Origin of the sequence: Amycolatopsis mongoliensis (genome assembly GCF_030285665.1) — a bacterium.
In the GTDB taxonomy this organism is placed as follows: domain Bacteria; phylum Actinomycetota; class Actinomycetes; order Mycobacteriales; family Pseudonocardiaceae; genus Amycolatopsis; species Amycolatopsis mongoliensis.
Window position 1 is genome coordinate 1,015,827 of sequence record NZ_CP127295.1, and the last position, 450,768, is coordinate 1,466,594.

At 71.4% G+C, this 450,768-nt stretch carries 419 protein-coding genes, 2 tRNA genes, 3 rRNA genes, 2 other RNA genes and 6 pseudogenes (2 of these 432 running past the window's edge); 185 read left to right on the forward strand and 247 right to left on the reverse strand.

Features of this window, described 5'->3' with window-relative positions; all coding sequences use genetic code 11:
* The 4 genes from QRX60_RS04665 to QRX60_RS04680 all read left to right on the forward strand — a co-directional run.
* A protein-coding gene (locus QRX60_RS04665) for a LamG-like jellyroll fold domain-containing protein (RefSeq protein ID WP_285999566.1) crosses the window boundary here: on the forward strand, nt 1-574 show its 3' end. It extends 1,922 nt beyond the left edge of the window; 574 of the gene's 2,496 nt are visible here — the last part of the coding sequence; its start codon lies off the left edge, out of view; it ends in the stop codon at nt 572-574.
* An 84-nt stretch (nt 575-658) separates the two neighbouring features.
* Nucleotides 659-3,031: a DNRLRE domain-containing protein gene (locus QRX60_RS04670; RefSeq protein WP_285999567.1), complete on the forward strand. Its 2,373-nt coding sequence runs from the start codon at nt 659-661 to the stop codon at nt 3,029-3,031.
* A gap of 80 nt (nt 3,032-3,111) precedes the next feature.
* On the forward strand, nt 3,112-3,516 hold the full coding sequence (locus QRX60_RS04675; protein ID WP_285999568.1) for a carboxymuconolactone decarboxylase family protein: 405 nt from the start codon (nt 3,112-3,114) through the stop codon (nt 3,514-3,516).
* Nucleotides 3,513-4,178: a Rossmann-fold NAD(P)-binding domain-containing protein gene (locus QRX60_RS04680; protein ID WP_285999569.1), complete on the forward strand. Its 666-nt coding sequence runs from the start codon at nt 3,513-3,515 to the stop codon at nt 4,176-4,178. Before QRX60_RS04675 ends, QRX60_RS04680 begins: the two co-directional genes overlap by 4 nt.
* Here the strand turns inward: QRX60_RS04680 and QRX60_RS04685 are convergent.
* The 3 genes from QRX60_RS04685 to QRX60_RS04695 are packed head-to-tail and all read right to left on the reverse strand — an operon-like array spanning nt 4,138 to nt 6,632.
* Nucleotides 4,138-4,800 carry a TetR/AcrR family transcriptional regulator gene (locus tag QRX60_RS04685; RefSeq protein ID WP_285999570.1) on the reverse strand — a complete coding sequence of 221 codons (663 nt, stop codon included), beginning with the start codon at nt 4,798-4,800 and terminating at the stop codon, nt 4,138-4,140. The two genes, QRX60_RS04680 and QRX60_RS04685, sit on opposite strands and share 41 nt — an antisense overlap.
* 18 nt (nt 4,801-4,818) lie before the next feature.
* Nucleotides 4,819-5,235 carry a PGPGW domain-containing protein gene (locus tag QRX60_RS04690; RefSeq protein WP_285999571.1) on the reverse strand — a complete coding sequence of 139 codons (417 nt, stop codon included), beginning with the start codon at nt 5,233-5,235 and terminating at the stop codon, nt 4,819-4,821.
* Nucleotides 5,193-6,632, reverse strand: coding sequence for a serine hydrolase domain-containing protein (locus QRX60_RS04695; RefSeq protein WP_285999572.1), 1,440 nt, complete (start codon nt 6,630-6,632; stop codon nt 5,193-5,195). The genes QRX60_RS04690 and QRX60_RS04695 overlap by 43 nt, the downstream gene beginning before the upstream one ends.
* Before the next feature lie 133 nt (nt 6,633-6,765).
* Between QRX60_RS04695 and QRX60_RS04700 the strand changes: the two genes are divergently transcribed.
* From QRX60_RS04700 to QRX60_RS04720, 5 genes are all read left to right on the forward strand, one after another.
* The gene (locus QRX60_RS04700; RefSeq protein ID WP_285999573.1) at nt 6,766-7,101 is read left to right on the forward strand and encodes an ArsR/SmtB family transcription factor; all 336 of its coding nucleotides are present in this window, start codon (nt 6,766-6,768) and stop codon (nt 7,099-7,101) included.
* Nucleotides 7,098-7,556, forward strand: coding sequence for an SRPBCC family protein (locus tag QRX60_RS04705; protein WP_285999574.1), 459 nt, complete (start codon nt 7,098-7,100; stop codon nt 7,554-7,556). Before QRX60_RS04700 ends, QRX60_RS04705 begins: the two co-directional genes overlap by 4 nt.
* Nucleotide 7,557: 1 nt before the next feature.
* A complete protein-coding gene (locus QRX60_RS04710) occupies nt 7,558-8,163 on the forward strand; it encodes a dihydrofolate reductase family protein (RefSeq protein WP_285999575.1) in 606 nt (201 codons plus the stop codon).
* A gap of 177 nt (nt 8,164-8,340) precedes the next feature.
* Nucleotides 8,341-9,768 (forward strand): IS66 family transposase, encoded by a 1,428-nt coding sequence (tnpC, locus tag QRX60_RS04715; protein WP_285997055.1) that lies wholly within the window; start codon nt 8,341-8,343, stop codon nt 9,766-9,768.
* Nucleotides 9,769-9,823: 55 nt separating this feature from the next.
* A complete protein-coding gene (locus QRX60_RS04720) occupies nt 9,824-11,053 on the forward strand; it encodes an HNH endonuclease signature motif containing protein (RefSeq protein WP_285999576.1) in 1,230 nt (409 codons plus the stop codon).
* Between the two features lie 159 nt (nt 11,054-11,212).
* Here the strand turns inward: QRX60_RS04720 and QRX60_RS04725 are convergent.
* The 4 genes and pseudogenes from QRX60_RS04725 to QRX60_RS04740 all read right to left on the reverse strand — a co-directional run bounded on the left by QRX60_RS04725 (nt 11,213) and on the right by QRX60_RS04740 (nt 14,942).
* Nucleotides 11,213-12,358 (reverse strand): annotated as a pseudogene (locus QRX60_RS04725) (IS3 family transposase).
* 396 nt (nt 12,359-12,754) lie between these two features.
* On the reverse strand, nt 12,755-13,189 hold the full coding sequence (locus QRX60_RS04730; protein WP_285999577.1) for a VOC family protein: 435 nt from the start codon (nt 13,187-13,189) through the stop codon (nt 12,755-12,757).
* Nucleotides 13,190-13,245: 56 nt separating this feature from the next.
* The gene (locus QRX60_RS04735; RefSeq protein ID WP_285999578.1) at nt 13,246-13,845 is read right to left on the reverse strand and encodes an FMN reductase; all 600 of its coding nucleotides are present in this window, start codon (nt 13,843-13,845) and stop codon (nt 13,246-13,248) included.
* The gene (locus QRX60_RS04740) at nt 13,842-14,942 is read right to left on the reverse strand and encodes an LLM class flavin-dependent oxidoreductase (protein ID WP_285999579.1); all 1,101 of its coding nucleotides are present in this window, start codon (nt 14,940-14,942) and stop codon (nt 13,842-13,844) included. Before QRX60_RS04740 ends, QRX60_RS04735 begins: the two co-directional genes overlap by 4 nt.
* A gap of 107 nt (nt 14,943-15,049) precedes the next feature.
* Here QRX60_RS04740 and QRX60_RS04745 point away from each other — a divergent pair, with 107 nt between their 5' ends.
* The 3 genes from QRX60_RS04745 to QRX60_RS04755 all read left to right on the forward strand — a co-directional run bounded on the left by QRX60_RS04745 (nt 15,050) and on the right by QRX60_RS04755 (nt 21,040).
* Entirely contained in the window at nt 15,050-16,339 is a 1,290-nt protein-coding gene (locus QRX60_RS04745; protein ID WP_285999580.1) for a phospholipase D-like domain-containing protein, read from the forward strand.
* A gap of 135 nt (nt 16,340-16,474) precedes the next feature.
* Nucleotides 16,475-18,526, forward strand: a complete 2,052-nt coding sequence (locus QRX60_RS04750; protein WP_285999581.1) for a DNA gyrase/topoisomerase IV subunit B — start codon at nt 16,475-16,477, stop codon at nt 18,524-18,526.
* Nucleotides 18,527-18,553: 27 nt separating this feature from the next.
* Nucleotides 18,554-21,040 (forward strand): DNA gyrase/topoisomerase IV subunit A, encoded by a 2,487-nt coding sequence (locus QRX60_RS04755; protein WP_285999582.1) that lies wholly within the window; start codon nt 18,554-18,556, stop codon nt 21,038-21,040.
* A gap of 115 nt (nt 21,041-21,155) precedes the next feature.
* Here the strand turns inward: QRX60_RS04755 and QRX60_RS04760 are convergent, their stop codons facing one another.
* The 6 genes from QRX60_RS04760 to QRX60_RS04785 all read right to left on the reverse strand — a co-directional run bounded on the left by QRX60_RS04760 (nt 21,156) and on the right by QRX60_RS04785 (nt 27,324).
* Nucleotides 21,156-21,542 (reverse strand): acyl-CoA dehydrogenase family protein, encoded by a 387-nt coding sequence (locus QRX60_RS04760; RefSeq protein ID WP_285999583.1) that lies wholly within the window; start codon nt 21,540-21,542, stop codon nt 21,156-21,158.
* Nucleotides 21,539-21,805 (reverse strand): acyl-CoA dehydrogenase N-terminal domain-containing protein, encoded by a 267-nt coding sequence (locus QRX60_RS04765; RefSeq protein ID WP_285999584.1) that lies wholly within the window; start codon nt 21,803-21,805, stop codon nt 21,539-21,541. Before QRX60_RS04765 ends, QRX60_RS04760 begins: the two co-directional genes overlap by 4 nt.
* Nucleotides 21,802-22,671, reverse strand: a complete 870-nt coding sequence (locus tag QRX60_RS04770; RefSeq protein ID WP_285999585.1) for an SDR family oxidoreductase — start codon at nt 22,669-22,671, stop codon at nt 21,802-21,804. The genes QRX60_RS04765 and QRX60_RS04770 overlap by 4 nt, the downstream gene beginning before the upstream one ends.
* Nucleotides 22,672-22,799: 128 nt before the next feature.
* The gene (locus tag QRX60_RS04775; protein ID WP_285999586.1) at nt 22,800-24,113 is read right to left on the reverse strand and encodes a family 1 glycosylhydrolase; all 1,314 of its coding nucleotides are present in this window, start codon (nt 24,111-24,113) and stop codon (nt 22,800-22,802) included.
* Between the two features lie 71 nt (nt 24,114-24,184).
* Nucleotides 24,185-25,465, reverse strand: coding sequence for an RICIN domain-containing protein (locus QRX60_RS04780; protein ID WP_285999587.1), 1,281 nt, complete (start codon nt 25,463-25,465; stop codon nt 24,185-24,187).
* A 32-nt stretch (nt 25,466-25,497) separates the two neighbouring features.
* Nucleotides 25,498-27,324 carry a glycoside hydrolase family 3 protein gene (locus tag QRX60_RS04785; protein ID WP_285999588.1) on the reverse strand — a complete coding sequence of 609 codons (1,827 nt, stop codon included), beginning with the start codon at nt 27,322-27,324 and terminating at the stop codon, nt 25,498-25,500.
* Nucleotides 27,325-27,477: 153 nt separating this feature from the next.
* Here QRX60_RS04785 and QRX60_RS04790 point away from each other — a divergent pair, with 153 nt between their 5' ends.
* Nucleotides 27,478-27,969, forward strand: a complete 492-nt coding sequence (locus QRX60_RS04790; RefSeq protein ID WP_285999589.1) for a mycothiol transferase — start codon at nt 27,478-27,480, stop codon at nt 27,967-27,969.
* On the opposite strand, the gene QRX60_RS04795 is transcribed toward QRX60_RS04790, so the two are convergent.
* From QRX60_RS04795 to QRX60_RS04820, 6 genes are all read right to left on the reverse strand, one after another.
* On the reverse strand, nt 27,966-28,466 hold the full coding sequence (locus tag QRX60_RS04795; protein ID WP_285999590.1) for a YbaB/EbfC family nucleoid-associated protein: 501 nt from the start codon (nt 28,464-28,466) through the stop codon (nt 27,966-27,968). The two genes, QRX60_RS04790 and QRX60_RS04795, sit on opposite strands and share 4 nt — an antisense overlap.
* A gap of 5 nt (nt 28,467-28,471) precedes the next feature.
* Nucleotides 28,472-28,852: a YbaB/EbfC family nucleoid-associated protein gene (locus QRX60_RS04800; RefSeq protein ID WP_285999591.1), complete on the reverse strand. Its 381-nt coding sequence runs from the start codon at nt 28,850-28,852 to the stop codon at nt 28,472-28,474.
* 10 nt (nt 28,853-28,862) lie between these two features.
* Complete coding sequence (locus tag QRX60_RS04805; protein ID WP_285999592.1) at nt 28,863-29,993, reverse strand: C40 family peptidase; 1,131 nt, start codon at nt 29,991-29,993, stop codon at nt 28,863-28,865.
* Nucleotides 29,990-30,340, reverse strand: a complete 351-nt coding sequence (locus QRX60_RS04810; RefSeq protein ID WP_285999593.1) for a hypothetical protein — start codon at nt 30,338-30,340, stop codon at nt 29,990-29,992. The genes QRX60_RS04805 and QRX60_RS04810 overlap by 4 nt, the downstream gene beginning before the upstream one ends.
* Before the next feature lie 171 nt (nt 30,341-30,511).
* Entirely contained in the window at nt 30,512-31,255 is a 744-nt protein-coding gene (locus tag QRX60_RS04815) for a DsbA family protein (RefSeq protein WP_285999594.1), read from the reverse strand.
* A gap of 72 nt (nt 31,256-31,327) precedes the next feature.
* Nucleotides 31,328-31,855, reverse strand: a complete 528-nt coding sequence (locus QRX60_RS04820; protein WP_285999595.1) for a MauE/DoxX family redox-associated membrane protein — start codon at nt 31,853-31,855, stop codon at nt 31,328-31,330.
* A gap of 67 nt (nt 31,856-31,922) precedes the next feature.
* Here QRX60_RS04820 and QRX60_RS04825 point away from each other — a divergent pair, with 67 nt between their 5' ends.
* From QRX60_RS04825 to QRX60_RS04840, 4 genes are all read left to right on the forward strand, one after another.
* Nucleotides 31,923-32,753 carry a glutamate ABC transporter substrate-binding protein gene (locus QRX60_RS04825; protein ID WP_285999596.1) on the forward strand — a complete coding sequence of 277 codons (831 nt, stop codon included), beginning with the start codon at nt 31,923-31,925 and terminating at the stop codon, nt 32,751-32,753.
* Complete coding sequence (gene hrpB / locus QRX60_RS04830; RefSeq protein ID WP_285999597.1) at nt 32,750-35,233, forward strand: ATP-dependent helicase HrpB; 2,484 nt, start codon at nt 32,750-32,752, stop codon at nt 35,231-35,233. Before QRX60_RS04825 ends, hrpB begins: the two co-directional genes overlap by 4 nt.
* 96 nt (nt 35,234-35,329) lie before the next feature.
* Nucleotides 35,330-36,244 carry an ATP-binding cassette domain-containing protein gene (locus tag QRX60_RS04835; protein ID WP_285999598.1) on the forward strand — a complete coding sequence of 305 codons (915 nt, stop codon included), beginning with the start codon at nt 35,330-35,332 and terminating at the stop codon, nt 36,242-36,244.
* Nucleotides 36,241-37,026: an ABC transporter permease gene (locus QRX60_RS04840; protein ID WP_285999599.1), complete on the forward strand. Its 786-nt coding sequence runs from the start codon at nt 36,241-36,243 to the stop codon at nt 37,024-37,026. The genes QRX60_RS04835 and QRX60_RS04840 overlap by 4 nt, the downstream gene beginning before the upstream one ends.
* Nucleotides 37,027-37,159: 133 nt before the next feature.
* Here QRX60_RS04840 and QRX60_RS04845 read toward each other — a convergent pair whose 3' ends face one another.
* Nucleotides 37,160-37,648 carry a TetR/AcrR family transcriptional regulator gene (locus QRX60_RS04845; RefSeq protein ID WP_332845848.1) on the reverse strand — a complete coding sequence of 163 codons (489 nt, stop codon included), beginning with the start codon at nt 37,646-37,648 and terminating at the stop codon, nt 37,160-37,162.
* Nucleotides 37,649-37,759: 111 nt separating this feature from the next.
* Here QRX60_RS04845 and QRX60_RS04850 point away from each other — a divergent pair, with 111 nt between their 5' ends.
* The gene (locus QRX60_RS04850; RefSeq protein ID WP_285999601.1) at nt 37,760-38,908 is read left to right on the forward strand and encodes an FAD-dependent monooxygenase; all 1,149 of its coding nucleotides are present in this window, start codon (nt 37,760-37,762) and stop codon (nt 38,906-38,908) included.
* Here QRX60_RS04850 and QRX60_RS04855 read toward each other — a convergent pair.
* From QRX60_RS04855 to QRX60_RS04865, 3 genes are read right to left on the reverse strand one after another with little or no spacing between them, the layout of a single operon-like run.
* Complete coding sequence (locus tag QRX60_RS04855; RefSeq protein WP_285999602.1) at nt 38,853-39,527, reverse strand: response regulator; 675 nt, start codon at nt 39,525-39,527, stop codon at nt 38,853-38,855. The two genes, QRX60_RS04850 and QRX60_RS04855, sit on opposite strands and share 56 nt — an antisense overlap.
* Nucleotides 39,524-41,092: a sensor histidine kinase gene (locus QRX60_RS04860; protein WP_285999603.1), complete on the reverse strand. Its 1,569-nt coding sequence runs from the start codon at nt 41,090-41,092 to the stop codon at nt 39,524-39,526. The genes QRX60_RS04855 and QRX60_RS04860 overlap by 4 nt, the downstream gene beginning before the upstream one ends.
* Nucleotides 41,093-41,138: 46 nt before the next feature.
* Nucleotides 41,139-41,861: a dienelactone hydrolase family protein gene (locus QRX60_RS04865; RefSeq protein ID WP_285999604.1), complete on the reverse strand. Its 723-nt coding sequence runs from the start codon at nt 41,859-41,861 to the stop codon at nt 41,139-41,141.
* Nucleotides 41,862-41,902: 41 nt separating this feature from the next.
* Between QRX60_RS04865 and QRX60_RS04870 the strand changes: the two genes are divergently transcribed.
* Complete coding sequence (locus QRX60_RS04870; protein ID WP_086863938.1) at nt 41,903-42,112, forward strand: hypothetical protein; 210 nt, start codon at nt 41,903-41,905, stop codon at nt 42,110-42,112.
* Nucleotides 42,109-42,858 (forward strand): hypothetical protein, encoded by a 750-nt coding sequence (locus QRX60_RS04875; RefSeq protein ID WP_285999605.1) that lies wholly within the window; start codon nt 42,109-42,111, stop codon nt 42,856-42,858. The genes QRX60_RS04870 and QRX60_RS04875 overlap by 4 nt, the downstream gene beginning before the upstream one ends.
* Here QRX60_RS04875 and QRX60_RS04880 read toward each other — a convergent pair.
* Nucleotides 42,840-43,061: a hypothetical protein gene (locus QRX60_RS04880; RefSeq protein ID WP_285999606.1), complete on the reverse strand. Its 222-nt coding sequence runs from the start codon at nt 43,059-43,061 to the stop codon at nt 42,840-42,842. The two genes, QRX60_RS04875 and QRX60_RS04880, sit on opposite strands and share 19 nt — an antisense overlap.
* An 8-nt stretch (nt 43,062-43,069) precedes the next feature.
* Nucleotides 43,070-44,197, reverse strand: coding sequence for an inorganic phosphate transporter (locus QRX60_RS04885; protein WP_285999607.1), 1,128 nt, complete (start codon nt 44,195-44,197; stop codon nt 43,070-43,072).
* A 201-nt stretch (nt 44,198-44,398) separates the two neighbouring features.
* Here QRX60_RS04885 and QRX60_RS04890 point away from each other — a divergent pair, with 201 nt between their 5' ends.
* The 3 genes from QRX60_RS04890 to QRX60_RS04900 all read left to right on the forward strand — a co-directional run bounded on the left by QRX60_RS04890 (nt 44,399) and on the right by QRX60_RS04900 (nt 48,431).
* The gene (locus tag QRX60_RS04890) at nt 44,399-45,829 is read left to right on the forward strand and encodes an acyltransferase (protein WP_285999608.1); all 1,431 of its coding nucleotides are present in this window, start codon (nt 44,399-44,401) and stop codon (nt 45,827-45,829) included.
* Nucleotides 45,826-47,433, forward strand: coding sequence for a sialidase family protein (locus QRX60_RS04895; RefSeq protein ID WP_285999609.1), 1,608 nt, complete (start codon nt 45,826-45,828; stop codon nt 47,431-47,433). Before QRX60_RS04890 ends, QRX60_RS04895 begins: the two co-directional genes overlap by 4 nt.
* 131 nt (nt 47,434-47,564) lie before the next feature.
* Entirely contained in the window at nt 47,565-48,431 is an 867-nt protein-coding gene (locus QRX60_RS04900) for an alpha/beta hydrolase family protein (protein WP_285999610.1), read from the forward strand.
* Between the two features lie 4 nt (nt 48,432-48,435).
* On the opposite strand, the gene hutI is transcribed toward QRX60_RS04900, so the two are convergent.
* From hutI to hutH, 5 genes are read right to left on the reverse strand one after another with little or no spacing between them, the layout of a single operon-like run.
* Nucleotides 48,436-49,581: an imidazolonepropionase gene (gene hutI / locus QRX60_RS04905; RefSeq protein WP_285999611.1), complete on the reverse strand. Its 1,146-nt coding sequence runs from the start codon at nt 49,579-49,581 to the stop codon at nt 48,436-48,438.
* A complete protein-coding gene (locus QRX60_RS04910; RefSeq protein ID WP_285999612.1) occupies nt 49,569-50,870 on the reverse strand; it encodes a formimidoylglutamate deiminase in 1,302 nt (433 codons plus the stop codon). The genes hutI and QRX60_RS04910 overlap by 13 nt, the downstream gene beginning before the upstream one ends.
* Nucleotides 50,867-52,063: an allantoate amidohydrolase gene (locus QRX60_RS04915; RefSeq protein ID WP_285999613.1), complete on the reverse strand. Its 1,197-nt coding sequence runs from the start codon at nt 52,061-52,063 to the stop codon at nt 50,867-50,869. The genes QRX60_RS04910 and QRX60_RS04915 overlap by 4 nt, the downstream gene beginning before the upstream one ends.
* Nucleotides 52,060-53,712 (reverse strand): urocanate hydratase, encoded by a 1,653-nt coding sequence (hutU, locus tag QRX60_RS04920; protein ID WP_285999614.1) that lies wholly within the window; start codon nt 53,710-53,712, stop codon nt 52,060-52,062. Before hutU ends, QRX60_RS04915 begins: the two co-directional genes overlap by 4 nt.
* A 57-nt stretch (nt 53,713-53,769) precedes the next feature.
* Entirely contained in the window at nt 53,770-55,293 is a 1,524-nt protein-coding gene (gene hutH, locus QRX60_RS04925) for a histidine ammonia-lyase (RefSeq protein WP_285999615.1), read from the reverse strand.
* Nucleotides 55,294-55,485: 192 nt separating this feature from the next.
* On the opposite strand from hutH, the gene QRX60_RS04930 reads away from it, so the two are divergent.
* The 3 genes from QRX60_RS04930 to QRX60_RS04940 all read left to right on the forward strand — a co-directional run bounded on the left by QRX60_RS04930 (nt 55,486) and on the right by QRX60_RS04940 (nt 58,991).
* Nucleotides 55,486-56,268: an IclR family transcriptional regulator gene (locus QRX60_RS04930; protein ID WP_285999616.1), complete on the forward strand. Its 783-nt coding sequence runs from the start codon at nt 55,486-55,488 to the stop codon at nt 56,266-56,268.
* A gap of 127 nt (nt 56,269-56,395) precedes the next feature.
* On the forward strand, nt 56,396-57,613 hold the full coding sequence (locus QRX60_RS04935; protein WP_285999617.1) for an MFS transporter: 1,218 nt from the start codon (nt 56,396-56,398) through the stop codon (nt 57,611-57,613).
* Between the two features lie 139 nt (nt 57,614-57,752).
* Nucleotides 57,753-58,991: a GGDEF domain-containing protein gene (locus QRX60_RS04940; protein WP_408630205.1), complete on the forward strand. Its 1,239-nt coding sequence runs from the start codon at nt 57,753-57,755 to the stop codon at nt 58,989-58,991.
* Here the strand turns inward: QRX60_RS04940 and QRX60_RS04945 are convergent, their stop codons facing one another.
* Both QRX60_RS04945 and ssrA read right to left on the reverse strand, forming a co-directional pair.
* Nucleotides 58,992-59,201 (reverse strand): hypothetical protein, encoded by a 210-nt coding sequence (locus QRX60_RS04945; RefSeq protein ID WP_284749433.1) that lies wholly within the window; start codon nt 59,199-59,201, stop codon nt 58,992-58,994.
* A 484-nt stretch (nt 59,202-59,685) separates the two neighbouring features.
* Nucleotides 59,686-60,054: a transfer-messenger RNA gene (gene ssrA, locus QRX60_RS04950) on the reverse strand.
* A 159-nt stretch (nt 60,055-60,213) separates the two neighbouring features.
* Between ssrA and QRX60_RS04955 the strand changes: the two genes are divergently transcribed.
* The 3 genes from QRX60_RS04955 to QRX60_RS04965 are packed head-to-tail and all read left to right on the forward strand — an operon-like array spanning nt 60,214 to nt 62,696.
* A complete protein-coding gene (locus QRX60_RS04955; RefSeq protein ID WP_285999619.1) occupies nt 60,214-60,888 on the forward strand; it encodes a sensor domain-containing protein in 675 nt (224 codons plus the stop codon).
* A complete protein-coding gene (locus QRX60_RS04960; RefSeq protein WP_285999620.1) occupies nt 60,885-62,015 on the forward strand; it encodes a sensor histidine kinase in 1,131 nt (376 codons plus the stop codon). The genes QRX60_RS04955 and QRX60_RS04960 overlap by 4 nt, the downstream gene beginning before the upstream one ends.
* A gap of 39 nt (nt 62,016-62,054) precedes the next feature.
* Nucleotides 62,055-62,696 carry a response regulator transcription factor gene (locus QRX60_RS04965; RefSeq protein WP_086864789.1) on the forward strand — a complete coding sequence of 214 codons (642 nt, stop codon included), beginning with the start codon at nt 62,055-62,057 and terminating at the stop codon, nt 62,694-62,696.
* On the opposite strand, the gene QRX60_RS04970 is transcribed toward QRX60_RS04965, so the two are convergent.
* The gene (locus tag QRX60_RS04970; protein ID WP_285999621.1) at nt 62,681-63,112 is read right to left on the reverse strand and encodes a GlcG/HbpS family heme-binding protein; all 432 of its coding nucleotides are present in this window, start codon (nt 63,110-63,112) and stop codon (nt 62,681-62,683) included. The two genes, QRX60_RS04965 and QRX60_RS04970, sit on opposite strands and share 16 nt — an antisense overlap.
* Nucleotides 63,113-63,252: 140 nt before the next feature.
* On the opposite strand from QRX60_RS04970, the gene QRX60_RS04975 reads away from it, so the two are divergent.
* Nucleotides 63,253-63,477, forward strand: coding sequence for a hypothetical protein (locus QRX60_RS04975; protein ID WP_285999622.1), 225 nt, complete (start codon nt 63,253-63,255; stop codon nt 63,475-63,477).
* Nucleotides 63,478-63,571: 94 nt separating this feature from the next.
* A complete protein-coding gene (locus tag QRX60_RS04980; RefSeq protein ID WP_285999623.1) occupies nt 63,572-64,873 on the forward strand; it encodes an acyltransferase family protein in 1,302 nt (433 codons plus the stop codon).
* Here the strand turns inward: QRX60_RS04980 and QRX60_RS04985 are convergent.
* The 8 genes from QRX60_RS04985 to QRX60_RS05020 form a co-directional block, all read right to left on the reverse strand.
* Nucleotides 64,863-65,759: an amidohydrolase family protein gene (locus QRX60_RS04985; RefSeq protein ID WP_285999624.1), complete on the reverse strand. Its 897-nt coding sequence runs from the start codon at nt 65,757-65,759 to the stop codon at nt 64,863-64,865. The two genes, QRX60_RS04980 and QRX60_RS04985, sit on opposite strands and share 11 nt — an antisense overlap.
* On the reverse strand, nt 65,756-66,238 hold the full coding sequence (gene smpB, locus QRX60_RS04990; protein WP_086849338.1) for an SsrA-binding protein SmpB: 483 nt from the start codon (nt 66,236-66,238) through the stop codon (nt 65,756-65,758). The genes QRX60_RS04985 and smpB overlap by 4 nt, the downstream gene beginning before the upstream one ends.
* Before the next feature lie 46 nt (nt 66,239-66,284).
* Nucleotides 66,285-67,178, reverse strand: a complete 894-nt coding sequence (gene ftsX, locus QRX60_RS04995) for a permease-like cell division protein FtsX (protein WP_285999625.1) — start codon at nt 67,176-67,178, stop codon at nt 66,285-66,287.
* Nucleotides 67,179-67,224: 46 nt separating this feature from the next.
* On the reverse strand, nt 67,225-67,914 hold the full coding sequence (gene ftsE / locus QRX60_RS05000) for a cell division ATP-binding protein FtsE (protein WP_285999626.1): 690 nt from the start codon (nt 67,912-67,914) through the stop codon (nt 67,225-67,227).
* Between the two features lie 112 nt (nt 67,915-68,026).
* Nucleotides 68,027-69,130: a peptide chain release factor 2 gene (gene prfB / locus QRX60_RS05005; protein WP_285999627.1), complete on the reverse strand. Its 1,104-nt coding sequence runs from the start codon at nt 69,128-69,130 to the stop codon at nt 68,027-68,029.
* Between the two features lie 63 nt (nt 69,131-69,193).
* Complete coding sequence (locus QRX60_RS05010; RefSeq protein WP_285999628.1) at nt 69,194-69,694, reverse strand: PadR family transcriptional regulator; 501 nt, start codon at nt 69,692-69,694, stop codon at nt 69,194-69,196.
* A 380-nt stretch (nt 69,695-70,074) separates the two neighbouring features.
* Nucleotides 70,075-70,151, reverse strand: a tRNA-Met gene (locus QRX60_RS05015).
* Between the two features lie 77 nt (nt 70,152-70,228).
* Nucleotides 70,229-70,813 (reverse strand): TetR/AcrR family transcriptional regulator C-terminal domain-containing protein, encoded by a 585-nt coding sequence (locus QRX60_RS05020; protein ID WP_285999629.1) that lies wholly within the window; start codon nt 70,811-70,813, stop codon nt 70,229-70,231.
* 94 nt (nt 70,814-70,907) lie between these two features.
* Here QRX60_RS05020 and QRX60_RS05025 point away from each other — a divergent pair, with 94 nt between their 5' ends.
* Nucleotides 70,908-72,332, forward strand: coding sequence for an FAD-dependent monooxygenase (locus QRX60_RS05025; protein WP_285999630.1), 1,425 nt, complete (start codon nt 70,908-70,910; stop codon nt 72,330-72,332).
* Between the two features lie 129 nt (nt 72,333-72,461).
* Here the strand turns inward: QRX60_RS05025 and QRX60_RS05030 are convergent.
* Together QRX60_RS05030 and QRX60_RS05035 are read right to left on the reverse strand one after the other, a co-directional pair.
* A tRNA-Met gene (locus QRX60_RS05030) sits at nt 72,462-72,535 on the reverse strand.
* Between the two features lie 67 nt (nt 72,536-72,602).
* Nucleotides 72,603-75,611, reverse strand: a complete 3,009-nt coding sequence (locus tag QRX60_RS05035; RefSeq protein ID WP_285999631.1) for a UPF0182 family protein — start codon at nt 75,609-75,611, stop codon at nt 72,603-72,605.
* Between the two features lie 242 nt (nt 75,612-75,853).
* Between QRX60_RS05035 and QRX60_RS05040 the strand changes: the two genes are divergently transcribed.
* A complete protein-coding gene (locus QRX60_RS05040) occupies nt 75,854-76,396 on the forward strand; it encodes a PPA1309 family protein (protein ID WP_285999632.1) in 543 nt (180 codons plus the stop codon).
* On the opposite strand, the gene QRX60_RS05045 is transcribed toward QRX60_RS05040, so the two are convergent.
* Nucleotides 76,393-77,499, reverse strand: coding sequence for a YlbL family protein (locus QRX60_RS05045; protein ID WP_332845824.1), 1,107 nt, complete (start codon nt 77,497-77,499; stop codon nt 76,393-76,395). The two genes, QRX60_RS05040 and QRX60_RS05045, sit on opposite strands and share 4 nt — an antisense overlap.
* 91 nt (nt 77,500-77,590) lie before the next feature.
* On the opposite strand from QRX60_RS05045, the gene QRX60_RS05050 reads away from it, so the two are divergent.
* Nucleotides 77,591-78,973, forward strand: a complete 1,383-nt coding sequence (locus QRX60_RS05050; RefSeq protein WP_285999633.1) for a zinc-dependent metalloprotease — start codon at nt 77,591-77,593, stop codon at nt 78,971-78,973.
* Nucleotides 78,974-79,280: 307 nt separating this feature from the next.
* Here the strand turns inward: QRX60_RS05050 and QRX60_RS05055 are convergent, their stop codons facing one another.
* On the reverse strand, nt 79,281-79,790 hold the full coding sequence (locus tag QRX60_RS05055) for a M48 metallopeptidase family protein (protein ID WP_286003503.1): 510 nt from the start codon (nt 79,788-79,790) through the stop codon (nt 79,281-79,283).
* Nucleotides 79,791-80,020: 230 nt separating this feature from the next.
* Here QRX60_RS05055 and QRX60_RS05060 point away from each other — a divergent pair, with 230 nt between their 5' ends.
* The 3 genes from QRX60_RS05060 to QRX60_RS05070 all read left to right on the forward strand — a co-directional run bounded on the left by QRX60_RS05060 (nt 80,021) and on the right by QRX60_RS05070 (nt 83,515).
* Nucleotides 80,021-81,067, forward strand: a complete 1,047-nt coding sequence (locus QRX60_RS05060) for a ThiF family adenylyltransferase (RefSeq protein WP_285999634.1) — start codon at nt 80,021-80,023, stop codon at nt 81,065-81,067.
* Nucleotides 81,068-81,127: 60 nt separating this feature from the next.
* Nucleotides 81,128-82,468, forward strand: a complete 1,341-nt coding sequence (locus tag QRX60_RS05065) for an ABC1 kinase family protein (RefSeq protein ID WP_285999635.1) — start codon at nt 81,128-81,130, stop codon at nt 82,466-82,468.
* 162 nt (nt 82,469-82,630) lie between these two features.
* The gene (locus tag QRX60_RS05070) at nt 82,631-83,515 is read left to right on the forward strand and encodes a hypothetical protein (RefSeq protein ID WP_285999636.1); all 885 of its coding nucleotides are present in this window, start codon (nt 82,631-82,633) and stop codon (nt 83,513-83,515) included.
* A 446-nt stretch (nt 83,516-83,961) separates the two neighbouring features.
* Here the strand turns inward: QRX60_RS05070 and QRX60_RS05075 are convergent, their stop codons facing one another.
* The 6 genes from QRX60_RS05075 to QRX60_RS05100 all read right to left on the reverse strand — a co-directional run bounded on the left by QRX60_RS05075 (nt 83,962) and on the right by QRX60_RS05100 (nt 89,043).
* Nucleotides 83,962-84,147: a hypothetical protein gene (locus QRX60_RS05075; protein ID WP_285999637.1), complete on the reverse strand. Its 186-nt coding sequence runs from the start codon at nt 84,145-84,147 to the stop codon at nt 83,962-83,964.
* Nucleotides 84,144-85,016, reverse strand: coding sequence for a class I SAM-dependent methyltransferase (locus QRX60_RS05080; RefSeq protein WP_285999638.1), 873 nt, complete (start codon nt 85,014-85,016; stop codon nt 84,144-84,146). The genes QRX60_RS05075 and QRX60_RS05080 overlap by 4 nt, the downstream gene beginning before the upstream one ends.
* A gap of 251 nt (nt 85,017-85,267) precedes the next feature.
* Entirely contained in the window at nt 85,268-85,525 is a 258-nt protein-coding gene (locus tag QRX60_RS05085; RefSeq protein WP_285999639.1) for a hypothetical protein, read from the reverse strand.
* Nucleotides 85,522-85,878: a WhiB family transcriptional regulator gene (locus tag QRX60_RS05090; RefSeq protein ID WP_285999640.1), complete on the reverse strand. Its 357-nt coding sequence runs from the start codon at nt 85,876-85,878 to the stop codon at nt 85,522-85,524. The genes QRX60_RS05085 and QRX60_RS05090 overlap by 4 nt, the downstream gene beginning before the upstream one ends.
* 150 nt (nt 85,879-86,028) lie before the next feature.
* Entirely contained in the window at nt 86,029-86,286 is a 258-nt protein-coding gene (locus QRX60_RS05095; RefSeq protein WP_285999641.1) for a hypothetical protein, read from the reverse strand.
* Nucleotides 86,287-86,952: 666 nt separating this feature from the next.
* The gene (locus QRX60_RS05100; RefSeq protein ID WP_285999642.1) at nt 86,953-89,043 is read right to left on the reverse strand and encodes an ATP-dependent DNA helicase UvrD2; all 2,091 of its coding nucleotides are present in this window, start codon (nt 89,041-89,043) and stop codon (nt 86,953-86,955) included.
* 56 nt (nt 89,044-89,099) lie between these two features.
* Between QRX60_RS05100 and QRX60_RS05105 the strand changes: the two genes are divergently transcribed.
* Nucleotides 89,100-89,828: a DUF4191 domain-containing protein gene (locus QRX60_RS05105; protein WP_285999643.1), complete on the forward strand. Its 729-nt coding sequence runs from the start codon at nt 89,100-89,102 to the stop codon at nt 89,826-89,828.
* 50 nt (nt 89,829-89,878) lie between these two features.
* Here the strand turns inward: QRX60_RS05105 and QRX60_RS05110 are convergent, their stop codons facing one another.
* Nucleotides 89,879-90,268 (reverse strand): RDD family protein, encoded by a 390-nt coding sequence (locus QRX60_RS05110; RefSeq protein WP_332845849.1) that lies wholly within the window; start codon nt 90,266-90,268, stop codon nt 89,879-89,881.
* A 270-nt stretch (nt 90,269-90,538) separates the two neighbouring features.
* Here QRX60_RS05110 and glnA (QRX60_RS05115) point away from each other — a divergent pair, with 270 nt between their 5' ends.
* Nucleotides 90,539-91,963 carry a type I glutamate--ammonia ligase gene (gene glnA / locus QRX60_RS05115; RefSeq protein ID WP_285999645.1) on the forward strand — a complete coding sequence of 475 codons (1,425 nt, stop codon included), beginning with the start codon at nt 90,539-90,541 and terminating at the stop codon, nt 91,961-91,963.
* A gap of 69 nt (nt 91,964-92,032) precedes the next feature.
* Here the strand turns inward: glnA (QRX60_RS05115) and QRX60_RS05120 are convergent, their stop codons facing one another.
* The 6 genes from QRX60_RS05120 to QRX60_RS05145 all read right to left on the reverse strand — a co-directional run bounded on the left by QRX60_RS05120 (nt 92,033) and on the right by QRX60_RS05145 (nt 98,422).
* The gene (locus QRX60_RS05120) at nt 92,033-92,527 is read right to left on the reverse strand and encodes a GNAT family N-acetyltransferase (protein ID WP_285999646.1); all 495 of its coding nucleotides are present in this window, start codon (nt 92,525-92,527) and stop codon (nt 92,033-92,035) included.
* A gap of 2 nt (nt 92,528-92,529) precedes the next feature.
* A complete protein-coding gene (locus QRX60_RS05125; RefSeq protein WP_285999647.1) occupies nt 92,530-92,964 on the reverse strand; it encodes an acyl-CoA thioesterase in 435 nt (144 codons plus the stop codon).
* Between the two features lie 22 nt (nt 92,965-92,986).
* Complete coding sequence (locus QRX60_RS05130) at nt 92,987-95,962, reverse strand: bifunctional [glutamine synthetase] adenylyltransferase/[glutamine synthetase]-adenylyl-L-tyrosine phosphorylase (protein ID WP_285999648.1); 2,976 nt, start codon at nt 95,960-95,962, stop codon at nt 92,987-92,989.
* 30 nt (nt 95,963-95,992) lie between these two features.
* Nucleotides 95,993-97,126, reverse strand: a complete 1,134-nt coding sequence (locus tag QRX60_RS05135) for an inorganic phosphate transporter (protein ID WP_285999649.1) — start codon at nt 97,124-97,126, stop codon at nt 95,993-95,995.
* 95 nt (nt 97,127-97,221) lie between these two features.
* Nucleotides 97,222-97,971, reverse strand: a complete 750-nt coding sequence (locus tag QRX60_RS05140; protein WP_285999650.1) for a type 1 glutamine amidotransferase — start codon at nt 97,969-97,971, stop codon at nt 97,222-97,224.
* A gap of 19 nt (nt 97,972-97,990) precedes the next feature.
* Nucleotides 97,991-98,422: a rhodanese-like domain-containing protein gene (locus tag QRX60_RS05145; protein WP_285999651.1), complete on the reverse strand. Its 432-nt coding sequence runs from the start codon at nt 98,420-98,422 to the stop codon at nt 97,991-97,993.
* 111 nt (nt 98,423-98,533) lie between these two features.
* On the opposite strand from QRX60_RS05145, the gene QRX60_RS05150 reads away from it, so the two are divergent.
* Nucleotides 98,534-98,983, forward strand: a complete 450-nt coding sequence (locus QRX60_RS05150; protein WP_285999652.1) for an Lrp/AsnC family transcriptional regulator — start codon at nt 98,534-98,536, stop codon at nt 98,981-98,983.
* Between the two features lie 379 nt (nt 98,984-99,362).
* On the opposite strand, the gene rrf is transcribed toward QRX60_RS05150, so the two are convergent.
* The 6 genes from rrf to QRX60_RS05180 all read right to left on the reverse strand — a co-directional run bounded on the left by rrf (nt 99,363) and on the right by QRX60_RS05180 (nt 109,210).
* A 5S ribosomal RNA gene (gene rrf, locus QRX60_RS05155) occupies nt 99,363-99,479 on the reverse strand.
* An 82-nt stretch (nt 99,480-99,561) separates the two neighbouring features.
* Nucleotides 99,562-102,679 (reverse strand): 23S ribosomal RNA (locus QRX60_RS05160).
* 329 nt (nt 102,680-103,008) lie between these two features.
* Nucleotides 103,009-104,528: ribosomal RNA gene (locus QRX60_RS05165) — 16S ribosomal RNA — on the reverse strand.
* The 16S, 23S and 5S rRNA genes sit together here, the layout of an rRNA operon.
* Nucleotides 104,529-104,965: 437 nt before the next feature.
* Nucleotides 104,966-106,525 carry an amidase gene (locus QRX60_RS05170; RefSeq protein ID WP_285999653.1) on the reverse strand — a complete coding sequence of 520 codons (1,560 nt, stop codon included), beginning with the start codon at nt 106,523-106,525 and terminating at the stop codon, nt 104,966-104,968.
* Nucleotides 106,525-107,868: a type I glutamate--ammonia ligase gene (glnA, locus tag QRX60_RS05175; protein WP_285999654.1), complete on the reverse strand. Its 1,344-nt coding sequence runs from the start codon at nt 107,866-107,868 to the stop codon at nt 106,525-106,527. The genes QRX60_RS05170 and glnA (QRX60_RS05175) overlap by 1 nt, the downstream gene beginning before the upstream one ends.
* A 61-nt stretch (nt 107,869-107,929) precedes the next feature.
* Nucleotides 107,930-109,210, reverse strand: coding sequence for an MFS transporter (locus tag QRX60_RS05180; protein WP_285999655.1), 1,281 nt, complete (start codon nt 109,208-109,210; stop codon nt 107,930-107,932).
* A gap of 98 nt (nt 109,211-109,308) precedes the next feature.
* Here QRX60_RS05180 and QRX60_RS05185 point away from each other — a divergent pair, with 98 nt between their 5' ends.
* Nucleotides 109,309-109,971, forward strand: coding sequence for an LppX_LprAFG lipoprotein (locus tag QRX60_RS05185; protein ID WP_285999656.1), 663 nt, complete (start codon nt 109,309-109,311; stop codon nt 109,969-109,971).
* Here the strand turns inward: QRX60_RS05185 and QRX60_RS05190 are convergent.
* Entirely contained in the window at nt 109,968-111,452 is a 1,485-nt protein-coding gene (locus tag QRX60_RS05190; RefSeq protein WP_285999657.1) for an alpha/beta hydrolase, read from the reverse strand. The two genes, QRX60_RS05185 and QRX60_RS05190, sit on opposite strands and share 4 nt — an antisense overlap.
* Nucleotides 111,437-112,999: an alpha/beta hydrolase gene (locus tag QRX60_RS05195; protein WP_285999658.1), complete on the reverse strand. Its 1,563-nt coding sequence runs from the start codon at nt 112,997-112,999 to the stop codon at nt 111,437-111,439. Before QRX60_RS05195 ends, QRX60_RS05190 begins: the two co-directional genes overlap by 16 nt.
* 155 nt (nt 113,000-113,154) lie before the next feature.
* On the opposite strand from QRX60_RS05195, the gene secA2 reads away from it, so the two are divergent.
* The 3 genes from secA2 to QRX60_RS05210 all read left to right on the forward strand — a co-directional run bounded on the left by secA2 (nt 113,155) and on the right by QRX60_RS05210 (nt 117,904).
* Nucleotides 113,155-115,494 carry an accessory Sec system translocase SecA2 gene (gene secA2, locus QRX60_RS05200; RefSeq protein WP_285999659.1) on the forward strand — a complete coding sequence of 780 codons (2,340 nt, stop codon included), beginning with the start codon at nt 113,155-113,157 and terminating at the stop codon, nt 115,492-115,494.
* 77 nt (nt 115,495-115,571) lie between these two features.
* Nucleotides 115,572-116,123, forward strand: coding sequence for an RNA ligase 1 family protein (locus QRX60_RS05205; protein ID WP_285999660.1), 552 nt, complete (start codon nt 115,572-115,574; stop codon nt 116,121-116,123).
* A 59-nt stretch (nt 116,124-116,182) separates the two neighbouring features.
* Nucleotides 116,183-117,904, forward strand: a complete 1,722-nt coding sequence (locus QRX60_RS05210) for an NAD+ synthase (protein WP_285999661.1) — start codon at nt 116,183-116,185, stop codon at nt 117,902-117,904.
* A 57-nt stretch (nt 117,905-117,961) separates the two neighbouring features.
* On the opposite strand, the gene QRX60_RS05215 is transcribed toward QRX60_RS05210, so the two are convergent.
* The gene (locus tag QRX60_RS05215) at nt 117,962-118,576 is read right to left on the reverse strand and encodes a VOC family protein (RefSeq protein ID WP_332845825.1); all 615 of its coding nucleotides are present in this window, start codon (nt 118,574-118,576) and stop codon (nt 117,962-117,964) included.
* Nucleotides 118,577-118,584: 8 nt separating this feature from the next.
* Nucleotides 118,585-119,928, reverse strand: coding sequence for a S8 family peptidase (locus tag QRX60_RS05220; RefSeq protein WP_285999662.1), 1,344 nt, complete (start codon nt 119,926-119,928; stop codon nt 118,585-118,587).
* A 91-nt stretch (nt 119,929-120,019) separates the two neighbouring features.
* Here QRX60_RS05220 and QRX60_RS05225 point away from each other — a divergent pair, with 91 nt between their 5' ends.
* A complete protein-coding gene (locus QRX60_RS05225) occupies nt 120,020-120,553 on the forward strand; it encodes a methylated-DNA--[protein]-cysteine S-methyltransferase (protein ID WP_285999663.1) in 534 nt (177 codons plus the stop codon).
* 139 nt (nt 120,554-120,692) lie between these two features.
* On the opposite strand, the gene QRX60_RS05230 is transcribed toward QRX60_RS05225, so the two are convergent.
* Nucleotides 120,693-121,283: a DinB family protein gene (locus QRX60_RS05230; RefSeq protein ID WP_286003505.1), complete on the reverse strand. Its 591-nt coding sequence runs from the start codon at nt 121,281-121,283 to the stop codon at nt 120,693-120,695.
* A gap of 143 nt (nt 121,284-121,426) precedes the next feature.
* Between QRX60_RS05230 and QRX60_RS05235 the strand changes: the two genes are divergently transcribed.
* Nucleotides 121,427-121,873 (forward strand): MarR family winged helix-turn-helix transcriptional regulator, encoded by a 447-nt coding sequence (locus QRX60_RS05235; protein ID WP_285999664.1) that lies wholly within the window; start codon nt 121,427-121,429, stop codon nt 121,871-121,873.
* On the opposite strand, the gene QRX60_RS05240 is transcribed toward QRX60_RS05235, so the two are convergent.
* Nucleotides 121,836-122,375: a hypothetical protein gene (locus QRX60_RS05240; protein ID WP_285999665.1), complete on the reverse strand. Its 540-nt coding sequence runs from the start codon at nt 122,373-122,375 to the stop codon at nt 121,836-121,838. The two genes, QRX60_RS05235 and QRX60_RS05240, sit on opposite strands and share 38 nt — an antisense overlap.
* Nucleotides 122,376-122,471: 96 nt before the next feature.
* On the reverse strand, nt 122,472-125,795 hold the full coding sequence (gene lysX, locus QRX60_RS05245) for a bifunctional lysylphosphatidylglycerol synthetase/lysine--tRNA ligase LysX (RefSeq protein ID WP_285999666.1): 3,324 nt from the start codon (nt 125,793-125,795) through the stop codon (nt 122,472-122,474).
* Nucleotides 125,796-126,033: 238 nt separating this feature from the next.
* Between lysX and panB the strand changes: the two genes are divergently transcribed.
* Nucleotides 126,034-126,897, forward strand: coding sequence for a 3-methyl-2-oxobutanoate hydroxymethyltransferase (gene panB / locus QRX60_RS05250; protein ID WP_285999667.1), 864 nt, complete (start codon nt 126,034-126,036; stop codon nt 126,895-126,897).
* Between the two features lie 104 nt (nt 126,898-127,001).
* Here panB and QRX60_RS05255 read toward each other — a convergent pair whose 3' ends face one another.
* Together QRX60_RS05255 and QRX60_RS05260 are read right to left on the reverse strand one after the other, a co-directional pair.
* Complete coding sequence (locus QRX60_RS05255; protein ID WP_285999668.1) at nt 127,002-127,868, reverse strand: cytochrome c oxidase assembly protein; 867 nt, start codon at nt 127,866-127,868, stop codon at nt 127,002-127,004.
* Nucleotide 127,869: 1 nt separating this feature from the next.
* A complete protein-coding gene (locus tag QRX60_RS05260; RefSeq protein WP_285999669.1) occupies nt 127,870-128,796 on the reverse strand; it encodes an undecaprenyl-diphosphate phosphatase in 927 nt (308 codons plus the stop codon).
* A 435-nt stretch (nt 128,797-129,231) separates the two neighbouring features.
* On the opposite strand from QRX60_RS05260, the gene pip reads away from it, so the two are divergent.
* Complete coding sequence (gene pip, locus QRX60_RS05265) at nt 129,232-130,176, forward strand: prolyl aminopeptidase (protein ID WP_285999670.1); 945 nt, start codon at nt 129,232-129,234, stop codon at nt 130,174-130,176.
* On the opposite strand, the gene QRX60_RS05270 is transcribed toward pip, so the two are convergent.
* Nucleotides 130,162-130,608 carry a TetR/AcrR family transcriptional regulator gene (locus tag QRX60_RS05270; protein WP_285999671.1) on the reverse strand — a complete coding sequence of 149 codons (447 nt, stop codon included), beginning with the start codon at nt 130,606-130,608 and terminating at the stop codon, nt 130,162-130,164. The genes pip and QRX60_RS05270 overlap by 15 nt on opposite strands.
* Here QRX60_RS05270 and QRX60_RS51435 point away from each other — a divergent pair.
* Nucleotides 130,592-131,242 (forward strand): SDR family NAD(P)-dependent oxidoreductase, encoded by a 651-nt coding sequence (locus QRX60_RS51435; protein WP_332845826.1) that lies wholly within the window; start codon nt 130,592-130,594, stop codon nt 131,240-131,242. The genes QRX60_RS05270 and QRX60_RS51435 overlap by 17 nt on opposite strands.
* Here QRX60_RS51435 and QRX60_RS05285 read toward each other — a convergent pair.
* The 5 genes from QRX60_RS05285 to QRX60_RS05305 all read right to left on the reverse strand — a co-directional run bounded on the left by QRX60_RS05285 (nt 131,239) and on the right by QRX60_RS05305 (nt 136,694).
* Nucleotides 131,239-132,036 (reverse strand): ABC transporter permease, encoded by a 798-nt coding sequence (locus QRX60_RS05285; RefSeq protein ID WP_285999672.1) that lies wholly within the window; start codon nt 132,034-132,036, stop codon nt 131,239-131,241. The two genes, QRX60_RS51435 and QRX60_RS05285, sit on opposite strands and share 4 nt — an antisense overlap.
* Nucleotides 132,037-132,046: 10 nt before the next feature.
* Nucleotides 132,047-132,886, reverse strand: coding sequence for an ABC transporter permease (locus tag QRX60_RS05290; protein ID WP_285999673.1), 840 nt, complete (start codon nt 132,884-132,886; stop codon nt 132,047-132,049).
* Nucleotides 132,887-132,965: 79 nt separating this feature from the next.
* Entirely contained in the window at nt 132,966-134,168 is a 1,203-nt protein-coding gene (locus tag QRX60_RS05295; protein WP_285999674.1) for an ABC transporter substrate-binding protein, read from the reverse strand.
* Between the two features lie 19 nt (nt 134,169-134,187).
* Entirely contained in the window at nt 134,188-135,264 is a 1,077-nt protein-coding gene (locus QRX60_RS05300) for an ABC transporter ATP-binding protein (RefSeq protein ID WP_285999675.1), read from the reverse strand.
* Nucleotides 135,265-135,272: 8 nt separating this feature from the next.
* Entirely contained in the window at nt 135,273-136,694 is a 1,422-nt protein-coding gene (locus QRX60_RS05305; RefSeq protein WP_285999676.1) for a gamma-aminobutyraldehyde dehydrogenase, read from the reverse strand.
* 112 nt (nt 136,695-136,806) lie between these two features.
* Here QRX60_RS05305 and QRX60_RS05310 point away from each other — a divergent pair, with 112 nt between their 5' ends.
* On the forward strand, nt 136,807-137,553 hold the full coding sequence (locus QRX60_RS05310) for a FadR/GntR family transcriptional regulator (protein ID WP_285999677.1): 747 nt from the start codon (nt 136,807-136,809) through the stop codon (nt 137,551-137,553).
* A gap of 117 nt (nt 137,554-137,670) precedes the next feature.
* Nucleotides 137,671-138,381 (forward strand): cache domain-containing protein, encoded by a 711-nt coding sequence (locus QRX60_RS05315; protein WP_285999678.1) that lies wholly within the window; start codon nt 137,671-137,673, stop codon nt 138,379-138,381.
* A gap of 89 nt (nt 138,382-138,470) precedes the next feature.
* Here the strand turns inward: QRX60_RS05315 and QRX60_RS05320 are convergent, their stop codons facing one another.
* On the reverse strand, nt 138,471-139,919 hold the full coding sequence (locus QRX60_RS05320) for a PucR family transcriptional regulator (RefSeq protein WP_285999679.1): 1,449 nt from the start codon (nt 139,917-139,919) through the stop codon (nt 138,471-138,473).
* 106 nt (nt 139,920-140,025) lie between these two features.
* On the opposite strand from QRX60_RS05320, the gene gabT reads away from it, so the two are divergent.
* Genes gabT through QRX60_RS05335 form a run of 3 tightly spaced genes read left to right on the forward strand, consistent with a single transcriptional unit; the run spans nt 140,026 to nt 143,196 of the window.
* Complete coding sequence (gabT, locus tag QRX60_RS05325; RefSeq protein ID WP_285999680.1) at nt 140,026-141,381, forward strand: 4-aminobutyrate--2-oxoglutarate transaminase; 1,356 nt, start codon at nt 140,026-140,028, stop codon at nt 141,379-141,381.
* A complete protein-coding gene (locus QRX60_RS05330; protein ID WP_285999681.1) occupies nt 141,378-142,805 on the forward strand; it encodes an aldehyde dehydrogenase family protein in 1,428 nt (475 codons plus the stop codon). The genes gabT and QRX60_RS05330 overlap by 4 nt, the downstream gene beginning before the upstream one ends.
* Before the next feature lie 58 nt (nt 142,806-142,863).
* Entirely contained in the window at nt 142,864-143,196 is a 333-nt protein-coding gene (locus QRX60_RS05335) for a hypothetical protein (RefSeq protein ID WP_285999682.1), read from the forward strand.
* Here QRX60_RS05335 and QRX60_RS05340 read toward each other — a convergent pair.
* Entirely contained in the window at nt 143,129-143,902 is a 774-nt protein-coding gene (locus tag QRX60_RS05340; protein ID WP_285999683.1) for a helical backbone metal receptor, read from the reverse strand. The genes QRX60_RS05335 and QRX60_RS05340 overlap by 68 nt on opposite strands.
* A complete protein-coding gene (locus QRX60_RS05345) occupies nt 143,899-145,305 on the reverse strand; it encodes an RNB domain-containing ribonuclease (protein ID WP_285999684.1) in 1,407 nt (468 codons plus the stop codon). The genes QRX60_RS05340 and QRX60_RS05345 overlap by 4 nt, the downstream gene beginning before the upstream one ends.
* A 127-nt stretch (nt 145,306-145,432) precedes the next feature.
* Here QRX60_RS05345 and QRX60_RS05350 point away from each other — a divergent pair, with 127 nt between their 5' ends.
* A complete protein-coding gene (locus QRX60_RS05350) occupies nt 145,433-146,377 on the forward strand; it encodes an ATP-binding protein (protein ID WP_285999685.1) in 945 nt (314 codons plus the stop codon).
* Here the strand turns inward: QRX60_RS05350 and QRX60_RS05355 are convergent.
* The 13 genes from QRX60_RS05355 to QRX60_RS05415 all read right to left on the reverse strand — a co-directional run bounded on the left by QRX60_RS05355 (nt 146,374) and on the right by QRX60_RS05415 (nt 161,547).
* Nucleotides 146,374-146,571 (reverse strand): hypothetical protein, encoded by a 198-nt coding sequence (locus QRX60_RS05355; protein ID WP_285999686.1) that lies wholly within the window; start codon nt 146,569-146,571, stop codon nt 146,374-146,376. The genes QRX60_RS05350 and QRX60_RS05355 overlap by 4 nt on opposite strands.
* A 31-nt stretch (nt 146,572-146,602) precedes the next feature.
* Nucleotides 146,603-149,245, reverse strand: a complete 2,643-nt coding sequence (locus tag QRX60_RS51440; RefSeq protein ID WP_332845827.1) for a hypothetical protein — start codon at nt 149,243-149,245, stop codon at nt 146,603-146,605.
* A gap of 121 nt (nt 149,246-149,366) precedes the next feature.
* Nucleotides 149,367-150,353: a C40 family peptidase gene (locus tag QRX60_RS05365; protein ID WP_408630257.1), complete on the reverse strand. Its 987-nt coding sequence runs from the start codon at nt 150,351-150,353 to the stop codon at nt 149,367-149,369.
* A gap of 17 nt (nt 150,354-150,370) precedes the next feature.
* Nucleotides 150,371-150,973: a hypothetical protein gene (locus tag QRX60_RS05370; RefSeq protein WP_285999687.1), complete on the reverse strand. Its 603-nt coding sequence runs from the start codon at nt 150,971-150,973 to the stop codon at nt 150,371-150,373.
* A gap of 3 nt (nt 150,974-150,976) precedes the next feature.
* Nucleotides 150,977-153,058 (reverse strand): magnesium transporter, encoded by a 2,082-nt coding sequence (locus tag QRX60_RS05375; protein ID WP_285999688.1) that lies wholly within the window; start codon nt 153,056-153,058, stop codon nt 150,977-150,979.
* Between the two features lie 106 nt (nt 153,059-153,164).
* Complete coding sequence (locus tag QRX60_RS05380) at nt 153,165-156,152, reverse strand: ATP-binding protein (RefSeq protein WP_285999689.1); 2,988 nt, start codon at nt 156,150-156,152, stop codon at nt 153,165-153,167.
* 3 nt (nt 156,153-156,155) lie between these two features.
* Nucleotides 156,156-156,635 (reverse strand): hypothetical protein, encoded by a 480-nt coding sequence (locus QRX60_RS05385; RefSeq protein ID WP_285999690.1) that lies wholly within the window; start codon nt 156,633-156,635, stop codon nt 156,156-156,158.
* A 10-nt stretch (nt 156,636-156,645) separates the two neighbouring features.
* Complete coding sequence (locus tag QRX60_RS05390) at nt 156,646-156,915, reverse strand: hypothetical protein (RefSeq protein WP_285999691.1); 270 nt, start codon at nt 156,913-156,915, stop codon at nt 156,646-156,648.
* Between the two features lie 453 nt (nt 156,916-157,368).
* On the reverse strand, nt 157,369-158,226 hold the full coding sequence (locus tag QRX60_RS05395; protein WP_285999692.1) for an SCO6745 family protein: 858 nt from the start codon (nt 158,224-158,226) through the stop codon (nt 157,369-157,371).
* Between the two features lie 174 nt (nt 158,227-158,400).
* Nucleotides 158,401-158,796: RNase P RNA component class A (gene rnpB, locus QRX60_RS05400), an RNA gene on the reverse strand.
* Between the two features lie 20 nt (nt 158,797-158,816).
* Nucleotides 158,817-160,067: an NAD(P)/FAD-dependent oxidoreductase gene (locus QRX60_RS05405; protein ID WP_285999693.1), complete on the reverse strand. Its 1,251-nt coding sequence runs from the start codon at nt 160,065-160,067 to the stop codon at nt 158,817-158,819.
* The gene (locus QRX60_RS05410) at nt 160,064-160,870 is read right to left on the reverse strand and encodes a ferredoxin (protein WP_285999694.1); all 807 of its coding nucleotides are present in this window, start codon (nt 160,868-160,870) and stop codon (nt 160,064-160,066) included. Before QRX60_RS05410 ends, QRX60_RS05405 begins: the two co-directional genes overlap by 4 nt.
* A gap of 8 nt (nt 160,871-160,878) precedes the next feature.
* Nucleotides 160,879-161,547, reverse strand: coding sequence for a DUF4142 domain-containing protein (locus QRX60_RS05415; RefSeq protein WP_285999695.1), 669 nt, complete (start codon nt 161,545-161,547; stop codon nt 160,879-160,881).
* Nucleotides 161,548-161,784: 237 nt separating this feature from the next.
* On the opposite strand from QRX60_RS05415, the gene QRX60_RS05420 reads away from it, so the two are divergent.
* The 5 genes from QRX60_RS05420 (at nt 161,785) to QRX60_RS05440 (ending at nt 168,239) form a co-directional block, all read left to right on the forward strand.
* The gene (locus tag QRX60_RS05420) at nt 161,785-162,363 is read left to right on the forward strand and encodes a sigma-70 family RNA polymerase sigma factor (protein WP_285999696.1); all 579 of its coding nucleotides are present in this window, start codon (nt 161,785-161,787) and stop codon (nt 162,361-162,363) included.
* Nucleotides 162,360-162,935 carry a hypothetical protein gene (locus QRX60_RS05425; protein WP_285999697.1) on the forward strand — a complete coding sequence of 192 codons (576 nt, stop codon included), beginning with the start codon at nt 162,360-162,362 and terminating at the stop codon, nt 162,933-162,935. Before QRX60_RS05420 ends, QRX60_RS05425 begins: the two co-directional genes overlap by 4 nt.
* Before the next feature lie 31 nt (nt 162,936-162,966).
* Nucleotides 162,967-165,747 (forward strand): LuxR C-terminal-related transcriptional regulator, encoded by a 2,781-nt coding sequence (locus QRX60_RS05430; protein ID WP_285999698.1) that lies wholly within the window; start codon nt 162,967-162,969, stop codon nt 165,745-165,747.
* A gap of 57 nt (nt 165,748-165,804) precedes the next feature.
* On the forward strand, nt 165,805-166,917 hold the full coding sequence (gene sfnG / locus QRX60_RS05435; RefSeq protein WP_285999699.1) for a dimethylsulfone monooxygenase SfnG: 1,113 nt from the start codon (nt 165,805-165,807) through the stop codon (nt 166,915-166,917).
* A gap of 80 nt (nt 166,918-166,997) precedes the next feature.
* Entirely contained in the window at nt 166,998-168,239 is a 1,242-nt protein-coding gene (locus tag QRX60_RS05440; protein WP_285999700.1) for an SLC13 family permease, read from the forward strand.
* A gap of 107 nt (nt 168,240-168,346) precedes the next feature.
* Here the strand turns inward: QRX60_RS05440 and QRX60_RS05445 are convergent, their stop codons facing one another.
* The 4 genes from QRX60_RS05445 to QRX60_RS05460 form a co-directional block, all read right to left on the reverse strand.
* Nucleotides 168,347-170,086 (reverse strand): hypothetical protein, encoded by a 1,740-nt coding sequence (locus QRX60_RS05445; protein WP_285999701.1) that lies wholly within the window; start codon nt 170,084-170,086, stop codon nt 168,347-168,349.
* Nucleotides 170,087-170,269: 183 nt separating this feature from the next.
* Nucleotides 170,270-171,388: a bifunctional RNase H/acid phosphatase gene (locus QRX60_RS05450; protein ID WP_285999702.1), complete on the reverse strand. Its 1,119-nt coding sequence runs from the start codon at nt 171,386-171,388 to the stop codon at nt 170,270-170,272.
* Nucleotides 171,385-172,122 (reverse strand): zinc ribbon domain-containing protein, encoded by a 738-nt coding sequence (locus tag QRX60_RS05455; protein WP_285999703.1) that lies wholly within the window; start codon nt 172,120-172,122, stop codon nt 171,385-171,387. The genes QRX60_RS05450 and QRX60_RS05455 overlap by 4 nt, the downstream gene beginning before the upstream one ends.
* A 9-nt stretch (nt 172,123-172,131) precedes the next feature.
* The gene (locus QRX60_RS05460) at nt 172,132-172,953 is read right to left on the reverse strand and encodes a Nif3-like dinuclear metal center hexameric protein (RefSeq protein WP_285999704.1); all 822 of its coding nucleotides are present in this window, start codon (nt 172,951-172,953) and stop codon (nt 172,132-172,134) included.
* A gap of 31 nt (nt 172,954-172,984) precedes the next feature.
* On the opposite strand from QRX60_RS05460, the gene QRX60_RS05465 reads away from it, so the two are divergent.
* The 4 genes from QRX60_RS05465 (at nt 172,985) to QRX60_RS05480 (ending at nt 175,801) form a co-directional block, all read left to right on the forward strand.
* The gene (locus QRX60_RS05465) at nt 172,985-173,542 is read left to right on the forward strand and encodes a chorismate mutase (RefSeq protein ID WP_285999705.1); all 558 of its coding nucleotides are present in this window, start codon (nt 172,985-172,987) and stop codon (nt 173,540-173,542) included.
* A 229-nt stretch (nt 173,543-173,771) separates the two neighbouring features.
* On the forward strand, nt 173,772-174,233 hold the full coding sequence (locus QRX60_RS05470) for a low molecular weight protein-tyrosine-phosphatase (protein WP_285999706.1): 462 nt from the start codon (nt 173,772-173,774) through the stop codon (nt 174,231-174,233).
* 60 nt (nt 174,234-174,293) lie between these two features.
* Entirely contained in the window at nt 174,294-175,130 is an 837-nt protein-coding gene (locus QRX60_RS05475; protein WP_285999707.1) for an SURF1 family cytochrome oxidase biogenesis protein, read from the forward strand.
* Nucleotides 175,131-175,183: 53 nt separating this feature from the next.
* Nucleotides 175,184-175,801, forward strand: coding sequence for an FMN-binding negative transcriptional regulator (locus QRX60_RS05480; RefSeq protein WP_285999708.1), 618 nt, complete (start codon nt 175,184-175,186; stop codon nt 175,799-175,801).
* Nucleotide 175,802: 1 nt separating this feature from the next.
* Here the strand turns inward: QRX60_RS05480 and QRX60_RS05485 are convergent, their stop codons facing one another.
* Nucleotides 175,803-176,693 (reverse strand): cobalamin biosynthesis protein CobD/CbiB, encoded by an 891-nt coding sequence (locus tag QRX60_RS05485; protein ID WP_285999709.1) that lies wholly within the window; start codon nt 176,691-176,693, stop codon nt 175,803-175,805.
* 98 nt (nt 176,694-176,791) lie between these two features.
* Nucleotides 176,792-177,484, reverse strand: coding sequence for a FadR/GntR family transcriptional regulator (locus QRX60_RS05490; protein WP_285999710.1), 693 nt, complete (start codon nt 177,482-177,484; stop codon nt 176,792-176,794).
* A gap of 102 nt (nt 177,485-177,586) precedes the next feature.
* On the opposite strand from QRX60_RS05490, the gene QRX60_RS05495 reads away from it, so the two are divergent.
* From QRX60_RS05495 to QRX60_RS05510, 4 genes are all read left to right on the forward strand, one after another.
* Nucleotides 177,587-178,081: a gluconokinase gene (locus QRX60_RS05495; protein WP_285999711.1), complete on the forward strand. Its 495-nt coding sequence runs from the start codon at nt 177,587-177,589 to the stop codon at nt 178,079-178,081.
* Nucleotides 178,078-179,445: a GntT/GntP/DsdX family permease gene (locus QRX60_RS05500; RefSeq protein WP_285999712.1), complete on the forward strand. Its 1,368-nt coding sequence runs from the start codon at nt 178,078-178,080 to the stop codon at nt 179,443-179,445. The genes QRX60_RS05495 and QRX60_RS05500 overlap by 4 nt, the downstream gene beginning before the upstream one ends.
* Before the next feature lie 109 nt (nt 179,446-179,554).
* Nucleotides 179,555-179,878: an ArsR/SmtB family transcription factor gene (locus QRX60_RS05505; RefSeq protein WP_285999713.1), complete on the forward strand. Its 324-nt coding sequence runs from the start codon at nt 179,555-179,557 to the stop codon at nt 179,876-179,878.
* Nucleotides 179,875-180,387 carry an SRPBCC domain-containing protein gene (locus tag QRX60_RS05510; RefSeq protein WP_285999714.1) on the forward strand — a complete coding sequence of 171 codons (513 nt, stop codon included), beginning with the start codon at nt 179,875-179,877 and terminating at the stop codon, nt 180,385-180,387. Before QRX60_RS05505 ends, QRX60_RS05510 begins: the two co-directional genes overlap by 4 nt.
* 49 nt (nt 180,388-180,436) lie before the next feature.
* Here QRX60_RS05510 and QRX60_RS05515 read toward each other — a convergent pair whose 3' ends face one another.
* From QRX60_RS05515 to QRX60_RS05540, 6 genes are all read right to left on the reverse strand, one after another.
* Entirely contained in the window at nt 180,437-181,408 is a 972-nt protein-coding gene (locus tag QRX60_RS05515) for an N-acetylglucosamine kinase (protein ID WP_285999715.1), read from the reverse strand.
* The gene (locus tag QRX60_RS05520; RefSeq protein WP_285999716.1) at nt 181,405-182,670 is read right to left on the reverse strand and encodes a 6-phospho-beta-glucosidase; all 1,266 of its coding nucleotides are present in this window, start codon (nt 182,668-182,670) and stop codon (nt 181,405-181,407) included. The genes QRX60_RS05515 and QRX60_RS05520 overlap by 4 nt, the downstream gene beginning before the upstream one ends.
* Nucleotides 182,667-183,557 (reverse strand): carbohydrate ABC transporter permease, encoded by an 891-nt coding sequence (locus tag QRX60_RS05525; protein ID WP_285999717.1) that lies wholly within the window; start codon nt 183,555-183,557, stop codon nt 182,667-182,669. Before QRX60_RS05525 ends, QRX60_RS05520 begins: the two co-directional genes overlap by 4 nt.
* Nucleotides 183,558-183,627: 70 nt before the next feature.
* Entirely contained in the window at nt 183,628-184,623 is a 996-nt protein-coding gene (locus tag QRX60_RS05530; protein WP_285999718.1) for a carbohydrate ABC transporter permease, read from the reverse strand.
* Entirely contained in the window at nt 184,620-185,978 is a 1,359-nt protein-coding gene (locus tag QRX60_RS05535; RefSeq protein ID WP_285999719.1) for an extracellular solute-binding protein, read from the reverse strand. The genes QRX60_RS05530 and QRX60_RS05535 overlap by 4 nt, the downstream gene beginning before the upstream one ends.
* Nucleotides 185,979-186,001: 23 nt before the next feature.
* Nucleotides 186,002-187,210, reverse strand: a complete 1,209-nt coding sequence (locus tag QRX60_RS05540; protein WP_286003508.1) for an ROK family transcriptional regulator — start codon at nt 187,208-187,210, stop codon at nt 186,002-186,004.
* A 221-nt stretch (nt 187,211-187,431) separates the two neighbouring features.
* Between QRX60_RS05540 and QRX60_RS05545 the strand changes: the two genes are divergently transcribed.
* Nucleotides 187,432-187,890, forward strand: a complete 459-nt coding sequence (locus tag QRX60_RS05545; protein WP_285999720.1) for a hypothetical protein — start codon at nt 187,432-187,434, stop codon at nt 187,888-187,890.
* Here QRX60_RS05545 and nudC read toward each other — a convergent pair whose 3' ends face one another.
* Genes nudC through QRX60_RS05570 form a run of 5 tightly spaced genes read right to left on the reverse strand, consistent with a single transcriptional unit; the run spans nt 187,891 to nt 194,916 of the window.
* A complete protein-coding gene (gene nudC / locus QRX60_RS05550) occupies nt 187,891-188,910 on the reverse strand; it encodes an NAD(+) diphosphatase (protein WP_285999721.1) in 1,020 nt (339 codons plus the stop codon).
* Nucleotides 188,910-190,289 (reverse strand): M16 family metallopeptidase, encoded by a 1,380-nt coding sequence (locus QRX60_RS05555; protein WP_285999722.1) that lies wholly within the window; start codon nt 190,287-190,289, stop codon nt 188,910-188,912. The genes nudC and QRX60_RS05555 overlap by 1 nt, the downstream gene beginning before the upstream one ends.
* Entirely contained in the window at nt 190,286-191,578 is a 1,293-nt protein-coding gene (locus tag QRX60_RS05560; protein ID WP_285999723.1) for a M16 family metallopeptidase, read from the reverse strand. The genes QRX60_RS05555 and QRX60_RS05560 overlap by 4 nt, the downstream gene beginning before the upstream one ends.
* Before the next feature lie 9 nt (nt 191,579-191,587).
* Nucleotides 191,588-193,177: a DUF2207 family protein gene (locus tag QRX60_RS05565; RefSeq protein WP_285999724.1), complete on the reverse strand. Its 1,590-nt coding sequence runs from the start codon at nt 193,175-193,177 to the stop codon at nt 191,588-191,590.
* A 17-nt stretch (nt 193,178-193,194) separates the two neighbouring features.
* The gene (locus tag QRX60_RS05570; protein ID WP_285999725.1) at nt 193,195-194,916 is read right to left on the reverse strand and encodes a DUF2207 family protein; all 1,722 of its coding nucleotides are present in this window, start codon (nt 194,914-194,916) and stop codon (nt 193,195-193,197) included.
* A 177-nt stretch (nt 194,917-195,093) separates the two neighbouring features.
* Between QRX60_RS05570 and QRX60_RS05575 the strand changes: the two genes are divergently transcribed.
* A complete protein-coding gene (locus tag QRX60_RS05575; protein WP_285999726.1) occupies nt 195,094-196,506 on the forward strand; it encodes a neutral zinc metallopeptidase in 1,413 nt (470 codons plus the stop codon).
* Nucleotides 196,507-196,603: 97 nt separating this feature from the next.
* On the opposite strand, the gene QRX60_RS05580 is transcribed toward QRX60_RS05575, so the two are convergent.
* Entirely contained in the window at nt 196,604-197,749 is a 1,146-nt protein-coding gene (locus QRX60_RS05580; protein WP_408630207.1) for an RDD family protein, read from the reverse strand.
* Between the two features lie 33 nt (nt 197,750-197,782).
* On the opposite strand from QRX60_RS05580, the gene QRX60_RS05585 reads away from it, so the two are divergent.
* Nucleotides 197,783-198,790: a stage II sporulation protein M gene (locus tag QRX60_RS05585; RefSeq protein ID WP_285999727.1), complete on the forward strand. Its 1,008-nt coding sequence runs from the start codon at nt 197,783-197,785 to the stop codon at nt 198,788-198,790.
* Here QRX60_RS05585 and QRX60_RS05590 read toward each other — a convergent pair.
* The 6 genes from QRX60_RS05590 to QRX60_RS05615 are packed head-to-tail and all read right to left on the reverse strand — an operon-like array spanning nt 198,782 to nt 204,791.
* Complete coding sequence (locus QRX60_RS05590) at nt 198,782-199,537, reverse strand: ricin-type beta-trefoil lectin domain protein (protein ID WP_285999728.1); 756 nt, start codon at nt 199,535-199,537, stop codon at nt 198,782-198,784. The genes QRX60_RS05585 and QRX60_RS05590 overlap by 9 nt on opposite strands.
* A 48-nt stretch (nt 199,538-199,585) precedes the next feature.
* Nucleotides 199,586-200,878: a DUF58 domain-containing protein gene (locus tag QRX60_RS05595; protein WP_285999729.1), complete on the reverse strand. Its 1,293-nt coding sequence runs from the start codon at nt 200,876-200,878 to the stop codon at nt 199,586-199,588.
* A 1-nt stretch (nt 200,879) separates the two neighbouring features.
* Complete coding sequence (locus tag QRX60_RS05600; RefSeq protein WP_285999730.1) at nt 200,880-201,845, reverse strand: AAA family ATPase; 966 nt, start codon at nt 201,843-201,845, stop codon at nt 200,880-200,882.
* Nucleotides 201,842-202,981 carry a DUF4350 domain-containing protein gene (locus QRX60_RS05605; RefSeq protein ID WP_285999731.1) on the reverse strand — a complete coding sequence of 380 codons (1,140 nt, stop codon included), beginning with the start codon at nt 202,979-202,981 and terminating at the stop codon, nt 201,842-201,844. The genes QRX60_RS05600 and QRX60_RS05605 overlap by 4 nt, the downstream gene beginning before the upstream one ends.
* Nucleotides 202,978-203,619, reverse strand: coding sequence for a DUF4129 domain-containing protein (locus QRX60_RS05610; protein WP_285999732.1), 642 nt, complete (start codon nt 203,617-203,619; stop codon nt 202,978-202,980). The genes QRX60_RS05605 and QRX60_RS05610 overlap by 4 nt, the downstream gene beginning before the upstream one ends.
* On the reverse strand, nt 203,613-204,791 hold the full coding sequence (locus QRX60_RS05615) for a hypothetical protein (protein ID WP_285999733.1): 1,179 nt from the start codon (nt 204,789-204,791) through the stop codon (nt 203,613-203,615). Before QRX60_RS05615 ends, QRX60_RS05610 begins: the two co-directional genes overlap by 7 nt.
* A gap of 250 nt (nt 204,792-205,041) precedes the next feature.
* Between QRX60_RS05615 and QRX60_RS05620 the strand changes: the two genes are divergently transcribed.
* Nucleotides 205,042-206,061 carry a neutral zinc metallopeptidase gene (locus QRX60_RS05620; protein WP_285999734.1) on the forward strand — a complete coding sequence of 340 codons (1,020 nt, stop codon included), beginning with the start codon at nt 205,042-205,044 and terminating at the stop codon, nt 206,059-206,061.
* Here the strand turns inward: QRX60_RS05620 and QRX60_RS05625 are convergent.
* Together QRX60_RS05625 and QRX60_RS05630 are read right to left on the reverse strand one after the other, a co-directional pair.
* Complete coding sequence (locus QRX60_RS05625) at nt 206,054-206,482, reverse strand: P-loop NTPase family protein (protein ID WP_286003509.1); 429 nt, start codon at nt 206,480-206,482, stop codon at nt 206,054-206,056. The genes QRX60_RS05620 and QRX60_RS05625 overlap by 8 nt on opposite strands.
* A gap of 104 nt (nt 206,483-206,586) precedes the next feature.
* Nucleotides 206,587-207,666: a potassium channel family protein gene (locus tag QRX60_RS05630; RefSeq protein ID WP_285999735.1), complete on the reverse strand. Its 1,080-nt coding sequence runs from the start codon at nt 207,664-207,666 to the stop codon at nt 206,587-206,589.
* A 91-nt stretch (nt 207,667-207,757) separates the two neighbouring features.
* Between QRX60_RS05630 and QRX60_RS05635 the strand changes: the two are divergent.
* Nucleotides 207,758-208,125: pseudogene (locus QRX60_RS05635) on the forward strand (DoxX family protein).
* Nucleotides 208,126-208,249: 124 nt separating this feature from the next.
* Here QRX60_RS05635 and QRX60_RS05640 read toward each other — a convergent pair.
* Both QRX60_RS05640 and QRX60_RS05645 read right to left on the reverse strand, forming a co-directional pair.
* Entirely contained in the window at nt 208,250-211,486 is a 3,237-nt protein-coding gene (locus QRX60_RS05640) for an ATP-dependent helicase (RefSeq protein ID WP_285999736.1), read from the reverse strand.
* 76 nt (nt 211,487-211,562) lie between these two features.
* The gene (locus QRX60_RS05645; RefSeq protein WP_286003510.1) at nt 211,563-214,736 is read right to left on the reverse strand and encodes an ATP-dependent helicase; all 3,174 of its coding nucleotides are present in this window, start codon (nt 214,734-214,736) and stop codon (nt 211,563-211,565) included.
* A gap of 172 nt (nt 214,737-214,908) precedes the next feature.
* On the opposite strand from QRX60_RS05645, the gene QRX60_RS05650 reads away from it, so the two are divergent.
* A complete protein-coding gene (locus tag QRX60_RS05650; protein WP_257923117.1) occupies nt 214,909-215,232 on the forward strand; it encodes an MGMT family protein in 324 nt (107 codons plus the stop codon).
* Between the two features lie 28 nt (nt 215,233-215,260).
* Nucleotides 215,261-216,118 (forward strand): siderophore-interacting protein, encoded by an 858-nt coding sequence (locus QRX60_RS05655; RefSeq protein WP_285999737.1) that lies wholly within the window; start codon nt 215,261-215,263, stop codon nt 216,116-216,118.
* A gap of 106 nt (nt 216,119-216,224) precedes the next feature.
* Here QRX60_RS05655 and QRX60_RS05660 read toward each other — a convergent pair whose 3' ends face one another.
* On the reverse strand, nt 216,225-217,058 hold the full coding sequence (locus QRX60_RS05660; protein WP_285999738.1) for a uroporphyrinogen-III synthase: 834 nt from the start codon (nt 217,056-217,058) through the stop codon (nt 216,225-216,227).
* Nucleotides 217,051-218,019, reverse strand: coding sequence for a helix-turn-helix transcriptional regulator (locus tag QRX60_RS05665; RefSeq protein WP_285999739.1), 969 nt, complete (start codon nt 218,017-218,019; stop codon nt 217,051-217,053). The genes QRX60_RS05660 and QRX60_RS05665 overlap by 8 nt, the downstream gene beginning before the upstream one ends.
* 63 nt (nt 218,020-218,082) lie before the next feature.
* On the opposite strand from QRX60_RS05665, the gene QRX60_RS05670 reads away from it, so the two are divergent.
* The gene (locus QRX60_RS05670; protein ID WP_285999740.1) at nt 218,083-218,478 is read left to right on the forward strand and encodes a DUF3224 domain-containing protein; all 396 of its coding nucleotides are present in this window, start codon (nt 218,083-218,085) and stop codon (nt 218,476-218,478) included.
* A gap of 9 nt (nt 218,479-218,487) precedes the next feature.
* A complete protein-coding gene (locus tag QRX60_RS05675) occupies nt 218,488-219,588 on the forward strand; it encodes a DNA glycosylase AlkZ-like family protein (protein WP_285999741.1) in 1,101 nt (366 codons plus the stop codon).
* A gap of 19 nt (nt 219,589-219,607) precedes the next feature.
* On the opposite strand, the gene QRX60_RS05680 is transcribed toward QRX60_RS05675, so the two are convergent.
* The 10 genes from QRX60_RS05680 to QRX60_RS05725 form a co-directional block, all read right to left on the reverse strand.
* Nucleotides 219,608-220,705: a uroporphyrinogen-III synthase gene (locus tag QRX60_RS05680; protein WP_285999742.1), complete on the reverse strand. Its 1,098-nt coding sequence runs from the start codon at nt 220,703-220,705 to the stop codon at nt 219,608-219,610.
* Nucleotides 220,702-221,046: a nitrite reductase small subunit NirD gene (nirD, locus tag QRX60_RS05685; protein ID WP_285999743.1), complete on the reverse strand. Its 345-nt coding sequence runs from the start codon at nt 221,044-221,046 to the stop codon at nt 220,702-220,704. The genes QRX60_RS05680 and nirD overlap by 4 nt, the downstream gene beginning before the upstream one ends.
* Nucleotides 221,043-223,550, reverse strand: a complete 2,508-nt coding sequence (gene nirB / locus QRX60_RS05690) for a nitrite reductase large subunit NirB (protein ID WP_285999744.1) — start codon at nt 223,548-223,550, stop codon at nt 221,043-221,045. The genes nirD and nirB overlap by 4 nt, the downstream gene beginning before the upstream one ends.
* 1 nt (nt 223,551) lies before the next feature.
* On the reverse strand, nt 223,552-224,943 hold the full coding sequence (locus QRX60_RS05695) for a nitrate/nitrite transporter (RefSeq protein WP_285999745.1): 1,392 nt from the start codon (nt 224,941-224,943) through the stop codon (nt 223,552-223,554).
* Complete coding sequence (locus QRX60_RS05700; RefSeq protein WP_285999746.1) at nt 224,940-226,367, reverse strand: FAD-dependent oxidoreductase; 1,428 nt, start codon at nt 226,365-226,367, stop codon at nt 224,940-224,942. The genes QRX60_RS05695 and QRX60_RS05700 overlap by 4 nt, the downstream gene beginning before the upstream one ends.
* Nucleotides 226,364-228,412, reverse strand: a complete 2,049-nt coding sequence (locus tag QRX60_RS05705; RefSeq protein ID WP_285999747.1) for a molybdopterin oxidoreductase family protein — start codon at nt 228,410-228,412, stop codon at nt 226,364-226,366. The genes QRX60_RS05700 and QRX60_RS05705 overlap by 4 nt, the downstream gene beginning before the upstream one ends.
* Before the next feature lie 226 nt (nt 228,413-228,638).
* Nucleotides 228,639-229,436, reverse strand: coding sequence for a TIGR02569 family protein (locus tag QRX60_RS05710; protein ID WP_285999748.1), 798 nt, complete (start codon nt 229,434-229,436; stop codon nt 228,639-228,641).
* A 154-nt stretch (nt 229,437-229,590) separates the two neighbouring features.
* A complete protein-coding gene (gene moeZ, locus QRX60_RS05715; protein WP_285999749.1) occupies nt 229,591-230,766 on the reverse strand; it encodes an adenylyltransferase/sulfurtransferase MoeZ in 1,176 nt (391 codons plus the stop codon).
* 130 nt (nt 230,767-230,896) lie between these two features.
* On the reverse strand, nt 230,897-232,063 hold the full coding sequence (locus QRX60_RS05720) for a DUF3152 domain-containing protein (protein ID WP_285999750.1): 1,167 nt from the start codon (nt 232,061-232,063) through the stop codon (nt 230,897-230,899).
* An 80-nt stretch (nt 232,064-232,143) separates the two neighbouring features.
* Entirely contained in the window at nt 232,144-233,157 is a 1,014-nt protein-coding gene (locus QRX60_RS05725; protein WP_408630208.1) for an alpha/beta fold hydrolase, read from the reverse strand.
* Nucleotides 233,158-233,234: 77 nt separating this feature from the next.
* Between QRX60_RS05725 and QRX60_RS05730 the strand changes: the two genes are divergently transcribed.
* Nucleotides 233,235-233,861: a TetR/AcrR family transcriptional regulator gene (locus QRX60_RS05730; RefSeq protein ID WP_285999752.1), complete on the forward strand. Its 627-nt coding sequence runs from the start codon at nt 233,235-233,237 to the stop codon at nt 233,859-233,861.
* An 84-nt stretch (nt 233,862-233,945) separates the two neighbouring features.
* Here QRX60_RS05730 and QRX60_RS05735 read toward each other — a convergent pair whose 3' ends face one another.
* Both QRX60_RS05735 and QRX60_RS05740 read right to left on the reverse strand, forming a co-directional pair.
* A complete protein-coding gene (locus QRX60_RS05735; protein ID WP_285999753.1) occupies nt 233,946-234,857 on the reverse strand; it encodes an alpha/beta fold hydrolase in 912 nt (303 codons plus the stop codon).
* Entirely contained in the window at nt 234,854-235,762 is a 909-nt protein-coding gene (locus tag QRX60_RS05740) for an AurF N-oxygenase family protein (protein ID WP_285999754.1), read from the reverse strand. Before QRX60_RS05740 ends, QRX60_RS05735 begins: the two co-directional genes overlap by 4 nt.
* A gap of 54 nt (nt 235,763-235,816) precedes the next feature.
* Here QRX60_RS05740 and QRX60_RS05745 point away from each other — a divergent pair, with 54 nt between their 5' ends.
* Both QRX60_RS05745 and QRX60_RS05750 read left to right on the forward strand, forming a co-directional pair.
* Nucleotides 235,817-236,593: a TetR/AcrR family transcriptional regulator gene (locus tag QRX60_RS05745; RefSeq protein ID WP_285999755.1), complete on the forward strand. Its 777-nt coding sequence runs from the start codon at nt 235,817-235,819 to the stop codon at nt 236,591-236,593.
* Nucleotides 236,590-236,907 (forward strand): DUF4873 domain-containing protein, encoded by a 318-nt coding sequence (locus QRX60_RS05750; RefSeq protein WP_285999756.1) that lies wholly within the window; start codon nt 236,590-236,592, stop codon nt 236,905-236,907. The genes QRX60_RS05745 and QRX60_RS05750 overlap by 4 nt, the downstream gene beginning before the upstream one ends.
* A 103-nt stretch (nt 236,908-237,010) precedes the next feature.
* Here the strand turns inward: QRX60_RS05750 and QRX60_RS05755 are convergent, their stop codons facing one another.
* From QRX60_RS05755 to QRX60_RS05765, 3 genes are all read right to left on the reverse strand, one after another.
* A complete protein-coding gene (locus QRX60_RS05755) occupies nt 237,011-237,466 on the reverse strand; it encodes a pyridoxamine 5'-phosphate oxidase family protein (protein ID WP_285999757.1) in 456 nt (151 codons plus the stop codon).
* 195 nt (nt 237,467-237,661) lie between these two features.
* Nucleotides 237,662-237,892, reverse strand: coding sequence for a DUF3107 domain-containing protein (locus QRX60_RS05760; RefSeq protein ID WP_125307071.1), 231 nt, complete (start codon nt 237,890-237,892; stop codon nt 237,662-237,664).
* Between the two features lie 119 nt (nt 237,893-238,011).
* Complete coding sequence (locus tag QRX60_RS05765) at nt 238,012-238,665, reverse strand: ferritin-like fold-containing protein (RefSeq protein ID WP_285999758.1); 654 nt, start codon at nt 238,663-238,665, stop codon at nt 238,012-238,014.
* A 416-nt stretch (nt 238,666-239,081) separates the two neighbouring features.
* Between QRX60_RS05765 and QRX60_RS05770 the strand changes: the two genes are divergently transcribed.
* Entirely contained in the window at nt 239,082-240,683 is a 1,602-nt protein-coding gene (locus QRX60_RS05770; protein ID WP_286003511.1) for a DEAD/DEAH box helicase, read from the forward strand.
* Nucleotides 240,684-240,707: 24 nt separating this feature from the next.
* Nucleotides 240,708-242,030: an Rv3212 family protein gene (locus tag QRX60_RS05775; protein ID WP_285999759.1), complete on the forward strand. Its 1,323-nt coding sequence runs from the start codon at nt 240,708-240,710 to the stop codon at nt 242,028-242,030.
* A 71-nt stretch (nt 242,031-242,101) separates the two neighbouring features.
* Here the strand turns inward: QRX60_RS05775 and QRX60_RS05780 are convergent, their stop codons facing one another.
* The 7 genes from QRX60_RS05780 to QRX60_RS05810 all read right to left on the reverse strand — a co-directional run bounded on the left by QRX60_RS05780 (nt 242,102) and on the right by QRX60_RS05810 (nt 248,694).
* Nucleotides 242,102-242,815, reverse strand: coding sequence for a hypothetical protein (locus tag QRX60_RS05780; RefSeq protein ID WP_285999760.1), 714 nt, complete (start codon nt 242,813-242,815; stop codon nt 242,102-242,104).
* Between the two features lie 12 nt (nt 242,816-242,827).
* A complete protein-coding gene (locus QRX60_RS05785; RefSeq protein ID WP_286003512.1) occupies nt 242,828-243,679 on the reverse strand; it encodes a RecB family exonuclease in 852 nt (283 codons plus the stop codon).
* A gap of 122 nt (nt 243,680-243,801) precedes the next feature.
* Nucleotides 243,802-246,279: an alpha-L-rhamnosidase-related protein gene (locus tag QRX60_RS05790; RefSeq protein WP_285999761.1), complete on the reverse strand. Its 2,478-nt coding sequence runs from the start codon at nt 246,277-246,279 to the stop codon at nt 243,802-243,804.
* Between the two features lie 125 nt (nt 246,280-246,404).
* Nucleotides 246,405-247,034, reverse strand: coding sequence for a MarC family protein (locus QRX60_RS05795; RefSeq protein WP_285999762.1), 630 nt, complete (start codon nt 247,032-247,034; stop codon nt 246,405-246,407).
* A 1-nt stretch (nt 247,035) separates the two neighbouring features.
* A complete protein-coding gene (locus tag QRX60_RS05800; protein ID WP_408630209.1) occupies nt 247,036-247,899 on the reverse strand; it encodes a PHP domain-containing protein in 864 nt (287 codons plus the stop codon).
* A gap of 48 nt (nt 247,900-247,947) precedes the next feature.
* A complete protein-coding gene (locus tag QRX60_RS05805; protein ID WP_285999764.1) occupies nt 247,948-248,508 on the reverse strand; it encodes a PH domain-containing protein in 561 nt (186 codons plus the stop codon).
* Between the two features lie 21 nt (nt 248,509-248,529).
* Nucleotides 248,530-248,694: a hypothetical protein gene (locus tag QRX60_RS05810; protein WP_167379843.1), complete on the reverse strand. Its 165-nt coding sequence runs from the start codon at nt 248,692-248,694 to the stop codon at nt 248,530-248,532.
* Between the two features lie 195 nt (nt 248,695-248,889).
* Between QRX60_RS05810 and QRX60_RS05815 the strand changes: the two genes are divergently transcribed.
* Nucleotides 248,890-249,303: an NUDIX hydrolase gene (locus tag QRX60_RS05815; RefSeq protein ID WP_285999765.1), complete on the forward strand. Its 414-nt coding sequence runs from the start codon at nt 248,890-248,892 to the stop codon at nt 249,301-249,303.
* 84 nt (nt 249,304-249,387) lie between these two features.
* On the opposite strand, the gene QRX60_RS05820 is transcribed toward QRX60_RS05815, so the two are convergent.
* Nucleotides 249,388-250,479 carry a DUF2332 domain-containing protein gene (locus tag QRX60_RS05820; protein ID WP_285999766.1) on the reverse strand — a complete coding sequence of 364 codons (1,092 nt, stop codon included), beginning with the start codon at nt 250,477-250,479 and terminating at the stop codon, nt 249,388-249,390.
* 7 nt (nt 250,480-250,486) lie between these two features.
* Nucleotides 250,487-250,990: a MaoC family dehydratase gene (locus QRX60_RS05825; protein WP_285999767.1), complete on the reverse strand. Its 504-nt coding sequence runs from the start codon at nt 250,988-250,990 to the stop codon at nt 250,487-250,489.
* 316 nt (nt 250,991-251,306) lie between these two features.
* On the opposite strand from QRX60_RS05825, the gene corA reads away from it, so the two are divergent.
* The 3 genes from corA to QRX60_RS05840 all read left to right on the forward strand — a co-directional run bounded on the left by corA (nt 251,307) and on the right by QRX60_RS05840 (nt 254,057).
* Entirely contained in the window at nt 251,307-252,389 is a 1,083-nt protein-coding gene (gene corA / locus QRX60_RS05830; protein WP_285999768.1) for a magnesium/cobalt transporter CorA, read from the forward strand.
* Nucleotides 252,390-252,570: 181 nt separating this feature from the next.
* A complete protein-coding gene (locus QRX60_RS05835) occupies nt 252,571-253,221 on the forward strand; it encodes a metallophosphoesterase family protein (protein WP_285999769.1) in 651 nt (216 codons plus the stop codon).
* Entirely contained in the window at nt 253,218-254,057 is an 840-nt protein-coding gene (locus QRX60_RS05840) for a chromosome partitioning protein ParB (protein WP_285999770.1), read from the forward strand. Before QRX60_RS05835 ends, QRX60_RS05840 begins: the two co-directional genes overlap by 4 nt.
* Before the next feature lie 107 nt (nt 254,058-254,164).
* Here the strand turns inward: QRX60_RS05840 and QRX60_RS05845 are convergent, their stop codons facing one another.
* Nucleotides 254,165-255,664 (reverse strand): MFS transporter, encoded by a 1,500-nt coding sequence (locus QRX60_RS05845; RefSeq protein ID WP_285999771.1) that lies wholly within the window; start codon nt 255,662-255,664, stop codon nt 254,165-254,167.
* Between the two features lie 119 nt (nt 255,665-255,783).
* Here QRX60_RS05845 and QRX60_RS05850 point away from each other — a divergent pair, with 119 nt between their 5' ends.
* From QRX60_RS05850 to QRX60_RS05860, 3 genes are all read left to right on the forward strand, one after another.
* A complete protein-coding gene (locus QRX60_RS05850; protein ID WP_285999772.1) occupies nt 255,784-256,449 on the forward strand; it encodes a TetR/AcrR family transcriptional regulator in 666 nt (221 codons plus the stop codon).
* Nucleotides 256,450-256,535: 86 nt separating this feature from the next.
* Entirely contained in the window at nt 256,536-257,372 is an 837-nt protein-coding gene (locus tag QRX60_RS05855) for a helix-turn-helix domain-containing protein (protein ID WP_285999773.1), read from the forward strand.
* Nucleotides 257,373-257,381: 9 nt separating this feature from the next.
* On the forward strand, nt 257,382-257,564 hold the full coding sequence (locus QRX60_RS05860) for a DUF397 domain-containing protein (RefSeq protein ID WP_408630210.1): 183 nt from the start codon (nt 257,382-257,384) through the stop codon (nt 257,562-257,564).
* Here the strand turns inward: QRX60_RS05860 and QRX60_RS05865 are convergent.
* Nucleotides 257,548-257,742: a PspC domain-containing protein gene (locus QRX60_RS05865; protein ID WP_285999774.1), complete on the reverse strand. Its 195-nt coding sequence runs from the start codon at nt 257,740-257,742 to the stop codon at nt 257,548-257,550. The two genes, QRX60_RS05860 and QRX60_RS05865, sit on opposite strands and share 17 nt — an antisense overlap.
* Nucleotides 257,743-258,037: 295 nt before the next feature.
* Here QRX60_RS05865 and QRX60_RS05870 point away from each other — a divergent pair, with 295 nt between their 5' ends.
* Together QRX60_RS05870 and QRX60_RS05875 are read left to right on the forward strand one after the other, a co-directional pair.
* Nucleotides 258,038-258,910 (forward strand): hypothetical protein, encoded by an 873-nt coding sequence (locus QRX60_RS05870; protein WP_408630258.1) that lies wholly within the window; start codon nt 258,038-258,040, stop codon nt 258,908-258,910.
* A gap of 38 nt (nt 258,911-258,948) precedes the next feature.
* Nucleotides 258,949-259,360, forward strand: a pseudogene (locus QRX60_RS05875) (dihydrofolate reductase family protein).
* Between the two features lie 62 nt (nt 259,361-259,422).
* Here QRX60_RS05875 and QRX60_RS05880 read toward each other — a convergent pair.
* The 6 genes from QRX60_RS05880 to QRX60_RS05905 form a co-directional block, all read right to left on the reverse strand.
* Complete coding sequence (locus tag QRX60_RS05880; RefSeq protein WP_285999776.1) at nt 259,423-260,604, reverse strand: ABC transporter ATP-binding protein; 1,182 nt, start codon at nt 260,602-260,604, stop codon at nt 259,423-259,425.
* Nucleotides 260,605-260,608: 4 nt separating this feature from the next.
* On the reverse strand, nt 260,609-261,448 hold the full coding sequence (locus tag QRX60_RS05885) for a carbohydrate ABC transporter permease (protein WP_285999777.1): 840 nt from the start codon (nt 261,446-261,448) through the stop codon (nt 260,609-260,611).
* Nucleotides 261,448-262,419, reverse strand: coding sequence for a carbohydrate ABC transporter permease (locus QRX60_RS05890; RefSeq protein WP_285999778.1), 972 nt, complete (start codon nt 262,417-262,419; stop codon nt 261,448-261,450). The genes QRX60_RS05885 and QRX60_RS05890 overlap by 1 nt, the downstream gene beginning before the upstream one ends.
* On the reverse strand, nt 262,416-263,738 hold the full coding sequence (locus QRX60_RS05895) for an ABC transporter substrate-binding protein (protein ID WP_285999779.1): 1,323 nt from the start codon (nt 263,736-263,738) through the stop codon (nt 262,416-262,418). The genes QRX60_RS05890 and QRX60_RS05895 overlap by 4 nt, the downstream gene beginning before the upstream one ends.
* Nucleotides 263,739-263,994: 256 nt before the next feature.
* Nucleotides 263,995-264,519 carry a general stress protein gene (locus QRX60_RS05900; RefSeq protein WP_285999780.1) on the reverse strand — a complete coding sequence of 175 codons (525 nt, stop codon included), beginning with the start codon at nt 264,517-264,519 and terminating at the stop codon, nt 263,995-263,997.
* 176 nt (nt 264,520-264,695) lie between these two features.
* Nucleotides 264,696-265,892 carry an acyl-CoA dehydrogenase family protein gene (locus QRX60_RS05905; protein WP_285999781.1) on the reverse strand — a complete coding sequence of 399 codons (1,197 nt, stop codon included), beginning with the start codon at nt 265,890-265,892 and terminating at the stop codon, nt 264,696-264,698.
* Nucleotides 265,893-266,024: 132 nt separating this feature from the next.
* Here QRX60_RS05905 and QRX60_RS05910 point away from each other — a divergent pair, with 132 nt between their 5' ends.
* A complete protein-coding gene (locus QRX60_RS05910; protein ID WP_285999782.1) occupies nt 266,025-266,351 on the forward strand; it encodes a DUF4190 domain-containing protein in 327 nt (108 codons plus the stop codon).
* A gap of 41 nt (nt 266,352-266,392) precedes the next feature.
* Complete coding sequence (locus QRX60_RS05915; protein ID WP_285999783.1) at nt 266,393-267,025, forward strand: DUF4190 domain-containing protein; 633 nt, start codon at nt 266,393-266,395, stop codon at nt 267,023-267,025.
* On the opposite strand, the gene QRX60_RS05920 is transcribed toward QRX60_RS05915, so the two are convergent.
* A complete protein-coding gene (locus tag QRX60_RS05920; RefSeq protein WP_285999784.1) occupies nt 267,022-267,900 on the reverse strand; it encodes a slipin family protein in 879 nt (292 codons plus the stop codon). The genes QRX60_RS05915 and QRX60_RS05920 overlap by 4 nt on opposite strands.
* Nucleotides 267,901-267,994: 94 nt before the next feature.
* On the opposite strand from QRX60_RS05920, the gene QRX60_RS05925 reads away from it, so the two are divergent.
* From QRX60_RS05925 to QRX60_RS05940, 4 genes are read left to right on the forward strand one after another with little or no spacing between them, the layout of a single operon-like run.
* Nucleotides 267,995-268,903 carry an aminoglycoside phosphotransferase family protein gene (locus QRX60_RS05925; protein WP_285999785.1) on the forward strand — a complete coding sequence of 303 codons (909 nt, stop codon included), beginning with the start codon at nt 267,995-267,997 and terminating at the stop codon, nt 268,901-268,903.
* Between the two features lie 10 nt (nt 268,904-268,913).
* Nucleotides 268,914-270,212, forward strand: a complete 1,299-nt coding sequence (locus QRX60_RS05930; RefSeq protein ID WP_285999786.1) for a magnesium transporter MgtE N-terminal domain-containing protein — start codon at nt 268,914-268,916, stop codon at nt 270,210-270,212.
* Nucleotides 270,205-270,714 (forward strand): DUF1003 domain-containing protein, encoded by a 510-nt coding sequence (locus QRX60_RS05935; protein WP_285999787.1) that lies wholly within the window; start codon nt 270,205-270,207, stop codon nt 270,712-270,714. Before QRX60_RS05930 ends, QRX60_RS05935 begins: the two co-directional genes overlap by 8 nt.
* A 10-nt stretch (nt 270,715-270,724) precedes the next feature.
* Nucleotides 270,725-271,870 (forward strand): Mrp/NBP35 family ATP-binding protein, encoded by a 1,146-nt coding sequence (locus tag QRX60_RS05940; protein WP_285999788.1) that lies wholly within the window; start codon nt 270,725-270,727, stop codon nt 271,868-271,870.
* 6 nt (nt 271,871-271,876) lie between these two features.
* Here the strand turns inward: QRX60_RS05940 and QRX60_RS05945 are convergent, their stop codons facing one another.
* From QRX60_RS05945 to sigE, 5 genes are all read right to left on the reverse strand, one after another.
* Nucleotides 271,877-272,935: a hypothetical protein gene (locus tag QRX60_RS05945; protein WP_285999789.1), complete on the reverse strand. Its 1,059-nt coding sequence runs from the start codon at nt 272,933-272,935 to the stop codon at nt 271,877-271,879.
* A 513-nt stretch (nt 272,936-273,448) separates the two neighbouring features.
* Nucleotides 273,449-273,892 (reverse strand): Sec-independent protein translocase protein TatB, encoded by a 444-nt coding sequence (tatB, locus tag QRX60_RS05950; protein ID WP_285999790.1) that lies wholly within the window; start codon nt 273,890-273,892, stop codon nt 273,449-273,451.
* Between the two features lie 76 nt (nt 273,893-273,968).
* On the reverse strand, nt 273,969-275,486 hold the full coding sequence (locus QRX60_RS05955; protein WP_285999791.1) for a trypsin-like peptidase domain-containing protein: 1,518 nt from the start codon (nt 275,484-275,486) through the stop codon (nt 273,969-273,971).
* A gap of 760 nt (nt 275,487-276,246) precedes the next feature.
* Nucleotides 276,247-276,900, reverse strand: a complete 654-nt coding sequence (locus QRX60_RS05960) for an anti-sigma factor family protein (RefSeq protein WP_285999792.1) — start codon at nt 276,898-276,900, stop codon at nt 276,247-276,249.
* Nucleotides 276,897-277,511: an RNA polymerase sigma factor SigE gene (gene sigE, locus QRX60_RS05965; protein ID WP_408630211.1), complete on the reverse strand. Its 615-nt coding sequence runs from the start codon at nt 277,509-277,511 to the stop codon at nt 276,897-276,899. Before sigE ends, QRX60_RS05960 begins: the two co-directional genes overlap by 4 nt.
* Nucleotides 277,512-277,702: 191 nt before the next feature.
* Here sigE and QRX60_RS05970 point away from each other — a divergent pair, with 191 nt between their 5' ends.
* Nucleotides 277,703-278,347, forward strand: a complete 645-nt coding sequence (locus QRX60_RS05970) for an O-methyltransferase (protein ID WP_285999793.1) — start codon at nt 277,703-277,705, stop codon at nt 278,345-278,347.
* 1 nt (nt 278,348) lies between these two features.
* Here the strand turns inward: QRX60_RS05970 and QRX60_RS05975 are convergent, their stop codons facing one another.
* Nucleotides 278,349-279,533 carry an MFS transporter gene (locus tag QRX60_RS05975; RefSeq protein WP_285999794.1) on the reverse strand — a complete coding sequence of 395 codons (1,185 nt, stop codon included), beginning with the start codon at nt 279,531-279,533 and terminating at the stop codon, nt 278,349-278,351.
* 62 nt (nt 279,534-279,595) lie between these two features.
* On the opposite strand from QRX60_RS05975, the gene QRX60_RS05980 reads away from it, so the two are divergent.
* Nucleotides 279,596-280,498 carry a LysR family transcriptional regulator gene (locus QRX60_RS05980; RefSeq protein WP_285999795.1) on the forward strand — a complete coding sequence of 301 codons (903 nt, stop codon included), beginning with the start codon at nt 279,596-279,598 and terminating at the stop codon, nt 280,496-280,498.
* A 570-nt stretch (nt 280,499-281,068) separates the two neighbouring features.
* Here the strand turns inward: QRX60_RS05980 and QRX60_RS05985 are convergent.
* On the reverse strand, nt 281,069-282,529 hold the full coding sequence (locus tag QRX60_RS05985; RefSeq protein ID WP_285999796.1) for a leucyl aminopeptidase family protein: 1,461 nt from the start codon (nt 282,527-282,529) through the stop codon (nt 281,069-281,071).
* Between the two features lie 90 nt (nt 282,530-282,619).
* The gene (locus tag QRX60_RS05990; RefSeq protein WP_013222969.1) at nt 282,620-282,787 is read right to left on the reverse strand and encodes a DUF3117 domain-containing protein; all 168 of its coding nucleotides are present in this window, start codon (nt 282,785-282,787) and stop codon (nt 282,620-282,622) included.
* Between the two features lie 197 nt (nt 282,788-282,984).
* Here QRX60_RS05990 and QRX60_RS05995 point away from each other — a divergent pair, with 197 nt between their 5' ends.
* Nucleotides 282,985-283,779: an enoyl-CoA hydratase-related protein gene (locus QRX60_RS05995; RefSeq protein WP_285999797.1), complete on the forward strand. Its 795-nt coding sequence runs from the start codon at nt 282,985-282,987 to the stop codon at nt 283,777-283,779.
* Between the two features lie 86 nt (nt 283,780-283,865).
* Here QRX60_RS05995 and QRX60_RS06000 read toward each other — a convergent pair whose 3' ends face one another.
* The 5 genes from QRX60_RS06000 to QRX60_RS06020 are packed head-to-tail and all read right to left on the reverse strand — an operon-like array spanning nt 283,866 to nt 286,179.
* Nucleotides 283,866-284,429, reverse strand: a complete 564-nt coding sequence (locus tag QRX60_RS06000) for a DNA-3-methyladenine glycosylase I (protein WP_285999798.1) — start codon at nt 284,427-284,429, stop codon at nt 283,866-283,868.
* Nucleotides 284,422-284,880, reverse strand: a complete 459-nt coding sequence (locus QRX60_RS06005) for an SRPBCC family protein (protein WP_285999799.1) — start codon at nt 284,878-284,880, stop codon at nt 284,422-284,424. The genes QRX60_RS06000 and QRX60_RS06005 overlap by 8 nt, the downstream gene beginning before the upstream one ends.
* Nucleotides 284,877-285,200, reverse strand: coding sequence for a DivIVA domain-containing protein (locus QRX60_RS06010; protein WP_285999800.1), 324 nt, complete (start codon nt 285,198-285,200; stop codon nt 284,877-284,879). Before QRX60_RS06010 ends, QRX60_RS06005 begins: the two co-directional genes overlap by 4 nt.
* The gene (locus QRX60_RS06015; RefSeq protein ID WP_285999801.1) at nt 285,197-285,865 is read right to left on the reverse strand and encodes a permease prefix domain 1-containing protein; all 669 of its coding nucleotides are present in this window, start codon (nt 285,863-285,865) and stop codon (nt 285,197-285,199) included. The genes QRX60_RS06010 and QRX60_RS06015 overlap by 4 nt, the downstream gene beginning before the upstream one ends.
* Nucleotides 285,862-286,179 carry a helix-turn-helix transcriptional regulator gene (locus QRX60_RS06020; RefSeq protein ID WP_285999802.1) on the reverse strand — a complete coding sequence of 106 codons (318 nt, stop codon included), beginning with the start codon at nt 286,177-286,179 and terminating at the stop codon, nt 285,862-285,864. The genes QRX60_RS06015 and QRX60_RS06020 overlap by 4 nt, the downstream gene beginning before the upstream one ends.
* Nucleotides 286,180-286,319: 140 nt before the next feature.
* On the opposite strand from QRX60_RS06020, the gene QRX60_RS06025 reads away from it, so the two are divergent.
* Genes QRX60_RS06025 through cydC form a run of 4 tightly spaced genes read left to right on the forward strand, consistent with a single transcriptional unit; the run spans nt 286,320 to nt 291,630 of the window.
* Nucleotides 286,320-287,480 carry a cytochrome ubiquinol oxidase subunit I gene (locus tag QRX60_RS06025; protein ID WP_285999803.1) on the forward strand — a complete coding sequence of 387 codons (1,161 nt, stop codon included), beginning with the start codon at nt 286,320-286,322 and terminating at the stop codon, nt 287,478-287,480.
* Nucleotides 287,481-287,483: 3 nt separating this feature from the next.
* Nucleotides 287,484-288,470: a cytochrome d ubiquinol oxidase subunit II gene (gene cydB, locus QRX60_RS06030; RefSeq protein ID WP_285999804.1), complete on the forward strand. Its 987-nt coding sequence runs from the start codon at nt 287,484-287,486 to the stop codon at nt 288,468-288,470.
* 8 nt (nt 288,471-288,478) lie between these two features.
* Entirely contained in the window at nt 288,479-290,041 is a 1,563-nt protein-coding gene (cydD, locus tag QRX60_RS06035) for a thiol reductant ABC exporter subunit CydD (RefSeq protein ID WP_285999805.1), read from the forward strand.
* Nucleotides 290,038-291,630, forward strand: a complete 1,593-nt coding sequence (gene cydC / locus QRX60_RS06040) for a thiol reductant ABC exporter subunit CydC (protein WP_285999806.1) — start codon at nt 290,038-290,040, stop codon at nt 291,628-291,630. Before cydD ends, cydC begins: the two co-directional genes overlap by 4 nt.
* On the opposite strand, the gene QRX60_RS06045 is transcribed toward cydC, so the two are convergent.
* Nucleotides 291,566-292,468 (reverse strand): glucosyl-3-phosphoglycerate synthase, encoded by a 903-nt coding sequence (locus QRX60_RS06045; protein WP_285999807.1) that lies wholly within the window; start codon nt 292,466-292,468, stop codon nt 291,566-291,568. The genes cydC and QRX60_RS06045 overlap by 65 nt on opposite strands.
* Nucleotides 292,469-292,519: 51 nt before the next feature.
* On the opposite strand from QRX60_RS06045, the gene QRX60_RS06050 reads away from it, so the two are divergent.
* Nucleotides 292,520-293,194: a lysophospholipid acyltransferase family protein gene (locus QRX60_RS06050; RefSeq protein WP_285999808.1), complete on the forward strand. Its 675-nt coding sequence runs from the start codon at nt 292,520-292,522 to the stop codon at nt 293,192-293,194.
* Nucleotide 293,195: 1 nt separating this feature from the next.
* On the opposite strand, the gene QRX60_RS06055 is transcribed toward QRX60_RS06050, so the two are convergent.
* Entirely contained in the window at nt 293,196-293,912 is a 717-nt protein-coding gene (locus tag QRX60_RS06055) for an SDR family oxidoreductase (protein ID WP_285999809.1), read from the reverse strand.
* 70 nt (nt 293,913-293,982) lie between these two features.
* Between QRX60_RS06055 and QRX60_RS06060 the strand changes: the two genes are divergently transcribed.
* Nucleotides 293,983-294,828 (forward strand): LysR family transcriptional regulator, encoded by an 846-nt coding sequence (locus tag QRX60_RS06060; RefSeq protein ID WP_285999810.1) that lies wholly within the window; start codon nt 293,983-293,985, stop codon nt 294,826-294,828.
* A gap of 196 nt (nt 294,829-295,024) precedes the next feature.
* On the opposite strand, the gene QRX60_RS06065 is transcribed toward QRX60_RS06060, so the two are convergent.
* Genes QRX60_RS06065 through QRX60_RS06075 form a run of 3 tightly spaced genes read right to left on the reverse strand, consistent with a single transcriptional unit; the run spans nt 295,025 to nt 298,239 of the window.
* Nucleotides 295,025-295,609, reverse strand: a complete 585-nt coding sequence (locus QRX60_RS06065) for an LOG family protein (RefSeq protein ID WP_285999811.1) — start codon at nt 295,607-295,609, stop codon at nt 295,025-295,027.
* Nucleotides 295,609-296,394, reverse strand: coding sequence for an LOG family protein (locus QRX60_RS06070; protein ID WP_285999812.1), 786 nt, complete (start codon nt 296,392-296,394; stop codon nt 295,609-295,611). Before QRX60_RS06070 ends, QRX60_RS06065 begins: the two co-directional genes overlap by 1 nt.
* A gap of 9 nt (nt 296,395-296,403) precedes the next feature.
* Nucleotides 296,404-298,239: a glycoside hydrolase family 9 protein gene (locus QRX60_RS06075; protein ID WP_285999813.1), complete on the reverse strand. Its 1,836-nt coding sequence runs from the start codon at nt 298,237-298,239 to the stop codon at nt 296,404-296,406.
* Nucleotides 298,240-298,341: 102 nt separating this feature from the next.
* Between QRX60_RS06075 and QRX60_RS06080 the strand changes: the two genes are divergently transcribed.
* From QRX60_RS06080 to QRX60_RS06105, 6 genes are all read left to right on the forward strand, one after another.
* Nucleotides 298,342-299,628, forward strand: coding sequence for a helix-turn-helix domain-containing protein (locus QRX60_RS06080; protein ID WP_408630259.1), 1,287 nt, complete (start codon nt 298,342-298,344; stop codon nt 299,626-299,628).
* 427 nt (nt 299,629-300,055) lie between these two features.
* The gene (locus tag QRX60_RS06085) at nt 300,056-302,083 is read left to right on the forward strand and encodes a M4 family metallopeptidase (protein WP_285999815.1); all 2,028 of its coding nucleotides are present in this window, start codon (nt 300,056-300,058) and stop codon (nt 302,081-302,083) included.
* A gap of 74 nt (nt 302,084-302,157) precedes the next feature.
* Nucleotides 302,158-303,423 carry a helix-turn-helix domain-containing protein gene (locus tag QRX60_RS06090; protein ID WP_285999816.1) on the forward strand — a complete coding sequence of 422 codons (1,266 nt, stop codon included), beginning with the start codon at nt 302,158-302,160 and terminating at the stop codon, nt 303,421-303,423.
* Nucleotides 303,424-303,737: 314 nt separating this feature from the next.
* Nucleotides 303,738-306,002 (forward strand): M4 family metallopeptidase, encoded by a 2,265-nt coding sequence (locus tag QRX60_RS06095; RefSeq protein WP_285999817.1) that lies wholly within the window; start codon nt 303,738-303,740, stop codon nt 306,000-306,002.
* Between the two features lie 98 nt (nt 306,003-306,100).
* On the forward strand, nt 306,101-307,708 hold the full coding sequence (locus tag QRX60_RS06100) for a M28 family peptidase (RefSeq protein ID WP_285999818.1): 1,608 nt from the start codon (nt 306,101-306,103) through the stop codon (nt 307,706-307,708).
* 136 nt (nt 307,709-307,844) lie between these two features.
* Nucleotides 307,845-308,897, forward strand: a complete 1,053-nt coding sequence (locus QRX60_RS06105) for a chitinase (RefSeq protein ID WP_285999819.1) — start codon at nt 307,845-307,847, stop codon at nt 308,895-308,897.
* Nucleotides 308,898-308,940: 43 nt separating this feature from the next.
* On the opposite strand, the gene QRX60_RS06110 is transcribed toward QRX60_RS06105, so the two are convergent.
* A complete protein-coding gene (locus QRX60_RS06110; RefSeq protein ID WP_285999820.1) occupies nt 308,941-309,747 on the reverse strand; it encodes a DUF3152 domain-containing protein in 807 nt (268 codons plus the stop codon).
* Nucleotides 309,748-309,959: 212 nt separating this feature from the next.
* On the reverse strand, nt 309,960-311,030 hold the full coding sequence (gene dapE / locus QRX60_RS06115) for a succinyl-diaminopimelate desuccinylase (protein ID WP_285999821.1): 1,071 nt from the start codon (nt 311,028-311,030) through the stop codon (nt 309,960-309,962).
* 44 nt (nt 311,031-311,074) lie between these two features.
* Between dapE and QRX60_RS06120 the strand changes: the two genes are divergently transcribed.
* Genes QRX60_RS06120 through QRX60_RS06130 form a run of 3 tightly spaced genes read left to right on the forward strand, consistent with a single transcriptional unit; the run spans nt 311,075 to nt 313,461 of the window.
* Nucleotides 311,075-311,482, forward strand: a complete 408-nt coding sequence (locus tag QRX60_RS06120) for a hypothetical protein (RefSeq protein WP_286003515.1) — start codon at nt 311,075-311,077, stop codon at nt 311,480-311,482.
* A 28-nt stretch (nt 311,483-311,510) separates the two neighbouring features.
* Nucleotides 311,511-312,494 carry a 2,3,4,5-tetrahydropyridine-2,6-dicarboxylate N-succinyltransferase gene (gene dapD / locus QRX60_RS06125; protein WP_285999822.1) on the forward strand — a complete coding sequence of 328 codons (984 nt, stop codon included), beginning with the start codon at nt 311,511-311,513 and terminating at the stop codon, nt 312,492-312,494.
* 28 nt (nt 312,495-312,522) lie between these two features.
* Nucleotides 312,523-313,461 carry a CHAD domain-containing protein gene (locus QRX60_RS06130; RefSeq protein WP_285999823.1) on the forward strand — a complete coding sequence of 313 codons (939 nt, stop codon included), beginning with the start codon at nt 312,523-312,525 and terminating at the stop codon, nt 313,459-313,461.
* A 46-nt stretch (nt 313,462-313,507) separates the two neighbouring features.
* Here the strand turns inward: QRX60_RS06130 and QRX60_RS06135 are convergent, their stop codons facing one another.
* Entirely contained in the window at nt 313,508-314,932 is a 1,425-nt protein-coding gene (locus QRX60_RS06135; protein ID WP_285999824.1) for an FAD-dependent monooxygenase, read from the reverse strand.
* Between the two features lie 44 nt (nt 314,933-314,976).
* Here QRX60_RS06135 and QRX60_RS06140 point away from each other — a divergent pair, with 44 nt between their 5' ends.
* Nucleotides 314,977-315,624, forward strand: coding sequence for a TetR/AcrR family transcriptional regulator (locus tag QRX60_RS06140; protein WP_285999825.1), 648 nt, complete (start codon nt 314,977-314,979; stop codon nt 315,622-315,624).
* Here the strand turns inward: QRX60_RS06140 and QRX60_RS06145 are convergent.
* Complete coding sequence (locus QRX60_RS06145; protein WP_285999826.1) at nt 315,605-316,237, reverse strand: TetR/AcrR family transcriptional regulator; 633 nt, start codon at nt 316,235-316,237, stop codon at nt 315,605-315,607. The two genes, QRX60_RS06140 and QRX60_RS06145, sit on opposite strands and share 20 nt — an antisense overlap.
* Nucleotides 316,238-316,294: 57 nt before the next feature.
* On the opposite strand from QRX60_RS06145, the gene QRX60_RS06150 reads away from it, so the two are divergent.
* Entirely contained in the window at nt 316,295-317,209 is a 915-nt protein-coding gene (locus tag QRX60_RS06150; protein WP_285999827.1) for a ketopantoate reductase family protein, read from the forward strand.
* Here the strand turns inward: QRX60_RS06150 and QRX60_RS06155 are convergent.
* From QRX60_RS06155 to QRX60_RS06170, 4 genes are all read right to left on the reverse strand, one after another.
* Nucleotides 317,170-317,475: an antibiotic biosynthesis monooxygenase gene (locus QRX60_RS06155; RefSeq protein ID WP_285999828.1), complete on the reverse strand. Its 306-nt coding sequence runs from the start codon at nt 317,473-317,475 to the stop codon at nt 317,170-317,172. The two genes, QRX60_RS06150 and QRX60_RS06155, sit on opposite strands and share 40 nt — an antisense overlap.
* A 33-nt stretch (nt 317,476-317,508) precedes the next feature.
* Entirely contained in the window at nt 317,509-318,600 is a 1,092-nt protein-coding gene (gene dapC, locus QRX60_RS06160) for a succinyldiaminopimelate transaminase (RefSeq protein ID WP_285999829.1), read from the reverse strand.
* On the reverse strand, nt 318,597-318,917 hold the full coding sequence (fdxA, locus tag QRX60_RS06165; RefSeq protein WP_003083029.1) for a ferredoxin: 321 nt from the start codon (nt 318,915-318,917) through the stop codon (nt 318,597-318,599). Before fdxA ends, dapC begins: the two co-directional genes overlap by 4 nt.
* Nucleotides 318,918-319,026: 109 nt before the next feature.
* Nucleotides 319,027-319,200 carry a hypothetical protein gene (locus QRX60_RS06170; protein ID WP_285999830.1) on the reverse strand — a complete coding sequence of 58 codons (174 nt, stop codon included), beginning with the start codon at nt 319,198-319,200 and terminating at the stop codon, nt 319,027-319,029.
* 59 nt (nt 319,201-319,259) lie between these two features.
* Between QRX60_RS06170 and QRX60_RS06175 the strand changes: the two genes are divergently transcribed.
* From QRX60_RS06175 to QRX60_RS06205, 7 genes are read left to right on the forward strand one after another with little or no spacing between them, the layout of a single operon-like run.
* On the forward strand, nt 319,260-320,051 hold the full coding sequence (locus QRX60_RS06175; RefSeq protein WP_285999831.1) for a GNAT family N-acetyltransferase: 792 nt from the start codon (nt 319,260-319,262) through the stop codon (nt 320,049-320,051).
* Entirely contained in the window at nt 320,048-321,037 is a 990-nt protein-coding gene (gene cofD / locus QRX60_RS06180) for a 2-phospho-L-lactate transferase (protein WP_285999832.1), read from the forward strand. The genes QRX60_RS06175 and cofD overlap by 4 nt, the downstream gene beginning before the upstream one ends.
* A complete protein-coding gene (locus QRX60_RS06185) occupies nt 320,973-322,367 on the forward strand; it encodes a coenzyme F420-0:L-glutamate ligase (protein WP_285999833.1) in 1,395 nt (464 codons plus the stop codon). The genes cofD and QRX60_RS06185 overlap by 65 nt, the downstream gene beginning before the upstream one ends.
* Nucleotides 322,364-322,909: an NUDIX hydrolase gene (locus QRX60_RS06190; protein ID WP_285999834.1), complete on the forward strand. Its 546-nt coding sequence runs from the start codon at nt 322,364-322,366 to the stop codon at nt 322,907-322,909. Before QRX60_RS06185 ends, QRX60_RS06190 begins: the two co-directional genes overlap by 4 nt.
* A gap of 26 nt (nt 322,910-322,935) precedes the next feature.
* Complete coding sequence (locus QRX60_RS06195; protein ID WP_285999835.1) at nt 322,936-323,340, forward strand: hypothetical protein; 405 nt, start codon at nt 322,936-322,938, stop codon at nt 323,338-323,340.
* The gene (locus tag QRX60_RS06200; protein ID WP_285999836.1) at nt 323,337-323,702 is read left to right on the forward strand and encodes a GntR family transcriptional regulator; all 366 of its coding nucleotides are present in this window, start codon (nt 323,337-323,339) and stop codon (nt 323,700-323,702) included. The genes QRX60_RS06195 and QRX60_RS06200 overlap by 4 nt, the downstream gene beginning before the upstream one ends.
* Nucleotides 323,703-323,704: 2 nt before the next feature.
* Complete coding sequence (locus tag QRX60_RS06205) at nt 323,705-324,007, forward strand: hypothetical protein (protein ID WP_285999837.1); 303 nt, start codon at nt 323,705-323,707, stop codon at nt 324,005-324,007.
* Nucleotides 324,008-324,068: 61 nt separating this feature from the next.
* Here QRX60_RS06205 and QRX60_RS06210 read toward each other — a convergent pair whose 3' ends face one another.
* Entirely contained in the window at nt 324,069-324,965 is an 897-nt protein-coding gene (locus QRX60_RS06210; protein ID WP_285999838.1) for a DNA-3-methyladenine glycosylase family protein, read from the reverse strand.
* Between the two features lie 2 nt (nt 324,966-324,967).
* On the reverse strand, nt 324,968-326,047 hold the full coding sequence (gene manB, locus QRX60_RS06215; protein ID WP_285999839.1) for a mannose-1-phosphate guanylyltransferase: 1,080 nt from the start codon (nt 326,045-326,047) through the stop codon (nt 324,968-324,970).
* Nucleotides 326,048-326,188: 141 nt separating this feature from the next.
* Here manB and QRX60_RS06220 point away from each other — a divergent pair, with 141 nt between their 5' ends.
* On the forward strand, nt 326,189-326,656 hold the full coding sequence (locus QRX60_RS06220; protein WP_285999840.1) for a hypothetical protein: 468 nt from the start codon (nt 326,189-326,191) through the stop codon (nt 326,654-326,656).
* On the opposite strand, the gene QRX60_RS06225 is transcribed toward QRX60_RS06220, so the two are convergent.
* The 3 genes from QRX60_RS06225 to QRX60_RS06235 form a co-directional block, all read right to left on the reverse strand.
* Nucleotides 326,653-327,513 (reverse strand): glycosyltransferase family 2 protein, encoded by an 861-nt coding sequence (locus QRX60_RS06225; RefSeq protein ID WP_285999841.1) that lies wholly within the window; start codon nt 327,511-327,513, stop codon nt 326,653-326,655. The two genes, QRX60_RS06220 and QRX60_RS06225, sit on opposite strands and share 4 nt — an antisense overlap.
* Nucleotides 327,514-327,711: 198 nt before the next feature.
* Nucleotides 327,712-328,860, reverse strand: a complete 1,149-nt coding sequence (locus QRX60_RS06230; protein ID WP_285999842.1) for a glycosyltransferase family 4 protein — start codon at nt 328,858-328,860, stop codon at nt 327,712-327,714.
* A gap of 53 nt (nt 328,861-328,913) precedes the next feature.
* Nucleotides 328,914-329,990, reverse strand: coding sequence for a glycosyltransferase family 4 protein (locus QRX60_RS06235; RefSeq protein WP_285999843.1), 1,077 nt, complete (start codon nt 329,988-329,990; stop codon nt 328,914-328,916).
* Nucleotides 329,991-329,999: 9 nt separating this feature from the next.
* On the opposite strand from QRX60_RS06235, the gene QRX60_RS06240 reads away from it, so the two are divergent.
* Genes QRX60_RS06240 through QRX60_RS06250 form a run of 3 tightly spaced genes read left to right on the forward strand, consistent with a single transcriptional unit; the run spans nt 330,000 to nt 334,545 of the window.
* Nucleotides 330,000-330,935 carry a glycosyltransferase family 2 protein gene (locus QRX60_RS06240; RefSeq protein WP_285999844.1) on the forward strand — a complete coding sequence of 312 codons (936 nt, stop codon included), beginning with the start codon at nt 330,000-330,002 and terminating at the stop codon, nt 330,933-330,935.
* Nucleotides 330,936-330,965: 30 nt separating this feature from the next.
* On the forward strand, nt 330,966-333,467 hold the full coding sequence (locus QRX60_RS06245) for a glycosyltransferase (RefSeq protein WP_285999845.1): 2,502 nt from the start codon (nt 330,966-330,968) through the stop codon (nt 333,465-333,467).
* Complete coding sequence (locus QRX60_RS06250) at nt 333,460-334,545, forward strand: glycosyltransferase family 4 protein (protein WP_285999846.1); 1,086 nt, start codon at nt 333,460-333,462, stop codon at nt 334,543-334,545. Before QRX60_RS06245 ends, QRX60_RS06250 begins: the two co-directional genes overlap by 8 nt.
* 131 nt (nt 334,546-334,676) lie before the next feature.
* Here the strand turns inward: QRX60_RS06250 and rfbD are convergent, their stop codons facing one another.
* Nucleotides 334,677-335,570 (reverse strand): dTDP-4-dehydrorhamnose reductase, encoded by an 894-nt coding sequence (gene rfbD, locus QRX60_RS06255; protein ID WP_285999847.1) that lies wholly within the window; start codon nt 335,568-335,570, stop codon nt 334,677-334,679.
* A 5-nt stretch (nt 335,571-335,575) separates the two neighbouring features.
* Nucleotides 335,576-336,565, reverse strand: coding sequence for a dTDP-glucose 4,6-dehydratase (rfbB, locus tag QRX60_RS06260; protein ID WP_285999848.1), 990 nt, complete (start codon nt 336,563-336,565; stop codon nt 335,576-335,578).
* A gap of 139 nt (nt 336,566-336,704) precedes the next feature.
* Between rfbB and QRX60_RS06265 the strand changes: the two genes are divergently transcribed.
* Both QRX60_RS06265 and QRX60_RS06270 read left to right on the forward strand, forming a co-directional pair.
* Complete coding sequence (locus QRX60_RS06265; RefSeq protein WP_285999849.1) at nt 336,705-338,240, forward strand: LCP family protein; 1,536 nt, start codon at nt 336,705-336,707, stop codon at nt 338,238-338,240.
* A 38-nt stretch (nt 338,241-338,278) separates the two neighbouring features.
* Nucleotides 338,279-339,580 (forward strand): LCP family protein, encoded by a 1,302-nt coding sequence (locus QRX60_RS06270; protein WP_285999850.1) that lies wholly within the window; start codon nt 338,279-338,281, stop codon nt 339,578-339,580.
* Here QRX60_RS06270 and QRX60_RS06275 read toward each other — a convergent pair.
* Nucleotides 339,573-340,403: an NAD(P)H-binding protein gene (locus QRX60_RS06275; RefSeq protein WP_285999851.1), complete on the reverse strand. Its 831-nt coding sequence runs from the start codon at nt 340,401-340,403 to the stop codon at nt 339,573-339,575. The two genes, QRX60_RS06270 and QRX60_RS06275, sit on opposite strands and share 8 nt — an antisense overlap.
* A 109-nt stretch (nt 340,404-340,512) precedes the next feature.
* Between QRX60_RS06275 and QRX60_RS06280 the strand changes: the two genes are divergently transcribed.
* Nucleotides 340,513-341,223: a TIGR03089 family protein gene (locus QRX60_RS06280; RefSeq protein ID WP_285999852.1), complete on the forward strand. Its 711-nt coding sequence runs from the start codon at nt 340,513-340,515 to the stop codon at nt 341,221-341,223.
* Nucleotides 341,224-341,286: 63 nt separating this feature from the next.
* Here the strand turns inward: QRX60_RS06280 and QRX60_RS06285 are convergent, their stop codons facing one another.
* Entirely contained in the window at nt 341,287-341,727 is a 441-nt protein-coding gene (locus QRX60_RS06285) for a DoxX family protein (RefSeq protein WP_285999853.1), read from the reverse strand.
* Between the two features lie 247 nt (nt 341,728-341,974).
* Between QRX60_RS06285 and QRX60_RS06290 the strand changes: the two genes are divergently transcribed.
* Nucleotides 341,975-343,831, forward strand: coding sequence for an elongation factor G (locus QRX60_RS06290; RefSeq protein ID WP_285999854.1), 1,857 nt, complete (start codon nt 341,975-341,977; stop codon nt 343,829-343,831).
* On the opposite strand, the gene QRX60_RS06295 is transcribed toward QRX60_RS06290, so the two are convergent.
* The 4 genes from QRX60_RS06295 to QRX60_RS06310 form a co-directional block, all read right to left on the reverse strand.
* Nucleotides 343,828-344,643, reverse strand: a complete 816-nt coding sequence (locus QRX60_RS06295) for a DUF1206 domain-containing protein (RefSeq protein ID WP_286003516.1) — start codon at nt 344,641-344,643, stop codon at nt 343,828-343,830. The genes QRX60_RS06290 and QRX60_RS06295 overlap by 4 nt on opposite strands.
* Before the next feature lie 153 nt (nt 344,644-344,796).
* Nucleotides 344,797-345,222: a hypothetical protein gene (locus QRX60_RS06300; protein WP_285999855.1), complete on the reverse strand. Its 426-nt coding sequence runs from the start codon at nt 345,220-345,222 to the stop codon at nt 344,797-344,799.
* A gap of 68 nt (nt 345,223-345,290) precedes the next feature.
* Complete coding sequence (locus QRX60_RS06305; protein ID WP_285999856.1) at nt 345,291-346,232, reverse strand: esterase/lipase family protein; 942 nt, start codon at nt 346,230-346,232, stop codon at nt 345,291-345,293.
* Nucleotides 346,233-346,554: 322 nt separating this feature from the next.
* The gene (locus QRX60_RS06310) at nt 346,555-347,712 is read right to left on the reverse strand and encodes an acyl-CoA dehydrogenase family protein (protein WP_285999857.1); all 1,158 of its coding nucleotides are present in this window, start codon (nt 347,710-347,712) and stop codon (nt 346,555-346,557) included.
* 115 nt (nt 347,713-347,827) lie between these two features.
* Between QRX60_RS06310 and QRX60_RS06315 the strand changes: the two genes are divergently transcribed.
* Nucleotides 347,828-349,504: a class I adenylate-forming enzyme family protein gene (locus tag QRX60_RS06315; protein ID WP_285999858.1), complete on the forward strand. Its 1,677-nt coding sequence runs from the start codon at nt 347,828-347,830 to the stop codon at nt 349,502-349,504.
* Here QRX60_RS06315 and QRX60_RS06320 read toward each other — a convergent pair.
* A complete protein-coding gene (locus QRX60_RS06320; protein WP_285999859.1) occupies nt 349,469-350,506 on the reverse strand; it encodes an Lrp/AsnC family transcriptional regulator in 1,038 nt (345 codons plus the stop codon). The two genes, QRX60_RS06315 and QRX60_RS06320, sit on opposite strands and share 36 nt — an antisense overlap.
* Nucleotides 350,507-350,610: 104 nt before the next feature.
* Between QRX60_RS06320 and QRX60_RS06325 the strand changes: the two genes are divergently transcribed.
* On the forward strand, nt 350,611-351,300 hold the full coding sequence (locus QRX60_RS06325; protein ID WP_285999860.1) for an SDR family NAD(P)-dependent oxidoreductase: 690 nt from the start codon (nt 350,611-350,613) through the stop codon (nt 351,298-351,300).
* A 3-nt stretch (nt 351,301-351,303) separates the two neighbouring features.
* Here the strand turns inward: QRX60_RS06325 and purE are convergent, their stop codons facing one another.
* The 5 genes from purE to QRX60_RS06350 form a co-directional block, all read right to left on the reverse strand.
* The gene (gene purE, locus QRX60_RS06330) at nt 351,304-351,801 is read right to left on the reverse strand and encodes a 5-(carboxyamino)imidazole ribonucleotide mutase (protein ID WP_285999861.1); all 498 of its coding nucleotides are present in this window, start codon (nt 351,799-351,801) and stop codon (nt 351,304-351,306) included.
* 10 nt (nt 351,802-351,811) lie between these two features.
* Nucleotides 351,812-352,996 (reverse strand): 5-(carboxyamino)imidazole ribonucleotide synthase, encoded by a 1,185-nt coding sequence (locus QRX60_RS06335; protein ID WP_285999862.1) that lies wholly within the window; start codon nt 352,994-352,996, stop codon nt 351,812-351,814.
* A gap of 12 nt (nt 352,997-353,008) precedes the next feature.
* Complete coding sequence (locus QRX60_RS06340; RefSeq protein WP_285999863.1) at nt 353,009-354,256, reverse strand: glycosyltransferase 87 family protein; 1,248 nt, start codon at nt 354,254-354,256, stop codon at nt 353,009-353,011.
* The gene (locus QRX60_RS06345) at nt 354,231-355,580 is read right to left on the reverse strand and encodes a glycosyltransferase 87 family protein (RefSeq protein WP_285999864.1); all 1,350 of its coding nucleotides are present in this window, start codon (nt 355,578-355,580) and stop codon (nt 354,231-354,233) included. Before QRX60_RS06345 ends, QRX60_RS06340 begins: the two co-directional genes overlap by 26 nt.
* A 71-nt stretch (nt 355,581-355,651) precedes the next feature.
* A complete protein-coding gene (locus QRX60_RS06350; protein ID WP_285999865.1) occupies nt 355,652-356,485 on the reverse strand; it encodes a GGDEF domain-containing protein in 834 nt (277 codons plus the stop codon).
* Nucleotides 356,486-356,754: 269 nt separating this feature from the next.
* Here QRX60_RS06350 and QRX60_RS06355 point away from each other — a divergent pair, with 269 nt between their 5' ends.
* The 8 genes from QRX60_RS06355 to QRX60_RS06390 all read left to right on the forward strand — a co-directional run bounded on the left by QRX60_RS06355 (nt 356,755) and on the right by QRX60_RS06390 (nt 364,255).
* Nucleotides 356,755-358,932, forward strand: a complete 2,178-nt coding sequence (locus QRX60_RS06355; RefSeq protein WP_285999866.1) for a sigma-70 family RNA polymerase sigma factor — start codon at nt 356,755-356,757, stop codon at nt 358,930-358,932.
* Nucleotides 358,933-358,942: 10 nt separating this feature from the next.
* Nucleotides 358,943-359,440, forward strand: coding sequence for a GtrA family protein (locus QRX60_RS06360; RefSeq protein ID WP_285999867.1), 498 nt, complete (start codon nt 358,943-358,945; stop codon nt 359,438-359,440).
* Between the two features lie 38 nt (nt 359,441-359,478).
* Nucleotides 359,479-360,006: a GtrA family protein gene (locus QRX60_RS06365; RefSeq protein ID WP_285999868.1), complete on the forward strand. Its 528-nt coding sequence runs from the start codon at nt 359,479-359,481 to the stop codon at nt 360,004-360,006.
* A 270-nt stretch (nt 360,007-360,276) separates the two neighbouring features.
* Complete coding sequence (locus QRX60_RS06370; RefSeq protein ID WP_285999869.1) at nt 360,277-361,575, forward strand: MFS transporter; 1,299 nt, start codon at nt 360,277-360,279, stop codon at nt 361,573-361,575.
* Nucleotides 361,576-361,585: 10 nt separating this feature from the next.
* On the forward strand, nt 361,586-362,440 hold the full coding sequence (locus QRX60_RS06375; protein ID WP_285999870.1) for an NAD(P)H-binding protein: 855 nt from the start codon (nt 361,586-361,588) through the stop codon (nt 362,438-362,440).
* Nucleotides 362,441-362,456: 16 nt separating this feature from the next.
* Nucleotides 362,457-363,107, forward strand: a complete 651-nt coding sequence (locus QRX60_RS06380; RefSeq protein WP_285999871.1) for a response regulator — start codon at nt 362,457-362,459, stop codon at nt 363,105-363,107.
* A 119-nt stretch (nt 363,108-363,226) separates the two neighbouring features.
* Nucleotides 363,227-363,859, forward strand: coding sequence for a response regulator transcription factor (locus tag QRX60_RS06385; protein ID WP_286003517.1), 633 nt, complete (start codon nt 363,227-363,229; stop codon nt 363,857-363,859).
* A gap of 3 nt (nt 363,860-363,862) precedes the next feature.
* Complete coding sequence (locus QRX60_RS06390; protein WP_285999872.1) at nt 363,863-364,255, forward strand: hypothetical protein; 393 nt, start codon at nt 363,863-363,865, stop codon at nt 364,253-364,255.
* Here QRX60_RS06390 and QRX60_RS06395 read toward each other — a convergent pair.
* On the reverse strand, nt 364,252-365,535 hold the full coding sequence (locus QRX60_RS06395; RefSeq protein WP_285999873.1) for an ATP-binding protein: 1,284 nt from the start codon (nt 365,533-365,535) through the stop codon (nt 364,252-364,254). The two genes, QRX60_RS06390 and QRX60_RS06395, sit on opposite strands and share 4 nt — an antisense overlap.
* A gap of 3 nt (nt 365,536-365,538) precedes the next feature.
* The gene (locus QRX60_RS06400) at nt 365,539-366,234 is read right to left on the reverse strand and encodes a response regulator transcription factor (protein WP_284748517.1); all 696 of its coding nucleotides are present in this window, start codon (nt 366,232-366,234) and stop codon (nt 365,539-365,541) included.
* A gap of 42 nt (nt 366,235-366,276) precedes the next feature.
* On the opposite strand from QRX60_RS06400, the gene hisN reads away from it, so the two are divergent.
* Together hisN and QRX60_RS06410 are read left to right on the forward strand one after the other, a co-directional pair.
* Nucleotides 366,277-367,062: a histidinol-phosphatase gene (gene hisN, locus QRX60_RS06405; RefSeq protein WP_285999874.1), complete on the forward strand. Its 786-nt coding sequence runs from the start codon at nt 366,277-366,279 to the stop codon at nt 367,060-367,062.
* Between the two features lie 137 nt (nt 367,063-367,199).
* Complete coding sequence (locus QRX60_RS06410; protein ID WP_285999875.1) at nt 367,200-370,466, forward strand: GH92 family glycosyl hydrolase; 3,267 nt, start codon at nt 367,200-367,202, stop codon at nt 370,464-370,466.
* A gap of 62 nt (nt 370,467-370,528) precedes the next feature.
* Here QRX60_RS06410 and QRX60_RS06415 read toward each other — a convergent pair whose 3' ends face one another.
* The 5 genes from QRX60_RS06415 to QRX60_RS06435 form a co-directional block, all read right to left on the reverse strand.
* Nucleotides 370,529-370,789, reverse strand: a complete 261-nt coding sequence (locus QRX60_RS06415; RefSeq protein ID WP_003105220.1) for a hypothetical protein — start codon at nt 370,787-370,789, stop codon at nt 370,529-370,531.
* Nucleotides 370,789-371,754 (reverse strand): TNT domain-containing protein, encoded by a 966-nt coding sequence (locus QRX60_RS06420; RefSeq protein WP_285999876.1) that lies wholly within the window; start codon nt 371,752-371,754, stop codon nt 370,789-370,791. The genes QRX60_RS06415 and QRX60_RS06420 overlap by 1 nt, the downstream gene beginning before the upstream one ends.
* 107 nt (nt 371,755-371,861) lie before the next feature.
* The gene (locus tag QRX60_RS06425; RefSeq protein ID WP_285999877.1) at nt 371,862-372,791 is read right to left on the reverse strand and encodes a hydroxymethylglutaryl-CoA lyase; all 930 of its coding nucleotides are present in this window, start codon (nt 372,789-372,791) and stop codon (nt 371,862-371,864) included.
* The gene (locus QRX60_RS06430) at nt 372,791-373,375 is read right to left on the reverse strand and encodes a PH domain-containing protein (RefSeq protein WP_285999878.1); all 585 of its coding nucleotides are present in this window, start codon (nt 373,373-373,375) and stop codon (nt 372,791-372,793) included. The genes QRX60_RS06425 and QRX60_RS06430 overlap by 1 nt, the downstream gene beginning before the upstream one ends.
* An 85-nt stretch (nt 373,376-373,460) precedes the next feature.
* Nucleotides 373,461-374,258: a biotin--[acetyl-CoA-carboxylase] ligase gene (locus tag QRX60_RS06435; protein ID WP_285999879.1), complete on the reverse strand. Its 798-nt coding sequence runs from the start codon at nt 374,256-374,258 to the stop codon at nt 373,461-373,463.
* Between the two features lie 81 nt (nt 374,259-374,339).
* On the opposite strand from QRX60_RS06435, the gene QRX60_RS06440 reads away from it, so the two are divergent.
* Nucleotides 374,340-375,368 carry a C40 family peptidase gene (locus QRX60_RS06440; protein ID WP_285999880.1) on the forward strand — a complete coding sequence of 343 codons (1,029 nt, stop codon included), beginning with the start codon at nt 374,340-374,342 and terminating at the stop codon, nt 375,366-375,368.
* On the opposite strand, the gene QRX60_RS06445 is transcribed toward QRX60_RS06440, so the two are convergent.
* Nucleotides 375,341-375,994 (reverse strand): hypothetical protein, encoded by a 654-nt coding sequence (locus QRX60_RS06445; protein ID WP_285999881.1) that lies wholly within the window; start codon nt 375,992-375,994, stop codon nt 375,341-375,343. The genes QRX60_RS06440 and QRX60_RS06445 overlap by 28 nt on opposite strands.
* A gap of 49 nt (nt 375,995-376,043) precedes the next feature.
* Between QRX60_RS06445 and QRX60_RS06450 the strand changes: the two genes are divergently transcribed.
* Complete coding sequence (locus QRX60_RS06450) at nt 376,044-376,379, forward strand: VOC family protein (protein WP_285999882.1); 336 nt, start codon at nt 376,044-376,046, stop codon at nt 376,377-376,379.
* Nucleotides 376,380-376,382: 3 nt separating this feature from the next.
* Here QRX60_RS06450 and QRX60_RS06455 read toward each other — a convergent pair whose 3' ends face one another.
* Nucleotides 376,383-377,384, reverse strand: coding sequence for an alkene reductase (locus QRX60_RS06455; RefSeq protein ID WP_285999883.1), 1,002 nt, complete (start codon nt 377,382-377,384; stop codon nt 376,383-376,385).
* Nucleotides 377,385-377,448: 64 nt separating this feature from the next.
* Between QRX60_RS06455 and QRX60_RS06460 the strand changes: the two genes are divergently transcribed.
* Nucleotides 377,449-378,303, forward strand: a complete 855-nt coding sequence (locus QRX60_RS06460) for a sigma-70 family RNA polymerase sigma factor (RefSeq protein WP_285999884.1) — start codon at nt 377,449-377,451, stop codon at nt 378,301-378,303.
* On the opposite strand, the gene QRX60_RS06465 is transcribed toward QRX60_RS06460, so the two are convergent.
* Nucleotides 378,293-378,880 (reverse strand): dihydrofolate reductase family protein, encoded by a 588-nt coding sequence (locus tag QRX60_RS06465; protein WP_285999885.1) that lies wholly within the window; start codon nt 378,878-378,880, stop codon nt 378,293-378,295. The two genes, QRX60_RS06460 and QRX60_RS06465, sit on opposite strands and share 11 nt — an antisense overlap.
* A 191-nt stretch (nt 378,881-379,071) precedes the next feature.
* Between QRX60_RS06465 and QRX60_RS06470 the strand changes: the two genes are divergently transcribed.
* Both QRX60_RS06470 and QRX60_RS06475 read left to right on the forward strand, forming a co-directional pair.
* Nucleotides 379,072-379,890, forward strand: coding sequence for a class I SAM-dependent methyltransferase (locus tag QRX60_RS06470; protein WP_285999886.1), 819 nt, complete (start codon nt 379,072-379,074; stop codon nt 379,888-379,890).
* Nucleotides 379,891-379,904: 14 nt separating this feature from the next.
* Nucleotides 379,905-380,516, forward strand: coding sequence for a TetR/AcrR family transcriptional regulator (locus QRX60_RS06475; protein ID WP_332845828.1), 612 nt, complete (start codon nt 379,905-379,907; stop codon nt 380,514-380,516).
* Between the two features lie 57 nt (nt 380,517-380,573).
* Here QRX60_RS06475 and QRX60_RS06480 read toward each other — a convergent pair whose 3' ends face one another.
* Entirely contained in the window at nt 380,574-380,957 is a 384-nt protein-coding gene (locus QRX60_RS06480) for a nuclear transport factor 2 family protein (protein WP_285999888.1), read from the reverse strand.
* 96 nt (nt 380,958-381,053) lie between these two features.
* On the opposite strand from QRX60_RS06480, the gene QRX60_RS06485 reads away from it, so the two are divergent.
* The gene (locus QRX60_RS06485) at nt 381,054-381,953 is read left to right on the forward strand and encodes a LysR family transcriptional regulator (RefSeq protein WP_285999889.1); all 900 of its coding nucleotides are present in this window, start codon (nt 381,054-381,056) and stop codon (nt 381,951-381,953) included.
* Here QRX60_RS06485 and QRX60_RS06490 read toward each other — a convergent pair.
* Both QRX60_RS06490 and QRX60_RS06495 read right to left on the reverse strand, forming a co-directional pair.
* A complete protein-coding gene (locus QRX60_RS06490) occupies nt 381,910-382,773 on the reverse strand; it encodes a transglutaminase-like domain-containing protein (protein WP_285999890.1) in 864 nt (287 codons plus the stop codon). The two genes, QRX60_RS06485 and QRX60_RS06490, sit on opposite strands and share 44 nt — an antisense overlap.
* Nucleotides 382,774-382,792: 19 nt before the next feature.
* Nucleotides 382,793-383,791, reverse strand: coding sequence for a GlxA family transcriptional regulator (locus QRX60_RS06495; RefSeq protein WP_285999891.1), 999 nt, complete (start codon nt 383,789-383,791; stop codon nt 382,793-382,795).
* Between the two features lie 71 nt (nt 383,792-383,862).
* Here QRX60_RS06495 and QRX60_RS06500 point away from each other — a divergent pair, with 71 nt between their 5' ends.
* The gene (locus QRX60_RS06500; protein WP_285999892.1) at nt 383,863-384,639 is read left to right on the forward strand and encodes an NAD(P)H-dependent oxidoreductase; all 777 of its coding nucleotides are present in this window, start codon (nt 383,863-383,865) and stop codon (nt 384,637-384,639) included.
* A gap of 47 nt (nt 384,640-384,686) precedes the next feature.
* Here QRX60_RS06500 and QRX60_RS06505 read toward each other — a convergent pair whose 3' ends face one another.
* Nucleotides 384,687-385,424: an SDR family oxidoreductase gene (locus tag QRX60_RS06505; RefSeq protein ID WP_285999893.1), complete on the reverse strand. Its 738-nt coding sequence runs from the start codon at nt 385,422-385,424 to the stop codon at nt 384,687-384,689.
* Complete coding sequence (locus QRX60_RS06510) at nt 385,421-386,272, reverse strand: NAD(P)-dependent oxidoreductase (RefSeq protein ID WP_285999894.1); 852 nt, start codon at nt 386,270-386,272, stop codon at nt 385,421-385,423. The genes QRX60_RS06505 and QRX60_RS06510 overlap by 4 nt, the downstream gene beginning before the upstream one ends.
* Nucleotides 386,273-386,354: 82 nt before the next feature.
* On the opposite strand from QRX60_RS06510, the gene QRX60_RS06515 reads away from it, so the two are divergent.
* Nucleotides 386,355-386,714, forward strand: coding sequence for a winged helix-turn-helix transcriptional regulator (locus tag QRX60_RS06515; protein ID WP_285999895.1), 360 nt, complete (start codon nt 386,355-386,357; stop codon nt 386,712-386,714).
* Here QRX60_RS06515 and QRX60_RS06520 read toward each other — a convergent pair.
* Complete coding sequence (locus QRX60_RS06520) at nt 386,686-387,876, reverse strand: FAD-dependent monooxygenase (RefSeq protein ID WP_285999896.1); 1,191 nt, start codon at nt 387,874-387,876, stop codon at nt 386,686-386,688. The two genes, QRX60_RS06515 and QRX60_RS06520, sit on opposite strands and share 29 nt — an antisense overlap.
* Before the next feature lie 73 nt (nt 387,877-387,949).
* Between QRX60_RS06520 and QRX60_RS06525 the strand changes: the two genes are divergently transcribed.
* Nucleotides 387,950-388,522 (forward strand): TetR/AcrR family transcriptional regulator, encoded by a 573-nt coding sequence (locus tag QRX60_RS06525; protein WP_285999897.1) that lies wholly within the window; start codon nt 387,950-387,952, stop codon nt 388,520-388,522.
* On the opposite strand, the gene QRX60_RS06530 is transcribed toward QRX60_RS06525, so the two are convergent.
* Complete coding sequence (locus QRX60_RS06530) at nt 388,519-389,079, reverse strand: flavodoxin family protein (RefSeq protein WP_285999898.1); 561 nt, start codon at nt 389,077-389,079, stop codon at nt 388,519-388,521. The two genes, QRX60_RS06525 and QRX60_RS06530, sit on opposite strands and share 4 nt — an antisense overlap.
* 80 nt (nt 389,080-389,159) lie before the next feature.
* On the opposite strand from QRX60_RS06530, the gene QRX60_RS06535 reads away from it, so the two are divergent.
* The 4 genes from QRX60_RS06535 to QRX60_RS06550 are packed head-to-tail and all read left to right on the forward strand — an operon-like array spanning nt 389,160 to nt 392,181.
* The gene (locus tag QRX60_RS06535) at nt 389,160-389,576 is read left to right on the forward strand and encodes a MarR family winged helix-turn-helix transcriptional regulator (RefSeq protein WP_285999899.1); all 417 of its coding nucleotides are present in this window, start codon (nt 389,160-389,162) and stop codon (nt 389,574-389,576) included.
* A gap of 31 nt (nt 389,577-389,607) precedes the next feature.
* The gene (locus tag QRX60_RS06540) at nt 389,608-390,399 is read left to right on the forward strand and encodes an SRPBCC family protein (protein ID WP_285999900.1); all 792 of its coding nucleotides are present in this window, start codon (nt 389,608-389,610) and stop codon (nt 390,397-390,399) included.
* 34 nt (nt 390,400-390,433) lie between these two features.
* The gene (locus tag QRX60_RS06545) at nt 390,434-391,537 is read left to right on the forward strand and encodes a sensor histidine kinase (RefSeq protein WP_285999901.1); all 1,104 of its coding nucleotides are present in this window, start codon (nt 390,434-390,436) and stop codon (nt 391,535-391,537) included.
* Nucleotides 391,534-392,181: a response regulator gene (locus QRX60_RS06550; protein WP_285999902.1), complete on the forward strand. Its 648-nt coding sequence runs from the start codon at nt 391,534-391,536 to the stop codon at nt 392,179-392,181. The genes QRX60_RS06545 and QRX60_RS06550 overlap by 4 nt, the downstream gene beginning before the upstream one ends.
* A 43-nt stretch (nt 392,182-392,224) precedes the next feature.
* On the opposite strand, the gene QRX60_RS06555 is transcribed toward QRX60_RS06550, so the two are convergent.
* Nucleotides 392,225-393,007 (reverse strand): GNAT family N-acetyltransferase, encoded by a 783-nt coding sequence (locus tag QRX60_RS06555; RefSeq protein ID WP_285999903.1) that lies wholly within the window; start codon nt 393,005-393,007, stop codon nt 392,225-392,227.
* A gap of 54 nt (nt 393,008-393,061) precedes the next feature.
* Between QRX60_RS06555 and QRX60_RS06560 the strand changes: the two genes are divergently transcribed.
* Nucleotides 393,062-394,699, forward strand: a complete 1,638-nt coding sequence (locus QRX60_RS06560; RefSeq protein WP_285999904.1) for an acyl-CoA carboxylase subunit beta — start codon at nt 393,062-393,064, stop codon at nt 394,697-394,699.
* On the forward strand, nt 394,696-394,911 hold the full coding sequence (locus QRX60_RS06565) for an acyl-CoA carboxylase subunit epsilon (RefSeq protein ID WP_285999905.1): 216 nt from the start codon (nt 394,696-394,698) through the stop codon (nt 394,909-394,911). The genes QRX60_RS06560 and QRX60_RS06565 overlap by 4 nt, the downstream gene beginning before the upstream one ends.
* Here the strand turns inward: QRX60_RS06565 and QRX60_RS06570 are convergent.
* The 3 genes from QRX60_RS06570 to QRX60_RS06580 all read right to left on the reverse strand — a co-directional run bounded on the left by QRX60_RS06570 (nt 394,908) and on the right by QRX60_RS06580 (nt 397,770).
* Nucleotides 394,908-396,293: a hypothetical protein gene (locus tag QRX60_RS06570; protein ID WP_285999906.1), complete on the reverse strand. Its 1,386-nt coding sequence runs from the start codon at nt 396,291-396,293 to the stop codon at nt 394,908-394,910. The genes QRX60_RS06565 and QRX60_RS06570 overlap by 4 nt on opposite strands.
* Nucleotides 396,294-396,414: 121 nt before the next feature.
* Nucleotides 396,415-396,867, reverse strand: a complete 453-nt coding sequence (locus QRX60_RS06575; RefSeq protein ID WP_285999907.1) for a MarR family winged helix-turn-helix transcriptional regulator — start codon at nt 396,865-396,867, stop codon at nt 396,415-396,417.
* Nucleotides 396,868-396,876: 9 nt separating this feature from the next.
* Nucleotides 396,877-397,770 carry an LLM class flavin-dependent oxidoreductase gene (locus QRX60_RS06580; RefSeq protein ID WP_285999908.1) on the reverse strand — a complete coding sequence of 298 codons (894 nt, stop codon included), beginning with the start codon at nt 397,768-397,770 and terminating at the stop codon, nt 396,877-396,879.
* A 448-nt stretch (nt 397,771-398,218) separates the two neighbouring features.
* Between QRX60_RS06580 and QRX60_RS06585 the strand changes: the two are divergent.
* From QRX60_RS06585 to QRX60_RS06595, 3 genes and pseudogenes are all read left to right on the forward strand, one after another.
* Nucleotides 398,219-399,801: pseudogene (locus QRX60_RS06585) on the forward strand (TROVE domain-containing protein).
* A gap of 151 nt (nt 399,802-399,952) precedes the next feature.
* The gene (locus QRX60_RS06590; protein ID WP_285999909.1) at nt 399,953-400,579 is read left to right on the forward strand and encodes a PadR family transcriptional regulator; all 627 of its coding nucleotides are present in this window, start codon (nt 399,953-399,955) and stop codon (nt 400,577-400,579) included.
* Nucleotides 400,560-402,173 (forward strand): DHA2 family efflux MFS transporter permease subunit, encoded by a 1,614-nt coding sequence (locus QRX60_RS06595; protein ID WP_285999910.1) that lies wholly within the window; start codon nt 400,560-400,562, stop codon nt 402,171-402,173. The genes QRX60_RS06590 and QRX60_RS06595 overlap by 20 nt, the downstream gene beginning before the upstream one ends.
* Before the next feature lie 84 nt (nt 402,174-402,257).
* Here QRX60_RS06595 and QRX60_RS06600 read toward each other — a convergent pair.
* A pseudogene (locus QRX60_RS06600) lies at nt 402,258-403,616 on the reverse strand (glycoside hydrolase family 3 C-terminal domain-containing protein).
* Between the two features lie 118 nt (nt 403,617-403,734).
* On the opposite strand from QRX60_RS06600, the gene QRX60_RS06605 reads away from it, so the two are divergent.
* Together QRX60_RS06605 and QRX60_RS06610 are read left to right on the forward strand one after the other, a co-directional pair.
* Nucleotides 403,735-404,364, forward strand: a complete 630-nt coding sequence (locus QRX60_RS06605; RefSeq protein ID WP_285999911.1) for a Maf family protein — start codon at nt 403,735-403,737, stop codon at nt 404,362-404,364.
* A gap of 100 nt (nt 404,365-404,464) precedes the next feature.
* Nucleotides 404,465-405,817 carry a dicarboxylate/amino acid:cation symporter gene (locus QRX60_RS06610; RefSeq protein ID WP_285999912.1) on the forward strand — a complete coding sequence of 451 codons (1,353 nt, stop codon included), beginning with the start codon at nt 404,465-404,467 and terminating at the stop codon, nt 405,815-405,817.
* Nucleotides 405,818-405,880: 63 nt separating this feature from the next.
* Here QRX60_RS06610 and QRX60_RS06615 read toward each other — a convergent pair whose 3' ends face one another.
* Nucleotides 405,881-406,606, reverse strand: a complete 726-nt coding sequence (locus tag QRX60_RS06615; RefSeq protein WP_285999913.1) for a hypothetical protein — start codon at nt 406,604-406,606, stop codon at nt 405,881-405,883.
* A gap of 130 nt (nt 406,607-406,736) precedes the next feature.
* Here QRX60_RS06615 and QRX60_RS06620 point away from each other — a divergent pair.
* The 6 genes and pseudogenes from QRX60_RS06620 to QRX60_RS06645 all read left to right on the forward strand — a co-directional run bounded on the left by QRX60_RS06620 (nt 406,737) and on the right by QRX60_RS06645 (nt 411,764).
* Nucleotides 406,737-407,011 (forward strand): annotated as a pseudogene (locus QRX60_RS06620) (SAV_915 family protein).
* Nucleotides 407,012-407,117: 106 nt separating this feature from the next.
* On the forward strand, nt 407,118-408,911 hold the full coding sequence (locus QRX60_RS06625) for an acetyl/propionyl/methylcrotonyl-CoA carboxylase subunit alpha (protein WP_285999914.1): 1,794 nt from the start codon (nt 407,118-407,120) through the stop codon (nt 408,909-408,911).
* Between the two features lie 58 nt (nt 408,912-408,969).
* Nucleotides 408,970-409,515 carry a DUF1707 SHOCT-like domain-containing protein gene (locus tag QRX60_RS06630; RefSeq protein WP_285999915.1) on the forward strand — a complete coding sequence of 182 codons (546 nt, stop codon included), beginning with the start codon at nt 408,970-408,972 and terminating at the stop codon, nt 409,513-409,515.
* A gap of 6 nt (nt 409,516-409,521) precedes the next feature.
* The gene (locus QRX60_RS06635; protein ID WP_285999916.1) at nt 409,522-409,911 is read left to right on the forward strand and encodes a DUF1707 SHOCT-like domain-containing protein; all 390 of its coding nucleotides are present in this window, start codon (nt 409,522-409,524) and stop codon (nt 409,909-409,911) included.
* A 21-nt stretch (nt 409,912-409,932) separates the two neighbouring features.
* Nucleotides 409,933-411,087, forward strand: coding sequence for a sensor histidine kinase (locus QRX60_RS06640; RefSeq protein WP_332845850.1), 1,155 nt, complete (start codon nt 409,933-409,935; stop codon nt 411,085-411,087).
* Nucleotides 411,088-411,233: 146 nt separating this feature from the next.
* Nucleotides 411,234-411,764 (forward strand): GNAT family N-acetyltransferase, encoded by a 531-nt coding sequence (locus QRX60_RS06645; protein ID WP_285999918.1) that lies wholly within the window; start codon nt 411,234-411,236, stop codon nt 411,762-411,764.
* 277 nt (nt 411,765-412,041) lie between these two features.
* On the opposite strand, the gene QRX60_RS06650 is transcribed toward QRX60_RS06645, so the two are convergent.
* Complete coding sequence (locus QRX60_RS06650; protein WP_285999919.1) at nt 412,042-413,781, reverse strand: glycerol-3-phosphate dehydrogenase/oxidase; 1,740 nt, start codon at nt 413,779-413,781, stop codon at nt 412,042-412,044.
* 235 nt (nt 413,782-414,016) lie between these two features.
* Here QRX60_RS06650 and QRX60_RS06655 point away from each other — a divergent pair, with 235 nt between their 5' ends.
* Together QRX60_RS06655 and glpK are read left to right on the forward strand one after the other, a co-directional pair.
* Complete coding sequence (locus QRX60_RS06655) at nt 414,017-414,769, forward strand: MIP/aquaporin family protein (protein ID WP_285999920.1); 753 nt, start codon at nt 414,017-414,019, stop codon at nt 414,767-414,769.
* 30 nt (nt 414,770-414,799) lie between these two features.
* Nucleotides 414,800-416,314 (forward strand): glycerol kinase GlpK, encoded by a 1,515-nt coding sequence (gene glpK / locus QRX60_RS06660; protein WP_285999921.1) that lies wholly within the window; start codon nt 414,800-414,802, stop codon nt 416,312-416,314.
* An 81-nt stretch (nt 416,315-416,395) separates the two neighbouring features.
* Here glpK and QRX60_RS06665 read toward each other — a convergent pair whose 3' ends face one another.
* The 5 genes from QRX60_RS06665 to QRX60_RS06685 all read right to left on the reverse strand — a co-directional run bounded on the left by QRX60_RS06665 (nt 416,396) and on the right by QRX60_RS06685 (nt 420,717).
* Nucleotides 416,396-417,199 (reverse strand): VOC family protein, encoded by an 804-nt coding sequence (locus tag QRX60_RS06665; RefSeq protein WP_285999922.1) that lies wholly within the window; start codon nt 417,197-417,199, stop codon nt 416,396-416,398.
* Between the two features lie 89 nt (nt 417,200-417,288).
* Entirely contained in the window at nt 417,289-417,942 is a 654-nt protein-coding gene (locus QRX60_RS06670) for a class F sortase (RefSeq protein ID WP_285999923.1), read from the reverse strand.
* 82 nt (nt 417,943-418,024) lie between these two features.
* Nucleotides 418,025-418,564, reverse strand: coding sequence for a hypothetical protein (locus tag QRX60_RS06675; RefSeq protein WP_285999924.1), 540 nt, complete (start codon nt 418,562-418,564; stop codon nt 418,025-418,027).
* 220 nt (nt 418,565-418,784) lie between these two features.
* Nucleotides 418,785-419,243, reverse strand: coding sequence for a hypothetical protein (locus tag QRX60_RS06680; RefSeq protein WP_285999925.1), 459 nt, complete (start codon nt 419,241-419,243; stop codon nt 418,785-418,787).
* A 73-nt stretch (nt 419,244-419,316) separates the two neighbouring features.
* Nucleotides 419,317-420,717 (reverse strand): NAD(P)H-quinone dehydrogenase, encoded by a 1,401-nt coding sequence (locus tag QRX60_RS06685; RefSeq protein WP_285999926.1) that lies wholly within the window; start codon nt 420,715-420,717, stop codon nt 419,317-419,319.
* A 128-nt stretch (nt 420,718-420,845) separates the two neighbouring features.
* On the opposite strand from QRX60_RS06685, the gene QRX60_RS06690 reads away from it, so the two are divergent.
* Complete coding sequence (locus QRX60_RS06690) at nt 420,846-421,298, forward strand: gamma-glutamylcyclotransferase (protein WP_285999927.1); 453 nt, start codon at nt 420,846-420,848, stop codon at nt 421,296-421,298.
* A 60-nt stretch (nt 421,299-421,358) separates the two neighbouring features.
* Here the strand turns inward: QRX60_RS06690 and QRX60_RS06695 are convergent, their stop codons facing one another.
* From QRX60_RS06695 to QRX60_RS06720, 6 genes are all read right to left on the reverse strand, one after another.
* Nucleotides 421,359-422,258 (reverse strand): DUF559 domain-containing protein, encoded by a 900-nt coding sequence (locus tag QRX60_RS06695; RefSeq protein ID WP_285999928.1) that lies wholly within the window; start codon nt 422,256-422,258, stop codon nt 421,359-421,361.
* Nucleotides 422,259-422,424: 166 nt separating this feature from the next.
* Nucleotides 422,425-423,726, reverse strand: a complete 1,302-nt coding sequence (locus QRX60_RS06700; protein WP_285999929.1) for an amidohydrolase — start codon at nt 423,724-423,726, stop codon at nt 422,425-422,427.
* Nucleotides 423,727-423,923: 197 nt separating this feature from the next.
* On the reverse strand, nt 423,924-424,226 hold the full coding sequence (locus QRX60_RS06705) for a hypothetical protein (RefSeq protein ID WP_285999930.1): 303 nt from the start codon (nt 424,224-424,226) through the stop codon (nt 423,924-423,926).
* Between the two features lie 49 nt (nt 424,227-424,275).
* Complete coding sequence (gene meaB, locus QRX60_RS06710) at nt 424,276-425,271, reverse strand: methylmalonyl Co-A mutase-associated GTPase MeaB (RefSeq protein ID WP_285999931.1); 996 nt, start codon at nt 425,269-425,271, stop codon at nt 424,276-424,278.
* A 3-nt stretch (nt 425,272-425,274) separates the two neighbouring features.
* A complete protein-coding gene (gene scpA / locus QRX60_RS06715) occupies nt 425,275-427,443 on the reverse strand; it encodes a methylmalonyl-CoA mutase (RefSeq protein WP_285999932.1) in 2,169 nt (722 codons plus the stop codon).
* Nucleotides 427,440-429,275: a methylmalonyl-CoA mutase family protein gene (locus QRX60_RS06720; RefSeq protein ID WP_285999933.1), complete on the reverse strand. Its 1,836-nt coding sequence runs from the start codon at nt 429,273-429,275 to the stop codon at nt 427,440-427,442. Before QRX60_RS06720 ends, scpA begins: the two co-directional genes overlap by 4 nt.
* A gap of 123 nt (nt 429,276-429,398) precedes the next feature.
* On the opposite strand from QRX60_RS06720, the gene QRX60_RS06725 reads away from it, so the two are divergent.
* Nucleotides 429,399-431,132 (forward strand): serine/threonine-protein kinase, encoded by a 1,734-nt coding sequence (locus QRX60_RS06725; RefSeq protein WP_408630260.1) that lies wholly within the window; start codon nt 429,399-429,401, stop codon nt 431,130-431,132.
* On the opposite strand, the gene QRX60_RS06730 is transcribed toward QRX60_RS06725, so the two are convergent.
* Nucleotides 431,129-431,767, reverse strand: coding sequence for a MerR family transcriptional regulator (locus QRX60_RS06730; protein WP_285999935.1), 639 nt, complete (start codon nt 431,765-431,767; stop codon nt 431,129-431,131). The two genes, QRX60_RS06725 and QRX60_RS06730, sit on opposite strands and share 4 nt — an antisense overlap.
* Nucleotides 431,768-431,881: 114 nt before the next feature.
* Between QRX60_RS06730 and QRX60_RS06735 the strand changes: the two genes are divergently transcribed.
* From QRX60_RS06735 to QRX60_RS06745, 3 genes are read left to right on the forward strand one after another with little or no spacing between them, the layout of a single operon-like run.
* Nucleotides 431,882-432,829 (forward strand): hypothetical protein, encoded by a 948-nt coding sequence (locus tag QRX60_RS06735; protein WP_285999936.1) that lies wholly within the window; start codon nt 431,882-431,884, stop codon nt 432,827-432,829.
* Nucleotides 432,826-433,251 carry an ABA4-like family protein gene (locus QRX60_RS06740; RefSeq protein WP_285999937.1) on the forward strand — a complete coding sequence of 142 codons (426 nt, stop codon included), beginning with the start codon at nt 432,826-432,828 and terminating at the stop codon, nt 433,249-433,251. The genes QRX60_RS06735 and QRX60_RS06740 overlap by 4 nt, the downstream gene beginning before the upstream one ends.
* Nucleotides 433,248-434,027 carry a purine-nucleoside phosphorylase gene (locus tag QRX60_RS06745; RefSeq protein WP_285999938.1) on the forward strand — a complete coding sequence of 260 codons (780 nt, stop codon included), beginning with the start codon at nt 433,248-433,250 and terminating at the stop codon, nt 434,025-434,027. The genes QRX60_RS06740 and QRX60_RS06745 overlap by 4 nt, the downstream gene beginning before the upstream one ends.
* Nucleotides 434,028-434,108: 81 nt before the next feature.
* On the opposite strand, the gene QRX60_RS06750 is transcribed toward QRX60_RS06745, so the two are convergent.
* Nucleotides 434,109-435,269, reverse strand: a complete 1,161-nt coding sequence (locus tag QRX60_RS06750; protein WP_285999939.1) for a glycosyltransferase — start codon at nt 435,267-435,269, stop codon at nt 434,109-434,111.
* Nucleotides 435,270-435,299: 30 nt separating this feature from the next.
* On the opposite strand from QRX60_RS06750, the gene QRX60_RS06755 reads away from it, so the two are divergent.
* The 8 genes from QRX60_RS06755 to hisS all read left to right on the forward strand — a co-directional run bounded on the left by QRX60_RS06755 (nt 435,300) and on the right by hisS (nt 442,716).
* On the forward strand, nt 435,300-436,934 hold the full coding sequence (locus QRX60_RS06755) for a phospho-sugar mutase (RefSeq protein ID WP_285999940.1): 1,635 nt from the start codon (nt 435,300-435,302) through the stop codon (nt 436,932-436,934).
* Complete coding sequence (locus QRX60_RS06760; RefSeq protein WP_285999941.1) at nt 436,934-437,386, forward strand: flavodoxin family protein; 453 nt, start codon at nt 436,934-436,936, stop codon at nt 437,384-437,386. Before QRX60_RS06755 ends, QRX60_RS06760 begins: the two co-directional genes overlap by 1 nt.
* Nucleotides 437,387-437,712: 326 nt before the next feature.
* Nucleotides 437,713-438,117 (forward strand): XRE family transcriptional regulator, encoded by a 405-nt coding sequence (locus QRX60_RS06765; protein WP_285999942.1) that lies wholly within the window; start codon nt 437,713-437,715, stop codon nt 438,115-438,117.
* The gene (locus tag QRX60_RS06770) at nt 438,114-438,635 is read left to right on the forward strand and encodes a hypothetical protein (protein ID WP_155549054.1); all 522 of its coding nucleotides are present in this window, start codon (nt 438,114-438,116) and stop codon (nt 438,633-438,635) included. The genes QRX60_RS06765 and QRX60_RS06770 overlap by 4 nt, the downstream gene beginning before the upstream one ends.
* Nucleotides 438,632-439,759, forward strand: a complete 1,128-nt coding sequence (locus tag QRX60_RS06775) for an MAB_1171c family putative transporter (RefSeq protein ID WP_285999943.1) — start codon at nt 438,632-438,634, stop codon at nt 439,757-439,759. Before QRX60_RS06770 ends, QRX60_RS06775 begins: the two co-directional genes overlap by 4 nt.
* Before the next feature lies 1 nt (nt 439,760).
* Nucleotides 439,761-440,924, forward strand: coding sequence for an amidohydrolase family protein (locus QRX60_RS06780; RefSeq protein WP_285999944.1), 1,164 nt, complete (start codon nt 439,761-439,763; stop codon nt 440,922-440,924).
* Between the two features lie 86 nt (nt 440,925-441,010).
* Entirely contained in the window at nt 441,011-441,403 is a 393-nt protein-coding gene (locus QRX60_RS06785; RefSeq protein WP_285999945.1) for a hypothetical protein, read from the forward strand.
* A gap of 23 nt (nt 441,404-441,426) precedes the next feature.
* Nucleotides 441,427-442,716 (forward strand): histidine--tRNA ligase, encoded by a 1,290-nt coding sequence (gene hisS, locus QRX60_RS06790; protein ID WP_285999946.1) that lies wholly within the window; start codon nt 441,427-441,429, stop codon nt 442,714-442,716.
* A gap of 115 nt (nt 442,717-442,831) precedes the next feature.
* Here the strand turns inward: hisS and QRX60_RS06795 are convergent, their stop codons facing one another.
* The 7 genes from QRX60_RS06795 to QRX60_RS06825 form a co-directional block, all read right to left on the reverse strand.
* The gene (locus QRX60_RS06795) at nt 442,832-444,022 is read right to left on the reverse strand and encodes a sensor histidine kinase (protein WP_285999947.1); all 1,191 of its coding nucleotides are present in this window, start codon (nt 444,020-444,022) and stop codon (nt 442,832-442,834) included.
* On the reverse strand, nt 444,019-444,666 hold the full coding sequence (locus tag QRX60_RS06800; RefSeq protein WP_286003518.1) for a response regulator transcription factor: 648 nt from the start codon (nt 444,664-444,666) through the stop codon (nt 444,019-444,021). Before QRX60_RS06800 ends, QRX60_RS06795 begins: the two co-directional genes overlap by 4 nt.
* A 64-nt stretch (nt 444,667-444,730) precedes the next feature.
* On the reverse strand, nt 444,731-446,011 hold the full coding sequence (locus tag QRX60_RS06805; RefSeq protein WP_285999948.1) for a cation:proton antiporter: 1,281 nt from the start codon (nt 446,009-446,011) through the stop codon (nt 444,731-444,733).
* Nucleotides 446,008-447,273, reverse strand: a complete 1,266-nt coding sequence (locus tag QRX60_RS06810; RefSeq protein ID WP_285999949.1) for a cytochrome P450 family protein — start codon at nt 447,271-447,273, stop codon at nt 446,008-446,010. Before QRX60_RS06810 ends, QRX60_RS06805 begins: the two co-directional genes overlap by 4 nt.
* Nucleotides 447,270-448,340: an alpha-hydroxy acid oxidase gene (locus tag QRX60_RS06815; RefSeq protein ID WP_285999950.1), complete on the reverse strand. Its 1,071-nt coding sequence runs from the start codon at nt 448,338-448,340 to the stop codon at nt 447,270-447,272. Before QRX60_RS06815 ends, QRX60_RS06810 begins: the two co-directional genes overlap by 4 nt.
* Nucleotides 448,340-449,878: an NAD(P)-binding domain-containing protein gene (locus QRX60_RS06820; RefSeq protein ID WP_285999951.1), complete on the reverse strand. Its 1,539-nt coding sequence runs from the start codon at nt 449,876-449,878 to the stop codon at nt 448,340-448,342. Before QRX60_RS06820 ends, QRX60_RS06815 begins: the two co-directional genes overlap by 1 nt.
* A 147-nt stretch (nt 449,879-450,025) precedes the next feature.
* Nucleotides 450,026-450,768, reverse strand: the 3' portion of a protein-coding gene (locus tag QRX60_RS06825; protein WP_286003519.1) for an aldo/keto reductase. Its footprint extends 181 nt past the window's final position; 743 of the gene's 924 nt are visible here — the last part of the coding sequence; its start codon lies beyond the right edge, outside the window — the gene reads right to left on this strand; it ends in the stop codon at nt 450,026-450,028.

Below are 450,768 nucleotides of genomic sequence, written 5' to 3' on the forward strand. Positions count from 1 at the left end.
GGTGGCCGCGGACGCGGTCGGCGACCACGACGCGACGCTCGTCGGCGGCGCCTCCTGGACCGAGGGCAAGAGCGGTTCGGCGCTCGCGGTGAACGGGTCAGGCCAGTACGCCGACACGGGTGCCGCGCTGGTGAACACCGAAGGCAGCTACAGCGCGGCGGCATGGGTGAAGTTCACCGCCGTGGGTGACGGCTTCCAGACGATCGTGAGCCAGGACGGCCCGAGCAACAGCGCGTTCTTCCTGCAGTACTCGGGCCAGGACCACCGGCTCGCGATGAGCTTCGTCGGCACGCGGGCCCTGGCGCCCACGGCCCCGGAAGCGAACCGCTGGTACCACGTGGTCGGCGTCCGCGACGCGGCTTCGGGCACGCTGAAGCTGTACGTCGACGGTCAGCTGGCGGCCACGAAGAGCGTCTGCCTCGGCGACGCGTCGACGGGCCACACGGTGATCGGCCGCGGCAAGTACGGCGGCGGCCCGGTCGACTACCTCAACGGCGCGGTCGACCAGGTCCACGTCTACGACCGGGCCCTGTCCGACGCGGACGTCAGCGCGTTGTACAGCAGCGGCAAGTAGGCAACCGGAAGCACTCCTGAAGCGTGTGAGGCCCGGGGACCGCGATCGCGGTCCCCGGGTTTCGCATTTCAGGGGGTGAGCCTTTTGGGCTCTCGAAGATCGTCCCTGCCCGCCAGAACGGGCGTCCTCGCCGTCACCGCGGCGCTGCTGCTCGCCGGGACGGCGCTGCCGGCTTCGGCCACGGAGTACACGTCGATCCAGTCGACGTCGTGGTCGTTCATCGACTCGGCCCAGCCGGAGAAGAGCTTCGTCGACCCGGCCGGCGACGCGCCGATCGGCGCGAAGGTCGACCACGGCAAGAAGCACGTTTCGAAGTCCTACTTCACTTTCGACCTCTCCGGGCTGCGCGGCGCCAAGGTGCTTTCCGCGGAGCTGTCCGGCAAGGAGACGGCGGTCGCCGACTGCTCGGCGCCCCGGGGCACCGAGCTGTGGGTCACGGCACCGGCGAAGAAGGCACCGACCTGGAACGACCAGCCTCGCGAGCTGACCAAGCTGGCCGGCCCGGGCAGTCTCGACGTCTGCCCGTCGGACTACCTGGACTGGGACGCCGGACCGGTGCTGCAGCAGGCGATCGACGCCGGCCGGCCGTCGCTGACGCTGGTGCTGCGCCTGCCGGACAGCCAGCAGTACAACCCGCGGTTCGGCCGCACGTACCGGCCGCTGCTCTACGTGAGCCTGGAGAAGAACCAGCCGCCGACGACGCCGACCGCGCTGAAGACCGGCACGCACGCCTGCGCGGAGACACCGCTCGTCCGCCACGGCGGCGCCGCGATGTCGGCCACCGTCAGCGATCCGGACGACAACAGCTTCACGGCCGAGTTCGCCTGGTGGCCGGTGGACCACCCCGACCAGCGCGCGACCGGCATCGACTACGTCTACGGCTCCGGCGCGTACTTCGACCCCGACGCACAGCTCGCCGACGGCGTCACCTACGCGTGGCAGGTCCGTGCGAAGGACTCGCTGGCCACGAGCGCGTGGAGCGAGACCTGCCGGTTCACCACGGACTTCACCCCGCCGGCCACGGCACCGGTGATCACCTCGACCGACTACGTCTACGAGGTGCCCGGCAAGGGCGGCGTCGGCATCCCCGGCGACTTCACCCTCGACGCGGGCGGTGACACCGCGATCGTCGGCTTCCAGTGGCAGGCCGGCTACACCGACAGCGGCTACGTCGCGGCCGACCGGCCCGGCGGCAAGGCCACCGTCCGGTACACCCCGCGCGACGACGGCCCGATGAGCATGTCCGCGTACGGCCTCGACGCCGCCGGGAACCACGGGCCGTCGGGCGACTACCGGTTCTTCGTGGCCCGCAACGGTCCCTCGATGACGTGTACCCCGGCCCGGGCCTTCCTGGGCGAGACCCGGCAGTGCACGTTCGCCCCGCACGGCACCGACGGCGCGACCGCCTACGTCTACCAGATCGACGGCGGGCCGGAGGTCACCCTGCCCGCGGGCCCGGACGGCACGGCCACGATCACCGTCACGCCGACCGACGCCACGAAGTCCTACCGCGTCAGCGTGCGGGCCCGGATGACCAACGGGAACCTGTCCGGCCCGGGTGGCGGGCAGCTCGACATCGACCGGGGCGCGCCCACGGTCGACGTGCCGGCCGACGCCATGGTCGGCAAGCCGGTCGTCCTGACGCTGCACGCCGTCCTGCCGGGGTCGGCGTCGTTCACCTACGACTGGGACTACGGCGAGCCGGCGACCGTCCCGGTGGGACCGGACGGCACGGCACAGGTCACCGTGGTGCCGGACCGGCCGTACTACCACACGGTCCAGGTGTACACGACGACCGCGGCCGGGCTCGTGTCGGCGACGAACGAGGAGAGCGTCATGGTCGGCTCGGACGCGCCCTCCATCACGAGCACCGACTTCCCCGAGTGCTGCGAAGGCGGCTACGTCACCACGCCGGGCACGTTCACGTTCTCGTCGGCGCTTCCCGGCGTCGTGAGCTACACGTACTCGTACCTCGGGGCGGCGCCGGTCACGGTGCCCGCGGGGCCGGACGGCACGGCGAGCGTCACCCTGACGCCGCTCAGCACCGACACGCAGTACCTCGACGTGACGAGCAAGTCCGCCGACGGATGGGTGTCACAGCCGGGCTACTACCGCTTCTACCCGAAGTCGGCCGCCCCGCCGCTCGTCTGTGACGCGACGGGCAACCTGCGGCCCGGCCAGCTGGTCCACTGCACGCTGACGCCGGTCCAGCCGGGGTTGGCCTCGTACGGCTACGACATCACGGCCGACGGCGAGACGGGGCCGGACGTGGAGGTCCGGCCGGGCGCGGACGGCACGGGGGCGTTCGAGTTCACCGCACCGGCGACCGACACGAAGATCTGGCTGTACGTGGACGCGTGGAGCGTCAACGCGGCCGGTCAGCGCACGGACACGTCGTACACGAGCTACTACGTCGATCCGAACGCGGCGGCGAGCCGGAAGACGAACGCCGTCTGACGTGGGGCCGCACCGGGGAGGCTCCCCGGTGCGGCCCTTCCGTTGACCTGGAGCGTGCTCCAGCCGCTACCGTCGCCGACATGACCGAAGATCGCTTCGAACGCGGCCACCAGGCACTGATCGACCTCAACGGCGAGGAGACCGCGCAGCGTGTGCTCGACGGCCTCGCCGACATCTCCCCGAAGCTGGCCGACAGCCTCGTCGCCTGGGGGTTCGGCGAGATCTACACGCGGCCGCAGCTCGTGCCGCGGGACCGGCAGCTCGTCACGCTCGGCATGCTGACCGCGCTCGGCGGGTGCGAGCCGCAGCTGGAGGTGCACGTCAACGCGTCGCTCAACGCCGGGCTCACCCCCGAGGAGATCGTGGAGGCGCTGTTGCAGTCGGCCGCCTACTGCGGGTTCCCGCGGGCGTTGAACGCGACCGCCGTGGCGAAGAAGGTCTTCGGCGAGCGCGGGCTGCTGCCGGTGGCCGAGGCCCGCTCGTGAGGGTCGTCCTCTTCGGTGCGACCGGCATGGTCGGGCAGGGCGTGCTGCGCGAGTGCCTGCTCGACGAGCGCGTCGAGGCGGTGCTGGCGGTCGGCCGCTCCCCCGTCGGCACCGAGCACCCGAAGCTCACCGAGCTGCTGTGCGAAGACCTCTTCACCCTCGAGCCGATCACCGGCTACGACACGTGCTTCTACTGCCTCGGCGTGTCGTCGGTGGGCGTGGCACCGGAGGAGTACGAGCGGATCACCTACCAGCTGACCCTTTCGGTGGCCGGGAAGCTGCCCGAGGGCAGCACGTTCGTCTACGTCTCGGGCGCGGGCACCGACAGCACCGAACGCGGCCGGGTGCGCTGGGCGCGCGTCAAGGGCGCCACGGAGAACGCACTGGCGAAGCTGCCGCTGCGGACGTTCTCCTTCCGCCCCGGCTACATCCAGCCCCTGCACGGGATCACGTCGAAGACCCGGCTGTACCGGACGCTCTACCGCGTCGCGACGCCGCTGTACCCGGTGCTGCGGCGGCTGTTCCCCGGCTTCGTCACGACCAACCAGGAGCTGGGTCTGGCGATGCTGGAAGTCGCCGGGAACGGTTACGAGAAGCCGGTGCTCGAGAACTCCGACATCGTCACCGCCGCCGCGCGACGAGCCCGGCCAGCAGGTTCGTGAGCCCTTCGGCCAGCCCGTCCGCGAACTCCGGAGTCGCGCCCACCTCGGCCGCCGCCTTCGCCACGACGTCGGTCGGGTTCGCGAGCGGCCACGCGCCCGACACCAGGACCACGACCCCGAGGGCGAACTGACGGGCGCCGTCGGCCGACAGCTCCGGCACCCGCGTCCGGACCAGCACGCCGAGCCGCTCGGTGCTGGCCGCCGCGCGCCCCTTGAAGCTGCGGGCGAACTCCAGCGAGATGTTGCGCTCCAGCACCGGCGCCATCGAGCTGATCAGCTCGCACAGCAATCGCCGCTCGCCGAGCGTCACGGCGATCTTCCCCGCGACACGCTCTTCGCGCGCGAAGCCGGGATCCGCCGGCGCCGGGTCGCCGAGCAATCCTTCGAGGTCGTCGAGCCACGCCGTCCAGGCGGCGTCGAGGACCTCGAGGAAGATCGCCTCACGGCTGTCGAAGTAGCGGAGCACATTGGACTTCGCGAGCCCGACGCGGCAGGCGAGCTCCCGCAAGCTGATGTCGGCGACCGGGCGCTCGGCCAGCAGCTCCCGCGCGGCGGCGAGGATCGCGGTGCGGCGCGCCTCGATCTGCTCGGGCCGCCGGGCTCGCTGGAATCCGGCGCTCATGGCGCCGACAGTATCCGGTCAGCCGGTGGGCGCGGTCTCCCGGCGCGTCTTGACCCGCCGGTAGCTCCAGATCAGCAGCGCGAACAGGATCACCGACGACAGGATCAGGCTCGACCCGGTGCTCCAGCCGCCGAACGGCAGGGATTTCACCAGGCCCCAGACGATGCCCGCCGCCAGCAGCGCGAGCCCGGCCAGCACCGAGCCGGCGATCCGCAGCGGCGACGACACGCTGTCCTCGGCCGCCTTCATCGCCCGGTCGCGCACCGGGTCGACGTACCGCTCGAGCGCCGGGAACTCCGACGCCAGGAGCAGCAGCCCCGCGAGCACGAGCAGCAGTCCGGGGCCGGGCAGGACGAGCAGCAGCACCCCGACCACCAGCAGGACGGCCCCCGCTACCGTGATCGAGATCCGCTTCGCCTGTTTGCCGATGCCCACTGGGCGTCTCCCCTCGTTGTGCCCGATTGTTCCTGGTCGTGGCTCCGCGTGCCACCCACGAGTGCCCGGACCCTGGCCGCGGCCACGATCAGGCCGGCCGGCGCGACCACGCCGAGCACGACCACGAGCGCCGGCCAGACGTAGAGCACCTGGCTGTAGGTACCCCGTCTTCCGGCGAATACCACCCCGAGCAACTGCGGCAGGAACGCGAGCGGGACGAGCGGCAGCAACGGCGGCACGACCCGCCACCGCCGGGGCTTCCGCCCGGCCCGCCGGACGCCCACCACGGCGAGTCCCACCGCGAGCAACGCGAGCGCGGCGAGGATCCGGTCCGCGACCACCCCGGCCGGCAGCGCGGGCTCCGGCGAACCGCCCTGGAGGAGCGTGACCAGGCCCTGGGCGAGCGACTCGGCGTCGTTGTCCAGCGCGAGGCCGGTGTCGGCCACGACCGCGACGGCGTAACCGTCCGGCAGCAGGATCTGCGCGGCGGTGTGGGTGAACCACTCGCCGTTGTGGGAGAGCTGCCCCGGCCGGTAGGCGCCCCAGCCCAGTGCGTAGTCGCGGCCGGGCGCCGGGGTGTGCGCCAGCGCGACCGAGGCCGGCGACAGCACACCGCCGCCGTCCCGCTGCGCTGCCAGCCACTTCGCCAGGTCCTCGGCGGTGGTGACGACGCCGTGGCTGCCACCGGTGAACCAGTCCGGTTCGGCCGCCGGGACCTCGAACCCGAAGGCCCGGACGTACCCGGTGGTCCCGGCCGGCGGCTCGTCCACGGTGGAGCTCGACGCCATCCCGAGCGGCGCGAACAACCGCGTCCGCAGGTACTCCGCGAACGGCTGCCCGGCCACGACTTCGACGATCCGGGCGGCCACTTCGTAGTTCGGGTTGTGGTAGTGGAACTCCGTGCCGGGCTCGCTCGCCAGCCCGGCGTCCCGCAGCCGCTCGACGGCCTCGGCGAGCGTGTGCGGCTGCGGCAGCCTGAGGTCGGGGAACGCGGAGTCGGCCATCCCGGACGTCTGGTCCAGCAGCATCCGGACGGTGATCCGCGCGCACCGGGGGTCGGCGAGCCGGAACCCGGGCAGAGAGCGCGTCACGGGCTCGTCGAGGGTGATCCGGCCCGCTTCCACGAGCTGCAGCACCGCGAAGGCCGTCATGGACTTGCTCAGCGACGCGATCGGCAGCCGGGTCGACGCGGTGATCGGCGCGCCCGAGGCGTCGTGGCCGTAGCCGGCGACGCGGACGACGTCGCCGCCGTGCGTCACGGCGACCGCGGCGCCCGGCAGGCCCGTGTGGTCGAGGTAGCTGCGGACGTACCCGTCGACGTCGGGCGTCCCGGCGGCGGCCGCCGGGGTCGCGGTGCCGAGCAGGAGTACGGCGAGCACGAGGAAAAGCCTGGTCATGCGGGTCAAGGTAGGTTCTCGTCCCGGCCGCCGGCCGCTGCCGGACGACGTCGATCACCCCCTACTTTCGGCAGGGTATTGACAGCGCACCTATAGTCAACACATCGGTTGATAAACAGATTGGTTGATAAAGATGCCGGTTGACGAGGAGGCGCTGGACCGGGCGTTCACCGCCCTCGGCGACCCGGTCCGCCGAGCACTGGTCGCGCGGCTGTCACGCGGCGAAGCGACGGTCAACGAGCTGGCCGAGCCCTTCGCGATCACGAAGCAGGCCGTCTCCCGGCACATCCAGGTGCTGGAGCAGGCCGGGCTGATCACGCGCAGCCGTGACGGGCAGCGCCGGCCGTGCCACCTCGTGCCGTCCGCCCTCGAAGCCCTCACCGGCTGGATCGACACCTACCGGCTGGCCACCGAACGCAGCTACCGGCGGCTCGACGCCGTCCTGGACACCCTGGAGGAAACGCCGTGAGCACCACGATCACCGCCCAGCCGGGAACGCCGTTCATCGAGACCACCCGCGAGTTCGCGGCCCCGCCGTCGGCCGTTCTCCGCGCACACACCGACCCGGAGCTGATCGTGCAGTGGCTGGGCCCGCACGGCATGGAGATGGAGATCGTCGAGTTCGACGCCCGCTCCGGCGGCGGCTACGCCTACATCCACCGCGACGAGCGCGGCGAATACCGCTTCCGCGGCGTCTACCACACAGTGGACGAGGACCGGATCATCCAGACGTTCGAGTTCCTCGGCGCACCAGGCGAAGTCACCCTCGACTCGCTGACGCTGACCGACCTCGGCGGCCGCACGCGCATGGTGACCCACTCGGTGTTCCCGTCGGTCGAGGCGCGCGACGCGGCGCTGGAGAGCGGGATGAGCCGCGGGATCACGGAGTCGTTCGAGCGGCTCGACAAGGTGCTGGCAGACTGAGATGACCGGGGTCGTCGCGAGCTTCTGCATGTCACTGGACGGGTTCGTCGCGCGGCCCGACGATTCGGTGGGACCACTGTTCGACTGGTACACCGCGGGCGACGTCGAGGTGCCGATGGTCGGCTACCCGATCACCTTTCGCGTGGACGCCTCGAGCGCGGACTACTTGCGTTCGTTCTTGGACACGGTCCGCGGCGGCGCGTTCGTCTGCGGGCGGCGGGTGTTCGACCACACCCACGGCTGGGGCGGCAACCCACCGGGCGGCGGCGCGGCTTTCGTCGTCACGCACCGGCCTCCGCCTTCGGACTGGCCCGATTCCCGGTTGGCGCCGTTCACTTTCGTCTCTTCCGTCTCCCGCGCGATCGAGCTGGCCAAGGCGGCTGGGGATGGGACCGTGGGTGTCTCCGGGCCGAGTATTGCCCAGCAGTGCTTGAACCTTGGGCTTCTCGATGAGGTTCGGGTCGATCTTGTTCCCGTTTTTCTCGGTTCGGGAGTGCGGTATTTCTCGGGCGTCGGCGCGTCGGGGGCTTTGCTGGAGCGGGTTGAGGTTGTCGCCGGGTTGGGTGTTACTCACTTGCGTTATCGGGTTCGGTACCCACACTCTTAAAGATGCGGCTTCGCCGTTGCGTGGGAAATCGGCGCCTTCTATGGTCTTTTCCCGCTCGGTGCGGGAGCGCCGATTCCCCACGCAACGGTGTCCCTGCCGGGCTTCGTCGTGATCATCCTTTCGGTAACTGTTCAGGTCGTTTTCGGGCTGTGAGCGGGCCTGTGGGATGATCTTGTTGTGGGGGAAGGTGTTCGTCCGTCGTATGACGAGCTGGCCGCGCTGGTCGCAGCGCAGGCGGTAGAGCTCGCGCATGCGCGGGAGGAAATCGCCGCGTTGCGGGCCGAAGTCGCTGCGCTCAAGCGGCGGTTGGGCACGAACTCGGGTAACTCCTCGATGCCGCCATCGTCGGACCGGTTCGCCAAACCCGCCCCGAAGTCGTTGCGTAGCAGGACCGGCCGCAAGCAGGGCAAGCAGCCCGGTGCGCCTGGTGCGAACCTGTCGCTGGTCGAGAACCCGGACAGGATCGTCGAGCATGCGCCGTCGGCGTGTTCAGGGTGCGGTGCAGGTCTGCGCCGCACTGATCGTGCGGGGGTGATGCGGCGGCAGGTGGTGGACCTGCCCGAGGTGCGCCCGTCGGTGACCGAGCACCGCCTGCAACGGCTGCGCTGCCGCGGCTGCCACCAGGTCACCACCGCGCCCGCGCCGGCCGAGGCGACCGCACCCGCGTGTTACGGGCCGAACGTGACCGCGCTGGCGGTGTATCTGCTGACCTTCCAGCATATCCCGGTCGCGCGGACCGCGCAGCTGCTGGCGGACCTGATGGGGTTGCCGGTGTCGACCGGCTGGGTCGCCGGTGTCCTCACCCCCGTCGCCGCCAACCTCGAAGGGTTCGCCGAGCAGGTCGAGCAGGCATTGCGGGCAGCGCCGGTGGCACATTTCGACGAGACCGGTATCCGGGTCGACGGGAAGAACTGGTGGCTGCACGTGGCTTGCACCCCACACCTGACCGCCTACATGCCGCACCGGCAGCGTGGTGGCGAGGCGATGGACGAGTTCGGGATCCTCAACTACTTCCGGGGTGTCGCGGTCCATGACGGGCTGATGTCGTATCAAGATTTCGGACGCAAACACGCCCGCTGCAACGCCCACCACCTGCGCGAACTGGTCGCGGCCGGCGAAGCCCACCCCGAGCACACCTGGCCCACGATCGCGATCAAAACCCTCGAAGCACTCAACACCGCTGCCCATGCCGCGCGAGACGACGGCCTGGACGCCATCCCCGCCCACATCGTCGATCCGCTGATCTCCCGGTTCGTCCGCACCATCCATCTCGGCCTGCTGCTGCACCCACCGAGCCGGCATCGTAAGCAAAGCAAGACCCGCAACCTGCTGGTACGCCTGCGCGACTACCAGCACCAAGTGCTGCTGTTCGCCCGCGACCTCACCGTCCCGTTCACCAACAACCAAGCCGAACGCGACCTACGGATGATCAAGGCCCAGTTGAAGATCTCCGGCGGCTGGCGCACCCAGCACGGCGCCCAGGTGTGGTTGCGCGTGCGCGGCTACATCTCCACCGCCCGCAAGAACGGCCTGCATATCATCACCGCACTCCGCGACGCCGTCACCGGAAACCCTTGGCTGCCAACAACTATCGAAATGACCTGAACAGTTACTCCTTTCGTGTGATGAACATGTGTTCGGATGCCGGTAATCTTCGTGTGTGGACAGCGAAGCGGTGTGGAGAGCGGATGCGGTGGCCCTGGCCGACCGTATCTCCGCACTGCTCACTGTCGTGCGCTCTGTCGAGGCTGAGATCGGTTCTCTGCTCGTGGAAATCGAGTCGCGCGGGGTCATGGAACTCTTCGGCTACCGGTCTGTCGGCCGGTTGTTCGAGCATCTCGCCGACGTTCCCAAGGCCGCCGCCGAGAACGTGGTCAAACGAGCCCGAGCCCTCACGCCGAGCCGCAACCTCGACGGCACTCCCATCCCCGCCGTCGCTCCCGCCACCGGCGCCGCCGCGTTGGACGGCCGGTTGAGCACCCCGATGATCGACACCATCGTCGGTGCCATGACGCAAGTTCCGCCCGAGCACCGCGATAACGCCGAACGAGACTTGCTGTCCTTCGCCGAAGACGCCGGGCACAAGCAGGTCGCCGCACTGGGAGCCCGCATCCTGGCCCACCTCGACCCCGACGGCACCGAACCCGACACCGCCGAACCGGCCACGCCCAGTCGCGAGCTGTCGTTGCGCCGCAAAAGAACCGGGATCTGGGAACTTCAAGGCCGGTTCGACGACGAGACCGGCGCCCGCGCCAGCGCTCTGCTGGATTCCCTGGCCGAGCGCCGCAGAGCCGACGACGGCCCCGGCTTCCGTTCCCCGCAGGAACGCTATGGCGACGCGTTCTCCGACGCGATCGACTTGGCCCTGAATTCCCCGGACTTGCCGATGCAGGCGGGCGAACGAGCGCACGTGATGGTCGCGGTCTCGTTGGAAGACTTGAAGTCTGGTGTCGGTCAGGCGACGTTGGGCGATACCGGCCGCATCTCGGCGGCCGAGGCCCGGATCCATGCCTGCGACTGCCAGATCATCCCCGCGGTGCTGGGTGGCAAGAGCGAGCCCCTCGACCTCGGGCGTCTCCGGCGGTTGGTCTCACCCGGCCTCCGCCGGGCGTTGTACCTGCGCGACCGCGGCTGCGCGTTCCCCGGCTGCCATCGCCCGCCTCGCCACTGCCAGGGCCACCACATCCGGCACTGGGCAGAGGGTGGCCCCACCGAGTTGGGCAACCTGGTCCTGATGTGCGGGCACCACCATCGGTTGCTGCACCGTTCCGGTTGGCAAGTCCGCATAGCTGCTGATGGCTTGCCTGAGTTCTTGCCGCCGGTGTTCTTGGACAAGCGCCGAAAACCCAGGCGCAACAACCTCCACCAACCACTACCGTTCGCCGCCTGACCAACCGAAGATGGGAAAGGCCCGCAGCCACCGGCTACGGGCCTACCCCCCACGTCCCAGCCCACTATCGGCGGTTCGCAGCTCCAGGCCAGCTCATCCGCAACCCGCACAAAGCCCAGGGGACTGCGCCGAGTTTGGTTGACTCGCGGGCTGGGTGGGTCAGGCCGCGGTTGCGTGCCTGTTGATTGTCTCAAATTCGACCGGCGTGAGTTTGCCCAGACGAGTCTGCCGGCGCCGGCGGTGGTAGGTACGTTCGATCCAGGTCACGATCGCCAAACGCAGCTCTTCGCGATTCTGCCAGCGTTGCCGGTCCAGGACGTTCTTCTGCAACAGCACGAAGAAAGACTCCATCGCGGCGTTGGCACCAAACGCCTCGACCCGTCCCATCGATCCACGTAAACCATTGCGGTGTAACGCGTTCACGAACTTCCGCGACCGGAATTGGCTGCCCCTGTCCGAGTGCACGATCGTGCCGGCCGGCTCCCGCAGCCGGACCGCGTTACGCAACGCCGACACCGCCGATGACACCGTCATCCTCGAGTCGATCGAGTAGCCCACGATCCGGCCGGAGTAGACGTCCTTGATCGCACGGAGAGACAGCTTGCCCTCGGAAGCCTGGGATGCTCGGTGATGTCGGTCAGCCACAGCCGGTCTGGGGCGTCGGCGGTGAACCTCTTGTGCACCAGGTCGTCGTGCACCGGTGGCCCGGCCCGTCTGCTCAGGCCCTTCTTCTTCGCGAACACCGACCAGATCCTCTGCTGAGCACACACCCGCGCGACCCGCTTCACCCCGGCGGTGCTGCCCCGAGCAGGCAGTTCATCAGCGATGAACCGGTGCCCGAACGCCGGGTCGTCACGAGGGATGTCGAGCGCGACGTTGATCAGATAGGCGTCGTCGAGGTCGCGGCGGCTGAGCGGGGCCGCCTTCCAGGCGCAGTAGGCCTGCGTGGAGAACCCCAGGACCCGGCAGGTCACCGCGACGGGGAACCCGTCGGCGGTAGGTCTTTGACCAGCGGGTATGTCATTGTGGGGAGATTTCCTTGGCGAAGTACGCCGCGGCTCGGCGCAGGATTTCGTTCTCCTGCTCCAGCAGCTTGGTGCGTTTGCGCAGCTCACGCAGCTCCGCCGACTCCGTGGTCGTCGTGCCGGGCCGGTTGCCGTCGTCGGTGTCGGCGATCTCGAGCCAGCGGTGCAGGCAGGACTCGGAGATCCTGAAGTCTTTCGCGATCTGGGAGATCGGTGCTTCGCCCTTGCGGGCGACCGCGACCACGTCGCGGCGGAACTCCGGTGGGAACGCTTTGGGCATGGTGGTCATCCTTCCAGCGAGGAGCACATCCTCACAGGTCAGGAGGCAACCGAACCGGGGGGGCAATCCCCAGCGATTCCAACCCACCCCCGGACCGCCCGCAACCCGCGCAAGCAGCCAGCCGCTGACCCACACCCGGATCATGCAGAACCTGCAAGCGGGGCATCGACTCCAGACAGCCGACCCGAGGCACTCCACAGCTCGCCCCATCAGCAGCGCTACAGGCCGCGCAACTCCGCCGCGCAGACCATCCACATCAGCGCGGGGCCCCTGAGACAGCTCGCACCCCGCCAGCGGCAGCGCCCATCCCTCCACCCCAGGAAACAACCCCGGGCCAGAACCTGCACGAAAGCCCCAGTCCCGCAAACACATCCGCCCCAAGACCAAGGACACCCCTCAGTCGAGACAGAACTCGTTGCCCTCGACGTCCTGCATCACGATGCACGACTCGTTGAAGCCATCGGCCAGCAGCACTCGCTCCTGCACCGCCCCGAGCGCGATCAACCGCTCGCACTCCGCCTGGAGTGCGGCCAGGCGCTCGTCGCCCACCAGCCCGGTGCCCACCCGCACGTCGAGGTGGACCCGGTTCTTGACGACCTTGCCTTCCGGAACGCGCTGGAAGAACAGCCGCGGCCCCACGCCCGTGGGATCCGCGCAGGCGAACGCCGCGCCCTGGCGGTCGGGCGGCAGGGACCTGTCGAACTCGGCCCAAGTGGCGAACCCCTCCGGTGGTGGGGGGACGACGTACCCCAGCACCTCGCACCAGAACCGGGCGACACGCTCGGGTTCCGCACAGTCGAAGGTGATCTGGACCTGCTTGACCGACGCCATCCGCCCACCCTAATGCCACCCCCGATGCGCCGGCCGAACCGACCGGCGCATCCCGATCACTCCCCCGCGCCCGCCAGCAGCTGGTCGAACGGGACGAACTCCGGCTCGCCGGTCGCCGGCGGCCGTCCGGCGGCCAGCGAGGCCAGCTCCGCCCCCGCCTTCTCGATGCGCCGCTGCAAGGCTCCCTCTCCGCTCCCCCAGTCCGACGAGGCCGCATACACCCCGGTCGCGACCGGATCCGCCTTCAGGTACCCGAACAACGGCCGGAGCTGGTAGTCGAGGACCAGCGAGTGGCGTTCCGTTCCGCCGGTCGCTCCGAGCAGCACCGGCTTGCCCGCCAGCGAGTCCGCGTCCAGCACGTCGAAGAACGACTTGAACAGCCCGCTGTACCCCGCCGTGAACACCGGGGTCACCACGATCAGCGCGTCCGCGCCGACGACCGTCGAGATCGCCGAACGCAACGCCGGGCTCGGGAACCCCGTCAGCAGGTTCTTCGTCACGTCCAACGCGATGTCGCGCAGCTCGACGACCGAAACCGACACCGGCTCCGAGGCCGCGGCCGCGGCCGCGGCCACCGTGGCCGCGGCCAGGCGATCCGCCAGCAGCCGGGTCGACGACGGGACCGACAGCCCCGCCGTCACCACCGCGAGCTTCATACCGCCACCTCCGCCGAAGCCGAAGCCGCCGCAGCCGCCGCCAACGACGCGTGCGTCGGCGCGTCCGGGACGTGGGCCGGGCGCAGCGCGTCCAGCTCCTTGCGCAGCACCGGAACCACTTCCCCGCCGAGCAGGTCGAGCTGCTCCAGCACCGTCTTCAACGGCAGGCCCGCGTGGTCCATCAGGAACAGCTGGCGCTGGTAGTCACCGAAGTGCTCGCGGAACGTCAGCGTCTTGTCGATGACCTCCTGCGGGCTGCCCACCGTCAGCGGCGTCTGGTCGGTGAACTCCTCCAGCGACGGGCCGTGCCCGTACACCGGCGCGTTGTCGAAGTACGGCCGGAACTCGTTCCACGCGTCCTGCGACTTGGGCCGGATGAACGCCTGCCCGCCGAGCCCGACGATCGCCTGGTCGGCCGCCCCGTGCCCGTAGTGCTCGAACCGCTGGCGGTAGAAGGAGATGAGCTGCTGGAAGTGCTCCTTCGGCCAGAAGATGTGGTTGGCGAAGAAGCCGTCTCCGTAGAACGCCGCCTGCTCGGCGATCTCCGGGCTGCGGATCGAGCCGTGCCACACGAACGGCGGGACGCCGTCCAGCGGCCGCGGCGTGGACGTGAAGCCCTGCAGCGGCGTGCGGAACTTGCCGGACCAGTCGACGACGTCCTCGCGCCACAGCCGGCGCAGCAGCGCGTACTTCTCGATCGCCAGCGGGATGCCCTGGCGGATGTCCTCGCCGAACCACGGGTAGACCGGGCCGGTGTTGCCGCGGCCCATCATGAGGTCGACGCGGCCGTCGGCGAGGTGCTGCAGCATCGCGAAGTCCTCGGCGATCTTCACTGGGTCGTTCGTGGTGATGAGCGTCGTCGACGTCGAGAGGATGATCTTCGACGTCTGCGCCGCGATGTGCCCCAGCATCGTCGTGGGCGACGACGGCACGAACGGCGGGTTGTGGTGCTCGCCGGTCGCGAACACGTCGAGCCCGACCTCCTCGGCCTTGAGCGCGATCCGGACCATCGCCTTGATCCGCTCGTGCTCCGTCGGCGTGGTGCCGTTCGTGGGATCGGTCGTGACGTCGCCCACCGTGAAGATTCCGAACTGCATGACCTGCTCCCTTCGCGACCCCCATCTTACATGCGCATTCAACTACTTCCAAGCAAGAGATATTCCGGCCGTCAATGCCGGACGGGGCACCAAGTAAGGTCAGGGACATGGACGCGGAGCTCGGTCGGCTGGGTCTGGCAGAACGTTCGGTACGACTTCTCACGGGCCGCGACATCTGGGGCTCGATCACCCCACTGCTCGCGCCTCGCCGGAACCTGGTGGCCGCCTTCGGCCACGTCGGTCCCGGCGCGGCCGCGCTGCTGCCGCTGGAACCCGGCGACACGCTGATCACGGACGCGAGCCTGGACACCGTGCTGTCCGGTGCGACGAGCCCGCACGCCCTGCTGCACTGGGTGAAGGCGGGCGTGATCGTGCACTCGCTGCGCGGGCTGAACGCGAAGCTGGTGATCGCCGAGGACGACCCGTCGTTCGTGGTGGTCGGCTCGGCGGACGTGACCGCCGCCGGCCCGCGGCAGTTGTTCGAGGCGGTGACGGTCTCCCACGAGAAGCACACCGTCGAGGAGGCCCAGGAGGCCTGGCTCGAGTGGTGCGACCTGGCGGGACCCGCGCTGACGGCGGGTGACCTGGAGCCACTCCTGGAGCAGTACGGCGCCGGCAAGCCGGTCACCGCGCAGCGCCCCGCCGCCCCCACCCGCGCCGCGGCACCCGCCCGGTCCGTGGTGACGAGCCGCCCGGCGACGCCCGTCCGCCCCGCCGCCCCGGCCCCGCCGCCGTCCCCGGTCCGGCCCGCGGCACCCGCCCGGGCCGCCGAGGTCACGCCGGCCCCGGCACCCCCGGTCGAGCCGGCGGCACCGGAACCGGTTGCGACCGCGGCCGCCGTGACCGAGCCGGAACCCGGCGACACGCCGGACACGACGGAGACGCCGACCGACGTTCCCCGGCCCTCCTGGCCGCGCCCGGCCGAGCTGTACCTCGTCAGCCTCGTCGAGGGCGGCGAGCCGTCGGCCGAGGCCGAGTACCGGCTCGAAGAACTCACGCGCGAGTACACCCACCCCGGCGAGAACGGCGAACAGCCGTTCCGCGTCGAGCTGTTCTGGGCCGACGACGGCCAGGGCCAGGACCCGCCGCGCACGCTCCGCCCGGGCGTGCACGTGATCCGCGTCTACAGCCAGAAGCAGGGGCGCGCCCTGGTCGGGTCGCGGATCGAGGCCCCCGGCCTCGTGCTGCAGGCGCACACCGACGAGTTCGCCTACCCGCGCCGCACCTACTGCTACATCCTGACCCGGGAGACGGCCGCGAGGCCGGCGTTCGGCGACCTCCGCAAGGCCCTCGCCGCGATCGGCGAGAAGCCGAACTTCCGGAACAGCTTCCAGGTCCCGCGGAAGATCGAAGCCCTGCTGGGCCTGTGGCCCGACCTGGGCTACGACCCCCGCTAGCGGGCGGCGCGCGCCACTCCGGGACAGGGAGCGCGCGGAAGTTGTCGGGGTGGGCGGATATCCTGCAGTACGGTGCAGGCCGAGTCCGTACCACCACCAGCACTTTCGCGAGCCACGATCCGGGAGAACGACCCTGTGACTGCCGAGACCTTGTACGGGGCCGACGACCTCACCCACCTCGAGGGTCTCGAAGCCGTCCGCAAACGCCCCGGGATGTACATCGGCTCCACCGACAGCCGGGGCATCAACCACCTCTTCTCCGAGGTGGTCGACAACTCGACGGACGAGGGTGTCGCCGGCCACGCGACGAAGATCGTCGTCACGCTGCACGCCGACGGCAGCGTCCAGGTGGACGACGACGGCCGCGGCATCCCCACCGGCACCCACGCCAAGTCCGGTTTGTCCGGCGTCGAGCTGGTGCTGACCCGGCTGCACGCCGGCGGCAAGTTCGGCGGCTCGGGCTACAAGACCTCCGGCGGCCTGCACGGCGTCGGCGCTTCGGCGGTCAACGCGCTGTCGCACCGCTTCGACGTCACGGTGAAGCAGGACGGCAAGGTCCACCAGATGTCGTTCAAGCACGGCATCCCCGGCACCTTCGACGCGCCCGGCCCGAAGGCGAAGTTCACCCGCCGCTCCGGGCTGAACCTCGTCGGCAAGATGAAGCGCGGCGAGCGCAGCGGCACCTCGATCCGCTACTGGTACGACGCGCGGTACTTCGAGTCCGGCGCGGCGCTGGACGTCGAGGGCGTGCGGGCGAAGCTGCGCAACACGGCGTTCCTGGTCCCGGGCGTCACGTACGTGCTGCGCACCGCGATCGAAGACACCATCACCGAAGAGACCTTCCACTTCCCGCACGGCCTCGTCGACATGGTCGACTTCCTGACCCCGTCGGGTGAAAAGCCGGTCTGCGGCACGCTGCTGATCACCGGCGAGGGCACGTACAAGGAGAACGCGGCGGACGCGGCCGGCGTCATGCAGTCCAATGTGGAGCGGCACGCCGAGGTCGAGGTGGCGCTGCGCTGGGGCACCGGCTACGAGCGCACGGTCGAGTGCTTCACCAACACGATCCGCAACGTCCACGGCGGCACGCACCGCCGCGGCTTCGACCGCGCGATGGCGAAGGCGTTGCAGGACGCGATCTCCAAGACCCGTGGGCTGCTCAAGCCCAAGGAGGACATGCCGACGATCGAGGACGTCCTCGAGGGCATGACCGCCGTCGTGCACGTCCGGCTGCCAGAGCCGCAGTTCACGTCGCAGACGAAGGACGAGCTGTCCACCGCCGGCATCACCCGCGTCATCCAGGGCATCGTCGACAAGCACGTCAAGGCCTGGACCGAGGACCGCAAGACAAAGTCCGAGGCCAAGGTCGTGCTGCAGAAGGTGGTCGACGCCTCGCGCGTCCGGCTCACCCAGAAGCAGCAGAAGGACGCGGCCCGGCGCAAGACCGCGCTCGAGGGCGCGGCGATGCCGCCGAAGCTGGTCGACTGCCGCACCACCGGTGTCTCGCGCAGCGAGTTGTTCCTGGTGGAGGGTGACAGCGCGCTCGGGTCGGCGCGCATGGCGCGCGTGTCGGAGTACCAGGCGCTGCTGCCGCTGCGGGGCAAGATCCTGAACGTGCAGAAGGCGTCGCTCGGCGACACGCTGAAGAACGCCGAAATCGCGTCGATCGTGCAGGTCCTGGGCGCGGGCACCGGGCGCACGTTCGACCTGACGACCATGCGCTACGGCCGCGTCATCCTGATGGCGGACGCGGACGTCGACGGCTCGCACATCCGGACCCTGCTGATCACGCTGTTCGCGAAGTACATGCGTCCCGTGATCGAGGACGGCCGGCTGTACGCCGCGATGCCGCCGTTGCACAAGCTCGTCACGAAGGGCCGCAACCCGGAGACGCACTTCACGTACACGCAGCAGGAGATGGAAACCAAGTACGCCGAGCTGGAGCGGGCGGGCAAGAGCATCGTCACGCCGGTGCCGCGGTTCAAGGGTCTCGGCGAGATGGACGCCGACGAGCTGTGGGAGACCACGATGAACCCGGCCACCCGCTCGGTCCGCCGGATCACCATGGACGACGCCGAGGCCGCCGAGGGCGCGCTGGAGCTGCTGATGGGCGAGAAGGTCGAGCCCCGGCGGAACTGGCTGGTCGCCTCCTCGGACCGGATCGACCGCGACGCCATCGACGCTTAAATTTCGTAGCTACCAAGGAGTTCTGCCGTGGCACGCCGCAAGGGCACCACCACCAAGGTCGATCCCAGCGCGTTCGACTCCGCCGGGGCGAACGTCTTCGACAACTCGCTGAAGACCGAGATCGAAGACTCCTACCTGGAGTACGCGTATTCGGTCATCCACTCGCGCGCCCTGCCGGACGCGCGCGACGGGTTGAAGCCGGTGCACCGCCGGATCCTGTACTCGATGAACGAGAACGGCTACCGCCCGACGCACGCGTACGTGAAGTCGTCCCGTGTGGTCGGCGACGTCATGGGCAAGTACCACCCGCACGGTGACGTCGCGATCTACGACGCGATGGTGCGGCTGGCGCAGGACTTCTCGCTGAACGTGCCGCTGATCGACGGCCACGGCAACTTCGGCTCGCCCGACGACGGCCCGGCCGCCTCGCGGTACACCGAAGCGCGCATGTCGCCCGAGGCGATGCAGCTGGTCGGCGAGCTCGGCGAGGACACCGTCGACTTCCGGCCGAACTACGACGGTTCGCTCGAAGAGCCGTCCGTGCTGCCCGCGGCGTTCCCGAACCTGCTGGTCAACGGCACGTCCGGGATCGCGGTCGGGATGGCGACCAACATGATCCCGCACAACCTCGGCGAGGTCGTCGCCGCGGCGCGGTGGCTGATCACGCACCCGTCCGCGACGCTCGACAAGCTGATGGAGTTCGTCCCCGGCCCCGACCTGCCGACCGGCGGCAGCCTGCTGGGCCTGGACGAGGTCCGCCGCGCGTACGAGACCGGCCGCGGCGTGGTCCGGATGCGGGCGAACTGCGAAACCGGGCCCCTCGAAGGCAGCCGCGGGCGGCAGGCGATCACCGTCACCGAGCTGCCCTACGGCGTCGGCCCGGAGAAGGTGATCGAGAAGATCACCGACGAGGTCAACAAGTCCAAGCGGCTCACCGGCATCGCCGACGTCAAGGACCTCACCGACCGCGAGAACGGCACGCGGCTGGTCATCGAGTGCAAGGTCGGCGTCAACCCGCAGGCGCTGCTGGCCGACCTGTACCGGCTGACGCCGCTGGAGCAGTCGTTCGGCATCAACAACCTGGTGCTCGTCGACGGCCAGCCGCAGACGCTGGGGCTGAAGGAGCTGCTGGAGGTCTTCCTCCGCCACCGCTACGAGGTCGTCACGCGGCGCACGAAGTACCGGCGCCGGAAGCGCGAAGAGCGGCTGCACCTGGTCGACGGCCTGCTGATCGCGCTGCTGAACATCGACAAGGTGATCAAGCTCATCCGCGAGAGCGAGAACGCGCAGGCCGCGAAGGACGGCTTGATGACGCGCTTCAAGCTGTCGGAGATCCAGGCGACGTACATCCTCGACACCCCGCTGCGCCGGCTGACCAAGTACGACCGGCTGGAGCTGGAGTCGGAGCAGGATCGGCTGCGCGAGGAGATCGCGGAGCTGACCAAGATCCTCGACGACGAGTCCGTGCTGAAGAAGCTCGTCTCGGCGGAGCTGGCGAAGATCGCGAAGGACTTCCCGACCGAGCGCCGCACGTCGCTGATCGACGGCGACCTCAAGGAGGTCCTGGCCGCGTCGAAGCCGTCCGGTCCCCTGGAGGTCACGGACGACCCGTGCCAGGTGATCCTCTCGGCGACCGGGCTGGTGGCGCGCACCGCGGCCGAGTCCGAGGAGTCGACGGAGACGCGCCGCCGCAACGGCCGCGTGAAGCACGACGCCGTCGCGGCGGTGGTCCACACGACCGCGCGCGGCCAGGTGCTGCTGGTGACGAGCCGTGGCCGGGCGTTCAAGACCGACGTCCTGCCGTTGCCGGTGCTGCCGGAGCAGGCGGGCACCGTCTCCCTGCGCGGCGGCATGGCGGCCAAGGAGCTCGTGCCGCTGGAGAAGGGCGAGACGGTCGTCGGCATCGCGCCGCTGGGCGAGCAGGCGGCGGGTTCACCGGGCCTGGCGCTCGGCACCCGGGCCGGGGTGGTGAAGATCTGTTCGCCGGAGTGGCCGGTGCGTTCGGACGAGTTCGAAGTGATCTCGTTGAAGGACGGCGACGAGGTCGTCGGCGCGACGTGGCTGACGGACGGCTCGGAGACGCTGGCGTTCGTGTCGTCGGAGGCGTCGCTGCTGAAGTACGCGGCCTCGCTGGTCCGCCCGCAGGGCCTGAAGGGCGGCGGCATGGCAGGTATCAACCTGAGCGGCGACGCGTCGGCGGTGTTCTTCGGCGCGATCCGCACGGACGACGACGAGCACGGCGAACCCCTGGTGATCACCTCGACGGGGCAGAGCGTGAAGGTGACCCCGTTCAGCGAGTACCCGGCCAAGGGCCGAGCGACGGGCGGCGTCCGGGCCCAGCGGTTCCTGAAGGGCGAGACAGCTCTCCGAGTGGCGTGGATCGGCCCGCGGCCGGCGGGCGCGGCCCGCAACGGCGACCCGGTGGAGCTCCCGGAGATCGACGTCCGCCGCGACGGCTCGGGCCACGCACACCCAGGCCCCGACGTGGTGGGCCACCTCATCGAGCGCGACTGACGGTCGTGAGTGTTTAGGCGGGTTAGAACCCGCCTAAACACTCACGACCGGGTTAGGCGAGCAGGGCCTTGGCGATGTGGGTCGTCGAAGAACAGCTCGCCCGTCGGCGACGACATCATCCCCATCTTCTTGAACGGCTTGCCTGCACGAACCCCGGCATCCCGCGGTCCAGCACGAAGGTGAGCACCGGCCGGTCACGCACCGGCGAGCCGTCGTCCAGCTTCGCGTACACCACCACCGTGTCGGCGAACGGACCGTTCGTGATGAACGTCTTCCGCCCGTTCAGCACGTACTCGTCGCCGTCCCGGCGGACGGTCGTCTGCATGCCGCCGAACGCGTCCGATCCCGAGTCCGGCTCGGTGATCGCCCACGCGCCGACCTTCTCGAACGTCGCCAGCCCCGGCAGCCAGCGCTTCTTCTGCTCCAGCGACCCCTTCGACAGGATCGTCGCCGCCGTCAGGCCCAGCGAAACACCCAGGGAAGCCACGATCCCCAGGCTCACCCCGGCCAGCTCGCTGATCGCGACCAGCGCCAGCGTCTCCTGCCCGCCCAGCGACGACGATGAAGAACCCGAGAGAGACAAACGCGAGACACCGACTCCCGCGCGAGCGCGTCCAGCCCGAACGCCTTGAACAGCTTCCGGATGATGTCATAGGGCGGCAAAGCCCCGCTCTCCAGAGCGTCCAGACAAGGCCGGATCTCCTTGTCGACGAACTCCCGGATCGAGTCGCGGACCAGCAGGTCCGTCTCGGACCACTCGATCACGGCAGCCTCGCCGCGATGTCGTCGATCGCCCACGGGCCCTCGGTCTCGATCACCTTCACGTCGTGCCAGCCGGCCAGCTCCGAGATCGCGCCGCCCTGCACCGCGAACACCTTGCCGGTCAACGGGCACTTCTCCGTCGCCAGGTAGGCCACCAGGGGCGAGATGTTCGCCGGCGAGAAGGCGTCGAACTCGCCTTCGGGAACCGGTGCAACGAAGATCGCCCCCATCCCGGGCGTCGCCAGCGTGAGCCGGGTCCGGGCGATCGGGGCGATCGCGTTGACCCGGACCCCGTACCGCTCCAGCTCGGCCGCCGCCACCAGGGTCATCGCCGCGATGCCCGCCTTCGCCGCGCCGTAGTTGACCTGCCCCGCGTTCGGCAGCGTCACCCAGGACGCCGACGCCGTGTTGACGACCGACGCCGCCACCGGAGAACCTGCTTTCGAACAGGACTTCCAGTACGCCGCCGCGTGGTGCAGCACCGCCGCGTGCCCCTTGAGGTGCACCGCGATCACCGCGTCCCACTGCTCCTCGGTGATGCTCGCGACGAACGCGTCGCGCAGGATGCCCGCGTTGTTCACCACGACGTCCAGCCGTCCGAACTCCGAAACGGCCTGGTCGACCAGCTCCGACGCGCCCTGCCACGACGTCACGCTCGACGTGTTCGCGACCGCCGAACCACCCAGCGCGCGGATTTCCGAAACCACCGAATCGGCCGGCCCGGAGGACGAGCCACTCCCGTCGTTGTCCCCGCCGAGGTCGTTGACGACCACGCGCGCGCCCTCGCGGGCGAACAGCAGCGCTTGTTCCCGCCCGATCCCGCGCCCCGCACCGGTGACCAGCGCGACGCGCCCGTCGAGTGCACCCATCAGCGGTCTCCGATCTCGGCGAGGCCGTCCTTGACGACGACCTGGTCCCCCACGGACGTTTCGAAGGCGTAGCGACCCGGGTCCGCCGCCCAGATCGACGTCGACAGGTCCTGGTCAGCGGCACAAAATCAGCCCAGCGGCGCCAGTGGACCGGGATAGCGAGCCGGGTCGAGGCAGCTGCCGAGGCCGTCGACGACGGAGCAGAACCCCGGCGGCCGCACCGGCGTGTAGCCGGCCGGGACGCCGTGGCCCGCGATCAGCTGCCGGTACGCCGCGACGGCGTCGGTCGGCCGGCGCGTCAGCGTGGCGTCCGATCGCGCGTCCACTGTGTACAGTCCAAACCGCGGCTGGTAGCTGCCCCACTCGTAGTTGTCGGTGAGGCTCCAGTAGTTGTAGCCGATGACGTTCATGCCGTCGGCTTTCGCGCGCTGCACCCAGTAGATGTGGTCACGCAGGTGGTCGGAACGCGTGTAGCCGTCCGGACGCGCGTTGCCGTTGTCCGTCGGCATCCCGTTTTCGACGACGTACAGCGGCAGGCCGGGGAACTTCCGCGCGTAGTACCGCAGTGCGTAGTAGATGCCGTCCGGCTGCGGCGTAACCTTCCAGAACTCACCACTCGCCGCGTGGACCGCGCTGAGGTTGTCGAGACTCGCGCCGTAGTAGTAGTCGAGGCCGGCGAAGTCGAGCTTGTCGCGCACCTGGTCGAGGAACGACGCGTCGAGAACCCCTTGGACAGCGGGGATGTAGGCCGTGTTGCTGGACACGAGCGCACCCGGATCCAGCTGGTGGATCAGGTCGTACGCCGCGCGGTGCACCTTCACCAGCCGCGCCTGCGCCCACGGCAGCTTCCACCCGGCCAGGCCACCGTTGGCCGTCTCGTTCTGCAGGTAGACGGTCGGCTCGTTGATCGTGATCCACAGCGCGCCGAGCCCCTTGTAGCGGTCCACGACGCGGCGGGCGTTGGCGAGCCAGGCGTCGACCGTGCGGTCGCTGTCCCAGCCGCCCTGGTCGGCGACCCAGCCCGGGTAGACCCAGTGGTCGAGGGTGATCATCGGCCGCATCCCGGCGTCGAGGACGTGCCGCACGACGTCGTCGTAGTACGCCAGCTCCGCCTGGTCGACCTGGCCGGGCCGCGGCTCGATCCGGGCCCACTCGACGCTGAAGCGGAACACGTTCACCCCGAGCTGCTTCGCGCGGTCGATGTCCTCGGCGTAGTGGTGCCGGAAGTCGACGGACTCGAGGTAGGGCTCCTTGATCGACGACGTCTTGGCCTGCTCGTAGCGGCGCCAGTTGCTGTCGGGCGCGGAGCCTTCCGCCTGATAACCCGAGGTCGCGACCCCCCAGAAGAACGGCTGGGTGACGGCGACCGCCGGAGTCACGCCGGCGAGCATGGCGGCCAACAGGGCCAGGACGACGAAGACAGCTCGGTTCCGGCGCACCACGGCACCCTCCTCAGCCAACGTGAAGGTCATTCATGTTAGCCGAGAGGGCGCCGCGGCGCACCCCCCTCTGTTCAGGCGACCTTGAACGACTGAGCTGCGCTGCCGTCACAGGTCGACTGGACCAGCTGGACGCCGTCCGCGGTGGACGCCCCCGGCACGGTCAGGCACTTGCCGCTGTGGCGGGCGACGAAGTGGTAGTACCCGCCGCCCTCCGACACCGGCTGCCACTGCTGGTTGTTCCCGCCGCTGTAGGACCACAGCTGCAGGCCGGCGTTGTCCGTCGTCGCCACGTTGGTGACGTCGATGACCTCGGCCGGGTTGGTGCGGTTGTCGATCCGGTCGTAGCCGCCGCTGGTCGGCGCGAACCGGTACTGCTGGGCCGTGGTGCCGTTGCAGGTGTACTGCTGGATCACGGTGCCGTTGGTGCTGCCCGCGGACCGCGCGTCGACGCACTTGCCGGACGCCTTGTTCGTCACGGCGTACCAGGCCGACGGGTCGATCGTGCCGTCCGGCGGCGGGGTCGTCGTGCCGCCGCCCCCGAGCCACTTGAGGCCGTCGAGCAGGAAGCGGTTCTGGTCGGCGCTTTCGAACGTCGACGACAGCGCGGTGTTCGTGTCGTAGTTCATCGCGTTGTGGCCGAAGTTCGAGTAGATCATCTTGTAGTTCTTGTTCGTCCACGCGATCGGGTAGTACCCGCTGTACCAGGTCTGGTTCGGGTCGGTGCCGATCGGGAACGTGGACTGGTCCATCGACGCCAGGATGGTGATGTTGCTGTTCTGGCGCAGGTCGTTCTGCCAGGCGTACCACTCGGACGTCGAGGACTTGATGGTCGCCGGCAGGTTGACCGTCGACGGGTGCGTGCGGTTCTCGATCTTCAGCGTCTCCGGTGTCGGGCCCCACGTGTTCGAGGTGAACCGGCCGGTGCCGAGGAAGTCGTTGTGGAACCAGTTGGCGTACGACGGCGTCGAGCTGTCGTTGTACGCCGTCACGTGGAAGCCGTAGAACGCGCCGCCGGCCTGCATGTACCGCTGGAAGCCCTGGAACTGCGCCTGCGACTGCGGCTGGTCGTCGAGGAACATGACGACCTGGTACTGGCTCGGCGTGACGGTCGTCAGCTGGTCCCAGTTGGTCGTCGCGGTGTAGGTGAAGCCGTTGGCCGCCGCCTGCTGCGGGAACCAGACGTTGGCCTCCTTCTCGAAGCTGATGTGCGCGGCGTCGTAGGTGCCGCTGTAGAACGCGAGCACCTTGAACGGCGTCGCGGCCTGCACCGCCGGGGCGCCCAGGCTCAAGCCGAGGCAGGCGGCGAAGAAAGCCAATATCCGGATCAGCGGGCGGCGGGATCTTGACGACATGCGTGTTCCTTCCGGTGGGGGCGGGGAAACGATCACCAGTGGCGCGAGTAGTGCAGGCCATAGCCGAACGGGAACAGCGCGGGCTTGCCGTCGCCGACGTTGATGGGCTGCTGGTCGGCGCTGCGCATCCACGTCACCGGCAGCTTGCCGGTCGGGTTGTAGTCGCCGAAGAGGACGTCGGCGACGCCCTGCCCCTCACTGCCCGGCAGCCACGACTCGACCAGCCCGGCCCAGTCCGGCAGTTGCGCCGCGATGTCGAGCGGGCGCCCGGACACCAGCACGACCACCGTCGGCACGCCGGAGTCCTTCAGCTTCTGCAGCGTCGCGAGGTCGGTGGCGTCCAGCCCCATCCCTTGTGGACGGTCGCCCTTGCCTTCCGCGTACGGCGTCTCCCCTACAACGGCGACGGCGACGTCATAGCTCTTGTCGATCCCGGTGCCGTCCTTGGCGTAGGTGACCTTCGACGAACTGCTCTTGATGCCCTGCAGGATCGTGGTGCCGGGGATGACCGGGCCGCTGGTGCCCTGCCAGCCGACGGTCCAGCCGCCGGACTGGTTCCCGATGTCGTCGGCGCTCTTGCCGGCCACGAAGATCTTTTCGCGCCGGGACAGCGGCAGCACGTGGTTCTCGTTCTTCAGCAGCACCTGGGACTCGCGGACGGCCTGGCGCGCCAGGTCGCGGTGCTGCTTGCTGTCGATCGTGTTCAGGAACCGCCGGTCGGTCAGTGGGTGCTCGAAGAGGCCGAGCTCGAACTTCTTGGTCAGGATGCGCCGGTTGGCGTCATCGATCCGCGACATCGGCACGCGGCCTTCTTGCACCAGCGTGCGCAGCGTGTCGATGAACTTCTGCCACTCGAAGGGCACCATCACCATGTCGATGCCCGCGTTGATCGACGCCTCCACCTCTTCGGGGGTGAAGCCGGTCTTGCCGTCGATCTTGTCGACGCCGTTGTAGTCCGAGACGACGATCCCCTTGAAGCCGAGCTCCTTCTTCAGGACGTCGTTGATCAGGTACGAGTTCGCGTGCAGCTTCACGCTGTTCCAGCTGCTGTAGGAGATCATCACCGAACCGACCCCGCGCTGGACGGCGGCCTTGAACGGCGGCAGGTGGATCTGCCGCAGCTCCTGCTCGCTGACCTCGGTGTTGCCTTCGTTGACGCCGCCGGTGGTGCCGCCGTCGCCGACGTAGTGCTTGGCCGTCGCCATGACCGAGCCCGGCCGGTCCAGCGAGCGGCCCTGCAGGCCGGTGATGATCGACGTCATCTCGGTGGCCAGCTGCGGGACCTCGCCGAAGGACTCGTAGGTGCGGCCCCAGCGGTCGTTGCGGGCGACGCACAGGCAGGGCGCGAAGTCCCAGTCGATGCCGGTGCCGGAGACCTCTTCGGCGGTGGCGCGGCCGATCTTCTCGACCAGCCGCGGGTCGCGCGTCGCGCCGAGGCCGATGTTGTGCGGGTAGACGGTGGCGCCGTACAGACCGTTGTGACCGTGGACGGCGTCGACACCGTAGATGAGCGGGATGCCCAGCGGCGTGGCGAGAGCGGCCTTCTGGAAGCCGTCGTACATGTCGGCCCAGGTGACGGGCGTGTTGGGGGTCGGCTGCGAGCTGCCGCCGGAGAGCAGCGAGCCGAGCCGGCCGGTCGTGACGTCGGCCGGGGACTTCACCCCGAGGCGTTCGGCCTGCATCATCTGGCCGAGCTTGTCGTCGAGGGACATCCGGGACATCAGGTCGGCGACCCGGACCTTCACCGGGCGCCGGGAATCCTGGTACGCCGGGCCGTTCCCGGCGAGGGCGGGGGTTTCCGACGCCACCAGCAACCCCAGTGCCAGCGCGCCGATGCCCAGTCTGCGTCCGAGACCCATCCGGGTCCTCCTCGTCGAGAGACCGAAATTCACGCCTTGAATTAAGACACAAGCTTTCGGCGTTGGTCCAGACCTCTGACCGAACTCGGTTTCCGCTCACCGGGATTGCGATTGCGGTCATCCGCTGGCCTAATTCGGTTCTACGGTCGCCCCATGACTCGCGAACACGAAGACCTCCTGGGCCTGCTGGCGGAAGTGCGGAAGCGCTTGCTGATCCCGGTCCGCGACATCTCGGACGCCGACGCGGCGAAACGCACGACGGTCAGCGAGCTGACCCTGGGCGGCCTGATCCGCCACCTCGCGACGGGCGAGCGCATGTGGCTCCAGGTCCTGAAGTCCGCGGACGGCTCGCTCCCGGACGGCATGCTGGACACGGCACAGTATTCGATGAGCGAGACGCTCTCGCACTGGTTGTCGGCCTACGCCGCGGCCGCTGCCGAGTTCGACGCGTACGTGGCTTCCCTGCCTTCGCTGGACGTCGAGGTTCAGCTGCCGAAGACGCCGTGGTCACCGCCGGAGCCGCAGTTCTGGTCGGCCCGGCGGATCGTGCTGCACCTGATCCACGAGACGGCCCAGCACGCGGGCCACGCGGACATCATCCGGGAATCCCTGGACGGCGCGAACTCCACGGCCCAGCTGAACTAGCGATCCGAGCGCAGCGAAGCCGGGTCGAAGGACTCCCAGTACGCGTCCTCGTCCTCGGTACTCGCGGGCGCCGGAGCCGCAGTGGCCTGCGGGGCGGCGCCGAGCCGCTCCGCCCGCAGCCGCTGGAACTCCTCGACCGTCATCCCCGGGTCGTCGTCCTCGGCCCGGGCCGGTGCGGACATCCCCGTCATCTGCTCGATCATGGAGGTCATGTCTTCACCGAGCAGCAGGGCGACCTTGTTGTAACCGTCCTGGGTCGCCTCGCGCATGGCCGCCTGGGCGATCTCCACCACCAGCGGCCCCAGGCCTTCGCCCAGGTTCACCGCCGACGGGGCCAGCCACAGCCGCAGCAGCTTGCCGCGTCCGTCGACCGTCGCCTCCACCTGGCCGTCGATGTCGTGGGCCGTGCCCGAGGCCGACGCCAGGAGCTCGTCCACGCGCGACATCGCCTCTTCGCGCGCCCGGGCCTGGGAGATCAGCTCACGCGTCGTGGGCATCGAGCTCACCTTCCGTACGAGTAGGTGTCGGCGTCCGGGTCGTCGTCCGGGATCGGTTCGTAGCCCAGGACTTCCAGCTGCGACGCGTCCACCACCGGCGCCAGCGCGTGGTACATCTTGTCGCCCGCGCGGCGGGTCGCGCGCTGGGCCAGCTCCAGGATCTGGTCGGCGAGGACCGACGACCCGTGGCGCAGCGCCGACCGGTGGATCGTCACGCCCGTCAGCAGCCCGCCGGGCGCCACCTGGACCTCGATGGCGCCGTCACCGGACGACGCCTTGCCCACCACCGGACCCGAGCGCTCGAAGCGCGCGGACGCCTCCGCACCCGCCCGTTCCGCCTGTTCGGCGACGCGCGCCGCCGCGAGGTCCATGTCGAATTCGGCCACGTGAGGAAACCTAGCCCGTCGGGCGGTAGAAGCCGATGAACGACTGTCCCGCGTTCGTGGTGCGGATCTTGCTGATCTGCACCGGGTCGCCGGCCTCGATCATCTGGCCGTCGCCGATCACCATCGCCACGTGCCCGGACCAGACGACCAGGTCGCCCGGCAGCAGCTGGTCGATCGAAGGCACCTCGGCCCCGACCGTCTGCTGCGCCGCCGTCCGCGGCAGCTGCAGGCCCGCGTCCTGGTACGACGTCATGGTCAGGCCGCTGCAGTCCAGCCCCTGGCCGCGCGCCGTCCCGCCCCAGACGTAGGGCACGCCGAGCTGCGAAAGCGCGTTGCGCACGGCCTTCGCCGCGGTTTCGTTGGGCGCCATGACCTGCTTGCCGCCGGGCAGGTTGATCGCGACGCCGGAGCCGGGCTGCGGCGGGATCGCGACCGGCAGCCGCGGCTTGTGCACGGTGCCGCCGCCCCCGCCACCGCCGCCTCCCCCACCGCCGCCGCCTCCGGAGTCCCCACCGCCGGAGTAGCCGCTGTTGCTGTTGAAGGACGAGCCCACCTTCGTCGAGGACGCGCTGCTCGCCGACGTCGTCTGCTCACCGCCGCCGAGCCGCGTGCCGATGTCGGTGAGCTGGTTGATCGTCTGCTCGCTGAAGGTCGCGGCCTGGCCGGTGAGCTGGCTGATCTTGGTCTGCAGCTTCATCAGGATGTCGCGCGACACCGCGGCGCGGCTCTCCGGCGGCTGGATCGACTTGACCGCCGCCAGCGCCTTCATCGCCGCCGAGATCTCCTTGATGATCCGGTCGCGGACCTGGTCGTTCTTGATCTCGCCGACGTGCAGGCTCTCGGCCGCCTCGGCGACGGCCTTCTCGATCTCGGCGCTCTCGTCGAGGAGGTCCTGGACCTCCTTCTCGAGGCTCTGCGACGTCGCGGTGGCGCGGTCGGTCGTCGAGCCTGAGCTGGCGGAGGCGAGGTTGACGCGCTGGTCGGCCGCCGTGTCGCGGGTCCGCCCCACCGACGTCTGCAGCGCGACGTGCGCGTCGCGCGCGCCGCTGATCGCGGCCGGGTCGTGGCGCAGCTTCTGCGCGAACTGGTTCGTCGTGTCCAGGCTGTGCCGGACGAGCTGGTCGGTGTGGTGCTCGGTCACGCGCGGTCCTGCCCGAGGTCGCCGCCGAGGCGCCGGACGACATCGCCGTGCTCGGCCTCGACGGCCGCGTAGTTGCGGTCGGTCTGCCGGGCCGCGTCGCCGACCTGCCGCCAGCCGCCGCCGACGCGGTGCATCCGCTCCTGCAGCGCGCGCATCCGGCCGCTGTAGGCGCCGGAGAAGCCGGACTCGCCGCCCATCTCGGAGAAGCCGTGGCCGCCGAGCGTCACGTGCGGGCCGACGTGCTTGTCGGCCGCGCCCTTGACGTCGTCACCGAGCGGATCGACCTCGCGGGCGTACCGCGCGTACGCGCCGTCGTCGACGTGAAACCCCTGATGCGAACCGTCCACTGGCCCTCCCTGTCACCGGAGGTGCGACGTGCGCGCGCGACCCCCGGTTCCCCTGCTGCGACATCCGGGCTTCGCCCGGGCCGGGGGCTCCGCCACCCGGACCCCCGAAAGAGATGCTGCGGGATCCAGCCTAGTCCACGGTCCGTGCCCGAGTGGGCGAATTGCCCGGACTCAGCCGGTGACCTTCGCGAGCCAGCCCGGGTCCTGCCAGCTGACGATCTTGCCGTTCGCCGTGACCGTCGGCGTGCCGAAGCCGCTCTGCCCGTTGCCGAAGTCCTGCGCCAGCTTCGGGTCGTTCTCGATCTGCTGGAAAGCGGCGTTGATCTGCTGGTCGTACGTGCCCGCGTTGACGGTCTGGGAGAACGCCGGGTCGGTGATGCCGACGTCCTGGCCGAGCTTGATCAGCTGGGCCTTGTCGTAGCCGCGCTTGCCCTCTTCAGGCTGGTTCGCGAACAGCGCGTCGTGGAACTGGAGGAACTTGCCGGCGTCGGCGGCGGCCAGCGCCGCGTTCGCCGAGTCGAGCGAGTAGCCGGGCGGGTCCGAGCGGTCGTTGAGCAGCGGCACCATGTGGTAGCGCACCTGCAGCTTGCCGTCGTTGATCGCCTGCTCGACGTCGGTCTTGTAGGTCTTCTCGAACTGGCCGCAGATCGGGCAGAGGAAGTCGGCGTAGACGTCGATCGAGGCCTTCGCGCCCGCCTTGCCGACGGTGACGACGACGCCGTCGCGCTTCTGCGTCACGTCGCCGGCCAGCGAGCTCGTGGTCTGGCCGGGGTTGATGATCTGGCCCTCGGTCTTGTTCTTGTCCGAGATCGTCCAGATCACGCCGCCGATCACGAGCGCGGCCACGACGACCACGGCACCGATCCCGATGATCCACTTCCGCTTGTCCCCGGACGCGCCCCTGGCCTGGGCCACCGCCCTCGCTCCGCCCGCCTGCGCGGCCTGACGACGCTTCCGAGCGGTCCGCTCAGCTCCACCCACTGTGTATCAGTTCCCTTCCGCGATACCCGAGTAGTCGTGCGCGGGCTCGGTGGAGTTCCCGCGACCCCGCGCGAGCCAGCCGTCGAGCGACAGCCGGGTCCACGGCCGCGCCAGCAGCCAGACGGCCAGCAGCGCGAAGCCGGAGTCGCGGAGGATCTCCTGCGGGTACTCGGTCTGCCCCGCCGCCACCTGGCCGCCGCCGCCGAAGCAGCCGCAGTCGATGCTCAGCCCGCGCGCCCACGACTGGACGATCCCGGCGATGAGCACCAGCAGCAGCACCAGCGCGGCACCGGCCACCCACCGGGTCGCCAGGCCGGCGAGCAGGAACAGCCCGAGCACGAGCTCGACGAGCGGCAGCGCGATGGCCACCACGTTGGCGAGTGCGTCGGGCAGCACGTCGTAGGCCTTCACCGCGATCAGCGTCTGACCCGGATCCGCCAGCTTGAGCGCACCCGAAACGAGCCAGACGGCCGCCAGCCCGACCCGGGCGAGCGTGCCGACGGCGTCCAGTACGGGTTGGGACGGTCGCACCACGCACCTAGGCTAACGGGAGGACCTGAGAACTACGTGAGGGCACGGCGGCGGTGGAGGGAGCGGCGGTATGCGGTGGCGCACGCTCCTCGGTGCACTGTTGTTGCTGGTCACGGTGTCGGCGTGCGGCCCGAGCACCGTCTCGCCGACCGACTCGCTGGTGACCCGCGCCAGTGCCACGGATCACCTGACCATCGGCATCCGGTTCGACGCGCCGGGCCTTTCCGAGCGCACCGTGGACGGCCGGTTCGTCGGGTTCGACGTCGACGTCGCGACTTTCGTCGCCTCGGAACTGGGGGTCGCCGCGAAGGACATCACGTGGCGCGAGACGACGTCCGCGACACGCGAAACGGACCTCACCTCCGGCGCGGTCGACCTGGTCGTCGCGACCTATTCGATCACCGACAAGCGCAAGCAGCAGGTGGCGTTCGCCGGGCCGTACTTCACCACCGGGCAGGACCTGCTGGTGCGGCGCACGTCACCGGACATCACCGGCCCGGAGACGCTCAACGGGCGGCGGCTGTGCTCGGTCACCGGCTCGACGCCCGCGCAGCAGGTGAAGGACAGGTTCGCGCAGGCCGTGCAGCTGGTCGAGTACCCGCGCTACCCGGACTGCGTGACCGCGCTGCTCGCCGGCCAGGTCGACGCGATGACCACCGACGGGGTGATCCTCGCGGGCTACGTCACGCGTGACCCCGAGTTGCTGAAGGTCGTCGGGAAGCCGTTCTCGAAGGAAAGCTACGGCGTCGGCCTGCGCAAGGGCGACACCCAGGGCGTGAACGCGGTCGACGACGCGATCCGCAAGATGATCTCCTCCGGCGAATGGCTGCGCTCGCTCAACGCGAACATCGGGCCGTCCGGTTACCAGCTGCCCGCCCCGCCCGAGGTCACCGAGAAGTGAAGCTGCCCGACCTGCCGGTCCGTTCCGTCCTGCCCGAGGTGGTCGCCGCCTTGGACGCCCACGGCACCGCGGTCCTCGTCGCGCCGCCCGGGACGGGGAAGACGACGCTGGTGCCGCTGGCGCTGGCCACTTCGGGTGGCCGCGTGGTGGTCGCCGAGCCGCGGCGGCTGGCGGCGCGGGCCGCGGCGGGCCGGATGGCGGCGATCCTGGGCGAGCCGGTCGGCGAGACGGTGGGCTACGCCGTGCGCGGCGACCGGAAGGTTTCGGCGCGGACGCGGATCGAGGTCGTGACGTCCGGGCTGCTGGTGCGGCGCGTGCAGGGCGACCCGGAGCTGCCCGGCGTGTCGACCGTGCTGCTGGACGAGTGCCACGAGCGCCACCTGGACGCGGACCTGCTGCTGGCGTTGCTGCTCGACGTCCGCGCGGGGCTGCGCGACGACCTGCGGCTGCTGGCGACGTCGGCGACGGTGGCCGCGGGCCGGCTCGCCACGCTCCTCGGTGACGCCCCGGTGATCACGGCCACCGCGCCGGCCTATCCCGTGACTTTCTCGTACGTCCCGCCCGCGCGGAACGAACGCATCGAAGCCTGCGTCGCCCGGGCGGTGCGGACGGCACTGTCCTCAGGGGACGGTGACGTGCTCGCTTTCCTCCCGGGCGCGGGCGAGATCGCGCGGACGTCGGGGTTGCTGCGGTTGCCCGAGGTGGACGTCCTGCCGCTGCACGGGCGGCTCTCGGCGGCCCACCAGGACGACGCGCTGCGGCCGCGCGACCGGCGGCGGGTCGTGCTGGCGACGGCCGTGGCGGAGTCGAGCCTGACCGTGCCGGGCGTGCGCGCGGTGGTGGATTCGGGGCTGGCGCGGGTGCCGCGGGTGGACCACCGGCGGGGCCTGCCCGGCCTGGCGACGGTCCGGGTGTCGGCCGCGGTGGCGACGCAGCGTTCGGGCCGCGCGGGCCGCGAAGGGCCGGGGCGGGCGTACCGCTGCTGGGCGGAGAACGAACAGTCCTTGCTTCCGGCGTATCCGGAGCCGGAGATCCGCACGGCCGAACTGGCGCGGCTGGCGTTGGAGCTGGCCTGCTGGTCGACGCCGGACGGCAGCGGGCTGGCCTGGTGGGACCCGCCGGGCGAGGGCGCCCTGGCGGCGGGGCGCGCGCTGCTGGCCGCGCTGGGTGCGACCTCGGACGGCGTGGTGACCGCGCGGGGTCGCCGGATGGCCGAGCTGGGACTGCACCCCCGGCTGGCGCGGGCGTTGCTCGACGGCGCCGAGGCGGTAGGCGCGCGGAACGCGGCCGAGGTGGTGGCGCTGCTGGACGCGGGCGCGACGCTGACGGACGTGGAGGCGGAGCTGCGCCGCCTACGCTCGGCCGGCGACGAAGGCTCGCGCCGCTGGAAACGAGACGCCCGGCGCCTGGAGGGGCTGGTCGCGAACAGCACCGGCGCAAAAGCCGTGAAGGCCTCCTTACCGGCCGTAAAAGCCGTGAAGGACTCCTTACCGGCCATAAGAGCCGGGAAGGAGGCCTTCACGGACCATCGGGCCACGCCACCCCGGCCTGATGCCGCGCTGGTCGTCGCGCTCGCGCATCCGGAGCGGCTCGCCCGGCGACGTCCCGGGGGCGCGCCCGTCTACCTCATGGCCGGCGGCACCGCGGCCGAACTCCCACCCGGCAGCGGCCTCGACTCCGAGTGGCTGGCCATCGCCGAAGCGACGCGCGACCCCGGCCGCGTGCACGGCACCATCCGCCTCGCCGCGGCCGCCGACGAAACCCTCGCCACGCGCGTCGGCCCCGTGTCCGAAGTGGACGAAGTCACCTGGGACGGCGACGTCGTCGCGCGGCGCGTCCGCAAGCTCGGCGCCATCATCCTCTCCGAACGGCCCCTGCGTGACGCGAGCGTGCACGATGCGCTCGTCACCGGCCTGAAGACCGAAGGACTCGGCCTCCTGAAATGGAGCCAGGACGCGACCCGCCTGCGCGAGCGGATGGCTTTCCTGCACCGCGTCCTCGGCGAACCGTGGCCCGCGGTCGACGACGCCACCCTGCTGTCCGATGTGGACAGATGGGTCGACCTCTCCGGAGCCCGGCGCAAGTCGGACCTGGCGACCATCAACGCCGGCACCGCCCTCAAGGCCCTCCTGCCGTGGCCGGAAGCGGCCAAGCTGGACGAGCTGGCCCCGGATCGCCTCGAAGTCCCGAGTGGCTCGCACCCGCGCGTCGACTACCACGGCGACCAGCCGGTGCTCGCCGTCAAGCTGCAGGAAACCTTCGGCTGGACCGAAACCCCCACGCTGGCCGGCGTCCCGGTGGTCCTGCACCTGCTCTCCCCCGCCGGCCGCCCGGCGGCGATCACCGCCGACCTCGGGTCGTTCTGGACCACCGGCTACCCGTCGGTGCGCGCCGACCTGCGCGGCCGCTACCCGAAGCACCCGTGGCCCGAAGACCCGGCCACCGCCGTCCCGACCCGGCACACCCGCCGCCGGACCTGACGAAAGTCGGGGGTCGGCCGTGACCGTCGGCCGATGCCGCCGGCCCGGCGGAAAGCCCACACTTCCGGTGTACAGGCGCAACACCGGGAGGGATTCATGATCACGCTTCGAGGATTGACGAAGCGCTACGGGGAGAAGACCGTCGTCGACGCGCTGACCTGCGACGTCGCGCCGGGTCACGTGACCGGCTTCCTCGGCCCCAACGGCGCCGGGAAGTCGACGACCATGCGGATGACCGTCGGGCTCGACCACCCGCAGGAAGGGGAGGTGCTCGTCGGCGGCCGGCGCTACGCCGAGCTGCGACACCCGCTGCGCGAGGTCGGCGCGCTGCTCGACGCGAAGGCGCTGCACCCCGGCCGCAGCGCCGGGAAGCACCTCACGGCCATGGCGCGCAGCAACGGGATCGCGACGAGCCGCGTCGAAGAGGTGCTGGCCACCGTCGGGCTTTCGGACGTCGCCGGCAAGCGGGCCGGCCAGTTTTCGCTCGGCATGGGCCAGCGGCTCGGCATCGCCGGCGCGCTGCTCGGCGACCCGGGCATCCTGATGTTCGACGAGCCGGTCAACGGCCTCGACCCGGACGGCGTCCGCTGGGTCCGGCAGCTGATGCGCTCGCTGGCCGCCGAGGGGCGGACGGTGTTCGTCTCCAGCCACCTGATGAGCGAGATGCAGCTGACCGCCGACCACCTGATCGTGATCGGCAAGGGCAAGCTGCTGGCCGACGCGCCGATCGCGGAGTTCATCGCGGGCAACTCCCGCACGACGGTCTCGGTGCGCGTCCCGGCCGACGGCGAGCGCGCCGAGCTGGACCGGCGGCTGCGCGCCGAGGGCGGATCGACGCACCCCGGCGAACCGGGCGAGCTGGTGGTGGACGACCTCGACGTCACCCGCGTCGGCGACCTGGTGCACGAACTGAGGATCCGCGTGCACGGGCTCGCCGAGCGGACGGCGTCGCTCGAGCAGGCGTACATGGAACTGACCGCTTCTTCGGTGGAGTACGGGGTGTCGGCATGACTACGGTCGAGGTTCGCGGCGGCGGGCTGCCGGGCGCGGTGGCCGCGGAGTGGACGAAGTTCTGGTCGGTCCGGGCGACGTGGTGGTGCCTGACCGGCGCGGCGGCGTTGATGCTGGGCTACAGCACCCTGTCGGCGATCGCCCAGCGCTACGACGGAGACCAGCCGATGGGCGGCCACACCATCGCCATCGGCGGCGGGTTCTACCTGACGCAGTTCGCGGTGATCGCGGTGGCGACCCTGTTCGTGACGAGCGAGTACGCGGGCGGCGGCATCCGGTCGACGCTGCTGTGGGTCCCGGCGCGCTCCCGCGTGGCGCTGGCGAAGGCGGCGGTGCTGCTGCCGGTGCTGTTCGTGGCGGGCGTGGTGCTGTCGGGCGCGGGAACGGGTCTGGCGAGCGCGGTGAAGGACGGCCACGGCCTGCCCACCAGCTTCTCGGCGACCTTCACGGCGGCCGTGGGGACAGGCGGGTACTTCGCCCTGCTGGGGATCCTGTGCACGGGTATCGCATGGGCGTTGCGCAGCGCGGCGGGGACGCTGGTGGCGGTGATCGTGCTGCTGCTGCCGGTACCGCTGATCGTGGGCTCGCTGGGGCTGCCGGAGCTGGTGCCGTACTTCCCGGGGATCGCCGGGCTGAACGCGATGGTCGAGTCGGGGCAAACCAACCCGGTGACCCAGTCGGTGGCGCCGTACGCGCCTTGGGTCGGGTTGCTGATCTGCGCGGCTTGGGCCGGGGCGGCGCTGCTGGCGGGTGGAGCGGTGCTGCACCGCCGGGACGCCTGACCGGCCCGACGGCCCGCCCTCCCTGGGGACTGCCCCCGCTTCCAGCGTATCCGGCCCGCCCGACGGAAAGCCCCCGAAGACGGCCGTCGGAGCCCGGTTGCCCACATCCCACCATGGCTGTGGACAACCGGGCTCAAGCCACCCCGATGCCCGCCAGCACCTCCCGGGCGCTCGACCGCAGAGCCGCCGGCCCGGGCGGCGCCAGCGATCCCGTGCCGGCCAGTGCGTCGAAGATCGTCCCCTCCATCCAGTTCACCACCACTGTCGCGTGGCGCTCCGGTTCCGGAGAGCCGCGGGCCGCCAGCACCTCCGCGGCCCGGCGGCGGATCGACAACCCGCCTTCGTCGTAAACCCTCCGCAGCTCGGGGCGCCGGGTGGCCTCCAGCGCGAACTCGTACCGGGCCAGCATCCGCGTGCGGCCGGTGGTGATCGCCTCGTGGACGTAGCCGGCCATGGACTCCGCCAGCCCGCCCGGCGGCGGCTCCGCGTCCACGCTGTCCAGTTCGATGATCCGCGCGATCGCCAGCTCCAGCAGCGCCGCCCGGGTCCGCGCGTAGTACGACGTCGAGCCCACCGGCAGGCCCGCCTCGCGGTCGACCGCCCGGTGGGTCAGCCCGCGCATCCCCTCCGCCGCGATCACCTCGATCGCCGCGTCGCCGATCACGTTCACCCGGTCTGCCACACCGCAGCACTCTACAGGTGTAGAGTCCTCTACACCTGTAGAGGAGGCGACATGCACGCGATAGTGGTCGGAGGCGGCATCGGCGGCCTGGGGGCGGCGGCCGGGCTCCACGCCGTCGGCTGGACGGTCACCGTGCTCGAACAAGCCGAGGAGTTCGGCGACGTCGGCGCCGGGATCTCGCTCTGGCCGAACGCCCTGCGCTGCCTGGACGAGCTCGGCGTCGACCTGGGGGAACACCTCGCCGCCCAGCACGAAGGCGGCTTCCGGGACCGGCGCGGCCGGCGGGTCACGCGCTACGACACCGCCGCCTTCGAACGCATCCACGGCCGGCCGCTCGGCGCCATCCACCGGCGGGACCTCATCGCCGCCCTCCGGAACGCCGTCCCGGCCGAGAGCCTGAAGACCGGCGCCGAAGTCACCGAAGTCCGCGAAGACGGGCGAGTCCGCTTCACCGGCGGAGAGCTCCGGGCCGACCTCGTCGTCGCCGCCGACGGCATCCGCAGCCCGATCCGCCACGCGCTCTTCCCGCACCACCCCGAGCCGGTCTTCAGTGGCAGCACGGCGTTCCGCGGCGTCACGAAGTTCCCCGGCGCCCGGCTCAGCACCAGCTTCGACCGCGGCACCGAGATCGGCGTCCTCCCGCTGACCGGCGACGACGTCTACTGGTGGGTCTCCTACGTCACGGAGCCCGGCCGCCGGCCGGAAGACCCCAAGGAATACCTGCAGCGGCACTTCGCGGACTGGCACGACCCGATCCCGGCGCTGATCGACGCCACCCCGCCGGAAGCCGTGCTCTACCACGACCTCGACCACCTCGGCACCCCGCTCGACACGTACGTCCGCGGCCGGATCGCGCTGCTCGGCGACGCCGCCCACGCGATGCCGCCCTTCCTCGGCCAGGGCGGCTGCCAGGCCCTCGAAGACGCCATGGTGCTCGCCCACGCGGTGTCCACAGAGGACACGACGGTGGCCGCGCTGGCACGCTACGACCGGGAAAGGCGGCCACGCAGCCAGAAAGTGGCCCGCGAGTCCGTCCGGATGGGCAAGCTCGGCCCGCAGCTGAGCAGCCCGGCCGCGATCAGGATCCGCACCGCCCTGCTGAAGGCCCTGCCGGCGCAGGTGACCGTCCGGGTCGGCAAGGAGATCACGGGGTGGCGGCCTCCGCGTCTCCCCCGACCAGCCCCGCCTCGTACGCCGTGATCGCCGCCTGCACCCGGTTCTTCGCCCCGAGCCGGGTCAGGATCGTGCTCACGTGCGCCTTCACCGTGCCCTCGACGACGAACATCTTCGCCGCAATGTCCGCATTGGACAGTCCGGAGCCCACCAGCGCCAGCACTTCCCGCTCGCGCGGCGTCAGGACGGCGATCTTCTCCCGCGCCGCGGCGGCCCGGGAAAGCCGGCTGCCCGACAGCCGCGCGATCACCCGCTGCGCCACCTTCGGCGAGAGGAACGCGGCCCCGTCGGCGACGGCGTGGATGCCGGCCATCAGCTCGCGCGGGTCACCGGACTTGAGCAGGAACCCGCCCGCGCCGAGCCCCAGCGCGCGCTCGATGTACTCGTCCTCGCCGAACGTGGTCAGCATGATGACGCCGGTCGACGGCAGCAGCCGCCGGATCTCCGCCGCCGCGCCCAGCCCGTCCAGCCCGGGCATCCGGATGTCCAGCAGCACGACGTCCGGGTGCGTGGCGAGCGCCTGCGACACCGCCGAACGCCCGTCCCCGGCCTCGGCGACGACCTCGATCCCGGGGTCCGCGCCGAGGATCGCCGCCACCCCCGCCCGCATCAGCGCCTCGTCGTCGGCCAGCACGACCCTGATCACGATCCCCCCTCGGCGAACCAGTCCTTGGAAACCAGCTTCCCCTCGGCGAAGCAGAGCCGATAGGCGGCGTAGTCGTCGTTCAGGAACGAGCGTCCGGCGCCGTAGTACTCGCACACGGCACCGGGTACCGCCGGCGGCTCGCCCCGCGTGGGGCGCGCGGCGCGCTGGCGTTCCGGCAGCGCCAGCTCGGTCCGGAACTGCCCGAGCCGCATCCGCTCGTAGACCGGAGCGGGCAGCTCCGAGGAGTTCCACTGGTAGAGGAACACGATCCCGCCGATCGCGAGGACCAGCCCGAACAGCGCCAGCGGGACGGCGACCGCCAGGACCAGGCTGCGCCGGACGTCACGGCGGGCCAGCTCCAGCGCCCGGGCGGACGTCGACTGCCCGACGGCGTCGTCGGCCGCCTCCCGCAGCTCCGGCGTCTCCTCGACCGGCGCGGCGTCGTGCGGCAGCGTCGCGGTGACGGCGAACCCGCCGTCGCGGGGCCCGGCCTGCAGCGTCCCGCCGACGAGCCGGACGCGCTCGCGCAGCCCGATCAGGCCCCGATGTCCCGACGCGGTCCCCGGCAGCGGCCCGGCGGGCCGCGGCGCGTTCACGACGCTCACCGAGGTCTGCGAGCCGGTACTGGTCACGCGCACGGTCACGGCCGCACCCGGCGCGTGCTTCGCCACGTTGGTCAGGGCTTCCTGCACCACGCGGTAGGCGGCCCTGGCGACCATCGGCGGCGCCAGCGCATTGTCCATTGTGGAATCGATGAGCAGCCCGGACGCGCGGGCGCGGGCGACCAGCTCGCCCAGGTCGCCCTGCACCGGCTCGACCGGCGCGGCGTCCTCGCGCAGGACGCCGATGATCTCCCGCAGCCGTTCGGTCGCGGCCGCGGCGCTGGTCCGCAGCTGCGCCGCCGCGTCGCGCTGGCCGTCGTCCAGCCCGCCGGCGACCTCCAGGGCCGCCGCGCGGACCGCGATCAGGCTGAGCTCGTGGCCCAGCGAGTCGTGCATGTCGCTGGCGATCCGCGCGCGTTCGCGCAGCCGGGCCTGGTCGGCGACGAGCCGCTGCCGGCTCTCCATCTCCTCCGCGCGCCGCCAGCCCGTGCGGGCCAGCTCGCCACGCAGCCGGACGTACCGGCCGAGCAGCCACGGCGAGAGCCCGGCGAAGACGAGGATCGCGACCATCGCGGCCCAGTCCCCGACGCCGTCGGGGGCGACCAGCAGCGCGAGCGGCAGGCCGAGCACCACCACGGCCGCGCCGAGCAGCAGGCCCGGGCGGGCGCGCTCCATCCGCAGCGCGGCCTGGTAGCACATCGCGACCAGCACGAACACCACCCAGACGGGCACGCGGTCGCCGTACGGGAACGGCACCGCCAGCGCGCCGGCCAGGGCGATGCCGAGCGAGACGGCGGGGTACCGCCGGGCCGTCGCGACCGAGCCGGCGACGACGGCGAGGCCGCCCGCCAGCTCCCACCACGACCGGGAGCCGACCGTCTCCGAGGCGACGATGAACGCGAGGAACAGCCCGAGCAGCACGTCGAGCACCACGCGCCACCGGCGCTTCGTCACCTCCCGCACGGCTTCGAAGCTACAAGCCGCGACCGGCGCCGACCACTGCCGAAAGTCAACCTTTCCGGGTGTCCAGGAAGGCCAGCGTCTGCGGCCAGGACAGCGCGTACGCGTCGGCGTTGACGGCGGTGCCGTGCCGCGAAGAGTCGCTGAACCCGTGTTCGGCGCCCGGGAAGTGCTGGGTGAACGTCGCGCCGCGCGGGCGGGACTGCAACGCCGTCTGCAACCGGGCGAACGTCTCGTGCGAGACGACGCTGTCGGCCTCCGGGTAGGCGACCAGCACCGGCGCCGTGATCCGAGCCGACAAAGCGACCGGGTCGAGGTCGTGGTTCGGCGGCGCCGGGTCGCGGACCGTCGGGTGGTACGCGACGACGCCGGAAAGCCGCTGGTCACGAGCCGCGAGCAGGAGCGCGAACCGGCCGCCGAGGCACCAGCCCATGACCCCGGCCGACGTGCAGCCGAGGTCACCGAGCAGGTGGTCGAGCAACGCCGTCTGCTCGGCGAGCGCGGTCTCGTCGCGCAGCTCGCCCAGCTTCGCGCCGAGGTCCTCGCGGGAGGTGTTGTCGGTGCTCGCGCCGTGGAAGGCGTCCCAGGTCAACGCGGTGATCCCGCGGCCGGCCAGCTCGTCGGCCCAGGCGCGGACCTGCTCGCCGATACCGGTGATCATCGGCAGGAGCAACATCCCGGACGCGCCTGCGTCTCCCAAACCGCGGCCGGCCGGGCGGGCCAGGTAGGCGGAGAGGTCGCCGACACGGACCGTGGACGTCTCGATGCTCATATCCGCACGGTAGCGCGGGCCGTCATGCATGATGATCCACCATGGCCGAGCGCACACTCGCCGAACAGTTGGGCGGCTACCTCCCCGAAGGCATCGAGGCCCTCGAAGAGCACGAACGGCAGGACCTCGCCGACGCGTTGCGCGACGCGCGCAGGCGGCAGGCGAAAGCGCTCGCCGAAGCGGGCGAAGAGGGCCTCCGGTACGTCCCCGCGTTGCTGCGCGGCGCGGTCCGGAAGGCGGTGGGGCTGTGACCGCTGAAGACTACGCGGCCGAAGCGGAGATCCTGAAGCTCGCGCGCGTCCTCGGCGTCGAGCCGGCGCGGCTCGGATATCTCGCGCGTGTCGACGCCGATGACCTGCAGGCGTTCCGCGAGCAGGTCACCGACACGCTCTTCGACGCGAACATCGCGGTGCTGCAGCGGATGGCACTGGCCGCCCGGCTGCTGCCCGGCGCGGTGCTCGCCAAGATCGCCGAAAAGGTCTTCGGCCCGCTGCTGTGCGCCCGGATCGCCGGGGTGGTCGACCCCGCGCGCGGCGTCGACGTCGCCAAGCGGCTGCACCCGCGGTTCCTCGCCGAGGTCGCCGCCGAGCTCGACCCGCGGCGCGCGAGCGCGATCATCTCCGGCATCCCCCTGGACACCGTCCTGGCGGTGGCGAACGAGCTGGCGCGCAAGAAGGACTGGATCACCCTCGGCCGGTTCGTCGGGCACCTGCCGGACCCGACCGTGCGGCGGGCCCTGGAGGAGATCGACGACCCCGGCCTGCTGCGGATCGCGTTCGTGCTCGACGACAAGAACCGCATCGACCACGTCGTCGGCCTGCTCCCGGCCCACCGGCTGGGCCGGCTGATCACCGCCGCCGGGGCCGACGAGGAGCTGTGGACCCCGGCGCTCGACATGCTGAACCACCTGGGCGAAGCCCGCCGGGCGACGCTCGCGCCGATGCTCGGCGGGCTGCCCGACGGGCTGCGGGAACGCGCTCAGGCGACGATCAAGTAGATCCCGTAGCCGACGATCGCCGCGCACAGGGCGAAGCAGATGACCGCGCCGGCCAGCGGGCCGGTGCCCGAGGCCCCGGTTTCGCGGGCCGATTCGCGCTGGGAGAGCCCGACCACCCCGAAGGAGAAGAGGCTCGTCAGCACGACCACCGAAGCGAGGGCGACGACGAAGACGATCCCGAGGGAACCCCAATTGATGTGCACGGCGCTCCTCAGGCGTTGGCCGGCTGCGGTACAGCCGGCTCGGAGTCGTTGATGGAGTTCGCGTTCACCGGGTTCCGCTTCGACGCGAGGTAGATGCCCAGCGCGACGACGACCCCGGCCAGGCCCACCAGCACGGTTCCCCAGGTGCCGAGCGTCGACACCTCGGCGGCGACCGCGCCGACGATCGCGGCGGCGGGCAGCGTCAGCGCCCAGGCGACGACCATCTTGCCCGCCACGCCCCAGCGGACCTCGGCGAGCTTGCGGCCGAGACCGGAGCCGATGATGCCGCCCGAGCAGACGTGCGTGGTGGACAGCGCGAACCCGAGGTGCGCCGAGGTGAGGATGACCGCCGCGGCGCTGGTTTCGGCCGCGAACCCTTGCGGCGTCTGGATTTCGGTGAGCTTCTTGCCCATCGTCTGGATGATCCGCCAGCCGCCGAGGTAGGTGCCGAGCGCGATCGCGGCGCCGGCGGTCAGGATCACCCAGAGCGGCGGGCCCGAGTTCGGCGCGAGCGAACCGGACGCGATCAGCGTCAGCGTGATGACGCCCATCGTCTTCTGCGCGTCGTTCGTGCCGTGCGCGAGCGACACCAGCGACGCCGAGGCGATCTGGCCGGCCTTGAAGGTCCGGCCCACCGTGTCCTGCTTCGCGCGGGCGGTGATCCGGTAGACGAGGAAGGTGCCCAGCGTCGCGACGATCCCGGCGACGATCGGCGAGGCGAGCGCGGGGATGAGGACCTTCTCGACGACCTTCCCGAAGTGGACGGCGTCCGAGCCGGAGGCGATCCAGGTGGCGCCGATCAACCCGCCGAAGAGGGCGTGCGACGAGCTGGACGGCAGCCCGATGAGCCAGGTCACCAGGTTCCACACGATCGCCCCGACCAGGCCGGCGAAGATGATCACCGGCGTCACCTTGGTGTCGTCGACGATGCCGCCGGAGATCGTCTTCGCGACCTCCACCGAGAGGAACGCGCCGACGAGGTTCAGCACGGCGGACACGGCGACCGCGACCCGCGGCTTCAGGGCGCCGGTGGCGATCGAGGTGGCCATCGCGTTGGCCGTGTCGTGGAAGCCGTTGGTGAAGTCGAAGGCCAGTGCCGCGACGATCACCACCAGCACGATGAGCGAGAAGTCCATGGCGGCCCTCTTCCGAAGCCGGAGGCTGTTCGTTAGCAACGCTACTGATCAACAAGACGCCCTCCGATCCCTGTCGTGTGACGGCTCCCTGAACTCTCGATGAACCGGGGTGGGGACAGCCCCACCTCGGCCCCGGGGGGCCGGCCCAGTGCCTTCGCCCGGTTCGCCTGCGAGCGTCGATGCGGGACGAAAGGGGCAGTGATGAACAAGCTGGGGTGGGCGGTCGTCGCGACGGTGGCGTCGGCGGTGTTGTTCTTCTTCGGGACCGGCCTGGATCCGGTGCCCGAACTCGCTTGGCCGGCACCGCTGCCGATCCTGCTGCTCGCCCCCCGCGTCCCCGGCGCGGCCGCGCTCGGCTGCGCGTTCGCCGCCTACCTGGCGGGCAGCGCCGGCACCTGGAGCTACTTCTGGCACTCGCTGTCGGTCCCGCGGCCCGCGGCGATCGCGATCCTCGGCGGCAGTGCCCTGCTGTTCGCGGCGAGCACCGGCCTCTTCCGGCTGCTGGTCCGCCGCGGCCACGGCTTGCCGGCCACGCTCGCCGCACCCGCGTTGTGGACCGTCGTGCTCTACGGCGTTTCGCTGCTCAACCCGACCGGCCTCATGGGCACGCTGATGACGACCCAGGCCGACCGGCCGTCCGTGCTGCGGATCGCCGCGGTCACCGGCGGCTGGGGCGTGGAGTTCCTGGTGTTCCTGGTCCCGGCCGCGGTCGCCGCCGCGCTCGCTCCCGGCGTCCGCGGCGCCGCCCGGCTGACCGGGCTGGTCGCCGTCGCCGCCGCGCTGGGCGGGCTCGTCTTCTGGAGCGTTCCGCCGCTCACCGGGCCGTCGACGCGGATCGCCCTGGTCGCGCCGGGGCAGAGCCGCTGGGCCGTCGACGTCGCGACCCCGGACGGCCAGGCGCTCCTTCGGTCCTATGTGGACCAGATCGGCCGGCTGCCGGACGGCGTCCGGGCCGTCGTGCTCCCCGAAGCCGCCTTCGCCGTGGACCGGGCCAGCCGCCCGCGGCTCGTCGAGGCGTTCACGGAGGTCGCCCGCACGCGGAACCTCGACGTCGTCACCGGCGTCCTCGACACCACCCCCGAGGGCCGGTTCAACGCCGCCCTCGCCGTGCCGCCGTCCGGCGCTCCGGTCGAGTACCACAAGTGGCACAACGGGGATTCGAAGAACATCGCGTCCGGCACCGAGCTCGCGCACCTCGCCGGGATCGGGCTCATGGTGTGCATGGACGTCAACTTCGCCGACCCCAGCGGCGAATACGGCGAGGCCGGCACCGGCCTGGTGCTCATCCCGGCCTCCGACGAGAACGCCGACGGCTGGGTGCACAGCCGCACGGCCCTGATCCGCGGCGTCGAGAACGGCTTCTCGGTCGGGTGGAGCGCCGCCCACGGCACGCCGACGCTCGCGGACGCCCGGGGCCGCGTACTGGCCGACGCCCACACGGCCGGCAGCGCGTTCACGGTGGTCGTCGCCGATGTCCCGATCGGACCGGGCAAGACCCCGTACGCGCGCTTCGGCGACTGGTTCGCGTGGCTCTGCGGCCTGGTCGCGGCGGCCGGGATCGTGACGCTGTTCGGGCGAACCACGGGAAAGGAGCCGACCCGGGCCGATCCCACCGCTACGGTCGGGGCATGACTTTGCGGCAACCCGACAGTCCCCTCGGCGTCGTCCGGACCATCCGGCCCACCAAGCCCACCATCGCGTACGGCCAGGACACCCAGCATTCGGCGTTCCCGAGCGTGACCCGGTTGCCCGACAACACGCTCTACGTCGTCTTCCGCCAGGGCAGCAACCACTACGCCAACCGCGACGGCTTCCTGCGGAGCACCGCCGGCCACGACAACGGGAAGACGTGGTCCGCGCCCGCCACCGTCGTCGCCGCGTCCGCCGGGGTCGACTACCGCGACCCGTCCGTGTCCCTCAGCCGCACCGGCACCACGCTCTACCTGACCTACTTCAAGGGCACCACCGCGGTCGGCGCCGCGGGCTCGTTCTTCCGCTCGTCCACCGACGGCGGCGCGACGTGGGGCGCCGAGGTGCGGATCGACGCGAACCTGCCGTCGTCGGCGATCACCGCTCCGGTCGTCCAGCTCGCGGACGGGACGCTGCTCGCGGCGCACTACTCGAAGGCCGGCAGCGAGACCTTCGACTCGGTGTGGATCGCACGTTCGTCCGACAACGGGGCCACCTGGACGTCGAGCCGGGTCGTCAACGGCCAGACCGCCGGCCGGGACTACCAGGAGCCGTACCTGGTGCAGCGGGACACCGCGCTCTTCCTGACCTTCCGCTGGGGCAACAACGCCTCCATCGGCACGGCGCTCTCGACCGACAACGGCACCACGTGGTCGACGCCGGCCGCCGCGTTCGCCGGCACCGGCCGCCCGTCCTCGGTGTGGCTGGCCGACGACACCATCGTCGTCTACCTGCGGGACGCGGCACGCCGGTTCGCCGTGCGGGCCACGCGCGACCGCGGCGCGACCTGGTTGCCGCCCTACGTCGTCCAGACGCCGGCGAAGGGCGGGATGTCGACGTACGCGTCGATGCTGGAGACCACGCCGGGCCAGGTCTTCACGGTGCTGGCCGCCGAGGACTCGACGAGCACGGACTCGCGGCTGGCGTGCGCCTACCTGGGCAGCGGTGCGCAGGAGACCCCGCTCGGGTTCGTCCCCGGCGAGCAGGACGCCGCCCGGTCCGGCTACGACCAGCTCGTGCTCGGCACGACGTTCCAGCAGCCGAACGGCGGCCTCCCCATCCCGTGGTGGACGGGGAACGGCGCGGTGACCGTGACGGACGGGGTGCTCCGCTCGGCCAGCGCCGACAACGTCGCCGACCACGCGGTGCTCGAGACGTCGAGCGCGGACCACCGCGTCGAGGCCGACTTCCTGTGGACCGGCCAGGCCGGGTTCGGCGTCTTCCTCCGGTACACCGACGCGTCGAACTACCTGCTCTTCACGGCCGAGACGGGTGGCGTGAACCTCCGCGTCTACAAGGCCATCGGCGGCACGCTGACCCAGCTGGTGCTGGCGACCGGGAAACCGGTCAACGCCGGCGGGTTCCACACGCTCGCCGCGGCCGTCCGGGCCGGCACGGTCACCGCCGCGGTCAACGGCGAGACGCTGATCCACTTCGACCTGTCCTCGGGCGACAACACGGCGCTCAGCGGCACCGCCGCGGGCGTGAAGATCAACGAGCAGGCCGGCGGCACGAACCAGTGCCGCCGGATCGTCGTCACCGGCTGAGCGTCCGGCGCCCGTTGTGACCCGTCACAACGGGCGCCGGGCAACTCTGAGCGTTGTCCCAGGTCTTCGCCGGCGGCATGTGACCGATCATGATCCGTGTCACGTACCGACGGGTAACTGGAGGCAACGGAATGCGGGTCACCAACGGCGGTGTCAAGCGAATCCTGACCGTGCTCGCCGCGGCGCTCACCTTCGGCGCCGCCGCGCCGGCGGTCGCCGACGCGGCGCCGGGCAGCGGATGGAACGACTGGGGCTGCCGTCCGTCGGCCACGCACCCGCAGCCCGTCGTGCTCGTGCACGGTCTCGGCGCGAACGACACCGTCAACTGGTTCTTCCACGCGCCGAAGATCGCCGCCCAGGGCTACTGCGTCTTCTCGCTGACGTACGGCACCGGCATCCTCGGCCCCGGCGTCGGCGGGCTCGCGTCGATGCGCGACAGCGCCGCCCAGCTCGGCCGGTTCGTCGACCGGGTGCGGTCCGCGACCGGCGCGGCGAAGGTCGACATCGTCGGCCACTCCGAGGGCAGCACGATGCCCGCGTACTACCTGAAGTACGGCGGCGGCGCGGCGAAGGTCGCGCACTTCGCCGGCTTCGGCGCGAACTACCGCGGCACCACCCTCGGCGGCCTCGACGCGCTGGCCAAGGCGCTGCTGACCACGGTGCCCGGGCTCGGCGCGATCGTGCGGACGGCGTGCGGCGCGTGCACGGAGTACCTGGCACCGTCGGCCTTCCTGGACGACCTCGCCCGCGGCGGCGTGCACGTCGCCGGCCCGGCGTACACGAGCATCGTGAGCAAGTACGACGAGGTCGTCACGCCGTACACCAGCGGCATCCTGAACGAGCCGGGCGCGACGGACGTCGTGCTGCAGGACTTCTGCCCGTCCGATGCTTCGGGTCACCTGAGCCAGGCGATCGACCCGAACGTCACCGGCCTGATCCTGCACGCGCTCGACGCGTCCTACACGCCGAAGTGCACGCCGTTCACGCTGCCGCTCTGACCGGTCAGCGCACTCGATCTCCGGCGCGCCACACCGATTTCGTGAGCGGCACGCCCGGCCGGTAGGCCAGGTGCGTCACCGAAGGCGCGTCGAGGACGTGGACGTCCGCCCGGGCTCCCGGGTGCAGGACGCCCACGTCCTCGCGGCGCAACGCCTTCGCCCCGCCCGCCGTCGCCGCCCAGACCGCTTCCTCGATCGTCATCCGCATCTGCAGCACCGCCGTCGCCACGCAGAACGCCATCGACGTCGTGTACGAGCTGCCCGGATTGGCGTTGCTGGCCAGCGCGACGGTCGCGCCCGCGTCGAGCAGCCGCCGGGCCGGAGCGAGCGGCTGGCGGGTCGACAAATCGCATGCGGGCAGCAAAGTCGCCACGGTGTCCGAAGCGGCCAGGGCCTCGACGTCGGCGTCGCTCAAGTAGGTGCAGTGGTCGACACTGGCCGCGCCGAGTTCGACGGCCAGCCGTACGCCCGGGCCTTCACCGAGCTGGTTGCCGTGCACGCGCAGGCCGAGCCCGCGCTCGGCGGCGGCTTTCAGGACCCGCGTCGACTGGGCCTCGTCGAACGCACCGGTCTCGCAGAAGACGTCCGCCCAGCGCACGCTTCCCGCGACGGCGTCGAGCATCTCGCCGCAGACCAGGTCCACATAGGACTCGGCATCGGCACCCGGCGGGACCAGGTGCGCGCCGAGGAACGTGACCTCGTCGGCCACCTCCCCGGCGATCCGGGCGCTCCGGGCCTCGTCCGCGACCGTGAGGCCGTAGCCCGTCTTGGTCTCCAGGCAGGTCGTCCCTTGCCGGGACGCTTCGTCGACATGGCGACGCAGGTTCGCCGCCAGCTGCTCGTCGGTCGCCTCCCGCGTCGCGCCGACGGTGATCGCGATTCCGCCCGCCGTGTAGGGCTTTCCGGCCATCCGCGCCTCGAACTCGGCGGTGCGGTCGCCGGCGAAGACGAGGTGCGTGTGGCTGTCGACCCAGCCGGGGAGCACCGCGCGGCCTTCGACGTCGACACGCTCGTCGGCGTCCGGCGCCTGGCTCGCGGCACCCACCCACGCGATTTTCGGGCCTTCGATGACCAGGGCGGCGTCGGTGAGCCTCCCCAGCTCGGGATCGTTGGTCGTCAGCTCGCCGATCCCCGTGATCAGGACTGCCACAGTGCCTCGATCTCCTTCGCCAGGACGGATTCCGGTCGCTCGACCAGCTGGTGTTCACCTTCCCGCACGACCTCGCGGCCCGCCACCACGACGTGCCGGACGTCGGCCCCGGACGCCGCGAACACCACTCCCGACGGCTCGATCCCGGCCGTCCGGACCGAGTCCAGGCCGACCGTCACGAAGTCCGCGCCCGCCCCCTCTTCGAGGCGGCCGACCTCGGGCCAGCCGACGGCTGCGTGGTCGGTGCCCGCCTCCAGCAGCTCCTCGGCGGTGAACCGGCCGCGTTCCTCGCTGGCCAGGCGGTCGTCCAGCTCCAGCGCGCGGGTTTCCTCGAAGGCGTCGACGACGGCGTTGGAGTCGCTGCCGATGCTCAGCCGCACCCCGGCATCCCGCAGCGCGCGGGCCGGGCCGATACCGTCACCGAGGTCGCGTTCGGTGGTCGGGCAGAAGCACGCCCCGACCCGGAACTCGCCGAGCCACCGCACGTCCCGGTCGGTGAGGTGGGTCGCGTGCACGACGGTGAGCCGCTCGTCGAGCACGCCGTGGTCCCACAGCAGCCCGGTCGGGGTGAATCCGGTGGCCGCTTCGCACTGCTCGTTCTCGGCCCGCTGCTCCGACAAGTGGATGTGCAACGGCCGGCTCCCGGGTACCGCGTTGTCCACTTCGGACAATTGGTCTTCGGGGACCGCGCGTACGGAGTGGATCGCTCCACCGGCCCGGAACAGGTCGCCTTCCTTCAGTTCCCCGACGCGTGAGGCCCAGGCCGAAGCCGAACCGTCGGAGAACCGCTGCTGGACCTCGTCCGGCTCGACGCCGATGCCGCCCGCGAGGTAACACGTGTCCAGGAGCGTCAGCCGGATCCCGGCGTCCGCGGCGGCCTGGCGCAGGGCCTCCCCCATCGCGTTCGGGTCGGCGTACGGCTTCCCGCCGGGCGCGTGGTGCAGGTAGTGGAACTCGCCCACACTCGTGTACCCGCCCAGGACCATCTCGGCGTAGACGCCGCGCGCCAGCCGGTAGTACGTGTCGGGGTCGAGCCGCGCGGCCAGCGAGTACATCCGCTCGCGCCACGTCCAGAACGTGCCGCGCTCGTGGTGCGTCCGGCCCCGCAGGGCCCGGTGGAAGGCGTGCGAATGCCCGTTCGCGAAGCCCGGCAGCGTCAGTCCGTCGAGCACTGTCCCGGCCCGCGGCGAACCGGGCGTCACCGCGGTGATCCGCCCGTCGGCGACGTCGATCCGCACCCCGGCGGCGATCCCGCCGGGCAGCCACGCCTGTGCGCACCAGAAAGTCATCGCGCCAGCTGCTCCAGGACGTCCGCAAGGGCCTTCGCGCCGGCTTCGACGTCGGCCGCCTCGGCGAACTCCTCCGGCGAGTGACTGATCCCGGTCGGGTTGCGCACGTAGAGCATCCCCGCCGGGACGAACCCGGCGAGGATCGCGGCGTCGTGCCCGGCGCCGGTCGGCAGCTCCGGCGGCCCGCCGAGCCAGCCGCCGAGGTCACGGCGCAGGGCGTCGTCGAACACGACATCGCCCGAGTAGGACTCCCGGGTCACCGTGACCCGGCAGCCCTCCTCTTCCGCGGCGGCGGCCGCGGCCCGGCTGATCTCGCCGACCAGCTCGGGCGTGCCCGGGCCGGGCACCCGCGCGTCGAGCCACAGGTCCACTGTGGACGCGATGACGTTGGTGCCGCCGGGGGTCGGCACGAGCCGGCCGACGGTCGCCCGCGCGTCCGGCACGGCCGAAGCGAGCCGCCGGACGGCGGTGACCGTCGCGGCGGCCGGCAGCATCGGGTCGGCCCGGTCGGCCAGCAGCGTCGCCCCGGCGTGGTTCCCCTGCCCCGCGAAGGAGAACCGCCACCGGCCGTGCGCGATCACCGTGCTGCCGACGGCCACCGGCGCACCGAGGTCGATGAGCCCTCGCCCCTGCTCGACGTGCAGTTCGACGAACCGGCCGATCCGGTCGAGGCGCTCCGGGTCCGGCCCGATCCGGGCCGGGTCGAAGCCGGCCTTCGCGGCCGCTTCCGCGAAGGTGACGCCGTCGGCGTCCCGCAGGCCGCGCGCCTTGTCGGCGTCGATGGTGCCGGTGAGCAGCCGCGAGCCGAGGCACGGGACGCCGAACCGGCCACCCTCCTCCTCGGCGAACACCACGACGGCGAGCGGCTTGCGCGGCCGGAACCCCTTGACTTGCAAGGCTTCCACGGCGGCCAGCGCGCTCGCGACCCCGAGCGGGCCGTCGAACGCACCACCGCCGGGCACCGAGTCGAGGTGGCTGCCGGTGACGACGGCACCCCGGCCCGGCGGGCCCCACCAGGCCCAGATGTTGCCGTTGCGGTCGGTCTCGACGTCGAGTTCGAGGCCCAGCGCGCGCTCGACGAACCACGCGCGCAGGTCCTGTTCCGGCCCGTCGAAGGCGTGCCGCGAGTAGCCGCCGCGCTTCGGGTCGCGCCCGACGTCGCCGATCTCGGCCAGCAGCCCGGAAGCCGTCACGCGTCCTCCCGCATCGGCACGCGCACCCCACGCTCGTCGGCGACTTCGGCAGCGCGGTCGTAACCGGCGTCGACGTGCCGGATGACGCCCATGCCCGGGTCGTTGGTGAGGACCCGCTCCAGCTTCTGCGCGGCCAGCGGCGTCCCGTCGGCGACGCTGACCTGGCCGGCGTGGATCGAGCGGCCCATGCCGACACCGCCGCCGTGGTGGATCGACACCCAGCTGGCGCCGGACGAGGTGTTGACCAGCGCGTTGAGCAGCGGCCAGTCGGCGATCGCGTCGGAGCCGTCGGCCATGCCCTCGGTCTCGCGGTACGGCGAGGCGACGCTGCCGGAGTCGAGGTGGTCGCGCCCGATGACGACCGGCGCCTTCAGCTCGCCGCTGGCGACCATCTCGTTGAACCGCAGGCCGGCCAGGTGCCGCTCGCCGTAGCCGAGCCAGCAGATCCGGGCGGGCAGGCCCTGGAACGCCACGCGTTCCCCCGCGAGCCGGATCCAGCGGGCGAGGGATTCGTTCTCCGGGAACAGGTCCAGCATCGCCCGGTCGGTCGCGGCGATGTCCTCGGGGTCGCCGGACAGCGCGGCCCAGCGGAACGGGCCGTTGCCCTCGCAGAACAGCGGGCGGATGTAGGCGGGCACGAACCCGGGGAAGTCGAACGCCCGCTCGCAGCCGCCGAGCTTCGCCTCGCCGCGCAGCGAGTTGCCGTAGTCGAAGACCTCCGCGCCCTTGTCGAGGAAGCCGAGCATGGCGTCGACGTGGTCGGCCATCGACTCGCGCGAGCGGTCGGTGAACTCGTCGGGCTTCTTGGCCGCGTAGTCGTGCCAGTCCTCGACGCTGACGCCCTTGGGCAGGTACGAAAGCGGGTCGTGCGCGGACGTCTGGTCGGTGACGATGTCGACCTCGACGCCGCGGCGCAGCAGCTCCGGCAGCACCTCGGCGGCGTTGCCGACGACGCCGACCGACAGCGGCCGTTTCTCCTGCTTCGCCTTGGTGACGCGGGCGATGGCGTCGTCGAGGTCGTCGGCGACCTCGTCGAGGTAGCGCGTCTCGACGCGGCGGTGCGCGCGCTGCGGGTCGCACTCGACGACGAGCGCGACGCCGTCGTTCATGGTCACGGCGAGGGGTTGCGCGCCGCCCATGCCGCCAAGCCCGGCGGTGACGGTGAGCGTGCCTTTCAGCGTGCCGCCGAACTTCTTCTTCGCGACGGCGGCGAACGTCTCGTAGGTGCCCTGGAGGATGCCCTGGGTGCCGATGTAGATCCACGACCCGGCCGTCATCTGGCCGTACATCGTCAGGCCCTGCTGCTCCAGGCGACGGAACTCCGGCCAGGTCGCCCAGTCGCCGACCAGGTTCGAATTGGCGATGAGCACGCGCGGCGCCCACTCGTGCGTGCGGAACACGCCGACCGGCTTGCCGGACTGCACGAGCAGCGTCTCGTCGACGTCCAAAGTGGTCAGTTCGCGGGTGATCGCGTCGAAGCTGGCCCAGTTGCGCGCGGCCTTGCCGGTGCCGCCGTAGACGACCAGGTCCTCGGGCCGCTCGGCGACGTCGGGGTCGAGGTTGTTGTGGAACATGCGCAGCGCGGCTTCGGTCTGCCACGACTTGGCGGTGAGCTGGGTGCCGCGGGCGGCACGGACTACGCGGGACATCAGACCTCCAGGTAGGCGCTCGTGAGTGTTTAGGGCGGTTAGAACCGCCCTAAACACTCACGACAGGCGGGCGGCGTCGAGGACGGCGCCGGAGCGGACGAGTTCTTCGGCGGCCGCGATCTCGGGCGCCAGGTGGCGGTCGGGGCCGGGGCCGGCGACCTTCGTGCGGAGCAGGTCCCGGACGCGGCCGGTGACCGGCGACGGCTCCAGCGGCGCGCGGAAGTCCAGCGCCCGGGCCGCCGTCAGCAGTTCGATGGCCAGCACCGTGGTCAGGCCGTCGACGGCCTTGCGCAGCTTCCGCGCGGCCGACCAGCCCATGGAGACGTGGTCCTCCTGCATGGCGCTGCTCGGGATGGAGTCGACGGACGCCGGGACCGCGAGCCGCTTGAGCTCGCTGACGATCGCGGCCTGCGTGTACTGGGCGATCATGTGGCCGGAGTCGACGCCGGGGTCGTGCGCGAGGAACGGCGGCAGTCCGTGGGAGCGGGCCTTGTCGAGCATCCGGTCGGTACGGCGCTCGGCGATGCTGGCGACGTCGGCGACCGGGATGGCCAGGAAGTCCAGCACGTACGCGACGGGCGCGCCGTGGAAGTTGCCGTTGGACTCGACGCGGCCGTCGGCCAGCACGACGGGATTGTCCACAGCGGACATCAGTTCGCGTTCGCCGACGAGCTCGGCGTGGGCGAGGCTGTCGCGCGCGGCGCCGTGGACCTGCGGGGCGCAGCGCAGCGAGTAGGCGTCCTGGACGCGGTTGCAGTCCGGGCCGCGGTGGCTCTCGACGATCTTCGATCCTTGGAGCGCTTTCCACATCCGCGCGGCGCTCAGCGCCTGGCCGGGGTGCGGGCGTAGGACTTGGAGGTCGGCGGCGAACGCGCGGTCGGTGCCGAGCAGCGCCTCGACGCTCATCGCCGCGGTGAGGTCCGCGATGTCGAAGAGCCGGTGCAGGTCGGCGGCGGCGAGCAGGAGCATGCCGAGCATGCCGTCGGTGCCGTTGGTGAGGGCGAGGCCCTCCTTCTCGGCGAGGACGACCGGCTCGATGCCGGCGTGCTTCAGCGCTTCGCCGGCCGGGACGACTTCGCCGCGGTACTCGACTTCGCCTTCGCCCATGAGCGCGAGCGCGACGGCGGCCAGCGGCGCGAGGTCACCGGAGCAGCCGAGCGAGCCGTACTCGTGGACGATCGGCGTGATGCCGGCGTTGAGCAGGGCCGCAAGCGTTTGCGCGGTGCCCGGGCGGACGCCGGTGTAGCCGCTGGCGAGGGTCCGGAGCCGCAGCAGCATGAGGCCGCGCACGACCTCGGTCTCGACGGCGGGTCCCGCCCCGGCGGCGTGCGAGCGGATCAGGCTGCGCTGCAGCGCAGTCCGGCTCTCGACGGGGATGTGACGGGTGGCGAGCGCGCCGAAGCCGGTCGAGACGCCGTAGGTGGGCGTGACGGCGTGAGCGAGGTTCTCGATGTGCTGGCGGGTCGCGGCGAGGTTCTTCTCGGCGGTGTCCGTGAGCCCGACCGGCGCGTGGCCGCGGACGACGTCGACGACCTGGGCGGCGGTCAGGGGTTCCGGGCCCAGGAGCACTTTTTCCGGCATGGCCCCATTGGACACGGCGTTTCCCGCTGGTGGGATGCCTCAACGAGTGGTTCTGTCTGGTATCCCAGACTCAGCGGTTACCCTGGCCCCAACCGCCCCAATGTGGCGTTGGGTGCGTCAGACGCACCCAATGTGGCGTTCGGTGCGTCCCACGCACCGAACGCCACATTGGGGCGCTGGAGGAGGTGAGCCGTGGGCGACAGCAGCGAGGTTCCGGCGCTGCGCCGCGGCCTGGCCGTACTGCGCCTGCTCGCGACGCGCCCCGGCCCGGTGACCGCGTCGGCGATCGCGCGCGAAGCGGGTCTCCCCCGGTCGACGACGTACCACCTGCTCAGCGAGCTCGAGGCGGCCGGGTTCGTCGTGCACCTGCCCGCGGAACGCCGGTACGGCCTGGGCATCGCGGCGTTCGAACTCGGCTCGGCCTACCTCCGCCACGACCCCCTCGAACGCCTGGCCGGGCCGTTGCTGCGCAAGCTCGTCGACCGCGCCGGCCACACCGCGCACCTGGGCGTGCTGCACGGCAACGAGTCGCTGTACCTGATCAAGGAGCGCCCGGCCCGGCCGGAGACGCTGGTGACGGAGGTCGGTGTCCGGCTGCCGGCCCAGCTGACGGCGTCCGGCCGGGCGATCCTGCGGCACCTGCCGGCGCCGCACGTGAGGGCGTTGTTCCCGTCGGCGTCGGCGTTCGTGCTCCGCACCGGACGCGGTCCGCGCACCCTCGCCGAGCTGCGCCGGACATTGACGGCGGAGCGCCGGCTCGGCTGGTCGGTCGAGGACGGCCACGTGACCGAAGGGTTCGCGTCGGTGGCAGCTCCGGTCTTCGACCACGGCGCCCGCCCGATGGCCGCGATCAGCGTGACCCTGCGCCACCACTGCGCGGCGGAGCCGTGCGCGGAGACGTGGCCGGAGCTGGCGGCCGAGGTGGCGAAGACGGCGGCTGAGCTGACCAGCCGGATCGGCGGCCACCCGGGCTGACGCGCTGGTGCGATCGGGGCAACTGTCACCGAACGGCTCGATTCCACTCCGCTGGGTTATTACCGTGACTGCAGAGCGGTATCGAGGGACACCGGCGAGTGGGGGCGCAAGGGGAAGGCGCCGGCTGATGGGCGACGCACGGGTGACGAGGGTGGGGTTCGGCGCGGTCCTGGCCGTCGCCGAGTTCCGGGCGATGTGGGCCGCCGAACTGCTGTCCGTCTGCGGTGACCAGCTCGCGCGCGTCGCGCTCGCGGTCCTCGTCTACCAGCGCACTTCGTCGGCGGCCCTGACCGGCCTGACCTACGCCCTGACCTACGTGCCCTCGCTGGTCGGCGGGATCCTCCTGGCCGGCGCGGGCGACCGGTGGCCGCGGCGGGACGTGATGGTCGTGGCCGACCTGGCCCGCGCCGCGCTGGTCGGCGTCATCGCGGTCCCCGGCGTCCCGCTGTGGGTGCTGTGCGTGCTGGTCGCGGTGATGACGGCGCTGGGCGGGCCGTTCAAGGCCGCGCAGCAGGCGCTGCTGCCCTCGGTGCTCGAAGGCGAGCGCTACCTGGTCGGGATGGCCCTGCGGAACGTGACGATCCAGGGCGCGCAGCTGGCCGGGTTCGCCGGCGGCGGGCTGCTGATCGCCGCGCTCGCGCCGTCCGCGGCCCTGGCGCTGGACGCGGTGACGTTCGTGTTCTCGGCGGTGTTCCTGGTCGCGGGCGTGCGGCGACGGGCGGCGGTCGCGCAGGCGGTCCGGCCGGCCTGGCTCTCGACGACCTCCGCGGGGATCCGGCTGATCTGGCGCGATCCGGTGTTGCGGACGTTGGTGGCGCTGAACTGGCTGGCCGGGTTCTACGTCGTGCCGGAGGCGCTGGCCGCGCCGTACGCGGCCGGGATCGGCGCGGGCGCGGCGCTGGTGGGGCTGCTGATGGCGGCGGACCCGGCGGGCAGCGTGCTCGGCGGCGTCGTGTTCGGCAAGTGGATCCCGGAACACGCGCAGATCCGCGTGCTCGGGTGGCTGGGGATCGCGGCCGGGCTACCGCTGGTCGTGTTCGTCTTCCGACCGGGGCTGGTGCTGTCGGTGGTGCTGCTGGCGGCGTCCGGGCTGCTGGCCACGGGCTACAACATCCAGGGCACGGTGTCGTTCATGCGGCGGGTGCCGGACGAGCACCGCGCGCAGTGCGCCGGGGTGAACTCGGCGGGGCTGATCACCGTGCAGGGGGTCGGGGCGGCCGCGGCGGGCGCGCTGGCCGACGTGCTGGGCCCGGCGCACACCATCGCCGCGGCCGGGGCGGCGGGTGCCGCGGTGGCCGTGCCGATCGCGAGGGCGTGGCGCCGGGTCGGGCTGGAGGAACCATGACCTCAGTTGTCGCGTCCGCACATGGCGCGCCTCCCTTCGGCTCCTCGGGCCGTACCGGCTCCGTCACCGGCCGGACACCATGAGTATGCAGACCGGTGCCGGGGCCCCGCGCGGTGTACCACGCTTTCGTGACGTCCTCGTGGCTCCGCGGCGCTGGGCGCTGTGGCGGCAAGGTCCGCGGGTGGTCGTCTACTGCCTGCTGAGCGAAGTGGTGGCGGTGGTTCTGACGCTGCGTCCGTTCCCGGTGGCGGTGGACCGCCGGACGGTGCTGATCCTCGCGGTGCTGCTGGTCCTCGGCGTGGTCCAGTCGGAGACGGGCCGCCGGGTCGAGCGCATCCGCCGCCGGGTGTCGGGGACGCCGCACATCAACATGACGTCGGTGTGGACGTTCGCCGGCGTCCTGCTGCTGCCGCCGTTGCTGCTGGCGGTGCTGGTCGGCGGCCTGTACGCGCACCTGGCGGTCCGCAGCTGGTACCGGCTGCAGCGGGTGCCGGTGTCGAGGACGGTCAGCAACGCGGCCATCATCCTGCTCTCGTGCTACGCGGCCCAGGCGGTGCTGCGGGTTTCGGGTGCCGAAGACGTCCGTTCGGCTTTTTCCCGCGGCTGGGCCGGCACGTTCGCGATCGCGGCCGCGGGGGCGACGTTCTTCGTGGTGAACGCGCTGCTGGTGCTCCCGGCGCGCCGCGAGGTCGGCCGGACGCCGGAGGCGTTGTTCGGCACGTGGTCGGACAACGGCCTGGAGGTGGCGACGCTCTGCCTGGGCGCGCTGAACGCCGTGGCCCTGGCGGTCCTGCCGGGCCTGGTGGTGCTGGTGCTCCCGCCGCTCCTGCTGTTGCACCGGACGGTGCTGGTGCGGCAGCTGGAGGTGGCGGCCCACCGCGACGAGAAGACGGGGTTGTACAACACGAGCGGCTGGCACGCGCTGGCGGAGCGAACCCTGGCGGCGGCCACGCGCCAGCACTCGACGTTCGGCTTGCTGATGCTGGATCTGGACCACTTCAAGCAGGTGAACGACACCTACGGCCACCTGGCGGGCGACGCGGTGCTGCGAGCGGTGGCGGAGGCGATCATCTCGGCGGTCCGCGGCCGCGGCGACGCGGTGGGCCGGTTCGGCGGCGAAGAGTTCGTGGTGCTGTTGCCGGGCATCGCCCACCCGGACATCGGAGCGGTGGCAGAACGCATCCGCCGGGCCGTCGCGGCCCTGAAGGTCCCCGTGGGCCAGCTGTCGATCACGGGCCTGTCGACCTCGATCGGCATGGCGGTCTACCCGGGGGCCGGAACATCCCTACAGCGCCTGCTCGACGCAGCGGATACCGCGCTGTACCACGCAAAGGCAACCGGCCGGAACAAGGTGGTCCACGTGGCGGACCTGGTGTGATCAGGCGATCTTGTGCCGCCGCCCGGCATCGAGCCCGAGCATCGCAAGCAACTCGGCACACTCCCGAACATCGGAGGAGTGCCCGGCCACGGTGATGACGGCCCGATCGTTCTGTTCGGCGAGCCGCACGGCCTCCTCGGCCCGGATAACGCCCATCCGGCTGTCTTCATCATTGGCGGTCGAGCTGCCATTGGAACGGGCCCAGGTCATCTGGCCACCTACTTCCGACTCCGCGGGTGCGGAGCCATGGTCGGGTGTCCAGCATGACACTCACAAGAATTTCACCCACAAGTGGCCCCCATCACGAGCCCCGAACACGCGGCGTGGAGGGCAGAGCCAGAAGGCCCGCCCAAGTGGGCGAGGCACAGCAGAACCAGCTAGACACCCAGCTGACCACCAGCAATCCCCAACCCGGCCGCCGCCCGCCAAGCCCGAAGCCCACCCCAGAGCGCGCGCGCAAGACGCGCAGCCAAGACGGGGGCAAGGGGCGAAGCCCCAAAGAGCGGGGTCCAGGGGCGAAGCCCCGGAGAGAGAGGCGAAGCCGCAAACAAGGCGGGGTCCCGGGGCGAAGCCCCCGGGGAGGGGGTCCAGGGGGCGAAGCCCGCCTGGCGGGGGTCTGGGGGTTCGACCCCCAGAAGACATGGACGAAACCGAAGAGAAGGCCGAAGCCCCGAAGGGGCGACGGCCTTCTCGAAGGTGGAGGTGCCGGGAATTGAACCCGGGTCCTCTGGCGTATCAACAGGGCTTCTCCGTGCGCAGTCCGCTACGTCTCTACTTGGCCCCCTCAGTCACGCGAACAAGCTGAGGTGACGAGCCCAGCCACTGTTTGCTTCACGACAGTTCCCCGTGGCCGGGACTGCCGCTGAGCCTCCTAGCTGATGCCGGTACCCGGGCCGGAGGCGAACCCGGGCCGACAGAGACGCACTCGCTCAGGCGGCGAGGGCGTACTCGCGCTGACTGGAGTCGGCGCTTATTTGGTTGCGATGACGCTTAACGGTGGTCTCTCGCCTGCACCGGCACGCTTCTCCTGGATCAACGTCCAAAGTCGAAACCGTTCACCCCCTTGGTGGGAACATAACCTGTACATCATAACGCGTACCGCCACCTCTTTAGTCCCGGTGGGTAGGGCCAGCCCTACCGGGAGGATGCCCGCGCGCACCATGTCGGCGGGGTGCCGGGGCGACGATCCTTGAGTCCATCGTGGGATGAAGGGAGCCCGGTCATGGGTAGCGAGAGGCGGGATCCGCCGTTCGGTGGGTCGGTGGTGTTCCTGCTGATGAACCTGCCGCTGGGGGTCTTGGCGTTCGCGTTGCTGACGGCGTTCGGGGCGGCCGGGCTGGGGACCGCGATCGTGTGGGTGGGGGTGGGTTTGCTCGCGCTTCTGGTGCTGGCGGTGCGGGGGGCTGCTCGTTTGGAGCGGGCGCGGGTCTACGCGTTGCTGGACCGGTACATCGACCTTCCCTATCTGCCGCTGCCGGCCGAGGGGCAGAAGAACAGGTGGAAGGGGCGGTTGAAGGACCCGTCGACGTGGCGGGACCTCACCTACTTCTTCTTGTTGTTCCCGCTCGGGATCGTCGAGTTCGTGCTGGTGACGACGTTCTGGTCGACGAGCTTGGCGCTGGCGGGCCTGCCGGTCTACTTCCGGTGGCTGCCGGAGGGCGCGTACTACTTCCCGTCGTACGACCTGCGGTGGCTGACCGTGGATTCGACGGTGGAGGCGCTACCGTGGGCAGCGCTGGGGGTGTTGTTCATCGCGTTGTCGGTGGCGCTGACCAAGGCGCTGGCGGGGATGCACGCCCGGCTGGCGACCGCGCTGCTGGGGACGACCGTGGCCCAGCGCCGTCGGATGGAGCGCTGGTGGGAAGACGCGGAAGAAAAGAACCTGGTGGCGGGATGACCGAGGCGCAGCAGCTGGAGCACCCGCGGCCGAATCCGGCTCGCACGATCGTGTACATGCTGGTCAGCTTCTTCTTCCGGATCCTGCAGTTCGTCCTGATCGTGACGGGGATCGCGGTGGGGGTCGGCACGGCGGTGGTGTGGGTCGGGTTCCCGATCCTGCTGGCGACGACGAGCTTCGTCCGCTGGTCGGCGGACCGCGAGCGGGCGTGGATGGGCGCGATGCTGCGGGTGCCGCTGCCGCCGGTGGAGCGGCGCTCGCTGGACGACTTGCCGCTGCTGCGGCGCTGGATGGTGCGGCTGAGCGATCCGACGACGTGGCGTGACCTGGCGTACTTGATGGTGGCGTTCCCGCTGGCGTGCGCGGAGCTCGGGATCGCGCTGGCGTCGATCGTGTTGCTGCCGATGGCGGTCTGGGTGACGCCGTGGCTGGGCTGGCTGCACGGCGAGCTGGGTATCGCGCTGCTGGGGCCGAACCGCACGACGCGGCTGGAGCAGAAGGCCGAGCACCTGCAGGCTTCGCGGGCGCGGGGTGTGGACGCGGCCGAAGCGGAGCGGCGCCGCATCGAGCGTGATCTGCACGATGGCGCGCAGCAGCGGCTGGTCGCGGTCGCGATGAGCCTGGGGCGGGCGAAGTCGAAGTTCGACCAGGACCCGGACATGGTGCGGGAGCTGATCGACGAGGCGCACTCGGACGCGAAGCTCGCCGTGTCGGAGCTGCGGGACCTGGCGCGCGGCATCTACCCGGCCGTCCTCGGCGACCGCGGGCTGGACGCGGCGTTGTCGGCGCAGGCGGCCAAGTCGCCGATCCCGGTGGACGTGACGGTGACCGTGGACCCGCGGCCGCCGGCCGCGGTGGAGACGACGGCTTACTTCATCGTCGGCGAGACGCTGACGAACATCGCGAAGCACTCCGGAGCGACCGAAGCCGGCGTGAAGGTGTGGCGGACCGACGACCACGTGGTCGTCGAGATCACCGACAACGGCCACGGCGGCGCCGAGGTGCGCCCCGGCGGCGGGCTGGCCGGGCTGGCCGACCGCGCCGCGACGATCGACGGTGTGATCACCGTGGTGAGCCCGGTGGGCGGGCCGACCGTAATCCGGGCTGACCTCCCCTGCCAGTGGTGAATAGGCTGGACCCCGTTCATCCACGAGCTTGGGGGCCGGATGCGGGTAGTCATCGCCGAAGACGCCGTGCTGTTGCGGGCCGGGGTGACCCGCCTGCTCGCCGACGAGGGCATCGAGACGGCCGCGGCCGTCGACAACGGGGACGACCTGCTCGGCGCGGTCAAGGAACATCGCCCTGACCTGGCGATCGTCGACGTCCGGATGCCCCCGACGTTCACCGACGAGGGGCTGCGCGCGGCCCTGGCGGCCCGCAAGGAGATCCCGGGGCTGCCGGTGCTGGTGCTCTCGCAGTACGTCGAGGAGTCGTACGCGGTGGAGCTGCTGTCCGGCGGCGCCGGCGGGGTCGGCTACCTGCTGAAGGAGCGGGTGGCGGACGTCGCGGACTTCCTGGACGCGGTCCGCCGGGTGGCGAACGGCGGCACGGCGATCGACCCGGACGTGATCGCCCAGCTGATGGCCCGCGGCCGCCGCAATCCCCTCGACGCGCTGACGGCGCGGGAGTCGGAGGTGCTGGGGTTGATGGCCCAGGGCCTGTCGAACACGGCGATCGCGAACTCACTGGTCGTTTCGCACGGCGCGGTGGAGAAGCACATCGGCAACATCTTCTCGAAGCTCGGCCTGGAAGCGAGCGCGGAGGAACACCGCCGGGTCCGGGCGGTGTTGACCTACCTGGGCCGCTGAGCCCGCCACCGTTCCACGGCGACCTGGACGGCCTGTTCGTCTTCACGCGCGTGCGCGCCGGAAGCCCCGGCGGCGCCGAGGACGACGTCTCCGTCCGTGACGAGGACGCCGCCGGCGTAGGGGACGTAGTCGCCGTGGAAGAGGTGCTGGATGCCGTCGACGATCGGTCCCGGCAGCTCGAGCCCGCCCGAGGGCCGCAAGGTGAGCAGCGCGGTCCGGGCCTTGGCCACGGCGATCCGGCTGGTCATGGGCATCCCGCCGTCGGCGCGGCGCAACGTGATCACCTCGCCGGCGACGTCGAGCACCGCCACGGCCAGCGGCGAGAACCCGCGCTCGGCGCCGACCGCCAGCGCGGCCTCGACCAGCTCGTCGGCATCGGCCAGGGTGAGACCCGGAAGGCGGGGAGACTCGATCATGAAAGCGAGCTTACCGAGGCCGAGCGGACAGACGGTGACCAAAAGTCCCGTAAAGTGGACATAGGGTCACCCGTTCCGCGGGCGGCACCCCCCACACCGCTCACTTACCATGAGCGGACCCACCGGAGAGGAGTGCGCAGATGCCGGACGAAACCCGCTGCGTCCGCTTCTTCGGCGGCCCGCTCGACGGCCGCGTCCAGGAGCTCGGGGACGCCGAGCCCGTGCCCGGCACCGTCATCCGGCACATCCACCTGCACGGCGGCCCGAAGATCGAGACCCGCTACGAGCTGGGCCTCACCGAGCACGGCTGGGAATACCGGGTCACCGCGACGCAGCACGAACCCGAGCCCGACGGCACGAGGTAGGGAGAACCCCCGCATCCACCGGGGGTGAACAGGACCCCGAAGACGCCGGTCAGCACCGCTGTTCCCGCAGGTCGAAGCGGCCAGGCTGGGACGCATGCAGACAAGCCGGGACCGCTTCCTCGACGTCGTCCGGGCGGGGGCCATCCTCGCCGTGATCGCCCAGCACTGGGTCATGCCGGTGCTGTCCTACTCCGACGGTCACCTCGCCACGGGCAACGCGCTCGCGACGCCGGGGTGGTGGGCGATTACCTGGGGGTCGCAGGTCATGCCCCTGGTGTTCTTCGCCGGCGGTGCGGCCAACCTGATCTCGTTCCGCCGGGCGGAGTCCCCGCGGACGTGGCTCGCGGCGCGCCTGAAGCGGCTGATGCTGCCGGTCCTTCCGCTGCTGGCCGTCTGGCTCGTCATGCCGGACTTCCTCCGCGGCCTCGGCATCCCGCCCCAGCCGGTGCAGGTGGCCGGCGCCATCGCCGCGCAGCTGCTGTGGTTCCTCGCGGTCTACGTCCTGGTCGTGCTCCTCACGCCGCCGATGGTCGCCGCGCACCGCCGCTGGGGGCTGAAGGTTCCGCTGGTCATGGGGGTCGCCGGCGTCCTCGTCGACGTCGCCCGCTTCAACGACCTCGGGTACATCGGGTACGCCAACGCGATCTTCGTCTGGGTCGCCGTCCACCAGCTCGGTTTCCACTACGTCGAAGGCCGCCTCGGCTCGCTCACCCGCCGCGCCGCGCTCGGCCTGTCGGCCGCCGGGTTCGGCGTCACCGCGCTGATGGTCGCGTTCGGCCCGTACCCGGCCAGCATGATCGGCATGCCGGGCGCGCCGGTGTCGAACATGAGCCCGCCGACCGTGCTGCTCGCCTTCCTCGCCGTCGGCCAGATCGGCCTGCTGCTCGCCTTCCGCCCGCAGCTCAACGCGCTCGCCGAACGCCCCGGCGCCGGGCACGCGCTCGACTGGCTCGGCGCGCGGTTCATGAGCGTCTACCTCTGGCACATGCCGGCGCTGGTCGTCGTCGCGGGCGTGACGGTCTACGGCCTCGACTACGAGACGCCGGCGCCGGGCACGCTGTTCTGGCTCGTCATGGCGCCCGCGTGGTTCGCGGTGTGCGGGCTGGTGCTGCTGGGCCTGCTGCGGCTGTTCGCGCACTTCGAGCTGCAGCGCGACACCGCCGAGGTCACCGCGAAGGTGCCGCAGCTGGTCGTCGCCGGGCTGATGATCTCCGGGGGCCTGCTCGGCCTGGCCGCGCACGGGTTCGCGCCGCTGTCGGACGGTATCGCGCACGGCCCGGTGCCGTGGGTGGTCCTCGCGACGGCCGGGTTCCTCCTGGCGGGCAAGCAGGTTCCGGTGATCGAACTGCTGGGCCGCGCGGTCGCCGTGAGCGAACGGGCCACCGTCAGGCGGTGAGCAGCCGCAGCGGGGTGTCGTGCAGGACGGCCCGCAGGAACGGCTCCCCCAGGCGATCGTCGGCCGCCCAGCCGGCGATCGCCTGCAGCTGCGTCGCGTAGGAGTACGGGATGTTCGGGAAGTCCGTGCCGAGCACGACGCGGTCGGCGACGTCCGCCAGCCGCGCCGTCCAGTCCGGCGGCAGCGGCGACATCCGCTCGGCGAACGGCACCCCGACCATCGTGGTGTCCAGGTGCACGCGCGGGTACTTCGCCAGCAGGTCGAACGCCGTCCCGAACTCGGGCATCGCCGCGTGCGCGAGCACCGCCGTCAGCTTCGGGTGCCGCGCCAGGACCTCTTCGAAGACCGACAACCCGGTGAAGTCGCCCCGCAACGGACCGTGTCCACAGTGGACGACGACGGGGACACCCGCGTCGGCCAGCGCGCCCCACACCGGCTCGAGCAGCTCGTCACGCGGGTCGTACGCGCCCACCTGCACGTGCGCCTTGAACACCCGGGCGCCGGCGCGCAGCGCACCGTCCACAGCGGACCCGGCGCCGGGCTCGGGGTAGAACGTGCCGGTCGGCACCGCGTCCGAAACTTTCGAGGCGAACTCGAGCGCCCACTCGGTCAGCCACTGCGCCATGCCCGGCTTGTGCGGGTAGACGAGCGGGGCGAAGCGCCGGACACCCAGCGAACGCAGGGTCTCCAGCCGCTCCTGCTCGGACGTCCGGTAGTGCACCGGCCACTCGGTGCCGTAGTGCGTCGAGGCCCGGTCGAAGTACGCCCAGACCTTGTCCATCACCGGTTTCGGCAGGAAGTGGACGTGCAGGTCGACCAGGCCCGGCAGGCCCAGCGACGCCGTCCACCGAGCCACGTCGGCATCGGAAGCCGGGCCCGCCGTCACTCCGTGAACCGGCCCTTCAGCGCGCGGCCCATGGCCTTCCTGATGTCCCGCTCCGCGTCGCGCTTGGCGAGCGTCTGGCGCTTGTCGTAGGCCTTCTTGCCCTGGGCCAGGGCGATCTCGACCTTGACCTTGCCGTCCTTGAAGTACATCGACAGCGGGACCAAGGAGAGCCCGCTCTCCTTGGTCTTGCCGATGAGCTTCTCGATCTCGCGCCGGTGCAGCAGCAGCTTCCGGGTCCGCCGCGGCGTGTGGTTCGTCCACGTGCCCTGCGTGTACTCCGGGATGTGCACGTTGCGCAGCCACACTTCGCCGTCGTCGACCGTCGCGAACGCGTCCGCCAGGGACGCCTTGCCCTCGCGCAGGCTCTTCACCTCGGTGCCGACGAGCACGAGACCGCACTCGTAGGTGTCGAGGATGGAGTAATCGTGCCGCGCCTTGCGGTTCGACACGATCACCTTCTGGCCACGTTCCTTGGGCATACGACCACTCTACGTGATTCTCGAAACGACGAGCAGCTGGTTAAACCTAGTGCCGGACGTACAGCCGCAGCGTGACGTACCCGGTGATGGCGGAGATCACCACGGACACCGCCAGCAGGATCGGCGCCACTGGGAACAGCAGCTCCAGTATGGTGATCTTCGGGAAGACGTCCCCGGTGAACACCGAGTCGAGGAACCCGGCCTTGGTGATGATCAGCATGATGATCCCGAGGACCGCACCGACCACGCCGGCGACCACCGCCTCCAGGAGGAACGGCAGCTGCGTGTACCAGCGGGTCGCGCCGACCAGCCGCATGATGCCGACCTCGGTGCGGCGGGTGAACGCCGACACCTGGATCGTGTTGGCGATCAGCAGCAGCGCCGCGATGGCCATGATGAGCGCGGCGCCGAAGGCCATGTTGCGGACACCGTTGAAGGCGTTGAAGACGCGGTCGAGGAACTTCTTCTGGTCGTCGACCTTCCGCACGCCCGGCTTGGTGCCGTACTCCTGCACGATCGATTCGCTGCGGTCCGGGTCCTTCAGCTTCACGTGCAGCGACGCGGGCAGCGACTCCGGCCCGGTCAGCTGGATGAGCTCCGGCTGGCTCTCGAAGATCTTCTTGAACCGGTCGAAGGCCTGGTCGCGGTTCTCGAACACGACCGACTCGACGCCGTCGTTGCTCTGCAAGGACGAGCGCAGCGACTGGCACAGCGACTGCGTGCAGTTCTTGTCGGTCGCGCTGATGTCGTCGGTGAGGTAGACCGAAACCTCGACGTCGGCGAGGAAATTGGACTTCATCTTGTCGATCGTGCGCACGGCCAGGAGGCCGCCGCCGAGCATGGCGAGCGACACGGCCGTGGTCAGCATCATCGCGATGGTCATCGTGATGTTGCGGCGCAGGCCGGTGATTACCTCGCTGAAGACGAAACTGGCGCGCATGTCGGGGTCTGGTCCTTGGGGTCGGGGGCTGGGCGGGGTGGGGCGGTCAGCGACCGATGCCGTAGACGCCGCGGGCGTCGTCGCGGATCACCCGGCCGAGCTGCAGCTCGACGACGCGGCGCCGCATGGAGTCCACGATGGAGTGATCGTGGGTCGCCATCAGGACGGTGGTGCCGGTGCGGTTGATCCGCTCCAGCAGCAGCATGATGTCCTGGCTGGTGTCGGGGTCCAGGTTCCCGGTCGGTTCGTCGGCGAGCAGCACCAGCGGGCGGTTCACGAACGCGCGCGCGATCGCGACGCGCTGCTGCTCACCACCGGAGAGCTCGTTGGGCAGCCGGTCCGCCTTGCCGTCGAGGCCGACGAGCTCCAGCACCTCGGGCACGACCTTCTTGATGGTCGGGGCGGGCTTGCCGATGACCTCGAGGGCGAACGCGACGTTCTCCGCGACGGTCTTGTTGGCCAGCAGGCGGAAGTCCTGGAACACGCAGCCGATGGTCTGCCGCAGGCGGGGGACGCGGCGGCGGGCCAGCTTGACGACGTCGAAGTTCGACACCATCACGCGGCCCTTGCTCGGCGTCTCTTCGCGCAGCAGGAGCCGGAGGAAGGTCGACTTCCCCGATCCCGAGGGACCGATGAGGAAGACGAACTCACCCTTTTCGATGTTGACGGACACCCGCTCGAGCGCGGGCCGCGTCGAGGTCTTGTAGACCTTGGAAACCTCTTCGAGCCGGATCACGATTCGGCATACTACCCACCGGTCTCGTGAAGCCCCGGTTGCCCGGTCCACCCGAGTGGAGCAAGGGGCGTTTGCGCACGGTGAGCGGTCGAGCGGACACCCCTTGCGCCGATCAGCCGGTGGCCGACTGCTTCCGCCAGCGGATGCCGGCGTCGAGGAAGCCGTCGATGTCGCCGTCGAGCACCGCGGTCGGGTTGCCGACCTCGAACTCGGTCCGCAGGTCCTTGACCATCTGGTACGGGTGCAGCACGTAGGAGCGCATCTGGTTGCCCCAGCTCGAGCCGCCGTCCTTGAGCGCGTCCATCTCTTTGCGCTCTTCCTCCTTCTTGCGCTGCAGCAGCCGCGACTGGAGGACCTTCATCGCGGCCGCCTTGTTCTGCAGCTGCGACTTCTCGTTCTGGCAGGAGACGACGATGTTCGTCGGGATGTGCGTGATGCGCACCGCGGAGTCGGTCGTGTTGACGCTCTGGCCACCGGGACCCGACGAGCGGTAGACGTCGACCCGGATGTCCTTTTCCGGGATGTCGACGTGGTCGACCTCTTCGACCTCGGGCAGCACCTCGACGTGCGCGAACGACGTCTGCCGGCGGCTCTGGTTGTCGAACGGCGAGATCCGGACGAGCCGGTGGGTGCCCTGCTCGACCGAGAGGGTGCCGTAGACGTAGGGGGCGCTCACCGTGAACGTCGCCGACTTGATGCCCGCCTCTTCGGCGTAGGAGATGTCGTAGACGTCGGTCGGGTAGCCGTGGCGCTCCGCCCAGCGCAGGTACATGCGCAGCAGCATCTCGGCGAAGTCGGCCGCGTCGACGCCACCGGCCTCGGAGCGGATGGTGACGACGGCGTTGCGGTCGTCGTACTCGCCGGAGAGCAGGGTGCGGACCTCGAGGCCGTCGATGGCCTTGCCGAGGTCGGCCAGCTCGCTCTCGGCCTCGCTCATGCTGCCGGAGTCGCCCTCGGCCTCGGCGAGCTCGTACAGCACGCCGAGGTCGTCGAGCCGCTGGCGCAGCTCACTGACCCGGCGCAGCTCGCCCTGCCGGTGGGACAGCTGGCTCGTGACCTTCTGAGCCGCCTCCGGGTCGTCCCAGAGGGTCGGGCTCGAAGCCTGCTGTTCCAGGTCGGCCACCTGGGCACGCAGCGCATCCAGGTCCATCACCGACTCGATCTGCGTCAGCTTGCCGGTCAGGTCCTTCAGTGCCGCGTCGAACTCATCACTCACGTTTGTCAAGGTTACGGCAAAACCCACGACCGGTTGCGAGGACCGGTCGTGGGCTCGCGAACCTCAGGCCGCGGGGATGGCGTCGAGCAGCTTCAGCGCGGCCTTGGCCTGGGCCTGGGCGAACTCGCCGACGGCCTTCTCGTACGGCCCCTCGGCCGCCTTGGTGGCCGCCTTCGCGTCGTCGAGCTGCTGGCTGTAGCTCGTCCGGGCCGAGTCGAGCAGCACCTGGCGCTGCTTCGCGGTCAGCGACGCCGCGTGCACGAGCCGCAGGATGAGCGGGCTGCGCAGGTGGTCGGGACCGGCCTCGGACGTCAGCCAGGCCTTGAAGGCCTTCTTGCCGGCGGCGGTGATCAGGTACTGCTGGCTGGAGCGCGGGCCCTGCTTGCCGAGCCGGACGAGACCTTCTTTGGACAGCGCCGGGAGCTCCCGGTACACCTGGCTGCGGGTGACGCTGAAGAAGGCGCCGAATCGCTCACCCGCTCCCGCGACGAGCTGCCCGCCGGTGGCGGGACCGTCGTGGAGCAGACCGAGCAGGGCGGCGGCTGTTGCATTCAATTCGGACACGTCCCCTAGATTCCCACTTATCGGCCGCTGTGTCCACAGTGGTCAGCAGATCTGTCCATTGTGGCTAGTGAGATCCCCTCGTTCGGCCCAATGCGACCAGGTCCACTGTGGACCCCGGACACGCTGTGCAACCACCTGGGGTGGCACTTTGGTCCAACCAGCCGCATGCGAGCCGCCCCGACGCCGCCAGGCAGGTGAGTTCGGCGGACGGCCCTCCCCGGCTTGGCGGACTCCGGACACGCACCGCAACCACCCGGAAACAGCGTTCACATCGTGGGATCCGCAGCGATTCGACAGTTTCGCGGAAAAGTCGGCAGCGAAACTCGTGCGAACATGACAAAAGAGGCACGTTCCCGAATTTCCGAGAACGTGCCTCTTCGTGGTAGCGGGGACAGGATTTGAACCTGCGACCTCTGGGTTATGAGCCCAGCGAGCTACCGAGCTGCTCCACCCCGCGCCGTTGTGGTACTTGAATAGATTACACGGGGTGGCAACGCGGTTTACACCGGGGTCCCCCAACCGGCTGACCAGGCATTACGCCGATTCCAGCCACTGACGTGCTCCACTGAGGACCATCGAGAGCCCGTCCTCGAACCGCGAGCCGACGTCGGCGAGGAGGTCGCCCGCGTCCGCGCCGCGGTAGCGCTCGTCCAACTGGCCGGGCATCGGGTAGACGGCCTGCTCTTCGATGGTGAAGCCGACGACGTAGCTGTACACGGTGAACAGTGCCTGGGCCGCCCGGCGCTCGTCCAGCCCGGCCTCGATGCTCCGTCGCAGCGGGCTCGGCCCGACCAGGCCGGTGTCCCCGAGGTAGGTGCCGGCGAAGACCTTCCCGCCGTCGCGGTAGGACAGCATCATCCGCCGCAGCGCCCGCGCGCCGTGCGCGACGGCCTCCCACTCCCCCAGCGAGTCCGGCGGACGGCGATCCACGGCCGAATCGGCGTACATCTGCGTCGCCATCTCGTCGAGCAGCTCCTGCTTGTTCTTCATGTGCCAGTACAGCGCCGGCGCCTTGACGCCGAGGTCGGCGGCGATCAGTCGCAGTGTCAGCCCGTTGAGGCCGACCTCGTTGAGCAGCTTCAGCCCCGAGCGCGCGATGTTCTGCCTGGTCAGGGCCATTCTTTCGACTCTCCTCGCGGTACCGGCTTGACAGTTTAACGATGTTAAGGGCACCCTCGGGTCAGGTCAATTTAACGTTGTTAAGGAGCTGGGGATGAACGAGCTGACCGCCGAGGTCGTCGTCGCGGGGGCGGGGCCGACCGGGCTGATGCTGGCGAACGAGCTGGCGCTGGCCGGGGTGGGCGTCGTGGTTCTGGAGCGCCTGCCCGTCCGGACCGGGTTGTCGAAGGCCCTGAACCTGCAGCCGCGCACGGCGGAGGTCCTGGATCTGCGCGGCCTGCTGGGCCGGGCGGAGCAGCGGTCGTTCGCGACTGTCGCGGACGGACACTTCGCGGTGATCCCGGTGCGCTACACCGGCTGGGACACGCGGCACCCCTACCAGGTGGGCATCCCGCAGGCACAGGTCGAGGCGGCGCTGGAGGAGCGGCTGGCCGAGCAGAACGTGAAGGTGCTCCGCGGCCACGAGCTGACCGGCTTCGAGCAGGACGCCGGCGGCGTGACGGTCACGGCGGGTGACCTGCGGGTGCGGGCGGCGTACCTGGTGGGGTGCGACGGTGGCCGCAGCGCGGTGCGCAAGGCGCTGAACCTGCCGTTCGAGGGGATCGAAGGGCGCGGTCACGGCGTCTCGGCGGACGTCCTGTTCCGGACGACGCCGCCGGGTGCGCCGACGGAGTGGCGGTCGATGGGGAACATGGTGACGTCGCCGAGCCCGGGCAAGTTCGTCGGCCTGATCCCGCTCGGTGAGCCGAACCTGTACCGCCTCAGCTACGGCGACCGGTTGAACCGCCCGGAGGACCTCCGGGCGGAGGTGCCGGAGGAGGAGGTCCGCGCCGCGGTTCGCGAACGCTTCGGCGCGGAAGCGGAGGTCGAAGAGATCCGCTGGGTGTCGCGGTTCTCGGACGACAGCCGTCTGGCGGCGAAGTACCGGGTGGGCCGGGTGCTGCTGGCGGGCGACGCGGCGCACGTCCACTTCCCCGCCGGCGGTCAGGGGCTGAACCTGGGTGTCCAGGACGCGATGAACCTGGGCTGGAAACTGGCGGCGGAGCTGGGCGGCCGGGCCCCGGCCGGTCTCCTGGACACGTACGAAGCGGAGCGTCGCGCGGTGGCGGACCGGGTGCTGCAGAACGTGGCGGCCCAGAACGCCCTGATTCCCCTGACCCCGGACCAGCTGGCCCTGCGCGGCCTGTTCCGCGACCTGATGGCGATCCCGGAGGTCCAGCACAAGCTGTCGGGAATGGTCTCAGGCCTGGACATCCGCTACGCACCGAAGGAAGAAGCCCACCCGGCAGCAGGCGCCCGCCTCCCGGACTTCAAGCTCCCGAACGGCTTCGTAAGCGACTGGTTCCACAGTGGAAAGTTCGTCCTGCTGACGAAAACCCCGGCACCGACACCCCATCCGGAGGTAGTCGTAGCCGAGGTACCAGAACTCCCCTGGCCCGACCTAACAAAGATCCTCGTCCGCCCAGACGGCTACGTAGCAACAACAGGCGGCTCAACAGAAGCCTGGCTAACGACCTGAGGTAACCACACACCCGGGGGGTCCAGGGGCGGCGAAGCCCCCCTGGCGGGGGTCTGGGGGTCCGACCCCCAGGGGAATGCGAAGGAGGCGCGGTTCGCGCTTTCCGCGAACACACGCCTCCGACCTCTGTAGCGGGGACAGGATTTGAACCTGCGACCTCTGGGTTATGAGCCCAGCGAGCTACCGAGCTGCTCCACCCCGCGTCGTGACACCTACCTTACGCCCTGGTTTCAGAGGGGCGCAAAGCAGGTGCCCGTTAGGTAACTGAGGTCACCCTCCCGGCTGGCTGCTGGGCGGCGGAGTACTGGTCCCGGGCGCCGCTGTCTTGGCCGCCTCGTACTCCTTGGCCGCGGCATCCAGCGCGGCCAGAGCCGCACCCTGGTCCGCGAAGTTGCCCGACTGCTGAGCGGCCCGCAGCTTGGCGAGGGCGGACTGGATGTCCGTCACCGCCTTGTCCAGCGCCGCGTTGCCACCGCTGGTGTTGGGTGGCGTCGTGGTCGGGGTGGTCGTCGGAGTCGTCGGTGGCGTGGGCGTGGTGGGCTGGCCCGCCTGGGGTGGCGTGGTCGTCGCTTCGCCCGTGCCGGCACCGAAGATCTGGTCCAGCGCTTCCTGGAGCGTCGCGCCGTAGCCGACCTTCGGCCCGTACGAGACGAGCACCCGCGCCAGCTGTGGATACGAGTTCTGGTTGCGCTGCCGGATGTACACGGGCTCGACGTAGAGGAAGCCCTGGGCGACCGGCAGGGTGATCAGGTTGCCGTAGATCGGGATGACGTTGGGGTTGTTGAACAACGTCCGGTCCTGCGCCACCCGTGGATCGCTCTGGAACCGGTTCTGGACCTGGACCGGACCGTCGACCTGCGTGGCCCCGGTGGCCGCGCTGGGTAGCTGGAGGACGCGGATCTTCCCGTAGTCGGTCGCATCGGAGGAGACCGACATCCAGGACGCGAGGTACTGCCGCTGCAGACCGGTGAGCGAACTGGTCAGCTGGAACGTCGGTTTGCTCTGGCCCGGGGTGTCGGCGAGGACGTAGTAGCCGGGCTGGTTGGCGGCGCCGGCCGCGGCCGGGTTGGCGCCGCCTTCGGCCGTCGGGTCCTGCGGGACGCTCCAGAAGGCCTGCTGCGAGTAGAACTCCTGCGGGTTGCTGACGTGGTAGCGCGACAGCAGCTCACGCTGGATCTTGAAGAGGTCCTCGGGGTAGCGGAAGTGGGCCCGCAGGTCCGGGGAGATCTCGGAGCTCGGCTTCACGAGCCCGGGGAAGACCTTCTCCCACGCGTTGAGGACCGGTTCCTTGTCGTCGATCGAGTACAGCGTCACGGTGCCGTTGAAGGCGTCGACAGTCGCCTTGACCGAGTTGCGGATGTAGTTGATCGAGCTGTTGGCCTGGCGGGCGACGCCGTTGAGCGAGTCGTTGGTGGCCGCGCCGAGCTGCGTCTGCTGCGAGTACGGGAAGTTGTTGATCGTGGTGTAGCCGTCGATGATCCACTGGATCTTGCCGTCGACGACCGCGGGGTACGGGTCGCCGTCGAGGGTCAGCCACGGCGCGACCTTGCTGACGCGCTCGCGCGGGTCGCGGTTGTACATGATCTTCGAGTTGTCGCCGATGGCGTCGGAGAACAGGATGTTGCGTTCGCCGTACTCGGCCGCGAAGGCGAGGCGGTTGAACCAGTTGTCGACCGAGACACCGCCGGTGCCCTTGTAGGTGTAGCGGTCGGTGGCGGTGTCGTACTCGCCGGGCGCGTTGCCGGTGGTGCCGCCGACGATGGCGTAGTCGGAGTCCGCGGCGGACAGTTCGCCGTAGTAGATCCGGGGTTCCTTGACCTCGATGCCGGGCTGGCCGGCGCCCGGCGAACCGGCGCCGGCGGGGTTCTGCGTGTCGCTGGTGGTGGCGATCGGGTAACCGCCGTCGGAGTTGGCGTCCTTGACCGCGCGGTCGATCGTGTTGGCCGGGGCGGCGACGAAGCCGTTGCCGTGGGTGTAGACGAGGTGCTTGTTGATCCAGCTCGTCTGGTTGCCGGTCAGGCCCTCGGTCTTGATCTCCTTGGCGGCGACGATGTAGTCCTGCGTCACACCGCCGACGGTGTAGCGGTCGATGTCGAGCTTCGCCGGGAAGCCGTAGAAGTTCTCGCGCCCGACGCGCTGGGTGAAGGTGTCGGAGAGGATGTTCGGGTCGAGCAGCCGGATGTTCGACATCGTCCCGGCGTCGGCCTTGAGCTGGTCCGGCGTGGCCGTCGTACTCCCCGTGTAGGGCTGGTACTGGACGTCGGTGAGGCCGAAGGCCCGGCGGGTGGCGTCCATGTTGCGCTGGATGGACGCCGCTTCCTTCTCGTTGGCGTTGGGCTTCACCGAGAACTGGTCGAGGATCGCGGGCCACGCGACGCCGACCAGGATGCTCGACAGGATCAGCAGCACGAGGGCGATCGCCGGCAGCTGCAGGTTGCGCAGGAAGGCACCGGCGAAGAACGCGATCGCGCAGATCACCGAGATGCACAGCAGGATCAGCTTCGCGGGCAGGACCGCGTTCAGGTCGGTGTAGGTGGCACCGACGAACAGCGGCATGTTCCGGTCGGACAGCAGCAGGTTGTACCGGTCGAAGAAGTACTCGGCGGCCTTCAGCAGCACGAAGATCCCGACGGTGATGGCGAGCTGCGCGCGGGTCGGGCCGGCGAGCTGGCCGCCCTTGCCGGCCAGCCGGATGCCGCCGAAGACGTAGTGCGAGATGAGCGCACCGAAGAAGGAGACGACGACGGTGATGAACAGCCAGCCGAGCAGCCAGTTGAAGAACGGCAGGTCGAAGGCGTAGAAGCCGACGTCGTTGCCGAACTCGGGATCGGTCTGGCCGAACGAGGTGCCGTTGAGGAACAGCTGCACGACCTGCCAGTCGCCCTGGGCGGACAGGCCGGCGATGAGGCCGGTGAGCACCGGGATGCCGATGCCGAAGAGGCGGATGCGGGCGACGATCGCGGACCGGTAGCGGGCCAGCGGGTCGTCGGCGCCGGAGATCGGCACGAACACCGGGCGGGTGCGGTAGGCGATCATCAGGCTGATCGCGAGCGCGCCGCCGACGAGCAACCCGACCGCGAAGAACAGGATGATCCGGGTGACCACCTGGGTGGTGAACACCGAGCGCGCACCGACTTCGCCGAACCACAGCCAGTCGACGTACGTGTCGAGCAAGCGGGCTCCCAGCAGGAGCGCCAGCACGATCACCGCGGCGATGATGAGGAGGATCCGGCTCCGCCGGGACAGCTTCGGCAGGCTCACCGGGGGCCGAGTCGCCACGGCGCACGCTCCTGTCTTCGTCAGCACTTGAGCAGGGGCGCACGCGCCCCCTGATTCCCTAACTCTACGGATGCCGGGTGAAGTTCCCGGACCCGCCCGAATCGGACTCGCGGCTTGGTCGCGCGGACCGGCCCGGAGATCCTCGTCCGGCCGTCGCCCGCCACCTGGCTCCGGCGCGGACCCGCGGCCGGCGTCCGGGGCGTGGCGGGCTGACCAGGACAGGGCTCTGACACGATGTGCGCATGGAACCGCAGCAGGCCGGAGTGGCCGCTCTCGCCCGCGAGATCGAGGAGTTCATGGCCGCGGGCGGCTGGGACCAGCCGCCGCAGCTGTTCGCGCTGGTGCCGACGGCGGCGCTGCTGGACGAGCAGCCGGAGCTGGCCGGCCAGCTGGACCGGGCGAACCCGCTGACGCCGGTGGCGCAGGAAGCGCTGCCCGAGGGCGACCTCGCCGAGGCGCTGGCCCGGATCGCGTGGCCCGACCTGGTGATCGGGTGCGCGCTGGCCCAGGAGATCATCGTGCTGCCGCCGGGCTCGGAGTCGGAGCTGCCGGACGTCGCGGAGGCCGACGCGGAGAGCCTGCGCCGCGCCGCCGCCGACCACCCGCAGCGGACGGAGGCCCGCCTGGTGGCCGCGGTCCTGCGCGAGGGCGACGGCGCGTGCGTCATGCGGCTGCGCGGGATCGGGACGGTCGAGGGCACCGACGAGTCGGTCGACGAGATCGTCGAAAGCCCCGACCTCGCCCCGAACCTCCTCGAGGCCCTCAAGGCGACGCTCCTCCCCTAGCAGGACGCCGTCGGGCGGCCCGCCTTCAGGTTGGCCAGCTGGGCGAGCGCGTCGTCCAGTGTGGACACCTTGATGAGGTTGAGGCCGCCGGGCGCGGTGGTCTTGGCTTCGGCGCAGTTGTGCTCGGGCACCAGGAAGTCGGTGGCGCCGGCCTCGCGCGCGCCGACGACCTTGAACGAGATCCCGCCGATCGGGTCGACCTCGCCGGTCTCGGTGATCTCGCCGGTGCCGGCGATGTGCCGCCCGCCCGCGAGGTCGCCGGGCTGCAGCCGGTCGATGATCGCGAGGGTGAACATCAGGCCGGCCGACGGGCCGCCGACGTCCTGCAGCGAGATGGTGACGTTGAAGGGCGCGTCGGCGCGGTCGACCGCGGTGAGGCCGATGAAGCCCTCCTTGCGGTCGGGGCGCGAAGCGAGCGTGAGCGGCACGGTGCGCTCCGGCTGGCCGTCCGACTGGAAGGTGATCTGGACGGTCTGGCCGGGCAGGGTGCCGGCCAGCGCGGCCCGGACGTCCGCGGCTTCGACGATCTTCTTGCCGTTCACCGTGATCAGCTTGTCGCCGGGGGCGAGCACGTGGTCGGCCGGGCTGCCGGAGACGATCTGCTTCGCCAGCACCTTGATCGGGTAGCCGAGCTTGCGCAGGGCGGCGACCTGGGCGTTCGTCTGCGAGTCCTGCAGCTGCTGGATGTTCTCCTGCTTGACTTGTTCGTTCGTCTCGCCCGGCTTGAAGTACTCCTCGCGCGGCGCGAGCGCGTAGCGGCCGCTGGCCCAGAAACCGAGGCCCTGGAAGAGCGTGACGCCGTCGTGCAGGGAGACGGTCGTCATCCGCAGCTCGCCGGTCGTCTGGAAGGTCTGGTGACCGGCGACCTGGATGACCGGGTTGCCCGCGGCGTCGCGACCCAGCGTGTCGTAGGTCGGGCCGGGGCTGATCGCCACGAACGGCACCGGCACGACCAGGCCGAGCACGACGAAGATCAGGAACAGCGAGCCGCTGACCACGAGCGTCCAGCCGCGGCGGGTCATCCGCCGGGCCTCCCCGGTGGCCTCGGCGCCGGGGTCCGGGCTGCTCTTCGCGGGCACGGTCTGCTCGGAGGACTTGGTCACGACCGACAGCGTACGGTGACCGTGTTCGCTTCTCGGTGAAGGCCACGCACATGACGCGCTGGAGCCTTCCCGACCCGCGTACGGTGGACGCATGAGCAAACCCCCGTTCGGCTTCGGACCTTCCGATCCCGACAAACGAGGTGAGAACGACCCCTCGGAGGGCGGGCAGCAGTCCGGCGCCGAGGCTTTCAACCAGCTCGGGCAGATGCTGAGCCAGCTGGGCCAGATGCTCAGCCAGGCCGGTACTTCCAGCGGGCCGGTGAACTACGATCTCGCCAAGCAGATCGCCCTGCAGACCCTGGGCAGCGCCGGCAACACCGGCGAAAGCCGCCTGGGCTTCTCCGGCGGAGACGACTCGAACGCCGCCGTCCGCGACGCCGCCCACCTCGCCGAGCTGTGGCTGGACGCGGCCACCCAGTTCCCGGCCGGTGCGACGTCGACGGTCGCCTGGTCACCGCGGACCTGGGTCGAGAAGACGCTGCCGACGTGGCAGCGACTGTGCGACCCGGTGGCCCGCCAGGTGTCGGGCGCGTGGATGGAGGCGCTGCCCGCGGAGGCCAAGGAGGCTGCCGGCCCGCTGCTGCAGATGATGGGGCAGATGGGCGGGATGGCCTTCGGGTCCCAGCTCGGCCAGGCGCTCGCGCAGCTGGCGTCGGAGATGCTGACGGCGTCCGAGATCGGCCTGCCCCTGGCCCCGGCCGGGACGTCGGCGCTGCTGCCGGCGAACATCGAGAAGTTCGCCGAGGGCCTGGAGCTGCCGAACAGCGAGATCCTGGTGTTCCTGGCCGCGCGCGAGGCGGCGCACCAGCGGCTGTTCACGCACGTGCCGTGGCTGCGCCAGCGCCTGCTGGCGACGGTCGAGGAGTTCGCGCACGGCATCTCGGTGGACACGTCGGCCCTCGAGTCGCTGGCCGGCCGGATCGACCCGGCCAACCCGGCGAGCATCGAGGAAGCGATGTCGTCCGGGCTGCTGGAGCCCCAGACGACGGAGGAGCAGAAGGGCGCGCTGAGGCGCCTGGAGACGCTGCTCGCCCTGGTGGAGGGCTGGGTGGACGTGGTGGTGGCCGAAGCGGTCGGCGACCGGTTGCCGGGAGCGGACGCGCTGCGCGAGACGCTGCGCCGCCGCCGCGCGACGGGCGGCCCGGCGGAGCAGACGTTCGCCACGCTGGTCGGCCTGGAGCTGCGCCCCCGCCGCATGAGGGACGCGTCGAACCTGTGGAAGCTGGTGGGCGACCGCCACGGTCTCGAGAAGCGCGACGGCCTGTGGTCCCACCCGGACCTGATGCCGACGGCGGAGGACCTGGACGAGCCGATCGACTTCGCGGACCGCGTCGGCGAGGCGGGGTCACTGGACGACCTGGACCCGATCGCCGAGCTGGAGCGCACGGAGCAGTCGGAGCGTTCGGAGCGCGAGAAGTCGGAGAAGGCGGAGCAGCCGGGCGAAGACCCCGAGGGCGGCGACACCAAGAACTGAGCGGCAACCCCGGAGCCGGGCGTCTCGCACGAGCGAGGCGCCCGCTTCCATGTCCGCACCCGCCCCGGCCACCGCCGAGCCGCCCACCCAGGCCCGCAGCGACCCTCAGTCACGCGCCCGAGCCCTCCAAGCACGCGTGTCGACCCTCCAAGCACGCGTGTCGACCGCCCAGGCACGCGAGCCGTCCATCCAAGCAGGCGGGCCCGCCCGCCGAGCCGATCACGGGTCCACCGCCGCCCAGCCAACCCGAACCAAACGCGACCGGGGTGACCTGCCACCGCAGGTCACCCCGGCCACGCTCACCCGCTCAGTCCTCGGTGTCGATCCCCCACCCGGCGGCGGCCGACAGCCCCTCGAGGTATCCCATCGCCCGCTCGGTCTTCGGATACCGCCGGACCAACGCCCAGAACGCCGCGTCGTGCCCGGGCTCGCGCAGGTGCGCCAGCTCGTGCACCAGCACGTAGTCCAGCACCCATGGCGGGACCTTCCGCAGCCGGTCGCTGACCCGGATGGTCGCGTCGACCGGCGTGCAGGACGCCCACCGCGTGCGCATCGGCGGCACCCAGCGGACGCTCGCCGGCACCGCGGTGCCGCCCAGGTACTTGCCCGACAGCAGCGCGCAGCGCGCCAGCAGGGCTTCGTCCGACGTCTTCGGGGACGCCGGGCGACGTGGTTCCGAGCGCTGGAGCTTGCGCTCCATCTCGGCGACCCAGTGTTTCTCCTCCGCCCTGGTCATCCGCGCCGGGATGAGCACGACGAGCGTGTCGTCTTTCCAGTACGCGGTGACCGTCCGGTGCCGGCGCTGGCTGCGCCGCACTTCGACCTTGTGTCCAGGTGTGTCCGACGGGGGGTTCGTCTCCCCCGGGCCTCTCAGCGAGGGCATGCGTGCTTCGACCACCCGACAACGGTAAGGCCCGGCACCGACAACTCCGAGCGCGTTGAGGTCACAGAGCCGAGTTGTCCACAGCCCCTTCTCCTTGTGGACAACTCGGCCGATCCGGCGGCTTCCCGGGCTCGGCCGGCACCGCCGGCTGCCATCCTGCGGACATGATCCTCTCCACCGCGGACATGCCACCGGTGCTCCTGCCGGCCCATCCCGCCCTGCTCCCGGGCATCACGGTGCTCGAACGCGGCTCGCACGAGATCCAGCTCGGGCTCGACCCGCGCCACGGCGTGATCGTCGAAGGCCTGCCACCCGGCCTCGTCGAGCGGCTGCGCGCACTCGACGGCAGCAAGCCCGTCGAACGGCTCTTGCTCGCGGAGAGCGAACACCGAGATCAGCTGCGGACGCTGCTGCGGCAGCTGACCGCGCTCGGCCTGGTCACCGACGCGGGACGCCCGGACGGCCCGGGGTTCCGCGGCGAAACCGGCCTCTGGTCCCTGCGGGCCCGCCACCACCAGACCGCGCTGAGCGACCGGCGGCGAGCCACCGCGGTCACGGTGCACGGGGACGGCCGGGTGGCGGTCGCGGTCGCCGTGCTGCTGGCCAACGCCGGGATCGGGCACGTCGAGCTGCAGCTGCCCGGCACGGTGACCGAACACGACCTGGGCACCGGCTTCACCGAAGCCGACCTGGGCCGGCCCCGGCGGCAGGCCCTCGGCGACCTGCTCCGCCGCGTCGACCCCGAAGTCCGCGTCACCCGCCTGCACGACCGGTACCCGGAGCTGGCGCTGCTCACCGACGCCGTCGTCCCGGCTCCGGAGGTCGTGGCCGAGCTGATGGAGGACGGCGTCCCGCACATGGCGGTCCGGGTCCGCGACGGGACGGGCATCGTCGGGCCGCTGGTCGTGCCGGGCCGCAGTTCGTGCCTGCGCTGCGCCGACCTGCACCGGACCGACCTCGACCCGTGCTGGCCGCGGATCGCCGGCCAGCTGACCGGCCGGCACCAGCGGCCCGACCTCGGCGCGGTCCACGCCTGCGCGTCGCTGGCCGTCGCGCAGGCCATGCGGCTGCTCTCCCCCGCCGAACCGCCACCGCCGCCGTGGAACGCGACCCTCGAGATCGACGCCTTCGACGGCCGCATCCGCCACCGCGGCTGGCCCCCGCACCCGAGGTGTGGCTGCGGGGCCCCGGGGCTGCACCAGGAGACGTAGGCCACTAAGACGTCGCGAGCAGGCTGCGCGCCGCCGAGGTCGCAGGGCAGAATCGCGGGGGTGACCGACTTCCGCGACCCAGGCGATCGTGACCCCGCGATGCCGCGCAAGGGTGCTGCCCGTACCGCCAAGCTCGCCAGTCTGCCGCTCGGGATCGCCGGGCGGGCGGTCGGCGGGTGGGGCAAGCGGCTGGCCGGCCAGAGTGCGGAGCAGGTCAGCGCGACGCTCTCGGCGAAGGCCGCCGAGCAGCTGTTCGAGGTACTCGGCACGCTCAAGGGCGGGGCGATGAAGTTCGGCCAGGCGCTGAGCGTGTTCGAGGCGGCGGTACCGGACGACATGGCGAAGCCGTACCGCGAGGCGCTGACGAAGCTGCAGGCCGCGGCGCCGCCGATGTCGGCCCGCCAGACCCACCGGGTGCTCGCCGAACAGCTGGGCCGCACCTGGAGCAGCCGGTTCGCCTCGTTCGACGACGAGCCGGCGGCGGCCGCGAGCATCGGCCAGGTGCACCGCGCGGTCTGGCACGACGGCCGCGAGGTCGCGGTCAAGGTGCAGTACCCGGGCGCCGACGAGGCGTTGCGCAGCGACCTGCGGCAGCTGCAGCGGTTCAGCAGGCTGTTCCAGGCGTTCGTGCCCGGCACGGAGGTCAAGCCGCTGCTGGCCGAGCTCGCCGAGCGCATGAACGAGGAGCTCGACTACCAGGCCGAGGCCCAGCACCAGCGCGCCTTCGCGAAGGCGTTCGAAGGCGATCCCGGCATCCTGGTGCCGCACGTGGTGGCCAGCGCGCCGAAGGTCGTCGTCACGGAGTGGGTGACCGGCACGCCGTTGTCGAAGGTCATCGCGGACGGCGACCGCGAGACGCGGAACCTGGCGGGCCGGCTGCTGGCGGAGTTCCACTACTCGGCCCCCGAGCGCGTCCACCTGCTGCACTCGGACCCGCACCCGGGCAACTTCATGATCACCGACGACGACCGGCTGTGCGTCATCGACTTCGGCGGGGTGGCCCGGCTGCCCGACGGCATCCCCCGCCACCTGGGCGAGATGACGCGGCTGGCCCTCGACGGCGAGTCCGCCGGGCTGATGCGCCTGCTGCGGGAGAACCGGTTCATCCGGCCGGAGAGCGACCTGACCGCGGACGAGGTGCTCGCCTACCTGGCGCCGTTCACCGAGCCGCTGGCGGAGCCGACGTTCCACTTCACGCGCAGGTGGATGCAGAAGCAGGCGGGGCGGGTCGGCGACAGCCGCGGCAACGACTTCCGGGTCGGGCGGTCGCTCAACCTGCCGCCCGAGTACCTGATGATCCACCGGGTGACGGCCGGGTCGACGGGCATCCTCTGCCAGCTCGACGCGGCGATCCCGGCGCGCGGCATCGTGGAGCGCTGGCAGCCCGGCTTCGCCGCCTGAGTTGTCCACAGCCCGGTCCGCGAACGGACGGATTCCGGCGAGTTGTCCACAGCTGCGGGGAACGGGGTTCCACCCGGTTGGCCGAGCCGCCATGCTCGGATCATGACCGTTACTCAATGCACCGATCCTCTGGCCCTCAGTAATCCCGGCTCGTGCGAGGTGATGAACCTCGAACAGCTACGCAGGGCCGGGGTGTCCGACCGAAGAACCCGGCGGCTCTGCGGCCCCGGTGGGCCGTGGCGCCGCCTGCACCCCGGTGTCGTCCTGCTGCGCAACTGCGCCCCGACGCGGCAGCAGCTGCTGCACGCGGCACTGGTGCGCTACGGGCCGCGGGTGGTGATCACGGGCGCCGACGCGCTGCAGGCCCACGGCGTGAAGTGCCCGGCGGACGACGAGATCCGGCTGCTGGTCCCCGACCACTGCCGGGTGGCGGCGTGCGACGGGGTCAGCGCGGCGCGCACGGCCCGGATGCCGGCGCCGGTGGTGGTCGACGGGCTGCCGTTCGCACCGCCGCCCCGGGCCACGCTCGACCTGGCGAGGTCCGAGCCCGACCCGGCACGGATCCGCCACCTGCTGACGCTCCCGCTCTACTGGGGCCTGTGCGACCGGCAGGAGCTGCTGACGGAGCTGGCCGAGGGGCCACAGCGCGGCACGGCGGCGGTCCGGAAGGTGCTCGGCGAGCTGGACGAGGGCCCGATCCAGGCCCACGGCCTGGCGGCCCAGATCCTGGACGGGGCGCACCTCCCACCACCGGCCTGGGACGTGACGATCTGCGACCGCCGAGGCCGCCGCATCGGCGAGGCGGATGCGTGGTGGGACGAGATCGGCCTGGCCTGGCAGTACCGCTGCGGCCCCGGCACGGGCGGTTTCTCGCACCTCGCCCTGGCGGCGACGGGGATCGTCCTGGTCCGCTGCACGGTCCGCCAGCTACGCCAGGTCCCCCGCGAGGTGGCGCAAGAGCTGGCCCAGGCCTTCGGCGAGGCATCCCGCACACCGAGGCCCCGGGTCCGCGCAGTCCCGATGACCCCCATCGGCGACGCGGCATGACGGCCTACGGGGAGCCGCGGCCCCAAGCCACGCACCACTTGCCCGACGACTGGGACGCAGCTCGCAGCGACCACACCCCATTCCACCCGCACCCGCGACGGTGCGCCCTGCTCACGTTGGTCCCGCCCACACGCCAACCCGTGCGACGGCGCGCTGCACACGTTGGCCCGACATCCGGCCAACACCACCCGTGCAACGGCGCGCGCTGCTCACGTTGGCCCGACACCCCGCCCACGCGCCACCCTGTGCAACGGTGTGCACTGCTCACGACGGCTGTGCCGCGCGGGCCCGTCCGGATAGGCATGACCCGGCCGCCGCACCCGCGCATCCGCAGGCGAGGCCGCGCCCACCCCAGCCGTGGCGCGCTCCAGGCGGGCCGCGCCACCCTTGCCCACACGGCAACGCACGCCGTCCAGGGCAGTCACCTCCTCAAGGGCGCGGATCGATCACCAGTACTCGTCGGGCAGCTTGCCCTCGATGTCCCGCACGTGCTGCCGCGCGCAGTCCGGGCACAGCCACCGCAGCCCACCCCGCTCGCGGCTGGACACCCAGGCGAGCGCCGTGGCCGGGTCCTCGTCGGCGCCGCGGGTGCGCCCGCACCGCGTGCACCCGACCGGCTCCGGCGCGCTCACGGCAACCGTCCACAGTGGATCGCCTTGGCGCCGAACAGGAACAGGTCGTCCCGGCGGGCGAGGAAGTCCGGGCCGTCCGGATCGGTCAGCGCGGCGACGGTGTCACGATCATCGGCGTCGAGCCGGTCGCCGGCCGACTCGGCAAGCCACCCGATGCGCTGCACGACGTACTCGCGCAGCAGGTCCGAACCCGGCATGGGGTGGTCGATGAGCGCACCGAACGACTCGACGTCCTCGAGCCCGGCCTCGCGAAGGGCGCGCGGCCAGCCGTAGGGCATGGCGACGCTGCCCGGAAGCCCGGCCCGCATCCCGGCGAACCACTCGCCCCTCGCGGCGAGCAGCCGTTGCTCCAGCCCGGGCCGCCCGACCCCGAGATCCCAAGGGAGGCACCGCATTTCGAGCCCACCCTCGCCGATGGCGAGCACCCCGCCGGGCCGCAGCAGCCGGGCAAGGGCACCCAAGGCGGCCTGCTGGTCACCGACGTGGTGCACGACGCCCGACGCCCACACGAGATCGACAGCGGGCACCCGTTCGGCCAGCCGCGGATCGGCGAGGTCCCCGTGCACGGCAAGCACCTCGACGTCCCCGCCGGCGGCCTCGGTCACGGCCCGCCGCGCCTCGGCGAGCAGTTCGGGTGTGGCATCGAGGAGCACGACGGTGCCCCCGTCCCCGCGGGCGAGCTCACGCGCGAAGAGCACGCTCATCCCACCGGCCCCACACCCGACATCGAGAAGGGCCGGCCGCCCGGGAGCGCGGCCGAGCAACCGCCGAGCGACGGGCGCGAGCGCACCGGCATCGAGCGCGTCGGCCATGCGCAGCTGAGCGAGCCGGTCCGCCCAGTCGATGTCGTCGTGGGTGTGTACGGACATCACCCCATTCAACACCAGCGGGCCCGGCCGAACAGCACCCGAAGGAGGCCACAGAACCCATACCCACAGGTCCACGCCCTGACGACTTCATGCGCGACCGGCCCGCACGTGCCGCGACCGGCAGCGCCGCCACGCGGCAAGCACCCGGCGAAGCGCACACTCCGGCGAACGATCGGGCGGGCTTCCCCCAGCGTCCAGCTCGCCGGGCAGCACGAAGCCCCCGCCGCCCGGAGGGCGGCAGGGGCCTGCGCTCAGTTCTGGTCCAGCTCGTACCGCTCCGCCCGGCGAGCCGCCCATCGGGCTACTCGCGTCCAGCGGCGTACGGCACGCGCGCTACCTCGGGCCCGCTGGGCGCGGACCCCCTCTTCCAGATCCCGTATTCGGGCCCTGGACAGTTCTTCGTAAAGCAACATCTCGCTGATCTCCTCGATCTCGGTCTTCGTCAACTGCAGTCGCGGACCGCACATCCGCGCTTCGTGGTCCTTCGTGGTGACCGGTTCGACGCTCATGCGGCGGCGCTCCGGTGGTCGCCGCCGGCCTTGGCCGCGGCGGGCTCGACGGCAGCGTTCTTGCGCGGGCGGCCACGGGGCCGCTTGCGCGCGATCACGACGCCGCGCTCGAAGATCTCGCCGCCCCAGACGCCCCACGGCTCACGCCGGGCCAGCGCACCGGCCAGGCAGGCCTCGCGCACCGGGCAGTCGGCGCACTGCGCCTTCGCGCGCTCGAGCTCGGCCGGGGACTCGGCGAACCACAGGTCCGCGTCGCCCGAACGGCAGGGCAGAGCCGCGTCCGGCACGGCGATGGGGTCGAGCAGGTCGGCGAATATTGCCTCACCCGAGGTGTAGGCGATGGCCGAAGACATGGGTGTTCCTCCTTGTGTCGTACGGGTTTTCGGTTGGGAGGTGGAGCTGGGCAATGCTGGTCCTCTTGGGCTGTGCAGCCAAAAACACGAAGGCCGCGGATCCGGGTTTTCCGGTTCCGCGGCCTTCGTGAGCCTCTAGTCCTGACTAGGTCAGGAACTTCGCTCCCGTATCGACAACGGAACACGGAACTGCTTGATGGTCGGCAGATCGGCCTGCGGGTACGCGGCGAGAACGCCCTGCGTCCCGAAGACGACGTCACCGGTGGCCCAACGCCGCTCGACGCGACGCATGCCACGGATCTCGTGCGCGCTCACGGACACACCGGTGCCCGGGCGCTGAGCAGCCGCGACTTCCGCGGCGCAGGACAGACGGGTGCCCGGGTTCGTGAGCGTCATGGTGTTGATCATTTCACCGGCACCTCCTTCTGTACTCTGCACACACGGCCGCCGAGCGGCGCTGTCACGTGGATCCCCAGCCGAGCCCTTCGGGCTCGGTACTGGCAGGTTATTGCCCCCCACCACACGGGGGCAACTCAATTAACGGGAAAATCCTCGAAGTTACGAAGATCGCCCCTGAGCAGCGGGTTCGCCGCGTCGATCATGGCTCGGACGCGGTCAACACCGCATCGCCGCGACACCGCCACACGAGTGACCCGGGCGCGGCCGCACCGGCCCGGACAGCATCGGCAGCCCGCCTTCACGAGCCGTACCGACCCGGCCACACGAACGACACGGGCGCGGCCGCACTCGTCCGGACGGCATCGGCGGCGCCGCCCTCACGAGCCGCACCGGCTCCGCCACGCAACAACACGGGCTCGACCACACCTGTCCCGACGGCATCGGCAACGCCGCCCTCACGAGCCAAACCGACCCCGCCACACAAACGACACGGGCACAACCCCACCCGTCCCGACGGCATCGACTACCCCGCCCTCACGAGTCGCGCCGGCTCCGCCACACGAACGACTCCGGGCCGACTGCGCCACCTCGGACGCGGCCGAATCCATGCAGAAAAGGTGCGCCCGCCCAGCCCGAAGGCGGTCGAGCAGCCGCATCGGCGCCGTCGGCCCGTCGCTACTCCGCCGACGCCCGGACCACGCCGAGGATCTCCGCGCCGAACCGCTCGAGCTTCGTCGCGCCGATCCCCGAGATCGACACCAGCGCCGCTTCGTCCACCGGGCGCTGCTCGGCGATGGCCATCAGCGTCGCGTCGGTGAACACGACGAACGGCGGCACCTTCAGCTCGCGGGCCCGGTCGCCGCGCCAGGACTTCAAGCGCTCCAGCAGCCCCTCGTCCACCATGGACGGGCACTTCCCGCAGCGGCCCAGCTTGACCTCGAGGGTCTCCAGCAGCGGCCCGCCGCAGACGCGGCAGCGCGTCTTGATCGGCGTCGCCGGCTTCTGCTGGGAACGGGCCGCCCGAGCCGCCGGGTGGTCCTCCGGGATCAGGCCGTACAAGAACCGGCTGCGCCGGCGGTTTCGCCGCGCGCCCGGCGTGCGGGCCAGCGCCCACGACAGCCACAGGTGCTCGCGGGCCCGCGTCACGCCGACGTAGAACAGCCGCCGCTCCTCCTCGATCGCCGCTTCGTCGTCGCCGGCGTGCAGGATCGGGACCGTCCCCTCGGCGAGGCCGACGAGGAACACCGCGTCCCACTCCAGGCCCTTCGCCGCGTGCAGCGACGCCAGCGTCACGCCCTCGACCGTCGGCGGGTGCTGAGCCGCGGCGCGCTGGTCGAGCTCGGCGTTGAACCGCGGGAGGTCCGCGTCCTCGACCGTCGAAGCCAGCTCCTCGGCCAGCTCGACGATCGCCAGGAGCGCGTCCCAGCGCTCCTTGGCCGCGCCACCCGCCGGCGGCGACTCGGTGAGCCCGACCCGGGCGAGCACCGACCGCACCGTCGTGACCAGGTCGGAGCTGACGTCGCCGCTCGCGGCCCGCAGCGCCGACATCGCCTGCCGGACCTCGGTCCGGTTGAAGAACCGCTCGCCGCCGCGGACCAGGTACGGGATGCCGGCCTCGGTCAGCGCCGACTCGTACGCCTCCGACTGCGCGTTCACCCGGTACAGCACCGCGATCTCGCTCGCCGCGACGCCGCCGTCCAGCAGCTCGCGCACCCGCCGGGCGACGGCCTCGGCCTCGACCGCCTCGTCGTCGAACTCGGCGAACCGCGGCTCCGGACCCGGCGGCCGCTGGCCGATCAGCTTCAGCCGCGAACCCGCCGGCCGCCCGCGCGCGGCGCCGATGACCCGGTTCGCCAGCGAGACGACCTCGGGCGTCGACCGGTAGTCGCGCTCGAGCCGGACGACGGTCGCGTCCGGGTAGCGCCGCGTGAACTCCAGCAGCGGCCGCGGCGACGCGCCGCCGAAGGAGTAGATGGTCTGGTTGGCGTCGCCGACCACCGTCAGGTCGTCGCGGCCGCCGAGCCACGCGTCGAGCAGGCGCTGCTGCAGCGGCGTGACGTCCTGGTACTCGTCGACGACGAAGCAGCGGTAGCGGTCGCGGAACTCCTCGGCGACGACGCCGTGCTCCTCGAGCACCGCCGTCGTGTGCAGCAGGAGGTCGTCGAAGTCGAGCACCTGCGCGGCGTTCTTCAGTTCTTCGTACGTGCGGTAGACCTGGGCGATCTGCGCGGCCGGCGCCGGGATGTCGCGCTGGGCGCGCGCGGTGACCGCCGGGTAGTCGTCCGGGCTGATCAGTGACGCCTTCGCCCACTCGATCTCGCTCGCCAGGTCGCGCAGGACCTCGACCTCGGTGCCGAGCTTGGCCCGGTTCGCGGCCTGACCGACGAAGCGCAGCTTGTTGTCCAGCAGGTCCCACGGCCGGTCGCCGACCACGCGCGGCCAGAAGTAGCGCAGCTGGCGGCGGGCGGCGGCGTGGAACGTCAGGGCCTGCGCGGCTTCGACGCCGAGGCCGCGCAGCCGCGTCCGCATCTCCCCCGCGGCCCGCGTCGTGAACGTGACGGCGAGCACCTGACCAGCGGAAACGCGCCCTGATCGGACGAGGTGGGCGATCCGGTGGGTGATCGTGCGGGTCTTGCCCGTGCCGGCTCCGGCCAGCACGCAGACCGGCCCCCGCGGGGCACCGGCGGCGGCGCGCTGCTCGGGGTCGAGACCATCGAGCAAACGGTTCAGGCTCTTGGGGGAAAGTACGCCGGTCACGTCCGGCATCCTCGCAGAGGGGGACGGGGAATCGGGGCAGGGGCACGCGGCCGTATCCTGGTCATATGGCGGGACAGCAGGACAAGGAAGCGGCCAAGCAGGCCAAGAAGGAGAAGCGCGCGGCGAGCAAGGCCCGCCGTGGCCAGCTCTTCGAGGCCTTCAAGATGCAGCGCAAGGAAGACCCGTGGCTCATCCCGTGGATGGTCGGGTCGATCGTCGTCGTCGCGGGCGTCTTGTTCGGGATCGGGTTCTTCTTCGACGCGCAGTGGGCGCTGCTGCCGCTGGGGCTGGTCCTCGGTGCCCTGCTCGCCATGATCATCTTCGGCCGTCGCGTCCAGAAGACGGTCTATTCGAAGGCCGACGGCCAGCCCGGCGCTGCGGCGTGGGCGCTGGAGAACCTCCGCGGCAAGTGGAAGGTGACGCCGACCGTCGCGGCGACCACGCAGCTCGACGCCGTGCACCGCGTGCTGGGCGGCCCGGGCGTGGTGCTCGTCGCCGAGGGCGCGCAGCACCGCGTCAAGACACTGCTCGCCCAGGAGAAGAAGCGCGTCTCCCGCCTGGTCGGCGACACGCCGATCTACGACGTGACGATCGGCCACGAAGAGGGCCAGATCCCGCTGAAGAAGCTCCAGGGCTTCCTGATGAAGCTGCCGCGCAACCTCAAGCCGGCCCAGGTCGACGCGCTGGAGGCGAAGCTGGCCGCGCTCGGCAACCGCGGCGCGGCGATGCCGAAGGGCCCGATGCCGGCCGGCGCGAAGATGCGCAACGTCCAGCGCACGATCCGCCGTCGCTGACCCGCACCGACGACGAAGGCCCCGTCCGGCTCGGACGGGGCCTTTCTCGTTCAGCGCATCCGGATGACGACGGTGCCGGTCAGCCGGTCGAGCCAGCTGCGGCCGTCGGCGTTGCGGACCGCCGCCGGGATGATCACGAACGTCAGCACCGCCCGGACCAGCGCGCGCAGCGGGCCGACCAGCGCGGCGCCGTCGAGCCGGGCGACGCGGATGCCGACGACGGCCATCCCGGGCGTGAACCCGAAGAAGCCGGCGGACACGACGGAGATGACCGCCCACACGCCGCCGGACCAGAGGTTGAAGTTCTGCATCGCGACCGGGTCCTGCAGGCTGGGGTGCAGGAAGATGGCCGTGACCAGGGCCGCGATGACGAGGTCGACGACCAGCCCGAGCAGCCGCGCGCCCCCGCGCGCCGCCGAGCCCACGCCGGATTCGGGCAAACCGAACTTCTCGCCCGGCCAGCGCGACTCGTGCTGATCAGCGTCCTGCCGGCCCTCGCCGGTGCCGGGCAGCCATTCACCGGTCCATCTCGCCACCCATCCAGGGTATGCCGGTGGCGCGGACCACATCCGCCCTGGTCGGATAGCCGGTATCCACCCACCCGTTAACACCCGCGAAACATACGGGTGACGGTCGGGCAACACCGCCCTCTTAGCGTGAGCCGAAGAGAGCACTGCCGTACGAGCTCGAACGAGAAGGAGTCACCGAGGGTGCCCACTACTCCAGACGACATCCAGCGCCTCATCGCCGACGAGGACGTCGAGGTGGTCGACGTCCAGTTCTGCGACCTGCCCGGCGTGATGCAGCACTTCACGGTCCCCGCGAAGGCCTTCACCGAAGAGGCATTCGAAGAGGGTCTCGCGTTCGACGGCTCCTCGGTGCGCGGCTTCCAGTCCATTCACGAGTCCGACATGCTGCTGCTGCCGGACGCGGCGACGGCCCGGATCGACCCGTTCCGCAAGGCGAAGACGCTCGCGCTCAACTTCTTCGTGCACGACCCGTTCACCCGTGAGGCGTACAGCCGCGACCCGCGCAACATCGCGCGCAAGGCCGAGCAGTACATCTCCGAGTACGGCGTCGCCGACAACGTCTACTTCGGTCCCGAGGCCGAGTTCTACATCTTCGACTCGGTCCGCTTCGACTCCGCCGAGCACGCCTCGTTCCACGAGATCGACTCGATCGAGGGCTGGTGGAACACCGGCGCCGACGAGGTCGGTGGCAACCAGGGCTACAAGACGAAGTTCAAGGGCGGCTACTTCCCGGTCCCGCCGGTCGACCACTTCGCCGACCTGCGCGACGACATCGTCCGCAACCTGACGAACACCGGTTTCGAGATCGAGCGCGCGCACCACGAGGTGGGCACCGCCGGCCAGACCGAGATCAACTACAAGTTCAACACGCTGCTGCACGCCGCGGACGACCTGCAGCTGTTCAAGTACATCGTGAAGAACACGGTGTTCGCCGCGGGCAAGACCGCGACGTTCATGCCGAAGCCGCTCGCGGGCGACAACGGCTCGGGCATGCACTGCCACCAGTCGCTGTGGAAGGACGGCCAGCCGCTGTTCCACGACGAGTCGGGCTACGCCGGCCTGTCGGACACCGCGCGGCACTACATCGGCGGCCTGCTCAAGCACGCGCCGAGCCTGCTGGCCTTCACGAACCCGACGGTGAACTCCTACCACCGCCTGGTGCCGGGCTTCGAGGCGCCGGTTTCGCTGGTCTACTCGCAGCGCAACCGCTCCGCCTGCGTCCGCATCCCGATCACGGGCAACAACCCGAAGGCCAAGCGCGCCGAGTTCCGCTGCCCGGACTCGTCGGGCAACCCGTACCTGGCGTTCTCGGCGATGATGATGGCCGGGCTCGACGGCATCAAGAACAAGATCGAGCCGGCGGACCCGATCGACAAGGACCTCTACGAGCTCCCGCCCGAGGAGGCCAAGAACGTCAAGCTGGTCCCGGGCGACCTCGGCACGGTGCTGGACACCCTCGAGGCCGACCACGACTACCTGCTCGAGGGCGGCGTCTTCACACCGGACGTGATCGAGACGTGGATCGCCTACAAGCGCGAGAACGAGATCGACCCGCTGCGGCTGCGCCCGCACCCGTACGAGTTCGCCCTGTACTACGACGTGTGATGCGGTAGTACGACCCCCGGGCACGCCGGCGGCGAGGAGCGAAGAGCCCTCGCCGCCGGCGTTTCTCGTTCAGGCCGGGCGCAGGTCCAGCCACATGATGCGGAGGCCGACGTCGCCGTGGACGGGGTGGCGGAACGCTCCCGGTGCCACGCCCAGGGTCGTGAAGCCGAGGCTCTCGTAGAGGCGGATCGCGCTCTCGTTGGTGTCCACCACCGCGTTGAACTGGATCGCCGCGAAGCCCGCCTCGCGGGCCCACGTGATCATGTCCGTCGCCAGCGCGCGGCCCACTCCCCTACCGCGCGCCGGGGCCCCGACCATCAGGCTTCCCGAGGCCACGTGGCTCCCCGGCCCGGGACGGTTGGCGTACATGTTCGCCGTTCCCAGCACCCGGTCGCCGTCGGCCGCGACGACCGTCCGGGCCGGCGCAGGCCGGAGCCAGCTGCGGCGAGCCTCTTCCTCGGTCATCGCCGGGTCGTACGGGAACGTCTGCTGCTCCGTGACGACGTCGTGGATGATCGGCCAGATCCCCGGCCAGTCGCCGGGAGCGGCCGGGCGGATCTCCACCCTCAGCCCTCCGAGGTCGAGAGCAGCTTCAGGTCCGCGCCCGCGGCTTCGAACTTCCCCCGCGGATCCGCCACCAGCTTGCGGCGCTCCAGGTCCATCAGCCCCAGCGTGCAGGTGATCTCCGCGGCCAGGGTCCCGTCCGCCTTGAAGATGTTCGAGTCCATCGAGAACGTCTTGCCGCTGCCGAACTTGACGTCGCACGTCACGTCGACCTCGTCGCCCGCGCGTAGCTCGCGGCGGAACACCACGTGCGTCTCCAGCAGCACCGACGCGAGCTTCGCCTTCACGAAGTTCTCGAGCCCGCCGGCCGCTTCGAGCAGCTCGAGTCTCGAGACCTCGCCGTAGGAGTGGTAGACGGCGTGGTTGAGGTGGCCCAGGGTGTCCAACTCGTAGTGCCGGACCTTGATCCGGGTCCGGAACGGCTCGCGCTCAGTCACGCACCCCACTGTAAGCGACCGCTCAGGCCTCGTAGAACAGGTGCTCCACCACGGTGTGCGCCCTCCGGGTGATGCGACGGTACGTGTCCAGGAACTCGCCGGGGTCGTCGGCCGCCGTCTGGCCCAGCACCCGGGCCACCGCCGCCAGGTCGCGGCCCGACCCCGGGACCTCGTCGACCGCCTTGCCGCGCACCAGCATCCCCGCGTTGCGCACCCTCGTGGCCAGCAGCCACGCCTCCCGCAGCGAGTCCGCTTCGGACTGCTCGGCCAAGCCCGCTTCCGGCAGGCGGGCCAGCGCGTCCAGCGTCGACGTCGTCCGCAGTCCCGGCACCGAGTGCGCGTGCTGCAGCTGCAGCAGCTGGACCGTCCACTCGACGTCGGCGAGGCCGCCGCGCCCGAGTTTCGTGTGGCGCGTCGGGTCGGCTCCGCGGGGCATCCGCTCGGTCTCGACGCGCGCCTTGATGCGGCGGATCTCGCGGGCTTTCGTCGCGTCCAGGCCACCCTCGGGGTAGCGGATCGGGTCGATCATCGCGATGAAGCGCTCGCCGAGGTCGTCGTCCCCCGCGACGAACCGGGCGCGCAGCAACGCCTGCGCCTCCCACACCTCGCCCCAGCGCGCGTAGTACGTGCGGTACGACTCCAGCGTCCGCACCAGCGGTCCGCTCCGCCCCTCCGGGCGCAGGTCGGCGTCGACCTCCAGGGCCGGGTCCGAGCTCGGCGCGCCCAGCATCTTCCGGACGGTCTCCGCGACCGACGAAGCGAACTTCACGGCGTCGGCGTCCGAAACCCCTTCGGACGCCTCGCACACGAAGAGGACGTCGGCATCGGAGCCGTAGCCGAGTTCGGCACCGCCGAGCCGGCCCATCCCGATCACGGCGATGCGCGCCGGCGTGCGGCCCAGCTCCGCCTGGCGCTGCCGGAACGCCGCGGCCAGCGCCCCCTGCAGCACCGCGACCCAGACGCTGGACAGCGCTTCGCACACCGCGGGCACGTCGAGCAGGCCGAGCAGGTCGGCGCAGGCGATCCGCAACAGCTCGTGGCGCCGCAGCGAACGCGCGGCGGCGACGGCGGCGTTCAACCCGGGCTGGCGCCGGACGGCGGCCCGCAGCGACTTCGCCACCTCGGCGGGTGTGCGGCCGAGCAGCCGGGCCGGGTCGCCGAGCAGCCGCAGCACCTCCGGCGCGCGGACGAGCAGGTCGGGCACGAGCCGGGACGTGCCGAGCAGGGCGGCCAGGTTCTCCACGACCGTGCCCTCGTCGCGCAGGACCCGCAGGTACCACGGGGTGTCTTCGAGCGCCTCGGACACCTTCCGGTACGACAGCAGCCCGCCGTCGGGGTCGGGGGTGTCGGCCAGGAGGTCGAGCAGCACCGGCAGCAGCGCCTGCTGGATCGCGGCGCGCCGCGAGACGCCGGAGGTGAGGGCCTTGATGTGCTGGAGCGCGCCGTCGGGGGCGGTGTAGCCGAGCGCGGCCAGCCGGCTGGCCGCCTGTTTGGTGGTCAGGCGCAGCGCCTCGGTCGGCACGTTCGCGACGGACTGCAGCAGCGGCCGGTAGAAGATCTTCTCGTGCAGACGGCGGATGCCCTTGCCGTGCTTGCGGAACTCGGCCAGCAGCGCCTCGCCCTGGCTCTTCCCGCCACTCGCCTTGATCCCGCTGGCCCGCGCCAGGATCCGCAGCTCGTCGGTGTCCGTCGTGGCGGGGAACAGGTGCGTCCGGCGCAGCCGCCGCAGCTGCAGCCGGTGCTCGATGGTCCGCAGGAACTCGTAGGACGCGCCCAGCTCGGCCGCGTCCTGGCGGCCGACGTAGCCGCCTTCGCCGAGCGCGGCGAGCGCGTCCATCGTGGACGGCGAGCGCAGGTCGGCGTCGACGCGGCCGTGCACGAGCTGCAGCAGCTGCACGGCGAACTCGACGTCACGCAGCCCGCCGCGGCCCAGCTTGAGCTCGCGCTCGGCGTGTTCGGACGGCACGTGCCCCTCGACGCGGCGGCGCATCTGCTGCACCTCGCCGACGAAGTTCTCCCGGTCGGCCGCCGACCACACCAGCGGGGCGACCATCTCGGCGTACTGCTGCCCCAGCTCGGCGTCGCCCGCCACCGGGCGTGCCTTGAGCAGCGCCTGGAACTCCCAGGTCTTGGCCCACTTCTGGTAGTAGCCCTGGTGACTCTCCAGGGTGCGCACGAGCGCGCCTGCCTTGCCTTCGGGGCGCAGTGCGGCGTCGACCTCGAAACACGCCTTCCCGACGACCCGCATGGTCGTGCTGGCCAGCCGCGTCGCGGTGCCGAGGTCGCCCGCGCCGACGAAGATGACGTCGACGTCGCTGACGTAGTTGAGCTCCCGGCCGCCGCACTTGCCCATGGCGATGATCGCCAGGGTGCCCTCGGCGGACGCGCCGACCTCCGCTTCGGCAACGGTGAGCCCGGCGGCGAGCGCGGCCTCGGCCAGCTCGGTCAGCTGCGCCGCGACCTCGGCGTAGTGCGGGTGCTCGAGCCCGGCCTCGACGAGGTGGCCCAGGTCCGCGGCGGCGATGCCGAGCAGCTGGCCGCGGTAGGCGATCTTGAGGGCCTGCTCGGCTTCGAGCCCGGTGAGCACCGAACCGTCGTCCCGCACGAGTGACGCGCCCAGGTTTTCGCGGTAGCAGGCGGAGTCCGTGCACTTGTCGCCGGTGAGCGACTGCCACTGCTCCGGGTTCGCGGCGAGGAAGTCGGCCAGCGCGCTCGACGTCCCGAGCACGCTGAGGAAGCGGCCGCGGAAGGTCCGGTTGGCGCGCAACTGGTCTTCGAGCCGGGTCCACTCGCCGTCGTCGGCCTCGCGGATGCGGTCGATCCCGCGCAGCGCGAGATCCGGGTCCGCGGTCCGGGACAACGCCGAGAGCACGTCGCCGGCGGCCTCGAGCGGGCCCGCGTCGTCCCACCAGCCGGCCGCGCGCAACTGACCCTCGGCACGGGCATCGGTGAAGCCGTACCTCGCCGCCGAAGCGGTCGATCGCGCGCGGTCTGCCATCACGAACCACCGTATCCCGGGCGGGCGGGATCAGGCGGCGAGCCGGCCCGGTTCGGTCCCGGCGGGCGTCGGCTCGGGCACCTGGAAGCTGTGCGCGGTGACGGGGTGACGACGGGAAAGCAGCCAGATCCCGGCCCCCACACCGATCCCGACGACGCCGACGGCGATGGTGCCCGCGGTGCCGAGCGAGGCGATCTTGCCGGACACCGCACCGACGATCGCGGCGGCGGGCAGCGTGAAGAGCCACGCGATGACCATCCGGCCCGCCATCCGCCAGCGCACCGGCGCCTCCCGGCGGCCGACGCCGGAGCCGACGATCCCGCCGGAGCACACGTGCGTCGTCGAAAGCGGGAAGCCCAGCCGCGACGAGATCAGGATGACCAGCGCCGAGCTCGTCTGGGCGGCGAAGCCCTGCGGGCCCTCGATGTCGGTGAGGCCCTTGCCGAGGGTGTGGGTGATGCGCCAGCCGCCGAGGTACGTGCCGAGAGCGAGGGCGCAGGCCGCACTGATGATCACCCAGACGGGTGGCGACGCGCCCGCGGGCAGGCTGCCGGCGCTGACGAGCGTGAGCGTGATGACACCCATGGTCTTCTGCGCGTCGTTGGTGCCGTGGGCGAGGGACACGAGCGACGCCGAGACGACCTGGCCGACCTTGAACCCGCGCGTGGCCGGGCGGCCGCGGACGAGGAACCGGTAGACGAGGTACGTCGCGATCATCGCCACGACGCCGGCGATCACCGGGCTCGCGGCGGCGGGGACCAGCACCTTCTCGACGATCTTTCCGAAGTGGACCGAGTCGGTCCCCGCCGAAACCCAGGTGGCGCCGATCAGGCCGCCGAACAGGGCGTGCGACGAGCTCGACGGCAGGCCGACGAACCACGTCACGAGGTTCCAGACGATCGCGCCGATCAGCCCGCCGAAGACGATCGACGGGCCGATCTTCGTGTCGTCCACCAAGCCGCTGGAGATCGTCTTGGCGACCTCCACCGACAGGAACGCGCCGACCAGGTTCAGCACCGCGGAGATCGCGACGGCCACCCGGGGCCTGAGGGCCCCGGTCGCGATCGACGTGGCCATCGAGTTCGCGGTGTCGTGGAACCCGTTCGTGAAATCGAAAACCAAGGCCGTGACGACGACGATCACGACCAGCAACGAGGGCTCCACCCCGACCTCCGAACCCTTGTGGGGACTCCTTCCGCAAGGTACCTGAAGGGTGACGCCTGGCGTTAACAGGCTGTTGCTGATTGTGATCCCAGGCGTTAAGCCAGCGGCAATGAGCGTTGACTGTCGGCGGCGGGCTCGAGTTCTCCGGCGGCCAACCGGACGAACCGCTGCGCGAACGGGCGCCAGGTTTCCTCGATGTCGGCGTGCACGGCGGTCAACGCGTCGTGCTCGAGTGAGCCCGGACGGGCGAATTCCGCCATCTCGGGCTCGTCGGCGGCCCAGCTCTCGACGATGGCGGGCGTCGTCTCGATGTGGAACTGGACACCGTAGACACAACGGTTGAACCGGAAGGCCTGGTGCAGGTAGCGCGGTGCGGACGCGAGCAGCTCGGCGCCGGGCGGGAGCCGGGTGATCGCGTCGTTGTGGAACTGCAGCACGTCCTGCATGAGCGGCAGCTCGGCGAAGAGCGGGTCGGTCCACGCCGCGTCCTTCTTCGCGACGAGGTGCGGACCGACCTCGGGCCCGTCCCGCCCGACCTCGACGCGTCCCCCGGTCGCGACGGCCAGCAGCTGGGCGCCGAGGCAGATCCCCAGCGTCGGCCGCTTCCGGATCGCCGCCTTGGCCAGCAACCGCCGGACGTCGGCGAGCCACGGGTGCTTCACGTCGTCCTCCGCGGCCATGCCGCCGCCGAGGCAGACGACGCCGCGATAGGCGTCGAGGTCGTCGGGCAGGTCGTCCTTCGGCGGCAGCCGGACGTCGAGCTCCGCGCCGGCGTCGGTGAGCCAGTCGCCGAGGGGGCCGAGCGGGTCCGACGCGTCCGGCTGGATGATGAGCAGTCGTGTCACGCTTTTCAGGGTAGGTGGCTCAGCAGGCGCAGCGGATCTCGCCTGTTTCTCCCGCGCCCTCGACGGGGTGGCCGGCAGCGATCCAGGCGGTGATGCCGCCGGAGAGCCGTTTCACCTTGAACCCGAGCTCGGCGAGCTTGAGCGCGCCTTTGGTGGCGGCGTTGCAGTGGATGCTCTCGCAGTAGCAGACGTAGACGAGGTCCCGATCGAGGTGCTGGGTGCTCTCCGCCGTCATGTCCTTGTACGGGAGGTTGATCGCGCCGGGGATGCGAGCTTGGGCGTAGGCCTCTTCGGCCCGCGTCTCGACGACGACGTAGCCGTCGGTGCGGCCGGCGTCGAGGTCCCGGACGAGATCGTCGGGATCGACCTCGAAGGCGAGTTCGGCGCCGAAGTACTTCGTGGCCGCTTCCGGCGCCGGGGCGGGGACGGTGAGCGTACGTGCGGTGGTCATGCCTTGAATCCTGCTGGTCCCGGGGCCCCGGACACAGGGCAGAATCGGGGTGGAAGCCCGGGCCGGCCGGGGATTTCCCTGTTCTGGCCCTGCTCACCCGGGAGAGTTGCGGTGGATCTCGACGACGTCGACTGGCACCTGCTGGAGCTCCTCCAGGCGGACGGCCGGCTCAGTTTTTCGGAGCTCGGCCGCCGGGTCTCGCTGTCGGGTTCGGCGGTGACCGAGCGGGTCCGCCGTCTCGAGGAGCGCGGGGTGATCACCGGCTACGCGGCGAGTATCGACACGTCGAAGCTGGGATTGCCGATCGAGGCGTTGGTGCGGGCGCGGGTGCGGAGTCTGGACACGCCCCGGTTCCGGACGGCGGTGTTGCCGCTGCCGCAGGTCGTCTCGGCGGACCACGTCACCGGTGAGGAGTGCTGGATCCTGCGGGTCCTGTGCCGGGACACCGCGGAACTGGAGGGGTTGGTCGAGAAGGTGCAGCGGTACGGGGAGACCACGACGTCGCTGGTGTTGTCGAGTCCGTTGCGGAGCCGGCCGGTGCCTCGGCCGCGTCCGGTTTGAGGCTTCACGGGCGATTGGTGGGGCTGTCTGTCGTCGGCCGGGTCCGGCGCTGGCGTGATCCGGGCCGTCATTCACGTGATCAGAGACGTGACTCGCGCGATTGAGGGCGGAACTCGCGTGATCGGCAGGCCGACTCACGTGATTGCAGGGTCGACTCGCGTGATTGAACCGACGACACACCTACCCAGATGGTTGGCTCGCGTGCCTGAACGGTCGGCCAGCAGTGACCAGGACCGCCATCCCCGTGATCCAGGACGTGACTCGCGTGAGTGAAGCCGGAACTCGCCCACCCGGACAGGTCGGGGGGGGGAGTGGGTGCGGGCATGAGAAAAGGCCCCGGGAGAACCAAAGTTCTCAACCGGGGCCTTCCCCAACATAAGTTCGGCGGTGTCCTACTCTCCCACAACCCTTCGGTTGCAGTACCATCGGCGCTGTCAGGCTTAGCTTCCGGGTTCGGAATGGGACCGGGCGTTTCCCTGACGCTAAAACCACCGAAACACTACGAAACAACCACACCCCCCACAAACACGAGGGCCGTGTGGTGTTTCAGAACCGTAGAGTGGATGCGTAACACCTTCGTAGACAAGTCCTCGGCCTATTAGTACCAGTCAACTCGACAACACATCACTGTGCTTCCATTTCTGGCCTATCAACCCAATGGTCTCTTGGGAGCCTTAACCCACAAAGGGTGGGATACCTCATCTTGGAACAGGCTTCCCGCTTAGATGCCTTCAGCGGTTATCCCTTCCGAACGTGGCCAACCAGCCATGCCCCTGGCGGAACAACTGGCACACCAGAGGTTCGTCCGTCCCGGTCCTCTCGTACTAGGGACAGCCTTCCTCAAGTATCCTACGCGCGCGGCGGATAGGGACCGAACTGTCTCACGACGTTCTAAACCCAGCTCGCGTGCCGCTTTAATGGGCGAACAGCCCAACCCTTGGGACCTACTCCGGCCCCAGGATGCGACGAGCCGACATCGAGGTGCCAAACCATGCCGTCGATATGGACTCTTGGGCAAGATCAGCCTGTTATCCCCGGGGTACCTTTTATCCGTTGAGCGACACCCCTTCCACCAGGAGGTGCCGGATCACTAGTCCCGACTTTCGTCCCTGCTCGACATGTCTGTCTCACAGTCAAGCTCCCTTGTGCACTTGCACTCAACACCTGATTGCCAACCAGGCTGAGGGAACCTTTGGGCGCCTCCGTTACTCTTTAGGAGGCAACCGCCCCAGTTAAACTACCCATCAGGCACTGTCCCTGAACCAGATCATGGCCCGAGGTTCAGATTCCCAATTCGACCAGAGTGGTATTTCAACAACGACTCCACAGTAACTAGCGTCACCGCTTCACAGTCTCCCACCTATCCTACACAAGCCGAACCGAAAACCAATACCAAACTATAGTAAAGGTCCCGGGGTCTTTCCGTCCTGCCGCGCGTAACGAGCATCTTTACTCGTAGTGCAATTTCGCCGGGCCTGTGGTTGAGACAGCCGGAAAGTCGTTACGCCATTCGTGCAGGTCGGAACTTACCCGACAAGGAATTTCGCTACCTTAGGATGGTTATAGTTACCACCGCCGTTTACTGGCGCTTAAATTCTCAGCTTCGCCCCAAAAGGCTAACCGGTCCTCTTAACGTTCCAGCACCGGGCAGGCGTCAGTCCATATACATCGTCTTGCGACTTCGCATGGACCTGTGTTTTTAGTAAACAGTCGCTTTCCGCTGGTCTCTGCGGCCACCCACCCCTAGTCCGCAAGGGACTTCAAGGTGTTTGGCCCCCCTTCTCCCGAAGTTACGGGGGCATTTTGCCGAGTTCCTTAACCACAGTTCACCCGATCGCCTTGGTATTCTCTACCTGACCACCTGTGTTGGTTTGGGGTACGGGCCGTGCATGCACTCACTAGAGGCTTTTCTCGGCAGCATAGGATCACTCTACTTCGCCTCAAACGGCTACGCATCACGTCTCAGGATATATAGCTGGCGGATTTGCCTACCAACTTCCCTACACGCTTACACCAGTACTACCACTCACTGGCGGAGCTACCTTCCTGCGTCACCCCATCGCTTGACTACTACGAAATCAGGTCCCACGCTCCACAATGCCAACTAGGCCCGAAGGCTTCGCCGGCACGCTTCGGGTGGTTAGTATCAAACGCCTCGTCATGGGCGCACATGCTCGGGTACGGGAATATCAACCCGTTGTCCATCGACTACGCCTGTCGGCCTCGCCTTAGGTCCCGACTTACCCTGGGCGGATTAGCCTGGCCCAGGAACCCTTGGTCATCCGGCGGCAGAGTTTCTCACTCTGCATTCGCTACTCATGCCTGCATTCTCACTCCCACACCCTCCACGACTGGCTTCCGCCGCCGCTTCCCTGGATGCAGGACGCTCCCCTACCCATCCACACCACTAGACAAGAGACTCAAGGCCTCAAGCCGATGTATTGCATGAATGACACAGCTTCGGCGGTGTGCTTAAGCCCCGCTACATTGTCGGCGCAGGACCACTTGACCAGTGAGCTATTACGCACTCTTTCAAGGGTGGCTGCTTCTAAGCCAACCTCCTGGTTGTCTGGGCAATCCCACATCCTTTCCCACTGAGCACACACTTAGGGGCCTTAGCTGGTGTTCTGGGCTGTTTCCCTCTCGACGACGAAGCTTATCCCCCGCCGTCTCACTGCCACACTCTCACACCACGGTATTCGGAGTTTGGTTGATTTCGGTAACCCGGTAAGGCCCCTAGACCATCCAGTAGCTCTACCCCCGTGGTGAAACATGTGACGCTGCACCTAAATGCATTTCGGGGAGAACCAGCTATCACGGAGTTTGATTGGCCTTTCACCCCTACCCACAGCTCATCCCCTCAGTTTTCAACCTAAGTGGGTTCGGGCCTCCACGACGTCTTACCGTCGCTTCACCCTGGCCATGGGTAGATCACTCCGCTTCGGGTCTAGACCACGCGACTCAATCGCCCTATTCAGACTCGCTTTCGCTACGGCTACCCCACACGGGTTAACCTCGCCACGCAGCACTAACTCGCAGGCTCATTCTTCAAAAGGCACGCCATCACCCAAAGGCTCTGACGGCTTGTAGGCACACGGTTTCAGGTACTCTTTCACTCCCCTCCCGGGGTACTTTTCATCTTTCCCTCACGGTACTCGTCCGCTATCGGTCTTCAGGAAGTATTTAGGCTTACCGGGTGGTCCCGGCAGATTCACAGCAAATTCCACGAGCTCGCTGCTACTCGGGAACACCAAACAAACAATCAACGACATGTTTTCGCGTACGGGGCTCTCACCCACTCCGGCCCGCCATCCCAAGCGGTTCCACTAACATACGTGACCATTCCGAGGACTGTCAGATCCTCGACGCTGGGTCCCACAACACCGCACATACAACGCCTGACAGCTTGACATATACACGGTTTAGCCTCTTCCGCTTTCGCTCGCCACTACTCACGGAATCACGGTTGTTTTCTCTTCCTACGGGTACTGAGATGTTTCACTTCCCCGCGTTCCCTCCACACACCCTATATATTCAGGTGCGGGTAACACCACATCACTGGTGCTGGGTTTCCCCATTCGGAAATCCTCGGATCACAGCTCGGTTGACAGCTCCCCGAGGCTTATCGCAGCCTCCTACGTCCTTCATCGGCTCCTGAAGCCAAGACATCCACCATGTGCCCTTAACAACTTGACCACAAAGATGCTCGCATCCACTCTACAGTTCTCAAACACCACACCAGAAACAAACAACGTTCCAGGGCTATGCTCTAGCCCTGAGGCGTGTTGCCTCAGGACCCAACAGTGTGCTTCATGAACAACTTGCCCTCCAGGCGCCGGCCCTTCGTTCCACGACCGCAAGCGGTCAGTACTAGACGAGGCATTGCCAACCAGAACAAGCCATAACCAGTAGTTCCACAATTCCTTGAGCAACCGGAACAAGCACACATTCGGCACTTGAGTTCCAGCCACCCCACCACGGTAGTTCCGGGAATCCCGGCCGAGTGGATGTGTTGTGCTCCTTAGAAAGGAGGTGATCCAGCCGCACCTTCCGGTACGGCTACCTTGTTACGACTTCGTCCCAATCGCCAGTCCCACCTTCGACCACTCCCTCCCTTGCGGGTTGGGCCATGGGCTTCGGGTGTTACCGACTTTCATGACGTGACGGGCGGTGTGTACAAGGCCCGGGAACGTATTCACCGCAGCGTTGCTGATCTGCGATTACTAGCGACTCCGACTTCACGCAGTCGAGTTGCAGACTGCGATCCGAACTGAGACCGGCTTTAAGGGATTCGCTCCACCTCGCGGTATCGCAGCCCTCTGTACCAGCCATTGTAGCATGTGTGAAGCCCTGGACATAAGGGGCATGATGACTTGACGTCATCCCCACCTTCCTCCGAGTTGACCCCGGCAGTCTCCCACGAGTCCCCGCCATAACGCGCTGGCAACGTAGGATAAGGGTTGCGCTCGTTGCGGGACTTAACCCAACATCTCACGACACGAGCTGACGACAGCCATGCACCACCTGTACACCAACCACAAGGGAAGCCCCATCTCTGGGGATGTCTGGCGCATGTCAAGCCCAGGTAAGGTTCTTCGCGTTGCATCGAATTAATCCACATGCTCCGCCGCTTGTGCGGGCCCCCGTCAATTCCTTTGAGTTTTAGCCTTGCGGCCGTACTCCCCAGGCGGGGCGCTTAATGCGTTAGCTACGGCACGGACAACGTGGAATGTCGCCCACACCTAGCGCCCAACGTTTACAGCGTGGACTACCAGGGTATCTAATCCTGTTCGCTCCCCACGCTTTCGCTCCTCAGCGTCAGTATCGGCCCAGAGACCCGCCTTCGCCACCGGTGTTCCTCCTGATATCTGCGCATTTCACCGCTACACCAGGAATTCCAGTCTCCCCTACCGAACTCAAGTCTGCCCGTATCGACCGCACGCTCCACGTTAAGCGTGGAGATTTCACGGCCGACGCGACAAACCGCCTACGAGCTCTTTACGCCCAATAAATCCGGACAACGCTTGCACCCTACGTATTACCGCGGCTGCTGGCACGTAGTTAGCCGGTGCTTCTTATCCAGGTACCGTCACTTGCGCTTCGTCCCTGGCGAAAGAGGTTTACAACCCGAAGGCCGTCATCCCTCACGCGGCGTCGCTGCATCAGGCTTGCGCCCATTGTGCAATATTCCCCACTGCTGCCTCCCGTAGGAGTCTGGGCCGTGTCTCAGTCCCAGTGTGGCCGGTCACCCTCTCAGGCCGGCTACCCGTCGTCGCCTTGGTAGGCCATTACCCCACCAACAAGCTGATAGGCCGCGGGTTCATCCTGCACCGCCGGAACTTTCAACAACACTTCATGCGAAGCGTTGTGATATCCGGTATTAGACCTCGTTTCCAAGGCTTATCCCAGAGTGCAGGGCAGATTACCCACGTGTTACTCACCCGTTCGCCACTCATCCCCACCCGAAAGTGGTTCAGCGTTCGACTTGCATGTGTTAAGCACGCCGCCAGCGTTCGTCCTGAGCCAGGATCAAACTCTCCAACAATGAATAGTTTGATCGAGACTATTTCTCAATCTAGATTTTCTCAAAGGAACCTCATACGAGGTTTCATATAAGCTCTACTGGCTTAGTTCACTAGCACACTGTTGAGTTCTCAAGCAACACACTCCGAATCCACCCGCTTTATCAGCGGCTAAATCCTCGGCAGTTGTTCCAAGCGATATTCAAAGCTTTTGGTCGAGCATGCCTCAGCCTACGCTGTTAGTCGTAGGGATTCGGCGGCCGCTCGTGGGCCGACGCTGAACATTACCCGGTCCGATCCGCGGTGTCAACCCGCTCGGCCCGGCCGGATCTTCGGGGCTTGAGGCCCCGGGGCGACCCGGTGTTCCTGGCGACGAAGAGAAGATTACATGCCCCGAAACCGGTCCCGAACAGGGGGGGCACTTAATGCCATTGCCGCAGGTCAGAGCGTGTACGCAGGGCTACGACGGCAAGGACGGCAGGTAGCTCGGCGAGACCCGCGCCGGCGCGACCCGTTCGAAGTCGGCCGCGAGCGCGAGCATCCGGGCGTCCGACCACCGCGCACCCATGAACGAGATGCCCACCGGGAGGGGTCCGGCGAACCCCGCCGGCACCGTCACGTCCGGGTAGCCGGCGACCGCGGCCGGCGTCGACGACGGGATGACGTCGTCGTCCCCCATCGCGCAGTCGGTCTTCCACGCGGGCGGGTTCGTCGGCGACGCGATCGCGTCGAGCTGGTACTTCGCCAGCGTCTCGTCGAGGGACCGGCGGGCGAGGTCCGAAAGCTCGGCGCGGCCGGCGAGGTAGCCGGGGTCGGTCGGCGGCGGTGCGGCCAGTGCCTGCTCGAACAGCTCCTGGCCGGCGAAGCACGTCCGCTCCAGCGGGTCGGCGCGGTTGTAGGCGATCAGCCCGGCCAGGTTCCGCGGGCCGCGCGGGCGCGTCGCGAGGTACGCGTCGATGTCGCGGTGGAACTCGGTGAGCAGCGCCGGGAACTCCAGTTCACCGAGCCGCGCCTGGTACGGCGGAGTCACCTCGACGACCGTCGCACCGGCCTTGACCAGGGAGTTCCGCGCGGACGTCATGATCGCGTCGGTGTCCGGGCCGAGCACCGGCAGCCGCCACAGCCCGATCCGCGCACCGCGCAGCACGCCCGGCCGAAGCAGCTTCGCGTAGTCCGTGGGCTGCGAGTCCGGGTACTGCGCGGTGGCCGGGTCCGCGGGGTCCCGCCCCTGCAGGACCGACAGCGTCAAGGCGACGTCGACGACGTTGCGCGCGATCGGCCCGGCGGTGTCCTGCTCGGCGGAGATCGGCACCACCCCGGTGCGGCTGACCAGGCCGAGGCTCGGCTTGTGCCCGACCGTCGCCGTCATCCCCGCGGGGCAGACGATCGAGCCGTCGGTCTCGCTGCCGATCGCCACCTGGGCCAGCGACGCGGCGACGCCGGCCGCGGAGCCGGCGGACGACCCGCACGGGTTGTGGTCCAGCACGTACGGGTTGTTCGTCTGCCCGCCGACGCCCGACCAGCCGGACGTCGGCTTCGCGGCGCGGAAGTTCGCCCATTCGGAGAGGTTCGCCTTGCCGAGGATGACGGCTCCGGCGTTGCGGAGCCGCGTTATCAGCGTCGCGTCCTTCGCGGGGTGGCTGCGCAGGGCGCGCGACCCCGCCGTCGTCCACTGGTCGCGCGTGTCGACGTTGTCCTTGACCAGCACCGGGATGCCGTCGAGCGGGCCGCGAAGGTGGTGCGCCCGACGTCTCGCGTCGCTCGAAGCGGCCTGGCTCAACGCCGCCGGGTTCAGCGCCAGGACGGCGTTGACCTTGCCGTCGATCCGGCGGATCCGCTCGAGATAAGTGCTGGTCAGGCCGACCGCGGTGAGCCCGCCGGACGCCATCCGCGCCTGCAGCGCCGGGATGTCGGCCGCGTCGAGGTCGAACTTCGGGGAAGACGCCGAAGCCACCGGTGCTCCCGCGACGAGCGCGAGTGCGGCGGCCAGGATCGCGAGGACCACCGGCCGCCGCCCCATCAGAGCACCGGGAGGAGCGTTCGGAGTTCGTACGGGGTGACCGCGCTGCGGTAGTTGTCCCACTCCACGCGCTTGTTCCGGAGGAAGAAGTCGTAGACGTGCTCGCCGAGCGCTTCCGGCAGGAGCTCGGACTTCTCCATCTCGGCCAGCGCCTCCCCCAGGTTCTGCGGCAGCTGGGAGTACCCGGCGGCGCGCCGCTCGGCGTCGCTCAACTGCCAGATGTTGTCCTCGGCGGGTGGCGGCAGCTCGTAACCCTTCTCGATCCCCTTGAGCCCGGCGGCCAGGATGACCGAGTACGCCAGGTACGGGTTGCACGCCGAGTCCAGGGTACGGATCTCCACCCGGCGGGATGACGCCTTTCCGGGTGAATACATCGGGACGCGGACGAGCGCCGAGCGGTTCGCGCGGCCCCACGAGACGGTCGTCGGGGCCTCACTGCCGCTGATCAGGCGTTTGTAGGAGTTCACCCACTGGTTGGTGACCGCGGAGATCTCCTTGGCGTGGTGCAGCACGCCGGCGACGAAGGCCTTGCCGGTCTCCGAAAGCTCGTGCGGGTCCTCGGCGTCGTAGAAGGCGTTGCGGTCGCCTTCGAACAGGCTGACGTGGGTGTGCATCCCCGAGCCGGGCTGGTCGGTGAACGGCTTGGGCATGAACGTCGCGCGCACGCCCTGGGTCAGCGCGACCTCCTTGACGACGTAGCGGAACGTCATCACGTTGTCGGCCATCGTCAGCGCATCGGCGTAGCGGAGGTCGATCTCCTGCTGGCCCGGTGCCCCTTCGTGGTGGCTGAACTCGACCGAGATGCCCATCGCCTCGAGGGTCTCGATGGCGTGGCGGCGGAAGTGCGTCGCCGTGGCGTGGCTGGCCTGGTCGAAGTAGCCGCCGTTGTCCGCGGGCTCCGGCTCGCTGCCGTCGTCGGGCATGGTCGAGAGCAGGAAGAACTCGATCTCGGGGTGGACATAGCAGGTGAAGCCGGCTTCGGCCGCCTTCGACAGCTGGCGGCGCAGGACGTGCCGGGGGTCGGCCCACGACGGCGAGCCGTCCGGCATCGCGATGTCGCAGAACATGCGGGCCGAGTACGGGCCGCCGTCGGGGGTTTCCCACGGCAAGACCTGGAACGTGGCCGGATCGGGCTTGGCGACCATGTCCGATTCGTAGACGCGCGCGAAGCCCTCGATGGCCGAGCCGTCGAAGCCGATGCCGTCGTTGAACGCGCCTTCGAGCTCCGCCGGCGCGACCGCGACGGACTTGAGGAACCCCAGCACATCGGTGAACCAGAGACGGACGAAACGGATGTCGCGCTCCTCGAGCGTGCGGAGCACGAATTCCTGCTGGCGATCCATGGCCGCACCCTAACGACAGCGTGTTAACGGGATGTTTCACGACGCGCCGAGGGTGACGAAGTCAGCTCGCGAGCACCGGAACGGGCTTCTTCGCCCGCGTGATGGCCAGCGAAGCGACCGACGCGAGCACCGCCAGGACGGCCGCCGAATACCAGGCCAGGTTGTAGTTCCCCAGCTGGTCGCGGACCAGGCCGGCGGCCGACGCGGCGAACGCGGCGCCGAGCTGGTGGCAGGCGAAGACCCAGCCGAACACGATCGGCCCGGCGTCGCCGAACGCGCGGACGCAGAGCGCGACCGTCGGCGGGACCGTGGCCACCCAGTCGAGGCCGTAGAACAGGATGAACGCCCACATGCTCGGCTGCACGGAGTCGGTGAACAGCTGCGGCAGCAGGGCCAGCGAAAGGCCCCGCAGCGCGTAGTAGACGCCGAGCAGGATCCGCGGGTCGACGCGGTCGGTGAGCCAGCCGGAGAAGATCGTGCCGACGACGTCGAAGACGCCGACGAGGGCGAGCAGGCCCGCGGCCGTCGTCTGCGGCATGCCGTGGTCGTGCGCGGCGGGGACGAAGTGGGTGCCGACCAGGCCGTTCGTCGTCGCGCCGCAGATCGCGAAGCCGACCGCGAGCAGCCAGAACGTCCGGGTGCGGGCGGCCTGGCCGAGCACCGAAAGCGCGCGGCGGGCCGAACCGGTCTTCGACGCCGGGCGCGCGACCTCCGCGCCGGCCGGCGCGCCGTAGGCCGTGGTGCCGACGTCGGCGGGGTGGTCGCGGATGACCAGCAGGACCACCGGGACGACGGTCAGCGCGGCGATCGCGATCACCAGCGACGCCGTCCGCCAGCCCGAGCTCACCGCCAGGTTCGCGATCAGCGGGAGGAAGATCAGCTGGCCGGTGGCGCCGGCCGCGGTCAGGACGCCGGTGACGACGCCGCGGCTGCGGACGAACCACCGGGCCGCGACGGTCGCGGCGAAGCTCATGGCCATCGAGCCGGTGCCCGCGCCGATCAGGACGCCCCAGCAGAGGATCAGCTGCCAGCTCGCGCTCATGAAGACCGTGCCGGCCGCGCCGAGGGCGATGACGAACAACGCCGTCGCCGAGACGCGGCGGATGCCGAACCGCTCCATCAGCGCGGCCGCGAAGGGCGCGAAGAGGCCGTAGAGCACGAGGTTGACCGAGACGGCGGAGCTGATCGTGGCCGTGGACCAGCCGAACTCTTCGTGGAGCGGGTCGATGAGGACGCCGGGGGCGGAGCGGAAGCCGGCGGAGGCGAGCAGCGCGACGAAGGCGGCACCGGCGATCAGCCAGGCGCGGTGCAGCTTCGGGGCAGGGCGGGTCTCAACAGTCACTCCAGCAGTCTCGCCGGGGACCCGAAGGGTCGAAAGTGGCTTGAAGGACATCATCCGCAAGGATCGAGCCACGCCGACGCGCTCAGTAGGCTCGCGGCATGCCCCGCTTCGCCCTCCTGCTCGTGCTCCTGCTGACGGCCGGCTGCACCGGATCGCCGGACACGCGCGGGCCGTTCCCGGCGGGCGCCGAACTGGTCCGCGACGCGGCCACGTCGTTCGCCTCGGTGCGCAGCGTGCACTTCGCGGCCGGCGTCAACGGCGTGCTGCCGGGCTTCCCGCTCCGGCTCATCGAGGGCGACGCCACCCTCGACGGCGGCGGGGCCGCGACCGGCACGGCCGACGTCCAGGACGGGGACGGGCACACGAAGTTCCGCTTCACCGTCCGGAACGGCGAAGTCACCACCGACCCCGACGTCGCGCGCGGCCGGATCCCCGAGCAGTACGCGGTGGGGGCCTTCCTCGGCCCGTCCGGCGGGCTCGAACGGCTGCTGAAAGGCGTCGCCGACGCCCGGACCGAGGGCAAGGAGAACGTCGACGGCGCCGCGGCCCTGCGCGTCGGCGGCCGGGTGCCCGCGGCCGTCGCGCACAGCGTGCTGCCGCAGGTCGCCGACGACATCATCGTCAAGGTGTGGGTCTCCGCGGACGGGGCCCGGCGGTTCGCCCGGCTCTGGGTGCAGGTGCCCCCGGCCGGCGACCACCTCAGCCCCGTCATGTTCGAGCTTTCGCTGACCAAGCAGAACGAGCCGGTGAACCTCGGCTAGCAGCGGGTGCCGGCGGCGGGCGGGGTCCCGTCGACCAGGTAGGCGATGCCCGCGCGGTCGACGCACGCGTTGCCTTCGAGGAAGACCGTGTGCTGGACACCTTCGTAGGTCAGCAGGACGCCGCCGAGGTCCTTCGCCAGGTCGACGCCCTGCTGGTACGGCGTCGCGGGGTCGTGCGTCGTCGAGACGACCAGGGTCTTCGGCAGGTTCCGCGGCCGCGGCGCGTGCTCGGCCGACGTCGGCGGGACCGGCCAGGTCGAGCAGATGTCCAGCTCGCTCGTGTCGGGCGTGCCGCCGGCCAGGAAGGGCGCGCCGGCCAGCATCTTCTCGTGCGCGCGGTCGATCGCGGCGCGGTCGGTGACGCGGGTGTGGTCGGCGCAGCGGACGGCGAAGTACGCGTCGATCGCGCCGCTGTAGCGGCCGTCGCGGTCGCGCTGGTAGTAGCCGTCGGCGAAGGCCAGCAGGGTCCGGCCGTTGCCCCGGGCCACCTGCGCGAGCGCGGCCTTCAGGGCGGGCCAGTCGCCGCGTGAATAGAGCCCCGCGAACGTGCCCGTGATCGCGTCCTCGAACGAGAGCTTCCGGGTCCCGGCCGGGAGGGGCTTCGTGATCAGCGGGCGGACTAGCTGCTGGAACGCTTCGGTGCTGCCGGCGAGCGGGCACGCGCACCACTTGCCGAACTCGTTCAGCGCGTCCTGGAAGCCCGCGGCCTGCGTGACCAGCGAGTCCACCAGGCCCTGCGCGGGGTCGACGGCGCCGTCGAGCAGCAGCGCTCGGACGTTGCGCGGGTACGTCTCGGCGTAGGCCGCGCCGATCTGCGTCCCGTACGAGTAGCCGAGGTAGGTCAGTTTCTCGTCGCCGAGCGCGGCGCGAAGGACGTCGAGGTCGCGTACGACGTCTCGGGTGCCGACGTTCGCGAGGAACGTCCTGCCGTACTTCGTCGCTTCGGCGCACTTCGCGCCGTACGCGGTCGTCTCGGCGAGCTGCTTCTTCACCCCTTCAGGCGACGTGTCGCTTTCGACGTCGGATGCGCGGTCCGCGTCCTGCTCGGCGTCGGTGCGGCAGGTGATCCGCGGCTCGCTCGTGCCGACCCCGCGTGGGTCGAAACCGACCAGGTCGAACCGGTCGAGCAGGGGCGCGGCGGCGGGCGTCTTCACCAGCGACGCGACCGTGGCCGTCCCCTGGCCGCCGGGACCGCCGGGATTGACGACCAGCGAGCCGATCCGCTGTTTCGCGGCCTTGTGCCGCAGCAGGCCGACCGTGACGGCCGGTCCGTCCGGTGCGGCGTAGTCCAGCGGCACGCTCAGGTGCGCGCAGTCCAGGGACTCGCCGCACGGACTCCACGCGAGCTTCTGCTGGGTGAACTTGCCCAGGTCAGGCGGCCTGGACGACGAGGAGGGCGACGGCGGCACCGGTGCCGGAGCACCCGTGCACGCCGCCAGCAGCAGGGCCAGGGCCGGCGCGGCCGCTACTGCCCGGAGCACCGGGTCCCGTCCGGCGGCACCGTGCCGTCGACGAGGTAGTCCGTGCCCGCCTGGTCCACGCACTTCACGCCCTGCAGGAACACCGTGTGCTGCGTGCCCTCGAAGGTGAGCAGCGCGCCCTTCAGGCCCTTCGCGAGGTTGACGCCGGCCTGGTACGGCGTCGCCGGGTCGTTGGTCGTCGAGATGACCAGCGTCTTCGCCAGGCCTTCGACGTTCGGCACGTGCGGCTCCGACGTGTTCGGCACCGGCCAGAACGCGCAGGCGTCGCGGGCCGCGCTCGCCGGGCGGCCGTCGTCGAGGAACGGCGCCACCTTCACGTACTCCTCCTGCGCCTTGAGGATCACGGCCGGATCGGTGACGCGCGGGTCGTCGACGCAGCGGATCGCGGTGAAGGCGTCCTGCGTGGTGCCGTACTTGCCGTCGGTGTCGCGCTCGTTGTAGATGTCCGCGAGCTTCTCCAGCGTCACGCCGCGCTGCTGCTTCAGCTCGTTCAGGCCCGAGTTGAGCGTGTCCCAGAGACTCTGCTGGTAGAGCGCCTGGATGACGCCGGTCGTCGCGTCCTCGTAGGAGAGCTTGCGGCCGTCGCCGACCTGCACCGGGAAGTCGATCAGCGGCCGGACGAGGTCCTGGAACGCCTTGACCGCGGCGTTCGCGTCCTGGCCGAGCGCGCAGTCCTGCTGGGTGGTGCACCACTTCGCGAACTCCGTGAACGCCGTCCCGAAGCCCTGGCCCTGCGCGACCAGCGATTCGACCGCGTCCTGCTCCGGGTCGACCGCGCCGTCGAGGATCATCGCCCGGACGTTCTTCGGGAACGCCTCGGCGTAGGCCGACCCGATCCGGGTGCCGTAGGAGTAGCCCAGATAGGTGAGCTTTTCGTCGCCGAGGACCGAGCGGAGGACGTCCAGGTCCTTCACGACGTCCCGGGTGCCGACGTTGGCCAGCATCCCGGTGCCGTCGTCGGTGCGCTGGGCGCACTTCGCGGCGAAGTCCTTCTCCTGCGATTCCTGCTTGAGCACGCCGGCCGGCGAGCCGTCGGTCTCGCTGTCGTCGGCGCGGTCGGCGTCGCGCTCCTGGTCGGTCAAGCAGTGGATGGCCGGCTGGCTGGCGCCGATCCCTCGCGGGTCGAAGCCGACCAGGTCGAAGCGCTTGGCCAGGCCGGTGCTCGTCGCCGGCTTGACCAGCCCGGCGGCCGCGACCATGCCCGACGCGCCCGGGCCGCCGGGGTTCACCACCAGCGACCCGATCCGGGAGCCCTCGTCCGTCGCCTTGTGCCGGAGCAGGCCCAGCGTGATGGTGTCGCCGGCCGGTTTGGCGTAGTCCAGCGGCACGGTCAGCCGGGCGCACTGGATGTCTTTCGCCTGGAACGCCGACCTGGCGTCTTCCGACGTCGCGTAAGGTGCGCAGTCGGCCCAGCTCAGGCTCTGGCCGTAGAACCGCTCCAGACCGGCGGGCACCGGCCCGGACGGCGGGTGCGACTCGGTGGTCGGCGCGGGCGGCACGGGCTTGCCGGTGGACGTGCACGCGGTCAGCGAGGCCGCTAGCAGCACGGATGTCGCAATTGCGGTGATCCTGCGACTACGGGACCTGGCGCTGGGATGAGGGAACACGGTTGGATCGTCCCATCCGGCCGCGGAACTCGAACGCACCACCGCCACGTTGGGTGGGGCAGGCCGGTCGAGCGAGAGAGAACGGGAGACCAGGGGTGGCAGCACTGATCAGCCGGGTGGGCAAGCGGCTCCGCCGGATCATCCAGCGGCCGGGCAGCGTCGAGCTGACCCGCTACGAAGCACTGCTGCCCGCAGTCGAGAAGCTCGAACCCGAGCTCGAGAAGCTCTCCGACGAGGAGCTGACCGAGCGGGCGGGCAAGCTCCGCGAGACGCTGAAGGACACCGCCTTCGGTGACGACCAGCTGATCGAGGTGTGCGCGCTGGGCCGCGAGGCCGCCCGGCGGGCGCTCGGCGAGCGCGCGTTCGACGTCCAGGTGCTCGGCACCATGGGCCTGCTCACCAAGCACGTCGTGCAGATGGAGACCGGTGAGGGCAAGACGCTCGCCGGTGCGCTGGCCGCGGCCGGCTACGCGATCCGCGGAAAGCGCGTTCACGTCGTGACGGTCAACGACTACCTGGCGCGCCGCGACGCCGAGTGGATGGGCCCGGTGTACGCGCTGCTCGGCGTTTCGGTCGGGTGGGTCGAGCCCGCGCACTCCCGCGAGGAGCGCAAGGTGGCCTACGCCAAGGACGTCACGTACGGCGCCGTCGCCGAGATCGGCTTCGACGTGCTGCGCGACCGGCTGGTCACCTCGGTCGACGACCTGGTCCAGCCGGCCCCCGAGGTCGCGATCGTCGACGAGGCGGACTCGGTGCTGGTCGACGAGGCCCGCGTCCCGCTGGTGATGGCCGGCTCGATCGACCACACCGACGCCGACGAAGAGGTCGCGAAGGTCGTCCGGCGGCTGCGGCTCAACCTGCACTACGAGACCGACAGCGAGGGCCGCAACGCCTGGCTGACCGACGCCGGCGCGTCCGTCGTCGCGAAGTCGCTCGGCCTGGAGGTCGACGACCTCTACGGCGAGACGGCTTCGGACCGGCTCCCGGCGGTGAACGTCGCGCTGCACGCGCACGCGCTGCTCACCCGCGACGTCGACTACCTCGTCCGCGACGGCAAGGTCCAGCTCATCAACGCCGCCCGCGGCCGCGTCGCCGAGCTGCAGCGCTGGCCGGACGGCCTGCAGGCCGCCGTCGAGGCGAAGGAGCAGGTCACCGCGACCGACCGCGGCGAGATCCTCGACTCGATCACCGTCCAGGCGCTGCTCGCGCGCTACCCCGAGGTGGCCGGCATGACCGGTACCGCGGTCGCCGTCGCCGAGCAGCTGCGGGAGTTCTACGAGCTCGAGGTCGCGGTCATCCCGCCGAACACGCCGAACATCCGCGAGGACCTCGAAGACCGGATCTTCGCCTCGCCGTCGCAGAAGCTGCGGGCGATCGAGGAGGAGATCCGCACGGTGCACGAGACCGGGCGGCCGATCCTCGTCGGCACCCAGGACGTCGCCGAGTCCGAAGAGCTGGCCGAGAAGCTGGCGAAGGTCGACCTCGAGTGCGTCGTGCTCAACGCGCGCAACGACGCCGAAGAGGCCGCGATCATCGCCGAGGCCGGCAAGAAGGGCGCGGTCACCGTGTCCACGCAGATGGCCGGCCGCGGTACGGACATCCGGCTGGGCGGCACCGACGGCGCCACCCGCGACGAGGTCGTCGAGCTGGGCGGGCTGCACGTCATCGGCACCGCGCGGTACCCGTCGAGCCGGCTCGACGGCCAGCTGCGCGGCCGCTCCGGCCGGCAGGGCGACCCGGGCAGCGCGATCTTCTTCGCCAGCCTGAACGACGAGCTCGTGCTGTCCAACGCGCCGGACGTGCCCGAGGGCATCGTCGACGACGAGGAGACCGGCGAGATCGTCGACAACGCGGCGCTGCGGCAGCTCAACCACGCCCAGCGCGTCGCCGAGGGCGTCGACCTGGAGATCCACCGCAACACCTGGCGCTACACGCGGCTGATCGAGCGGCAGCGGCGTGACCTGCTGGTGCACCGCGACAAGGTGCTTCGCACCGCGTACGCGGCGGAGCAGCTGGAGAAGGCGCACCCGGAGAAGTTCGGCGAGCTGAAGGAAAAGCTCGACGACCAGGAGAAGCTGGAGCAGATGTGCCGCGAGGTGCTGCTGTTCCACATCGACCAGCTGTGGTCGGACCACCTGGCGTACCTGACCGACGTCCGCGAAAGCATCCACCTGCGGGCGCTGGCCCGGGAGACGCCGCTCGACGAGTTCCACCGCGCGGCGATCCCGGAGTTCCACAAGATCATCAACGAGGCGAATTCGCGGGCCGCGAAGACCCTCGAAGAGGCCGAGCTGACCGACGAGGGCATCGACCTCGGCGAAGCCGGCGTCCGGCGGGCGAACACGACGTGGACCTACTTGGTGCACGACAACCCGTTCGACTCGGACTTCGAGCAGACCATCAAGAAGGTCCGGAGCATGATCAAGCGGAAGTAGCCGTCCGCTCGAAAACCCCCGCCCGGTTCGTCCGAGCGGGGGTTTTTTCGTTGGCCGCAACCGGAAGAATCGACGCCATGCGCAAGATCCCGACGCTGTTCCGGCGCGATCCCGAAGACCTTCGCCGCGTCACCCGCGAAGTGCACCCCGCGTGCCAGTGGGTGCTCGACGGCCAAGGCGTGGCCACCCGCAAGTACGACGGCACCTGCGTCCGGCTCGACGAGTCCGGCACCTGGTGGGCGCGGCGCGAGGTGAAGGCGGGCAAGAGCGCGCCGGCCGGGTTCGAGGCCGTGCAGACCGATCCGGAGACGGGGAAGACGGTCGGCTGGGAGCCGGCCGAGCAGTCGTCGTTCGCGCCGTTCTTCGAGGAAGCGCACGAGCGGCTGTTCGGGGCGGCGCCCGGCACCTACGAGCTGTGCGGGCCGAAGATCAACGGCGACCCGGAGCAGCTCGGCACGCACCGGCTGGTCCCGCACGCGACGGCGCAGGAGTTCGCCGGCGTCCCGCGCGACTTCGACGGGCTGATGAAGTGGCTGCTCGAGCACCCGGAGTTCGAGGGCATCGTCTGGCACCACCGGGACGGCCGGATGGCGAAGCTCAAGCACCGCGACGCGGTCGCGTCGACCTAGCGTGGCATTTCGCCCACATTCGCTCGGCTGACCGGGTGGCCGTGGGACAGAATGGCGGCATGCCGCAACTGCGCATCGCGCTCGCCCAGGTCAACCCCACCGTCGGCGACCTCGACGGCAACGCCGACCTGCACGTCGACTGGACCCGCCGGGCCGCCGAAGCCGGCGCCCACGTGGTGGTCTTCCCCGAGATGTCCCTGACCGGCTACCCCGTCGAGGACCTCTCGCTGCGCAAGACCTTCGCCGCCGCCTCCCGGCAGGGCGTCGAGTCCCTGGCTCGCCGCCTCGACGAAGCGGGCTGCGGCGACGTGCTGACCTACATCGGCTACCTCGACCTCGACGAGGTCGGCCCGCGCGACGCGGCGGCGGCCCTCTACCGCGGCGAGGTCGTCGCGCGGCAGTTCAAGCACCACCTCCCGAACTACGGCGTGTTCGACGAGCACCGCTGGTTCAAGCCGGGCACCGAGCTCGACGTCGTCCGGTTCCACGGGCTCGACATCGGCATGGTCATCTGCGAGGACATCTGGCAGGACGGCGGCCCGATCTCGGCGCTGGGCCGCGCGGGCGTCGACCTCGTGGTGGCGCCGAACGCGTCGCCGTACGAGCGGTCGAAGGACGAGCAGCGGCTGCCGCTCATCGCGCGCCGCGCCGCCGAAGCGGGCGCGCCGCTGGTCTACACCAACCAGATCGGCGGCCAGGACGACCTCGTGTTCGACGGCGACTCGCTCGTGGTCGCCGCGGACGGCACGGTGCTGGCGCGCGCGCCGCAGTTCGTCGAGCACCTGCTCGTGCTGGACATGGACCTCACCGCGGGCGGGCACGCCGGCGACGGCGAGCTCGAAGGCCTGCACGTCCGGCGGCGCGTGCTCGGCGAAGAGCCGGTGCCGGCGTACGAGCCGACGGCCGAGCGGGTGATCAGCGAGCCGCTGTCGGACGAGGCCGAGGTGTGGTCGGCGCTGGTCGTCGGGCTGCGGGACTACGTGCACAAGAACGGCTTCACGTCGGTGACGTTCGGGTTCTCCGGCGGCATCGACTCGGCGGTCTGCGCGGCACTGGCCGCGGACGCGCTGGGCGGGGACAACGTCTACGGCGTCTCGATGCCGTCGAAGTACTCGTCGGGCCATTCGAAGGACGACGCGGCCGACCTCGCGCGGCGGATCGGGGCGCACTACCGCGTCGAGCCGGTCGAGGACATGGTCCGGGTGTACGTCGAGCAGCTTTCCTTGACCGGGCTGGCCGAGGAGAACATCCAGGCGCGGACACGGGGCATGCTGCTCATGGCACTGTCCAACTTGGATGGACACTTGGTGCTGGCCACCGGCAACAAGACCGAGCTGGCCGTCGGGTACTCCACGATCTACGGCGACGCGGTCGGGGCGTTCGCGCCGATCAAGGACGTCTTCAAGACGCACGTGTGGCAGCTCGCGCGGTGGCGCAACGCCGAAGCGGTGAAGCGCGGCGAGACGCCGCCGATCCCGGAGAACTCGATCTCGAAGCCGCCGTCGGCCGAGCTGCGGCCGGGGCAGGTCGACACGGACTCGCTGCCGGACTACGCGCTGCTCGACGACATCCTCGACGACTACGTCGAGGGCGACCGCGGTTACGCCGACCTGGTTTCCGCGGGGTTCGAGCCGGAGACGATCGACCGCGTGGTGCGGATGGTCGACAAGGCCGAGTACAAGCGGCGCCAGTACCCGCCGGGTACGAAGATCACGTTCAAGGCGTTCGGCCGTGACCGCCGGCTGCCGATGACGAACCTGTGGCGCGAGGGCAAGGCCTGAAGTCCGTGAAGGACTCCTTACCGGCATCTTGAGCCGGTAAGGAGTCCTTCACGGCTTTCAACTCAACGCGACCTGACGGCCCTCCGGCGTCCTCAGCGCGGCCGTCAGGCTTGCTTTCGCCGCGCGGCGGACCAGGAGTTCCAGGCCGAGAGCGTCCGTCGCCGTCCGGACCGAGTCCGGGTCCGGGTGCGTGCCGGTGACCATCAGCAGCGGGATCGACGGCAGGCCGCGCGTGGTCGGGTGCGGCGTCGCGCCCCAGTCGATGAGGAACGGGTGGAGCGTGCCCGGGGCGCTCGGCGGGGTCAGGCGCCAGCGCAGGACTTCGCCGTCTTGCGTCTCGCGGGACATCTCCCTCGCGTCGCCCGGGTCGAAGCCGTGGGCGCGGGCGTTCTTGATCGTGGCGTCGAGGTCCGTGGTGCGCACCGCCCACGCGACGAGCGCGGGCTCGGTCAGGCCGTCGATGCCGAAGGGGCGCGGGTTTTCGGGCTCCGGCTGCGCCGGATCCGGCCCGATCACCTCCAGGTACATCCCGGCGCCGAGGTCGGCGAGGTGGTTGGCGGTGCCGAGGCCGACGTGGCTGCCGCCGGGCGCGGGCGTGACGCCGGTGAGTGCGGTGACCCGGGCGACGGCCTCGGCGAGGTCCGGCCCGGCGTAGACGAGGTGATCGAGCACGAGCGACATCATCCCGCGCCGACGGCGCTCGCCGCATCGACCATTCCGTGGCCGTAGTAGGTCGTGCCGGCCGGCGTCTCGCGGCAGACGGTGTCGGGGCACGAGAGCGGCGTCGCCGTCTCGTAGAGGGCGCGCTTGATCCGCTCGGCGCTCCAGCGCGGGTGCTCGCTCGCGATCAACGCGGCGACACCGCTCGCGTGCGGCGCGGCCATCGACGTCCCGCTCGCCGAGCGGTATTCGCCGTTCGGCCAGGTCGACCAGACGCGCGCACCGGGGGCCGCGACGCTGATCCGGGACGCGGAGTAGTTGGAGAAGCTCGCCTTCAGCAGCTTTTCGTCGAGCGCGCCGGTGCCGACGACGCCGGGCAGCTCGTGCGGCAGCCGCGTGCACGTCGGATCGATGCGGCGGTCCACCGGGGTGCTGTCGGCCGGGCTCTCGCGGTCGACCGAGCGCGTGTCGAGGTCGATCCCGGCGTTGCCTGCCGAGGCGACCACGAGGACGTTCCGGCGCTGGGCGTAGGCGACCGCGCGGCCGACGGCGAGCTTGGCCGCGGCCTGGTCCGGCTGGTCGTCGCAGTTGTAGCGCCACGGGATCGAGCGGTAGCTGTTGTTGGTGACGGCGAAGCCGTGCTCGGCGGCCCAGACGAAGCCGCACACCATGCTTTCGGCCGTCTCGGTGTCGTCGAGTTCGGCGAGCTTCACCGCGGCGATCCGGGTGCCGGGCGCGACGCCGACGACGCCGGTTCCGGTGCGGGCCGCGGCGATCGTGCCCGCGACGTGCGTGCCGTGACCGTCCAGCGTCGGCCGCCAGGCGCCGGGGCTGCGGTCGGCCCAGCCGGAGAGGCAGGACACGGAGTTCTTCGCGTCGAAAGCCGGTTTCAGGTCCGGGTGGGTGTCGTCGACGCCGACGTCGAGCACGCCGACGAGGGTGCGCCTGCTGCCTTCGGTGACCTGGTGCGCTTCGGGCAGGTGCAGCGCCGGGACGTCCCACGAGGTTCCCTCGGGCGGCACCTGGCCGGAGTTCGGCGAGTCCGGCCCGGTGTAGCGGACGTCCTTGCGGGGCGCGAAGAACTCCTTCGGGATCTTCGCGGTGCGCGTCGCCCCGACGGCGTCGATGCCTGGCGTTCGCCGGACCTTCGCGGCGAAGTCGTCCCTCGCCGTGTACGCGACGACGACGCCGATCTGCGGGTACGCGGCGACGACGGTGCCGCCGGCGTTCCGCACGGCCAGTTCGGCCCACCACGTGGTGTGGGCGACCACGACGTGCGGCATGACGAGCGGGTCGGCGGTCGCCGTCGCCGGGACCGCACTCAGGCCGAGCAGGACCGCTGCCACCAGCATCGCGCGTCGCACCGACTGCCTCCCCGAACTCGGCAAACCACCCAAACCGAACCTAGCGATCATTCGCGTCCGCGGTACCCCTCTTCGGTCGTAGGCTGATCGCATGACAACGAGGTTCACGGTGTTCGACACGGCGATCGGGCCGTGCGGGCTGGCGTGGCGCGACGACGTCGTGATCGGGACGTCGCTGCCCGACGGCGGTGCGGCCGGCCTGCGCGCCCGGCTGGCCGGACGGTTCCCCGGTGCTGTCGAGGGCCCGCCGCCACCACCGGTGCGAGCGGCGGTCGACGGGATCGTCGCGCTGCTGGCCGGCGGGCGCGCGGACCTGACTTCGATCCCGCTGGACTTCGCGGGCGTGCCGGAGTTCAACCGCCGCGCGTACGAGATCGCGCGGGCCGTTCCGCCGGGCAAAACCCTGACCTACGGCGACATCGCGCACCGGCTGGGGATGCCGGGGTCGGCGCAGGCGGTCGGGCAGGCCATGGGGAGCAACCCGTTCCCGATCATCGTGCCGTGCCACCGGGTCACGGCGGCGGGCGGCAAGGACGGCGGCTTCTCGGCCCGCGGCGGCGTCGCGACGAAACGCCGGATGCTCGTGATCGAGGGCGCGCTGGCCGACGAGCCGACGCTGTTCTGACCGGCCCACACCGCCGGCTCACGTGATCCTGGAGCCGACACGCGTGATTGCGGGGTCGACACGCGTGATTGCGGGGTCGACACGGCCCGGCGGGAATCGCCGCCGGGCCGGAGCCGGGTCGTGAACGGTGCCGGGAAGGTCAGGCGGGCTGGGTTTCCGGGCTCCAGGGCTTGACCCACGGGGTTTCCGGCCAGCCCTCCGCCGCGGCCATCAGCGGGATCGCCGTGCCGCCGTCGACGTGCTCGCGGATGATGTCCGCGTGGCCCGCGTGGCGGGCCGTCTCCTCGATCAGGTGCAGCAGCACCCAGCGGACCGACCACGCCTCGACGTCCTGCGGGTACCACGGCACGCCCTTCGGCACCGGGACCGCCTGGCCGAGGTCCTCGATCCCCGCGATCACCTCCGCCGTGCGGGCCGCGACCTCGTCGTAGCGGGCCAGCGCGCCCGCCAGCGTCTCCCCCGGGCCCAGCCGGTACCCCGCCTGGTACTCCGCCATCGCCTCGGCGAACGGCTTCTGCGGCAGCTGCAGGATGATGTCGAGCCAGCCGTCCTCCGTCGAAGCCACGTGCTTGACCAGGCCGCCCACCGACAGCGAGCTCTTCGTCGGCGTGAGCCGCGCCTGCTCGTCCGTCAGCCCGTGGGCCGCCACCTTCAGCACGTGCCGCTGCTGTTCGAGGTAGCGCAGCAGCCCGTCACGCTCGTCGGCCACCGGGGGCACGTTTCCCGCCATCGAGATCATCTCCTTCGCGTTCGTCACCGGAATCGTGCCACCGGCCACCGACGTTTCCGGCACAACGACAAAAGTCCCTTGGTTTGTGCGCAAAGTAACCAGTGTCAACTTCGTCCATGTACTTTGCCGGTAGAATTGCGGACGTGTCGACCGAAAACATCCCCACCGGTGCGGAGCTGGCCGACGCGCTGCGGCGCATCACGCACGTCCTGCGGCGGTACGCGGGCGCGCCCTACGCCAAGCGCGGCTGGCCGACGGCCCAGGTCCAGCTGCTGCTGATGGTCGACCTGCTCGGCGACCGGCCGCGGATGGGCGAGGTCAAGCGCCGCCTGGGCGTGACCGGCCGGGCGATCACTTCGGCCGTCGACGCGCTCGAGCGGGACGGGCTGCTGCGGCGCGAACCGGACCCGACCGACCGGCGGGCGAGCCTGCTGGCCGTCACCGACGCCGGCCGCACGCGGCTCGCGGAGATCGAAGAGATCCAGCACGGGCACGCCGACGAGACGTTCAGCGTGCTCGACCCGGTCGAGCGCAAGACTCTCCTGGAGCTGCTCAGCCGCCTCGAGGAGCATGTCGCGGCGCGGGCTTGATGAAGGCGTACGCCCCGCCGACGCCGTACAGGACGGCACGCACCACCTGCTCGACCCGGCTGACCACGCCCTCGCCGGCGTCCAGCTGCCGGGCGAGCACGAGCGCGGCCCAGGTGACCAGCACGACCACCAGGCCGGCGACGGCGAGCGCCCGCCAGCCCGGCGGCCACCACAGGATCAGGCTGACCACGCCGACCGCGAGCACGACGGTCGCCAGCGACGAGAGCACGACGCTCTGCGCCGGGTAGGCGGCCTGCAGCAGCGCGACCACGCCGAACGCGCTCACCGAGATCGAGCTGAGCCGCGCCGTCCACTGGACCGGGCCGAGCCGGTGCAGCGGCGGCCCGGCGAGCACGAACGCGAGCCCCGAAACGGCGAGCAGGATCCGGAAGACCGGCGGCCCGGCGAGCAGCGCCTCGACCGGGTCCCCGACCGGGGACACGCCCGTGGGCAGGAAGAACTCCAGCAGCCAGCCCGAATACGCCAGGACGGCGACTCCCATGAGGAGGGCCGAGGCAATTCGAGCCGTGCGCACGAGGCACACATTAAGCGACCTCCGCCGCCTTGGCCGCATCGCGTGTTCAGGTCGACCGAGTCGTTATGCCTGCGGTCGGACGAAGGGGAACAGGACCGTCTGGCGGATGGAGGCTCCCGTGAGCATCATCAGCAGCCGGTCGACGCCCAGGCCGAGACCGCCGGTGGGCGGCATGCCGTGCTCCAGGGCCAGCAGGAAGTCGTCGTCCAGCTCCATCGCTTCGACGTCGCCGCTGGCCGCGCGCAGCGACTGCGCCTCGAGCCGCCGCCGCTGCTCGATCGGGTCGGTCAGCTCGGTGTAGGCGGTGCCGACCTCGGAGCCGAACGCGATGAGGTCCCAGCGCTCGGCCAGCCGCGGGTCCTCGCGGTGCTGGCGGGTGAGCGGCGAGACGTCGGTCGGGTAGTCCGTGTAGAACGTCGGCAGCACGGTCGCGCCCTCGACGAGGTGCTCGAACGCCTTGAGCACGAGGTCGCCGTGGCTCGGGTCCTCCCCCACCGGCACGCCCGCGGCGAGGCACAGCCGGCGCAGGTCGGCCACGGACGTGCCCGAATCGACCTGCTCCCCGAAGGCCGCCGAAACGGCGTCGTGCACGGTGACCACCGGCCAGTCGCCGGAGATGTCGTGTTCGACGACCTTGCCGTCCGGGCCGGGCCTGCGCACGACCTGAGCGCCGTACGCGGCTTCGGCCGCGTGCTGGACGAGCTCGCGCGTCAGCGTCCGCATCGTGTCGTAGTCGGCGTACGCCTGGTACGCCTCGAGCATCGTGAACTCGGGGTTGTGCGTCGCGTCGACACCTTCGTTGCGGAAGTTCCGGTTCAGCTCGAAGACGCGCTCGACGCCGGCGACGCACAGCCGCTTCAGGTACAGCTCGGGCGCGATCCGCAGGTACATCCGCATGTCGTAGGCGTTGATGTGCGTGACGAACGGCCGGGCGTTCGCGCCGCCGTGGACCGTCTGCAACATCGGCGTCTCGACCTCGAGGTAGTCGGCGTGGTGCAGCCGCTCGCGCACCGCGCGGACCACCGTGGACCGCAGGCGCAGCATGGTCGTCGAGTCCGGGTTGACCGCGAGGTCGAGGTAGCGCTGCCGCACCCGCGTCTCCGGGTCGGTGAGGCCCTTCCGCTTGTCCGGCAACGGGTGCAGGCACTTCGCGGTGACCGTCCACTCGTCGACGAGCACCGAGAGCTCGCCCCGCTTCGACGTCACCACCTGGCCGCTGACGCCGACGTGGTCGCCGAGGTCGACGCCGGTCCGCCAGCCCGTGAGGTCGAGCTCGCCGGCTTCCAGCATCAGCTGGATCTCGCCGCTGAAGTCCTTGACGCGCGCGAAGCACAGCCCGCCGAGCGTGCGCATCGCCAGCACGCGCCCGGCGATCCGGACGCGGTGGCCGGTGGCGGTGTCCGGCTGCAGGCCGCCGAACTTCTTCACGACATCGCCGATGTGGTCGTCCCGGCGGAACCCGACCGGGTACGGGTCGATCCCGGCTTCGCGCAGCTTGGCGAGCTTGGCCATCCGGACGCGGACCTGCTCCGGACGCCGCACCGGCTTCGCCGCCGGGACCGCCGCGGACTCCTCGATCTCCCGGACGCGCGCGACGAAGTCGTCGCCGACCGTCTCCAGCCGCAGCGATCGCGCCCGTCCGGTCGGGACGAACCCTTCGAGCGCGCCCGCGACGATGCCGACGCGCGGGAGCCGCCGCGCCGAGGAGTAGCAGAGGAACCGCGGCTCCCACTCCGGGCCGTACTTGGCGTTGGACCGGTACAGCGATTCGAGCTGGAAGAACCGCGACGCGAGGCTGAGGATCCCGCGCCAGGCCCGCAGCACCGGGCCGGCACCGATCCGCTCGCCCTCGGAGAAGACGGCGCGGAACATCGCGAAGTTGAGCGAGATCCGCTGCGCGCCCAGGTGCTGCCCGGCCGCGACGACCTCGGCGATCATGTACTCGTTGAGACCGTTTTCGGCGTCGCGATCGCGGCGCATCAGGTCCAGGGAAAGCCCGCGCCGGCCCCACGGCACGAACGACAGCAGGCCGCGCAGGTCGCCGTGGGCGTCGTAGGCCTCGACCATCACGCTGCGGCCGTCGCTCGGGTCGCCGAGCCGGCCCAGCGCCATCGAGAAGCCGCGTTCGGTCTCGGCGCCGCGCCAGGCCTGGGCGCGGACGAGCAGCTCGGCCATCTCCTCGGCCGGGATCTCGCCGTGGCGGCGGACGCGCGAGGTGTAGCCGGCGCGTTCGATGCGCTTCACGGCCTGGCGCACCGAGCGCCGCTCCGGCCCGGCGAGGCTGAACTCGCGGATGTCGAGCACCGCCTCGTCGCCGATCTCCAGGGCGCGCAGGCCCGCGTCGGTGTACGCCTTCGCGCCGCGCTCGCTCGCCCCGAGCACGCCGGGCGTCCAGCCGTACGTGCGCGTCTCGTCGAGCCACGCGCGGACGGCGTCCGGCCACGCCTCAGGGTCACCTATCGGGTCGGCGCTGGCGACGCTGGTGCCGCCGAGCACGCGGTAGGTGACCGCGGCGCGGCCGTTCGGCGAGAACACGACGCTCTTGTCGCGCCGGGTGGCGAAGTAGCCGAGGGAGTCGTCCTCGCCGTGCTCGGCGAGCAGCTTGCGCACGCGAAGCTCTTCTTCGTCCGTACGCAGGCGACGGCTGCGTACGCCGCGGAAGAGCTGGTACAGCGCCGCGGTGGCGACGGCGGTGGCGCCGAGGTCGAGGAACACGTCGAGCCAGGCCGGTCCCTCGCCGACCCCGATCCGGCGCAGCTGCAGGTTCTCGCCGGTGGCGTGGTTGACGACCCAGGCGAACCGCTCCCACGAGTCGCCGAGGTGGCCGGGAAACGCTTCCGCGAGCGCCCAGCCGACCAGGATGATTGCGGTGAACCCGCCGAACAGCATGGTCAGGCCGTCGCGCCAGGCGCTCGGCGCGAGCCGGGCCGGGAACGCCGGGCGCAGGGCGAGCAGGAAGAAGATCAGGGCGACCGACAGGACGTCGGCGACCGTGAGGGCCCACAGCTGGACCGGGATGTGCCGGACCTGCTTCGACCCCAGCGAGAGCAGCTCGGGCGACCACAGCAGCGTCGCCTGCAGGGCGAGGGTGAGCACCAGCCCGGCGACCTGGAACAGCACGAGCGTGTACAGCGCGGCCTTCTTGCGGCGGCGCAGCGCGCCGCCCAGCACGACCAGCAGCAGCACCATCACCAGGCTCGCGCTGGTCGGCACGCTCAAGCTCGAGAAGGCCATGTCGATGCCGTTGAGCAGCCGTCCGTGCGGGCCGTTCGTGAACAGGAGGAACACCGAGAAGACCGCGGCCAGCTGGACCACGGTCGCGATGATGCCGCCTGCTTTCGCCTTCCAGGCGGGGAGGCGCGGGCGCGTGCTCGCGAGGGTTCCCATCGTTGCTTTCGTCGCCTTTCGCGGCCGATCTGTCGTCATGCCCTCTTCTTGACGTAAGTGAACACAGGTTGGTTGTCCCCCGACATCAACCTGAAGGCTGACGGCGGCTCGTCCCCGAGGGTGTGAAGCTTGTCGCACGCGGTTGGGAGGGCTCCGGGGGCGTGTCACGCTTTGAGACGCCCCTGCTCCACGACCCGGGGACCTCACCGAGGCCTCGAGGGAAGGACGGTCGACGACGATGTCTGCCAGCGCCGAAGAACCCGCCCCCTACGGCACCGGACCCGCCGCCAAGCCGGCGCCGGGCCGGAAGGTCCGCGTCCACCACCTGCGCGAGCTCAAGGAACGCGGCGAGCCGTGGCCCATGCTCACCGCGTACGACATGTACACCGCCGCGCTGTTCGACGAGGCCGGGATCCCCGTGCTGCTCGTCGGCGACTCCGCGGCCAACAACGTCTTCGGCTACGACACGTCGCTGCCGGTGACGGTCGACGAGCTGCTGCCGCTGGTCCGGGCGGTCACGCGGTCGGTCAAGCGGGCCCTCGTGGTCGCCGACCTGCCGTTCGGCTCCTACCAGCTCTCGCCGCAGCAGGCGCTGGAGACGTCCGTGCGGTTCATGAAGGAGGGCCGCGCGCACGCCGTGAAGCTCGAAGGCGGACGGCGGTTCGCCGCGCACGTCGAGGCGCTGACGTCGGCCGGCGTGCCGGTGATGGGCCACATCGGGTTCACCCCGCAGAGTGAACACAACCTCGGCGGCTACCGGGTGCAGGGGCGCGGCGAAGCGGCGGACGTGCTGCTCGCCGACGCGCTGGCGCTGCAGGAGGCCGGGGCGTTCGCGGTGGTGATGGAGATGGTGCCCGCCGAAGCCGCGAAGCGCGTCACGGCGGAGCTGAAGATCCCGACGGTCGGCATCGGCGCCGGCCCGGACTGCGACGCCCAGGTGCTCGTCTGGCAGGACATGGCCGGGCTGCGGCGCGGGAAGGCACCGCGGTTCGTCAAGCGCTACGCCGACGTCGCGACGGTGCTGCAGAACGCGGCGACGGCGTTCGCCGAGGACGTCCGGCGCGGCGAGTTCCCGGCGCCGGAGCACGCGTTCCACGACTAGTCCCGAGCGCCCCAATGTGGCGTTGGTTGCGTCAGACGCACCCAATGTGGCGTTCGGTGCGTCTGACGCACCGAACGCCACATTGGGGCGCTGGGAAACCTTCGTCATCGGTGCTTGAACCGTTCCGCGAGTTCCGGGTCGTTCTCCCACCACAGCCCCGACGTCGATGCGGCGCCCGAAGCGGCTTCTTCGTCCAGCTGGACGTCGATCTGCTTCGCGCGCCGCTCGTCGTCGCGGGCCCAGCGGACGAACAGCGCCACCACGAACGGCAGGCCGGCGACGTCGCCGCCGATCCACAGCACGCCCGCGCCGATGATCTGGTCGGTGCGGGGGTCCGGCCCCCGGCCCGGGTGCGCGGCCGCGTAGTGCGCCGGCGCCAGCAGCGGCCCGAGCCACAGCACCAGGCCGAGCGCACCGTCGAAGACGACCTCGGTGAACGCGATCCACACCGACACCAGGTGCGGGTCCGCCCGGGGCGTCGGGTCGAGCCCCAGCCGCGTCCAGAAGTACGTGAAGCCCGCGAGCACGAGCGCGAGCCGGACCAGGCCGTCCGCCACCGGCGACCGCAGCACCAGGTCGTAGAGCGGGGTCAGGTACAGCACGAGCACCGGCACGACCAGGGCGAGGGTGACGACCGGCGGGAACGTCAGCGCGCGGGCGAGCGGGCCGCGGCCGTGCCTGCGCAGCCAGGTGGCGGGGCGCGTGTCCAGCAGGAGCCGGATCGGCGAGCCCAGGGCCAGCAGGAGCGGCGTGACCATCAGCAGCGTGATCGTCTGGACCGCGCGGACCCAGAAGAACGTCGTGTCGTAGACGGCCAGCGGCGAGCAGGTGACGGCCACGATCGTCGCCAGGCCGGTGAGGAACGCCGTCGTGCGGCCCGGCGGCCACCCGCGTCCGCGCGCCGCACGGACGTAGAGCACACCGAGGACCAGGACGACGGAAACCGCCGGGACGTCGAGCGTCAGCGGCACGTCACACCGCGAAGAAAATCAGGCTGCCGATTCCGGCGACCACGCAGTAAATGGCGAAGGGGGTCAGAGTACGCGTTTCGAAGTAACCGGTGAGGAACCGGACAGAAATGTACGAAGCGACCCCGGCGACGACGCTGCCGACGAGGGCCGGCCCGAGCGAAGCGTGGTTCTCCGGCGCGAACAGCGTCGGCATCTTCAGCACGCCAGCCGCGAGGATGACCGGGGTGGCGAGCAGGAACGCGAAGCGCGCGGCGTCCTCGTGACCGAGCCCGCGGCGCAGCCCGGCGACCATGGTGATGCCCGAGCGGCTGATGCCCGGCAGCAGCGCGAGGATCTGCGCCGCGCCGATCAGGACGGCCTCGCCGACGCGCAGCTTCGCCAGCCGGACGTCGGTCTTCTCCTCGACGCTGACGGCCCGCATGACCAGCGTTTCTTCGGCCGAGAAGTCCACGGTGTCGTCCTCGGCCGCGGGTGGCTTCCGGGAGAACTTCTCGGCGGCGTAGAGGACCCCGCCGTTGAGCGCGAGGAAGATCGCCGACGGCACCGGCTTGCCGAGGAAGTCGCGCAGCAGCCCTTCGAGCAGCAGGCCGGCCAGCCCGACCGGGATGGTGGCCAGCACGAGCAGCCACGCGAGCCGCTGGTCGGGGGTGCGGACCTCGCGGTGGCGCAGCGACGTCCACAGGCCGCCGATGATCCGCACCCAGTCCTTCCGGAAGAACAGCACGAGCGCCAGCGCGGTGGCGACGTGCATCGCGACGAGCACCGCCAGGTACGGGGAGTCCTTGCCGATGCTCAGGTCCTGCTGCCACTGGCCGCCGAGCCAGGCGGGCAGCAGGATGCTGTGGCCGAGACTGGACACCGGAAACAATTCCGACACCCCCTGCAAGGCGCCGACGACAATCGCCTCGAGATAGGTCACCGCGGACATTCCGAGCCTTTCCGTACCACTTTTCGAAACCCCGACACCGGAACGTACCGGCCCATTCGTTAACGGCCGGCAAGGGGCATGGTTCCGCTCAGCCTCCTCTCAGCAGGCGTTCACATATATGAACTTCAATCATGTTCTTGACTGACGTTCGGTCCTTGGCTTAGCGTTTAGCCCGTCGCCGCCACGACGACGATTCGAACCTCGACGAGGAGGACGGAAATGCGCGTGCGGACCACCGGCCGTCGTGACCGCACCGACGGTGCCGCTTCCTCGAACCCGGCCGTCGCCCCCGCTTCGGGCGGCTGACGGCACACGGACCGGGAGCCCGCTCAGCCCGGCGGCGGGGGCGGGCTCCCACCTTGCTTGGTCGTCGTCCCGGCACCCGGCGGCGGGGCGTCGGGGCGACGGCCAGGTCCCTCCGGCAGAGTGTCGGGCATGGACGAGCTCTACCCGCCGATTCCCCCGCGTGCCGAAGGGTTCCTGGACGTCGGCGACGGCCACCGGATCCGGTGCCAGGAGGCGGGCAACCCGGCCGGGAAGCCGGTCGTGGTGCTCCACGGCGGGCCCGGCAGCGGGATCGCGCCGATGGCACGGCGGCACTTCGACCCCGCGGCCTACCGGATCGTCCTGTTCGACCAGCGCGGATCGGGCCAGTCGACGCCGGGCGCCGACGACCTCGGCGCCAACACCCTGTGGCACCTGGTCTCCGACATGGAGGCCCTGCGCGAGCGGCTCGGCATCGAGCGCTGGCAGCTCTTCGGCGGCTCCTGGGGCGCGACCCTCGCGCTCGCCTACGCGCAGACGCACCCCGCCCGCGTCAGCGAAATCATCCTGCGCGGCGTCTTCACCGTGCGGCGGAGCGAGCTGGACTGGATCTACCGCGGCGGGGCCGCGAACCTGTTCCCGCGCGAGTGGGAGGCCTTCCTCGCCCCGATCCCGGCCTCTCTGCGCGATGATCCGCTGGCGGCGTACGCCATCCTGCTCGACGACCCCTCCGAGGAGGTCCGGCACCGCGCGGCGGTCGCGTGGAGCACGTGGGAGGGCGCGACGGTTTCCGTTCAGCCGCAGGAGTCCTTCGTCCGCCAGTACGCGGAACCGGCGTTCGCGCTGACCTTCGCGCGGCTCGCGGTCCACTACTTCCGCCACGGTGCCTGGCTCGACGACGGCCAGCTGATCCGCGACGCGGGGAAGCTCGCCGGCATTCCCGGCGTGATCGTGCAGGGCCGCTACGACACGGTGTGCCCGCCGACCACCGCCTACGAGCTGCACCGGGCGTGGCCGGACTCGAAGCTGAAGCTGCTGGAAGGCGCCGGGCACGCCGTGACGGACCCGGGCGTGCTGGCCGCCCTGCGCGCGGCGACGGACTCATTCCGCCAGTAGCACCGAGAACACCTGCTCGAGTTTCTTTTCGAGGACAGCTTCGTCGGCGCGGGCGAGCTCGGTGCTGCCGATGAGCGTGCGCAGGATCTCGGCGGCGCGCGGGTTGGGCGCCGACCGCAGCATGAGCAGGAACGGGTCGAGCCGCCCGGCATCCGGGGCGGTGCGGCGCACGAGCGCGGCGGCGATGTCCGCGGCGAGCGTCGCCGGGTCGTCGGTGAGCACGGTCCGCTCGGCCATCGCCGCCTCGACGACCTCGGCGAAGAGACCTTCCTTCGAGCCGAAGTAGCGGTTGACGAGCAACGCCGTGACGCCCGCGGCCTGGGCGATCTCGCGGACGCCGACGCCGTCGTAGCCCGAGCGCGTGAAGGCGCCGAGGGCGGATTCCAGGATGGCTTCGCGGGTGGGAAGGTGCCCGATGGACCTCGAAATCACTGGTAAACGCGCGTTGGTGACCGGCTCCAGCGCCGGACTGGGTGCGGCGATCGCCCGGTTGCTCGCCGCCGAGGGCGCTTCGGTGGTCGTCCACGGCCAGGACGCGGACCGCGCCGGGAAGGCCGCGGCGGAGATCGGCGCGGCCGAGGTGGCGATCGGCGACTTGTCGACCGATGCGGGAGCGGACGCCGCGGCCGGCGACGTCGACATCCTGGTGAACAACGCGGGCTCGTACGACCACCTGTCGCGGGCCGAGGCGACGCCGGAGGGCTGGACCGCGACGTACGAAGCGAACGTCGTCTCGGCGGTCCGGATGATCCACCGGTTCGTGCCGGGCATGCGCTCGCGCGGCTGGGGCCGGGTGGTCCAGATCGGCGGCGGGGCCGGCGATCCAGCCGATGGCGATGCAGCCGCACTACACGGCGACGCTCGCCGCGCGGCACAACCTCGCAGTGTCCCTGGCACGGGAGCTGAGCGGGACGGGCGTGACGTCGAACGTGGCGGCCCCGGGCGCGATCCTGGTGGCTCGGAGGAGATCGCGGCGGCGGTGGGGTACCTGGTGAGCCCGGCGGCGGACTACGTCAGCGGCGCGACGATCCGCGTGGACGGCGGCACGATCCGGTCGGTGCACTAGAGCCGGCCGCCCGACGCGGAGTCGCCGGACAGCCGCTGGGCCAGGTACACCGGGACCGTCGACACCACGATCAGCACCGCCGCGACCACGTTCACGATCGGCGCCTGGTTGGGCCGGAACAGGTTGTCGTAGATCCAGATCGGCAGCGTCTCCATGCCCGTGCCCAGGGTGAACGTCGTCACGATGATCTCGTCGAACGACAGCGCGAACGCCAAGAGCCCGCCCGCCAGCAGCGCCGAGCGCAGCATCGGGAACGTCACCAGCCGGAACGTCGTGAAGCCGGTCGCACCCAGATCCATCGACGCCTCTTCGAGGTTGCCGCCCATCCGGCGCAGGCGCGCGACGACGTTGTTGAACACCACCACGATGCAGAACGTCGCGTGCGCGATGATCGCGGTCAGCAGGCCGAGGTCGATGCCGAGGATCGTCCGGAACGCGTTGTTCAGCGCGATGCCCGTGACGATCCCCGGCAACGCGATCGGCAGGATGATCAGCAGCGACACCGGATTGCGCCCGAAGAACCGGTAGCGCTGCAACGCGAACGCCGCCATCGTGCCCAGCACCAGCGCGATCGCCGTGGCCGCGAGACCGGCCTCGACGCTCGTCCACAGCGCGTGCAGCGCCCCTTCGTTGGACGTCGCGCGGCTCCACCACTCCAGCGTGAAGCGGGTCGGCGGGAAGCCGAACGTCGTGTCCGCGTTGAACGAGTTGAGCAGCACCACCAGCAGCGGGAAGTAGATCACCGCCAGGCCCAGGCCCAGCGCCGTCCACAACAGCACCCGAGACGTCCGCATCGACCCGCTCCTAGAGGTTGTCCAGTGCGCCGGTGCGGCGCACCGCGGCCAAGTACACGAGCATGATCACGACCGGCACCGTCGCCACCGTCGCGGCGAACGGCAGGTTGTTGGCCGCGCCGATGTTGTCGTAGACGACGTTGCCGAGCATCTGGGACGTGCCGCCGACGATCTTCACCGCGATGTAGTCGCCCAGGGACAGCGAGAACGTGAAGATCGAGCCCGCCACGATCGCCGGGAACGTCAGCGGCAGGATCACCGACCGGAAGGTCCGGAACGACTTCGCCCCGAGGTCGCCCGAGGCGTCCACCAGCGAGTCCGGCAGCCGGTCGAGACCCGCGTAGATCGGCAGGATCATGTACGGCAGCCAGAGGTACGACAGCGTGATGATCGTGGCCGTGACGCCGTAGCCGGGCGAAAGCCGGCTCAAGGCGCCGTTGCCGGACAGCATCGAACGCCAGGCGTAAGCCTTGACCAGGTAGCTCGCCCACAACGGCGTCATGATCGCGATCACCAGGATGCGCTGGGCGCGCGGCGACGCGAGCTTGGCCATCGCGAACGCCATCGGGAACGCGATGACGGCGTCGATCACCGTCACCAGCGCCGCGATCCCGACCGTGCGGAAGGTGATCGTGCGGTACACGGCGTCGGTGAACAGCGTCGTGAAGTTGTCCAGCGACCACTCGATCACGACCTGGCCGGTGAACGCGTCGGTGTGCCAGAACGCCGTGACGAACAGCGCGGCCAGCGCGCCCAGGTAGGCCAGGCCGAGCCAGAGCAGCGGCGCCGAGAGCAGGAAACCCAGGCGCAGCTTGGGCTTCCGGTAGAAGAAGGCCGACAGGGCGGTCATCGCACCTCGCAGGGAAAGGTCCGGCGGCGGCGGGCGGAGTGGGGGGACACAGCCCGCCGCCACCGGGGTTCTGAGGGGGTCAGCCCTTGATCTCGGTCCAGGCCTTCGTCCACTCGCCGTAGTCCTTGCACTTGACGTCCGTGCGGCCGTCGAGGCACTGCGGGATCGGCGTGGTCCAGTACGCGATCTTCGCCGCGTACCCGGCGTCGTTGGCGTGGTAGGTGTCGCAGAGCGTCTTGTCCGTCATCTCCGCGCACGCCTTCGTGTTCGCCGGCGCTTCGCCGAAGTACTCGGCGACCTGGGCGTTCACCTTGGGGCTGACGATGTAGTCGAGCCACTTGTACGCGCACGTCTTGTGGGCCGACTTCGCCGCGACCATCCAGGTGTCCGACCACCCGGTCGCGCCCTCGCTCGGCACGGCCGACTCCAGCGGCGCGCCCTCGCCCTTCGTCAGGTTGACCGTGACCTGCCAGGCGGTGCCGACGACGGCGTCGGCGTTCTTCAGCGCCTGGGACTCCTTGAGGTAGTCCGACCAGTACTCGGACACGAGCGGACGCTGCTGCTTGAGCAGGTTCACCGCGGCGGTGAACTGCTTGTCGTCGAGGGCGTACGGGTTCTTGATGCCCAGGTCCGGCTGGTGCGCCTGCAGGTACAAAGCCGCGTCGGCGATGTAGATCGGCGAGTCGTAGGCGATCACCTTGCCCTTGTAGGGCGAGTTCGCGTCGAACATCACCGACCACGACGTCGGCGCCGGCGTCACCTTGTCGGTGCGCCAGGTCAGCAGGTTCGCGCCCCAGCCGTGCGGGATGCCGTAGGAGACGCCGCCGACGCTGTTCCACGGCTTGTCCTTGAGGAACGGCTGGACGTCGGCGTAGTTCGGCACCAGCGCGGTGTTCACCGGCTCGGCGTCCCCGGAGGCGACCAGCCGCAGCGACGCGTCACCCGAGGCGGACACGACGTCGTACTGCCCGGTCTTCATCAGCGTCACGGCCTCGTCGGAGGTCCCGAACGGCTTGACGTTGACCTTGCAGCCGGTCTGCTGCTCGAAGGGGGTGACCCAGTTGACCTTCGGGTCGTTGGAGCCGTTCTCCGCGTAGCCCGGCCAGGCCAGCACGTTCAGCTGCCCTTCCGGCTGGCCGAGCGCCTTCAGCGCCTCCAGTTTCGGCGGGGTGAAGCCCTGTGCGCCGGGCGGCGCGGACGAACTCGTGCCCGACGTGCCACATGCAGCCAACAGCAGGCTGGCGCCGAGGAGCCCGGCAAGCCGCGTCTTCCTGTTCTTCATGGCATCCCTTCCTTCGGGCTCACTGCCCGGGAACCTGGAAACTGTGTTCGTGGCGCCAGCTGAGCCGGACCCGCCCGTCGGCGAACGTGGCGCCGCCGTCGGCGTTCTGCCGGACGACCGAGAGCTGTCCCCCGGCGTCGAGCGCGACCGCGTACCGCACGGTCGCCCCGGCGTAGACGACGTCGGTGACCGTGCCGGTCGCGCTGGTCTCCCCCGCCGCGGCGGGTTCGGACAGCTCGCCGTCGATGCGGATCTTCTCCGGCCGGATGCTGAACAGCCCAGGCCGGCCGATCACCGACTCCGCGCCGCGACCGCCCAGCAGGTTCGACGTCCCCACGAAGCCCGCGACGAACGCGCTGGCGGGGCGTTCGTAGACCTCCTCCGGCGCGCCGACCTGCTCGATCTTGCCGTTGCTGAACACCGCGATGCGGTCGCTCATGGTCAGGGCTTCGTCCTGGTCGTGGGTGACGAAGACGAACGTGATGCCGACGTCGCGCTGGATCTGCTTGAGCTCGATCTGCATCGCCTGCCGCAGCTTGAGGTCCAGCGCGCCGAGCGGTTCGTCGAGCAGCAGCACCTTGGGCCGGTTCACCAGCGCGCGGGCGAGCGCGACGCGCTGGCGCTGGCCGCCGGACAGCTGCGTGGGCTTGCGCGGGCCGAAGTCCTCCAGCCGGACGGTCTTCAACGCCTCGAGCGCCCGCTCCCGGCGTTGCTGCTTCGGGACGCGCTTGACGCGCAGGCCGTATTCGACGTTCTGCTGCACGGACATGTGCGGGAACAGCGCGTAGTCCTGGAACACCGTGTTGACGTCCCGCTCGAACGGTGCCAGACGGCTGACATCCCGGCCGTCGAGCTCGATCGTGCCCTCGGTGGGCAGCTCGAAGCCGGCGATCATCCGCAGCACGGTCGTCTTGCCGGAGCCGGACGGGCCGAGCATCGAGAAGAACTCGCCGGGCGGGATGTCGAGGTCGACGCCGTCGACCGCGTGGACGTCGCCGAAGTGCTTGCGCAGCCCGGAAAGCCGGATCGCGGGGCCGGCCGTCTCGCCCGGCGGCGCGGGGTCCTCGCGCGTCTCGGTGGGTGCTTGGTTGGGCATCGCCAGCCTCACAGTGCGCTCATCACGTGCTTGACGCGGGTGTAGTCCTCCAGGCCGTACAGCGAGAGGTCCTTGCCGTAGCCGGACTTCTTGAACCCGCCGTGCGGCATCTCGGCGACCAGCGGGATGTGGGTGTTGATCCAGACGCAGCCGAAGTCGAGCTTCGCGGCGAGGCGCATCGCGCGCTGGTGGTCGCGGGTCCAGACCGACGACGCGAGGCCGTACTGCACGGCGTTCGCGGACTTGAGCGCCTCGGCTTCGTCGGAGAACCGCTGGACGGTGATGACCGGGCCGAAGATCTCGTGCTGGCTCATCTCGTCGTCCTGCTTGAGCCCGGAGACGACGGTGGCCTCGTAGAAGTAGCCCTCGTCGCCGGCGCGGTGTCCTCCACAGTGGACGGTCGCGTGCTCCGGCAGCCGCTCGATGAAGCCCGACACCTTCTCCAGCTGGGCCGCGTTGTTGAGCGGGCCGTACGCGACGTCTTCGTCTTCCGGCTTGCCAGTCTTGGTGGATTCGGCCTGCCGGGAGAGCGCCGCGACGAAGGTGTCGTGCACCTCGTCGGCGACCAGCACCCGGGTGGCGGCGGTGCAGTCCTGGCCGGCGTTGAAGTAACCCGCGACGGCGATGGCCTCGGCGGCCGCTTCGAGGTCGGCGTCGGCGAAGACGATGACCGGCGCCTTCCCGCCCAGCTCCAGGTGCACGCGCTTGACGTCGTTCGCCGCACTGCGCGCGACCTCGATGCCGGCCCGGACCGAGCCGGTGATCGACACCATCGCCGGGATGTCGTGCTCGACCAGCGCGCGGCCGGTGTCGCGGTCGCCGCAAACGACGTTGAACACACCCGGCGGCAGGAACTCGCCGGCGATCTCGGCCAGCAGCAGCGTCGACGCGGGGGTCGTGTCGGACGGCTTGAGCACGACCGTGTTGCCGGCGGCGAGCGCGGGCGCGATCTTCCAGATGGCCATCAGCAGCGGGTAGTTCCACGGCGTGACCTGCGCGCAGACGCCGACGGGCTCGCGGCGGACGAAGGAGGTGTGGCCTTCCATGTACTCGCCCGCGGACCGGCCCTCGAGCACGCGCGCGGCTCCGGCGAAGAACCGCACCTGGTCCAGGACCATCGGGATCTCTTCGGCCATCGTGAGCGCGATCGGCTTGCCGGTGTTCGCGGACTCGACGCGGACGACCTCCTCGGCGCGGGCTTCGAGCGCGTCGGCGAGCTTGAGCAGCGCGAGCTGGCGCTGGGCCGGGGTCGTCGCGCGCCAGGTCTCGAACGCGGTCGCGGCGACCTGCAGCGCGTTGTCGACGTCCTCGGACCCGGCGATCGGCGCGGTGCAGTACGGGCGCCCGGTGACCGGGTCGATGATCTCCGCCGTCCGGCCCGACTTGGACTCGACGTACGCGCCGCCGACGTAGTGCTTCAGCTCCTGCACGGTGGACTCCCTCGGGGTTCGCGGGAGCTAAAACATATAAGTCCATATGTAATAGGACAAGAGGATCAGGCAAGATTGGTGCGAACGGGTACTCGACGGGTGAAGGGTCACGATGCGCAAGGGCATGTCGCACAGCGCGCGGTCCGCCATGTTCGCGCCGCTCGGCCAGGTCGGCCGGGCGGAAGCGGTGGCGGCGCGACTGGTCGACGCCATCACGCTCGGCCTGCTCGCCGACGAGGAGCAGCTGCCCAGCGAAGCCGACCTGGCCGCGCAGTTCGGTGTCTCGACCGTGACGGTCCGGGAAGCGCTCGTGGCCCTGCGGCAGCAGGGGCTGGTCGAGACGCGCCGGGGGCGCAGCGGCGGCAGCTTCGTCCGCGCGCCGGCCAACCCGCCGCCGGACGCGTGGCGCGAACGCTTGCGCGAGGTGTCGCTCTCGGACCTGCGCGACGTCGGCGACCACTACCTGGCGATCGCCGGGGCCGCCGCGAAGCTCGCCGCCGAACGCAGCTCACCCGAGGACGTCGCCCGGCTGCGGCTGGCGACCGACGACCTCCGCACGGCGCACGGCATCGACTTCACGCGGGCCGAGCGGCAGTTCCACCTGGAGGTCGCGGCGGCGGCGCAGTCACCGCGGCTGACGCACGAAGAGCTCCAGCTGCAGAGCGAGCGCGGCGGGCTGCTGTGGCTGCCGCTCGGGGCGCACCCGCACGAGGAGCACGCGGCGATCACCGCGGCGATCGCCTCCGCGGACGGCGAACTGGCCCGCAAGCTCACCGAGGAACACATCCTCGGAGCGCTCGACCGGCTCGCGGACGTGCACCTCGACCTGCTCGCCCCGTACTCTGCCGATGGTCACTGATCCAGCCACAGTCACGGCCGAATGGCTTCGCGGCAACGGTCGCGTACCGCGCGGAGGACGGCCTGCTTCCGGCCGGACCAGTGACTCCGCCCCACTCCGCGCATCGAGGTGAGCACCGTGAACGACACCCGCACGCTGGCCGGCGACGAGGTCGTCGAGCAGGTCTCGGCGTTGGTGGAAGGGGTCTTCGAACGGCTGAAGCCCCTGCTGGCGGCGGCCGAGTCGGTGCTGGCGGACGCCCCGGCGGCCGCGTCGCTGCACCGGATCCGGCCGCAGGTCACCGAGGCCCTGGGCGGCCTGATCGTCGGGGCGGGCTTCGTCAGCGCGCCGCGGGTGCTCTCGGATTCGGAGTTCGGTTTCGAGTGGTGGACCGGCCCTTCCGCGGACCCGGCCCAGCTGTTCATCAGCCTCGACCCGGGCAGCGAGAACTTCCTGGACTACACGCGCCAGTCGTGGTTCACGGTCCCGCGCGACACCGGGCGGCGGCACATCAACGGGCCGTACGTGGATTACCTGTGCACCGACGAGTACACGCTGACGTTCACGATCCCGGTTTTCTCGAGCGGTGCTTTCACGGGCGTGGTGGGAGCGGACGTGTACGTGCGCGAGTTCGAGCGGGCGGTCCGGCCACGGCTGCGGTCGCTGGGCCGCGGTGCGGCGCTGCTGAACGCACAGGGGCGGGTGATCGTGTCCAACAGCGTCCGCCAGCCGACCGGGTCGCTGGTGCGCGAGGCCGACGTCCCGGCGTGGTGGTCGGCGGGCGCGAAACCGGGTCCGGCGTTGCGCCGGTGCGGGGACTCGCCGATCGTCCTCGTCACCGGGGACTAGCGCCCCAATGTGGCGTTCGGTGCGTCCCACGCACCCAATGTGGCGTTCGGTGCGTCTGACGCAACCAACGCCACATTGGGGCGCTCGGGTCAGGACTGCAGCGCCACCCACAGTTCCGCGCGGACGCCCGGTGAGTCCAGGTCCCGGCCCAGCAGGTCCTCCGCCTTGCGGATCCGGTTCCGCAGCGTGTGCCGGTGCACGCCCAGCCTCGCCGCCGCGACGTCCCAGTGGCCGTGGTGCTCCAGCCAGCAGCGCAACGACGTCTCCAGGTCGCCGCGGCCGGTCTCGTCGTGCTCCCGCAGCGGCGCCAGCAACCCGTGGGCAAACGCTTGCGCCACCACCGGGTCGATGAGGGACAGCAGGCCCCGGCCCGTGTGCTCCGCCGACGACACGAGGATCTTGTCCTCGGCCTCCGCGGCCCGGGCCGCCAGCTCCGCCTGCTCCAGCCCGGCCGCGAAGTCCGCCGGGGCCACCGGTCCCGCGACGCCGCCGTGCAGGCCGCCGATCCGCAACGCCGCCTCGGCCACCGTGTCGACCACCGCGCCCGACCCGAACGCGACCACCGCCGAACCCGACGGCGCCGCGAACACCGCCTCGCCCTCCAGCGCGCCGAGCAGCTTGCGCCGGGCGGCCGGCGTCCCCAGGACCACCAGCACCGACCACGGCGACTCCGGCGGCTCGCCGCCCGTGGTCGCCAGCACCCGCAGCGCCAGCTCGTCCTGCCCACCGGCCAGCAGCTCGACCAGGCCGGACCGCAGCGCCTGCCGCGCCGCCGCCTGCGCGCGATCCTGTTCCAGCGCCAGGGAAAGCACCGAGACCGCCGTGTTGACGATGTGCCGCCCGGCCGTGTCGAGCGACGCACCGACCGCGAGCACCCGGCGCGCGCTGGTGTCCAGGGTCTGCAGCACGACTTCCTGCCCGTCGAGCGCCACCACGCGAGTACCGGTGCGAAGGCGCTCCAGCTCCTCACGCAGCGAAGCGCCGTACGCGCGTGCGCTCGCCGGAGCCGCTTCGGTGACGGTGGTGCGGTCGAAGAGCAGAACCCAGCCGTCGACGAGCTTCGCCAGCTTGCGCAGCACGCCCGCCGGCCCGCCCTTGCCGACCGCCGTGCGGGTCAGCTCCTGCTGGGCGCGGCCGATCCGGACCGTCGTGGCGTACTCGTCGGCCGCCACCGCCCGCGAGACCGCGCGGGTGATCGCGATGAACGGCGTCTCGCGCGGCACCTCCAGCACCGGCAGCCCCACTTCGGCCGCGGTCGAGACGAGCGAGCGGGGGACGAAGCCGTGGCTCAGCCCGACACCGAAGCCGAGCCCGGCGACGCCCGCGTCGACCAGCCGGCGCACGTAGGCCGGCGACGTCCCTTCGTCCAGCGCCAGCCCGGTGGTGAGCAGCAGCTCGCCGCCTTCGAGGAACGCCTGCGGGTCGGTCAGCTCCGTCGGGTGCACCCAGCCGATCGGGCGGTCCAGGAGGTCGTCGCCGGTCAGCACCCGCAGCCCGAGCGGGCGGTCGGCGGCCAGTCCGGCCAGCGTGAGTGCCATAACGGCCAATTCTACGCGCCTTCTTGTACGGAAAGGTCAGCTGACGGCCACCGCTCGGGGACTCATCCTGAGGACGTCCACCCACCCGCGTCCGCAGGAGCACGCCGTGACCGCAAGCACCACCGCCGAGCCGCAGGCCCCGGCGCCCCGGCAGCGCAGGCTGCGCACCGAGATCCCCGGCCCCGCCTCGCGCGAGCTGCAGGAGCGCCGCGTGAACGCCGTCGCCGCGGGGGTCGGTTCGGTGCTGCCCGTCTACATCACTTCCGCCAGCGGCGGGCTGCTCACCGACGCCGACGGCAACGTCCTGATCGACTTCGGCTCCGGCATCGCGGTGACCAACGTCGGGCACTCCGCGCCCGCGGTGGTCGACCGCGTCCGCAAGCAGGCCTGCTGGTTCACCCACACCTGTTTCATGGTCACGCCGTACGAGGGGTACGTCGAGGTCTGCGAAGCGCTGGCCGAGCTGACGCCGGGCGACCACGCGAAGAAGTCGGTGCTGTTCAACTCCGGCGCCGAAGCCGTCGAGAACGCCGTGAAGATCGCGCGGGTCGCGACCGGGCGCCAGGCCGTCGTCGTGTTCGACCACGCCTACCACGGCCGCACCAACCTGACCATGGGCATGACCGCGAAGTCGGTGCCCTACAAGCACGGCTTCGGCCCGTTCGCGCCCGAGGTCTACCGCGTGCCGGGCTCGTACCCGTACCGCGACGGCCTGTCCGGCCCCGAAGCGGCCGCCCTGGCCATCGACCGGATCGAGAAGCAGATCGGCGGCGACCAGGTCGCGGCGGTCGTCCTCGAACCGATCCAGGGCGAGGGCGGGTTCATCGAGCCCGCGCGCGGCTTCCTGCCCGCGGTTGCGGCGTGGTGCCGCGAAAACGGCGTCGTGTTCGTCGCCGACGAGGTCCAGACGGGCTTCTGCCGCACCGGTTCCTGGTTCGCGTCCACCGACGAGGACGTGGTGCCAGACCTGATCGCGACGGCCAAGGGCATCGCGGGCGGCCTGCCGCTCTCGGCGGTCACCGGCCGCGCCGAGCTCCTGGACGCGGTGGCGCCGGGCGGTCTGGGCGGCACTTACGGCGGCAACCCGATCGCCTGCGCCGCCGCGCTCGGCTCGATCGAGACGATGAAGGCCGAGAACCTCGCCGAGTCGGCGAAGCGGATCGAGAACGCCGTGCTGCCGCGGCTGCGTGCTTTGGCTTCGGAAACCGGCGTCATCGGCGACGTCCGCGGGCGCGGCGCGATGCTGGCCGCGGAGTTCGTGAAGCCCGGGACCACCGAGCCGGACGCCGGCCTCACCAAGCGCGTCGCGGCGGCCTGCCACCGCGCCGGCGTGGTGGTGCTGACCTGCGGCACGTACGGCAACGTCGTCCGGCTGCTGCCGCCGCTGTCCCTGCCCACCGACCTGCTCGACGAGGGCCTCTCGGTCCTCGAGCACGCAGTCCGCACGGAGGCTCGCGCATGAATTTCCCCTTCTGGGTCGGCGGAAAGCCGGTGACCGGCGGCTCGACGGCCGACGTCCGCCACTCCTTCGACGGCTCTCTCGCCGGGTCGCACCACGTTCCGTCCACTTCGGACGTCGAGGCGGCGGTCCAGGCCGCGCACGAAGTCGCCGACGAGTTCGCGACGCTGCCCGCGCACGTCCGCGCGGGGGCGCTGGACCACGTGTCCCGGGCCTTGGGCGAGCGGTCCGAAGAGATCGCGTCCCTGATCACGGCCGAGTCCGGCAAGCCGCTCAAGTGGGCGCGCGGCGAGGTCGGGCGTGCGGTCTCGACGTTCCGCTGGGCCGCCGAGGAGGCCCGGCGTTTCTCGGGCGAGCTGCAGCGCCTGGACACCGACCCGGGCGGCACCGGGCGGCTGGCGCTGGTCCGGCGGGTCCCGCGCGGCCCGGTGCTGGGCATCACGCCGTTCAACTTCCCGCTGAACCTGGTGGCGCACAAGGTGGCCCCGGCGATCGCGGTGGGCGCGCCGATCGTGCTCAAGCCCGCGCCGGCGACGCCGCTGACGGCGTTGCTGCTCGGCGAGATCCTGGCCGAGACGGACCTCCCGGCGGGGTCGTGGTCGATCCTGCCGGTGGACAACGAGACGTCGTCGAAGCTGGTCGAGGACCCGCGGCTGCCGGTGGTGTCGTTCACCGGCTCGGTGCCGGTCGGCTGGGCGATCCGCGACCGCGTGCCGCGCAAGCACGTGGCACTGGAGCTGGGCGGCAACGGCGCGGTCCTCGTCTGTCCCGATTGGACGGACCTGGACTTCGCGGCGCAGCGGATCGCGACGTTCGCGATGTACCAGGCGGGGCAGTCGTGCATCTCGGTGCAGCGGGTGTACGCGCACACCGACGTGTACGACGCGTTGGTGGAAAAGGTGCTTGCGCAGGTTCGCGCGTTGCGCACCGGCGATCCGCGCGCGGAGGGCGTGGACGTCGGCCCGCTGATCAACCTCGACGCGGCCGCGCGAGTCGAGTCATGGGTTTCCGACGCGGTTTCCGCCGGCGGCAAGCTTTTGACCGGCGGTTCGCGCTCAGGTGCTTCGGTGGAGCCGACAGTGCTCGCGGACGTCCCGGAGGACGCGTCGGTGATGGCCGAGGAGGTGTTCGGGCCGGTGGTCTCGCTGGTCCGGGTCGCTTCGGTGGCCGAAGGGGTCGAGCGCGTCAACGCGTCGCGCTTCGGCCTGCAGGCGGGCGTGTTCACGCGCGACCTGCCGACGGCGTTCGAGGTGTCGGCGGCCCTGAAGGTCGGCGGGGTGCTCGTGGGTGACGTCCCGAGCTTCCGCGCGGACCAGATGCCCTACGGCGGGGTCAAGGACTCCGGCGTGGGCCGGGAGGGCCCGGCGTCGGCGATGGCGGACTTCACCGAGGAGCGGGTCACGGTCCTCACCGGATTGACGCTCTGAAATCGCTCGCTCCCCGCTCGGCCCCGGCGTAGGTTTCGGGGCCGGGCGGGGAGGGCTCATGACACTGGCGCGCAAGGGTTCACGGCACATCACCGTCGACGGCACGGACTACCGCTGGACCGTCCGCCCCCAACCGACCTACTCGCAAGGGCTCGGCGCGACGATGACCTTCGCGGTCGAACTCGCCGAACACCCCGGCGCCACGCTGGTCGTCGACACCGGACGGCCGCGGCCGGACAACTGGCTGCACCTGCCGACCGAGCCGGTCCGGCCGGCCGAGGTCGCCGACGGGATCCGCGCCGCGCCGGCCCGCGGTTTCGCCTTCACAGCCCGGCCAGCGCCTCGGTCAGGGCGGCGTGGGCGTCGACCAGCGAAGGCCCGTACCACGTGAGGTGGCGGCCCGAGACCAGGACGTACCGCGCGTCCGGGAAGTGGTCCGGGCCGTCCTCCTCGGTGAACAAGTACGGCTCGTCCGGCAGCACCAGCAGGTCCGCGTCCGCCGCGAAGTGCGCGCGCAGCTCCTCGACATCCGGCCGCGGGTAGCGCTCCTCCGACGCCGCGTAGACGTTCGCCACGCCGACGCGGCGCAGGACGTCGCCGCCGAACGTCTCGCGGCCCAGGACGATCCACGGCTTGCGCCACACCGGGACCACCGCGTGGAACCGCGCCGGCCGGACTTCGCGCCAGACCTCCTCGGCCTCGACCAGCCAGTCCGGCTCCTCGAGCTCGTACGCCTGGGTCAGGATCCGCCGCAGCGACCCCAGCGCCGCCGGGACCGTGGCCGACGCGGCCATCACCCACACCGGGATCCCGTTGGCGCGCAGGCGTTCCACGTCCTCCTGGCGGTTCTCCTCCGAGTTCGCCAGCACCAGGTCCGGCGCCAGCTCCAGCACGTCGTCGATCTTCGGGTACTTCGAGCCACCCACTCGCGGGACGTCCAAGGCAGCCGGATGCGTGCAGTAGTCGGTCGCACCGGCGAGCCGGCCGGGCGCGCTGACCTCGACCGCTTCGGTCAGCGACGGCACCAAGGACACCACGCGGGACGCCGGGCCGTGCACCGGCACCGGCTCCCCGAGGTCATCGACGAGATGCGTCATGCGCGTTCGAACGACACCTTCCGCTTTTCGACGTCGACCGCGGTCAGCCGGACGCCGATCCGCTCCCCCGCGGTCAGCTTCTCCCCCGCGCACTTCGCCATCACCGTCGGGTCCTCGACCAGGATCTCCGCCTTGTTCTCGTCCGCGCGCAGCACCACCGCGCTGAACTCGCCGCCGATGTGCTCGGCCAGCACCCACGCTTCGACCTGGTCGATGCACGCCCGTTCGACCTTCGCGGCGAGCGTGTCCGACGCCGTCATGCGGTCCGGGACGTCCGCGAGCGCCGCGCGCACCCACGCCGGCACCTCGCGCCCGGCCGAGACGGCGAGGCAGATCTCCGTGGCGAACCGGTCGACCAGCCGCCGGATCGGCGCCGTGACGTGCGCGTACGCGCCGCCGATGCCCGCGTGCGTCGTCAACGCGGGCAGCTCGCCGTCGAACGCCGTGTAGCCCGCGCCGCGCAGCAGCCGCGTCGTGTCGGCGTAGAGCGCCATCGACGCCGGCTGCCCGGGGTCCAGCCGGGACAGGAACTCCGAAACCGTCGCCTCCGGTGCCCAGCTGATGCCCAGCGCTTCGGCCGACCGGCGCAGCCAGTCGACGGCTTCGGGCTCCGGGTCGGGCAGCGTGCGCAGGACGCCGACCCGCGCGTCGATCATGATCCGCGCCGCGGCCATCCCGGTGAGCAGCGAGATCTCGGCGTTCCAGGCGTCGACGGCGGTGCGCGGCCGGCGGGCCAGCACCCAGCCGCCGTCCGGGTTGCCGCTGATCTCCTGCTCCGGCAGCTGCAGCTCGACGGCGCCGCGCCGGACGGCCAGCTCGCGCCGTCGCCGTCCCAGCTCGGGCAGCGCGGCCACCGAGGGGTGCGGATTGCCGGCGTCGAGCGCGGCCTGGACCGTCTCGTAGTCGAACTGCTCGGTGGACCGGACCAGCGCGCGGCGCACCCGCGTCGCGGTCGGCTCACCCGCCTCGTCGGTCTCGATGGTCCAGAGCACCGCGGGCCGGATCTCGCCGGGCAGCAGGCTCGCCGCGCCCTCGGACAGCACCGGCGGGTGCAGTGGGACGTTCCCGTCGGGCAGGTAGAGCGTCTGCCCGCGCAGGCGCGATTCCCGGTCGAGCGAGCCGCCGGGCGGGACGAACGCGGCCAGGTCGGCGATCGCGTAGTGCACGCGGAAGCCGTGCGCGGTCCGCTCGACGACCATCGCCTGGTCGAGGTCCTTGGAGCCGGGCGGGTCGATGGTGACGAACGGCAGGTCCGTCGCGTCCTCGCGCGGCCCGGCGCTCGCCAGCGGGTCGAGCACCGCGGCTTCCGCCTCGGCCAGCACCTCGGGCCCGAACGACTCCGGCAGCGAAAACTCGGCACGCAGGGGGCCGAAGTCCCCGCCCGCCGAGTGTGTCCTGATCACGAGGGGAGGCACCCCCCAACCCTAACCCTCGAAGGGCCCGATGATCGCCCGATCGGGCGCGGGCCGGTCGGGTGTACGTTGTCTTCGCAGTAATGAAAACCGTCTTCATTCTCAGAAGGGTCCCGACGTGAAGATCGCGTTCGTCGGCAAGGGCGGCAGCGGGAAGACCACCTTGTCGTCGCTGTTCGTCGCGTACCTCGCCGATGCCGGCCGGCCGGTGCTGGCCATCGACGCCGACATCAACCAGCACCTCGCGGTGGCGCTCGGCGCGACCGAAGAGGAAGCGCTCGCCTGGCCGACGCTGGGCGACAACATGGCCCTGATCAAGGACTACCTGCGCGGCGACAACCCGCGGATCGCGGACGCCGCGTCGATGATCAAGACGACGCCGCCGGGCCGCGGGTCACGGCTGGTCCGGCCGTTCGAGGACAACCCGGTCTTTTCGGCGTGCTTCCGGCAGCTGGGCGGTGTGCGGCTGGGCGTCACCGGGCAGTTCGACGAGGACGACCTGGGTGTCAAGTGCTACCACTCGAAGGTGGGGGCCGCGGAACTGCTGCTGAACCACCTGGTCGACGTCGAGGGCGAGTACGTCGTCATGGACATGACGGCGGGCGCGGACGCGTTCGCGTCGGGACTGTTCACCCGGTTCGACGTGACGTTCCTGGTGTGCGAGCCGACGGTGCGCAGCGTGGGCGTGTACCGGCAGTACGCGGACTACGCGCGCGACTTCGGCGTGCGGCTCGTGGCGGTGGGCAACAAGGTCACCGACGCCGAGGACGTCGAGTTCCTGCAGGAGCAGGTCGGCGGGGCACTGCTGGGCTGGATGTCGGCGTCACGCCACGTGCGCGCGGCGGAGCGCGGCACGGCCCGGCCGATCACCGAGCTCGAGCCGCGCAACCTGGAGACGCTGTCGTCGATGCGCGCGGCAGTCGACGCGGAGCAGCGCGACTGGGCGCGCTACCAGCGTCAGGCGGTCGAGTTCCACCTGCGCAACGCACGGGCGTGGGCCGGCGCCGACCTGGCGTCCCAGGTCGACCCGGAGTTCGTGCTGGGCCCGGGGCTGTCGGTCTAGTCGTCGTTCCAGGCGGCGTCGGCGGCGTCGGCCTGCCGGGTGCGTTCCTTGGCGATGTCGAGCGCCCGGCGGGCGGTGGCCTCGTCGGGGTACGGGCCGAGCAGGTCGATGCTGCGGCCGCGTTCGAGGTGCTCGACCTGGTTCGTGCGGGTGTTGTAGTACCACCCCTGGTCCGGGTTCGGGTCGTTGGACATGGTCTTAGATTCGCATCCCCGGGCCCGGCTGTCAGCGCTTGTACCGATAGGGGATCTCGGTCGGCTGCCCGGTGGGGCCGAAGTCCTGGCTTTCTTCGGAGTCTTCCGGCGCGGCGGGCTGGTCGGTGAACTCGTCGAACCAGCCACGCGGAGTCCCGCGCGGCGGGGTGGGCGGCTCTTGGCGCGAGGGTTGCGGAAGGGCGGTGTCCCTCCCGGGGAAGACCGGAGGCGCCGAGCTCGGCGGGACGGGCGGCATGGTGCCGGGACCGGGGAAGACCGGACGTGCCGGGGCGGCGTGGCGGGCCGGGAAGGATTGAGGGGGCGACTCCGGGCCGGGGAAGACCGGCTTGGAGCGCGCTGGTGGGGTGGGTGCCGGGCCCCAGGGAGGGTTGGCTGCGGCGGGTTGCTGGGGGCCGGCCGGCGGGTGCTGGACCGCAGGCGGCTGCTGCCCGGCGGGCGGCTGCTGGCCCGGCGACTGCGACGCGGCGGGTAGTTGCTGCTGCCCCGGTGACTGCGGCTGCGGCTGCACGGCGGGCGGTTGCTGCTGAGGCGGCGACTGCTGGACCAGCGGCTGCGGACCGGAGGTGGGCTGCTGCTGGGTCGGCGGCTGAGGGCCGGAAAGCGGTTGCTGCAGGTCAGGCGACGGCGGCTGTGCGGCGAGCGGGCGCGGCTGAGCTGGTGACAGCGGCTGCGGGTCTGCGGGCGACTCCTGCCTGGCCGCCGACTGCTGCTGTACGGCAGGTGGCTGCGGCTGGAGCGGCGCCTGCTCACTGGCAGGTTCCTGCGGGCCCAGCGACTGCGAACCGGCGGCGGGCTGCTGCTGACCCGGTGACTGCGGGCCGGAAGGCGGTTGCTGCGGTTCAGGTGACTGCGGCTGCGCGGCAAGTAGCTGGTCGGATGCTTGCGGACCGGCAGGCGGGTTCTGCTCGGCAGAAGCCGGCAACAGCGATCCGGCAGCCGGCTGCGCCACAGTCGGCGGCTGCGGCTGGATCGGCGACTCCGGCAAGGCAGGCGGCTGGTGCGCGGCTGCGGGCGACAGCGGAACGGCAGGCGGCTGCTCCCCCTCCGATGCGACCGGCGACTGGGGCACGACAGTCGATTGTTGCCGCGCCCACGGCGGCGCAGCAGGCTGCTGCTGGGCCACACTCGGCGATTGCGGCTGCTGCCCGGCGGTCGGCTGAGGTTCCTCGGGCCGTTCTTCCGGCTGCGAACTGTCCGACGGCACCACAGGCGACTGCTGCGAAGCATCCGTCACCGGCTGCTGAACCTGCGCTCCAGGAGCGTGGGGGGTGTCGGCATCTTGCCCGGCGGACTCCGGCGCAGCAGGCCCAGCCGGGAAGTCAGCCGCAGCCGAATGAACCGCCTCATGCCCAGTTGATTCCGGCGCAGCGGTTCCGGCCTCATCCCATGGCTGCGATTCGCTCGGCGCCGGTTCGGCAGCCTCAGGTCCGACCACATCACCAGGCTCGGACTCCGCGGCATCCCGCGGCTCCGGCTCAGCTGGTGAGAGCACCGGCGCCACATCCCGTGGCCCAGGTTCGGCCGGCGCGGGTTCCGCTGCCTCCGGCTGAACCTCGTCCCACGGCTTCGGCTCGGCAGGTTCCGGCGAAGACGCCTCCGGCTCGACCGCGACACGCTCCGGTGCGGGCTCAACCGGGGCCGGTCCCGGCTCCGACGGCCCGGCCCCCACCTCCGCCTCAGGCTGGTGACGGACCTCGGCTACCGCAGATCCCTGGCCGGCCCCATGCACCTCCGGCCGGGACGTGGACGGGTCCGGCTGAACCACCTCAGGCTCGATCTCACGCTGGTACGCGCCCGCCGTCGGCTCCTCGACCGGCGGTTCAGGCTCGACCGCCGCGTGCGCGCCGCGGGTCTCCCCCGGTGACCCGCCCGCCGGACGGGTCTCGGGAGCCGCGTGGCGGGCCGGCTTCACCGGGCCCGGCAGCTCCGGTTCCGCCGCCACCGACCACTCGCGGTCTTCCGGCTGCGGACGTCCGCGGGGCGGCTCCTGGTTCCACGCCGGGCTCGCCCCCGCTGCGGACTGCCGCCACCCCGGCGGCACGTGCTGCTCGGGCGTCCCCGGGACCGGCTGCACCGGCGGGGGCGGGTGGGGCACCGTGCGCCACACCGGTGCCGGCCCGATGTTCATCGGGGCCGGCGCCTGCCCGGGCGGGGCCCCCGGCGGCGGCGGTGTGGGACGAGCCGCCGGCCGCGGGATCGGGTCCAGGGTCGACACCAGGACCGACGTGTTCTCCGGGTCCTCGACCTTCCGGCCGCTCCGCTCGCGGTAGACCATCTGGCCGTCGGCGTCCATCTCCACCAGGTAGCCCGCCTCCGCGAGCTGCTCCTCGTCGAGGTCCGCCAGCCTCTCGTACCTCGAGGGCACCACGCGGTAGATCGGCCAAGCCAGCGAAGCGTGCTCGGCGTGGAACTGGGCCAGCAGCGCCGCCATCTGCTGCTGCCACGGCAGCGACATCCCCTCCGCCAGCGACCGGGGCAGCACGACGTACCCCGCGTCGACGCCGGGGTAGCCGTGGCTCAGCTGGTCGGCCAGGGGCGTGCTGGACGCGGGGCGAGCCGACTGCCGGGGCGGCTGGGGCGCGCCGAACAGCGCCGCCGGGTCCTGGGGCTCGCCCTGACCGGGCTTGCCTCGCCTGCCGAATTTGCGTCCCACGTGCTCATCCTCTGCCAGTACGCGGCCACCTGCTCGTGGAAGCGCCGCGACGTCGGGTGAATCGATTCCGCTGTCGGCCGAATCCGCCGGCCCCTGTCGTATCAAGGGCCCTCAACCCATGCTAAACGCCGGGACGGACGGCCTGCGGAACCACTTCGGCCTCGTCGAACGAGAACGGCCGCGTGTGCACCGGGACGCCCGTCTGCTGCGCCTCGACGACCTTGCCGTCGCCCAGGTACATCATCACGTGGTGGATCGTGTTCGGGTTCGACGGATCCGTGGCGAGGAACAGCAGGTCACCGGGCTGCGCCTCGCGCACCGGCAGCAGCGCGCCCGCGTGGTACTGGTCGCGGGAGACGCGCGGCAGGATGATCCCGGCCGCCTCGTACGCGCGCAGCATCAGACCCGAACAGTCGTACGCGTTCGGGCCCGTGGCGCCCCACACGTACGGCTTGCCCTGCTCGCCCAGCGCGAAACTGATCGCCTTGCCGGCGGCCTGGCTCGGCGGCAGCAGCTGCCCCAGCCCGGTGCCGCAGGCGACGACGTCGACGACCTGGCCGACGTTCTCCACCAGCGTCGCCGCCATCGGCTCCCACTTGTGGTAGCGGTCCGGGAAACCCGAGCGCTCGACGGCCTGCGCGGCGTCGCCCGGGCGCTTGTTCTCCCAGTCCGGCACCGCGAGCAGGACGTCGTAGAACTTGTTGACCTCGTACGTCGGGTCGGTGACCTGCGCGTACGAGCCCCAGCCCATCGACGGGCGCATCTGGAAGATGCCCAGGGAGTCGCGGTCGCCGTAGGTGAGGTTGTGCAGCCCGGACTCGGTCATCCCGGCCTGGATCGCGACCTGCCACGCGCGCGGCGCCAGGGACCGCTGCTTGCCGATCGTGATGATCAGCGCGACGATCCCCTTCTGCTCGTCGTCCAGCTTCGACGCGTCGACCGTGCCGCGATCGCCCCCGCCGGGCTGGGTCGGCCCGACCGAGGCGTCGCAGCTCATCAGCGACACGCCCCGGGCCTGCGCCTGCTGGTTGTCGATGACGACCTTGGCGGCGACGGCGGTGACGATCAGGGCACCGATCGCGACGAACACGACCAGCCCCAGCCACAACCCCAGCCGCCGCACGGTCAGCTCGCCTGGTCGTAGTCGGCGACGCGCCACCCGGCGTTGGTGTTCACGACCGTGATGGCCAGCTTCGGGCCGTCGGTCGGGATCGTCAGCTGCACCGAGCTGGTGTACGACGTCCCGACCTGCGGCTCACCGGTGACCTTCGTCGCCGGGATGTTCGCCGGGTCGACCGACGCCATCACCGGCAGGTACTCCTCGGTGGTGAACGGTTTCAGCTTGGCCAGCCACTGCTCGGAGGTGATCCCGGCCGGGTGGTCTACCCAGGCCGCGGCCCACTGCTTGGCGACGCGGATCGCGTCCCCGTTCGGCGCCGCCGTCGTCGGGGTGGCCAGCGGCGCGGACAACCGCGTCGGCAGGTTCGACGTCGGCACCGGCGCCGCGACACCCGGCGGGGTCGCCGTGACGGACGTGGTGGGCGTCCCGGTGGTGGGCGACGCCTTGGCCTGCGGCTTGCCGACCGCCTTCGGCAGCACGATGCCGAGCGCGGTGACCAGGATCGCCAGGAACACCAGCGTCCCCATCAGGTGGCGGGGCGAGCGCAGCGGCCAGCCCCACAGGCGCCGGTAGACCGCGGCCCGGCCGCGGTTGGTGCGGATCGGCATCCGTCACCGCCCCATCACTTGGTCGGTGTCACGGGGTTCTTCGCGAACCTCGATGCCCCGAGACGGCCGGTACAGCACGAAGACCGGCTTGCCGGCGACGACCTCGGGGTCGACGCGCCGCGGTTGCGCCCGCACGCCGGGGGTCCGCGGCACGTCCTGCGGCGTGTAGTCGCTGAAGCCGGACTCGGGCGTGCGCAGGTCGGACGGCACCACGACGGGCTCGGGCTCGTCGTTCCAGCGGCGGTCGGCCACCGGCGACGTGTCGACGCGCCGGCTCTCCTCGCCCCGGAGCGTCGGACGGCCACCCGCCCCGACGACGACGTAGTCGCCGGGGTCGCCGTTGGCCGGGTTGTACTGGCCGTACACCGGTGAGCCGGGACGTCCGCCCGCGGGCAGGGCACCGGCCGGGCCGCCGTTGATGGCTCCCGGCCACGCGCCGGACCACGCCGCGGCGGGCCGGGACGCGCCCGAGGTGTGGTCGAGGCGCTGGGCGTTGGCGAAGATCGTGGCCTCCGGCCGGAACCGGCCGCCACCGGCGGTCGCGCCGAGCGGACCGCGCTGCTCGCCGTCGACGACGTCGTCGGTGTCGCGCACGTTCTGCCAGAACTCGTCCTGCGGCGTCGGGCCGGTGCGGTTGCGCTTGAAGCGGGAGAAGATCCCGCCCCCGGGCGACGGCACGGCGGCGCCGACCATGCTGACCGACATCTCGACCATCTGCCACAGGCGCCGGACCGGACGGCCGACCATGAACAGCAGCACGGTGATCAGCCCGGCGAGCACCATCTGCGTGAGCATGTTCAGCGAGTTGCCGGCGTCGAAGATGGCCTGCAGCAGCAGTGCGTGCACCCCGGCGAGCACCGAGAGCACGACGAGGTTGAACGCGACCCCGCCGGCGACCTTGAGCACGCGGCGCAGGATCTCCGGGTGCAGCAGGGCGACGAGCCCGATCAGCGGCGCGGTGAGCGCGAAGAGGCGGATCAGGACCTGGGCGAGGAGGACGCTGGCCTTGGCCAGGAGCTGGAAGAGCGAGTAGACGAGCGCCTGGCCGAGGGAGAGGAAGCCCGCCCCGGTGCGGCCGCCGGCCTCGCCGGTGAAGTAGCCGGTGGCGGGGCCGAGCTTGGTGGAGATGTCCTTGTAGGCGTTCTTCTTGCCGTCGATGACGGACTGGTTGCCGTCGTCGCCGTTCACCAGCTGGTTGCGGGTGAACGCCTGGGCGTCGAGCAGCGGCTTGCCGTACTGCTCGGCCTGCGGTGCCGTGGGCGTGCCGAACTCCCCGCGCAGCCAGTTGTTGTAGACGATCTGCGTGTGGAGCTGGGTGGGCAGGATGTCGCGGACGATCCGGTCGCCGCTCTCGTCGACGAAGCCCGCCTGGATGTTCGTGGTGGTCTGGACGATCGCTTTGTCGATCGGGTCGAAGTACCGCAGCATCGCCAGTGACGACGCGGCGAGCCAGATCCCGGCCAGCGCGTAGAGCGCCCGCTTGCTGACCGCGGCCAGGTCACCCCGCCAGATGTTGCGGAACATCATGATCGACAGGATCAGCGCGACCAGGCCGAACAACTGGGCGTAGATGTTGTTGTAGACCTTCTCCGCGCCCGACTTCACCGCGTTGTAGATCGGGTTCAGCAGGCCGCCCTCGAGCACCGTGTAGTGCAGCGAGTTGGTGGCGCCGACGATGTTCTTGCCCAGGTTGAACAGCTGGTTGCCGCCCCAGCTGTCCAAAGTGGACCCCGCCGGGGTGAGGTTCAGCCCCGAGCAGTTGGTCTCGAAGGTGTTCCAGACCATGCCCGCGTAGCCGTAGTCGATGTAGGCGCTGTTCGGTTCGCCGTGGCCCTCCGGCGGGTCGATCGCGCCGACCATGCCCGCTCCCGGACGCTCCGGGTTCGGCGCCTCACCGCAGGCCGCCGCGCTCGCCGCGGGCGCCGTGGCGATGGCCTGCAGGCCGAGCACCAGCACGACGGCGAACATCGTCGCCTTGCGGCTCGGGACGCGGCGCGCCTTCGGGCCTTCCTTGACCCGGCGCTTCAGCGCGTGCCATGCGGCGGCCAGCGTCAGCAGCACCGCCAACGTCAGCAGGGTGTTCATGCGGCACCCTCCGCGGTCGCCCGCGTGGGTACGGCCGTCCGCGGGGGACGGCAGGCCCGCCCCTCACAGCCGGGGGCGGTGCGGCTGCTCCGGGTCCGTGCGGCGCTCATGCGGCGTCCCGGCCGGTGCCGCCCTTTCCACCCGTGCGGGCGTGCTGCTGCCCGCCGTGGCCGTTCTGGCCGGTGGCGCCGGTGGACGGCTGGACCCCACCCTCCACTTCGCCTGTTTCGGACGCCAGTGGGTCCGGGGCTCCGAGGAGGTTCTCGTCGGCCAGGCCGACCTCCAGCTCCGCCGCCAGCTCGAAGTCCTGCTCCAGCTCGATGTCGTCCTCCGGCGGCGATGCCACGAACGGCTTCTTCTCGTCCGTGACCGGCAACGCCAGCTCGTTCCCAGGACGACGCGAAGGCGCCGCGTCCTTCGAACCCGGTGTCGTGTCCATGACCGCGCGCAGGTGGTCCAGGTGCGGGCCCGAGAAGTCGACGCGGATGCGCTCCACCCCGCCCGCGCCGTCGCCGAAGATGAACTGGCGGGGCTCGACGTCCCGCTCCAGCCCGCTCCGCTGGGAACCCGGGCGGCGCCCCAGGGCCGCGACGACCTGCTCGTAGCCCACGCCCACCGGCACCTTCAGCAGCCGGAGCGCGTCGGCCTGGGCGTCGTCGTCGTCCAGGCGGCCGACGAACACCGAGTCCAGCAGGGTCACGAAGCCCTGGATCTTCAGGAAGTCCGCCGGGATCTGGGACGACAGCAGGACACGGACGTTCCACTTGCGCGAGTCACGCGCGAAGCGGTTCATCAGCACGCGCCCGGTCGGGACCTCGGACAGGAAGAACGCCTCGTCGATCCAGACGCCCTTGCGCATCTCCTTCGGCTTCTCGTACACCGACCGCTGGGTCAGCCACGCCGCGAGGTTCAGCATCTCGACGCCGAGGGACTCCGCGTCCGTCCAGTACTCGCGGGGGACGCCGTCCTTGGGCAGAGTCAGGCCCGCCATCGTCAGGACCGTGAGGCGGTCGTCACGCGTCTCGGAGTACGGGTCCGCGTCGGTCTCCGGGATGAGCAGTGCCATCCGCTCGCGCATCTCGTCGAGGAAGTCCGCGACGACGCCCGCGTGCTCGTGGTGCTCGCTCGAATCGCGCCGGAGCGCGTCGATCACCTGGCCGGGATCCGCGTCGAACCGGCCGCCGACGGCGCGGACCGCGCGCAGCAGCACGATCCGGGTCTGCGCCATGCGCGAGACCTCGTACGGCAGGACACCGGTGAGGACGTCCAGCACCAGACGACGCCGGGTCGCGCCGGCCAGGGCCTTCTCGCGGCGCCAGGACCGCTCGGGGTCGTCCTCGTCCATGAAGTGCTCGATCAGCGGCTCGGCGACCACCCGGTACGGGTTGAGGATCCCCGGCTGGGCGTTGAGCAGGTTGATCGGCCGCGCGTACGGCCGCAGCTCCGGCAGGTCGCACAGCCGCGACAGCGGGCCGGACGGGTCGAGGATCGTCCAGTTCGCCCCGGCCCGCAGTGTCTTGTAGACGATGCCGCCGCCGAGGAACGACTTACCACCACCGAGGCCCGCCACCATGGCCGTCAGGCCGGAGCCGTCACGGATCTCCTGGGCCATCCACGGGTCCCAGGCCACCGGGCGCCGCGTGGCCGTGCACGTCTCGCCGAGCAGGATGCCGCGGCGGTCGCCGACCTCCGCGGTCGCCGTCGGGACCGCCGAGGACGCCCAGACCACCGAGCCGCGGCGCATGTACGCCGCCGAGGCCAGCGGCTCGCCCGGGATGAACTCCCGGGCCATCGCGTACTGGGCCTCGGGGTGCTCGATGGCGATCTTCGGCTTGTAGAGGTCCAGCAGCTGCTGGGCCAGGCGCAGCGCGTCGCGCTCGGTCGGGCCGGACACCGCCAGCCGCCACCAGGACCGCACGCGGGTGGCGAGGGCGGTGAAGCCCGACGTCATCTCGTCGTCGATCTCCAGCACGCGCCCGGCCTGCCGGTTGAGCGACTGCGGCGGCTCCAGCTCGTGCTCGTCGGTGTAGTGCTTGACCTGGGAGCGCACCTTGTTCATCTGGCGCTGCAGCTCCCCGGCCACCTCCTCGGGCCGCCGGACGTAGATGCGCGCGGACACCTCGACCGCGGCCGGCAGCCGGTCGGCGTGCTGGATCCACGGGTCGTCGACCTCGGGGATCTGCAGGCCGTGCATCTGCCCGACGGTGAGGATGGCCAGGTGCCGCGAGACGCCGGCGTTGGAGCCGGTGCGGCCGCGGACGGTGACCGTCGGCGCGTACGGGTCGGCGTAGTAGTCGGCGGCGTCGGTGAAGCTGGCCAGGTCTTCGGGCTCCCAGGCCGCACCGGGCACCGCGGGCATGTTCCGCGGCGCGGGCAGGCCGAGCGAGCACGAGCGGTGCATCAGCCAGGACATCTCCTCGGCGTGCACCGGACGGCCTTCCAGCCCGGCGCTGCCGATGACCTGGTCGAGGTGCTCGACCTCGGAGTCCAGCGCGGTCAGCTCGGCGTCGACGGCCTCGGGCAGGATCTTGCGCAGCACCGGCGCGGCCCGCTCGACCGCGCGGTCGACCATCCGCCGGGTCTGCACCTGGACGCCCAGGTAGACCTCTTTTTCGGCCATCGAACGGCCCATGAGCTGCTGCTGCTCGCCGATCAGGTAGTCGTCGAACGACAGGGCGCCCGGGACGTCACCGGGGCGGCCGTGGGCGTTGTAGACGTGCGCCTCGGCCCACATCCGGATCGGGTACGGCCGGTTCGTCACGCGCAGGTGCAGCCAGCGGCCCTGCAGCTCGGCGTACTGGCCCGCGATGGCCGCGATGAGGTCGCGCCGCTGCGAGTCCGAGCGGAACGACCAGCGCTGCGGCGCCAGCCGGTACCAGGCGTAGACCTCGTAGCCCGTGCGGACCAGGTGCCCGTCGATGCTGCGCACCGCGATCGACGGGGTGTAGGCGGGGATCGCCTGTTCGCCGGTCAGGCGCCGGCCGTTGCCACCGCCCGAGCCGTTCCGCGCCGCGCGGACCTGCTCGGGCGGTTGCCACGCGCCCGAGTGTGCGTCCCGACCCCGTTTTCCTCGGCTACCGCCGCGACCGAACAACGACTACCTCCCGGCCCGAGCCGTGGTGCCACGGCTCCGGCGCGCTCGTGGTGTTCCCTGGATCGCAGCACCCGGCGGCACGCCGTGGTGCTGGTACTGCCGCTTCCGGCGATGCTTCGGCAGCGGGCGCTCGGCCCGTACCCGGACGCGGCTGGCGCTGACGGCGCCGCCGGTGCCCGTGGTCCGTTCGCGGGGGGTGTTGAGCTCGCGCCCGGCCATCGCGACCACGGTGCCCAGCGGGCGCTCGTGGCTGATCTTGGCCGTGAGCAGCCGGGTGATCACGATGGTGGCGACGAACGCCCACGCCGTCGAGAAGAACCCGAAGCTCCACCCCGCCCAGCGTTCGACGCCGAGGACGACGAAGAACGCCGGGATGCCGATGAGCCACGCGACGTAGCGGGCTCTCCAGGGAAAAGTCGCTTTCGGCGGGCCGAGCCACACGGCGTCGACCCGGTAGACCTCGTCATCAGTCCTGATGCGCACGCCGGCCGCCTCAGCCGGTGAACAGGCCGGCGATCCACTGGCCCACGTTCACGCCCGCGCCGCTGACCGCGAGACCGATGATGGCGAGCGCGATGACCACGCCGGCGAGCCGCCGCATGACACCGGCGTTGTCGCCCTTGCCGCCACCCAGCCAGAGAAGCAGGAGTGCGACGGCCAGCAGCACCAGGGGGATGACGTTGTCGAGCAGCCACTGGCGCACGTTTCCCGTGCCCAGCTGACCGCCGGCGGCCAGTGTGTCGAGGGTGGTCAAGGTCATCATCGCGATACTCCCGGTGCGCGGTGGGGGCCGCGCGGTTCTGGCTCAGGCGGTGCTTCGAACAACATCATGGGGGCTACGAGGGGTAGTGGTCAAAGCGCGCTGCGTAGATGACGGCTGCCTTGTCAACCGGTGTGGCGCGCACGGCACACGAAAACTCCACGCCCACCATCATCGCGGCAAGGGCCCTCGGGTTAAAGGCCGGGCACCCATACTTCTCAGTGTGCTGACGAACTCACCCCATCGCCCGGGATTTGCTCACTGTGGGTACTGGTTCCGTGGCCGTTGTGCGGCCTGTGACAGTGTGACATGACCCGAACGGCCCCGTCGCGCGAGTCCGCTCTGTGACAGCCCTCCGGCCGGTCAGCACCCATGTCGATCTTGACCGCTCGCACTGTCCGTCACAGGGCGCGCAAAACCTCACACCACTTTCACTACATAGCGTGATCTTGGTCCTCAAGCGCGGTTCTGGGCGAAAACACCCTTCGGGAACGCCCCGGCCGAAACCACGCGGCGGGTGAGGTCCCGGCCGAGCTCCTCCAGCCGGGCCAGCTTCGCCGGGCCGAGACGGTCCCACGGCGCCTTCGCGGCGGCCTCGGTCGCGACCTCGACGCGGTCACGCACCGCGACGCCTTCGGCGGTGAGCGCCCCGTCGCCGTCGAGGATCCCGCGGTCGCGCAGGCCCTCCTGGGCGGCGGTCCACTGCTCGTCGCTCCAGCCGCGCGTCAGCTTGGCCGCGTCGACGGTGAACCCGGCGCCGGTGGCGACGTGGGTGACGAGGGCTTCCACGCCGCTGAGGCCGTTGAGGACGAGGGCGGCGATGTGGCCGTCGCCGCGGTGCTCGCGCAGCAGCGTGATGGCGTGCCAGAGCGCGAGGTGCGGCGGCTCGGGCCAGTCCAGCCCGGCGTGCGCGGCGTAGAGGGGACGTCCTTCGGCGGTGCACCCGGCGGTGGCTTCGCGGGCGAGCTCGGCGGCCTCGACGACCTGGTCGCTCTTGAGCTCGCCTTCGCCGAGGAGCCGGGTCAGGGCTTTGTCGACGCCTTCGAGCCGGGCTTCGAGGACCTGCTCCGGCGTCGCGAGGGTCCAGGCGCGCGGGATCACGCGTGCGACGACCTCGGGGTTGAAGTTGTAGAAGGTGGCGGCGACGACCTCGGGCCCGACCGCGCCCATCGCGGCCGAGCGGCCGGCGAAGTAGGGCATCCGCCCCGGCCGCAGCCCGATGCCGGTGAGGGCCTGGTCCACCTCGGGCGCGAAGTACGCCAGAGCGTGCAAGGAATCGAAGGCCGACTTGAACCGCTTCTCGTCACCCGCCATAGCGGCACCCTACTACCGGGTAACCACCGGCGGAACCGCGCGCGGCGCGTGATCAGGCCCGTAACTCGCGTGATCGGAGCCGTGATCCGCGTGATCGGAGCCGGAACTCGCGAGTTCCGGCTCCGATCACGCGAGTCCCGTGGCCGAGCACGCGGCCGTTTCGGGTACGTGAGGCGGACGAGCCGGCATGTAAGCCGGATCCTGTTCCCGGGTCGCCTTGCGGCTCGCCGGGCGGCGGCCATCCATCTCGGCCTGCCGTCGCCGGCAGGCTCCAGCGGCCTACCCGCAGGCTCGGACGGGCCGTCCTCGAACGCCTGCGCAGGAGCTCGCGCTCCCTCTTGGCCTTGCTCCGGGTGGGGTTTACCCAGCCGTCCCGGTCACCCGGGACGCTGGTGGTCTCTTACACCACCGTTTCACCCTTACCCCGGCCCTCGCGGGCCGTGGCGGTCTGTTTTCTGTGGCACTTTCCCGCGGGTCACCCCGGGTTGCCGTTAGCAACCACCCTGCCCTGTGGAGTCCGGACTTTCCTCGGACCGGGTCTCCCCGGGCCGCGACCGCCCTGCCAGCTCGTCCGCGGAGCAGATGGTAGCTCAGTACCCGGCCGCCGCCCGGCTGTGGTGGCGGGGCCGCTCGGGTTCCGGCGGCCGCTGCGGCGGCACGATCGACGGCGCCGGGCGCTGGCGGGCCAGCTCGGCCGTCCAGTGCAGCACCGCGGCGGGGCTGTCGAGGCCGACCAGCCCGACGAGCCTGCCGCCCGAGACGAAGCCGGTGATCGGCCGGGTCCCGGACACCGGCGACTCCAGCAGGACGGTGTCGCTCCCGAGCATGGGCCGGCCGGCGACCTGGATGCGGACGCCGTGCTGTTCGGACCAGTAGCGCGGCACCGGTGTGTAGGCCGGGGAGCCCTGCGGGCCGGCGAGGAGGTTCTCGGCCGCGGCGCGGCTCATCTCGACGGCGTTGAGCCAGTGTTCGTCGCGCCGCGGCGTGGCGTCGTAGCGGAAGTTGGGCCAGCGGGCGACGTCGCCGGCGGCGACGATCGTGTCGGAGCCGAGGACGTGGCAGGTGGGCCCGCAGACGACGCCGTCGTCGAGGGGCAGCTTCGCGCCGCGCAGCCAGGACACGGCCGGGACGCTCCCGATGGCGACCACGACGCAGGCGACGTCGATCGCGCGGCCGTCGGCGAACTCCAGGCCGACCGACGTCGTCCCCGGGTGCCACCGGCGGATGGTGGTCCCGAGCTCCAGCCGGACGCCGCGGGCGGTGTGCAGCGCCGTGAGCCAGTCGCCGATGTCGGGTCCGAGGACGTCGGCCAGCAGCGCCCGCGACCGGCCGATGAGGACGACGTCGCGGTCCATCTCGCGCAGGCTCGAAGCGACTTCGCAGCCGATGAAGCCGTCGCCGATGACGGCGACCGGGCCGGGGTTGGTGGCGAGGGCCCGCTGGAGGGCCGTGGTGTCGGACAGCGTCCGGACGACGACGACCCGCGGGTGGCCGTGCGGCGCGCCGGGCATCCGGCGGGGTTCGACGCCGGTGGCGATGATCAGGCCGTCGTAGCGGAGTTCCTCGCCGTCGAGGTGGACGACCTGCCGGTTCGGCGACAGCGCCGTGACCGGGGTGTCGAAGTACCACTCGGCGTCGACCTCGAGCGGGTCGGCGAGCAGGGTCTGGGCCCGGCTGACCGCGCCGGTGAGCAGGCTCTTGGACAGCGCCGGGCGGTGGTAGGCGATGTCGGGCTCGGCGCCGAAGACGACGACTTCGCCGTCGAACCCGAGCTCGCGCAGCCGTTCGGCGGCGCGCAGGCCGGCGAGGCCGGCTCCGGCGATGACGATGCGTTCGGTCATCGGGTGGCTCCCAACAGGTGGATGGCTCGCATGGGACAGGCGCGCGCGGCCGCGCGGACGTTCGGCGTTTCCCCGGCCTCGGGCCGTTCCTCGTACTCCAGCTGCCCGTCGTGGCCGAGCTGGAAGACCCCGGGCGCCTCGGACTGGCAGACGCCGTAGGAGTGGCAGCGGTGGCTGTCGACGTCGATCCGCAGCGACGCGGCCTCGGGGTCTTCGGGCGCGGGTTCGATCAGCCCGGCCCGGACGAGGGCCGACGCGGGCAGCACGCGCAGGGCGGCCAGCACCACCGGCGGCACGAGCAGCGTGATCCCGGCGAGCCAGACGGCCGACAGGTGCCCGCTCGAGACGGCGCCGAGCCAGGCGTGCACGGCGAGCAGCCCGATGGCGAGGTAGCCGGCCTGGTGGAAGCGGAGCCAGCGACCTTCCCGTGCGCCGCGGCGCAGGCCGACGGTGACCGACACGGCGACGACGAGCTCGAGTCCCGCGATGCCGAGCGCGTGCCGCGGGGTGCCGTCGTAGAACGGGAGCAGCAGGTCGGCGGCGCCGAACGGGTCGTCCTCGAGGAAGAGGAACGTCAGGCCGTGCACGGTGCCGGTGGCGAGGGTGAACGCGGCGAGCAGGACGTGGCCGGTGCGCAGCGCGTCCTGGCCGCTGAACCGGCGGACCCAGCCGGTGGCGGCCAGCACGCCCCAGCACAGCGTGAGGCACATGCAGAGATAGGTGAGGCGGCCGGACAGCGCGGCGGCCTCGGCGATCCCGGTGTCGTGCGGGGACACCGGGAGCAGCGCGGCGGACGGGGACATGGGCGGGCTTACCTCCGGGTGCGCGGCTGGGTCCTGCCGGGAGTTCCGAGCAGGCGGAGCAGGCCGAACGTGGCGACGGCGGCGAACGCCACGAAAACGGCTCCGAGGGTGATGTCCCCGCCGTCGAGGGTGTCGTCCTCGGTGGCGGAGACGAGCAGCGACGTGGTCTCGGCGAGCCCGGTGCTCTCGAGGAGCGTCAGGTGGCCGAGCGAGGTGTCGACGGCGGTCTGGGCGAACGCGCGGACGTCGTCGTCGCGGGTCCCGGCGCGGACGGCGGAGGCGAGCCCGAAGAGGGAGCCGTACTCGGCGCGCAGGCGGTTGACGTAGGCGTGGTCGAACGCGTCGCCGGAGTCCGCCGAGATCTCGCCGGCCCAGGTGCGCTCCTGCGCGGTGGGCTCGGCGGGGAGGGTGATCGCGAGCCGGTCGGCGACCGCGCGCAGGGCGACGTCGAGGCGGGCCTGGTCGCCGGCGATGCGGACGGCGACCGCGCGCACGCGCTGGTTGGTGGCGCGCTCGCCGGCGAGCCGGCTCGCCGGCGTGGCCCACAGCGTGTGCTGCTTCAGGCGCATCAGCAGGGTGCGGTCGGCCTGCTGCAGCTCTCCGGCGGAAGCGGGCAGGGCGCAGCCGAGCACGAGCGCGGTCGTGGCGGCGAACAAGGCCACGAATCGGAACGGCATCCCCGTTTTCCCTTCGCGAAGCAGGTCTTACCGGGAGTTACGGGAGAAAGGCGTGATCCGGTTCTCGCCGTCACCTTTTAGTGACTGTGATGTACATCACAAGACACAATTTGAACCCACCATCGTCGCGACCGCGCCCAATAGGGCACCGAAACTAATGCATATGGCCTATTAAGTGGTTTTGCGCTACGCTCCGATGGCCCCACAGTCCGCCAGTCAGGTGAGGTTGCGAGCTTTATGGAAGTACTGGGCAGAGAAAGTCCGGGCCCCGTCGGCCACACCTCGTCCGCGACCGCGGTCGAAGCGCGCCCCGACACGGCGGACGACCTCGTCCCGTTGCTCTACAAGGACTTCCGCGCCACCCTGTTTTCGCAGGTCCTGGCCCTGACCAACCACGACCGGCAGTGGACCGAGGATGTCGTGCAGGAGACCATGATCCGCGCGTGGCAGCACTCCGGCACGCTCGAACGCGAGCCCGGAATGCTGCGCGGCTGGCTGCTCACGGTGGCGCGCCGGATCGTCATCGACGGCTGGCGAAATCGCCGGGTCCGCCCGCAGGAGGTCGCTCTGGAGATCCCGGAAAACGCCGAGTCCACCGACCGTGCGGACAGTTCGTTAGCCGCACTAACGATTAGCCGGGCATTGTCGGAACTGGACGAGAAATATCAGTCCGTCATCGTCGAGACATACCTCGCCGGAAACACCGTCCGGCAGGCGGCGACAATTCTGGGAATTCCCGAAGGAACCGCGAAATCACGGTTGTACACGGCAATGCGGCAATTGCGGAAGGCGCTCGGGGAAGTTGCGGTGCGATGAGGGGCAGGCACCGCGACGCCGCGGCCTACGAGCTCGGCGTCCTCGACGATCCGGAAGAGTTCGAAACGCACCTCCGCGACTGTCCCCGGTGCCGGGATCTGCTCACCGGGTTCCACCCGGTGTCCGCGGCCCTCGGCGAGGCGGCCCGGCTCGGCTACCTGCCGGGCGGCGGTTCTCCCGGCGGTGGTCCCCCGGTCGCCGGCGGCTCGGCCGACGCCGGTTCCCCGGCTTCCGGTCCGCCCGCCTTCGGGGGCTCCCCCGCTGCCGGCGACCCGGCACCCGGCGGCTCCGCCCGGCAGCGGTCCGGCGTGGCCGTCCCCGGCTACCCGCCGCCGAGCGACGGCGCGGCCCGGCGCCGGAAGCCGTGCGTGTTCACCGGCCGGCGGGGGCCGGCCATCGGGATGCTCCTGCTGTTCGCGCTGGGCGTGGCCGTGACGATCGGCTGCGCGGCCCGGCCGGCCACCGCGAGGACCTGGTTCGCATCCGCTGCGTCCATCGTCTCCCCTGCTCAGGTTGTGGCCGGTACCGGCCACGACCTGCGGGATCTCCCGTGGTCAGCCGGTTTCCAGTAGTCTGCCCCAACCCAACATGAAAGTCCTTACGGTGGATACCGAAGTAAATCCCGAGCATCCCGTCAGCGGGGCTTCGGTACCGAAGCGCCCCGCCCCGCGGCTCCCCGGCCGCGAGCCCGAGCTCAGTCGCCTGACCAGCCTGTTCCCCCTCGCGCTGGGCGGCAAGGCCGCGAGCGCGGTGCTGGTCGGCGAGTTCGGCATGGGCAAGAGCGCCACGCTGCACACCGCCGCGGCGCTGGCCGCGGACGCCGGCTTCACCGTCGCGATCGCCACCGGGTCGCGGCTGGAGAGCCACCTGCCCGGCGGGGTCGCCCGCCAGCTGGCCGACGCCCTGGACGAGCCGGGCACACCGCGGCCGCCCGTCTCCGACCTGTGCGGCCCGGCCGGTGAGAGCGAAGCCCTCGACCTCTTCTTCCGGATCGTCCGCGAGGCGACCGAGCGGGGTCCGCTGTTCCTCGGCATCGACAACGTGCACCTCGCCGACGCCTGGTCGATGCGCTGCCTCGCCTACATCCGGCACCGCGTGCTCGACCTGCCGGTGTTGATCATACTCACCACGCTGACCGGGCATCCGCCGCACCGCGACGTGGCCCTGCTGGAGATGGCGGGCTGCACGCCCGCGACGATCACCCTCAACGGCCTCGGGGACGCGGCCGCGGCGGAGATCCTGGGCCTCGCCCCGGGCGAGCTCGCCACCGCCTGCCGCGAAGCGACCGGCGGCAACCCGTACCTGCTGAACGCGCTGCGGCCGCGGCTGCTGCCCGGCGCGGACCCGCAGGAGCTGGGCTCGTCCCTGATCGGCCAGGTGCTCCACACGCGGATGCACGAGTTCCCGCACGCGCCGGCGATCCTGCACGCGGCCGCGATCCTCGGCGAGGACGCCGGCTTCGACCTGCTGGCCCAGCTCGCCGGCGTCGACGAGCTCGACGCGCTGCAGGCGATCGACACGATGGTCCGGCTGCACCTGCTGCACAACAGCGGCCGCCCGACGCTGACCTTGCCGTTCGTCCGCAACTCCGTGCTGAAGGACATGCCGCGCACCACCCGCGCGGTCAACCACGCGCGAGCGGCCAAGCTGCTGTCGGAGACCGGCGCACCGGCCGAGCGCGTCGCCGCGCACCTGCTCGAAGCGACGTCGATCCGGATCCCGTGGGGCGTGGACGTGCTGCGGCTGAGCGCGCGCAACGCCGTGTTCTCCGGCCGCCCCGAGCTGGGCGCGCGGTTCCTGCGGCGGGCGCTGGAAGAGCGGCTGACGTCGGGCCGCCGGGTGGCCGTGCTGCTGCAGCTGGCGCACGCGGAGTTCCAGGTCGACCCGCCCGCCGCCGCGCAGCGGGTGCGGGAGGCCGTCGACACCATCGGCAACCGCGACACGGCCGCGTTCATCGCGTCGGCGATGCTGCTGTCGCTCTGCGGCGGCCAGGACGCGCGGCTCGCGATCAGCGCAGCGGGCCAGATCGCGGCGCGGCTCGACGCCGGCGGCCCGGACGCCGTGTGGCCACTGCTGTGCATGACCTACCTCGCCGAGGCCGGCAGCCGGCTCGGCCCGCCGCCGGAGTTCCGCGACTTCGAGGAGCAGTGGGCGCCGCTGACCGACCCGGCGGCGCAGCGCAGCCGGTCGGCCCTGCTGGCGCTCGACGCCGTCCGCAACGGCGATTCGGCGCAGGACGCCGTCGCGCACTTCGCCGACGCGATGACCGGCGACGACGGCGAGCTGTTCGAGCAGCACTACTTCTTCACCCTCGCCACTTCGGTGCTCGCCGACGAGCCGGCGCACGTCGACCGGCTGTGCCGGGTCCTCGACGTCGAGCGCGAACCGTGGGACGTCCACGTGCCGCACGGTGCGCTGCCGACGCTGGCCCGCGGGATCGCGCTGCAGGCCAGCGGTGACCTGCAGCGGGCGAGCGTCCACTTCGAGTCGCTGCTGCGCCGCTTCGACGAGCGCGGCGGGACGACCACGTGCCCGGTCGGCGTGCTGTGCGCGGCCAAGCTCGTCGAGTGCTGGGTGGACCTGGGCCGGTTCGAGGCGGCGACGTCGCTGCTGGACCGGATGGACTTCGTCGCCAGCCAGGGCCTGTTCACCCACACCTACCTCCTGTACGCGCGTGGCCGCCTGCGCGTCGCGACGGGGTACACGCGCTTCGGGTTCGAAGACCTGCTCAGCTGCGGGCGCCGGCTCGCGCACCACGGCATGCGGTTCCCGGGTTTCGTGCCGTGGCGCGCGCACGCGGCCCGTGCGGCGCTGGCGCTGGGCCAGGCCGACGACGCGGCCCGGCTGGCCGAAGAGGACCTGATCGCCTCGACGCGCTGGGGCGCGGCCCGGCCGCTGGGCACGGCGCTGACGACGCTCGGCCTCGTCCGCGAGGACGACGAAGCCGAGCGGGCGCTGAACAAGGCGATCACGACCCTGCGCTCGTCCCCGGCCCGCCTCCAGCTGGCGACGGCGCTGACCGAGCTGGGCACGCTGCACGCCCGGCACGGACAGTCCGAGAAGGCCATCGAGACGCTGCGGCAGGCGGTGGAGCTGAGCGAGCACTGCGGCGCGCGTCCGCTGGCGCGGCGCGCGGCGGAGGAACTGCGTTCGGCGCGGCGGGCGCTCACGCCGGCCAAGGACAACGAGCACGGCTTGACGCGGCAGGAAAATCGCATCGCGGTCATGGCCGCGCAGGGGCTGACGAACCGGGAGATCGCGACCGCGCTGCACCTCACGCGGCGGACCGTGGAGCTGCACCTGTCGGGGGCGTACCGCAAGCTCGGCATCCCCGGCCGCGCGGAACTCGGTGGCGCACTGGCCAAATCCCAGCGCGGCGGGTGAGTTCCCACCGCGTGGACGCGCGTTGACCGTCCCCGGCGTCGTTGCTCTACTCGGGCCATGTCGCTCGAAGAGCCGTTGAAATTCGCCTACTGGGTCCCGAACGTGAGCGGTGGCCTCGTCACGTCCGACATCGAACAGCGGACGGACTGGGGTTACGAGTACAACAAGGAGCTGGCGGTCCTCGCCGAGAACAGCGGGTTCGAGTACGCGCTCTCGCAGGTGCGCTACACGGCCAGCTACGGCGCGGCGTACCAGCACGAGTCGACCGGCTTCAGCCTGGCGTTGCTGCTCGCGACGCAGCGGCTCAAGGTGATCGCGGCCGTCCACCCGGGACTGTGGCACCCCGGTGTGCTGGCGAAGTTCATCGCGAGCGCCGACGTGATTTCGGGCGGCCGCGCGGCGGTGAACGTGGTGAGCGGCTGGTTCAAGGGCGAGTTCACCGGCTTGGGCGAACCGTGGCTGGAGCACGACGAGCGCTACCGGCGGTCCGAGGAGTTCATCCGCGTCCTGCGCGAGCTGTGGACGAACGACCACGCGGAGTTCCGCGGCGACTTCTACCGGATCCACGACTTCGACATCAAGCCGAAGCCGGTCGCCGCGCCGCACCCGGAGATCTTCCAGGGTGGCAACTCGACGGCGGCGCGCAAGCTGGCGGGCAGCGTCTCGGACTGGTACTTCAGCAACGGCAAGGACTTCGACGGCTTCAGCGAGCAGGTTTCGGAGGTCCGCGGGTACGCTGCTTCGCATGCGCGGACCGTCCGTTTCGGACTGAACGGGTTCGTCATCGCCCGCGAGTCGGAGAGCGAGGCTCGCGCAGTCCTGCAGGAGATCGTCGCGAAGGCGAACGTCGAGGCGGTCGAAGGGTTCCGGTCGGCCGTCGCCCAGGCCGGGAAGTCCACTTCGGACTCGAAAGGCATGTGGGCCGACTCGGAGTTCGAGGACCTCGTGCAGTACAACGACGGCTTCCGCACGAAGCTGATCGGCACCCCGGAGCAGATCGCCGACCGGGCGATCGAGTACAAGAAGCGCGGCGCGTCGCTGTTGCTCCTCGGGTTCCTGCACTACCTCGAGGACGTCGAGCACTTCGGCAAGCACGTGCTGCCGGTGATCCGGGCGAAGGAGCAGGACCTGGCGCGGGGTGCCGCGACTCCGGAGCCGCTCGGGGTCTGACCCCTGCCTGCGGGGGCGCCCCTCGTCTTCCACGCTACCCGAGTGCACCGACAAAACCGGTGGACGATTAGCGTGAGCCGGTGAACTTCTGGGCAGGGGCAGGCAGCCTGGCACTGCTGGCCGCGGTGCTGGTCTTCGCGATCGTGCGGCCGCGGGGCTGGCCGGAAGCGGTGGCAGCGGTGCCCGCGGCGGGCCTCGCGCTCCTGCTCGGCCTCGTGCGGCCGGAAGCGGCCGGGCACCGGGCCGTCGAGATCCTGCCGACGCTGGGCTTCCTGGCCGCGATCCTGCTTTTGTCCTTTTTGGCCAGTGTCGACGGGGTGTTCACCTGGCTCGGCAACCGGCTGGCGGAGGCGTGCCACGGGAAGCCGCGGCGGCTGCTCGTGCTCACCTTCGCCGCCGCGGCCGGGGTGACCGCGATCCTCAGCCTGGACGCCACGGTCGTCCTGCTCACCCCGGTGGTCCTGGCGACGGCGACGAGCCTGCGCCTGCCGGCCCGGCCGCACGTGTACGCGTGCGCGCACCTGGCGAACTCGGCGTCGACGCTGCTGCCGGTGTCGAACCTGACGAACCTGCTGGCCTTCGGCGTCTCGGGCCTGACGTTCGCCGCGTTCACGGCGGCCATGGCGTTGTCGTGGCTGGTCACCATCGGCCTCGAGCTGCTGGTGTTCCTGCGGTTCTTCGCCGCGGACCTCCGCCCGCGCGAGACGGCGTCCCCGTCGCAGCACCTGGAGACTCCGAAGTTCGCGCTGGTCATCCTGGGCCTGACCCTGGCCGGTTTCGCGCTGGGCCCGCTGGGCCACGTCGAGCCGGTGTGGATCGCCGCGCTGGCCGCGCTGATCCTGGGCGTCCGGGCGCTGGCGATGGGCACGATCAAGCCGTGGCAGCTGGTGACCGAGGCCGCGCCGCAGCTGTGCCTGTTCGTGCTGGGCCTGGCGGTGGTGGTGGAGGCGGTCTCGGAGCACCTGCTCGGCGGCGTGCTCCGCTCGGTGCTGCCGACCTCGACGACGTTGACCGACCTGCTCGTGGCGGCGGGGGTGGCGGCCCTGCTGGCCAACCTGGTGAACAACCTCCCGGCGACGCTGATCCTGCTGTCGGTGCTGGGCCCGCACCCGGCGCCGGGGGTGCTGCTGGCGGTGCTGCTGGGCGTCAACATCGGCCCGAACGCGACCTACCTGGGCTCGCTGGCGACCCTGCTGTGGCGCCGCACGCTGCCCGAGCACCCCTCGGCGAAGACGTTCCACGCGCTGGGGGCGATCACCACTCCCCTGTGCCTGGCCGCGGCGACGGTGGCCCTGTGGCTCAGCCTGGGCCTGGTGACGTAACCCGCAACCGGCGTGATCGGAGCCGGATCTCACGTGATCGAAGCCGGAACTCGCGAGTTCCGGCTTCGATCACGCGGGTTACGGCCCGAATCACGCGAGATGCGGACTCAGCCGGGCATCGTGAGCGTCTGGCCCGGCTTCATCGTCGCCCCGCAGTCGTCCAACGGGCCGCCGAAACGGTCCGCGGCCACCGCCGGGATCGTCTTCGCCGCGTAGTCCTGTGCCGCCTTCAGCTTCGCCGGGTCGGTCACCGCGTCCTTGCGCACCCAGTCGCCGTTGCGCAGCCCCTCGATCGGGGAGCTGTAGATCAGGACGTAGTCGCGGTCCAGGCGCGGGTCCAGCGCGATGCCGTTGCCGGCCGCCCAGGGGCCCCACGAGTGGATGAACGTCGGCTTCACCGTGTCGAACACGTAGTTGCGCAGGCCCGCCAGGTCGTTGTCGTGGACCAGGTCCGCGATCGGCTTGTTGACCAGGCCCGCCATGTCGACCAGCTCGAGCCGGCTCGTCATCGACGAACCGCCGAGGTCCGGCAGCAGCAGGGACGCCTTCTGGATGCCCAGGATGTCCGCGTACGTGTTGAACCCGCGGCCGAAGCGGTCCGCCACCAGGCACGCCGTGATGTTCGGGTTCTTCGCGAACTTGTCCGCGGCCTGCGCGAACCCGATCGCCGACGGGACGAACGCCGCCACCAGCACCACGACGATGCCGATCCGCAGCAGTGCCCGCCGGTGCTTGAGCAGCTCGCCCGCCGACAACGTGCCCGCGATGACGGCCAGCGGCCAGATCGGGCTGGCGAACCGGTGCTGGTACATCCAGTCGGCGACCATCACGCCGTAGGCGATGACCCCCAGCGCCAGCGGCACCAGCAGCGCCATGAGCGGACGCCGCCACGGCGCCTTGACCAGCGCGAACACGATCACCAGCGCCAGCAGGACCACACCGGCCCAGCCCGCGTAGCCCGCCAGCTCGAACGGCCGCTTCAGGGCGTCGAACCCGGGGAGCCCCTGCTGCTTGGCCACCGACGGGTTGGCCAGCAGCCGCCCGAACTCCGAGTGCCGCCAGACGACGTACGCGCCGAACGGCACCGCGAACGCCGCCACCGACAGCAGCGCCAGGCGGAAGCTCTTCCAGAACAGGCCGCCGCGCAGCAGGACCAGCGCGGCCAGCGGGTACGCGCCCGCGTAGATCAGGCCTTCCGGGCGGGTCAGCGCGGCGAACGCGACCATGACGCCCGCCCACAGCGCGACCTTCGGCGTCAGCAGCTTGTCGCGCTTGACCGCGACGAACAGCGTCACGGCCAGCGTGACGACCGCGAACGCGAACAGCGAGTTCTCCAGGCCCGACACGACCCAGATGACGAACGACGGGATCGTCGCCAGCGTCAGGCCGACGACCAGCGTGGCCAGCCAGGCGAAGCGCGTGAAGATCTGCTTCGCGGCGATGTGGGCCGCCGTCAGGATGCCGCCGGTGAAGAGCAGGCCCAGCGCCTTCGGGAACAGCACGTAGTCCGGGAGACCGAACAGCAGGCCGTGGTCGAAGAGGCCGACGAGCTTGCCGGCCCCGAGCAGCACCATCCACGTCGGGTCGGAGAAGCCCTCGACCGGCGGGGCGCCCGGCTGCAGCACCGGGCCGAGGCCGTCGGCGAAGCTGCGGGCGTAGGAGAAGGTGATGGCGGCGTCGTCGACGATCCAGTGGCCGTAGCGGGCGGCGTGCACCGCGACGGCGGCCATTCCGGCGAGGACGGCCAGCACCGGCGCCAGGCGCGCGCCCCAGCCCCGGGTGGTGGTCGCCACGGGGTCGTCGGGGACGTCGCTCTGAGAAGTCTCGCTGAGTGCGCTAGCCGTCATGTCCTCGTCACTGTTCCGCCCGCAGGCCTCTGCCGGTGGGATGCGCACGAGCTGGCGCCCCATGAAGTGAGCCCGAGGCCGGGCCCACCGCCGCGGCGTCGCGGTCGAGACACTGTAGCCAATACCCCATCGGGGGTCCGCCACGCGTCGGCATTGAGGGTGATCCACCCCACATTTCGTCCGTCAGGCCAGGTGTGATGTGTCGTTGACCAGCCGGACCGAAGCGTTCCCGTCCGGGTAGAACTCGACGATCGACAGCGACGCCAGATCCAGGTGCAGCCGAAACAGCAGCTGCGGGCCGGCGTCGAGCCCCATCCGGAGCAGTGTCTTGATCGGCGTCACGTGGCTGACCAGCACCAACGTCCGGCCGCCGTGCTCGGCGATGAGCTCGTCCCGAGCCTTGCGGACGCGCCGGTGCACGACGTCGAAGCTCTCCCCGCCGGGCGGCGGCACCGAGCTGTCGCCCAGCCACGAACGGTGCAGTTCGGGATCGCGCTCGGCCGCTTCGGCGAACGTCAGGCCCTCCCACTCACCGAAGTCGGTCTCGATGAGGCCGGGGTGGGTCTCGACGCGGCCGCCGAGCGCGTCGGCCACGGCCTGCGCGGTCTGCTTCGTGCGGGTGAGCGGCGAGGAGATGATCGGGACGGCCTCGCCGTCGACGACCAGGCCCTCCATCGCGGCCAGCCGCTTCGCCGCCGCGGCGGCCTGCGCCCGGCCCAGCTCGGTCAGTGGGACGTCGCCCCGGCCGGAGTAGCGGCGCAGCGCCGACATCTCCGTCTGGCCGTGGCGCAGCAGGAGCAGCCGGGTCGGCGTGCCGCGGGCGCCGGTCCAGGCCACGGTCGCGCGGTCGGGCCGGCGGGTCGGCAGTTTCGGCGCGGCGGCGACGGGCTTGCCTGCGGCCGCGTCCATCGCCTCGTTGGCCAGCCGGTCGGCGTGCGAGTTCTCGGCCCGCGGAATCCACGCGTACTTGACGCGGGAGAAGCCGGCGGCCAGCTCCTTCGCCCGTTCGGCCAGCGGCTGCATGTCCGGGTGCTTGATCTTCCAGCGCCCGGACATCTGCTCCACGACGAGCTTCGAGTCCATCCGGACGTCCACAGTGGACGCTCCGAGCTCGGCCGCGGCGGCCAGCCCGGCGATCAGGCCGTTGTACTCGGCGACGTTGTTGGTGACGACGCCGAGGCTTTCCTTCCGCTCGGCCAGGACGTCGCCGGTGGCGGCGTCCTTGACGACAGCGCCGTAGCCGGCCGGGCCCGGGTTGCCCCGCGAACCCCCGTCGGCTTCGACGACGACGTGCTCGGTCACAGACCCGACTCCATGGTCCGGACGAGGACGGCACCGCAGTTCTCGCACTGGATGACGTCGTCCTCCGGCGCGGCCTTGATCTCGGCGATCGTGTTGCGGTCCATCTCCAGCTGGCACGCGCCGCAGCGGCGGGCGCGCAGCAGCGCGGCGCCGATGCCCTTGTGCTCGCGGACGCGCTCGTACAGCTTGAGCAGCGGCTCCGGGAAGCGCGGCAGCAGCTTCGCGCGGTCTTCGTCGCGGCGCGCGCGGATCGTGTCGAGGTCCTTGAACGCCTCGTCGCGGCGGGCGATCGCGGCGGCCACCTCGCTCTCGGCCTTGTCGACCTCTGCGCCGGTGCGCTGCGCGTCCATGCCGAGGGCCTCGCGCTGTTCCATCAGCTCCAGCAGGTCGTCCTCGAGCGCGCTCTGGCGGCGCTGCAGGGTCTGCAGCTCGTGCTCGATGTCGGTCATCTGCTTCGAGTTGACCGACCCGGACGCCAGGAGCTTGCGGTCGCGGTCCTCGCGGGCGCGCACCGACTCGATCTCCTTCTCCTGCCGGGCGATCTCGCGGTCGAGGTCGGACGCGGCGGTCTCCACGGACACGAGCGCGTCGCGGCGCTCGCGGGCGGTCTTCTCCCCCGCGTCGATCTCGGCCAGTTCGGGCAGGGTGCGGCGGCGGTGTGCGGTGCGCGAGAGCTCGGCGTCCACCTTGGCGAGCTCGAGCAACTGGCGCTGCACGGCGGGTTCGGCCTTCACGGTGCTCCTCTAAATCGATGTGCGCTCGGCGCGGACGTTCCACGGGTCGGTGCACCGCGTGGAGACGTGAACGTCGACGTTACCCGCAAAGGCGTCGGCGACGACCGCCGAGGCTTGCCCGCACCAGGGCCATTCGCTGGCCCAGTGGGTCAGCCCGACCAGGGCGGGCACCGGGCCCGGGTTCGCGAGGTGCTCGCCGGCGGGGTGATGCCGCAGGTCGGCGGTGACGTAGGCGTCGACGCCGGCCGCGGTGGCCTGCTTCAGGTAGGAGTCCCCGGCCCCGCCGGACACGGCGACGGTGCGGATCGGGCGGTCCAGGTCGCCCGCGCCGAGCACGCCGGGCACGGTCGGCGGGAGGGCGTCGGCGACGCGCTGGACGAACGTCGCGAACGCCTCGGCCTCGGGCAGCTCCCCGATGCGGCCGATGCCGGTGACGCCGTCTTCGTTGGGCGCCAGCGGCCCGGTCACGCGCAGCCCGATCGCCGCGGCGAGGGCGTCCGAGACACCCGGGTCGGCGGAGTCGGCGTTGGTGTGCGCGCAGTAGAGGGCGATGCCGGCGCGGATCATCCGGTGCACCAGCGAGCCCTTGGCGGTGTCGGCGGGGACGCCGTGCACGCCGCGCAGCAGCAGCGGGTGGTGCGCGACGATCAGCTGCGCGCCGAGGTCGGCGGCTTCGTCGACGGTCTCGGCGACCGGGTCGACGCAGAACAGCACGCGCGTGACGGGCTCGGCCGGGTCGCCGCAGACGAGGCCGACGGCGTCCCACGACTCGGCGAGCGCGGGCGGGTAGGCCTGCTCCAGGACGGTGAGGATTTCGGAAAGCGCGGGCACCCGGGGATCTTCGCATGTACGGTCGCGGGCCATGCGAGTACTGGCTGTGGTGGTGGCGGTGGTGTCCGGCCTGGTCCTGGCTTCGGTCCCGGCCTCGGCTTCGGCGTCGTCGCTCTGGCAGCTGACGGACCTGGCGGCGCAGCGCGTCGCCATCGCCGACCAGGTGGCGGCGGCGAAGTACGGCACGCCGTCCCCGATCGACGACCCGGTGCGGGAGCAGCAGATCTACGACTCGGTGGCGGCGCGGGCGCCGGAGCTGGGTCTCGACCCGGCGGACGCGGTGCGGTTCTTCCGCGCCCAGATCGAGGCGAACAAGGTGGTCCAGCGGGGGCTCTACGCGCGCTGGGACGCGCACCCGTCGGAGGTCCCGGCGACGCGGCCCGACCTGGGCGGGATCCGCCCGGTGATCGACCGGCTGAACACGGGGCTGCTGACGGAGCTGGCGTCGACCTCGCCGCTGCGGGCGTCCCGTTCGTGCCCGGCTCGCCGGCTGGTGGCGGCCGGAGCGGCGGACGTGGTGCACCGGTTCGACGTCCTCCACGTGCGGGCCCTGGGTGAGGCGACCTCGGCGACGTGCCTCACCCGTTAGGGGCGCTCCGGCGGCGGGCACCCCCGCCGCCGCGAGCGCCGGGTGGAGCGTCAGTTGCAGTTGCCGCAGCAGCCGCAGCCCTGACCGGTGCACTTCGAACAGCACCCGTGCATGATCGCTCTCCTTCCGGTTCGCGTCCTCGCGGGAACGACGCTAAGTGGCCGCGCGGGGCAGCGGGTACCGCCGAGCGAGCGGGTGACCGGGTGAACCGGCCGGTTACGCTCGCGACGTGACGCACCTCGTCTTCGTCTGCTCCGGCAACATCTGCCGCTCCCCGATGGCCGAACTCGTGTTCCGCTCGCGCCTCGACGACGCCGGCCTCCGCGACGCCGTCCGCGTGGCCAGTGCCGGCACCGGGCCCTGGCACGCCGGGGAACCCGCCGACAAGCGCGCCCGTGCCACGCTGAAGGCGCACGGCTATCCCACCGAGCACGTCGCCTCCGAGGTCTCGGACGAAGACCTCGGTGCGGATCTGCTGCTGGCCGCCGACGAAGGGCACGCGGAGTTCCTGCGCTCCCGGGTCGGCGATCCCGCGAAAGTGCGGCTGCTGCGGTCGTTCGACCCGTCGGCCCCCGAAGGCGCCGAAGTTCCGGACCCCTACTACGGCGGTGACGACGGCTTCGAGGACGTCCTCGGCATGATCGAACGCTCGGTGCCCGGTTTGCTGGATTGGGTGCGTTCGCGCGGGTAGAAATCACAGGTGACGGAGGTCGGCGGGCGGCCCGGACGGGGCACGGCCTACCGTGGTGGGGTGCGGTTGCGGTTCCTGCTCAAGCCCGGGTGGCTGGCTCTGACGGCGGTGGTGTTCGCCTTCGCCATCTGCTGCTTCACGCTGCTTTCACCGTGGCAGTTCAGCCGCAACGCCGAACGCGAGCAGCAGAACTCCGCGCTGGAGGCGTCGTTCACCGCACCGCCGCTGCCGCTGGCGCAGCTGCTGCCGCCGGGGAGCGCGCCGGACCAGCACACGGAATGGCACCTCGTCTCGATCACCGGGCAGTACCTGGCGGACAAGGAAGTCGTCGCGCGGCTGCGGACGGTCCAGGGCGAAGGCGCCTTCGAGGTGCTGACGCCGATGCGGACCACGGACGGCACGATCGTCCTGGTCGACCGCGGGTACGTCCGGCTCGACAGCAAGTCCGGCGCGCTGCCGTACGCGCCGCCGCCGGCCGGGACCGTCCAGGTGACCGCGCGGGTCCGCGCCGACGAGACGGACCCGAAGAACCGGGACGCGTTCGCCGACGCGTCGACCGGCGGGCAGCTCCAGAGCTACGTCGTCGACTCGCGGGTGGTCGCGCGGGCGGGGAAGCTCGACATCCGGCCGGGGTACTTCCAGCTCGACACCGGCCAGCCCGGCGTGCTGGGCGCGCTGCCGCTGCCGCAGACCGATTCGGGGCCGTTCCTGTCGTACGCGCTGCAGTGGATCGCGTTCGGCGCGATGGCACTGCTGGGCTGGCTGTACTTCACCGTGCGTGAGCTGAAGCCGGGTGGCGCGCTGGTCACCGGGGAGCCGGCGGCGTCCGGGACGCGCCGGAAGTCCGTCTCCGAGATCCTGGCCGAGGACGAGCTCGCCGAAAGTGGCCATCAGTAATAGCGTCATAATGGCCCTTTGGTAGTGCCACTTGCGGTGGCGATACTCGGGTCATGCTGATCCACCCGTGGGACGCCGCCGAGGACGCCGAGTGGCGGGAGTGGCTGTCCGGGCACGACTTCGGCCAGCTGATCGCCGGCGGCGCGGGCCGCGACCTGCCGGTGGTGACCCCGGCGCACTTCGCCTTCGACGGCGACCGCACGGTCGTGACGCACCTGGCGCGGCCGAACCCGATCTGGCCGCTGCTGGAGGAGCACCCGCGAGCGCTGCTGACGGTGGTCGACGACTACACGTACATCCGCGCGGACTGGAACACGACCGCGGATCCGGCGTTCGGGGTCCCGACGTCGTACTACGCGACGGTGCAGCTCGAAGGGGACGTGCGGCTGGTCGACGAGCCCGCGGCGAAGGCAGCGTTGCTGGAGAAGCAGTTGCGGCACTTCGAGCCGGACGGGGCGCGGGCGCCCGTGAGTGCCGCTCCGGAGTCCCCGGACCGGCGGTTGCTGCCGGGGATCCGCGGGATCGAGTTCACGATCACCGGGGTCCGGGCGAAGTTCAAGTTCGGGGGCAACAAGACGGCCGAGGACCGGGAGCGGATCGGTGCCCGGTTGCAGGACCGCGGTGGCCGGCTCGACGAAGAGGCTTCGGCCCGGTTGCGGCGCCGCGGCTGAGTCAGCGCGACCGGCGCCAAAGGCCCGCGACCACCGCGAGGACCACCGACGTCATCCCGGCCAGCCATCCGACCACCCGGGACAGCTCCACCGCCCGCGTCACGTGTCCCGCGTCCGGGTTCCGGCCGACCCCCAGCACCGGCAGCTCCGCCACCCCGTGCGGGTAAACCGTCCGCCCGCCGACGCGGACCTCCAGCGCGCCCGCGAACGCCGCCTCGACCCGGCCGGCGTTCGGGCTCGGGTGGGCGATCGTGTCGCGGCGCCACGCCCGCCAGGCGCCGCCCGCCGAGCCGCCGACCACCGGGGCCGCCAGCACCGTGAGGCCCGCCGCCACCCGGGTCGGGACCAGGTGGACCAGCTCGTCCAGCCGGTCGATCGCCCAGTGGCCCGGCCGCCCGATGCGCGCCCGGCGGAGCAGGCTCACCGCCCGCGCGCCGAGCAGGCCCGGCACCCCGGCCACCGCGCCCCAGATCAGGGGCGCGACGACCGTGTCGGAAGTGTTCTCCGCCAACGTCTCCACCGACGCCCGCGAAAGCCCCACCAGATCCAGGCTGTCGGCCACTCTCGGGTCCAGCTCGGACAGCGTCTCGCGGGCCGGGTCGAAGTGGGACTCCTCGAGGTCGCGCGCCAGCTCCATGCCCTGCAGGGCCAGGCCGGCCGCGCCGAGCACCGCCCACGTCGTCACCGCCGTCGCCGATGCCTGCACCAGCGGGCGGCCGCGGCCGGCGCGTTCGAGCAGCAGCCCGCCGGCCACCGCGGCGCCCGCGACCGCGAAGCCCGGGCCCGGCGCGAGGCGGCGGAACGCCGTCACCGGGGGCCGCCGGCGCGGGTCGCCGAGGGCGCCGTCGGCCGCCACGCCCAACACCAGTCCGATCGCGCGCGCCGCGCTCACCCGTGCCCCCCGGCAGAAGAAAGTCCCGTCCCCGAGGAGGCTACTCGACCCGGGCGGCCAGGCGTGCGGTGCCGGTGGTCGTGCGCGGGAATCCCGCCCTACTCGGCCAGCGCCGCGATCTCCTCGCGCGCCTGGACGACGATGTCGCGCATCGCCCGTTCCGCCCGGTCCGCCTCCCCGGCGGCCACCGCCGCCGCCACTTCCAGGTGCAGCGCCACGGCTTCGGGCTGCGGCTCCGGCGGCATCAGCCCGTGCCCGGTCCGCCCGGTGAGCACCTCCGCGACGACCTCGGACAGCTGCGCGAACATCGGGTTCCCGGACGCGGCCAGCAGCAGGTCGTGGAAGGCGATGTCGAACTCGAGGAACGTCGGCAGGTCCCGTGCCTTCGCCGTCCGTGCCAGCCGCTCCCCGAGCGCGCCCAGCCGGCCGCGCTCCTCCGGCGTCGCGCGCAGGGCCGCGTACCGCGCCGCGCACGGTTCGATCGCCGACCGCAGCTCGTTGAGCGTGGCGAGCGCCGCCGCGCGCGCGGGTCCGTCGAGCTGCCAGCGGATCAGCCGCGGGTCGTAGTGGTTCCACTCCGCCGGCTCCCGGACGATCACCCCGACCCGGCGCTTGCTGCTGGTCAGCCGCATCGTCTCCAGCACTCGGACGACTTCGCGCGCCACAGTCCGCGAAGCTCCGAAGCGCTCTTGAAGCTCTTCGGAGCGCAGCACGGTGCCGGGCACCAGCGATCCGTTCGCGATCGCCGCGCCCAGCGCGTCCAGTACCTGCTCGTGCCTGTCGGTCCCCACGCTGCCAATCTAGCGATCTGATTCGATTAAGTAGTACTTCATGTTGAATAAGTAGTACTTTTGAGTTTCACTCACCTGAGCACGACGAAGTGGGAGGTGCGGATGACCGTCATCGTGGTGATGGGGGTGTCAGGCTCCGGCAAGACGACGATCGGCACGGCACTCGCGAACGCGCTGGACGTCGAGTACGCCGAGGCGGACACGTTCCATCCGCAGGCGAACATCGACAAGATGACCGCGGGGCACCCGCTGACCGACGAGGACCGCGCCCCCTGGCTCGAAGCCATCGCCGGCTGGATCCGCGACCACCAGGCCACCGGCGGCGTCGTGACGTCGTCCGCGCTCAAGCGCCGGTACCGGGACGTGCTGCGAACCGGCGGGAACGTCTGGTTCGCCCACCTGCACGGCGACCGCGAGATCCTCGCCGAGCGCATGAAGTCCCGCTCGGGTCACTTCATGCCGGTGTCGCTCCTGGACTCCCAGCTCGCGGACCTCGAACCCCTCGAGCCGGACGAGCCCGGCGCGATCTTCGACATCCGCGAGACCCCCGCCGGGATCACCGGCGCCGCCCTGACCGCCTTCCGGGAGCAAGCATGACCACCGTCCTCGCGGCCGCCTGGACCGGCCACGACACCCGCCTGATCGTCGCGACCGTCGTCGCGATCGCCGTCATCGTCGTGCTGATCACGAAGGTGAAGCTGCACCCGTTCCTGTCGCTGGTGCTCGGCTCGCTCGTACTCGGCCTGACCGCCGGGATGCCGGTCGACAAGCTGCTGAAGAGCTTCAGCGGCGGCGTCGGCAGCACGGTCGCGTCCGTCGGCATCCTGATCGCGCTGGGCGCGATGCTCGGCAAGCTGCTGGCCGACTCGGGTGGCGCCGACCAGATCGTCGACACCGTGCTCGGCAAGGCCCGCGGCGGCGCGCTGCCCTGGGCGATGGCACTGGTGGCGGCGCTGATCGGGCTGCCGATGTTCTTCGAGATCGGCCTGGTCATGCTGATCCCGGTGGTGCTGCTCGCGGCCAAGCGCACCGGGAAACCGTTGATGCTGCTGGGCATCCCGGCGGTCGCCGGCCTTTCGGTGCTGCACGGCCTGGTCCCGCCGCACCCCGGCCCGCTCGCCGCGGCGGGTGCGCTCAACGCGAACGTCGGGATCACGCTGGCGTTCGGCCTGCTCGTCGGCATCCCGACGCTGGTCGTCGCGGGCCCGCTGTTCGGCAAGCTGGCCGCGCGGCTCGTGCCGGACGCCACCCCGCCCGAGCGGCTGATCCCGGAGCGCGCCGACCCGGACAAGCCGCGGCCGAGCTTCGCCGCGACGCTCACGACGGTGCTGCTGCCGGTCGTGCTCATGCTGGCGAAAGCGCTGTCGGACATCCTGCTGGGCAAGGAGAACCAGGCGCGTCGCGTGCTGGACTTCGTCGGCGACCCGCTGATCGCGCTGCTGGCGGCGGTCCTGGTGGGCATGGTGCTGCTGGGCCGCCCGGCCGGCCTCGACCGCGCACGACTGTCCACTGTGGTCGCGGACTCGCTGGGCCCGATCGCGGGGATCATCCTGATCGTCGGGGCCGGCGGCGGGTTCAAGCAGACGCTGGTCGACGCCGGCGTCGGCGACGTCATCACGGGGCTGGCCAAGGACGCGCACCTGTCGCCGCTGCTGCTCGGCTGGCTGGTGGCGGTGGCGATCCGCCTGGCGACGGGCTCGGCCACGGTGGCGACGGTCTCGGCGGCGGGCATCGTCGCTCCGCTGGCGGCCGGGATGGATCCGTCGCACAGCGCGCTGCTGGTGCTCGCGATCGGCGCGGGGTCGCTGTTCTTCTCGCACGTGAACGACGCCGGGTTCTGGCTGGTCAAGGAGTACTTCGGACTGTCGGTCGGCCAAACGCTGAAGAGCTGGTCGGTGATGGAGACGCTGATTTCAGTGGTGGCGATCGCCCTGATCCTCCCCCTCTCCCTGATCGTCTGAGACGCCACTTTCCCCGTGAAAGTGTTCCGGAGAGCATGCCTCCGGAACACTTTCACGGGGAAAGTGGCGTGCGTTGACATGTGACCTTTTGGTCACCTATTCTTCTGGCGTGCCCGACGACGACCTGGTGTTCAAGGCGCTGGCGGATCCGACCCGCCGGTTCCTGCTCGACCTGCTCTTCGAGCGCGACGGCCGCACGCTCACCGAGCTGGAGACCCAGGTGGACATGACCCGCTTCGGCGTCATGAAGCACCTGAAGCTCCTGGAAGAGGCCGGGCTCGTCGTCGCGCGGAAGGACGGCCGCGAGAAGCGGCACTTCCTCAACCCCGTGCCCATCCGGCAGATCCACGACCGGTGGATCGACAAGTACACCGAACGCCAGGTCACCGCGCTGCTCGACCTCAAGAACGAACTGGAAGGCGAAGAACCATGACGACCACCGTGCAGGTCCACCGCGTCTACATCAAGGCCACCCCGGAACGCATCTGGGAAGCCATCACCAAGCCCGAGTGGACGGCGAAGTACGGCTACACCGGCCTCGCCGACTTCGACCTCAAGGTCGGCGGCAAGCACCGCACCCGCCCGACGCAGGCGTTCATCGACGCCGGGTTCACCGGTGACCTCGTCGACGGCGAGGTCCTCGAGGTCGACCCGCCGCGCAAGCTCGTCATCACCTGGAAGCTGCTGATGGGCCCCGAAGGGATGGCCACCGAGCCGTACACGACCCTCACCTACGACATCGAGGCGACGAAGACCGCCGGGACCAGACTCACCGTCACCCACGACGTCACCGGCGCGCCGCTCACCGCCGACATGGTCGCCGGGGTGCACGAGGACGTCAACGCCGGGCCGGGCGAGAACGCCGGCGGCGGCTGGGACTGGGTGCTCTCGGACCTCAAGTCGCTGCTGGAGACCGGCGAAATCCTGGTCCCCGCGCCGTGAAAAGGGTCTGGTGGCCTGCCTCGCGCCGCTTCGAGGCAGGCCACCAGGTCTAGGTGCGCTGGGTCGCCGCCTTCAGCGACGCCTTCGCGGCGTCCGACGCGCCCAGCGTGTCCAATCCGAACAACGCCGCCCCCACCACGGGGTTCACGTCGACGACGCGGACCACCGCGCGCGGCGCGACCTTGAGGCACCGGCGTTCGATCTCCGCGATCACCGGCGCGCCGACCCCGGTCAGCACCCCGCCGCCGAGGACGATCTCCGGGGCGTCCTCGGTGAGGTCCAGGTTCCGCAGGATGACCGCCGCGAAGACGCTGACCTCCTCGACGAACCGCGTCACGATGTCGCCCGCGACCTCGTCGCCCGCCGCCGCCACTTCGAACAGCAGCGGGCAGAGGCCGTGGATCGACGCCGCGTCGATCTCCTCGAAGTGCAGGCCCTGCACGACGTCCAGCAGCGTCGGCTTGCCGAAGTAGGCAGTCACCGCCGGCATCAACGCGGTGCGCGGGCCGCGGCCGTCCTCGGCGCGCACGGCCCACCACAGGGCCTCCTCGCCGAGCCGGTAGCCGCCGCCCCAGTCGCCGGAGATCTTGCCCAGCGCGGGAAAGCGGTGCACGCGGCCGTCCGGGCCGACGCCGGCGCCGTTGATCCCGGCGCCGCACACGACCGCGACCCCCACCCCCGCGCTGCCCGCCCGAAGCAGCGCGAGGGTGTCGTTGCCGACGGTCAGGGTGTCGCTCCAGCCGCGGGCCGCCAGCGCCGCGTGCAGTGCCTCCTCCTCGCGCGGGAAGTCGAGCCCGGCGAGGTACGCGGAGGTGTGGACCGCGAACGGCTTCTCGCCGGCGCCCGGGCCCAGTGCCTCCAGCACCAGCTCTTCCAGCGCCGCGACACACGCCGCGACGCCGATGTTCTGCGGCGACGCACCGGGCCCGCGCGACTTGCCCAGCACGACGCCGTCTTCCGAGATCACCAGGACCTCGGTCTTGCTGTTGCCGCCGTCGATCGCGATGACAGCGGGCCTCATCCGCGCGCCCAGGGCAGGTACTCGCGGTTGATCTGGACCAGCGAATCCGCCAGCGTGTCGGCCTTCGTGTACTGGCCGACCAGCGGGTGCGCCAGCAGCGCGTCGGCCACTCGGTCGCGGCCGCCCTTCAGAGCAGCTTCCAGCGCCAGGAACTCGTACGCCGTCGTCGCCGCGATGAGGCCCGAGAACTGAGGCTCGACCGCGGGCTGCGGGATCGCCGTCGCGCCGTTGGAGTCCACAATGGACCGTGACTCGATGACGGCGTCGTCCGGCAGGAACGGGAACGTCCCGTCGTTGCGGACGTTCACCACGTGCTCCTCGGCCGGGCCGCCCGCGGTCAGCGCGTGCACCAGCTGCACCGCCGCCTCGGAGTAGTACGCCCCGCCGCGCTTCTCCAGCGACTCCGGCTTGGTGTTCTGCTCCGGGTCGAGGTAGATCTTCAGCAGCTCTTCCTCGACGTCGGACACGACGTCCGCGCGCGGACGTTCGGTGCGCTGCTTGGTGACCTGCTCGTCGTGCGCGTAGAAGTACTTGAGGTAGTACGACGGCACGACGTTCATCCGCCGCAGCCACTTCTCCGGCACGCTGACCTCGTTCGAGAGGTAGTCCAGGTGCTGCTCCAGCAGCTCCGGCAGCCGGTCGACGCCCTCGACGAGCGCGCCGCGCTCCCAGCTCAAGTGGTTGAGCCCGGTGTGGACGAGCTTGACGTCGTCCGCGCCGACGCCGAGCAGCTTGCCGAACTGCCGCTGCAGGTTGATCGCGACGTTGCACAGCCCGACCGCGCGGTGCCCCTCGTTGAGCAGCGCGCGGGTGACGATGCCGACCGGGTTGGTGAAGTTGACGATCCACGTGTCGTCGCCGGCGATCTTGCGGACGCGCTCGGCGATGTCGAGCACCACCGGCACCGTGCGCAGCGCCTTCGCCAGGCCGCCCGCGCCGGTCGTCTCCTGCCCGACGCAGCCGCAGGCGTGCGGGAACGTCTCGTCGGAGCGCCGCGCCCGCTGCCCGCCGACGCGCAGCTGGATCAGCACGGCGGAAGCGCCGTCGACGCCCTCTTCCAGCGACTGCGTCGTCCGCACCCGCGCCGGGTGGCCGGCGTGGTCCAGCAGCCGCTGGCTGAACCCGCCGACGGCCTCGACGCGGTAGGCGTCCGGGTCGACCAGCACGATCTCGTCGACGTCCAAAGTGGAGCGCCGGCCGGCGATGCCGTCGATCAGCTCCGGCGTGTAGGTGGACCCGCCACCGACGACTGCCAGCTTCATCCCTTGACTCCCGTGAATGTGATGCCCTTGACGAACGACTTCTGCGCGAACACGAACAGCACGATCACCGGCGCCATGATCAGCGCGGTCGCCGCCATCGTCATGTTCCACTCGACGTGGTGCATGCCGCGGAAGGACGCGATCGCCAGCGACAGCGGCCAGTGGTCCTGGTTCTCGCCGGTGTAGAGCAGCGGCCCGAAGTAGTCGTTCCAGGTGAACAGGAAGCAGAACATCGCGGTGGCCGCGATCCCCGGCTTGGCCATCGGGATCAGCACCCGGACCATCGCCTGGAACTCGTTGCAGCCGTCGATCTTCGCCGCCTCGAGGTAGTCCTTCGGAATGGTGAGGAAGAACTGGCGGAGCAGGAAGATCGAGAACGCGTCGAAGAAGAAGTACGGCACGATCAGCGGAACCAGCGTGCCGGTGAGGCCCATCCGGACCCACAGGTCGTACAGCGGCACGATGGTGACCTGCGGCGGCAGCAGCATCGCCGCCACGGTCAGCATGAAGAACAGGTTCTGCCCGCGCCACCGCAGCTTCGCCAGCCCGTACGCCGCCGGGATCGCCGAAAGCAGCGCGCCCGCCGTCGCCAGGGCCGAGTACAGCAGGCTGTTGCCGAAGTACTTCAGCAGCGGCGCCTTCTTGAACACCGTCACGAAGTTCTCGAAGTGCCACTCGGACGGCCACAGGCTCGCCGTCATCGCCTGGTCGCTCTTCATCACCGCGGTGAGGAACACGAACAGCAGCGGCAGCATGAAGATCACGCCGAGCGCGATCCCGATCGCATGTGTCGCGATGAAGGACAGCCGCTTGTCCCAGTTGCGCTTGAACCGCACCTTCGGCGGCACGCCCGCCGGTTTCTGCGGCGCTTCGGCCAGAGCGGTCATGCCCCCGCTCCATTCTTGCGGGACACCTGCACCCGGTCGGGGACATGAACAGGCTGTCGCAAGGGTATGTTCATGCCCCCTCCTCCTGGTGCTGGGACTTACGCAGCTGCCGCACGAGAATCCACGTGAAGCCCGCGCTCACGATGAACAGCAGCACGGCCATCGCCGCCGCGTAACCCATGTTGAAGTAGCGGAAGCCCTGCACGTACAGCCAGATCGGGTACGTCAGCGTCGAGTTCTGCGGAGCCCCGATGAGTTTCGAGTTGCCGGCGACGTCCGCGGTGCCCGCGGACGCGGACGACGCGACGATCGCCTGCGTGAAGAACTGCAGCGCGTAGATGATCGAGTTGACCACGCCGAACAGCAGCACCGGCGAGATCGACGGCAGCGTGACGTGCCAGAACTTCCGGACCGAGCCGGCGCCGTCGAGTTCCGCGGCCTCGTACTGCTCGGTCGGGACGTCCAGCAGCGCGGCCAGGATGATGATCATCAGCTCACCGGAGCCCCACAGCGCGAGCAGCGTCAGCGCGGGCTTCGACATGGCCGGGCTGTTGAACCAGAGGCCGCCGTCGATGCCGACGAGCCGCAGGAACCGGTTGACCGGGCCGAACTCCGGGTTGAACACGAAGACGAACGCCAGCGTCGCCGCCGCGGGCGGGGCGAGCGTCGGCAGGTAGCACAGGGTCCGGACGAGCCCGACGCCCGACTTGAGCCGCGAGATCACCGACGCGATGCCGAGGGAGAACACCACGCGGCAGACCGTCAGGACGACCACCAGCCACAGCGTGTTGTACGCGGCCGTGCCGACCAGCGGCTCGGTGGTGAACATCCGGACGTAGTTGTCGAAGCCGATGAACACCGGCGGGTTGATCAGGTCGTACCGGGTGAAGGAGTAGTAGACCGTGGCGATCAGCGGGTAGCCGAAGAAGATCAGGAACCCGAGGGACGCCGGGGCCATGAAGAAGAAGACGGTCCGGCGGCGCTTGGCCCGGCGGGCCCCCGCCCGCGCCTTGCCCGGCGCGGACGGGGAGCCGTCGGTTCGGATCGGGACAGCGGTGGAGGTCATCCGCCCGCGCCCTTCTGCTTCAGTTCGTCGTCGATCTGCGCGTCGACCTTCTGCAGGCCCGCGGTCAGGTCGGGCACCGAACCGGCCTGCCACTTCTCGGCGAAGTCGTTGACCGCCTTGAGGTGCGCGTCCCCGATCGGGGTCGTCTGGTTCGCCACGAGCTTTCCGCTGTCGTAGATGTCGAGGAACGTCTTGAACTGCGGCTGCAGGTCCAGCCGCGGCGAGGTCAGCGACGCCTTGGTGCTGGGCACGTTCTTCAGGCCGTTGGCCATGTCCACCAGGGTGTCGGTGTCCAGGGTGACCTGCTTGATGAGCTCCCACGCGGCGCCGGGGTTCTTGGCGCCCTTGGGGATCGCGATGATCGTGCCGGTGGTGAAGCCGCCGCCGTAGTGGTCGGCCATGCTGTCGAGCACCGGCGCGGGGGCGGTGCCGTAGTTGACGTTCGGCGCCTGGTCCTTGAGGAACGCGGTGCGGAACTCACCGTCGTAGATCATCGCCAGCTTGCCCTTGTGGAAGCCGTGGTCGGCGGAGTACTCGTCACCGAGGCCGGCCTTGAACTGCTCGACCTTGTCGTGGCCGCCGTAGAAGTCGATGAGCTGCTTCTGGAACTCGAACATCGCCTTCCAGCCGGGGTTGGTGGCGAGGTCCGACTTGCCGTCCGGGCCGAGGAAGGGCGCGCCGAAGTTCGGCGCCCAGTACTGGGCCTGGTTGGCGTAGAACGGCATCGAGGGCAGGAAGCCGGCGACCTTGATCGACCCGTCCGGGTTGAACTCGGTGAGCTTCTTGGTGGCCTCGAACAGTTCCGACGTCGTCTTCGGCGGCGAGGTGATGCCCTTCGCCGCGAACATGTCCTTGTTGTAGTAGAGCCCGTAGACGTCGGCGAGCATCGGCATCGCGCACCGCTTGCCCTGGTACTCGGTGTAGTTGCGAACCGCTTCCGGGATCTGGTTCAGGTCGATCTTGTCGCGGTCGATGTAGGGCTTCAGGTCCTGGAAGCTGCCGGTGGAGCACCAGGCGCCCAGGTTGTCGGTGTAGAAGGAGATCGCGACGTCGGGCGGGTTGCCGCCGCGGATCGACTGCGTGAGCTTGTCGTCGTCCTGGTTGCCCTCGTGCTTGATCTCGATGTTCGGGAACTTCGCCTTGAGCTTGTTCAGGCCCGCGGTGACCACGCCGTACTCGCGGTCGGTGAACTTGGAGTACACGGTGATCGTGAGCTTGTCGTCCTTGCCGGGCGCGGCGGCCGCGTCACCGCCGCTCGGGGCGGCGGCGCCGGAACAGGCGCTGGTCAGCAGGACGGACGCCGCGGCGGCGGCCAGCAACAGCGAGCCGCGGCGGGTCCGGGTGGTAGGGGGCATGGCCCTCCTCCTCATCGGTTGGGCTACTCGGGTGGGGACGGGGCGGGACGGGTTCTTCCGGCCTCGGGCCGGCGCGACCCGAGGAGCGTGGGGGTGACGACGCCGAAGACGTCCTCACGGGTGGTGGCGAGCGCGGACTGCAGGGCACCCGCGCGGACGGCGTTGCCCTGCACGGAAGCGCAGCCCACGGGGGTGCGCGGCAGGACCAGTTCGTGCAGCTTCCGCTCGACCAGCGCGGCGAAGTCCTCACCGCCGGCGCGGCTGGTGTCCCCGCAGAGCAGCACGAGCTGCGGGTCGGCGACCGCGACGAGGTTCGCGATGCCGCCGGCGACCCGCCGGGCGAGGTCGGCGAGGAAGGGGTGGTCCGTGCCGGCCTGGCCGACGGCGTCCCAGGCGGTCTCGGCCTGGATGCCGTGCGCGGCGGCGAGACGGCAGACCGCGGGCGAGTCGACGAGGTTGCCGAACCGCGCGCCGGCCTCGGGCCAGACGTCCCCGGTGTCGACGGTGGCCGCGTCGGGCACGCGCATCCAGTCGATCTCGCCCCCGCCGCCGGTGGCGCCGCGCAGCAGCCGGCGGCCGATCACGACCGCGCCACCGACGCCTTCGGACAGCCACACCATGACGAAGTCGTCGACGTCCTGCGCCTTCCCGGCGCTCATCTCCTCGACGGCGACGAGGTTGACGTCGTTCTCGATCAGGACGTCCACGCCGAGCTCGTCGCTGAGCTTCTGCGGGACGTCGAAGCCGAGCCAGCCGGGGATGTGCGGGGCGGAGGAGAGCAGGCCCGTCCGCGGGTCGAAGGCGCCCTGCGCGCCGATCACGACGTGGGCGAGCTGGTCGCGGGTGATCCCGGCGGTCCGGGCGACGTGGCTGAGGGCTTCGCCGAAGGTCCCGACGACGTCGGCGCCCTCGTGCACCGGCAGCGGCACCTGGTACTCGGCGAGCACGATCCCGGCGACATCGGCCACGACGAAGTCGGCGACGTGCGGCGTGAGATCCACGGCGGCGACGAAGGCGAGGCTGCCGTTGGCCGCCCAGAGCTGGGCGCGCGGTCCGCGGCCACCACCCCGGACGCCCGCCTTCATGACGAGGTTGTCCTGCTCGAGCCGGGTGATGAGCTGCGCGGTGGCGGGCTTGGAGAGCCCGATGGCGAGCTCGAGCTCGGCACGCGTCAAGGGGCCCTCACGCAGGAGGACCTCGATGGCGGCGCGATCGTTGATCTCGCGCAGCATCCGCGGGCTACCGGCTCGCACTCGTCCCTCCGGACTTAATTAGGATACTTTACAGACGGTTTCGCAGGACTGTAGTGAGCCGGGGCACAGCCGTCAACGGGCTTCGGAAACGGGCAGGTAACGCTTGGGGTCGCGCTGGGCCACGTGGCGGAAACACCGATGGGCGTCGGCAGGGGCCTGGTCAGCGGATTTCCGCTTGCGGTGGCGAGGACCCTGGAGGCATGACCTCGACCGTTCCGCCGTGGGATGTGCTGGGCTGCCCGGTGCCGATCGCGCGGTTCGTCGCGCGGACGGACCTCGCCGTGGTCGCGCTGCAGCACGTGGTCGCGTATCCGACCGGCTGTGCGCTCCACCTGCACCTGAGCATCCGGCGCGGGTCACTGGACCAGACCACCTGGGACGGCATCGACAGCAGCCACGCGGGCGGGTTCCCCGGCCCCACCGACGCCGGCCTGCAGTTCCGGGTCAGCGAGGGCAGCTTGACCGAGATCGGCGGCGGCGCGAGCTACGACGACCGGCGGTACCGGGGCGACCGGCAGCTGTGGCTCTCGCCGCTGCCGGACGGACCGTTCGAGTTCAGCGTGGAGTGGCGGAAGGTCGGCCTCCCCCGCACCGGCACCACGATCGACGGCCGGGCGATCGCCGAGGCGGCGGCGAACGCCCAGCCGTACTGGCCGTGACTACTCCTCCGCGTCCGCCCAGGCCTTGAGCATCACGCGGGCGATGGACGAGTTCCCCGGCAGGATGATCTCCGCCGCCCCGCCGGCGATCGGCGTCGGCTTCGAACCTTCGCCCCGCACCGCACTGTTCGCGAACGCCTCGCGCACCTCCGCGCGCGAAACCCACAGCGCCTCTTCGATCTCGCCGTCGGCAGGCACCAAGGGGGCCGCACGATCCGCCCGGGCCGTGAAGCCCAGCATGATCGACCGCGGGAACGGCCACGGCTGGCTCCCGAGGTAGCGGACGTCCGACACGACCGCCCCCACCTCCTCGCGGATCTCGCGCAGGACGCACGCCTCCAGCGACTCGCCCGCCTCCACGAACCCGGCCAGCACCGAATACCGCCCCGCCGGCCAGATCGGCTGGCGCGCCAGCAGCACGTGCGAGCCGTTCGTGCCCTCCTGCGAGTGGACCAGGCAGATCACCGCCGGGTCCGTGCGGGGGTACTCCTCGCGGCCGTCGTTCGTGCACTTGCTGGCCCAGCCGAACTGGATCAGCTCGGTCGGGTGACCGCAGCGCGTGCAGAACTTGGCTTGACGACGCCAGTTCCGCAGCGCCTGGGCCGTCGTGAACAGCCCCGCCGACGTGTCGTCGAGCAGGTCTCCGTACCCGCGCAGCTCGACCCAGATCTCGCCGTCGACGCTCGGGACCTCCTCGACGAAGCCCCAGCTGCCCGCCATCTTCACCGTGCCGGCGTCCCCGGACGGGCCGCCCGGCAGCGACCAGTAGTCGGTGTCCTGCCACTCGCCGAGGAACACCGCTTCGGCCGGCGGCTCGGCGCCGAAGTCGACCGCCTTGCGGAAGGCCAGGACCGACGAGCCTTCGACCACCGGGGTGCGCCCGGTGTCGTCCAGCAGGACGACCCGGGCGTCGGCCCAGCGCGACACCAGTCGCGAAGGGTTGGTGCGCAAGCCCTCCTGACGGTCCACAGTGGATCGTGACAGGGTGGGCAGGTCACCCAGGGTGAACGGGACGGACATCAGGCCGGCTCGCCCACGACGACGTCGCCGAGGGACCGGAGCTTCCGTTCCAGTACGGCCGCGTCCCCGACCACCACGCCGGTGAACCGCTTGGGGGCGAAGAACTTCAGCGCCGCTTCGGCCACCTCGTCGGCGGTCACCGCCGCCACCCGCGCCGGGTGCTCGTTGAGCCACTCCAGGCCCAGCCCGGTCGAGGCCAGCGCCAGCACCTGGCCGGCCAGCCCGGACTGCGACGATGTCGACGTCAGCAGCGAGCCGATCGCGTACTGCCGCACCGACTCCAGCTCGTCGCCCGCCGGCGGGACCTGGCCGAGGCGGCCCAGCTCGTAGCGGGTCTCCAGCAGCGCCGGCGCGGTCGCCTCGGTGGCGGTGTCCGCGTCGACGTTGACCACCGCGGTGCCGTCGGTGAACTCGAACCCGGAGTGCGCGGAGTAGGTGTACCCCTTGTTCTCGCGGATGTTCTCCACCAGCCGGGACGAGAAGTACCCGCCGTAGGCCAGGTTCGCCAGCTGCAGCGCGGCGTAGCCCGGGTCGGTGCGCGGCACGGTCTGCGCCGAGAGCCGGATCTGCGACTGCACGGCACCGGCCCGCGGCACCAGCCGCACGCTCGGCCCGGTCAGCTCCGGCAGCGGCGGCAGCCGGACGGCGGAGCGATCGGACGCCCAGCCGCCGAGCACCTTCTCCAGCTCGCCGATGACGGCCTGCGGGTCGATGTCGCCGACCAGGACCAGCACCGCACCGCGCGGCAGCACCGAAGCCTGGTGCAGCGCGCGCACCTGCTCGGGCGTCACGACCGCGACGTCCTCGGCGCGCGGGACCTCGCGCGTGGCGGGGTGGTCGCCGTAGCGGTGCTTCTGCAGCGCCTCCCGCGCGATCGTGCGCGGCTGGGTGCGCGAGACGGCGATCCGCTCGACCAGCCGTTCCTTCTCGCGCGCGATCTCGTCGTCGGCGTAGGTCGCCCCGGTGAGGACGTCGCCGAGCACGTCGAGGAACGTCGGCAGCTTCTCGGCGAGCGCGGATCCGGTCAGCACCAGGCGTTCCGGGTCGACGCCGGCGCCGATGTCGCCGCCGATCAGCGCCAGCTCGGCGTCGATCTCGATGCGGTTGCGGCGTGCGGTGCCGGTCAGGATCGTCTCGGCGAGCACCTCGGACGTCGCCGGGTGCAGCGCGTCGTCGCCCGCGAACGGGATCCACAGCCGCGCCTCCACCATCGGCACGGTCGCCTTGCGCACGGCCAGCACGCGCAGGCCGTTCGAGAGCTCGGTGTCCACATGGGACAGGTCGCCGGCGGCGCGCTGCTCGCCCAGCGGGGGCAGCGGGCGCGGACCCCGCGCGGTGCGGCCGATCTCCTCGGCCGTGCGGTGCGTTGCAGAAGTCACTGCTCGTTGTTCCCTTCCGAAGCGGGCTTGACCACCAGCACGGCGCGCGCGTCCGGGCGCAGCGCCTTCGCCGCGGCCGACACGGCTTCCGAGGTGACGGCGGACATCCGGTCCGCGAGCTTGTACACCAGCGACGCGTCGCCGTAGAGCAGTTCGAACGAGCCGAGCGCGAGCGTCCGGGAGACGAGGCGGTCGTGCTCGGAGTGCAGGCTCGCCGTCCAGCGGGCGGTGACCTTGCGCAGCTCCTCCTCGCTCGGCGGGCTGTCGGCGAGCTTCTGCAGCTCGTCGTCCAGCGCGGCCAGCACGCGCTCGCGCGGCACCTCGTGCGGGTGGATCAGGGTGATGGTGAACGTGTCCGGGTCGCGCGCCTCGAACGGGCCGAACAGCCCGGCGCCGGCGCCGATGTCGACGACCAGGGGCTCGCGGTGCACCAGCCGCTGCTGCAGGCGGGAGCCGTCGCCGTCGGTCAGGACGCCGGCGAGCACGAGGTAGGCCAGGTAGCCGTCGACGTCGTTGATCGGGTCCGGCATCCGGTAGCCGATGCCGAGCGCGGGCAGCGGGGCGTGCGGGTCTTCGACCTCGCCGCGCAGCTGGGTGGTCGGCAACGGCTCGGCGAAGGACGGCCGCTGCGGCGCGGGCCGGTGCGGGACGTCGCCGAAGTGCTGCTCGATCAGCGCCTTGGCGTTGTCGACCTCGAAGTCGCCCGCCACCGTCAGCACGGCGTTCGCCGGCGAGTAGTAGGTGTCGAAGAACGCGGCGCAGTCGTCGACCGTGGCGCTCTCGAGGTCCTCGAAGCCGCCGTAGCCGTTGTGCGCGTTCGGGAACGTCGAGTACAGAACGGGCGGCAGGGTGATCCACGGGAACCCGCCGTACGGCCGGTTCAGCACGTTGAGCCGGATCTCCTCCTTGACGACGTCGATCTGGTTCGCCAGGTTCTCGGCGGTCAGCTTCGGCGCGCGCATCCGGTCGGCCTCGAGGAACAGCGCGCGCTCCAGCGCGGCGCTCGGCAGCACCTCGAAGTAGTCGGTGTAGTCCGGGTGGGTGGACCCGTTGAAGGTGCCGCCACTGGACTGGACGTGCCGGAAGTGGGCGAGCTTCTCGAGGCTCTCGGAGCCCTGGAACATCAGGTGCTCGAAGAGGTGCGCGAAACCGGTACGCCCCTCCGGCTCGGAGCGGAAGCCCACGTCGTAGTGGACGCTGACGCCGACCACCGGCGCGGTCGCGTCGGGTGCGAGGACCACGCGCAGACCGTTGTCGAGGGTGTATCGGACGAGCTCGGGATCGGCCATGACCCCACCCTACGACGACCCGGCGGTTCCCGGCGTCCCGGCTCGTGAGTGAGAAACGGTGTTCTGACCCTGTTTCCCGCTCACGAGGCTCCGGAGGCGAGCGCGGCGGGCGCCGGCGAAGGTGCCCGCCAGGGCCACCGCGAAGGATCCGGCCTGGTCAGGGGCGATATCGCCGTCATGCCAGTACACCGGCGGAGGGTGCTCGAGGCCGTCGAAAGCGGCCACCCACGGGCCCAGTTCGCCCAGAGCGAGCGCGTACGGCAGGGCGCGCGAGAACACCAGCTCCCGCTGCGGCTTGTCGAAGTCCTTCGCCCGCACCGAGGCGAGTGCGCCCGCGACACCGCGGAGGCGGCGCGCGACCTCGGCGCCCGCCCGGCGGCGCGCGGGCAGCGCGGCCGAGACGGCGACGGCGGCGCCCCCGGCCAGCACGAGGATGACGCCGAGCTGGGCGTACCCCACGGTCAGCGCGAGCAGGACGGTCAGGAACGCGCCGTAGAAGACGACCCGGGTTCCGGCACGCCCGAGCCACCGCGCCGCGAACCAGCCCCGGCGGACGAGGTCGGCGTGCAGCGTGCCCGGTGGGACGTCCACGTGCCGCTGCCGCAGTTCGGCGAGCGTCACCGTTTCCTCCGGCAGGACGGCCTCGAAGACGGCACGCTCGAAGGGGGTCAGGTGCTCGTCGGCGGGATTGCGGCGGGTCAGCCGGGAGCCGTCGCTCACCCAGAGGTAGTTGCGGACGGCCAGGTCGAGCACGGTCGCGGCCAGGTCGGCGGGCCCGGGGCGGCCGAAAAGCAGGAGGCCGGCGTGCCCGGGCAGCACCCCGGCCGGCGACGCGAACTCACCGGACGCCGAGACCAGCTCGGCCTTCGGCGGCGTCCCCGGGTTCGCCACCGTGGCGTCCCGGCGGCGCGCGAACACCACGAACGCGGCCGCGAGCAGCAGCAGCGCGCCGAAGCCCGCCCAGGCCCAGCCGACCGGGGCGGTGAGCACGAAGGCGCCGGCGATCGTCTTGGCGGGGACGAGTTCCACGTTCTCGGGAACGGTGCCCGCGGGCAGCTCGACGGTCGTCGTCATCCGCTGGCCCGCGGCCAGGTTCTGCTGGCTGAACCTGGTCAGCCCGGCGTGGTCGATCTGCGCCGCGCCGCACCGGAAGTCGGAGTCCGGCGGCCCGGCGAGGCAGTCGACGGCGGTCGGGATCCCGGGCGCCGCGAAGGAGGCCCGGACGAACTTCAGGTCGGTGCTCCAGCCGCCGGCGAGCTCCCAGGTGACGCGGTTCCCGGCGACCGCACCGTCCACTGTGTACCGGACGATCGACGTGCCCGCGGTGAGGTGGACGGTGAACGCGTCCTGGCCGACGCTCGCCGTCCCGCTGCCTTCCAGGACGACGTCGCGGACGCCGTAGACGCGCTCGCGGTGGTGCGGCGCCGGGACCCGCAGCGGGACGCGGCGGTCCATCGTGACGCCGTCGGGCACGGAGATCGCTTCGACGACCGAGAGCGAGCCGTCGCGCTGGACCTTGAGCTCGATCTCGGCGCTCTGCGGCACGGTGGGCAGCGGCGGCTGGTCGGCGGGCGCCGCGGCCAGGAAGAGGGCCAGCACCGCTCCCGCGAGCACGGTCAGCGGGACGCGCGGGCGGACGCGGTGAGCAGCCCGTCGAGCGCGGTCAGGAACGACGGGAAGTGCATACCGAACCGGCGCAGGTCCTGGTCGGATTCCATGCCGCCGTACCAGTACAGCCCGGCCGAGCCGTCCGACGCGGGGTTGAGCGCGGCGAAGGTGCCGAGCCAGCGTTCGGTGTCGCCGAGGACCACCGCGTACGGCAGCGAGCGCGAGAACACCATCTCGCGGTCGGCCGGCGGGATGTCCTCGGCCTTGGCGGTGTGCAGGTAGTCGAGCAGGCCGCGGACCTGGCCGACCAGCACCCGGCCGCGCGCGGTGCGCGAGGGCAGCAGCGCGGCCGCCGCGGCGACGGCCAGCCCGGCCAGCGCGACCGCGACGCCGAGCAGCGCTTCGCCGACGGTGAAGGTGAGGACCGCGGTGGCGGCCGCGCCGAGCGCGAAGATCCCGGCGCCGAGCCACGTCAGCCGGCCGCGGGCGGTGTCGGGGCGGCGGGAGAACCAGCGCTTGGTGACGACGTCGGCGTACATCGCGTCGCTGATCCTGCGCAGGTCGAGCCCGCCGCGGGCACGCAGCTGCGACACCAGGACGGCGTCGGTGCCGGCCGGCAGCAGCGTCTCGTAGACGGCGCGCTCGAAGTCGTGGAGGTGCTCGTCCGGCGGGTTGCGGCGGGCGATCTGCCAGTCGGGTCCCGGTACTTCGGCGAGCCAGAGGTAGTTGCGGACGGCGAGGTCGACGACGGTGGCGCTGATGTCGACGACGTCGACGGTCTCGTCGACGACCGTGCCGACCTGGCCGGGCAGGACGCCGTCCGGGCTCGCGAAGAAGACGCGGTCGCCGTCGCGGAGCAGGACCTCGACCGGGCCGGTGGCGGTGGTGAGCGCGCCGGCGTCCTCCTTGCGACGGCGGTGGACGAAGATCCCGCCGGCGATCAGGAAGACGAGGAGGAGGGCGAAGACGATGCCGGTCAGCGGGGTGAAGGCGAAGGCGGTGGCGAAGAGGCCGACGTCGGCGAACTTCGCGTTGGCCGGGACGGTGTTCGCGGGCAGGCCGACGAGCAGGTCGACGCGGTCGCCGGGCCGGACGTCGTTCTGTTCCAGGCGGACGACACCGGTGTGGTCGAGCTCGGCGAGGGTGCAGCGCCGGCTGGAGCCGATCGGGCCGGCGAAGCAGTCCACAGGGGACAGTCGCGGCGACGGCGCGAGGAAGGACGCGGTGAGCTTTGCCACGGGCGCGTCGAAACCGCTCGCGACCTGCCAGCGCGCTTGCTGGCGGCCGCTCTGGTCGGCGATGGCGCCGTCGACGGTGTAGGTGACGGTGGAGGTGCCGCCGGTGAAGGTGAGGACGAGCTGGTCACCGGTGAGCCGGCTGGTGGCGGCACCTTCGGTCTTGATGTCGCGCGCGGTGAAGACGCGGTCCTGGTCGTCGCCGGCCGAGACCTTCAGCGGGACGCGCGAGGTGAGCTGCTGCCCGCCGGGGACGGTGACCTTCTCGGTGACCTGGAGGGAGCCGTCGCGGAGGACCTTGAGGGCGACGTCGGCGGTGGCGCCTTCGGGCGGCTGGACGTCGTTGCCGTCGAGCTGCTGGGGCTTCTTGACCTGCTCGGACGGCGCGTTCGGCAGAACGGGCCCGGCGGAGGGCCCGGTTTGCGCGGCGGCGGGCCCGGCGGTCAGCACGGCCACGACGGCGACCGCGGCCGCTGTCCCCCATTTGCTCAACACAGCACCACACCCTAGAGCACCCGCTCTATGCTGACGCCCGGAACGGCGAGATCTCCGCAGGTACGCCGCTTCCGACGGGGAAATCGCACGGGGGGTTCCGCTTTCATGACGCAAGGCCCACAGGGTCCTGGCCCGCAAGACCCGCGGCGGCCGGTGCCGCCCCCGGGGAGGGGGCCGTTGCCGCCGCCCGGGGTCCGGCCGTTGCCGCAGGGCCGGCCGGGGCAGGGACCGGGCGGGCAGCCGGGGCAAGGCCCGGGGCCCGGCGGGGCGCCGAACCAAGGCCCTGGCGGGCAAGCGCCGCACGGCCGGCCGAACCCAGCGCCCGGGCAGCCGTCGCAGGGGCCGGGTGGGTGGCCGCCGCAGGCCGGCCGGCCGCCGCAGTTCCCGGGCGGGCCGCCCCGGGGTCCGCAGGGCACGCAGGGCTTCCCCACCCACGGTCCGCCGTCCGGTCCCTACCCCCGCCCCGGCTCGGGCGCGCCTCTGCCACCACCGGCCGCCGCCGCTCCGCCCACCTTCTCCCCCGCCTACGCCGGCCCACCTCCCGGTGCGCCGTTCGGGCCTCGGTTCGCGCCCGGCTACCGCCCCTACGTCGCGAAGAAGTCGAACACCGGGGTCATCGTCGCCGTCGCGATCATCGGGATCGTCGCCGTCGTCGGGGGGCTCGTCGCGGCCGTCGCGCTGATCGGCGGCAACACCCGGCACGTCGCCGACGCCGGGTACTCCAGCACCTACCCCTCCGACACCTACGAAACCACCTCCGCCGACGAGACCACCGAAACCACGTCGTCCACCGAAGAGACGGCCACCAGCGAAACCACCGAGCGCACGACCCGCACGTCGGAGACCCCGCGCGGCCCCCGCTCGGTCGTCGCCACGGGCACCAACCCGATGTTCGCCAGCGCCGACTACGGCCTGCAGAACGTCCCCTGCTCGCTGAGCCGCTGGGCGACCGACCAGAACAGCGCGACCCGCTTCTTCCAGTCCGGGATCGCCTGCCTCGACGCGATGTGGTCGCGCATGCTCGGCGCCGTGAACCTGCCGTTCCGGTCGCCGAACCTGTCGGTGCCGCAATCGCTGTCGGAATCGTCGACGCCGTGCGGCGGCGGGGGCACGACGACCGGCGTCACGCCGTTCTACTGCCCGTCGAACGACACGATCTACATGCCGATGGACCGCATCGAGATCGACGTCTGGGGCAACCACCCCGGCCCGTACCTCTCGATCCTCGCCCACGAATACGGCCACCACGTGCAGAACCTGGCCGGCATCACCGAGGCGTACGGCAACCAGCGCTACGACGCGGGCGCCGACTCGGCGGTCGGCCTGGAGCTGTCACGGCGGATGGAACTCGAGGCGCAGTGCTTCTCGGGCATGTTCCTCGGCTCGGCGTCGGTCTCCGGCGGCTCGGTCGACAAGAACATCTACAACGAGGCCTGGAACGCCCAGGACCGCGGCGACGACTACGCCCGCAACGGCAAGCGCGACCACGGCAGCGCCAAGCACAACATCTCCTGGTGGCAGCACGGCGCGACGAAGAACCGCAACCAGCAGTGCAACACGTGGCTCTCGGCTTCCGGAGACGTCTCCTAGCGCCCCGATGTGGCGTTGGTTGCGTCAGACGCACCCAATGTGGCGTTCGGTGCGTCTGACGCACCGAACGCCACATTGGGGCGCTGGGAACCTGGGGTCAGCTCGGCGGGGTGAACGGGTTTTCGGCGGGAGGCACCGGAGTTCCGGACGGCGGGGTCGGCGGATCCGCCTCGGCCGCCGAGCCGGCAGCCGCCGAGCCGGCGGTGACTGGAGCGACAGTGGCCGGACCTGCCGCGGCCGAGCCTGCGGTGGCCAGATCTGCCGCGGCCGGGCCGGCGGTGAGCGGGCCGGCTGCGGCGGCTGACCAGGGCGAGGGCTGAGCCTGCGCGGCCGCGTACGCCTGCCCGCCTGTGGCCATCGAACCGAGCTGGGCGCTCGCCGAGTACCCGGCCTGCAGGAACCCCGGCTGCCCCGGCCCCGGAGCCGGACCCGGCCCCGAGGGCAGGTGCCCCCGCGCCGCCGCCACCTGGGTCGCGTAAGCCCGCATCGCCCGCGCGTGGTCGCGGTTGCGCCGCTCCGCCAGCACCGCCGCCAGGAACGCCCACGGCGGGACCCCGGGCGGCACCGGCGTCCCCAGCGCGTTGCCCACCTGCTGCGCCAGCTTCCAGCCCAGCGCGTGCGACGCTTCCGGCGCCAGCTGGCTGAACCGTGCCAGGAACTGGCGGCTCGCCAGGGCGAGGTCGTCCGGGAGCCGCGTCAGGTCGAGCTGGGCCGCCCAGCCCTCGAGGCCCGCGGGCATGCCGATCACCGGGTAGGACGCGCTTTCCGGCGCGCGGTCGCGGACCACCAGCGTCCCGGCGAGGAAGTCGCCGACGCGGCGGCCGTCGGACGAGCACAGCGACACGATCACCGCGACCGCCCCGAACACGCCGAGCGCCCAGAAGTCGATGACGAACCCGGCGAGCCCGCGGGTCAGGGCGTGGCGGAAGCGGATCGGCCCGCCGTCGACGCGCACCACGCGCAGCCCCACCGCCATCTTGCCCAGCGAACGGCCGCGCGAAAGCGTCTCGAACACCACCGGGTAGCCGACCATGATCAGCACCAGGAAGACCAGCACCAGGGTCAGCGCGAGCGATTCGTCCTCGCCCGGCACGGTGAGCGTGAGCACGAAGATCGCGCCGAGCAGCAGCGCGAACTGCACGAGGACGTCGAGCATCATCGCCAGCGCGCGGCTGGCGAGCTTGGCGACGCGCAGGTCCAGGACGACGGCTTCGCCGGTGACCAGCTCGGATTCCTCGTGCACACGGCCCAGCGTAGCGACGGATAGGCTGACCCCGTGGATGTGGACGTCTTCGTCGCGACGCACTCGGCGGAGTGGAACCGGCTCGGTGAGCTGACCCACCGCGGCGGCAAGCTGACGGGGGCGGAGGCCGACGAGCTGGTGACGCTCTACCAGCGGACCGCGACGCACCTGTCGATCGTCCGCTCGGTCGCGCCCGACCCGGCCCTGGTGAGCCGGCTGTCCGGGCTGGTCGCGCGGGGCCGGAGCGCGATCTCCGGGTCGCACAACCCCGCGTGGCGCGAAGTGGCCCTGTTCTTCACCCGCCGCTTCCCCGCCGCCGTGTACCTCTCGCGACGCTGGTGGATCCCGGCCGCGCTGGTGTCGATCGCGGTGATGGCGGTGATCGCCGTCTGGGTCGCGGGCGACCCGCACGTGCGCGCGTCGATCGCGTCGCCGGACGAGCTCAACCAGCTGACCAAGCCCGGCGGCGAGGCCGAGACCTACTACTCGACGGGCCCGGCGACGTCGTTCGCGGCGCGCGTGTGGACGAACAACGCCTGGGTGGCGGCGACGTGCCTGTTCCTCGGCATCGCGCTCGGCCTGCCGGTGATCGGCGCGCTGTGGATGAACTCGCTCAACGCCGGGCTGATCATCGGCGCGATGAGCGCGGCCGGCCGCGGCGACGTGATGATCGGCCTCCTGCTCCCGCACGGCCTCCTGGAGCTGACGGCGGTGTTCGTCGCGGCGGGCACGGGGTTGAAGCTCGGCTGGACGGTGGTCGACCCGGGCCGCCGCTCCCGCACCGCCGCGTTGGCCGAACAAGGCCGGTCGGTCGTCGTGATGGCGCTGGGGCTGGCGTGCGTGCTGTTCGTGTCCGGGCTGATCGAGGCGTTCGTGACGCCGTCGGGCTGGCCGACCTGGGTCCGGGTGGGCATCGGCGTCGCGGTCGAAGTCCTGTTCCTGGTCTACGTGTTCACCCTCGGCCGCCGCGCGGCGAAAGAAGGCGAAGTCGGCGACCTCGACGCGCGCGACGCCGGGGACGCGCTGCCCGAATCAGCATAGGCACGAGCCCTCGAAGGCGATCGACGATCCGTCGTCCAAGCCCGCCGTTCCCACGAACCGCGCTTCGAACTCACCCACCTCCGTCAACACCAGCTTCGGGCTCGACGCGGTACCGTCCGCGCCCGTCTTGACGGTCACCGTCTCGCCGCCTCCTTCGAACACCAAAGCGTTCTTCGGCCGGGCCGCCCGGACGAAGAACGTCACCGGCACGTCCGCCGCCGGCTGGCCGTTTTCGCCGATCACCCGGACCACGAACGGTGCTCCCGGGTCCTTCGACGCCAGGCGCTGGCCGTTGCCGGACAGGATCGCCAGGGTCCGGCCGCCCGCCGCCCACGTGTTCGCGATGCCCGTCAGGGAACAGACTTCCTGGTACAGCCGAGCACCCGCTGCCGCGTCTTCCGCCGTCAGGCACCGTGCCGTGGCGACGTTCGCGATCTCCACCAGGCCCGGCAACCCCGCCACGCGCCGCCACGCCTGGTGCTCGTCCTTGTCGTCGCAGGCGGCCAGTTTCACCGCGACGCCGTCGACCGGGCTCGCCGCGGCCAGACACTGTCCACTCTGGACATTCGTGAAGTGCTGCCCGGCGTACGTCCACTTCGCGCCCGCGTCCCCCGCGCCGGCCAGCACCGGCTTGCCGTCGACCACCGCGAGCGAGAGCTTGCCGCCGCCGTCGGCCAGGTAGACGGGAGCACCGTCGGCCGCGGGAGCCGAAGAGATCGCCAGGGCCACCGCCATGAGCTTCCACATGCATCGGGCTTAACAGGCCGAACGGGCGTTCACCACTGGAGTCACCCGTCAGAGCCGACCGGCGGCCTTCAGCGCCAGGTAGCGGTCCGCCAACGCGGGCGGCAGCTCCTCCGGCACCGCGTCCACCACGCTGACCCCGTGCCGGGCCAGGCGTTCGGTCACCCGCTGCCGCTCCGCCGTCGTCCGCGACGCCGCCGCCGCGTCGTACACGGCCTCCGCGTCACCCCGGCCGGCGAGCATCTCCGCCACCCGCGGGTCCGCCACCGACGCCACGATCAGCTCGTGCCGCGCGGTCAGCGAGCTCAGCACCGGGAACAGCCCCTCCTCCAGCGGCGCCGCGTCCAGGCCGGTCAGCAGCACCACCAGCGAACGGCGGCGGGTGCGCTGCAGCACCTCCGCGACCATCCCCCGCGCGTCCGTCTCCACCAGCGAAGGCTCGATCGGCGCCATCGCGTTCACCAGCGACGTCAGCAGCGCGGCCCCCGACGAACCCTGCACCGCGGCCCGGAGACGACGGTCGTACGCCAGCAGGTCGACGCGGTCACCGGCCCGGGAAGCCAGTACGGCCAGCAACAACGCCGCGTCCATCGCCGCGTCCAGGCGCGGGGCGTCGCCGACCCGGCCGGCCGACACGCGGCCCGTGTCGAGCACCAGCACCACGTGCCGGTCGCGCTCCGGGCGCCACGTCCGGACCATCACGTCCGCCGCGCGCGCCGTCGCGCGCCAGTCGATCGAGCGGACGTCGTCGCCGATCACGTACTCGCGCAGCGAGTCGAACTCCGTGCCCTGCCCGCGGATCAGCACCGCGCTGCGGCCGTCGAGCTGCTGCAGCCGCGCCAGCCGCGACGGCAGGTGCTTGCGGCTGTGGAACGGCGGCAGCACGCGGACCGTCCACGGCACCTCGTGCGATCCCTGCCGGGCGGCCAGGCCCAGCGGACCCACCGAGCGGACGGTCACCCGCGCCGCCGTCCGGTCCCCACGGCGGGTCGGCCGCAACGCGGTCACCAGCGCGCGCCGCTCCCCCGGCGGGACGCGCACGGCGTGCCGGTCGTCGGCGCCCGCGCTCGGCGGCCACGCGTCACGCAGCAGACCCCGCACCGCGCGCCCACCGGGGTTCGCGACCACCAGCGTCACCTCGCACGGCTCGCCGAGCCGCACCGACGTGTCGCCGGAGCGGGAGAACCGCAGCGGCCGCACGCTCCCGGCCAGCACGAGGTCGGCGGCCACGAGCAGCAGGAGCACGCCGCCGACGGCCAGGATCCCGGTCGTCGACGGCAGGAGCAGCCCGACCACCAGCGCGCCGAACAGCGCCAGCAGCCCGAGCCTTCCGGTGACGGCCATGTCAGCGCGGCACGGGCACGGACGCGAGCACGCGGTCGAGCACGCCGTCCGCGGTGACGCCCTCCAGCTCGGCCTCCGGCCGCACGTCCAGGCGGTGCCGCAGCGCGGGCCGCGCCAGCGCCTTGACGTCGTCGGGAGTCGCGTAGTCGCGCCCGGCCAGCCACGCCCAGGCCCGGGTCACCGCGAGCAACGCCGTGGCGCCACGCGGCGAAACGCCGATCCGCACCGACGGCAGCTGCCGCGTCGCCCGGCACAGGTCGACGACGTACCCGATCACCTCGGGCCCGATCGTCACGCGGGCCACGGCTTCCCGCGCGGCCGCCAGTTCCGGGGCGCCCGCGACCGCCTTGAGCCCCGCCGCCGCGAGGTTGCGCGGGTCGAAGCCCTGCGCGTGCCGCCAGAGGATGCCGATCTCGTCCTCGCGCGAGGGCGTCGGCATGGTCAGCTTCAACAGGAACCGGTCCAGCTGCGCCTCCGGCAGCGGGTAGGTGCCCTCGTACTCCACCGGGTTCTGCGTGGCGATCACGATGAACGGGTCGGGCAGCGGCCGCGACTTGCCGTCGAGCGAGACCTGCCGCTCCTCCATCGCCTCCAGCAGCGACGACTGCGTCTTCGGCGGCGTCCGGTTGATCTCGTCGGCGAGCAGCAGGTTCGTGAACACCGGACCCTCGCGGAAGGAGAACTCGCCGCTGTGCGCGTCGTAGACGATCGAGCCGGTGACGTCGCCGGGCATCAGGTCCGGCGTGAACTGCACGCGCGTGGTCTCCAGGTCCAGCGCCGCGGCCAGGGCCCGCACGAGCAGCGTCTTCGCCACGCCCGGAACGCCTTCGAGCAGCACGTGCCCGCGGCAGAGCAGCGCCAGGATCAGCCCGGTCACCGCGGCGTCGTTGCCGACGACGGCCTTGCCGACCTCGGCGCGCAACGCGATCAGCGCGTCCCGGGCCCCAGTCGCGTTCTCGCTGGTCAAGTTCGCCCCACCTCTCGTTCCACCCTGTCCAGTTCGCCGGCCAGCCGGACCAGCGCGGGGTCGTCCGGCACCGGCGGGCCGTAGAGCACCGCGCCGACGTCGTCGGCCGGCCGGCCGGTGCGCGTGCTCACCGCGGTCACCAGCGCCGCCGCGTCGGCGTCGCGCGGCAGGCCCAGCGTGGTCCGCAGCCGGCTCCGCGCCGCCTCCCGCAGCGTCTCGCCCGCGTGTCCCGCGGCCTTCGCCCGCCGGTACAGCCGGGCGCGTCCTTCGGCCGTTTCGGCCGCGCGCACCACGATCGGCAGCGGCTCGGTGACCACCGGGCCGAGCCGGCGCGCCCGCCACAGCGCCAGCAGCGCCACGGCGACGAACGCCTGCGCGGCACCGTAGTACCAGCCGTCCGGGATCAGGTCGAAGATCGACTTGCGGGTGTCGTCCAGCGCCGGGTCCGTGGTGGACGGCAGGTACCAGACGAGCTTCGGGTGCTGCCCGAGCAGGTGCAGCCCCAGCGCCGCGTTGCCCTCGTCGGCGAGCCGCGAGTTGGTCAGCGGCGCCGAAGACCCGAGCAGCGTCGTCGTGCCGCCCGCGTCGGCGAGCTGCAGCAGCGTGCCACCGCCGTCTTCGCCGGGGTAGCACGACCGCGCGCCGGGCGAGGAGTAGCCGATGCCGCCGAGCGTGACGTCGCCGGCCGCGACCGCCGCGGCGACCGTGCACTGCGGGCTCAGGGTGCCGAGGTCGCTCTGGCCGACCGGGCGCACCAGCGGCAGCGAGTCGTGCAGCGTGGGCGCTCCCGGTGTCACGAGGACGACGTCGGCGGCGTGCTGCCGCAGCGCGTCGAGCCGCTTCGCCGGGACCAGGTCCGGCTGGGTGACCAGCAGCGTCGCGTCTTCGGTGACCGCGTCGTCGGCTTCGTCGGCGGTGTGCGCCGTCCGCACGTCGACGCCCTGGTCCTGCAGGAGCTGCGCGAGCGCGTGCGCGCCACCGGGTTCGTACGAGCCGGGTTCGAGCGCGCCGTGGGCCTGCTCGCCGCGGCCGAGCAGCAGCAGGGCGCCGGCGGCGAAGATCAGGGCGACGAGGGCCAGCGGGATGCGGGCGCCGCGCCAGATCCGGCGCACGTCCGGCGAAACCGAGGTGCTCACGAGCCCGCCAGGGCGACCGGCCGTTCACGGCGGCAGCGTTCGTCCAGCTCGGTCAGCGTGCGGTAAGCCGCTTCGGTGCCTTCGCGGCCGCCGTAGTGGACGTCGTCGAAGAGCCGCGCGCCCTGCCGCAGCTCCGCGGCGACGTTCGGCAGCAGCACCCCGGCCTCGGCGGCGGCCTCGTCCGCGGTCCGGCCCGAGCGGACGTCGAGCAGCGCGCGTTCCTCGAGGGCTCGCACGACGGCCCGGAAGCGGTCGCGCACGGCGTCGCCGTACCGCCCGGCCGCGGCGGCTTCGGCGGCCGAGCGGCGGTAGTCGTCGGCGCTCTGGCGCTTCCCGCCGAAGACGGTCCGGTCGGCCCGCGACGTGCGCGCGACCTTGCCGGTGCGCAGCCGGATCACCACGACCAGCACGATCAGCAGCACGAGGACCAGCAGGACACCCCAGATCCCGCCCGGGACCACCGAGGACACGCCGTTCAGCAGCTTTTCGAGCTGCTCGCCGAGCCACTGCCCGATCTGCTGCAGGAAGTTCGGCCGGGCGTCCCGGTACTTCGGGTCGGACAGCTCTTCGGCGGCCGCGCGGCGCGCGGCGTCCCGGTCGGTGTCGACCGGGACGTCGACGAGGACCAGCGTCACCATGCCTGCGGCGGCTGCACCCCGGCCGCGCGAGCCAGTTCGATGTCCATGCCCTCGCGGCGCATCCGCTGGTCGAGGTAGACGATCACGGTGACCAGCGTGACGAACGGGATCGCGATGGTGCCGGAGACGATCTGCCCGGCCGACTGCAGCAGCAGGTCGCCGGTGCTGGGCAGCGTCACCTTGCCCGGGTTCAGCACCTGGTCGAAGACGCCGGTGCCGACGGCGAACGGCAGCTGGACGATGTTCTCGAAGAGCGACTGGATGATCCGCGCCAGCAGCAGGATGCCCAGCACCCGCCAGAACGCGCCGCTGACCAGCTTGACCGACCGGGCGAACGCCTGCCGGAACGTCCCGCGCTCCAGCACGAGGGCCGGCACGGCCAGCGCCCAGAACACCCAGGCCAGCACGCCCGGGACGATGCAGAGCATCAGGCCGATCGTCGTGACGAGCCCGTAGACGAACGCCACGCCGAGCAGCGGCAGCAGCCGCGGCTGCAGCTCGCGCCACGCGATGCCGAAGGTGATCTCGCGGCCCAGCGCGGCCCGGCCCATCACCGTGGCCATCAGGCCGGTGGTGACCGCCAGCAGCAAGGTCGAGATCAGCAGCGTCGGGATCAGCACCAGGAAGAGGTCGCCGAAGGTGCCGAACACGGCGTTGCGCACCTCCTCGTCGGTCGAGCCCGGGCCGAGGGTCGCCGTCGACGCGAGGTTCTCGAAGTCGGCGAGCACGTACTTCTGCACGAGGAACGTGATCCCGGCCGTCACCACCGCCATCACCGCGCCGATGCCGAGGATCAGCAGCGGGTGCCGGCGGATCGCGGTGATCGCGCCGTCGAGGATGTCGCCGATGTTGAGCGGCCGCAGCGCGATCACGCCGGGCTTGCCGAGCCCGTGCGGGCTCCAGGGCCGCTGCTGGTGCTGCTGCCCGGTGTACGGCGGCAACGCGTCCGGCTGCCAGCCGGCCGGGCGCTGCCAGCCCGGTGGGGTCGCCGGTCCCGGCGTCGCCTGGGCGTCGGGCGGCTGCCACCCGCGCGGCGGCGTCGCCGGTGACGCGGAGTGGTCTTCGGCCGACTTCGGCTCACCCGATCCGGGAGCGGGAACCCGAGGGATGCCCTGGCTGGGTGTCGGCGTGTCGTCGCCCTCGCCGCCGGGCGCGCCACCGGTGTCTGTCATCGAAGCCCCTCGCCTGCAGTACCTGCTTGGCGACACTCTTTCAGAGCCGGTCGCACCCGGCCAGACCTGGGGTGACGTCCGTGCGTGGTGACCGCGTGCGCACGGACGGGTGCGAGAGGCCCCGTTCCCCCGATATGCTGAATGGCGGGATCGGGTACCCCCGGTCCGTACCGAGACCTTTCGGGACTGCCTAGTGACGCAACCGCCCCACGGCCGGGTACCGCCTCGCGGGACCGTACAGCCGCCGCCGGTGCCGGATGCGCAACCGGATCTTCCCTGGCTGGGCCGCCCGCACACCGTGTCCGCGCCGCGCCGCCGGTCTCCGGCGGCGGTGATCGGCGTATGCCTCGGCGCAGTGGCCGTGCTGGTGCTCGGACTGGTCGCGATCGTCGCCCTCAACCGCGGCGAGACCCCGCTGGCCAACGCGAACTTCCGCGACACCCCGTCGTCCCAGGACGTCCCTTCGCAGCTGCAGCCGGGCGGCGCGGGCGCCCCCGCCTCGGTGTCGAGCCCGCCGTCCGAGACGTCCGCGCCCAGCGCGACCGGCCCGCAGAAGATCCTCAAGCTCGCCGACCACCCGATCCTGCAGGACCCGAACGCCGGCCTGCAGAACCGCGTCTGCACGCTGCCGACCTGGCAGAGCACCCAGGCCGGCGCGGAAGCGTTCTTCACCGCGGCCAGCAAGTGCCTGGACGCGGCATGGGGCCCGTTCCTCGAGGCCTACCACCTGCCGTTCACGCCGCCGGCGCTGCACTTCCCGACCGGCGCGAGCTTCGAGACCGAGTGCGGCACGATCCAGGTCGGCATCGCGACCGCCGCGTACTACTGCGAAAACAACCTGTACGTCCCGTTCCGCGGGCTGCAGACCGACCAGTACGGCAACAACCCCGGCGTCTACCTGGCCCTGTTCGCCCACGAGTACGGCCACCACGTGCAGGAGGTCGCCGGGCTGATGGACGCGGCCTGGCAGAAGATCTACGAGGCCGGCCAGAACAGCCCGGCCGGGCTCGAGATGTCGCGGCGCAAGGAGCTGCAGGCCCAGTGCTTCTCGGGCATGTTCCTCGGCGCGCACGTCGACCAGGGCGGCACGATCAGCCGGGACATGTACAACAAGGCCTGGAACGACCAGGAGACCCGCGGCGACAACACGTCCCGCAGCCACGACCACGGGACGAACGCGCACTACGCGTCCTGGTGGCGGGCGGGTGCGACGAGCAACCGGATCGCCGACTGCAACACCTTCGCGGCGCCGTCCTCCGAGGTCAGCTGACCTTCGCGGCCGGCTTCGGCCGCGGCGGGATGCTCAGCCAGAGGTAGACGAACATCCCGCCCGAGAAGCACGCGAACACCAGCAGGGCCATGCCGACGGGGCGCCGCGCGTCCGAGGCGCCCGCCGACGTGTCCGCGGCGCGGACGGTGACCGTGCCCTGGTCGGGCAGCACCTCCGGGACGCCGACGTCGACGCGCTCGCCCTGGCCGTGCCCGCAGCCGTTCAGCGTGCCCACGTGGGTCTTGCCCGCGACGGTGAACTTCACCGTCTCGACCGCGTCCGGGCGGTCGCACGGCGCCGGCTTCGTGACCTCGGCCTGCACCGGCGCGCCCAGGTCGTCGTTGCTGATGCCCAGCAGCCCCGGCCCGGCGAGCCAGGCGAGCAGCACGACGAGCACGCCCGCCGCGGCGGGGATCGCCACCGTGGGCCACTTGAGATCGAGTGATCGCGGGGGCACTTCGCCATGGTTCCAGATCCGCCGGGCAAAACCCAGGCGGCCCGGTCCCGGTCACCGGCGAAGCGGACCTACCGCTCGATCTTCTCCGCCTGCGTCACCTTCTTGACGTAGAGCAGCTTGTCGCCGGGCTCGATGGCGTCGGCTTGGGGGGCGTCCACGCGGTACAGGACGCCGTCGCGGACCAGGCCGAGGACGAGGTCGGACAGGTGCCGCGGCGACCCGCCCTCCTCCGACGGCTCGACCGGCCGCTCGGCGATCGCCAAGCCCGATTCGGGCGTGAGGAGGTCCTCCATGATGTCGACGACCAGCGGGGTCGACGTCGCCATGCCGAGCAGCCGCCCGGCCGTCTCGCTGGAGACGACGACCTGGTCGGCGCCGGATTGCTTGAGCAGGTGGACGTTCTCCGCCTCCCGCACCGACGCGACGATGTGCGCCTTGGGCGCCAGCTCGCGGGCGGTGAGGGTGACGAGCACCGCCGTGTCGTCGCGGTTCGGGGCGACGACGACCGCGCGCGCGTGCTGCACCGCGGCGACGCGCAGGACGTCGGAGCGGGTGGCCGAGCCGTGCACGGCCACGAGGCCGAGCGCGCTCGCCGCGTCGAGGGCCTGCTGGTCGGTGTCGACGACGACGATCTGCCCCGGGGCGATGTTCTCGTCGCCGAGCAACGCGTTGACGGCGGACCGGCCCTTGGTGCCGAACCCGACGACGACCGTGTGGTCGCGCACCTTCGTCCTCCACTTCTGGATCTTGAACGCCTGCCGGGAGCGCTCGGTGAGCACCTCCAGGGTGGTCCCGACCAGGACGATGAGGAAGAGCACCCGCAGCGGGGTGATCACCAGGACGTTCACCAGCCGGGCGGACGAGGTGACCGGCGCGATGTCGCCGTAGCCGGTGGTCGAGAGCGAAACGGTGGCGTAGTACAGGCTGTCGAGCAGGGACAGGCCGTCGCCGTTGGCGTCGCGGTAGCCGTCGCGGTCGACGTAGACGATGACCACCGTCAGCAGCAGCGCCAGCGTCGCGCCGATGACCCGCTTCAGGATGGAGCGGAGGGGACTGACCGTCAGCTCGGGCATCCGCAGGACGCCGACGAGCTCGTGGTCCGGCCGATCGGTGAGACTGCCCAGCGGCAACCGCTTCAGGGCCTTCATGCACCGGCTCCCAGCGGCAGGTGTCGAGCGTCACTCACGCCCGGAGGATAGCCGAACCGGGTGCCGGGCCGCCGCGTGGAACGATCGGCTCATGGCAACTTCACAACGGCCCGCGCACCTCCTGGCCGGCGTGCTGGGCACGATGGGCGTCCTGCACTTCGCCGTGCCGAAGCCGTTCGACGGGCTGATCCCGGCTTCGCTCCCGGGGTCCCGGCGGGTGTGGACGTACGGATCGGGCGTCGCGGAGCTGGCGATCGGGGCCGCGGTGGCGGCCCCGCGCACGCGTCGTCTCGGCGGCCTGGCGGCGGCGCTGCTGTTCCTGGGGGTCTTCCCGGGAACGTGAAGATGGCGGTGGACGCGTCGTCCGCTCCGCTCCCGCGCCGCGCGATCGCCTGGGCCCGCCTCCCCCTGCAGTGGCCCCTGATCACGTGGGCCCTGAAGGTCCGCGACCGCGCATAACCCGCGTGATCAGGCGGTCGACACGCGTGTTTGAAGGGTCGACACGGCGCTGGCGCGGAAACCTGCCGTGTCGTCGCTCCAATCACGCGTGTCGACTCCCCAATCACGCGTGTCGACCTTCTGATCACGCCTCGGGGATGTCGCGGAGGAGGCGGCGGAGGCCTTCCGGGTCCAGGAGGTCGGCTGGGCGGATTGTGCGGTTCGCCCGGACGTAGTGGAATGCCGCGCGGACCTGCTCCACCGGGACGTTCTTCAGCGCCGCCCACGCCATCCGGTACGCCGCCAGCTGGACCGCCAGCGCCGGCTGCCGGGATTCCGGCGGGACCGCGCCCGTCTTCCAGTCCACGATCTCCCAGTACCCGTCGGGGTGCCGGAAGACGGCGTCCATCCGGCCGCGCAGGGTGATGCCCTCGACGTCCGCCGAGAACGAGACCTCCACCGCCTCCGGGACGCGCGAGGCCCACTCGCTCTTCTCGAACTCCGCCTGGAGTTCTTCGAAATCCGCGTCGGGCGCTTCGCCGAAGTCGGCCGCGCCCGGGAGGTCGTCGATCTCGATGAGCTGGTCGCCCGCGAACCGCCGTTCCAGCCAGCCGTGGAACTCCGTGCCGCGGCGGGCGAAGCTGTTGGGCTCCATCGGCAGCGGACGGCTCAGGTCCGCCGCCAGCCGGCCGCTGTCCTCGGCGAGCGCGACCAGCTGGCTCACCGAAAGCCGTGACGGCAGCGGGACCCGCCTGACCTGGTCGTCCTTGCGCGCCCACTCTTCGAGCAGGACGTCGGTGTCGGTCAGCCAGCCGTCCGGATCGTCCTCTTCGGACGCTTCGTCGTCCCCGGCGGACAGTGCCTCGGACACCAGCTCGACCCCGGTCTGCACGCCGGTGCGGCGGTCGGCCAGCGGATCGACGGGCCAGCGCGACGTCCGCGAGTCCGAAACCAGCGGGTTCTCGTCGTCCGCGGACGGCTCCGGCGCCCACTCGGCGAGCTGCCCGACGCCGGTCTCGCGCAGGACGTCGCCGATCTCCGTCAGGAACTCCGACGGCCCCTTGAACCGGCTGCTGCTCTCGTTCCACCAGTGCCCGGACACGATCAGCGCGTGCTCGGACCGCGTCAGCGCGACGTAGCAGAGCCGCCGTTCCTCCGACTGCTCCCGCTCGACGAACCCGGCTTCGTGCAGTTCCAGTCCTTCTTGGACTTCCTTGCGGTCGTAGCCCTCGGCGATCCGCAGCTCCGGCAGGTCCTCCGAGTCACCGCGCAACGCCGCGGGCAGCGACGTCGCGGTCCGCAGCCACGACGACGACCGCCGCCGGCCCGGGAAGACGTCCTGCACCAGGTGCGGGACGGCGACGACCTCCCACTCGAGCCCCTTCGCCGAGTGCACGGTGAGCACCTGGACGCGGTCCGGCACGACCTCGACCTCGCCGGGGGTGAGCCCGTCCTCGGCGTGCGCGGCGGTGTTCAGGTAGTCCACAAAGGACAGCAGGGTCGCCGTCGGGGCCGTCTCGGCGTAGTCGGTGACGACTTCGGCGAACGCGTCCAGGTGCGCGCGCCCGGCGGATCCCGGGCGCGCCAGCGACTCCACGTCCAGGAGCATCGTGCGTTCGACGTCGGCGACCAGCTCCGGCAGCGACTGGTCGAGCCGCCGCCGCAACGCGGAGAGCTCCCAGCCGATCCGGCGGATGCGCTTGTACCCCTCTTCGGAATACCGCTCCGGCGAGCCGGGCTCGTCGATGGCGTCGATCAGACCGGCCTGCTCGACGCGCTCGACGACCAGCTCCGGCCCCTCCGGTTTCTCCGGGCTCGACAGCTCCCCCGCGCGCCGCCACAGCGCGGCGACGTCGGCGGCCGCGAGCCGCCAGCGCGCGCCGGTCAGCAGCCGGGCCGCCGCGCTGCCCGACAGCGGGTCGGCGAGCACCTTGAGCGTCGAAACGAGGTCCGCGACCTCGGGCTCGTCGAGCAGCCCGCCGAGCCCGACGACCTCGACCGGCAGCCCGCGTGCCCGCAGTTCGGCGGCGATCGGCGCCATGTCGGCGCGGCGCCGCACGAGGACGGCAGCGGTCGGCGGCTTCCCGGTCTGCTCCTGGACGGCGTGCCAGCGCCGGGCGAGGGCGTCGGCCACCCAGTCGCGTTCGGCGCGGATGTCCGGCAGCAGCGCGCACGCGATGTCCGCGGGCCCGGCGCCTTCGCGCGCCCGCAGCCGCTCGACGCCGAGGCCGCGCGCTCGCAGCGGTTCGGCGATCGCGTTGGCGAGGTCGAGAATCTCCGGCGGGTTGCGGAAGCTCGTCAACAGGCCGAAATCGTGCGCCGGGACGAGCCGTTCGCCGTCATGGCGGGGGAAGTCCGTGGTGAAGCGGGGCAGGTTGGCCGCGCTGGCACCGCGCCAGCCGTAGATCGCCTGGGCGGGGTCGCCGACCGCGGTGACCGGCATCGGCTGGTTCTCGACGCCGCCGAACAGCGCCCGCAGCAGGACGCGCTGGGCGTGCCCGGTGTCCTGGTACTCGTCGAGCAGGACCGCGCCGAAACGCTCGCGTTCACCGCGGACGACCGACGGGTACCCGCTCGCCAGCTGGGCGGCGAGCGACATCTGGTCGGCGAAGTCGAGCGCGCCTTCGTTGCGCTTGCGCCGGTGGTACTCCTCGACCAGCGGCAGCAGCGCGAGCCGGAAGTGCTGCGCGGCCATGATTTCGGTGAGCTTCTGCGGCAGCGCGGCCCGCTGTCCCTTGGCGCGCGGCGCGTTCTCGATGACGCGGCACATCCACGTCGTGTATTCGGCGAGCTGCTCGGTGGAGATGAGGTGCTCACCGAGCTCGCCGGCCAACGCGAGGAGGTCCGCGGTCACGGTCGGCGGGACGCGGTCGGTGTCGAGCTCGTTGTCCCAAGTGGACACGACGCGGTGCGCGATCTGCCACGACGACGTTTCGGAGAGCAGCCGGACGCCGGGCTGCACCGGCAGGCGCAGGCCGTGTTCGGACAGCAGGCGCCCGGCGTAGGCGTGGTAGGTGAGGACGGTCGGCTCGCCGGCGACCACAGTGGACCGGAGGCCGCCGGAAGGGTCGAGCCGGTCGAGGAGGCCGGACCCGGCGAGCCGCCGCAGCCGCGCGCGCACGCGTTCACCGAGCTGGCGCGCGGCCTTGCGGGTGAAGGTGAGGCCCAGGACGCGATCGGGGCTGACGATGCCGTTGGCGACAAGCCAGACGACGCGCGCGGCCATGGTCTCGGTCTTGCCGGCCCCGGCCCCGGCGACGACGAGCGAGGGTTCGACCGGCGCGGCGATGACGGTGGCCTGTTCGGGGGTCGGCCGGTGCAGGCCGAGCGCGTCGGCGAGCTCGGCGGGCTCGACGGGGTTGGTGATGACGAGCGGGCTCACGCACGCACCTCCACCGGTCGTGAGTGGTAATTGGGGTTAGAACCCGAATTACCACTCACGACAGCTTTTGGCTGGTTCACGGGCCCGGCACCTGCCGACCCTCGGGCCGCAGCGGGCAGCACCCTCGGGCCGGGCACCGGTCGCAGTCCGGGTTCTCCTGCGCCTGGTAGTCCGGCCCGGCCGCCGAGGCCGCCGCGTCGCGGACCAGCTCCAGCCACTGCTTGCCGCCCACCTCGTCGAGCGGGGGCTGGGACCGCTCGGTCGCCCCCGTCTTGTTGTTCGCCTTCGCCACGTACACCAGCCGCGCGCCGCCGGGCTCGTTGCTGCCCTCGATCGCGCCCAGCAGCACCGCCAGCTGGTACGCCGCCAGCTGCGGGTGCGCCTCCGCGTCCGCGCCGGACACCGGGACCTTGCCGGTCTTGATGTCGACGATCACCGGGCGTCCCTCGGAATCCAGCTCGACCCGGTCGACGCGGCCGCGCAGCAGCACCCGGACCTCGTCCTCGCCCCCGGCCGGCAGCTCGACCTCGATGTCCTGCTCGACGCCCGCCGCCTTGAGCTCGGCCCGGCTGCGCTCCAGCCAGGTCACGAAGTTCTGCAGCATCTGCTCGACGCGCCGCCGCTCGCGCCGGGAGAACCACGGCGCGCCCGCGTCGACGCGCACCCAGGCCTCGTCCAACGCGGCCTGCAGCTCCGCGTCCGTCTTGCCGGACGCGACGGACTCCGCCAGCCCGTGCACCAAGGTCCCGGTGACGGCGGCCAGCTGCGCCGGGTCACTTCCCCCGTGGCGCTCGATCATCCAGCGCAGCGGGCACTTCGTCAGGATTTCCACCGTGGACGGTGAGATCCGGATCAGGTCACCGGGCCGGTGCACCGGCTCGTCGGTGGACGCCGGAAGCAGGCCGTACCACGTCGAAGGGTGCGCGCCCGGCACCTTCGCCTCGGCCAGCCGCGCGAGCTGCTTGGCCGCACGACGCCGGCGGGCCGGCTCGGCCTTGTCGTCGCAGACGACCTCCCGCAGCTCCCCCACCAGCTCGGCCAGCACGAGCGACCGGCCGGGCGGCTTCATCCGCGAGTCGAGGCCACCGTCGTCGGCGCCGTTTTCCTCGAGGTCGTCGAGGAAGCGCGACGGCTGTTCGTCCTCCCCGGACACCGCGGTGACCAGCAGCGTCTGCTTCGCCCGGCTCATCGCGAGGTAGAACAGGCGCCGTTCCTCGGCGAGGATCGGCGCGGTCTGGGAGACGGCGTCGTCGTCCACACCGGACATCAGGTCCTTCAGCCGTTCCACGCCCAGCACGGATCCGCGCAGCCGCAGGTCCGGCCAGGCCCCCTCCTGGACGCCGGCGACGGCGACGACCGTCCACTCGCGACCGGCGGCGGAGTGTGCGGTGAGCAGCGAAACACCGTCGGACGGGACCGCGGCCGGCGCGAGAGTGTCCCCGGCGATCTGTTGCGCACCCAGATAGTCCGCGAAGGACGCGACGCTCGCGCGGGGCAGCCGGTCGACGTACCGGCCGGCGGCGTCGAACAGCGCGACGACGGCGTCGAGGTCGCGGTCGGCCTGCGCGCCCAGCGATCCACCGCGTCCGACCTGCTTCAGCAGCTTGTCCTGAAGCCCGCTTTCCCGCCACAGCTGCCACAGCACCTGCTCGACGCCGTCCCCGCGGGCCACCGCCTGGTGCGTGACGCGCAGCAGCCCGCCGACGCGCCGCACCGGTTCGGCCTCGGCGTCGGCGAGCCCGGCGAGGATGTCCCCGCCGCGCAACGCTTCCACGAGCAGTTCGTCGCTCGAGCGCTGCCCGCCGCCGGCCAGTTCGAGCCGGCGCAGACCGCGGCGCAACCGCCGCAGGGCCAGCGGGTCCGCCCCGCCGAGCGACGACGACAGCAGCATCTCGGCGAGGTCGATGTCGAGCAGGCCGGGCTGGGGCGCGAGCTTCAGCACGGCCAGCAGCGGCCGGACCGCGGGCTGCTTGGCCAGCGGCAGCTCCTCGGTCGCCGACCCGATCGGGACGCCCGCTGCCCGCAGAGCGCGTTGCAGCACCAGGAAGGTCCGGGCCGGCGACCGGACGAGCACCGCGATCTCCGACCACGGCACGCCGTCGACGAGGTGCGCGCGGCGGAGCTGGTCGGCGATCCAGCTGGCTTCGGCGGCGGGCGTCGGCATCACGCGGACCCGCACGTTCCCGCCGGAAGCACCCGGCGGCGGGACGATCTTGCGGTGCGCCGAAGCACCGGGCAGCGTCGCGCCGATCTTCGCCACCGCCAGCCGGACGGCCGGGGCGAGCCGGTGCGACGTCGTGAGCGTGACGGTCCGGCTGCCGTCCGGGTCGGCGTCGGCGAACAGGCTCGCGTCGGCGCCGCGGAAGGAGAACACGTTCTGGTCGGGGTCGCCGGCGACGACGAACTCGGCCGCGCTGTGCCCGATCATCCGGACCAGGCTGGTCTGCAGCGGGTCGAGGTGGTGGGCGTCGTCGACGAAGAGGTGCCGCACGCGGGTGCGCTCGCGGTCGCGCAGCTCGTCGTCGTCCTCCAGGGCGAGCAGCGCGGAGGTGACCAGCTCGGCGGCGTCCAGGGCGGGCGCGCTCGCCACGCCCAGCGCGTTGCCGCCCGCGCCCTGCAGCTGCGTGACTTCTTCGTACTGGGCCCAGAACTGCCCGGCGGCGATCCACTCCTCGCGGCCGCGCCGGCGGCCCAGCTCGACGAGGTCCGCCGGGCCGAGCCCGCGCTCGGCGGCCCGCATCAGCAGGTCGCGCAGCTCCTCGGCGAACCCGGGGACCATCAGCGCCGGTCGCAGCTGCTCGGGCCAGTACTCGGCCTCTTCGTCGAGGTCACCGGCCAGCAGCTCGCGGACGACGACGTCCTGTTCGGCACCGGCCAGCAGCCGGGGCGGCGGGAGCTCCTCGGCCATCGCTTCGAGCCGCAGCAGCGAGTAGGCGTACGAGTGGACGGTGCGCACCAGCGGCTCGCGGACGGTCCGCGGCAGCGGCCGGGCCTGGTCGGGGTCGAAGGTGAGGCGGCGCGTGATGTCGGCGCGCAGCGCGTCGGCGGCCTTGCGGGACGTCGTGAGCACCAGCACGCTCTCCGGGTCGGCGCCCTCGGCGATGCGGCGGGTGGCGGCCGACGCCAGCAGCGCCGTCTTGCCGGTGCCGGGACCGCCGAGCACGCGGCGGAAACCCCCGGGTGCGGAGAGCACCCGCCGGGCGCCTTCGTCCCAGGTGAACGTGGGTGCGTCGGCGATCGGCGGGCGCACCAGCCGCGCGTCCGCCTGCGCCGTTCGCCTCGCGTTCACCCAGCGATGGAACCACGTCCGGAGTAAGGGGTGCGGCACCGGCACGGCTTAGCGGGCGTGTGTTCGGTGAAGACCACCGCTCGTGCGGCGGGCGGCGACGCAAAGTGTCGTACCCATCCGGCAGAGTGGTGACATGGACGACGTTCTGCACGAGCGCGTGCGGGAAATCATCGAGTCGGTGCCGGCCGGCACGGTCGCGACGTACGGCGACATCGCGGCGCTCGCCGGCGCGCCCTCGCCGCGGATGGTCGGCGCGATCCTGGCCGAGGACGGGCACGACCTGCCGTGGCACCGGATCCTGCGCGCGAACGGGACACCGGCACCGCACCTGGTGCACGACCAGCTCGAGCGACTGCGCGCGGAGGGCGTGCTGGCCGACGGCCAGCGCGTCGACCTGCGGAAGTACCGCTGGAAGCCGGACGGTGACGAAGATCCCGGTGAGGAAGGGCTGTTCTGACCTTCAATCCTTAGGTTAGCCTCGCCTAATGACGACGCAGGTGGAGCGGCCCGCCCTGACGTACCACCGGGCCCGGGTGACCGCGGTCCGGCCGGTGACGCCGCGCATGGTGCGCGTGACGTTCGAAGCGGCGAGCTTCCGCGAGGTCGCGGCCGGGGCACCCGACCGGTACGTCAAGGTCTTCTTCCCGAAGCCCGGCCAGGAGGCGCCCGAGCTGCCGGACACCGGCTCCGACGTCCTGTCGTGGTACCGCACGTACCTCGCGATGCCCGACGGCGTCCGCCCGCCCATGCGCACGTACACGGTGCGGGCGCACCGCCCGGCGTCGGCGGAGATCGACGTCGACTTCGCGCTGCACGGCGACACCGGCCCGGCGTCGGCCTGGGCGTCGCGTGTGGCGCCGGGCGACCGGGTGGCGTTCCTCGGCCCGCACGGTCTGTACGACGTGCCCGACGGCACCGACTGGCAGCTGCTGGCCGGCGACGAAACGGCGTTGCCCGCGATCGGCGCGATCATCGAGCACCTCCCGGCCGGCACCCGCGCTTCGGCCTACATCGAGATCTCGGGACGCGAAGAGCGTCAGACGTTCGAGACGCGTGGAGCGGTCGAAGTCCACTGGCTGCTTCGCGGGTCCCGTCCCCGGGGAGAGGCGTTGCTCGATGCGGTGCGTACGGCGGCTTTCCCCGGCGGAGTGCCGTACGCGTGGGTGTCGGGCGAAGCGGGCGTCGTCAAGCTGGTGCGGCGGCACCTGGTGCGGGAGCGGGAAGTCGACAAGCGGCGGATCTGCTTCACCGGCTACTGGCGGGCGGGGATGAGCGAGGAGGCGGCGAGCCGGGAGGCGGTTCGCGCGGCGGAAGCGGGCGAGACACCGGCCGACGAGGACTGAACGCGCAACCACCGGGTTGCGTGGCCGCCGCTGCCGGACTGGCCGGGTGGCCGGCCCATCGCGCAATGGCCGCGGCTCGCCGCCGGCCGCGACGACGACCTCGGCCCTACGACCGGCTTTCCGGCTCCCCGCCGGTGCCACTGAGCGTCGTGACCAGGAGCTTCACCAGGGCGCCGAGGCGCTGCCGCTCCGGCTGCAGCGTCTCGACCCCCGCGGCCTCCAGCGGCGCCGCCGTCACCGGCCCGACGCACGCGCACACCAGCGGGCCGCGCAGGGCGGTGAGGAGGTGCTCGTAGCGTCCGGAGGTGCGGGCCAGCGTCAGGAGGTTCGCCGCCGCGGGGGCGCTCGTGAACGCCAGCGCGCCGAGCTCGCCGGCCACGGCCGCGTCGATCAGGTCGTACACCGGCGTGACGTCCGGCGGCGAGGTCCAGCGGTACGGCTGTACCTCGACCAGCCGGGCTCCCGCCTCCACCAGGGGCGCCGTGAGGTCCGGCAGCGGGGTCCCGTGCAGCTGGACCGCCGTCCGCTGCCCGAGCACGCCCGCCGACGCGACGGCCTCGAACAGCTCGGCGTTGGACTCCGACTCGGCCGAGAACGTCTCGCGCAGGCCGGCACCCCGGACGGCGCCCACCGCCTTGGGCCCGCGCGCGTAGATCCGCGACCCCCGCAGGTGGTCGATCAGCTGCTGCCGGAGTCCCCAGCCCTCGGCCGCGTCGAGCCAGCCGCGGAAGCCCGCGCCCGTCGTCACGACCGTGATGTCGACCGGCGACATCACCAGCTTCAGGGTGGCCGAGTGCAGTTCGGGGTCGGTGTCGAGCGGCACGATCGTGATCGTCGGCGCGTGGCGGACGTCGGCGCCGTGGCGTTCGAGGGCCGCGATGAACTCCCCGGCCCGGCGCTCGGCCGTGACGCCGATCGCGACCCCGCTCAGCTCACCCATAGAACGCGCCCATCTCCTCGATCGCTTCCGCCAGCTCCGCACGCAGGTCCGCCGGTGCGACGACCTCCAGGTGCGGCCCGAACCGCAGCAGCTCGCCGATGGCCGGTTCGCCCGGCTCCACCGGCAGCTCCACGGTGAGCCAGCCGTCCGCGTCGGGCTCGTTCCGGCATTCCCGCAGCGCGCGGGCGCCGACCGAGCCCGCGTAGAACGGTACGAGAGCCTGCGCGCGCGGCGACAACCGCACCTCGGCGACGCGCGGGAACATCCGGCGTTCGAACTGCTCGGACCACTCCTGCCAGTACGCCGCGAGGTCGAATCCGGCGGGCCGTTCGAACTCTTCGCCGAGGTCGGTCAGCTCCAGTACCCGCGAGATCCGGTAGGTGCGGTCGGTGCCCTCGCAGCGGCCGGCGAGGTACCAGTTGCCCGCCTTGAGGATCAGGCCGAGCGGCTCGAGGTCGCGTTCGACGACCCGCTGGCCCCACCGCTCGTAGCGGATCCGGATCCGGTGCGACGACCACACGGCGTCGGCGATCGCGGACAGCGTCGGCAGGCTTTCGATGCCCCGGTGCCAGCCGGGAACGTCCAGGTAGAAGCGCTCGGCGACGCGCCCGGCACGGTCTCGGAGCTCCCGAGGCAGCGCCGCGTACAGCTTGAGCTGGGCGGCGGCCAGGACGGTGCCGAGGCCCAGCTCGGCCGCCGCCACGGGCAGCCCGGCCAGCGACAGCGACTGGGCCTCTTCCTCGGTCATCCCGGTGAGCCGGGTGCGGTAGCCGTCGACCAGGCGATAGCCGCCGGTCCGGCCGCGGTCGGCGTACACCGGGACGCCGGACGCCGACAGCGCGTCGATGTCCCGGTAGACCGTCCGCACCGAGACCTCGAGCTCCTCGGCCAGCTCTTCGGCCGTCATCCGGCCGCGGTTCTGCAGCAGGAGGAGGACGGACAGGAGGCGGCTGGCGCGCATGCGTCCCATACTCGCAGAAATACCTGACACAAGCTGACAGGTATGCCGGGGAGAGTGGTCCCCATGAACGCATTCACCATGAAGAACTGGGAAGAGAACATCGTCAGCGGGACCGATGGAGGTCCCCGGGTGGCGTACGCGCACGCCGCGATGGCCTACGACGGCGTCATCGAGGGTGAATCGGTCTGCGACCTCCTGCTGTACTACGCGGGCGAAGGCTACGAAAGCGGCACGACGACGTCGCCGAGCTTCGAGCGCTTCGAAGGCAAGGTCGACGGCCGCGCGGGGACGTTCATCGTGAAGCACGAGTTCACGTTCGACGCCCAGGGCATCGCGTCGACGTTCGGCGTCGTGCCGGGCTCGGGCACCGGCGAGCTGGCCGGACTCACCGGCAGCGGCACCGTCGGCGGCGCGATGGGTGAGGAGAAGATGGGGTACACCTTCGAGTACACGCTCTAGGAGCCGCACGTGGACCGTCGTCAGGTACTCGCCTACCGCATCGCCGAGCACGGGCTGCACCGCACCGCGCGGGACGTCGCCGAGCTCGCGGTCGTCCGGGCGGGGCTGCAGGACAGCATGCGCGACACCGCGCTGCTGGCCGCCGTGGCCCGCGTCGACGGCCGGGTATCCCTCGTGGACGACGACCGGCTCGTCCTGGCCTGGACGCTCCGCGGCGCGCCGCACTACCACCTGGACCTCGCCGAGGTGACGCGCGCGCTGGTGCCCCTCGACGACGCGGACGCGCTGGCCCGGATGCTGTGGCAGCGCAAGGAGCTGGCGGCCACCGGCCTGGCGGCGGCCGACGTGGTCTTCACGGCGGCGGCCGCCCTTCGCGCGGTCGTCACGAAGGAAATGACCAAGGGCGCGGTTTCGACGGCTGTGACGAAGAAGCTGCCACCGGAGTTTTCCCGCTGGTGCCGAGGGTGCAACGCCACTCACATCCAGGAGCAGCTGATGCGCATCGCGGCACCGCACGCGGGCCTCCGCCTGGTGGCCGGCGCGACCCCGGCGACGCTGGCGCCCCTCGAAGGCCGCGGCCGGATGCGCAAGACCCCGGACGTCGCCGCGGCGACCTCGGTGGTCGAGTCGTACTTGCGCCTCAACGGGCCGGCGTCGCCGGGGGAAGCGGCGGAGTTCGTGGGGACGGCTCGGGCGGTCGTGGACAAGACGTGGCCGTCGGACTTGGCCGAGGTGAAGGTCGAGGGCAAGACCCGCTACCTGCCATCGTCGTCTTTGGCGGCGCTGGAGAACCCGCCCGAGCCGGACGTCGTGCGGCTGCTGCCCCCGCTGGACCCGTTCATCCAGGCCCGCGACAAGGCGCTGCTCGTCCCGGACCCGGCGCGGCGCAAGGAAGTCTGGAAGATGCTGGGCAACCCGGGCGTACTGCTGGCGGACGGCGACATCGCGGGCACCTGGCGGACCAAGGGCAGCGGGGCGAAGCTGGCGTTCACGGTGACGGCGTTCGACCCGCTGCGCCCGGCGGTTCGCGAGGAGGCCGAGGCCGAAGCGGCCCGGGTGGCCGCGGCGCGGGGGTTCGAGAAGCACACGGTCACCTGGACCGAGTCGTGAGCGGGAGGACGAGTGGGGCTCAGGCGTCCACGGCCAGCCGGTAACCGCGTTTCACCACCGTCTGCACGACCTTCCCGCCGCCCAGCGAAGTCCGCAGCCGCCCGATCGCCGTCTCCACCGCGTGTTCCTCCCCGCCCCCGGGCAACGCCGAGATCAGCTCGCGCCGTGAGACCACCCTGCCGGGCGTAGCCGCCAACGCCCGCAACAGAGCCATCGGCGCCGGGGCCACCTCGCGCCACTCGCCGTCCACCACCGCCGACTGGCCGCGCAGCTCGATCGACAGCCCGCCCGCCGAGAACCGCGGCGACCGCGCCAGCAGCGTCTCCGACACGCACCGCGCCAGCGCCCCGATCCGGGCCCGGTGCGGCTGCACCGTCGGCACGCCGAGCGCCGCCAGCGGGCCGGCCGTGATCGGCCCGACGCAGGCCGCGACGACCGGACCCGACAGCGCCGAGATCAACCCCGGCAGCCGCCCGGTCCGGCGGGCCAGCGCCACCAGCGAAGCCACCGCCGGCGCGCTCGTGAACGGCAGCGCGTGGATAGACCCCTCCAGCACCCCGTCGAGCAGCCGGTCCACCGGGCCCGGGTCCACCGGGCCGACCCAGCGGTACACCGAGACCTCGATGACCTCCGCCCCGGCCGCGCGCAGTGCGTCCACGAAGTACGGCAGCGGCTCGCCGTGCAGCTGCACCGCGATCCGCATGCCCGAGACGTCCGAAGAAAGCAGGTGCTGCAGCAACTCCGCGTTGCTCTCCGACGCCGGCGAGTACGACTCCGAAAGCCCCGCCGCGCGGATGGCGCCGGTCACCTTCGGGCCGCGCGCCAGCAGCGAAGACGCCGAAAGGCGCGACAGCAGGGCGTCCCCCAGCCCCCAGCCCTCGGCCGCCTCGAGCCAGCCGCGGAAGCCGATGCCCGTCGTCGCCACCACCGCGTCCACGTGCGACTCCAGCAGCGCCGACGTCGCCGCGTGCAGCTCGGTGTCGTCCGTCAGCGGCACGATCCGGATCGCCGGGCCGTAGCGGACGCTCGCGCCCTTGCGCACCAGCAGCGCGCCGAGCTCGTCCGCCCGGCGCGCCGCGGTGATGCCGACCACGAACCCGGTCAGCGGCAGGATCACGGGCTCTCCACTTCGACCACGCCCTCTCGCACGCGCACTTCGTACACCGGGACCGACACGTCCTCGGCGTCCAGGCACCGTCCGCTGTCGAGCGCGAACCGCTCCTTGTAGACCGGCGACGCGACCACGGGCACGCCGCCCGCGTCCCCGACGATGCCGCGCGAGAGCACCGCCGCGCCGCTGCAGGGGTCCCAGTTGGACAGGGCGTACCACCGGTCGCCGGGCAGGTGGAAGACGGCCACCTGCACGCCGCCGTCGAACAGCGCGGCGACCCCCGCGTACTCCGGGACCGAAGCGGCCGGGCAGACCGCCGTCCAGGTTCGTTCGATCGACGTCGTCATCGGCGCACCTCCGGGACTCCCAGCATCACGGGCACTTTCTGCTCCCGCTCCGACCGGAACGAGATCGCCGGGTCGGGCGCGCCCGGCGCGTTGACGAAGGACGTGAACCGGGCCAGCTTCTCCGGGTCCTCGAGCACGCCCTTCCACTCGTCGGCGTAGTTGTCGACGTGCTTGGCCATCGCCGCGTCGAGGTCCTCGCAGATGCCGAGCGAGTCGTCGACGATCACCGCGCGCAGGTGGTCGAGGCCGCCTTCGAGCTCTTCGATCCACGGCGCCGTCCGCTGCAGCCGGTCGGCGGTGCGCACGTAGAACATCAGGAACCGGTCGATGGTCCGGATCAGCGTCTCGGTGTCCACATCGGACACGAGCAGCTCGGCGTGCCGCGGCGTCGTGCCGCCGTTGCCGCCGACGTAGAGGTTCCAGCCGTTCTCGGTCGCGATGATCCCGAAGTCCTTGCTCCGCGCCTCCGCGCACTCCCGCGCGCACCCCGAAACCGCCGACTTGAGCTTGTGCGGCGACCGCAGGCCGCGGTAGCGCAGCTCCAGTTCGATCGCCAGGCCGACGCTGTCCTGCACGCCGTAGCGGCACCACGTCGACCCGACGCACGACTTCACCGTGCGCAGCGCCTTGCCGTAGGCGTGCCCGGACTCGAACCCGGCGTCCACGAGCTTGCGCCAGATCAGCGGCAGCTGGTCCACGGTCGCCCCGAACAGGTCGATCCGCTGGCCGCCGGTGATCTTGGTGTACAGCCCGAACTCCTGGGCGACCTGGCCGATCACGATCAGCTTCTCCGGCGTGATCTCGCCGCCGGGGATCCGCGGGACCACCGAGTACGTGCCGTTGCGCTGCAGGTTCGCCAGGTACCGGTCGTTGGTGTCCTGCAGCGTCATCTGCTCGCCGCCGAGCACGTGCCCGTTGCCGAGGGTGGCCAGGATGGACGCCACCGCGGGCTTGCAGATCGCGCAGCCGCTGCCCGAGCCGTAGCGGCCGATCAGCTCGCTGAACGTCGTGATGCGCGTGGCCTGGACGATCTCGAACAGCTCCGCGCGCGACTGCGGGAAGTGCTCGCACACGGCCTTCGACTGCTCGACACCGCACGCCGTCAGCAGCTTGCCGAGCAGCGGGACGCACGAACCGCACGCGGTGCCGGCGCGGGTGCACGCCTTGAGCTTGCCCACGGTGTCGCAGCCGTCCTCGTGGACCGCGCGGGTGATCGCGCCCTTGGACACCGCGTTGCACGAACAGATCTGCGCCGCGTCGGGCAGCGCGTCGACACCGACCGCGGCGCCACCGCCGGCCGGGGCGAGGATCGCGCCTGGTTCGGCGGGCAGCGGACGGCCGACCAGCGCGCGCAGGGTGTTGTACTCGGTCGCGTCGCCGACGAGCACGCCGCCGAGCAGCGTCTTGCCGTCGTCGGTGACCACGAGCTTCTTGTACGTCCCGGCGACCGCGTCGTTGACGGCGACCTCCAGGGCGCCCTCGGTGGTCGCGTGCGCGTCGCCGAAGGAAGCGACGTCGACGCCCATCAGCTTCAGCTTCGTGGACGTGTCCGGCTCCGGGAACTCCCCGGAACCGCCGGTGAGCTGGGCGGCGACGATCTCCGCCATCGCGTACCCGGGGGCGACGATGCCGTAGACGCGACCGTCGACGGCCGCGCACTCACCGATCGCGTACACCGACGGATCGCTGGTGCGGCACGACGCGTCGGTCAGCACCCCGCCGCGCGGGCCGACGTCGAGACCGGACTGCCGGGCGAGGTCGTCCCGCGGCCGGACACCGGCCGAGAACACGACGAGGTCGACGTCCAGCTCGGTGCCGTTGCCCAGCTTGGCGACCAGCCGGGAGCCGTCGGCCTCGATGGCGTCGGTCGAAGTTCCCGTGTGGACGGTGACGTCGAGGCCGGTGATGAGCCGGCGCAGCAGCGAGCCGCCGCCCTCGTCGACCTGCAGCGGCATCAGCCGCGGCGCCATCTCGACGACGTGCGGGGAGAGTCCCATGTCCCGCAACGCCTTCGCGGCCTCCAGGCCGAGCAGGCCACCGCCGATGACGACGGCCGAGCGCCGCCCGCGTCCGGGCTTGTCGACCGCGGCCGCGCGGATCGCGTCGAGGTCCTCGATGGTCCGGTAGACGAAGCAGCCGGGCAGGTCGTGCCCGGGCACCGGCGGCACGAACGGCCGTGAGCCGGTGGCCAGCACGAGCGCGTCGTAGGGCACCGTGGCCCCGGACGCCGTGGTGACGGACTTGGCCGACCGGTCCACCGCCGTCACCAGCTCGCCGAGCCGCAGGTCGACGTGCGGGTCCCCCGCGTAGTCCGCCCCCGGGAGGGCGAGCGCCGCGGGGTCCCAGGTGTCCACGTAGGACGTCAGCGCCACCCGGTCGTACGCCGGACGCGGCTCCTCGGCCAGGACGACGACGTGCCAGTTCCCGTCGGGGTCTTCCGCGCGCACCGCCTCCACGAGCCGGTGGGCGACCATGCCGTGTCCGGCGACGACCAGGGTGGGCATCTCAGACCTCCGCTCCCGCGAGCGCCAGACCGCGCTCACTCGTGGGCTGTTCGGCGGGCTTGCGCAGGTAGACCGCCCAGGTGACGGCGAAGCACAGCCCGTAGAAGACCAGGAACCCGATGAAGGCGGGCACCCCGCTCTTCGCGTCGGCGAACGACTGCCGGAACGCGAGGTTGATGAACAGGCCGCCCTCGGCGCCGATCGCCCCGGCCAGGCCGATCAGCGCGCCCGAGAACCGGCGGGCCTTGAGCAGTTCGGCCGCTTCCTCGGCGCCGTTCGCGATCGCGACCTTCGCCTTGGCCCGGAAGATCGCCGGGATCATCTTGTACGTCGAGCCGTTGCCGATGCCGGTGAGCACGAACAGCACGATGAACGCGATCGTGAACAGCGCCAGGGACTTCGACGTCGACGCGAGGATCAGCACGACCGTGGCCAGCGCCATCCCGGTGAACGTGAAGAAGGTGATCTTGCCGCCGCCGATCCGGTCGGCCAGCCAGCCGCCCGCCGGCCGCGAGAGCGAGCCGAGCAGCGGGCCGAGGAACGTCACCGCGGCCGCCTGCAGCGGGGTGCGGCCGAACTGGTTCTGCAGCACCAGGCCGAAGGCGAAGCTGTAGCCGATGAACGAGCCGAACGTGCCGACGTAGAGGAACGACATCACCCACGTGTGCGGGTCCTTGACGACCTCGCGCATGGCCTTGGTGTCGCCCTTCACGGAGGCGAGGTTGTCCATGCAGAAGTACGCGCACACCGCGGCGACGACGATCAGCGGGATGTAGACGTAGAGCACGATCCGCGGCGCCGTCGCGCCCGCGGTGCCGATCACCAGGAGCCCGACCAGCTGGATCGCCGCGACGCCGAGGTTGCCGCCCCCGGCGTTGAGGCCGAGCGCCCAGCCCTTGTGCTTCTCCGGGTAGAAGGTGTTGATGTTCGTCATCGACGACGCGAAGTTGCCGCCGCCGACGCCGCCGAGGGCCGCGACCAGCAGGAACGTGCCGAGTGACGTGCCCGGGTGCAGCACCACCGCGGCCAGCACCGTCGGGATCAGCAGCAGCGCGGCGCTGACGACCGTCCAGTTGCGCCCGCCGAACTTCGCCACGGCGAAGGTGTAGGGCAGCCGCATCAGGCCGCCGATCAGCGTCGGCGTCGAGACGAGCAGGAACTTGTCGGCGGCGGAGAACCCGTAGTCCTTGCCCATGAACAGGACGATGACCGACCACAGGGTCCAGATGGAGAAGCCGATGTGCTCGGCGAAGACCGAGAACCACAGGTTGCGGCGGGCGACCTTCTTGCCGGTCGCCTCCCAGAACTCCTCGTTCTCCGGCTCCCAGTGCTCGATCCAGTGCTTTCCTTGGTGCGCCACGGCGTTCTCCTTCGTGCGGGTCGGGTTCGTCATTGCGCCGCGAGCCAGTTGGCGATGCCGCCGACGGTGTCGGTGCACCCGCCGCAGCCCGTCGTGGCTCGCGTGGCCCGCGCCAGTGCGGGGGTGTCGGTGGCCCCGGCTTTCCAGGCCTCGATCAGCCGGCCCTTGGTGACGTTGTTGCAGCGGCAGATCACCGCCGCCGCGGGCAGGTCGGCCGGGCTGGCCGCCGGGGTGCTGCCGGCGGGGAGCGCGCGGCCCAGCAGCACGGCGAGCCGGTCGTCGGGCAGCAGCGTGCCGCGGTCGTGGAACTGCGTGATGGTCGCGGCCGCGTCCGGCAGGCCGAGCAGGATCGCCCCGGTGACGCGGTTTTCGCGGACGACGAGCTTGCCGTACCGGCCGCCGGTGGGGTCGTTGAAGGTCAGCACCTCGGCGTCGCCGTCGGACGCTTCGAGCTGCGTCTCCCCCAGCGCGGCGAGGTCGATGCCGCGGGCCTTGAGCCGGGTCACGGCCGTCGTTCCGCGGTAACGGGCGGCCGCGTTCGTGCCGGTCAGGACGTCCGCGAGGACCGAGGCCTGCTCCCACGCCGGCTGGATGAGCCCGGCGGGGGCGCCGGGGTGGCGGGCGCAGTCGCCGAGGGCGTGGATGCGGCCGTCGCTGGTGCGCAGCACGTCGTCCACGACGATGGCGCCGTCGACGTCGAGGCCGGCCTCGACGGCCAGGCGCGTCTCGGCGCGGACGCCGGCGGCGACCACGACGAGGTCGGCCGGCACGAGCGTGCCGTCGTCGAGCTTGAGGCCGTCGCCGGGCAGGTAGCGGGCGGCGGTGGCGCCGAACCGGAAGGTGACGCCCATGTCGGTGAGCTGCCGGGCCAGCACGTGCCCGGCGGCCGGGTCGAGCTGGCGCTCCATGACGTGCCCGAGCGGGTGCACGACCGTCACCTGGTTGCCGCGCCCGGCCAGGCCGCGGGCGGCTTCGAGGCCGAGCAGGCCACCGCCGAGCACCGCGACCGGTGCGCCGAAGCGGGCGGCGTCGAGGATCTTGGCGCAGTCGTCGAGGCTGCGGAAGGCGACCACGCCCGGTCCGGCTTCGAGGCCTTCGACCGGCGGGATCCACGGGTTGGCGCCGGTGGCCAGCACCAGCGCGTCGTAGTCCACGCATGCTCCGTCGCCGAGCTCGACGCAGCGCTTCTCGCGGTCGATCCGGGCGACGTCGACGCCGAGCCGCAGGTCGATGTTGTGCCGCGCCGCCCATTCGTCGTCGTGCAGGCGGACGCTCTCGGCACTCATCCCGCCGGCGACGACCGCCGACAGCAGCACCCGGTTGTAGGCGGCGTGCTTCTCGGCGCCGAGCACGGTCAGGCGGACCCGCTCGGCGATCGGGTCGCGGCGGCGGATCTCGTCGGCCAGGCGGGCGCCGGCCATGCCGTACCCGACGATGACGACTTCACGGGGGCTCATGCGGCACCATCCACAGTAGACAGGGAAACGGCACACACCTTGAACTCCGGCATCCGGCTGACCGGGTCGAGCGCCGGGTTGGTGAACAGGTTCGCGCGCTGCTCACCGGGGAAGTGGAACGGCAGGAACACGAGGTCGGGCCGGAGGCTCTGGACGAACCGCACCTTCGCGACGGTCTCGCCGCGGCGGGACCGGACCACCGCGGGGTCGCCCTCTTCGAGCCCGGCGCGCTTGGCGGTGTCGGGGTGGACCTCGACGAACGCCTCCGGGACGACGTCGTTCAGCTCGCCGATCAGCCGGGTCTGCGCGCCCGACTGGTAGTGCTGCAGCACGCGTCCGGTGGTGGCCTGCAAGGGGAACTCGTCGTCCGGCAGTTCCGCGGGGCCGGTGTGCTCGACCGGCACGAACCGCGCGCGGCCGTCCGGGTGGGCGAAGGCGTCGAGGAACATCCGCGGGGTGCCGGGGTGGTCGTCCGCCGGGACCGGCCAGTGCAGGGCTTCCCCGGCGCGCAGCCGTTCGTAGCTGACGCCGGAGTAGTCGGCGATCCCGCCCTTGGACGCGACCCGCAGCTCCTCGAACACCGTCTCGGCGTCGGCCGGAAACCGCCCGGAAGGCTGCCCGAGCCGCTCGGCGAGTCCGTTGAGGACGTCCAGATCGGACCGGACGCCGACCGGCGGGTCGATGGCCTTGCGCCGCAGCAGGACCCGGCCCTCGAGGTTGGTGAGCGTGCCGTCCTCTTCGGCCCACTGCGTGACCGGGAGGACGACGTCGGCCAGCGCGGCGGTCTCCGAAAGCACGAAGTCGGCGACGACCAGGAAGTCCAACGCGGACAACCGATCCTGGACGCGCTGTGAGCGCGGCGCCGAGACGACCACGTTGCTGCCGAACACCATCAGCGCCTTCGGGCCGCCGTCCTGCCCGAGGGCTTCGAGCAGCTCGCTGGCGGAACGGCCGGGACCGGGCAGGCTGTCCGGCTCCACGCCCCAGACGCCGGCGACGTACTCGCGCGCGGCCGGGTCGTCGAGCTTGCGGTAGCCGGGCAGCTGGTCGGCCTTCTGGCCGTGCTCGCGGCCACCCTGGCCGTTGCCCTGGCCGGTGAGGCAGCCGTAGCCGGAGCCCGCGCGGCCGGGCAGGCCGAGGGAGAGGGCGAGGTTGATCCAGGCACCGACGGTCGCGGTCCCGGTGGCGTGCTGCTCGGTGCCGCGGGCGGTGAGGATGTAGGCGTTGCGGGCGCCGGCGAGTTTCGCGGCGGCGAGGCGCATGTCGGCGGCCGAGACGCCGGTGACGCGCTCGGCGCGTTCCGGCCACCACGACGCGGCGATCCGCCACATGGCTTCGAAACCGGTGGTCCGGTCGTCCACATAGGACTTTTCGAGGTGGCCGCCTTCGACGACGGCGTGCAGGATGCCCAGCGCCAGCGCGAGATCCGTGCCCGGCGCGGGGGCGAGGTGGAGGCTCGCCAGCTCCGCGGTCGGGGTGCGCCGCGGGTCGACGACGATCAGGTCGGCGCCGCGCACGTGCTGGGTGAACGGCGGCATGGTCTCGGCCGGGTTCGCCCCGGCGAGCAGCACCACGTCGGCGTTCTTGAGGTCCGTGACGGGAAAGGGCATGCCCCGGTCCGCACCGAAGGCCTTGCTCCCGGCGGCGGCGGCCGAGGACATGCAGAAGCGGCCGTTGTAGTCGATCTGCGACGTGCCGAGCGCGACCCGGGCGAACTTGCCGAGCAGGTACGCCTTCTCGTTGGTCAGCCCGCCGCCGCCGAAGACCGCGACGGCGTCGGGGCCGTGTTCCTGCCGGAGGTCGTCGAGCTTGCGCGCGACGAAGCCGAGGGCGAAGTCCCAGCTGACGGGCTCGAGCGCGCCGTCCACCCGGATCATCGGGGTGGTCAGCCGCTTCGGCGACGTGAGCAGACTGCCGGCGGTCCAGCCCTTCTGGCACAGGCCGCCGGCGTTCACCGGGAAGTCCCGCGGAGTCACGCGGACGCCGTCGAGGCGCATCCCGCACTGCAACGCGCAGTACGGGCAGTGGGTGTCGACCTGCGGCACGGGCACCTCCTCGGCGGTTCGGGGATTGCCCTGACGCTAAGGAGGCCGTGTTAACCGGATTCGACCGAATGTTTCAGGCAGTTGACATTGCGGCGGTGTTTCCGCCGCCCAGCCGGTGAGATCCGCGTCCACGGGGCGGGAGTCGGGAGGTCAGCGGGAGTTCTTCCGCTGTGGCAGCGGATCTTGCGACCTCGGTCACAGGCCGGCGTCCAGCCGGCCGGGATCGTCACAATACGCCGCTGACCTCGCGTGCCGCGGCTCGCAGGCCGTCCAGCGACGCCTGCGTCGACCGGGGGTTGAGCGCGTTCGACGCCAGCCGGAACAGCACCGCGCGCAGCAGCAGCTGCGGCCATTCGGGCAGGTGCGCCCACCGCTCCAGCAGCTCGCGCGTCGCGCCGCCCCAGGCCAGGGCGTCCACCGCGACGATCGCCGCGCCGTACTCGCCCGGCCGGTAGTACGGGACGAAGTCGACGACGCCCGGGGCCGCGTCGCCGTCGAACAGCAGCCCGGCCAGCAGCTCGCCGTGGGCCACCTGCAGCGGCAGGCGGATCGGGCGGCGCGCGCCGGCGAGGACCTCGAACCAGCGGCCGCCCTTCGTCTCCTCCAGCGGGACCTCGAGCTCTTCCCAGGCGACGCGGTCGGCGACCGCGTCGACGTCCGTGCGCCCGTTGATGAAGTCCGGCCGGGGCAGGCCGATCGTCGCGCGGTGCAGCTTCACCGCCGCCAGGACCGAGGCGTCACCGCGGTGCTCGGGCGTGCCGGAGAGGAACCGGGAGGCCGTCCAGCCGCCGACGATCCAGCGGCCGTCGGTCGAGCGGACCGGCTTCGCCACGCGCAGGCCCGGCTCGTCGGCGTAGTCGAGCGCACGGGCGGTCCACAGCGTCCTGGCCTTGTCGGTGACCGGTTTGAAGACGAGGTCGCCGCAGCGCCACGCCGTCGAGTCCGGCATGGGTTCGCTGTCGTCGGCAAGACCGCCGAAGGCCGCGCAGACGTGCGCCGGGGGACGTTCGAGGGTTGTCCGCACAGCTGGTGACGGTACCCGGCCGGGTGGTCCACGATCGAGAAGACGCGCTGGTCACGCAGTGTTTTAGCACCGCGAGCCGACTCGGACGAAACGCCCGGAGGGGCACCCTCGTGGCCGGGAAAGCCAGGAAGGTGCCCCTCCGGGAGCACGACTGTCAGTAGGTCGGCAGGCTCGGGTCGATCTGCTTGGCCCAGGCCAGCACGCCGCCGCCGAGGTGCGTCGCGTCCTTGAAACCGGCCGCGTGCAGCGCGGCGAGGGCCTCGGCCGACCGCGCGCCCGACTTGCAGTGCAGGACGATCGGCTTGTCCTGCGGCAGCTCCGCCAGCGCCTCGCCCGAGAGGATCCGGTCCTTCGGGATCAGCGTCGCGCCCTTGATGTTGACGATCTCGTACTCGTGCTGCTCGCGGACGTCGATCAGGACGAAGTTCTCGCCGCTGTCGAACTTGGCCTTGAGCTCGGCCGGGGTGATCGTGCTACCCGACGCGGCCGAAGCGGCCTCGTCCGACACGACACCGCAGAACGCCTCGTAGTCGATCAGCTCGGTGATCTTCGGGGTCTCCGGATCCTTGCGGATCTTGACCTCGCGGTACTTCATCTCCAGCGCGTCGTAGCTGATCAGGCGGCCCAGCAGCGTCTCGCCGATACCGGTGATGAGCTTGATCGCCTCGGTCACCATGATCGAGCCGATGGACGCGCAGAGCACGCCCAGCACGCCACCCTCGGCGCAGGAGGGAACCATGCCCGGGGGCGGCGGCTCGGGGTAGAGGTCGCGGTAGTTGAGGCCCTTGCCGTTCGGCGCGTCCTCCCAGAAGACGCTGACCTGGCCCTCGAACCGGAAGATCGAGCCCCAGACGTACGGCTTGCCCAGCAGCACCGCGGCGTCGTTCACCAGGTAGCGCGTGGCGAAGTTGTCGGTGCCGTCGACGATCAGGTCGTACTGCTCGAAGATCTCGAGCGCGTTCGACGAGTCCAGCCGGTCGGTGTGCAGGTGCACCTTGACCAGCGGGTTGATCTCGGCGATCGACTCCTGCGCGGACGCGGCCTTGAGCTTGCCCACGTCGGACTGGCCGTGGATGACCTGGCGCTGCAGGTTCGACTCGTCCACGACGTCGAAGTCGACGATGCCGAGCGTGCCGACCCCGGCCGCGGCCAGGTACAGCAGCGCGGGGCTGCCGAGGCCGCCGGCGCCGATGACCAGGACCTTCGCGTTCTTCAGCCGCTTCTGCCCGGTCACCCCGACGTCCGGGATGATCAGGTGACGGCTGTACCGGGCCACCTCTTCCTTGGTGAGCTCGGCAGCCGGCTCGACGAGCGGCGGCAGTGCTGACATCAGGTCCTCCATCTCACGCGGATCGCGTCCATCCCACTATGCACAACGCGCGCAGGCAAATAGACCTTCCCGCGTCCAGATGGTGGGAACACTCGCCGCTTTTCGAGGCCCGGTGGCGAAGCCCCGGGTGTCACTGGGTCTTCGGCGTGGGGTTCGGCCAGGCGTTGGGCACGCAGGTGCGGCCGTCCTTGGCCACCTTGCCCTTGTCGCCACCGGGGATGTCGTTGAGCATCGACACGTAGTTGTCGTCCACGCCGAAGGACTGCTGCATCATCACCGGCGCCGGATCGCCGTTGCCGCCGCAGCCGACGTGTTGGTTGCCCAGTGCGTGCCCGACCTCGTGGTTGATGGCGTACTGCCGGTAGCCGGTCATGTCGGCGTTGAACGCCTTCGCGCCGCGGACCCAGCGGGCCAGGTTGATCAGCACCCGGCCCAGGCTCTTGCGGTAGCAGGACGCCTCGAACTTGATCTGGAAGCCGCAGGCGTCGGCCCGGTGGGTGGTCTCCGGGGTGGTGAGGCTCACCTTGAACGACGGGTTGGGGAAGGTGGCGTCGACGCGCTGCAGCGCGATCTTGCCGTCCCACGTCCAGCCCTTCTTGGGGTCGGACAGGGTGCCCTCGACGGCGGCCGCGAAGGCGTCGTCGCCGGCGTAGCTCGCCGGGTCGATGCCGTCCTCGACCTCGATCGTGTAGGTGTACAGCTTGCCGGTGCCGACCTTCGGGCCGCTGCCCGGCACGACGTGCCACTTCCCCGCGCCGGCCTGGGTGAACGGGCTGCCCTCGGGCAGGTCCGCGGTCGGCACCTTGAGGTCGACGGGCGTGGCCGGGTTCTCCGGGATGGCCTGCTCGCCGTTGCCGTCGATCGCTCCGCCCGCCGCGTCCCCGCCCGCCGACTCGACACCGGGGGCGGCGTTCTGTTCGGCGATCGGTTCGGCCGGGCTGTTCGCGGTGTTGACGACGACGAGCACGGTCAGCACGACGAGGATCGGCAGGGCGTAGACGCGCCAGCCGTAGGTCCCGGTGAGCTTCGCGAGGCCGGCCTTCGGGGGCTCGGACTTCTCACGCGGGGTCTCGACGTGCGGCTTCCAGGAGGCGCTCAGCGGCTCGGCGCTGGTCCGCCGCCCGCCCGGGCGGTAGCGGTCCTCGCCGACGCGCTGCGCGGGCTGCCGGGCCGGCCGGTACTGGCCGGTCCGCGGGGCGGCTTCGGGCTCCGGGGTTCCGTGCGGCGTGCGGCGGGGCGACGCGCGGTGGGGAGCCCGGCGATCTTCGCCTCGCGCGTCGTGCTTCACCCGGTCCACCGCACCAGGGTGCCACAGCGCCACCGAACCGTTATCGGCGACTGGCGGACCACCCGTGGATTGGTGGTCACCCGATCGGACTACCAGGTCCCGGCTTCGACGTGCTCCCACATGCCCAGCACGGCCTTCGCCACGACGATCGGCCGTTCCATCTGCGCCACGTGGCCCGTCCGCGGCAGGACGAGCAGCCGGGCCGTCGGGATCACCCGGGCCGTCCGCATGGCGCGTCTCACGGAGATGACCCGGTCGTCGCGACCCCAGACGACCAGCGTCGGCGCCCGCACCCGCGGCGCCGCCGACCACAGGGACGCCTTCCCGAGCGTCGACCACGCGCGGAAGATCGCGAACGTGCTGCGCGCCATGGCCGGCGTGGCCCAGGCGAGCGCGGCACGGGCGCCGTGTTCCTCGGCCAGCTCGTCCAGCCGGCTCTCCGGGAACCGCGACGGGTCGGCGAAGCACAGCTTGATCACCTGCGCGGCGCGTTCGCGCGGGCCGAGGGCGGCCAGCCGGCCCCGTACCCGCGCGCCGACCAGCGGCAGGTACGCCAGCGCCATCCGCGGGTCCGACAGCCGCCGCGGGTCGGGCCGGCGGTCCGGCATCGCGGGCGAGATGAGCGTCAGGGTCTTCACCAGCTCCGGGCGCCGTTCGGCGATCAGCAGCGCGATGGCGCCGCCCATCGAGTTGCCGAGCAGGTGCACCGGCGCGCCGGCGTCCTCGATGTGCCGCGCGACGACGGCGGCGTGGGCCTGGAGGCTGAAGTCGAAGCCCTTTTCGGGCTCGGAGTAGCCGAAGCCGGGCAGGTCGGGGGCGGTGCCGCCGGCGACCGGCGCGAGCAGCGCGGCCAGGTCGGTCCAGTTCGTCGACGAGCCGCCGAGGCCGTGCAGGTAGACCGCGGGCACGCCGTCGGGGCCCGGCGTGCGGCGGACGTGCAGGCGCGCGGTGCCGGCCTCCTCGAACGTCGCCGGCCACGGCGGGAGGATCGGCTCGAGGGAGGGCAGCTCCCTCGTCGAAAGGGGCACGTGCGTCAGCGGCGCCCGCGAGGCCACGGGGGTGTTCACGGGTCCAGGATGCCCGACACTTGGCAAGGCATACATACCGGCGAGTAATCTTCAGGACGACTTCACGCGGTGGCGACCCCGCCCGTCGAAGAGCCGAAGACGGGAGGAAGCGCATGACGGAGATGACGCGGTTGCAGCAACGAGGGGTGCGCCTGCCCCGGACGGAGCGCCGGGCCCAGCTCCTCGCCGCGGCGCAGCGGGTCTTCGCCGAGAACGGCTACCACGCCGCCGCGATGGACGAGATCGCCGAAGTGGCCGGTGTCAGCAAGCCGGTGCTCTACCAGCACTTCCCCGGCAAGCTCGACCTGTACATCGCGCTGCTCGAAAGCCACGTCGACGAGCTGGTCAAGCGCGTGCAGACGGCGCTGGACTCCACCACCGAGAACCGCCAGCGCGTCCCGGCGACGGTCGGCGCGTTCTTCGACTTCGTCAGCAACGACGCGGGCGCGTTCCGCATGGTGTTCGAGTCAGACCTGCGTGGCGAGCCGGCGGTCCAGGAAGCGGTCGACCGCGCGACGTCGGCGAGCGTGGACGCGATCACGGAGACGATCACGGCGGACGCGGGCCTCGACGAGGACAAGGCGCGGCTGCTGGCGGTCGGCCTGGTCGGGATGAGCCAGGTCAGCGCCCGGTTCTGGCTGCAGCACCACCAGTCGATGAGCCGCGAAGAGGCAGTCGCACTGACGGCGAACCTGGCCTGGCGCGGCATCGGCGGCGGCTTCCCCCTCAAGGACGCCTGAGGACGCATCTTTCCTAGGGAAAGCTCGCTGCTTTGCGTCGCAAAGCGGAGCTTTCCCTAGGAAAGATGCATTGTTTACCGAGCGTCAACGAGTGGCGGCCGTGCGGACCAGGGTGCTGATGCGGCGGGCGACCTCGAACGGGCGCTCCTGCGGGAGCATGTGCCCCGCACCCGGGTAGCGGACGAACTCCGCGTGCGGCAGCTCGTCCGCGATCACCTTCGCGTGCGCCAGCGGGCAGAGCCGGTCCTTCTCCCCCGCCAGCACCACCGACGGCACGTCGCCCAGCGCACCCAGCCCGCCGACGCCGCGGTGGGCCGCGATCGCGTCCAGGAACAGCCCCGCGCTCGCCGGGTGCGCGCTCAGCAGCTGCTCGACGACGCTGTCCACCTGCGCCCGCCCCGGCCGGTCGCCGAACACCAGCCGGCGCGCCCCGGACCGGACCATTCCCGGTCGCAGCCGCAAGGTCTCGCTCCGCAGGCCGGCCAGCAGCTTCGCCAGCCGCGGCTCGAAGCGCGTCACGCTCCGCCCGGCCAGGCCCGGGAACCCGAGCGTCAGCCGGTCCATGTCCCCCGACGACGTCGCGACGAACGCCGCACCCGCGAGCCGGCCGGCCACCAGCGACGGGTGCCGTTCGGCGAGCACCATCAGCGTCATGCCGCCCATCGAGTGCCCGGCCAGCACCAGCGGCCCCTCGGGGACGCGGTCGGCGATCACCTCGGCCAGGTCGTCGGCCAGCCGCGCGATCGTCGCCGAGCCCGGGCGGGCGGGCGCCGAGCCGCCGTGGCCGCGCAGGTCGTAGCGCAGGACGCGCACGCCCGGGTCCAGGTGCGGCAGCACGAAGTCCCACGTCCGGTGGTCCTGCGTCCAGCCGTGGACGAGCACCAGCGTCACCGCCGAATCGGCGGGACCGGACTGCGCGACGTGCAGCGCGGCGCCGTCGCTCGTGACGAACCGGTGCTCGATCGAGGGGTCGCGCAGCCGCGACGCGGTCGTCATCGGCCCGCCGGGAGCAGGAACGACTTGCGCCAGAAGTACTTCCCGGGCAGCCCGACCAGGCCGGACTCCTCGAGGAACGGCATGATCTTCTCCCCCGCCCACGCGATCGTCCCCTGCCAGTGCGGGTTGTTCAGCGCCGCCTCGACGCCGTCGCGCGGCCGGATGCCGACCGCCTTGTAGACGTTCGGGTTGATGAACGCCCGCGTCACGAAGTACGAGATGAGCGCGATGACGAACTGCTGGTAGCCGATCTCGGCCTTCGACAGCTTCGCCATGCCGCGCGTGACCTCTTCGCGGGCGAAGGTGACGTGCCGCGCCTCCTCCAGCACGTGGATCCGGTTGACCATCCGGACCAGCGGCTGGACGCCTTCGTCGTTCATCTGCTCGCGCTGCAGCCGGTCCAGGACCTCCTCGGCGACCAGGATCGCGCCGTAGCGCGCCGGGCCGTAGGAGATCGTCGGCATCAGCTTCGCCAGCTTCCGCAGCCACGGCACCGGGCCGTAGGCGGGGCAGCCGATCCGCGACGCCATCCGCGCGAACATCGTCGAGTGCCGGCACTCGTCGGCGATCTCGGTGAGGGCGAACTGCGCGTGCGCGGACGTCGGGTCCTGCTCGTAGACCTCCTTGAGCAGCATCTGCATCAGGAGGATTTCGAACCACAGTCCGGTAGTCGCGACGCTCGCTACCTCGTGCTTGCCCAGCTCGATGCGCTGCTCGGGGGTCAGCCTGTCCCAGAGTTCGGTGCCGTAGAGCGAGGAGCGCTCATCGAGGATGAAACGCTTGCCCTCGACCAGGGGCGCCGTCCAGTCGATGTCGACGTCGGGGTCGTAGAACTTGTTCGCCGACGACTTGAGCAGGCGCTCCGCGGTCTTCTCGCGATCCGGTTCCTTCAGCGTCCGCGTCATCGCCGACACCCCTTCCACAACATGTAACTTGAGGTAACAGTTACCTCTGGTAGCATGAGCCCCGTGATCGAACGTGTCAAGCGCTCCGGCAAGCAGTCCAGGTCGTCCTCGCGCGACGAGGAGGCGACCGGCGACGCCCGGCGCGACCGCTGGCGCAAGCACCGGATCGCGCGGCGCAAGGAGTTCGTCGAGGCCGCGCTGCGGGCGCTCGACACGCACGGCCCGGACCTCGGCATGGAGGACGTCGCCGCGGAGGCGGGCGTCACGAAACCGGTGCTGTACCGGCACTTCGACGACAAGGCCGACCTCTACGTGGCCCTCGGCCAGCGCGGCACGGAGATCCTCTTCGAGCGGCTGATCCCGGCGATCAACGCCGAGCTCGCGCCGGTCCCGCGGATCCGGATGGCCCTCGACGCGTTCTTCACGGTGATCGAGGAGCACCCGAACCTGTACCGGCTGCTGGCGCACGGGCGGCCGGAGAAGCCGGTGTCGTCGGACGTCGTGGCCGAGGACAAGGAACTGATCGCGACGGCGCTGACGGCGCTGCTGGGCGACTACATGCGGATGTTCAACATGGACTCCGGCGCGGCCGAGCCGTGGGCGCACGGCATCGTCGGCATGGTCCAGAACACCGGCGAATGGTGGCTGGACCGCCGCTCGATGGGCCGCGACGCGGTCGTCGAGTACCTGACGCAGATCATCTGGGCGGCGATCGACGGGCTGACCCGCCAGAACGGCGTGATCATCGACCCGAACCTGCCCCTGGAAGCCAACAAGGTGGTCCAGCTGGGCCGCGCGGACACGGCGGATTCGCTGAAGGAGACGTCATGAGCGAGCACGACGAAGACGGCTACAGCGGAGCGGCGACGCTGGTGGTCGACGGGGTTTCGCTGACGACGACGGTCGAGCTGCGCGGCTACTTCCAGCCGATCGACGGCTTCTACCGCTGGTACGGCCGGGTCGCGGTGAACGAGGAGCTGACGCGGCTGGCCGGCGGGAAGAAGAAGCCGGTCTCGATCCAGGCCGGCGAGTACACGGCGACCGGGGAGCTGTCGGACCCGGACCCGTGGGGCCGGTACCGGATCACGGGCACGAGCACCCCGCCGTTCCACGTCCCCACGACACTGGAAGAACTCAACGCCTGAAACGCCGTGAAGGCCTCCTTACCGGCCATAAGAGCCGGTAAGGAGGCCTTCACGGACTTCGGAACCGGTCCGGCCACCCCGCGCGGTGGCCGGACCGGCCGGCTCAGGGCAGGCGCGGGCCGGGCAGTTCGCGCCCGGGCAGCCAGCCGTTCGGGATGTCGGTCGCCCGCCACTTGCGCACGCTCAGCCGGACCGCCGTCACCGGCGCGTCGAGGAACGGCGCGGCCTCCGGCACCTTCGCCACCAGGAGCGAGCGCACCAGCGGGTCGTCGCCGGCCGGGACGATCTCGGCGAGGGCCTGGGCCTGCAGGAACGGCTGCATCGGCGAGCCCGTCGACACCACCACCGAGACGACCGGGTTCTCGCGGACCGCGGCCAGCGTGCGTCCCCGGTTCTCGAGCACCAGGTTCAGCGTGAACGGCCCGGTTTCCGCGAAGTACACCCCGCCGACCCACGGGCCGTCGCTGCCCGACGTCGCGAGGAACATCGACTTGTGCGCGGAGAGGGTGTTCCGCACGAGATCCGCCACGTCGCCGGCCATCGGCTCGACAGTGGTCATCCTGGTTGCTCCCGGAGTGTCCGTCCGGGCCACGTGGCGCCGGATCGCCAGCCGAAGTTAGGCGGCGCATTCGCGACACACCAAGGAGAACCGACCGATCCGGTGAACCCGGTCACCGGATCGAAAACCGGGTCCCCGGAACGCGCAAAAGCCACCCCAGGAAAGTCCCGGGGTGGCTTTGCCGGACTCGAAGAGTCAGTCGCCGACGCCGAAGCCGACCTTGCGGACGTCGGACGGGGCGATCTCGACGTACGCGATGCGGTCGGAGGGGACGATGTACTTGCGCCCCTTCTCGTCGCTGATGCGGAAGAGCCCGTCACCGGCCGTCAGGGCCTCGGCGACCAGCTTCTCCACCTCTTCGGGAGACTGGCCACTGGACACCACCAGCTCGCGCGGCGTGTCCTTGATGCCGATCTTGACCTCCACGTGGGACCTCCGCTGAAAATTCGTAAGGGATGTGCCGGCCAAGGCTAACCGAACCGGCTCGTTCCGGTGGCGCATGTCCGCGCCCGACCGCGTCGTCACTTCCGGGTACTCCATCGGGATCAGCCCAGGCCGAGCGCCTGCATGCGCTTCGTGTGCCCCTGTTGCAACCGCCGGAACAGCGCGGCAATTCCGGAGAGGTCGCCCGAACCGCCGACGATGAGCTCGGCCAGCCCGTCGCGCTCGGCGACGACGTACTGGGCCTGGGTCAGTGCCTCCCCGAGCAGGCGGCGACCCCACAGGGCGAGCTTGTCGCGGGTCTTGGGGTCGGCCTCGATGCCGGCCGCGACCTCGCGTTCGGCGAAGGCGGAGTGGCCGGTGTCGGCGAGCACGGTGAGCACGAGGTCCTTGGTCTCCGGATCGAGCCAGCTGGCGATCTCACGGTAGAGGTCGGCGGCCAGCCCGTCGCCGACGTAGGCCTTGACCAGCGACTCCAGCCACGACTTCGGCGGCGTCGAAGCGTGCCAGGCGTCGACCTGGGCCACGAACGGCGCCATCGCGTCTTCGATCTTGACGCCGTGCGCGGCCAGGTGCTGGGCGAGCAGGCCGTAGTGACCGATCTCCGCGGCCGCCATCTGCGCCAGCGCGGCCCGCCCGGCCAGGGTGGGGGCACTGCGCGCGTCTTCGGCCATCCGGTCGAACGCGGACAGTTCGAGGTAGGCGATCACACCCAGAAGGTCGACTACGCCTTCTGAGATCTCTTTCGGCTCGGTCACGGGGGCAGGGTATCGCCGAAGCGCCCGGGCGTGTCGGGACGAGACCGATCACACGGGTTCCGGCGTGCCGGGTACTGTCGAAAAACTGCTGACCAGGTACACTGCGTTTGATATCGAAGCTTCCGTACGTCATACCGGCGTCGGGAAACAGGCAGGTCACGTGGCTTGCCGACGTACTGCAATGTGCGTGCACGCCTCTTCCGGCATTCCCGGGACGGACCGGTTCCGCGCTTCAGATCAGCGCCAGGGACCAGGGTTTACTCCCGGTCGAGTGTCGAGCGGACCCAGGGCTGTGCGCGCTGGTCACGAGAGAGGCGATCACCCTGACCGCAGAAATTCCCACAACCGAACAGCCCCCCGCCGTCGCGCTGGAACACAGCGAGACCGGCCCGGCCGCGCTCGACACCTCGCACCCGCTGCAGGCGGGCGTCGAGGTCGAGCCCGAAGCCCCGACCTTCGCGTCCTTCGGCGTCAAGCCGGAGATCGTCAAGGCCCTCGGCGAGGCCGGCATCGAGCGCACCTTCGCGATCCAGGAGCTCACGCTGCCGCTGGCGATGGCCGGCGACGACCTCATCGGCCAGGCCCGCACCGGCATGGGCAAGACGCTGGGCTTCGGCGTCCCGCTGCTGCACCGCGTGGAGGTCCCCGGCGACGGCACCCCGCAGGTGCTGGTCGTGGTGCCGACCCGCGAGCTGTGCATCCAGGTCGCCAACGACCTCAAGGGCGCCGGCAAGCACCTCGGCATCCGCACCCTGGCCATCTACGGCGGCCGCCCCTACGAGCCGCAGATCGAAGCGCTCCGCAAGGGCATCGACGTCGTGATCGGCACCCCGGGGCGCCTGCTCGACCTGGCGGAGCAGAAGCACCTGGTGCTCGGCAAGGTCCGCGGCCTGGTGCTCGACGAGGCCGACGAGATGCTCGACCTGGGCTTCCTGCCCGACATCGAGCGCATCCTGCGGATGGTGCCGGACAAGCGCCAGACGATGCTCTTCTCGGCCACCATGCCGGGCCCGATCATCACGCTGGCCCGCACGTTCCTGAACCAGCCGACGCACATCCGCGCCGAGGAAAACGACGCGAGCGCGATCCACGAGCGCACCACCCAGTTCGTCTACCGGGCGCACTCGATGGACAAGCCCGAGGTCATCGCCCGGATCCTGCAGGCGGCCGACCGCGGCCTCACGATGATCTTCAGCCGCACCAAGCGCACCGCGCAGAAGGTGGCCGACGATCTGGTCGAGCGCGGCTTCGCGGCCGCCGCCGTGCACGGTGACCTGGGCCAGGGCGCCCGCGAGCAGGCCCTGCGCGCGTTCCGCTCCGGCAAGGTCGACGTGCTGGTCGCGACCGACGTCGCCGCCCGCGGCATCGACATCGACGACGTCACGCACGTGATCAACTACCAGTGCCCGGACGACGAGAAGACCTACGTCCACCGCATCGGCCGCACCGGCCGCGCGGGCCGCACCGGTGTCGCGGTCACCCTCGTCGACTGGGACGAGATGCCGCGCTGGAAGCTGATTTCGGACACCCTGGGCCTCGACAAGCCGGAGCCGGTGGAGACGTACTCGTCGTCGCCGCACCTGTACGCCGACCTGGGCATCCCGGAGGGCACGACCGGGCGGCTGCCGCTGGGCAAGCGCACCCGCGCCGGCCTGGGCGCCGAGGTGGAAGAGGACCTGGGCGGCAAGCGCCGCGGCCCGCGTGGCCGGGGCAAGGCCGACGACGCCTCCTCGGAAGAGGCGCCGCGCAAGCGCAACCGCACCCCGCGCAAGCGGACCCGCGGTGGTTCGCGGGCGGCCGAAGCGATCGAGGCCGCGGACAACGCGGCGGCTTCTTCGGACGACGCTCCTGCCTCGGAGGGACGCACCCGGACGCGTCGCCGCACCCGCGGCACCGCGCCGGAAGCGACCGGCCCGGCCACCGAGAAGGAGGCCGGCGACAACGCCGAGCGCCCGGCTCGGCGGCGCCGCCGTCGCCGCCCCGCCGCGACGTCTGATACACCTGCGTCGGCAGACTGAACCTGAACGCGGGGGTCCGGGCACGTGAGCGACGTCGAGAAGGCGCCTGAAAACGCGCCTGAAGAGACCCCTGACTACGGTTCCGAGGACGTCCTCGAGGACGTCGAAAGCACTCCGCCCGCCCCGCGGGTCAAGGCGCGTCGTTCGCCTTGGAACCGCGGGCGGGACCGGGTGATCGCCGCGCTGGTCGCGGTCGCCGCGATCGCCGTCGCGCTGGTCATCGGCGTGACGAGCGACAGCGCGGCCACCGACCGGACCGAAGCGGCGCCACCCCCGCCGTTGCCCGCGGCGCCGGACAAGGTGCCCGGCTCGCTGGCCGAGCTGTGGAGCGCCCGCAGCGGCGCGACGCCGGTCCCGGTGGTGGCGGGCGACGCGGTGGCGACGGCGGACGGTGGCGAGGTCGCCGCCCGCGACCCGCTGACCGGGCAGGTCCGCTGGCACTACACGCGTGACCTGCCGTTGTGCACGATGAACGAGACGTGGGGGCGGCTGAACGCCGTCTACCACAAGACCGAGAACTGCAGCGAGGTCACGCAGCTCGACCCGGGCACCGGGCGGATCACGGCGCAGCGCAACGGCAACGCGGAGCTGGGCACGCAGCTGGTCGGCGACGGCTCGCACGTGACCGCGACGGGCAAGAAGCTGCTGACGACGTGGCGCGACGACCTGGTGCAGAGCGCCGAGTACGGCCAGGTCCCGGCCCTGGTCAACGCGGGCAAGCAGCCCCGCACGGGCTGCACGTACGGCACGGTCGCGGCGGCGTCGGGCAAGGTCGGCGTGATCGAGCGCTGCCCGGGCGACCCGGCCGACCGCCTGACGGTGTACAAGGCGGCGCCGGAGAAGGACGACGAGCCGTCGGTGGCGTTCAGCAGCGTGCTGGCGGGCAAGCGAGCTCGCGTGATCGCGATGTCCGGCGACCTGACAGCGGTGGTGCTGCCGGACCAGAAGCTGCTGGTGATCTACAACGGCGACGGTTCGCAGCGCGCGGCGTACCCGCTGGACGTGCCGGCCGCCGATCTGGCCCAGGACCCGGCGAGCGGTGTCGAGGCGACGACCCAGACCACGCAGAACATATACTGGTTCAGCGGGTCGAAGGTGCTGGCGCTGTCCCGCGACGACCTTTCGCCGCGGTGGACGCTGAGCAGCGCGTCCGGCCCCGGGATCCTCTTCGCGCAGCAGCTGGTGGTCCCGATCAAGGGCGGCCTGGCGGTGCTGAACGAGAACGACGGCTCGACGATCCGCACGGTCGGCGTGGACCGCCGTGGCTACGCCGGGGTGGTCCGCCTGGGCGCGGCGGGCCCGGTACTGCTGGAAGAGCGCGGCGACACGCTGACGGCTCTGAAGTAACCACGGCGTGTCGTCCCGGCAATCACGCGTGACGACCTCCCCATCACGCGACCGACTACTTCGCTTCGGGCTCAGGTGAGCCAGAAGAGGGTCAGGGCCGAGACGGTGAACAGCACCACGGCCACGCCCGCGCCCACGGCCGGGGCACCGTTGCGGCGGTCCGCGACGCGCTGAGCCAGAATCGCCAAGATCGCCGCCAGCGGGTGGCCGATCAGGAGCGCCGCGCCCGGGCCCGGTGCGCCGGTGTACAGGTCGATCCCCGCCACCGCGAGGACTCCGATCGCCAGGACCGCGAGGCCGGCCGCGAGGGAGCCCGTGAATCCGCGCCACCAGCGGCCGCCCTGCTTCGCCGGTTCGGCCGGTTCGCTCGCGCTGGGGTCGGGATCGGGGTCGGCCGAAGAGGTTTCGGCCGGCTCGAGGCGCTCGGGTTCGACACGTTCTTGGGGGGCGGTGTCCGCCTCGGCCAGGCCAGGTTCGGCAGCCAGCGGTTCGGTCTGCTGCTGCGAAACCGTCCCCGCTTCGGCCACGCCGGATCCGGCAGCCAACGGCTCAGTCTGCTGCGAAACCGTCCCCACCTCGGCCACGCCAGATTCGGCAGCCGGCGGCTCAGTCTGCCGCGAAGCTCTCTCCCCCTCGGCCACACCGCGGCCAGCCACCGGCTCGGCCCGCTCCGCCGTGCGCGCCTCGGGCCCACCTGATCCGGCCGGGGCCGCGGCTTTCTCGGCTTTCGGCGCGCCGGCGGGCAGGGGCAGCGTTGCCAGTTCGTCGGTGTCCGGTGAAGCCACTTTCCCTCCCTGTCAGGGCGCGAGCAGGTCCCACGGCTGCATCTGCGGGGCCGCTTCCTGCCCCTCTTTGCAGCTCGGCCTGAAGTCGCACCAGGCGCAACGGCGGTCCGGGCGAGCGGGGAACAGCACGTCTTCGTCACCGCCCGCCTCCAGGGTATCCGTGGCCAGCCGGAGGTCTCCGGCGGTCTCGTCGGCGCGTTGCAGGTGCCTCCGCAAGCTCTCCGGCGTGTGCTCGGCCGCCGCGATCGTGCCGGTCGGGAGGTGGTGCAGCTCCACCGTCGTGCACGGCATCCGCAGCGTCCGCGCCGCCGCCACCGCGTACAGCGCCAGCGCCTGCGACGCGCGGGCCTCGTACTCGTCCGGCGGCCGGCGTCCCGTCTTGTAGTCCACGATCACGAGGGAGCCGTCACGGGCGTCGATCCGGTCCGCGCGGCCCTCGATGATCATCGACGGCCGCTCCCCCGGCTCCGGGCTGACCGGCGCCGACACCCACCGCTCGAGCCCGACCGGGTCGTGGCTGACGTCGTTGTCCTCGACGTAGTCCGCCACCCACCCCTTGGCCCGCGCCCGGTAGCGCGCCGCCTGCTCCTCGCTCTCGAAGCCCGCGTCCTTCCAGAACTCCGCCACCAGCGCCACCGCCCGCTGCGGCACCCGCTTGAGCACCGGCAGGTCGAACAACGCCCGCAGCGCGTTGTGCACCACCGCGCCGAGCGTGCTGTGCGCCCACGGCCCCGTGCGCTGCGGGGTCGGCCGTTCGAGGTACGCGAGCCGGTACCGGCGCGGGCAGTCGTCGAAGGTGGCCAGCCGCGCCGGCGACACCTTCGTGAGCCGCACCGGTTGCGCGACGCCGAAGTCGAACCCCATCTGCTCCTTCACGGCGCCCACGCTACGCACCACCACCGACACTTTCCGCGCCGGACCCGGAAGTCCGTGAATGGCACATTGAGGGACTCTGAGTCCCTCAATGTGCCATTCACGGACCTTCGCTAGCGCACCACCAGGACCGTGTGCGTTCCGGAGCCGACCGGCAGCGAGCCACCGGCCGCGGCCCGCGTCGGCCGCCCGTCGAGCAGCACCAGCTTTCCGGCCGGGACCACCAGCGAGCCGGATGTCCCCCGCGGAGCCGTCACCGTCAGCGAAAACACCGAACCCTGCTGAGTCCACGAAGCCGACAACGCGCCCTTCGGCGTCGGCACCGCTCCGCGCGCCCACGAAACGGAACCCGGGTGCGGCGAAACCGTCCACGTCGCGAAGCCCGGCGAGGTCGGCGAGACACCCAGCAACTCGTTCGTCAAAGCAGGCACGACGCCGGTCGACCAGCCGTGCGCGGCCGACGTGTACCCCTGCTCGTAGTGCGAGCCGCCGTCGCCGATGCCTTCCCACGCCGTGATCCCCGGGTCGTGCGTGGTCATCCAGCCGTACATCCGCTTGATCTGGTCGATCGCCGACGCCGCCTGCCCGGTCCGGAACCGCGCCTGGATCTCCGGGAACGACGTGAACGCGTACACGCGCTTCGTCCCGTCGGAGACGAGAGTGTCGTTGTCCATGAAGGGATTCCCGTAGGGCAACGCCCCGGCCGCGAGCCGCGCCAGCGCGGAAGTGGCCTGCGACGGCGAAGCGATGCCGGCCACGATCGCCTGGCTGTTGCCGTCCTGGCCGTGGCGGACCGCGCCCGTCCCCGAGTCGAGGTAAGCCCCCGCCGCCGGGTCCCACAGGTACTGGTTCACCGCCGCCGCGACGCCTGAGGCGCGCGAAAGCCACCGATCCGCGTCAGCAGCGTGGCCCGTCGCCCGCGCCAGGCCCGCCGCGCCCTGCAGCGCCCGGACGTACAACGCGTTGTAGTACGTCACTTCGCCCGTACGCGGCAGGAACGCGTAGTCGCCGTAGCCGCTGGTGCCGTTGAGCCCCTTCGCGAGCAACCCGCGCGAATCGGTGACCGACGGATACCACGCGTCAAGCGTCTTCACGAGGTGCGAGTAGTACGAAGCCGCGTACGCGGTGTCGCCCGTGTAGAGCACGTAGTCCCAGCTCGACGTCACCCACCAGAGCGGATAGTCGAACAGCGGCAGCGTGTAGTTGTTGATCGACGCGGGCGGGATCCAGCCGTCCGCCCGCTGGTGGTCGGCCAGATCGGCGAGGACGTTGCGAGCCGCGGTGCCGTCCTGGTGGGTCAGGTATTCGGTCAGCCCGGACACCGCGACGTCGCCGACGTACGGGTCCCGGTCCCGCTTCGCGCCGTCGTGCAGCACCAGTTTCCCGTCCAGCGAGGGCGAGAACGCGCCGCGCGGGTCCACATCGGACTCGCGGAACGTGTCCATGCCCAGCTCGTTCGTGTAGGACGCGGCGTACCAGTACTGGTTGAGCTGCTCGTCGGACGACTCGAACCAGCCGCGGTAGCTGCCCGGCGTGCCGAGGAACGGCGTGAAGTCGAGCGAGACACCGCTGATGCGCACCTCACCGGAAGGCTGGGCCAGCGGCGCGTCCGACGCGAGCGCGTCGAGGCTGATCCGCAGGTAGCGGAAGCCGTGCAGGCCGTCCGCGCACACCTGTGTGCCGCTTTGGCAGCCCTTCGTGTCCCGCCAGACCGTCGGCGTCGCCGGCACGGCGTACTGGTCGCTCCCCGGCCCGCCGGAGAAGTCCGACCGCGTGAAGTCGGAGCGTTCGCCCAGGTACTGCTGGGTTTCCGAGAACGACAGCCGGACGCCCGGCCGGTTCGCCGACGCGCCCGCGAAGGCGATCTTCGGATACCCGGCGACGACCTTGCCGAAGTCCACCACCGCGACCGGCACCGGCGGATCGGCGACCAGGCCGGGCCAGACCTCGTTGACGCGGCTGAACTCGCCCGACGGTGTGTTCTGCGCCTTCGTCACGGTGATCCGGACCTGCGCGGTCGTCACCGGCCGGTCGAACGCGACAGCGCGCTGGACGGCGGTGTTGCCGCTCACCGAAGCCGCGACGCGCCACGCGCCGGCGTCCAGCACCTCCACGGTGTAGTCCTGCGGCACACCGTCCACACTGGACAGAACCGTGACGCCGGGGAGCGCGACCGGCGTGGCCGAGGTGATGGTCAGGACGTCCGGGTAGGCGCCGATCGTGTCGTCGTTCCAGAAGGTGTCCGGGTTGCCGTCGACGGCGTTGCCGGGCGCGTACGTCCGCGGCTGGCCGTTCCCGCCGTTGTTCGGCGCGTGGAACGACGACGCGTCCGCGGTGGTCCCCGCGGGCCAGGCCGGTTTCGGCGGCGGCGCCTGCCGCTTGAACGTCGTGACGCCCCGCCCGAGCAGGCCGTCCGGGTTCGTGACGTCGCCGGTGGTCGACAGCACCTTCACCGGCCGCACGTCCCGGCTCGACGGCGCGACGACGTACTTGTGCCAGCTCGGGCCGGGCAGGGCGGTCGCCGCCGGCGCCGCGATCACCCCGCTCGCCACCAGGACCGTGACCGGCAGGATTGCTCTGAGCCACTTCATCGAGGCCTCCGCAAGGCGTTTGAATCGTTTCAACCGCTGGGTTGGGATCCAATCTGCGCGAGGCGTGCCAACGATGTCAACGAAGCCGGCGGTTCCTGTCCGGCAGGACAACCCGAAAGGCGGGGTCAGCTGCCGCCGGCGATGAAGCCGCGCACGGAGTTCGCGACGAGCTCCACGGCGATGGCCGCGAGCAGCAGACCGGCCACCTTGGCCAGCAGCGTGATGCCGCTTTCCTTGATCAGCCGGATGACCACGCCGGAGTACCGCATGCAGATGTAGATGACGAAGTGGGTCATCACGATCGCCAGCGCCAGCGCGATGTACGCGCCGACGTGGCCGTCGGCCTGCCGGACGAACACGATGGTCGCGGCGATCGCGCCGGGCCCGGCCAGCAGCGGCGTGCCGAGCGGCACGAGGGCGACGTTGACGTCCTCGCCGGCCGCCTCGGGCTCGTGCCCGCCGCCGGTGAGCAGCTGCAGCGCGATGAGCAGGAGCAGCAGGCCGCCGGCGCCCTGGAGCGCGGGGATGCCGATGCCGAGGTAGGCCAGGATCGCCTGGCCGGCGACCGCGAACAGGCTGATGACCAGCAACGACACCAGGACGGCCTGCCGGGCGGCACGTGCCCGCGTCGCCACCGGCTTGCGGCCGACCAGGCTGAGGAACACCGGCACCGTGCCGGGCGGGTCCATGATGACGACCAGGGTGATCGTCGCGCTCATGAAGAGCTTCGCGTCGAAGAAGTCGGCGATCGCCATCTCAGCCCTTCACGACCTGAAACCCCGTCGCACGCGAAGTGAGTTCCTCGAACTGCCCGGGGTCGGTGGTGCATTCGCCGAGCGCGATCGTCTTGTTGGTGCCGTGGTAGTCGCTGGACCCGGTGACGAGCAGGCCGAGCTCGCCGGCCAGCGCGCGGGTGCGGGCCCGCGTCGGCGCGTCGTGGTTCGGGTGGTCGGCCTCGACGCCGGTGAGCCCGCGCGCGGCCAGCTCGGCGAGGGTGTCCTCGCTGATGGTGGCACCGCGGCTGAAGGCGAAGGGGTGCGCGACGACCGTGACGCCCCCGGCCGCGGCGATCATGTCAATGGCTTCCTCGACCGGCGTGTCGCGGCGGGCGACGTAGTAGCCGCGGCGTGGGCTGAGGTAGTCGGCGAAGGCCTCGTCGACGGACTTGACCAGCCCGGCCCGGACCAGCGCCTGGGCCAGGTGCGGGCGCCCGGGCGGGGAGTCCTCGGGGAGCAGGCCGAAGATCTCGTCGGCGTCGACCGGGAGGCCGTCGGCGGCCATCCGCTCGGCCATCCGGCGCAGCCGCGTGCGGCGCTCGACGCGCAGCCGGGTCTGCTCGGTGACGACGGGCTCGGACGTCGGGTCGAAGAGGTAGGCCAGCAGGTGGACGCTGATCTGGCGGCCGGTCTCGGGGTCGATCGAGACGGTGGAGAGCTCGGCGCCGGGGACCAGCGTCAGCCCTGGTGGGATGGCCGCGGTGGCCGGGGCCCAGCCCGCGGTGGTGTCGTGGTCGGTGATCGCGACGGCGTCGAGCCCGGCTCTCGCGGCCGCGGCGACGAGCCCGGCCGGCGTGTCGGTGCCGTCGGAAGCGGTGGAATGGGCGTGCAGGTCGATGCGCATCGTGTCCATTGTCGACGATGCGCTACGTCACACGTGCGGCGGGAGGACTCAGCCGACGGGCTTCTTGCCGCGGGCGGCCCGCTGGGCCTTGATCATCGAGAAGCGCTCGGCCTGCTTCTGCTTGTCGCCGAAGACCAGCTCCGAGATCGTGTCGTAGAACTCTTCGGGCCGCGGCAGGTAGTCGATGCGGTTGAGGGCCTGGATCTGGCCGGCCGACTCGACGACCATCGTCCCGTAGCCCATCATGCGCCCGGTGGCGGTGCGCACGTAGCTGAGGTCGGTGACCTTGCTGATGGGCATCATCAGCACCTTGGTCGTGAACACCCCGGTGGTCATGACGAACCGCTTGTCGGTGACCACCAGCCGCTCGACCCACCACTCCATCACCACGTAGGCGAACCGCAGGACGACGAGCAGCGCGACGTACCAGAGGATGTTCTGGCCGATGTACAGCGCCGGTGGCAGCAGGTAGGACACCAGGACGCAGACGGCCAGCAGCGCGGCCGCTTCGAAGGTGTCCCACAGCAGCACCGCCCAGTGGCGGCGGATCCGGATGACCCGTCGCTCGGTGTCGAGGAGGTACTCGTCGGGGTCGCGAGGCGCGAACATGGTTCGAGGGTAGCCCCGCGATCAGCCCTTGAACACGTTGCTGACGAAGGTGATCACCGATTCGGCCGAGCTGCGCAGGAAGTCGACGATGTTGCCGACAAGGCCCGCGGCCTGACCGGGCTGGGCAATGACGAAGAACAGCACCAACGCGATACCGGCGAGGCCCGCAATCTTCTTCACGTTCACCGCGATCAAATCCCGTCTCTTACGGTGACACCGGACAACAGTACAAATTCTGACTTTTACGTTGTACCGCACTGAACAGGCGCACGGGAGGTAAGTCCCGCGCTCGGGTCAGCGCGCGGTCCGAAGTGTACCGTATGGCTACTCTCCGTGTACAGGACATCCGTTTTCAAGTCGATCACGTCTACCCTTCGGGACATGGACGGCCTCACCAGCACCACGATCCGCTGCGTCGGCGGCATCGCGTTCGATCCAGCCGGCCGCTTGCTGCTCATCCGGCGGGCGAATGACCCCGGTTCGGGGCAATGGTCTCTGCCGGGTGGCCGAGTCGAACCGGGCGAAACGGACAAAGAGGCGGTCGTTCGGGAGCTTTTCGAGGAGACCGGGCTCGACGTGATTCCCGGCACATTGATCGGGACGGTGACCCGCGGGCCGTACGAAATCCACGACTACGCCTGCTCGGTGACGGGCGGGGCCCTCACGGCGGGTGACGACGCTTCGGAGGCGCGCTGGTCCGATGCGGCAGACCTGTCGGCCCTGGAGGCCGCGGGAGAACTGGTGGACCTCCTTTATGTCACGCTCCGCGACTGGAAAGCGCTACCTCGGGCTTGATAAGCGGCCGACCGGCGTGTTTTCGGGGTCGACACGCGTGATCGAGCGGCCGACACGCGTGATCGGAGGGTCGACACGGCCGGTTCACAGCGGCAGCCAGGTCATCCGCTGCCCGTGCGGTGCGGTCCGCGCCAAGGCGTGCGCCTCCGCCTTCCCGTCCTCCCACCGCACGACGCCCAGCGTCGCCAGGCCGTCGCCCACGAGGTCCGAGCGCCCGGGCAGCACCGTCTCGAGGCCGGCGCCGTAGAACTCCTCAGAGACCCACCACAGCGGCCGTGAGGCCGCCAGGTCGGCCAGCTTCGCGACGAACTCCGCACGCCGCTCGGCCGGGAAGTACGCCAGCGCGTGGCTCGTCACCACCACCAGCGGCCCGTCCAGCGTGGCGGCCGCGGAGCCGACGTCGTCGACGCCGTCCCCGGCGATGAGGCGAGGGCGGTGCTTCGCCTGCTCGGCCGCCGCCGTGCGCAGGAGCCTGATGCGGTCGGGCTGGTCGGCCCAGACGCACGCCTCCAGCCACGCCAGCTCGTCCTCGTCCGAGAGGTCCACCGGGGCCCGGTCGAGCCCGGCCCGGTCCGTGATCGCCAGCTTCTTCGGCAGCTTCGGCGCCACCGCGCCGGGAGCCAGGTCGAGCGCGCAGTGCAGCCCGACCGGGGTCTTCGCCGGCCCCGCCGTCAGCTGCTCGCCGCCGTCGCACTGGTAGCGGTAGCCGAAGCGGTCGAGGCCCAGCAGCAGCCCCGCGCTGCAGCCGACCTCCAGCAGCGCGACCTTGCCGCCCGCCTCCTTCGCCGCCCGCGCCACGCCCGGGTACAGCAGCGCCGCCCGGCGGACCTCGTTCGTCTGCGTGTACCGCGAGGAGATCAGGGCACGGGCCTTGTCCGCCCGCTCCAGCAGGAACGACCGGAACAGCGGCCAGGTCTCCGAATCGACGCCGTCGAAGCCGCCCAGCGACGGGTAGTACCGCGAAAGCGGGTGGATGGGGTCGGCCTGCACCAGCCGGTGTGCCGTCGCCATCAGCAGCGTCGCGCGCACCTCGCCGTCGCGGGCGGCCGACAGCAGGCCCGCCACGTCGTCGTCCGCCGCCGCCTGCAGCGCCAGGTGCTCGTACAGCGGCGAGACCCCGCGGGCCTCGACTTCCGCGAACGTGCGCAGTACGTCCTTGATCCGGTCCAGGTCCATCAGAGCCTCATTCGTGCGGCACCGGCCGGCCCGGTTGCTCCCCGCCCCGAGTTTCCCCGTAGGAGCGCTTCGGCACCATCACCTTCCGCCGGAAGGTGCACACGATCAGGCCATCCTGCTTGTAACCGCGCGTCTCGACGTACACGACGCCGCGGTCGTCCTTGGACTTCGACGGCGTCTTGTCCAGCACCTCGGTCTCGCCGTAGATGGTGTCGCCGTGGAAGGTCGGCTTGACGTGCTTGAGCGACTCGACCTCGAGGTTCGCGATGGCCTTGCCGGAGACGTCGGGCACGGACATGCCCAGCAGCAGCGAATAGATGTAGTTCCCCACCACGACGTTCTTGCCGAAGTCGGTCGTCTCTTCGGCGTAGTGCGAGTCCAGGTGCAGCGGGTGGTGGTTCATGGTGATCAGGCAGAACAGGTGGTCGTCGTACTCGGTGACCGTTTTGCCCGGCCAGTGCTTGTAGACCGCACCGACCTCGAACTCCTCGTAGTACCGACCGAACTGCACTCGTCTCTCCTGTTCGCGTAACACCGCGTGAGGCTGGTACGACACGCATCCGTAGTGAGGAGTACCCTCAACCATTGGTTCTCGCGCGTCAACGCGAGCCCCACCACTCTCCGCCCCGGCCCGAAGGAGGTGAGGAACCCCGATGAGTAGTGGCGATAGTCCGCTCCCTAGTAGTCCCAGCGTTCCCACCACACCCGCCGGCCGGCTCATCTCCTGGTAGGCCTTCACTCCCCGGGAACGCTGGTGCCGCCGGGCGGACGCGTTCCGCCCTGGTCAGTCGTCTCGCACGACCACGCACGACGCCCAGGAGATCCCCATGCCTGCCATTCCCTCGCTCGGCGGCCTTCGCGGCCGCGGCAACAAGGGCGCCGTCCCCGTCCGCCCGGTCCCGGTGCCGCTGTCCGCGTACGTCGTGGACTGCGCGGTGTACGTCGCGGGTGAGCGCCTGCCCGGCCGCTGGACGCACGTCGAAGCGATCAAAGAGGTCCGGAAGCGGCACGAGGGGTTCGTCTGGATCGGGCTGCACGAGCCCGACTCCGAGCAGATCCAGGGCATCGCGGAGACCTTCGGGCTGCACGAGCTGGCCGTCGAAGACGCCCTCGAGGCGCACCAGCGCCCGAAGCTGGAGCGCTACGACGACACGCTCTTCCTGGTGGTCAAGACCGTCCGGTACGTCGAGCACGAGTCTCCCACCACGGCGAACGAGATCGTCGAGACCGGCGAGCTCATGGTGTTCCTCGGCCGGGACTTCGTGATCACCGTCCGCCACGGGAACCACTCGGGCCTGGCGCGCCTGCGCCGCGAGCTCGACGAAGACGCCGAGCGCCTGCAGCTCGGCCCGGCCGCGGTCGTGCACGCGATCGCCGACCACGTCGTCGACCACTACCTCGACGTCACGGGCCGCATCGAGAACGACATCGACGTCATGGAGGCGCAGGTCTTCGCGCCCCGCTCGCAGGTCAGCGCCGAGCAGATCTACCTGATGAAGCGGGAGGTGCTGGAGCTGCGCCGGGCGGTGATGCCCCTGGCGACGCCGGTCCAGCGCCTGGCCGAGGGCTACACGCGGCTGGTGCCGGACGAGGTCCGCTCCTACTTCCGCGACGTCGCCGACCACCTCACGACCGTGTCCGAGCGGGTGGCGGCGTTCGACGAACTGCTGTCCACCCTGGTCGACGCGACGGTCGCGAAGATCTCCCTGCAGCAGAACACCGACATGCGCAAGATCACGTCGTGGGCGGCGATCATCACCGTGCCGACGATGATCGCGGGCATCTACGGGATGAACTTCGACTACCTGCCCGAGCTGCACTGGAAGTTCGGGTACCCGCTGGTGATCACGGTGATCCTGGCGATCTGCCTGTTGCTGTACCGAATATTCCGGAAGAACGGCTGGCTCTAGGTCCCCTGTTTCTTTCCCGCCGGAATCGGAGAATTCGTGATGCCCCGCATGCTGTCCAACCTCAAGTTCTGGGCGCTGGCGCTCAGCCTCGTCTGGATCTTCGTCATCACTTTCGTCATCGTCGCCGACCCGGGGTTCGCGCACGGCATGAAGTGACGCCCCGGCGTCGTACCCTGGGTCCATGCCGAAAGCGCTGGTCGTCTCCGACGAGGTCGACGAGCGGCTGTGGACCGAAGCGGTCCGCGGCTGCTCCGTCGACCTCGTCATCGGCGCCGGCGACCTCCCCTACGACTACCTCGCGTTCCTGAGCAGCGCGCTCGACGTGCCGTGCGTGTTCGTGCCCGGGAACCACGACCCGGACCTGAGCGGGTACACCCGCTACGGCGGGCTGTCCATGAAGGACGGTTTCCCCACGGTCTGGCCGGGCCCGGCGGGCGGCGTCAACGCCGACGGCCGGGTCGTCGACGTCGCCGGGCTCCGGTTCGCCGGCCTCGGCGGGTCGATCCGCTACAACGACGGGCCGAACCAGTGGACGCAGCGCCAGCAGGCGCGCCGGGCCCGTGGCCTGGTGCGGCGCGCCCGGTGGCGGCGCCGTCGTGACGGCCGCGGCGTCGACATCCTGCTGACGCACTCGCCGCCGCTGGACCTCGGCGACCGGGCCGACCCGCCGCACCGCGGGTTCGCCTGCCTGCACCGGACGATCGACGTGCTGCGGCCGAAGTGGTTGCTGCACGGGCACATCCACCCCCACGGCGAGCCGGTACCGGACCGGGTCGTCGGCGAAACCCGGATCCGCAACGTGGTGGGCCACCGGATCATGGAGTTCTCATGAAAGAGACGGGGTTCCCCCGCGCGGACGCGGAGAACGACTTCCTCCGCGCGCGCCGGGGCCAGGTGCTCTCGCGGCTTTCGACGTGGCTGCGCCGCGAGCCCGACGACGTCAACATCATGCTGCCGTTCCACGAGGTGGTGGAGGCGCTCGGCTACCTCGGCGAGAGCCGGATCGGCCTGCGGGTGATCAAGCTGGACTCGATCGTCGGCACGGTCGACCGCAGCCGCGACTTCGACCGCCGCTTCCGCCCGACGTCGGCACGGGTCCGCGAACGCTGGGAGCGGCTGGCCTTGGCGGCGCGGCGCGGCGAAGAGATCCCGCCGATCGAGGTGTACCGGGTGGGTGAGCTGCACTTCATCATCGACGGCCACCACCGCGTCTCGGTCGCGCTCGCGCAGGGACTGTCCACAATAGAGGCATTCGTGACGGTCGTCCGGACCAAACTGGACCCGAGCGGCATCCGCCACCGCGGCGACCTGATCGTCAAGGACTACCGGCGGTTGTTCCTGGAGCGGGTGCCGCTGACCGGGCACGCGCGGGCGTCGGTGATCGTCTCGGACCCGTGGGACTACGCGAAGCTGGGCGAACACGTGGAGGCGTGGGGCTTCCGGCTGATGCAGGACGAAGGCAAGTTCTGCGACCGGGCGAGCGTGGCGCAGCGGTGGTTCGACGAGGAGTTCGTGCCGGTGGTGGGGATGCTGCGGCAGGCCGGGATGATCGGCGACCGGACGGACGCCGAGGCCTACATGTGGGTGGCGGCGGAGCGGTACCGGCTGATCCGCACCCACCGCTGGGACGACGAGGTCATCGAGACGCTCCGCTCCCGCCGCCACTAGCGCCCCAATGTGGCGTTCGGTGCGTCAGACGCACCGAACGCCACATTGGGTGCGTCAGACGCAACCAACGCCACATTGGGGCGCTCGGGTCGAGCGCGGGCCGCGGGCTACATGTGGACGGCGCCGGGGGCGGCTTCACCCTTCGGGACGCCCGGGCGCAGCAGCAGGCCGCTGAGCACCGCACCCACCGCGAAGATCACCGCCGCCCAGGTGAACGCCGTCGTGTAGCTCTCGATCGCCGCCTCGGCCGCCAGCTGCGGCGTCGGGACCTTGCCCGCGAGGTAGGCCGTCGCCGCGTTGCCGGCCAGTGTCGACAGCAGCGCCGTGCCGATCGAGCCGCCGACCTGCTGCATCGTGTTGACCGCGGCCGACGCGACCCCCGCGTCGTGCGCCTCGACGCCGAACGTCGCGACGCTCATCGCCGGCGCCATCGCCAGGCCGATGCCGAAGCCCATCACCAGCAGCGGGCCGAGCACGCCGGACGCGTACGTGCTGTCGAGGCCGATGCCGCTCAGCCAGAACAGCCCGACGGCCGCGATCGCCATGCCCGTCGGCACCAGCGGACGCGGGCCGAACCGGGGCAGCAGCACGCTCGTCGCCGTCGTGGCGGCCAGCATCAGCGTCGCGACCATCGGCAGGAAGCCGACACCGCTCTCGATCGGCGTGAACTTCAGGTTCTGCTGCACGTAGAACGTCAGGAACAGGAAGATCGCGAACATGCCGATGGCGAGCAGGAACATCGCCAGGTACGAGCCGCCGCGGTTGCGGTCCAGCAGCACGCGCAGCGGGAGCAGCGGGTGCGAAACGCGCTGCTGCAGCCACACGAACACGCCCAGCAGCACGACGCCGGCCGCGAGGAAGCCCCACACCGAGACCGCCGACCACGAGTCCGACTCGGCGTTCGCGAAGCCGTAGACCAGCGCGAACAGGCCGGCCGACGCGGTGACGGTGCCCGGCAGGTCGAGCCGCGGGCGCGGGCCGCCGTCCCGCTGGTTGCGCAGCAGGATCGAGCTGCCCACGAACGCGACCACGGCGAAGATGATGTTCACGAACATGCACCAGCGCCAGTCGAGGTACTCGGTGAGCACGCCGCCGAGCAGCAGCCCGACCGCTGCGCCGCCACCGCCGATGGCGCCGAACACGCCGAACGCGCGACCGCGTTCCTTCGGGTCGGTGAACGTCGTGGTGAGCAGCGAAAGCGCGGCCGGCGCGAGCAGCGCGCCGAACACGCCCTGGGCCGCACGGGCGATCAGCAGCATTTCGATGTTGCTCGCCGCGCCGCCGAGCGCGGAGACCGCGGCGAAGCCGGCCAGGCCGACGAGCAGGGCGTTCTTGCGGCCGAAGAGGTCCGCGAGCCGCCCGCCGAGCAGCAGCAGGCTGCCGAACGCGAGCGCGTAAGCCGTGACGACCCACTGGCGGGCGTCGTTGGAAAAGCCCAGGTCGACCTGGGCGGACGGCAGCGCGATGTTCACGACGGTCGCGTCCAGCACGACCATCAGCTGCGCCAGGCCGATCATCACCAGGATCAGCCACCGTCTGGCGTGGTGGGGGTTCTCGGCGGCGCGCGCGTCCCCCGGCGGCGCGACGGCGAGAGTGGATTCGGACATGGGTGTCCCCTCACTGGGAGTGATCAGGAAGCTATGTGGAGTAGGTATCTCCCCTTACGCGACCCAAAGTACACAAGAACCGGAGAAGGCGCCTCTACTTGGTTGGTAGAGTGGGGTGCATGACACGGGACACTGGTCCCGCCGCACCGGCGCGGCCGCTGCGGCGCGACGCCGAACTCAACCGCCGCCGCATCCTCCAGTCGGCCCGGGAAGTCTTCGGCCGGAGAGGCCTCGAAGCCACGCTCGACGACATCGCCCACCACGCAGGCCTCGGCGTCGGCACGGTGTACCGCCGCTTCCCCAGCAAGGAACACCTGGTCGAGGCGATGTTCACCGAGCGGATGGACGAGATCGGCGACCTCGCCGAAGAAGCCCTGAAGGCCGACGACGCCTGGCAGGCCTTCGTCGACTTCACGTGGAAGTCGATCGAGCTGCACTCCGGGGACCGCGGGCTGCGCGAGATCATGCTGTCCAACAAGTTCGGCCACGAGCACGTCGCCGAAGCGAAGGCCCGCATGGTGCCGTTGATCACACAGCTCGTCGAGCGGGCCCAGGCGGCGGGCGGCCTGCGCGCCGACTTCTCCCCGACGGACACCCCGCTGCTGCACATGATGATCGGCTCGGTGATCGAGTTCACGTGCGAGGTGGAGCCGGACCTCTGGCGCCGCTGCCTCGCGATGCTGCTCGACGGGCTCCGCGCCGAGCCCGGCAAGCCGTCGAAGCTGCCCCGCCCGCCGCTCGGCGTGGACGAGGTCGACGAAGCGATGTCCTGCTGGCGCCCCTGATGGGGTGATCGGCGCGGGATCCCGGCGCCACCCTCCCGCCCGGACACTGCTGCCCGCGCGATCATGGCGACGGGGAGGTGCGCGGGTTGGCGTATTACAGCGTTCCGGCGATTCGGCGGCTGCAGCTGGGCCGGGAGCTGAAGGCCTGGCGGGCGAAGGCGGGCCTGACGCTGGAACAGGCCGGCGGTGACCTGGATATTTCGAAGAGCACGCTGTCGAGGCTGGAGAAGGGGCAGGGGGCGATCCACCCGCTGCACGCCCGCGCGATGGCGGAGCTGTACCGGGTGCCCGAGGACGAGCTGGCGGAACTGGTCGAGATCGCGCGGGAAGCGCGGCGGCCCAACCAGAATCGCATCGAGGGTGTGTCGGTCAACAGCCATCCGGCGCTGGAGGCCGAGGCGGTCTCGGTGCGGAACTTCGAGCTGGCGTACGTGCCGGGACTTCTCCAGACCGAGGAGTATGCGAACGCACTGTTCGCCGACCTGGGCACCCGCCAGCGCAACCACCAGCTCCATGTGCGGATGCGCCGCTGCGAACGGCTGCGCAGCGAGAACCAGGTTACGGTGCACGCGATCGTCGACGAGGGCGCACTGACACGACGGGTCGCGAAGCCCCACGTGCTAATCGCCCAGTTGCTTCACCTCGCGGAGGTTTCGGAGCTGCCGAACGTGACCTTCCAGATCGCGCCGGCACGCGCAGGTGCCTACGAAGGTCTGCGTGGCCCGTTCACCGTGCTGCGGTTTCCGCCGGACACCATCGGCGACCTCGGCTACGTGGATCACGCGGGTGGCAACCTGCAGTTGGTGAAGCCTTCGGCGGTCGCCGCTCTCGCGAAGAAGTTCGCCAGCCTCAGTAAGATGGCGCTCGGCGAGAACGAGTCACGCGATCTCGTTCTGCAGCTCGCCGATCTGCTGAGCGCATGAGGTGGACCCGTGATCGTGAACCAGTGGCGGAAGAGCAGCTACAGCGGCGGCGAAAACACCGCCTGCGTCGAAGTCGCCTTCGCCGCCCCCGCCGTGGCGGTGCGGGACTCGAAGGATCCCTCCGGCCCGCGCTTCGCCGTCGACGCCGCTGCCTGGCTGAGCTTCCTCGCCTCCGTCACTCGGACGGGATGATCGCCCACATGATCAGGTAGGCGACGAACTGCGGCCCGGGCAGCAGGCACGACAACACCGCCAGCACCCGCACCGTGCTGGTCTTCATGCCCCACCGCTGGGCGAGACCCGCGCACACGCCGCCGATCATGCGGCCGTTGCGGGGACGGGACAGCCGTCGGGTGACCGGTGCGCTCATCGTCTTTCCCTTTCCTCGTGCTTCGGAGAACTTCCGATATCTCCACTTCACCACCGGAGTACCCGCTTCCGCATCGCTCGCGGGAAGGATTGCTCCCTTAGGGGACGGTAAAAGCGAAAATCGTTCGGAAGGCCCGGGGAAACCCGGGAAACCGGCGCGAAAACCGGTGACCTGCGCGTTCTCCGGCCGGGGCGCGGAAAATACTGAGAGATGTCCCCGTCAGGGCTGGTTTTTCTCCTCGATGTGGTGATACTTGCACACCGTGTACCCGCGCCTGAAGTCCTTGGTCGTCGCGATGCTCTGCGCCCTGCTCGCCACCGGGTGCGCGAAGACGCAAGCCGCTCCCGAAACGACGTCCGGGCCCACGCCGCTGACCGCGTCCGCCGCGCTCGGGGACTTCGCGACCGTCGACTACTGCAGCCTGCTCGACGTGCCTGCCGTCGCGCCCGGGGCGGTCGCCACCCCGACGTTCGAGACCTGCCGGGCCGACCTCGGCGGGCGCACCATCCTCGTGGGGCCGCTGGCCTTCGACTCCGACCCGAACATCAAGCCCTACGCCTACCTCGGGCCGGTGCCCGACGGCGTCGCGGTCCAGCAGTCGATGTTCAACGACCGCACCGCGTGCACCCGCGCGATCACCTTCGCCGACGGCAACCGGCTCGAACTCTCGGTCACCGACTCCGGCGACGACCAGGCCGGCCGCTGCGGCGTCGCGGACGCGGTCGTCGGCTCGGTGCTGGACGCGGTCACGGCGAACAAGGTGCGGCGGCTGAAGTTCCCGGAGCGCTCGTGGGGCCTCGTGGCGCCGTGCGTGCTGCTCGACAACAACGACCTCGACGCCGTCGCGGGCGCCGGCACCCGGCCGGCGATCGGGCTGTCCGGGCACAGCTGCATCCGCGGCAAGGTGAGCTTCAAGCTGACGGTGGAGACGGACGAGGCGAAGGCGCCGGCCGGCCCGCCCGAGACGGTGGGCGGCCGCGAAGCCCGGGTGCGCGTCGCGGGCGCGTTCTGCCTGGTCGACACGACGCAGCCGGCAGCGGGCCTGCCGGGCCACCGCGAGCTGGCGGAGCTCAGCGTGGTGGAGACGGCGGGCACGGCCGGCGACGGCACGTGCGCCATGGCCCGGACGGCGGCGAACGCGATCCTCCCCCGGCTCCCGACGGCGTAGGCCCGCGGCGCGACCGGACTCACCGCACGGAGGAGCGTGTGACCGCCACCTACACCTTCGACGTCTTCTCCAGCCTCGACGGCTTCGGCAGCCACCACGGCTACTGGGGCAAGCAGGGACCCGCGCTGCTCGCGCACCGCCTCGCGCAGTACGCCGAGGACCAGCGCATGGGTCTTCGGCGCCGCCACCTTCCGGACGACCGCGGAGATGCTGGCCGCGAACACCGATGCGGTCGACCCGTGACCTGCCGGCGACGGTGGTGTCGACCACGCTGCGCGGCCCCTCGACTGGCCGGACGCGACCCTCGTGAGCGGGGACGCCGTGGACGTCGTCGCCCGGCTCAAGGAGGAGTCCGACGTGCCGTTGCGCTCGCACGGCAGCCTGTCGATCGACCGGGCGCTCGACGGCCACATCCAGGAGCTCGTCTACCGGCCCACCCGGCACCCCTGAAAACCGTGAATGGCACATCAAGGGACTTGAAGTCCCTCGATGTGCCATTCACGGACTTGCGGCTAGTCCTCGTAGGTGAGGTTCTTGCCGTTCGACGGGTCGAACAGCTTGATCTTGTCCGCGTCGTACCAGATCTCGAGGTCCGCGTTCTCCGCCGCGGACGACTCCGCCGACAACCGGGCGACGATCTGGGACTCCGAACCCGGGACGTCGGCCGAACCGCTGTCCGCGGCCAGCTCGGCGAGCTCGGCGGACGTCGCCGTCTCGCCTTCCAGCGTGAAGTGGGCGTACTTCTCCGAACCCATCGACTCGAGCACGTCGATGCGCGCGGTGAACGTGCCGCCGCCGGCCTTCTGCCCGGCTTCGACCAGCGCCGCGTCCTCGAAGTGCTCCGGCCGGATGCCGACCAGCACCTCACGCGGGGCTTCCGCCTTCTCGAGCAGCCGGCGGATCCGGTCGGTGAGCGGCGTCGTGCCCAGCGGGCTGTGCAGCTCGTTGTTCTCCAGCGTGGCCGGCACGAAGTTCATCGACGGCGAGCCGATGAACCCCGCGACGAACAGGTTCGCCGGGTTGTCGTAGAGGAACTGCGGCGAGCCGATCTGCTGCACGAAGCCGCCGCGCAGCACCACGACCCGGTCGCCGAGGGTCATGGCCTCGGTCTGGTCGTGCGTCACGTACAACGTCGTCGTGCCGAGCTGCTTCTGGATCTTCGACACCGACGTCCGCATCTGGCCGCGGAGCTTGGCGTCCAGGTTGGACAGTGGCTCGTCCATCAGGAACGCCTTCGGGTTCCGGACGATCGCCCGGCCCATCGCGACGCGCTGCCGCTGGCCACCGGAGAGGTTGGCCGGCTTGCGGTCCAGGTGCTGGGTCAGGTCGAGGATCGTCGCCGCCTCCTCGACCTTCGCCCGCACCGTCTTGTCGTCGACCTTGGCCAGCCGCAGCGGGAAGGCCATGTTCTCCCGCACGCTCATGTGCGGGTAGAGCGCGTAGGACTGGAACACCATCGCGATGTCCCGGTCCTTCGGGGCCTTCTCGTTGACGCGCTGCCCGTCGATGCGCAGCTCACCGGAGGTGATGTCCTCCAGCCCGGCCACCATGTTCAGCATGGTCGACTTCCCGCAGCCGGACGGGCCGACCAGGACGAGGAACTCGCCGTCCCCGATCGTCATGTCCACTTCGGACACCGCGAGCGCGCCGTCGGGGTACTTCTTCGACACCTTGTCGAGCACGATCTCTGCCATAGCGCTACCCCTTCACCGCACCGGAGGTCAGCCCCGCCACGATGCGACGCTGGAAGAACAACACGAACACAATGATCGGGATGGTGATCACGACCGCGGCCGCGCTCACCTGCCCGGTCGGGTCCTCGAACTGCGAGGACCCGGTGAAGAACGACAGCGCCGCCGGCACCGTCCGCGACGCCGTGGTCGAGGTCAGCGAGATGGCGAACAGGAAGTCGTTCCAGCAGAAGATGAACACCAGGATCGCGGTGGTGAACACCCCCGGCGCGGCCAGCGGCGCGATCACCTTCCGGAACGCCTGGGCCGGCGTCGCGCCGTCCATCTTGGCCGCCTTCTCCAGTTCCCACGGGATTTCCCGGAAGAACGCCGACAGCGTGTAGATCGACAGCGGCAGCGCGAACGTGATGTAGGGCAGGATCAGCCCCGGCCAGGTGTCGAACAGGTGCAGGTTCCGCTCGATGTTGAACAGCGGCGTCACCAGCGACACCTGCGGGAACATCGCGATCAGCAGCGAGAGCCCGACCAGCAGCTGCTTGCCGGGGAACTCCAGCCGCGCGATCGCGTACGCGGCCATCGTGCCCAGCACCACCGCGATCAGCGTCGAGATGATCGCGATGCCGATCGAGTTGACCAGCGCCAGCAGGAACTCCGACGTCTGGAAGATGTCCGCGTAGTTCTGCCAGGTCCACGACTGCGGGATGAAGTACCCGTCGGTCAGCGTGTCCTTGGTCTTGAACGACAGCGAGACCACCCAGAGCACCGGCACCAGCGCGAACACCAGCACGAGGATGTCGACCAGGCCCCACCTGACTTTGCGGCCCGTCGTGACGGTTCCCATCACCATCAGCGCTTACCCCCGTCGTCCGAGCCCGGTGCGGCCGTGCCGAACACCTTGATGAAGATGAAGGCGATGATCGCCACGGTGATGAAGATCAGCACCGCCATCGTCGACCCGATCCCGAGGTTCAGCCCCTTGACCAGGTTGTCGTAGGTCTGCATGGACACCGAGCCGGTGTCCTGCGCGCCGCCCGTGAGGACGTAGATGTTGTCGAAGATCCGGAACGCGTCGAGCGTGCGGAACAGCAGCGCCACCAGGATCGCCGGCTTCATCACCGGCAGCATCACCTTCGTGAACCGCTGCCACGCGCTCGCGCCGTCCATCGCCGCGGCCTTGAGCAGGTCGTCCGGCACCAGCGCGAGGCCGGCCATCAGCAGGAGCGCCATGAACGGCGTGGTCTTCCACACCTCGGCGCCGATGATGATGAACATCGACGGCCACTGGTCGGTCAGCGGCGCCGCGTCCGCGGCCAGCCAGTTCGCCAGGTAGCCGGTCTTCGGCGTCCACGCGTAGTACCACGAGAACGCCGCGACGACCGTGACGATGCCGTACGGGATCAGGGCGACCGTGCGGACCAGGCCGCGCCCGACGAGCGTCCGGTGCATGATCAGCGCCAGCGCCATGCCGAGCACGAACTCGATCGCCACCGACACCACGGTCAGGAACATCGTGGTGCCGAACGCCGTCCACCAGTACGAGTTGGAGAGCACGGCCCCGTAGTTGTCGAAGCCGACGAACTCCTGCTGCGCGGGGAACCTCAGGTCGTACCGCTGCAGCGACAGCCAGATCGAGTAGACGATCGGGTAGCCGGTGACCGCGATCATCACGACGAACGCGGGTGCGCACAGCCACAGCCCGAGCTTCCGCTCGGCCTTCTTCCCCTCGGAAAGGGCGGGTTTGCCCTTCTTGTGGGACGTCGCCCCTTCGGCGACGGTGGCCCCGGCGGTGTCGGCCGGGGTCGAGTCCTGGACGGTCACGGGATCACTCCCTTCGACTGGAGCGCGTCGTTGAGCTGCTCGCGCAGCTTGTCCGCGGTGGCCTTCGGGTCGATGTCACCCGGCGGGGAAAGAACCTTCGACATCACCGTCGACATGTTCTGGTACGCCGGGGTCAGCGGCCGCACCGCCGAGTCCTTGATGGCGTCGATGATCGAGTCGCGCATCGGGTACTTGAGCGCCATGTTCGGGTTGTCGGCGCTCGCCGGCTTCGACGGGTCGAGCGGCGTGTCGTTGTGGTACACCGATTCGATGGTCGGCGGCACGCCGTCGTTGATCGCCGAGAACTTCTGGTTCTCCGCGTTGCGCAGGCACAGCGCCGCTTCGAACGCCTCGGGCTTGTGCTGCGACAGCGAGCTGACGGCGAGGTCGTACCCGCCGATCGTGGTCTTGGCCGGCGTGCCGGCCTGCGCCTCGGGGTAGACGGCCCACTTGAAGTGCGAGACGTCCTGCGGCTTTTCCTTGGCGTAGGAGGCGTAGACGAACGGCCAGTTGAGCTCGAACGCGGCGTCACCGCGCTGGAACGTCTGCCGGACGTCGTCCTCCTTCGAGTTGGTCAGCGACGGGTCGGTGATGCCCGACGAAGCGATCTGCTTCAGCAGTGCCAGCGCCTTCACCGCACCGTCGTCCAGCACCACGGACTTGCCGTCGTCGGACAGGATGTGCCCGCCCATCGACCCCACGAGCGTGTTGTAGAAGACGACGAGGCCTTCGTACTGCGCGCCGGTGAAGACGATGCTGTACGGCTTGCCCTGCGCCTTCAGCTCCTTCGACTTGGCGATCATCTCGTCCCACGTCTTCGGTGGCGTGGGCGTGATCCGGTCGTCGTACCAGAGCAGCTGGACGTTGGTGTTCTTCGTGGCCGCGTAGAGCTTCCCGTCGTAGGTCGCCGTTTCCAGGGGCCCCTGCAGGACGCCCTCGGTCGCCGCGGCCTTGTTCTGGTCCTTCCACTCCTCGACCCAGCCGGCTTCGGCGAACTCCGAAACCCAGGTCACGTCGAGGCCGAGGACGTCCATCGCGTCGTCCCCCGCGGCGAGCCGCCGGGCCATCTGCAGACGCTGGTCGTCCGCGCCGCGCTGGAGCTTGTTGTAGACGATTTCGTACTTGCCGTCCGCCGCCTTGTTGCAGTTGTCGACGACTTTCTGGAAGCTGTCTTCGGGCGCGTAGTAGACGTTGATCTTGAGCCCGCCACCCGATCCGCAACCGGCGAGCATGCCGGTCACCAATGCCCCTGCCCCCAGCAGGACCGCGGTACGGCCGGGCGATCGCCCCCGTTTGCCCGCGCCGATCCTCTTCCCCATAAGGCCTCCTCACCCGCGTGCACGCCGGATACCGCGGTGACCGGTGGGCACCACAGCGCGATGAGGCGAAACCGCGCCAGCACCCCGACGTGCTAGTGCTCGGGCGGCCACGCTGGTAAGGCGGGGCCGCCTGACTGGTGTCGGACAACTTATGCCGGGCGATCACACCCCGCAAGCAGTATCGGTAACGATTCAGCCCACTGCAGACTGAACTGTGATTTTCCCCTGGTATTGGCGGTGTTTTCCAGGGTTTCTTTCAGATGTTGGCGGACGGGGGCTTGAGCGCCAGCTTGGCGAGCAGCTCCCGGCCCTGCTCGGCCGAGCGCGGCTGGCACAGGACGTCGTAGCGGCCGGCGACCAGCTGGCTCGCCGAGGAGAAGTCCCGGCGCCCGCGCGACATGCTGTACCCGATGGCGGCGAACATCAGCCCGGAGAGGACGCCCAGTACGAGCCCGGTGAGCAGCTGCAACGCGAAGCCCTGGTTGACGAACAGCCCGAGCAGCAGCCCGGCGAACAGGCCGAACCACGCCCCCGAGACGGCGCCGGTGCCGAGCACGCGGCCCCAGCTGAGCTTCCCGATGACGCGTTCGACGAGCATCAGGTCCACGCCGACGATCGTGACGTCGCTGACGGAGAACTCGCTCTCCGCCAGGAAGTCGACGGCCTGCTGCGCCTCGCCGTAGGTCGCGTACGACCCGATCGGCCAGCCGGTCGGCGGGGTCGGCAGCCGAGGCAGGTTGCCGGGCGCCCGGTTCCCGCCGAAGGGACTACTCACCATCATCACCTGCGCACTCGTGGGTCTGGGCGTCCATCTTGTCAAGAACGCCCGGACCGTGCGAGCCGCTTACCCCGAAAGGCCGGAAGCACCACCATGTCGACAAGTCGCTTCGCACTTTCCCTGATTAAGTTACGTCCGCGGGGCCTCCAGACGCATCTTTCTCGACGAAAGTGGCGACCTCAGGAGCGGGACTTGTACTCGCGCAGCAGGCCGCGGCTGATGATGGTCTTCTGGATCTCGCTCGTGCCCTCGCCGATCAGCAGGAACGGCGCCTCGCGCATCAGGCGCTCGATCTCGTACTCCTTCGAGTACCCGTAGCCGCCGTGGATGCGGAACGAGTCCTGCGTGACCTCCGCGCAGTACTCCGACGCGATCAGCTTCGCCATGCCCGCCTCGACGTCGTTGCGCTCGCCCGAGTCCTTCAGCCGGGCCGCGTTCACCATCATCAGGTGGGCCGCCTCGACCTTGGTCGCCATCTCGGCCAGCTTGAACGCCACCGCCTGGTGCTCGGCGATCGCCTTGCCGAACGTCTTGCGCTGCTGGGCGTACTCCACCGCCAGCTCGAACGCCCGGATCGCGATGCCGCACGCCCGCGCCGCGACGTTCACGCGGCCGACCTCGACACCGTCCATCATGTACGCGAAGCCCTTGCCCGGCGCTTCGCCCAGCACCATGTCCGCGCCGATCCGGTAGCCGTCGAAGACCGCTTCCGTGGTGTCGACGCCCTTGTAGCCCATCTTGTCGATCTTGCCGGGGATGGTCAGGCCGGGCGCCACCTCGCCGAAGCCCTCGGGCTTCTCGACGAGGAACGTCGTCAGGTTCTGGTGGGCCTTCTCCGCGCCTTCGTCGGTCTTGACGAGCAACGCGATCAGGTTCGACGACCCGCCGTTGGTCAGCCACATCTTCGAGCCGTCGATGACGTACCCGTCGCCCTCACGCTTCGCGCGGGTCTTGATCGCCGCGACGTCCGAGCCGAGGTCCGGCTCCGACATCGAGAACGAGCCGCGCACCTCGCCGGTGGCCATCCGCGGCAGGAAGTGCTGCTTCTGCGCCTCCGTGCCGTGGCGGGAGATCATGTGCGCCACGATGAAGTGGGTGTTGATCACGCCGGACACGCTCATCCAGCCCCGCGCGATCTCCTCGACGACCAGCGCGTAGGTCAGCAGCGACTCGCCGAGCCCGCCGTACTCCTCCGGGATGGTGAGCCCGAACAGGCCCATCTCCTTCATGCCCTCGACGATGTCGGTGGGGTAGGTGTCGGCGTGCTCGAGCTCCTGCGCGTGCGGGATGACCTCCTTGTCCACGAACTGGCGGACGGTCGCGAGGATCTCCGACTGCACGTCGGTGAGGCCGGCAGTCTGGGCGAGACGGGCCATCACGGCTCCCTTTCCTTTTGCGACGCCGGCTCCCGGCGCTGGGTTACCGGTGAGTATGACCCGAATCCCCCAGCCCTGCTATGAGGGCGCTCACGATCCGCGTCGTAGAGTCCCGCGCGGAGGAAGCCGATCTTGAGCCACCCGTACGACCCGGACGACCCCTTCGGCAGGCGGTCCCCGTCCGGCGGTCTCCCGCCGGACCCCGGCGGGCCGCCTGGTCCGGGGCTCGCGGCCGGGGCACTGCTCTGCTCGGTCGCCGGCGGCCTGGTGTGCCTGCCGGCGGGCATCGCGGGCGTCGTCATGGGCCACGCCGCCCACCGCCGGGCCAGGCGCGGCGAAGCGGCCGGGCGGGGCGTCGCGATCGCCGCGATCGCCGTGGGCTACCTCGGGATCGGGCTGAACACCGTCGCGCTCGTGCTGCTGTTCCGGCTCGGCGCCGCGCACGGGCTCCTCCGCTGACCGGCTAAGTTGGGGTCCAGCACGCACCGAGGGGACCCGCCATGACCGACCCGTCCGGGGACAAGGACCGTCCGGCCGATCCGACCGTGTCGTACGACCCGCCGCCCACCGCGGAGCCGGCGCCGTACGCACCGGAGAACTACGACCCGCCGGCGGGTGACACGACGGTCACCGACACGACGGTCACCGACACCACGATCGCCGACGCCCCGGCCACCGCGGACCAGCCCGCCCCGGAGCCGCCCGGACAGCTGCCGCCCGGCGCGTTCGAGGCTCCCGCCGCCCACATCCCCGGCACGCCGTACGTCGCGCCGGGCCAGCCGCAACCGACGTACGCGTACCAGTACCAGCAGCCGTACGCACAGCCGTACGGCCGGCCGTACGGCGGCCCGGCGCCCTACGTCCAGCCGCCGTACGTCCCGGTCGCGCCCCGGCCGGACAACGCACTGGCGATCGGCGCGCTGGTCTGCTCGATCCTCGGCTTCTGCTCCGGCATCACCGCGATCGCCGGGCTGGTCATGGGCCACATCGCGCTGAGCAAGACCAACCGCGGCGAAGCGGGCAGCCGCGGCATGGCCACGGCCGCGGTGATCGTGGGCTACGTCGTGATCGCGCTGTGGACCGGGTTCTTCACCACCTTGATCGTCCTCGGCGCGAACGGCCAGCTGAGCTAGTCGGCGGGCAGCACCGCGTCACCGGGGCTGCGCGGCGACGGCGTCGCGTGGCCGTTGTCCTCCGGCTTGGCCTCCACGGCTTCGGGCTCGGGAGCGCGCGCGCTTTCGTTCGCGGGCACCCCGTGCCGCGTGTTCGAGTCGAGGAAGCGCAGCAGCTCCACCGGGAACGGCAGCACCAGGGTCGAGTTCTTCTCGGCGGAGACCTGCACGACCGTCTCCAGCAGCCGCAGCTGCAGGGCCGCCGGGGTGTCGGCCATCGTCGCGGCCGCCTTGGCGAGCTTGTGCGACGCCTGCAGCTCACCGTCGGCGGAGATGACGCGCGCGCGCCGTTCCCGCTCCGCCTCGGCCTGCCGCGACATCGAACGCTTCATCGCCTCGGGCAGCGCGACGTCCTTGATCTCGACGCGGTCGATGTGGATGCCCCAGTCCAGCGCCGGGCTGTCGATCATCAGCTCCAGGCCCTCGTTGAGGCGCTCGCGGTTGGAGAGCAGGTCGTCGAGGTCGCTCTTGCCGATGATCGAGCGCAGCGACGTCTGCGCGACCTGGCCGACCGCCGACCGGTAGTCCTGGACGTTGACCGCCGCGACGACCGGGTCGATGACCTTGAAGTAGACGACCGCGTCGACCCGGACGGTGACGTTGTCGCGGGTGATGCCGTCCTGGGCGGGCACCGGCATGGTCACGATCTGCATGTTGACCTTCTGCAGCCGGTCCACGAACGGCACCAGCATCGCCAGGCCGGGTTCCCGGACCTGCGGCCGGACGCGCCCGAACCGGAAGACGAGCCCGCGCTCGTACTGCTTCACCACGCGCACGCTGGCCGCGAACCAGGCACCACCCGCGACGACGACGGCGCTGAGAATCTCCATCACCATGGCAGCTCCCGGGGTTGCGTTTCCCCTGAAAACCCAGCGTACGCCCGTGTCGACCAGGGCGGAACGCACTGGACGGGCCCAGCAGACTGGGGAGGTGAACGATCTCCGCGTCCCGCCGCTGTTCGCCGACCGGGCACCACGGGTGCTCGGCCCGGAGGCCGCCGCCTGGGTGGCCGCCCTGCCGGACCTGGCCGCCGCGTACGCCCGGAAGTGGGGCCTGACGTTCGAGGGCGAAGCGATGCACGGCTACGTCGGCGTGGTGCAGCCCGCCCGGCTCGCCGACGGCACGCCGGTGGTGCTGAAACTCGGCTGGCGGGACGAGGAGTCCGCCGACGAGCCCCTCGCACTGTCCACATGGGCCGGTCGGGGTGCGGTGCTGCTGCTGGAATCCGCCCCCGGCGACGGCGTCCTGCTGCTCGAACGGCTCGACGCCTGGCGCACGCTCGACGACCTTCCGCTGCGGGACGCCGTCCCCCGCCTCGGCGAGCTGGCCCGGCGCCTCGCCGTGCCCGCACCGCCGTCGTTGCGGCGCCACCTGCGCACCGAGGCCGCGAAACTGGCCGAAGAGCTGCCCCGGCGGTGGGCCGCGCTCGGCGAGCCGTTCGAGCGGCGGCTCGTCGACGACGCCGTCGCGATCTGCCGCGAGCTCGGGCCGTCCGCCGGCGGGCTGCTGGTGAACGAGGACCTGCACTTCCAGAACGTCCTGGCCGGCAGCCGGGAGCCGTGGCTGGTCATCGACCCGAAGCCGCTGGCCGGTGACCTCGAGTGGGGCGTCATCCCGGTGTTCTGGAACCGCTTCGCCGAGTCCACACTGGACGAACGGTTCGCGCTGGTCGTCGCGTCGCACCAGCTCGACGCCGGGAAGGCGCGGGCGTGGACCCTCGTGCGCGCGGTGCAGAACTGGCTTTGGATGCTCGAAGACCTCGAAGAGTTCGAAGCGGACAGCGACGACCCGGCGTTCGTCACAGTGCCGGAAATCGCTCTGTGGGCAGCCGACCGATAGTGTCAGCGGCATGGCCGCGGTCAACAGGGTTTTCGCTGCTCAGCTGTCCGGGTTGCCGGTGTTCGGACCGGACGGCGAGTCCATCGGCCGGGTCCGCGACCTGGTCGCCGGACTGCGCCTGGACGCGCAGCCACCGCGGATCCTCGGCCTGGTCGTCGAGCTGACCACGCGACGGCGGGTGTTCGTGCCGATGCTGCGCGTCACCTCGATCGAACCGAGCGCCGTGACACTCGCCACCGGCTCGGTCAACATGCGCCAGTTCACCCAGCGGCCCAACGAGGTCCTGGTCCTCGGCCAGCTGCTCGACGCGCACGCGACGCTGGCCGGGTCCGACACGCGGATCACCGTCGTCGACGCCGGGATGGAGCCGACCCGCACCCGCGACTGGGTGCTGGCGAAGCTCGCCATCCGCGAGCGGCGCGTCGGGCTGGGACGGCGCCGGTCGGCCATGCAGGTGCTGCGGTGGGAGGAGGTCGCCGGGCTGGGGCTCGCCGACCTGGCGAAGCAGCCGCAGGGCGCGGGCCAGCTGCTCATGCTGTTCGACACGATGCGCTCGGTCGACGTCGCCGCGACCGTCCGCGACCTGCCGCTCAAGCGCCGGCACGAGGTCGCCGACGCGATGGACGACGAGCGCCTCGCCGACGTCCTCGAGGAGCTGCCGGACGACGACCAGAAGGAGCTGCTGTCCTACCTCGCCGAGGAGCGCGCGGCCGACATCCTCGAGGCGATGAACCCCGACGACGCCGCCGACCTGCTCGCCGAGCTCGCCCCCGCGGAGCAGAGCCGGCTGCTGGAGCTGATGGAGCCGGAGGAGTCCGCGCCGGTCAAGCGGCTGCTGGCCTACTCGTCCGACACCGCGGGCGGCCTGATGACCCCGGAGCCGGTGGTGCTCACGCCCGACACGACGATCGCCGAGGCGCTGGCCCACATCCGCAACGCCGAGCTGCCGCCCGCGCTGGCCAGCATGGTGTTCGTCTGCCGGCCGCCGACCGCGACGCCGACCGGACGCTTCGTCGGCGTCGTGCACTTCCAGCGGCTGCTGCGCGAGCCGCCGGCGGAGCTCGTGGCGAGCGCCGTCGACACCGGCCTGGCGGCCCTGCGGCCCAACGCGACGCTGGCCGAGGTCACGCGCTACTTCGCCGCCTACAACCTGACCTGCGGGCCGGTCGTCGACACCGAAGACCACCTGCTCGGCGCGGTCACCGTGGACGACGTCCTCGACCACCTGCTGCCCGAGAACTGGCGCGAGACCGGCCTGCACGACACCACCGGCGAAACCGGCGAACACCTGGAGGCGGACCGTGCCTGAACTGACGTCCGGACGGCGGCTGGACCAGCCGCGCAGCCAGAGCCGGTTCAAGCTGAACATCGACCCGGACACCTTCGGCAGGCTCACCGAGCGCGTCGCCCGGTTCCTCGGCACCGGGAAGTACCTGTTCTGGCAGACGCTGCTGGTGTTCGTCTGGATCCTGCTGAACCTCTTCGCGGTGTCGCTGCAGTGGGACCCGTATCCGTTCATCCTGCTCAACCTGGCCTTTTCGACGCAGGCGGCGTACGCGGCGCCGCTGATCCTGCTCGCGCAGAACCGGCAGGACGACCGCGACCGCGTCTCGCTGGACGAGGACCGCAACCGGGCCGCGCAGACGAAGGCCGACACGGAGTACCTGGCCAGGGAGCTGGCGGCGCTGCGGCTGGCGGTCGGCGAAGTCGCGACGCGGGACTACCTGCGCGGCGAGCTGGACCGGCTGCGGGAGGACCTCGACGTCCAGCCGCGGAAGGCCAAGCCCAACCGCACTCCTACCGGGTCGTAACATCGACGGGGTGACCACCACTCAGCAGCTCCCCAGCGTCGACGACGTCCGCAGCGCGCTGAAGAGCGTGCAAGATCCCGAGATCCACAAACCCATCACGGACCTGGGGATGGTGAAGGACGTCGTCGTCGGCGAAGACGGTGTCGTCACGGTCGGGATCTACCTGACGGTGGCGGGCTGCCCGCTGAAGGCGACACTGACCAACGACACCCGCGAGGCCGTCGCGAAGCTCCCGGGCGTCGTCGACGTGCAGGTCGAGCTGGACGTCATGAGTGACGAACAGCGCTCCGAGCTGCGGAAGTCGCTGCGCGGGGACGCCGCGGAGCCGGTCATCCCGTTCGCGCAGCCGGGCTCGATGACCCGGGTGTACTGCGTGGCGTCGGGCAAGGGCGGCGTCGGCAAGTCGTCGGTCACGGTCAACCTGGCCGCGGCGATGGCCGAGCGGGGCCTGTCGGTGGGTGTCGTCGACGCCGACATCTACGGCCACTCGATCCCCCGCATGCTGGGCACGCGCGAGAAGCCGACCAAGGTCGACACGATGATCATGCCGCCGCAGGCGCACGGCGTGAAGGTGATCTCGATCGGCATGTTCACCCCGGGCAACACGCCGGTGGTGTGGCGCGGGCCGATGCTGCACCGCGCGCTGCAGCAGTTCCTGGCCGACGTCTTCTGGGGCGACCTGGACATCCTGCTGCTGGACCTGCCGCCGGGCACCGGCGACATCGCGATCTCGGTGGCCCAGCTGATCCCGAACGCGGAGATCCTGGTGGTCACGACGCCGCAGCAGGCCGCGGCGGAGGTGGCCGAGCGGGCCGGCGCGATCGCGCTGCAGACGCGCCAGCGCGTCGCCGGGGTCATCGAGAACATGTCGTGGCTGGAGCAGGAGGACGGCTCCCGCCTGGAGATCTTCGGCTCGGGCGGCGGGCAGACGGTGGCCGACTCGCTGACGAAGTCGATCGGCTCCGAGGTGCCGCTGCTGGGCCAGGTGCCGCTGGACCCGCGGCTGCGCGAGCAGGGCGACGAGGGGACGCCGCTGGTGCTGACCGCCCCGGACGCGCCGGCGTCGGTGGTGCTGCGGGAGACGGCGAAGAAGCTGACGGTCCGGGCCCGCGGCCTGGCCGGGATGATGCTGAACGTCACCCCGGCCGGCCGCTGAGCCTGCCTAGGAGCAGCGCCAGACGTACGCGGTCGAGTGCTGCGTGGCGGAGTCGTAGCGGTAGCCGCCCGCGGTGCCGTCATCGCCGATGACCACCGGCAGGTCGGCCTTGGGGTCACCGAACTTCGCGACGAAGGTGCCCTGGTCCCAGACGCCGTAGCCGGTGCCGGCCGCGTCGTTGCCGCCGTTCGCTTCGTCGACGCGGCCGGTGATCAGGCCGTTCGCGTTGATCGAGAAGCCCGGGTTGCCGTTGGAGAGGTTGTAGCTGGACTTCGGCAGGACGTGGGCCGCGTGCTGCTGGTCCCAGTAGACGCCGACCTTCTTGCCGTTGTAGACGCCGTAGCCGACGACGCGGCCGTTCTTGATGGCCTCGGGAAAGGCGTTTTCGAGGCCCGGCAGGGTGCCGAGGTGGGTCAGTGTCCCGTCACGCCAGATGTCCCGGCTGTTCAGCAGGATCGCGCCGTCCGTGTCGACCGCGGCGAGGCCGACGCCCGACGGCAAGCCGGTCAGGAGCGTCACGGTGCCCGGCTGGCCGGCGGGCCAGCGGACCGCGGTCTGGCCGGAGCCGTTCTGCTTGCGCACGACGCCGATGACGTCGCCGGAGTCCGTGATGCCGACGGCGGCCGAGCGCGTGTAGCCCGCGGGAAGCTGGCTCGACGTCGGGAAGGGCAGGGCCACGAGCGTGCCGCCGGCGCTCTTGAACGCCTTCTCGAAGGAAAAGCCGGACCCGAAGAGCGAGTAGCTCGCGGTCCCGGCGACGGCGCCAGAGCGGTTCTCGGCGGTCACGGCGGCGCCGTAGGTCCCGGCCGTGCCGAGGTCGGTGAACGTCTCGCCGGTCCAGGAAGCGGCGCGGCGGGTCTCGCCGAACTCGTCGGTCGGCAGTGTCCAGCCAGCGAAGTTGCCGTGGTCGTCGGTGGTGGTCACGCTCGCGCTGACGGAGGTGCCGGCGCCGAGGGCGGTGGGCTTCCAGGTGCACGCGGCGGCTTCGGTTGTGGCTTCGGCCACCTGGCCGGTTCCGAGCAGGCCGGCCGCGAGCAGGGCACAGCCCAGCGATCTGAGTTTCATCTTTCTCCCCTTCGTGTGCGGACGGCGGACGGCCGCCCCCACTCGAACGTAGGAGGGAAACGATCTTCTGCTCAGGGCCGTGCGCGGGGACTAGGGAAATCCCCGGAAACCGTGCGCAAACGGGTGTTCGTGCCGATTTCGTCCACAGTGGACCAGGTCAGGTGGCATCCGGGTCGATCGGCTCAAGCGGCTCCGGCTACTTGGCCCGGCCGGCCACGTAGCCGTTCGAGCCGCTCGTCCCGTTGCCGGGACTGAGTGCGCCAGCTGATACAGGAGGCGGCACGAACGATGTCGCCGAACTCGTCTGTCGTGAGCGCCCAGCCGAGCGCCCCGACTCTCAACTTCCGCTCGTTTGTCGGGCCGCAACCGGCCCCGCCCCCAAAGCAGCCCCCGCCCTCTCCGGGGGTCCGGCCCCGCATCCATTTTATCGGGGGCAGCACACGGAAAACCCTAAATGCCTCGGAAACGGCCGACTTGTCCACATTGCGGCCGGACTGGGGAAAACCGCCGACGCTACGTGGCGTCCGGGTCGATCGGCGGGCGCTCCCCCGGCTTCAGCGGCTCCGGCTGCTTGGCCTGGCCGGCCAGATAGCCGTTCGAGCCGTTGGTCCCATTCGTCCCATTGGAACCGTTGGTACCGCCCAGGTTCGGGCTGCCGTTGGTGATGCCCTTGAGGCCGAGCGGGTCCGCGTCGCCGTCGAAGAGGTGCTGCGTCACCACCCGCTTCGGGTCGAAGTTGCGCAGCCCGCGCAGGTCTTCGAGGGGTTTGCGGAGCTGGTCGAACTCCGGGCCCATCTCCTCGCGGAGCTGTTCCCGCGCCCCGGTCGCGAAGTCGCGGACCTTCTTCACGCTCTTCGCCATCCAGGACGCCGCTTCGGGAAGCCGTTCCGGGCCGAGGATGAAGAGACCGGCGATGATGAGGACGAGGATTTCCCCCCATCCGACACTGTCGAACACCGTCTACCTCCGCTCGGAACCTACCCGGCCAGGGTACCCGCCCCGGCCCGCCCTCCGGCAGGCCGAACGCGGGAACTCAGTCGGAAGCCAGGGTTACGTCGACGACGAAGCTCGCGCCGTCCCGGACCAGCTGTACCGGGACGACCTGGCCGACGTCGTGGGCGCGCACCGCGACCGTCATCTCGGCGGAGTCGCGCACCAGGCGGCCGCCGATCTTCGTGATGACGTCGCCCTCCTTGATGCCGGCGTTCGCGGCCGGGCCGCCCGGCGCGACGTTCTTCACCTGGGCGCCCATGGTGGAGGAGCCGGCGACGGTCGAGGAAGCGTTGATGCCGATGTCGGCGTGCTGGACCTTGCCGTCCTTGATCAGCGCCTTCGCGATCTTGACCGCGTAGTCGCTGGGGATGGCGAAGCCGATGCCGATGCTGCCGCCGTCCGCGCCGGAGGAGCGGATCGACGAGTTGATCCCGACGAGCGCGCCGGTGGAGTCGACGAGCGCGCCGCCCGAGTTGCCGTGGTTGATGGCGGCGTCGGTCTGGATGGCTTCGTAGGTGACCGGCGGGGCGCCGTTGTCGCCGCCCGCGGTGATCGGGCGGTTCAGGGCGCTGACGATGCCGGCGGTCACGGAGTTCTGCAGCGCGAGCGGCGAGCCGATGGCCATCACGGTGTCGCCGACCTGCAGGTCCGAGGACTTGCCGATCTGCAGGACGGTCGGGTTGGTGACGTTGACCTTGACGACGGCGAGGTCGGTCTTCTGGTCGGAGCCGACGAGCTTGGCCTCGGTGCGGGTGCCGTCGATGAAGATGGCGGTGACCTTGACGCCCGGGTCGGCGCTCGCGGAGGAGATCACGTGCTCGTTGGTGAGGATGTAGCCCTGCGGGTCGATCATGACGCCGGAGCCCTGCTCACCGGAATCGGCGCCGGGCTTGAAGACCTCGAGCGAGACGACGGCGGGCGCGACGCGCTTGGCGATCTCGGCGACCGAGCCGGCGGGGCGCTCCTTGGCGGCTTCGGCTTCGGAGATGGTGGCGGAGCCGGTGAGCTCGCTCCCGGTGTCGGCAACCCACCAGCCGACCAGTCCGCCGATGGCTCCGACGAGCAGCGCGACGACCCCGAGCAGGGCGAGCGCCTTCGGCTGCACGCGACGGCCGAAGAGCACCTCGGGCAGGCTGAGCAGCGCGCCGGGCGGGCGTTTGGCGGGCTTTTCGTCGTCTTCGGCGGGCATCGCCGGACCGGCGAGGACGGCACCGGCGCCCGGATCACGCCAGGGGTCGCTGGTGCTGTTCCACAGGGGCGGCTCGGCTTCTTTCGGCTCCCCGGTGGCCTCACGCGGCCGTTCGAGCAGCACACCTTCGGCCCCGGGCGGCCGCCGGAAGGCCTCGGCGAGCGACTCGGGAGCAGGCGGCGCGAGCCGGACCCCGTTGGTCTTCTGAGGGGAGTAGAGCTGGTCGAACGCCCCGTCGACCCCACTGGGCCTGCCGAACACGGCGGCCTGCGCCGGATCGACGGCCGGCCGCGCGAGGGGCCGCGGCCCCAGCCGCTCGCCATCGCGCGCGCCGGGCTGCTCGGGATTCACGTTCGGCTCGGTCATCATTCCCCGGTGCAGAAGATCAGGTGGCTGGGCGTGACGATACCCAAGCCCAGTGCTCCGAGTCTGCCGGTACGTCAGTGAAATGGCTGTTGCTTGGGCGCGGTTGTCCCCAGGGCCGGGGCAATGTGGACGAACGGCGGCCTCGGCAGCCGATCAGGCGTTTCCGTCGGCGGGCGGCGATAGACTGGAGCCGGGATCGCCCCCCTGGGACGGGTGGGGGCTGCTTTCGGGGCTGGGCCGGCGCGCTGCTCTGGGAGCTTGGTCGCGCTGTCGAAGTGTCATGAATGAGTCATTCACCTCGTCCGAGGACGTGAATGAGTCATTCACGTCGTTCGGGCCGCCGCTGACCGTGCGAGCCAACCGCAGCGCCTCGACCTCGCCGCGCTCGGAGCGGGGGGTTCCGGGCCGGCTGAGCCGCTGGGCGCCGGCGCGCCGTTTGAGAAGCGTGACCGCGCCGCCGAAGTGTCGTGAATGACTCATTCACCTCGTCCGACGACGTGAATGAGTCATTCACGTCATTCGGGCCGCCGTCGATCGCGAGCCTGCCGCGCCTCCCCCAGCTGCGTCCCGAACCTGCCACGGCATGAAGGAACAGCTTCGGGCCGCCTTCCGAGCCCGAAGCCCGCCATCAGCAATCACCTGAAGCTTCGAGCTCAGGGAACGGCCTCCGGCGCCGGCGTGAGGCCCAGCCGGAAGACAGGCGCCGGCATGATGAAGGCCGCCACGAGGAATCCCTCATGGCGGCCTTCGCGGGAAACAAGTCTCAGCGAATACCCGCCGGCACCGCGGCCGGTGTCTTGCTCGCCGGGGTCGAGGTAGGCACCGCCTGCTGCGGCACCGCCATCTGGGCCGGCAGCAGGTTCGCCTGCTGCGGGGCTCCGCCGCCGGTCTCCGGGGTGCCGTCTCCGCTGTCCGCCGACGTCCCGACCAGCGCCAACGCACTCAGCACCAGCCCGGACACCACCACACCGGCACCCTGGGCCGCGCGGCGCTTCAACCTACCGCCGCCGAGGACGTGGGGGGACTGCCCCAGCGGCGCCGATGATCCCAACGGCGCGACGCCACCCAGGACGCCCGTGTCCCGCAGCCCCGCGACCCGGTCCGGGCGCTGGACGGCGACCAGCTGGCCGTCGGCCGTGATGGCCAGGTTGTCCGGCGCGCTCGGGAGGTCCGTGTGCTCCGGGATCGACTGCAGGCTCGCCAGGAACCCCGCCGACATCGACGGCGCCCCCGCGCGGCGGATCGCGTCCACCGTCTGGCGCTGGGCGCGCACTTCGGCGGCGCACGCCGCGCAGCGCGTGATGTGCGACGCCGCGCGATCGCGGGCGCCGTGCGAGAGCTCCCCGTCGACGAACGCCACCACGGCGTCCGGCAGCAGGTGCGACTCGGGGAGTCCCCAGCCTCGGGGTGCGGTCATACCGACACCTTCGCAGACTGCGGGGCGTGATCGCGCCGGCGCTCGAGCGAGGCGCGCAGCGCTTGGCGCCCGCGGTGGATCCGGCTGCGGACGGTGCCCAGCTTGACACCGAGCGTCGCGCCGATCTCCTCGTACGAGAGCCCTTCGACGTCACACAGCACCACCGCGGCGCGGAACTCCGGCGGCAGCTCGTCGAGCGCCGCCTGCAGGTCCGGGTCCAGGTGGGTGTCCGAGTAGACCTGCTCGGGGCTCGGGTCGTCGCCCACGATGCGGTCGGTGTCCTCCGGCAGGCCTTCCATCCGCACGCGCGAGCGGCGGCGGGCCATGTCCAGGAAGAGGTTGGTGGTGATCCGGTGCAGCCAGCCTTCGAACGTGCCCGGCTTGTAGGACGCCAGCGAGCGGAAGACGCGGATGAAGGTCTCCTGCGTGAGGTCCTCGGCGTCGTGCGCGTTGCCGGTCAGGCGGTAGGCGAGCCGGTAGACCCGGTCGCCGTGCTCGCGGACGACCTCGTCCCAGGACGGTGGCGTCCAAGCTGCCTCGTCCAGGGACACGGGCTGAGCCGCGTCGACGTCCGTATCGGCGTTCTGCATCGCGGGAGCAGGCACCTCCATCTGCGTTTCTCCTGTCTGCTCCACCCAACGCGGGCTGTCGCCACGGTGTTCCCCGTGTGCTCGGATTTCAGTCTCTCCGGGCTCCTTATGGTTCTAGTGAGACTGGACTGAGAGCAGCCTGAGAACTTCTCCCCGGGTGCTTACCAGGGAGCCTGCGCGGATTTATCGACAACCAACGCTAACCTCCGTGCGTGAACACGCCCATCCCTGCGGCCGCACCGGCCGACTCCGGGTTCGTCGACGGGTACCTGCCCGACGACGAGGTGCTGTCTTCGGCGCGCGCACGGGCCGACGACCTGGGCTGCAGCTCGCTGAGCGCGGGGGCGGGCGCGACCTTGCGCTTCCTGGCCGCGACGCTGTGCGCGAAGGCCGTCGTCGAGGTCGGCACCGGCGCCGGGGTGAGCGGGCTGAGCCTGCTGCGCGGCATGGCGCCCGACGGCATCCTGACCTCGATCGACGTCGAGCCCGAGTACCAGCGGGCGGCTCGCGTCACGTTCCGCGAGGCCGGCTACGCGCCGGGCCGGACGCGGCTGATCGTCGGGCGGGCCCTGGACGTGCTCCAGCGGCTCACCCCCGGCGGCTACGACCTGGTGTTCGTCGACTCCGCGCACATCGAGTACCCCGGCTGCTACGAGCTGGGCGTGTCGCTGCTGCGGCGCGGCGGGATCATCGCGTTCCACAACGTGCTGGCCGGCGGCCGCGTGATCGACCCGTCCCACCGGGACCCGGAGACCCTCGCCCTGCGCGAAGTGGCACGGGCGTTCCGCGAGGACGAACGCCTGGTCCCGGCCCTGTTGCCGGTCGGTGGCGGACTGCTGGTCGCCGCGGCGATCTGAGTCAGCCCGGCACGAGCTCGCGCCGCTCCACGCGGACCTGCGTCCCGGCGGCCACCACGGCCGCCGCCAGCAGGAGCCACACCGCGACCACCGCGATCAGCCACGGCCAGCCCGCGTGCCCGTAGACCCACGCGCCCGCCGCGCCGCCGACGCTGCTGCCCAGGTAGTACGTCGCCGTGTACGTGCCACCCACCTGGCCGCGCGCGTTCTCGGGGGCGTCGGCCGCCGCCCAGCCGTTCGCGACCGCGTGCGCGGCGAAGAACGCGCAGGTCAGCACCAGGAATCCGGCGATGACCAGCGGCAACGAATCGGGCAGCGTCAGCGCCGCGCCGACGGCCGTGAGCAGCAGCGCGCCGATCAGCGCACGACGGCGGCCGACGCGCGCCACCAGCCGGCCGGCCGCGGCGGACGACACCGAACCGGTCGCGTAGGCCAGGAAGACCAGCGAAGCGATCGCCGGCGACAGGTGCAGCGGGTCACCGGTCAGCCGGAACCCGGCCGCGTTGTAGAGCGCGACGAACGAACCCATCGCGAGCAGCGCAACGGCGTACTGCGCGAGCAGCACCGGCTTGCTCAACGCCGTGACCAGCCCGCGGGCGACGGCGCGAAGCTGGGCGTCGCCGCGCGGGCGCGTGCCCGGCGGCAGCGTCACGACGGTGATCGCCGAGCAGATCGCGCCCACTCCCGCGACGACGAACAGCGCGCCGCGCCAGCCGAGCGGCCCGGCGGTGAACCCGCTGGACAGCCTGCCGAGCATGCCGCCGATCGTGTTGCCCGCGATCATCGCGCCCACGGCGGCGGCGACGCCCGCGCGGCCGAGGCGTTCGGCCAGGTAGGCGGCCGCGACGCCGGGGAAGCCCGCGATGGCGACGCCCTGGAGAGCGCGCAGGACGAGCAGCGCCGGGTACGTCGGCATCAGCGGCAGCAGCAGCCCGAAGACGACGGACGCGAGCACCGACGTCAGGATCACCGGGCGCCGGCCGACCACCTCGGACAGCGCGGCGATCGGCAGGACGGCGATGGCGAGCGCGCCGGTCGCGACGCTGACCGCGAGCGCCGCGCCGCCGGGGTCGAGGTGGTACTGCGCGGCGAGCTGCGGCAGCACCGGCTGCGGCGCGTAGAGCAGGGCGAAGGAGGAGATCCCGGCCGCGGCGACGGCGATCTTGACTCGGCGCGTGGAAGTCACCCCCTGAAAGTAAGCAGAGCTAACCAATACGTCTAATGCACTGCTCTGGAATGATTGATGCGATGACGTATGACTCGCTGTCGGCCCAGGTGGCACCGCACCTGCCGCTGCTCGCCGCCCTGCGCGAGACGAGGAACGTCACACGCGCGGCCGAGCTGCTGGGCGTGCCGCAGCCGACGGTGAGCCGCCGGCTCGCGGCGCTGGCCGACGCGCTGGGGGCGCCGCTGACGGTCCCGGACGGCCGCGGCATCCGCCTGACGCGCGCGGCGGAGCTGCTGGCGGAAGCGGCCGAGCGCGGCCTGGCGGCGGTGGAAACCGGCGTCCGGCTGGCGCGCGAGGAGGTGGCGCCGGAGTCGGGGCACGTCGTGCTGGGCTTCCTGCACCTGCTCGGGCGGTCACTGGTGCCTTCGCTGCTGCGCGGGCACCGGGCGCGGTACCCGGGGGTGCGGTTCACGCTGGTCCAGGGCTCGCGGCAGGAGATGATCGACCGGCTGGTGAACGGCGAACTGGACCTGGCCCTGCTGGCCCCGCTCCCCGCGGCGCCTGCGCTGGCCACGGCGGGCTTGGTGGAGGAGGAGATCCTGCTGTCGGTCCCGGCGGGCCACCCCCTGGCGGGCCGCGAGTCGGTGCGGATGGCGGAGCTGGCCGACGAGGAGTTCGTGCTGCTGGAGCAGGGCTACGGCGTGCGGACACTGACGGACGAGCTCTGTGCGGCGGCCGGGTTTTCGCCCCGGATCGCGTTCGAGGGGCAGGAATCGGACACGGTGCGGGGGTTGGTGGCAGCGGGGCTCGGGGTGGCGCTGCTGCCGCGGTTCGGCCCGGGCAGCCCGGCGGGAGTGGCGGAGGTACCGCTGGAACCGAGGCCTTACCGGACGATCGGGTTGGCTTGGCGGACGGACGAGCCGATGACCCCGGCGGTGACGGGCTTCCGCGACCACGTGCTGACGACTGCGGCCCAGGGCTGAGCCGCTGAGGCCGCCGCGCCCGAGCCCGGCTCCGAATCGGTGCGGTGGTGGCCACGCGAACGTCGTGAATGACTCATTCATGTCCTCGGACGAGGTGAATGAGTCATTCACGACGCCTCGACGCCTTCGAACGGCACCCCGAGCATCGCCCAAGCTAAGAGCCCACCGCCGGACAGCCCCCGCCCGTTCCTGGCCGAGGAGGAGATGGGTGGGGGGGCGTGTCTTGGGCGGCCCGGAGGTGTTCCCGATGACGTGAATGACTCATTCACGTCGTCAGATGACAGGAATGAGTCATTCACGACATCCACGACCGAGCCCCTCGACCCGCCGACGCCGAGATCCGACCTTGTCGACCCCTTGCCCCGGAAGGGCAGAGTGCATCGGCAACAGTCGTCGGGTGAGGTGAACGAGCCGTTCATGACATCGCCGCGGCAGCCCAAGCCCAGAGCCCGCCGCCGGACAGCCCCCGCCCGTCCCTGGGGGGCGTCCCCGCTCCAGTCTATCGGCCCCCACCGACAGGACCGGCCACGAACGGCAGGTTGTCCACAGCCCGCCCGAGCTGGGGAAAACTCAGAGCGAAGCCGCCAGCTCCACCAAAGTCCGAGCCGCGAAGCCCGTCGCTCCGGGGACGACGTCGTCGTAGTTCTTCTCCGATCGCGCCGGCCCCGCGATGTCCAGGTGCGCCCACGGCAACCCCGCCGTGAACTCACGCAGGAACAGCGCCGCCGTGATGCCGCCCGGGCCCGCCGGGGTCTGGCGGACGTCGCCGAACTCGCCGCGGACGTTCTCCGCGTAGTCCTCCACCAGCGGCATGCGCCACCACGCCTCGCCCACGCGCTCGCCCGCCGAGCGGACCAGCGAAGCCACCGAATCCTCCGAAGCGAACAACCCGCCCGTCCGCAGCCCCAGGGACACCTTCATCGCGCCGGTCAACGTCGCCGCGTCCACGACCAGGTCCGGGGCGAAGCGGCGGATCCCGTACGCCAGCGCGTCCGCCAGGACCATCCGGCCCTCCGCGTCCGTGTTGCCGACCTCGGTCGTCTTGCCGCCGTAGTGCCGGACGATGTCGCCCGGCCGGTACGACGATCCCGACACGTGGTTCTCCGCCGCCGGCACCAGCGCCGTCACCCGTACCGGGAGACCCAGCGCCGCGATCCCGCGGATCGCCGCGATCACCGCCGCGCCGCCCGCCATGTCCGTGCGCATCAGGTGCATTCCGTCGGCCGGCTTGATCGACAGGCCGCCCGTGTCGAACGTGATGCCCTTGCCCACCAGCAGCAGGTGCTTCGCCGCCCCCGACGGCTTGTACGCCATCTCGATCAGCCGCGGCGGCCGCGCCGAACCGCCGCCGACCGCCAGGACGCCGCCGAAGCCCTGCGTCGCCAGCCACTTCTCGTCCCGCACCGTCACCTCGACGCGCGGACCCGCCACCCGGGCCGCGGTGTCCGCGAGCCAGGCCGGGGTCTTGATGTTGGACGGCGTGTTCGCGAGGTCGCGCGTCAGCGCCGTCGCCGCGGCCAGCACCGAAGCCCGCGAAACCAGCTCTGCATAGGCGTCGACGGCCCGGTCCTCGGCGACGAGCCGCACCGTCCGCACGGCCGGCTTCGGGTCCTCACCGGTCACCTTGAACCGGTAGCCGCCGAGCAGCAGCCCCAGCGCCAGCTCGGTGACGTGCTCGCCGGAAGCCTCTTCGGGCAGCACCAGCTGCACCGCGCGGAACGCCCGGCCGCCGTGCTCGACGTCGTCGGCCAGCGCCGCGTTCACCGCGCGGACCAGCGCCGCGCCCGCCTTCCGGTACTGCTTCGGCTCGCCGTCGCCCAGGCCCGCGACCCAGCGGGCTTCGTCGGCGGGGACCGTCTGCACGTCGCCCGCCTTGCCGGTGATCCGGACGCCGCCGATCTCCAGCGGCTCGGACTCGACGTCGTCGGCGGGAGCGGTCACCAGCCGGGCCGTCGGGGCGCCGCGGCGGAGGTCGCCCGCCACCTCGATGTCGAGCAGACTGGTCGGAACGGGGGGTAGCGGATTACGCACAGTGAGCAACCTTCGGGCGCAGAGGAACCGCGACCCCGGCCTCCGAAGGGAGACCGGGGTGCGACGGAAGGACGGTTCGAGGGGCTCGGCTCAGCCGGTGACCTCCGCCAGCGCGGCGCCGAGGTCCTTCGCTTCTTCCGCGGAGAGTTCGACGACGAGTCGCCCACCACCCTCGAGCGGTACGCGCATCACGAGGCCCCGCCCCTCCTTAGTCACTTCGAGGGGACCATCTCCGGTCCGGGGCTTCATGGCCGCCATAGCGTGCTCCCTCCGTCTCAACCGGCGCGCCCGGGTCGCGCTCGCGTGAAAGCCAGCCGGGTCTGGTGTCCATTGTCCCTCATCAGCGGCCGGGCGCATCAGCGGACCGATCTTTTGCCGCCGTATCGGTGCTGGTATGCGGCTCGCGCGGGGTGGAAGACTGTCGGACGACCGATGTTTCCGCGCAAGGAGAAGACGTGACCACATCCGACGTCCTGCTGACCGCCGACGCCGACGGGGTGCGCACCCTCACCCTCAACCGGCCGCAGGCGTACAACTCGCTGACCGTCGAGCTGAAGGAAGCACTGCTCGCGGCGCTGCGCGAGGCGGCGGACGACGAAGCCGTCCGCGCGGTCGTGCTGACCGGATCCGGCAAGGCGTTCTGCGCCGGCCAGGATTTGAAGGAGCACGTGGGACTGCTCCAGGCGGGTGACCCCGCCCCGCTACACACGGTGAAGGAGCACTACAACCCGATCGTCAAGGCGATCGTGGACATGCCGAAGCCGGTGATCGCCGCGATCAACGGCACCGCCGCCGGGGCGGGCGCGGCCTTCGCCTACGCCAGTGACCTGCGGATCGCCGCCGAGTCGTCGTCGTTCCTGATGGCCTTCGCCAACGTCGGGCTCGGCCCGGACTCAGGCGCGTCCTGGACGCTGCAGCGGCTGGTCGGCTACAGCCGCGCCGCCGAGCTGATGCTGCTGGCCCGGACCGTCGACGCGGCGGAGGCGCTGCGGCTCGGCCTGGTCGGCGAGGTCGTGCCGGACGAGGAGCTGCCGGCGCGTGCCCAGAAGGTCGCGGCGAAGCTCGCGGCCGGGCCGACCGTGGCCTACGCGAAGATCAAGGGCGTGCTCAACCTGGCCGCGCAGTCGACGTTCGACGAGGCGCTCGCCGCGGAGGACGCCGCCCAGACCGCGCTCGGCGCGACCGCCGACCACACCGAAGCCGTCGAGGCCTTCGTCGGCAAGCGCAAGCCCAACTTCCAGGGCAAGTAGGCAGTCTGCCGCAGCTCGTCGTGAGTGGCAATTAGGGTTCTAACCCGAATTACCACTCACGACAGCCGCAGCAGACCCGGAAACCGTCAGTTTGCGCGGAAGCAGCCCTTGACGTGGTCGTCGACCATGCCGGTGGCCTGCATCAGCGCGTAGCACGTCGTCGGCCCGAGGAACACGAAGCCGCGCTTCTTCAGCTCCTTGGCCATCGCCTTGGACTCGTCGGTGATCGCCGGAACGTCCGCCATCGACACAGGTCGCTTGTGCGAGGCGGGCGCGAACGACCACAGCAGGTCGTCCAGCGGCTCGTCCAGCGCCGCGATCGCCTTCGCGTTGGTGATCGCGGCCAGGATCTTCGCCCGGTTCCGCACGATCGACGCGTCCTGCATCAGCCGTTCGACGTCGGCGTCGCCGAACTTCGCCACCTTCACCGGCTTGAACTGCTTGAACGCCTTCCGGAAGCCCTCCCGCTTGCGCAGGATCGTGATCCACGACAGCCCGGACTGGAACGACTCGAGGCACAGCCGCTCGTACAGCTCGTCCTGCCCGTGGAGCGGCGTGCCCCACTCCTCGTCGTGGTAGTCCGCGTAGTCCGGGGTCGAATTGCCCCAGCTGCACCGCGCGACGCCGTCGGCGCCGAGAAGCTCACTCATCCCCACCCACCGAATAGTCCTCCGCGAACCGCGCGAACCGCCGCAGCGACTGGCGCACCCCCAGTGCGAACACCGGCCGCACCACCGGCCAGCCGAGCCGGCCCAGCGGCCCGAACGGCAGCCGCAGGTGCTCGGCCCAGACGAACGTCGAGCGCGTCGCGCCCTTCGGCACGACCTGGAACACGCCGGTTCCCTGCACGACGCTGCCGAGGTGGCGGACCCCGCACCGCACCGGCGGTTCCCAGCTGGTGATCTCCATCGTGTCGGTGAAGCCGATGCCGGCCACCCCGGTGAACGCCGCCAGCCGCGACCCGACGCTGCGGCCGTTGCCCTCGACGACCTCGACCTCCGTGCCGAGCATCCACTCGCCCTGACGCGTCCAGTCCGTCAGCGCCAGCCAGGTCGTCCCGGCCGGCGCGCGGACGTCGACCGAGAGCACCAGGTCCGTCACTGGGCGCCCTCGGGCGAGCTCTCCCGCTCGCGTTCGCGCTGCTCCAGCTCGGCGACCCGGGTGCGCAGCTCGTCGAGCTCGACGCCGAGGCGCCGCATCACCCAGTCCACTTCGGACATCTTGTAGCCGCGCAGCACCAGCTGGAAACGGACGTCCTGCAGGTCCTCGCCGGTGATGTCCTCGGCGGGCAGGCGCGTCGGCGAGCTGCCCGGCGGCAGCGGGGCGAGCTCCTCACCCCGGCCGAAGACCACGGCGGCGAGCAGGAACACCACGGCGGCCACCAGCAGCATGACTACGAGGTAGATCAGCGCGGTCGTCACGCGACGATCGTGGCATACCCGCCCCAGGATCGTCGCGCGAGCACGACGAGCCGCAGCGAAAGCAGCACCCAGGCGACCATCAGCAGGACGCACGGGACACTCAGGAACAGCCGCGAGACGTCGACGAACCCGGTCGCGGAGATCAGCAGCCCGACCGAGGCGAGGTTGACGCCGACGGCCAGGGCGATCAGCACCCCGCAGAACCGGGCGAGCCCGGCGCCGTCCAGCCGCCGGCTCAGCCAGCGGATGCCGAGCAGCGCGAGCACGCCGATCACCGGCACGACGAACACCGCGCCGTGGGCGGCGTGCGTGACGATCTTGTACCACTCGGGCGTCGGCGTGGAGAGCTTCGTCCACTCGCCGAAGGTGAGGATCCGCGCGTAGTCCCACGCGACCTGCATCGCCGGGACGCCGATGACGAGCTTCCACAGCGTCCGGACGCCGCTGAGCATGCCGAGCTCGGCCTGGTAGTCGCGGGCGACGACGGCCGCCGGGCCGAAGTCGGCGACCGCGCGGCGCTCGGCGTCCTCGTCGCTCCAGCCGCCCGCGCGGTAGGCGTCGGCGGCGTCGTGCAGGCCGTCGCGCGCCTCTTCCAGCAGGTCGGCCTTGAAGCGGCCGCAGCCGTGCAGCCTGCGGTCCAGATCCCCCAGGTACTCGTCGATCATGTGCCCAGCACTCCCCCGATGACCGTGGTGAACTCCCGCCACTCCGTGCGCTCGGCGGCCAGGGCCTGCTCGCCGGAGCGGGTGAGCCGGTAGGTGCGGCGCTTGCGGCCGGACACGACGTCCCATTCGCTGGCCAGCCAGCCGGCCCGCTCCAGCCGGCGCAGCGCCGGGTAGACGGTGCCGGTCGGCAGGTCGAGCGCGCCGTCGCTGCGCAGCTGGAGCGCCTCGATGATCGCGTAGCCGTGCAGTTTCCGGCCGTCGAGCACGGCCAGCAGCAACGCGTCGAGGTGCCCGCGCAAGGTGTCCGCCTTCATAGGTACGCAGTCTACGCATGCCCACCGGGGGAGGCTATTCCCGGACGCCGGGGGCAGCACCCGGGGATTTCCCCGAGATGACCCGGATCTCATGGATTTGACGGCTACATGTAGCCAGACTACGTATATAGTCGATCGGCATGGACGCACTCCCGGTCGCGAGACTCCAGTTCGCGACGACGACCTCGTTCCACTTCCTGTTCGTGCTGCTCACACTGGGGTTGGTCACGCTGGTGGCCGTGATGCAGACACGCTGGACGCTCGGCGGCAAGCCCGAGCTGCTGCGGATGACGCGCTTCTGGGGCCGGCTGTACGTGATCAATTACGCGCTGGGGATCGTCACCGGAATCGTGATGGAATTCCAGTTCGGGCTGACCTGGACCGGTCTCTCCGCATTCGCCGGAGACGTCTTCGGCGCGCCGCTGGCCATTGAAACGCTGGTCGCGTTCTTCCTCGAGTCGACCTTCCTCGGCCTGTGGATCTTCGGCTTCGGGCGGCTGAACAAGTGGCTGCACCTGACCTTGATCTGGCTGGTCACGCTGACCGCCTGCGCGTCGGCACTGTTCATCATGCTGGCCAACTCGTTCCTGCAGAACCCGGTCGGCAGCCGGCTCGAAGGTGGCACGCTGCACCTCGACGACTTCGGCGCGCTGTTCGGCAACCCCGCGCTCGCCGCGTCGCTGCCGCACGTCCTCAGCGCCGCGCTGGTGACCGGCGGGTTCTTCGTGGTCGGCGTCAGCGCGTACCACTTCCTCAAGCGCACCACCGAGGTCGAGTTCTTCCGCCGCTCGATGCGCATCGGCGTGCTCACCGCGCTCGCCGGCTCGATCCTCGTGATCAACCAGGGCTTCGCGCAGTTCGGCGAACTGAAGACGTACCAGCCGGACAAGCTGGGGGAAAGCGCGGTCGGTGCACCGCTCGGCGCGATGATCGGCCTCGGGTTCCTGATGTTCCTCTGCGCGATCCTCGGCACGCTGCTGCTGGTCCGGAACTGGATCACCAGGACCCGGTTCCTGCACTACCTGATGGTCGCGGCGATCCCGCTGCCGTTCCTCGCGGCGATCATGGGCTGGCTGGTGCGCGAACTCGGCCGCCAGCCGTGGCTGGTCTGGGGGAAGCTGCGCACCGCCGACGCGATCGCGGACGTCCCCGCCGGCCAGATCCTGTTCTCCTTCATCGCCTTCTCGCTGCTGTTCGCCGCGCTCGCGGTCGCCGACTGGGTGCTCATGGCGCGCGTCGCCAAGCGCGGCCCGGAACCGGCCGACGAGCCCGCCGAGCTGCCCGTCCTGAGCGGAGTCTGACCGATGGTGACCTTCTGGTGGTGCCTGCTCGGCCTGCTGACCTGCGGGTACTTCGCGCTGGCCGGCTACGACTACGGCGTCGGCATGCTGCTGCCCGCCTTCGACTCCGACGAGCGACGGCGCCGGCAGACCCTCGGCGCGCTCGGGCCGTTCTTCCTGGCCAACGAGGTGTGGCTGGTGGCCGCGGTCGGCCTGCTCTTCGGTGCGTTCCCGCACCTGGAGGGCAGGGTGTTCGCCGGCGCGTACGTCCTGGTCGTGACGCTGCTGCTCGGCCTGGTCACGTTCACGGCGTCGATGCAGCTGCGCAGCCGCCGCCCGGACGCCCGGCGCGGCGCCTGGACCGCGGGCATCGTCGGCGGCGCGCTGGTGACGGCGCTGTCGTGGGGCCTGTTCCTGGGCAACCTCGTGCTCGGCCTGCCCCTGGACGCCGACGGCTCGCCGTCCGGGGACGTGCTCGCGCTGTTCGACCCGTACGCGGTGCTGTGGGGGCTCGGGTTCGTCGCGTTGTTCTGCCTGCAGGGCGCGGCGTTCCTCGCCGTGCGCGCGCCGGCGGAGCTCACCGGCCGCGCGGTGCGGCTGGCACGGGCTTTCTCGGCGCCCGTGCTCGCCTTCCTCGCGATCGCCACGGGGTGGGGGTTCTTCGCCCTGGACGGCGGCACGGTTCTCGGTGCCGGCGTGGTCGTGCTGACCTTCGCCGCTTTCGCCGTCTTCCGGCTGGGGCTGGCGGCCCGGCGGTACCGGGTGGCGCTCGTCGGGTCGATGGTGCTTTCGGCGTGCCCGGCGCTGCTCGCCGGCACGCTGCGGTTCCCTTCGGTGCTCGTCTCGCCGGGGTACGCGCTGACCGTCGGGCAGGCGGCGACCGCGTCCGGGACGTTCACGGTGCTGGGCTGGTTCGCCGTGCCGGCGGTGCTCCTGCTGCTGGTGGTGCAGTGGCTGACCTGGCGCGCGCACCGGCGTCCCCTCGACCAGCGTTCGCTGCTGCACTTCTAGGAGTTCCTGTGCCTGCTCTGCCCGGACTCCGGCGGTACCTGGCCGTGCTGGCCGCGCTCGGAGTGCTTTCCGCCTCGGCCGTCCTGGTCCAGGCCGAAGGACTGGCCACGCTGCTCACCGGCGGCGGGGTCTCGTCCTTCCTGGTCGTGGCTCTGCTCGGCCGGGTCGCGCTCACCTGGGGCCACGGCGTCCTCGGTGGACGGTTCGCGGCATCGGTCCGCGGCGGCCTGCGGCGGCGGCTGCTCGACTCGGCTTCCGACCGCGCCGGCGTCGTCGCCACGCAGGTCACGCGGGGAGTCGACGCGACGGACAGCTACCTGAGCGGGTACCTGCCGTCGCTGGTCGTGTCGGTGGTGGTGCCGGTCGCGGTGGTCGTGCGGCTGTTCACCACGGACCTCGTGTCGGCGCTGGTGGTGACGGCGACGCTGCCCCTGATCCCGGTGTTCGCGATCCTGGTCGGGAAGCACACGGCGGCGCGGACTTCGCGGCAGTGGGAGCTGCTGACGAAGCTGGGCGGGCACTTCCTCGACGTCGTGCGCGGGCTCGGCACGCTGAAGGTGTTCGGCCGCGCGGAAGCCCAGGCGAAGACGGTCCGGGCCATGGCGGACGCGCACGCCGACGCGACCTTGAAGACGGTGCGGGTCGCCTTCCTGTCGTCGCTGGTGCTGGAACTGGTGGCGACGCTGTCGGTGGCGCTGGTGGCGGTGCCGATCGGGTTCCGGCTGCTCGACGGCGGTCTCGACGCGCGGACGGCACTGCTGATCCTGATCCTGGCCCCGGAGGCGTACCTGCCGCTGCGCGCGGCGGGCGCGAAGTTCCACGCGGCGGCGGAGGGCCTGACGGCGTTGCGGGAGGCACTCGCCGTGCCGGTGGTGCCTCCGCGCTCCGGGGCGCGTTGTCGTCGCCGAGGTGCGCCTTCGCTCGTCCTGGAGCGGGTTTCGGTGTGCTACGACGGGGTTCCCGCGCTGTCCGAAGTGGACTTGTCGGTGCCCGCCGGTGCACGGGTGGCCCTGGTGGGGCCGAGCGGGTCCGGCAAGAGCACGTTGCTGTCGGTGTTGCTGGGCTTCGTGACGCCGGCTTCGGGGCGGGTCCTGGTGGACGGGGTCGACCTGCGCCTGCTGTCGCCGTCTTCGTGGCTCGCCGATGTCGCCTGGGTGCCGCAGCGGCCGACGTTGTTCCGGGGGTCGCTGGCGGCCAACATCGCGCTGGGCCTGCCTTCCGCCGACGTTCCCGGTGCGGCTCGGGCCGCGGCCCTGACCTCCGTGGCGGCGGGGCTGCCCGCCGGGTTCGAGACGCCGGTGGGCGAGCTCGGCGAAGTCCTGTCGGCGGGCCAGCGCCAGCGGGTCGGGCTGGCGCGGGCGCTGGCGCGGACTTCGGCGGGGCTGGTGCTGCTCGACGAGCCGACGGCCCGGCTGGACTCCCGCACGGAGGCGACGGTGCTGTCGGCGACGCGGCGGTTGCTGCCCGGACGGACGGCGGTGCTGGTCGCCCACCGGCCGGCGATGGTCGCGCTGGCGGACCGGGTGGTGGAGCTGCGCGACGGCCGGATCCGCACGGAGGTGGCGGCGTGAACTTCTGGGCCGTCTCGATGAAGGACGCTCTCCGGCTCCTGCGCGCCGCGCTCCTCGGCGCCGGGGCCGAACTCGCCGCCCTGGCCCTGATGGCCACCGCCGCCTGGCTGCTCCTGCGCGCCGCCGAACGGCCGCCGCTCGCCGCCCTCACCGTGGCCATCGTCGCCGTCCGGACCCTCGCCCTGCTCCGGGGCGGGCTCCGGTACGCCGAACGGCTCGCCGGCCACGAAGTCGTCCTGCGGTGGCTCGGCGCCCTGCGCACCCGCGTCTACCGAGCCCTCCTGCCCGGCTCACGCTACTCCGGCGGGGACCTCGTCACCCGGCTCGTGTCCGATGTGGACGCTCTGCAGGACGCCGTCCTGCGGTGGCTGCTGCCCGCCGGGGTCGCCGCGCTCGCCGGGAGCGCCGCCGTGGCCGTCACCGCCACCGCGTCGGCACAAGCCGCCGTCGCGCTCGCGAGCGGCCTGCTCGTCGCCGGCGTGCTCCTGCCGTGGCTGGTCATCCGGGTCACCGGGCACGCGGCCCGGGAAGATGCGCCGAAGCGGGCCGAACTCGCCGAACGGGCCGTCGAGCTGGTCACCGGGCGCCGGGAGCTCGTCGCCGCCGGAGCCCTCGGACAAGCCCACGGGCGGGCCACCGACGTCGTCGACCACCTCGCCGCGAGTGAGCGGGGAACGTCGGCCAAGACCGCCCTGCTCACCGCCGCCGGGACGCTCGTCCAGCTGCTCACCACCGCCGCCGTCGCGCTGCTCTGCCACGCCTCCGTGCCCTGGACCGCCGCGCTCACCCTGGCCGCCATGACCACCTTCGAAGTCGTCCTCCCGCTCGTCGGCGCCGCGCGCCGCGTCCCCGAGATCCGCGCGTCGGCCGCCCGGGTGCGGGCCGTGCTCGCCGAGCCCGCCCTCCCTCGGGGCACCCGGTCCGTGCAAAAAGGACACTTCCGGCTCCGGCGGGCCGGGGTCCGCCACCCCGGCCGGGCTCCCGCGCTGCGGGACCTCGACCTCGACCTCCCCCCTGGGAAGCGCGTCGGCGTCCTCGGTCCCAGCGGCGCCGGCAAGACGACCCTGCTGCGGCTCCTCCTCGGCCTCGAAACCCCGACGGACGGCCAGGTGCTCCTCGACGGCCACCCGCTCGCCGAGTACGCCGACCTGCCGGCCCTCGTCTCCGGAGCGCTGGCCGACGCCCACGTCTTCCACACGACCGTCCGCGAAAACCTCCTGCTCGCGAAGCCGCAGGCCACCGACGAGGAGTTGAAGGAAGCCTGCGCGACCGCCGACTTCGACCTCGACCTGGACCGCGACACCGGCCCGGACGGCGCAGCGCTCTCCGGCGGTCAACGCCAGCGGCTGATCCTCGCCCGCGCGGTCCTGGCCGCACCGAAGGTCCTGGTGCTCGACGAGCCGGTCGAAGGCCTCGACCCCGCGCACGGCGACGCCGTCCTGGCGAAAGTCCTCGCCAGGGCCGAGGGCACCGTCGTCCTCGTCACCCACCGCCCCGAGCACCTGGCCGGCTTCGACGAGGTCCTCACCCTCGAGGACGGGCGAGCACTTCGCGCATCGGCGGCCGGTCCGCGACCCGGACCTCCGTGACGTCCGGCAGCCACTCCTCGTCGACCTGCACGAACTGCGTGAACGGCGCGTCCGCCGCCGGGACCCCGCAGCGCGACAGGGCCGTGCCCAGGATCTGCCGGGACATCGCGCCGAGCTGCCGCAGCGACCGGTTCCGGTGCTTGCGGACACCGAGGTTGACCTGCGCGAGCCCGTCGAGGCCGTAGCGCGCTTCGGCGTCGAGCAGCAGCCCGATCTCGACGCCGTACCCGGCGGCGAACGGCACCGACTCCAGGAACTCGCGCGTGCCCGCGTACTCGCCGCCGAGGGGCTGGACCAGCCCGCCGAGCGAGGGGCGCAGCGCGGAGAGCACCGGCCGCGCCAGCAGCTCGGTGACGCGGCCCCCGCCGGTGCTCTCCAGCCGCAGCGGACGGCGGTAGAAGCCCTTGACCAGGTGGACGCCGCTTTCGGAGACCAGCGGCCCGAGCAGCGACGGCACGAACGCCGGGTCCGGGTCGACGAGGTCGGAGTCGAGGAACACGACGAAGTCCCCGCTGGTCGCGGCCAGCGAGCGCCACAGCACCTCGCCCTTGCCGGGCACCGGCGGCAGGTCCGGCAGGACGTCTTCGCGGCGGACCACCCGCGCGCCGGCGGCCTCGGCGACCCGCACCGTGGCATCCGACGAACCCGAGTCCATGACGATCAGCTCGTCGACGGCGCCGCCGACCAGCGGCCGCACCGACGCGACGACGTCGCCGACGGTCCGCTCCTCGTCCAGTGCCGGTAGCACCACCGAAACCGTGCGGTCACCCTTCGCGGTCACGATGTCCTCGGGCGTCCAACCGGGCTCCTGCCACGTACGCCGCTCGAACCAACTCACGAGTAGCGATCGTGCCATGCTGGTGGCACCGCACCCGAGGAGGAGGACCACTTGATCGCGCTGCTTGTCCGGTTCGTGCTGGGACCGCTGGCCAGGGCGGTGTACCGGCCGGAGGTGCACGGCGTGGAGAACGTGCCCGCCACGGGCCCGGTGCTCCTCGCGGCCAACCACCGCGCCGCGCTCGACACCGGCGTGATCACGTTCGCGACCCCGCGGCAGGTCAAGTTCCTCGGCAAGGCGGAGTACTTCACCGGCAAGGGCGTCAAGGGCAAGCTGATGGCCGGGTTCGTCGGCGGCCTCGGCTACATCCCGGTCGAGCGCGGCAACGCCCAGGCCGGGCTGGCGGCCCTCGAAGCGGCGCGCAAGGTGCTCGACGCGGGCGGCGTCTTCGCGATCTACCCCGAGGGCACGCGCTCGCTGGACGGCCGGCTGCACCGCGGCCACACGGGTGTCGCGGCGCTGGCACTGGCGACCGGTGCGAAGGTGGTGCCGGTCGCGCTGACCGGCACCGAGGGCCTCCAGCCGAAGGGCGCGAAGGTCCCGCGCCTCGCGAAGATCGGCATCACGTTCGGCAAGCCCCTCGACTTCTCGCGCTACGAAGGCCAGGACAACTCGCCGGCGATCCGCCGCTCGGTCACCGACGAGGTGATGTACGCGATCCTCGAGCTTTCGGGCCAGGAGTACGTGGACACCTACCACAAGCGGCCCAGCGAAGGCGCCGCCTGAGTCACCAGGGAACCGGACCCTCGTCGTCGACGAACGTGCCGGTGGGGCCGTCCTTCGGGATCGTCGCCATCCGGACCGCGGCCGCCGCACCCTGAGCGGGCGTGCGGAAGCCGGCGTGGTCGTTCAGGTCGGTGGCGCAGTAGCCCGGGCAGACGGCGTTGACGAGGATCCCGTCGGGACGCAGTTCTCTCGCGTACTGCAGGGTCAACGACGTCAACGCGGTCTTCGACGGGGTGTAGCCCGCCGAAATGGGCAGCTGCGCGGCGAGGTCGGCGTTGCGCGTCAGGGACGCGACGCTGCTGGAGACGTTGACGATGCGGGGCGCGGCCGAGCGGCGCAGCAGCGGGAGCAGGGCGTTCGTGACCGTGACGACGCCGAAGAAGTTCGTCTCGAAGATCGCGCGCAAGGTCGCGAGGTCGGCCGAACTCGGGTTCTGGTGCGTGAGGTCCGTGCCCGGCGGACGGCTGATGCCCGCGTTGTTGACCAGCACGTCGAGCCGGCCGTAGCGGGCTTCGACGGTGTCGGCGGCCGCGGCGGCCGACGCGGGGTCGGTCACGTCGAGGACCACCGAATCCGTGCCCAGTTCGGCGGCGGCCTTCTCGCCGAGTTCGGCGTTGCGGGCGCCGATGACGACGGTGTGCCCGAGGGCGGCGAGCTGCGCGGCGATCTCGCGGCCGATGCCCTTGTTCGCGCCGGTGACCAAGGTGATTTCGTCCATGGCTCCAGCACACCAGCGGGGCCCCCGCGCGAGCCAACACCGATGCCGCATCGGCCGATACTCTGGCGGTATGGAGACGCGGGAGCTCGCGTATTTCGTCGCCGTGGCCGAGGAACTGCACTTCGGCCGCGCGGCGCAGCGCCTCGGCATGGCGCAGCCCCCGCTGTCCCGCGCCATCCAGCAGCTCGAACGGCGCATCGGTGTCACGCTGCTGGAACGCACGAGCCGCGGCGTGACCCTCACCTCGGCGGGTGCGGTTTTCCTTGCGGAGAGCCGTAAAGCACTCGACGCGGTCGATGCGGCGGTGCGCCGGGCGCAGCGCGCGGGGCAGGAGGTGCCGCGGCTGCTCGTGGCGATGAAGCCCGACGGGGACGCCGGCCTGCTCGAGCGGATCCTCCCGCGGTACCGGCAGGATCCGGACGCCATCGACGTCGAGGTGATCGTGTGCGGGATAGGCGAGCAGTCCCGCATGCTGCGCCACGGCCGCGTCGACCTGGCGTTCCTCCACGGCCCGCACGACGACATCGCGGGGTTCGACACCGAGCTGCTGCTGGAGCAGGACCAGGTGGCGATGCTCCCCCGCGGCCACCGCCTGGCCGGTCGGGCGGCGCTGGTCGTCGCCGACCTCGACGGCGAGCCGTTCCCCCGCTGGCCCGGCAGCGACGTGACCGGTCCCGAGGTACGCGATTCCGGTCAGCTGCTGCAGCTGGTGGCGCTGGGCCAGGTGGTGGCGGTGGTCCCGGAGTCCGGGCGGCGCCACGTGCGGGCGGACGTGGTGTGCGTGCCGGTGCTCGACGCGCCCCGGACGTCGGTCCTGCTGGCCTGGCCCGACCGGACGCGGTCGCGGGCGGTGGCCGCGTTCGTCCGGGCGAGCACCGAGGTCGCCGAGGCCGGTCGGGTGACCGCCGACAGCTAGCGCTCCGGGCCCCGCGTTTACGCCCCTGCTTTCCCGGCCCTGCGTTCGCGACCCGGCTCGAGCGCCCCAATGTGGCGTTGGTTGCGTCCCACGCACCGAACGCCACATTGGGTGCGCCTGACGCACCGAACGCCACATTGGGGCGCTTCACCTCTCGTGGACGACCGGCGCCGTGGACGACCGGCGCCGTGCGCGCTCAGATGCCCGGTGGCTCCGTGGCCCACTTCGGCGGGGCCGGCGGTTCGTACGTCTCGAACCGGTCGAGCAGCACCGCCGCGTCCGCGTCGGTCATCAGCAGCTGCCGGTACTCCGGCTTGACGAACCCCTCGGTCACCATGCGGTCGGCGAAGGCCATCAGCGGCCCGTAGTACCCGTCCACGTCGACCAGGCCGATCGGCTTGCCGTGCAGGCCGAGCTGGGCCCACGTCCAGACCTCGAACAGCTCCTCCAGCGTGCCCGCACCGCCCGGGAGCGCCAGGAAACCGTCGGACAGGGCCGCCATCTTGGCCTTGCGCTCGTGCATGTCCTTGACGACGTGCAGCTCCGACAGGCCCGCGTGGGAGATTTCGACCGAGGACAACGCCTCCGGGATCACGCCGATCACCTCGCCGCCCGCGGCCAGGGCCGCGTCGGCGACCACGCCCATCGTGCCGACGCTCGCCCCGCCGTAGACCAGGCCGATGCCGCGCTGGGCCAGCAGCTTGCCGAGCGCCGCCGCCTGCTCGGCGTAGCGCGGCGAGAACCCCATCGAGGAGCCGCAGAAGACACAGATCCGGCTCATCAGTGCGTGTCCTCCCACGCCTGGTAGGACTCCTGCACCACGCGGACGGCGTCGTCGATGTCGTCGGTGACGTGCAGCAGGTCCAGGTCGTGCGGGCTGACCTTGCCCTCGGCCTGCACGGTCTTGGCGATCCAGTCGTAGAGCCCGCCCCAGTAGTCGCTGCCGAACAGCACCACCGGGAACTTCGTGACCTTTTTGGTCTGCACCAGCGTCAGCGCCTCGAACAGCTCGTCGAGCGTGCCGAAGCCGCCGGGAAGGCAGATGAAGGCCTGCGAATACTTGATGAACATCGTCTTGCGGGCGAAGAAGTAGCGGAAATTGACCCCGAGGTCGACCCACGGGTTCATCCCCTGCTCGAACGGCAGCTCGATGCCGAGCCCGACGGAGAAGCCGCCGGCCTCGGCCGCACCGCGGTTGACCGCCTCCATCGCGCCCGGGCCGCCGCCGGTCATCACGGCGAACCCGGCGTTGGCCAGCGCCGCGCCGATCTTGCGGCCGAGCTCGTACTCCGGGTGGTCGCGCTTGGTGCGCGCCGAGCCGAACACCGTCACCGCGCGCGGCACCTCGGCGAGCGCGCCGAAGCCCTCGACGAACTCGGCCTGGATCCGCAGGACGCGCCACGGGTCGGTGTGCACCCAGTCGCTCGGTCCGCGCGAGTCGAGCAGCCGCTGGTCGGTCGTGCTGCCCTGGTCGCGGCGGTCGCGGCGCAGCACCACCGGGCCCTTGTGGCGCTCGACCGGGCGCTCGGGGTACTGGCCGTCGGGGAATTCAGACTGTTCGCTCACCGGGCCATGCTACGACCTCCCCGCCAGCGAAAATGCCAAGAGGGCCGTGGAGGTGAAGTCGATGGCGGGCTCGTTGCTGGGCCATGAACTCAGGTCGTCCGCGTAACGACTTCCCTGGCCGTCGAAGGATTCATACGGACGGGTGCATTCCTTCGCGCCCGCGGGAAACGGCAGGTCGGCGAAGGTGCCCGCGCCGTTGGGGCCGTTGACGACCGCGCCGTACAGCACTTTCGAAGGTCCGGCGAGGTTCGCGGCCTGGTGGTGCGGGCACTGCGGGAACGTCGAGCCGACGCCGACCACGAGCGACACTCCCCAGGCGTTCGCGCCGAGCGTGAAGTCACGCTGTTGCGCACCGAAGGCGGCGTAGCGGGTGTCGCCGGTGACGCGCTGGTAGAGCCGTGCGGTCGCCGCGAAGCCGAAGCTCTTGCTGGCGGCGTCGAAGTCGGTGACGTCGACCGCGGTCCGGAATGGACTCTTCTTCGCCGACGCCACGCCCGCGTCCAGCTGGCGCCGCAGGTCCGCGGCCAGCTCGCGGACGCCGAGCGCGGCGCCCGGGACGCCGGTGCGCAACAGGCCGGCGAGGTCGGCGTGGGCGAGCGCACTCGTGTCGTAGAGGTTCAACGTGCTCGTGTCGTCGCTGCCGATGTACGCCTTCGCCCACTTCGCCGCGTCGCGGGCCCAGCCGTTCGCGCGCGGGTCCCCCAGCTTGCGGGCGGCCAGCGCGAGCTGCGTCGCGCCCAGCTCCAGGTCGTCCTCCCAGGACGACTCCGGGTAGTAGGCGTGCGGGAACGCCGTGACGAGCTCGCCGACGTCCGCCGTCTTGGCCTGGGCGAACACCGCCGCCGCCTCGGCGAGGTAGTGCCGGGCCAGCTTCGGGTCGCGGTGGGCCTGCACCTGCGCGCCGAGCGCGAAGGCGGCGGCGATGCGGCCGGCGAGGTTCGGGGACAGCGGCGCACCCGCGGGGGCGGCCGGGAACACCGGGCGGTGCTTGACGAAGTAGGCGGGGTCGCCGGGCTCGACGCTCAGCGCGTCGTCGTCCTGCGGGCTGCGCCAGACGTCGTGATCGCCGAGGAAGCCGAACTCCTCGCTGCCGGTGCCGATGCCGACCTGGGCGTAGAGGGTCTTCGTCCAGCCGTCCCACATCTTGTCGAGCCAGTCGAGGCCGAAGCGGACCTCCTCCGCCAGCACCGGATCGGGGTCCTCGCGCAGCACGAAACCCAGCTCGGCCAGCGAGTACGCGGTGTTGGACGTGAACTTGACGAAGTCCCCCGCGTCGACCCAGCCGCCCTCGACGTCGACGGGACCACCCTGTGGCTTCAGCGGTTCGACGATTTCGTCACCGCCCTCGCCGGCGAACTTCGGCTCGGCGTAGACGGTCGCCTTCTTGTCCGCGAGGTGCGACGGCTTGCGGTCGAGCCGGCCGGGGACGACGTCGTGGCCGTCGCGCTGGGCCTGGAAGAACTCGGTGGTGGCGCGCACGAGCGGGCGGAACAGGCGGCTCGCGGTGTCGATGCGGAACGGCGGCGACGTCGCGCCCGCGGCTTTGACGCGGTAGGTGCCCGGCCGGTCCACAGTAGACAGATCGAGGTCGAACACCGCCGGGTAGCGGGCGTTCCAGGCGCCGAGGCTCGCGCCGGTGCGGCCTTCGCGGACCGTGCGGCCGCGCTCGTCGACGACGGTGAACTTCCCCGCCGCCCCGCCGAGCAGGTACGCGTGCTTCGCCTCGCCCAGCGCGTAGCCGACTTGGTCGACGCGCACGGCGGCCGGCGCGGTGGCCGCTTCGGCCGGGGTCGCGGCGAGGGGCACGGCGAGCGCGGCCGCCGTCGCGAGGGGAAGCAGGCGCATGGTCGCCCTCCACTTTGTTAGGAAAGTTTCCTATTTAGCAGGAGAACGCTATCCCGGCACGGACAGGGCGTCAATATGTCCGTTTCCGCGATGCCGGCGTCGATGACCTACCGTGGGGAGATGACCGAACCGCTCGGCGCGCGGATCCGGCGGCTGCGCACCGACCGGGGCTGGACCCAGCGCGAGCTGGCGGAGCCGGGTTACGACCGCGGGTTCCTGGCGAAGGTCGAGACCGGCAGCCGGCCGCCGTCCGAGGAAATGCTGGCCTACCTGGCTCGGCGGCTCGGCCTGACCGCCGACGACCTGCGCTTCGGCCGTCCGCCCGGCGTCACCGAAGAGCTGCGCGCGTCCCTCGACGAGGGCTACCGCGACCTCGAGCAGGGCCGGGTCACCCTTGCCGAAGAACGGTTCGCCGCCGCCGGGAAGCGGGCCGCGGGCTACCGCCTGGACGACGTCGAGTGCTACGCGCGGTTCTGCCTCGCCGAGGTGAAGTGGCAGCAGTTCGACGTCGAAGGCGCGCAGAAGGAACTGGAGCACGCTTCGGAACTGAGCGAAGCGGCACCGCCGTGGCTGCGGGCGATGATCGTGCACCGCTGGTCGGGCTGCCGGTACTACAGCGGCGACGCGGGCGCGGCGATCGCGCGCGTCGAAGAGGAGCTGGCCGCGGGGCCGGCCGACGCCGATGCCGAGTTGTGCCTGCTCAGCGCGTTGATCCACCCGCTGATGGAGATGGGCGGGCTGCACCGGGCCCAGCGTGCGGCACTCGACGGCCTTCGCCTGGCCCGGGCGGCCACGCGGCCGGACTTCGTCGCACGGTTCCACCGGCAGGCGTCGCAGGTGTGGCAGGCGACCGGGCAGTCCGGCCGGGCGGAGCAGGACCTGACCGAGGCGTGCCGCCTGTTCGCGTCGGTGGGGTTCGACCGCGACGCGGCCCGCTGCCGCTGGGCGCGCGGGTACCTCCTGCGCCGGCTGGGCCGGCTGGACGAGGCCCGCGCGGAACTGACGTCGGCCCGCGACCAGCTCGCGGCGATCGGCGCGGAGGAAGGCGTCGCGGGGGCGACGCTCGAGCTGGCCGAGGTCCGACTGCGGCAGGGAGAGCCCGCCGAGGCGGCTTCGCTGGTGTCGGAGGTCTGGCCGCTGCTGGCCCGCGACGTCGAGTCCCTCGGTGAGGCGACGGGGCTGCGGGGCCAGATCGCACAGGCCGAGGGCGACCTGGAGGCCGCGACCCGGCTGCTGCGCGAGGCGGCGGAGATCCAGACCCGGGCGTCCCTGCACGGCGCGGCGGTCTCGACGGCCCTGCGCCTCGGCGACGTCCTGCGACAACGTGGTCATCTCGACGAGGCGATCAAGGCCTACCAACGCGGCCTCGACTCCGCCACCGGCCCGTAACCGTGTCGACCCTCCAATCACGCGTGTCGACCCTCCAATCACGCGTGTCGACCCTCCAGACACGCGTGTCGACCCTCCAGACACGCGTGTCGACCCTCTGGCCACGAGCTTCGCGTGACTGAAAGGTCGACTCGCGTGATGGGGAGGTCGACACGCGTGATCGAGGGGTCGACACGGCGGACCTGCGCGGGCCGGTGGTCCGGGCTGGGGAAGTTTCCTACCAAAGTCTGGTGAATTGGTTCAGACCAGTTGGAAACCCGGGTGTTTCCTGCGGTTTCGCGCGAGACGTCGTGATCTTCGGGGTGCGCCACTGAGCCGTTCGGCCCATTGACCGGCGGGCGACCGGAACCTTTACTCGGACGCGTCCAGCGCAATAACAGCAGTTATCGCACCGGACACACCTCCCGTGTCCCCGGAAAGGTTCCCCATGAGATCCCCACGAGGGCTGGCGGCGATCGCCGGCCTGGCCCTGACCTTCGCGGTGCCGGCGATCCCGGCCGCCGGCGGCCCCGACACTCCCGCCGCCACCCCGCCCGAGGCGCTCGCCGCCCGCGCCGCCGACCAGGCCGCCCTCAGCGGCGCCGACCGGCTCGCCAAGGGCGCCGGGGAAGCCTTCGTCCGCACCGGCGTCACCCCGGGTGGCGGCGGGCTCTACTACGCCTCCTACCAGCGCACCTACCACGGCCTGCCGGTCGTCGGCGGGGACGCGGTCGTCGTCGCCGACGGGGCCGGGCGCGTCCGCGGCACCGAAGCCGCGCACACGGCGCCGATCGCCGTGAACACCCAGGCCACCCTGAACGCCGAACAGGCGACCGAGATCGCCAAGAGCAAGGTGTCCACAGTAGACACCGCCACCGCGCCGAAGCTCGTCGTACTCGCTGGGGACTCCCCGAAGCTCGCCTACGAGGTCGTCGTCTCCGGCCACACCAAGACACACCCGACCAAGCTGCACGTCTTCGTCGACAGCGCCACCGGCAAAGTCCTCGACACCCGCGACGACGTGCGCGAAGCCGGCACCGGCAACTCCTACTACGCCGGGACCGTCTCGATCGACACGTCCGGCTCCGGCAGCTCCTACTCGATGACCGACCCCACGCGCCGCGGCATCGCCTGCGGCCGCGAGGGCGGCGCGATCTTCACGAAGAGCACCAACACCTGGGGCACCAGCTCCGGCACCGACCTCGAAACCGGCTGCGTCGACGCGCTCTACAGCGTTCAGACCGAGTGGAAGATGCTCGGCGAGTGGCTGGGCCGCAACGGCATCGACGGCGCCGGCGGCGGCTTCCGCGCGAGCGTCGGCCTCAACGACGTCAACGCCTACTGGGACGGCTCCTCGACCCACTTCGGGCACTCGCAGGACAACCGGCGCCAGGCGACGCCGATGGACGTCGTCGGGCACGAGTTCGGGCACGCGATCTTCCAGACGACGCCGGGCGGCGCGGGGTCGGGCAACGAGAACGGCGGGCTCAACGAGTCCACCGGTGACATCTTCGGCGCGCTGACCGAGTTCTACGCCAACAACCCGAAGGACACCCCGGACTTCACCGTCGGCGAAGGCGTCAACCTCGTCGGCCAGGGCCCGATCCGGTACATGTACAACCCGTCGCAAGTCGGCGACCCGAACTGCTACTCCGCGTCGATCCCGAGCACCGAGGTGCACGCCGCCGCGGGCCCGCAGAACCACTGGTTCTCCCTGCTTTCCCAGGGCAGCAACGCCTCGCCGGCCAGCCCGACCTGCAACGGCTCCACCGTCACCGGCATCGGCATCCAGAAGGCCGGCAAGATCTTCTACAACGGTCTGCTGAAGAAAACCTCGTCGTGGAACCACAAATCCGCCCGCAAGGCCACGCTCGAAGCCGCGATCGCGCTCTTCCCGGGCAGCTGCACCGAGTACAACGCCACCAAGGCCGCGTGGGACGCGGTGAGCGTGCCGGCCGTCAGCGGTGAGCCCACCTGCAGCGGCCAGCCGCCGGCCGGCAACGACTACTCGCTGACGCTTTCCCCGGCGTCGGCGTCCGTCCAGCCCGGACAGACCGCGACCACCACGGTGACCACCCGGATCACCTCGGGCACCGCGCAGGCGGTCCAGCTATTGGCGACCGGCCTCCCCGAAGGCGCGAAGGCGACCTTCAGCCCGGCGAGCGTCCAGTCCGGCGGCACGTCGACGCTGACCATCACCACCTCGGCGACCACGCCGCAGGGCACCAACCAGGTGACGGTCACCGGCGACGGCACCGATGCCGACCACACCGCGCAGTTCTCGCTCACCGTCGGCACCGGCACCCCGCCGACCGGCTGCGACGGGCTCGCCGAGTGGGACTCCGCGAAGGCGTACGTGCCCGACGACGTCGTCGGCCACAACGGTCACCAGTGGACGTCCCTGTGGTACTCGACCGGTGCCGAGCCCGGCGCGCCCACCTCGTGGGCCGTGTGGAGCGATGGCGGCGCCTGCTGATCCCGGCCGCGCGGCGGCGGGCGACTCCCCCGCCGCCGCGCGGCCTACCCTGAACCGGTGGAAAGGCGGCCCGAGTGAGCGAGAGCGTCGGTGAACGCCTGCGCGAGCTGCGCACCGAGCGCGGCCTCACACAGCGCGAACTGGCCGGGCCGCAGTACTCCGCGGCGTACGTGTCGTCGGTCGAGACCGGCGCGCGGACGCCGTCGGGCGACGCGCTGCGGTTCTTCGCCCAACAGCTCGGCATCGACCCGGACGAGCTCCTCGGCGGCAGCTCGCCCCGGGAGCTCCTGGAACTCGACCTCGAGCTGATCGAGACGGCGGAGCGGTTCCTGTCCGGCGACGCCCGCCGCGCGACCCCGCGAATGCAGCGGATCCGGCGCCGCGCCGAACGCCTGGACCGGCCGCGGCAGGCCGGGATCGCGCTGCTGTGGCTGGCCGGGTATTCGTCCGGCGACATCCGCACGAAGTACGTCGCCGAGGCGGAAACGACGTTGTCGGGCGAGCCGCCGCCGGTCCGGGCGATGGTCGTCCCTCTGCGGGCGGCGGTGCTGAGCGACTGGGGCGAGGCGCAGTATTCCCTGCACCTGCTGGAAACCTGCCACGCCGAGCTGCTGCGCGACGGATACCCGCAGCCGTCGATGCTGCTGACGCTGCGGGCGTGTCTCGCTGAGCGGCACCTGCGCCAGGGCGATCTGGACCGGGCCGCGGAGTACGCCGAGTCGGCGCTGCGGCTCACCCGGGGCGGCCCGGCGGTGCTGGCCGAGCTGACCCGCAGCCACGTCGAGGTGTGCCGCAGCCACCTGGCGGCGGACCGGTTCGCCGACGCGGCCGCGTCCGTCGCCGCGGCCTACGACCTGATGCAGGAACGGGCCCTGCACCCGGCGATGGCCCACTGCCTGCTCGCCAGGGCCCGGGTCCGCGGCCGCGCGGGCGACGTCGAAGGCGCGCTGGCCGACCTCGGCGCGGCGCGGGAAACGGCGTGGCCGGACGACGTCCCGGCGATCACGGTCGAGCTGGCGGCGGAGTACCTGGCGGCCGGCCGGCCGGAGACGGCGGGCGCGTTGCTCGACCAGGTCCGCCCGGCCGTCGTGGCGGGCACGGCGCTGGCGGCGGAGCTCCGGTTGCAGCTGGGGTCGCTGGCCCGCGCCCGCGGAGACGCCCGGGGCGCGGCGGAGAACCTGCGGGCGGCGGTCGAGCTCGCCACCGGACTCGGGGCGCGGGGTGTGCTGGCACGCGCCCTGCGGCCGCTGAGCGAGCTGCTGGGGGAGACCGGGCGGCAGGAAGAAGCCGCGAACGTGCTGCGGAACGGGCTGCTCGCGCTGGGTGCCGAAGCCGACTGACATCGTTTTCCCGAGCGGTACTAACGGTTCCCGGTGATCGAGATCTTCCGGCGTTCGGATGGTGTCGGGCACAGTCCCTACGAAAGTCGTTCCGGTGCGGAACGCGCGGAGAATCCCCAGCATCGGCGGGGTTTGTACGAATTGACCGCTGAATCCGGAACGCGGCGTTGGTCCGTTCGGCGCATTGACGCCCTGATCCGCTGATCCTTTACTCGGATGCGTCCGGACGCATACCTGCTGTTAGCACCCCGGACACGTCCCCCTTTCCCCCGCACCGCACCCCATCGTCCTGCCTTCGTGGAAGGAAGACCTCGATGACCCATCGTGGGTTCAGAACGGGCTTGGCGGCCGCCGCCGGGCTCGCCATGACTCTCGCGCTGCCGGTGACCCCGGCGAGCGCGACTCCCCAGGCCCAGCCCGCCGCACCGGATGTCGCCGCCGCCCGTGCAGCCGACCAAGCGGCCGCTTCGGGGCTGGACGCGCTGAAGCGCGGCCCCGCCGAAGCCTTCCAGCGCATCGGCCTGACCGCCGGTGGCGGCGGGCTGTTCTACGGCGCCTACCAGCGGACCTACCAGGGCCTGCGGGTCGTGGGCGGGGACGCGGTCGTCGTCGCCGACGGCGCCGGGCGCGTCCGCGGCACGAGCGCCGCCGAGACCGCGGCCATCACCGTCGGGACGCAGGCCGCGCTCGACGCCGCGAAGGCCGCGGCCACCGCACGCGCCCAACTGCCCACTGTGGACAGTGTGAGCACGCCGGAGAAGGTCGTGCTGGCCGGGGCGAACCCGAAGCTCGCCTACGAGGTCGTCGTCGCCGGGCGCACCGCCACCGCGCCGAGCAATCTGCACGTCTTCGTCGACGCGGCGACCGGCGCGGTGCTCGACAAGCGGGACGACGTCAAGACGTTCGCCTCCGGGGCGCGCACCCAAGCCCAGCCGAGCACGGTGAACGTCGCCGGCACCGGCAACAGCTACTACGTCGGCAACGTCGCCATCGACACGACGCAGTCCGGCACCACGTACACCATGCGCGACCCGGGCCGCACCGGCATCAGCTGCGGCCGCGAGGGCGGTTCCGTCTACAGCGGCACCGACAACGCGTGGGGCAACGGGACCGGCACGGACCTCGAAACCGCCTGCGTCGACACGCTCTTCGGCGTGCAGACCGAGTGGAAGATGCTGGCCGACTGGCTGGGCCGCAACGGCATCAACGGCAGTGGCACCGGCTACCCGGCGTCCGTCGGCCTCAGTGACGTCAACGCCTACTGGAACGGCTCCTCGACCCACTTCGGGCACTCGCAGGACAACCAGCGCCAGGCCACCTCGATGGACGTCGTCGGCCACGAGTTCGGGCACGGCATCTTCCAGTTCACCCCAGGCGGTGCCGGTTCCGGCAACGAGAACGGCGGCATGAACGAGTCGACCGGGGACATCTTCGGCGCGCTGACCGAGGCGTACGCCAACAACCCGAAGGACGTCCCGGACTACCAGGTCGGCGAGGGTGTCAACCTGGTCGGCGACGGCCCGATCCGCTACATGTACCAGCCGTCGCTGGTCGGCGACCCGAACTGCTACTCGTCGTCGATCCCCAGCACCGAGGTGCACGCCGCTGCCGGCCCGCAGAACCACTGGTTCTACCTGCTGGCCGAGGGCTCGAACCCGGGTGGCGGCAAGCCCGCCAGCCCGACCTGCAACAACTCGAGCGTCACCGGCGTCGGCATCCAGAAGGCCGGCCAGATCTTCTACAACGGCCTGCTGAAGAAGACCTCGTCGTGGAACCACAAAGCCGCCCGCAAGGCGACCCTCGAAGCCGCGATCGCGCTCTTCCCGGGCAGCTGCACCGAGTACAACGCCACCAAGGCCGCGTGGGACGCCGTCTCCGTCACCGCCGCGACCGGTGAGCCTGCCTCGTGCAGCGGCGGCGGGCCGGACTTCTCCGTCGCGCTGAACCCGGCTTCGGGTTCCGTGCAGCCGGGCGCCTCGGCGACGACCACGATCAGCACCGCGATCACCTCCGGCGCGGCGCAGTCGATCACGCTGTCCGCCTCCGGCCTGCCCGCCGGCGCGACCGCGACGTTCAGCCCGGCGACCATCCAGTCGGGTGGCACCTCGACGCTGACCATCGCGACTTCCGCGTCGACCCCGAACGGCACCAGCCAGGTGACCATCACCGCGGACGGGGCGAGCACCGACCACACCGCGCAGTACGCGCTGACCGTCGGGACCACTTCCTCGTGCGCCGCGGTGACCAACGGCACCCGGCTGGACATCCCGGACTACCCGGGTGCCGCGGTCAGCAGCACCAACACCGTGGCCGGCTGCGCGCGCACCGCGTCGTCGACGACCAAGGTCGAGGTGCACATCACCCACACCTACAGCGGTGACCTGGTCCTCGACCTGGTCGCGCCGGACGGCACCGCCTACCGGCTGAAGAACTCCAGCAGCAGCTCGACCCCGAACATCAACACCACCTACACCGTGAACGCTTCTTCGGAAGCCGCGAACGGTGCGTGGAAGCTCCAGATCCGCGACGTCGGCCCCGCCGACACCGGTTACCTGTCCTCCTGGACGTTGACCGTGTAGTCCCCGCCCCAAAGCCGTGAATGTCGCATTGAGGGACTCTAAGTCCTTCAATGCGACATTCACGGCTTTCCCTCCCCCCGCCGAAGGAATTCACCGCCATGAAGTGGAAGACCAGACTCGGAGCCGGGGTCACCGCCCTGGCCGCCGTTTTGGGCGTCGTCAGCGTGCCCGGAGGCGCTACAGCCACCGCCGCCACGGCGCTCGCCGCGCCGGACATCTCGCTGGCCAACATCAAGACTCATCTCAACCAGCTGCAGACCATCGCCACCAACAACGGCGGCACGCGCTCGCCGCGCGGCAGCGGCTACGCGGCGTCGGTGTCCTATGTGGAGAACCTGCTCAAGAACGCCGGGTTCACCACGACGCGCCAGACCTGCACCAGCTGCATCGGGCAGTCGCAGAACCTCATCGCCGAATGGCCGCAGGGTGACGCGAGCCAGGTCATCATGCTCGGCGCGCACCTCGACAGCGTGAGCGCCGGCCCCGGCATCAACGACAACGGCTCCGGCAGCGCGTCGATCCTCGAGACGGCGCTGACGCTGGCGCGCACCAACCCGGCGATGGCCAAGCGCGTCCGCTTCGCCTGGTGGGCCGACGAGGAGTCCGGCCTGGTCGGTTCCAAGTACTACGTCAACAACCTGCCCAGCGCCGAGCGCACGAAGATCAAGACCTACCTCAACTTCGACATGATCGGCTCCAAGAACTGGGGCTACTTCGTCTACGACGACGTCGCTTCGGTCAAGGCGATCTTCGACGAGTACTTCTCCTCGATCGGCATCCAGACCGAGGGCGACAGCGAGGGTGACGGCCGGTCGGACCACGCGTCGTTCAAGAGCGCGGGCATCCCGGTCGGCGGCCTGGCCACCGGCGCCGGCGACATCAAGAGCTCGGCGCAGGCGCAGAAGTGGGGCGGCACCGCGGGTGCGGCGTTCGACAACTGCTACCACCGCGCCTGCGACACGACGTCGAACATCCCGGACACCCCGCTGGAGAAGAATTCCGACGCGATCGGGTACGCGCTGTGGAAGCTGGCCGTCGCCACGACGCAGGGCAACGACTTCTCGGTGAGCCTGAACCCGACCGCCGGGACCGTCCAACCCGGACAGTCGCTGCAGGTCGCCGTGACCACCACGACGACGTCCGGCAGCGCGCAGTCCGTCTCGCTGTCGGCGTCCGGCCTGCCCGCGGGCGCGACCGCGTCGTTCAGCCCGGCCACCGTCCAGTCGGGCGGATCGTCGACGCTGACCATCACGACGTCGTCGACCACCCCGACCGGCACCTTCCCGGTGACCGTGACCGCGGACGGCGCGAGCGCCGACCACACGGCGTCGTTCTCGTTCGGCATCGGCGGCTCGTCCTGCGCTGCAGTGACCACCTCGACGCGGCTCGACATCCCGGACTACCCGGGGGCCGCGGTGACCAGCACCGCGACCGTAGGCGGCTGCGCGCGCACCGCGTCCGGCACCACGAAGGTCGAGGTGCACATCACCCACACCTACCGCGGTGACCTGGTCCTCGACCTCGTCGCCCCGGACGGCACGGCGTACCGGCTGAAGAACTCCAGCAGCGACTCGACGCCGAACCTCGACACGACCTACACCGTCAACGCTTCTTCGGAGGCCGCGAACGGCGCGTGGAAGCTCCAGCTGCGTGACGTGGGCCCGGCCGACACCGGATACCTGTCCTCCTGGACGCTGACCGTCTGAGCCGCGACCGGGGCGCCTTCGCCGCGGAGGCGCCCCGGTTGTCTAGACCACCCGTTCGTAGGTAGTCAGCGCTTTCCGCCGGTCCCTATCGTGGACGGACACGCCGCGTTCGCCCTCGACGACGATGGGAGCCGGTATGTCCGGTCGCAGAACCCGCTTCTTCGGAACCCTCCTGGCGGCGGTGCTGGCCGTCCCGCTGCTCGTGCCGGCCCCCGCACAGGGGGCGGTGCAGGCCGACACGTGCGCGGTGAAGTCGCGGCCCGCCGGCAAGGTCCTCCAGGGGTACTGGGAGAACTGGGACGGCGCCGCGAACGGCGTCCACCCCGGGCTGGGCTGGGTCCCGATCACCGACAGCCGCATGGCCCAGCACGGCTACAACGTCATCAACGCCGCCTTCCCGGTGATCCGCTCCGACGGGACCGTGCTGTGGGAGAACGGGATGGACGCCGGGGTCAAGGTGTCCACACCCGCCGAGATGTGCGCGGCGAAGGCCGCGGGGGCGACGATCCTGATGTCGATCGGCGGCGCGGCCGCCGGGATAGACCTGTCGTCCTCGGCGGTGGCCGACCGGTTCGTCGCCACCGTCGTGCCGATCCTGAAGCAGTACAACTTCGACGGGATCGACATCGACATCGAGACCGGCCTCACCGGCAGCGGGAACATCAAGACGCTCTCGGCGTCGCAGTCCAACCTGATCCGCATCATCGACGGCGTGCTCGCGCAGATGCCGGCGAACTTCGGGTTCACGATGGCGCCGGAAACCGCGTACGTGACCGGCGGCAGCATCACGTACGGCTCGATCTGGGGCGCGTACCTGCCGATCGTCAAGAAGTACGCGGACAACGGCCGGCTGTGGTGGCTGAACATGCAGTACTACAACGGGTCGATGTACGGCTGCTCCGGCGACTCGTACCAGGCCGGGACCGTGCAGGGCTTCACCGTCCAGACGCAGTGCCTGAACCAGGGCCTGGTCGTGCAGGGCACGACGATCCGGGTGCCTTACGACAAGCAGGTTCCCGGTCTGCCCGCCCAGCCCGGCGCGGGCGGCGGCTATATGTCGCCGAGCCTGGTTTCCCAGGCGTGGCGCGCGATCCCGGGGCTCAAGGGCCTGATGGACTGGTCGATCAACTGGGACGGCTCGAAGGGCTGGACCTTCGGCGACAACGTCAAGTCGTTGCAGGGCCGCTGACGCGGTCGTGAGTGTTTAGGGCGGTTCTAACCGCCCTAAACACTCACGAGTCGCCGGCCGGGATGGGGTCGTCGTACTCGCCGGACGGGCCCGCGTACTCGCGGCCGTTCGGGAACGGCCAGGGGTTCGGGACGCAGCCGTGCAGCCCGAGCGTCTGCTGCTCCATCACCGGCGCCGGCCGGCCCGCGCCCGGGCACAGCTCGTGGCCGTGGCCGAGCCGGTGCCCGGTCTCGTGGGTGACCATGTACTGGCGGTAGACGTCGAGCGAGGCGCCGTAACCCGGCACGGCGTTGGCCCAGCGGGCGACGTTGAGCACGACGTTGCTGCCGTTGCGGCAGGACGTGTAGCCGTCGGGGGTGCCACCGCAGAGCTTGTCGCGGCTGGCGGGCGTCGCGAGGTAGATCGTGAAGTCGGCGGAGTCCTCCGGCCCGACCTGCTGCAGCCGCCACTCGCCGCCGCCGGTCCAGCCGCGCGGGTCGCCGAGGATGCCGCGGATGGCCTTGGCGAACGCGACCGGCCCGACGCCGTCGATGTCGGTCTCGAGCGCGATCCGGTAGCGCATGAGCTTGCCCTGCGTGCCCGCCACCTCGTCGCTGCCCGGGGTGAACATCCACTGACCGGAGCCGGTCCGCGGGAACGAGATGGCGACCTCGACGCTCTGCTGCACCGGCTGAACCGGCTGCTGGGGCTCGGCGGGCGGCGGCGGCAGCGCGGTGGCCTCGCCGATGGCGGTGACGATCGGCCCGGCCGCGGGCGCGGCGACGGGTTGCTGCTCACAGGCGGTGAGAGCACCGGCGACCGCCAGCGCGAGCACGGCGACGGCCGCGGCCCGTCTCGCGGTTTTCGGCATGGTCCCTCCCGGATTCCCCTCACGGGAAGATACGGACGGCAGCGCGGAAAAGTTGCGGTGAAGACCGGCAACGGTACGTCACCGCAGCTCAGCATCCGCAAGTGTGACGGTCGCCACTACGCCCCAATGTGGCGTTCGGTGCGTGGGACGCACCCAATGTGGCGTTCGGTGCGTCCCACGCAACCAACGCCACATTGGGGCGCTGGGGCCACTCAGGACAGGAACTTGCGCAGGACCTCGGTCACCTGGCGGATCTCCGCCGTGTGGACGTTCTCCTGCTTCGTGTGGGCCAGCGTCGGGTTGCCCGGGCCGAAGTTCACCGCCGGCATCCCCAACGCCGCGAAGCGCGCCACGTCCGTCCACCCCAGCTTCGCCGCCGCGCGACCGCCCGCCGCCGCCACCAGCTCGGCCGCCGCCGGAGCCGACAGGCCCGGCAGCGCTCCCGGCGAAAGGTCCACAACGGACAGTTCGTAGCCGTCGAACACCTCGCGCAGGTGACGCTCGGCGGCCGCCGGGTCGCGGTCCGGGGCGAAGCGGTGGTTCACCGTCAGCACGGCCGCGTCCGGGACCACGTTGCCCGCCACCCCACCGCTGATCTTCGTCGCCTGCAGACCCTCGCGGTACGTCAGCCCGTCGATGTCCACGACCCGCGGCGCGTACTCCGCCAGCCGCCGCAGGGGCTCGGCCAGCGCGTGGATCGCGTTCTCCCCCATCCACGCCCGCGCGGTGTGCGCACGCTTCCCCGCGAGACGCAGCTCGACGCGCATCGTGCCCTGGCAGCCCGCCTCGATCACGCCGTTCGACGGCTCGCCGACGATCGCCAGGTCGCCGGCCAGCCACTCCGGCAGCTCGCGCTCGATCCGGCCGAGGCCGTTCTTGACCGCTTCGACCTCTTCGTTGTCGTAGAAGACGAAGGTGACGTCGTGCTTGGGTTCCGGCAGCGTCGCCGCGAGGTGCAGGAACACCGCGTCGCCGCTCTTCATGTCGACCGTGCCGAGGCCGTGCAGGATCTCGTCGGCGCCGGTGCCTTCGCGCCGCGAAGGCAAGTTGCCGTTCTCCGGCACCGTGTCCAGGTGCCCGGCGAGCACGACCCGCGACGGGCGGCCGAGGTTCGTGCGCGCGAGGACGGCGTCGCCGTTGCGGATCACTTCGAGGTGCGGCGCCTGCTTCTGGAGCGCTTCCTGCACGAACGTCGCCAATTCGTCCTCGCTGCCCGAGACGCTGAAGGTGTCCACGAGCGCGGCGGTCAGGTCGACGGGGTCGGCGTGCAGGTCGAGACTCATGCCCGGCACGCTACCGTGAGGGTGTGCGTAAGTTCCCGGTCGCCATCGGCGGCGCGTTGCTGGTCCTGGTCCTGTCCGGCTGCGGAAACGAAGCGGGCCCGACCCCCAAGCAGGGCGGCGAGCCCGGGCCGGACGCGCTCCCGACGAAGCTGGACGCGCTGACCGCCGACCAGTGCTACGCGAGCCCGCGCACCCAGCTGCCGAAGGGCTGTGAGAAGTACGTCACGGAGGTCGCCAACGTGCCGGGCACCGCCCGCAAGCGCGCGGACGACCGCGACCCGCAGCTGGTCACCGAGGCCGACAAGCTGGACACGGCCGTCAAGGCCTTCCGCAGTGCCGGCTGCACGACCGTGCCCGACGCGGGAGGTCCGTGCACGCAGGCGCTGGTCGACGTCGCCGCGGCGCTTTCCGGCCTGAAGAAGCAGGTGGACGCCCGGCCCACGACTGGTTGATCCCCGTCACTCGACTACGGTGAGGGCCGTGAGCGAGCAGAGCCCGAACCCCGAAACGACCGGCGCCAGCGGCGTCGGGCTGGCCACCGTCGCGACCGACGGGACGGTCCTCGAGACCTGGTACCCGCACCCGAAGCTGACCGAAACCGGCACCGCCGGTACCGAGCGCCTCAGCGCGGAGGAAGCCACCGAGATCCTCGGTGAAGCCGCCGCGGCGCTGCTCGGCCCGGACACCGACCGCGGGGTCGAGGTCGTCGCCGTCCGCACCACGATCGGCAAGCTGGCCGACGCGCCCGCGGACACCCACGACATGTACCTGCGGCTGCACCTGCTCTCGCACCGGCTGGTCCGCCCGCACGGCCAGAACCTCGACGGCATGTTCGGCCTGCTGGCCAACGTCGTGTGGACCAACCACGGCCCGTGCCCGGTCGAAGGCTTCGAGACGACCCGGCTGCGGCTGCGCTCGCGCGGCGCGGTGACCGTCTACAGCGTCGACAAGTTCCCGCGGATGGTCGACTACGTCGTGCCCTCCGGCGTCCGGATCGGCGACGCGGACCGCGTCCGGCTCGGCGCGCACCTGGCGAGCGGCACCACCGTGATGCACGAAGGCTTCGTGAACTTCAATGCCGGCACGCTCGGCGCGTCGATGGTCGAAGGCCGGATCTCGGCCGGCGTCGTGGTCGGCGACGGCTCGGACGTCGGCGGTGGCGCGTCGATCATGGGCACGCTCTCCGGCGGCGGCAAGGAGACGATCTCGCTGGGCGAGCGCTGTCTGATCGGCGCGAACGGCGGCGTAGGGATCTCGCTGGGCGACGACACGGTCGTCGAGGCCGGGCTGTACGTCACGGCGGGGACGAAGGTCGTCGTCGACGGCAAGGTCGTCAAGGCGCGCGAGCTCAACGGCGTCTCGGGCGCGGTCTTCCGCCGCAACTCGGCGACCGGCGCGGTCGAGGTCGTGCCGCGGACCGGCGCCGGTGTCGAGCTGAACTCGATCCTGCACGCGAACGACTGAGCGCCGGAGTTCACTTAGTATTCATGAGGTGACCACCGAATCGTTGCCTCGTACCCCGGCGGAGCTGGGCCTGCCGGAGTTCCCGGTCGAGGCGGGCCCGGAGGATCCGGCGGTCCACCACGTGCGGGCCAAGCTCGACCGGGAAATCCGCGCGCTGCTCGCGTACGAAGTCGGCACGCGCTCGGGCGCCGACCCCGAGGACCTGCACCAGATGCGCGTCGCCCTGCGGCGGATGCGCAGCGTGCTGAAGCTGTCCGGCGGGCTGGTCGGGGACGGCGCCGAGCCGGTGCGCGCGGAGCTGGGCTGGCTCGGCCAGTCACTCGGCGAGGTGCGGGACTACGACGTCCTGATCGAGCACCTGCGCGAGGTCATCGCCGACTTCGAGGTCCGCGACCAGCCCGCCGGGCACCGGCTGGTGTCCCGGTTCGTCGCCGAACGCGCGGCGGCGAAGCGGCGGCTGACCCGGGCGCTGTCCAGCGCGCGCTACTCGACGTTGCTGCGCGAAGTCAGCCTGCTGATCCGGGACCAGGAGGCCGCCGCCGAGGTGGCGGAGGAGTCACACGACCTGGTCGCCGGGCTCGCGAAGCCGCACCGGAAGCTCACGAAGGCCGTCCGCGCGCTGCCCGCCGACCCGCCGGACGACGACCTGCACGACCTGCGCATCCACGGCAAGAAGCTGCGCTACGCCGCCGAGCTGGCCCAGACGTCGGCGAAGAAGAAGCGGTCCAAGCGGATCAAGACGCTGATCAGGGCGACGCGGGACTTCCAGACCGTGCTCGGCGACCACCAGGACGCGGTGGTCGCGGCCGAGCGGATGCGCACGGTGCTGGAGACGGCGGACGGCGAGGTCGGCTTCGTCGCCGGCCGGATCGCCGAGCGCGAACGGGTCCGCCGCGCCGAGGCCCGTGCGGTCTGGCGCGAGTCCTGGGCCGCGGTCGACGCCGCCGCGAAGGCCCTCCACGCCTGACCAGCCGGTCGTGAGTGTTCAGGGCGGTTCTAACCGCCCTGAACACTCACGACAAGCCGCGGGAGACCGACCAGACGTAACCGTCCGGGCGGACCAGCACCTCCGCGCCCGGCTTCACGTCGTAGGCCGCGTACGCGTGGCCACCCTCGTCGACCAGGTCCGTGCCCGTCGCGACGCTGCCCGCGGGCAGGATCCGGTAGCCGTTCTCCCCCAGCTCGCCGTCGCCGAAGACCAGGCGGGTCGCGTGCGGGCCGGCGAACAGCTCGAACAGCCGCACGCGCTTGCCGTTCGCGTCGGCCAGCGGCGAGTCGGGGGCGCGGTCGCCGGGACGCAGCGCGCCGGTGCCGGCCGGGGACAGCGGGCCGCCGCGGTAGCTGATGTCCAGCTGCTGGGTTTCCTCGCCGCGCTTGTGCGCGTCGTCGTCGCCGTCGGCGTACTTCCGCATCAGTTCGGTCGAGATCCCGAGCACGCGAGCCGCGTTGGCCCGCCGCTCGGCCTCGTAGCTGTCGAGCAGTTCGGGTGCGCCGTCCGCGAGCTTCCAGCCCAGGTTGTAGCCGTCCTGGACGCCGGTGTTCAGGCCCTGGCCGCCGGTCGGCGGGTGGACGTGCGCGGAGTCGCCGGCCAGGAACACCCGGCCGTCGCGGAACCGGGCCGCCAGCCGGACGTTCGGCCGCCACACCGTCGACCAGGCCAGGTCCGAGAGCGTGATCCCGCCGCCGGTGAGCGCGTCGAGCCGGGCCTGGATCGCGGGCAGCGCCGTCTCGACCTCGAGGTCGCCGTCGCCGAGCGGTGAGCCGAACTGGAACCACGGCGTGCCCGGCAGCGGGCTGAACATCATGCCGCGCATCGGGTCGTCCGGCGAGGCGAACCAGTGCCCGAAACCGCGGTCGAGGCCCTCGGCGTGGACGTCGCCGAGCAGCATCCGGACCGACTCGTCGGTGGTGCCCTCGAACGCGATCCCCAGCGTCTTGCGCACGAAGCTCTTGCCCCCGTCGGCCCCGACCAGGTACTCGGCGCGGACGGTCTCGCCGGTGCTCAAGGTGGCCGTGACACCGTCTTCGTCCTGCTCGAAGCCGGTCAGCGCGGTCGCCAGCTCGACGTGGACGCCGAACTCGGCGAGCCGGTCGCGCAGGATGCCTTCGGTCTGCGACTGACCGAGGAACCAGCCGGTCGGGTACGGCTTCGCCGGCGTCGGCTCGACCGGGTCGACCATCATCCGCTCGCCGACCACTTCGCCGCCGACGTGGATCTTCATCGGCACCGGCGCGGCCCCCGCGGCCAGCACCGCGTCGAGCACTCCGAGGTCTTCGAAGACCTCCAGCGTGCGGGGCTGGAGCCCGTCGCCGCGCGAGCCCACGAAGTACGTGTCGGCCTTGTCGATGATCCGCACGGCGACGTCGCGCCGGGCCAGCTCGATGGCCAGCGTCAGCCCGGTCGGCCCCGCCCCCGCGATCAGCACCCGAGTGTCCATCTCGTCCTCCCAGTGAATTGAAATTCAGTGAATATGGATTCAGAGTGACACTGCTAGCGTCCGGCGTCAAGGAGGTGGCGGTGAACCGCAAGGAGAAGGCCGCGGAGACCGAGACCGCGCTGAAGGCGGCGGCCCGGCGCGTGTTCGCGCGGAAGGGCTACCTGAACACGAAGATCACGGACATCACCGCCGAGGCGGGCCGGGCCGCGGGGTCGTTCTACAACCACTTCGCGGGCAAGGAGGAGCTGCTCGAGGCACTCCTGGCCGACATCGCGGCGTCAGGCGACGAGAGCGCGCTGGCCGAGGGGCACCTCTCGGACTTCAGCGACCCGGCGGCGGTGCGCTGGCACGTGGCCCAGTACTGGGACTTCTACAAGGAGCACGCGTCGACGATGCAGGCGCTGCGCCAGGCGTCGATGGTCAACGACGCGTTCGCCCGCACGTTGGCCAGCTTCGGTGCGACCCAGGCGTCGGACCTGAACGGCCACCTGGCGCACGTCACGGCGGCCGGGATGCGGCTGCCGGCGAGCACGGAGCTGTCGATCGCGATGATGTACCAGCTGGTCGACAGCTTCGCGCAGATGTGGCTGCTCGACCCGACCCCGGCCGGGTGGGCACCGCCGACCGACGAAGAGGCGATCGAGGCACTCACCCGGTTCGTCTACCGCGGGTTCACGGGCCGGGACTACTAGTCGGCGGCGCGCTCATCGCCGCCGCGAGGAACGTGATCGCCCAGCGCCGGGCCGGTTCGCCCGAGGACGGGCAGTCCGGGGCCGGCCCGTTGTAGACGTCGACGCGGTCCACGGCCGCCACGGCGAGGATGCCCCGGATCCGGAACCACAGCTCCCCCGCCGAAAGGCCGGGCAACGCGTGCCCGAAGGCCGCCAGGTAGCGATCGCGGACCGTCGCCTCGGCCGAGCCGGTCCAGGCGCGCATCTCCTCGGCCGGGTCGCCGAAGATCCGCATGATCAGCCGGGACGTCCGGGCGCCGCCCTCGTCGCCCGCCAGCATCGCGTCGAACAACGGTCCCGCGAAGGCCTCGACCAGCTCGGCGACCGGCGGGTCCGGGGTCCGGGCCAGCAGCCGGTCGAGCCCGGCGGCCTGCGCGATGTTGATGGGCTCGACCACCCGGCGGACGACCGCGGCCAAGAGCTCCGCCTTCGAACCGAAGTGGTACCCGATCGCGGCCAGGTTCGCTCCGGCGAGTTCGGTGATCGCGCGGACCGAGGCACCCCGGAAACCGTGCTCGGCGAAGAGGCGTTCGGCCGCGTCGAGGAGCTGGGAGCGGGTGTCGGGTGGCGCCATGTGTGGCTACTATACGGACGAATGAATCAAACGAACGTATGAATGAATGAGGTCGCCATGAAGCTGCTCGTGTACGGCGCCGGGGTCACCGGCAGCGTGGTCGCCGCCCACATGCACGAGGCCGGGCACGAAGTCTCACTCCTCGCCCGGGGCGAACGCCTGGCCGCCCTGCGCCGGCACGGCGTACGGCTCGCCGAGGAGGACAGCCCGGCCGTCACGCAGGTACCCGTGCCGGTGGTCGAGCACCCGGCCGGCGGGTACGACCTGATCGCCGTCTTCGTCCGCGCCCATCAGGTCGACGCGGTGCTGGAGTCACTCGCCGACGTCGAAGGCGACGTGCTGTTCCTGCTCAACTGGGCGGCCGGTGCGGAGCCGCTCGGCGCGGTGCTCGGTCACGAGCGGGTACTGCTCGGCTTTCCCGCGGACGGCGGCACGATGGACGGCGATGTGGTCCGCCACCGCGCGACCAGCCCCCTGACCCGCCTGGTCCCGATGCCGATCGGCGAACCCGACGGGCGGAGCACCCCGCGCGTGGACCGGATCGTGCGGGCGTTCCGCCGCGCCGGGATCAACGCCAAGGCCCAGCCGCGGATGGACGCCTGGCTCAAGACGCACGCCGCGTTCGAGGTGCCGCTCGGGCAGGCGGTGGAGGCGGCCGGCGGTCCGGTGGCGCTGGCCGATGACCCGGCCGCGGTCCGCGCCATGCTCCACCTCATGCGGCGGAACCTGGGCGCCCTGCCGATGCCGCCGGTCCCGCGCGGGTTCGTCGCGTTGCGGACGCTGCCGGCAGGACTGCTCGTGGCCGTGTTGCGGCGCTTCTTGCGGAGCCGGACGGCCGTGCACAGCGGGCTCAGCAGCACCTCGCCCGCGGCGACGGCCGAGCTCGAGCGGCTGGCCGAACAGCTCAGTGCCCTGACCGCGACCGCCGGGCCTCAGGCCGGGTCCGGCCAGGCGTCGACGACTTCGACGTGACGCAGCCCCGAAGACGCGCTGATGTGCCGGAACCAGGCGGCGCACTCGGGCACCGTGTCGATCGACCGGGCCGCTTCCTCGGCTTCGGCGCGGCTGCGCCACAGGACGACGTCCAGCCAGCCGCCGTCGTCCTCCCGGGTCAGGTACGCGGCGAGGCAGCCGGGGAACCGCCGGCGCATCGCCTCGACCATCGCCGGCCGCTCGGCCACCATCCGGTCCACCGCGGCGTCTTCGACCCGGAAGCGGGCCAGCTCGATCGTCGTCACGACCGGCAACCTAGCCGGGAGCACCGACAGTTTCTAAGCGGTCAGGCGCTCCACGGCGGCGTCGACGCGCTCGTCCGTCGCGGTCAGGGCGACGCGGACGTGCTTACCGCCCTTGGGGCCGTAGAACGTTCCCGGAGCCACGAGGATCCCGCGGTCGGCCAGCCAGCCGACCGTCGTGCGGGCCTCCTCGTCGCGGGTGGCCCAGAGGTACAGTCCAGCTTCGGAGTGGTCGATGCGGAAACCGTTGTCCTGCAACGCCTTCCGCAGCGCCAGCCGGCGCCGGGCGTACCGCTCGCGCTGGGCGGAGAGGGCCTCGTCGTCGGTCAGGGCGGCGACCATCGCCTCCTGGACCGGGCGCGGCACGATCATGCCGGCGTGCTTGCGGATCTCCAGCAGCTGCGCGATCAGCTTCGGGTCGCCGGTCAGGAAACCGGCGCGGTAACTGGCCAGGTTCGCCGACTTGGACAGCGAGTGCACCGCGATCAGGCCGTCCATCCGGCCGTCGCAGACGTCCGGGTGCAGCACCGACAACGGCGAGGTCTCCCAGCCGAGCGCCAGGTAGCACTCGTCGGAGACCACTACGACGTCGCGTTCGCGGGCCCACTCGACGACCTTGCGCAGGTGCTCGACCGGCAGCACCTTGCCGGTCGGGTTGGACGGCGAGTTCAGCCAGATCATCGCCGGCTTCTGCGGGCCGAGCGCGGTCAGGCCGTCGGAACGCAGGATCGACGCGCCCGCCAGGAGCGCCCCGACCTCGTACGTCGGGTAGGCCAGCTCCGGGATGACCACGAGGTCGCCGGGACCGAAGCCGAGCAGCCGCGGCAGCCAGGCCACGGCCTCCTTCGACCCGATCGTCGGGAGCACGGCGTCCGGCTCGATGCCGGTGACGCCGTGCCGGCGGCCGAGCGCGGCGATGGCCGCCGCGCGCAGCGCCGGGATGCCGTGCGTGGTCGGGTACCCCGGGATCTCCGAGACCGACGCGAGCGCGTCGCGGATGCCGGCCGGGACCGGGTCGACCGGCGTGCCGATGGAGAGGTCGACCATCCCGCCGGGGTGCGCGCTCGCCGTCGCCTTGACCTCGGCGAGCGAATCCCAGGGGAAGTCGGGCAGCGCGACCCGGCTCATTCGCCCTGCGGGGGCAGCGCCTTGATGAACGCCGGGTCGTGGGCCGTCTTGCCCACCTTGGAGGCTCCGCCGGGCGAACCGAGCTCGTCGAAGAAGTCGACGTTGGCCTTGGTGTAGTCCGACCAGTTGTCCGGGACGTCGTCCTCGTAGTAGATCGCCTCGACCGGGCAGACCGGCTCGCAGGCGCCGCAGTCGACGCACTCGTCCGGGTGGATGTACAGCATCCGCTCGCCCTCGTAGATGCAGTCCACGGGGCACTCGTCGATACACGCCTTGTCGAGCACGTCGACGCAGGGCTCGGCGATCACGTAGGTCACTGCGCACTCCTGCTTTTCTCTGCAAACAGCCAGTCGTGGCCGACACTACGCGGTTCGGCCACCCGTTCGGTTGGTGAGGCAAGCCTTAGCCATACCCGGGGTATGGCGCTCACCTCTGCCGACGGCGCGGGGGCGGGGTGGCCCGGGCGTCGCCGGTGATGACGAAGCGCGGCTTGGGTGCGTCGTCCTCGTCCTTCTTCTCCCCCACGGCGCGGTTGAACCCCTCGGAGATCTCGTCGACGAGCTTCTCGTTGTGCCGCTCGTCCTTGCGCTGGATGCCCACGGCCCACCTCCTCGGAAAATCCGCTCCGCGCCGTTCGGCGCCTCGGTCACAATCTAGTCGTGAACGCACCCGAGGCGCTGGAAATCGTCTGCAGCAGAGCATGGCCGCCGCTGGTCGAGGAACCCCTGAACGACTGGCGGCTGCGCTGGGCGGGCGGCTTCACCGGCCGCGCGAACAGCGCACTCGCCGTCGGCGACCCCGGCCTGCCGATCCCGGACGCCCTGCGCGCGGCGTGTGACTTCGCCCACGATCGGGGGATCCAGCCGATGGTGCAGGTGATCCGCGACAGCCCGAACGAGCGCGCGGTCGTCGCCGAGGGCTGGTTCCAGGCGACGCGCCACCACCGCGGCCACGAGGTCGTCGTGCTCACCACCCCGCTGGCCGCCGGACGCATCTTTCCTGGGGAAAGTGACGCCTCCGGCCCCTCGGACGCATCTTTCTCGGCGAAAGTGACGGGTGAGCCGACGGCGGAGTGGTGGGCGCTGACGCTCGGGCCCGGCGAGGACGTCCCGGCCGCCCGCAGCGTCCTGACCGGCGGGAAGATCGGCTACGGCGTCGCGACGCTCGACGGCGCCACCGCCGGCGTCGTCCGCGGGGCCCTGGTCGACGGCTGGCTGCACGTCGGGCGCCTGGAGGTCGACCCCGCCTTCCGCCGTCGCGGGCTCGCGAAAGCGCTGATGGGCGCCCTGCACACGTGGGGTGCGGAACACGGGGCGGACCGCGCGGTGTTGCAGGTGGCGGAGGGGAACCCGGGCGCGCTCGCGCTCTACGCGGGGCTCGGCTACGCCCCGCACCACAGATACCGGTACTGGGTGCCCGCACCCGGCTCGTGCGAGGATTCGACGTCGTGAAGATCGTGGTAGTGGTCGGCGGAGTGGGCGGGGCCCGCTTCCTGCTGGGTGTCAAGGCAGCACTGGGCATGGCACCGGAAGGTGCTTCGGAGTCCGGGCACGAGGTGACGGCGCTGGTCAACACCGGCGACGACGTCTGGATGCACGGCCTCCGGATCTGTCCTGACCTGGACACCTGCATGTACACCCTGGGCGGCGGGATCGACAAAGAACGCGGCTGGGGGCACTCGGGCGAGACCTGGGTCGTCAAGGAGGAGCTGGCCGCCTACGGCGCCGAGCCGAGCTGGTTCGGCCTCGGCGACAAGGACATCGCCACCCACCTGATCCGGTCGCGGATGCTGCGCGCGGGCTACCCGCTGTCGGCGGTGACCGAAGCCCTGTGCGACCGCTGGCAGCCCGGCGTCCGGCTGCTGCCGATGTCCGACGACCGCGTCGAGACGCACGTCGTCATCGACGACCCGGAGCAGGACGGCCAGCAGAAGGCCGTCCACTTCCAGGAGTGGTGGGTGCGCTACCGCGCCGAGCCGAAGGCGCACTCGATCGTCGCCGTCGGGGCCGACGAGGCCAAGCCCGCGCCGGGCGTGCTCGACGCGATCGAGGATGCCGACGCGGTGCTGTTCGCGCCGTCGAACCCGGTGGTCTCGGTGGGCACCGTGCTGGGCGTGCCGGGGGTCCGGGACGCGCTGCGCAAGACGTCGGCCGGCGTCGTCGGGGTGTCGCCGATCATCGGCGGCAAGGCGCTGCGCGGCATGGCCGACGCGTGCCTGACCGCGATCGGCGTCGAGACGTCGGCGGAGGCCGTGGGCCGGCACTACGGCTCGCGCAAGGACGGCGGCGTGCTGGACGGCTGGCTGATCGCGGAAGGCGAGACGGCGGACGTGCCGGGCGTGACCGTCCGCGACGTCCCGCTGCTGATGTCCGATGTGGACGCGACCGCGGCGATGGCCCGCGCGGCGCTCGAACTGGCCGGAGCCCCCGTTGACTGACCACGCCTCCCCCAAGCTGGAGATCCTGCCCGTCACCGGGCTGCCGGAGTTCCGCCCCGGCGACGACCTGACCGGCGCGATCGTCAAGGCCGCGCCGTGGCTGCGCTCGGGTGACGTCCTGGTCGTGACCAGCAAGATCGTCTCGAAGGCCGAGGGCAGGCTCGTCAAGGTGCCCGCCGACCCCGAGACCCGCGACGCCGAACGCCGGAAGCTCGTCGAGCGCGAGGCCATCCGGGTGGTCGCGCGGATCGCGCGCACGGTGATCACCCAGAACCACCTGGGGATCGTGCAGGCGGCGTCGGGCATCGACGCGTCGAACGTCGAGGGCGACGAGGTCGCGCTGCTGCCGGCGGACCCGGACGCGTCGGCCCTGGCCCTGCGCAACGGGCTGCGCGAGCGGCTCGGCGTCGAGGTCGCGGTGGTCGTCACGGACACGATGGGCCGCGCGTGGCGGGTCGGGCAGACCGACGCCGCGATCGGCTCCTCCGGGCTGCGCGTGCTGCACGCCTACCGCGGCGAGGTCGACGGGCAGGGCAACGAGCTGGCCGTCACCGAGGTGGCGGTCGCCGACGAGCTGGCCGCGGCCGCCGACCTGGTCAAGGGCAAGCTCGGCGGCACGCCGGTCGCCGTCGTCCGCGGTCTGGACATCTTCGACGACGGCTCGACGGCGCGGAACCTGGTCCGCCCGCTCGACGAAGACCTCTTCCGGCTGGGCACGAACGAAGCCCTCGAGCAGGGGCGGCGCGCGGCCGTCCCGTCCCGCCGTTCGGTGCGGCAGTTCTCGGACGAGCCGGTGGACCCCGCCGCGATGCGCCGCGCGGTGGCGTCCGCGCTGACCGCGCCCGCGCCGCACCACACGCACCCGGTGCGGTTCGTGTGGCTGCGCGACCCCGGCCTGCGACACAAGCTGCTCGACGCGATGCGCGAGTCGTGGCGGGCCGACCTGTCCGGGGACGAGTTCACCCAGGACCAGATCGCGAAGCGGCTCAGCCGCGGCGACATCCTTTACCGGGCCCCGGAAGTCGTCATCCCGTTCCTGGTGCCCGACGGCGCGCACACCTACCGCGACGACCGCCGCAACGACTGCGAGAAGACGATGTTCACCGTCGCCGGCGGCGCCGCGGTGCAGGGCCTGCTGGTCTCGCTGGCGGCCGAGGGACTGGGTTCGTGCTGGATCGGGTCGACGATCTTCGCCGCCGACGTCGTCCGGGACGTCCTCGGCCTCGGCGAGCGCTGGCAGCCGCTCGGCTCGGTCGCGATCGGCGTCCCGCTCGTCGATCCCGGCCCGCGCGGGCCGATCACCCCCGGGGAAGGACTGCTGGAGCTGTGAGCCTGCACGCGGACGCCGTCGCGACGCTCGATGCGTGGCGGCCCACGGTCCCTTCCCAGGAGTCGCTGCGGCAGGCGTTCCTCGGGTTCCTCGCGGCGCGGGAAGACGCCTGTCAGCGCTCGTGCGCGGCCGGGCACCTGACGGCGTCGGCAGTGCTGCTGGACCACACGGGGTCGCGGGTGCTGCTGACGCTGCACCCGCGGGTCGGCCGCTGGCTGCAGCTCGGCGGGCACTGCGAACCCGCCGACGTCTCGCTGGCCGGGGCCGCGCTGCGGGAGGCCGCCGAGGAGTCCGGGATCGACGGGCTGCGGATCGGCGACGCGCCGGTGCACCTGGACGTCCACCCGATCACGTGCTCCCTCGGGGTGCCCACGCGGCACTTCGACGTCCGGTACGCGGTGCACGCCCCGCCGGGCGCGGAGCCGGTGCGCAGCGACGAGTCCGACGACCTGCGGTGGTGGCCGGTGGACGCGCTCCCGGCGGGGTCGGAAGATCTCGCCGATCTGGTGAAAGCGGCCGTTCCTGTCGGTGCCGGGCACTAGCCTGGGCTCCGGAGAGGGAGGACCACATGGCTACGCAGTTCCCCGAGCGGGTGCACTATCACTCCGGAAGTGGCGGCGGCGACGGAGTCTTCGGCTACATCGTCGTCGGCCTGCTGATCCTGGCGATCATCGTGTTCGTGATCGTGGTGGTGGTGCGCGTTTCGAAGATGCGCCGCGAAGAGGCGATGAAGAACGGCGGCCAGTTCCCGCCCGCGCAGAACTTCCCGCCGCAGCAGAACTTCCCGCCGCCCCAGGGGTTCACGCCGGGATACCCGCCGTCGCAGCCGATGCCGCAGCAGCCGGGGTTCGCGCCGCCGCCGGGACAGCCGGGCTATCCGCCGTCGCAGCCGGTGCCGCAGCAGCAGTACGCGCCGCAGGGGCCGTACGGGCAGCGGCCGCCCGGCCCGGGAGCGGGTCCGCAGAGCTGGTGATCATCTCCTTCGACAGCAGTTCGCCGGTCCCGCCGTTCGAGCAGGTCCGGTCCGGGCTCGCGACGCGGATCAACGACCGGAGCCTGCCGGTGGGCACGAAGCTGCCCACGGTCCGCCAGTTCGCCGCCGACCTGGGGATCGCCCCGAACACGGTGGCCCGCGCGTACCGCGAACTGGAGGAGGCCGGGCTGATCGAGACGCGCGGCCGGGCGGGCAGCTTCGTCGCGGCTTCGGGCGACCAGAGCCGGCGGCGGGCCCAGCAGGCCGCGGCGAAGTACGCGGAACTGACCCGTAAGCTCGGCTTGGCCGACGCGGAAGCGTTGTCGATCGTCCGCGCGGCACTCGACGAAGGGAACGGCTGACCGTGGGTTTGAACCTGCTGACACTGCTGATCATCCTGATCCCGGTCGCGCTGGTGGTGACGGTCGTGGTCGTCGTGGTCAAGACGAGCAAGCCGAAGCAGCCGCCGTACCCGCAGCAGTACCCGGGTTACCCGCCCCAGCAGGGGTACCCGGGCCAGCAGCCGCCGGGATACCCGCCCCAGCAGGGCTATCCGGGCCAGCAGCCGCCGGGATACCCGCCGCAGCAAGGCTATCCCGGTCAGCCGCCGTACCCGCCGCAGCAGGGCTACCCGCCCTCGCAGGGCGGTTACCCGCCCCAGCAGTAGCCGAAGTCCGTGAAGGCCACCCCGAGGAGTTCCTCGCGGTGGCCTTCACGGCTTTCGGGGCTCACATGGCGCGGTAGTCGCGCAGCTCGATGCGCGGGCCGAAGCGCGGCCGCCGGTGCCCGGCCGCCTCCAGGTACCGCACCGCCCGCTGCCGCTGCGGGGCGTACGGCGCCAGGACCTCCGCCATCCCCGCGTCGTCGAGTTTCAGGCCCAGCACGGCGTTCCCGACCATCGACGGGATGTTGTAGTCGCCGAAGCTGACCGCGTCCGGGTCGCCCCACGCGCGCTGCGCGACCTCCGCCGCCGTCCACACCCCGATGCCCGGCACGTGCCGCAGCAGGTGCCGCCCCGCGAGACCGCCCAGCTCCACCGCCCGCTCCAGGTGGCCGGCGACGCGGGCCGCGTTGAGCAGCGCCGTGCGGCGCTTGATGTCGACGCCCGCGCGGTGCCAGTGCCAGTCGGGCAGCGACCGCAGCGCCACCGGCGTCGGCGGCACGCGCAGCCGCTCCGGCCCCGGCCCCGGCGCCGGCGTGCCGAACCGGCGGCACAGCTCGGCCCACGACCGGATCGCCTCCTTGCCGGTCACCTTCTGCTCCAGCACCGCGAGCACCAGCCAGTCCCACACCACGCCGGTCGCGCCGAGCCGCAGCCCCGGGTTCTCGCGCCGGGCACGCGCGACGACGTCGTGGTGCGCGACGAACTCCGAGTCGTCGTCGTTCGCCCCCAGCAGTGCGGGGACGCCACTGAGCAGCCGGTCCGCGCCGTCGCCCCAGGCCGCGGCCTCGACGCGGCCGTCGGTCAGCTTGCGCAGGGCCAGCGTGCCCGGGCCGTCCGGCGTGTTCGACGCGAGCCACGTGATCCCGCGCTCGTCGGTGAGGATGTTGAGCGAGCCGCGCCCGCGCTTCAGCGGACCCAGGACGCTGCCCAGGTCGACCTCGAACGCGGGACGCCAGAACATCGCTACGCGTCGCTCGAGAAGCGGACGGAACCGTCGGGCAGCACGACGTCCGGCCAGATCCGGGCGCCGTCGAGCAGCTCGCAGCCGGCGCCGACGGACACGCCGTCGCCCAGCACCACGCCGCGCAGCACCGCGCCGGCACCGACGCGCGCGCCGTGCCCGAGCACCGAGCGCTCGACGATCGCGCCCTCGGAGACCGCGGCGCCGTCGAAGAGCACCGAGCCGTCGATCTTCGCGCCCGAGCCGACCACGGCCGCGACGCCGATCGTCGAACCGCCGGACAGCTGGGCGTCTTCGGCCACGGAAGCGCCGTCGAGCACCAGGAACTCGCCGGGCCGGCCGGGCAGCGCCGACGTCGGCGCGACGCCCCGCACCAGGTCGGCGGATCCGCGGACGAACGCCTCCGGCGTGCCGACGTCCAGCCAGTAGGACGAGTCGACGAACCCCTGGATGTGCGCGCCCTGTTCCAGCAGCTGCGGGAACGTCTCACGCTCGACGGAAACCCGGCGCCCGGTCGGGATGGCCTCGATCACCGGGCGGCGGAAGACGTAGCAGCCGGCGTTGATCTGGTCGGTCGGCGGGTTCGGCGTCTTCTCGAGGAACGCCTGGACGCGGCCGGTCTCGTCGGTCGGCACCGAGCCGAAGCGGCTCGGGTCGGGCACGCGCTGCAGGTGCAGCGTGACGTCGGCCTCGGTCTCGCGGTGCACGCGCAGCTGCTCGCCGAGGTCGGAGCCGGAGATGATGTCGCCGTTGAAGACGATCACGTGGTCGGCGCGCAGCTTGTCGTAGACGTTCCGGATGGCGCCCGCCGTGTCGAGCGGCTCCTCCTCGACCACGTACTCCAGCTCCAGCCCGATCGACTTGCCGTCGCCGAAGTACTCCTCGAACACCTCCGCCCGGTAGCTCGTGCCCAGCACGACGTGCCGGATCCCGGCCTCGCGGATGCGGGAGAACAGGTGGCTCAGGTACGGCGTCCCGGCTGTCGGGAGCATCGGCTTCGGTGCCGAAAGGGTCAGTGGCCGCAGGCGCGTGCCCTTGCCCCCGACCAGCACGACGGCGTCGATCTCGACCTCGGACGTCACGGAAATCTCCTCTTGTATCACGCACCGCTGAGCGACAAGCCGCGGGAAACCCTGACGGAGGTCGCCCGGAGGGCCTACCCTAGACAGGAAACAGGCGGGCCTTTCCCCAGAGGGCCCCGGGTCAGTCGGGAGGCCGAGGGGATGGACCCCCGCGATCGGGCGGACGCCCTGCTCGCACGAGCCCAGGCGCGCGGTGTGTTCGTGGTGACGCCGGACAGCGCCATTTCGCCGATGGACGCCTCGAACACGCAGCAGATACCGCGGGCGCAGATCGACGGCCTCGACAGAAGCCAGGACCCGGACACGACCACGCAGCTCCCGGCGTCGCTGATCGAGGAGAACGACCACCCGCTCGCGGGTGCGTCGCCCACGCGGCGGCTGGAGGCTTCCGGTGGCTCGCGCCGTCCGCAGGCGACCACGCCGCTGAGCACGCCGACGCCGACGACACCGATGAAGAAGCCGGTCACGGCGCCGCTGGCCCGCCGGCCCCAGGCCGAGCCGATCACGAGCCCGCTGAAGGAGCCCGACCCGGAGGACACCGGCCTGGTGCCGACGGTGACGCAGAACAACGGCAGGTCCGACCTTTCGCGCCGGCTCGACGGGATCTAGCGGGTCTCCAGCTTCAGCCGGAGCGCCAGCCCGAGCTTCGCAGCGGCCAGCACCGGCTTCCAGGCGAGGCCCTGGTGGCGGTCGGCGAGGTAGCGGTAGGCGCTGTCGTGGTGGGCCTTGAGCATCTTCTCCGACGCCTGCGACGTCGAGTGCCCGCCCTCGTGGGTGACGCTCGCGGACGGCGCGTAGACGTTCAGCCAGCCCGCCTTCGCCAGCCGGTCGCCGAGGTCGACGTCCTCGAAGTACATGAAGTAGCGCGTGTCGAAGCCGCCGACGGAGTCGAACGCCTCCCGGCGGATCAGCTGGCACGAGCCGGACAGCCAGCCCGAGACGCGCTCGACCGGCGTGCCGGTCTCCTGGCGGTACTGCTTCGTCCAGGGGTTGCCCGGCCAGACCTTCGCGAAGACGGCGTGCCCGATGCCGCGCCCGAACGAGGGCAGCAGCCGCGCCGAGGGGTAGACGGTCCCGTCGAGGTCGTGGATGAGCGGCCCGAAGGCACCCCCGCGCGGCCACCGGCTCGCGACCTCGAGGAGGGCGTCGAGCGACCCGGGCTCCCATTCGAGGTCCGGGTTGACGACGACGACCCAGCCGTACCGCTCGTCCAACTCCGCGACGCCGCGGTTGGCGGCAGTCCCGTAGCCGACGTTCTCGCCGATGCTGAGCAGCTGCACGTTCTTCCGGTTGGCGGTGGCCCTTTCGAGAGCACCCTCGACGGAAGCGTTGTCCGCGACGACCACCTTGACCTCGCGCTCGGTGGCCTTCTCGAGGGTGTCGAGGAACCGCTCGATGGTGTCCTCGGAGAAGTAGGTCACGGTCACGACGCCGACATCGTCGCCATAGCGGGAGTGCTCAGTCACCCGGCCATTGTCCACCGGTCACCGAACGCGACCCCGCCACCCCGCGCCCGGTGACGGAAACGCCGACACGCGTGATCAGGAAGCCGACACGCGTGATCAGGGAGTCGACACGACGCGCGCGGCCGGGCCCCGCCGCGTCGACCCTTCAATCACGCGAGTCGACCCTTCAATCACGCGTGTCGACTCTCGAATCACGCCTCAGCGGGTGCGGAGGTGGCGGGACCAGGCCTTCGCGTACGCCTCGCGGTGCCGCTCGGCGGTCGTCGCCCAGGAGAACTCCTTCGCGCGCTGCTGAGCCGCTGTCGCCAGCTCGGACCGGCGGCCCGGATCGGCCAGCAGCTCCGCGATCGCCGCGGCGACGTCCCCCGCGCCGACGCCGCAGTACGCCACCGCGTCCCCGCCGACCTCCGGCAACGACAGCCGCCGCGTGGTCAGCACGCAGGCGCCGCACGCCATCGCCTCCAGCACCGGCAGCCCGAAGCCCTCGCCCAGCGACGGGTACGCCACCAGCGAAGCCCCGCCGAGGAACCCGGCCAGGGTGCCGAAGGGCAGATATCCCGCCCGGATGACCCGAAGCCGGTGCGGCACGGCGTCCAGCGCCCGCTCGACCTGCGTGTCCCAGCCCGGCTGCCCGGCCAGCACCAACGCCGGCGCGTCCCGCCGGCCCGCCACCGCCCGCGCGAACCCGCGGATCAGCGCCGGCACGTTCTTGCGCGGCTCCAGCGCCCCGAGGAAGGCCACGTACGGCGTCCGCCCGAGCCCGACGGCCGCGCGCGCCGCTATCACCTCTTCGGGTGACGGCGGGTGGAAGCGCTCGGTGTCGACGCCGTGGTGGATGATCTCCAACTCCGCGTGCCGCACCGGGCCGACGCGGGCCAGCTCCGCGGCCGTCGCCGCCGACGGGACCACGCACAGCGTCGCGCGCCGGAGCGCCGTCGCCGTCCACGCGCGGAAGAACCGGGCCTTCACCGACGAGTGCAGCACGGCGTCGGTGAAGAACGTCGCGTCGTGCAGCGTGACGACCGATGCCGCCGACGTCGCCAGCGGCATCGTGTAGTGCGGCGAGTGGACGACGTCCGCGCCGAGCCGGCGCACCAGCCGCGGCAGCGTCGCCTGTTCCCAGGTCAGCCGCGCGGTGCGGGTGGTCGTCGTCGGCGACGCGGGCACGATGCGCGAGCGCGGCGCCAGCCGATCGTAAAGCTGCAGGTCCCGCGGCTGGCAGACGACGGTGATCCGGGCCCCGTCCGCGTCGAGGGCGGCGACGAGCGAATCCACGTACCGGCCGACCCCGCCGCGGTCCGCGGGAACCGCGGTCGCGTCGATCAGGACCCGGGGATCATCGCTCACCACTGCAGGGTACGGCGGCGACCCTGCGTCATGGTGGGGAACTGGCAAACCGGTCAGTCCTGAGCCCGCCGGTGAATAGCCCAAACGGCTTCCGCCGCGCGACGCCAGGTGAACGCCTTCGCCCGCTCCCTCCCCGAACGGGTGAGCTCCGCTGCCACGGAGGGTGAACTCAGCACCTCCCGCAACGCGGACGCCAACGCCGCCGAGTCGCCCCGCGGCACCATGATCCCCGCGCCGCCCGCCACCTCGGCCAACGCGGGCGCGTCGGTGTGGACCACCGGGATCCCCGCCGCCATCGCCTCCAGCAGGCCCAGCCCGAACCCCTCGGCGAGGCTCGGCACGGCCAGCACGCTCGCCCGCCGCAGCGCGGTCGCCAGCTCGGCGTCCGACACCTTCCCCAGCACCCGCAGCCGGTCCGCCGGCAGGCCGCGCCCGGCCGCGAGCGCGACCGGGTCGATGCCGCCCCAGCCCGTCTGCCCGGCCAGCACCAGCACCGTGTCCTCGAGCGCCGCGACGGCGTCGACCAGCACGTCGATCCCCTTGCGCGGCTCGATCGTGCCGACCGCCAGGACGTACTCCGAAGGCAGGTCCAGGGGAGCCGACCCCGTCGGCACTCGCACGCCGTGCGGGACCACGCGCACCGGGACGTCGACGTCGATCAGCACCGCCAGCTCGTCGGCGACCGCCCGCGTCGGCACCACCAGCCCGGACGCCCGCCGCGCGGCCCGCGCGATCATCGACCTGTGCCAGCTGACCCCGCGCGAGGTGAGCGTCTCGGGGTGGGTCCAGGGCACGGTGTCGTGCACGGTCACGCTCAACGTCCGCCCGGCCGGCGCGCGCGGCGGTGCGAACGGCGTCGGCGCGTGCACCGCGTCGCCGCCCGGCCACCAGGGAATCCCCAGCTGCCAGACGCCCACCAGCGCCCGCGGCGGGATCCGCAGCACCCGCGGGCCTTCGACGCCCTCCAGCCGTGCCGCGCCCACGTCGGCGTGCCGCGCGACGACGCTGGACACCGTCCAGCCCGGCGGCGCGGTCCGCGCGAGGGCGGGCAGCAGCTCGGCCGTGTAGCGCCCGGTGCCGCCGGGCACGGGCGCGAGGAGCTGCTCGGCGAGCACGACCAGTTCGGGCACGCGGCTATTGTGCGGGACGTGACGCCGAATCCCGCCACCACGGTGGTCGTCGTGACCTGGCGGGGTGCCGGGCACGTGACCGCCTGCCTCGACGCGCTCGCCGCGCAGACGCGTCCACATCGGACGCTCGTGGTGGACAACGCCTCCGACGACGGCACCGCCGCCCTGCTCGCGGCCCATCCTTCGCACCCGCAAGTAATTCGCCTTCCTCGCAACGCGGGCTACGCGGGCGCGCTCGCCGTCGCCGCGAAGCGCGTCGAGACCCCGCTGATGGCGTGGCTGAACGACGACGCCGAACCCGAGCCGGACTGGCTCGCAACGCTCGAAGACACGCTCGAAAAAGCGCCCCTGGCCGGCGCGGCGACGTCCCTGCTCGTGCGCCCCGACGGCACCACGCAGTCCGCCGGGGTCCGCCTGACCGCCGACGGCCACGGCGCGGACCTCACCGAGCCCGCCGGCGAGGTGTTCGCCTTCTGCGGCGGCGCGGCACTGCTGCGCACGGACGTGCTGAAGAACGTGCACGGCGTCCCGGCCGGGTTCTTCTGCTACTACGAGGACACCGACACCGCGTGGCGGCTGCGGCTGGCCGGCTGGGACGTCGTCGCGGCGCCCGACGCCCGCGTCCGGCACGCCCACGGCGTCAGCACCGAGCTGGGGTCGGCGCTGTTCCACCGCTGGAACGAGCGCAACCGGCTGCTCATGCTGCTGCGGTGCGCGCCCCGCGAAGTCGCGGTGAACCAGCTGGTCAGGTTCGCCGTGTTGACAGCGGTGCTGCCGCTTCGACCAGGCCGTCCGGCCGCGCCGAACTTCCGGTTCGGGCTGCGCTGCCGGGTCCTGGCCGAGGTGGTCGCGCGGCTACCAGGGACGTTGCGGGCCCGCCGCGCGATCGGCCGTCACGCGGCCCTCGGCCGAGGCGCGGTCTGGGAAGCTTGGGCTGGCCTTTAAGCTGGCGCCCACCCGACGAAGGAGCTGGCTTTGGCGCAGGGGGAACCGCACCCGCTCGTCTCGGTGATCGTGGTCAACTACCGCGGCGCCGACGACACGATCACCTGCCTGCGCGCGCTCGCCGAGCACGACTACCCCGAGCTCGAGCTGATCTGCGTCGACAATTCCGACGAAGCCGCGCGCATCCGCGAAGCCGTCCCCCAGGCCCGCGTCGTCGAAGCCGGCCGCAACACCGGGTTCGCCGGCGGCTGCAACCTCGGCGCGAAGCACGCGAAGGGCACCGTCCTCGGCTTCCTCAACAACGACGCCCGCCCGGCACCCGGCTGGGTCTCCGCCGCGGTCGCCGAACTGCGCGCGCAACCCCGCGTCGCGGCCGTGGCCAGCAAGGTCCTCGACTGGGACGGCACCGGCACCGACTTCGTCGACGGCGGCCTGACCTGGTTCGGCATGGGCTACAAGCGGCACGCGGGCTCGCCGCTGGCCGACGTCCCGGCCGCCGAGCACGAGGTCGCGAAGGACGTCCTGTTCGGCACCGGCTCCGCGATGTTCGTCCGCGCTTCGGTGTTCGCCGAGGTGGACGGCTTCGACGAGCGGTTCTTCATGTTCTACGAGGACGTCGACCTCGGCTGGCGGCTCAACCTGCGCGGCTGGCGCGTCCGCTACGTCCCCGAGTCGCTGACCTATCACCGCCACCACGGCACGATGGCCGCGGTCGACGCGCCGGAGACCGGCCGCGAGACGTTCCTCCTCGAGCGCAACGCCTTGGCCGCGCTCTACAAGAACCTCTCCGACGAGACGCTGGCCCGCGCGCTGCCCGCCGCGCTCGCCCTCGCCGTCCGCCGGGCCACCGCGCGCGGCGAGCTGGACGCGACCCAGCTCGACCTCGAACACGGCGTCGGCCCGATCGAGTCCGGCGACGTCGCGATCCCGCGCACCACGCTCGCCGGGATCCTCGCGATCGACCAGTTCGTCGAGCAGCTCCCGGCGCTGGCCGGGTCCCGCGCGATCGAGCAGGCCGCCCGCGTCCGCACCGACGCCGACCTGCTTCCCTTGCTGCGCAAGGCGTTGGAGCCCGCGTACCCGCTGCCGCGCTACCTCGCCGCGCACGACATCCTCGTCGAGGCGTTCGGCATCGAGCAGGCGTTCGGGCAGCGCCGCAAGATCCTGGTGATCACCGGCGACGCGCTCACCGAGCGGATGGCCGGCCCGGCGATCCGCGCCTGGAACATCGCGCTGGCGCTGGCCGCCGAGCACGACGTCCACCTGGTCACCACCAACCCGCTCGCCACGCCGCCGCCCGCGCCGTTCCGCATCAGCGCCGGCAAGCACCGCGAGCTCGAGGCGCCGATCGCCTGGGCCGACGTCGTCGTCCTGCAGGGCCACGTGCTCGAACTCGCGCCGTCGCTGAAGAAGGAGCACAGCGGCAAGATCGTCGTCGCCGACCTCTACGACCCGATGCACCTGGAACTGCTGGAGCAGGGCAAGGGCGTCGCCGACGACCGGCGCGCGGCCGACCTCGCCGGCGTCACCCGGGTCCTGGACGCCCAGATCGAACGCGGCGACTTCTTCCTCTGCGCGTCCGAGCGGCAGCGGCACCTGTGGCTCGGCCACCTGGCCGCGCTGGGCCGGCTTTCCCCGCGGCTCTACGACGCCGACCCCACGACGCAGTCGCTGCTCGCGGTCGTTCCCTTCGGACTGTCACCGCAGGCGCCGGTCCGCACCGGGCCGGGGCTGCGCTCGACGCTGGGCCTCGGCGGCACCGACCACGTCATCCTCTGGGCCGGCGGGGTCTACAGCTGGTTCGACCCGCTGACGCTGATCCGCGCGATCGACACGCTCCGCCGTCGCCGCGGCGACGTCCGGCTGGTGTTCCTCGGCATGAAGCACCCGAACCCCGAGGTCGCCGAGATGGACATCGGCACCCGGACGATCCGGCTGGCCGACTCGCTGGGGCTGACCGGCAAGCACGTCTACTTCAACGAGCAGTGGGTGCCCTACCACGAGCGCCAGAACTGGCTGCTCGACGCGAACTGCGGCGTCACGACCCACTACGAGCACGTCGAGACGACGTTCGCGTTCCGCACCCGGGTGCTCGACTACCTGTGGGCCGGCCTGCCGATCGTCACCACCGACGGCGACTCGTTCGCCGACCTGGTGCGGGCGGAGCGCCTGGGCGTCGTGGTGCCGGCCGAGGACGCCGACGCGCTCGCCGAGGCGCTCGAGAAGTGCCTGTACGACGAGGAGTTCGCCGCGGGCTGCGTCGAGCGGATCGCCGTCGTCGCGCAGCGCTACACCTGGCCGGAGGCGCTGAAGCCGCTGGTGGAGTTCTGCCGCGACCCGCGGCCGGCGGCCGACCGGCTGCCCGGGTCCGCGGACCTGACGACGACGCCGGCGGTCCGCGGCCGCGCCATGCTGCGGCGCGACGTCGACCTGGTCCGGGAGTACCTCGCCGCCGGCGGGGCGGCCGAGCTGGTGCGGCGCGCCGGCGGCCGGGTGCTCAAGGTCGCGAAGCAACGGCTCCGCCGTGGCTAAGTCCCTCAGCGTCCTCCTCGACGGCACGCCGCTCCTGGGCGCGCGCACCGGGATCGGCCGGTACACGTCCGCGCTGATCGAAGAGCTGGTGTCGATCCCCGAGGTGGACACGCGCGCGGTGGCGTTCACGCTGCGCGGCTGGCGGCGGCTGCGGCACGTGCTGCCGTACGGCGCGCGGGCCCGCGGGATGCCGGTGGCGGCGCGGCTGCTGCGGATGGCGTGGATGCGGTCGGACTTCCCGCCGGTCGAGCTGTTCGCCGGGCCGACGGACGTCGTGCACGGCACGAACTTCGTACTGCCGGGCCGGTTGCGCGCGGCGGGCGTGGTGACGATCCACGACCTGGCCTTTTTGGACAATCCCGCGGAACTGGCGCCCAGTGATCGGGGCCTGCCGGACCTGGTCCGCCGCGGCGCCCGCCGCGCGAACGTGATCTGCACGCCGACAGCGGCGGTGGCCGACGCGGTGGCCGAGCGCTTGGACGTCAGCCGCGACAAGATCGTGGTGACCCCGCTGGGTGTGAACCCGGCGTGGTTCACCGCGCGCCCGCCGGACGACGAGCGGCGCGCGCGGCTGGGGCTGCCCGCCCGGTACCTGCTGTTCGCCGGAGCGGCGGGTCCCCGCAAGGGCCTGGACTGGCTGACCCGCGCCCACGACGCGGCGCCGGACCTGCCGGACCTGGTGTTCGCCGGGCCGGGGCCGTTCCCCCGCGGTGCCCGGACCTCGCAGACCGGCTATCTGTCCGATGTGGACCTGCGCACGGTGGTGGCGGGGGCGTCGGCGCTGGTGCTGCCGTCGCGCGACGAGGGGTTCGGCCTGCCGGTGCTGGAGGCGATGGCCTCGGACGTCCCGGTGGTGTGCACGGACATCCCGGCGCTGCGCGAAGTGGCGGGCGACTGCGCGAGCCTGGTCCCGTACGGCGACGTGGACGGTTTGGCGGAGGCGTTGCGCACAGCGGTGACGGACCCGCACGCGGTGGCGACGTCGGCCTCGCGCCGCGCGCACGCGGCGAACTTCACGTGGCGGACGTGCGCCGAGCTGACGGTCGGCGCGTACCGGCTCGCCTCCGGCCGCCACTGACCAGAGCGCCCCAATGTGGCGTTGGGTGCGTCTGACGCACCCAATGTGGCGTTCGGTGCGTGGGCGCACCCAAGGGGCCCTTCGGTGCGTTGAACGCACCGAAGGCCACATTGGGGCGCTTGAGTCTGGGCCTACTTGGCCGCGAAGTAGGCGTCCAGCGCCTCTTCCCACGGCCGCATCGGCGTCAGCCACGCCTCGCGCCACGAAGCCGGGGACAGCACCGAGTACGCCGGACGCGTCGCCGCCTGCGGGTACTCCGCCGTCGTGCACGGGCGGACCCGGGCCGGGTCCGCGCCCAGGTGCTTGAAGATCGCCTGGGCGAAGCCGCACCAGCTCACCGCACCCGCGTTCGTGCAGTGCAGGATCCGCTGCTCCGGCCCATCGCCGGCGGCCACGCGGGAAGCCAGCTCCATGAGTCCCGCCGCCAGGTCGGCGGTCCACGTAGGACCACCTACCTGATCGTCCACAACGGACAGTGTGTCGCGCGAAGACTCCAGCCGCGCCATGGTCTTCACGAAGTTCGACCCGCCGTGCCCGTACAGCCACCCGGTCCGCACCACCCACGACGAAGCCCCCGACCCGAGCACCGCGTCCTCGCCCGCCGCCTTCGTCCGGCCGTACGCCGAACGCGGTCCCAGCTCGTCAGCGGGCTCGTAGGGCGAAGAAGCATCTCCGGAAAAGACGTAGTCCGTCGACACGTGGATCAGCGGCACCCGCCGCGAAGCACACGCCGCCGCCAGCACCCGCGGCCCGTCGGCGTTCACCGCGAACGCGCGGTCCTCGTCCTTCTCCGCCGCGTCGACCGCCGTGTACGCCGCCGCGTTGACCACGACCGGCGCCGAACCCGTCTCGCGCGCCCGGTCGGCCAGCGCGCCGACCGCCGCCAGGACCTGGCCGGCCTGGGTCACGTCCAGTTCGGCCGATCCCGGGGCGACGACGTCGACGTCGGGAGAAGCCAGCGCGGCCAGGTCGCGGCCGAGCTGTCCGGAACCGCCGGGCACGAGCACCGTCAGCCGCACGAGCACATCCTCTACTTCTTGAGCGCGGCCCGCTCCGCCAGGGGCTCCCACCACGCGCGATTGTCCGTGTACCAGGCCACCGTCGCGGCCAGACCGTCCTCGAAGGACACGCGCGGAGCGTACCCCAGCTCCGTGCCGATCTTCGTGATGTCCACCGAGTACCGGCGGTCGTGACCCTTGCGGTCCTCGACCGGCTCGACGCTGTCCCAGCCCGCCCCGACCGCCGCGAGCAGCTTCTCCGTCAGTTCCCGGTTCGTCAGCTCGGTGCCGCCGCCGATGTTGTAGATCTCGCCGGGGCGCCCGCCGTCGGCGACCAGCTGGATGCCGTGGCAGTGGTCGTCCACGTGCAGCCAGTCACGGACGTTGAGGCCGTCGCCGTAGAGCGGCACCTTCCGCCCGTCGAGGAGGTTCGTGACGAACAGCGGGATGACCTTCTCCGGGAACTGGTACGGACCGTAGTTGTTGGAGCACCGCGTGATGCAGACCGGCAGCCCGTGGGTCCGGAAGAACGACCGCGCCACCAGATCGGAGGACGCCTTCGACGCCGAATAGGGCGAGTTCGGCTCCAGCACGTGGTCTTCGGTCCAGGATCCGGTCTCGATCGAGCCGTACACCTCGTCCGTGGACACGTGGACGAACTTCGAGACGCCCGCTTCCAGGGCCGCCTGCAGCAGGTTCTGCGTGCCGAGCACGTTCGTCAGGACGAAGTCGGCGGCACCGAGGATCGAGCGGTCCACATGCGACTCCGCGGCGAAGTGCACGACCAGGCCGACCCCGCGCATGACGTCGGCGACCTGGGTGGCGTCACAGATGTCGCCGCGGACGAACCGCAGCCGCGGGTCGGCGGCGACCGGGGCCAGGTTGGCTTCGTTGCCGGCGTAGGTGAGTTTGTCCAGCACCACCACCTCGGCGTCGCGCAGCGCCGGGTAAGCGCCGCTCAGCACCTGCCGGACGTAGTGCGACCCGATGAAGCCGGCACCACCGGTGACCAGGACCCGCATCTTCCCGCCTTTCCCTCGGCCCCCGACCGGGGCAATCGGCCCCCAGCCTACGGAGGTCTGACAACACCCTCAGTAGAGTCATGGTGGAGGCACAGGGGTGCCCTGGGGGAAGCACGGGGTTTCACAGGGGAGGAAGCGCGTGACCGAATGGCCGGCGCCGCCCGTCCCGGCGCGCCGAAGGCAGGACACCGGCCACGGCGTCGCGATCTTCGCACGCCGCGGCGGCAAGGTCGTGGTGTCGTTGCTCTCCGTCGCGATCCTGGCCCTGACCTGGTACGGCTGGCACTTCATCGGTGACCCGAACAGCGGCCTGACCACCACGAACGTCTTCGCCGACACCGAGGCGCACGCGAAGCCGCTCGACGGCGCCGTCGACATCCTCCTGGTCGGCCAGGACAGCCGCACCGACGCGCAGGGCAACCCCCTGCCCCGCGAGGTGCTGGACATGCTGCACGCCGGCGTCTCGGACGGCGAGCTGAACACCGACACGATGATCCTCGTGCACATCCCCCAGAACGGTAAGCACGCGATCGCGGTCTCGTTCCCGCGCGACTCCTGGGTGGAGCTCGCCGGCGGCTACGGCAAGCACAAGCTCAACAGCGCCTTCGTCTACGCGTACACGGACACTTACAAAACGTTGCAGCGGCAGGGCATGACCGACCTCAAGCAGGCCGACGCGCAGGCGAAGGTCGCCGGGCGGAAGAACCTGATCGCCACGATCGAGAAGTTCATCGGCAAGCCGGGCATGATCGACCGCTACGCCGAGGTCAACCTCGCGAGCTTCTACGAGATCACCAAGTCGATCGGCGGCGTCGAGGTCTGCCTCAACGGCCCGGTCAAGGAGGCGAAGTCCGGCGTGGACCTGCCGGGCGGGCGCCAGACGATCGAAGGCGTGCAGGCGCTCGCGTTCGTCCGGCAGCGCTACGGGCTGCCCAACTACGACCTCGACCGGATCGCGCGCCAGCAGGCGTTCCTGTCCGGACTGGCCCGCAAGGTGATCTCGACCGACGTGCTGACCAGCCCGGGCAAGATCGCCGACCTGGTGGCCGCGGTGAAGAAGTCCGTGGTGGTGTCGCAGGGCTGGGACCTGACCGAGTTCGCCGAGCAGATGCGCGGCCTGACCGGCGGCAACATCGAGTTCCACACCATCCCCACCCTGGGCAACGCGGTGATCGGCGGCGCCGACGTGCTGCGCGTCGACCCGGCCGCCGTCCAGGCCGAGGTGGCCCGGCTGACCTCGGACGGCGGCACCCCGGCGGCCCCGACGCCCACCCAGCTGCCGGGCGCGAAGGCCGTGACGGTCGAGCTGTTCGACGGCTCCGGGTCGGCGGCGCTGGCCGGCCAGACGCACACGATGCTCCAGGGCAAGGGCTTCACGGTCGCCGCCGACCAGAAGCTGAGCACCCGCAACACCACCGTCGTCCGGTACAACCCGGCCGACAGCGCCGCGCTGGACCTGGTCAAGCAGGCGCTGGGCACCAGCGTCCAGGCCGAGCCCGACCGGGACGTCACCGCCGGGCACGTGCGCGTGCTGCTGGGCAAGGACTTCCGCAGCTCGGCCGCCGGCTCGGGCGGCGCGCCGGCCACGTCCGCACCGACGGCGCCCTCGACGCCGGTGTCTTCCACCCCCGCCGCACCGCCGATCACCGCGGGCGACGTTCCCTGCGTCAACTAGACTTCGGTACGCAGGGTGTTCGGGGGAGGTAAGCCAGGATGGAAGACGAGCAGGAACAGCCGGAGACGGCCGCCAAGCCGGTGACGGAGCGCGACGATCCTGACTGGAAGCCGTCGCCGTTCCCGCGCGAGACGCCCCCCGCTCCGGTGGACGAGGCACCGTCGCGGACGCGGCGGGCCGGGCGGATCACCCGCCGGGTCGCGGTCGGTCTCGTCTCGGTGCTCGCTCTCGGCGCCAGCGGCTACGCCTACGTCACCAAGGACCAGCTGCAGAGCACCATCCCGACGACCGACGCGCTCACCCCGCGCGCCGGCGAGCCCGCACCGCCGCCCGCGGACGACGGCGCGGACGACATCCTGCTCGTCGGCAGCGACGCGCGGACCGACGCGCAGGGCAACCAGCTCCCGCTGCGGGTGCTGAAGGAGCTGCGGACCGAGGCCAACAACGGCGCGGTGAACACCGACACGGTGATCCTGCTGCGGGTGCCGAAGAACGGCTCGAAGCCGTCGGCGGTGTCGGTGCCCCGGGACACCTGGACCGACATCCCGGGCCGCGGCAAGGCGAAGATCAACTCGGCGTACGGCATCGCGAAGGCGCACTTCGCGCAGGGGCTGCGCGCGCAGGGTGAGCGCGACCAGGCGAAGATCGAGCGCGACTCCGACACCGAGGGCCGCCGGGTGCTGGTGCAGGCGGTGCAGGACCTCACCCAGGTGCGGATCGACCACTACGCCGAGATCAACCTGCTGGGCTTCTACCTGCTCACCGAGGCCCTCGGCGGCGTGAAGGTCTGCCTGAACCACGCGACCGAGGACAAGGACTCGGGCGCGAACTTCCGCCGCGGCGAGCAGACGGTGTCCGGTGGCGAAGCGCTGTCGTTCGTCCGCCAGCGCAAGAACCTGCCGCGCGGCGACCTCGACCGGATCGTGCGGCAGCAGGCGTTCCTGTCGTCGGCGCTGCACCAGGTGCTCTCGGCGGGCACGCTGGCCAGCCCCGGCACGCTGAACAACCTGATGGACGCGGTGCACCGGTCGCTGACCCTCGACCCGGGGCTCGACCTGCTGCAGTTCGCGCAGCAGGCGAAGGGCCTCGCGTCGGGCGACCTGGCGTTCGCGACGATCCCGGTGATCACGGCGAACGGCCGCAGCGAGGACGGCCAGAGCATCGTGGAGATCGACCCGAAGGCGGTCCGCGAGTTCGTGGCGGGCTTGGCGGGCCGCTCCGCACCGGCGGCGGCCAAGGCGCCGGACAGCTCCCCTGCCGGCGGCGGCTCGGGCAGCGGCGCCGCCCCCGCCGCGGCGCCGCTGCTCCAAGCTTCCGACGGAGTCCCCTGCGTCAACTGAAGTCGGCGCGGTGCTCCTCCGCCCACTGGCGGAACGTCCGGGGCGCGGTCCCGGTCACCTCGCGCACGAGGTCCGTCACGAGCGACGGCTCCCGCGTCGTCCGCTCCCACGCCCGCAGGATCTCCGGCGGCACCTCGGGCGGCCACCCCAGTGCGACCATCTTCCCGGCCGCCTGCTCCGGCGTCTCCTCCTCGACCCGCAACGGCCGGCCGAGGACGTCGGCGAGCACTTCCGCCTGCTCCCGGAACGAGATCGGCGCCGGGCCGGTGAGCGCAAGCGCCTGCCCCGCGTGCGATCCGTCGATCAGGATCCGCGCGGCGACGTCGCCGATGTCCTGCTCGTGGATCGCCCCGATCCGCGAGTCCGGGTAGGCCGTGCGGATCACGCCCTCGGCGATGTCCGCGCGCCAGCCCAGGACGTTCGTCGCGAACGCGCCGGGGTTGAGCACGGTCGAGGCGAACGGCGCCGCGGCCAGCGCCTCCTCGACCGCGCGGTGCAGCCGCGCGATCCGGCTCTGCGCGGACCGCGGTTCCAGCGTCGCCGCCGACGACAGCAGCACGACGTGCCGTACGCCGGCCGCCTCCGCCGCCTTCACGAACCCTTCGATCCCCGATGGCCGCGTGTACAGGAACACCGCGCCGACGCCGTCGAGGGCGGCGTCCAGTGTGGACGGATCTTCCAGGTCGGCGCTGACCTTGGCGGTCGGGACGTCGAGCGTGGCGGCGTCGCGGCTCGCGGCGCGGACGTCCTGACCTGCGGCGACGAGCGCGTCGAGCACGGCGCGGCCGACGTGCCCGCGGGCCCCGGTGACGAGAACGGGCATGGCTGTCCCCCAGCTTCCGAGATAGCTTTGCTTGCAAAACAAAGCTACTCAGCCCGAGGATGCGGTGTCAACCGGCGAAGCGCGTGGTCCGCGCTTTAGCCTTGTCCACATGAGCCTGACCGACGAGCTGCTGCGCCCGCTGCTGGCCTCGCCCGCCAAACCGTTGATCACCCACTACGACGACCAACTGGGCAGCCGCGTCGAGCTGTCCGTGGCGACGACCGCCAACTGGGCGGCGAAAACGGCCAACTGGCTGACCGAAGAGTTCGACGTCGAACCGGGCGACGCCGTGGCCGTGCAGCTCCCGGCGCACTGGCAGACCGTCGGCGTGCTGCTCGGGGCGTGGTGGTGCGGGGCGCGCGTCGTGACCGAAGGCGCGGGCGCGCGGGTGGCGTTCGTCGGGCCGGACGACCCGGAGCCGACCGGCGCCACGGCGACCGCGGTCGTCACGCTCGACCCGATGGGCCGCGGGCTGGCCGAGCCGCCGGGCGGCGGCGCGTTCGACTACCTGTCGGAGTCCCGCGCGGCGGGCGACCAGTACAGCCCGCTGTTCCCGATCCCGGGTGACACGCCCGCGCTGTTCGAGTCCACTGTGGACGAGGTGCTGGCGGAAGCCCGCGCCCGCGCGGCGAAACTCGGCCTCACCGCGGACGACCGCGTGTTGTCCACCCGGGACTGGAGCGGACCGGAGGGCATCCTCGACGGCCTGCTCGTCCCCCTGGCCGCGGGCGCCCACCTGGTCCACGTGAGCAACGCGGACCAGGCCAAGCTCGCCGCCCGCCGCGACGCGGAGCGCACCACGGCCGACCTCCCCGCCTGAATGCCGTGAAGGCCTCCTTCCCGGCTCTTAGCGCCGGTAAGGAGGCCTTCACGGCTTTTGCCCTCAGGCGTTCTGCAGCTCGCCGACCTCGGTGTCGCGGCGGGGGCGGCGACGGCCCCACAGCAGGTGGTCGAGCGAAAGCCGGCCGCCGTTGAAGCCGAGGGCGAGCCCGGCGAGCGCGAGCACCAGCACCAGCTCGTAGCCGCCCTGGCCGGTCAGGCCGTTGTCGATGTGCACCGAGAGCAGCGCGCCGACGGAGATCACGACGTACCCGATGCCGACCAGCGGCATCAGGAACCCGGCGATGAACGCGACGGAGCCGAGGATCTCGACGGTCATCGCGAAGACCGCGGCGGCCGTGGGCAGCGGGATGCCGGTCATCTCGAAGAACTTCGCCGTGCCGCCGATGCCGTTGTTCCACTTCTGGAGCCCGTGCGCGAGGAAGACGACCGCGACGCCGATCCTCCCCAGCAGCAGGGCCACGTCCTTGAATCGTCCGAACATCCGGTTTCAGCTCCCCGGTAGGTGAAGTTTCAACTGACCCGACCCAAAGTAGGGCACCCGGTACCGCCGTCCCCAGCTCCGGAGGGTGATCGACAGGGAACCGACAGGGACGAAATTCGGTTGGCCGCCGCCGGGGCGGGAGCTACCTTCGCCCTGACCTGCGTCCACGACCGTGAGGAGACCCCGATGCGCCGACAGACCGTTCCGCCCGGCCTGTCACCCGCATCACAAAGGATCTCCCACGACCGTGAAAACCCTGAACATCGGCATTCTCGCGCACGTCGACGCCGGTAAGACCAGCCTGACCGAACGCCTGCTCTTCGAAGCGGGCGCGATCGACCACCTCGGCAGCGTCGACCGCGGCGACACCCAGACCGACTCCCTCGAGCTCGAACGCCGTCGCGGCATCACCATCCGCTCCGCGGTGGTCTCGTTCACGACCGGCGACACCCGGATCACCCTGATCGACACCCCGGGTCACTCGGACTTCATCGCCGAGGTCGAGCGCGCCCTGCGCGTGCTCGACGGGGCCGTGCTGGTGGTGTCCGCCGTCGAAGGCGTCCAGGCCCAGACCCGCGTGCTGATGCGCACCCTGCGCCGGCTCGGCATCCCCACCCTGATCTTCGTCAACAAGATCGACCGGCCGGGCGCGCGTGACCTGCTCGACGAGATCCGCGCGAAGCTGGCGCCGCGCGCGATCGCCCTGAACGCCGCCACCGCGTCCGACGAGCTGGCCGAGCTGCTGGCCGACGGCGACGACGCGTTCCTGGAGTCCTATGTGGAGGGCCGGGTCGACGAGCCCGGATGCCGCACCGAGCTGGCCCGGCAGGTGGCGCGCGGCGCGCTGCACCCGGTGCTGTCCGGCTCGGCGATCACCGGCGCCGGCGTCGCCGGCCTCGTCACGGCGATGGCCGAGCTGCTCCCGGCCGCCGAGCGCACCGGCGACGGACCGCTGCACGCAACGGTGTTCAAGATCGATCGCGGCCGCGCCGGGGAGAAGATCGCCTACGCGCGCCTGCACTCCGGGTCACTGGCCCCGCGACAGCGGATCTCCTTCTACCGCGGGGAAACCGAGCTCACCGGCCGGGTCACGGCGATCGAGGTCACCGGGGACGACGTGGCACTGGCCGGCGATGTCGCCCGGGTACGCGGCCTGCGCGACGTCCGCATCGGCGACCGGCTCGGCTCCCCCGGCACCGCGCGCGACGGCGTGTTCGCGCCCCCGAGCCTGGAGACGGTGGTGCGGCCGGTCCGGCCCGAGCAGGCGGCGGCGTTGTTCACGGCGCTGACCCGGCTGTCCGAGGAGGACCCGCTGATCGACGTCCGCCGCCACGGCCACGACATTTCGGTGCGGCTCTACGGCGAAGTGCAGAAGGAGGTGCTGCGCTCGCTGCTGGCCGACGGCGCCGGCATCGACGTCACCTTCGAGCGGACGCGCACCCTGTACGTCGAGAAGCCGGTCGGCCGCGGTGAGGCCGTGGAGGAGCTGGATCCGGAGCAGCGGCTGTACTTCTTCGCGACGGTCGGGCTGCGGGTGGAACCCGGCCCCGGCGTCACGTTCGGGCTCTCGGTCGAGCTGGGCTCGCTGCCGCTCGCGTTCCACAAGGCCATCGAGGAGACCGTCCACACCACGCTCGAGCAGGGGTTGCACGGCTGGGAGGTGCTGGACGTCGCCGTCACGCTGACGCACACGGCGTTCTTCAGTCCGCTCAGCGCCGCGGGCGACTTCCGCAAGATGACGCCGCTGGTGCTGATGGCGGCGCTGAAGCAGGCCGGCACGCGGGTGCACGAGCCGGTGCACCGCTTCGAGCTGGAGGTCCCGGCGAACGCCGTCAGCGCGGTGCTGCTCAAGCTCGCGGAGCTGCGCGCGGTGCCCGGCGAACCGGTCATCGGGGCGTCGTCGTGCACGCTGCACGGCACGATCCCGGCGGAGCACGTCCACGCGTTCGAGCAGGCCCTGCCGGCGCTCAGTCAGGGCGAGGGCGTCTTCCTCAGCGAGTTCGAGGACTACCGTCCTTGCCCCGGCCCGCCGCCCACGCGGCCGCGGACCGGCCAGAACCCGTTGGACCGCAAGGAATACCTCGCGCAGGTGGCCCGGCGTTAGCGCTTGTGGGCCCAGGCCGCGGCGAAGCAGTAGGCGCCGAAGGCGGCCAGGCCGAGGGCCACGACGGTCAGCAGCGCGGTGCCGAAGGGCTGGGCGGCGAGCGTCTTGAGCGCGGCGTCCAGCCCGCCGGCCTTGTGCGCGTCGGAATCGAACCCGGCGATGGCCAGCAGGATCGCGACCACGGTGAAGACGACGCCCTTGGCGAGGTACCCCGTCATGCCCAGCCAGCCGACCCAGCGCTTGGTCTTGCCCGGCAGCTCGGTCGTGTTCAGGTCTTCGAGGAACTTCTTCTTCACGCCCTTCACCCCGGCGGCGATCGCCACGCCGAGGACGGCCACGGCGGCGATGACCACCAGCGCCGGCCCGAACGGCAGGGTCAGCAGCTTGGCGGTGAACTCCTGCTGGCTCTGGTTGCCCGAGCCGCCGCCCCCGCTGCCGGTGGCGATCCGGAAGGCGGTGAAACCGAGCACGATCACGACGACCCCGCGCGCGACGGCGCCGATCCGCTTGCGCGTCCGCTTCCCGCCGCTGACCCACTCGTAGCCGGTGGCGGCCATCAGGAACTGCCAGAGCCCGAACAGGACCAGCCCGATGGCGATGACCCAGAGCAGGACCTGGCCGAACGCCGTCGAGCCGATCTGCTGCAGGGCGCCCTTCTGGTCGGCCTGCTCGCTGTCGCCGAAGGCGACCTGCAGGGCGAGGTAGGCGATGACGAGGTGGACGACGCCGTAGCAGGCCATGCCGACCCGGCCGAGCAGCTGCGCCGTGTCGCTCTTTTCGCCTCTTTCGGCGTTGGCCTCGGTCCGGTGCACGCCTTCTGATGTCCGGTTCATGCCCTCCGGGTACCCACTCCGGACCGCAGTCGGCTGGGCCATGCGGCCCAATCCCGGGCGGTGCCGGCCCGATTGCGACATGGATGCGCGACCGGTCGACTCCTGGTCGGAGTCGGCGGCGTACCCCGGACCCTAGGCGGGCCGGCGGCGGGCCTCGTCGAGCCCGGTCCAGCCCCCGTTGGCCGCGAGCAGCCTCAGCACCTGCTCCGCTTGCTCGGCGAAGCGCGCGAGGTCGTCGTGCAGCAGGGCCGCGCGTTCGCTGTCGAGCTGGTCGAAGTCGTCCCACCACAGCCCGATCGCCGTGCTCGCCGTGACGACGAGTCCCTGGACGAGGCGCCGGAACCCGGGCGACGGCTCTGCCGCGCTCTCGCGGTACGCCGTCTCGATGTCGTCACACGCGGTCAAGAGTTCCCGCAGCCGGCGGACGGCATCCGCCGGGGTGCCATCCCAGGCGGCCGTCGGCCAGGCGCGGTCGGACAGCTCGAGCCACAGCCGCCAGCCGGCGACCAGCTCGGCTTCGTCGTGGGGCGTCCAGGACGCCGGAACCGGCCAGTACATGCTTCGAGCGTGACACCGCCGGAGCGGAAATCCGCCCCGGCGGTGGGTTATGTCTCATGTGGCGAAGGTCAGCCGATCTGCCCGCTGATCACGGGCGGCACCGGCACGCAGGGCGGCGTCTTGGCGTGGGCCGGGTCGAGCGCGTTGAGCACCAGCCCCTCGGCGACGGGGTCGTAGGTGATGCCGAGGTGGTCGGTGAAGTCGAGCCCGCAGACGTTCTGCAGCAGGATGTTCTTGACGTTCGGCTTCGGCGCGAGGAAGGCACTGGTGTAGGGCGTCACGACGTCGTCGTAGCGGGTCTGGATGACGGTGTACTGGATGCCGTCGACGGTTTCGCCGCCGGCGTTGAGGTCGGTGAGGAAGGCCGAGCCGACGGCCTGCTCGTTGCACGCCTGGCAGACGGTCCCGAGTGCGGCCGGGACGCCGGGGATCATTTCGAGCGTGCTGAGCAGCCCGAAGAGGTCGGTCCCGTGGTTGGACGGCGACAGCCCGACGAGCCGGCTGATCTTGTCGGCACCGCCGAGGTACTTGATCCAGTACCGGACGTTCATCCCGCCCTGCGAGTGCCCGACGACGTCGAGCTTCTTGGCGCCGGTCGCCTGGAGGACCTTGTCCCCGAAGGCGGCAAGCGCTTTCGTGGTGTCGGCGACGGGCCCGACGGTCTGCAGGAAGCTCCCGGGCGCCCCGCCGAAGTTGCCGGCGAAGACGCAGTAGCCGGCGTTGGCGAGCTTCTGCGAGAGGTTGGCCCAGTTCTCGTAGGCGTTGGCGGTGGTGCCGTTGGAGAGCAGCACGGGGTTGGGGTGCTGGTCGCTGGGCTTGCAGTTCCAGTCGTTCGCCCCGGGTGGCGCGATGGTCGGTGCGCCGAGTGAGTAGAGGGCGGCCGTGAGGATGTTGGGCTGCACGGGCCCGGTGGGTTCCTTTTCGGCTGCCTGGCCCGTCCCGGCCCCCAGCACGAGTGCGGTCATCGTGGCGGCGGCCGCCGTGAGCCACCTGCGCGTCGTTGCGCCCATCCGTTTCACCTCTCTGTGAACCGATGGTGATCCGCGTCACCGATGAGTTAACGCGCGGGTAACTTGTCCGGTCACTCCCCCTGGTGAGTGATTTTCTGTCGGCGGTTGACCTGCTATGAGTGACACGGAACCGCCTGAGTGGCACTCATGGGGATGACAAAAGTTCCGAGAGCGACCTCGCCGTCAAGAGGGCTGGGCGCGGGTAGCCAGGTTTTCCGACTCGGGGGCCTGGCTCGTCTCGGGCCGGCGGTTTGCCCCCGACACACGAAACGGCCCCCGGCGCGGTGGTCGCGCCGGGGGCCGTCGGGTCGGGTACGCCTGGTCAGCCCTTGAGCAGGGCCCGGGCCATGACGACCTTCTGGATCTGGTTGGTGCCTTCGTAGATCTGCGTGATCTTCGCGTCGCGCATCATGCGCTCCACCGGGAAGTCGCGGGTGTAGCCGGCGCCGCCGAACAGCTGGACCGCGTCCGTCGTCACCTCCATGGCGATGTCGGACGCGTACGTCTTCGCCGCCGAGGCCATGAAACCCGCGCGCTTGTCGCCGCGCTCGGATGCCGCCGCCGAGGCGTACACCAGGTGGCGGGCCGCCTCGATCTTGGTGCCCATGTCGGCCAGCATGAACTGGACGCCCTGGAACTCGGCGATCGACTTGCCGAACTGCTTGCGGTCCTTCACGTACGCCACCGCCGCGTCGAGCGCGCCCTGGGCGATGCCCAGCGCCTGTGCGCCGATCGTCGGGCGGGTGTGGTCCAGCGTGCGCAGCGCCGTCTTCAGACCGGTGCCGGGCTCGCCGATGATGCGGTCCTCGGGGATCGTGCAGTTCTCGAAGTAGATCTCGCGCGTCGGGGAGCCCTTGATGCCGAGCTTCTTCTCCTTCGGGCCCACCGAGAAGCCCGGGTCGTCCTTGTGCACGACGAACGCCGAGATGCCGTTGGCCTTCTTCTCCGCGTCGGGGTCGGTCACGGCCATCACGGTGTACCAGGACGACTCGCCCGCGTTGGTGATCCAGCACTTGGTGCCGTTGAGCACCCAGTGGTCGCCGTCGAGCCGGGCGCGCGCCCGCATCGACGCCGTGTCCGAGCCCGCTTCGCGCTCCGAAAGCGCGTACGACGCCGAAGCCTCGCCCGACGCGATCGACGGCAGCACCAGCTTCTTCACGCTCTCCGAGCCGGACAGGATGATCGGCTGCGTGCCGAGCTTGTTGACCGCCGGGATCAGCGACGCCGACGCGTCGACCCGCGCGACCTCTTCGATCACGATGCAGGCGCCCACGGCGTCCGCGCCCTGGCCGTCGTACTCCTCGCCGATGTGAACGGCGTTGAACCCGGACTTGACCAGCGCGTTGTACGCCTCGATCGGGTAGCGCTCGTTCTCGTCGACCTCGGCCGCGTACGGCGCGATCTCCTTCTCGGCCAGGGCCCGGACCGCGGCCCGCAGCTCCTCGTGCTCCTCGGCAAGCTGGTACAGGCCGTCGGTCACTTCCGGTCACCTTCTCTACGACGTCGGGAGAGTTCCATCGATGTTAGCGCTCGTTCACTGCGCGCGTCCGCCCTCGTCCTTGTGTCGTTGACCGCAGAACTCGTACCGTCGGGTGATGCCGCTCACCGCGCCGACGACGCCGCCCGGTTTGCCCGCCTCCCTCGACTACCCCGAAGTCCCCGTCGGTTCGCTCATCGCCGCGGGCGCCGCCCGCTGGGGTGACCGGACCGCCTTCGCCCACGACGGCCGCAGCCTCACCTTCACCGAGACCTACCGCGCGGCCTGCCGCTTCGCCCACGCACTGCGGGCGCAGGGCGTGGGCCGCGGCGACGTCGTGGCGCTGCACCTGCCGAACTGCCTGGCCTTCCCGGTCGCCTACTACGGCACGCTGCTGGCCGGGGCGACCTTCAGCCCGGCCAACCCGCTGCTCCCGCCGGACGACCTCGCCTTCCAGCTCGCCGACTGCGAGGCCGCCGCCGTCGTGACGTTCGGCCCGGTCGCGGGCGCGCTGGCGAGCGTCGCCGACCGGATCCCGGCGCGGCTCACCGTCGTCGTCGACCCCACCGGCGACCTGCCCGAGGGCGGCTTCGAGTTCGAGGCGTTCCAGGCCGGCCGGCCGGAGACGCGCCCCGAGGCCGACACAGCGATCCACGAGGACCTCGCGCACCTCGCCTACACCGGCGGCACCACCGGCCGCTCGAAGGGCGTGCGGCTGTCGCACCGCAACGTCGTGATCAACACCCTGCAGCACGCGTGCTGGGGCAGCGGCTCGGTGCCGGCGCTCGACGAGCACGGCGACATCACCCTCGACCAGGTCGGCAGCGAGGACGAGTGGCCGACGCGCCTGGGCACCGGCGTCGCGATCAACCTGACACCGTGGTTCCACGCGATGGGCATCATCGGCGGCCTGAACGCAGCGGTGATCGCCGGCACGACGATCGTCCTGCACTCGCGCTTCGACCCGCCGGCCTACGTCGCCGACGCCGAGCGGCTGCGCATCACCGGCATCGGCGGCGCGCCCGCGCTGTTCGCCGCGCTGCTCGCGACACCGTCGTTCCACACCGCGGACCTCTCGTCGGTGCGCTCGATCGGCTCGGGGGCCGCGCCGATGAACCACGCGATGATCACCGCGCTGCGCGAGCGGTTCCCGGGCGTGGTGGTCACCGAGGGCTACGGCCTCACCGAGGCGACCATGGGCGCGGTCATCTCCCCGACGTACCGCTCGGGCACGCGCAAGGTCGGCTCGGTCGGCGTGCCGATCTTCGACACCGAGGTCAAGGTCGTCCCGGCCGAGGGCGGCGAAGACCCGCTCCCGGCGGGCGAGAAGGGCGAGGTCTGCCTGCGCGGGCCGCAGATCATGCTCGGCTACCGCAACCGCCCGGAGGAGACGGCGGCCGCCCTGGTCGACGGCTGGCTCCACACCGGCGACGTCGGCATCCTCGACGCGGACGGCTACCTGTCCATCGTGGACCGCAAGAAGGACATGCTGCTGTACAAGGGGTACAACGTCTTTCCCCGCGAGCTCGAGGAGCTGCTGATCACGATGCCCGGCGTCGCGGCGGCGGCCGTGGTGGGCCGGCCCGACACCGACGTCGGCGAGCTCCCGGTCGCGTTCGTGGTGCCGCGCGGGGACCTCGACCCGGCCGAGCTGATGGCCGCGGTCAACGAGAAGGTGCTGCCCTACAAGCGGTTGCGGGAGGTGCGCGTGGTCGAGCAGATCCCTGTGTCGGCCGCCGGGAAGGTGCTCAAGCGGGAGCTACGGCAGCAGCTGATCGGCGAACTGCCCGGCTAGCCGGTCGCCGGACAGGAGCGTGCCGGCCTGCTTGACGTGCTTGAGCAGCGGGGAGACCTCCAGGCTCTGCAGCCCGGGCAGCGAGCCGATCCGGTCCGAAGTGAACTCGAACAGTTCGTCGAGGTCCCGGCAGTGCGCGACGGCGTGGACGTTGTGCGGCCCGGAAACCGCCGCGGCGAAGGCGATTTCGGGTTCCCGCGCGAGCGTGCGCCCGACGTCCTTGACCGCCGCCGGGTGCACGCGCAGCCAGAGGTTCGCCCGGGCGTGGTAGCCCAGCGCCGCGGCAGCGATCTCGACGTCGATGTGGACGACGCGCCGCCGCAGCAGCGCCTCCAGCCGGCGCGAGGCGCGGCCGGGCGTCAGGCCGGCCGCCGCGGCGAGGTCGACCAGGGCGGCGCGGCCGTCCGTGGCCAGGACGTCGAGCAGCTTCTCGTCTTCGGCGGTGAGCCGCACGGGCTCGCGGGCCACGACCGGGGCTTCCGTGAACGGCGCCCCTTCGCTCCCGAGCATCGTCTCCTGCTCGGGAGTCAGCGTGCCCCGCAGCGCGGCCCAGTAGTGCCCGCGGCCGCCGACGAACTGGCGCAGCATCGCGGACGCGTGGATGTCGAGGACGGCCGCGGTCCGCGGCAGCTGCTGACCGAGCAGGTCGTCCCGCTCCTGCCGGGTCCGGGACCGGATCGCGAACCCGATCTCGGAGCCCCCGGCGCAGAGCCCCACCCAGCTGACGTCGTCGCGCTTGGCGAGGGCGTCGGCGATCGCCGCGACGCTCCCGGGACGGCACCGCAGCCGCACCAGCCACTTGCTCTGGCCCAGCGCCCCCGGGTCGACGATGCCGGCGACGCGCAGGACGCCCTCGGCCCGAAGCCGCCGATAGCGACGGCCGACCGCGTTCTCGGTGACGCCGAGCACGGCCGCGATCGCCGCGAACGAGGCCCGCGGAGCGACCTGGAGCGCGCGGATGAGACGCACGTCGTCGGGCTGCACAGTGACGGATTCGGCCATCGACGCTCCTCTGATCGAGGCAATCCTACAAATCAGCCCTTAGGACGGGCGCGATCGACGGCCGCGCGGACAGACTCGGAGCGCACCCGACCGAAGGAACAGACATGAACACCGCCCTCATCATCGGGGCCTCGCGCGGACTCGGTCACGCGATCGCCACCGAACTCTCCGACCGCGGCTGGCACGTGATCGGCACGGTCCGCGACCCGGACGCCCGGACGCCCCTGCACGACCTGGCCGACGTCTCGGACGGCCGGGTCGAGGTCGAGCACCTCGACATCACCGAGCCCGACCAGCTGCCGCCCCTGCGCGCACGGCTCGCCGGCCGCCGGCTCGACCTGCTCTTCGTCAACGCGGGCACCACGAACAACCCCGGGACACCGATCGGCGAGGTGTCCAGCGCCGATTTCGTCGACGTCATGGTCACCAACGCGCTCAGCCCGATGCGCGTCATCGAGGCGCTCCAGGACCTCGTGCCCACCGACGGGCTCATCGGCGCGATGTCGTCCGGGCAGGGCAGCATCACGAACAACACGGCCGGCTCGCGCGAGGTCTACCGCGGCAGCAAAGCGGCGCTGAACATGTTCATGCGCAGCTTCGCGGCGCGGCAGGCCGAGACCGGGCGCGCGCTGGTCCTCGTGGCACCCGGCTGGATCCGCACCGCCCTGGGCGGGCCGGACGCGCCGTTCACCATGGCGGAAACCGTGCCGAAGGTGGTCGACGTCCTGCTCGCGAAGCGGGGCCGCCCCGGCCTCGAGTTCCTGGACCGCGAGGGCAAGACCGTGCCGTGGTGACCGCTAGTGGCCGGTCTTCGCCCGCAGGGCCGCGTCCTTGTCCAGGACCAGCTTCTCCAGGTCCTGCTGGAAGGTCGCCATCTTCGAGCGCAGGCCCTCGTCGGACGCCGCCAGGATCCGGACCGCCAGCAGGCCCGCGTTGCGCGCGCCGCCCACCGAGACCGTCGCCACCGGGACACCCGCCGGCATCTGGACGATCGACAGCAGCGAGTCCAGGCCGTCCAGGTACTTCAGCGGGACCGGGACGCCGATCACCGGCAGCACCGTCGCCGAGGCGACCATGCCCGGCAGGTGGGCCGCGCCACCCGCGCCCGCGATGATCACGCGGATGCCGCGCGCCACCGCCGACGTCGCGTAGTCCAGCATGCGCTGCGGGGTGCGGTGCGCCGAGTAGACGCCGACCTCGTACTCGACGCCGAACTCGTCCAGCGCCGCACCGGCCGCCTCGAGGGTCGGCCAGTCCGAGTCGCTGCCCATGATCACGCCCACCTGCGGCGCCATACCTGATCTCCTAGTGGATTTCGTAGCCGTCGAGCCAGACGGCGTGGGACAGCCAGTGCGCCGAGAGCAGCGCGCGGTTGCGCAGGTCGTCCATGCGGTCGCCGGTGAAGTTGACGTGCCCGAGCTTGCGCCCCGGCCGCTCCTGCTTGCCGTAGAGGTGCACCCGCACCTCCGGGTACCGGGCGAACAGGTGGTGCAGCCGCTCGTCCGGCCCCATCTCGGGCAGCTCCGGCGCGCCCAGCACGTTCGCCATCACGCACGCCGGCGCGATCAGGTCCGTCCGGCCCAGCGGGTAGTCGAGCACCGCCCGCAGGTGCTGCTCGAACTGCGACGTGCGCGCACCGTCCATGGTCCAGTGCCCGGAGTTGTGCGGGCGCATCGCGAGCTCGTTGACCAGCAGGCCGGTGTCCGTCTCGAACAGCTCCACCGCCAGCAGGCCGGTGACGTCCAGCGTCGACGCGATCCGCAGTGCGAGGTCCTGCGCCTCGTGCACCCGCTCGGGCGACAGCCCCGGCGCCGGGGCCAGCACCTCGGTGTTGATGCCGCCGGTCTGCACCGTCTCGACCACCGGATAGGCCGCGCCCTGGCCGAAGGGCGAGCGGGCGACGAGCGCGGCCAGCTCCCGCCGCATCGCCACCTTCTCCTCGACGAGCAGCGCCGTGCCTGCCTCCAGCAGCTCCGGCACGGTTTCGCGCGCGTGCCGCGCGGTGTCCAGCATCCAGACACCGCGGCCGTCGTACCCGCCGGTCGACGCCTTGAGCACCACCGGCCAGCCGTGCTCGCCGCCGAACTTCACCACGTCGTCCACAGTGGACACCTCGGTGAAGGCCGGGCCCGGCACGCCGAGGCCCGCCATCATCTCGCGCATCACCAGCTTGTTCTGCGCGAAGCCCAGCGCTGACGGAGCCGGCCGGATGACGTAGCCCTCCATCGCCAGCGTCAGCAGGTGCTCACCCGGCACGTGCTCGTGGTCGAACGTGACCACGTCGACCGACGCCGCGAACTTCCGCAGCGCGTCGAGGTCGGTGTGGTGCCCCAGCACGACGTCGCCCGCGACGAGCCCCGCGGCTTCGTTCTCCCCCGCCGCGAGCACGCGCAGGGACTGGCCGAGGGAGATCGCCGCCTGGTGGGTCATCCGGGCCAGCTGGCCGCCGCCCACCATGCCCACGACGGGCAGACCGGTGTTTTTGTCCATAGCCCGCTCAGACTAAACGGTGACGACCTGCGGTGACCGCCGGACCAGGCGTAGCTCACGCGCCGCCAGGCCGAGGATCCCGCCCGCCGCCGCGAGGACGTAGACGTTGCCGAGGACCGACCAGCCCAGCCCCCAGCCGAACTCCGTGTCGCCGCCGTTGGGCACCAGCATCACGATCTGCGAGACGAACAGCAGCGCGACCGCCGCCGCGGCCCACCACCGCGCCTTCACCACCAGCAGCGTGAGCAAGGGCACGCACCAGACCCAGTGGTGCGACCACGACACCGGTGACAGGAGGAGCCCATAGAACGCCGTCACGAGCAACGCGGCCGCGTCTTCTCCACGCCGGCGCAGCCGCACGACCAGCCACACCGCCGGGACCGCGAGCACCGCCGCCACCCCGACCGCCACCGCCAGCGACCAGGGCGCGAGGTGGGTGGCCCGGTTGACCAGCCCGTTGAGCGACTGGTTGAAGATCCAGTGCACCGACCCGACCCGGCTCGGGTCGGTCGCCGAATCCCGCCAGAACCGCGCCGCGTCGACCGGGATGACCGCGAACATCACCGCTTCGAGCACCACGAAGGTGCCCAGGGCCCGCAGCCCGTCCTTCCACCTCCCCGTGAAGAACAGGTGCGGCACGAAGATCAGCGGGGTCAGCTTGATCGCCGCCGCCACGCCGATCAGCACACCCGCCCACCGGCGGCCCGAGGCACGCTTTCCCGCCGAGGGCCCATCAGCACTGTCGCGCGCGGACAGCACCAGGACGTCCAGCACCACGAACGCCATCAGTATCAAGTTGATCTGACCCAGGAACAGCGTCTTCCACACCGGTTCCAGCGCCAGCGCGATGGCCGTTCCCGCCGGCAGCGCCCACCAGCTTCTTCCCAGAAGCGACGAGCCCCCCGGCGACGACGAAACCACCGTGATCACGACCATAAGGGCGACCACCGACAAAAACGCGATCACGCCCCAGACCAGGCCGGACGGCACCAGCGCGAGCGGCAGGAACAGCGGCGCGGCGGCCGGCGTGTAGGTGAACGGCAGCCGCACCCAGTCGGGCAGCGCGACCAGCACGTCCCGCGTGTAGAGCGGGTCGCCGTGCAGCAGCGTCAGCGCGCCGGCGCGGTACACGGCGCTGTCCGCGCCCAGGTGCCACCCGGCCAGCCAGACGACCACGCCGAGCGCAAGCACGGCCAGCGCGAGAACCCCGGCGAGCACCCGGCCGGTGCGCGCCTCAGACGCCGGTCGCGACGTCGACATGCTCGTCCGGAGCGGCCCTCTTCCGCGCCCGCCGCTGCAGACCCCAGCGCAGGACCAGCGCCGCGGCCAGCACGACCGGCATCAGGATGTAGGCGTCCCCCAGGATGTTCTGCCACACCTTCCAGTGCAGCTCGACGTTGCGGCCGTTGGGCAGGATCAGCAGTACGCAGCTGAGGAACACGAACGCCACCGCGAACGTCCCGACCCAGCGCTTCCACGCCGTCGCCGGGGTGGTCTTCGGCAGCCGTGACACCAGCAGCACGATCAGCGGGACCACCCAGACCCAGTGGTGCGTCCACGAAATCGGCGAGATCAGCAGCGTCCAGAACGCCGTGACCAGCACCGCGGCCAGCGCCTGGCCCTTGCGGTGGAACCGCATGAGCAGCCACAGCGCCGGGATCGCGAGCAGGAACCCGATGCCCATGGCCGCCTTCGACGCCCAGGGCGCGAGGTCGGTGGCCCGGTTCATCAGCGCGTTCAGCGACTGGTTGCCCGCCCAGTGCACCGGCCCGATCCGGCCGGTGTCCGGCAGCGTGATCGTCCAGTACTTCGCCGCGTCGTGGGCGTTGACGAGGAACATCAGGCCCTGCAGGACGACGAACGTCGCGAAGCCGCGCAGCGCGTCCTTGCGGCGGCCGGTGATGAACAGGTGCCCGATGAACACCAGCGGCGTCAGCTTGATCGCCGCCGCGACACCGACCAGCACGCCGCCCCAGCGGCTCCCCCGCGCGCCGATGACCAGCATGTCCAGCAGGATCATGGCCATCAGGATCAGGTTGATCTGGCCGAGGAAGATCGTCCGCCACACCGGCTCGAGGCCGAGGAAGACCAGGAAGAACACGATGGTCGAGCGGGCGGGCGAGGCCCACCACCGCGGCCCGTCGTCGGCCGGGCGGGGCAGCGCGCCGATCGCGATCCGGATCGAGAGCGCCATCGCTGCCAGCGAGACGGCGGTGATCAGGCCCCAGGAGATCTGCGTCGGGAACGCGGCGAGCGGCACGAAGATCAGCGCCGCCGTCGGCGGGTAGGTGAACGGCAGCAGCGCCCACCACGGCTCGGGGGCCAGCGTGTTGGCGTCGTAGAGGGAATCGCCGTGCAGCAGCGTGAGCGCACCGGCCCGATAGACCGCGCTGTCGACGCCCAGCACCCAGTCGTGCTGCCAGCCGTAGATGCCGTACCCGACCGCGACCAGCGGGATCACCGCGAGAATCAGGATCGACCGCGGGCGGACGGACAGCCGGGCGAGTGACTTCCGCAGGGCCAGGCGGTGGTGCGATCTGGCCGCGACTGCGCCGTCGACGTCGGTGGATACGGTCCGGGTCACCTCACCAGGAAATCATGGCCCGTCCGATCCGGGTCAGAAGGGTCCGGGCGGAAGCGGACTTTTCACGCGTTCTACGCCCGGGCGAGGTGGGCCAGCAGGTCGCAGGCCATTTCGTGGGTGGCCGGCAGACGCACCGCGGACACGCGGGGCCGGCCGGCGTCCGCGAGCTGCGAATCGACGGAAAGCCGTTCGTGCAACGCCCTTCGCAGCGCGACGCCGTGCGAAGCGACCCGCTCGTCCTTCGGGACCAGCGCGGCCACGACGGACGTCCCCAGCGAAGCGACGCTCTGCCCGCTGTCGAAGACCGCCCGCAGCGCGTCCGCGACCAGGATCATCCCGGTCAGCCGGGGGAACCCGGTGACCGTGCTGAGGTCGAGCGAGACGACCAGCAGCACGTGGTCCTCGGCGGCCGGCCGCTCGCGCGCGGCGGCGGCCCGGTAGATCTCGTAGAGCCGGGTGCGCAGGTAGGCGGCCGAGGGCAGGCCGGTCAGCGGGTCGGTGACCTCGGTGTGCACGAGCTGGTCGGTGGCGACGTCGGCCCAGGCCAGCGCGGTGGTCCGGAGCAGCCGGGCCGGCGTGGCGTCGACGTCCGGCGAGACGAACCCGTCGCCGCCGTGGTCGAGCACCGCGTGCAGCGCGGCCAGGTCGGCGAGGGTTTCCGCGAGCCCCGCGCCCGCCGCCGCCCGGGCCCGGGCCAGCCCGGCCAGCGCGGTCTCGGCGGCTTCGGCACCACCCTTGGCCATCACGGCCGCGCAGACGGCGTCGACCTCGGGCAGCGCCCAGTCGCTCGGGAACCGCCAGCCGGCGGCCAGGCTGGCGGTGCGCCAGCGGGCACGCAGCGTGCGCAGCGCGCGGTCGGAGAGCGGGGCGTCACCGGGACCGGAGCGCGTAGCCGGAACGTCCACTGGCGGCCTGCCCCTTTCGTCCGGTCGGTGTCGATCTTGCTCGGTGCTTCACGGTGAGGACGTGCCTCGCCGGACCCCGTGACGCGTACTCGCGAGTTTTGTTAAGAAGCTTTTCCACGCCGCGACCCGGGGGCGGGTGATTTTGCTCCGCCGACGGAGTCAACACCCCGACCACGACGTGACGGCCCGGGGTGGGTCAGTCACACTTGTCTCGCGTCGCGGACCCGCCTGTAATGGCAGGTCCTGGCCTTAACCGACCGAGGAGTGCCGTGTCCACCGTTCCCGCCGATCTCAGCGGAAAGAGTGACGCCGAGCTGATCGCCGAGGTCCGCGCCGGGAAGATCGAGTCGTACGGGCCGCTTTACGAGCGCCACACCGGCGCGGCGCACAACCTCGCTCGTCAGCTGGCCCGTTCGAGCTCGGAAGCCGACGACCTGGTGTCCGAGGCGTTCGCCAAAGTGCTCGACACGCTGCGTGGCGGCAAGGGGCCGGACACAGCCTTCCGGGCCTACCTGCTGACTGCGCTGCGTCACACCGCCTACGACCGCACGCGCAAGGAACGCCGGGTCGACCTCAACGAGGACATGACCGACGTCTCGGCCGAGGCGCTGACCGTGCCGTTCTCCGACACCGCCGTCGCCGGGCTCGAGCGGACGATGGCCGCCAAGGCGTTCGCGCGGCTGCCCGAACGCTGGCAGGCGGTGCTCTGGCACACCGAGATCGAGCAGCAGAGCCCGGCCGAGGTCGCGCCGCTGCTGGGGCTGACCGCGAACGGCGTCTCCGCGCTGGCCTACCGCGCCCGCGAGGGGCTGCGCCAGGCGTACCTGCAGGTCCACCTGCAGGAGAACGCCGAGGAACGCTGCCGCGCCTGTGCCGAGCGGCTCGGCGCGTGGACCCGCGACGGGTTGTCCAAGCGGGAACGCGCCCAGGTCGAGAACCACCTCGACGAGTGCGAGAACTGCCGGGCGCTGGCCGCGGAGCTCGCCGACGTCAACGGCGGGCTGCGCGCGATCATCGCCCCGATCGTCCTGGGCGGCGCGGCGCTCGGCTACCTCGCCACCATCGGCGCGGCCAAGGCGAGCGCGGCCACCGCGGCGGCTGCTGGTGCGGCCGCCGCCGGTGCTGCCGCGGCCGGGGGCAAGGCAGGCGCGGCCGCGGGCGCCGCGGCCGCCGGACCCCGCCAGTTCGCCGGGGTCGCCGCCTCGGGCACGGCGGTCGTCGCGGCCGTCGTCATCGCGCTCACCGCCGGCGGCGGGGCGCAGGAGATCCCCGTCGCGGCCCAGGTACCGCCACCGGTGGTCCAGCCCGTCAACCCACCGGCACCGAAACCCGCGCCACCGGCACCGCCCGCGCCTCCACAGCCGCCGGCACCACCCGCCGCGCCGCCCGTCGAGCCCGCCCCGCCGCCGGTCGCGCCGCCCGCCCCCGCGCCGCCCCCGGCACCCCCCGCCCCGGCACCGCCGTCGATGTCCGCGACGACCCCGCCGGACGGCGTCGAGCTCAGCCCCGGCGCCGCGACGAACCTGCCCATCACCGTGCGCAACGACGGCGGGAGCGTGTCCGACCCCGTGGCGGTCGCGCTGAAGCTCCCGCCGGGCGTGCACGCGGTCAACGCCGCCGGTGGCGGCGCGCCGATGGCGTTCGCGCAGGACGGCGGCCCGGTCTCGGTGAACTGCCCGGGCGGCGACGGCGTGGTGACGTGCAAGACCGGCGCCGGCCTGCAGCCCGGCCAGAGCGCGACGCTGAACTTCCGCCTCCAGGCCGACGACGACGCCGAGGGCGGCACGGTGACCGGGTCGGTGACCGCCGGCGTGCAGATCAACGTCACGGTGAGCGTCAAGGTCACCGTGAAGCAGCCGCCGGACGCGGTGGTCCTGGAGGCGCAGGGCGACGGGCTCTCGGCGTTCCCGTGGACCCGCAACCCGCTGGTCTACGTGCGGGTCCGCAACACCGGCGAGACGACCAAGCCGGTCACGGTCACCTTCGACCACCCGCTGTGGCAGTGGTGGAGCCTGCGGGGCTTCCCGTGCACGCCGTCCGGCGAGGGCGCCACCTGCACGACGAAGAGCTCGCTCGCGCCCGGCCAGCACGTCAACCTGTGGGTGCGGCTGAAGGGCCGTCCCGACGACGGGCGCGTGACGATCACCGCGAAGCTCGGCAAGGCGTCGGCGGAGCCGGTGACCGTGGACTTCGGCTGCTACCACCACTGGTGCGGCAAGGACCCGCTGCCGACGACGACCACGCCGACGTCGCCGTCCAAGCCGGCGCCGACCAAGCCGTCCCCGCCGTCGTCCACCCCGCCGGCGACGACCACGAAGACCAAGCCGACGACGTCACCCCCGACGTCGGCGACCACCACGAGCGCGCCGCCGACCCCGGGCACGAAGACCGGTGACCAGCGGCCGACCGTCACCCCCGGGAAGGGATTCGGCTGGCTGACCGGGTAGCGTCCGCGCGGTGCGCGAGCTGCTGAAGAAGCATCGCGAGCTCCTCCGCTTCGCCGTCGTCGGCGGGATCAGCTTCGTGATCACGATGTCCGTCAACTACGGCCTGAAGTTCACCGTGCTGCGGACCCACCCGGTGACGGCGCTGATCGTCGGCGTCCTCGTCGCGACGATCTTCTCCTACGTCGCCAACCGCGAGTGGTCGTTCCGCACCCGCGGCGGCCGGGAGCGGGCGCACGAAGCCGCGTTGTTCTTCCTGATCAGCGGTGTCGCGCTGGGCCTGAACGCGCTGCCGCAGTGGTTCTCGCGGTACGTGCTGGACCTGCAGGCGCCGCGGCTGTCGCCGTTCGGCGTCGAGGTGGCCGACTTCGTCAGCGGGATCGTCATCGGCACGCTGCTGGGGACGGTGTTCCGGTGGTGGGCGTTCAAGAGGTGGGTTTTCCCGGAAGAGGACGCCCGGGTGGTCGAGGTCGCGGATGATCCGGACATTCAGGACCGCAAGGCTGCCTGAACCACAGGTCAACGCGGTGTGCTCCTAGACTGCATGGTGTGACCGTTGTGGAAACCGTGCTCAAGCGCACGCCGGAGCCACTGCGTTCGGTGCTGATCAAGCACCGGGAGCTGCTGAAGTTCGCGATCGTGGGCGGCACGACGTTCCTGGTCGACAACGGCGTCTGGTACGTCCTGAAGCTGTCGGTGCTGGAGTCGAAACCGACGACGGCGAAGGCGATCGCGATCATCGTCGCGACGATCGTGTCGTACATCCTGAACCGCGAGTGGTCGTTCCGCACCCGCGGCGGCCGCGAGCGCCACCACGAGGCCGCGCTGTTCTTCGTGATCAGCGGCGTCGCCGTCGTGGTGAACCTGATCCCGCTGTACGTCTCGCGGTACGTGCTGGACCTGGAGGTCCCGCACGTGACGCGGCTGGTGCAGGAGGTCGCGGACTTCGCGAGCGGGTCGATCATCGGCATGCTGCTGGCGATGTTCTTCCGCTTCTGGGGCTTCAAGAAGTGGGTCTTCCCGGACGAGCTCGGCGAGCGCCGCCGGGACAACGGCGACGTGACCCGCCTGCACTGAACACCCCGAGCTGCCCACCGACTCGAGTGGGCGTCGATCGAAAAGTACTTGTCTTCTGACATGTAGTTGTCTACAGTCATCCTCGTCAGTGTTCCTTCGTGAGGACGCCGTCCGGGTTCGGCCGGGCGAGCGGGACGATTCGAGGTGGTTACCGAGCGCGAAGAGGTCGCACCCGTCCGCGGGTGACGATGGAGCCTTTTCCCGACTCGACGGGACGCGTACTCAGCGCGTCCGCACCTCTCGTCCCTTCTGACGAAACAAGGACCTTCCTTGAGCACAATCGCGCCTCAGCGCGCCCAAAACCCTGCCCTCGCGGGCCTGTTCCTGTCCGTCTTCCTCGCGATGCTCGACGCCCAGGTCGTCGCCACCGCACTCCCCCGGATCGCCGCCGAGTTCGGCGGGACCGGCGCCTACGCCTGGGTCACCACCGCCTACCTGCTCGCCGGAAGCGTCACCGCTCCCCTGTACGGCAAGCTCGGCGACGTCTTCGGCCGCAAACGCGTGCTCCTGGGCGCGCTCGCCCTGTTCCTGCTCGGTTCGCTCGCCTGCGGCCTGGCGCCGTCGGCCGCCACGCTCGTCGCCGGGCGCGTGCTGCAGGGCGCCGGCTCCGGAGGTCTCTTCGTCTCCGTCGGCGCTTCGCTCGGCGAGATGTTCACGCCTCGCGAAGGCGCGAAGTACTTCGGGTGGTTCTCGATCTGCTTCGCCGTCGCGTCGCTCGCCGGCCCGGTCGTCGGCGGTGTGCTCACCGGGCTGGCCGGGTGGCGGTCGATCTTCCTCGTCAACCTGCCCCTCGGCCTGGTCGCCGTCGCGCTCCTCCGGACCCTCGACCTGCCGCGACGACGACGTGAAGCGCCGTTCGACTTCGCCGGCGTCGTCCTGCTCGGCGGGGCGATCACCGGGTTCACCCTGCTCACGCCGTGGTCGATCGGCCTCGGCGCGGCGACGGCCGTCGCGTTCGTCTTCGTCGAACGACGAGCCCCGGCGCCCGTCCTGCCCCTGCGCCTGTTCCGCGACCGGACGTTCACCGTGTCCGTGCTGCTCAGCGTGCTCGCCGGGTTCGCGTTCCTCGGCTCGATCAACTACATCGCCGTCTTCCTGCAGGCCGAGGCCGGCCCGGCGGAAGGCGGGCTGCGGCTGGTCCCGATGACGCTCGCCGTGTCGCTTTCCTCGGTCGTCGCGAGCAAGGTCATCGCCCGCACCGGCGCCTACCGCTGGGCACCACGGCTCAGCATGGCGCTCGGCCTGCTCGCCGTGCTCGGCCTGACCACTCTGGACGAGCACAGCCCGCTCGGGCTGATCCTGCCCTGCCTGGTCGTCTTCGGCCTCGCGGCCGGGCTGAACCTGCAAGTCCTCGCCCTGGCCACGCAGAACACCGCACCGCACGCGGACCGCGGCGCGGTCGCCGCCGGCGTCAACCTCGCCCGCGCGCTCGGCTCGTCTCTCGGCCCGGTCGCGCTCGGCTTCGCCTACAACACCGGCACCCACGGCGTTTTCCTCGCCCTGCTGCCCGTGCTCGCGCTCGCCCTCGTGACGGCGTTCGCGCTCCCCCACGTCCCCCTCCACCGCTAGGAGAACCACGATGATCTTCGTCCTCGGCGCCACCGGCAAGATCGGCCGCGCCCTCGTCCCCGCCCTGCTCGACACCGGCGCTGCCGTCCGCGCCCTGACCCGCGACCCGGCCAAGGCCCGCATCGACTCGCGCGCCGAAGTCGTCCAAGCCGATCTCGACACCGCGGACCTGCCCGCGCTCCTCGACGGCGCGGACCGCGTGTTCGTGCTGACGCAGGGCCACAGCGCCGACCGCGAAGCGGCGATCGCACGGGCCGCTGCCCGAGCGGGCGCCACCCACCTCGTCAAGCTGTCCACCACCGGCGTCCACTTCGGACAGACGGATCCGATCACCCGCGCCCACGCCGAAGCCGAGCAGGCGATCCGCGAAGCCGGGCCGGTGTGGACGATCCTGCGGCCCGGCGCGTTCATGGACAACCGGTTCGCCTGGGTGGGCTCGATCCGCGACGGCAACGCCGTGTACGTGCCCGAAGGCGATCCGGCGTCCGCGCTCGTCCACGTCCGGGACATCGCCGCGGTCGCGACGCTCGCCCTCACGACGTCCGATCACGAAGGCGCGACCTACGAACTCACCGGCGGGGAAGCGCTCACGACCGAACAGCAGGTCGCGACCCTCGCCGGCGCCCTCGGCCGTCCGGTGAAGTACGTCGAAGAGCCCGAAAGCGCCGCGCGCGAACGCATGACGCGGATGTACGGCTGGCCCGTCGAAGCCGTCGACGGCTTCTTCGCGCTGAAGCGGGAGTCCGCCGAACACGAACACGTCGTCTTCGACACCGTCGAACGTCTCCTCGGCCGGCCGCCGCTGACGTTCGCCGATTGGGCGGGTGAGAATGCGGCCGCATTCCCCTACCATTACCGGGGGTGACGGGGGAGGTGACCGGATGGCCAAGAGCCTGCGCGTCCTCGTCGTGGACGACCACCCGCTGTTCCGGTTCGGCGTGTGCACGCTGCTGGACGCCGAGCCGGGCATCGAGATCGTCGGCGAGGCCGCCAGCGGTGCCGCCGCCGTCGACGCCGCGGGCGCGCTGCTCCCGGACGTCGTGGTCATGGACCTGCACCTGCCCGACCTGTCCGGGATCGAGGCGACCCGGCACATCGCGGCCGTGAGCCCGGACACCGGCGTGCTGATGCTGACGATGGCCGACGAGAGCGAGTCGGTCTTCGCGGCGATGCGCGCCGGTGCCCGTGGCTACCTGCTCAAGGACGCCGAGCCGGACGAGATCATCCGCGCCGTCCAGGCGGTCGCGCGGCGGGAGGCCATCTTCGGCCCCGACATCGCGAACCGCGTGCTCGGCTTCTTCAACCAGCCGCCGCCCGCGAGCGAGCCGGTGTTCCCGGAACTGACCGTGCGCGAGCGCGAGGTCCTGTCGCTGATCGCGGCCGGGCACAGCAACGGCGTCATCGCGAACACCCTGTGCCTCAGCCCGAAGACCGTGCGCAACCACATCTCGAACGTCTTCGCCAAGCTCCACGTCGCCGACCGAGCGGAAGCGATCGTGCGGGCCCGGGACGCGGGCCTCGGCCGGTCCTGACGGGCTGCCCGTCCGGGCAACTTCGGGACGCCGGTCCCATGCGCCCGGGACACCCCGGCGGGCATGGTGAAGAGAGTGAGGGGTGGAGCTCTCGCACCGTTCGAGGGGAATGGGTGACGATGTTCGAATCCGACAGGACACCGGTGGTGGTTCGCGCCACCGATCCGATCCTGCACAACGGCGTCTGCATGGCGCTGCGTTCGCGTGACGAGGTCCGGGTCGTGGACGGGGAGACGGGTGACTCGGCCACGGTCGCGCTGCTGGTCGCCGACCGGCTCGACGAGACGATGACCCAGCTGCTGTCCGCGCTGCACCACCAGGGCTTCACCCGCATCGTGCTGATCGCGGGCGAAGTCGACGACAACGAGATCCTCAACGCCGTCGAGCACGGGGTCTGCGCGGTCGCCCGCCGCGCCGACGCCGGGCCGGAGGTTCTCGTCCGGCTGATCAAGGCGGCCGCGGCCGGGGAGGGCGCGCTGCCGCCCGATCTGCTCGGCCGGCTGCTGAACCGGGTTTCCCGCCTGCAGCGCCAGGTGCTCCAGCCGCGTGGCGTGCGCCCGGGCGGGATGAGCAACCGGGAGACGGAGGTGCTCCGGCTCGTCGCAGCGGGGTATTCGACGCAGGAGATCGCCGACGAGCTGTGTTATTCGCAGCGCACGGTGAAGAGCATCCTGCACGACGTGACCAACCGGTTCCAGCTGCGCAACCGTTCGCACGCGGTGGCGTACGCGCTGCGCGAAGGGTTGATCTGACCCGTGATCGCCCAGGTCGACGAAGCACTGTGCCGGCTGCTGCGGCCCCGCCTGCCGGCGGGGACGCAGATCCGGCTCGATCCGCCGAAGCCGGCCTGGCAGACGGAGTCGCAGGTGCGAAGCGTGGAGCTGTTCCTCTTCGCGCTCCGGGGAGAGCGTGCCGCGTCCAGCTGCACGCTCTCCTACCTCGTCACGGCGCGGGCCGGGCAGGTGCGGGAGGAGCACGACCTGCTCGACGCCGCACTGCGGGCCGTTCTCTCCGGTGAAGAGCTGCTGGCGGAAAACGCTTCCCCGATGCGGATGGCTTTGGCCGCAACGGATCCGTCGACGTTGTGGACGAGCCTGGGGATGCCCGCGCGAGCCGGGTTCGTCCTGCAGGTCACGGCCGGCGTCTAACGCGGGACGCGCTCGGCCGGCCAGCGCACTTCGGGAACATCGCTCGGCCGCGGCACCTTCAGGAAGAGACTGAACACCGCCGGCCGCCGGTTCGACAGCTCCAGGCGTCCGCCGTCGGCCTCCACCAGTGCCCGCGCCAGTGCCAGCCCGACGCCGGTGGAGCCGCCGCCGGAGAAGCCCCGCTCGAAGATGTGCGGGGCCAGCTCGTCCGGCACGCCCGGCCCCGTGTCGCTTACCTCGATCACCACCGTGCCCTCGGCGTCGCCGCGGCGGGCGGCCACCGTGACCGTGCCCGAGCCGTGCCGCAGGGCGTTGTCCAGCAGCACCCCGACCACCTCGCGCAGCCGACCCGGGGTCGCGCGCGCCATCAGGCCGTCGGCCACCCGCATCCGCAGATTGCGTCCCTCCGAGCGGAGCAGTTCGCGCCACTCCTGGGCCATTTCCGGCAGCTGCGTCGGCAGGTCGACCGGTTCCGCGCCGACCTCACGGGCCGCCCGGGCCGCCGCCAGCAGCTCGTCGAGGGCCTCGGCGAGCCGGTCGGCCTGTTCCTGGGCCGCCTTCGACTCGTCGGCCACCTCTTCGTCCGGGTGCACGGTGAGCGGCTCCAGCCGCAGCTGCAACGCCGTCAGCCGGCTGCGCAGCTGGTGCGAGACGTCGCCGACGAGCTGGCGCTCCCGCTGCACGAGCTGGGCGAGCGCGGTGCCGGACGCGTCCAGCGCCTCGGCGACCATGTCGAGCTCGCCGACGCCGTAGCGGCTCGGGTCGGGCCGGAAGTCGCCGCCGCCCAGGCGGGACGCGCGCTCGGCGACGTGCCGCAGTGGCTTCGCCAGCCGCCGCGCCGTGGCGATCGCCACCACCGCGCCGGTGCCGATCGACAGCAGCACGAGCAGCACGACGACCAGCGTCACCGTCGTCTGCCGCTCGTGCATCGGGCCCGCCGGGACGGCGATCGCGACCTTGCCGTCGCGAGCCAGGTCGGCCGTCTCGGCGACCGTGTCGGGCCCGGGGTCGTTGCCGTAGCGCTTTTCCTGCTGGTTGGGGACCTGCACGGTGAGGATCCCGTTCGCCGGGACCGCCGCGCGCACCTGGTCGAGGTCGATCTCCTGGCCGTTGGCGATCTCGGTGTCGAGGATCGCCGCGGCCGCGCGGGCGTTCTCGGCGAGCGTCTCGCGGTAGCTCGACTCGATCTGCCAGCTCGCCACGATGCCCAGCGGGATGCCGAGGACCGCCGCGGTGACCGCGACGGCCAGCAGGATGGCCAGCAGGATGCGACGGCGCACGGCTTATTCGGCGTTGAACCGGAAGCCGACGCCGCGGACGGTCGCGATCCGCCGCTCGCCGTCGTGGGTCTTGCTGGTGCGGCCGGCGGCCTCGTCGGCGGCGATGGCGAGCTTCCGCCGCAGCCACGACATGTGCATGTCGAGCGTCTTGGACGTCTTCGACTCGAGGTCGTTCCAGACCTCGGCGAGGATCTCGTCACGGCTGACGACCTGCCCGGCGCGGCTCATCAGCACGCGCAGCAGCTCGAACTCCTTGTTCGCCAGCTGCACCTCGTGCAGGTCGACGGTGACCAGCCGCGCGCCGAGGTCCATCCGCACGCCGCCGGCTTCGAGCACCTCCGGCACCCGGCGGCGCAGCAGCGCGCGGATCCGGGCGAGCAGCTCGGCGAGCCGGAACGGCTTGGCGACGTAGTCGTCGGCGCCCGCGTCCAGGCCCACGACGAAGTCGACCTCGTCGGTGCGGGCGGTGAGCATCAGGACGGGCAGCTCGGTGCCGTTCGCCCGGAGGCGCCGGCAGACCTCGAGACCGTCCATGCCGGGCAGCCCGAGGTCGAGCACGAGCAGGTCGACTTTCTGGGCGGCGGTGGCGTCGAGCACCGAAGGGCCGTCGGTGACGACGTGGATCTCGTATCCCTCACGTTCGAGGGCGCGGGAGAGCGGTTCGGCGATGGCCGGATCGTCTTCGGCAAGTAGGACCATGCTCACCTGGCCAACTCTACGGCGAGGAGGCGTGAAACCATCGTGACCGTGCCTGGCTACGGAGATGATCTGGCCCTCGCCACCCGGCTGGCTGACGCCGCCGACGCGATCACGACGGCGCGGTTCCGCGCCCTGGACCTGGCGGTGGAGCGCAAGCCCGACCGCACCCCGGTGACCGACGCGGACACCGCGGTGGAGGACGCGATCCGCGCCCTGCTGGCTTCCGAGCGACCCGGCGACGCGGTGCTCGGCGAGGAGCGCGGCGGGTCCGCGGCGACCGGCCGGGCGTGGGTGCTCGACCCGATCGACGGCACCAAGAACTTCCTCCGGGGTGTACCCGTCTGGGCGACCCTGATCGCGCTCGTCGAAGACGGCGACCCGGTCGTCGGCATGATCAGCGCGCCGCTGCTGGGCCGCCGCTGGTGGGCGGCCACGGGTTCGGGCGCCTTCTCCAGCGACTCGGCCGGCACGCGGCAGCTGTCGGTTTCCGGCGTCTCGTCCCTTTCGGACGCTTATCTGTCCACGACGGACTTGAACTCGTGGATCGAGTACCACTCGCGCGAGAAGTACCTGGACCTCGTGGACGCGTGCTGGGAGACCCGGGCGTTCGGCGACTTCTGGCACCACGTGCTGGTGGCGGAGGGCGCGCTGGACGTGGCGGCGGAGTGCATCGTCAACCCGTGGGACGTCGCGGCGGCGCAGGTGATCGTCACCGAGGCCGGCGGGCGGTTCAGCGACCTCGACGGTGTGGCGAGGTACGACAACGGGAGCGCGCTGTCGACGAACGGCCGCCTGCACGACGAGGCGCTGCGGATCCTCAAGCGGTAACCGGATGGGCCGCCTGGCGGGCACTTCTTGACCGGTCTGAACCACCGGTGGTTCACTCCCAGTGCTCGCCGGGTCACCCCTGTTCTCTGACAACGTTGTCAGCCCTCGGATGCCCCACTCACCCCGGGAGGAAGAGCATGCGCAGAGTCGTCACCGCGGCTTTGGTCATTCCCCTGGTCACAGCCGTGGCCAGCCCCGCACTCGCGGAAACCCAGAGCCACGACCTCGCCGCCTACGTCAACCCGTTCGTCGGCGCCAAGGCCGGCGACACCCCCGAGACCAACACCTACGCCGGCGACACCTTCCCCGGCGCCGACGTCCCCTTCGGCATGGTGCAGTGGAGCCCCGACACTCCCCTGCAGCCCAAGCCGCCCGCCGGACAGGGCCGCTACTACGCCCACGACCGCGACGGCGGCTACGCCTGGGAAGAGAACAAGCTCCGCGGCTTCAGCCTGACCCACTTCAACGGCGCCGGCTGCGGCGGCGCGGCGGGGGACGTCCCGTTCCTCCCCTTCGCCGGGAACCTGACCACGTCCCCCGCGGTGGACGCGACGAAGTACTTCCCTGCCTTCAGCCACGCCGACGAGTCCGCGTCCCCCGGCTACTACAAGGTGACGACCGGCTCCGGCATCACGACCGAGCTGACCGCGACCCAGCGCTCCGGCATGGGCCGCTTCACCTTCCCGAAGAACTCCCCCGCGACGCTCCTGATCGACGTCGCGCAGTCCGCGATGGGCAGTGACGACGCGTCCGTGACTGTCGACCCGGCCAAGCGGACCGTCGAAGGCTGGGTGTCGAGCGGGCACTTCTGCCGCGGCCCCAACACCTACAAGGTGTACTTCAGCGCGTCGTTCGACCAGCCGTTCACGACGTCCGGGACCTGGCAGAACGCCGCCGTCACGCCCGGCGGCACCAGTGCCCGCGGCGGCGACCTGAGCAAGGAGACGTGGGACAAGCAGGTCGTCACCGCCGACGGCGGCTCCGGCGCCTACCTGACCTTCGACCCGGCCAAGCCGGTCCAGGTGCGCGTCGGATTGTCCTATGTGGACGCAGCCGGGGCGCGACTGAACGTCGCGGCCGAGCAGCGGCACGACTCCTTCGAGACGATCAAGAACAACGCCCGCCGGACCTGGAACGACCGGCTGCGCCAGATCACCGTCGAAGGCGGCACGGACGCGGCGAGCAGGACGTTCTACACCGCGCTCTACCACACGCTCCTGCAGCCGAACGTCTTCTCCGATGTGGACGGCCGCTACGCGGGCTTCGACAAGGCGATCCACCGGGCGAAACCCGGCCACGCGCAGTACGCCAACTTCTCCGGCTGGGACACCTACCGCGACGAGGTCCAGCTGCTCTCGATGCTCGCGCCGCACGAGGCCGCCGACATGGCGCAGTCGATGTACAACCAGGCGAACCAGGCCGGCGGGATCTGGGACCGCTGGTCGCAGAACAACGACTTCATGGGCGTGATGGGCGGCGACCCGTACCACTCGATCATCGCCAGCACGTACGCCTTCGGCGCCACGGACTTCGACGCCGCGGGCGCGTTGAAGTCGATGGTCAACGGCGCCACCCGCGTCCAGCAGGCCGGTGAGCGCGCCCTCGAGCGGCCCGGCCTGTCCGACTACCTGACGCTCGGCTACCACCCCAACAACGTCTCCGACATGCTCGAGGAGACGACGGCGGACTTCGGGATCGCGCAACTCGCCCAGCGTCTCGGGAACAAGGACGTCCACCAGCAGTTCATGGCCCGCGCGCAGTACTGGGAGAACGTCTACAACCCGGCGACGGGCTACCTGCAGACCCGGATGCGCGACGGCCAGTTCCTCTCGCCGTTCGATCCCGCGCAGTACCAGGAAATGCGCTACCAGGAAGGGAACGCGGCGCAGTACACGTGGATGGTGCCGTACGACGTCCGCGGCCTCTTCGACGCGATGGGCGGCGACGACGCCGTGAAGAAGCGGCTCGACTTCTTCTTCACGAAGCTGAACAGCGACGCCGACTCGCCGTACGCGTTCATGTCGAACGAGCCGTCGTTCGAGGTGCCGTGGGAGTACGCCTACGACGGCGCGCCGTCGAAGACGCAGGACATCGTGCGCCGCTCGGCGGAACTGCTGTTCAAGCCCACCGAGGACGGCCTGCCCGGCAACGACGACCTCGGCGCGACGTCCGCGTGGTACGTCTTCGCGGCACTCGGCATGTACCCGGAGGCGCCCGGGCGCGCCGAGATGGTGCTGGCCAGCCCGATGTTCCCGAAGATCACGCTGACGCGGGCGACCGGCCAGCGGATCACGATCACCGCGCCCGGCGCGTCCAGCTCGGTGAAGTACGTGAAGAGCCTGAAGGTGAACGGCCAGGCGAGCACGAAGCCGTGGCTGCCGGAGTCCTTCGCGGTGAACGGCGGGCGGCTCGACTTCACGCTCGGCGCGTCGCCGACGTCGTGGGGTTCCGGTGCGTCGGACGCGCCGCCGTCCTTCCGCGACGGCGAGGTGCCGGTGCGCGGGCGCGTCGGCCCGGGTCGCGTCGTCGCCGCACCCGGTGGGGCCGCGGCGACGGCCACGGTGACCGCCGAGGGCATCACCGGCCAGGGCACGGTGACGTGGCAGGCGAAGCCGCCGGCCGGGATCACCGTGACGCCGTCGAGCGGGACGCTCACGGTGGGCGCGCACGGGACGTCCTCCCAGCAGGTTCGCGTGACCGCCGCGGCCGGAACGCCGGACGCGTACACCAGCGTGCCGGTGAGCTTCGGCGGGCAGCAGGTGCCCGCGTACCTGCCGGTGACCGTCGGGACGCCGGGAACGCTGCACGCGGCGAACACGAACGTCGGCGTCACGGACGACAAGCTCGTCCAGTACGGCGACTTCGGCGAGACCGACCTCTACCCCGGCGGGTTCGCGTTCTCCTACTCCGCACAGGGCTTCGCCGCCAACGGCATCACGCCCGGCGGGAAGGTGACCGCCAACGGCCAGGAGTTCACTTGGCCGTCGAGTCCGACGGGGTCGCCGGACAACGTGATCGCTGCGGGGCAAACGCTTGCGGTGGCCGCTCCGGCGGGTGCGACGAAGCTGTCGTTCCTCGGCGCGGCGACCGGCGCGGACGCGCAGGGCCCGGTGACGGTCACCTACACCGACGGCTCGACGCAGCAGGCGTCCCTGGGCCTGTCGGAGTGGCTGTTGAAGGGCGGCGAGGAGACGCCGCAGTTCGGCAACACGGTCGTCGCGAAGGTGCCGTACGTGAACTCGGCGTTCCCGAGGTACATGTTCCGGCTGCAGCGGCCGTACACGTCGTACCTGTTCGCCACGGCCCCGATCGCCCTGGACCCGGTGAAGCAGGTTCGCAGCATCACCCTGCCGACGTCGACCGGCGCCGGCGCGGCCCACGTGTTCACCTACGCGGTGAGCTGACCCAAAGCCGTGAATGGCACATTGAGGGACTTAGAGTCCCTCAATGTGCCATTCACGGCTTTTCAGGAACCGGGCAGCAGGCCGACGGCGCCGCGGGCGACCTGCGCCCAGGCCAGCCGGCCGAAGAGGTAGTGGCACGCCACCTGCTCGCTGGTGAACCGCGCCCAGTCGTAGCGGTTGCCCTGCTCCCGCCAGAACACCTCCCACGCCTCGTCCTCGCCCTGCATCAGGCACCAGGCGTTGTCGACCTCGGCGCCGAGCGAGACGACCTCCGGCGGCACGCCCAGCACACCGAGCCAGCGCTGGATCGACTGGGTGTTCATCAGTCCTCTTCCTGCTTCGCCTCGGCGAGGTAGCCGAGGGTCACGAGTTCGTCGGCGGCCAGCAGCGCCCGGAACCGGGTACCCCCGCCGACCTGGCCGAACCAGTTCGCGGTCTCCGTCCGCCACATCGGCACCGACCGCACCACGACGTACCGGCGGTACTCGGCGTCCAGCATCCCGGGCGGCAGCGAGCGTTCCGTGAACGGCGTGCCGTCGGCGAAGAACACCCGCCCGTACGCCGGGCCGAAGCGGTCGAGCACGGTGTTGACCGGGACCATCACCGGCTCGCCGGTGTCGACGCCGCCCTCCGGGTAGTGGTCGCCCGGCGGCCACGCGTACTCGGGCCCGAGCTCGCTGTGCCCGACGACGAACCGGCGGATCCACACGGCCTGCGTCGCCCGCGCGTACGGGACGTAGCCCTCGGTCAGGTGCCGCGGCACCGGCCGCGGCGGCGCGGTCGGCGACCGGCGGAACCCGGCGGTGACGTTGGTGAGCGCCTGGTCGTCGAAGATCAGCCGGGCGTCCGGGTGGTCGTTCGGGGGAAAGCCGTCCGGGTCCTCGGGCAGCGGCAGCTGCAGCGCCGGCTTGTCCATGGCCACCGGCAGGTGCCCGATCGGGAACATGTGCACCAGGAACAGCGCGACAACGCTTTCGCGCTCGGTGCGCGGCGAGCCGAGTACCGGCAGCGGCACGGGCGAGCCCGGGTTCGGCGGCGGTCCGGCCACGGGCGGGGGTGGCCCGGCCGGCACAGGCGGGGCGGGCGGGACCGGCGGTGCCGGGGGCAGCGGGAACGGCGGGAGCAGCGGCGACACCGCGTGCGGCCACGCCGCGGGGTTGCCCGAGGGCGGGGTCGGCGCCTCTTCGAAGGCGCCCGAATCCGTCAGGCCGTACCCGGGCACCCGGATCGGCCCGGTGTCGAGGTCGGCCTCGACCGGTTCGGAGCCCGCCTCGGAAGGCTCGGTCACACCCATCCTCCGGCTCGGTCGGTGCCCGTGGGCACTCTGTTCGACGCGGCCGCGGCGCTGCCGGTCCCCCTTGATACCGCACCCGGCACGTCCGGGCGCACCCGAGGTCAGCTCAACGCGGCGACCACGCGGGACGGGCTCGGGCGGCCGAGCTGTCCCGCCATCCAGGTACTGGCCGCCACCAGCACGTCCAGGTCGACGCCGGTGGCCACCCCGAGGCCGTCCAGCATCCACACCAGGTCCTCGGTGGCCAGGTTCCCCGTGGCCGACTCGGCGTACGGGCAGCCGCCCAGCCCGCCCGCCGAAGAGTCCACTGTCGACACTCCACATCGGAGCGCCGCCAGGGTGTTGGCCAGAGCCTGACCGTAGGTGTCGTGGAAGTGCACGGCCAAAGTACCGACATCGCCGAACAGCCCGACGAGGTTCTCGACCTGGCCCGCCGTCGCGACGCCGATGGTGTCGCCCAGCGAAAGCTGCGAGCACCCCATGTCCAGCAGGCGGCGCCCGGCGTCGGCGACCTGCTTGGCCGGCACGGCGCCCTCCCACGGGTCGCCGAAGCACATGGAGAGGTAGCCGCGCACGTCGAGGCCGGCTTCGCGGGCCCGCGTCACGACCGGCTCGAACATCGCGAACTGCTCGTCCAGCGACGAGTTGAGGTTCTTCTGCGCGAACGTCTCGGTCGCGCTGGCGAAGATCGCGATGTGCTCGACACCCGCGTCGAGGGCCCGGTTCAGGCCCTTCTCGTTCGGCACCAGCACCGGGTAGCGGACGCCTTCGCGGCGGTCGAGCCCCGCCAGCAGCTGCTCGGCGTCGGCCAGCTGCGGCACCCACTTGGGGTGCACGAAGCTGGTCGCCTCCAGCGTCGTCAGGCCGGCGCCCGCGAGGCGGTCGAGGAACTCCAGCTTGACCTCGACCGGGACGATCGTCTTCTCGTTCTGGAGCCCGTCCCGCGGGCCGACCTCCCAGATCGTGACCCGCTCCGGCAGCTCACCCGCCGAGGGGACCCGCTCCGGCAGGCCCAGTGCGCGCGTGCCCATCAGCGGCGTCGGTCGCCGCGGGGCGGGTGCCCGCCCTGGGGCGGCAGCGGCTCGGTCTGCTGGGGGCCCGGCGTACCCGGCCGGTAGTCGTCGTACGGGTTGTCGTTGACCTCGCGGTAGATGACCGTGTGCACCTTCTCGACGTGCGGGATGTCGTCGAAGCGCAGCGGCTCGGCCGACGCCGACTCGATGATCAGCGTGCCGCAGCCGAACACCCGGTCCAGCAGGTCGTGCTCGAACTGGACGCTGTTGATCCGGCCCATCGGGATGTCGATGCCGGTGCGCTTCAGCACGCCCTCGCGCGCGATGAGGCGGTCGGTGGTCACGATGAAGTGGGTGGTGCGCCAGCGCACGAACGGCACCAGGAACAGCGTCACCACCAGCACCAGGGCCACCACGCCGATGGCGATCAGCCCGACCGTGTTCCACGGCGAGCCCGCATCTTTCGCGAGGATCGCGAGCCAGATGCCGGCGCCGAGGGTGACCAGCAGCGCGAGCGTCGGGAAGATCAGCATCTTGAAGTGGGGGTGACTGTGCACCACGACGTGCTCTTGCTCGCTGAGCAAATCGTCCGGATAAGCCACGGCGGACGCTCCCAAGGTCGGTGCGGCGATGTCGCTTCACCGTACCGGCGAGACGCCCGGCCGGTGAGGGCAACGCCCCGAAGAATCAGGCCGGGCGGACGTGGACCACGTCACCCGCGAAGACGGTGTGCCGCCGGCCGCCCGCCGTGTCGACCTGGAGCTGCCCGGCGGCGTCGATGTCGGCCGCGCGGCCGGTGAGCGACGTGCCGTCCGGCAGTTGCACCTCGACGTCCTGGCCGAGGGTCGCGCAGTGGGCGCGGTACTCGCCCAGCAGGCCGGCCTCGGTCAGGTCGCCGCCCGCGAGCCGCCAGCGTTTCTCCAGCTCGTCGAACTCGGTGAGCAGCGCGATCGCGACGTCGGTGCGGTCGGTGTTCGTGGCGCCCAGCTCGGCGAGCGACGTCGCGGGCAACCCGCCCGGGCCCGGCTGGACGTCGCCGAGGGGCAGGACGTTGAGGCCGATGCCGAGCACGATCGACGGCGGGTCCCCGGCGACGGCCTCGGCGAGGATCCCGGCGCACTTGGCGCCGCCGGAGAGGACGTCGTTGGGCCACTTCAGCGCGGCGTCGACCCCGTCGCCGGCCGCGACCGCCCGGACGGCGAGCGCGGCGACGACGGAGAGTGAACCGAGCGCCGTGAACGGGACGCCCGGCCGCAGCGCCACGCTCAGGTACAGCCCGGCGCCCTTCGGGGAACTCCACGTCCGGCCCCGGCGGCCGACCCCCGCGGTCTGCTCCTCGGCCAGCAGAACGGTCCGGTCCGCGGCGCCGTTTTCGACGGCTTTCCGCAGGTCAGCGTTGGTGGAGCCGGTGCGCTCGACGACGTCGATCTTCGCGTACCGGTCCTTGAGCGCCGCGGTCAGCCGGGCGGCGTCGATCTCTGCCATGTGTCCACCATATGGGACTCCCCCTAACGTGCAAGGCGTTCGCTCGTTCACTCAGAGGTGCGCTCTTCTAAGTTGGACCCCGTGACGACGAAGCCGACCTCCTGGGCTCGTGGCGCGGCCCTGCGCGGCCTCGTCGCGCTGCCGCTCGTCGCGGGCCTGGTCGCCGCGGGCTGGCTGCTGGCCGACCGGTCGCCCGAACCCGCGCCCGCCCCGCTGCCGCTGCCGGTGGCCGAGGGCGCGGCGTCCGGCCCGTCGGTCCTCGAGGTCAGCGCGCCCGTGAAGGCGCAGGAGCCGGGCCAGGGCGCGTCCGGCCAGGGCGGCAAGAGCCCGCTGCAGCAGTGGGCCGACCAGCTGGCCGGGCCGCTCGACATCCCGGCCGACGCCCTGATCGGCTACGCGAACGGCGAGCTGACACTGCGGAGTGAAGACCCGTCGTGCCACCTCTCGTGGGTCACGCTGGCGGGCGTCGGCTCGGCGGCGTCGAACCACGGCCGCGGCGACGGGAACCTCCTGGGGCTGACCGCGGCGCAGGCCAAGAAGTACGGCACCGACGCGCCGGTCGCGGCCGGGCGCGCCCTGTGCGCGGGCGGCACGGACCTCGGTGCCGGCCCGGGCTGGTGGAAGGCGATCGCGGCGTACCACCCGGGCAGCGACACGGAGCTGTTCCGCCAGCGCGTCCTCGGCATGGCCCAGCTGTACGCGACGCTCTCCCTGGACCCGGCCGCGGCCGATTCGGCCCGGGTCCGCGCGACCCGCTTCGCCCTGGGCCAGCTCGGCCTCCCGTACGTCTGGGGCGGCAACGGCCCCGACGCGGGTGCGGCGGGCTTCGACTGCTCGGGCCTGACGAAGGCGTCGTACGACAGTGCGGGCGTGCCCCTGCCGCGGACGGCGGACAGCCAGTTCCGGGCGCTCCCGCCGGTCCCGGCTTCGCAGGAGCCCCGCCTGGGCGACCTGGTGTTCTACGGCAGCCCGGCGACGCGCATCCACCACGTGGGGCTGTACCTGGGCAACGGCCTGATGATCAACGCCCCGACCGAAGGCCAGGCGATCCAGATCCACACGTACCACTCGAAGGGCGACGACTACGCGGGCGCGGGCCGCCCGGCCTGAGTCAGCTCACCCATCGCCCGGGTCAGCAGCACGGCGTCCTCCTCCGGCAGCGACTGGCCCAGCCGCACCATCTGCACCGCCGTCAGCAACGCCGTCCGGTCGTCCGCGGTGCCGAGATCACCGAGATAGGGCGGAAGCAACACCCCGAGCGCCCGGAAGTCCTTGCGCTCGCACAGCTTGCCGAGCAGCTCGGTCAGCGCGGTGCTCCCGCCGCCGTTCGTCCGCAGCGCGGCCGCGATCGTGAACCGCATCCCGTCCCGGTACGGCCCGGCCGGAGCGTCTTCGAGACGCCCGGCCGCCTGCCGGTAGTGCTCCTGCGCGCGGTCGCCGTCCCCGAGCTCTTCGTGCGCGCGGGCCAGGTTCAGGTGCAGTGACGGGTAGAACCCGCGGACCCGCTCGTCGCCCACGCGGTCGGCGCGCTCCAGGCACTCCTGGTTCCAGCGCAGGACGTCCTCGGGGGCCGTCTGGTGCCGGGCGAGGTAGTGCGCCGCCACGCAGGCGCCGTAGTCATCGGTCGCCGCGTCCCACGCCTGCCGGAACAGCGCGTGCGCGTCCTCGCTCCGGCCCGCCGCCTCGGCCTGCATGCCTTCCGCGCACAGGCGCACGACCACGTCGTCGAGATCCATGGCGCCCAGGCTAGCGTTTTTGTCGGTGGTCGCCGCTAGCTTCGGGGACATGTACGAAGTCGACTTCGCCGAGTTCCCGTCCACGTCGGCCACCGCGTCCGGCGAGTTCTTCGCGCGCGCCTTCGGCTGGGACGTGACGCCGTACGGGCCGTCGTACACCGACGTCCGCGCACCCGGCCTCACCTTCGGCTTCCAGGCCGACGCGGCCGAGCAGCCCCGCGCGCCGCTGGTCACGATCCGCACGGACGACCTGGCGGCGGCCCGCGCCGCGGTCGAAGCGGCCGGCGGGGAGGTGACGAAGGAACCGTTCGCCTTCCCCGGCGGCCGGCGCTTCCACTTCCGCGAACCCGGCGGCAGCGAGCTGGCGGTGTGGAGCCCGGAATAGCCGTCAGGACACCGTGACTCCGTAGTACGTCGACGGATCGGCGGTGTCCAGAGGCAGGCCGAGCGCGAACCGCGTCACGAGGTCCGGGTTGGCGACGAAGTGGCGGGAGTACGACACCGCGTCGGCGATCCCGGCCTCGATCACGGCGTCCCCGGAGTCGCGGTCGAAGCCGTTGTTCACGATGAGCGAGCCGCCGAACAGATTGCGATACCGCGCGAAACCGGCGAAGTCCGGTCCCGCGTCCGGACCACGGAGGTGCAGGTAGGTCACGTCGAGTCCGGCGACCAGCTCGTCGTACTCGGCGCGCAGCGATTCGTCCACTGTGAACAGTCCGCCGGTCCACCACGGCGAAAGCCTTACCCCGACAGCGATCCCGGAGGCACTCACGGCATCGACGACCTCCAGCAGCAGCTTCCGCCGGCAACGCCCGTACGCGTCGGTGCGGTGGTTCGTCCGCGGGTGCAGGAACTGCGCGAGCAGGTACACGCCGTTGGCCGCCACCTCGACCCCGTCGAAGCCCGCGCGCCGCGCGTTCTCGGCGGCAGCGCCGTAGTCCGCGACGACGGCCCGGATCTCGGCCACGCTCATCTCGCGCGGCGTCACGGTCGGACGCCGTCCCGAGGCGGTGTGCACGGTCTCTCCGGGGTTCACCGCCGACGGTCCGGCCGGCCGGGCGCCGAGGAAGTCCGGGTGCGACACCGCGCCGGTGTGCCACAGCTGCACCACGATCCGCCCGCCGAGGGCGTGCACGAGGTCGGTGACCGGCCGCCACCCGGCGACGTGTTCCTCGGCGTACACCCCCGGGACGTCCGGGAATCCCACAGCCCGCTCACTCACCCAGGCGCCTTCGGTGACGATCAGCCCGGCGCCGGCACGCTCCGCGTAGTAGGCGGACTGTGGTTGCCCGGGCACGCCGCCGGGAACACGCGCGCGAGTCGTCGGCGCCAGCACCACGCGGTTCGGCAGGCGCCATCCGCCCAGGTCGGCAGGGGTCAGCAAGCTCATCGGTCACCTCTGGTCGCACGGATTCGTCGTGAGTGCGACGGTGGGTGCGGGCGAAAGGTGACCGATGGACGAGCTGGCCGGGGAGTTCGAGGCGGAGCGCGCCAGGCTGCGCGGGCTGGCCTTCCGGATGCTCGGCTCGGCGGCCGAGGCCGACGACGCCGTCCAGGAGGCCTGGCTGCGGCTGAACCGCGTGGACTCCGTGGACAACCTCGCGGCCTGGCTGACGACGGTCGTCTCCCGCGTCTGCCTCGACGTCCTGCGCTCGCGGAAGGCCCGTCGCGAAGACCCCTTCGACGTGGTGCCGGAGCCCGCGGCCGACGCCGATCCGGCCGGCGAGGCCGAGCTGGCCGACTCGGTGGGCCGCGCGCTGCTCGTGGTGCTGGACGCGCTCGGGCCGGCCGAGCGGATCGCGTTCGTGCTGCACGACCTGTTCGCCGTGCCGTTCGAGCGGATCGCCCCGGTGCTGGACCGCACCCCGGTGGCGGCGAAGAAGCTCGCGAGCCGTGCGCGGCGGCGGGTTCGCGGCACGTCCCCGCTGCCCCCGGCCGACCTGACGCGGCACCGCCGGGTGGTCGACGCGTTCCTGGCCGCGGCCCGCGGCGGTGACCTCGAGGAGCTCCTGGACGTGCTGGCCCCCGACGTCGTCCGCCGCGCCGACGCGGCCGCGTTGCCGGCCGGGGCGGCCCTCGAGACGCGCGGGGCCCGCGCCGTGGCCGAGGAGACGCAGGTGTTCGGGAAACGGGCTCACTTCGCCGAAGCGGCCCTCGTGGACGGCGCGGTCGGTGTCGTCGTGGCCCCGCGCGGCCGGCTGCTGCTCGTCCTCGCGGTGACGGTCGAGGGCGAGCGGGTGGCGGCGTACGAGGTGATCGCCGACCCCGCCCGGCTCGCCGCGCTGCACGTCGCACTGCTCAGCGCTTGATCCGGTAGGAGAGGTGTGTGACGCCGGTCCCCTCGACGACCTCGGGGCCGGTCAGCGTGGTGGTGCCCTCGAGCTGCTCGAAGAACCGGACGCCCGAGCCGAGCAGCACCGGGACGAGGTCGACCTGGATGCCGTCGAGCAGGCCGAGGTTGAGGCACTGCTGCGCGATCTTGGTGCTGGCGACGGCGACGTTCTTGTCGCCGGCGACCTTCTTGGCCTGTTCGACGGCGCCTTCGACGCCGTCGGTGACGAAGGTGAACGGCGCGTCCGGGTGCGGCCAGTCCGCCGGTGCCTCGTGGGTGACGACGAAGACCGGCACGCCCATCGGGTGCGTGCCGCCCCAGCCCTGGGTGATGTCGAACAGGTGGCGGCCGGCGATCAGCGCGCCGACGTTGTCCATGGCGTCGCGCAGCATCTTCGCGCTGGCCTCGGAGGTCTTGAAGGTCGCCCATTCGACGGCGGTGGGCACCTCGACGTCGCCGTTGCCGAACCACCCGAACAGGTGATCGATGCGGTCCTGCGGGTCGGCGACGAAGCCGTCGAGGGACATGGACATGTTGGCGATGACGTCGGCCATTTCTAGCTCCTTTGTGCTGGTCGGAGGCGGTTTTCCTCGCTGAGGGGAAGTCTGGCGCGATCGCCCGGGCGGAAGATCTGCCACCTGGCCGACATCCGGCGGCGGGGTGGCCGATGCCTTGACAGGCGCGGCGGTCTCCGCGACTATGAACGTGTGTTCATGAACGAGTGTTCACAACGAGGGAGATGGGGATGACGGGGATCGTCAACACCGCGCAGGCCGAGGCGTGGAACGGGTACGAAGGGGAGCACTGGGCTTCGCACGCCGAGCGCTACGACGCCGTGAACAACGGGTTCAACGATTACGTGCTCGACCGGGTGGGCCCGGACGACCGGGTGCTCGACATCGGCTGCGGCAACGGCCGGCTGACCCGGCTCGCGGCGGCGCGGGCCCGGTCCGCGACCGGAGTCGACCTGTCCGGGCCGATGCTCGCGACCGCGCGGGCGCGGGCGGCGGGGGTCCCGAACGTGACCTTCGAGCAGGGCGACGTCCAGGTGTACCCGTTCGCCGAAGGCGGGTTCGACCTGGCGGTCAGCCGGTTCGGGGTGATGTTCTTCGCCGACCCGGTGGCGGCGTTCGCCAACGTCCGGCGCGCCCTGAGCCGCGGCGGCCGGCTCGCGTTCCTGTGCATGACGGCGCTCTCCGGCACCGACCTCGGCCGGGTGTTCGGGGCGCTGGCGGAGTACCTGCCCCAGCCCACGGGTCCGGACGGCAGCGGCCCGACGTCGTTCGCGAACCCGGAGCGGACGACGGCGGTCCTGACCGAAGCCGGCTTCGAGGACGTGGCGTGCACCCGCGTCGAAGCCGACCAGGTCTGGGGCCGCGACGTCCCGGACGCGGCGCGGTTCATCGGTGACTGGGGTCCGGTCCGCCACCACCTGGGCATGGTCGACGACGCGACCGCCACCAAGGCGAAGGAAGCCCTGACGGCGGCACTGGAGCCGTTCGCCGGTCCGGACGCGGTCCGCCTGCGCGGGACGGCGTGGCTGGTCACGGGAAGGAGGTCGTAGGCGCTGGATCTACGATGGCGGTGATGTCACCGAGGAAAGCCGCGGCTCAGCGGGACGGCCAGTCCCTGCACGACCTGCTGGTCGAAACCGCCCAGAAGATGATCGCCACGCACGGGACGACCGGGATGACCGTGCGCGAGATCGCGCGCATGGCCGGCGTCGCCGACGGCGTGCTCTACAACCACTTCTCCGACAAGGAGGAGCTGGTGGCCCGGGCCTTGCTGGAGCACGTGCGCACGACGGAAGCGGAGCTGGGCGACCTGCCGGTGGCCGGGGAAGGCACCCTGGAGGGGAACCTCCACCGCCACCTGGAGTTCGGCCTCGCCCTGCACAAGGTGATCGTGCCGGCGTTCAGCGGCTTGGTCGGGCAGCCGAGGGTGCTGGAGCGGTTCGCGGAGATCAGTGAGCGATCCGGCTACTGGCGCGACCGCCTGCTGGCCTACCTCAAGGAGGAGCGCGCGCTGGGCAGGCTGCACCCGGAGTCCGAAGTGGATGCGGCCGCGGCCATGCTGGTCGGCTACTGCCACGCCTCGGTGCTGGCGGTGGTCTTCCCGCACACGGGCCCCCTCGACCCGCCCACGGTGGACTCGGTGGTGCGGGCGACGCTCCACGGCATCGCGCCGTAGCGCCCGATCCGCGGCGGCACCGCCGTGCGCCCCGGCACCACCTCGGTGCAGCGCGGCCTAAACCATCGGATTCCCGCCGGCCGTCGACTCCGGGACCTCCTGCACCACGTCCCAGTGCTCGACGATCCGCCCGTCCCGCACCCGCATGACGTCCGCGATCGCGCTCCCTCGCGACCCGGGTGTCAGCCGCATGAGGCTGTGCGTGCACACGAGGTCGTCCTCGGCCACGACCCGGCGCACCTCCAGGCTCAGCTCCGGGAACCGGACCACGAAGCCCGCCAGGTACTCGGCCGAGGCGTCGGCGCCGGCCGGGGCGTGCGGGTTGTGCTGGACGTAGTCGTCGCCGACGTACGCGGCGAAGGCGTCCGCCGGGCGCTTCTCGGTGAAGGCCGTCCGAAGGAAGGCGAGGACCACTTCCTTGTTCCGCTGGGTTTCCGTCATCACTGTCCGTCCTTTGTGGAATTCTCGACACCAAGTCCACCACTCGCACGACAGAAAGGGAAAGACCGATGGACTCTGCCGCGATACCCTCACGGTATGGACGACGTCGAGGTCCGTGAGCTGCGGTACTTCCGCGCGGTCGCCGAGGAGTTGAACTTCTCCCGCGCCGCCGAGCGGCTCGGGATGGCGCAGCCGCCGCTGTCACGCGCGATCCGGTTGCTGGAGCGGCGGTTGGGCGTCCAGCTCTTCGAGCGCACCAGCCGGCACGTCGCCCTGACACCGGCCGGGAAGGTCCTGCTCGCGGAGTCGGCGAAGGCACTGGACGCGGTCACCACCGCGGTCCGGCTCACCCGCCGGGCCGCGCAGCAGCCGGCGGCGCTCGTCGTCACCGCGAAACCCGGGGTGGCCACCGAACTGCTGCGGCGGATCGCCGACCGGCATCCGGACCCGGTCGAGATCCGGATCAGCGGGTTCGGCGAGCAGACGGGCTTGCTGCGTGACGGCCAGGCCGACGTGGCCTTGCTCGGCTGCCCGGGCGACCACGGTGATCTGGACGTCGAGGTGCTCTTCACCGAGCCTCGGGTCGCCGCGCTCCCGGCGCGGCACGAGCTGGCCGGCCGGTCCTCCTTGACCTGCGCGGACTTCACCGGGCGGGCGACGCCGTTCTGGCCGGGCGCGTCGGTCGCGGACCGGGCCTACTGGTCGGGCCGGGACGTGATCGGCGGCCCTGTCACGCCGGGGCCGGTGGTGCACGACAGCGCCCAGCTGCTGGAAACGGTCGCGCTCGGGCAGGCGATCGCGCTGCTGCCGGCGTCGTTCGCCGAAGGGCACCCGCGAACCGACATCGTCTACCGGCCGGTCGTCGACGCGACGCCGTACTCGCTCGCCCTCGCCTGGCCGGCGGGCGCGCGAGACCTGCGGATCGCGCGGTTCGTGCGGACCGCCGTCGAGGTCAGCGAAGCACTACCTCGACCGGATGCCGTCCCGGCGGGGTGACCGAGCGGATCACCGGCGGCACCCGCACGTCCTCGGCCTCGAACAGCACGCGCAGGTGCCCGAGGTCCGCCTCGGCCATCACTTCGGCCAGCTCGTCCGCGCGGGCGACGGCGTCCGGGGCGAGCACGGCGTCGTCGCCGAGGTCGCCCCAGAGGTCCCACAGGACCATCTCGTGCTTGTTCAGCGCGGCGAGGTCGAGCACGAGGTTGTGCCGCGCGTACGGCAGGCCGCGCAGGAACGGCGCGTCCAGGTCCGGCGAGACCACGAGCCGGGCCGGCTCGATGTCGCCCGAGCGGGCCGCGGCCCAGGCGTCCGCGCCGACCAGGAACCGGTCGCGAGGGACGTCCAGGAGGTCGAACTCGCCGAAGTCGTCCGGCAGCTGGGGTTCGACCAGGCGCCAGCCGTCGGGGGACCACACCTCCGCGACGACGTGGTCGAGGTACCAGCCCGGCATCAGGTAGCTCGCGAAGCCGACCCTGGCGCGCGCCGGGATGCCGTGGTGGCGGGCCATCGAGACGAACAGCAACGTGAAGTCGCGGCAGCAGCCGACGATCCGGTGCACCGGCGAACGCGGCGCACCGGGCGGAGCCGGGTCGAGTTCGCGCGGGCGCGCGAACATGTCCGACGCGTACCGCAGGTTGATCTCCTCGCCGCGCGAAGCCGGGAAGCCGTGCCGCGTGATGTCGCCCTGGGCCCAGTAGTGGAACACCAGCCCGGACGCCGCCCGGCGCAGAGCCGCGAGGTCGTGCGGAACACCGTCGAGCCACGACGACTGCGCGCCCGGGTCGGAGAAGCGGCTGTGGCCGACGTACCAGTTCATCGCCCCAGGCTACGAAAATTCAGCTCGCCTGCGTCGCGAGTTCGCCGCGGAACGTCGTGCGGTACGCGCTCGGCGACACGCCGAGTGCGACCTGGAAGTGCTGGCGCAGCGAGGCCGCCGTGCCGAACCCGGCCTCGGTGGCGACGCGGTCGACCGGCATGTCCGACTCCTCCAGCAGCTGGCGGGCGCGCTCGATCCGTTGCTGCGTCAGCCATTGCAGGGCCGAGATGCCGACCTCGTCGCGGAAGCGGCGGGTGAACGTCCGGGTGCTCATCGCCTCGCGGGCGGCGAGCTCGCGCAGGGTGAGCGGGCGGTGCAGGTTCTCCAGCGCCCACGCCCTCGCCGCCTTCGTCGACGACGTGCGGGGCTCGGGCACCGGCCGCCGGACGAACTGGGCCTGGCCGCCTTCGCGGTGCGGGGAGACCACCGTGCCGCGGGCGACGTCGTTGGCGACGGCCGCGCCGTGGTCGCGGCGGATCATGTGCAGCACCAGGTCGATCCCCGACGCGACGCCCGCGGACGTCAGGACGTTGCCGTCCTCGGTGTAGAGCACGCACGGGTCGACCCGGACCTCCGGGAACCGGCTCTGGAGCTCGTCGGCGGAGCGCCAGTGGGTCGTCGCGCGGCGGCCGTCGAGGAGTCCGGCCGCGGCGAGCACGAACGCGCCCGTGCAGATCGACGCGATCCGCGCGTCCCCCGGGATCCGCTCCAGCGCGGCCGCGAGGGGCGGGTTCAGCACGCGCGCCATCGGCTCGTACTCGGCCAGCGACGCCGGGACGATCACGGTGTCGGCCTCGGCCAGGACCTCGGGACCGCGGTCGACCGGGATGGTGAAGTCGGAGTCGGTGCGGACCGGGCCGGGTTCGAGGGTGCAGGTCACGACCTCGTACAGCGGTTCGCCCGACGCCGAGCGCGCCTGCCCGAAGAGGCGGTGGACGATGCCGAGCTCCATCACGAGCATGCCGTGCCTGACCAGCACGGCGACGTGGTGACGATCCGGGTGGGCAAAGGCGGCCATGGCTCGATTCTTGCACATGTTGTCCATCAGGCCACTCGATCAGGGCCGCGGTCCGCGTGACCATCGAGGTCATGAACGTTTTGTGGGTCTTCGCGCATCCCGAGCCGCGCTCGCTGAGCGGGGCCCTCCGTGACGACGGGCTCCGGACGCTGCGCGAGCTCGGTCACGCCGTCCGGGAGTCGGACCTGTACGCGATGAAGTGGAACCCGGTGGTCGACGCCGCCGACTTCGGTGCCGAGGCGGGCGACGAGCGGCTGGTCGTCGGGGCGACGTCGGCCCGCGCGCACGCCCGGGGCGAGCTGAGCCCGGACATCGTGGCCGAACAGGAAAAACTCGACTGGGCGGACGCGGTCGTCGTGCAGTTCCCGTTGTGGTGGTACGGCCTGCCCGCGATCCTCAAGGGCTGGTTCGACCGCGTGTTCGTGAAGGGCTTCGGCTACGGCGTCCGGGCGGAAGACGGCCGCACGCTGCGCTACGGCGAGGGCCGGCTCGCGGGCAAGCGCGCGATGGTGGTGCTCACCGCGGGCGCCCGCGAGCCCGCCATGGGCCCGCGCGGGGTGAACGGCGCGCTGGACGAGGTCCTCTTCCCGCTGCACCACGGGACGCTGTTCTACGCGGGGATGTCGGTCCTGGAGCCGGTCCCGGTCTTCGGCGCCGACCGCGTCTCGGCCGAGCACTTCGCCGACGCCCGGCAGCTCCTGCGCGAGCGCCTGCGCACGCTGGAGACGGCGGAGCCGATCCCGTTCCGCCCGCAGAACGGCGGCGACTACGACGACGACCTGGTCCTGCGCCCGGATCGCGCGCCCGGCGCGACGGGCCTGGCCATCCACCTCACCGGAAAGCCGTGAATGGCCCATCGAGGGACCTGACTTCCGTCAATGGGCCATTCACGGACTTACGCGGGCAGGGTGAGCCGCTGGCCCAGGCCGCCGTCGACCGGCAGGTCCGCTCCCGTCGTGAACGTCGCCTCGAACGCCAGGAACAGCACCGCCGCCGCGACTTCTTCCGGCGTGGCGTGCCTCTTGAGCGGGGTGATCTCGTCGCCCGCCGCCTTGAACTCCGCCAGCACCGAGGCGGGCACTCCCGTCACCCCCATCGTCGGGGTGTCCGTGTACCCCGGGCTGACCACGTTCACCCGGATCCCGCGCGGGGCCAGCTCGGCCGCGTACGTCAGCGCGAACGACCGCACCGCCGCCTTCGCCGCCGAATACGGGCCCATCCCGGCGATCCCCGCCCCGGCCGCCACCGACGTCGTGAACACGAAAGCCCCTCCCGGCCGCACCAAGCCCGCCAGCCGCTGGGCGGTGAAGTACGCGCCCTTCGCGTTGACGTCGAACGTGCGGTCGTAGATCTCCGGCGTCGCCTCCGAGTACGGCGTCAAAGTGGCGAAACCGACGTTGATGAACACCAGGTCCAGCGAACCGAGCTTGTCCGCGGCGACCGACGCCAGCTCGTCGATGTCGGCCATGCGGGAAGCGTCCGACGACAGCAGGTGCGCCGGCAGGTCCAGCCCCGACACGTCCCGGCCGGTCGCCAGCACCTCCGCGCCGCCGGCCAGCAACGCCCGCACCACCGCCAGCCCCATGCCGTGCGTGCCGCCCGTGACGACAGCCTTCTTCCCTTGATACTTCACCGGATCTCCTCGATGACGCTCGCGATCGCGTGCGCCCCGTGGCCCGCCGCCACCGCACGGTCGAACAGCTCCCGCACCGCTGCCGGGACCGAGAACCCGATCCCCTGCGCACGGCTGGTCTCCACCAGCAGACCCAGCCCGGCGGCGTTGATGTCCAAAGCGGACACGTCCGTCTCGTAGTTCCCGCTCGCGACCTGGGCGCCGATTCCCGGCAGGAACCCGCCGACCGCCGAGTGCCACGACAACGCCATCGGCGTGAACGTCGACGGCTCGACGCCCTCGGTGCCCACCAGCGCCAGCGCGTGCAGGTACCCGGCCATCGTCGACCACATGATCCCCAGCAGCGCCAGGTCGTACAGCGCCGCCAGCCCGGCGTCCTCGCCGAGGAACACCGGCTTCCCCAGCACCGACAACACCTCGCGCTGCGCCGAAAACACCGACGGCGAACCCGAGTAGAGGATCCGCGACTGCGCGGTCCCGATGCCCTGCGGCACCGCCATGATCACGCCGTCCACGTAGTCGATGCCCGCCGACGCAGCCCACGAAGCCACCTCGCGAGCCTGCGCGGGCGTCCCCGAAGTGAGGTTGACCAGCACCTTCGGCGTAGCGGCGGCCAGCACCGGCTGCTGACTGTCGTATGTGGACAGACAGCTGAGCACGACGTCCGCCGAGGACACCTCCGCCGGCGTGGCCGCTAGCCGCGCCCCGCGGTCGAGCAGCGGCCCCGCCTTGAGCGGCGACCGGTTCCACACCACGACGTCGTGGCCCGCCCCCAGCAACGCGCCGGCGAGGGCGGCACCCATCCACCCCAGGCCGAGCACACCCACCTGTTTCTTGCTTTCTCCCATGCCGATCATGCTGCGGGCGCGCTTTACCATGGACAAGTACCGACTATTAAGTCAGGTACTCACCAAAACGTAAGGATCCTGCATGCTGGCGAGAAGCTACCGCTGCGGACTGGACGCGGCGATCGACGTGGTGGGCGGCCGCTGGAAGGCCCTGATCCTGTGGGCGCTGCACGCCGAGCCGCTGCGGTTCGGCGAGCTGAAGCGGAAGGTGTCCGGGATCAGCGAGAAGATGCTGATCCAGGCGCTGCGGGAGCTGGAGGCGGACGAGGTCGTGCACCGCGAGGTGTTCCACGAGATCCCGCCGAAGGTCGAATACTCGCTGACCGATCTGGGTCAGCGGCTGAACACCGCGTTGCTGCCGCTGGGCGACTGGGGCGAGGAGAACATGGCCGACATCGCGAAGCGCCGGGGCGTCACGCCCGCGCCGTCGCATACTCCTTGAGCGTGATCGCGTTGCCCGCCTTGAGCGGCAGCTCCTCGATCACCTTGCGCCACGGCAGGTACGGCAGCAGCTTGTAGTTCAGGTTGCGCATCCGGATCCAGCCCCGGGTCGGCGGGACGAACCACTTCCCGTTGCCCTGGGCCAGTTTCTGGCAGACCTCGGCGAAGCCGCGCATCTCGGTTTCGTACGCGCCGAACGCGCGCCGGTGGTCGCCGCCCGCGGCCGCGAGCTCGCCCGCCAGCACGTACGCGCCGACGATCGCGAGGCTCGTCCCCATGCCCGAGAGCGGCGCCGCGCAGTACGCGGCGTCGCCGACCAGCGCGACGCGGCCGCGGGAGTACGAGTCGAGCACGATCTGGCTGGCCGAGTCGAAGTAGAAGTCCGGCGCTTCGCGCATCGCCTCGAGCAGCGTCGAAGTCTCCCAGCCGACACCCTCGAACGTCTCCTCGACGATCCGCCGCTGCTGCTCGACGTCGCGGGGGTCGTAGTCGATCGGCGGCGAGCCGAACCAGAACAGCGCCTTCGCCTCCGCGTTGTCCCGCGCGCTGTAGACGCCGACGGTGCGGTTCGGCTCGTTGTAGAACCGGCCGGCGTGGTCGAGGCCGAGGTGGTTCGGCACGGTGAAGATCGAGACGTGGTAGCCGAGGTCGCGGCGGTACCAGGACTCGTCGCCGAAGACCAGTGAGCGCACGGTGGAGTGCAGCCCGTCGGCCCCGATGACCAGGTCGAACTCGCGCGGAGCGCCGTGTTCGAAGGTGACCGTGACGCCGTCGTCGCGGTCGAGGACGCCGGTGATCGCGTCGCCGAAGACGTACTCGACGTCGTCCATCGTGGCTTCGTGGAGGATCCGCGACAGGTCGCCGCGCATGATCTCCAGCTCGCCGCTCTGGAACGTCGGGGGCGTGACGACCAGCGGCCGGTCTTCACTGTCCACATAGGTCACTTCGCCCATCCGGGTCGCGGCCGCTTCGACCTGCTCCAGCAGGCCCATCCGGTCGAGGACCCGCAGGGACGCGCCGCGGAAGTCGACCGCGTAGCCGCCGTCGCGCAGTTCGGGGGCGCGTTCGACGACCGTCGGCGTGCAGCCGTGGCGGTGGAGCCAGAAGGCGAGGGCGGGACCGGCGACGCCGGCGCCGGAGATGAGGACTCGTCGATTCGTCATGCCGAGAACCATAACCGCGATTTGGGCGATCGCGCAAGACGATCGTCTAAGGCGATCGTGCTAGGCTCTGGACATGGGCAACAAGGAAGCACTGCTGGCCGGCGCGAAGCGCTGCCTGAACGAGAAGGGCTACGCCCGCACGACCGTGCGGGACCTGGCCTCGGCGGCGAACGTGAGCATGGCCGCCATCGGCTACCACTTCGGTTCACGGGAAGCACTGCTCAACACCGCGCTGATCGAGGCGAACGAGGAGTGGGGCGAGACGCTGGCCAAGGTGCTGCAGGTCGAGACACCGGCGGGCACGGCACCGGCCGAACGGTTCGAGCTGATCTGGCGGCGGGTCATCGAGTCGTTCGACGAGCACCGCCGGATGTGGGCGGTGAGCATGGAGGCGTACTCGCAGCCGGACCTCGACCCCGAAGTGCGCGCGCAGCTGGCCGACGCCCTGGAGCTGGCCCGCTTCGGGCTGGCCAACCTCTTCCAGGGCCTCGACGACGACGGCGACGAGGCCCGGGCCGTCGGCACCGTGCACCAGGCCCTGCTCTCGGGCGTGATGCTGCAGTGGCTGATCGACCCGGACCGCGCGCCGTCGGGCGCCGACCTCGTCCGCGGCCTGCACCTGATCGCGACGGACGTCCTGACCTAGGCGGTCACCAGGTCCGCGCCGGTGAAGAAGGTCGCCGCCGCGGACATCGCGTCGGCGTCCAGGAGCACGTCGCCGGGGCGGCTGCCGTTCCCCAGGAGCACGCCGCCCCAGTTCATGCCCAGGTACTCCGCGCACAGCTCGAGCGTGCCGATCAGCGGCTGGGCCTCGCGCGCCGTCTCGCTCAGGACGCTCACGCCCCACAGCGACTTGCCGCGCATCTTCGGCTTGAAGTCGACCGGCAGCCGCATCCAGCCCGACCAGTAGTCCAGGTAGAGCTTCACGCTCGCCGCGACCGAGTACCAGTACACCGGCGACACGACGACGATGTCGGTCGCGGCGAACGTCGCGTCCATCAGCAGCTGCTCGTTCTCCCCCGGCGCCGGGTGCTCGCCGGCGCCGTGGCGGCGGTCTTCGAACGGCGGCAGCGGCAGCTCGGGCAGCCGGAGCCACCGCTGTTCGGCGTCGCGAGGCAGCTCCCTCGCCGCCCGCCGGGCCAGCATCTCCGTGTTCCCGCCGGCCCGCGCCGCGCCGACCAGGAAGAGAAAGCTCCGCGTCATCTCAGGATCCCCTCAGTTATTTGCATGTACATATAAAGACTGTCCCTGGACTATGCTGGCTGTCAAGAGGAGGGCGGGAGATGACCGTCGACGAACAGTCCTGGGGACGCATGCTCGTGCTGCACGCCCGCATCGAGCAGGACCTGGGGAAAGCCCTGCAACGAAGGCACGGGCTCGGCCTGTCCGAGTACCGCGCGCTCGGCAAGCTGGTCGCGGGCCCGCGCGGCGGCCTGCGGATGCAGGAGCTCGCCGAGGCGATCGGGCTCAACCAGAGCTCGGTCAGCCGGATGTGCGCCCGCCTCGAGGACGCCGGCCTGACCATCCGCGATCTGTGCGAAGACGACCGCCGCGGCGTCTACTCGGTGATCACCGACGCCGGCCGCAAGCGCTACGCCGAGACCGAGCCGACGTACTGCTCGGTGCTGCGGACCTCGCTCGACAAGGCCGCGAGCGACCCGGAGCTCGCCGCCGCGGTCAGCGCCGTCCGCGGCGCTTGACCCTTATATGCCTCAGTGGTTATATACAGGCATGCCCGCGAAGCTGCTGACCGTCGATGACCGCCCTGTCCTGCGGCTGGAACGCCGTCTGAAGCACGCGCCCGAGAAGGTCTGGCACGCCATCACGGACCCGGACGAGCTCGCGCACTGGTTCCCGGCGAAGGTGGACGTCGAGCTGCGCGACGGCGGCGCCATCCGGTTCACCTTCCCCGGCCAGGACACGTCGACGACCGGGCACGTCGTCACCGCCGACCCGCCGCGCGAGTTCACGTTCGTCTGGAACGACGACACCCTGCGCTGGCTGATCTCCCCCGACGGCGACGGCAGTCTCCTGGAGTTCACCCACACGTTCGGCCGCGGCGAACCGGCGATCGCGAAGCTCGCCGCGGGCCGCACCGCGAGCGGCTGGGACGTCTGCCTCGACGCCCTCGACGCGCGCCTGTCCGGCCGCGACTTCGAGCAGCCGAAGGAGTGGCACGGCCGGATGGCGTCCTATGTGGAGGAATTCGGGCTCGGCTTCGGCGAAGTCCTGCCGGACGGCACGATCCGCTTCCGCCGCGACCTCGTGTGGAAGCCGGTGGACGAGGTCCGGGCGCTGCTCCCCGACGAACCCGGCTGGCACGTGCTGCAGGATCCCCTCGAAGGCACCCGCGTCGAGTTCACCGAGCCCGCGCCCGGCGACGTCGTCGCGGAGCTGGCCAGGCGGCACGAGCAGCTCGACAAGCTGTTCGCCGCCACGCACGACGTCGACCTGCCGGACTGGACGCCCGAGCACGCCGAGGCCGTGAAGAAGCACTACGCGGAGCGTCCGACCCAGGGTTGACGCGCGGCGCCGGAGTCCGCATTACGTTCGGTGCATGCGAATCCGCGTGGTGCTGGACGTGCTGGCGGTCCTGGTGCTGGCGATCGGGGCCGGCGGCAACCTCGCCGCCGGCGCGTGGGCGCTGCCGCCGTGGCTGCCCGCGTGGCTCGGCTGGACCATCATGCTGGCGAGCGTCACCCCCATCCTGCTGCGGCGCTGGTGGCCGCGGCCCGCCTACGTCCTGGCGCTGGCGCTGACCGCGGCGGCCGTGCCGATCGGCGGGCCCGTGCTCGCGATCGCCGTCGTGTCGGCCGGGTGCGCGCTCTACACCTTCGTCGTGTGCCGGGGCAGCCGCGCTTCGCGGGTCGGGTTCGCGGCCGGGCTGCTCGCGATCGGCCTGTTCGGGGTCGCGGTGCCGAACCCGAGCACCGTCACCACCGTGAACTTCGGGGCGTCGGCGCTGATCGTCGGGTTCGCGCTCGGCATCGCCGTCCACGGCCGCCGCGAGTACGCCGCCGCCGAACGGGAAAACCACGCGCGGGAAGCGGTTTCCGCGGAACGGCTGCGGATCGCCCGCGAGATGCACGACGTCGTCGCGCACAGCATGAGCCTGATCGCGGTGAAGGCGGCGGTCGGCAACCACGTCGCGCTCGAACAGCCCGCCGAAGCGCGGGAAGCGTTGCGCGTCATCGAAGACACCAGCCGCGAGACGCTGGCCGAGCTGCGGCGGATGCTGGGCGTGCTGCGCGACGGCACCGGCGTCCCGGCCCTGGCGCCCGCCCCGACCCTCCAGGACCTGCGCGCGCTCGCCGAACGCGCGGAGCAGGCGGGCCCGTCCGTCGACCTCGCCGTCGACGGTCTCGACGAGCTGCCGGGCGGCGTCGGCCAGTCGGTGTACCGGATCGTGCAGGAGGCACTGACCAATGTGGTCAAGCACGCGGGCGCGACGACGTGCCGGATCCGCGTCACGGGCGGCGACGGCGAGGTGAGCATCGAGGTCCGCGACGACGGCCGCGGCGGCACCGCGACCCCGGGCCACGGCCTGATCGGGATGCGCGAGCGCGTGGCCGTCTACGGCGGCGAGTTCTCCGCTGGCCCCTCCGGCGACGGTTTCCGCGTGTTCGCGCGGCTCCCCTACGAGACGGCGGTGGCCCGGTGACCCGCGTCCTGATCGCCGACGACCAGGCGTTGCTGCGCGGCAGCTTCCGGGTGCTGGTCGACAGCGCACCGGGCCTGGAGGTGGTCGGCGAGGCATCGGACGGCGTCGAGGCGGTCGCGCTGACGCGGCGCGAGAAGCCGGACGTCGTGCTGATGGACGTTCGGATGCCGTCGATGGACGGCATCGAGGCGACGCGCCGGATCTGCGCGGAGTCGGCGGTCCGGGTGCTGATGCTGACGACGTTCGACCTCGACGAGTACGTGTACGCGGCTTTGCGCGCCGGTGCGAGCGGGTTCCTCCTGAAGGACACGCGGCCGGCGGATCTGCTTTCGGCGATCGAGATCGTGGCTTCGGGGGACGCGCTGCTGGCGCCGTCGGTGACCCGGCGGCTGGTGTCGGAGTTCGCGCGGCTGCCGACGGGCCCGGTGAAACGGCTGGAGGGCGTGACGGCGCGCGAGCAGGAGGTGCTGGCGCTGATCGCGCGGGGGTTGTCGAACGACGAGATCGCGGCGCGGCTGCACCTGGGGATCGCGACGGTGAAGACCCACATCGGGAGGCTGCTGCACAAACTGGCGGCGCGCGACCGGGCGCAGCTGGTGATCGTGGCGTACGAGTCCGGCCTGGTCCGCGCCACCCCGTCGTGAGTGTTTAGGGCGGTTCTAACCGCCCTAAACACTCACGACCGCCTTAGCCGAGCGCGCGGGTTAACGGAGCGAAGCGGAGTGAGGCATCGCCGGGGAGCGGGCGGCCGTCCAGGACCAGGCGAGGTGCCGGCGGTCCCGGGCGCAGCCCGCGTTCCCGAAGCCACGTCGTGAACGACGGAAACCGGTCGTCCGGGTCCACGCGGACCTCGCCCGGCACCGACCTCGCCACCCCGCGGATCACCGCCTTGGCCGCGTCCTCCGACTCCGCGACCACCGGGCCGATCACCGTCACGTGCCCGATGTCCACCCCGAACGCGAAGCCGCCGTCCACCACGTACGGCGTCCCCAGCCGCTCCAGCAGCGGCCGCCGGTCGACGCCCTGGGCGCGCAGGTCCAACGGCAACACCGAAGCCAACGACCCCGGCAAAGCAGCCGGCCCGCCGTCGTCGGCGAAGGTCCCGACGTGCCCCTGGCACCCACCGTCGAGCGTGAACCCCATCGACTCGTACAGCGGCCGGCCGTACGTCGACGCGTGGAGCCAGACCACCCGGTCGCCCGCCGCCGCAAGCGCTTGCGCGGTGATCGCGCGGCCCAGTCCCCGCCGCTCGTACCGGGGCGCGACCAGCACCATCGAGATCGACGCCACCGTCCCGAACGACACCACCGCCGCGCCCGCCGCGAGCCCGCCACCAGGGGCATCCACCCCGAACAGCTGCCCCACCTCGTGCAGCAGCCGCCACTTCGCGGGCTCGCGCGGCCACGACCGCGACTCGGCCAAGTCGGAACACGCCGGCAGGTCGGCGGCACCCAGCGTCCGGATCTCCATGGACGTTGCCTACGCCACACGCGAAGTGACCGACAAGTAGTTAAGCTCCCGGGAATGAGCAGTGCGACGGAGCCGCTCGGGACGCCGCCCGAGGACGAACCGGACATCCACACCACGGCCGGCAAGCTGGCCGACCTGTATCGCCGCTACGACGAGGCGGTGCACGCGGGCTCGGCCCGCGCGGTGGAGAAGCAGCACGCCAAGGGCAAGAAGACCGCGCGCGAGCGGATCGAGCTGCTGCTCGACGAGAACTCGTTCGTCGAGCTCGACGAGCTCGCCCGGCACCGCTCGACCAACTTCGGCCAGGAGAAGAACCGCCCCTACGGCGACGGCGTCGTCACCGGCTACGGCACCGTCGACGGCCGCCCGGTGTGCGTGTTCAGCCAGGACGTGACGATCTTCGGCGGCAGCCTCGGCGAGGTGTACGGCGAGAAGATCGTCAAGGTCATGGACCTGGCGATCAAGACCGGCCGCCCGATCGTCGGCATCAACGAGGGCGGTGGCGCGCGCATCCAGGAAGGCGTCGTCTCGCTCGGGCTCTACGGCGAGATCTTCCGCCGCAACGTGCAGGCGTCCGGCGTCATCCCGCAGATCTCGCTGATCATGGGCGCGAACGCGGGCGGCCACGTCTACTCCCCCGCGCTGACCGACTTCGTCGTGATGGTCGACGAGACCTCGCAGATGTTCATCACCGGCCCGGACGTCGTCAAGACGGTCACCGGCGAGGACGTCACCTTCGAGGAGCTCGGCGGCGGCCGCACCCACAACACGAAGTCCGGCGTCGCGCACTACCTCGGCAACGACGACGAAGACGCCATCGCCTACGTCAAGGAACTGCTCTCCTACCTGCCGCAGAACAACCTGTCGGACGCGCCGGTGTTCGAGCCGTCGGACGCGCCCGCCGGCTTCTTCGACGACGTCACCGATTCCGACCGTGAGCTCGACACACTCATCCCGGACTCGCCGAACACGCCCTACGACATGCACGAGGTCATCAACCGCGTCGTCGACGACGGCGAGTTCCTCGAGGTCCACGAGCTGTTCGCGCCGAACATCATCGTCGGCTTCGGCCGCGTCGACGGCCAGAGCGTCGGCGTCGTCGCCAACCAGCCGACGCAGTTCGCGGGCTGCCTCGACATCGACGCGTCCGAGAAGGCCGCGCGGTTCGTCCGCACCTGCGACGCCTTCAACATCCCGGTGCTCACCTTCGTCGACGTCCCGGGCTTCCTCCCGGGCACCGACCAGGAGTGGAACGGCATCATCCGCCGCGGCGCGAAGCTGATCTTCGCCTACGCGGAGGCCACGGTTCCCCTGGTCACGATCATCACGCGCAAGGCGTACGGCGGCGCGTACGACGTCATGGGCTCCAAGCACCTCGGCGCCGACATCAACCTCGCCTGGCCGACCGCGCAGGTCGCGGTGATGGGCGCCCAGGGCGCGGCGAACATCGTCCACCGCAAGACGCTGGCGAACGCGGCCAACGAGGGCAAGGACGTCGACGCCCTGCGCGCCGAGCTGATCCAGGAGTACGAGGACACGCTGCTGAACCCGTACGCGGCGGCCGAGCGCGGCTACGTCGACTCGGTGATCGTGCCGGCGCACACCCGCGGGCACGTCGCGCGGGCGCTGTCGCTGCTGCGCAACAAGCGCGAGTCGCTGCCGCCCAAGAAGCACGGGAACATCCCGCTGTGAGCGAAGAAAAGCCCCTGCTGAGGGTGGTCCGCGGAAACCCGAGCGACGCCGAACTGGCGGCGCTGACGGCGGTCGTCGCCGCGGCGTCGGCCGCGAAGGCGCCGAAGAAGCCGAAACCGCGTACGTCGTGGTGGGGCGATCACGCCGCTTCGCTGCGTAAGCCGCTCCACCCCGGCGAAGGTGCTTGGCGCGCTTCGGGTTTCCCCAGCTAGCTCACGGTGACGGCGGTGTCGTCGACGACGAAAGACGTCTGCAACTGTGAGCCCTCTACGCCGCTGAAGCTGAGCGTCACGGACTGGCCCGCGTACGCGGACAACGAGAAGCTTCGCTGCTGATACCCGCCGGCCGCGTTCAGGTTGCTGTACGTCGCCAACGTCGTGCTGCCCGCCTTGACCGTCAGCTTGTCGTACGCGGTCGTGCCCGTCTCCGCCGTGTCGATGTGCAGCCAGAACGTGAACGTGTAGGCCGAACACCCGCTCGGCAGCGTCACGGTCTGGCTGACGGTGTCGGTGTGGGCCGAGCCGTAGCCGTCGAGCCAGGCGCTCCACGTCCCGGTGCGGGCCGGCTCGTCGGTGCCGTGCTGGCCGATCACGCTCGCCGACGCCGTCCACGCCGTGGCCCCCGACTCGAAGCCCGGGTTGGCGAGCAACTGCCCGGCGGTGCACCCGCTCGGCGGCGGGGTGGTGGTGCCGCTGCCCGCGAGCCACGCCGTCGCGTTCAGGCCGAGCGCCGCGTTGTCGGCCGTCGAGTCCGTCCAGCCGTTGTAGAGCGTGTTGCCGGACTGGCCGGTGCCGTCGTCGATCGTCGAGCTGTCGCCCCAGATCGCGACGCGGCCGGAACCGAACGTGCTGGTCACGAAGAAAGCGTTGGAGTTCCCCGGTGACGACGTGCTCAGGTACGCGAGGCCCTTGACCGAGGCGTTGTCGGCCGGCTTGAGGGTGAACGTCGTGCCGTTGGCGATCAGGCTGTGCTTCACCGTGCCGAAAGCGCCGTTGAGCACGGGGTTCGTCGAGTCGCTGATGGCCACCGGGTGGTCGCTGGAGATGTTCTTCAGGTCGACCGAGAAGCCGAACGGGTCGGTGTTGTCGACGCCGTTGTTCGTCATCAGGTCGTTGATGATCTCCGGGGAGTCCCAGCCGTCGTTGTTGCGGTCGCTGCCGGTGTGGTCGGAAATGAGGAACAGCCCGCCGCCGTTCTGGACGAACCGCATGACGGCGGCCTTTTCGGACGCGCTGAGCACGACGTTCGGTTCGGGCAGCACGAACTCGTCGAAGTTCTGCAGGTCCAGGGCACTGCCGGTGCCGTAGGTGATGGTGTTGCCCGCCGGCAGCGTCTTCAGGCTGTACTGCCCGGTCTTCTGCAGCGCGACACCCCACGCCGAAAGTGCGCCGGTCCAGTCGGTTTCCTTCTGCGGCGCGGAGTTCTGCGCCGTCGGGTCGGGCTGGGAGGTGCCGACGATCCAGTCGGCGTTGCCGGCGGTCTCGGCCTTGGTGTTGTCGAAGAGAACGCGGTGGACGGCGGCGGCGTGCGCGGGGGCGGCGGCGAGCAGGCCCGCGGCGAGCGCGGCGACGGCGACGGGGATGAGGCGCTTCATGGTGCTCCTCGGCGAAGGGGACCTGGGCGACATCACTGTGACGAGTGGAAACGACGGGGTACGGGACCGGCCGGTGAACTTCCGGCAACGTACCTCCGCCACGGCCCGACGAAAGTCGGGTTCAGACCACGTCCAGGAACACCGTCGGAACCTCGTTGTCCCGAACCACCCGGCCCAGCAGCGCCGCGAGCCGGTCGCGGTCCGGGGCGGGCAGGCCGGCCGCCAGCTCGTCCACGCGCCGGCACGTCGCCGCGTAGAACTCCTCCGCGAGGTCGCGGCCTTCCTCCGTCAGCACCACGCGCACCGCCCGCCGGTCGTCCGGGTCGGGCTCGCGGCGCACGAGCCCGCGCCGGACCGCGCGGTCGACGAGGCCCGTCAAGCTGGACTTCTCGAGGCCGAGCGTCGCGCCCAGCTCCCCCATCCCGTACGGCTGCGCCATCAGCACGCACAGCAGCTGCCCCTGTTGCACGGTCAGCCCGTACTCGCGGGCGGACTCGGCGTAGACAGCGTTCACCAGGAACGACGCCCGCACGAGCCCCGCCACCACGCCGAGGTCCTCCCCGCGTTTCCCCATCGCGCCAGCCTACTTCGCGACGGCTTCCCGCACGGCGGGCACGATCTCCTCGGCCCAGCGCGCGGCGGAACCCGGGTCGGGGGTGGTGCCACCCGGCCCGAACAGCACGAACCCGGCGGCGTCGTGCTCCAGCACCGCGCCGGTCAGCTCCTCGATCCACTGGTCCGGGGAGCCGCCGATCCAGCGTCCGTCGTCGGTGCGGGTGTTCCGCAGCGGCTCGGCCGTGATGCGGCCGGGGAAGTTGTAGACGGTGGCGATGTCAGCGGGATCGCGACCGGCTTCGGCCGCGGCCTCGTCGATCAGCGGGCGGGAGGTGCGGTAGCGCTCGCTGAGCCAGTCGGCGGCGTGGCCGGGCATCCAGCCGTCGGCCACGCGCCCGGTGACGGCCAGGGACTTCGGCCCGACCGAGCCGGTCCACACCGGCGGCATCGCTTCTTCGGCCGGGTCCAGGTTCGTGACCTGGTAGAACTCGCCGTCGAAGGTGACGGGCCCGCCGCCCCCGCCGAGCAGTTTGACCAGCCGGATGCCCTCCTCGAAGGCGCGGACGGCCTGCCCCAGGGTGAGCTTGGTGAACCCGAGCCGCGCGATGTCGCCCCAGAGCCCGCCGACGCCCATCCCGAGCACGATCCGGCCACCGGTCAGCGCGGACAGCGAGGTGACGGTCCGGGCGAGCATCGACGCCGGGCGCGTCGGCAGGTTGGTGACGCTGACCAGGCCGGAGATCCGTTCGGTGCGCCCTAGCAGGACACCGATTTCGGCGTACGCGTCGAGCCGGTCGGCGTGGTAGGGGTGATCGGACACGGTGAGCAGGTCGAGCCCGGCGCGGTCGGCCTGGACGGCGAGCTCCAGGGTGCCCGGAACGGCCGCGACCGCCGTGGACACGCCGATGCCGAAGTGGGTCATGATTCCTCCCAGTATTAGTTCGTGTTACGAACCGACTACACATAGTTCTTAGCACGAACTAATACTGGTCCGCCACGCCGCCGAAGTGCCCGGCGGATATTCGGTTCCCTCCGGGCGGCGCCGCGGCTAACGTAGTTCTCGCCCGGTGCGGCGGTGAGGGTTACTCCTCCGGTATCCCTTGGGTTCGAATCCCGAAAACCTTCACCACTTCGATCTCGGGCACACCAACGCACTCCCGGTGCGGGAAAGATCTCGGGAGCCGCGGCCACACCGATGCCCGGTGCGCAGGCGAGGGTTACTTCCTTGTAATGGGCAGGTCGGGGGTTCGAATCCCTCCCGGACCACTTCCGGTCCGGTAGCTCAGCCCGGCAGAGCAGCAAACGTACCTTCACCGACTTCGATCTCGGGCATCGCCGTGGCCGCGGCTCCCCCATCACGAGGGGGAGAAATGAGCAGGTTCACCACCGCCCGCGCGCCCGCCGCGACCTCACCGGTCCGCGGCGAGGCCACGCCGTCCGCCGTCACCCACGAGGGCGGCGCCGGTTACGCGCGCGACGCCCGGTCCGAGCTCTTCCTGCTCGCCGTCACGAACATGGTCGGCGAGCACACCTTCTACGAGCCGGCCGGCGCGCGCGACACCCGCTACGCCGAGCTCGTCCACGCCGCGACCCTCGAGGATCCACAGTGGACGGCTCGGTTCCTGCGCTGGCTGCGGACCGAGGCGAACCTGCGCACCGCGTCGCTCGTCGGCGCGGCCGAGTTCGCCAAGGCGCGGCGCGACGCCGGGCTCGACGGGCTCGGCCGCCAGGTCGTCGCCGACGTCCTGCAGCGGGCCGACGAGCCCGGCGAGCTGCTCGCGTACTGGACTTCCGTGCACGGCAAGAACATCCCGAAGCCGGTCAAGCGCGGCGTGGCCGACGCGGCGCGGAAGCTCTACGACGAGCGCTCCTACGTCAAGTGGGACTCGGCGGCGCGGGCGTTCCGCTTCGCCGACGTCCTCGAGCTGACGCACCCGGCGAACCGCGACTCCGCCCAGGCCGAGCTGTTCAAGCACGTCCTCGACGAGCGGCACGACCGCGGGAACCCGCTGCCGGACGCGCTCCGGGTGCTGCGCGCCCGCGCCGAGCTGGCGGCGTGGGACGGGCCGCGCCGGCGTGCGCTGTTCGGGCAGCCGGACGCGGCGGACGTCCTGCGCGCGGCGGGCATGACGTGGGAGTCGGTCGCCGGCTGGCTGCAGGGCCCCTGGACGCGCGCGTCTGGGAGGCGCTGATCCCGTCCATGGGCTACATGGCGCTCTTGCGGAACTTGCGGAACTTCGACGAGACCGGCGTCTCGGACGAGGTCGCGCAGCGCGTCGCCGCGCGGCTCGCCGACCCGGCGCAGGTCGCGAAGTCGCGGCAGCTGCCGATGCGGTTCCTCTCGGCCTACCGCGCGGCGCCGTCGCTGCGCTGGGCGTGGGCGCTGGAGCAGGCGATCGCGCACTCGCTGGCGAACGTGCCTCGGCTGCCCGGCCGGACGCTCGTGCTCGTCGACACCTCGACGTCGATGAACACGGGCTTCAGCCGCGACGGCACCCTGCTGCGCTGGGACGCCGCCGCGGTCTTCGGGCTCGCGCTGGGTCGCCGGTGCGCCGACGCCGACGTCGTGTCGTTCTCGGACCGCCTGGTGGGCGGCACGCGCACCAAGACGTTCGCGCTGCGTCCGGGCGGGTCGCTGCTGAGCGACGTCGAGCGCTGGAAGTCCGGCGGGTTCTTCCTCGGCGGCGGCACGAACACGGCCGGCGCGGTGCGGAGGCACTTCGCGAAGCACGACCGCGTCGTCATCCTCACCGACGAGCAGGCCGGCTACGACGACGTCGGGCAGGCGCTGCCCGCGCACGTGCCGCTGTACACGGGGAACCTGGCCGGTTACCGGTACGGCCACGCGCCGTCCGGCACCGCGCACCGGCACACGTTCGGCGGCCTGACCGACCAGGCGTTCCGGATGATTCCCCTGCTCGAGGCGGGCAGGAACGCCGACTGGCCGTTCTGAGAGAAGCCGCGGAGGCCCCCATGACGGGATCATGGGGGCCTTCACGCTGTGCACGGACCGTCACCGGATTGACCGTGGACCGGCCGCTAGTCTGCGCCGTATAGTCCACGTGGAATAAACGACCTGGAGTCATCCGAAGGGACTAACGATCATGGCCTCGGCCAAGCTGACCCCACTCGGCCTCGCCGTGCTGGAGCTGCTCCACGAGAAGCCCATGCACCCGTACGAGATGGCCTCGCTGATGCGCGAGCGGTACGTCAGCACCCGCGTCAACGTGAAGGCCGGGTCGCTCTACCACACCGTGGAACGCCTCCAGCGCAACGGTTTCATCGAGGTCGTCGACACGCAGCGCGACGGCAGGCGGCCCGAACGGACCGTCTACGGCATGACCCAGGCCGGCCTCGACGAGTTCAACCAGCGTGGCCGCGAGCTGCTGGGCGACCTCGCCGACGAGTTCCCCGCGTACCTGTCCGGGCTCGCCGTGATCGACGAGCTCGGCAAGGAGACGTCGCTGCTCGAGCTCGAACACCGGATCACGCGGCTGCGCGCCGGCGTCGCGGCCGACCAGGCCGTGCTGGAGCGCCTCGCCGAGGACCGGACGCCGCCCATCTACTGGCTCGACTGGCAGTACAAGTGCGACCAGCGGAAGTTCGAGCTCGAGTGGACCGTGCGCCTGCACGAAGACCTGAAGTCCGGGCGGATCCCGTTCCAGGACAGCGACCAACCGAAGCTCACGCTCATCACCGAGGAAGACGACGATGAACGCAAGACAAGCTAACCCGTGGGCCGCGCTGGGCGCGCTGTGCCTCGGCTTCTTCATGATCCTGCTCGACACGACGATCGTGTCGATCGCGATCCCGACCATGCTGCGCGAGCTGAACGCCGGGCTGAACTCGGTCGTCTGGGTGATCAGCGTCTACCTGCTCACCTACGCCGTGCCGATGCTGTTCACCAGCCGCCTCGGTGACCGCTTCGGCCCGAAGCGCGTGTTCCTCGCCGGGCTGGTCGTGTTCACCGGCGCGTCGCTGTGGTGCGGCCTGTCCGGCAACGTCGAGATGCTGATCGCCGCGCGCGCCGTGCAGGGCCTCGGCGCCGCGCTGATGACGCCGCAGACGCTGGCGTTCATCACGCACCTGTTCCCGCCCGCCAAGCGCGGCCCGGCGATGGGCATGTGGGGCGGCGTCGCCGGCCTGGCGACGATCGCCGGCCCGCTGCTCGGCGGTGTGCTGGTCGACCACCTCGGCTGGGAGTGGATCTTCTACGTCAACGTGCCGATCGGCGTGATCGCCATCGTCATGACGCTGCTGCTGGTACCGGACTGGCAGCCGAAGCACTCGCACTCGTTCGACGTGCTCGGCATCGTGCTGTCGAGCTTGGCGCTGCTCTGCATCGTGTTCGGCGTCCAGAACGGCCAGCAGTACGACTGGGGCGCCGCCTGGGGCGGGATCACGGTGTTCGAGATCATCGGCGCCGGCGTGCTGCTGCTGATCGCGTTCGTGGTGTGGCAGCGGGTCAACAAGCGCGAGCCGCTGCTGCCGCTGAAGGTGTTCTCGAACCGCAACTTCTCGGCGGGCACGCTCACGGCGACGACCGTCGGCTTCGCGATGACCGGCATGTTCCTGCCGCTGGTGATCTACATCCAGTCGGTGCTCGGGCTCAGCCCGACGATGGCGGGCCTGCTGACCGCGCCGATGTCGCTGCTGTCGGGGATCGTGGCGCCGTTCGTCGGGCACCTGTCGGACAAGGTGAACGGCAAGTACCTGGTGATGTTCGGGCTGACGGCACTGGCGGCGGGGCTGGGCATCATCGCGCTGCAGGCGTCGCCGACCAGCAGTCCGTGGAGTTTCATCCCGGCGCTGCTGGTGTGCGGGCTCGGGATCGGCTGCATCTTCTCGCCGATGAGCAACATGACGATGGGGTCGGTGGAACCCCGGCTGGCCGGGACGGCTTCGGGGATCTTCAACACTTCCCGTCAGGTCGGGGGCGTCCTCGGGTCCGCGGCGATCGGCGTGCTGCTGCAGGCGCAGGTCAGCTCGTCCATCGCGGACGAGGCCACGAAGGCGGCCGCGCAGCTGCCGGAGCAGTACCGGGCGCCGTTCGCGGAAGGTATCGCGAAAGCCGCGGCGAGCACCGGTGAGTTCGGGTCGGCCGGCGGGTCGTCGCCGATGCCGGGCCTGCCCGCCGAGGTCGCCGCGCAGGCGGGGAAGCTGGCCACCGACGCCGTCCACAGTGGACTCACCGACGCCGCCCGCGTGACGATGCTGCTGCCGATGGCGGTGCTGCTGCTCGGCGTGCTCTCGGCCGCCGTGCTGCGGCGGGTGCAGCCGAGCTGGCAGGCGCCCGCACCGGCTCCCGAGGCCGCCGCGGCCTGAGCACGGACGTGGAGGCCTCCGCTCCGGGTGTCGGGACCGGAGCGGAGGCCTGCACGCACCGCGGGAGCGGTGGTCTGCCGCGGGTCAGTGCCGCCGGTGGGACAGGCCGTACCCGTACGGGAACAAGGCCTGCTGCCCGTCACCCACGTTGATCGGTTCCTGCGAAGAACTCTTCGGCCAGCTGAAGCTCAACCGCCCGGTCGGGCTGTAGTCGCCGTACAGCACGTCCGCGACCCCGGCCCCTTCGGATCCCGGCAGCCGGGCAGCAAACCCCGGGATGTCCAGTGGCCGCCCGGAAACCGTCACCACGACCAGGGGCCTTCAGCTTGCCGATGAGGGCGAGGTCCTCGGCGTCGAGGCCGAGTCCGTTCGGCCGGTCGCCCTGCCCTTCGGCGTACGGCGTTTCGCCCACCACGGCGACTGCGACCTTGAAACCGGCGTCGATTCCGTCACCCGCACGGTCATACGTCACCTCCGTGCCCTTCCCGGCACCGGAGCGGATGCCGTCGAGGATCGTCGTGCCAGGGATGACCGCTCGCCACTCCGGCCCTGCCAGGTCAGCGTCCAGCCACCCGCCTGGTTGCCCATGTCGTTCGCGTTCTTCCCGGCCACGAAGATCTTGTTGTTCTTCTTGGCCGGCGGCAGGACCCCGGTGTTCTTCAGCAGCACCTGCGACTCGCGCACCGCCTGCCGTGCCACGGCGCGGTGTGCCGCGCCGCCGAAGTCCTTCTGCAGCGAGCGATCCGGGTACGGGTGCTCGAACAGGCCGAGCTGGAACTTCTCCGTGAGGATCCGCCGGTCGGCGTCGTCGATGCCCACCATCGGGACGTGTCCCTTCAGCAGGTCCGTGACGAGGAACTTGCCGCCGTGGGCGACCGCGGCGCGGAACGGCGGCAGGTGGATGCGCCGCAGCTCGGTGAGGCTGATCTGCGTGGTGCCCTGGTCGACACCGCCGGTCGTGCCGCCGTCGCCGATGAAGTGCTGGGCGGTGGCCATGATCGACGTGCGGTCGGCGAGGTCGCGGCCCGGCAGGCCCTCGATGACCACGGAGTTCTCGACGGCGTTGCGCGGGATCTCGCCGAAGGACTCGTACGTGCGACCCCAGCGGTCGTCGCGGGCGACGCACAGGCACGGCGCGAAGCCCCACTTCACGCCGGTGGCGGCGGCTTCGTTCGCAGTGACCGCGCCGATCTTCTCGACCGGCCGCGGGGCGTTCGCGGCGCCGAGCCGGCGTGTTCGGGGTCGGCGTCGAGCCGCCGCCGGAGAGGAGGGAGCCGAGCCGGGCGGTCGCGGACCGGGCGGGCGTGGCGGCCTCGGGGCGTGCGGGTTCTTGTAGCGCGGCGTCGTGGCCGCGGAAGCCACCGGCACCAGCGCGGTGCCGGCCAGGAGGAGAGGGGCGAAGACAGCGGCACGCAGTGATCTCTCGGCGCGGAGGAGCGGCATTGTTCCCTCCGAAAACGATCAATCGACCCATATGTTGCGAGCCACAACAAACTAGCTCTCCCGCCGCATGACGCCGGTCACAATTCGGTTACGGCGAGCGTCCGGGTACGTTCGCCCTGTGCAGTTCGTCCTCGCCTCCCAGTCCCCCGCCCGGCTCGCCCTCCTGCGCTCCGCGGGCCTCGATCCGGCCGTGTTCGTCTCCGGTGTCGACGAGGACGCCGTCGCCGCGTCGCTGACCGACCCGTCGCCGCCCGAACTCGTCGCGGCCCTCGCCACAGCCAAGGCCGAAGCGGTCCTCGACCAGGTCGCCGCGGCCCACCCGGACGCCGTCGTCGTCGCCTGCGACTCGATGCTGAACATCGGCGGGCAGATGGTCGGCAAGCCGGCCAGCCCGGACATCGCGCGGCAGCGCTGGGCCGCGATGGCGGGCACATCCGGTGAACTCCTCACCGGCCACGCGGTCGTCCGGCTCGACGGCGGGACGCGCGCCAAGGAGACCAGCGGCTGGGAGTCCACGAGCGTCCGGTTCGGCACACCGAGCGCGGAGGAGATCGACGCCTACGTCGCGACCGGCGAGCCGCTGCACGTGGCCGGCGGCTTCACGATCGACGGCCTGGGCAGCTGGTTCGTCGACGGGCTCGACGGCGGCCACACGAGCGTCATCGGCATCAGCCTGCCGCTGACGCGCCGACTGCTCGCCGAGGTCGGCGTGAGTGTCGTAGATCTCTGGCGACGTCCCGGATCCTGAGAAGAGCGCCACACCAGCGGGTGATCCGGAAGAGTCCTTCCTTGCCTGACGTTCTCCTGACGAGGCAAAACAGGAAACTTTCGAGCACCGGAGTCGCCCCGTGTCTTTTTTACGGACCTACACCAGGCCGCGGGTGTTCGCGGCCGCGGTTCTCGGCTCGCTCGTCGTCGGCGCCCTGCTCGGCGTCGTCGCGCGGCAGACCGAGGCCGGCTGGCTGACCGATCTCCTCGACCAGATCGGCACCATCTTCACCACGCTGCTGCAGATCGCGGTGATCCCGCTGGTCTTCACGGCGATCGTGGTCGGCATCAACAGCCTCCGGAAGCTCGGCGGCGGCCGCACCGCCGCGCGCCTCGGCGGCAAGACCGTCATGTGGTTCGCCATCACGTCGTTCATCGCCTCGCTGATCGGCATCGCGGTCGGCCGGATCTTCGACCCCGGTTCGGGCGGGCTCGGCGGCGTCACGGCGACCGCCAAGAACGCGGGCAAGGCCGCCGCCAGCGTCGACCACTGGGGCTCGTGGAGCGCGTTCGTGAACGGGCTTCTGCCGGAGAACTTCGTGAAAGCGTTTGCCGACGGCGAGACGCTGCAGGTGCTGTTCCTCGCGCTGGTCATCGGCGCGGCCGCGTACAGCCTGGGTGACAAGGCGAAGCCGTTCGTGGACTTCACGACGAGCGTCTTCGAAATCATCCAGCGCTACCTCGGCTGGATCGTCCGGCTGGCCCCGATCGGCATCATCGGCCTGATCGGCGCGGCGGTCTCCAACTACGGCGACGCGCTGTTCCGCCCGCTGTTCTCCACCACGCTCGCGGTGTACGTCGGCTGCCTGCTCGTGCTGTTCGTCGTCTACCCGATCCTGCTGCGGTTCGTGGCGAAGGTCAGCCCGCTGAAGTTCTTCGCGAAGGCGGGCACGGCGATCCAGTTCGCGTTCGCCTCGCAGTCCTCGGCCGCGACGCTGCCGCTGACCCGCCAGTCCGCGGTGAACCTCGGCGTCCAGCCGGCGTACGCGGCCTTCGCGACCCCGCTCGGCAGCGCGACGAAGATGGACGGCTGCGCGGCGGTCTTCCCGGCGATCGCGGCGATCTTCGTCGCCAACCTGGCCGGGGTGTCGCTGAACTTCTGGCAGTACGCGGGCATCGTGGTGGTCGCGGTGGTCGGCGCACTGGCGACGGCCGGCACCACGGGCTGGCTGACGGCGTTCACGCTGACGACGTCGTTCATCGGCCTCGACGCCAAGCAGGTCGCGCTCGGCCTGGCGCTGATCTACTCGGTCAACCCGATCATGGACATGATGCGCACGGCGACGAACGTGGCCGGCCAGATCGTGGTCCCGGTGGTCGTGGCCCGCGGCGAAGGCCTCCTCGACGACGAGGTCCTCGACGCGCCGACGGACAACCCGCAGCACAGCGACGAGGGCACCGAGGCCCGCCACACCGCCCCGGCCCCCGCCTGACCCGAAGGCCGTGAAGGCCTCCTTCCGGGCCTTTAGAGCCGGGAAGGAGGCCTTCACGGCTTTTCAGGAGCCAGGGCAGGTGCGGAGGTCGGCGCGGGTCAAGCGGATGTCCGGCCAGCCGCGCAGGTCCGAAGGTGCCGTGTACCGGCGCGTGCAGCCCACCGACTTGCCCGTCAGGTCGTACACCTGGCCCAGCACCGGCGCCGCGTCGCACTGGGACGTGCCCGGCTCCGCGCCGTGGCAGTCGTGGCGGACCACGATCACGTCCGGGCGGCCGTCGGCCGTGACGTCGTAGAGCGACAGCGTCCCCGCGTCCGCGAAATACGGCTTGCCCGGCGCGCGCCACACTCCCCCGCTCGCGACCAGCAGCTCGCCGTAGGCCGCGGTCCCCCGGTCGCCGACGTCGCCGCGGACCAGGCACGTCGGCGCCGCGCCGTCGATGCAGCGCAGCGAGTTCTGGTCCAGCCGCACGCCGAGCTGGGCGATCGACAGCTCGAACACCGTGCCCGGCTCCGGCCCGACGCGCACCCGCGCCGAACCACCCGCCGCGTCGGCGAGCAGCACCACCGGCGTCCCGCCGACCGTCATCGCCGCGAGCTGGCGGCACGGGCCGCCGCCGCAGGTCACCACCGGGGACACCGGGGCGGCCGCGGGCTCCGCCACGTCGGCGGGCGCCTCCGGCCGCGGCCGGAGCAGGAACACCACGGCGATCGCGCCGACGGTCACCACCGCGGCCAGCACCGCGGTGAGCAGCGCCGACCGAGGCGTCCGCGCCGCCGAAGTCCGCATGAGACAGAGCGTAAGCCGCGTCGCGACTGTGTGTGGGCAGCGGCCCGGCGGGGTGTGGCTGAAATCCCCCGGCCGTGCACCCTTCCGAGGCAACCCGGCCTAGCGGAACGTGTCCGTCTATGTTGTCCGGGTGACCAACCCGAACCTTCCCCCGCCCTCTACCTGCCGACCGGGCCGGCCAGCGCCGAGACCGAAGGCGCGTCGATCGAGCTGCGCCGCACGCCGGACGGTCGCACCGCCCTGGTCGCGTTCACCGCGCTCGACCGGCTGATCGACTGCTGCGGCGAGCACCAGCCGTGGGTGCTGGTGAACACCGAGCACCTGCCGAAGGTGCACGCGGCGAACCCGTACGACGTCATCGTGCTGGACTCGCCGCTGCCCCAGGAGCTGCGCCACCACGTCTGAGCGTGGTTCAGCTCTCACTCAAGGGACTCCCGACGCCATATCCGTAGACTTCCCCGTACCGCGAAAGCGGTCAGCAATGCAGCTGTCGGGACGCAGGAGGTGCGGGGTGGCCGAGCAGGTCGGCGAATCCACCGGTGGTCCGGTGACCAAGATCCTGGTCGCCAACCGGGGCGAGATCGCGGTACGCGTGATCAGAGCCGCCAAGGACGCTGGACTGACCAGCGTCGCGGTGTACGCCGATCCGGACCGCGACGCACCGCACGTGCGCCTGGCCGACGAGGCCTTCGCACTCGGCGGCACCACGGCGGCCGAGAGCTACCTCAACTTCGACAAGCTGCTCGACGCCGCCAAGCGCGCGGGCGCCGACTCGGTCCACCCGGGCTACGGCTTCCTCTCCGAGAACGCGGACTTCGCCCAGGCCGTGCTCGACGCCGGGCTGACCTGGATCGGGCCGAGCCCGCAGGCCATCCGCGACCTCGGTGACAAGGTCACCGCCCGCCACATCGCCATGCGCGCGGGCGCACCGCTGGTGCCGGGCACGAAGGAGCCGGCCAAGGACGCCGACGAGATCGTCGCGTTCGCCGACGAGCACGGCCTGCCGGTCGCCATCAAGGCCGCGTTCGGCGGCGGCGGCCGCGGCCTGAAGGTCGCGCGCACCCGCGAAGAGATCCCTGAGCTGTTCGAGTCGGCGACGCGCGAAGCGGTTGCCGCTTTCGGCCGCGGCGAGTGCTTCGTCGAGCGGTACCTGGACAAGCCGCGCCACGTCGAGGCGCAGGTGCTGGCCGACATGCACGGCAACGCGATCGTCGTCGGCACCCGCGACTGCTCGCTGCAGCGCCGGCACCAGAAGCTCGTCGAGGAGGCGCCCGCGCCGTTCCTGAGCGACGAGCAGCGCAAGCGCATCCACGAGTCGGCGAAGGCGATCTGCAAGGAAGCCGGCTACTACGGCGCCGGCACGGTCGAGTACCTCGTCGCCACCGACGGCACCATCTCCTTCCTCGAGGTCAACACGCGGCTGCAGGTCGAGCACCCGGTCTCGGAGGAGACCACCGGCCTCGACCTCGTCCGCGAGATGTTCCGCATCGCGCGCGGCGAGAAGCTGCGGATCACCGAGGACCCCGAACCGCGCGGCCACTCGATCGAGTTCCGCATCAACGGCGAGGACGCCGGCCGCGGCTTCCTGCCCGCGCCGGGCACGGTGACGAAGTTCGTCGCGCCGAGCGGCCCCGGTGTGCGCGTCGACTCCGGCGTCGAGTCCGGCAGCGTGATCGGCGGCCAGTTCGACTCGATGCTGGCGAAGCTGATCGTCACCGGGTCCGACCGGGAAAACGCGCTCGAACGCAGCCGCCGCGCGCTCGACGAGATGGTCGTCGAGGGCATGGCGACGGTGCTGCCGTTCGACCGCGTGATCGTGAACGACCCCGCGTTCATCGGCGACGAGAACGGCTTCAGCGTGCACACTCGCTGGATCGAGACGGAGTTCGACAACAAGATCGAGCCGTTCGTGGCGCCGGACGTCGAGGCCGCCGAAGAAGAGCCGCGGCACAACGTCGTCGTCGAGGTCGGCGGACGGCGCCTGGAGGTGTCGCTGCCGGGCGGGTTCGCGCTCGAAGGCGGCGCCGGGGGCGGCACGGCCATCAAGGCGAAGCCGCGCAAGCGGGCCGGCGGCGGCAAGGCCGCGGTGAGCGGCGACGCCGTCACCGCGCCGATGCAGGGCACCATCGTCAAGGTCGCCGTCGAAGAGGGCCAGGCGGTCGAAGCCGGTGAGCTGATCGTCGTCCTCGAGGCGATGAAGATGGAGAACCCGGTCACCGCACACAAAGCGGGCACGATCACCGGTCTTTCGGTCGAGGTCGGCGCCGCCGTGACGCAGGGCACGCAGCTTCTCGAGATCAAGTAGGGCCGTTCGTTACAGATGTCGTGGTGGGCCGCCCCGGTGGCGGCCTACCATCGACTACGTGACCGAAGTCCCGTCTCCGCAGCTGCGGATCAGCGACCAGAACCGCGAGTCCGCGCTGTCCGCGCTCGGTGAGCACATGAGCGCGGGGCGGATCGACATCGACGAGTACGGCGAGCGCTCGGCGCGGATTACCGCGGCGAAGACGCGCGGCGAGCTCGTCGAGATCTTCGCGGACCTGCCCGCGCCGCACCCCCGCTACGACGACGGCCCGCAGGCCGTCGCGGCGCCCGAGCCGGCCCGGGAGGCCGCACCGGCACCGCGGCACCCGGGTTCGCCCGAAGGCTGGACCGGCCCGCAGCGGTTCGTCGCCGCGTTCCTCCCGCTGGTCTGGATCGCAGCGATCGCGTTGATCGCCACCGGCGTCGTGCACGGAACGCTGATCCTCGTCCCGATCGGGCTGAGCATCTTCGGCCGGTCGATGTGGGGCCACGGCGGGCACCACGACCACCACCACGACCGCCGCGAGCGGCACCTGCGCGACCGGGAGCGGCGGCGCGAGCTACGCGACTCGTTCCGCGACCACCGGCGCGGCCTGGACCGCTGACCCACCGTGGGCGACATGCGGCTGAGCGACGCCGAACGCCAGGACGCCCTGGACGTCCTCGAAGAGCACGTCCGTTCCGGGCGCCTCGACATCGACGAGTACGGCACCCGCTCCGCGAAGGTCACCGCGGCCAAGCGGGTGAGCGACCTCGTGCCCCTGTTCGACGACCTGCCCTCGCCGCGCCCGAGCGCACTGCTCAACGGGGCCACCGCGCCCCAGGTCCCGGTCATGTCCGGCGAAGGCCCGCTGGCGCTCTTCCTGACCCGCAGCGCTGTCCCGATCGCGATCGTCCTCGCGATCGTGGTGCTCATCCTGTCCCGCGGCAGGCTGCTGATCATCTCGGTCGCGCTGCCGCTGGTCGTCGCGATGCTCGCGGGGGCCCGCCGTCGACGCTGAGCCTGCGAGAATCACCCCGTGATGGGCGTGGTTCCGGGCGCGCTGGACGCCCGAGGCGAGCGGCTGGCCGGGCCGGTCTTCACCGGCGTCGGCCTGGCCGGGCTCGCCGCGTGCGTGGTGTGGGGGCCCGGCGTCCGGGGCATCACGCTGGTCGTCGTCGTGGCCGCCGCCGTGTGGGTGCCGCTCCTGATCCCGTTGTTCCCGCACCGGCGGGCGCACCCGTGGCTGGCCGCCGGCTACTACGCCGGCGTGCTCGCGGCCGCGACCGTGCTGGTGGCGCGCGAGGACACGTTCATGGGCTTCGCGTCCTTCGGCTACCCGCTCGCTTTCGTGCTCTTCCCGGCGCGGTGGGGGTTCTTCGCGGTGGCCGCGACGGCGACGCTGCCGCTGCTGGCCGCCGACTCGGACTCGCGCAGCCCGACCTGGGTGCTGGTCCTGTCGATGGCCGGCCCGCTGCTGTACGCCGCGTGGTTCGTCGGCGCCGAGAGCGAGCAGCGGCGGAAGGCGAACGTCCGGCTGGAGGCCGCGCTCGAGGAGAACGCGGAGCTGCACGCGCAGCTCGTCGCCCACGCACGCGAAGCCGGCGTGCTCGGCGAACGGCAGCGGATGGCCCGCGAAATCCACGACACGCTCGCCCAGGGCCTGACCGGGATCGTCACGCAGCTGCAGGCCGCCGACGGCCCCGACCGGGACCGGCGGGTGGAGCAGGCGAAGACGCTCGCCCGCGAAAGTCTCGGCGAAGCACGTCGCGCGGTGCAGGCGCTGCGGCCGGAGCCGCTGCTCGAAGCCCAGCTGCCGGAAGCGCTTTCCCGGCTGGCCCGGCGGGTCTCCGAGACGTCCGGGGTCGCGGTCCGGGTGGAGACGACCGGAGACGCGCGCCCCCTGCTGCCCGATCTGGAGGAGACGCTGTACCGCGTCACCCAAGAGGCACTGGCGAACGCGGAAAAGCACGCCAAGGCGTCGCGCATCGGAGTGACACTGTCCTATGCGGACGACCTGGTGCTGCTCGACGTCGTCGACGACGGCGTCGGCTTCCGCCCCGGCGACCGGGGCGACGGCACGGGGTTCGGCCTGGAGGCGATGCGGCAGCGCGTCCGGCGGGTGGCGGGAACGCTGTCGATCGAGAGCGCACCGGGCGGCGGCACGGCCGTCAGCGCCCAGGTGCCGGCACTCTGAGATCGCTCCGTTCACCGGGCAACCGGCACCCCGCGGCTCTCGTGGAAACCGACGGTCCTGCCGTTGATCTGGCGCCCGACGCCGTGAAGCGGCCTTGATCGCCGGTCCGGGGGCGGCGTGCTCCCGGCCTGGCTAGGCTGGGCGGAGTGGAACCGGTGGAGATCAACGCGGGCACCTACTACCTGCGCCAGCTGCGCGCCGACCGGCACATCGACGACCGGCCGCTGCTCATGGAGGCGTTCGCCGATCCGACGCATCGCAAGTACGTGCTGAACTACCGCCTGCGCACCCTCGACGAGGCAACGGAGTACGTGGCGCTGCGGGCGGCCCAGTGGGCGGGCGACGAGCGCTGCTCGTGGGCGATCGCGGAGCCGACGTCGGGCCGGCTGCTGGGCGAGGTGGGCCTGCGCGAGCTGAACCTCGACGCGGCGTACGCGGAGGCGACGGTCTGGGTCCACCAGGCCGAGCGGGGCAAGGGCATCGCGACGACGGCGTTGAACGCGGCCTTGCGCTTCGGCTTCGGCGGCCTGGGGCTGACCGAGGTGAGCTACCGCTACGAGGAGAGCAACAAGGCATCGGCGATCGTGGCGGAGCGCTGCGGGTTCACGCTGGTCGGCCCGGAAGCCGACCCCGCCCCGACCGGCGAGCGCCTGATCCGCTGGCACCGCACGGCCTGACGAGGCCCGGCTGGGTGGTGGGTGGCTGCCTGGTCGTGCGGCCTTGGTGTCTTGAATGACCCATTCACCTCATCCGGCGACAGGTATGAGTCATTCAAGACGTTCGGGCAACCGTCGCCGCAGCGGGCCCGCCGGCCACGCACGGCCTTGACAAGCCCCCGCCCTCCCAGGGGGGCGGCCCCGAGGCCAGTCTATCGGCGCCCCCGGACGAATCCGGTCCGTAAGCGGGCGTCCGGCGTCGGCTGTCCACAACCTTGCCTGGCTGTGGACACGCCTCTCAGCTCGCCGGCTCCGTGATGCCCGCCCGGGCTTCCGGGGCCGCCGACCGCAACGCGTCCGCTGCCTCGTCGCTCGGCTGACTTTGGGACTCCCTCTCCGCCTCCACCCGGGCGTTGTAGACCTCGATCTCCCGCTTCACCGTTTCGGGTGACCAGCCGAGGACTTCACCCACCAGTGTTGCCACCTGCTCCGCGCAGTCCACCCCGCGGTGCGCGTACTCGATCGAGATGCGCGTCCGGCGGGCCAGGACGTCCTCCAGGTGCAGCGCCCCCTCGTGCGAAGCCGCGTACACCACCTCGACGCCGAGGTAGTCCGGGGCGTGCTCGATCGGCTTCAGCAGCTCCGGGCGGCCGTTCGCCGAGGCCAGGACCTCGTTGACCAGCGACCCGTAACGGTCCAGCAGGTGCCGAACCCGGTAGGGGTGCAGGCCGTGCTCGGCGGCCAGGTGGTCGGCCTGGTTGACCAGCGCGTGGTAGCCGTCCGCGCCCAGCAGCGGGACCTTGTCCGTGATCGACGGCTGCGAGCGGCCCGGCAGGTCCACCGCCGCCGCGTCGACGGCGTCCGCCGCCATCACCCGGTACGTCGTGTACTTGCCGCCCGCGATCGCGACCAGGCCCGGCGCCACCCGCGCCACCGCGTGCTCGCGCGAAAGCTTCGACGTCTCTTCGCTCTCCCCCGCCAGCAACGGGCGAAGGCCCGCGTACACGCCTTCGATGTCGTCGTGCGTCAGCGGGGTCGCCAGGACGCTGTTGACGTGCTCGAGGAGGTAGTCGATGTCGTGCTTCGTCGCCGCCGGGTGCGCGAGGTCCAGGTTCCAGTCCGTGTCCGTGGTCCCCACGATCCAGTGGTTGCGCCACGGGATCACGAACAGCACCGACTTCTCGGTGCGCAGGATCATCCCCGACTCCGAGACGATCCGGTCGCGCGGCACGACGATGTGCACGCCCTTGCTGGCACGCACGCGGAACCGCCCGCGGCCGCCGGAGAGCCGCTGCAGCTCGTCGGTCCACACGCCGGTGCAGTTGATCACCGCGGCCGCCGAGATCTCCGTCTCGCGCCCGTCCTCGACGTCGCGCACGCGCACGCCGGACACCCGGTCGGCCTCGCGCAGGAACCCGACGACCTGGGTCGACGTCCGCACGACCGCGCCGTAGTGCGCCGCCGTCCGCGCCACCGTCATCGTGTGGCGGGCGTCGTCGGACTGCGCGTCGTAGTAGCGGATCCCGCCGATCAGCGCGGACCGCTTGAGCGCCGGCACCATCCGCAGCGCACCCGCGCGGGTCAGGTGCTTCTGGCCCGGGACGCTGCGGGCGCCGCCCATCGTGTCGTACATCAGCAGGCCGGCGGCGGTGTACGGCCGCTCCCACACGCGGCGCGTCAGCGGGTAGAGGAAGCTGACCGGCTTGACCAGGTGCGGCGCGAGGGTCGTCAGCATCAGCTCGCGTTCGCGCAGCGCCTCCCGGACCAGGCCGAACTCGAGCTGTTCCAGGTAGCGCAGGCCGCCGTGGAAGAGCTTGCTCGACCGGCTCGACGTCCCCGAAGCGAGGTCGCGGGCTTCGACCAGCGCGACCCGCAGCCCGCGCGTGGCGGCGTCCAGCGCCGTGCCCGCGCCGACCACGCCGCCGCCGATGATGACCACGTCGAAGGTCTCGTTGCCGAGCCGCTGCCAGGTCTGTTCCCGCTTGGCCGGGCCCAGTCGAGCCGGGTTGGTCTCCGCTGCGTGCTGCGCACTGGCCACGTGACACTCCTTCTCGTGCTGGCGAGGCTTCCAGCATCGCACGACCTGGTGATCCTCCGCCCGTCCACGGATGACACGTGTGGCGTAACCCTCCGCGATCTTGAAAAGATTCCGCTACCCGGTGCTTGGAATCCGGTTCTACGCCCCGGTAACGTCGCGCGGACGTGGGTCGGCAACGGTGCCGTGGCACGCCGTGATCGACCCTGCGCAGAGTGTCCAGTGTGGAGGTGCAGCGGTGAGTGCTGGGGCAATAATCGTCTGGGAACTACTGGGAACGGCCGCGCTGATCCTGCTCGGCAACGGTGTGGTCGCGAACCACGTGCTCCGTAAGAACAACGGCCACAACGCCGGGTTCCTGTTCATCAACTTCGGCTGGGCGTTCGCCGTCTTCACCGGCGCCAGCATCGCCGCGCCCAGCAAGGCGCACCTCAACCCCGCCGTCACCCTCGGGTCAGCCATCGCAGGTGGCACCAAGTGGGCTGACGTGCCGTTCTACTTCATCGGGCAGATGGCCGGCGCGATCATCGGCGCGGTGCTCTGCTGGGCCGCGTACAAGCTGCAGTTCGACGATCACCCCGAGCCCGAGAACACGCTCGGCATCTTCTCCACCGCACCTCAAATCCCGAACACCGTGTGGAACCTCGTCACCGAGATCATCGGCACCTTCGTCCTGGTCGCCTGGATTCTGTTCAGCCCAATCGCAGGCCCGTACTCGCCAGGAGGCACCCCGAGCTTCGGCAACTCCGCGCTGGGGTACGCGGGCGTCTCGTTCGTCGTCCTCGTGATCGGTACCTCGCTCGGCGGGCCGACGGGCTACGCCATCAACCCGGCCCGTGACCTCGGCCCGCGCATCGCGTACGCGTTCCTGCTGCCGATCAAGAACAAGGCCAACGCCAACTGGGGCTACTCGTGGATCCCGGTCGTCGGCCCGCTGGCCGGTGGCGCCCTGGCCGCGCTGCTCTACCTCGGCGTGCACAACCTGACCTGATCGCCCACCTACCGGATTCCTGGAGCACACATGACTTCGTACGTAGCCGCGATCGACCAGGGCACCACGTCGACCCGGTGCATGATCTTCAACCACGAAGGCCGCGTGGTCTCGGTCGACCAGCGCGAGCACGAGCAGATCTTCCCGAAGGCCGGCTGGGTCGAGCACAACGCCGAGGAGATCTGGGAGAACACGCGCCGGGTCGCCGCGGGCGCACTGGCCAAGGCCGACCTGACCGCGTCCGACATCGCCGCCGTCGGAATCACCAACCAGCGCGAAACCGCGCTGGTCTGGGACAAGACGACCGGCAAGCCGGTGTACAACGCGATCGTCTGGCAGGACACCCGCACCGACAAGATCGTCACCGAGCTCGGCAACCTCGGCGGCGGCCAGGAGCGCTACCGCGAGAAGGTCGGCCTGCCGCTCGCGACGTACTTCTCCGGGCCGAAGGTCAAGTGGATCCTCGACAACGTCGAAGGCGCGCGCGAGAAGGCCGAAGCCGGCGACCTGATCTTCGGCAACATGGACACCTGGGTGCTGTGGAACATGACCGGCGGCGCCGACGGCGGCGTGCACGTCACCGACCCGACCAACGCGTCGCGCACCATGCTGATGGACCTCGACACCCTGCAGTGGGACGCCGAGATCGCCGGTGAGATGGGCATCCCCCTTTCGATGCTGCCGGAGATCCGCTCCTCGTCCGAGGAGTACGGCAAGGTCCGCGAGAAGGGCGCGCTGGCCGGCGTGCCGATCGCGGGCATCCTGGGCGACCAGCAGGCCGCGACGTTCGGCCAGGCCTGCCTTTCCCCCGGCGAGGCCAAGAACACCTACGGCACCGGCAACTTCATGCTGCTCAACACCGGCACCGAAAAGGTGATGTCGCAGAACGGGCTGCTCACCACGGTCTGCTACAAGATCGGCTCGAACGACACGATCTACGCGCTGGAAGGCTCCATCGCGGTGACCGGTTCGCTGGTGCAGTGGCTGCGCGACAACCTCGGCATGATCTCGACCGCGGCCGAGATCGAAGAGCACGCGCGCAGCGTCGAGGACAACGGCGGCGCGTACTTCGTCCCGGCGTTCTCGGGTCTGTTCGCTCCTTACTGGCGGTCCGACGCCCGCGGCGCGATCGTCGGGCTCACCCGGTTCGTCAACAAGGGCCACCTGGCTCGCGCGGTCCTGGAGGCGACGGCGTTCCAGTCCCGCGAGGTGATCGACGCGATGAACGCCGACTCCGGTGTCCCGCTGAAGTCGCTCAAGGTGGACGGCGGCATGGTCGTCAACGAGCTGCTCATGCAGTTCCAGGCCGACATCCTCGGCGTGCCGGTGATCCGCCCGGTGGTCGCCGAGACCACCGCGCTGGGTGCCGCGTACGCCGCCGGGCTGGCGGTCGGGTTCTGGAAGTCCGAGGACGACATCCGGAACAACTGGGCGAAGGACAAGCAGTGGGACCCGTCGATGGACGAGGCCCGCCGCGAATCCGAGTACCGCAACTGGAAGAAGGCCGTGACGAAGACCTTCGACTGGGTTTCCGAAGACGACTGACCGGCCGGGGCCGGGGGCGTCGTCCGGCGCCTCCGGCCGCAGCCGCATTCCCCTACGGCTTCCCCACCCCCGCGCCGGCCTTCAGTTGTCCCAGCCCTCCGGTTTCCCGGACTGCTCGTTGGGCGCGATGACCAGGAACGGCACGCCCTGGTCGTCCATCACCCGCACCTGCCGCCCGTAGGGTGAGTCGAACGGCTGGTCCAGCGCCTGGCCGCCCAGCTCCACCACCTTGGCCGCGCTCTCGTCGGCGTCCGCCACCGAGAAGTACGTCGACCAGTGCGACGGCACCTCCGCCGGCACCGAATCGGGCAGGGCGCCGAGCCCGCCGACCGGGCGGCCGTCGAGCAGCAGTGCCGCGTACGTGAAGTCGTCGTTCGACAGGTCCTGGAACCCGTAGCCGAACACCTGCTCGTAGAACGCCTTGGCCGCCGGGTAGTCGCGGCTCATGCACTCGTTCCACGCCAGCGTCCCCGGCGCCGCCGTGACCTGCGTGCCCAGGTGGTTGCCCGGCTCCCACAGCCCGAAGACCGCGCCCGCCGGGTCGGCTGCCACCGCCATCCGGCCTTCCTTCATCACTTCCATCACCGGCACGACGATCTGCCCGCCCGCCTCGGTGATCGCCGCGGCCGTCTTGTCCACGTCGGACACCGACAGGTAGGTCGTCCACACCGGAGGTATGTCCTGCCCCGGCGGTGTCTGGCCGATCCCGGCGACCGGGCGGCCGCTCAGCTCCGCCATGCCGTAGAAGCCGGTTTCCTCACCGCCCGTCTGCACGTCCCAGCCGAACAGCCCGCTGTAGAAGGCCACCGCTTTCGCCTGGTCGGGCACCATCAGGTCCACCCAGCTGGGCGTGCCGTCAGGCCACCGCTCGTCCCGGAACAACATCTCCACTCCCAACCCTCGTCCGCGCCGCCTCGGGTGACGGCCGACACAGTCTGGCACCCACCACCGACAAAACCAGGGCCGAAGGACTCTCAGTGGCCGACGAGCCGGGCGTAGACGACGATGTTGTCGACGTAGTTGTGCGCGCTCCGGTCGAAGACACCGCCGCAGGTGATCAGCCGCAGCTCAGGACCGGCGGTGTCGTCGTACACGCCTTCCTTCTCGAAGTCCTGCTTCGGCACCTGGTGCACCTTCGTCACCTCGAACAGGGCTGTCGTCCCGTCCTTGCGCGCGATCGAGACGCGGTCGCCCGCGGCCAGCTCCTTGAGCCGGTAGAAGATGCCCTTCTGGTGGTTGCCGTCGACGTGCCCGAGAACAATGGCCGGGCCGACCTCGCCCGGCGTCGGCGCGTAGGTGTACCAGCCCGCCTGCAGCGGCGTGGTCACCGGCGGCACCTGGATCGTGTTGTCCGCGTTGACGCCCAGCGGGACCAGCGACGAGTGCGCGCCGATCTTCGGGATGTCGATCGAGACCGGGTCGGACTTGGGCAGCGCGGCGACGGCGTCGGCGGCCCGACCACCGGCCGTCGGTTGCGGGTTCACCGCGACCGGCCGGGCGGGCGGCGGCTGCGCGGCCGGCGGCTCGGGCCCGCCGCCGAGCGTCAGCGCCAGCACCACCAGTGCGGCCGGCAGCGCCACGACCAGCGCGATCAGGTAGCCCCGTCTGCTCGTGATCCTGGTGGTCATGCTCCCCCCTCGCGCCTTCCTGCGGGCTACCCGTCCGGGCGGCCCGATCGGTGGGCCGCCCGGACGCTACCCCCTGGCCCGCTCAGCGGCGCCGGGCCCGCCGGGCGAGCACGAGACCGCTGCCGCCGACCGCGAGAACGCCCATGGCCGCCGCGGCCTCGAGCGGCGTGCCCGAGCCGCCGGCCGGGCCGTCCGGGCCGCCGGTCTGCGGCGCGCCCGCCGGCACCTTCGTGACCTGCTTGGTGCCCGGGTTCCCGGCCGGGAGCACCTCGAGCGACGCGGTCGAGGTCTCCGGGCCGCAGTGCAGCGTCACGGCGTACTTGCCGGGCTTGAGGTTCTTGACGGTGCCGGTCACCCACTGGTCGGAGGTGCCAGGCTTGCCGAAGGTCAGCGCCACCGACCGGACGTAGCGCTTCTCGCCCGGCTGGGTCCGGCAGCCGAAGGCGAGCTTCACCGTCGTGCCGGGCAGGGCCTTGGCCGTCGACAGGGACAGGGGCAGCGCCACCCGGCCCGCCGTGGTGGGCGGCGGCGCGGTGGTCGGCGACGTGTTCGCGAGCGCCGCGCCGGGCGCGAGGACGAGGAAAGCCGTGGCGATGCCCGCGACGACCGCAGTCTTCTTCATTCTTTTCTCCCCTGTGGAATCGGTGAACAAAGCAATACCCGGACACCGGTCGCAGTTCCCCCTGCCTCGGCTTCGTCCGCTTGCTTGTGTACCCCAAGACGTCTCCACCTGCGGAAGGTTGCACTCGCAGGTCACGAACGCGTCGCGAAATCGCATTTCGGGAACCCACAAAAAAACCGCCTCGGAGCATGGCTCCGAGGCGGTTCGGGGTGGCGTGGATTCAGCCGGCCATGCTGCCGTCGCCCGCTTTCGCGGCGCCGGAGGGCACCTTCGAAACCTGCGGCGCGGGCACCGAGAACCGAGTGCTGTAGGTCTGGCTGCCGCAGGTCACGGTCAGCGGGTACGTCCCGGCGGGCGTGCCCGGCTTGAGCGCGGCGTCGGCGCTGATGTTCGCGTCGGCACCCATGAACGGGCCCGGGGTGTAGTTGGAGAAGGTCAGCGCCGGCGAGGAAAACGTCGGCGAACCGCCTTCGCACTTCGCCAGCGCGACGTTCGGCGCGTCGCGGACGTACTTGTCCACCAGCGACTGGTTGATCGCGGTGTTGACGTTGAGCTGGACGCTTCCCTTCGCCGGAGCGCCACTCGGAGCCGGGACGGTGCTCTGCTGCGCCATCGCCGGCCCCGCCAGCGCCGTCGCCCCGATCATCGCTGCCACAACGAAAACCACCGTCTTGCGCACCTTCGCACCCTTCGCGTCCTTCAGCCGTACAACCGACAAGACGCGACGGGATACGGCGGGGTTGCGTGCTTCGTCAGTCGAGATCGTCGTGACGCATGAGCTGGCGGCCGGCCTCGGTGATCGAGCCCGACAGCGACGGGTACACCGAAAATGTCAGTGCCAGGTGGTCCACTGTGAGCTGGTTCTGGACGGCGAGCGCGATGGGAAGGATGAGCTCGCTCGCCTGCGGCGCCACGACGACCCCACCGACGACCACGCCGGTGGCGGGGCGGCAGAACAGCTTCACGAAGCCTCGGCGGAGGCCCTCCATCTTCGCGCGCGCGTTGGTGGCCAGGGGCAGCATGATGGTGCGCGCGGGCACCTCGCCGGAGTCGATCGCCTGCTGGCTGATGCCGACGGTGGCGATCTCCGGGTGGGTGAACACGTTGGCGGCGACGGTCTTGAGCTTGATCGGCGCGACGCCTTCGCCCAGCGCGTGCCACATCGCGATGCGGCCCTGCATGCTCGCCACCGAGGCCAGCATCAGCACGCCGGTGCAGTCGCCGGCGGCGTAGATCCCGGGAACGGAGGTGCGCGAAACGCGGTCGACGGTGATGAACCCGCCGGGGCCGGGCGAGATGCCGACCTTGTCGAGGCCGATGTCCTTGGTGTTGGGAACCGACCCGACGGTCATCAGCGCGTGGCTGGCTTCGATCACGCGGCCGTCGGCGAGGAAGATCTCGACGCCCTTTTCGGTGCGCTCGACGCGGTCGGCGCGCGCCTGCTTCGCGACGGTCGTGCCGCGCTGCGAGAAGACCTCTTCGAGCACCGCGGCGGCGTCGGCGTCCTCGTGCGGGAGGACGCGGTCGCGGCTGGAGACGACGGTGACCTTGACGCCCATCTCGGTGTAGGCGGACGCGAACTCGGCGCCGGTGACGCCCGACCCGATCACGGCGAGGTGCTCGGGCAGCTGCTCGAGCTCGTAGAGCTGGCGCCAGTCGAGGATGCGCTCGCCGTCGGGCACCGCGCCGGGCAGCACGCGCGGGGTGGCGCCGGTGGCGATCAGGACGACGTCGGCGGGCAGCTTCTCGGTGCCCTCGGAGGTGGTCACGGCGACCTTGTGGGTCGCGAGGCCGGGCTCTTCGTCGCAGAAGCGGGCTTCGCCGATGACGACGCGGACGCCTTCGCGCTGGACGCGGGCGCGGATGTCGGCGGACTGGGCGAGCGCGAGGCCCTTCACCCGGCCGTGGACGGTCGGGAGGTCGATGCTCGTGTCGGCCATGTCGGTGTTGATGCCGAGCTCGCCGAGGTCGTGCATCTTCGCCAGCGCGCCCGAGCTCGCGATGAACGTCTTCGAAGGGACGCAGTCGTAGAGGACGCAGGCGCCACCCAGGCCGTCCCGCTCGACGATCGTGACGTCGGCCCCGTGCTGGGCTGCGACCAGCGCGGCTTCGTAGCCGGCCGGGCCCCCGCCCATGATCACGATCCTGGTCACCTGGGTCCTCCTCGGAGTGCGTGCTTGCGGTGCTCTCACCGTACGCGGCGGAGGTGACCGGACACTGAAGTGGGCGAACACGGCGAGTGCGTCCACTCGGGTCAGCCCGGGGTCGCTACGCTGTCGGCGTGCCGTTGTATGCCGCGTACGGATCGAACATGGAGCCCGCCCAGATGCTGGAGCGCGCGCCGCACTCTCCGATGGCCGGCACCGGCTGGCTGGAGGGGTGGCGCCTGACCTTCGGCGGTGAGGACCTGGGGTGGGAAGGTGCCCTGGCGACGATCGTCGAAGACCCGGCTTCCCGGGTCTTCGTCGTGTTGTACGACGTGACGTCACTGGACGAGACCGGGCTGGACCGCTGGGAAGGCGGCGAGCTGGGGATCCATTCGAAGATCCGGCTACGGGTCCAGACGATGGACGGCTCGGTCCTGGCCTGGCTCTACGTCCTGGACGCCTACGAAGGCGGCCTGCCTTCGGCCCGCTACCTGGGCGTGCTGGCCGACGCCGCCGAGGCGGCCGGAGCCCCAGCCGACTACGTCGACGACCTCAGAACCCGCCCCTGCTCCGGCATCACCGGCTAAGCCGTGTCGACCCTCCAATCACGCGTGTCGTCCCTTCAATCACGCGTGTCGACCTTCTGATCACGCTGCCCGGCCCGATCGCCGGTCGAAAGCGTCCTGCAGCTCGGCCAGAAGGCGACTTGGATCCCGGAGGTCGGCCGCGACGACCCGGATGGTGATCCAGCCGCGGGCCGCCATCCGCTCGTCGCGTTCGAGGTCGTATTCGCGCCGCTCCTCGTGGGCGGCGAACCCGTCGTACTCGAGGGCGATCTGTCTGCTCGGCCAAGCCATGTCGAACACGTAGAGCTTGCGGCCGTCGATGGCGGCGATCTCGTACTGCGGCTCGGGCACCGGAAAGCCGGCTTCGACGACGACCAGCCGGAGCACGCTCTCGGGAGGCGATTCTGCCTTGCCGGTGGCGAGGTCCAGGAGCATCAAGGCCCTGTGGATACCTCGGCGGTCCCGGCGATCGTCGAGCCGGTCGCGCACGTTCTCCCGGAGTTTCGCGCAGTGATCCGGCGGCAGTCCCCGCATGGCCTCGTCGACTGCGGTGAAGGCCGCGCGCTTGTCCCCGTCGCAGAGGAAGTCAGCCAGGGCGCGATCGAGCAGGAACGTCGCGAGACCATCGATTTCGATCACGTCCTCGTCCCGGAAGCCGCCCTGGTGCACGACCAGACCAGCCCGAGACCGGATACGCCGCGAGTACGGCACCATCACGTGGATGAGGCGGTCATCGGCAGCAGAAATGCCATGCAGGGCAAGAGAAGTGACGCCGGCCAGCGCAACGGGAGGACCGACTGCGAGCAACGCGGCAGCGGCTCTCGTCGGCAGCTTCAGCAGGTCGGTGGCGTGCACGACGACACCTCGCCACGGCTGCGACAGCAGCCCACGTTCAAGCCCCTCGATGACCTTGCGCCGACCTAGGATCCGGTCGGCCTCGCCACGCGAGAGCACTCCATGTCGCCTTGCCCACTCGATCACGACATCGAGAATGAGGCCCTTCCACGCCCGGATGGAAGGGCCTCATTCTCAATCTGTGGATAACTGCCTACCTGTGGATAACCCTGTGCACAACCCCACCCGCGCGGGAAGGGTCGACACGCGTGATTAGAGGGTCGACACCCGTGATTGAAGGGACGACACGGGGTCAGGCGAGGGAGGTTAGGGCTGTGTGGACCAGGGTTCGGACTCCGCAGAGCAGGGCTCGTTCGTCCAGGATGAACGTGGGGCGGTGGATGTCGGACTGGGGTTCCGGGGAACCCGGCCAGACGCCCAGCCGGGCGAAGGCTCCCTGGATGTGCTCCAGGTACCAGCCGAAGTCTTCGCCGCCCGAGGACTGCTCCGTCGAGGCCACCGCGCCTTCGCCGAGGGCCGCCTCCGCGCCCGCGCGCATCAGGGCCGTCGACTCCGCGTCCGAGACCACCGGCGGGACCCCGCGGCGGTAGTCCAGCGAGAAGCCCACTCCGGTCGGCGCCAGCAGCGACTGGACCGACGACGCCACCAACGGCTCCAGGGCCGTCCAGACCTCGTGGTCCGCCGTGCGCAGGGTGCCGCGCAGGACACCGTCCTGCGGGACCGCGTTGGCCGCCTGGCCCGCGTGGACCGCGCCCCAGACCAGCACCGTTCCCGACCGCGGGTCGACCCGCCGCGAGAGCACCGCCGGCAACGACGTGATCACCGTGCCCAGCGCGTGGACCAGGTCGGCGGTCAGGTGGGGCCGGGACGTGTGACCGCCCGGCGAGGTCAGCCGCAGCTCGATCAGGTCGGCCGCCGACGTCAGGGCGCCGACGCGCATCCCGATGCGCCCGACCTCCAGCCGCGGGTCCACGTGCAGGCCGTAGATCCGCTCGACGCCGTCCAGCGCGCCCGCCGCGATCATGTCCAGCGCGCCGCCGGGCATGACCTCTTCGGCGGGCTGGAAGATCAGCCGCACGCGGCCGGGCAGCTCCGGCGCGCCCGCCAGGGCGCGGGCCGCGCCGAGCAGGATCGCCGTGTGGGCGTCGTGGCCGCACATGTGGGCCGCGCCTTCGACGGTCGACGCGTAGGGCAGCCCGGTCGCCTCGGTGAGCGGCAGGGCGTCCATGTCCGCGCGCAGCGCCACGCACCGCTCGCCGCTGCCGATGTCGCAGACGACGCCGGTGCCGCCGGGCAGCACCCACGGCTTGAGCCCGACGGAGCGCAGCAGCGTGACCACCAGCTCCGTGGTCGCGAACTCGTGCCGCGACAGCTCCGGGTGCGCGTGGATGTGCCGGCGCCAGGCGAGCACGTCGGTCGCGTTGGCACGCAGCCAGTCATCGAGCCAGAACGGGCCGCGGCCCGCACCTAGGTCCTCCACGGGAGCCATGCTTACGCCCGCTTCGGAGATGAGCGCTTCGGACCCCTCCATGGGGTTGATGATGCGCCCATGGGGGTCGCCTGGAACGTCCGGTCGTGAGTCCAACACCGTCACGCCGCACCTCCTCCCGCAACACGGGTAACCCGGGCAGCGGCTGGGGTCACGCAACGTGCCGATCGATCTGTCGTACGCATTTGCAGACGATCGTGCACCATGCAGGCGGCAACGCGCGCCTCGAAGACGGCCGCCCTAGATGGCCGGTACCGGATCTGCGTTGAACGGCGTGCAGTAGTTCGGCAAAGCCGAACGCGTCAGGAACTCTTCGCCTTCTTCGAGCGGATCCGCCTGCCCCAGATCACGATGCCGAGCAGCGCCACCGCGACCACGCCCGCGATCAGCTTGTTCTTGGTCTTTTCGCTGTTCGCCTTGTCCGTCTGGGCCGGGTCGAGGACCGGGCCGGGCGGCTGGGTCTGCACCGGGACCAGCGCGACGGACGCGTGCGCCACCGTCGCCGTGACGGCTGCCGGACGCACCGGCTCGGCGAACGCCGGCGACGCGGTGAACAGCACCGCGCCCAGCACTCCGACCAGGACCAGACCGCGCAGTTTCGCCATGTCATCCCTTCGCCACGACCAGGCATTCTCCCGCGGAACGCCCGGTGCGTCAGCCACCACGCGGTGGACCGAACGCGTCGAGGATCCGCTGAGCACCGAGGGTAGCCGTCAGTTCACCGTCCCGCACCGCCCGTTCGACGTCCGGAACGACCGTTCGCACGTCCGGATGTGCCGCCAGGCGACTCAGCAGCTGTTCGCGAACCATCGCCCACGTCCAGTCGACCTGCTGCTGACGTCGCCGCGCGTCGAGCTCGCCGGACGCCGTGAGCGTGTCGCGGTGCCGCACGATCGCGGCCCAGACCTCGTCCAGCCGCAGGTTGTGCAGGCCGCTGCAGGTCAGCACCGGCGGCGTCCACGACGACTCGGGTCCGTAGATCATCCTCAGCGCGCCCGAGAGCTCCCGCGCCGCGCGGCGGGCGTCCCGCTCGTGGTCGCCGTCGGCCTTGTTGACGGCGATGACGTCGGCGAGCTCCAGCACGCCCTTCTTGATGCCCTGGAGCTGGTCACCCGTGCGGGCCAGGGTGAGGAAGAGGAAGCAGTCGACCATGTTCGCCACGGTCACCTCGGACTGCCCGACGCCGACCGTCTCCACCAGCACGATGTCGTAGCCGGCGGCTTCCATCAGCACGATCGTCTCGCGCGTCGCCCGCGCGACCCCGCCCAGCGTCCCGGACGTCGGCGACGGCCGGATGAACGCCCGTTCGTCGACCGCCAGGCGCGCCATCCGGGTCTTGTCGCCGAGGATCGACCCGCCCGTGCGCGTCGACGACGGGTCGACCGCGAGCACGGCGACGCGGTGCCCGGCCGCGGTGAGGTCGGTGCCCAGCTGGTCGATGAATGTCGACTTGCCGACACCGGGGACGCCGGTGATGCCGACGCGCTGCGCGCCACCCGAAGAGGGCAGCAGCTCGACGAGCAGCTCCTGCGCCAGTTCCCGGTGGTCCGCCCGCTGCGACTCGACCAGCGTGATCGCCTTCGACAGCGTCCCGCGGTCCCCCGCCAGCACGCCCTTGGCGTAGGCGGCGACGTCGATCTTGCGCGGCAAGGGTCAGGACTCCTGCGCCGTCAGCTGGCCGAGCAGGTCGATGGCCGCGTCCGCGAGCACCGTGCCGGGCCCGAAGATCGCGGCGGCGCCGGCCTCGCGCAGCGCCGGGTAGTCCTGCGGCGGGATGACGCCGCCGACCACGACCATGATGTCCTCGCGGCCCAGCTCGGCGAGCTCGTGGCGCAGCGCGGGCACCAGCGAGAGGTGCCCGGCGGCCAGCGACGAGACACCGACGACGTGCACGTCCGCCTCGATCGCCTGCCGCGCGACCTCGGCCGGGGTGGAGAACAGCGGGCCGACGTCGACGTCGAAGCCGATGTCGGCGAAGCCGGTGGCGATCACCTTCTGGCCGCGGTCGTGGCCGTCCTGGCCCATCTTCGCGACGAGGATCCGGGGACGGCGCCCTTCCTCCGCGGCGAACGCTTCGACCAGCTGACGGGCCTTCTCGACGTTCTGCGACTTACCCACCTCTTCGCGGTAGACGCCCGAAATCGTCCGGATCTGCCCGGAGTGCCGGCCCCAGAGCTTCTCGAGCGCGTCCGAGATCTCGCCGACGGTGGCTTTCGCCCGCGCCGCGCCGATGGCCAGCTCCAGGAGGTTGCCGCCGTTCCCGGCGCCTTCGGTGAGGCGCCGCAACGCGTCCTCGGTGGCGGCGGAGTCGCGCTCTTCACGCAGCCGCCGCAGCTTCTCCAGCTGCTGGGTGCGGACCCCGGCGTTGTCGACCTTGAGGACTTCGATGTCCTCGTCGCTGGTGACCTGGTATTTGTTCACGCCGATGACGGGCTGCCGGCCGGAGTCGATCCGGGCCTGGGTGCGGGCCGCGGCCTCCTCGATGCGCAGCTTGGGGATGCCCGCGTCGATCGCCTTGGCCATGCCGCCGGCCTGCTCGACCTCGCTGATGTGGCCCCAGGCCTTGCGCGCGAGGTCGTAGGTCAGCTTCTCGACGAACGCGCTGCCGCCCCACGGGTCGATCACGCGCGTGGTGCCCGACTCCTGCTGCAGCAGCAGCTGCGTGTTGCGGGCGATCCGCGCGGAGAAGTCCGTCGGCAGCGCGAGGGCCTCGTCGAGGGCGTTGGTGTGCAGCGACTGCGTGTGCCCCTGGGTCGCCGCCATCGCCTCGACGCAGGTGCGGACGACGTTGTTGTAGACGTCCTGCGCGGTCAGCGACCAGCCCGAGGTCTGGGAGTGCGTGCGCAGCGAGAGCGACTTCGGAGACTTCGGGTCGAAACCCTTGACCAGCTTCGCCCACAGCAGCCGCGCCGCGCGCAGCTTCGCGACCTCCATGAAGAAGTTCATGCCGATCGCCCAGAAGAACGACAGCCGCGGCGCGAACTTGTCGACGCTGAGCCCGGCGTCCACGCCCGACCGGATGTACTCGACACCGTCGGCGAGGGTGTACGCCAGCTCGAGGTCGGCCGTCGCCCCGGCCTCCTGCATGTGGTAGCCGGAGATGGAGATCGAGTTGTACTTCGGCATGTGCTGCGAAGTGAAGGAGAAGATGTCGGAGATGATCCGCATCGACGGCTGCGGCGGGTAGATGTAGGTGTTGCGGACCATGAACTCCTTGAGGATGTCGTTCTGGATGGTCCCCGCGAGCTGCTCCGGCTTCACCCCCTGCTCCTCGGCCGCGACGACGTAGAGCGCCAGCACCGGCAGCACCGCGCCGTTCATCGTCATGGAGACCGACATCTTGTCGAGCGGGATGCCGTCGAAGAGCTGCCGCATGTCGTAGATGGAGTCGATCGCGACGCCCGCCATGCCGACGTCGCCGGAGACGCGCGGGTGGTCGGAGTCGTAACCGCGGTGGGTGGCCAGGTCGAAGGCGACCGAAAGGCCCTTCTGGCCGGCGGCGAGGTTGCGCCGGTAGAAGGCGTTGGACTCCTCGGCGGTGGAGAACCCGGCGTACTGGCGGATGGTCCACGGCTGGTTGACGTACATCGTCGGGTACGGCCCGCGCAGGAAGGGCGCGATGCCGGGGTACGTGGCCAGGAAGTCCACATCGGACAGGTCGTCGGCGGTGTAGACCGGCTTGACGCCGATGCCCTCGGGCGTCTCCCAGGCCAGCGCGTCCGGGCCCTTGCCCGTGGCGGCCTCCACCGCGCGCGCCCACGTGTCGCGGTCGGCCGGCGCAGGGGTGCCGAGGTCGAGGCCGGCGAAGTTCGGGATGGTCATCGCGCAACTCCCAGCTTGACGTGCAGGCCGTTCAGGACGTCGAGGGCGTCGCAGCCGGCGAAGACGTTGGCGTCGACGCCGTCGTACGAGCCCTTGCCCGCCAGTAGTACGTAGTCGGCGCCGAGGGACGCGGCGACGTCGGCCGCCTGCGCCGCATAGGCGTCGTCGGTGCCGCAGAGGCAGGCGATCTTCGCGCCGGACTCGCGGAACGCGCCGGGCAGGTCGTCGGTCGCGCCCGGGTTGACGACCTCGATCCCGCCCGCCTGGAAGAGGTTGGCGGCGAAGCCGGCCCGCGCGGTGTGCGCGGCGACCGGGCCGAGCGTGGCCAGGAAGACCTTCGGCCGTGCGCCGGTCGAGGCGAGATACGCGTCCGACGCGTCTCGCAGCGCCTCGAAGCCTTCGGCATACCGGTGCCGCGGCAGCCCACCTTCCACAGTGGACTCCACGGGCGTCCGGACCACGGGCTTCTCGGCCAGGTTCGGGAACTCGCTGACGCCGGTGAGCGGGTCGCGCCGGGTGGCGATCCGCTTCGAGCGCTTCTCCCACGTCTCGGCGAGCCGGCCGGCCAGCGCGCCGGACGCGAGCTCGGCGACCAGGCCGCCCGCGCCCTCGATGGCGGTGAACTCGGCCCAGGCGGCGTGCGCGAGGTCGTCGGTCAGCTTCTCGACGTACCAGGAGCCGCCCGCCGGGTCGACGACGCCGGCCAGCTTGGACTCCTCCAGCAGCACCGCGTGCGTGTTGCGCGCGATCCGCGACGAGAAGGCGTCGGGCTTGCCGATCGCGGCGTCGAACGGCAGCACCGTGACCGCGTCCGCGCCGCCGACGCCCGCGCCGAAGCAGGCGACCGTGGTGCGCAGCATGTTCACCCAGGGGTCGCGCCGGGTCAGCATCGACGGCGACGTCACGGCGTGCTGGCGCATCGGCGAGGAGAACCCGCAGACTTCGGCGACGCGGGCCCACAGGCGGCGGGCCGCGCGCAGCTTCGCGATGGTGGAGAACTGGTCGGCGGTCGCGGCGATCCGGAATTCGAGCTGCCCCGCCGCGGCTTCGGCGTCGAGGCCCGCGTCGGTCAACGACCGCAGGTAGGTGACGCCGGCGGCGACCAGCGCGCCCAGCTCCTGCGCGTCCGACCCGCCGGCCTCGTGGAACGGCAGGCCGTCGGCGACGAGCGTGCGCACCTTCGGGTACTTGCCGGCGACGCGCGCGGCGAGCGCGGCGGCCGGTTCGAGCTCGACGGCCGAGCCGGTGCGCGCCGCGAGCCCGATCGGGTCGGCCCCCAGCACCGCGGTGGCTTCGCTCGCCGGGATCTCGCGCTCGTCGAACAGCTCCAACAGCGCTTCCGCCGCGGCTTCGTAGCCGGCCCCGGCGTCCAGGACCACCGGCGCCAGGTCGAGGTAGACCTCGTTGAGCGCGTCGGCGAGCGACGCGGGCGGGACGGACAGCCAGATCGACGTCACGCCGCCTTCGAGGTCGGCGAGGATCGCGCGGTTGACCTCGCGCGCGTCTTCGCCGGTGAACCGGGCCCGGACGTCCCAGCCCGTGCTGACCTGGCCTTCCGGGCGGGAACCGCGCACGAACGGCGGCAACCCGGGGAAGCCGCTGTCGCCCGGGACGTCGTCCGCGGTGTAGAGCGGCTGGATCTCGATGCCGTCGTAGGTCCGCGTGACGAGCTTGCTCTCCGGGGCGCCCGTGAAGTCCTCCGGCAGCTTGCCGCTCTTGCGCAGCACCCCGGCCACGAGCTCCTGCCACTGCTCGCGCGTCGCCTGGGGGAACTCGGCCGCGAGGTCGAGTTCGGAGATCGGCGCTGACTCCGGACCGGCCACTTCAGTCATACCCAGTGATGGTAGAGGCACGGGCCGCGTCCGACCTGTGACTCTAGTCGCGCCCCTAGGCAGATAAGGGCCGACCGGGTACGACACAATCAGGGGGTGCCCCCCTCCAGCGAAGAGAAACGACTGGTCGCCGGTCGCTACCGCCTGCGCTCGGTGCTGGGCTCCGGGTCGATGGGCACCGTCTGGTCGGCGTACGACGAGTTCCTGCACCGCCAGGTGGCCGTCAAGGAAATGAAGGTGCCGCCGGGCATCCCGTCGTCGCAGGCGGACGAGCTGCGGGAGCGCACACTGCGCGAAGCCCGCGCGATCGCCGTCCTGTCCCATCCGAACGTGATCATCCTGCACGACGTCGCCCGCGAGGACGACCAGCCGTTCGTGGTGATGGAGCTGCTGCCCTCGCGCAGCCTGGCGCACATCCTGCGCGACCACGGGCCGCTGACCGTCGAGCAGGCCGCGGCGGTCGGCATCGCCGTGGCGTCCGCGCTGGAGGCCGCGCACGCCGCCGGGATCACCCACCGCGACGTCAAGCCCGGCAACGTCCTGGTCGCGAGCGACGGCCGGATCAAGCTGACCGACTTCGGCATCGCGCGCAACGTCTCCGAGGCGACCATGACCCGCACCGGGATCATGCTCGGCTCCCCCGCCTACATCGCCCCGGAGGTCGCCTCCGGCGGCGCGGTCATCCCCGCCGCCGACCTGTGGGGCCTCGGCGCGACGCTGTTCGCCGCGGTCGAGGGCGCGCCGCCGTACGACGCCGACGGCGACCCGCTGGAGACCGTCGGCAAGGTCGTCAACGGCAAGGTGCCCAAGCCGAAGGCCGGGCCGCTCGCCAACGTCATCTCCGCGCTTATGAAGAAGGAGCCCGGCGACCGGATCACGCTGCGCGAGGTCCGGCACCGGCTGTACCCGCTGCAGACGAAGACGCCGCTCGACCTGTTCGGGCCGGACCTGTTCCGCACCCCGGACGGCAAGAAGACGTCCGCGCAGCCGGACGCGACCGACACCCAGGTGATCAAGACCGTCCTGCCCGAGAAGGCGGAGAAGAAGGCCGAGGGGTCGAGCAGCGAGCTCGCCACCGACCCGGGTCCGCTGCCGTTCCTGCGGCCGCCCACGCCCGCCCCGGCCCCGGCCCCGTCGGCTCCGCCGGAGGCGGCGACGGTGTTCGTCCCGCCGCCGCGGATGTCCGGGCGGCGGACCGCGCGGGCGACCGCCGTGCTCGCGGCCGTGGCGGTCCTGCTCTTCCTGCTGGCCGCGGGCGGCGGGTTCGCGCTGGCCAGGACAGTCGGCGGGCAGTCGCTGCTGCCGCCGGCCGCCGAGCCGGCGCCGAAGTCGAACGGGCCCACCAAGGTGCCGCCGCCGACGCTGGTGTCCCAGACCGGCAACGGCAGCTACGTGAACGGCGACGGCGGGCAGTACAGCCTCGACGTACCGGAGGGCTGGCAGAAGTTCTCCGCCCCGCACAACACCAAGTTCGGGGTGAGCCTGGCCATCCAGTACGTGTCGCCGGACGGGCGGCGGTCGCTGCGCCTGGAACGGCTGGCGAAGTACTTCGACCAGAGCGACAGCTACGAGGACTACATCGCCTGGCTGCGGGGGTCCTACCCGGGCGGCTCGCTCGCGCTCTCCCCGCCGGTGACGTCGGCGGACGGCAAGAGCGCCACGGTGACCTACCGCCTGGTCGAGGGCGGCACGGCCCCCCAGAGCGACGGCGGCGGCACCCGCGCGACGTTCATGAAGCTGGTCCAGGCCGGCACGAGCCTGTGGATCCTGTCGGTCACCGTGCCGGCCGAGCAGGAGAGCGCGGGCGAGGCGGACGTCTTCAACCCCGTCGCGCCCACCCTGCGGGTCTCGGACTAGCGGCCGGGCGCCCGGCGCAGGACGTCGCGGGACACGTGCTCCTGCGCGAGGTGGCGCAGGCCGGTGAAGATGCGGTCGCCCAGCACCGTGGCGACCAGGCCGGCCTCGATGATCTTGTCGAACGACGTCAGTCCCGTCACGACCTCGACGTCCAGCTCGGCGACGCGCACCGCCAGCTCGAAGTACTCGTCCAGGCGTTCGGCGAGCTTCTCGTGCCCGAGCTCCTTCGCCGTCGCCAGCGCGGCGACCAGGTTGCCGACCGTCCGGTTCTCCGGCTCGTGCCACTTCCAGCCGTGCCGGCGGGCCAGGTCGTGGAGCAGCCCGGACGCCCACGCGGCAGCCTCGTCCGAGACCTTCGGCGGCGCGCCGGCCAGCTCCTGCTGGACCACGCCCATCGTCTCGTGCGGGGTCTCGTCGCCGTCGACCGCCGCGAGGACGGCGCCGACCGAGGCCAGGGGCAGGCCGCCGACCTCGGTGAGCGCCTTGATCAGCCGGAGCCGCTGGACGTGGGCGGCGGAGTACCGCGCCTGGTTGGGGCTGGTGCGCTCGCCCGGCGGGAGCAGGCCTTCGCGCAGGTAGTACTTGACGGTCGCGACCGGCACCCCCGACCCGGCACTCAGTTCGGCCATCCGCATGCGCTCGCGCTCCGATCTCAGGGCCGGGCTCCGGGTCAACCCTGAAGACTTCTCAGCATGGATAGTTTAGCTTCCCATAACGGAGAGCTTGACTATCCATTCTGGGAGGGAACCATGACCATCCTTGCCGACGTCCGGAGCAGAACGCGCGGGTGGCACCGGCCGTCCGCACTGGCGGCCGCCACCCTGGGGGTGGTGGCGGTGCTCTGCGTCGCCGCACTGCTCGTCGACCAGCGGACTCTGGCCGGCGCGCCGATCTGGGCGAAGCCGTTCAAGTTCGCGGTGTCCGGCACGCTCTACTTCGCCACCTGGAGCTGGCTCGTCTCGCTGCTGCCGCGGTTCCGGCGCACGGCGAACTGGCTGACGAACTTCCTGGTGCTCGTCTTCGCCGCCGAGTACGTGCTGCTCGTGTTCCAGGCCGCGCGCGGCCGGGCGAGCCACTTCAACAACGCGACGCCGCAGGACGCCCTGATCTACAACGTCATGGGCAAGATGATCATGGGCCTGTGGGTCGCGACGCTCGTGCTCACCGTGCTGGTGATGGTCACGAAGATCGAGGATCGCGCGAGTTTCTGGGCCGTGCGCGCCGGGGCCGTCCTGTCGCTGGCGGGGATCTCGCTGGGCATCCTGATGACGTCGCCGACCGCGCAGCAGCTCGCGCAGTGGCAGACCGGCGGGCGGCCGGACATGGTCGGCGCGCACACCGTCGGGCTCGCCGACGGCGGCCCCGGCCTGCCGATCCTCGGCTGGAGCACGGTCGCCGGCGACCTGCGGATCCCGCACTTCGTCGGGATGCACGCGCTGCAGGCGCTGCCACTGCTGGCCCTCGCGCTCGCGGCACTGGCCCCGCGCTTCGCCCGGCTGCGCGAGGACGCCGTCCGCGCGCGGCTCGTCCTGGTCGGCGCGGCCGGGTACGCGGGGCTGACCGCGCTGGTGACCTGGCAGGCGTTGCGGGCGCAGTCGATCGTGCACCCGGACGCGGCGACGCTGGGCGTGTTCGCCCTGCTCGTGGCGGGGGTCGCGCTGGGCGCGTTCGCCGCGGTGCGGGTGCGGGTCCGATGACCCAGGCGCTGTTCACCTGGGCGTTCCCGCTGGCGACGCCGTTCTGGGCCGTGCTGATCCTGGCGCCAAAGTGGCGCTGGACACCGCGGATCATGGCGTCGCCGTGGGTGCCGCTGCTGCCGCTCGCCTGCTACTTCGCGCTCGTGCTGCCGCACTTCGGCGAGTGGGGACGGGCGATGCTCCGGCCCGACCTCGGCGTGCTGCAGACGCTGCTCGCCACGCCGTGGGGCGCGGGGCTCGTCTGGGCGCACCTCATCGCGTTCGACCTGTTCATCGCGCGGTGGATGTACTTCGAAGCGCGCGAACACGGGCTCTCGCCGTGGATCGTGAGCCCGATCCTGGTGCTGACGATCTTCCTCTCCCCGTTCGGGCTGGTGGTGTTCCTCGTGGTGAGGAGCGTCCGGATACGCTCCCTCGCATGAGTGAACACGAGGCCGCGAGCGCCATCGCCAAGCGCACCGGCGTGGACGCGCACGACATCGCGGTGGTCCTGGGGTCGGGCTGGCGCCCGGCGGCGGACGTCATCGGGGAGTGCGAGACGGAGATCCCGTTCGCCGAACTGCCCGGCTTCACCACGCCCGGCGCGGTGGGCCACGGCGGCACCATCCGCTCGCTGAAGGTCGGCGACAAGAACGTCCTGGTGATGCTGGGGCGGACGCACTTCTACGAGGGCAAGGGCATCGACCCGGTGGTGCACAACGTGCGCACCGCGGCGGCGGCCGGCGTCCGGACGGTGCTGCTGACGAACGCGGCGGGCGGGCTGCGCGAGGGGTTCCAGGTGGGTCAGCCGGTGCTGATCTCCGACCACCTGAACCTGACCGCGCGCTCGCCGATCGTCGGCGCGAACTTCGTCGACCTGACCGACCTGTACTCGGCGCGGCTGCGCGGGATCGCCCGCGAGATCGACCCGTCGCTCGAGGAAGGCGTCTACGCGGGCCTGACCGGGCCGCACTTCGAGACGCCGGCGGAGATCCACATGCTGCGCACGCTGGGCGCGGACCTGGTCGGCATGTCGACGGTCCTGGAGGCCATCGCGGCGCGCGCGGCCGGGGTCGAGGTGTTCGGCCTGTCGCTGGTGACGAACCTGGCCGCCGGGATGACGGGCGAGCCGCTGAACCACGAAGAAGTCCTGGAAGCGGGCCGCGCGGCCGCGACCCGGATGGGCTCCCTGCTGCGTGAGCTCGTCTCCCGCGCCTGACCCCAACCCGTCACTTTCCCCGTGAAAGTGTTCCGGAGGTAGGTTCTCCACAACACTTTCACGGGGAAAGTGACGCGGGGGTCAGGCGAAGGTGGGGAGGCGGGCGGCCACCTCGGGTGGGGTCGGCATTGCCGCCACCTCCGCCGCGAGCCGGCGCGTCGCGTCGGCGACCGCGGTGTCCGTGAGCAGGTCGCGCGCTGCGGATGCGACGGCGTCGGCGGTGACCTCGGCGGCGAGCAACCGCGAGCCGACGCCGGCCGTCAGGACCGCGTCCGCGTTGCTGAACTGGTCCGCACCCTGCGGCAGGAGCAGCTGCGGGAGGCCCGCGCCGAACGCGCCGAGCGTCGTGCCGCTGCCGCCGTGGTGGACCACCAGGTCCACGTGCGGCAGCAGCTCCGACTGCGGGACCCACGCCTCGAGCCGCACGTTGGCCGGGACCTCGCCGAGCGCCGCCGGGTCGACCGTCGGGCCGGTGGCGACCAGGACGTCGACGTCCAACCCGGACAGTCCGGCGATCGCCGCGCCCAGGACGCCCGCGTGGCCCATCGCCGTGCCGAGCGTCAGGTAGACCAGCGGCCGCGAGCGCTCCAGCACCCCGGCGGGCAGCTCGCCCGGCTCGCTCCAGCCGACCGGCCGCAGCGGCACGCGCGTCGTGCGCGCCAGGAACCCCGGATCCTGCACCGACTCCGGGCAGATGTCGACGAACGGCCCCGCGAACGCCAGGTCCTCCCCGACGTCGATGCCCAGTTCCGCGCCGTGCGCACGGATCGCGTCGCGGATCCGCGTCACCATCGGGTCGTCGCTCGACACCCGGCCGAAACCGTGCGCCACCACCGGGATCCCGGCCTTCATCGCGGCGAACGCGCCACCCGAGTTGCCGGATTCGCTCACGACGAGGTCGGGCCGGAAACGCGAGAACAGCGGCAGCAGGTCGGCGACGAACCGCTGCGGCATCAGCTCGCCGAACACCCTCGCGACGACCGGGGCGAGGACCTCCGGCGGGATCTCGCCGGGCGGGCGCCGCGGACCGGCCGCGCCGGCTTCGGCGAACGCCCGGCCGAACGCGTCCTTGATGGCGAGCCCGGCGGCCGCCGTCTCGAGACCGGCTTTCGTCAGCTGTGGCAGGAAGTCTTCGGACGTGGCGAAGACGACGTCGTGGCCCGCGTCGCGCGCGGCGACCGCCAGCGGGACGAGCGGGAACGTGTGACCGAAGGACCCCAGTGAGGTGAAGAGCAAGCGCACTCCCCCGACCCTAGCCCGTAGGCTGGCGCGGTGACTTCGACCTCCACGCTGCGTGACACCGCGTTCCGCTGGATCGCCGACGACCCGGACGACAGCACCCGCGCCGAACTGCAGGACGTCCTCGCCCGCGCGATGGGTGGCGAAGCCGGTGCCGCCGACGAGCTGGCCGATCGGATGGCCGGGCCCCTCGAGTTCGGGACCGCCGGCCTGCGCGGGCCGGTGCGCGCCGGGCCGAACGGGATGAACGTGGCGGTCGTCACGCGCACGACCGCCGGCGTGGCGGAGTGGCTGAAGGCACACGGGCACGCGGGCGCGCTGGTCGTCGTCGGCCGCGACGCGCGGCACGGCTCGGAAGCCTTCGCGACCGCGGCCGCCGAGGTGCTCACCGCGGCGGGCTTCGACGTCAAGGTGTTCCCCCGCCCGCTGCCGACGCCGCTCCTCGCGTTCGCGGTCGGCCGGCTCGGCGCGGTGGCCGGGATCCAGATCACCGCGTCGCACAACCCCCCGGCGGACAACGGGTACAAGCTCTACGACGCGACCGGCGGGCAGATCGTGCCGCCGTCCGACGGCGAGATCGAGCGGGCCATCCAGGCCGCGCCCGCCGCGGTGAGCGTGCCGCGGGCACCCGGCGCCGAAGTCGTCGACCTGCTGGACGCCTACCTCGACGAGGTCGCGACGCTGCCGCTGGGCGCCGAGCGCGCGGTGCGCGTGGCCGCGACGGCGTTGCACGGCGTCGGCGCCGACACGCTGCGCGCCGCGTTCGAGCGGGCCGGGTTCACCGACCTGCACCTGGTGGACGACCAGGCCGCGCCGGACCCCGACTTCCCGACGGTGTCGTTCCCGAACCCGGAGGAGCCGGGCGCGACCGACCTGCTGCTGGCGCTGGCGTCCGATGTGGACGCCGACCTGGCCGTCGCGCTCGACCCGGACGCCGACCGGTGCGCGCTGGGCGTGCGGGACTCCGGCGGCGAGTGGCGGATGCTGCGCGGCGACGAGACCGGCGTGCTGCTCGGCTCGTACGTCCTGTCCACAGTGGACCGCACGCTCCTGCCGGACCCGCTGGTCGCGACGACGATCGTCTCGTCGTCGATGCTCGGCGAGATCGCGAAGGCCGAGGGCGCCCGCTACGCCGAGACGCTGACCGGGTTCAAGTGGCTGGTCCGCGCCGGCGAAGGGCTCGTCTTCGCCTACGAAGAAGCGCTCGGCCTGTGCGTGAACCCGGGCTTCGTGCGGGACAAGGACGGCATCGCCGCCGCGACGCTGGCGGCCGGCTACACCGCGCGGCTGAAGGCGGAGGGCCGCACGCCGCTGGACGTGCTGGACGAGCTGGCGCAGCGCCACGGCGTCCACCTCACCGACCAGGTTTCGCTGCGGGTCACCGACCTCGCCGTCCGCGGGCAGCTGATGGCGAAGGTGCGGGAGACGCCGCCGGCGGAGCTGGGCGGGGTCGAGGTGAGCCTGCAGGACCTGCTGCCGGACGCGGACGTGCTGCGGCTCACCGGCGAAGGGGTGCGGGTCGTCGTGCGGCCGTCCGGGACCGAGCCGAAGCTGAAGGCGTACCTGCAGGTCGTGGCGCCGGTGACGGGTTCGCTGGCGGAGGCCCGCGCTGCCGCGAACGCGCGGCTGCGCGCGGTGCGGACCGCCGTCGAGGAGCTGCTCGCCTGATGCCGAGGCTGCTGATCGTGCACCACACGCCGTCGCCGTCGACCCAGGCGCTGTTCGAGGCGGTGCTGGCCGGCGCGACGCACCCGGACATCGAAGGGGTGGAGGTGGTCCGCCGGGCGGCCTTGGCGGCCACCGTCCCCGACGTCCTCGGGGCGGACGGCTACCTGCTGGGCACGCCGGCGAACCTGGGCAGCATGAGCGGTGCGCTGAAGCACTTCTTCGACACCGTCTACTACCCGTGCCTGGACGCCACGCGCGGCCGCCCGTTCGGGTACTGGATCCACGGCACCAGCGACACCGCGGGAACGGAACGCCAGCTGCTCTCGATCACCACCGGTCTGGCCTGGGAGAAGGCGGCGGACGCGGTGATCTCCACGGGTGAGCCGGACAAGAAGACCCTGGAGGCGTGCACCGAGCTGGGCGGCACCCTGGCCGCGACGCTGATGCCCTGAGGCCGGTGCGCCTGGGTAAACGATGTCCCGAAAAGTAAGGGGCCTGTCACCGGAAGCCCTGGGGGTCGACCTCCGGCAACAGGCCGTGGCCAAGGGATCGCCGCGAGGGCGTTCGACCTTGGCAGCTGAAGCGTACTACAGACCGCGGATCATGACGAGTCGGCGGACACGACGGCCTCTCGTCTTGCTGTTCCGTACACCCCCAGGGTACGGAGAGCAAGACGAGAGGCGCGACAACTGTAAACCACTGCATACGATAGCTGTCAACATGTGCGTACAGTGGTTTCCGGGCTAGAATTTTCACGGTGGAAACCTAGGGGGCGGGTATGGCACGGGAACGCACTTTCGCGGAACGCCTGAGCGCCCTGATCGAGGCGGCTCGGGTGGACGGCCGCGCGCCGCACAGCTACCGGGAGATCTCGGCGGCGGTCGAGCGGGCGGGCGGGCCGGCGATGTCGCCCGCCTACCTGCAGCAGCTGGCCACGGGCAAGCGCGTCAACCCGAAGATCCACTATGTCGAGGCCCTGGCGAAGCTGTTCGGCGTGCCCGTCACGTACTTCTTCGACGAAGAGGCCGCCACGCCCCCGGCCGGGGAGGCGCAGCTGATGGCGATGCGGGCCCAAGAGCTCTCGCCGCAGGGCCGGCGGCAGGTGATGGACCTGCTGGAGCTGGTCGAGCGCTACGAACGGGCCGAACGCGAGGGCCGGAACCCGGAGGACGCCGCGCGATGAAGGAACGGGAGCTGCGCCGCCGCTGCCGCAAGCTGCTCAAGCAGCTCGACATCGGCCCGCCGCTGGACGTCGAAGTGCTGTGCGCGCGGCTGGGCGACCAACGGGGGAAGCCGATCCGGCTGATGGCCTACCCGCTGGAAGTGCCGGGGCCGTTCGGCTGCTGGATCGCGACGTCGGCGGCGGACTACATCTTCTACCAGGCCGAAACGACGAAATCCCACCAGGACCACATCATCCTGCACGAGCTCGGGCACATGCTGGCCGACCACCACCCGCACGGCGACGCCGAGCCGGCGGACTTCCTGCGCGGGCCCGCTCCGGATCTTGACCCGGATGCCGTACACCGCGCACTGCGGCGGACGTCCTACGATGACGCGCACGAGTGGGAAGCCGAGACCGTCGCGACCATCATCCTCGAGTGGGCGTCGGTCCTGAACTACACGATCCCGCGGCGTGCTGCGGACCGGGATCTCCGCCGGATCCAGGGGGCGCTCGGCGATCACCAAGGGTGGTTGTGAGCACACTTTTCAGCCCCGTGAACGTTCTCGCGATGGTGCTGTTCGCCGCCGCACTGGCGTGGCGGATATACCAGGTGCAGCGCGCACCGACGGTGCCGAACTGGGCCGTCACGGCGTGCGTCGCCGGGTTCGCCGCGGCGTTCCTGCTGCAGCAGACGGTGGTGTCCGACGAGGTCGACGCGGTCCTCGGCCGCGGCGCGGCGCGCGTGGCCAACAACGCGCTGCTGGCGTGCGCCGTGTGCGCGCTGGTGATCTTCTTCCTCGGCTCGGCGCTGGGCCCGCGGCGCTACCGCCGGGTGATGGTGGAACTGGTGCCGCTGGCCGCGGCGATCGCGCTGATGGTCGTCGCCATGGCCCTGACCCCGCCGGAACTGCGCGGGCTCCCGCTCGGGCCGTCGACGATCCACGACACCGGGATCGCGCTGTTCTACCTCGGCGCCGGGCTGTACCTGATCTACGGCCTGATCGCGTGCACCGCCTGGATCGTGCGCTACCTGCGGGTGGCCGACCGCAACCTGCGGATCGGGCTGCGGATGAGCGCGGTCGGCATGGCCTGCGCGGCCGCGGGCAGCATCTTCCGCGCGCTGTACATCGTGGTGGCGTGGGCGTTCGGCCCGGTCGTCAAGATCCTGCTGCTGCTCGGGGTGCCGTTCGTGATCGTCGGCGGGATGCTGTTCCTGCTCGGCGTCACCTATCCCGGAGTGCGGGCGCGGATCTCGGCGCTGCGGCGGCGACACCAGCACCGCCGCGAACACGCCGCGCTCGGTCCCCTGTGGACAGTCCTGGTCCAGGCGTTCCCCAGCATCGTGCTGCGGACACCCCCGCGCCGGCACGGCGAACGCCTTTCCCCGCGCAGCATCCACCGCGTGCACTACCGCCGGGTGATCGAGATCCGGGACGGTCTCGTGCAGCTGTCGCCCTACCTGGACGCGGACTTCGGCGAGGTCGTCGCCACCGATCCCGGTGCCGCCGCGGCCGCGTTGAAGGCGGCGTTGGCGCGGCACGCGGCCGGTGAAGAGAGCGATGGCCACGCCAAGCAGGTCCTGCCCGCACCGGCGGACGACATCGAATCGGACGTCCGGCCGCTGCTGGCGCTGTCGGCGGCGATGGAGAAGGGAACGTGACGTGGACACCCTGATCACCGCGGGCCGGGTGCTGCCGCGACCCTCGGCACCGGTCGAGGACGGCGCCGTGCTGGTGCGCGACGGGGTGATCGTGGCGGCGGGCCCGCGCGCGGACGTCGTCGCGCAGGCCGCGCCGGACGCGTCCCGGCACGACTTCCCCACCGGCACCGCGCTGGCCGGGCTGTTCAACGTCCACGTGCACCTGGCTTTCGACGCTTCCCGCGAGATGCTGGCGAACTTCCGGGCGGGCTCTCTTCTGGAGGGCGCGCGTTCGCGGCTTTCTTCGATGCTGCGCAGCGGCGTCACGACGGTGCGGGACCTCGGCGACCGCGACCACCTGGGCGCGGCGGTCCGCCGGTCGTTCGACGGCGAGGTCGCGCCGCGGCTGCTGGTGTCGGGGCCGCCGATCACGGTCCCGGAGGGGCACTGCCACTTCTTCGGCGGCGCGGTCTCGTCCGACGCCGAGATCCGCGCGCTGATCGACGCGAACGCGGCCGCGGGCGCGGACGTGATCAAGGTGATGGCCAGCGGCGGCCAGATCACCGAGGGCGGCGCGGACATGTGGGAATCCCAGTTCGACGCGCGGCAGCTTTCGGTGGTGGTCGCGCACGCGGCGTCCCACGGGCTCCCGGTGGCCGCGCACGCCCACGGCGCGGACGCGATTTCGGCCGCGGTCGAAGCCGGGGTGTCGACGATCGAGCACTGCAGCTTCCTGACCGGGCCGAAGTCGTTCGACCGCCGCGAGCCCGTCGCGAAGCGGATGGCCGCCGACGGCATCTCGGCGTGTTCGACGAGCAGCCGCAACTGGCGGACGATCGTCGAGAAACTCGGCGACGACGTCGCGCAGGCGATGTACGGGCGGCTGCCGTGGCTGGAGGAACACGGGGTCCGGCTGCTCGCGGGGACGGACGCGGGCCTGCCGGGATCGGTGTTCGACGACCCGGTGGGGGCGCTGGAGCTGTACGAGTGGCTCGGGTTTCCGCGGCGGCGGATCTTGGAGATCGCGACCTGTGACTCCGCGGCGGGGCTGGGGCTGGCCGACGTGACCGGGCGGCTGGACGCCGGGCTCTCGGCGGACGTGCTCGTCGTCGAAGGGGATCCGCTGGCGTCGCTCGCCGCGCTGCGCAACCCCCTCTTGGTGCTGGCCCAGGGCCGCGAAGCCTAGTTCCCCGATCGGGGAATGCCTAATTTGGTGACACCGTTTTAAAACAGTGTTACCGTAGTCCCAGCCCACCTCGAAGGAGCCCCCCGATGCACGGACCCACCCAGCTCTTCACCGTGATCGCCCTGGTCTCGCTGCCCACCGTCATGTACGGCGGCTACGCGCTCATGGGCGTCATGCGCGACCGAAAGCTCACCGAACACCAGCGCGCCATGTTCCGCGTCGGCCACGCGCACGCCGGCGTCCTGCTGATCCTCGCCCTCGTCGCGCTGCAGATCCTCAGCCGGACGACGCTCTCCGACACCACCCTGTGGATCACCTGCTTCCTGCTGCTCTTCGGGATCCTCGCCCAGTCCGGCGGCTTCTTCCTCCACCTGATCCCGACCAAGAACAAGCTCGGCGGCCGCGTGACATCCGCCGGGGCGGTGCTCCTCGCCGCGGGCACGCTGCTCACCGCGTACGGGGTCGCCTTCAGTGGATGAAGCCGGTCGTTAAGCTGGGTGACGTGCCTGAATACCTGCCGACCGCGCCCTACAAGGGGACCCGGGACTTCCTGCCCGCCGAGATGTCCGTGCGTACCCAGGTGTTCGGTCATCTCTACGACGTCCTCGAGCGCCGCGGCTTCCTCCGCTACGACGGCCCGATCCTCGAGTCGGCCGAGATCTACGAGCGGAAGTCGGGCCAGGAGCTCGCCGACAAGCAGCTGTACACGCTCACCGACAAGGGCGGGCGGCGGCTGGCGCTGCGCCCGGAGATGACGCCGTCGGTGGCGCGGATGATCGCCGGCAGCGCGAAGTCGCTGTCGTTCCCGGTCCGCTGGTACAGCCACCCGAACTGCCACCGGTACGAGGCGCCGCAGCGCGGCCGCGTGCGCGAGCACTGGCAGATCAACGCGGACATCTTCGGCTCGGACAGCGCCAACTGCGAGATCGAGATCTTCGAGCTGGTCCACGACATGATGGCCGCGCTGGGCGCGACGCCGGACATGTTCGTGCTGCGCGTCAACGACCGGAACCTGCTGACGTCGGCGCTCACCGACGTCGCCGGGGTCTCCGAGGACCACCTGGCCCAGGTGTTCGCGCTGGTCGACCGCTGGGAGAAGTACCCGCGCGAGAAGCTGGCGGAGAGCGCCGCGGAGATCGGGCTCTCGGACAAGCAGTTCGAGAAGCTGGCCGAGACGCTCGGCGCGGGCGAGGCCCTGCTGGACGAGCTGCCGGCCGAGGTGCGCGAGGCGTCGAACCTCGTTCGCGTGCTGAACAGCAGCGCGGGCAGCCTGGTGAAGTACGAGCCGATGATCGTGCGCGGGCTGGCGTACTACACGTCGACCGTGTTCGAGGTCTTCGACACCTCACCGGAGAACCGCCGCGCCCTCTTCGGCGGCGGCCGCTACAGCGACCTCGCGTCGATGTTCACGCCGCAGCAGATCCCGGGCATCGGGTTCGGCATGGGCGACGTCACGCTGATCGACTTCCTCGAGACGCACGGCCTGACCCCGGCGCCGCGCAGCGAGGTCGACGTCATGGTGATCCCGGTGACCGAGGACCTCTCGGACGCGGCCCGCTCGGTGGCGGCGTCGCTGCGCACCGCGGGCCTCCGGACGTCGACGCCGATCGAGCACCGCAAGCTGGGCAAGGAGCTCACTCGCGCGGACAAGGCGGGCGCGGCCGCGGTGGTGATCGTCGGCCAGGAGGACTGGGCCGCCGGGAACGTCACGGTCCGCAGCCTCGCGACCCGGGAGCAGAACCCGGTCGCGATCGCGGACGCCCCCGCAGCGGTCCAGGCCCTCCTGGCCTGATGTTGGGGCATCACGCGTGATCAGAGAGGCATCACCCGTGATTGGGGAGGCATCACTCCTGATGCCCCTTCAATCACGGGTGATGCCCTCCTGATCACGGGTGATTCCCCTTTGATCACGCGGGATCGGCGCGGAGCAGGCGGAGGGTGAACGTGGCTCCGGCACCGGGGCGGCCGGCCGCCGCGATCGTGCCGCCGTGGCCCGTCACCACTTCGCGGACCAGGGCCAGGCCCAGGCCGAACCGGCGGCCGTCGCCGTCGGAGCCGCGGGCGAACCGCTCGAAGATGCGGTCCGCGTCGGCCGACGGGAAGCCGACGCCCGTGTCGCGGACCCGCAGCTCCACGTGCCTTTCGTCCGGTACGCCCAGCCACACCTCGATCGAGCCGCCCGGCGGGGTGTGGCCCAAAGCGTTGTCCAGCAACGCCGAAAGCACGCGCCGCAACGCCGTCGGGACGCCCTGGACCACGTACGGCCGCCGCTCCCGGGACACCGCGAGCCGGACCTGGCTCTCCCCCGCGCGCACCGCCTCCGCCGCGACCGCCTCCTCGGCGAGCACGCCCAGTTCGACCAGTTCGAACTCCGGCCGGTCGCCCGCCTGCGCCGACAGCAGCAGGTCCTCGACGACTTCGCCGAGCTCCCGCGTGCCCCGCACCAGTTGCTCGAGGTCGTCGGCGTCGCGGCCGGACGCGCGCCGGGCCAGCAGCTGCGCCCGGGTGTGCAGCCGGGTCAGCGGGGCGCGCAGTTCGTGGGACGCGTCCGCGACGAACGTCCGCTGCCGCCGCAGCGCGTCGGCCAGGGGGCGGATCGCCCGGCAGGCCAGCACCCGGCCGCACAGCACGGCCGCGAGCAGGGCGAGCACCTCCGCGACCACGAGCCCGGACACCAGCGACGAGCGGTCCTGGATCTGGTAGAGCTCCTCGAAGTACGCCTGCGAAACGACGCCGCCGCGGTTCTCGACGCGGATCGTGTACGTCATGCCACCGATCGGGCGCCGTTCCGTGTGGACGTCCCCGGGCGCGGGCACCGTCGCGGCCAGCCCCGCGATCGGCATTCCGGCCGGCGGCGTGCTCGCGGGCGCGTGCAGGGCCGGGGTGAACAGCCAGACGCAGCCGGGCGGGGTCGCGGCCGGGCCCAGCTCGACCGTCCTGGCCAGCGTGCGGTCGGCCTCGGCGTGCTGCCGGGACAGCAGGATGGCGTAGGCGATCCCGCCCGCGACGGCCACCAGCAGCGACACCACGACGGCGATCTGCGCGGTGATCGCCCACCGCGCCCGCCGCAGGGCCCGCTCCTCCGGGTCGGCTTTCATACCGCGCCGATCTGGTAGCCGAGGCCGTGCACCGTCCGGACGACGTCGCGGCCGAGCTTGCGCCGCAGGTAGTACACGTAGGTGTCCACAATGGACTCACCGGTCGAGTCGGCGAAGACGGCTCCGCGCAGCGACGCGCGCGGGTGGATCGCCTTGGGCCGCTGGGCCAGCGTCCGCAGCAGCTCGAACTCCCGCCCGGACAGCGTGATCCGCTCGCCGCGCGGCAGCACGACCTCGTGCCGCTGCAGGTCGAGGGCCGCCGCGCCGAGCGGGAGGCACTCCGCGCCCTCGAGGTCACGGCGGCCGAGCGCCCGCAGCCGGGCCAGCAGTTCCTCGGCCTCGAACGGCTTGACGAGGTAGTCGTCGGCGCCGGCGTCGAGCCCGCCGACGCGGTCGGCGAGCTCGCCCAGCGCCGAGAGCACCAGGACCCGCGTGGTCACCGCCTGCGCCCGCAGCCGGGCGAGCAGTTCGAGGCCGTCCAGCACCGGGAGGCGGCGGTCGATGATCATCACGTCGTACCGCCCGGTGAGCCCGAGGTGCAGGCCCCGCTGCCCGTCGTGCGCTTTGTCGGTTTCGTAGCCTTCGTCCGCGAGCAGCTCGGCGAGCATGCCCGCCAGTTCCCGGTCGTCCTCGACCAGCAGCACTCTCGGTTTCGTCGCCCCTTCGTGCACGAACCCATACTGGCAGTGATTTTCTGAAATTGAACTATCAACTTTTCCCGGTGACCGGGACCGGCTCGGCCATCAGGAGCACCTCGCTGCTCCCCTTGCGGGCGTCGCGGCGGTCGAGCCAGCTGAGCAGCGGCGCGGTCATGATCGTGGTGACCAGCGCCACCAGCACCAGCACCGTGAACAACGCCGGCGAGACGATCCCGGCGGCCAGCCCGACGTTGAGCGCGATCAGCTGCATCAACCCACGGGCGTTGACGAGCACGCCGACGCGCGTCGCGATCGCCGGCGGTTCCCCCGCCAGCCGGGCCGCGCCCCACGACGCGCCCAGCTTGCCGACGATCGCGACCGCCACTGTCACCAGCGCGAACGCGAGCAGGTTCGGGTCGGCGAGCAGCGCGAACCGGGTGTTCAGGCCGGAATAGGTGAAGAACAGCGGGACGAACACGATCCGCCCGATCGGCATGATCTTCGCGAGCACCGCGTCGGAGGCCGCCCCGCGCGGGAACGCGACCCCGACGGTGAACGCGCCGAACACCGCGTACAGCCCGATGGTGTCGGTGAACCAGGCGGCCGCGAACAGGATCATCGCGGTGACGAGCACCCGCTGGTCGACGGTCACGCGGTCGCTGCTCATCACCCGGTTCAGCAGGCGCCGCCCGACGATGAAGACCAGCAGCGCGAACAGCAGCCCGCCACCGAGGGCGAGCGCGATCGGCCCCGCGGACCCGGCGTGCATGCCGAGCACGACGGCCAGCAGCAGCCACGCGAGCACGTCGTCGAGCGCGCCGCAGGCCAGCGCCAGCGAGCCGAACCTCGTCGACGCGATCCCGCGCTCGGTGATGATCCGGACCATCATCGGGAACGCCGTGATCGCCACCGCCACCCCGACGAACGCGGCCGACGTCGCCAGTGAGACGCCTTCCTTGCCGATGCCGACCCACGACGTGCCGAGGACCGCGACCGCGACCCCGAGGGCCAACGGCACCAGCGTCCCGGCCGACGAGATCGCCGCGACCGACTTGCGGGACTTGGCGATGCTGCTCAGGTTGAACTCGTAGCCGGCGCCGAACATGTAGATGACCAGGCCGATCTGGCCGCCGACGTAGAGCAGCGAACGGATCGCGTCGGGGAACAGCGCGGCCTGGACGTGCGGCAGCAGCAGCCCGAACAGCGACGGGCCGAGCAGCACGCCGGCGACCATCTCGCCGACGACCGGCGGCTGGCCGAGCTTGACCGCGACCAGGCAGACCAGCCGGACCACCACGAGGATGACCACGACGGCCAGGAAGAAGACCGGCGCCGCTTCGGACGGGCTCATGAGTTTCCTCCGGCGAAGTAGGTCGAGCAGAGGGCTTGCTTGCGGGCGTCGAGCACCATGTACGTGCCGAAGACGAGCTGGGCGAAGCTGCGCCAGACGTCTTCCCAGCGGTCGCGGACCGCGATCCAGACCAGTGGTGCCCGCCGGGGGCGGGCTCCGCGGGGCGTGAGCAGCGCCGGGCCGCGGTTGGGGATCGAGCGCGTGTGCCCGGCCGTCGAAGCGAGGCTGAACCGGCGCAGCACTTCGCGCGTCACGACCCGCATCGTCGGCGGGGCCAGGCCGCGGGCCGGGCAGGCGCGGTTCTGCGCGACGCCGAACGGGATGAAGTCGTCCTTCGCGGTCTGGGCCGCGAAACCCGGGTAGCTGAAGCACAGCACGGTGCCCGCCGGGATGGTCAGGTCCGCCAGGTCGATGTCGGCGGTGGAGATCCGGTGCGCGATGCCGAACAGCGGGAACTCGCGCAGGCCGTCGTCGATGACCCGGTCCAGGTACGCGTCGTCGTCCGGGTGCTCGACGAGCCGCCGCTGGACCTCCGGGCGCTGCGCGATGATCATCAGCAGGTGCGCCATCGCCTCGGACATCTGCACGACGGCGGTGTTGAAGAACGTGCCCTGCAGGTAGTAGGCCTGTTCCTCCGGCGTCAGGGACTGCGGCAGCGGGTGCGGGACGTCGGCGAGGCGGCGCCGCAGGTACTTCGTCAGCCGGGCCCGGCGGCGCATGTTCCGCGGCCGCACGCACTTGAGCGCCGAGACGACGTCGTCCGCGTGCCCCACGATGAGGTCGCGCGCCTCGGGCGGGCACGGCTCGTCGAACACCAGCTCGTAGTACAGCTCGGCCCAGATCGGCATCATCTCGTCGCGGAACCGGACGAGCCCGGGCCGCACACCGTCCAGCGCGTGGGCGGCCACGCGGCGGGCCAGCTCCTCGGAGTCCTTTTTGGACCGGACCAGGATGTGCCGGGTGCACTTGGCGACCTCGTCGTAGCGCGGCCCGGCTTCGAGGTGCTCCTGGTGCACCTCGGGGCCGGGCGCGAGCCAGTACCAGAACAGGTCGGACAGCGCGGCGCCGCGACTGCGGCCGTTCGCCGCCGGGTCGGCGTAGACGCGCCGGAAGTCCTCGGCGCCGACCTGCTCACCCGGGATCGTCACCGTGTCCTGGCCGTTGACCAGCGAGAAGATCCTCATCCGCAGCGCAACGACCCGGCGGGGCAGCCACGCCGGCGCCGTCACGAAGGCCGCTGCCGCAAGCGCTTTCCCGATCATCGCCGCACCTGGTCCGGGGTGAGGTCGGCCGGGTGCCGGCCGCCGCACATGGCCAGCGCCTGGTCGAAGTCGTCGCGCAGCAGCTCCAGGACCCGCGTGACGCCTTCGCGCCCGCCCGCGGCGAGCCCCCACACGACGGGGCGGCCGACGCCGACCGCGTCCGCGCCGAGGGCGAGCGCCTTGACGACGTCGGTGCCGCGGCGGATCCCGCCGTCGAGCAGCACCGGGATCGCGCCCCCGACCGCCGACGCGATCTCCGGGAGCACGTCGATCGTCGCGGGCACGGTGTCGAGCTGGCGGCCGCCGTGGTTGGACACGACGATGCCGGCGACGCCGTGGTGCACCGCCAGCCGCGCGTCCTCGGCGTGCAGCACGCCCTTGATCAGCACCGGGAGCTTGGTCTTGCCCCGCAGCCACGCGATGTGGTCCCAGTTCAGCCCGGCCGACATGACGATCTCGCGGACGTGGCTCGCGTTGCCGCCACTGCGGTTTTCGCCCAGGTTGCGGAGGTTCTCCACGACCAGGCCCGGCGGCAGGTCGTGGAAGTCGTTGCGGTCGTCGCGCTCGCGGCGGCCGAGCACCGGCGAGTCGACGGTCACGACGAACGCCTTGACCCCGGCGTTCTCGGCCCGGCGCACGATCGCCTCGGTGAACTCCAGGTCGGGCTGCAGGTAGAGCTGGAACCACAGGCCCGGGTCCGGCGCGACCTCGCGCGCCGCCGCGGCGACGTCCTCGATCGCCGTGGTGGCGGCCATGCTGACGATCATGATCGTGCCCGCGCGCGCCGCCGCGCGAGCCGTGGCGAGTTCGCCGTCGGCGTGCGCGAGCCGGTGGAACGCCGTGGGCGCGACGAGGATCGGCATCGAGGACGACGTCCCGAGCAGCTCGATGCTCAGGTCCCGCTTGTCGCTGCCGCGCAGCACCCGGGGCAGCAGCTTCAGCCGGTTGTACGCGGCTTCGTTGTCGGCCAGGGTGAGCTCGTCCTGCGCGCCGCCCGCGAAGTAGTCGTAGTGCACCGGGTCGAGGTGCTGCCGGGCCGCCGCCTCGAACTCCGCGATCGTGCGCATCACAGCTCCCGCGCGAAGAACGCGGTCAGCGGCTCGACGTGCACCTCTTTGTCCCACTCGTTTTCGAGGTTCTCGGTGACGTGGTGGGTCGCGACGAGCTCGCCGCGGCGGTAGTGCCGGACGATCGGGTGCAGGTAGTGGCCTTCGCCGGAGTCGTTGGCCCGGTCCTGCGCGGCGCGCGCGACGAAGTCGAACGGGTCGATCTTGTCGTGGTCGGGCCCGTAGTCGAGGGTGACGACGTAGGCGTCGTCCGGTGGATTCGCCAGCACCCGGTCCACCGGGACCTCTTCGAGGTAGCGGGCGGTGTCGCCGTCGATCGTGAGGACGTCGCCGAGGAAGCCGAACTGCTGGTACAGCGCGGAAGTCCGGTTGATCCGGGTGATCACGGCGTCGGTCAGCGCGTCCGGTTTGGCGGGCAGTTCGACGCTCGGCCACGGCGTGTCGTGGTGCCGCTCGTTCAGGACCTTGGCCAGCGCGCGGACGCCGTAGCGGAAGCCGTGGATGAACGCGCTGGTGGCCTTCTTGAAGTCGCGGACCTGGGTGATCGTGCCGGCGAAGTAGAGGCCCGGCACGTTGACCGACTCCCAGTCCGGCGTCTGCGCCGGGAAGCGGTCGTCGATGGTGAGCTGCGGACGGCAGTCCTCGTCGAACAGCGACGCGTCGAACCGGAAGCCGGTGCAGGCGATGACGCGGTCGTAGCGGATTTCCTTGATGACCTCGTCGGCGCGGGCGAAGGCGAACTTGACGTGGTAGCCGTCGGCGTCCTTGCGGATCTCGCGGACGTCGCCGTCGAGGATCGCGTGCTGGAGCTTGAGCTGGTACATGTCGAGGATGCCCGCGTTGTAGGCGCGGAGGTGGCCGACGAAGTGGGTGCGCCAGGCCAGCTTGACCGGCCGCGGGCCGCCGACGTGCACGACCGCGGCCGTCTCGATGAGGCTGTCGGCGGTCTCGAACGCGGAATTCCCCTTGCCCAGCACCAGGACGCGCTGGTCGGTGAAGCTGTTCGGGTCGACGTCGAAGTCCACGTACTGGTCGATCAGCTCGACGCCGGGGAACCGCGGGAGGTACGGCTTGGTGACGCCGGTGGCCATGACCAGCCGGTGCGCCCGGAACTCTTCGGCACCGGCGGTGAGGACGAAGACAGCGCTTTCCGGGTCACGGCGGATGCGCGTCACCCGGGTGTCGTAGCGGACGCGGACCTGGTGCTTCGCGGCGTAGTCGGCCAGGTAGCGCAGGAGGTCCGGGGCGTCCGGGAAGAGCTTCTCGCTGTAGTCGGTGAACAGGACCGGGTCGTCGTCGCCGTCGGCGAGGATCGAGTTCCAGTCCATCCGGAGGTTGAGCTCCGGGTCGGTGTACCCGGTGTGCTTCTTGTTGATCGAGATGAGCGTCCGGTGCCGGGGGAAGGTCTCGAAGAAGTGGCCGGGCGCGGACCCGGCCTCCAGCACCAGGTACCGGTGCCCGGCGCGGCCGAGGAACTGCCCCAGCTGCAGCCCGGCGGGCCCGGCCCCGACGACCAGACAATCGAGCACTTCCGCCACGACGACCTCCTGAGGCTCGGCACCGACCTTGATCGGCGCCGAGCCTGCTCCGGAGATCTCAGAAAAGGCTCAGAAGCAGGCCCGGTCGTGAGTGTTTAGGGCGGTTCTAACCGCCCTAAACACTCACGACCGGCTGCGGCAGACTGCTTACTTGCCGGCCGCGCGGGCCAGACGCTCCGGGTAGCGCTCCCCCGCGATCGCGTCCGCCGGCGCGGCCGCCGCGATGGCCGCCAGGTCGTCCGCGGTCAGCTCCAGTGAAGCCGCCGCCACGTTCTCCTCGAGGTACTTGCGGCGCTTCGTCCCCGGGATCGGGACGACGTCCTCGCCCTGCGCCTGCACCCACGCGAGCGCCAGCTGCCCCGCCGTGACGCCCTTCTCCTCGGCCAGCTTCCGCAGCGCGTCGACGATCGCCATGTTGCGCTCGAAGTTGCCCTCGGCGAACCGCGGCAGGCCGCGGCGCATGTCGTCCTCGGGCAGGTCCGCCATCGACTTCACCGCGCCCGTCAGGAACCCGCGGCCCAGCGGCGAGAACGGCACGACGCCGATGCCGAGTTCCCGGCACGTGTCCAGGATTTCGCCCTCGATGCCCCGGGTCCACAGCGACCATTCACTCTGCAAAGCTGTCACCGGGTGCACCGCGTGCGCGGCGCGGATCGTCGCCGCGCTCGCCTCGGAAATCCCGGCGTACCGGATCTTCCCGGCTTCCACCAGCGAGGCCAGCGCGCCCCAGGTCTCCTCGATCGGCGTGTCCGGGTCGACGCGGTGCTGGTAGTACAGGTCGATGTGGTCGACGCCGAGCCGGCGCAGCGACTCGTCGCACGACTTCTTGACGTACTCCGCGTCGCCGCGCGCCCCCATCGCGCCGTCGGTCCACACGATGCCGAACTTCG

What these genes read in the sequence shown, in the direction of transcription:
- QRX60_RS04675 (WP_285999568.1), top strand. Translation starts at nt 3,112, where the DNA reads ATGACCGAAGATCGCTTCGAACGCGGCCACCAGGCACTGATCGACCTC.
- QRX60_RS04685 (WP_285999570.1), bottom strand. Translation starts at nt 4,800, where the DNA reads ATGAGCGCCGGATTCCAGCGAGCCCGGCGGCCCGAGCAGATCGAGGCG.
- QRX60_RS04695 (WP_285999572.1), bottom strand. Translation starts at nt 6,632, where the DNA reads ATGACCAGGCTTTTCCTCGTGCTCGCCGTACTCCTGCTCGGCACCGCG.
- QRX60_RS04700 (WP_285999573.1), top strand. Translation starts at nt 6,766, where the DNA reads ATGCCGGTTGACGAGGAGGCGCTGGACCGGGCGTTCACCGCCCTCGGC.
- QRX60_RS04710 (WP_285999575.1), top strand. Translation starts at nt 7,558, where the DNA reads ATGACCGGGGTCGTCGCGAGCTTCTGCATGTCACTGGACGGGTTCGTC.
- QRX60_RS04730 (WP_285999577.1), bottom strand. Translation starts at nt 13,189, where the DNA reads ATGGCGTCGGTCAAGCAGGTCCAGATCACCTTCGACTGTGCGGAACCC.
- QRX60_RS04735 (WP_285999578.1), bottom strand. Translation starts at nt 13,845, where the DNA reads ATGAAGCTCGCGGTGGTGACGGCGGGGCTGTCGGTCCCGTCGTCGACC.
- QRX60_RS04740 (WP_285999579.1), bottom strand. Translation starts at nt 14,942, where the DNA reads ATGCAGTTCGGAATCTTCACGGTGGGCGACGTCACGACCGATCCCACG.
- QRX60_RS04745 (WP_285999580.1), top strand. Translation starts at nt 15,050, where the DNA reads ATGGACGCGGAGCTCGGTCGGCTGGGTCTGGCAGAACGTTCGGTACGA.
- QRX60_RS04770 (WP_285999585.1), bottom strand. Translation starts at nt 22,671, where the DNA reads ATGGGTGCACTCGACGGGCGCGTCGCGCTGGTCACCGGTGCGGGGCGC.
- QRX60_RS04780 (WP_285999587.1), bottom strand. Translation starts at nt 25,465, where the DNA reads ATGTCGTCAAGATCCCGCCGCCCGCTGATCCGGATATTGGCTTTCTTC.
- QRX60_RS04785 (WP_285999588.1), bottom strand. Translation starts at nt 27,324, where the DNA reads ATGGGTCTCGGACGCAGACTGGGCATCGGCGCGCTGGCACTGGGGTTG.
- QRX60_RS04790 (WP_285999589.1), top strand. Translation starts at nt 27,478, where the DNA reads ATGACTCGCGAACACGAAGACCTCCTGGGCCTGCTGGCGGAAGTGCGG.
- QRX60_RS04795 (WP_285999590.1), bottom strand. Translation starts at nt 28,466, where the DNA reads ATGCCCACGACGCGTGAGCTGATCTCCCAGGCCCGGGCGCGCGAAGAG.
- QRX60_RS04825 (WP_285999596.1), top strand. Translation starts at nt 31,923, where the DNA reads ATGCGGTGGCGCACGCTCCTCGGTGCACTGTTGTTGCTGGTCACGGTG.
- QRX60_RS04835 (WP_285999598.1), top strand. Translation starts at nt 35,330, where the DNA reads ATGATCACGCTTCGAGGATTGACGAAGCGCTACGGGGAGAAGACCGTC.
- QRX60_RS04840 (WP_285999599.1), top strand. Translation starts at nt 36,241, where the DNA reads ATGACTACGGTCGAGGTTCGCGGCGGCGGGCTGCCGGGCGCGGTGGCC.
- QRX60_RS04845 (WP_332845848.1), bottom strand. Translation starts at nt 37,648, where the DNA reads ATGCGCGGGCTGACCCACCGGGCGGTCGACCGCGAGGCGGGCCTGCCG.
- QRX60_RS04850 (WP_285999601.1), top strand. Translation starts at nt 37,760, where the DNA reads ATGCACGCGATAGTGGTCGGAGGCGGCATCGGCGGCCTGGGGGCGGCG.
- QRX60_RS04865 (WP_285999604.1), bottom strand. Translation starts at nt 41,861, where the DNA reads ATGAGCATCGAGACGTCCACGGTCCGTGTCGGCGACCTCTCCGCCTAC.
- QRX60_RS04870 (WP_086863938.1), top strand. Translation starts at nt 41,903, where the DNA reads ATGGCCGAGCGCACACTCGCCGAACAGTTGGGCGGCTACCTCCCCGAA.
- QRX60_RS04885 (WP_285999607.1), bottom strand. Translation starts at nt 44,197, where the DNA reads ATGGACTTCTCGCTCATCGTGCTGGTGGTGATCGTCGCGGCACTGGCC.
- QRX60_RS04890 (WP_285999608.1), top strand. Translation starts at nt 44,399, where the DNA reads ATGAACAAGCTGGGGTGGGCGGTCGTCGCGACGGTGGCGTCGGCGGTG.
- QRX60_RS04895 (WP_285999609.1), top strand. Translation starts at nt 45,826, where the DNA reads ATGACTTTGCGGCAACCCGACAGTCCCCTCGGCGTCGTCCGGACCATC.
- QRX60_RS04900 (WP_285999610.1), top strand. Translation starts at nt 47,565, where the DNA reads ATGCGGGTCACCAACGGCGGTGTCAAGCGAATCCTGACCGTGCTCGCC.
- QRX60_RS04910 (WP_285999612.1), bottom strand. Translation starts at nt 50,870, where the DNA reads ATGACTTTCTGGTGCGCACAGGCGTGGCTGCCCGGCGGGATCGCCGCC.
- hutU (WP_285999614.1), bottom strand. Translation starts at nt 53,712, where the DNA reads ATGTCCCGCGTAGTCCGTGCCGCCCGCGGCACCCAGCTCACCGCCAAG.
- hutH (WP_285999615.1), bottom strand. Translation starts at nt 55,293, where the DNA reads ATGCCGGAAAAAGTGCTCCTGGGCCCGGAACCCCTGACCGCCGCCCAG.
- QRX60_RS04935 (WP_285999617.1), top strand. Translation starts at nt 56,396, where the DNA reads ATGGGCGACGCACGGGTGACGAGGGTGGGGTTCGGCGCGGTCCTGGCC.
- QRX60_RS04945 (WP_284749433.1), bottom strand. Translation starts at nt 59,201, where the DNA reads ATGACCTGGGCCCGTTCCAATGGCAGCTCGACCGCCAATGATGAAGAC.
- QRX60_RS04955 (WP_285999619.1), top strand. Translation starts at nt 60,214, where the DNA reads ATGGGTAGCGAGAGGCGGGATCCGCCGTTCGGTGGGTCGGTGGTGTTC.
- QRX60_RS04960 (WP_285999620.1), top strand. Translation starts at nt 60,885, where the DNA reads ATGACCGAGGCGCAGCAGCTGGAGCACCCGCGGCCGAATCCGGCTCGC.
- QRX60_RS04965 (WP_086864789.1), top strand. Translation starts at nt 62,055, where the DNA reads ATGCGGGTAGTCATCGCCGAAGACGCCGTGCTGTTGCGGGCCGGGGTG.
- QRX60_RS04970 (WP_285999621.1), bottom strand. Translation starts at nt 63,112, where the DNA reads ATGATCGAGTCTCCCCGCCTTCCGGGTCTCACCCTGGCCGATGCCGAC.
- QRX60_RS04975 (WP_285999622.1), top strand. Translation starts at nt 63,253, where the DNA reads ATGCCGGACGAAACCCGCTGCGTCCGCTTCTTCGGCGGCCCGCTCGAC.
- QRX60_RS04980 (WP_285999623.1), top strand. Translation starts at nt 63,572, where the DNA reads ATGCAGACAAGCCGGGACCGCTTCCTCGACGTCGTCCGGGCGGGGGCC.
- smpB (WP_086849338.1), bottom strand. Translation starts at nt 66,238, where the DNA reads ATGCCCAAGGAACGTGGCCAGAAGGTGATCGTGTCGAACCGCAAGGCG.
- ftsX (WP_285999625.1), bottom strand. Translation starts at nt 67,178, where the DNA reads ATGCGCGCCAGTTTCGTCTTCAGCGAGGTAATCACCGGCCTGCGCCGC.
- QRX60_RS05020 (WP_285999629.1), bottom strand. Translation starts at nt 70,813, where the DNA reads ATGGCCCTGACCAGGCAGAACATCGCGCGCTCGGGGCTGAAGCTGCTC.
- QRX60_RS05025 (WP_285999630.1), top strand. Translation starts at nt 70,908, where the DNA reads ATGAACGAGCTGACCGCCGAGGTCGTCGTCGCGGGGGCGGGGCCGACC.
- QRX60_RS05040 (WP_285999632.1), top strand. Translation starts at nt 75,854, where the DNA reads ATGGAACCGCAGCAGGCCGGAGTGGCCGCTCTCGCCCGCGAGATCGAG.
- QRX60_RS05050 (WP_285999633.1), top strand. Translation starts at nt 77,591, where the DNA reads ATGAGCAAACCCCCGTTCGGCTTCGGACCTTCCGATCCCGACAAACGA.
- QRX60_RS05060 (WP_285999634.1), top strand. Translation starts at nt 80,021, where the DNA reads ATGATCCTCTCCACCGCGGACATGCCACCGGTGCTCCTGCCGGCCCAT.
- QRX60_RS05070 (WP_285999636.1), top strand. Translation starts at nt 82,631, where the DNA reads ATGAACCTCGAACAGCTACGCAGGGCCGGGGTGTCCGACCGAAGAACC.
- QRX60_RS05080 (WP_285999638.1), bottom strand. Translation starts at nt 85,016, where the DNA reads ATGTCCGTACACACCCACGACGACATCGACTGGGCGGACCGGCTCGCT.
- QRX60_RS05085 (WP_285999639.1), bottom strand. Translation starts at nt 85,525, where the DNA reads ATGAGCGTCGAACCGGTCACCACGAAGGACCACGAAGCGCGGATGTGC.
- QRX60_RS05090 (WP_285999640.1), bottom strand. Translation starts at nt 85,878, where the DNA reads ATGTCTTCGGCCATCGCCTACACCTCGGGTGAGGCAATATTCGCCGAC.
- QRX60_RS05095 (WP_285999641.1), bottom strand. Translation starts at nt 86,286, where the DNA reads ATGATCAACACCATGACGCTCACGAACCCGGGCACCCGTCTGTCCTGC.
- QRX60_RS05100 (WP_285999642.1), bottom strand. Translation starts at nt 89,043, where the DNA reads ATGCCGGACGTGACCGGCGTACTTTCCCCCAAGAGCCTGAACCGTTTG.
- QRX60_RS05105 (WP_285999643.1), top strand. Translation starts at nt 89,100, where the DNA reads ATGGCGGGACAGCAGGACAAGGAAGCGGCCAAGCAGGCCAAGAAGGAG.
- QRX60_RS05130 (WP_285999648.1), bottom strand. Translation starts at nt 95,962, where the DNA reads ATGGCAGACCGCGCGCGATCGACCGCTTCGGCGGCGAGGTACGGCTTC.
- QRX60_RS05145 (WP_285999651.1), bottom strand. Translation starts at nt 98,422, where the DNA reads ATGACCACCGCACGTACGCTCACCGTCCCCGCCCCGGCGCCGGAAGCG.
- QRX60_RS05170 (WP_285999653.1), bottom strand. Translation starts at nt 106,525, where the DNA reads ATGGGGCGGCGGCCGGTGGTCCTCGCGATCCTGGCCGCCGCACTCGCG.
- glnA (WP_285999654.1), bottom strand. Translation starts at nt 107,868, where the DNA reads ATGGATCGCCAGCAGGAATTCGTGCTCCGCACGCTCGAGGAGCGCGAC.
- QRX60_RS05185 (WP_285999656.1), top strand. Translation starts at nt 109,309, where the DNA reads ATGCCCCGCTTCGCCCTCCTGCTCGTGCTCCTGCTGACGGCCGGCTGC.
- QRX60_RS05205 (WP_285999660.1), top strand. Translation starts at nt 115,572, where the DNA reads ATGCGCAAGATCCCGACGCTGTTCCGGCGCGATCCCGAAGACCTTCGC.
- QRX60_RS05210 (WP_285999661.1), top strand. Translation starts at nt 116,183, where the DNA reads ATGCCGCAACTGCGCATCGCGCTCGCCCAGGTCAACCCCACCGTCGGC.
- QRX60_RS05225 (WP_285999663.1), top strand. Translation starts at nt 120,020, where the DNA reads ATGACAACGAGGTTCACGGTGTTCGACACGGCGATCGGGCCGTGCGGG.
- QRX60_RS05230 (WP_286003505.1), bottom strand. Translation starts at nt 121,283, where the DNA reads ATGGCGGGAAACGTGCCCCCGGTGGCCGACGAGCGTGACGGGCTGCTG.
- QRX60_RS05240 (WP_285999665.1), bottom strand. Translation starts at nt 122,375, where the DNA reads ATGGGAGTCGCCGTCCTGGCGTATTCGGGCTGGCTGCTGGAGTTCTTC.
- lysX (WP_285999666.1), bottom strand. Translation starts at nt 125,795, where the DNA reads ATGGGAACCCTCGCGAGCACGCGCCCGCGCCTCCCCGCCTGGAAGGCG.
- panB (WP_285999667.1), top strand. Translation starts at nt 126,034, where the DNA reads ATGTCTGCCAGCGCCGAAGAACCCGCCCCCTACGGCACCGGACCCGCC.
- QRX60_RS05260 (WP_285999669.1), bottom strand. Translation starts at nt 128,796, where the DNA reads ATGTCCGCGGTGACCTATCTCGAGGCGATTGTCGTCGGCGCCTTGCAG.
- pip (WP_285999670.1), top strand. Translation starts at nt 129,232, where the DNA reads ATGGACGAGCTCTACCCGCCGATTCCCCCGCGTGCCGAAGGGTTCCTG.
- QRX60_RS51435 (WP_332845826.1), top strand. Translation starts at nt 130,592, where the DNA reads ATGGACCTCGAAATCACTGGTAAACGCGCGTTGGTGACCGGCTCCAGC.
- QRX60_RS05285 (WP_285999672.1), bottom strand. Translation starts at nt 132,036, where the DNA reads ATGCGGACGTCTCGGGTGCTGTTGTGGACGGCGCTGGGCCTGGGCCTG.
- QRX60_RS05290 (WP_285999673.1), bottom strand. Translation starts at nt 132,886, where the DNA reads ATGACCGCCCTGTCGGCCTTCTTCTACCGGAAGCCCAAGCTGCGCCTG.
- QRX60_RS05295 (WP_285999674.1), bottom strand. Translation starts at nt 134,168, where the DNA reads ATGAAGAACAGGAAGACGCGGCTTGCCGGGCTCCTCGGCGCCAGCCTG.
- QRX60_RS05300 (WP_285999675.1), bottom strand. Translation starts at nt 135,264, where the DNA reads ATGCCCAACCAAGCACCCACCGAGACGCGCGAGGACCCCGCGCCGCCG.
- QRX60_RS05310 (WP_285999677.1), top strand. Translation starts at nt 136,807, where the DNA reads ATGCGCAAGGGCATGTCGCACAGCGCGCGGTCCGCCATGTTCGCGCCG.
- QRX60_RS05320 (WP_285999679.1), bottom strand. Translation starts at nt 139,919, where the DNA reads ATGGCACTCACGCTGGCCGGACTGGCCGCCGACCGCCCGCTCGGGCTG.
- QRX60_RS05330 (WP_285999681.1), top strand. Translation starts at nt 141,378, where the DNA reads ATGAATTTCCCCTTCTGGGTCGGCGGAAAGCCGGTGACCGGCGGCTCG.
- QRX60_RS05335 (WP_285999682.1), top strand. Translation starts at nt 142,864, where the DNA reads ATGACACTGGCGCGCAAGGGTTCACGGCACATCACCGTCGACGGCACG.
- QRX60_RS05340 (WP_285999683.1), bottom strand. Translation starts at nt 143,902, where the DNA reads ATGACGCATCTCGTCGATGACCTCGGGGAGCCGGTGCCGGTGCACGGC.
- QRX60_RS05355 (WP_285999686.1), bottom strand. Translation starts at nt 146,571, where the DNA reads ATGTCCAACGACCCGAACCCGGACCAGGGGTGGTACTACAACACCCGC.
- QRX60_RS05370 (WP_285999687.1), bottom strand. Translation starts at nt 150,973, where the DNA reads ATGCCGATCCGCACCAACCGCGGCCGGGCCGCGGTCTACCGGCGCCTG.
- QRX60_RS05375 (WP_285999688.1), bottom strand. Translation starts at nt 153,058, where the DNA reads ATGAACACCCTGCTGACGTTGGCGGTGCTGCTGACGCTGGCCGCCGCA.
- QRX60_RS05390 (WP_285999691.1), bottom strand. Translation starts at nt 156,915, where the DNA reads ATGATGACCTTGACCACCCTCGACACACTGGCCGCCGGCGGTCAGCTG.
- QRX60_RS05395 (WP_285999692.1), bottom strand. Translation starts at nt 158,226, where the DNA reads ATGGCGGGTGACGAGAAGCGGTTCAAGTCGGCCTTCGATTCCTTGCAC.
- QRX60_RS05405 (WP_285999693.1), bottom strand. Translation starts at nt 160,067, where the DNA reads ATGACCGAACGCATCGTCATCGCCGGAGCCGGCCTCGCCGGCCTGCGC.
- QRX60_RS05410 (WP_285999694.1), bottom strand. Translation starts at nt 160,870, where the DNA reads ATGTCCCCGTCCGCCGCGCTGCTCCCGGTGTCCCCGCACGACACCGGG.
- QRX60_RS05415 (WP_285999695.1), bottom strand. Translation starts at nt 161,547, where the DNA reads ATGCCGTTCCGATTCGTGGCCTTGTTCGCCGCCACGACCGCGCTCGTG.
- QRX60_RS05420 (WP_285999696.1), top strand. Translation starts at nt 161,785, where the DNA reads ATGGAAGTACTGGGCAGAGAAAGTCCGGGCCCCGTCGGCCACACCTCG.
- QRX60_RS05425 (WP_285999697.1), top strand. Translation starts at nt 162,360, where the DNA reads ATGAGGGGCAGGCACCGCGACGCCGCGGCCTACGAGCTCGGCGTCCTC.
- sfnG (WP_285999699.1), top strand. Translation starts at nt 165,805, where the DNA reads ATGTCGCTCGAAGAGCCGTTGAAATTCGCCTACTGGGTCCCGAACGTG.
- QRX60_RS05445 (WP_285999701.1), bottom strand. Translation starts at nt 170,086, where the DNA reads ATGACGGCTAGCGCACTCAGCGAGACTTCTCAGAGCGACGTCCCCGAC.
- QRX60_RS05465 (WP_285999705.1), top strand. Translation starts at nt 172,985, where the DNA reads ATGCGAGTACTGGCTGTGGTGGTGGCGGTGGTGTCCGGCCTGGTCCTG.
- QRX60_RS05480 (WP_285999708.1), top strand. Translation starts at nt 175,184, where the DNA reads ATGCTGATCCACCCGTGGGACGCCGCCGAGGACGCCGAGTGGCGGGAG.
- QRX60_RS05495 (WP_285999711.1), top strand. Translation starts at nt 177,587, where the DNA reads ATGACCGTCATCGTGGTGATGGGGGTGTCAGGCTCCGGCAAGACGACG.
- QRX60_RS05500 (WP_285999712.1), top strand. Translation starts at nt 178,078, where the DNA reads ATGACCACCGTCCTCGCGGCCGCCTGGACCGGCCACGACACCCGCCTG.
- QRX60_RS05510 (WP_285999714.1), top strand. Translation starts at nt 179,875, where the DNA reads ATGACGACCACCGTGCAGGTCCACCGCGTCTACATCAAGGCCACCCCG.
- QRX60_RS05515 (WP_285999715.1), bottom strand. Translation starts at nt 181,408, where the DNA reads ATGAGGCCCGCTGTCATCGCGATCGACGGCGGCAACAGCAAGACCGAG.
- QRX60_RS05520 (WP_285999716.1), bottom strand. Translation starts at nt 182,670, where the DNA reads ATGAAGCTGGCAGTCGTCGGTGGCGGGTCCACCTACACGCCGGAGCTG.
- QRX60_RS05525 (WP_285999717.1), bottom strand. Translation starts at nt 183,557, where the DNA reads ATGACCGCTCTGGCCGAAGCGCCGCAGAAACCGGCGGGCGTGCCGCCG.
- QRX60_RS05530 (WP_285999718.1), bottom strand. Translation starts at nt 184,623, where the DNA reads ATGACCTCCACCGCTGTCCCGATCCGAACCGACGGCTCCCCGTCCGCG.
- QRX60_RS05535 (WP_285999719.1), bottom strand. Translation starts at nt 185,978, where the DNA reads ATGCCCCCTACCACCCGGACCCGCCGCGGCTCGCTGTTGCTGGCCGCC.
- QRX60_RS05540 (WP_286003508.1), bottom strand. Translation starts at nt 187,210, where the DNA reads ATGCTGCGCGAGATCAACGATCGCGCCGCCATCGAGGTCCTCCTGCGT.
- QRX60_RS05545 (WP_285999720.1), top strand. Translation starts at nt 187,432, where the DNA reads ATGACCTCGACCGTTCCGCCGTGGGATGTGCTGGGCTGCCCGGTGCCG.
- nudC (WP_285999721.1), bottom strand. Translation starts at nt 188,910, where the DNA reads ATGTCCGTCCCGTTCACCCTGGGTGACCTGCCCACCCTGTCACGATCC.
- QRX60_RS05560 (WP_285999723.1), bottom strand. Translation starts at nt 191,578, where the DNA reads ATGGCCGATCCCGAGCTCGTCCGATACACCCTCGACAACGGTCTGCGC.
- QRX60_RS05590 (WP_285999728.1), bottom strand. Translation starts at nt 199,537, where the DNA reads ATGTGGAAGCTCATGGCGGTGGCCCTGGCGATCTCTTCGGCTCCCGCG.
- QRX60_RS05595 (WP_285999729.1), bottom strand. Translation starts at nt 200,878, where the DNA reads ATGGCCGTCACCGGAAGGCTCGGGCTGCTGGCGCTGTTCGGCGCGCTG.
- QRX60_RS05610 (WP_285999732.1), bottom strand. Translation starts at nt 203,619, where the DNA reads ATGGTGACGCTGGTCCTCGTCGACGTCCCGGTCGACACCGACCGGGAC.
- QRX60_RS05615 (WP_285999733.1), bottom strand. Translation starts at nt 204,791, where the DNA reads ATGACAGACACCGGTGGCGCGCCCGGCGGCGAGGGCGACGACACGCCG.
- QRX60_RS05630 (WP_285999735.1), bottom strand. Translation starts at nt 207,666, where the DNA reads ATGAAGGCCCTGAAGCGGTTGCCGCTGGGCAGTCTCACCGATCGGCCG.
- QRX60_RS05650 (WP_257923117.1), top strand. Translation starts at nt 214,909, where the DNA reads ATGGACGACGTTCTGCACGAGCGCGTGCGGGAAATCATCGAGTCGGTG.
- QRX60_RS05655 (WP_285999737.1), top strand. Translation starts at nt 215,261, where the DNA reads ATGACGACGCAGGTGGAGCGGCCCGCCCTGACGTACCACCGGGCCCGG.
- QRX60_RS05660 (WP_285999738.1), bottom strand. Translation starts at nt 217,058, where the DNA reads ATGGGTGAGCTGAGCGGGGTCGCGATCGGCGTCACGGCCGAGCGCCGG.
- QRX60_RS05665 (WP_285999739.1), bottom strand. Translation starts at nt 218,019, where the DNA reads ATGCGCGCCAGCCGCCTCCTGTCCGTCCTCCTCCTGCTGCAGAACCGC.
- QRX60_RS05670 (WP_285999740.1), top strand. Translation starts at nt 218,083, where the DNA reads ATGAACGCATTCACCATGAAGAACTGGGAAGAGAACATCGTCAGCGGG.
- nirD (WP_285999743.1), bottom strand. Translation starts at nt 221,046, where the DNA reads ATGACGACGTCGATCGAACGAACCTGGACGGCGGTCTGCCCGGCCGCT.
- nirB (WP_285999744.1), bottom strand. Translation starts at nt 223,550, where the DNA reads ATGCCCACCCTGGTCGTCGCCGGACACGGCATGGTCGCCCACCGGCTC.
- QRX60_RS05695 (WP_285999745.1), bottom strand. Translation starts at nt 224,943, where the DNA reads ATGACGAACCCGACCCGCACGAAGGAGAACGCCGTGGCGCACCAAGGA.
- QRX60_RS05700 (WP_285999746.1), bottom strand. Translation starts at nt 226,367, where the DNA reads ATGAGCCCCCGTGAAGTCGTCATCGTCGGGTACGGCATGGCCGGCGCC.
- moeZ (WP_285999749.1), bottom strand. Translation starts at nt 230,766, where the DNA reads ATGTCAGCACTGCCGCCGCTCGTCGAGCCGGCTGCCGAGCTCACCAAG.
- QRX60_RS05725 (WP_408630208.1), bottom strand. Translation starts at nt 233,157, where the DNA reads ATGTATGCCTTGCCAAGTGTCGGGCATCCTGGACCCGTGAACACCCCC.
- QRX60_RS05730 (WP_285999752.1), top strand. Translation starts at nt 233,235, where the DNA reads ATGACGGAGATGACGCGGTTGCAGCAACGAGGGGTGCGCCTGCCCCGG.
- QRX60_RS05735 (WP_285999753.1), bottom strand. Translation starts at nt 234,857, where the DNA reads ATGACGACCGCGTCGCGGCTGCGCGACCCCTCGATCGAGCACCGGTTC.
- QRX60_RS05740 (WP_285999754.1), bottom strand. Translation starts at nt 235,762, where the DNA reads ATGACGCGGACGCTGAAGGAACCGGATCGCGAGAAGACCGCGGAGCGC.
- QRX60_RS05745 (WP_285999755.1), top strand. Translation starts at nt 235,817, where the DNA reads ATGAGCCCCGTGATCGAACGTGTCAAGCGCTCCGGCAAGCAGTCCAGG.
- QRX60_RS05750 (WP_285999756.1), top strand. Translation starts at nt 236,590, where the DNA reads ATGAGCGAGCACGACGAAGACGGCTACAGCGGAGCGGCGACGCTGGTG.
- QRX60_RS05755 (WP_285999757.1), bottom strand. Translation starts at nt 237,466, where the DNA reads ATGACCACTGTCGAGCCGATGGCCGGCGACGTGGCGGATCTCGTGCGG.
- QRX60_RS05785 (WP_286003512.1), bottom strand. Translation starts at nt 243,679, where the DNA reads ATGGGGTTCGACTTCGGCGTCGCGCAACCGGTGCGGCTCACGAAGGTG.
- QRX60_RS05790 (WP_285999761.1), bottom strand. Translation starts at nt 246,279, where the DNA reads ATGAAGTGGCTCAGAGCAATCCTGCCGGTCACGGTCCTGGTGGCGAGC.
- QRX60_RS05795 (WP_285999762.1), bottom strand. Translation starts at nt 247,034, where the DNA reads ATGGCGATCGCCGACTTCTTCGACGCGAAGCTCTTCATGAGCGCGACG.
- QRX60_RS05800 (WP_408630209.1), bottom strand. Translation starts at nt 247,899, where the DNA reads ATGCGCATCGACCTGCACGCCCATTCCACCGCTTCCGACGGCACCGAC.
- QRX60_RS05805 (WP_285999764.1), bottom strand. Translation starts at nt 248,508, where the DNA reads ATGTTCGCGCCTCGCGACCCCGACGAGTACCTCCTCGACACCGAGCGA.
- QRX60_RS05815 (WP_285999765.1), top strand. Translation starts at nt 248,890, where the DNA reads ATGGACGGCCTCACCAGCACCACGATCCGCTGCGTCGGCGGCATCGCG.
- QRX60_RS05820 (WP_285999766.1), bottom strand. Translation starts at nt 250,479, where the DNA reads ATGGACCTGGACCGGATCAAGGACGTACTGCGCACGTTCGCGGAAGTC.
- corA (WP_285999768.1), top strand. Translation starts at nt 251,307, where the DNA reads ATGCCTGCCATTCCCTCGCTCGGCGGCCTTCGCGGCCGCGGCAACAAG.
- QRX60_RS05835 (WP_285999769.1), top strand. Translation starts at nt 252,571, where the DNA reads ATGCCGAAAGCGCTGGTCGTCTCCGACGAGGTCGACGAGCGGCTGTGG.
- QRX60_RS05840 (WP_285999770.1), top strand. Translation starts at nt 253,218, where the DNA reads ATGAAAGAGACGGGGTTCCCCCGCGCGGACGCGGAGAACGACTTCCTC.
- QRX60_RS05845 (WP_285999771.1), bottom strand. Translation starts at nt 255,664, where the DNA reads ATGTCCGAATCCACTCTCGCCGTCGCGCCGCCGGGGGACGCGCGCGCC.
- QRX60_RS05850 (WP_285999772.1), top strand. Translation starts at nt 255,784, where the DNA reads ATGACACGGGACACTGGTCCCGCCGCACCGGCGCGGCCGCTGCGGCGC.
- QRX60_RS05865 (WP_285999774.1), bottom strand. Translation starts at nt 257,742, where the DNA reads ATGAGCGCACCGGTCACCCGACGGCTGTCCCGTCCCCGCAACGGCCGC.
- QRX60_RS05870 (WP_408630258.1), top strand. Translation starts at nt 258,038, where the DNA reads ATGCTCTGCGCCCTGCTCGCCACCGGGTGCGCGAAGACGCAAGCCGCT.
- QRX60_RS05880 (WP_285999776.1), bottom strand. Translation starts at nt 260,604, where the DNA reads ATGGCAGAGATCGTGCTCGACAAGGTGTCGAAGAAGTACCCCGACGGC.
- QRX60_RS05885 (WP_285999777.1), bottom strand. Translation starts at nt 261,448, where the DNA reads ATGGTGATGGGAACCGTCACGACGGGCCGCAAAGTCAGGTGGGGCCTG.
- QRX60_RS05895 (WP_285999779.1), bottom strand. Translation starts at nt 263,738, where the DNA reads ATGGGGAAGAGGATCGGCGCGGGCAAACGGGGGCGATCGCCCGGCCGT.
- QRX60_RS05900 (WP_285999780.1), bottom strand. Translation starts at nt 264,519, where the DNA reads ATGATGGTGAGTAGTCCCTTCGGCGGGAACCGGGCGCCCGGCAACCTG.
- QRX60_RS05905 (WP_285999781.1), bottom strand. Translation starts at nt 265,892, where the DNA reads ATGGCCCGTCTCGCCCAGACTGCCGGCCTCACCGACGTGCAGTCGGAG.
- QRX60_RS05915 (WP_285999783.1), top strand. Translation starts at nt 266,393, where the DNA reads ATGACCGACCCGTCCGGGGACAAGGACCGTCCGGCCGATCCGACCGTG.
- QRX60_RS05920 (WP_285999784.1), bottom strand. Translation starts at nt 267,900, where the DNA reads ATGGTGATGGAGATTCTCAGCGCCGTCGTCGTCGCGGGTGGTGCCTGG.
- QRX60_RS05930 (WP_285999786.1), top strand. Translation starts at nt 268,914, where the DNA reads ATGGCCGCGGTCAACAGGGTTTTCGCTGCTCAGCTGTCCGGGTTGCCG.
- QRX60_RS05945 (WP_285999789.1), bottom strand. Translation starts at nt 272,935, where the DNA reads ATGAAACTCAGATCGCTGGGCTGTGCCCTGCTCGCGGCCGGCCTGCTC.
- QRX60_RS05955 (WP_285999791.1), bottom strand. Translation starts at nt 275,486, where the DNA reads ATGATGACCGAGCCGAACGTGAATCCCGAGCAGCCCGGCGCGCGCGAT.
- QRX60_RS05960 (WP_285999792.1), bottom strand. Translation starts at nt 276,900, where the DNA reads ATGACCGCACCCCGAGGCTGGGGACTCCCCGAGTCGCACCTGCTGCCG.
- sigE (WP_408630211.1), bottom strand. Translation starts at nt 277,511, where the DNA reads ATGGAGGTGCCTGCTCCCGCGATGCAGAACGCCGATACGGACGTCGAC.
- QRX60_RS05980 (WP_285999795.1), top strand. Translation starts at nt 279,596, where the DNA reads ATGACGTATGACTCGCTGTCGGCCCAGGTGGCACCGCACCTGCCGCTG.
- QRX60_RS05990 (WP_013222969.1), bottom strand. Translation starts at nt 282,787, where the DNA reads ATGGCGGCCATGAAGCCCCGGACCGGAGATGGTCCCCTCGAAGTGACT.
- QRX60_RS06000 (WP_285999798.1), bottom strand. Translation starts at nt 284,429, where the DNA reads ATGAGTGAGCTTCTCGGCGCCGACGGCGTCGCGCGGTGCAGCTGGGGC.
- QRX60_RS06015 (WP_285999801.1), bottom strand. Translation starts at nt 285,865, where the DNA reads ATGATCGACGAGTACCTGGGGGATCTGGACCGCAGGCTGCACGGCTGC.
- QRX60_RS06020 (WP_285999802.1), bottom strand. Translation starts at nt 286,179, where the DNA reads ATGAAGGCGGACACCTTGCGCGGGCACCTCGACGCGTTGCTGCTGGCC.
- QRX60_RS06025 (WP_285999803.1), top strand. Translation starts at nt 286,320, where the DNA reads ATGGACGCACTCCCGGTCGCGAGACTCCAGTTCGCGACGACGACCTCG.
- cydB (WP_285999804.1), top strand. Translation starts at nt 287,484, where the DNA reads ATGGTGACCTTCTGGTGGTGCCTGCTCGGCCTGCTGACCTGCGGGTAC.
- QRX60_RS06055 (WP_285999809.1), bottom strand. Translation starts at nt 293,912, where the DNA reads ATGGACGAAATCACCTTGGTCACCGGCGCGAACAAGGGCATCGGCCGC.
- QRX60_RS06060 (WP_285999810.1), top strand. Translation starts at nt 293,983, where the DNA reads ATGGAGACGCGGGAGCTCGCGTATTTCGTCGCCGTGGCCGAGGAACTG.
- QRX60_RS06065 (WP_285999811.1), bottom strand. Translation starts at nt 295,609, where the DNA reads ATGAGCCGGATCTGTGTCTTCTGCGGCTCCTCGATGGGGTTCTCGCCG.
- QRX60_RS06075 (WP_285999813.1), bottom strand. Translation starts at nt 298,239, where the DNA reads ATGCGCCTGCTTCCCCTCGCGACGGCGGCCGCGCTCGCCGTGCCCCTC.
- QRX60_RS06080 (WP_408630259.1), top strand. Translation starts at nt 298,342, where the DNA reads ATGACCTACCGTGGGGAGATGACCGAACCGCTCGGCGCGCGGATCCGG.
- QRX60_RS06085 (WP_285999815.1), top strand. Translation starts at nt 300,056, where the DNA reads ATGAGATCCCCACGAGGGCTGGCGGCGATCGCCGGCCTGGCCCTGACC.
- QRX60_RS06095 (WP_285999817.1), top strand. Translation starts at nt 303,738, where the DNA reads ATGACCCATCGTGGGTTCAGAACGGGCTTGGCGGCCGCCGCCGGGCTC.
- QRX60_RS06100 (WP_285999818.1), top strand. Translation starts at nt 306,101, where the DNA reads ATGAAGTGGAAGACCAGACTCGGAGCCGGGGTCACCGCCCTGGCCGCC.
- QRX60_RS06105 (WP_285999819.1), top strand. Translation starts at nt 307,845, where the DNA reads ATGTCCGGTCGCAGAACCCGCTTCTTCGGAACCCTCCTGGCGGCGGTG.
- QRX60_RS06110 (WP_285999820.1), bottom strand. Translation starts at nt 309,747, where the DNA reads ATGCCGAAAACCGCGAGACGGGCCGCGGCCGTCGCCGTGCTCGCGCTG.
- dapE (WP_285999821.1), bottom strand. Translation starts at nt 311,030, where the DNA reads ATGAGTCTCGACCTGCACGCCGACCCCGTCGACCTGACCGCCGCGCTC.
- QRX60_RS06135 (WP_285999824.1), bottom strand. Translation starts at nt 314,932, where the DNA reads ATGGACACTCGGGTGCTGATCGCGGGGGCGGGGCCGACCGGGCTGACG.
- QRX60_RS06145 (WP_285999826.1), bottom strand. Translation starts at nt 316,237, where the DNA reads ATGGCGCCACCCGACACCCGCTCCCAGCTCCTCGACGCGGCCGAACGC.
- QRX60_RS06150 (WP_285999827.1), top strand. Translation starts at nt 316,295, where the DNA reads ATGAAGCTGCTCGTGTACGGCGCCGGGGTCACCGGCAGCGTGGTCGCC.
- dapC (WP_285999829.1), bottom strand. Translation starts at nt 318,600, where the DNA reads ATGAGCCGGGTCGCGCTGCCCGACTTCCCCTGGGATTCGCTCGCCGAG.
- QRX60_RS06185 (WP_285999833.1), top strand. Translation starts at nt 320,973, where the DNA reads ATGTGGACGCGACCGCGGCGATGGCCCGCGCGGCGCTCGAACTGGCCG.
- QRX60_RS06195 (WP_285999835.1), top strand. Translation starts at nt 322,936, where the DNA reads ATGGCTACGCAGTTCCCCGAGCGGGTGCACTATCACTCCGGAAGTGGC.
- QRX60_RS06210 (WP_285999838.1), bottom strand. Translation starts at nt 324,965, where the DNA reads ATGTTCTGGCGTCCCGCGTTCGAGGTCGACCTGGGCAGCGTCCTGGGT.
- QRX60_RS06220 (WP_285999840.1), top strand. Translation starts at nt 326,189, where the DNA reads ATGGACCCCCGCGATCGGGCGGACGCCCTGCTCGCACGAGCCCAGGCG.
- rfbB (WP_285999848.1), bottom strand. Translation starts at nt 336,565, where the DNA reads ATGCGGGTCCTGGTCACCGGTGGTGCCGGCTTCATCGGGTCGCACTAC.
- QRX60_RS06270 (WP_285999850.1), top strand. Translation starts at nt 338,279, where the DNA reads ATGGAAGACGAGCAGGAACAGCCGGAGACGGCCGCCAAGCCGGTGACG.
- QRX60_RS06275 (WP_285999851.1), bottom strand. Translation starts at nt 340,403, where the DNA reads ATGCCCGTTCTCGTCACCGGGGCCCGCGGGCACGTCGGCCGCGCCGTG.
- QRX60_RS06280 (WP_285999852.1), top strand. Translation starts at nt 340,513, where the DNA reads ATGAGCCTGACCGACGAGCTGCTGCGCCCGCTGCTGGCCTCGCCCGCC.
- QRX60_RS06285 (WP_285999853.1), bottom strand. Translation starts at nt 341,727, where the DNA reads ATGTTCGGACGATTCAAGGACGTGGCCCTGCTGCTGGGGAGGATCGGC.
- QRX60_RS06300 (WP_285999855.1), bottom strand. Translation starts at nt 345,222, where the DNA reads ATGTACTGGCCGGTTCCGGCGTCCTGGACGCCCCACGACGAAGCCGAG.
- QRX60_RS06305 (WP_285999856.1), bottom strand. Translation starts at nt 346,232, where the DNA reads ATGGGCGCAACGACGCGCAGGTGGCTCACGGCGGCCGCCGCCACGATG.
- QRX60_RS06315 (WP_285999858.1), top strand. Translation starts at nt 347,828, where the DNA reads ATGCCGCTCACCGCGCCGACGACGCCGCCCGGTTTGCCCGCCTCCCTC.
- QRX60_RS06320 (WP_285999859.1), bottom strand. Translation starts at nt 350,506, where the DNA reads ATGGCCGAATCCGTCACTGTGCAGCCCGACGACGTGCGTCTCATCCGC.
- QRX60_RS06325 (WP_285999860.1), top strand. Translation starts at nt 350,611, where the DNA reads ATGAACACCGCCCTCATCATCGGGGCCTCGCGCGGACTCGGTCACGCG.
- purE (WP_285999861.1), bottom strand. Translation starts at nt 351,801, where the DNA reads ATGGCGCCGCAGGTGGGCGTGATCATGGGCAGCGACTCGGACTGGCCG.
- QRX60_RS06335 (WP_285999862.1), bottom strand. Translation starts at nt 352,996, where the DNA reads ATGGACAAAAACACCGGTCTGCCCGTCGTGGGCATGGTGGGCGGCGGC.
- QRX60_RS06340 (WP_285999863.1), bottom strand. Translation starts at nt 354,256, where the DNA reads ATGTCGACGTCGCGACCGGCGTCTGAGGCGCGCACCGGCCGGGTGCTC.
- QRX60_RS06375 (WP_285999870.1), top strand. Translation starts at nt 361,586, where the DNA reads ATGATCTTCGTCCTCGGCGCCACCGGCAAGATCGGCCGCGCCCTCGTC.
- QRX60_RS06380 (WP_285999871.1), top strand. Translation starts at nt 362,457, where the DNA reads ATGGCCAAGAGCCTGCGCGTCCTCGTCGTGGACGACCACCCGCTGTTC.
- QRX60_RS06385 (WP_286003517.1), top strand. Translation starts at nt 363,227, where the DNA reads ATGTTCGAATCCGACAGGACACCGGTGGTGGTTCGCGCCACCGATCCG.
- QRX60_RS06400 (WP_284748517.1), bottom strand. Translation starts at nt 366,234, where the DNA reads ATGGTCCTACTTGCCGAAGACGATCCGGCCATCGCCGAACCGCTCTCC.
- QRX60_RS06410 (WP_285999875.1), top strand. Translation starts at nt 367,200, where the DNA reads ATGCGCAGAGTCGTCACCGCGGCTTTGGTCATTCCCCTGGTCACAGCC.
- QRX60_RS06415 (WP_003105220.1), bottom strand. Translation starts at nt 370,789, where the DNA reads ATGAACACCCAGTCGATCCAGCGCTGGCTCGGTGTGCTGGGCGTGCCG.
- QRX60_RS06425 (WP_285999877.1), bottom strand. Translation starts at nt 372,791, where the DNA reads ATGGGCACGCGCGCACTGGGCCTGCCGGAGCGGGTCCCCTCGGCGGGT.
- QRX60_RS06435 (WP_285999879.1), bottom strand. Translation starts at nt 374,258, where the DNA reads ATGGCAGAGATCGACGCCGCCCGGCTGACCGCGGCGCTCAAGGACCGG.
- QRX60_RS06445 (WP_285999881.1), bottom strand. Translation starts at nt 375,994, where the DNA reads ATGGATCTCGACGACGTGGTCGTGCGCCTGTGCGCGGAAGGCATGCAG.
- QRX60_RS06450 (WP_285999882.1), top strand. Translation starts at nt 376,044, where the DNA reads ATGTACGAAGTCGACTTCGCCGAGTTCCCGTCCACGTCGGCCACCGCG.
- QRX60_RS06455 (WP_285999883.1), bottom strand. Translation starts at nt 377,384, where the DNA reads ATGAGCTTGCTGACCCCTGCCGACCTGGGCGGATGGCGCCTGCCGAAC.
- QRX60_RS06460 (WP_285999884.1), top strand. Translation starts at nt 377,449, where the DNA reads ATGGACGAGCTGGCCGGGGAGTTCGAGGCGGAGCGCGCCAGGCTGCGC.
- QRX60_RS06465 (WP_285999885.1), bottom strand. Translation starts at nt 378,880, where the DNA reads ATGGCCGACGTCATCGCCAACATGTCCATGTCCCTCGACGGCTTCGTC.
- QRX60_RS06470 (WP_285999886.1), top strand. Translation starts at nt 379,072, where the DNA reads ATGACGGGGATCGTCAACACCGCGCAGGCCGAGGCGTGGAACGGGTAC.
- QRX60_RS06475 (WP_332845828.1), top strand. Translation starts at nt 379,905, where the DNA reads ATGGCGGTGATGTCACCGAGGAAAGCCGCGGCTCAGCGGGACGGCCAG.
- QRX60_RS06480 (WP_285999888.1), bottom strand. Translation starts at nt 380,957, where the DNA reads ATGACGGAAACCCAGCGGAACAAGGAAGTGGTCCTCGCCTTCCTTCGG.
- QRX60_RS06485 (WP_285999889.1), top strand. Translation starts at nt 381,054, where the DNA reads ATGGACGACGTCGAGGTCCGTGAGCTGCGGTACTTCCGCGCGGTCGCC.
- QRX60_RS06490 (WP_285999890.1), bottom strand. Translation starts at nt 382,773, where the DNA reads ATGAACTGGTACGTCGGCCACAGCCGCTTCTCCGACCCGGGCGCGCAG.
- QRX60_RS06495 (WP_285999891.1), bottom strand. Translation starts at nt 383,791, where the DNA reads ATGGCCGCCTTTGCCCACCCGGATCGTCACCACGTCGCCGTGCTGGTC.
- QRX60_RS06500 (WP_285999892.1), top strand. Translation starts at nt 383,863, where the DNA reads ATGAACGTTTTGTGGGTCTTCGCGCATCCCGAGCCGCGCTCGCTGAGC.
- QRX60_RS06510 (WP_285999894.1), bottom strand. Translation starts at nt 386,272, where the DNA reads ATGGGAGAAAGCAAGAAACAGGTGGGTGTGCTCGGCCTGGGGTGGATG.
- QRX60_RS06515 (WP_285999895.1), top strand. Translation starts at nt 386,355, where the DNA reads ATGCTGGCGAGAAGCTACCGCTGCGGACTGGACGCGGCGATCGACGTG.
- QRX60_RS06520 (WP_285999896.1), bottom strand. Translation starts at nt 387,876, where the DNA reads ATGACGAATCGACGAGTCCTCATCTCCGGCGCCGGCGTCGCCGGTCCC.
- QRX60_RS06525 (WP_285999897.1), top strand. Translation starts at nt 387,950, where the DNA reads ATGGGCAACAAGGAAGCACTGCTGGCCGGCGCGAAGCGCTGCCTGAAC.
- QRX60_RS06530 (WP_285999898.1), bottom strand. Translation starts at nt 389,079, where the DNA reads ATGACGCGGAGCTTTCTCTTCCTGGTCGGCGCGGCGCGGGCCGGCGGG.
- QRX60_RS06535 (WP_285999899.1), top strand. Translation starts at nt 389,160, where the DNA reads ATGACCGTCGACGAACAGTCCTGGGGACGCATGCTCGTGCTGCACGCC.
- QRX60_RS06540 (WP_285999900.1), top strand. Translation starts at nt 389,608, where the DNA reads ATGCCCGCGAAGCTGCTGACCGTCGATGACCGCCCTGTCCTGCGGCTG.
- QRX60_RS06545 (WP_285999901.1), top strand. Translation starts at nt 390,434, where the DNA reads ATGCGAATCCGCGTGGTGCTGGACGTGCTGGCGGTCCTGGTGCTGGCG.
- QRX60_RS06555 (WP_285999903.1), bottom strand. Translation starts at nt 393,007, where the DNA reads ATGGAGATCCGGACGCTGGGTGCCGCCGACCTGCCGGCGTGTTCCGAC.
- QRX60_RS06560 (WP_285999904.1), top strand. Translation starts at nt 393,062, where the DNA reads ATGAGCAGTGCGACGGAGCCGCTCGGGACGCCGCCCGAGGACGAACCG.
- QRX60_RS06570 (WP_285999906.1), bottom strand. Translation starts at nt 396,293, where the DNA reads ATGAAGCGCCTCATCCCCGTCGCCGTCGCCGCGCTCGCCGCGGGCCTG.
- QRX60_RS06575 (WP_285999907.1), bottom strand. Translation starts at nt 396,867, where the DNA reads ATGGGGAAACGCGGGGAGGACCTCGGCGTGGTGGCGGGGCTCGTGCGG.
- QRX60_RS06580 (WP_285999908.1), bottom strand. Translation starts at nt 397,770, where the DNA reads ATGACCCACTTCGGCATCGGCGTGTCCACGGCGGTCGCGGCCGTTCCG.
- QRX60_RS06590 (WP_285999909.1), top strand. Translation starts at nt 399,953, where the DNA reads ATGGCCTCGGCCAAGCTGACCCCACTCGGCCTCGCCGTGCTGGAGCTG.
- QRX60_RS06595 (WP_285999910.1), top strand. Translation starts at nt 400,560, where the DNA reads ATGAACGCAAGACAAGCTAACCCGTGGGCCGCGCTGGGCGCGCTGTGC.
- QRX60_RS06615 (WP_285999913.1), bottom strand. Translation starts at nt 406,606, where the DNA reads ATGCGGACTTCGGCGGCGCGGACGCCTCGGTCGGCGCTGCTCACCGCG.
- QRX60_RS06640 (WP_332845850.1), top strand. Translation starts at nt 409,933, where the DNA reads ATGGGCGTGGTTCCGGGCGCGCTGGACGCCCGAGGCGAGCGGCTGGCC.
- glpK (WP_285999921.1), top strand. Translation starts at nt 414,800, where the DNA reads ATGACTTCGTACGTAGCCGCGATCGACCAGGGCACCACGTCGACCCGG.
- QRX60_RS06665 (WP_285999922.1), bottom strand. Translation starts at nt 417,199, where the DNA reads ATGTTGTTCCGGGACGAGCGGTGGCCTGACGGCACGCCCAGCTGGGTG.
- QRX60_RS06670 (WP_285999923.1), bottom strand. Translation starts at nt 417,942, where the DNA reads ATGACCACCAGGATCACGAGCAGACGGGGCTACCTGATCGCGCTGGTC.
- QRX60_RS06675 (WP_285999924.1), bottom strand. Translation starts at nt 418,564, where the DNA reads ATGAAGAAGACTGCGGTCGTCGCGGGCATCGCCACGGCTTTCCTCGTC.
- QRX60_RS06705 (WP_285999930.1), bottom strand. Translation starts at nt 424,226, where the DNA reads ATGGCGAAACTGCGCGGTCTGGTCCTGGTCGGAGTGCTGGGCGCGGTG.
- scpA (WP_285999932.1), bottom strand. Translation starts at nt 427,443, where the DNA reads ATGACCATCCCGAACTTCGCCGGCCTCGACCTCGGCACCCCTGCGCCG.
- QRX60_RS06720 (WP_285999933.1), bottom strand. Translation starts at nt 429,275, where the DNA reads ATGACTGAAGTGGCCGGTCCGGAGTCAGCGCCGATCTCCGAACTCGAC.
- QRX60_RS06730 (WP_285999935.1), bottom strand. Translation starts at nt 431,767, where the DNA reads ATGCGGATGGCCGAACTGAGTGCCGGGTCGGGGGTGCCGGTCGCGACC.
- QRX60_RS06735 (WP_285999936.1), top strand. Translation starts at nt 431,882, where the DNA reads ATGACCATCCTTGCCGACGTCCGGAGCAGAACGCGCGGGTGGCACCGG.
- QRX60_RS06740 (WP_285999937.1), top strand. Translation starts at nt 432,826, where the DNA reads ATGACCCAGGCGCTGTTCACCTGGGCGTTCCCGCTGGCGACGCCGTTC.
- QRX60_RS06745 (WP_285999938.1), top strand. Translation starts at nt 433,248, where the DNA reads ATGAGTGAACACGAGGCCGCGAGCGCCATCGCCAAGCGCACCGGCGTG.
- QRX60_RS06760 (WP_285999941.1), top strand. Translation starts at nt 436,934, where the DNA reads ATGCCGAGGCTGCTGATCGTGCACCACACGCCGTCGCCGTCGACCCAG.
- QRX60_RS06765 (WP_285999942.1), top strand. Translation starts at nt 437,713, where the DNA reads ATGGCACGGGAACGCACTTTCGCGGAACGCCTGAGCGCCCTGATCGAG.
- QRX60_RS06770 (WP_155549054.1), top strand. Translation starts at nt 438,114, where the DNA reads ATGAAGGAACGGGAGCTGCGCCGCCGCTGCCGCAAGCTGCTCAAGCAG.
- QRX60_RS06785 (WP_285999945.1), top strand. Translation starts at nt 441,011, where the DNA reads ATGCACGGACCCACCCAGCTCTTCACCGTGATCGCCCTGGTCTCGCTG.
- QRX60_RS06795 (WP_285999947.1), bottom strand. Translation starts at nt 444,022, where the DNA reads ATGAAAGCCGACCCGGAGGAGCGGGCCCTGCGGCGGGCGCGGTGGGCG.
- QRX60_RS06805 (WP_285999948.1), bottom strand. Translation starts at nt 446,011, where the DNA reads ATGAGCCCGTCCGAAGCGGCGCCGGTCTTCTTCCTGGCCGTCGTGGTC.
- QRX60_RS06810 (WP_285999949.1), bottom strand. Translation starts at nt 447,273, where the DNA reads ATGATCGGGAAAGCGCTTGCGGCAGCGGCCTTCGTGACGGCGCCGGCG.
- QRX60_RS06815 (WP_285999950.1), bottom strand. Translation starts at nt 448,340, where the DNA reads ATGCGCACGATCGCGGAGTTCGAGGCGGCGGCCCGGCAGCACCTCGAC.